Annotated in this window: 424 protein-coding genes, 9 tRNA genes, 1 rRNA gene and 2 pseudogenes; 157 read left to right on the top strand and 279 right to left on the bottom strand. The window is 64.6% G+C overall.

All coding sequences use genetic code 11. The annotated features are described in order from the left end of the window. Positions 1–228 precede the first annotated feature (228 nt). From CH292_RS19780 to CH292_RS19770, 3 genes are all read left to right on the top strand, one after another. Positions 229–1,386 carry an iron-containing alcohol dehydrogenase gene (locus tag CH292_RS19780; RefSeq protein WP_094626468.1) on the top strand — a complete coding sequence of 386 codons (1,158 nt, stop codon included), beginning with the start codon at positions 229–231 and terminating at the stop codon, positions 1,384–1,386. A gap of 114 nt (positions 1,387–1,500) precedes the next feature. After that, complete coding sequence (locus CH292_RS19775; protein WP_179278016.1) at positions 1,501–2,103, top strand: superoxide dismutase; 603 nt, start codon at positions 1,501–1,503, stop codon at positions 2,101–2,103. Positions 2,104–2,157: 54 nt separating this feature from the next. Then, positions 2,158–3,093, top strand: a complete 936-nt coding sequence (locus CH292_RS19770) for an NAD(P)/FAD-dependent oxidoreductase (protein ID WP_094655537.1) — start codon at positions 2,158–2,160, stop codon at positions 3,091–3,093. Here the strand turns inward: CH292_RS19770 and CH292_RS19765 are convergent. The 6 genes from CH292_RS19765 to CH292_RS19740 all read right to left on the bottom strand — a co-directional run bounded on the left by CH292_RS19765 (position 3,090) and on the right by CH292_RS19740 (position 9,189). Beyond that, complete coding sequence (locus CH292_RS19765) at positions 3,090–3,881, bottom strand: MHYT domain-containing protein (protein WP_094626465.1); 792 nt, start codon at positions 3,879–3,881, stop codon at positions 3,090–3,092. The genes CH292_RS19770 and CH292_RS19765 overlap by 4 nt on opposite strands. Before the next feature lie 10 nt (positions 3,882–3,891). Beyond that, on the bottom strand, positions 3,892–4,476 hold the full coding sequence (locus CH292_RS19760; protein ID WP_019667411.1) for an ATP/GTP-binding protein: 585 nt from the start codon (positions 4,474–4,476) through the stop codon (positions 3,892–3,894). Beyond that, complete coding sequence (locus CH292_RS19755; protein WP_051127756.1) at positions 4,457–4,834, bottom strand: DUF742 domain-containing protein; 378 nt, start codon at positions 4,832–4,834, stop codon at positions 4,457–4,459. The genes CH292_RS19760 and CH292_RS19755 overlap by 20 nt, the downstream gene beginning before the upstream one ends. Before the next feature lie 120 nt (positions 4,835–4,954). Next, positions 4,955–5,368, bottom strand: a complete 414-nt coding sequence (locus tag CH292_RS19750) for a roadblock/LC7 domain-containing protein (protein ID WP_019667414.1) — start codon at positions 5,366–5,368, stop codon at positions 4,955–4,957. Further along, complete coding sequence (locus tag CH292_RS19745; RefSeq protein WP_256978327.1) at positions 5,365–8,058, bottom strand: ATP-binding protein; 2,694 nt, start codon at positions 8,056–8,058, stop codon at positions 5,365–5,367. Before CH292_RS19745 ends, CH292_RS19750 begins: the two co-directional genes overlap by 4 nt. A gap of 267 nt (positions 8,059–8,325) precedes the next feature. After that, entirely contained in the window at positions 8,326–9,189 is an 864-nt protein-coding gene (locus CH292_RS19740) for a LysR family transcriptional regulator ArgP (RefSeq protein ID WP_094655535.1), read from the bottom strand. Positions 9,190–9,258: 69 nt separating this feature from the next. Between CH292_RS19740 and CH292_RS19735 the strand changes: the two genes are divergently transcribed. The 3 genes from CH292_RS19735 to CH292_RS19725 are packed head-to-tail and all read left to right on the top strand — an operon-like array spanning position 9,259 to position 10,772. After that, positions 9,259–9,882, top strand: coding sequence for a LysE/ArgO family amino acid transporter (locus CH292_RS19735; RefSeq protein WP_094626463.1), 624 nt, complete (start codon positions 9,259–9,261; stop codon positions 9,880–9,882). A gap of 30 nt (positions 9,883–9,912) precedes the next feature. Beyond that, a complete protein-coding gene (locus CH292_RS19730; RefSeq protein WP_037180829.1) occupies positions 9,913–10,362 on the top strand; it encodes a MarR family winged helix-turn-helix transcriptional regulator in 450 nt (149 codons plus the stop codon). Then, positions 10,359–10,772: a DUF5313 family protein gene (locus CH292_RS19725; RefSeq protein ID WP_037180833.1), complete on the top strand. Its 414-nt coding sequence runs from the start codon at positions 10,359–10,361 to the stop codon at positions 10,770–10,772. The genes CH292_RS19730 and CH292_RS19725 overlap by 4 nt, the downstream gene beginning before the upstream one ends. Here CH292_RS19725 and CH292_RS19720 read toward each other — a convergent pair. Further along, positions 10,738–11,397: a TetR/AcrR family transcriptional regulator gene (locus tag CH292_RS19720; RefSeq protein WP_019667420.1), complete on the bottom strand. Its 660-nt coding sequence runs from the start codon at positions 11,395–11,397 to the stop codon at positions 10,738–10,740. The two genes, CH292_RS19725 and CH292_RS19720, sit on opposite strands and share 35 nt — an antisense overlap. A 66-nt stretch (positions 11,398–11,463) precedes the next feature. Between CH292_RS19720 and CH292_RS19715 the strand changes: the two genes are divergently transcribed. After that, positions 11,464–12,081 carry a TetR/AcrR family transcriptional regulator gene (locus tag CH292_RS19715; RefSeq protein ID WP_020111580.1) on the top strand — a complete coding sequence of 206 codons (618 nt, stop codon included), beginning with the start codon at positions 11,464–11,466 and terminating at the stop codon, positions 12,079–12,081. Positions 12,082–12,195: 114 nt separating this feature from the next. Here CH292_RS19715 and CH292_RS19710 read toward each other — a convergent pair. From CH292_RS19710 to CH292_RS19700, 3 genes are all read right to left on the bottom strand, one after another. Next, positions 12,196–12,270 (bottom strand) — tRNA-Val (locus CH292_RS19710). Between the two features lie 120 nt (positions 12,271–12,390). Continuing rightward, positions 12,391–12,855: a peroxiredoxin gene (locus CH292_RS19705; protein WP_019667426.1), complete on the bottom strand. Its 465-nt coding sequence runs from the start codon at positions 12,853–12,855 to the stop codon at positions 12,391–12,393. 28 nt (positions 12,856–12,883) lie between these two features. Further along, positions 12,884–13,306 (bottom strand): DUF3052 domain-containing protein, encoded by a 423-nt coding sequence (locus CH292_RS19700; protein WP_026348189.1) that lies wholly within the window; start codon positions 13,304–13,306, stop codon positions 12,884–12,886. A gap of 321 nt (positions 13,307–13,627) precedes the next feature. On the opposite strand from CH292_RS19700, the gene aceE reads away from it, so the two are divergent. From aceE to CH292_RS19670, 6 genes are all read left to right on the top strand, one after another. Then, positions 13,628–16,396 (top strand): pyruvate dehydrogenase (acetyl-transferring), homodimeric type, encoded by a 2,769-nt coding sequence (aceE, locus tag CH292_RS19695; protein ID WP_256978340.1) that lies wholly within the window; start codon positions 13,628–13,630, stop codon positions 16,394–16,396. Between the two features lie 167 nt (positions 16,397–16,563). After that, complete coding sequence (locus CH292_RS19690; RefSeq protein WP_371828068.1) at positions 16,564–17,850, top strand: PucR family transcriptional regulator; 1,287 nt, start codon at positions 16,564–16,566, stop codon at positions 17,848–17,850. A gap of 128 nt (positions 17,851–17,978) precedes the next feature. Then, entirely contained in the window at positions 17,979–18,887 is a 909-nt protein-coding gene (locus tag CH292_RS19685; RefSeq protein ID WP_020111582.1) for an ACP S-malonyltransferase, read from the top strand. Between the two features lie 144 nt (positions 18,888–19,031). Continuing rightward, positions 19,032–19,334 (top strand): meromycolate extension acyl carrier protein AcpM, encoded by a 303-nt coding sequence (gene acpM / locus CH292_RS19680; RefSeq protein ID WP_019667431.1) that lies wholly within the window; start codon positions 19,032–19,034, stop codon positions 19,332–19,334. A gap of 8 nt (positions 19,335–19,342) precedes the next feature. Then, positions 19,343–20,593 carry a KasA/KasB family beta-ketoacyl-ACP synthase gene (locus CH292_RS19675; protein WP_094655555.1) on the top strand — a complete coding sequence of 417 codons (1,251 nt, stop codon included), beginning with the start codon at positions 19,343–19,345 and terminating at the stop codon, positions 20,591–20,593. 102 nt (positions 20,594–20,695) lie between these two features. Beyond that, entirely contained in the window at positions 20,696–22,129 is a 1,434-nt protein-coding gene (locus CH292_RS19670; RefSeq protein WP_020111583.1) for an acyl-CoA carboxylase subunit beta, read from the top strand. Between the two features lie 71 nt (positions 22,130–22,200). Here the strand turns inward: CH292_RS19670 and CH292_RS19665 are convergent, their stop codons facing one another. From CH292_RS19665 to CH292_RS19650, 4 genes are all read right to left on the bottom strand, one after another. Continuing rightward, the gene (locus CH292_RS19665; RefSeq protein WP_019667434.1) at positions 22,201–22,629 is read right to left on the bottom strand and encodes a cold-shock protein; all 429 of its coding nucleotides are present in this window, start codon (positions 22,627–22,629) and stop codon (positions 22,201–22,203) included. 106 nt (positions 22,630–22,735) lie between these two features. Next, entirely contained in the window at positions 22,736–23,248 is a 513-nt protein-coding gene (locus tag CH292_RS19660; protein WP_019667435.1) for a DUF3145 domain-containing protein, read from the bottom strand. Between the two features lie 141 nt (positions 23,249–23,389). Further along, positions 23,390–24,202 (bottom strand): serine hydrolase, encoded by an 813-nt coding sequence (locus tag CH292_RS19655; RefSeq protein WP_019667436.1) that lies wholly within the window; start codon positions 24,200–24,202, stop codon positions 23,390–23,392. Positions 24,203–24,245: 43 nt separating this feature from the next. Then, a complete protein-coding gene (locus CH292_RS19650) occupies positions 24,246–24,599 on the bottom strand; it encodes a hemophore-related protein (protein ID WP_019667437.1) in 354 nt (117 codons plus the stop codon). Between the two features lie 197 nt (positions 24,600–24,796). On the opposite strand from CH292_RS19650, the gene CH292_RS19645 reads away from it, so the two are divergent. The 3 genes from CH292_RS19645 (at position 24,797) to CH292_RS19635 (ending at position 28,210) form a co-directional block, all read left to right on the top strand. Continuing rightward, positions 24,797–26,932, top strand: a complete 2,136-nt coding sequence (locus tag CH292_RS19645; RefSeq protein ID WP_094655533.1) for a molybdopterin-dependent oxidoreductase — start codon at positions 24,797–24,799, stop codon at positions 26,930–26,932. 38 nt (positions 26,933–26,970) lie between these two features. Further along, positions 26,971–27,044: transfer RNA gene (locus CH292_RS19640), tRNA-Ile, on the top strand. Positions 27,045–27,109: 65 nt separating this feature from the next. Then, positions 27,110–28,210, top strand: a complete 1,101-nt coding sequence (locus tag CH292_RS19635) for a hypothetical protein (RefSeq protein ID WP_094655532.1) — start codon at positions 27,110–27,112, stop codon at positions 28,208–28,210. Between the two features lie 43 nt (positions 28,211–28,253). On the opposite strand, the gene CH292_RS19630 is transcribed toward CH292_RS19635, so the two are convergent. Next, positions 28,254–28,721: a universal stress protein gene (locus tag CH292_RS19630; RefSeq protein ID WP_019667440.1), complete on the bottom strand. Its 468-nt coding sequence runs from the start codon at positions 28,719–28,721 to the stop codon at positions 28,254–28,256. Positions 28,722–28,865: 144 nt separating this feature from the next. Here CH292_RS19630 and CH292_RS19625 point away from each other — a divergent pair, with 144 nt between their 5' ends. After that, a complete protein-coding gene (locus tag CH292_RS19625) occupies positions 28,866–29,321 on the top strand; it encodes a cupin domain-containing protein (protein WP_019667441.1) in 456 nt (151 codons plus the stop codon). 110 nt (positions 29,322–29,431) lie between these two features. Continuing rightward, positions 29,432–30,154 (top strand): GAF and ANTAR domain-containing protein, encoded by a 723-nt coding sequence (locus CH292_RS19620; RefSeq protein WP_179278015.1) that lies wholly within the window; start codon positions 29,432–29,434, stop codon positions 30,152–30,154. Positions 30,155–30,160: 6 nt separating this feature from the next. Here the strand turns inward: CH292_RS19620 and CH292_RS19615 are convergent, their stop codons facing one another. Both CH292_RS19615 and CH292_RS19610 read right to left on the bottom strand, forming a co-directional pair. Beyond that, positions 30,161–31,645: a DHA2 family efflux MFS transporter permease subunit gene (locus tag CH292_RS19615; RefSeq protein WP_094655530.1), complete on the bottom strand. Its 1,485-nt coding sequence runs from the start codon at positions 31,643–31,645 to the stop codon at positions 30,161–30,163. Further along, positions 31,642–32,259, bottom strand: a complete 618-nt coding sequence (locus CH292_RS19610) for a PadR family transcriptional regulator (protein WP_230594142.1) — start codon at positions 32,257–32,259, stop codon at positions 31,642–31,644. The genes CH292_RS19615 and CH292_RS19610 overlap by 4 nt, the downstream gene beginning before the upstream one ends. A 188-nt stretch (positions 32,260–32,447) precedes the next feature. Between CH292_RS19610 and CH292_RS19605 the strand changes: the two genes are divergently transcribed. From CH292_RS19605 to CH292_RS19595, 3 genes are read left to right on the top strand one after another with little or no spacing between them, the layout of a single operon-like run. Beyond that, positions 32,448–36,578 (top strand): bifunctional nitrate reductase/sulfite reductase flavoprotein subunit alpha, encoded by a 4,131-nt coding sequence (locus CH292_RS19605; protein ID WP_094655529.1) that lies wholly within the window; start codon positions 32,448–32,450, stop codon positions 36,576–36,578. Positions 36,579–36,591: 13 nt separating this feature from the next. After that, positions 36,592–37,146 carry an isochorismatase family protein gene (locus CH292_RS19600; protein WP_019667446.1) on the top strand — a complete coding sequence of 185 codons (555 nt, stop codon included), beginning with the start codon at positions 36,592–36,594 and terminating at the stop codon, positions 37,144–37,146. A gap of 44 nt (positions 37,147–37,190) precedes the next feature. Beyond that, positions 37,191–37,583: a VOC family protein gene (locus CH292_RS19595; protein ID WP_019667447.1), complete on the top strand. Its 393-nt coding sequence runs from the start codon at positions 37,191–37,193 to the stop codon at positions 37,581–37,583. Between the two features lie 27 nt (positions 37,584–37,610). On the opposite strand, the gene CH292_RS19590 is transcribed toward CH292_RS19595, so the two are convergent. Further along, entirely contained in the window at positions 37,611–38,000 is a 390-nt protein-coding gene (locus tag CH292_RS19590) for a VOC family protein (RefSeq protein ID WP_019667448.1), read from the bottom strand. After that, positions 37,997–38,302, bottom strand: coding sequence for a helix-turn-helix transcriptional regulator (locus CH292_RS19585; RefSeq protein WP_019667449.1), 306 nt, complete (start codon positions 38,300–38,302; stop codon positions 37,997–37,999). The genes CH292_RS19590 and CH292_RS19585 overlap by 4 nt, the downstream gene beginning before the upstream one ends. A gap of 53 nt (positions 38,303–38,355) precedes the next feature. Here CH292_RS19585 and CH292_RS19580 point away from each other — a divergent pair, with 53 nt between their 5' ends. Together CH292_RS19580 and CH292_RS19575 are read left to right on the top strand one after the other, a co-directional pair. Then, a complete protein-coding gene (locus CH292_RS19580) occupies positions 38,356–38,649 on the top strand; it encodes a hypothetical protein (protein WP_026348192.1) in 294 nt (97 codons plus the stop codon). 59 nt (positions 38,650–38,708) lie between these two features. Continuing rightward, entirely contained in the window at positions 38,709–39,131 is a 423-nt protein-coding gene (locus CH292_RS19575; protein WP_037141849.1) for a membrane protein, read from the top strand. A 9-nt stretch (positions 39,132–39,140) separates the two neighbouring features. Here CH292_RS19575 and CH292_RS19570 read toward each other — a convergent pair whose 3' ends face one another. After that, complete coding sequence (locus CH292_RS19570) at positions 39,141–39,596, bottom strand: MarR family winged helix-turn-helix transcriptional regulator (RefSeq protein ID WP_094655528.1); 456 nt, start codon at positions 39,594–39,596, stop codon at positions 39,141–39,143. 33 nt (positions 39,597–39,629) lie between these two features. After that, a complete protein-coding gene (locus CH292_RS19565) occupies positions 39,630–40,205 on the bottom strand; it encodes a TetR/AcrR family transcriptional regulator (protein WP_230595657.1) in 576 nt (191 codons plus the stop codon). Between the two features lie 88 nt (positions 40,206–40,293). Here CH292_RS19565 and CH292_RS19560 point away from each other — a divergent pair, with 88 nt between their 5' ends. Next, entirely contained in the window at positions 40,294–42,507 is a 2,214-nt protein-coding gene (locus tag CH292_RS19560; RefSeq protein WP_019667454.1) for a glycoside hydrolase family 3 C-terminal domain-containing protein, read from the top strand. Then, on the top strand, positions 42,504–43,382 hold the full coding sequence (locus tag CH292_RS19555; protein WP_256978321.1) for an alpha/beta fold hydrolase: 879 nt from the start codon (positions 42,504–42,506) through the stop codon (positions 43,380–43,382). Before CH292_RS19560 ends, CH292_RS19555 begins: the two co-directional genes overlap by 4 nt. An 11-nt stretch (positions 43,383–43,393) precedes the next feature. On the opposite strand, the gene CH292_RS19550 is transcribed toward CH292_RS19555, so the two are convergent. Further along, complete coding sequence (locus CH292_RS19550; protein WP_026348194.1) at positions 43,394–43,720, bottom strand: helix-turn-helix transcriptional regulator; 327 nt, start codon at positions 43,718–43,720, stop codon at positions 43,394–43,396. A 16-nt stretch (positions 43,721–43,736) separates the two neighbouring features. Between CH292_RS19550 and CH292_RS19545 the strand changes: the two genes are divergently transcribed. Together CH292_RS19545 and CH292_RS19540 are read left to right on the top strand one after the other, a co-directional pair. Beyond that, the gene (locus tag CH292_RS19545; RefSeq protein WP_019667457.1) at positions 43,737–44,207 is read left to right on the top strand and encodes an SRPBCC family protein; all 471 of its coding nucleotides are present in this window, start codon (positions 43,737–43,739) and stop codon (positions 44,205–44,207) included. Between the two features lie 18 nt (positions 44,208–44,225). Next, positions 44,226–44,591 (top strand): RidA family protein, encoded by a 366-nt coding sequence (locus tag CH292_RS19540; protein ID WP_019667458.1) that lies wholly within the window; start codon positions 44,226–44,228, stop codon positions 44,589–44,591. A gap of 79 nt (positions 44,592–44,670) precedes the next feature. On the opposite strand, the gene CH292_RS19535 is transcribed toward CH292_RS19540, so the two are convergent. Next, positions 44,671–45,297: a dihydrofolate reductase family protein gene (locus tag CH292_RS19535; RefSeq protein ID WP_094626452.1), complete on the bottom strand. Its 627-nt coding sequence runs from the start codon at positions 45,295–45,297 to the stop codon at positions 44,671–44,673. Positions 45,298–45,596: 299 nt separating this feature from the next. Between CH292_RS19535 and CH292_RS19530 the strand changes: the two genes are divergently transcribed. The 5 genes from CH292_RS19530 to CH292_RS19510 are packed head-to-tail and all read left to right on the top strand — an operon-like array spanning position 45,597 to position 52,692. After that, entirely contained in the window at positions 45,597–45,695 is a 99-nt protein-coding gene (locus CH292_RS19530; RefSeq protein ID WP_019667462.1) for a potassium-transporting ATPase subunit F, read from the top strand. A gap of 5 nt (positions 45,696–45,700) precedes the next feature. Next, positions 45,701–47,455 (top strand): potassium-transporting ATPase subunit KdpA, encoded by a 1,755-nt coding sequence (kdpA, locus tag CH292_RS19525; RefSeq protein ID WP_033190474.1) that lies wholly within the window; start codon positions 45,701–45,703, stop codon positions 47,453–47,455. After that, on the top strand, positions 47,452–49,560 hold the full coding sequence (gene kdpB / locus CH292_RS19520; RefSeq protein WP_094626451.1) for a potassium-transporting ATPase subunit KdpB: 2,109 nt from the start codon (positions 47,452–47,454) through the stop codon (positions 49,558–49,560). Before kdpA ends, kdpB begins: the two co-directional genes overlap by 4 nt. 1 nt (position 49,561) lies before the next feature. Next, a complete protein-coding gene (locus tag CH292_RS19515) occupies positions 49,562–50,194 on the top strand; it encodes a potassium-transporting ATPase subunit C (RefSeq protein WP_094655526.1) in 633 nt (210 codons plus the stop codon). Continuing rightward, positions 50,194–52,692, top strand: coding sequence for a sensor histidine kinase KdpD (locus tag CH292_RS19510; RefSeq protein WP_094655525.1), 2,499 nt, complete (start codon positions 50,194–50,196; stop codon positions 52,690–52,692). The genes CH292_RS19515 and CH292_RS19510 overlap by 1 nt, the downstream gene beginning before the upstream one ends. Positions 52,693–52,715: 23 nt before the next feature. Here the strand turns inward: CH292_RS19510 and CH292_RS19505 are convergent, their stop codons facing one another. Then, complete coding sequence (locus CH292_RS19505; RefSeq protein ID WP_230594138.1) at positions 52,716–53,072, bottom strand: putative quinol monooxygenase; 357 nt, start codon at positions 53,070–53,072, stop codon at positions 52,716–52,718. A 164-nt stretch (positions 53,073–53,236) separates the two neighbouring features. On the opposite strand from CH292_RS19505, the gene CH292_RS19500 reads away from it, so the two are divergent. After that, positions 53,237–54,229: an AraC family transcriptional regulator gene (locus tag CH292_RS19500; RefSeq protein WP_094655524.1), complete on the top strand. Its 993-nt coding sequence runs from the start codon at positions 53,237–53,239 to the stop codon at positions 54,227–54,229. On the opposite strand, the gene CH292_RS19495 is transcribed toward CH292_RS19500, so the two are convergent. Together CH292_RS19495 and CH292_RS19490 are read right to left on the bottom strand one after the other, a co-directional pair. Continuing rightward, positions 54,230–55,120 (bottom strand): alpha/beta fold hydrolase, encoded by an 891-nt coding sequence (locus CH292_RS19495; RefSeq protein WP_094655523.1) that lies wholly within the window; start codon positions 55,118–55,120, stop codon positions 54,230–54,232. Between the two features lie 19 nt (positions 55,121–55,139). Further along, entirely contained in the window at positions 55,140–55,745 is a 606-nt protein-coding gene (locus tag CH292_RS19490) for a TetR/AcrR family transcriptional regulator (protein ID WP_231383831.1), read from the bottom strand. 109 nt (positions 55,746–55,854) lie between these two features. On the opposite strand from CH292_RS19490, the gene CH292_RS19485 reads away from it, so the two are divergent. The 4 genes from CH292_RS19485 (at position 55,855) to CH292_RS19465 (ending at position 59,011) form a co-directional block, all read left to right on the top strand. After that, positions 55,855–56,796, top strand: coding sequence for an alpha/beta fold hydrolase (locus CH292_RS19485; protein ID WP_094655522.1), 942 nt, complete (start codon positions 55,855–55,857; stop codon positions 56,794–56,796). A gap of 451 nt (positions 56,797–57,247) precedes the next feature. Further along, positions 57,248–57,448, top strand: a complete 201-nt coding sequence (locus CH292_RS19475; protein WP_094655520.1) for a hypothetical protein — start codon at positions 57,248–57,250, stop codon at positions 57,446–57,448. Between the two features lie 147 nt (positions 57,449–57,595). Next, a complete protein-coding gene (locus tag CH292_RS19470; protein WP_179278013.1) occupies positions 57,596–58,471 on the top strand; it encodes a tyrosine-type recombinase/integrase in 876 nt (291 codons plus the stop codon). Between the two features lie 15 nt (positions 58,472–58,486). Further along, a complete protein-coding gene (locus tag CH292_RS19465) occupies positions 58,487–59,011 on the top strand; it encodes a DUF2637 domain-containing protein (protein WP_094655518.1) in 525 nt (174 codons plus the stop codon). A 523-nt stretch (positions 59,012–59,534) separates the two neighbouring features. On the opposite strand, the gene CH292_RS19455 is transcribed toward CH292_RS19465, so the two are convergent. Both CH292_RS19455 and CH292_RS19450 read right to left on the bottom strand, forming a co-directional pair. Beyond that, positions 59,535–60,470, bottom strand: coding sequence for a tyrosine-type recombinase/integrase (locus CH292_RS19455; RefSeq protein ID WP_094655516.1), 936 nt, complete (start codon positions 60,468–60,470; stop codon positions 59,535–59,537). A gap of 208 nt (positions 60,471–60,678) precedes the next feature. After that, positions 60,679–60,918, bottom strand: a complete 240-nt coding sequence (locus CH292_RS19450) for a hypothetical protein (protein ID WP_143545782.1) — start codon at positions 60,916–60,918, stop codon at positions 60,679–60,681. 470 nt (positions 60,919–61,388) lie between these two features. On the opposite strand from CH292_RS19450, the gene CH292_RS19445 reads away from it, so the two are divergent. Next, positions 61,389–61,997 carry a hypothetical protein gene (locus CH292_RS19445; RefSeq protein WP_094655514.1) on the top strand — a complete coding sequence of 203 codons (609 nt, stop codon included), beginning with the start codon at positions 61,389–61,391 and terminating at the stop codon, positions 61,995–61,997. Further along, complete coding sequence (locus tag CH292_RS19440) at positions 61,984–63,141, top strand: XRE family transcriptional regulator (protein WP_179278012.1); 1,158 nt, start codon at positions 61,984–61,986, stop codon at positions 63,139–63,141. Before CH292_RS19445 ends, CH292_RS19440 begins: the two co-directional genes overlap by 14 nt. On the opposite strand, the gene CH292_RS28970 is transcribed toward CH292_RS19440, so the two are convergent. The 8 genes from CH292_RS28970 to CH292_RS19405 form a co-directional block, all read right to left on the bottom strand. Then, entirely contained in the window at positions 63,116–63,280 is a 165-nt protein-coding gene (locus tag CH292_RS28970; protein ID WP_179278011.1) for a hypothetical protein, read from the bottom strand. The two genes, CH292_RS19440 and CH292_RS28970, sit on opposite strands and share 26 nt — an antisense overlap. Continuing rightward, complete coding sequence (locus CH292_RS19435) at positions 63,268–63,609, bottom strand: hypothetical protein (RefSeq protein WP_143545781.1); 342 nt, start codon at positions 63,607–63,609, stop codon at positions 63,268–63,270. The genes CH292_RS28970 and CH292_RS19435 overlap by 13 nt, the downstream gene beginning before the upstream one ends. After that, positions 63,602–63,916 carry a hypothetical protein gene (locus tag CH292_RS19430; RefSeq protein WP_094655511.1) on the bottom strand — a complete coding sequence of 105 codons (315 nt, stop codon included), beginning with the start codon at positions 63,914–63,916 and terminating at the stop codon, positions 63,602–63,604. The genes CH292_RS19435 and CH292_RS19430 overlap by 8 nt, the downstream gene beginning before the upstream one ends. Next, positions 63,913–64,539: a hypothetical protein gene (locus tag CH292_RS19425; protein WP_094655510.1), complete on the bottom strand. Its 627-nt coding sequence runs from the start codon at positions 64,537–64,539 to the stop codon at positions 63,913–63,915. The genes CH292_RS19430 and CH292_RS19425 overlap by 4 nt, the downstream gene beginning before the upstream one ends. Positions 64,540–64,548: 9 nt before the next feature. Then, positions 64,549–64,764 (bottom strand): hypothetical protein, encoded by a 216-nt coding sequence (locus tag CH292_RS28655; protein ID WP_143545780.1) that lies wholly within the window; start codon positions 64,762–64,764, stop codon positions 64,549–64,551. Between the two features lie 123 nt (positions 64,765–64,887). After that, complete coding sequence (locus CH292_RS19415) at positions 64,888–66,996, bottom strand: hypothetical protein (RefSeq protein ID WP_094655508.1); 2,109 nt, start codon at positions 66,994–66,996, stop codon at positions 64,888–64,890. A gap of 1 nt (position 66,997) precedes the next feature. Continuing rightward, positions 66,998–68,803, bottom strand: a complete 1,806-nt coding sequence (locus CH292_RS19410) for an SGNH/GDSL hydrolase family protein (protein WP_143545779.1) — start codon at positions 68,801–68,803, stop codon at positions 66,998–67,000. Further along, on the bottom strand, positions 68,800–69,093 hold the full coding sequence (locus CH292_RS19405; RefSeq protein WP_094655506.1) for a hypothetical protein: 294 nt from the start codon (positions 69,091–69,093) through the stop codon (positions 68,800–68,802). Before CH292_RS19405 ends, CH292_RS19410 begins: the two co-directional genes overlap by 4 nt. Before the next feature lie 16 nt (positions 69,094–69,109). Here CH292_RS19405 and CH292_RS28965 point away from each other — a divergent pair, with 16 nt between their 5' ends. Continuing rightward, positions 69,110–69,250 (top strand): hypothetical protein, encoded by a 141-nt coding sequence (locus CH292_RS28965; protein WP_179278010.1) that lies wholly within the window; start codon positions 69,110–69,112, stop codon positions 69,248–69,250. On the opposite strand, the gene CH292_RS19400 is transcribed toward CH292_RS28965, so the two are convergent. The 59 genes from CH292_RS19400 to CH292_RS29665 all read right to left on the bottom strand — a co-directional run bounded on the left by CH292_RS19400 (position 69,241) and on the right by CH292_RS29665 (position 112,011). Beyond that, entirely contained in the window at positions 69,241–70,968 is a 1,728-nt protein-coding gene (locus CH292_RS19400; protein WP_094655505.1) for a hypothetical protein, read from the bottom strand. The genes CH292_RS28965 and CH292_RS19400 overlap by 10 nt on opposite strands. Next, entirely contained in the window at positions 70,969–72,054 is a 1,086-nt protein-coding gene (locus CH292_RS19395) for a hypothetical protein (RefSeq protein WP_094655504.1), read from the bottom strand. Between the two features lie 50 nt (positions 72,055–72,104). Beyond that, positions 72,105–72,440, bottom strand: a complete 336-nt coding sequence (locus CH292_RS19390; protein WP_094655503.1) for a hypothetical protein — start codon at positions 72,438–72,440, stop codon at positions 72,105–72,107. Then, complete coding sequence (locus CH292_RS19385; protein WP_094655502.1) at positions 72,437–72,913, bottom strand: hypothetical protein; 477 nt, start codon at positions 72,911–72,913, stop codon at positions 72,437–72,439. The genes CH292_RS19390 and CH292_RS19385 overlap by 4 nt, the downstream gene beginning before the upstream one ends. Continuing rightward, positions 72,914–73,372 carry a hypothetical protein gene (locus CH292_RS19380; protein WP_094655501.1) on the bottom strand — a complete coding sequence of 153 codons (459 nt, stop codon included), beginning with the start codon at positions 73,370–73,372 and terminating at the stop codon, positions 72,914–72,916. A gap of 2 nt (positions 73,373–73,374) precedes the next feature. After that, positions 73,375–73,839: a hypothetical protein gene (locus CH292_RS19375; RefSeq protein WP_094655500.1), complete on the bottom strand. Its 465-nt coding sequence runs from the start codon at positions 73,837–73,839 to the stop codon at positions 73,375–73,377. Positions 73,840–73,841: 2 nt separating this feature from the next. Beyond that, positions 73,842–74,651, bottom strand: a complete 810-nt coding sequence (locus tag CH292_RS19370) for a glycoside hydrolase family 19 protein (protein ID WP_143545778.1) — start codon at positions 74,649–74,651, stop codon at positions 73,842–73,844. Then, positions 74,651–75,367, bottom strand: a complete 717-nt coding sequence (locus CH292_RS19365) for a C39 family peptidase (RefSeq protein WP_094655499.1) — start codon at positions 75,365–75,367, stop codon at positions 74,651–74,653. Before CH292_RS19365 ends, CH292_RS19370 begins: the two co-directional genes overlap by 1 nt. 11 nt (positions 75,368–75,378) lie before the next feature. Beyond that, positions 75,379–76,974, bottom strand: coding sequence for a hypothetical protein (locus CH292_RS19360; RefSeq protein WP_143545777.1), 1,596 nt, complete (start codon positions 76,972–76,974; stop codon positions 75,379–75,381). Continuing rightward, positions 76,971–77,843, bottom strand: coding sequence for a hypothetical protein (locus CH292_RS19355; RefSeq protein ID WP_094655497.1), 873 nt, complete (start codon positions 77,841–77,843; stop codon positions 76,971–76,973). Before CH292_RS19355 ends, CH292_RS19360 begins: the two co-directional genes overlap by 4 nt. Beyond that, on the bottom strand, positions 77,840–82,681 hold the full coding sequence (locus tag CH292_RS19350) for a phage tail tape measure protein (RefSeq protein ID WP_256978312.1): 4,842 nt from the start codon (positions 82,679–82,681) through the stop codon (positions 77,840–77,842). The genes CH292_RS19355 and CH292_RS19350 overlap by 4 nt, the downstream gene beginning before the upstream one ends. Positions 82,682–82,685: 4 nt before the next feature. Then, positions 82,686–83,045 (bottom strand): hypothetical protein, encoded by a 360-nt coding sequence (locus CH292_RS19345; protein WP_143545776.1) that lies wholly within the window; start codon positions 83,043–83,045, stop codon positions 82,686–82,688. Positions 83,046–83,134: 89 nt separating this feature from the next. Next, entirely contained in the window at positions 83,135–83,548 is a 414-nt protein-coding gene (locus tag CH292_RS19340; RefSeq protein ID WP_094655495.1) for a hypothetical protein, read from the bottom strand. Positions 83,549–83,597: 49 nt separating this feature from the next. Beyond that, positions 83,598–84,158, bottom strand: coding sequence for a hypothetical protein (locus CH292_RS19335; RefSeq protein ID WP_094655494.1), 561 nt, complete (start codon positions 84,156–84,158; stop codon positions 83,598–83,600). 94 nt (positions 84,159–84,252) lie between these two features. Then, the gene (locus CH292_RS19330) at positions 84,253–84,744 is read right to left on the bottom strand and encodes a hypothetical protein (protein WP_094655553.1); all 492 of its coding nucleotides are present in this window, start codon (positions 84,742–84,744) and stop codon (positions 84,253–84,255) included. Beyond that, positions 84,741–85,043: an HK97 gp10 family phage protein gene (locus CH292_RS19325; protein ID WP_094655493.1), complete on the bottom strand. Its 303-nt coding sequence runs from the start codon at positions 85,041–85,043 to the stop codon at positions 84,741–84,743. Before CH292_RS19325 ends, CH292_RS19330 begins: the two co-directional genes overlap by 4 nt. Further along, on the bottom strand, positions 85,043–85,348 hold the full coding sequence (locus CH292_RS19320; RefSeq protein ID WP_094655492.1) for a hypothetical protein: 306 nt from the start codon (positions 85,346–85,348) through the stop codon (positions 85,043–85,045). The genes CH292_RS19325 and CH292_RS19320 overlap by 1 nt, the downstream gene beginning before the upstream one ends. Before the next feature lie 54 nt (positions 85,349–85,402). Then, positions 85,403–85,660: a hypothetical protein gene (locus CH292_RS19315; protein WP_094655491.1), complete on the bottom strand. Its 258-nt coding sequence runs from the start codon at positions 85,658–85,660 to the stop codon at positions 85,403–85,405. Between the two features lie 19 nt (positions 85,661–85,679). Continuing rightward, entirely contained in the window at positions 85,680–86,105 is a 426-nt protein-coding gene (locus tag CH292_RS19310; RefSeq protein WP_094655490.1) for a hypothetical protein, read from the bottom strand. Further along, a complete protein-coding gene (locus tag CH292_RS19305) occupies positions 86,105–86,536 on the bottom strand; it encodes a hypothetical protein (protein WP_094655489.1) in 432 nt (143 codons plus the stop codon). Before CH292_RS19305 ends, CH292_RS19310 begins: the two co-directional genes overlap by 1 nt. A 3-nt stretch (positions 86,537–86,539) precedes the next feature. Next, positions 86,540–86,830 (bottom strand): hypothetical protein, encoded by a 291-nt coding sequence (locus CH292_RS19300; protein WP_094655488.1) that lies wholly within the window; start codon positions 86,828–86,830, stop codon positions 86,540–86,542. Next, the gene (locus CH292_RS19295; protein WP_094655487.1) at positions 86,830–87,876 is read right to left on the bottom strand and encodes a major capsid protein; all 1,047 of its coding nucleotides are present in this window, start codon (positions 87,874–87,876) and stop codon (positions 86,830–86,832) included. The genes CH292_RS19300 and CH292_RS19295 overlap by 1 nt, the downstream gene beginning before the upstream one ends. Positions 87,877–87,918: 42 nt before the next feature. Beyond that, positions 87,919–88,359: a hypothetical protein gene (locus CH292_RS19290; protein ID WP_094655486.1), complete on the bottom strand. Its 441-nt coding sequence runs from the start codon at positions 88,357–88,359 to the stop codon at positions 87,919–87,921. A gap of 61 nt (positions 88,360–88,420) precedes the next feature. Next, entirely contained in the window at positions 88,421–89,173 is a 753-nt protein-coding gene (locus CH292_RS19285; protein ID WP_094655485.1) for a hypothetical protein, read from the bottom strand. 161 nt (positions 89,174–89,334) lie between these two features. Beyond that, on the bottom strand, positions 89,335–89,583 hold the full coding sequence (locus CH292_RS19280; protein ID WP_094655484.1) for a hypothetical protein: 249 nt from the start codon (positions 89,581–89,583) through the stop codon (positions 89,335–89,337). Beyond that, a complete protein-coding gene (locus tag CH292_RS28960; RefSeq protein WP_179278009.1) occupies positions 89,580–91,472 on the bottom strand; it encodes a hypothetical protein in 1,893 nt (630 codons plus the stop codon). Before CH292_RS28960 ends, CH292_RS19280 begins: the two co-directional genes overlap by 4 nt. Beyond that, on the bottom strand, positions 91,450–92,883 hold the full coding sequence (locus CH292_RS19270; protein WP_094655483.1) for a phage portal protein: 1,434 nt from the start codon (positions 92,881–92,883) through the stop codon (positions 91,450–91,452). Before CH292_RS19270 ends, CH292_RS28960 begins: the two co-directional genes overlap by 23 nt. A 17-nt stretch (positions 92,884–92,900) precedes the next feature. After that, the gene (locus CH292_RS19265) at positions 92,901–93,527 is read right to left on the bottom strand and encodes a terminase (protein ID WP_094655482.1); all 627 of its coding nucleotides are present in this window, start codon (positions 93,525–93,527) and stop codon (positions 92,901–92,903) included. Next, a complete protein-coding gene (locus CH292_RS19260) occupies positions 93,511–94,554 on the bottom strand; it encodes a terminase (RefSeq protein ID WP_094655481.1) in 1,044 nt (347 codons plus the stop codon). The genes CH292_RS19265 and CH292_RS19260 overlap by 17 nt, the downstream gene beginning before the upstream one ends. After that, positions 94,544–95,053 carry a hypothetical protein gene (locus CH292_RS19255; RefSeq protein WP_256978303.1) on the bottom strand — a complete coding sequence of 170 codons (510 nt, stop codon included), beginning with the start codon at positions 95,051–95,053 and terminating at the stop codon, positions 94,544–94,546. The genes CH292_RS19260 and CH292_RS19255 overlap by 11 nt, the downstream gene beginning before the upstream one ends. A gap of 138 nt (positions 95,054–95,191) precedes the next feature. Then, positions 95,192–95,686: a hypothetical protein gene (locus CH292_RS19250; RefSeq protein ID WP_094655479.1), complete on the bottom strand. Its 495-nt coding sequence runs from the start codon at positions 95,684–95,686 to the stop codon at positions 95,192–95,194. Between the two features lie 1,051 nt (positions 95,687–96,737). Next, complete coding sequence (locus CH292_RS19235) at positions 96,738–97,106, bottom strand: hypothetical protein (protein WP_143545775.1); 369 nt, start codon at positions 97,104–97,106, stop codon at positions 96,738–96,740. Next, positions 97,103–97,630 (bottom strand): hypothetical protein, encoded by a 528-nt coding sequence (locus CH292_RS28650; protein ID WP_143545774.1) that lies wholly within the window; start codon positions 97,628–97,630, stop codon positions 97,103–97,105. The genes CH292_RS19235 and CH292_RS28650 overlap by 4 nt, the downstream gene beginning before the upstream one ends. Then, a complete protein-coding gene (locus CH292_RS19225) occupies positions 97,620–97,877 on the bottom strand; it encodes a hypothetical protein (protein WP_143545773.1) in 258 nt (85 codons plus the stop codon). The genes CH292_RS28650 and CH292_RS19225 overlap by 11 nt, the downstream gene beginning before the upstream one ends. Positions 97,878–97,885: 8 nt before the next feature. Further along, positions 97,886–98,995, bottom strand: coding sequence for a hypothetical protein (locus CH292_RS19220; protein WP_143545772.1), 1,110 nt, complete (start codon positions 98,993–98,995; stop codon positions 97,886–97,888). Beyond that, entirely contained in the window at positions 98,992–99,471 is a 480-nt protein-coding gene (locus CH292_RS19215; protein WP_179278008.1) for a hypothetical protein, read from the bottom strand. Before CH292_RS19215 ends, CH292_RS19220 begins: the two co-directional genes overlap by 4 nt. Then, on the bottom strand, positions 99,471–100,892 hold the full coding sequence (locus CH292_RS19210; protein ID WP_094655471.1) for an HNH endonuclease: 1,422 nt from the start codon (positions 100,890–100,892) through the stop codon (positions 99,471–99,473). Before CH292_RS19210 ends, CH292_RS19215 begins: the two co-directional genes overlap by 1 nt. 83 nt (positions 100,893–100,975) lie before the next feature. After that, positions 100,976–101,371, bottom strand: a complete 396-nt coding sequence (locus CH292_RS19205) for a DUF6085 family protein (RefSeq protein ID WP_179278007.1) — start codon at positions 101,369–101,371, stop codon at positions 100,976–100,978. Between the two features lie 12 nt (positions 101,372–101,383). Beyond that, positions 101,384–101,557 carry a hypothetical protein gene (locus tag CH292_RS28955; protein WP_179278006.1) on the bottom strand — a complete coding sequence of 58 codons (174 nt, stop codon included), beginning with the start codon at positions 101,555–101,557 and terminating at the stop codon, positions 101,384–101,386. Further along, complete coding sequence (locus tag CH292_RS28950) at positions 101,554–101,691, bottom strand: hypothetical protein (protein ID WP_179278005.1); 138 nt, start codon at positions 101,689–101,691, stop codon at positions 101,554–101,556. The genes CH292_RS28955 and CH292_RS28950 overlap by 4 nt, the downstream gene beginning before the upstream one ends. Beyond that, positions 101,688–102,311 carry a hypothetical protein gene (locus CH292_RS19200; RefSeq protein ID WP_094655470.1) on the bottom strand — a complete coding sequence of 208 codons (624 nt, stop codon included), beginning with the start codon at positions 102,309–102,311 and terminating at the stop codon, positions 101,688–101,690. The genes CH292_RS28950 and CH292_RS19200 overlap by 4 nt, the downstream gene beginning before the upstream one ends. Beyond that, a complete protein-coding gene (locus tag CH292_RS28945) occupies positions 102,308–102,445 on the bottom strand; it encodes a hypothetical protein (RefSeq protein ID WP_179278004.1) in 138 nt (45 codons plus the stop codon). The genes CH292_RS19200 and CH292_RS28945 overlap by 4 nt, the downstream gene beginning before the upstream one ends. Beyond that, positions 102,436–103,416 (bottom strand): DUF5131 family protein, encoded by a 981-nt coding sequence (locus CH292_RS19195; RefSeq protein WP_094655469.1) that lies wholly within the window; start codon positions 103,414–103,416, stop codon positions 102,436–102,438. The genes CH292_RS28945 and CH292_RS19195 overlap by 10 nt, the downstream gene beginning before the upstream one ends. After that, positions 103,409–104,212, bottom strand: a complete 804-nt coding sequence (locus tag CH292_RS19190) for a DUF6551 family protein (protein ID WP_143545770.1) — start codon at positions 104,210–104,212, stop codon at positions 103,409–103,411. Before CH292_RS19190 ends, CH292_RS19195 begins: the two co-directional genes overlap by 8 nt. Next, complete coding sequence (locus CH292_RS19185) at positions 104,209–104,778, bottom strand: hypothetical protein (RefSeq protein ID WP_094655467.1); 570 nt, start codon at positions 104,776–104,778, stop codon at positions 104,209–104,211. The genes CH292_RS19190 and CH292_RS19185 overlap by 4 nt, the downstream gene beginning before the upstream one ends. Continuing rightward, positions 104,775–105,659, bottom strand: a complete 885-nt coding sequence (locus CH292_RS19180; RefSeq protein WP_094655466.1) for a hypothetical protein — start codon at positions 105,657–105,659, stop codon at positions 104,775–104,777. The genes CH292_RS19185 and CH292_RS19180 overlap by 4 nt, the downstream gene beginning before the upstream one ends. Further along, positions 105,656–106,423, bottom strand: coding sequence for a hypothetical protein (locus CH292_RS19175; RefSeq protein ID WP_094655465.1), 768 nt, complete (start codon positions 106,421–106,423; stop codon positions 105,656–105,658). The genes CH292_RS19180 and CH292_RS19175 overlap by 4 nt, the downstream gene beginning before the upstream one ends. Beyond that, positions 106,420–106,740: a hypothetical protein gene (locus CH292_RS19170; protein WP_094655464.1), complete on the bottom strand. Its 321-nt coding sequence runs from the start codon at positions 106,738–106,740 to the stop codon at positions 106,420–106,422. Before CH292_RS19170 ends, CH292_RS19175 begins: the two co-directional genes overlap by 4 nt. Positions 106,741–106,743: 3 nt before the next feature. Continuing rightward, the gene (locus CH292_RS19165) at positions 106,744–107,463 is read right to left on the bottom strand and encodes a hypothetical protein (protein ID WP_094655463.1); all 720 of its coding nucleotides are present in this window, start codon (positions 107,461–107,463) and stop codon (positions 106,744–106,746) included. Positions 107,464–107,466: 3 nt separating this feature from the next. Then, positions 107,467–107,637, bottom strand: a complete 171-nt coding sequence (locus CH292_RS28940; RefSeq protein WP_179278003.1) for a hypothetical protein — start codon at positions 107,635–107,637, stop codon at positions 107,467–107,469. A gap of 3 nt (positions 107,638–107,640) precedes the next feature. Next, complete coding sequence (locus CH292_RS19160) at positions 107,641–109,029, bottom strand: ParB/RepB/Spo0J family partition protein (RefSeq protein ID WP_094655462.1); 1,389 nt, start codon at positions 109,027–109,029, stop codon at positions 107,641–107,643. A gap of 37 nt (positions 109,030–109,066) precedes the next feature. Next, entirely contained in the window at positions 109,067–109,369 is a 303-nt protein-coding gene (locus CH292_RS19155) for a hypothetical protein (RefSeq protein WP_094655461.1), read from the bottom strand. A 10-nt stretch (positions 109,370–109,379) separates the two neighbouring features. Continuing rightward, positions 109,380–109,745 (bottom strand): hypothetical protein, encoded by a 366-nt coding sequence (locus CH292_RS19150; RefSeq protein WP_094655460.1) that lies wholly within the window; start codon positions 109,743–109,745, stop codon positions 109,380–109,382. Next, the gene (locus CH292_RS19145; protein WP_094655459.1) at positions 109,745–110,140 is read right to left on the bottom strand and encodes a hypothetical protein; all 396 of its coding nucleotides are present in this window, start codon (positions 110,138–110,140) and stop codon (positions 109,745–109,747) included. The genes CH292_RS19150 and CH292_RS19145 overlap by 1 nt, the downstream gene beginning before the upstream one ends. Further along, complete coding sequence (locus CH292_RS19140; protein ID WP_094655458.1) at positions 110,140–110,340, bottom strand: hypothetical protein; 201 nt, start codon at positions 110,338–110,340, stop codon at positions 110,140–110,142. The genes CH292_RS19145 and CH292_RS19140 overlap by 1 nt, the downstream gene beginning before the upstream one ends. Next, positions 110,337–110,600 carry a hypothetical protein gene (locus tag CH292_RS19135; RefSeq protein WP_094655457.1) on the bottom strand — a complete coding sequence of 88 codons (264 nt, stop codon included), beginning with the start codon at positions 110,598–110,600 and terminating at the stop codon, positions 110,337–110,339. The genes CH292_RS19140 and CH292_RS19135 overlap by 4 nt, the downstream gene beginning before the upstream one ends. After that, positions 110,593–110,973, bottom strand: a complete 381-nt coding sequence (locus tag CH292_RS19130) for a hypothetical protein (protein ID WP_143545769.1) — start codon at positions 110,971–110,973, stop codon at positions 110,593–110,595. The genes CH292_RS19135 and CH292_RS19130 overlap by 8 nt, the downstream gene beginning before the upstream one ends. Before the next feature lie 119 nt (positions 110,974–111,092). Beyond that, positions 111,093–111,674, bottom strand: coding sequence for a hypothetical protein (locus tag CH292_RS19125; RefSeq protein ID WP_143545768.1), 582 nt, complete (start codon positions 111,672–111,674; stop codon positions 111,093–111,095). 133 nt (positions 111,675–111,807) lie between these two features. Continuing rightward, positions 111,808–112,011, bottom strand: coding sequence for an excisionase family DNA-binding protein (locus CH292_RS29665; RefSeq protein WP_179278002.1), 204 nt, complete (start codon positions 112,009–112,011; stop codon positions 111,808–111,810). A gap of 138 nt (positions 112,012–112,149) precedes the next feature. On the opposite strand from CH292_RS29665, the gene CH292_RS19120 reads away from it, so the two are divergent. Beyond that, entirely contained in the window at positions 112,150–112,464 is a 315-nt protein-coding gene (locus CH292_RS19120) for a helix-turn-helix transcriptional regulator (RefSeq protein ID WP_094655552.1), read from the top strand. Here the strand turns inward: CH292_RS19120 and CH292_RS19115 are convergent. Next, a tRNA-Asn gene (locus CH292_RS19115) sits at positions 112,426–112,498 on the bottom strand. The two genes, CH292_RS19120 and CH292_RS19115, sit on opposite strands and share 39 nt — an antisense overlap. Before the next feature lie 139 nt (positions 112,499–112,637). Between CH292_RS19115 and CH292_RS19110 the strand changes: the two genes are divergently transcribed. Further along, complete coding sequence (locus CH292_RS19110) at positions 112,638–112,886, top strand: hypothetical protein (protein WP_020111626.1); 249 nt, start codon at positions 112,638–112,640, stop codon at positions 112,884–112,886. On the opposite strand, the gene dnaG is transcribed toward CH292_RS19110, so the two are convergent. From dnaG to CH292_RS19075, 7 genes are all read right to left on the bottom strand, one after another. Continuing rightward, a complete protein-coding gene (gene dnaG, locus CH292_RS19105; RefSeq protein WP_019667474.1) occupies positions 112,883–114,805 on the bottom strand; it encodes a DNA primase in 1,923 nt (640 codons plus the stop codon). The genes CH292_RS19110 and dnaG overlap by 4 nt on opposite strands. A 42-nt stretch (positions 114,806–114,847) precedes the next feature. Then, positions 114,848–116,125, bottom strand: a complete 1,278-nt coding sequence (locus CH292_RS19100) for a deoxyguanosinetriphosphate triphosphohydrolase (RefSeq protein WP_037141707.1) — start codon at positions 116,123–116,125, stop codon at positions 114,848–114,850. After that, entirely contained in the window at positions 116,122–116,841 is a 720-nt protein-coding gene (locus tag CH292_RS19095) for a YdcF family protein (RefSeq protein WP_019667476.1), read from the bottom strand. Before CH292_RS19095 ends, CH292_RS19100 begins: the two co-directional genes overlap by 4 nt. A gap of 54 nt (positions 116,842–116,895) precedes the next feature. Further along, the gene (locus tag CH292_RS19090; RefSeq protein ID WP_019667477.1) at positions 116,896–117,504 is read right to left on the bottom strand and encodes a response regulator transcription factor; all 609 of its coding nucleotides are present in this window, start codon (positions 117,502–117,504) and stop codon (positions 116,896–116,898) included. Next, a complete protein-coding gene (locus CH292_RS19085) occupies positions 117,501–118,619 on the bottom strand; it encodes a sensor histidine kinase (protein WP_230595653.1) in 1,119 nt (372 codons plus the stop codon). The genes CH292_RS19090 and CH292_RS19085 overlap by 4 nt, the downstream gene beginning before the upstream one ends. A 67-nt stretch (positions 118,620–118,686) precedes the next feature. Continuing rightward, positions 118,687–119,472, bottom strand: a complete 786-nt coding sequence (locus tag CH292_RS19080) for an ABC transporter permease (RefSeq protein ID WP_094655454.1) — start codon at positions 119,470–119,472, stop codon at positions 118,687–118,689. Then, entirely contained in the window at positions 119,469–120,371 is a 903-nt protein-coding gene (locus tag CH292_RS19075; RefSeq protein ID WP_094655453.1) for an ABC transporter ATP-binding protein, read from the bottom strand. The genes CH292_RS19080 and CH292_RS19075 overlap by 4 nt, the downstream gene beginning before the upstream one ends. 117 nt (positions 120,372–120,488) lie before the next feature. Here CH292_RS19075 and CH292_RS19070 point away from each other — a divergent pair, with 117 nt between their 5' ends. Continuing rightward, entirely contained in the window at positions 120,489–122,486 is a 1,998-nt protein-coding gene (locus CH292_RS19070; RefSeq protein WP_094655452.1) for a TPM domain-containing protein, read from the top strand. A 131-nt stretch (positions 122,487–122,617) separates the two neighbouring features. On the opposite strand, the gene CH292_RS19065 is transcribed toward CH292_RS19070, so the two are convergent. Next, positions 122,618–124,003: a glycine--tRNA ligase gene (locus CH292_RS19065; RefSeq protein WP_019667482.1), complete on the bottom strand. Its 1,386-nt coding sequence runs from the start codon at positions 124,001–124,003 to the stop codon at positions 122,618–122,620. Between the two features lie 186 nt (positions 124,004–124,189). On the opposite strand from CH292_RS19065, the gene CH292_RS19060 reads away from it, so the two are divergent. Together CH292_RS19060 and CH292_RS19055 are read left to right on the top strand one after the other, a co-directional pair. After that, on the top strand, positions 124,190–124,603 hold the full coding sequence (locus tag CH292_RS19060) for a metalloregulator ArsR/SmtB family transcription factor (protein ID WP_019667483.1): 414 nt from the start codon (positions 124,190–124,192) through the stop codon (positions 124,601–124,603). Between the two features lie 3 nt (positions 124,604–124,606). Then, positions 124,607–125,029, top strand: coding sequence for a Fur family transcriptional regulator (locus CH292_RS19055; protein WP_020111630.1), 423 nt, complete (start codon positions 124,607–124,609; stop codon positions 125,027–125,029). Position 125,030: 1 nt separating this feature from the next. Here the strand turns inward: CH292_RS19055 and CH292_RS19050 are convergent, their stop codons facing one another. The 27 genes from CH292_RS19050 to hrcA all read right to left on the bottom strand — a co-directional run bounded on the left by CH292_RS19050 (position 125,031) and on the right by hrcA (position 149,294). Beyond that, entirely contained in the window at positions 125,031–125,426 is a 396-nt protein-coding gene (locus CH292_RS19050) for a hypothetical protein (protein WP_019667485.1), read from the bottom strand. Next, complete coding sequence (locus CH292_RS19045; protein WP_019667486.1) at positions 125,419–126,237, bottom strand: isoprenyl transferase; 819 nt, start codon at positions 126,235–126,237, stop codon at positions 125,419–125,421. Before CH292_RS19045 ends, CH292_RS19050 begins: the two co-directional genes overlap by 8 nt. Next, positions 126,194–127,018 (bottom strand): DNA repair protein RecO, encoded by an 825-nt coding sequence (recO, locus tag CH292_RS19040; protein ID WP_026348198.1) that lies wholly within the window; start codon positions 127,016–127,018, stop codon positions 126,194–126,196. The genes CH292_RS19045 and recO overlap by 44 nt, the downstream gene beginning before the upstream one ends. Beyond that, complete coding sequence (locus tag CH292_RS19035) at positions 126,933–127,856, bottom strand: urease accessory protein UreD (protein ID WP_094655451.1); 924 nt, start codon at positions 127,854–127,856, stop codon at positions 126,933–126,935. Before CH292_RS19035 ends, recO begins: the two co-directional genes overlap by 86 nt. Further along, positions 127,853–128,467 carry an urease accessory protein UreG gene (gene ureG / locus CH292_RS19030; protein WP_037107474.1) on the bottom strand — a complete coding sequence of 205 codons (615 nt, stop codon included), beginning with the start codon at positions 128,465–128,467 and terminating at the stop codon, positions 127,853–127,855. The genes CH292_RS19035 and ureG overlap by 4 nt, the downstream gene beginning before the upstream one ends. Next, a complete protein-coding gene (gene ureC, locus CH292_RS19025; RefSeq protein WP_094655450.1) occupies positions 128,464–130,170 on the bottom strand; it encodes an urease subunit alpha in 1,707 nt (568 codons plus the stop codon). The genes ureG and ureC overlap by 4 nt, the downstream gene beginning before the upstream one ends. Then, entirely contained in the window at positions 130,167–130,805 is a 639-nt protein-coding gene (gene ureB / locus CH292_RS19020; protein ID WP_037107469.1) for an urease subunit beta, read from the bottom strand. Before ureB ends, ureC begins: the two co-directional genes overlap by 4 nt. 26 nt (positions 130,806–130,831) lie before the next feature. After that, a complete protein-coding gene (locus CH292_RS19015; protein ID WP_094655449.1) occupies positions 130,832–131,482 on the bottom strand; it encodes an urease accessory protein UreF in 651 nt (216 codons plus the stop codon). Continuing rightward, the gene (gene ureE, locus CH292_RS19010) at positions 131,479–131,955 is read right to left on the bottom strand and encodes an urease accessory protein UreE (RefSeq protein ID WP_094655448.1); all 477 of its coding nucleotides are present in this window, start codon (positions 131,953–131,955) and stop codon (positions 131,479–131,481) included. The genes CH292_RS19015 and ureE overlap by 4 nt, the downstream gene beginning before the upstream one ends. After that, positions 131,952–133,376, bottom strand: coding sequence for an amidase (locus CH292_RS19005; RefSeq protein WP_094655447.1), 1,425 nt, complete (start codon positions 133,374–133,376; stop codon positions 131,952–131,954). Before CH292_RS19005 ends, ureE begins: the two co-directional genes overlap by 4 nt. A 33-nt stretch (positions 133,377–133,409) precedes the next feature. Continuing rightward, entirely contained in the window at positions 133,410–133,604 is a 195-nt protein-coding gene (locus CH292_RS19000) for a hypothetical protein (RefSeq protein WP_037107461.1), read from the bottom strand. After that, on the bottom strand, positions 133,601–135,019 hold the full coding sequence (locus tag CH292_RS18995) for an amidase (protein ID WP_094655446.1): 1,419 nt from the start codon (positions 135,017–135,019) through the stop codon (positions 133,601–133,603). The genes CH292_RS19000 and CH292_RS18995 overlap by 4 nt, the downstream gene beginning before the upstream one ends. Then, positions 135,016–135,267 carry a hypothetical protein gene (locus CH292_RS18990; RefSeq protein ID WP_094655445.1) on the bottom strand — a complete coding sequence of 84 codons (252 nt, stop codon included), beginning with the start codon at positions 135,265–135,267 and terminating at the stop codon, positions 135,016–135,018. The genes CH292_RS18995 and CH292_RS18990 overlap by 4 nt, the downstream gene beginning before the upstream one ends. After that, positions 135,267–136,079 (bottom strand): dipeptide/oligopeptide/nickel ABC transporter ATP-binding protein, encoded by an 813-nt coding sequence (locus tag CH292_RS18985; RefSeq protein WP_094655444.1) that lies wholly within the window; start codon positions 136,077–136,079, stop codon positions 135,267–135,269. Before CH292_RS18985 ends, CH292_RS18990 begins: the two co-directional genes overlap by 1 nt. Beyond that, a complete protein-coding gene (locus CH292_RS18980) occupies positions 136,076–136,957 on the bottom strand; it encodes an ABC transporter ATP-binding protein (RefSeq protein WP_094655443.1) in 882 nt (293 codons plus the stop codon). The genes CH292_RS18985 and CH292_RS18980 overlap by 4 nt, the downstream gene beginning before the upstream one ends. Then, entirely contained in the window at positions 136,954–137,877 is a 924-nt protein-coding gene (locus CH292_RS18975) for an ABC transporter permease (RefSeq protein WP_094655442.1), read from the bottom strand. The genes CH292_RS18980 and CH292_RS18975 overlap by 4 nt, the downstream gene beginning before the upstream one ends. Continuing rightward, positions 137,874–138,833: an ABC transporter permease gene (locus tag CH292_RS18970; protein ID WP_037107451.1), complete on the bottom strand. Its 960-nt coding sequence runs from the start codon at positions 138,831–138,833 to the stop codon at positions 137,874–137,876. The genes CH292_RS18975 and CH292_RS18970 overlap by 4 nt, the downstream gene beginning before the upstream one ends. Next, the gene (locus CH292_RS18965; RefSeq protein WP_094655441.1) at positions 138,830–140,443 is read right to left on the bottom strand and encodes an ABC transporter substrate-binding protein; all 1,614 of its coding nucleotides are present in this window, start codon (positions 140,441–140,443) and stop codon (positions 138,830–138,832) included. The genes CH292_RS18970 and CH292_RS18965 overlap by 4 nt, the downstream gene beginning before the upstream one ends. Before the next feature lie 268 nt (positions 140,444–140,711). Continuing rightward, positions 140,712–141,440 carry a response regulator transcription factor gene (locus CH292_RS18960; protein ID WP_094655440.1) on the bottom strand — a complete coding sequence of 243 codons (729 nt, stop codon included), beginning with the start codon at positions 141,438–141,440 and terminating at the stop codon, positions 140,712–140,714. Positions 141,441–141,525: 85 nt separating this feature from the next. Beyond that, entirely contained in the window at positions 141,526–142,437 is a 912-nt protein-coding gene (gene era / locus CH292_RS18955; protein ID WP_020111631.1) for a GTPase Era, read from the bottom strand. Then, positions 142,434–143,786, bottom strand: a complete 1,353-nt coding sequence (locus CH292_RS18950; RefSeq protein ID WP_019667489.1) for a hemolysin family protein — start codon at positions 143,784–143,786, stop codon at positions 142,434–142,436. Before CH292_RS18950 ends, era begins: the two co-directional genes overlap by 4 nt. After that, entirely contained in the window at positions 143,783–144,325 is a 543-nt protein-coding gene (ybeY, locus tag CH292_RS18945; protein ID WP_094655439.1) for an rRNA maturation RNase YbeY, read from the bottom strand. Before ybeY ends, CH292_RS18950 begins: the two co-directional genes overlap by 4 nt. Before the next feature lie 45 nt (positions 144,326–144,370). Continuing rightward, positions 144,371–145,372, bottom strand: a complete 1,002-nt coding sequence (locus tag CH292_RS18940) for a PhoH family protein (RefSeq protein WP_230594157.1) — start codon at positions 145,370–145,372, stop codon at positions 144,371–144,373. Between the two features lie 150 nt (positions 145,373–145,522). Continuing rightward, positions 145,523–146,257: a S9 family peptidase gene (locus CH292_RS18935; RefSeq protein WP_094655438.1), complete on the bottom strand. Its 735-nt coding sequence runs from the start codon at positions 146,255–146,257 to the stop codon at positions 145,523–145,525. Beyond that, positions 146,254–147,030, bottom strand: a complete 777-nt coding sequence (locus CH292_RS18930) for a 16S rRNA (uracil(1498)-N(3))-methyltransferase (protein WP_019667493.1) — start codon at positions 147,028–147,030, stop codon at positions 146,254–146,256. Before CH292_RS18930 ends, CH292_RS18935 begins: the two co-directional genes overlap by 4 nt. A gap of 2 nt (positions 147,031–147,032) precedes the next feature. After that, positions 147,033–148,187, bottom strand: a complete 1,155-nt coding sequence (dnaJ, locus tag CH292_RS18925; protein ID WP_094655437.1) for a molecular chaperone DnaJ — start codon at positions 148,185–148,187, stop codon at positions 147,033–147,035. 63 nt (positions 148,188–148,250) lie between these two features. Beyond that, positions 148,251–149,294 carry a heat-inducible transcriptional repressor HrcA gene (gene hrcA / locus CH292_RS18920; protein WP_026348199.1) on the bottom strand — a complete coding sequence of 348 codons (1,044 nt, stop codon included), beginning with the start codon at positions 149,292–149,294 and terminating at the stop codon, positions 148,251–148,253. Positions 149,295–149,422: 128 nt separating this feature from the next. On the opposite strand from hrcA, the gene CH292_RS18915 reads away from it, so the two are divergent. Next, positions 149,423–149,728, top strand: a complete 306-nt coding sequence (locus CH292_RS18915; protein ID WP_094655436.1) for a type II toxin-antitoxin system VapB family antitoxin — start codon at positions 149,423–149,425, stop codon at positions 149,726–149,728. 18 nt (positions 149,729–149,746) lie between these two features. Here CH292_RS18915 and hemW read toward each other — a convergent pair whose 3' ends face one another. After that, a complete protein-coding gene (hemW, locus tag CH292_RS18910) occupies positions 149,747–150,955 on the bottom strand; it encodes a radical SAM family heme chaperone HemW (RefSeq protein WP_094655435.1) in 1,209 nt (402 codons plus the stop codon). A gap of 400 nt (positions 150,956–151,355) precedes the next feature. On the opposite strand from hemW, the gene CH292_RS18905 reads away from it, so the two are divergent. The 5 genes from CH292_RS18905 to CH292_RS18885 are packed head-to-tail and all read left to right on the top strand — an operon-like array spanning position 151,356 to position 156,792. Further along, positions 151,356–153,089, top strand: a complete 1,734-nt coding sequence (locus CH292_RS18905) for a nitrite/sulfite reductase (RefSeq protein ID WP_020111635.1) — start codon at positions 151,356–151,358, stop codon at positions 153,087–153,089. Then, on the top strand, positions 153,086–153,796 hold the full coding sequence (locus tag CH292_RS18900; RefSeq protein WP_019667499.1) for a phosphoadenylyl-sulfate reductase: 711 nt from the start codon (positions 153,086–153,088) through the stop codon (positions 153,794–153,796). Before CH292_RS18905 ends, CH292_RS18900 begins: the two co-directional genes overlap by 4 nt. Beyond that, the gene (gene cysD, locus CH292_RS18895; protein WP_019667500.1) at positions 153,793–154,728 is read left to right on the top strand and encodes a sulfate adenylyltransferase subunit CysD; all 936 of its coding nucleotides are present in this window, start codon (positions 153,793–153,795) and stop codon (positions 154,726–154,728) included. The genes CH292_RS18900 and cysD overlap by 4 nt, the downstream gene beginning before the upstream one ends. 2 nt (positions 154,729–154,730) lie before the next feature. Beyond that, positions 154,731–156,035 carry a sulfate adenylyltransferase subunit 1 gene (locus CH292_RS18890; RefSeq protein WP_019667501.1) on the top strand — a complete coding sequence of 435 codons (1,305 nt, stop codon included), beginning with the start codon at positions 154,731–154,733 and terminating at the stop codon, positions 156,033–156,035. A gap of 1 nt (position 156,036) precedes the next feature. Continuing rightward, positions 156,037–156,792, top strand: a complete 756-nt coding sequence (locus CH292_RS18885; RefSeq protein WP_033190459.1) for a sirohydrochlorin chelatase — start codon at positions 156,037–156,039, stop codon at positions 156,790–156,792. Here the strand turns inward: CH292_RS18885 and CH292_RS18880 are convergent. The 7 genes from CH292_RS18880 to CH292_RS18855 form a co-directional block, all read right to left on the bottom strand. Further along, on the bottom strand, positions 156,753–157,424 hold the full coding sequence (locus CH292_RS18880; protein ID WP_020111637.1) for a YoaK family protein: 672 nt from the start codon (positions 157,422–157,424) through the stop codon (positions 156,753–156,755). The genes CH292_RS18885 and CH292_RS18880 overlap by 40 nt on opposite strands. Before the next feature lie 177 nt (positions 157,425–157,601). Next, positions 157,602–158,669, bottom strand: coding sequence for a sulfate/molybdate ABC transporter ATP-binding protein (locus tag CH292_RS18875; RefSeq protein WP_019667504.1), 1,068 nt, complete (start codon positions 158,667–158,669; stop codon positions 157,602–157,604). Then, positions 158,669–159,469 (bottom strand): sulfate ABC transporter permease subunit CysW, encoded by an 801-nt coding sequence (gene cysW, locus CH292_RS18870; protein WP_019667505.1) that lies wholly within the window; start codon positions 159,467–159,469, stop codon positions 158,669–158,671. The genes CH292_RS18875 and cysW overlap by 1 nt, the downstream gene beginning before the upstream one ends. Further along, on the bottom strand, positions 159,466–160,290 hold the full coding sequence (gene cysT / locus CH292_RS18865) for a sulfate ABC transporter permease subunit CysT (protein ID WP_179278001.1): 825 nt from the start codon (positions 160,288–160,290) through the stop codon (positions 159,466–159,468). The genes cysW and cysT overlap by 4 nt, the downstream gene beginning before the upstream one ends. Positions 160,291–160,295: 5 nt before the next feature. After that, positions 160,296–161,318, bottom strand: a complete 1,023-nt coding sequence (locus tag CH292_RS18860; RefSeq protein ID WP_037107411.1) for a sulfate ABC transporter substrate-binding protein — start codon at positions 161,316–161,318, stop codon at positions 160,296–160,298. Positions 161,319–161,519: 201 nt separating this feature from the next. Further along, positions 161,520–161,621, bottom strand: a complete 102-nt coding sequence (locus CH292_RS29660) for an Ms4533A family Cys-rich leader peptide (protein WP_342585472.1) — start codon at positions 161,619–161,621, stop codon at positions 161,520–161,522. Positions 161,622–161,755: 134 nt separating this feature from the next. After that, positions 161,756–161,974 carry a hypothetical protein gene (locus CH292_RS18855; RefSeq protein ID WP_241483682.1) on the bottom strand — a complete coding sequence of 73 codons (219 nt, stop codon included), beginning with the start codon at positions 161,972–161,974 and terminating at the stop codon, positions 161,756–161,758. An 84-nt stretch (positions 161,975–162,058) separates the two neighbouring features. Between CH292_RS18855 and CH292_RS18850 the strand changes: the two genes are divergently transcribed. Next, positions 162,059–164,101: a glycoside hydrolase family 15 protein gene (locus tag CH292_RS18850; RefSeq protein WP_019667509.1), complete on the top strand. Its 2,043-nt coding sequence runs from the start codon at positions 162,059–162,061 to the stop codon at positions 164,099–164,101. A gap of 57 nt (positions 164,102–164,158) precedes the next feature. Here the strand turns inward: CH292_RS18850 and CH292_RS18845 are convergent, their stop codons facing one another. Further along, the gene (locus CH292_RS18845; protein ID WP_094655434.1) at positions 164,159–165,163 is read right to left on the bottom strand and encodes a nitronate monooxygenase; all 1,005 of its coding nucleotides are present in this window, start codon (positions 165,161–165,163) and stop codon (positions 164,159–164,161) included. Between the two features lie 22 nt (positions 165,164–165,185). After that, entirely contained in the window at positions 165,186–167,084 is a 1,899-nt protein-coding gene (gene lepA, locus CH292_RS18840) for a translation elongation factor 4 (protein WP_051127752.1), read from the bottom strand. Between the two features lie 152 nt (positions 167,085–167,236). On the opposite strand from lepA, the gene CH292_RS18835 reads away from it, so the two are divergent. Continuing rightward, on the top strand, positions 167,237–167,800 hold the full coding sequence (locus tag CH292_RS18835) for a type II toxin-antitoxin system PemK/MazF family toxin (RefSeq protein ID WP_019664685.1): 564 nt from the start codon (positions 167,237–167,239) through the stop codon (positions 167,798–167,800). 9 nt (positions 167,801–167,809) lie between these two features. Here the strand turns inward: CH292_RS18835 and CH292_RS18830 are convergent, their stop codons facing one another. The 4 genes from CH292_RS18830 to CH292_RS18815 are packed head-to-tail and all read right to left on the bottom strand — an operon-like array spanning position 167,810 to position 171,982. Further along, positions 167,810–168,580: an aquaporin gene (locus CH292_RS18830; RefSeq protein WP_019664686.1), complete on the bottom strand. Its 771-nt coding sequence runs from the start codon at positions 168,578–168,580 to the stop codon at positions 167,810–167,812. A gap of 46 nt (positions 168,581–168,626) precedes the next feature. Continuing rightward, positions 168,627–169,457, bottom strand: a complete 831-nt coding sequence (locus CH292_RS18825) for a transglutaminase family protein (protein ID WP_019664687.1) — start codon at positions 169,455–169,457, stop codon at positions 168,627–168,629. 8 nt (positions 169,458–169,465) lie between these two features. Beyond that, positions 169,466–170,440, bottom strand: coding sequence for an alpha-E domain-containing protein (locus tag CH292_RS18820; RefSeq protein ID WP_019664688.1), 975 nt, complete (start codon positions 170,438–170,440; stop codon positions 169,466–169,468). Then, positions 170,441–171,982, bottom strand: coding sequence for a circularly permuted type 2 ATP-grasp protein (locus CH292_RS18815; RefSeq protein ID WP_230595677.1), 1,542 nt, complete (start codon positions 171,980–171,982; stop codon positions 170,441–170,443). A 366-nt stretch (positions 171,983–172,348) separates the two neighbouring features. On the opposite strand from CH292_RS18815, the gene rpsT reads away from it, so the two are divergent. Continuing rightward, positions 172,349–172,609: a 30S ribosomal protein S20 gene (gene rpsT, locus CH292_RS18810; RefSeq protein WP_019664690.1), complete on the top strand. Its 261-nt coding sequence runs from the start codon at positions 172,349–172,351 to the stop codon at positions 172,607–172,609. 62 nt (positions 172,610–172,671) lie between these two features. On the opposite strand, the gene holA is transcribed toward rpsT, so the two are convergent. The 11 genes from holA to CH292_RS18755 all read right to left on the bottom strand — a co-directional run bounded on the left by holA (position 172,672) and on the right by CH292_RS18755 (position 183,278). Further along, positions 172,672–173,646, bottom strand: a complete 975-nt coding sequence (gene holA / locus CH292_RS18805) for a DNA polymerase III subunit delta (protein WP_094655433.1) — start codon at positions 173,644–173,646, stop codon at positions 172,672–172,674. A 66-nt stretch (positions 173,647–173,712) separates the two neighbouring features. After that, a complete protein-coding gene (locus tag CH292_RS18800) occupies positions 173,713–175,251 on the bottom strand; it encodes a ComEC/Rec2 family competence protein (protein WP_094655432.1) in 1,539 nt (512 codons plus the stop codon). Next, positions 175,248–176,132 carry a ComEA family DNA-binding protein gene (locus CH292_RS18795; RefSeq protein WP_094655431.1) on the bottom strand — a complete coding sequence of 295 codons (885 nt, stop codon included), beginning with the start codon at positions 176,130–176,132 and terminating at the stop codon, positions 175,248–175,250. The genes CH292_RS18800 and CH292_RS18795 overlap by 4 nt, the downstream gene beginning before the upstream one ends. Before the next feature lie 120 nt (positions 176,133–176,252). Then, a complete protein-coding gene (locus CH292_RS18790; protein ID WP_094626433.1) occupies positions 176,253–177,095 on the bottom strand; it encodes a DegV family protein in 843 nt (280 codons plus the stop codon). After that, positions 177,092–177,835, bottom strand: coding sequence for a diglucosylglycerate octanoyltransferase (gene octT / locus CH292_RS18785; protein WP_094655430.1), 744 nt, complete (start codon positions 177,833–177,835; stop codon positions 177,092–177,094). Before octT ends, CH292_RS18790 begins: the two co-directional genes overlap by 4 nt. Beyond that, on the bottom strand, positions 177,822–178,487 hold the full coding sequence (locus tag CH292_RS18780) for a histidine phosphatase family protein (protein ID WP_033190450.1): 666 nt from the start codon (positions 178,485–178,487) through the stop codon (positions 177,822–177,824). The genes octT and CH292_RS18780 overlap by 14 nt, the downstream gene beginning before the upstream one ends. A gap of 3 nt (positions 178,488–178,490) precedes the next feature. Beyond that, on the bottom strand, positions 178,491–178,901 hold the full coding sequence (gene rsfS, locus CH292_RS18775) for a ribosome silencing factor (protein WP_019664697.1): 411 nt from the start codon (positions 178,899–178,901) through the stop codon (positions 178,491–178,493). Then, positions 178,902–179,630 (bottom strand): nicotinate-nucleotide adenylyltransferase, encoded by a 729-nt coding sequence (gene nadD / locus CH292_RS18770; protein ID WP_254924953.1) that lies wholly within the window; start codon positions 179,628–179,630, stop codon positions 178,902–178,904. Between the two features lie 24 nt (positions 179,631–179,654). After that, positions 179,655–181,070, bottom strand: coding sequence for a VWA domain-containing protein (locus tag CH292_RS18765; protein WP_019664699.1), 1,416 nt, complete (start codon positions 181,068–181,070; stop codon positions 179,655–179,657). A 1-nt stretch (position 181,071) separates the two neighbouring features. After that, positions 181,072–181,959 carry a MoxR family ATPase gene (locus CH292_RS18760; protein WP_094655550.1) on the bottom strand — a complete coding sequence of 296 codons (888 nt, stop codon included), beginning with the start codon at positions 181,957–181,959 and terminating at the stop codon, positions 181,072–181,074. Between the two features lie 50 nt (positions 181,960–182,009). Further along, entirely contained in the window at positions 182,010–183,278 is a 1,269-nt protein-coding gene (locus CH292_RS18755; RefSeq protein WP_019664701.1) for a glutamate-5-semialdehyde dehydrogenase, read from the bottom strand. 154 nt (positions 183,279–183,432) lie between these two features. On the opposite strand from CH292_RS18755, the gene CH292_RS18750 reads away from it, so the two are divergent. Continuing rightward, positions 183,433–184,530, top strand: coding sequence for an NADH:flavin oxidoreductase/NADH oxidase (locus tag CH292_RS18750; RefSeq protein ID WP_026347726.1), 1,098 nt, complete (start codon positions 183,433–183,435; stop codon positions 184,528–184,530). Positions 184,531–184,584: 54 nt separating this feature from the next. Here the strand turns inward: CH292_RS18750 and CH292_RS18745 are convergent, their stop codons facing one another. The 9 genes from CH292_RS18745 to CH292_RS18705 all read right to left on the bottom strand — a co-directional run bounded on the left by CH292_RS18745 (position 184,585) and on the right by CH292_RS18705 (position 197,625). Continuing rightward, complete coding sequence (locus CH292_RS18745) at positions 184,585–185,547, bottom strand: D-2-hydroxyacid dehydrogenase (protein WP_094626432.1); 963 nt, start codon at positions 185,545–185,547, stop codon at positions 184,585–184,587. Beyond that, positions 185,547–186,920, bottom strand: a complete 1,374-nt coding sequence (locus CH292_RS18740; RefSeq protein WP_094626431.1) for an MFS transporter — start codon at positions 186,918–186,920, stop codon at positions 185,547–185,549. Before CH292_RS18740 ends, CH292_RS18745 begins: the two co-directional genes overlap by 1 nt. A 204-nt stretch (positions 186,921–187,124) precedes the next feature. After that, a complete protein-coding gene (locus tag CH292_RS18735) occupies positions 187,125–188,381 on the bottom strand; it encodes a M20 family metallopeptidase (RefSeq protein ID WP_037158268.1) in 1,257 nt (418 codons plus the stop codon). Next, a complete protein-coding gene (locus CH292_RS18730; protein ID WP_256978285.1) occupies positions 188,378–189,796 on the bottom strand; it encodes a PLP-dependent aminotransferase family protein in 1,419 nt (472 codons plus the stop codon). Before CH292_RS18730 ends, CH292_RS18735 begins: the two co-directional genes overlap by 4 nt. Beyond that, a complete protein-coding gene (locus CH292_RS18725; RefSeq protein ID WP_094655429.1) occupies positions 189,793–191,067 on the bottom strand; it encodes a Xaa-Pro peptidase family protein in 1,275 nt (424 codons plus the stop codon). The genes CH292_RS18730 and CH292_RS18725 overlap by 4 nt, the downstream gene beginning before the upstream one ends. 186 nt (positions 191,068–191,253) lie before the next feature. Next, positions 191,254–191,952 carry a GntR family transcriptional regulator gene (locus CH292_RS18720; protein WP_230593910.1) on the bottom strand — a complete coding sequence of 233 codons (699 nt, stop codon included), beginning with the start codon at positions 191,950–191,952 and terminating at the stop codon, positions 191,254–191,256. A 14-nt stretch (positions 191,953–191,966) separates the two neighbouring features. Next, positions 191,967–193,430 (bottom strand): NAD-dependent succinate-semialdehyde dehydrogenase, encoded by a 1,464-nt coding sequence (locus CH292_RS18715; RefSeq protein WP_094655428.1) that lies wholly within the window; start codon positions 193,428–193,430, stop codon positions 191,967–191,969. Beyond that, positions 193,427–196,363 carry an FAD-binding and (Fe-S)-binding domain-containing protein gene (locus tag CH292_RS18710; protein ID WP_037158262.1) on the bottom strand — a complete coding sequence of 979 codons (2,937 nt, stop codon included), beginning with the start codon at positions 196,361–196,363 and terminating at the stop codon, positions 193,427–193,429. Before CH292_RS18710 ends, CH292_RS18715 begins: the two co-directional genes overlap by 4 nt. Further along, the gene (locus tag CH292_RS18705) at positions 196,360–197,625 is read right to left on the bottom strand and encodes an aspartate aminotransferase family protein (protein ID WP_094655427.1); all 1,266 of its coding nucleotides are present in this window, start codon (positions 197,623–197,625) and stop codon (positions 196,360–196,362) included. Before CH292_RS18705 ends, CH292_RS18710 begins: the two co-directional genes overlap by 4 nt. A gap of 91 nt (positions 197,626–197,716) precedes the next feature. Here CH292_RS18705 and CH292_RS18700 point away from each other — a divergent pair, with 91 nt between their 5' ends. Then, positions 197,717–198,577 carry a ribokinase gene (locus tag CH292_RS18700; protein WP_094655548.1) on the top strand — a complete coding sequence of 287 codons (861 nt, stop codon included), beginning with the start codon at positions 197,717–197,719 and terminating at the stop codon, positions 198,575–198,577. Positions 198,578–198,593: 16 nt separating this feature from the next. Here the strand turns inward: CH292_RS18700 and crcB are convergent, their stop codons facing one another. Then, positions 198,594–198,965, bottom strand: a complete 372-nt coding sequence (gene crcB, locus CH292_RS18695; protein WP_033190443.1) for a fluoride efflux transporter CrcB — start codon at positions 198,963–198,965, stop codon at positions 198,594–198,596. After that, positions 198,962–199,444 carry a CrcB family protein gene (locus tag CH292_RS18690; RefSeq protein ID WP_033190442.1) on the bottom strand — a complete coding sequence of 161 codons (483 nt, stop codon included), beginning with the start codon at positions 199,442–199,444 and terminating at the stop codon, positions 198,962–198,964. Before CH292_RS18690 ends, crcB begins: the two co-directional genes overlap by 4 nt. Positions 199,445–199,529: 85 nt before the next feature. Here CH292_RS18690 and CH292_RS18685 point away from each other — a divergent pair, with 85 nt between their 5' ends. From CH292_RS18685 to CH292_RS18665, 6 genes and pseudogenes are all read left to right on the top strand, one after another. Next, positions 199,530–201,635 (top strand): ATP-dependent DNA helicase RecQ, encoded by a 2,106-nt coding sequence (locus CH292_RS18685; protein WP_026347730.1) that lies wholly within the window; start codon positions 199,530–199,532, stop codon positions 201,633–201,635. 159 nt (positions 201,636–201,794) lie between these two features. Then, positions 201,795–202,334: pseudogene (gene ectA / locus CH292_RS29415) on the top strand (diaminobutyrate acetyltransferase); the annotation flags it as partial. A gap of 48 nt (positions 202,335–202,382) precedes the next feature. Further along, on the top strand, positions 202,383–203,657 hold the full coding sequence (gene ectB / locus CH292_RS18680; protein WP_230593924.1) for a diaminobutyrate--2-oxoglutarate transaminase: 1,275 nt from the start codon (positions 202,383–202,385) through the stop codon (positions 203,655–203,657). Between the two features lie 63 nt (positions 203,658–203,720). Next, positions 203,721–204,119, top strand: a complete 399-nt coding sequence (locus tag CH292_RS18675) for an ectoine synthase (protein WP_019664717.1) — start codon at positions 203,721–203,723, stop codon at positions 204,117–204,119. 11 nt (positions 204,120–204,130) lie between these two features. Next, positions 204,131–205,063, top strand: coding sequence for a D-isomer specific 2-hydroxyacid dehydrogenase family protein (locus CH292_RS18670; protein WP_094626426.1), 933 nt, complete (start codon positions 204,131–204,133; stop codon positions 205,061–205,063). A 17-nt stretch (positions 205,064–205,080) separates the two neighbouring features. After that, positions 205,081–205,941, top strand: coding sequence for an NAD-dependent protein deacetylase (locus CH292_RS18665; RefSeq protein ID WP_019664719.1), 861 nt, complete (start codon positions 205,081–205,083; stop codon positions 205,939–205,941). Positions 205,942–205,998: 57 nt separating this feature from the next. On the opposite strand, the gene proB is transcribed toward CH292_RS18665, so the two are convergent. The 12 genes from proB to CH292_RS18600 all read right to left on the bottom strand — a co-directional run bounded on the left by proB (position 205,999) and on the right by CH292_RS18600 (position 222,231). Further along, positions 205,999–207,135 carry a glutamate 5-kinase gene (proB, locus tag CH292_RS18660; protein ID WP_019664720.1) on the bottom strand — a complete coding sequence of 379 codons (1,137 nt, stop codon included), beginning with the start codon at positions 207,133–207,135 and terminating at the stop codon, positions 205,999–206,001. 6 nt (positions 207,136–207,141) lie between these two features. After that, positions 207,142–208,590 carry a GTPase ObgE gene (obgE, locus tag CH292_RS18655; protein WP_033190439.1) on the bottom strand — a complete coding sequence of 483 codons (1,449 nt, stop codon included), beginning with the start codon at positions 208,588–208,590 and terminating at the stop codon, positions 207,142–207,144. Between the two features lie 164 nt (positions 208,591–208,754). Further along, complete coding sequence (rpmA, locus tag CH292_RS18650) at positions 208,755–209,018, bottom strand: 50S ribosomal protein L27 (protein WP_019664722.1); 264 nt, start codon at positions 209,016–209,018, stop codon at positions 208,755–208,757. A 66-nt stretch (positions 209,019–209,084) separates the two neighbouring features. Then, positions 209,085–209,396 (bottom strand): 50S ribosomal protein L21, encoded by a 312-nt coding sequence (rplU, locus tag CH292_RS18645; protein WP_019664723.1) that lies wholly within the window; start codon positions 209,394–209,396, stop codon positions 209,085–209,087. Positions 209,397–209,622: 226 nt separating this feature from the next. Further along, entirely contained in the window at positions 209,623–213,387 is a 3,765-nt protein-coding gene (locus CH292_RS18640; protein WP_094655426.1) for a translation initiation factor IF-2 N-terminal domain-containing protein, read from the bottom strand. A 513-nt stretch (positions 213,388–213,900) separates the two neighbouring features. Continuing rightward, positions 213,901–214,314 carry a nucleoside-diphosphate kinase gene (ndk, locus tag CH292_RS18630; RefSeq protein WP_026347734.1) on the bottom strand — a complete coding sequence of 138 codons (414 nt, stop codon included), beginning with the start codon at positions 214,312–214,314 and terminating at the stop codon, positions 213,901–213,903. Positions 214,315–214,394: 80 nt separating this feature from the next. Then, positions 214,395–214,790, bottom strand: coding sequence for a DUF4233 domain-containing protein (locus CH292_RS18625; protein ID WP_020111666.1), 396 nt, complete (start codon positions 214,788–214,790; stop codon positions 214,395–214,397). Next, on the bottom strand, positions 214,787–216,217 hold the full coding sequence (locus tag CH292_RS18620; protein ID WP_019664728.1) for a folylpolyglutamate synthase/dihydrofolate synthase family protein: 1,431 nt from the start codon (positions 216,215–216,217) through the stop codon (positions 214,787–214,789). The genes CH292_RS18625 and CH292_RS18620 overlap by 4 nt, the downstream gene beginning before the upstream one ends. Continuing rightward, the gene (locus tag CH292_RS18615) at positions 216,217–218,919 is read right to left on the bottom strand and encodes a valine--tRNA ligase (RefSeq protein ID WP_371828028.1); all 2,703 of its coding nucleotides are present in this window, start codon (positions 218,917–218,919) and stop codon (positions 216,217–216,219) included. The genes CH292_RS18620 and CH292_RS18615 overlap by 1 nt, the downstream gene beginning before the upstream one ends. A 44-nt stretch (positions 218,920–218,963) precedes the next feature. Continuing rightward, positions 218,964–220,991: a prolyl oligopeptidase family serine peptidase gene (locus CH292_RS18610; protein WP_179277999.1), complete on the bottom strand. Its 2,028-nt coding sequence runs from the start codon at positions 220,989–220,991 to the stop codon at positions 218,964–218,966. Positions 220,992–221,026: 35 nt separating this feature from the next. Next, complete coding sequence (locus CH292_RS18605) at positions 221,027–221,734, bottom strand: SigB/SigF/SigG family RNA polymerase sigma factor (RefSeq protein WP_230593920.1); 708 nt, start codon at positions 221,732–221,734, stop codon at positions 221,027–221,029. Between the two features lie 74 nt (positions 221,735–221,808). After that, positions 221,809–222,231 (bottom strand): anti-sigma factor, encoded by a 423-nt coding sequence (locus tag CH292_RS18600; RefSeq protein WP_094626422.1) that lies wholly within the window; start codon positions 222,229–222,231, stop codon positions 221,809–221,811. Between the two features lie 196 nt (positions 222,232–222,427). On the opposite strand from CH292_RS18600, the gene CH292_RS29410 reads away from it, so the two are divergent. The 3 genes from CH292_RS29410 to fdhD all read left to right on the top strand — a co-directional run bounded on the left by CH292_RS29410 (position 222,428) and on the right by fdhD (position 225,505). Continuing rightward, on the top strand, positions 222,428–222,910 hold the full coding sequence (locus CH292_RS29410) for a hypothetical protein (RefSeq protein ID WP_256978283.1): 483 nt from the start codon (positions 222,428–222,430) through the stop codon (positions 222,908–222,910). Positions 222,911–223,074: 164 nt separating this feature from the next. Next, on the top strand, positions 223,075–224,664 hold the full coding sequence (gene malQ / locus CH292_RS18595; protein WP_256978282.1) for a 4-alpha-glucanotransferase: 1,590 nt from the start codon (positions 223,075–223,077) through the stop codon (positions 224,662–224,664). A gap of 16 nt (positions 224,665–224,680) precedes the next feature. Then, positions 224,681–225,505, top strand: a complete 825-nt coding sequence (fdhD, locus tag CH292_RS18590) for a formate dehydrogenase accessory sulfurtransferase FdhD (RefSeq protein ID WP_033190434.1) — start codon at positions 224,681–224,683, stop codon at positions 225,503–225,505. Here the strand turns inward: fdhD and CH292_RS18585 are convergent. After that, positions 225,495–226,133, bottom strand: a complete 639-nt coding sequence (locus CH292_RS18585) for a CoA transferase subunit B (protein ID WP_019664735.1) — start codon at positions 226,131–226,133, stop codon at positions 225,495–225,497. The two genes, fdhD and CH292_RS18585, sit on opposite strands and share 11 nt — an antisense overlap. Beyond that, positions 226,130–226,876 carry a CoA transferase subunit A gene (locus CH292_RS18580; protein ID WP_026347735.1) on the bottom strand — a complete coding sequence of 249 codons (747 nt, stop codon included), beginning with the start codon at positions 226,874–226,876 and terminating at the stop codon, positions 226,130–226,132. Before CH292_RS18580 ends, CH292_RS18585 begins: the two co-directional genes overlap by 4 nt. 189 nt (positions 226,877–227,065) lie before the next feature. Here CH292_RS18580 and pcaH point away from each other — a divergent pair, with 189 nt between their 5' ends. From pcaH to CH292_RS18550, 6 genes are read left to right on the top strand one after another with little or no spacing between them, the layout of a single operon-like run. After that, positions 227,066–227,812: a protocatechuate 3,4-dioxygenase subunit beta gene (pcaH, locus tag CH292_RS18575; protein ID WP_019664737.1), complete on the top strand. Its 747-nt coding sequence runs from the start codon at positions 227,066–227,068 to the stop codon at positions 227,810–227,812. Beyond that, complete coding sequence (pcaG, locus tag CH292_RS18570) at positions 227,805–228,458, top strand: protocatechuate 3,4-dioxygenase subunit alpha (protein WP_033190431.1); 654 nt, start codon at positions 227,805–227,807, stop codon at positions 228,456–228,458. Before pcaH ends, pcaG begins: the two co-directional genes overlap by 8 nt. Positions 228,459–228,474: 16 nt before the next feature. Continuing rightward, positions 228,475–229,812, top strand: coding sequence for a lyase family protein (locus CH292_RS18565; RefSeq protein ID WP_037180909.1), 1,338 nt, complete (start codon positions 228,475–228,477; stop codon positions 229,810–229,812). Next, the gene (gene pcaD / locus CH292_RS18560; RefSeq protein WP_094655424.1) at positions 229,809–230,981 is read left to right on the top strand and encodes a 3-oxoadipate enol-lactonase; all 1,173 of its coding nucleotides are present in this window, start codon (positions 229,809–229,811) and stop codon (positions 230,979–230,981) included. Before CH292_RS18565 ends, pcaD begins: the two co-directional genes overlap by 4 nt. Continuing rightward, complete coding sequence (locus tag CH292_RS18555; RefSeq protein WP_094626418.1) at positions 230,978–231,808, top strand: IclR family transcriptional regulator; 831 nt, start codon at positions 230,978–230,980, stop codon at positions 231,806–231,808. The genes pcaD and CH292_RS18555 overlap by 4 nt, the downstream gene beginning before the upstream one ends. Further along, the gene (locus CH292_RS18550; RefSeq protein WP_033190428.1) at positions 231,801–233,012 is read left to right on the top strand and encodes an acetyl-CoA C-acetyltransferase; all 1,212 of its coding nucleotides are present in this window, start codon (positions 231,801–231,803) and stop codon (positions 233,010–233,012) included. Before CH292_RS18555 ends, CH292_RS18550 begins: the two co-directional genes overlap by 8 nt. A gap of 46 nt (positions 233,013–233,058) precedes the next feature. Here the strand turns inward: CH292_RS18550 and CH292_RS18545 are convergent, their stop codons facing one another. Continuing rightward, positions 233,059–234,948: a sugar phosphate isomerase/epimerase and 4-hydroxyphenylpyruvate domain-containing protein gene (locus CH292_RS18545; RefSeq protein WP_094655423.1), complete on the bottom strand. Its 1,890-nt coding sequence runs from the start codon at positions 234,946–234,948 to the stop codon at positions 233,059–233,061. Next, positions 234,945–235,835 carry a shikimate dehydrogenase gene (locus tag CH292_RS18540; RefSeq protein WP_094655422.1) on the bottom strand — a complete coding sequence of 297 codons (891 nt, stop codon included), beginning with the start codon at positions 235,833–235,835 and terminating at the stop codon, positions 234,945–234,947. Before CH292_RS18540 ends, CH292_RS18545 begins: the two co-directional genes overlap by 4 nt. A 127-nt stretch (positions 235,836–235,962) precedes the next feature. Here CH292_RS18540 and CH292_RS18535 point away from each other — a divergent pair, with 127 nt between their 5' ends. From CH292_RS18535 to CH292_RS18525, 3 genes are all read left to right on the top strand, one after another. Then, entirely contained in the window at positions 235,963–236,649 is a 687-nt protein-coding gene (locus tag CH292_RS18535) for a TetR/AcrR family transcriptional regulator (RefSeq protein WP_019664745.1), read from the top strand. 193 nt (positions 236,650–236,842) lie between these two features. Beyond that, on the top strand, positions 236,843–238,201 hold the full coding sequence (locus CH292_RS18530; RefSeq protein WP_019664746.1) for an MFS transporter: 1,359 nt from the start codon (positions 236,843–236,845) through the stop codon (positions 238,199–238,201). Between the two features lie 6 nt (positions 238,202–238,207). Further along, on the top strand, positions 238,208–239,041 hold the full coding sequence (locus tag CH292_RS18525; RefSeq protein WP_094626415.1) for an N-acyl homoserine lactonase family protein: 834 nt from the start codon (positions 238,208–238,210) through the stop codon (positions 239,039–239,041). A 69-nt stretch (positions 239,042–239,110) separates the two neighbouring features. Here CH292_RS18525 and clpX read toward each other — a convergent pair whose 3' ends face one another. From clpX to CH292_RS18500, 5 genes are all read right to left on the bottom strand, one after another. Next, positions 239,111–240,391 carry an ATP-dependent Clp protease ATP-binding subunit ClpX gene (gene clpX, locus CH292_RS18520; RefSeq protein WP_026347736.1) on the bottom strand — a complete coding sequence of 427 codons (1,281 nt, stop codon included), beginning with the start codon at positions 240,389–240,391 and terminating at the stop codon, positions 239,111–239,113. A gap of 343 nt (positions 240,392–240,734) precedes the next feature. Further along, positions 240,735–241,376: an ATP-dependent Clp protease proteolytic subunit gene (locus CH292_RS18515; protein ID WP_019664749.1), complete on the bottom strand. Its 642-nt coding sequence runs from the start codon at positions 241,374–241,376 to the stop codon at positions 240,735–240,737. A gap of 48 nt (positions 241,377–241,424) precedes the next feature. Further along, entirely contained in the window at positions 241,425–242,075 is a 651-nt protein-coding gene (locus tag CH292_RS18510) for an ATP-dependent Clp protease proteolytic subunit (RefSeq protein WP_019664750.1), read from the bottom strand. Positions 242,076–242,157: 82 nt separating this feature from the next. Next, positions 242,158–243,534: a trigger factor gene (gene tig / locus CH292_RS18505; RefSeq protein WP_019664751.1), complete on the bottom strand. Its 1,377-nt coding sequence runs from the start codon at positions 243,532–243,534 to the stop codon at positions 242,158–242,160. Between the two features lie 150 nt (positions 243,535–243,684). Next, positions 243,685–243,758, bottom strand: a tRNA-Pro gene (locus CH292_RS18500). 201 nt (positions 243,759–243,959) lie between these two features. Here CH292_RS18500 and CH292_RS18495 point away from each other — a divergent pair. Continuing rightward, positions 243,960–244,033, top strand: a tRNA-Gly gene (locus CH292_RS18495). Positions 244,034–244,129: 96 nt separating this feature from the next. Here CH292_RS18495 and CH292_RS18490 read toward each other — a convergent pair. Next, positions 244,130–244,882: a maleylpyruvate isomerase family mycothiol-dependent enzyme gene (locus CH292_RS18490; RefSeq protein WP_019664752.1), complete on the bottom strand. Its 753-nt coding sequence runs from the start codon at positions 244,880–244,882 to the stop codon at positions 244,130–244,132. A 128-nt stretch (positions 244,883–245,010) separates the two neighbouring features. Between CH292_RS18490 and CH292_RS18485 the strand changes: the two genes are divergently transcribed. Next, the gene (locus CH292_RS18485; protein WP_020111680.1) at positions 245,011–245,817 is read left to right on the top strand and encodes a hypothetical protein; all 807 of its coding nucleotides are present in this window, start codon (positions 245,011–245,013) and stop codon (positions 245,815–245,817) included. Between the two features lie 42 nt (positions 245,818–245,859). Here CH292_RS18485 and CH292_RS18480 read toward each other — a convergent pair whose 3' ends face one another. Together CH292_RS18480 and CH292_RS18475 are read right to left on the bottom strand one after the other, a co-directional pair. Beyond that, a complete protein-coding gene (locus tag CH292_RS18480; protein ID WP_094655421.1) occupies positions 245,860–246,657 on the bottom strand; it encodes an Fpg/Nei family DNA glycosylase in 798 nt (265 codons plus the stop codon). Between the two features lie 3 nt (positions 246,658–246,660). Beyond that, entirely contained in the window at positions 246,661–247,152 is a 492-nt protein-coding gene (locus tag CH292_RS18475; protein WP_019664755.1) for a ribose-5-phosphate isomerase, read from the bottom strand. Between the two features lie 16 nt (positions 247,153–247,168). Here CH292_RS18475 and CH292_RS18470 point away from each other — a divergent pair, with 16 nt between their 5' ends. Beyond that, positions 247,169–247,846, top strand: a complete 678-nt coding sequence (locus CH292_RS18470) for a DUF429 domain-containing protein (protein ID WP_094655420.1) — start codon at positions 247,169–247,171, stop codon at positions 247,844–247,846. Between the two features lie 72 nt (positions 247,847–247,918). Here CH292_RS18470 and CH292_RS18465 read toward each other — a convergent pair whose 3' ends face one another. Next, positions 247,919–248,536, bottom strand: coding sequence for a DsbA family protein (locus tag CH292_RS18465; RefSeq protein ID WP_094655547.1), 618 nt, complete (start codon positions 248,534–248,536; stop codon positions 247,919–247,921). 162 nt (positions 248,537–248,698) lie between these two features. On the opposite strand from CH292_RS18465, the gene pepN reads away from it, so the two are divergent. Beyond that, on the top strand, positions 248,699–251,275 hold the full coding sequence (pepN, locus tag CH292_RS18460; protein WP_094655546.1) for an aminopeptidase N: 2,577 nt from the start codon (positions 248,699–248,701) through the stop codon (positions 251,273–251,275). A 75-nt stretch (positions 251,276–251,350) separates the two neighbouring features. Here pepN and CH292_RS18455 read toward each other — a convergent pair whose 3' ends face one another. From CH292_RS18455 to CH292_RS18445, 3 genes are all read right to left on the bottom strand, one after another. Then, positions 251,351–251,827 (bottom strand): DUF5130 family protein, encoded by a 477-nt coding sequence (locus CH292_RS18455; protein WP_019664759.1) that lies wholly within the window; start codon positions 251,825–251,827, stop codon positions 251,351–251,353. Then, the gene (locus CH292_RS18450; RefSeq protein WP_019664760.1) at positions 251,814–252,068 is read right to left on the bottom strand and encodes a hypothetical protein; all 255 of its coding nucleotides are present in this window, start codon (positions 252,066–252,068) and stop codon (positions 251,814–251,816) included. The genes CH292_RS18455 and CH292_RS18450 overlap by 14 nt, the downstream gene beginning before the upstream one ends. Before the next feature lie 72 nt (positions 252,069–252,140). Beyond that, positions 252,141–252,668: an HNH endonuclease gene (locus CH292_RS18445; RefSeq protein WP_020111685.1), complete on the bottom strand. Its 528-nt coding sequence runs from the start codon at positions 252,666–252,668 to the stop codon at positions 252,141–252,143. A 331-nt stretch (positions 252,669–252,999) separates the two neighbouring features. Between CH292_RS18445 and CH292_RS18440 the strand changes: the two genes are divergently transcribed. Both CH292_RS18440 and CH292_RS18435 read left to right on the top strand, forming a co-directional pair. Then, positions 253,000–253,974, top strand: coding sequence for a mechanosensitive ion channel family protein (locus CH292_RS18440; RefSeq protein WP_020111686.1), 975 nt, complete (start codon positions 253,000–253,002; stop codon positions 253,972–253,974). A gap of 52 nt (positions 253,975–254,026) precedes the next feature. After that, on the top strand, positions 254,027–254,422 hold the full coding sequence (locus CH292_RS18435; protein ID WP_094626408.1) for a globin: 396 nt from the start codon (positions 254,027–254,029) through the stop codon (positions 254,420–254,422). A 10-nt stretch (positions 254,423–254,432) separates the two neighbouring features. Here the strand turns inward: CH292_RS18435 and CH292_RS18430 are convergent, their stop codons facing one another. After that, complete coding sequence (locus CH292_RS18430; RefSeq protein ID WP_019664764.1) at positions 254,433–254,921, bottom strand: cupin domain-containing protein; 489 nt, start codon at positions 254,919–254,921, stop codon at positions 254,433–254,435. A gap of 240 nt (positions 254,922–255,161) precedes the next feature. Here CH292_RS18430 and CH292_RS18425 point away from each other — a divergent pair, with 240 nt between their 5' ends. Then, complete coding sequence (locus CH292_RS18425) at positions 255,162–256,745, top strand: alpha-amylase family glycosyl hydrolase (protein WP_094655419.1); 1,584 nt, start codon at positions 255,162–255,164, stop codon at positions 256,743–256,745. A 7-nt stretch (positions 256,746–256,752) separates the two neighbouring features. Here the strand turns inward: CH292_RS18425 and CH292_RS18420 are convergent, their stop codons facing one another. The 7 genes from CH292_RS18420 to CH292_RS18390 form a co-directional block, all read right to left on the bottom strand. Beyond that, positions 256,753–257,439 carry a hypothetical protein gene (locus CH292_RS18420; protein ID WP_094655418.1) on the bottom strand — a complete coding sequence of 229 codons (687 nt, stop codon included), beginning with the start codon at positions 257,437–257,439 and terminating at the stop codon, positions 256,753–256,755. Beyond that, positions 257,432–257,896 (bottom strand): thioesterase family protein, encoded by a 465-nt coding sequence (locus tag CH292_RS18415; protein WP_094655417.1) that lies wholly within the window; start codon positions 257,894–257,896, stop codon positions 257,432–257,434. Before CH292_RS18415 ends, CH292_RS18420 begins: the two co-directional genes overlap by 8 nt. Positions 257,897–257,942: 46 nt before the next feature. After that, positions 257,943–262,811: an NAD-glutamate dehydrogenase gene (locus tag CH292_RS18410; protein ID WP_094655416.1), complete on the bottom strand. Its 4,869-nt coding sequence runs from the start codon at positions 262,809–262,811 to the stop codon at positions 257,943–257,945. 136 nt (positions 262,812–262,947) lie between these two features. Continuing rightward, positions 262,948–264,627, bottom strand: coding sequence for an energy-dependent translational throttle protein EttA (gene ettA / locus CH292_RS18405; protein WP_019664769.1), 1,680 nt, complete (start codon positions 264,625–264,627; stop codon positions 262,948–262,950). A gap of 152 nt (positions 264,628–264,779) precedes the next feature. Further along, positions 264,780–265,316, bottom strand: coding sequence for a single-stranded DNA-binding protein (gene ssb / locus CH292_RS18400; RefSeq protein ID WP_019664771.1), 537 nt, complete (start codon positions 265,314–265,316; stop codon positions 264,780–264,782). Positions 265,317–265,487: 171 nt separating this feature from the next. Continuing rightward, positions 265,488–266,111: a YigZ family protein gene (locus tag CH292_RS18395; RefSeq protein WP_037158226.1), complete on the bottom strand. Its 624-nt coding sequence runs from the start codon at positions 266,109–266,111 to the stop codon at positions 265,488–265,490. 52 nt (positions 266,112–266,163) lie between these two features. Beyond that, positions 266,164–267,927, bottom strand: coding sequence for an ABC transporter ATP-binding protein (locus tag CH292_RS18390; RefSeq protein ID WP_094655415.1), 1,764 nt, complete (start codon positions 267,925–267,927; stop codon positions 266,164–266,166). A 117-nt stretch (positions 267,928–268,044) separates the two neighbouring features. Here CH292_RS18390 and CH292_RS18385 point away from each other — a divergent pair, with 117 nt between their 5' ends. Next, on the top strand, positions 268,045–268,473 hold the full coding sequence (locus CH292_RS18385) for a MarR family winged helix-turn-helix transcriptional regulator (protein WP_020111695.1): 429 nt from the start codon (positions 268,045–268,047) through the stop codon (positions 268,471–268,473). Positions 268,474–268,491: 18 nt separating this feature from the next. Here the strand turns inward: CH292_RS18385 and CH292_RS18380 are convergent, their stop codons facing one another. From CH292_RS18380 to CH292_RS18370, 3 genes are all read right to left on the bottom strand, one after another. Then, on the bottom strand, positions 268,492–270,525 hold the full coding sequence (locus tag CH292_RS18380) for a cytochrome c oxidase assembly protein (RefSeq protein WP_094626404.1): 2,034 nt from the start codon (positions 270,523–270,525) through the stop codon (positions 268,492–268,494). A gap of 92 nt (positions 270,526–270,617) precedes the next feature. Then, positions 270,618–271,769 carry an XdhC family protein gene (locus CH292_RS18375; RefSeq protein WP_179277998.1) on the bottom strand — a complete coding sequence of 384 codons (1,152 nt, stop codon included), beginning with the start codon at positions 271,767–271,769 and terminating at the stop codon, positions 270,618–270,620. Between the two features lie 121 nt (positions 271,770–271,890). Then, a tRNA-Arg gene (locus CH292_RS18370) sits at positions 271,891–271,963 on the bottom strand. 220 nt (positions 271,964–272,183) lie between these two features. Between CH292_RS18370 and CH292_RS18365 the strand changes: the two genes are divergently transcribed. Next, the gene (locus CH292_RS18365; protein ID WP_218830187.1) at positions 272,184–273,302 is read left to right on the top strand and encodes a N(5)-(carboxyethyl)ornithine synthase; all 1,119 of its coding nucleotides are present in this window, start codon (positions 272,184–272,186) and stop codon (positions 273,300–273,302) included. A gap of 90 nt (positions 273,303–273,392) precedes the next feature. Here the strand turns inward: CH292_RS18365 and CH292_RS18360 are convergent, their stop codons facing one another. The 4 genes from CH292_RS18360 to CH292_RS18345 form a co-directional block, all read right to left on the bottom strand. Further along, on the bottom strand, positions 273,393–274,571 hold the full coding sequence (locus CH292_RS18360) for a CdaR family transcriptional regulator (protein ID WP_019664779.1): 1,179 nt from the start codon (positions 274,569–274,571) through the stop codon (positions 273,393–273,395). 216 nt (positions 274,572–274,787) lie between these two features. Then, entirely contained in the window at positions 274,788–275,015 is a 228-nt protein-coding gene (locus CH292_RS18355; protein ID WP_094655545.1) for a hypothetical protein, read from the bottom strand. 46 nt (positions 275,016–275,061) lie between these two features. Next, complete coding sequence (locus CH292_RS18350; protein ID WP_019664781.1) at positions 275,062–276,240, bottom strand: acyl-CoA desaturase; 1,179 nt, start codon at positions 276,238–276,240, stop codon at positions 275,062–275,064. Positions 276,241–276,287: 47 nt separating this feature from the next. Then, on the bottom strand, positions 276,288–277,400 hold the full coding sequence (locus tag CH292_RS18345) for a ferredoxin reductase (RefSeq protein ID WP_052059962.1): 1,113 nt from the start codon (positions 277,398–277,400) through the stop codon (positions 276,288–276,290). Positions 277,401–277,599: 199 nt separating this feature from the next. Between CH292_RS18345 and CH292_RS18340 the strand changes: the two genes are divergently transcribed. Further along, positions 277,600–278,226, top strand: a complete 627-nt coding sequence (locus CH292_RS18340; protein WP_019664783.1) for a TetR family transcriptional regulator — start codon at positions 277,600–277,602, stop codon at positions 278,224–278,226. 42 nt (positions 278,227–278,268) lie between these two features. Next, on the top strand, positions 278,269–279,102 hold the full coding sequence (locus CH292_RS18335) for an alpha/beta hydrolase (RefSeq protein ID WP_094626401.1): 834 nt from the start codon (positions 278,269–278,271) through the stop codon (positions 279,100–279,102). A gap of 2 nt (positions 279,103–279,104) precedes the next feature. Here the strand turns inward: CH292_RS18335 and CH292_RS18330 are convergent, their stop codons facing one another. Then, positions 279,105–280,427: an MFS transporter gene (locus CH292_RS18330; RefSeq protein ID WP_094655412.1), complete on the bottom strand. Its 1,323-nt coding sequence runs from the start codon at positions 280,425–280,427 to the stop codon at positions 279,105–279,107. A gap of 94 nt (positions 280,428–280,521) precedes the next feature. On the opposite strand from CH292_RS18330, the gene CH292_RS18325 reads away from it, so the two are divergent. From CH292_RS18325 to cmrA, 3 genes are read left to right on the top strand one after another with little or no spacing between them, the layout of a single operon-like run. Next, on the top strand, positions 280,522–281,049 hold the full coding sequence (locus CH292_RS18325; protein ID WP_019664786.1) for a PadR family transcriptional regulator: 528 nt from the start codon (positions 280,522–280,524) through the stop codon (positions 281,047–281,049). After that, positions 281,046–283,082, top strand: a complete 2,037-nt coding sequence (locus CH292_RS18320; protein WP_094655411.1) for an NADPH-dependent 2,4-dienoyl-CoA reductase — start codon at positions 281,046–281,048, stop codon at positions 283,080–283,082. The genes CH292_RS18325 and CH292_RS18320 overlap by 4 nt, the downstream gene beginning before the upstream one ends. Before the next feature lie 52 nt (positions 283,083–283,134). Then, on the top strand, positions 283,135–283,938 hold the full coding sequence (gene cmrA / locus CH292_RS18315; RefSeq protein ID WP_019664788.1) for a mycolate reductase: 804 nt from the start codon (positions 283,135–283,137) through the stop codon (positions 283,936–283,938). Positions 283,939–283,942: 4 nt separating this feature from the next. On the opposite strand, the gene CH292_RS18310 is transcribed toward cmrA, so the two are convergent. Further along, the gene (locus CH292_RS18310) at positions 283,943–284,554 is read right to left on the bottom strand and encodes a hypothetical protein (protein ID WP_037158219.1); all 612 of its coding nucleotides are present in this window, start codon (positions 284,552–284,554) and stop codon (positions 283,943–283,945) included. A gap of 113 nt (positions 284,555–284,667) precedes the next feature. Between CH292_RS18310 and CH292_RS18305 the strand changes: the two genes are divergently transcribed. Continuing rightward, a complete protein-coding gene (locus CH292_RS18305) occupies positions 284,668–285,192 on the top strand; it encodes a DUF3558 domain-containing protein (RefSeq protein WP_094655410.1) in 525 nt (174 codons plus the stop codon). 31 nt (positions 285,193–285,223) lie between these two features. Here the strand turns inward: CH292_RS18305 and CH292_RS18300 are convergent, their stop codons facing one another. Further along, positions 285,224–286,990 (bottom strand): helicase HerA-like domain-containing protein, encoded by a 1,767-nt coding sequence (locus tag CH292_RS18300; protein WP_179277996.1) that lies wholly within the window; start codon positions 286,988–286,990, stop codon positions 285,224–285,226. A 105-nt stretch (positions 286,991–287,095) separates the two neighbouring features. Between CH292_RS18300 and orn the strand changes: the two genes are divergently transcribed. The 3 genes from orn to CH292_RS18285 all read left to right on the top strand — a co-directional run bounded on the left by orn (position 287,096) and on the right by CH292_RS18285 (position 288,906). Continuing rightward, positions 287,096–287,698, top strand: coding sequence for an oligoribonuclease (orn, locus tag CH292_RS18295; protein ID WP_094655408.1), 603 nt, complete (start codon positions 287,096–287,098; stop codon positions 287,696–287,698). Positions 287,699–287,785: 87 nt separating this feature from the next. Continuing rightward, positions 287,786–287,861 (top strand) — tRNA-His (locus tag CH292_RS18290). Between the two features lie 304 nt (positions 287,862–288,165). Further along, positions 288,166–288,906 carry a M23 family metallopeptidase gene (locus CH292_RS18285; protein WP_037141569.1) on the top strand — a complete coding sequence of 247 codons (741 nt, stop codon included), beginning with the start codon at positions 288,166–288,168 and terminating at the stop codon, positions 288,904–288,906. Here the strand turns inward: CH292_RS18285 and CH292_RS18280 are convergent. From CH292_RS18280 to uraD, 8 genes are all read right to left on the bottom strand, one after another. Further along, positions 288,903–290,096 (bottom strand): Ig-like domain-containing protein, encoded by a 1,194-nt coding sequence (locus CH292_RS18280; RefSeq protein WP_371828027.1) that lies wholly within the window; start codon positions 290,094–290,096, stop codon positions 288,903–288,905. The two genes, CH292_RS18285 and CH292_RS18280, sit on opposite strands and share 4 nt — an antisense overlap. 189 nt (positions 290,097–290,285) lie before the next feature. Further along, the gene (locus tag CH292_RS18275; RefSeq protein ID WP_094655407.1) at positions 290,286–291,767 is read right to left on the bottom strand and encodes an NAD(P)/FAD-dependent oxidoreductase; all 1,482 of its coding nucleotides are present in this window, start codon (positions 291,765–291,767) and stop codon (positions 290,286–290,288) included. 28 nt (positions 291,768–291,795) lie between these two features. Then, entirely contained in the window at positions 291,796–292,656 is an 861-nt protein-coding gene (locus CH292_RS18270) for an SDR family oxidoreductase (RefSeq protein ID WP_094655406.1), read from the bottom strand. A gap of 105 nt (positions 292,657–292,761) precedes the next feature. After that, on the bottom strand, positions 292,762–293,511 hold the full coding sequence (locus CH292_RS18265; protein ID WP_094655405.1) for an IclR family transcriptional regulator: 750 nt from the start codon (positions 293,509–293,511) through the stop codon (positions 292,762–292,764). 65 nt (positions 293,512–293,576) lie between these two features. Continuing rightward, entirely contained in the window at positions 293,577–295,046 is a 1,470-nt protein-coding gene (locus CH292_RS18260; protein WP_179277995.1) for a nucleobase:cation symporter-2 family protein, read from the bottom strand. Positions 295,047–295,057: 11 nt separating this feature from the next. Further along, positions 295,058–295,948, bottom strand: a complete 891-nt coding sequence (gene pucL / locus CH292_RS18255; protein WP_020111709.1) for a factor-independent urate hydroxylase — start codon at positions 295,946–295,948, stop codon at positions 295,058–295,060. Between the two features lie 2 nt (positions 295,949–295,950). Then, entirely contained in the window at positions 295,951–296,283 is a 333-nt protein-coding gene (gene uraH, locus CH292_RS18250) for a hydroxyisourate hydrolase (RefSeq protein WP_020111710.1), read from the bottom strand. Further along, positions 296,284–296,814, bottom strand: a complete 531-nt coding sequence (gene uraD / locus CH292_RS18245; protein ID WP_094655404.1) for a 2-oxo-4-hydroxy-4-carboxy-5-ureidoimidazoline decarboxylase — start codon at positions 296,812–296,814, stop codon at positions 296,284–296,286. A gap of 220 nt (positions 296,815–297,034) precedes the next feature. Between uraD and CH292_RS18240 the strand changes: the two genes are divergently transcribed. From CH292_RS18240 to allB, 6 genes are read left to right on the top strand one after another with little or no spacing between them, the layout of a single operon-like run. Continuing rightward, positions 297,035–297,427, top strand: a complete 393-nt coding sequence (locus CH292_RS18240; protein ID WP_094626393.1) for a gamma-glutamylcyclotransferase — start codon at positions 297,035–297,037, stop codon at positions 297,425–297,427. Positions 297,428–297,441: 14 nt separating this feature from the next. After that, positions 297,442–298,269, top strand: coding sequence for a hydroxypyruvate isomerase family protein (locus tag CH292_RS18235; protein WP_094626392.1), 828 nt, complete (start codon positions 297,442–297,444; stop codon positions 298,267–298,269). Between the two features lie 9 nt (positions 298,270–298,278). Further along, the gene (locus tag CH292_RS18230) at positions 298,279–299,178 is read left to right on the top strand and encodes a 2-hydroxy-3-oxopropionate reductase (protein WP_033190409.1); all 900 of its coding nucleotides are present in this window, start codon (positions 298,279–298,281) and stop codon (positions 299,176–299,178) included. Between the two features lies 1 nt (position 299,179). Continuing rightward, positions 299,180–300,970, top strand: coding sequence for a glyoxylate carboligase (gene gcl, locus CH292_RS18225; RefSeq protein WP_037141556.1), 1,791 nt, complete (start codon positions 299,180–299,182; stop codon positions 300,968–300,970). Positions 300,971–300,981: 11 nt separating this feature from the next. Beyond that, complete coding sequence (gene alc / locus CH292_RS18220) at positions 300,982–302,034, top strand: allantoicase (protein WP_094655403.1); 1,053 nt, start codon at positions 300,982–300,984, stop codon at positions 302,032–302,034. Beyond that, positions 302,024–303,322, top strand: a complete 1,299-nt coding sequence (gene allB, locus CH292_RS18215; protein ID WP_020111716.1) for an allantoinase AllB — start codon at positions 302,024–302,026, stop codon at positions 303,320–303,322. The genes alc and allB overlap by 11 nt, the downstream gene beginning before the upstream one ends. A 66-nt stretch (positions 303,323–303,388) precedes the next feature. Here allB and CH292_RS18210 read toward each other — a convergent pair whose 3' ends face one another. The 6 genes from CH292_RS18210 to CH292_RS18185 are packed head-to-tail and all read right to left on the bottom strand — an operon-like array spanning position 303,389 to position 310,957. Further along, a complete protein-coding gene (locus CH292_RS18210; RefSeq protein WP_094655402.1) occupies positions 303,389–304,465 on the bottom strand; it encodes an XdhC family protein in 1,077 nt (358 codons plus the stop codon). Then, positions 304,465–305,901 (bottom strand): NCS2 family permease, encoded by a 1,437-nt coding sequence (locus tag CH292_RS18205; protein ID WP_019664810.1) that lies wholly within the window; start codon positions 305,899–305,901, stop codon positions 304,465–304,467. The genes CH292_RS18210 and CH292_RS18205 overlap by 1 nt, the downstream gene beginning before the upstream one ends. An 8-nt stretch (positions 305,902–305,909) precedes the next feature. Next, positions 305,910–308,264: a xanthine dehydrogenase family protein molybdopterin-binding subunit gene (locus CH292_RS18200; RefSeq protein WP_256977363.1), complete on the bottom strand. Its 2,355-nt coding sequence runs from the start codon at positions 308,262–308,264 to the stop codon at positions 305,910–305,912. Then, the gene (locus tag CH292_RS18195) at positions 308,261–309,604 is read right to left on the bottom strand and encodes an 8-oxoguanine deaminase (protein WP_094655544.1); all 1,344 of its coding nucleotides are present in this window, start codon (positions 309,602–309,604) and stop codon (positions 308,261–308,263) included. Before CH292_RS18195 ends, CH292_RS18200 begins: the two co-directional genes overlap by 4 nt. 8 nt (positions 309,605–309,612) lie before the next feature. Then, positions 309,613–310,086 (bottom strand): (2Fe-2S)-binding protein, encoded by a 474-nt coding sequence (locus tag CH292_RS18190; RefSeq protein WP_019664813.1) that lies wholly within the window; start codon positions 310,084–310,086, stop codon positions 309,613–309,615. 4 nt (positions 310,087–310,090) lie between these two features. Further along, entirely contained in the window at positions 310,091–310,957 is an 867-nt protein-coding gene (locus CH292_RS18185; RefSeq protein ID WP_094655400.1) for a xanthine dehydrogenase family protein subunit M, read from the bottom strand. Positions 310,958–311,069: 112 nt separating this feature from the next. Between CH292_RS18185 and CH292_RS18180 the strand changes: the two genes are divergently transcribed. Further along, the gene (locus CH292_RS18180; protein ID WP_256978263.1) at positions 311,070–312,590 is read left to right on the top strand and encodes a PucR family transcriptional regulator; all 1,521 of its coding nucleotides are present in this window, start codon (positions 311,070–311,072) and stop codon (positions 312,588–312,590) included. A gap of 52 nt (positions 312,591–312,642) precedes the next feature. Then, positions 312,643–313,290: a TetR/AcrR family transcriptional regulator gene (locus CH292_RS18175; RefSeq protein WP_037180947.1), complete on the top strand. Its 648-nt coding sequence runs from the start codon at positions 312,643–312,645 to the stop codon at positions 313,288–313,290. Positions 313,291–313,303: 13 nt separating this feature from the next. Here CH292_RS18175 and CH292_RS18170 read toward each other — a convergent pair whose 3' ends face one another. Further along, complete coding sequence (locus CH292_RS18170) at positions 313,304–313,945, bottom strand: pyridoxamine 5'-phosphate oxidase family protein (RefSeq protein ID WP_094655398.1); 642 nt, start codon at positions 313,943–313,945, stop codon at positions 313,304–313,306. Between the two features lie 70 nt (positions 313,946–314,015). On the opposite strand from CH292_RS18170, the gene CH292_RS18165 reads away from it, so the two are divergent. Beyond that, complete coding sequence (locus tag CH292_RS18165) at positions 314,016–314,741, top strand: SDR family NAD(P)-dependent oxidoreductase (protein ID WP_094655397.1); 726 nt, start codon at positions 314,016–314,018, stop codon at positions 314,739–314,741. A gap of 7 nt (positions 314,742–314,748) precedes the next feature. Here CH292_RS18165 and CH292_RS18160 read toward each other — a convergent pair whose 3' ends face one another. Then, positions 314,749–315,381 (bottom strand): TetR/AcrR family transcriptional regulator, encoded by a 633-nt coding sequence (locus tag CH292_RS18160; RefSeq protein ID WP_019664819.1) that lies wholly within the window; start codon positions 315,379–315,381, stop codon positions 314,749–314,751. 152 nt (positions 315,382–315,533) lie between these two features. Here CH292_RS18160 and CH292_RS18155 point away from each other — a divergent pair, with 152 nt between their 5' ends. Further along, on the top strand, positions 315,534–316,994 hold the full coding sequence (locus CH292_RS18155) for an MFS transporter (RefSeq protein ID WP_094655396.1): 1,461 nt from the start codon (positions 315,534–315,536) through the stop codon (positions 316,992–316,994). On the opposite strand, the gene CH292_RS18150 is transcribed toward CH292_RS18155, so the two are convergent. Then, entirely contained in the window at positions 316,955–318,082 is a 1,128-nt protein-coding gene (locus CH292_RS18150) for a cellulase family glycosylhydrolase (protein WP_094655395.1), read from the bottom strand. The two genes, CH292_RS18155 and CH292_RS18150, sit on opposite strands and share 40 nt — an antisense overlap. Positions 318,083–318,199: 117 nt before the next feature. Between CH292_RS18150 and CH292_RS18145 the strand changes: the two genes are divergently transcribed. The 10 genes from CH292_RS18145 to CH292_RS18100 all read left to right on the top strand — a co-directional run bounded on the left by CH292_RS18145 (position 318,200) and on the right by CH292_RS18100 (position 330,717). Further along, the gene (locus tag CH292_RS18145; RefSeq protein ID WP_094655394.1) at positions 318,200–318,907 is read left to right on the top strand and encodes a GAF domain-containing protein; all 708 of its coding nucleotides are present in this window, start codon (positions 318,200–318,202) and stop codon (positions 318,905–318,907) included. A 190-nt stretch (positions 318,908–319,097) separates the two neighbouring features. After that, a complete protein-coding gene (locus CH292_RS18140; RefSeq protein ID WP_094655393.1) occupies positions 319,098–320,552 on the top strand; it encodes a sugar transferase in 1,455 nt (484 codons plus the stop codon). Between the two features lie 49 nt (positions 320,553–320,601). Continuing rightward, a complete protein-coding gene (locus CH292_RS18135) occupies positions 320,602–322,002 on the top strand; it encodes an O-antigen ligase (RefSeq protein WP_094655392.1) in 1,401 nt (466 codons plus the stop codon). After that, the gene (locus tag CH292_RS18130; RefSeq protein WP_019664825.1) at positions 321,894–322,967 is read left to right on the top strand and encodes a glycosyltransferase family 1 protein; all 1,074 of its coding nucleotides are present in this window, start codon (positions 321,894–321,896) and stop codon (positions 322,965–322,967) included. The genes CH292_RS18135 and CH292_RS18130 overlap by 109 nt, the downstream gene beginning before the upstream one ends. After that, a complete protein-coding gene (locus CH292_RS18125) occupies positions 322,964–324,514 on the top strand; it encodes a flippase (protein ID WP_033190401.1) in 1,551 nt (516 codons plus the stop codon). Before CH292_RS18130 ends, CH292_RS18125 begins: the two co-directional genes overlap by 4 nt. Continuing rightward, positions 324,511–325,599, top strand: coding sequence for a glycosyltransferase family 4 protein (locus CH292_RS18120; protein WP_020111729.1), 1,089 nt, complete (start codon positions 324,511–324,513; stop codon positions 325,597–325,599). Before CH292_RS18125 ends, CH292_RS18120 begins: the two co-directional genes overlap by 4 nt. Before the next feature lie 277 nt (positions 325,600–325,876). After that, the gene (locus CH292_RS18115; protein ID WP_256978332.1) at positions 325,877–327,157 is read left to right on the top strand and encodes a hypothetical protein; all 1,281 of its coding nucleotides are present in this window, start codon (positions 325,877–325,879) and stop codon (positions 327,155–327,157) included. Next, complete coding sequence (locus CH292_RS18110; RefSeq protein WP_094655391.1) at positions 327,147–328,256, top strand: glycosyltransferase; 1,110 nt, start codon at positions 327,147–327,149, stop codon at positions 328,254–328,256. Before CH292_RS18115 ends, CH292_RS18110 begins: the two co-directional genes overlap by 11 nt. Continuing rightward, complete coding sequence (locus CH292_RS18105; RefSeq protein ID WP_249277338.1) at positions 328,243–329,520, top strand: hypothetical protein; 1,278 nt, start codon at positions 328,243–328,245, stop codon at positions 329,518–329,520. Before CH292_RS18110 ends, CH292_RS18105 begins: the two co-directional genes overlap by 14 nt. A 6-nt stretch (positions 329,521–329,526) precedes the next feature. Then, positions 329,527–330,717, top strand: coding sequence for a lipase family protein (locus CH292_RS18100; protein ID WP_094655389.1), 1,191 nt, complete (start codon positions 329,527–329,529; stop codon positions 330,715–330,717). Positions 330,718–330,722: 5 nt separating this feature from the next. Here the strand turns inward: CH292_RS18100 and CH292_RS18095 are convergent, their stop codons facing one another. After that, a complete protein-coding gene (locus CH292_RS18095) occupies positions 330,723–331,907 on the bottom strand; it encodes a PP2C family protein-serine/threonine phosphatase (RefSeq protein ID WP_094655388.1) in 1,185 nt (394 codons plus the stop codon). Continuing rightward, positions 331,904–332,704, bottom strand: coding sequence for an alpha/beta fold hydrolase (locus CH292_RS18090; RefSeq protein ID WP_094655387.1), 801 nt, complete (start codon positions 332,702–332,704; stop codon positions 331,904–331,906). The genes CH292_RS18095 and CH292_RS18090 overlap by 4 nt, the downstream gene beginning before the upstream one ends. Before the next feature lie 35 nt (positions 332,705–332,739). On the opposite strand from CH292_RS18090, the gene CH292_RS18085 reads away from it, so the two are divergent. From CH292_RS18085 to CH292_RS18070, 4 genes are all read left to right on the top strand, one after another. After that, entirely contained in the window at positions 332,740–333,654 is a 915-nt protein-coding gene (locus CH292_RS18085) for an aldose 1-epimerase family protein (RefSeq protein ID WP_094655386.1), read from the top strand. Positions 333,655–333,682: 28 nt separating this feature from the next. After that, positions 333,683–334,702, top strand: coding sequence for an LLM class flavin-dependent oxidoreductase (locus CH292_RS18080; RefSeq protein WP_019664835.1), 1,020 nt, complete (start codon positions 333,683–333,685; stop codon positions 334,700–334,702). 166 nt (positions 334,703–334,868) lie between these two features. Continuing rightward, complete coding sequence (locus tag CH292_RS18075; protein WP_170949324.1) at positions 334,869–335,966, top strand: ferredoxin reductase; 1,098 nt, start codon at positions 334,869–334,871, stop codon at positions 335,964–335,966. A gap of 20 nt (positions 335,967–335,986) precedes the next feature. Next, positions 335,987–337,426, top strand: coding sequence for an acyl-CoA desaturase (locus CH292_RS18070; RefSeq protein WP_094655385.1), 1,440 nt, complete (start codon positions 335,987–335,989; stop codon positions 337,424–337,426). An 84-nt stretch (positions 337,427–337,510) separates the two neighbouring features. Here CH292_RS18070 and CH292_RS18065 read toward each other — a convergent pair whose 3' ends face one another. Further along, the gene (locus tag CH292_RS18065; protein WP_094655384.1) at positions 337,511–338,692 is read right to left on the bottom strand and encodes a phytanoyl-CoA dioxygenase family protein; all 1,182 of its coding nucleotides are present in this window, start codon (positions 338,690–338,692) and stop codon (positions 337,511–337,513) included. A gap of 178 nt (positions 338,693–338,870) precedes the next feature. Between CH292_RS18065 and CH292_RS18060 the strand changes: the two genes are divergently transcribed. Then, positions 338,871–339,761: a sugar phosphate isomerase/epimerase gene (locus CH292_RS18060; RefSeq protein ID WP_094655542.1), complete on the top strand. Its 891-nt coding sequence runs from the start codon at positions 338,871–338,873 to the stop codon at positions 339,759–339,761. On the opposite strand, the gene CH292_RS18055 is transcribed toward CH292_RS18060, so the two are convergent. Then, the gene (locus CH292_RS18055; protein ID WP_026347749.1) at positions 339,762–340,790 is read right to left on the bottom strand and encodes a LacI family DNA-binding transcriptional regulator; all 1,029 of its coding nucleotides are present in this window, start codon (positions 340,788–340,790) and stop codon (positions 339,762–339,764) included. Positions 340,791–340,857: 67 nt separating this feature from the next. Further along, positions 340,858–341,505: a TetR/AcrR family transcriptional regulator gene (locus tag CH292_RS18050; protein WP_094655383.1), complete on the bottom strand. Its 648-nt coding sequence runs from the start codon at positions 341,503–341,505 to the stop codon at positions 340,858–340,860. Positions 341,506–341,570: 65 nt separating this feature from the next. On the opposite strand from CH292_RS18050, the gene CH292_RS18045 reads away from it, so the two are divergent. Genes CH292_RS18045 through CH292_RS18035 form a run of 3 tightly spaced genes read left to right on the top strand, consistent with a single transcriptional unit; the run spans position 341,571 to position 345,019 of the window. Further along, entirely contained in the window at positions 341,571–342,698 is a 1,128-nt protein-coding gene (locus CH292_RS18045) for a DUF5938 domain-containing protein (protein ID WP_094655382.1), read from the top strand. Between the two features lie 9 nt (positions 342,699–342,707). Then, the gene (locus tag CH292_RS18040) at positions 342,708–344,267 is read left to right on the top strand and encodes an AMP-binding protein (RefSeq protein ID WP_020111741.1); all 1,560 of its coding nucleotides are present in this window, start codon (positions 342,708–342,710) and stop codon (positions 344,265–344,267) included. After that, positions 344,264–345,019 carry an SDR family NAD(P)-dependent oxidoreductase gene (locus CH292_RS18035; protein ID WP_094655381.1) on the top strand — a complete coding sequence of 252 codons (756 nt, stop codon included), beginning with the start codon at positions 344,264–344,266 and terminating at the stop codon, positions 345,017–345,019. Before CH292_RS18040 ends, CH292_RS18035 begins: the two co-directional genes overlap by 4 nt. Before the next feature lie 7 nt (positions 345,020–345,026). Here the strand turns inward: CH292_RS18035 and CH292_RS18030 are convergent, their stop codons facing one another. Continuing rightward, positions 345,027–346,049 (bottom strand): substrate-binding domain-containing protein, encoded by a 1,023-nt coding sequence (locus tag CH292_RS18030; protein WP_020111743.1) that lies wholly within the window; start codon positions 346,047–346,049, stop codon positions 345,027–345,029. Positions 346,050–346,317: 268 nt separating this feature from the next. On the opposite strand from CH292_RS18030, the gene CH292_RS18025 reads away from it, so the two are divergent. The 6 genes from CH292_RS18025 (at position 346,318) to CH292_RS18005 (ending at position 348,691) form a co-directional block, all read left to right on the top strand. Next, positions 346,318–346,488 (top strand): CsbD family protein, encoded by a 171-nt coding sequence (locus CH292_RS18025; protein WP_019664848.1) that lies wholly within the window; start codon positions 346,318–346,320, stop codon positions 346,486–346,488. Between the two features lie 126 nt (positions 346,489–346,614). Continuing rightward, positions 346,615–346,881, top strand: a complete 267-nt coding sequence (locus CH292_RS18020) for a lipopolysaccharide assembly protein LapA domain-containing protein (protein WP_019664849.1) — start codon at positions 346,615–346,617, stop codon at positions 346,879–346,881. Positions 346,882–346,884: 3 nt separating this feature from the next. Next, the gene (locus tag CH292_RS18015; RefSeq protein WP_020111744.1) at positions 346,885–347,091 is read left to right on the top strand and encodes a hypothetical protein; all 207 of its coding nucleotides are present in this window, start codon (positions 346,885–346,887) and stop codon (positions 347,089–347,091) included. A gap of 67 nt (positions 347,092–347,158) precedes the next feature. Then, positions 347,159–347,845: a DsbA family protein gene (locus tag CH292_RS18010; protein ID WP_019664851.1), complete on the top strand. Its 687-nt coding sequence runs from the start codon at positions 347,159–347,161 to the stop codon at positions 347,843–347,845. Continuing rightward, positions 347,838–347,981 (top strand): hypothetical protein, encoded by a 144-nt coding sequence (locus CH292_RS28935; protein WP_179277994.1) that lies wholly within the window; start codon positions 347,838–347,840, stop codon positions 347,979–347,981. The genes CH292_RS18010 and CH292_RS28935 overlap by 8 nt, the downstream gene beginning before the upstream one ends. A gap of 62 nt (positions 347,982–348,043) precedes the next feature. Continuing rightward, on the top strand, positions 348,044–348,691 hold the full coding sequence (locus tag CH292_RS18005) for a TetR/AcrR family transcriptional regulator (RefSeq protein WP_019664852.1): 648 nt from the start codon (positions 348,044–348,046) through the stop codon (positions 348,689–348,691). Positions 348,692–348,753: 62 nt separating this feature from the next. Here CH292_RS18005 and CH292_RS18000 read toward each other — a convergent pair. Both CH292_RS18000 and CH292_RS17995 read right to left on the bottom strand, forming a co-directional pair. After that, positions 348,754–349,397 (bottom strand): annotated as a pseudogene (locus CH292_RS18000) (hypothetical protein). Between the two features lie 156 nt (positions 349,398–349,553). Further along, entirely contained in the window at positions 349,554–350,036 is a 483-nt protein-coding gene (locus CH292_RS17995; protein ID WP_094655541.1) for a DUF6764 family protein, read from the bottom strand. Between the two features lie 208 nt (positions 350,037–350,244). Between CH292_RS17995 and CH292_RS17990 the strand changes: the two genes are divergently transcribed. Continuing rightward, positions 350,245–351,234: an iron-containing redox enzyme family protein gene (locus CH292_RS17990; RefSeq protein ID WP_094655380.1), complete on the top strand. Its 990-nt coding sequence runs from the start codon at positions 350,245–350,247 to the stop codon at positions 351,232–351,234. Positions 351,235–351,243: 9 nt separating this feature from the next. Here CH292_RS17990 and CH292_RS17985 read toward each other — a convergent pair whose 3' ends face one another. Then, positions 351,244–351,408, bottom strand: a complete 165-nt coding sequence (locus CH292_RS17985; protein WP_019664855.1) for a CDGSH iron-sulfur domain-containing protein — start codon at positions 351,406–351,408, stop codon at positions 351,244–351,246. Between the two features lie 25 nt (positions 351,409–351,433). Beyond that, entirely contained in the window at positions 351,434–352,132 is a 699-nt protein-coding gene (locus tag CH292_RS17980) for a HemK2/MTQ2 family protein methyltransferase (RefSeq protein WP_019664856.1), read from the bottom strand. A gap of 286 nt (positions 352,133–352,418) precedes the next feature. On the opposite strand from CH292_RS17980, the gene CH292_RS17975 reads away from it, so the two are divergent. Beyond that, positions 352,419–353,099: a CDP-alcohol phosphatidyltransferase family protein gene (locus CH292_RS17975; RefSeq protein ID WP_256978257.1), complete on the top strand. Its 681-nt coding sequence runs from the start codon at positions 352,419–352,421 to the stop codon at positions 353,097–353,099. Here CH292_RS17975 and CH292_RS17970 read toward each other — a convergent pair. Next, the gene (locus CH292_RS17970; RefSeq protein WP_094655378.1) at positions 353,017–353,913 is read right to left on the bottom strand and encodes a YhjD/YihY/BrkB family envelope integrity protein; all 897 of its coding nucleotides are present in this window, start codon (positions 353,911–353,913) and stop codon (positions 353,017–353,019) included. The genes CH292_RS17975 and CH292_RS17970 overlap by 83 nt on opposite strands. A gap of 142 nt (positions 353,914–354,055) precedes the next feature. Here CH292_RS17970 and CH292_RS17965 point away from each other — a divergent pair, with 142 nt between their 5' ends. The 4 genes from CH292_RS17965 (at position 354,056) to CH292_RS17950 (ending at position 357,624) form a co-directional block, all read left to right on the top strand. Next, positions 354,056–355,240 (top strand): NAD(P)/FAD-dependent oxidoreductase, encoded by a 1,185-nt coding sequence (locus CH292_RS17965; protein WP_094655377.1) that lies wholly within the window; start codon positions 354,056–354,058, stop codon positions 355,238–355,240. Positions 355,241–355,307: 67 nt separating this feature from the next. Beyond that, the gene (locus tag CH292_RS17960) at positions 355,308–355,700 is read left to right on the top strand and encodes an OsmC family protein (RefSeq protein ID WP_037141504.1); all 393 of its coding nucleotides are present in this window, start codon (positions 355,308–355,310) and stop codon (positions 355,698–355,700) included. A gap of 131 nt (positions 355,701–355,831) precedes the next feature. Beyond that, a complete protein-coding gene (locus CH292_RS17955; RefSeq protein WP_143545766.1) occupies positions 355,832–356,422 on the top strand; it encodes a hypothetical protein in 591 nt (196 codons plus the stop codon). Next, the gene (locus tag CH292_RS17950) at positions 356,419–357,624 is read left to right on the top strand and encodes a PrsW family intramembrane metalloprotease (protein WP_037180963.1); all 1,206 of its coding nucleotides are present in this window, start codon (positions 356,419–356,421) and stop codon (positions 357,622–357,624) included. The genes CH292_RS17955 and CH292_RS17950 overlap by 4 nt, the downstream gene beginning before the upstream one ends. 15 nt (positions 357,625–357,639) lie before the next feature. Here CH292_RS17950 and CH292_RS17945 read toward each other — a convergent pair whose 3' ends face one another. Beyond that, entirely contained in the window at positions 357,640–358,668 is a 1,029-nt protein-coding gene (locus CH292_RS17945; protein ID WP_019664862.1) for an LLM class flavin-dependent oxidoreductase, read from the bottom strand. A gap of 162 nt (positions 358,669–358,830) precedes the next feature. Here CH292_RS17945 and CH292_RS17940 point away from each other — a divergent pair, with 162 nt between their 5' ends. After that, entirely contained in the window at positions 358,831–359,661 is an 831-nt protein-coding gene (locus CH292_RS17940; protein ID WP_179277993.1) for an oxidoreductase, read from the top strand. 12 nt (positions 359,662–359,673) lie between these two features. Here the strand turns inward: CH292_RS17940 and CH292_RS17935 are convergent, their stop codons facing one another. Both CH292_RS17935 and CH292_RS17930 read right to left on the bottom strand, forming a co-directional pair. After that, on the bottom strand, positions 359,674–360,636 hold the full coding sequence (locus CH292_RS17935; protein ID WP_019664864.1) for a YihY/virulence factor BrkB family protein: 963 nt from the start codon (positions 360,634–360,636) through the stop codon (positions 359,674–359,676). After that, the gene (locus CH292_RS17930) at positions 360,636–361,181 is read right to left on the bottom strand and encodes a CsbD family protein (RefSeq protein ID WP_019664865.1); all 546 of its coding nucleotides are present in this window, start codon (positions 361,179–361,181) and stop codon (positions 360,636–360,638) included. The genes CH292_RS17935 and CH292_RS17930 overlap by 1 nt, the downstream gene beginning before the upstream one ends. A 312-nt stretch (positions 361,182–361,493) precedes the next feature. Between CH292_RS17930 and CH292_RS17925 the strand changes: the two genes are divergently transcribed. Together CH292_RS17925 and CH292_RS17920 are read left to right on the top strand one after the other, a co-directional pair. Continuing rightward, entirely contained in the window at positions 361,494–362,198 is a 705-nt protein-coding gene (locus CH292_RS17925) for a GAF and ANTAR domain-containing protein (protein ID WP_255182993.1), read from the top strand. A gap of 20 nt (positions 362,199–362,218) precedes the next feature. Further along, positions 362,219–362,554 (top strand): DUF1905 domain-containing protein, encoded by a 336-nt coding sequence (locus CH292_RS17920; protein WP_020111755.1) that lies wholly within the window; start codon positions 362,219–362,221, stop codon positions 362,552–362,554. On the opposite strand, the gene CH292_RS17915 is transcribed toward CH292_RS17920, so the two are convergent. The 7 genes from CH292_RS17915 to CH292_RS17885 all read right to left on the bottom strand — a co-directional run bounded on the left by CH292_RS17915 (position 362,526) and on the right by CH292_RS17885 (position 370,057). Continuing rightward, positions 362,526–363,824: a dicarboxylate/amino acid:cation symporter gene (locus CH292_RS17915; protein ID WP_020111756.1), complete on the bottom strand. Its 1,299-nt coding sequence runs from the start codon at positions 363,822–363,824 to the stop codon at positions 362,526–362,528. The two genes, CH292_RS17920 and CH292_RS17915, sit on opposite strands and share 29 nt — an antisense overlap. Positions 363,825–363,935: 111 nt before the next feature. Then, positions 363,936–365,081, bottom strand: a complete 1,146-nt coding sequence (locus tag CH292_RS17910; RefSeq protein WP_037141492.1) for an NAD(P)/FAD-dependent oxidoreductase — start codon at positions 365,079–365,081, stop codon at positions 363,936–363,938. Next, the gene (locus CH292_RS17905) at positions 365,078–365,275 is read right to left on the bottom strand and encodes a ferredoxin (protein ID WP_019664872.1); all 198 of its coding nucleotides are present in this window, start codon (positions 365,273–365,275) and stop codon (positions 365,078–365,080) included. Before CH292_RS17905 ends, CH292_RS17910 begins: the two co-directional genes overlap by 4 nt. After that, positions 365,272–366,474, bottom strand: a complete 1,203-nt coding sequence (locus CH292_RS17900; RefSeq protein ID WP_094655374.1) for a cytochrome P450 — start codon at positions 366,472–366,474, stop codon at positions 365,272–365,274. The genes CH292_RS17905 and CH292_RS17900 overlap by 4 nt, the downstream gene beginning before the upstream one ends. Continuing rightward, positions 366,464–368,008 (bottom strand): bifunctional 3-(3-hydroxy-phenyl)propionate/3-hydroxycinnamic acid hydroxylase, encoded by a 1,545-nt coding sequence (locus tag CH292_RS17895; RefSeq protein ID WP_094655373.1) that lies wholly within the window; start codon positions 368,006–368,008, stop codon positions 366,464–366,466. Before CH292_RS17895 ends, CH292_RS17900 begins: the two co-directional genes overlap by 11 nt. Then, positions 368,001–368,936 carry a fumarylacetoacetate hydrolase family protein gene (locus CH292_RS17890; RefSeq protein WP_179277992.1) on the bottom strand — a complete coding sequence of 312 codons (936 nt, stop codon included), beginning with the start codon at positions 368,934–368,936 and terminating at the stop codon, positions 368,001–368,003. Before CH292_RS17890 ends, CH292_RS17895 begins: the two co-directional genes overlap by 8 nt. Next, positions 368,933–370,057, bottom strand: coding sequence for a VOC family protein (locus CH292_RS17885; protein WP_094655372.1), 1,125 nt, complete (start codon positions 370,055–370,057; stop codon positions 368,933–368,935). The genes CH292_RS17890 and CH292_RS17885 overlap by 4 nt, the downstream gene beginning before the upstream one ends. Before the next feature lie 144 nt (positions 370,058–370,201). On the opposite strand from CH292_RS17885, the gene CH292_RS17880 reads away from it, so the two are divergent. The 7 genes from CH292_RS17880 (at position 370,202) to CH292_RS17845 (ending at position 379,120) form a co-directional block, all read left to right on the top strand. Beyond that, positions 370,202–370,843 (top strand): TetR/AcrR family transcriptional regulator, encoded by a 642-nt coding sequence (locus CH292_RS17880; protein WP_256978247.1) that lies wholly within the window; start codon positions 370,202–370,204, stop codon positions 370,841–370,843. 696 nt (positions 370,844–371,539) lie between these two features. Next, positions 371,540–372,871: an MFS transporter gene (locus CH292_RS17870; RefSeq protein ID WP_094655371.1), complete on the top strand. Its 1,332-nt coding sequence runs from the start codon at positions 371,540–371,542 to the stop codon at positions 372,869–372,871. Between the two features lie 289 nt (positions 372,872–373,160). Next, positions 373,161–374,309 carry an amidohydrolase family protein gene (locus tag CH292_RS17865; protein WP_255182991.1) on the top strand — a complete coding sequence of 383 codons (1,149 nt, stop codon included), beginning with the start codon at positions 373,161–373,163 and terminating at the stop codon, positions 374,307–374,309. Continuing rightward, positions 374,306–375,025, top strand: coding sequence for an alpha/beta hydrolase (locus tag CH292_RS17860; protein WP_256978244.1), 720 nt, complete (start codon positions 374,306–374,308; stop codon positions 375,023–375,025). The genes CH292_RS17865 and CH292_RS17860 overlap by 4 nt, the downstream gene beginning before the upstream one ends. Positions 375,026–375,250: 225 nt before the next feature. Then, on the top strand, positions 375,251–376,477 hold the full coding sequence (locus CH292_RS17855; RefSeq protein WP_094655369.1) for a CdaR family transcriptional regulator: 1,227 nt from the start codon (positions 375,251–375,253) through the stop codon (positions 376,475–376,477). A 154-nt stretch (positions 376,478–376,631) separates the two neighbouring features. Further along, positions 376,632–377,939 carry an FAD-binding oxidoreductase gene (locus CH292_RS17850; protein ID WP_094655368.1) on the top strand — a complete coding sequence of 436 codons (1,308 nt, stop codon included), beginning with the start codon at positions 376,632–376,634 and terminating at the stop codon, positions 377,937–377,939. An 83-nt stretch (positions 377,940–378,022) separates the two neighbouring features. Then, complete coding sequence (locus tag CH292_RS17845; protein WP_094655367.1) at positions 378,023–379,120, top strand: Glu/Leu/Phe/Val dehydrogenase; 1,098 nt, start codon at positions 378,023–378,025, stop codon at positions 379,118–379,120. Positions 379,121–379,164: 44 nt separating this feature from the next. On the opposite strand, the gene CH292_RS17840 is transcribed toward CH292_RS17845, so the two are convergent. Then, positions 379,165–379,953: a hypothetical protein gene (locus CH292_RS17840; RefSeq protein ID WP_256978240.1), complete on the bottom strand. Its 789-nt coding sequence runs from the start codon at positions 379,951–379,953 to the stop codon at positions 379,165–379,167. 348 nt (positions 379,954–380,301) lie between these two features. Here CH292_RS17840 and CH292_RS17835 point away from each other — a divergent pair, with 348 nt between their 5' ends. Continuing rightward, positions 380,302–380,784, top strand: a complete 483-nt coding sequence (locus CH292_RS17835; protein ID WP_256978239.1) for a TetR/AcrR family transcriptional regulator — start codon at positions 380,302–380,304, stop codon at positions 380,782–380,784. Positions 380,785–381,004: 220 nt separating this feature from the next. On the opposite strand, the gene CH292_RS17830 is transcribed toward CH292_RS17835, so the two are convergent. The 7 genes from CH292_RS17830 to CH292_RS17805 form a co-directional block, all read right to left on the bottom strand. Next, the gene (locus CH292_RS17830; RefSeq protein ID WP_020113301.1) at positions 381,005–381,889 is read right to left on the bottom strand and encodes a LysR family transcriptional regulator; all 885 of its coding nucleotides are present in this window, start codon (positions 381,887–381,889) and stop codon (positions 381,005–381,007) included. 36 nt (positions 381,890–381,925) lie between these two features. Next, entirely contained in the window at positions 381,926–382,114 is a 189-nt protein-coding gene (locus CH292_RS17825) for a hypothetical protein (protein ID WP_094655365.1), read from the bottom strand. Positions 382,115–382,173: 59 nt separating this feature from the next. After that, positions 382,174–382,746: an ester cyclase gene (locus tag CH292_RS17820; RefSeq protein WP_094655364.1), complete on the bottom strand. Its 573-nt coding sequence runs from the start codon at positions 382,744–382,746 to the stop codon at positions 382,174–382,176. Continuing rightward, on the bottom strand, positions 382,743–383,441 hold the full coding sequence (locus CH292_RS17815) for an SDR family oxidoreductase (RefSeq protein ID WP_255182990.1): 699 nt from the start codon (positions 383,439–383,441) through the stop codon (positions 382,743–382,745). Before CH292_RS17815 ends, CH292_RS17820 begins: the two co-directional genes overlap by 4 nt. Before the next feature lie 178 nt (positions 383,442–383,619). Beyond that, positions 383,620–383,757 (bottom strand): hypothetical protein, encoded by a 138-nt coding sequence (locus CH292_RS28930; RefSeq protein WP_019664886.1) that lies wholly within the window; start codon positions 383,755–383,757, stop codon positions 383,620–383,622. 687 nt (positions 383,758–384,444) lie between these two features. Continuing rightward, positions 384,445–384,518: transfer RNA gene (locus CH292_RS17810), tRNA-Lys, on the bottom strand. 89 nt (positions 384,519–384,607) lie between these two features. Next, complete coding sequence (locus CH292_RS17805; protein WP_020113319.1) at positions 384,608–384,829, bottom strand: DUF3618 domain-containing protein; 222 nt, start codon at positions 384,827–384,829, stop codon at positions 384,608–384,610. Between the two features lie 90 nt (positions 384,830–384,919). Between CH292_RS17805 and bcp the strand changes: the two genes are divergently transcribed. Continuing rightward, positions 384,920–385,393 carry a thioredoxin-dependent thiol peroxidase gene (gene bcp / locus CH292_RS17800; protein ID WP_037158131.1) on the top strand — a complete coding sequence of 158 codons (474 nt, stop codon included), beginning with the start codon at positions 384,920–384,922 and terminating at the stop codon, positions 385,391–385,393. Here the strand turns inward: bcp and CH292_RS17795 are convergent. Continuing rightward, a complete protein-coding gene (locus tag CH292_RS17795; protein WP_094655362.1) occupies positions 385,382–386,728 on the bottom strand; it encodes a dipeptidase in 1,347 nt (448 codons plus the stop codon). The genes bcp and CH292_RS17795 overlap by 12 nt on opposite strands. Positions 386,729–386,788: 60 nt before the next feature. Continuing rightward, a complete protein-coding gene (locus CH292_RS17790; RefSeq protein ID WP_019664955.1) occupies positions 386,789–388,147 on the bottom strand; it encodes a hypothetical protein in 1,359 nt (452 codons plus the stop codon). A 383-nt stretch (positions 388,148–388,530) separates the two neighbouring features. Between CH292_RS17790 and CH292_RS17785 the strand changes: the two genes are divergently transcribed. After that, positions 388,531–389,160, top strand: coding sequence for a TetR/AcrR family transcriptional regulator (locus tag CH292_RS17785; protein ID WP_019664956.1), 630 nt, complete (start codon positions 388,531–388,533; stop codon positions 389,158–389,160). Positions 389,161–389,297: 137 nt separating this feature from the next. Here the strand turns inward: CH292_RS17785 and CH292_RS17780 are convergent, their stop codons facing one another. Both CH292_RS17780 and CH292_RS17775 read right to left on the bottom strand, forming a co-directional pair. Next, positions 389,298–389,690 (bottom strand): holo-ACP synthase, encoded by a 393-nt coding sequence (locus tag CH292_RS17780; protein WP_019664957.1) that lies wholly within the window; start codon positions 389,688–389,690, stop codon positions 389,298–389,300. Positions 389,691–389,692: 2 nt separating this feature from the next. Next, entirely contained in the window at positions 389,693–398,977 is a 9,285-nt protein-coding gene (locus CH292_RS17775) for a type I polyketide synthase (protein WP_094655361.1), read from the bottom strand. Between the two features lie 419 nt (positions 398,978–399,396). On the opposite strand from CH292_RS17775, the gene CH292_RS17770 reads away from it, so the two are divergent. Further along, positions 399,397–400,146 carry a hypothetical protein gene (locus CH292_RS17770; RefSeq protein ID WP_094655360.1) on the top strand — a complete coding sequence of 250 codons (750 nt, stop codon included), beginning with the start codon at positions 399,397–399,399 and terminating at the stop codon, positions 400,144–400,146. Here the strand turns inward: CH292_RS17770 and CH292_RS17765 are convergent. Then, a complete protein-coding gene (locus CH292_RS17765) occupies positions 400,143–400,901 on the bottom strand; it encodes a TetR/AcrR family transcriptional regulator (RefSeq protein ID WP_094655359.1) in 759 nt (252 codons plus the stop codon). The two genes, CH292_RS17770 and CH292_RS17765, sit on opposite strands and share 4 nt — an antisense overlap. A 142-nt stretch (positions 400,902–401,043) precedes the next feature. Between CH292_RS17765 and CH292_RS17760 the strand changes: the two genes are divergently transcribed. The 3 genes from CH292_RS17760 (at position 401,044) to CH292_RS17750 (ending at position 401,954) form a co-directional block, all read left to right on the top strand. Beyond that, positions 401,044–401,128: transfer RNA gene (locus CH292_RS17760), tRNA-Leu, on the top strand. Positions 401,129–401,194: 66 nt separating this feature from the next. After that, the gene (locus CH292_RS17755) at positions 401,195–401,584 is read left to right on the top strand and encodes a transcriptional regulator (protein ID WP_179277991.1); all 390 of its coding nucleotides are present in this window, start codon (positions 401,195–401,197) and stop codon (positions 401,582–401,584) included. Between the two features lie 19 nt (positions 401,585–401,603). Continuing rightward, a complete protein-coding gene (locus CH292_RS17750) occupies positions 401,604–401,954 on the top strand; it encodes a DUF3817 domain-containing protein (protein WP_094655357.1) in 351 nt (116 codons plus the stop codon). A gap of 3 nt (positions 401,955–401,957) precedes the next feature. On the opposite strand, the gene CH292_RS17745 is transcribed toward CH292_RS17750, so the two are convergent. The 8 genes from CH292_RS17745 to clpS all read right to left on the bottom strand — a co-directional run bounded on the left by CH292_RS17745 (position 401,958) and on the right by clpS (position 407,869). Then, on the bottom strand, positions 401,958–402,809 hold the full coding sequence (locus tag CH292_RS17745; RefSeq protein WP_094655356.1) for a triacylglycerol lipase: 852 nt from the start codon (positions 402,807–402,809) through the stop codon (positions 401,958–401,960). Between the two features lie 7 nt (positions 402,810–402,816). Continuing rightward, entirely contained in the window at positions 402,817–403,428 is a 612-nt protein-coding gene (gene rdgB, locus CH292_RS17740; protein ID WP_019664964.1) for an RdgB/HAM1 family non-canonical purine NTP pyrophosphatase, read from the bottom strand. Beyond that, positions 403,421–404,209 carry a ribonuclease PH gene (gene rph, locus CH292_RS17735; RefSeq protein WP_019664965.1) on the bottom strand — a complete coding sequence of 263 codons (789 nt, stop codon included), beginning with the start codon at positions 404,207–404,209 and terminating at the stop codon, positions 403,421–403,423. Before rph ends, rdgB begins: the two co-directional genes overlap by 8 nt. A gap of 102 nt (positions 404,210–404,311) precedes the next feature. Beyond that, positions 404,312–405,070 carry a cyclic nucleotide-degrading phosphodiesterase gene (locus CH292_RS17730; protein WP_026347764.1) on the bottom strand — a complete coding sequence of 253 codons (759 nt, stop codon included), beginning with the start codon at positions 405,068–405,070 and terminating at the stop codon, positions 404,312–404,314. A 95-nt stretch (positions 405,071–405,165) separates the two neighbouring features. Beyond that, the gene (locus CH292_RS17725; protein WP_037141382.1) at positions 405,166–405,795 is read right to left on the bottom strand and encodes a rhomboid family intramembrane serine protease; all 630 of its coding nucleotides are present in this window, start codon (positions 405,793–405,795) and stop codon (positions 405,166–405,168) included. Between the two features lie 50 nt (positions 405,796–405,845). Then, positions 405,846–406,913: a P1 family peptidase gene (locus CH292_RS17720; RefSeq protein WP_019664968.1), complete on the bottom strand. Its 1,068-nt coding sequence runs from the start codon at positions 406,911–406,913 to the stop codon at positions 405,846–405,848. A gap of 11 nt (positions 406,914–406,924) precedes the next feature. Further along, entirely contained in the window at positions 406,925–407,488 is a 564-nt protein-coding gene (locus tag CH292_RS17715) for a DUF2017 domain-containing protein (RefSeq protein ID WP_037141377.1), read from the bottom strand. A gap of 30 nt (positions 407,489–407,518) precedes the next feature. Continuing rightward, the gene (gene clpS, locus CH292_RS17710) at positions 407,519–407,869 is read right to left on the bottom strand and encodes an ATP-dependent Clp protease adapter ClpS (RefSeq protein ID WP_170947459.1); all 351 of its coding nucleotides are present in this window, start codon (positions 407,867–407,869) and stop codon (positions 407,519–407,521) included. Here clpS and CH292_RS17705 point away from each other — a divergent pair. Both CH292_RS17705 and CH292_RS17700 read left to right on the top strand, forming a co-directional pair. After that, positions 407,835–409,271, top strand: coding sequence for a nicotinate phosphoribosyltransferase (locus tag CH292_RS17705; RefSeq protein ID WP_094655355.1), 1,437 nt, complete (start codon positions 407,835–407,837; stop codon positions 409,269–409,271). The two genes, clpS and CH292_RS17705, sit on opposite strands and share 35 nt — an antisense overlap. Positions 409,272–409,325: 54 nt before the next feature. Further along, the gene (locus tag CH292_RS17700) at positions 409,326–411,374 is read left to right on the top strand and encodes an ATP-dependent DNA helicase (RefSeq protein ID WP_094655354.1); all 2,049 of its coding nucleotides are present in this window, start codon (positions 409,326–409,328) and stop codon (positions 411,372–411,374) included. Here the strand turns inward: CH292_RS17700 and glgP are convergent. Further along, positions 411,371–413,953 carry an alpha-glucan family phosphorylase gene (glgP, locus tag CH292_RS17695; protein WP_094655353.1) on the bottom strand — a complete coding sequence of 861 codons (2,583 nt, stop codon included), beginning with the start codon at positions 413,951–413,953 and terminating at the stop codon, positions 411,371–411,373. The genes CH292_RS17700 and glgP overlap by 4 nt on opposite strands. Before the next feature lie 174 nt (positions 413,954–414,127). Here glgP and CH292_RS17690 point away from each other — a divergent pair, with 174 nt between their 5' ends. From CH292_RS17690 to CH292_RS17680, 3 genes are read left to right on the top strand one after another with little or no spacing between them, the layout of a single operon-like run. Then, entirely contained in the window at positions 414,128–416,137 is a 2,010-nt protein-coding gene (locus CH292_RS17690) for an alpha-1,4-glucan--maltose-1-phosphate maltosyltransferase (RefSeq protein WP_094655352.1), read from the top strand. A 10-nt stretch (positions 416,138–416,147) separates the two neighbouring features. After that, entirely contained in the window at positions 416,148–418,343 is a 2,196-nt protein-coding gene (gene glgB, locus CH292_RS17685; protein WP_094655351.1) for a 1,4-alpha-glucan branching protein GlgB, read from the top strand. Continuing rightward, positions 418,344–419,798: a neutral zinc metallopeptidase gene (locus CH292_RS17680; protein ID WP_020113335.1), complete on the top strand. Its 1,455-nt coding sequence runs from the start codon at positions 418,344–418,346 to the stop codon at positions 419,796–419,798. 29 nt (positions 419,799–419,827) lie between these two features. Here CH292_RS17680 and CH292_RS17675 read toward each other — a convergent pair whose 3' ends face one another. The 3 genes from CH292_RS17675 to CH292_RS17665 all read right to left on the bottom strand — a co-directional run bounded on the left by CH292_RS17675 (position 419,828) and on the right by CH292_RS17665 (position 422,614). Further along, positions 419,828–420,772 (bottom strand): tetratricopeptide repeat protein, encoded by a 945-nt coding sequence (locus CH292_RS17675; RefSeq protein WP_256978232.1) that lies wholly within the window; start codon positions 420,770–420,772, stop codon positions 419,828–419,830. A 185-nt stretch (positions 420,773–420,957) separates the two neighbouring features. Beyond that, entirely contained in the window at positions 420,958–421,323 is a 366-nt protein-coding gene (locus tag CH292_RS17670) for a DUF3817 domain-containing protein (RefSeq protein ID WP_019664978.1), read from the bottom strand. Between the two features lie 100 nt (positions 421,324–421,423). After that, a complete protein-coding gene (locus CH292_RS17665) occupies positions 421,424–422,614 on the bottom strand; it encodes an acetyl-CoA C-acetyltransferase (RefSeq protein WP_218830186.1) in 1,191 nt (396 codons plus the stop codon). A 94-nt stretch (positions 422,615–422,708) separates the two neighbouring features. Here CH292_RS17665 and mce point away from each other — a divergent pair, with 94 nt between their 5' ends. Next, positions 422,709–423,188: a methylmalonyl-CoA epimerase gene (gene mce, locus CH292_RS17660; RefSeq protein ID WP_094655348.1), complete on the top strand. Its 480-nt coding sequence runs from the start codon at positions 422,709–422,711 to the stop codon at positions 423,186–423,188. A 45-nt stretch (positions 423,189–423,233) separates the two neighbouring features. Continuing rightward, positions 423,234–424,172, top strand: coding sequence for a hypothetical protein (locus tag CH292_RS17655; RefSeq protein WP_019664981.1), 939 nt, complete (start codon positions 423,234–423,236; stop codon positions 424,170–424,172). Between the two features lie 19 nt (positions 424,173–424,191). On the opposite strand, the gene CH292_RS17650 is transcribed toward CH292_RS17655, so the two are convergent. Together CH292_RS17650 and nucS are read right to left on the bottom strand one after the other, a co-directional pair. Then, entirely contained in the window at positions 424,192–424,518 is a 327-nt protein-coding gene (locus tag CH292_RS17650; RefSeq protein WP_080733893.1) for an ATP/GTP-binding protein, read from the bottom strand. A 23-nt stretch (positions 424,519–424,541) separates the two neighbouring features. Further along, positions 424,542–425,213, bottom strand: a complete 672-nt coding sequence (nucS, locus tag CH292_RS17645; protein WP_026347768.1) for an endonuclease NucS — start codon at positions 425,211–425,213, stop codon at positions 424,542–424,544. A 42-nt stretch (positions 425,214–425,255) separates the two neighbouring features. On the opposite strand from nucS, the gene CH292_RS17640 reads away from it, so the two are divergent. After that, complete coding sequence (locus CH292_RS17640; protein WP_037181099.1) at positions 425,256–426,806, top strand: adenylate/guanylate cyclase domain-containing protein; 1,551 nt, start codon at positions 425,256–425,258, stop codon at positions 426,804–426,806. Between the two features lie 440 nt (positions 426,807–427,246). On the opposite strand, the gene rrf is transcribed toward CH292_RS17640, so the two are convergent. Next, a 5S ribosomal RNA gene (rrf, locus tag CH292_RS17635) occupies positions 427,247–427,333 on the bottom strand; the annotation flags it as partial.

Raw genomic sequence — 427,333 nt, 5'->3', positions numbered from 1 at the left:
GGCATCAACCTCGGATTCCCCGAAAACAGCTAGATCCGCTCCGCGTCTCCGGGATTCCCCGAAAACAACTAGACCCCACGTGAGTGGAAATGTAGGCCCCGAGTCAGGAGCGGAGCCCGCGGAGCGACCAGAGAGCACCTACATTTCCACTCACGACGGGGGTCAGGCCGCGTCGGTGGCCGATAGTGTGCAGGTAAGTGCGCTGACGTATCTACAAAGGAGTAGTACATGGTTGCCAACATCTCGTTCCCGCGTTTTCTCAAGCTCGGGCCAGGAGCAGTGGAGAGCCTCGGTGACGTGCTGACCGACTTGAACGTGCATCGGCCCCTGCTCGTCACCGATGCGTTCATGGTGAGCAACGGCTCCGCGGAACGGCTTCTGAAGATCATTGCCGGAGCAGGCAAAGAGGGTGCACTGTTCTCCGGCACGGTCCCGGACCCCACCACCGAGTCCTTGCATGCGGGCTTGGACGCAGCGGCAGCTCACGACGCAGATGCAGTCATCGGGTTCGGCGGTGGCAGCCCGATGGACACGGCCAAAGCCCTCGCGGTGCTGTCGAAGCAGGGCGGCGAGATGCGCGATTACAAGGCGCCACGCCAGTACACCGGGCCTGCGTTACCCATCATCGCGATCCCGACGACCGCCGGAAGCGGCTCGGAGGCAACGCAGTTCACGATCATCACGGATGTCACGTCGGACGAGAAGATGTTGTGTCCCGGCCTGTCGTTTCTTCCCATAGCGTCGATCGTGGATTCCGAGTTGACTGCATCCATGCCGCCCCGCTTGACGGCGGACACCGGCGTCGACGCGTTGACCCACGCGATCGAGGCCTATGTGAGCAAGAAAGCCAACCCGATCTCCGACGGACTCGCTTTGTCCGCGATGCGGACCATCGGCCGGTTTCTGTTGCGCGCGTATCGGGATGGCTCCGACACCGAAGCGCGCGAGGCAATGATGCATGCGTCGACTCAGGCGGGTATGGCGTTCTCCAACGCCAGTGTCTGTCTGGTTCACGGTATGAGCCGTCCGATCGGAGCGCACTTCCATGTCGCACACGGCCTGTCGAACGCGATGTTGCTCCCCGCCGTCACTGCGTTCTCCATCCCCGGGGCTCGCGACCGGTACGCCGAGTGCGCTCGCCAGCTCGGGGCGGCCGAACGCACGGATTCCGACGACATCGCGTCCGCGCGGCTGATCGAGTTCATCGACACTCTGTGCGCCGACGTGGAGGTTCCACGCCCGAGCACCTACGGTATCGACGAACCCAAGTGGGACAGTCTGATTCCGCTCATGGCGGAGCAGGCATTGGCGTCGGGATCGCCGGGCAACAACCCCGTCGTGCCGACGGCCGACGAGATCGCAGATCTGTATCGCACCGTGTTCTGACCGCTCACGTCCACAGCCCACGCGCACAACCAGTACGGCGCTGGGCTTGACCTCGAGTGCGGTCGAGGTTCGAGGATGGTCATGTACCGATCGAACAGACCCGAAAGCGAGATCATGACCACCGACAAGTACGTACTACCCGACCTGTCGTACGACTACGCTGCACTCGAACCGCACCTCAGCGGCGAGATCATGGAGCTTCATCATTCGAAGCACCATGCGGCCTACGTCGCGGGCGCGAACACCGCACTCGAACAGCTTGCGGCTGCACGTGAATCCGACGATCATTCACGGATCTTCCTGCACGAGAAGAATCTTGCGTTCCATCTGGGCGGGCATCGCAATCACAGTCAGTTCTGGACCAACATCTCCCCGGACGGTGGTGACAAGCCGGTCGGCGAACTCGCAGCCGCCATCGACGATCAGTTCGGGTCGTTCGACAAGTTCCGTGCACAGTTCACCGCTGCGGCGAACGGACTTCAGGGTTCCGGCTGGGCTGTTCTCGGCTGGGACGAACTGGGGCGGAGACTGCTCACGTTCCAACTCTACGACCAGCAGGCAAACGTCCCTCTCGGGATCACTCCCCTACTGCTGTTGGACATGTGGGAGCACGCGTTCTATCTCCAGTACAAGAACGTCAAGGCGGATTACGTCACGGCGTTCTGGAACCTGGTCGACTGGGCGGACGTCGCACGCCGTGGACCGTGGAACGACTAGTGTCTCGCGTATGAGGATTTCGGGACGGCGCTCGGTGTCGACGACGAGCCGATCGTGAGCACCGGACGAACTCCGGTCACCATCGTCGGCGCGGGAATGGCCGGCGCCGCATGCGCGGTCGCGCTCAGGGACGGCGGCGTCGAGTGTCGTCTCGTCGATCGCGGCCGTGCTGTGGGCGGGCGGATGGCGTCTCCGCAACTGCACGGTCGCCGTGTGGACATCGGCGCGGGCTATTTCACCGTCCGCGACGACGGTTTCGCCGAGCTGGTCGAGGCGTGGGAAGCAGCCGGTCTGGCCAGGCCGTGGACCGACACGTTCGGAGTACTGGCTCCCGACGCTGACGCCACCACCACCACAGGTCCGACGAGGTGGGCAACTCCGGGCGGGCTGCGTTCACTGGTCAGGGACGTGTTGGGCGCCGCCGGCCCGGGCGAGATCAAGGCCGAATCCACCGAGCTCACCACACTTCCCGACGGCATCGTCGTGTTGGCGATGCCGGATCCGCAGGCATCGAGACTCGCCGACGTGCCGGACCCGGTGAGCTACGACGCGGCTCTCACCCTGGTCGCCGGGTTCGAGAACATGCCGTTGCCGTTCGAGAACGCAGCGTTCGTCAATGCGCATCCCGTAATCCAGTTCCTCGCCGACGACGGAGCGCGGCGGGGCGACTCGGCGCCGGTACTCGTCGCACACACCACTGCGGAATTTGCCCGTGCGCATCTGAGTGACCCGGACTCGGCGGTGGCGCAGACTGTGGCGGCGGTTCGATCTGTGACCGGGCTGCCGGCACCGTCGTGGACGCACGTTCATCGGTGGACCTTCGCGAAGCCCGCGCAGGCACACGACTCGACTTTCGGTTCGGTCGATCTCGCGAACGGAACCGTGTACTTCGCGGGCGATCAGTGGAGTCCGTCGGGGCCGCCTCGTGTCGAGAGTGCGTGGAGGTCGGGTACGGACGCGGGCCGCGCGATCTGCGCCAGGTTGTCCTAGCTCACGCGAGAGGCTGCATGCGGCTGGTCGAGCTGCATCGATTCGATGTCGTCGTCTTCGTCGTCGGTGAGGGTGAACAGCGCAGCGATCGGTGCCGCGAGCGCCAGAAGTCCGATGACGAAGACCGGGAACAGGAATCCGAACACTTCGAGCCCCGCGGGTACAGGTGCGTCCGGGTCGACGGTGACGCGCATGGCGGCCATTCCGGTGTAGTGCATTCCGACGACGGCGACGCCCATGACGAGACCTGCGGCCAACAACAACATCGGTTTCTGCAGGACCAGGGTGAACCACAGGGACAATGTGCCTGCGACGACGGCGATGGCCACGGAGACAGCAACGAGAGTCGTGTCGTAGGACACCGCGCCCTGGATACGGACCGCGTTCATTCCGGTGTAATGCATGACGTTGACGGCGATTCCCATCACGACGCCACCGAAGAGGAGCGTCCAGATGTTGACCTTGCGGCCGATGATGAGCAGTCCGACGAGGGTCGCTCCGATTGCCAGCAACGCCGAGACGACGGTCCACAGAAGGTCGTATCGTGCGACGCTGCCGGTCACGGTGAATCCGAGCATGGCGATGAAATGCATCAGCCAGATACCGATACCCCCGATCGAGACCGCCGCCATCGCCAGCCATCCGAATCGAGCACGCGGTGACGAGACGACCGCGGATTGCCTGGTGCAGGCGAGGCCGACGACACAGCCCACGACGGACACTCCGTAGGCGAGGAACACGAGCCAGATGCCCATCGAGAAATGCTGCATCTCGTGTGAATGATCCATGGTGCTGCTCCTAGGTTGCCGAGTGCACGCGGTCGAGGGCGTACTCGGTGAGGGTGATGAGGGCGCCGCGTACGGAATCCGCGCGTCGCGCATCGACTTTGACTATCGGCACGAACGGGGCGATCGCGAGCGCTTCGCGGATGTCGTCGATCTCGAAACGCTGCGCACCGTCGAACTCGTTGACGGCGACGACGAAGGGAAGTCCACGAGCTTCGAAGTAGTCGATCGCCGCGAAGCAGTCGTCGAGACGACGCGTGTCGATGAGGACGATCGAACCGATGGCTCCGCGAACCAGGTCGTCCCACATGAACCAGAATCGCCGCTGGCCCGGAGTACCGAACAGGTAGAGCACCAGGTCGTCGGAGAGTGTGATTCTGCCGAAGTCCATGGCAACGGTCGTGGTCGATTTACTGCCCGCGGAGTCCAGTTCGTCGATTCCTTCGGATTCGTCGGTGATCATCGCTTCGGTTCGGAGCGGCACGATTTCCGACACCGCGCCGACGAGTGTCGTCTTGCCGACGCCGAATCCACCTGCGACGACGATCTTCGTCGAAGCCGCTGTCCGACCTCTCGTGTCAGAGTGCGCGTAGTCCACGAAGTGTCCTTCCGATGAGTTCGCGGCGCTCGGCCGCGGTGGCGTCGTCGTCGAGAGTCGCCGACACACGCAATGTTCCAGATTCGACGAGGTCGCCGACGAGTACGCGGGCGACACCGAGGGGCAGGCTCAGGCGCGCGGAGATCTCGGCCACGGACGGGCTCTCCGTGCACAGCGCGACGATTTTCGATCTCATGTCGCTGGGCGGCCACATACTCGTCACGACCGGGGAGACGGTGTGCACGGGAGCTTCGAGAGGAAGGTAGACCTCGGATCGGGTTCGGCCCGCGGTGAGGGTGTACGGCCTCACCAGATTGGGAGTTGGTGCCGCGGCGTCGAACTCGTCCGAATCGTCCACGTTCACAGGAGCTTCGGGTGCAGACTCGTCGGTCGACTCGGATGCGCCCGATCGATCGGGTGAGGCGACCTCGACCAGCGCGTCGTCTACTTCAGGTATTTCCGACGGTGCCACCGTGCATCACCGATCTCGTATCCGCGCGGCCGGCTGCACCATACTGCCCACACGATCGACCAGCACGGCCATCTCGTAACCGACTTGGCCGATGTCGCACGATGCCGCCGTCAGTGCGGCTAGGTGCGATCCATCGCCGACACTCATCAGCAGCAGATACCCGTTCTCCATCTCGACGATGGATTGGAGTACCGGACCACCGTCGAACAGTCGCGCTGCGCCGGAGGACAGGCTCGCCAGCCCGGACGTCACCGCGGCCAGCTGCTCGGCGCGTTCGCGAGGAAGTTGTTCGCTGGTGGCCATCAGCAACCCGTCCGCCGAGACCAGGACGGAGTGCGCGACTCCGACGATGTCGCGTGCGAAGTTCGACACGAGCCAGTCCAGGGACCGATCGGGGGTCGACGCGATGGGGTGGTTCATTCGCCTTCTTCCGTTCTGTGTCGGCCGGTGACGTCTTCGGCGCGCCCGGTGCGGACACCGGTGAAGTGACTGGTGAGTTTCTCGCGTACGGCGTCGGGTGACCGTGTGCGCGACGACGTCGGCGCGTCGTTACGGCTGTGCGTCGGGGTTCGTCCGGTGTCCACGGCGCCCGGGACCAGGCGGGCACCTGGTTTACGCAGCGGCAGCCCGGAGTCCGTTCTGGTGCGTGCGCGTGCGTCGTCGGCGTTCTCGGCGGCGGCCCAGCCTGCGTCCGCCGGTGACGACCAGGTGCGCGAACGGCCTTGTCCGGTAGCAGGGTCGACGAGCCACTCGGAGACCATTCGCTGGTAGATCGGCATCGCCTGGGTCGGCGGTGCCAGCGGATCCGGCGGTGGTGGGGTCGCACCCTCGGTACCCTGTGCGGTGTCGTTCTTCGCCGCGAGTGCCGCCGGGCGGGCGCCGAAGAACGACGAAGTGTCCGAGGTCCGTCTGACGGCTGCCATGTCGCCGGACGGGGCCGATTCTGCTCTGCCGGACGACAGGGCGATGTGTTCGTCGACGCCGCTCGCGCCTGGACGACGCCGGGGCAGCGATGCGGAGGTGACGTCCTTCGTGTCGGACCGACCGTTCCGCGTCTGGGCGACGTATCCGTTCTGCTCGGCAGGCGCCTGTGCGTCGGCGCCTGGGGACGGCACTCCCGCCGTCGCGAGTCCGTCGAGCGCCATGAGCGACACCGGACCCGTGCGTTCCGTGGCGGTTTCGGCGTCCGTTGCGGTGATCGGAGGCGCCCCGTTGCGCGGTGGCAGCGCAGATGCCGATCGACCGGCCGACAGATCCCTGCGGTTGGCGCGGACGTTCTCGGCCGTCGGGAATGCCGTCACGACGAGTGACACGGGGATGTGAACGCTGACAGTCACTCCCGAACCTCCTCCCTGCACCTGTGTCGCGCGTAGTCGTACCGTCACTCCGTGGCGCTGGGCGAGACGTCCGACCACGAACAGGCCCATTCGACGCGCAGTTTCGGGCGTGACTTCACCGCCGGCGGAGAGCCGTTCGTTGGTTTCGTCGATGTCCGCTGCAGGCATTCCCAGCCCGCGGTCGGCGACTTCGAGCAGGATTCCGCCTTCGACGGCGCGCGCGGCGGTGACGGCGACGGCACTGTCGGGCGGTGAGTAGCGCAGCGCGTTGTCGATCAACTCGGCGACAAGGTGCACGATGTCGGCTGCTGCTGCCGCGGCCAGTGCGGCTTCCGGCACATCGAGCATGAGCACGCGGCGGTAGTCCTCGACCTCCGACACGGCCGCGCTCATCACTGCGTCGAGTGCGACGGGGCGGTCACCCTGTGCGCGGCGCGACGGGGTGCCTGCCAGCACCATGAGGTTGGCACCGTTTCGGCGCATCCGGGTGGCCAGGTGGTCGAGGCGGAAGAGACTGTCGAGGCGGCGCGGATCGTCCTCGTCGCGTTCCAGCTCTTCGATCAAGGCCAGTTGCTGATCGACGAGCGATCGGCTTCGGCGAGAGAGCGTTTCGAACATGTTGCCGACCTGCACTCGAAGTCGCGCCTGTTCGCCGGCGAGCTGCAGCGCTTCCTCGTGGATGGCGTCGACTGCGCGGGCAAGCTGGCCGATCTCCTCCTGTGTGTGGACGGGAATCGGCACGATCTCCGGGGTGTGTCCACCGGATCTGATCCTTTCGATCTCAGCCGGGAGCGCGCGTCGAGCGACACCGAGAGCGCCCAACCGGAGCCTGCGGATGGGGCGGACGAGAGAGCGGGCGACGATCAGCGCGAGCACGAGCGCGGTGAGGACCGAGCCGAGTACGAGGGCAGTGTCGCGCAGCGCCACCGATCGACTCTCGGTGGCCTCGGATGTCAGTGTCTCGACGAGGCGGCCTGCGTAGCGGTCCGCGATGGAGGTGTAGATGTCGGTGGACTGTCCGGCCGAGAGGAACGGATTGGTGGGCCCACCGCTTGCCGCCGCGGAGTACATTCCGAGCCTGGTGTCGAATTGTGCCTGCAGCGCTTGCACTTCGGCGGACTCCGGACCGAGCACGGTCGAGAGTGCCGCGATGTCGGCGGCCTCACTGCCCGCGGCCCGGTTGACCTCGTCGAGAATCGTGACGTCGGGGGTGGAGACGAGTAGCTGCTGGGTCTGCGCGGCGCGACGGCCGGACATGGCGTCGACGATCGTGGACGTGAGGGTTCGAGGCTCGGCGCTCTCGACGGACAGGCCGTCGGCGATCAGCTCTGCGATCGATTCGGTGACGGCCGATGCGACACCGACGCGCTCGACGGGGGCTACCGGGCCTTGCCGCAGCCTGTCGCTCAGTTGCTCCGCGCCGGAGACGGCGCTCTCGAAGTCGACGAGGGCGCCTGCCTCGGGGCCTCCGCCATCCTGGTCACCGCTGGTTCCGAGTGCGTCGCGCACGGCGGTGAGACCGGATTGCGCTTCCTCGCCCGAGCCCGGCACACCGCTCAGCGTAAGATCTCCGACGGCCCGGTCGAGGGCGAGGAGTGGCGCCACGATTCGTGAATTGTCTGCAGCGGCAGACAGATCGGCTGCGGCGGACAGTTCGGTCTGGATGCGCAGGGCTCCGAAACCCATTGCGAGGATCAACGGCAGCGCGACGACGGCCGCGACCTTGGCCCGAACGGGCCATGCCGAGAGCGACCACGTGCGCTCGGTGGGCACCGTGTTCGGTGGTTCGGTTCCTATTTCGACCACTAGCCGGACTCGCTTCGACTTGCCCAGGGGCGGGCGGGGACAAGGGCGGGCTGACAGCTCCCGTGAACAACACAGACCCGTCCGTGCAGGCTGTGAAGAACAACAAACCGCACGGACTTATTCTGTCCGGAGAACATATACCAAGATCCTGTTTCAGGAAAGATTTACGACTTGATGACTTTTTGAGCGTTCTCTGCCGATTAACACGCCCCCTCCCGCGTCCAGTCCGGGCGGTCAGTCCAGCGAACTTGCCGCCGCGACGGCGATCACCGACGCCAACTCGGCCAAAGCGGCCGTTTTCAACGTCCACTGCTGCCAGTAGAGCGTGACGTCGACGCCGGTGCCCGGCGCGAGGTCGACGACGTCCACTCCTGTGCGCATTCTGTCGATCTGCTGTCGAGGCAGGACGGCCCAGCCCATTCCGAGCCTCACCGCTTCGGCGAAGTCGGCCGACGACGGCACGAAGTGCGTGGGACCTGCACGCCTCGTCACACTCCACTGTTCGAGATATCGGTGTTGTAGATCATCGGAGCGGTCGAACACGATCATCGGAGCACGGGACAATGCGTCGCCCGACGGTCCGTCGCGAAACCATGTGTCCCGGAACTCCGGCGAGCACATCGGCCGATACTTCATCACCCCGAGTCGGGTCACGGAGCACCCCTGGACGGCATCCGCCGACGTGGTGACCGCCGCCACGACAACTCCCTGACGAAGCAATTCCGCGGAGTGGTCCTGGTCTTCTCTCTTGATGTCGAACTCCATGCGGTGCGACAGCTGTGCCACTGCAGGAAGAACCCAAGTGTTGAGCGAGTCACCGTTCACGGCAATCGGTACCGACGCGGGCGCGCCTGGAGTCAGCTCTGCGACGAGCGTTCCTATTTGCTGCGCCAGCCGCAGGTAAGGCATCCCCGCCTCGGTGATCCGGGCCGGCTTGGAGCGGTGAACCAGCACCGTCCCCACCGATGTCTCCAACGCTTTGATCCGTTGGCTGACCGCCGAAGGAGTGATGTGCAATTGCGTGGCTGCGGAATCGAACGAGCCCTCGGAGACGACGGAGACGAGGGCGTGAAGCTGCGACAGGTCGGGTGCGCGCATAAGTAATACTAATCATGGTGAAGAAATATTCGCTGTACTTCAGATCTGACCGTTCTTAATCTTTGCTTCATGACGTTCGCACTCGGTCCTACCCTCGCGGGCCTGGCTTTCGGCCTGTCGCTCATCGTGGCCATCGGAGCTCAGAACGCGTTCGTTCTGAGGCAAGGGATCGCGCGGACGCACGTGCTTCCCGTCGTCGCGGTCTGCGCGGCGTCGGACATCGTCCTCATCGCGGCCGGCGTGGCCGGGGCAGGTTTCCTCGTCGACAACTCCCCCTCCTTGATGACGATCGCCTATTGGGGCGGCGCTGCGTTCCTTCTCGGATACGGCGCATTGTCGATGCGTCGTGCTCTGCGCCCGTCCGCCATGTCCGCGGATCGTGCGTCGCAACCGGCCAGGATCGGTACCGTCCTCGCTACAGCGGTGGCGCTGACCTGGCTGAATCCGCACGTGTACCTGGATACGGTGGTCCTCCTCGGATCAGTGGCGGCAACGTACGACACCGCGCGAATCTGGTTCGGAATCGGTGCGTGTACCGCCAGCCTCCTGTGGTTCACCGCGCTCGGATACGGTGCCCGCCTTCTGCAACCGGCATTTGCGAAACCGATGGCCTGGCGGGTCCTCGACGGCGCGATCGCAGCGTTCATGGTCGCTCTGGGCTCGACGTTGGCAGTACAAGCAGTGAATAGTTAGTGCACTAACCATTCGTGTACTATCAAAAACGTGTCCGACGACGATCCACTCGCTCTCGACAGGCAGGTCTGTTTCGCACTGGCGGTTGCCAACCGAGCCGTTCTCGCCGTCTACCGGCCCCTCCTGGAGCCGATGGGGCTCACTCATCCTCAGTACTTGGTCATGCTGGCGCTCTGGGAGTCCTCGCCGCGGTCGGTGAAAGAAATCGCAGCGGCATTGCAACTGGACTCCCCCACCCTGTCCCCGTTGCTCAAACGGCTGGAGGCAGCCGGTCTCCTCGTTCGAACCCGCAGCCGTAGCGACGAGCGTCAGCTCGCCGTCGAATTGACCGCAGACGGTGCCGAACTGAGGACGCAGGCGGAGAACATCCCCCCTGCCGTCGTCGAACGACTCGGAGTGGACATCACCGAACTCGAAGAACTTCGCACGGTGCTCGGGCGCATCAACCAAGCCGCTATCGATGCAGGGGCGCTGCAATGAGCAGGACACCACGAACACGACCGAACTTTCTGCAGTGGCTCGGCTACGTGGCCGGGCGCAGGCTTCCGATGTCCATGCAGGATTGGGTCCGCAACGACCTGATCGGGCGAGGGGCCGTTCCGAGACACCTTCTCCGATCCATGATTCCGTTCCTCCCGATCTTCATCGGGTTCTTCGTACTGTTTCCCGGCGCACTGTGGTTGCGCGGAGCGATGGTGTTGCTGAGCGTGCTGCTCGCACTCTTCTACACCGTGGCGTTCATGGAGCTCAACCGCGCCCGCCGGCTCGAATTACACGGTCTCCCATCGAATCTCCAGAGCGATCGCAAGACGGCGGCACTCGAGGACGAGCGCGTTCGATACGAGCGGCTGCACCTCAGGAATCGTCAGCCGCCCCCGCGCCGACGATGATGCGTTGGCCGACCGTCACCACGGCACGGCTCAAACTCTTGGATGCGTGCTTGCTCAACGGACCTTCGTCCATGCGGAGGGCGTGCACGATCATCAGCAGTTCGATGAGCGTACGAGTGGACAGGGTATGCGTGGCATGCTGACTCGCGGCAGCGCGCCGGCTCAGTGGTGTGGGGCTGGGCGGCAGGTACTCGAATGCGCGTTGCACGTGAGCTTCCTCGAACTCACGTCGCAGCACCGACGCCTCAGCCGTGGCACCGGGCAGATGGTAGTGCAGCAGGCGTGACTCGTCGGGATGCGACTCGACCCATTTCCACACGGCGAGGATCACGGCCTCGAGCGACGGATCGTCGTCGCCCTCCTGGGCACGAACCTGGGCTACGACAGCGTCGACCATGTCGAGGACCTGCCGCATGGCCAGCTCGAACAGCTCGTCCTTACCCGCGAAGTGGTAGTAGACGGCCGATGGAACGACGTCTGCTTCGAGCGCGACGTCCTGAATACTCGCGTCCGAGAAGCTCTTTGCTGCGAAGACTTTGATTGCCGCCGACACGATCTCGTGCCGCCTCGATGGCCTGTGCGGTGATTTCTTGCCCATGCCGACGCCCGCCCCCTTCTCGCTCACCTGGAAGTCTCACCTCTCGTTCGCCGAAGCACTAGTGTTGCATGACCCCGTTACAGAGGAGATCGAATGTCGGCAACAGTCAAGCGGCCCGCTCACCGTCCGTCGCGGCGGGGCGTCATAGTCTCCACCGCTTTCGAACTGTTCGCCGCTCGACCCGCTGATTCGATCACTGTCGCCGACATCGCGGCCGCCGCCGACATGACATCTGCGGCCATCTACTACCACTACCCCTCCCGTGAGGAGATTCTTCTCGAGGGTCTGCGGGAGTTCGCCGCCGACTACGTGAACGAAGTGGAACGCATTGCAACGGAGGTCGTTGTTCCCGAGCGGCAAATGGGAGCACTCGTCGCGCCGTTCGTGAAGTGGCTCGGCGACAACCGAACAGCCGCAACGGTGTATTTCGTCGCCTCCCGCGGCGCGAGCCAGCAAGTGGAGGCGATTCGGCGCGAGAACGCGCTCGTTCTGATTCCCGTCCTGGCGGCAGCCGCGAAGAAGGTCAGAGGGAAGGTGCCGGCTGCGGAAGCCGGAGTCATCGCGGTGGCGACGATCTCCGAGATCGAGATTTTCGCGTCGGCGTTCCTGTCCGACGACCGATCCTTCACGACCCTGGGGCGCCGCCGTTTCATCGAAGAGGGTGCGCGTCTGGCGGACCGCATTGCCGGAACAACGAAGCCGACGGACTGAGGTTCTGCACACAGCACTTCTCAGGGCGGTAGGCCTGTAAAGCATTATGCGGCAGATCGATTGACTGCCGACTAGCGCGAGACCGGTCGTCGAACCCAGACGATCGACGAAATGTGGTGGGCGCAGAGGGGTTCGAACCCCCGACCGCTGGTGTGTAAAACCAGAGCTCTACCGCTGAGCTATACGCCCGGATTCCGATGACCGAGGCCACCGGAACACGGAGAAAAACTTATCCTGTCCGCCGGGAATCTACAATTCCGCAGGTCAGCCCACGTGAGTGGAAACGTAGGCTATCGCCTACATTTCCACTCACGTACGGACTGTGCTGAGAGCTGTTTCCCAAGCGGTCTGGTCACGCGCTTCGCCGGGCTCTTTCATCTCGGCGAAACGAATGATGCCGTCGGTGTCGATGACGAAGGTTCCGCGGTTGGCGAAGCCTGCTTTGTCGTTGAACACCCCGTAGGCCTGTGCGACCGAACCGTGTGGCCAGAAGTCGGACAGCAGGGGAAATGTGTACCCCTGTTCTGCTGCCCAGATCTTGTGCGTCGGCGGTGGACCGACCGAGATGGCAAGGATCGCGGTGTCGTCGTTCTCGAACTTGGGCAGTTCGTCGCGAACCTTGCACAGCTCGCCCTGGCACGTGCCGGTGAAGGCGAGTGGATAGAACACGAGCAGTACGTTCTTGTCGCCTCGGTACGAGGACAACGTCACGTCCTGATTGTTCTGATCCTTGAGGGTGAAGTCCGGCGCCTCCGCGCCCACCTCGAGTGGCATGGAATCAAACTTCCTTGTCGACGGATCGTTAGCGCTTGACCGCGCGAGTCTTCGGCTGCACCAACCTGCTGCCGATCCAGTCACCGAGGTTGGCGGCCGACGTCTGAGTCAGTCCCGCCGTGGGGGCGGACTCGGCGATCTCGCTGGGCTCGACGTGGCCGGGAAGGCCGGTCTTGGGGCTGAGGACCCAGACGAATCCGTCGTCCGACAACGGACCGATGGCGTCCATCAGTGCATCGACCAGATCACCGTCGCCGTCGCGCCACCACAGCAGCACCACGTCGATGACTTCGTCGGAGTCCTCGTCGAGGGTTTCACCGCCGATGGTGTCCTCTACGTCGGCCCGCAGATCGTCGTCTGTGTCCTCGTCCCAGCCCAGCTCCTGAACGACCAAGTCGCGGGTGATTCCAAGTTTCTGAGCGTAGTTCTGAGCGTCCGCCGCGGCGACCACGGTGGTGACCTCCTTGCATAGTGGGTGAAGTAGTGCAAGCGAACAGTGTTTCTCCCGTTCGCGCAAGCTGACCGCGCCGAAATTGCGTACATAAATTTCTACTGGTGGGTATTGGGACTCCGTACTACGTCGGTGAAACATATGTAGGAGGATTGAGCGGAGTCACCGAGAAACCGAGAAGTAGCTCGCCGTCACAGAGCGCGAGTTGCATGGACCGGCCGCCGCACCGAGCGACCGCCACATGGAGGAGTACACACGTTGTCCGAGTTGAACCAGGACGATCGGCAGAGCACACAATCTGCAGGCAAGACGAACGGGCCCATCGGCTCGGAGGGTCGGGTACGCGTCATCCGTGAGGGTGTCGCCTCGTATCTGCCCGACATCGACAACGACGAGACCAACGAATGGATCGAATCGTTCGACGGCCTCCTCGAGCGGTCGGGTCCGAACCGCGCGCGCTACCTGATGCTGCGTCTGCTTGAGCGCGCAGGAGAACGACGTGTTGCGCTGCCGTCCCTGACTTCGACCGATTACGTGAACACCATCCCGACCGAGAACGAGCCGTGGTTCCCCGGTGACGAAGAGGTCGAGCGCCGCTATCGCGCGTGGATCCGCTGGAACGCCGCGATCATGGTGCACCGCGCTCAGCGGCCAGGAGTCGGCGTCGGCGGACACATCTCGACCTACGCGTCCTCGGCCGCTCTGTACGAGGTCGGTTTCAACCACTTCTTCCGCGGCAAGGACCACCCGGGCGGCGGCGACCACATCTTCATCCAGGGCCACGCCTCCCCCGGCATCTACGCCCGCGCGTTCCTCGAGGGTCGTATCCCGGCCGAGCGGATGGACGGATTCCGTCAGGAAGCCAGCCACGAGACGCAGGGTGGCGGACTGCCGTCCTACCCGCATCCGCGTTTGATGCAGGATTTCTGGGAGTTCCCGACGGTGTCGATGGGCCTCGGTCCGATGAACGCCATCTACCAGGCGCGTTTCAATCACTACCTGAACGACCGCGGCATCAAGGACACCTCGGACCAGCACGTCTGGGCGTTCCTGGGCGACGGCGAGATGGACGAGCCGGAATCGCGCGGCCTCGCACACGTCGCCGCGACCGAGGGCTTGGACAACCTCACGTTCGTGGTCAACTGCAACCTGCAGCGCCTCGACGGCCCGGTCCGCGGTAACGGCAAGATCATCCAGGAACTGGAGTCGTTCTTCCGCGGCGCAGGCTGGAACGTCATCAAGGTCGTCTGGGGCCGCGAGTGGGATGCGCTGTTGCACGCCGATCGCGACGGCGCACTGGTCAACCTGATGAACACGACGCCGGACGGCGACTTCCAGACGTACAAGGCCAACGACGGCGGCTACGTGCGCGACCACTTCTTCGGCCGCGACCCGCGGACCAAGGAGCTCGTCAAGGATCTCTCCGACGGCGACATCTGGAACCTCAAGCGCGGCGGTCACGACTACCGCAAGGTCCACGCTGCGTACGCCGCTGCGATGGCACACAAGGGCCAGCCGACGGTCATCCTGGCGCACACCATCAAGGGCTACACGCTCGGCAAGCACTTCGAGGGTCGTAACGCCACGCACCAGATGAAGAAGCTGACGCTCGACGACCTCAAGACCTTCCGCGATCTGCAGCACATCCCGATCTCCGACGAGGAGCTCGAGAAGGATCCGTACATGCCGCCGTACTACCACCCCGGTGCGGATGCTCCCGAGATCCAGTACATGCTCGATCGTCGCAACAAGCTCGGCGGGTTCGTCCCGGAGCGTCGGGTCAGCCCCAAGCCGCTTCCGCAGCCGGGCGATGCCACCTACAAGACGCTGCTCAAGGGCTCCGGCAAGCAGGAAGTCGCCACCACGATGGCGCTCGTGCGCGTCATGAAGGAGCTGCTGCGCGACAAGGAGATCGGCCACCGGATCGTGCCGATCATCCCGGACGAGGCGCGCACGTTCGGTATGGACTCCTGGTTCCCGTCGCTGAAGATCTACAACCGCAACGGCCAGCTGTACACGTCGGTCGACTCGGAACTGATGCTCGCCTACAAGGAGAGCTCGGTCGGTCAGATCCTGCACGAGGGCATCAACGAGGCCGGCTCGACGTCGTCGTTCACGGCGGTCGGAACATCCTACGCGACGCACGGCGAGGTCATGATCCCGCTGTACATCTTCTACTCGATGTTCGGCTTCCAGCGGACCGGTGACGGCCTGTGGGCAGCGGCGGACCAGATGGCCCGCGGCTTCGTCCTCGGCGCCACTGCGGGACGTACGACGCTCACCGGTGAGGGTCTGCAGCACGCGGACGGTCACTCGCTGCTGTTGGCGTCGACCAACCCGGCGGCGGTCGCCTACGATCCGGCGTTCTCCTTCGAGATCGCGCACATCGTCAAGGACGGTCTGCGACGGATGTACGGCGGCACCGAAGGTGTGGACGGCTTCGGCGGCGAGAACATCTTCTACTACATCACCCTGTACAACGAGCCGTACGTGCAGCCGGCCGAGCCGGAGAACCTCGACGTCGAGGGCCTCCTCAAGGGCATCTACCGGTTCGAGGCTCCGCAGGACGGCGACGGACCCGAGGCACAGCTCCTCGCGTCGGGCGTCGGTCTCGTGTCGGCCCGCAAGGCTCGTGAGCTTCTGCTCGACGAGTGGGGCGTCCGGTCGGCGGTCTGGTCGGTGACGTCGTGGGGCGAGCTCCGCCGCGACGGTGTCGAAGCCGAGCAGGAAGCACTTCGCAATCCCGGTGCGGACAAGCGCGTCCCGTTCGTGACGACGGCTCTGCAGAACGCTGCCGGACCGGTCGTCGCGGCGTCGGATTGGATGCGGGCCGTTCCGGATCAGATCCGCCAGTGGGTTCCGGGCGACTACGTCACCCTCGGTACCGACGGATTCGGATTCTCGGACACGCGTCCCGCGGCTCGACGGGTGTTCAACGTCGACGCCGAGTCGATCGTCGTCGCGACGTTGTCCGCTCTCGCGGCCTCGGATGAGATCGACAAGTCCAAGGCTGTCGAGGCCGCGGAGAAGTACAAGATCGACGACGTGACGGCGGCTCCCACGTCGTTCGCGGACACCGGCTCGGCGTAACGACCGACCGGAGACCACCAGTGCGCCCGTCCATTCGTACCGCTTCCCCGCGGACGAGTGGACGGGCGTAGGTTTTTCCTGTGGTCGCAGACAGAACGCCGACCGGCGCCGGTGACACACCGCCCGGAGTCGGCGACAGAACGGCATCCGCCGCCGGGGAGGAATACATCACCGACAACGAGGTGCATCTGCCGGTGACGGCGTTGACGTCGGCCCGCCAGAAGCGCGACCCCCTTCCCGACGCATTGCTGCGGCGCGTCAAGCAGTTCTCGGGGCGGCTCTCCACCGAGGCCGTGACCGCGATGCAGGATCAGCTGCCGTTCTTCGGTGGTCTCGATGCCGCGCAGCGTGCGAGTGTGCAGTTGCTGATCCAGACGGCGGTGGACAACTTCCTGGAGTGGTTGAAGAACCCGCAGAGTGATATCCGCTTCAGCCTGGACGCGTTTCAGGTGATCCCGCAGGATCTGGCCCGACGGTTGACGCTTCGCCAGACGGTGGACATGGTGCGGGTCGCGATGGAGTTCTTCGAGCAGTGGCTTCCTGCGTTGGCTCGAAACGATCAGCAGCTCGTTGCACTGACCGAGGCTGTCCTGCGGTACGGACGCGAGCTCGGTTTCGCTGCGGCGTCGGTGTATGCGAGTGCCGCCGAGTCCCGAGGCGCATGGGACACCCGCCTGGAAGCTCTCGTCGTCGACGCTGTGGTGCGAGGTGACACGGGTTCGGACATGCTCTCGCGTGCCGCAACGCTCAACTGGGACGCGACAGCGCCGGCGACGGTTCTCGTCGGTACACCGCCGGACGATCAGGGGGTGTCGGTCGTCGGCACCGTTCACGCCGTCGCACAGAAGCACGGTCGAGCGGCGCTCGCGGTGGTTCAGGGCACTCGGTTGGTGATGGTGGTCAGTGGGCAGCTCGTGGACGATTCTGCGAGCGCGGCGTTTCTGGCGGACATGTTGGAGAATTTCTCCGACGGCCCGGTCGTCATCGGGCCCACGACGAGGACTCTGGGCGCCGCGCATTCCAGCGCGGTGGAGGCGTTCGCGGGTATGCAGGCCGTTGCGGGGTGGCGCGGTGCGCCCCGTCCGGTGCACGCGGGCGAGCTTCTGCCGGAGCGCGCACTGTTGGGTGACTCGGCTGCGATCAGCGCTCTGAACGACCTGATCGTGCACCCGCTGTCGAGCGCGGGCCCCGGCCTTGCCGACACGTTGGACGCTTACCTCGACAGCGGGGGCGCTGTCGAGACTTGTGCACGTTTGCTGTTTGTTCATCCAAATACGGTGCGGTATCGCTTGAAGAAAATCACAGAGGTCACGGGCCGCGATCCCACGACTCCGAGGGATGCGTACGTGCTTCGAGTTGCGGCGACGGTGGGCAGACTGACTCAAACGCATCACGAACCGCACTATCCAGCCCCACAAATCCCACACGTCACATTCGGGGAAATCGTCACGTAACGCGAATGCGGACCGTGGCGATGTCGCGACTCCGGCCGAGCATTTGTTGGGACCCTACAAATTGGGCGGTAAGAGTTCATCGAGAGCGACATCTCCCAAACGGGTAGTCACGGTGTTCTCTTAACGATGTGATTGCGTTGCTTGCGCCCGGCCAGGGCTCCCAGACACCCGGCATGCTTCTGCCATGGCTCGAACTACCCGGAGCCGCCGACCGCGTGGCCCTGTGGTCCAAGGCGTCCGGACTCGACCTGGCACGGCTCGGTACCACCGCGACGGCCGAGGAAATCACCGACACGTCGGTGACCCAGCCCCTCGTCGTCGCGGCGGCTCTCCTCGCGTTCGAGGAGATCGCCGGCCAGGACCTGCTGCCGCAGGACGCGCTCATCGCCGGACACTCCGTGGGTGAGCTTGCCGCTGCCGCCGTCGCCGGCGTCATCTCCGCCGACGAAGCCGTCACCCTCGCTGCCGTGCGCGGGTCCGAGATGGCCAAGGCGTGCGCTCTGGAGCCGACGGGCATGTCCGCTGTGCTCGGCGGAGACGAGGCCGCTGTGCTCGCTCGGCTGGAGGAGCTGGGACTCGAACCCGCCAACATCAATGCTGCCGGGCAGATCGTTGCAGCCGGGTTGCACAGCGCGCTCGAGGAACTGGCCGCCAACCCGCCGGAGAAGGCACGGGTCCGCTCGCTCCCCGTGGCCGGTGCTTTCCACACTCGCTTCATGGCGCCCGCGCAGGAAGCAGTCGCCGCTGCTGCCGCCGCGATCACCCCGTCCGACCCTGTCCGCACCCTGCTGTCGAATTCCGACGGCAAGGCGGTCACCAACGGTGCGGACGCACTCACCAAACTCGCAGCACAGGTCACCAAGCCTGTGCGGTGGGACCTCTGCACCGCGACGATGCGTGACGCCGCCGTCACGGCTGTGGCAGAGTTGCCGCCGGCCGGAACGCTCGTCGGTATCGCCAAGCGCGAACTGAAGGGCACACCGAACCTGGGCCTCAAGACACCCGAGGACATCGCCAAGCTGGCGGACCTGATCTGACCGCACCCGCGGCCGCCGATGACAGGCAGCCTCGCCGCGCACTCGCTCGATGAACGTACGAGTGCGCACCCATGACTTCGGTATGCCGATTCACGGCGTGCCGACCCGAAAAAGATAGACACCAACAAGAAGGGAGCCACTCAAGTGGCCAGCCAGGAAGACCTCATCGCCGGACTTGCAGAGATCATCGAGGAGGTCACGGGTATCGAGCCCTCCGAGGTGACCATCGACAAGTCCTTCGTGGACGACCTCGACATCGACTCCCTGTCCATGGTCGAGATCGCAGTGCAGACCGAGGACAAGTACGGCGTGAAGATCCCCGACGAGGACCTCGCCGGTCTTCGCACCGTCGGTGACGCAGTGTCGTACATCCAGAAGCTCGAAGCGGAGAACCCGGAAGCCGCAGAGGCAATCAAGGCCAAGCTCGACGACTCCGCGAGCGAGTGAGTCGGACCGTGACCAACCCATCCACCCACAACGGACGCTTCCCGAGTGTCGTCGTCACCAGCCTCGCTGCGACCACGTCCATCGCCGGTGATGTGGACGCAACGTGGAAGGGTCTACTGAACGGCGAGAGCGGAATCGGAGTGCTCGAAGACGATTTCGTCGCCGAGTACGACCTTCCCGTTCGAATCGGCGGACACCTCGCGGTGAACCCGGCGACGCTTCTGAGCCGAGTCGAGTGCCGCAGGCTGAGCTACGTGGAGCAGTTGTCCACGGTTCTCGGTCGCGAGGTGTGGAAGAACGCCGGCAGCCCCGAGGTCGATCCGCTCCGTCTCGGAGTGTCGATCGGCACCGGTCTGGGCGGCGGTGACTCCCTCATCGACGCGAACGACAAGATGAAGTCGGGCGGCTACCGCAAGGTGTCTCCTCTCGCGGTTCAGATGGTCATGCCGAACGGACCCGCAGCGGTCGTCGGCCTGGAGCTGAAGGCACAGGCAGGCGTCATCACGCCTGTGTCGGCATGCTCCTCCGGATCGGAAGCCATCGCGCATGCGTGGCGGATGATCGTCATGGGTGACGCCGACATGGTGGTCACCGGTGGCGTCGAGGGATACATCGACGCGGTGCCGATCGCGAGTTTCTCCATGATGCGAGCGATGAGCACCAACAACGACAACCCCAAGGGCGCGTCGCGACCGTTCGACAAGGATCGCGACGGATTCGTCTTCGGCGAGGCAGGCGCACTCATGGTCATCGAGACCGAGGAGCACGCCAAGGCTCGTGGGGCGACGATTCACGCCCGGCTGCTCGGCGCAGGCATCACTTCGGACGGTTTCCACCTCGTGGCACCCGACCCGGAGGGCAAGGGTGCTGCTCGTGCCATGCAGCGGGCAATCGAGAACGCTGGTCTGCAGAAGTCCGACATCAAGCATGTGAACGCGCATGCAACGGCAACACCTATCGGTGACACCGCCGAAGCGCTCGCGATCAACAAGGCAGTCGGTACCCATGCAGCGGTGTACGCGCCGAAGTCCGCTCTCGGACACTCGATCGGCGCTGTCGGCGCCCTCGAATCGGTGCTGACCGTTCTCTCGGTCCGCGAGGGAATCATTCCTCCCACGCTGAACCTGGATAACCAGGATCCGGAAATCGATCTCGACGTGGTCAAGGGCGAAGCCCGCAGCCTCGAAATCGATTACGCGATCAACAACTCGTTCGGATTCGGTGGGCACAACGTCGCGCTCGCCTTCGGTCGGGCCTGAACCGGCTCGACACCGTCGTAGCACCCGGGCGGGAGCGCACTCTCGCTTCCGTCCGGGGATCGCCCCTTCGATCGTGCGAGGGGCATGTAGAAGGAGAACGCGATGACCATCCTGTCCCCCGCCACTCGCTCAGGTCAGTCCACCGACCCCCGCGATCCCGTTACCCGCCTCGAGAAGCTGTTCGACGCCGGGACGATGACTCCTCTGCACGATCGTGACAAGTCCGGCCTTCTCGCCGCTGCAGGCGACATCGACGGCGTCCACACGATCGCCTATTGCTCCGACGCCACGGTCATGGGTGGCGCCATGGGTGTCGACGGTTGCGCACACATCGTCGACGCCATCGACGTCGCCATCGAACGCCGCGCACCGATCGTCGGAATCTGGCATTCCGGCGGTGCCCGCCTTGCCGAGGGCGTCGAAGCGCTGCACGCCGTCGGCCTCGTATTCGAGGCCATGGTCCGCGCTTCCGGCCTCGTCCCACAGATTTCCGTCGTTCTCGGTTTCGCAGCCGGTGGCGCCGCGTACGGTCCAGCGTTGACCGACGTCGTCATCATGGCTCCCGAGGGACGCGTGTTCGTCACCGGTCCCGACGTGGTTCGCAGCGTCACCGGCGAGCAGGTCGACATGGCGTCGCTCGGCGGCCCGGACACCCACTTCAAGAAGTCGGGCGTGTGCCATATCGTCGCCGACGACGAACTGGATGCGCTGACCCGCGCACGCCGGCTGGTATCGATGTTCAGCGAACAGGGCACCTTCGACATCGCGGCAGCCGAGCACGGTGACACCGATCTTCGCGCACTGCTGCCCGAGTCGAATCGTCGTGCCTACGACGTGCATCCGATCATCGACGAACTTCTGGACAACGTCGAGGGTGAGTCGACCTTCGAAGAATTTCAGGGCGGTTGGGCTCGCAGTATCGTCGTCGGTCTCGGTCGTCTCAGTGGACGTACCGTCGGCGTCATCGCCAACAACCCGATCCGGCTGGGTGGGTGCCTCAACTCCGAGAGCGCCGAGAAGGCAGCGCGTTTCGTTCGCCTGTGCGACGCCTTCGGCATCCCGCTCGTCGTCATCGTCGACGTTCCCGGCTATCTGCCGGGTGTGAGCATGGAATGGGAAGGCGTCGTACGCCGGGGAGCGAAGCTTCTCCACGCCTTCGCCGAAGCGAAGGTCGCTCGGGTGACGCTGGTGACCCGCAAGATCTACGGCGGGGCCTACATCGCCATGAACGCCCGAGCATTGGGTGCGACGGCGGTCTACGCGTGGCCCGGATCTGAGGTCGCGGTCATGGGCGCCAAGGCGGCCGTGGGCATTCTGCACAAGAAGGCGCTGGCCGCTGCACCCGACACCGAGCGTGATGCGCTCCACGACCGTTTGACGGTAGAACACGAGGCGATTGCCGGCGGTGTCGATCGAGCGGTGGCCATCGGTGTCGTGGACGAGGTCATCGATCCGGCGAAGACGCGCTCCATCGTCGCGAAGGCGTTGTCCTCGGCACCGGCACTTCGCGGAAATCACAAGAATATTCCGCTCTGATCAGGGGCGAACAGCACTGTGCCCCGGCGACTTCGGTCGCCGGGGCACAGACGTTCGTTCCACCGACTCGTTCAGCCCTCGAGCCACTTGTGCGACTGCGCGATTCGCATGACGACCTGCCGGACGTCGAGGATCTGTTCGGCAGTCAGTCCGCGGTTCGCACGCAACAGACCTTCGGTCAGTTCGGCCGAGAACTCCTGCAGCGACAGAACGTCGCACACGACGTCGTCGTACTCCGTCGTTTCCGCATTGGGGACGACCGCAGGAACCGCTGCACGAGTTACCGGCTTCGGCGAATCGATGATCTGAACCTGGGCGGCCTTGAGACCGCGGTCGCCTTCCTCGACGACGTACTCGACGCGCACGCCGGGCGCCAGCAGCCGCTTGTCGAAATCCAGATCGTTGACGTGGATGAACACATCCTCGCCGCCCTCGTCCGGAGCAACGAATCCGTAACCCTTGAATTCGTCGAATCGGATGACCTTACCGGTCGACAACATCCCAACCACCCTGTCTCACTACTCAGCCACACATACCAACCCACATGCCCACCTCGGACACGGTCGTCACGTTACCGGACGTGCGACGGCCGGTGCGGTGAGTCGGTCAGCCGGCGTTACGGCTCAGCCAGGTCACTTCGGCGCCTGCGCCGCCCGTTCGATAGGGCTCGAGGGCCTCGTCCCAGCTGCTGCCGAGGGCGTGTTCGATTTCGGCAGCGAGGTTGCCGGAATTGCCGTCGATCATCGACTTGAGCCTCATCTCGCCGAGGATGACGTCGCCGTTGGCGCTCGTCGTCCCACGCCACAGACCCAGGCCGGGAACGTGGGCGAATCGCTCACCGTCGACGCCGTCGCTCGGGTCCTCGGTCACCTCGAAGCGCAGCATCTGCCACGCACGGAGAATCCCTGCGAGTGAGGCGGCGGTACCGACCGGGCCGACCCAGTTGCTCGTCGCGCGCAGTTGTCCGTCCGAGGACGGCTGCGCGGACCACTTCAGGTTGGCCCTGCAGTTCAGGGCGTCGGACAGTGCCCATTCCACGTGCGGGCACAACGCGGCAGGCGACGAGTGGATGTACACAACACCCGACGTCGCATCCGCGAATTGGTTGGACTCGCGCATTAGAAACACCTCCAGCTTCGACGAGGGACGTCTTCCCCAACGACCTCGATCTGCTGCGATGTGTCTCGTACACGCGTGTGCATGTACCAGTGTGCCCCGAGTTACCCCTGTTGCGCCAGTGCACCGGCGTGTCGCGATGGACTAGCGGGGGTTGTTGTGCAGAATCTCGTCGGACAACTCCGGCCAGAGCGGCTTGGCCCACTCCCCGAACGCAAGGTCGGTGAGTACCACCGTTGCCAGACCTGCATCCGGGTCCACCCACAGGAACGTTCCGGACTGACCGAAGTGTCCGAACGTTCGCGGCGAGTTCGCAGCCCCGGTCCAGTGTGGAGTTTTGCCGTCCCGAAGCTCGAATCCGAGCCCCCAGTCGTTGGGCTTCTGGTTGCCGTATCCGGGCAGGATTCCCGGCAGCCCGTCGAACTGGATGGACGTTGCAGCCTGGAGAGTCTCCGCGGACACCAGCGTCGGCGTGAGGAGTTCGGAGGCGAAGACCTCCAGGTCCTGCACCGTTGACCGTGCGCCGTGTCCGGCCGATCCCGGGAGCGTCGAGTCGGTCATCCCGAGCGGTTGAAAGACGGCCTCGTCGAGGTAGTCCGTGAACGCGATCGACGTTTCAGCAGCAATGGTGTCCGCGAGGACCTCGAATCCCGCGCTGGAGTAGATCCGCTTCGTTCCCGGATCTGCCTGCACCTTCTGCTCGGCGAACGCCAGACCCGAGGTGTGCGCGAGCAGATGGCGAACCGTCGAGCCAGTGGGTCCGGCGGGCAGGTCGAGCGAAATGGCTTCTTCTTCGAGGGCGACCAACGCCGCGTACGCCACCAGGAGTTTCGTCACCGACGCCAACTCGTATATCCGGTTCTGGTCGCCGTAGTGTTCTCGCGTCCCGGCCGTCGACACCACCGTCGCCGACGCATTGTCCACGGGCCATCCTGCGATCAAATCCAGACTGTGCACGTGGGCAACTCTAGTGTGCCCCCGGCTGGTCCCGAATTCGCTGTCAGTACTGCGTGCAGGTGTCGAACACAGTACGAACGAATCCGGAGCCCGGCCCGCCGAAGAAGGCGTTGACGCGATCGACCACGGCCGGCTGCGAAGACAGGAAGATCTGACGCTGCCACGGCGGCGCGGCAAGAAACGCGGCGAAGGACGACGAGAGGGGCGACGATGCGAGGGCCGCGCCTTCCTCCGGGCTCACGGCGTACGTCGCGGCGACGATCTGCGAGAACGAGCACGGCGAGTTGACGATGGTGTCGGAGGGGGCAGCACTGGCCACCGAACCGAACACCAGCGATCCTGCGGCGACGGCGCCCAGGACTGCTGTACCTCTGATCGTTGCTGTGCGAAAGTCCATGAGGATCCCCAGACGTGTAGTGCATGTGGTGGTCGACAGATCCGCCGACAGGGCAAACGATACCGCCCGGCCGGGTATCGCGTTCGGGTTAAGCTCGGCCGGGCGAGAGTGGAGCCAGCAGAAACGACCTGGCAGAGGCGAGAGTGGAGCCTGCAGGCTGAGTGTTCTGGGCGTGACCGGGACGATGGGAGAACGAGATGACGGTCGAGTTCGGGACGTGCAATCTGTGCGAAGCGATGTGCGGTCTCGAGTTCACGGTCGAGGACAACGCCGTCACCTCGATTCGCGGTGACAAGAAGGACCCGTTGTCTCGGGGTCATATCTGCCCGAAGGCATTGTCGCTGATCGACCTGCATGCCGATCCCGACCGGTTGATCAAGCCGGTACGCCGCACCGATTCGGGGTGGCAGGAAATCGAATGGGACGAGGCCTACCGCATCGTCGTCGACGGTCTGGTGTCCACGCGCCGTGATCACGGCGCCAACGCGGTCGGGATCTACCAGGGCAATCCGAACGTGCACAGTCTCGGCGCGATGACCCACGGTATTCCGTTCACGTCGATGCTGCGGACCCGAAACAGGTACTCGGCGACGTCGCTGGATCAGCTCCCCCACCAGTTGGTCAATCACCTCATGTACGGGCATCAACTCGTACTCCCCATCCCGGACATCGACCGGACGGATTTCTTTTTGGTTCTCGGGGGCAATCCGATGGCGTCGAACGGTTCGATGATGACCGTTCCGGATTTTGCGCAGCGTGTTCGAGATCTGAAAGCCCGCGGGGGGACACTCGTCGTGGTCGATCCGCGTCGAACCGAAACTGCTGACGTCGCCGACGAGCATCATTTCGTACGTCCCGGCACCGACGCGTTGTTGCTGCTCGCACTTGTCAACGTCGTTCTCGAGACAGGCGCGACCCGCGTTGCCGACTATGTCGACGGGGTGTCCGAGATCGCTTCTTTCGTGCGAGATTTCGCACCGGAAGCCGTCGCTCCCGTCGTCGGCATGGCGGCCGAGGCCATCACCGATCTGGCAACCCGGTTCGCCGGCGCCGAGTCTGCCGTCGCATACGGGCGGATGGGCGTGTCCACGCAGAAGTTCGGGACCGTGTGTCAGTGGGCAATTCAGGTCCTCAACATTCTCACCGGCAATCTGGACCGCGTGGGCGGGGCGCTTCTGACGGACCCCGCGATCGATCTGGTGGAGCGAAAGATCGTGGGCCGCGGCCACTTCGACAAGTGGCGCTCACGGGTGCGTGACCTGCCCGAGTTCGCCGGTGAGTTCCCCAGTTCCACACTTGTCGACGAGATGACGACTCCCGGAGACGGCCGCATCCGTGCGATGGCGGTGTTCTCCGGCAACCCGGTGCTGTCGATGCCCGGTGGCGACACACTCGACCAGGCCTTCGCCGATTTGGACTTCATGGTGTCGTTCGATTTCTACATCAACGAGACCTCGCGTCACGCCGACGTGATCCTTCCTCCGACGATGTCGTTGGAACGCGATCACTACGATCTGATCTTCTCCACCTTCGCGGTACGCAATACCGCCAAGTTCATGCCCGCGGTGTTGCCGAAGAAACCGGGTGCGAAGGCGGACTGGGAGATCTTCCGCGACCTGGGCATCCGGTATCAAGCGGCGCTGGCGCAGTCTCCGGTGGACCGCGTTCGACGACGCCTGTCACCGAAATCGGTTGTGGCCGAGGCACGTCTACGCCTCTCGCCGCGTCGAACGGTGGATGCACTGCTACGCAGCGGAAGGAAGGGACTGTCGGTCCGGGCTCTGTCCAAGTCCCCTCACGGCACCGATCTCGGCCCGTTGAGGCCCGGGCTTCCGGCCAAACTGCGTACCCGCGACAAGCGCATTCAGCTGGTTCAGGATGTCGTAGTGGGCGATCTGCCTGCCGTGCACGACATGCTGACGACGGCGTCCGTGCCCGCGGACGGTCAGTTGCTCATGATCGGGCGACGACACCTGCGCAGCAACAATTCCTGGATGCACAACACCGCTCGACTGACGAAGGGCAAGCCACGCCACCAGCTGCTCGCCCATCCCGACGACCTGCGCGCACGCGGGATCGGCGACGGGGCGCTGGTGACGGTCACGTCCGCAGCAGGCTCGGTCAGCATCGAAGTGCTCGCATCGGATCGTATGATGCCCGGAGTGGTCAGCATGCCCCACGGCTTCGGCCACCAACGCACAGGCGTCGAACTGTCCGTCGCATCGACCGTGAAGGGTCCGAGTGTCAACGACATCACCGACCCTCAACAGGTCGACGCGGTCTCGGCCAACGCAGTTCTGAACGGTATCCCGGTCACCATCGCAGCTGTGTGATTGTTGTAGCATTCGTAACCGCTCGCCTCGCGCGAGATGGGGCGGTAGCTCAGTCGGTTAGAGCCGTGGACTCATAATCCATTGGTCGCGGGTTCGAGCCCCGCCCGCCCCACGTCTGGTCCACCGCGCACCGACACGCCTCGGTAAAACCATATGGTTTCGTGTCAAAATTCGCCGGTGAACTCAATACGCGTCCGAGTCCAGTCGGCGTCGGCGTCGGCGAAGCAGATATCCGCGGTCATCGATGTTCCCGGTGGCGGCAGTTTCGACGTCTCCACGCGGTCGAACTACACGTTGGATCACTCTGCGACACCGTGGCTTGCGCCGGCGCTGGCAGCGGGTATGCGTCGGCACCGAGATCTCGTCATCGACGGGACGGTAGACCCGACGGCTCTCGATGGTGCGACGAAGGCCCAGAAAGTGTTGGCCGACTGGTACAGGACCTATCGTCGGATCGAAGTTTCTGCAGCGCAATCACCGCCCACCAGGACGCTTCCTGAGCGGGCGACCGGCGTCGGCTGTTTCTTCAGTGGTGGCGTCGACAGTTTCTATTCGGCGATCACGCAAGCGGATCGCATAACTCACCTGATTTTCGTTCACGGTTTCGATATCGCTGTCGGCGATTCCGAACTGGCCCGGAAAGCGTTGACCGGCGCCCGCGCTTCTGCTGCAGAACTCGGTAAGCCCCTCATCGAGGTCCAGACCACGGTCCGGTCGGCACTCGGGGACCCTTTGGCTCTCGATTGGGGGCACGTCTTTCACGGGCCGTCGCTCGCCCACGTCGGACTTGCACTGTCGAAACACTTGGGGACGGTTGTGATTCCCTCGTCCTACAGTCGCGATCAGTTGCACCCGTGGGGCTCGCACCCGTCCCTCGACCCGTTGTGGTCCAGCGACTCGGTGTCGTTCGAGCACCACGAACTCGACGTCGGCCGGTTCGGGAAGATCAGGAGAATCAGCAGTTCGGACACTGCGATGAACAACTTGCGTGTGTGCTGGCTCAACACCGACGGGGCTTTCAATTGCGGAGAATGCGGCAAGTGCGTTCGAACGAAGCTCGGTCTCAGGACAGCGGGAGTGGAGAGCCCCACGCTCCCCGGATCCATAAGTCCTGAAGCTGTCCGGACCATGTATGTCAGCGAGGGTGAGCGCACGTTCTTGCGGGAAGGTCTCGCCGCAATGCAAGACGCTGGAATTCGAGACGAAGCGCTGACCAGAGCACTCCGGTATGCCATTCGCCGCAGCTACGTTCGACGCTTCATTCCGTTCTCTCGCTGATCGAGCTCGATATGTCCACCGTTGCCTGGATCAGCGGCAAGCTTCACGGCACCACGGTCACCGGCCATCGCCCGGCTTTGACCAATCGCACGGCGACGGATCCGAACATTCGATGGCCTGCGTGCTCGGAGGCGCCGACGACGATGGCGTCGGCGCGTAGTTCGTCGGCGACGGCGACGAGGCCGTTGAAGGGGTCACCGGTCGCGGTGCGGAATTCCCACCGGATCGCGTCGGTGTCGTGGGTCGACTTCTGAATGTAGGCGAGGAGTTCGTCGGCGATTTCCTTGCCGGTTTCGACGAGAGAGATTCCGGCTTGGCCCCAGGCGGCGGTTGCGATGGGTTGGACGTAGACCAGGACGAGCAGCGAGCCTTGCCGGCGAGACAGTCCGGCGGCATAGGCTGCGGCACGCCAGGCCGAATCGGAGCCGTCGATCCCGGCGAGGATGACCTTGGGCCCGTCCACTCCGTACTCGAAGACGGAGGAATCGGGGGCATGCGCTGGCTCGTCCACCCTTGCAGGTTACCCAGCCTCACGATCGCGTCGGTCACTCCTCCCGACTCCGCTCTCGGCCGCGGAAATTTCGATACCGACTCCGCGATTGACCTGCGTATCTACGCTGGGTGCGGGTCGGCCCTTCCACGAGAGGTGAACCACATGTCCGTGCTTTCTCGCTGTGCCGCGGTAGGCGTGTCCTGTGTCGCGTTGGCCGGCCTCTCCCCTGCTCTTGCCGGTGCGACGCCTCCGGCCGGAGTGACAGCGGAAACTCTGGCTCATGTTTCGTTTCCGCTGATCGCCGGCAGCGCAGAGTTCGCCGGCACCGATTTCACTGCGCGCCGGATCACCATTGCACCCGGCGGAACCACGGGATGGCACTATCACGACGGTCCGGTGTACGCGTACGTCGAATCCGGTGTTCTGACAAGGACTTTGCACGACTGCACCAGGGTGTCGACGCCTGCGGGTCAGGTTGTTGCCGAGGAGGTCGACGCCAGCCACGTCCATCAGGGCGCCAACCTCGGCGACGTCCCCGTGGTTCTGTACGCTGCCTACATCGAGCCTCCGGGCAAACCGTTTGCCGAGGATGCGCCGGCGCCCCTGTGCGCCGGGTGATCGATCCACTGTGACCACTCGGTATCCTTGACGGTCGAATGCAGCTTCTCGAGTCCAGGGCAGCGACACCAGACCCTGTGCGATATCCGCACACCCCGATCGGAGTGTTCATGACCGGTGATTTACACGCCAACGGAATCGCGTCGACCGATCCGGCGACGGTGTTCACGGCTCTTGCGGACATCGTGTATCGCGGTACCAGCGCCGACGAGGTGTACTCAGCCATCTGTGTTGCTGCGACGCTGCTGGTCGACGGGTGTGACCATGCGAGTTTGATGGTCGTCCAGCGGGGTCAGCCGGTCACTGTGGGTGCGTCCGATCAGGTGGCGCGGACTGTGGACGACATCGAGCGCGCCACCGGCGAGGGCCCGTGTCTGGACGCGATCGAGCAGGAATCTGCTCAGATCGAACCCGATTTCCTGTCGCCGACGCAGTGGCCGGCGCTTGCGCGAGGCGTGGTGACGCGGACTCCGGTCCGCGGAGCGATGGGTTTTCGGTTGTTGCTGGGCACCAAGAAGATGGGCGCGCTCAACCTGTTCAGTGACACCCCTGGGGCGTTCGACGGTGCCGTCGCGGATCGCGCCATCGTGATCTCGGCGTTCGCCGCGGTGACGGTGTCGGCGATCGCGAGCGGCGAGGAAGCCAGCACCCTGCGTGCCGGGTTGGAAAGCAACCGTGAGATCGGCAAGGCGATCGGCCTTCTGATGGCGACGCACGACGTCGGCGACGATCAGGCGTTCGAGATGCTGCGCAAGACGTCGCAGGACATGAACGTGAAGATCGCTGCGCTTGCGCGATCGGTGATCGAAGCGCACAAGCGCAGCCTCCCCTAGTAGGGGTCACTCACTCCGGACAGGTGGCCCTGGTGCGTCGACTCGCTTGGGCAGAGCGAAGACGAGCAGCAGTGCCGCGACACCGAATGCCGCACTGACGGCCATTGCGACGGACGCGGCGTGCATGAATCCGCTGGCCACGGTGTCGGGGCCGGTGATCGTCAGCGATCCGAAAAGGACACTGCCGATCACCGCGATGCCGACGGCGCTGCCGATGCGCTGCATCGTCGAGATCACGCCGCTGGCCGCTCCCGCATCCTGACGGTCGACCGTCGCGACGATGAACTGCGCGTTCGGTGCGATGAAGGCGCCGTTGCCGAGTCCGCCGATGAACAAGGGCAGCAGCAGTTTCCAGTTGGTGAGGTCTGCGGCCTCGGTGGTCGCGAGAACGATCCAGATCCAGATCAGACCGATGGCGACGAACGACGTCCCGAGCAGCAATACTGTGCGCCCGAGGCGTTGGGTGAGCTTGTTGCTCTGCGACGACGCGATGATGCTTCCGATTGCGAACGGCAGCATCACTGCTCCCGACGACAGCGCGGAGTTGCCCAGACCTGATTGCCACAGCAGCGACAGCGTGAAGAAGATACTGGTGAACGACGCGAAGTACACGAGCGCCAGGATGGTGCCACCGGTGAAGGCCGGGTGGGTGAAAAGCTTGGGCGGCACCAGCGGGTTGCGTCCGCGTCGTGTGTATCGAACTTCCCATACGGCGAACGCAGCGATCAACAGCACACCTGCGACGAGCGTCAGATACGTCCACAGTGGCCAGCCCTGGTCCTGGCCTTCGATCAGCGGTACGAGCAGCGCGACGAGACCTGCGGTGACGAGAACGAGGCCCACCCAGTCGATTCCGGATTGCGGCGTGGTCTCCGTCTCGGATCGCTTCGGCAGCAGAACCGCGGCGGCGATCAGTCCGACGATGCCGATGGGCAGGTTGACCCAGAACACTCCGCGCCAACCGTTCTCGTTTCCGAACGCCTCGATGATGAGACCGCCTGCTATGGGACCGAGCGCGGTGGAGACGCCGATGACTGCGCCCATGATCGCAAAGGCCTTGCCCCGCACCTGCCCTGGGAACAGCAGCTGGATGAACGCGGTCACGGCGGGGACGAAGATGCCACCGGCCAGCCCCTGGACGATACGGGCGACGACGAGTTGGATGTCGTTCTGAGCCAACCCACATGCGAAGCTGGCCACGGTGAACAGTGCCAATCCGGCGAAGAACACCCATTTGTGACCAATTCGGTCACCTACTTTTCCGGCTGGAATGAGCGCAAGCCCGAACGCGAGGGCGTACCCGGAGATGATCCAGGACAGCGTGGCCTCGGACGCGTCGAGACTGGTTTCGATGGTCGGGAGTGCGACGTTGACGATGGTGGTGTCGAGCAGCGCCATGAACATTCCGAGCATCAGCACCACCAGCGCCTGCCATGAGCGGCGCGGCACCACCGCGGCCGGTGCCGAGGCTCGTGAGTTGATTTCGGTCATGGTGTGGAAGAGCCCTTCGATCGGTGTGATGGCGGTGAGTGACGTGGTGGCGGAAAGTGTGTGCGTGCACGTTCCTCGGCGACGAGGTCGGGTAAGGCGTCGACGAGGCTTTCGTGCCAGTCGATTTCTGCGTGCAGGCGTTTCTCTCGATGTTCCAGAGCGAACGTCTCGGCCCTCGACAAGTACGGCCGCGCCCGTGCATTTGCTTCTCGGGCGGTGTGCAGTAGTTCTTTCAGCATCGCGATGCGCCCGGTGACGATGCCGGGAAGCTCGTCGAGACGGTCGGGGTCGAGCCTGCTCAGGGCCAGGTCGAACGGATCGGGTCGTAGCACGTAGTCGGTCAGTCCGTCACGTCTGAGTTCGCTCAGTGCGACGCGACCGGCCTCGGTGATGCCGTACACCTGGCGAGCCGGGAAGTTGCCTTCCTGCTCGGTGCGTACATCGGAAATCAGACCTTCGGCATGCAACCGCTTCAGCGCGCCGTACAGCCCGCCGACGGAGATGTCGGTCCACATGTGGACGTGCTCTTCCTCGGCCAGCAATTTGAGGTGATGGCCGTGCATCTCACCACGCTGGGCAAGAGACCCCAGGATGAACAGGCGGATGGACGACACGGAACTACTCTCGCAGGAGTACTCGCGCAAGTCAAAGCGTCTACCAGCGGAAATATCCCATTCATCGGATTCGTCCGGATCCGATCCGGTCGACTTCACGTCGTGCACCGGGCAGCCGTGAGGACAACGTCACATCGGCCTAACCGACAGGTCATCGATGGGAATCCTCGGACGATGATCGTGGGTTCGTGGCAACAGAAACAGTCGACGTCAGTGTGGACACCGTCAAGACGGTGTGCGCGTACTGCGGCGTCGGATGCGGAATGACGTTGCAGATCACCCGGGGACCCGACGGCCCGGCGACGGTCGAGAAGTCCGTCGGAGACAAGTCTCATCCGTCGAACTTCGGCCGACTCTGCACGAAGGGTTCGACGACGTCGGACATGCTGCTGGCTCCCGGGCGCCTCACCACTGCGCTGACCAGAGCCAGGCGTGGGGACGATCCGATGCCTGCGGACACACGTCGGACGATCGAGGAGACGGCGCGGAGGCTGCGGGCGATCCTCGACGAACACGGACCCGACTCCGTTGCGATCTACGTGTCCGGGCAGATGTCCTTCGAGGCGCAGTACCTGTCGAACAAGTTGGCCAAGGGTTTCATCGGAACCAACCAGATCGAGTCCAACTCGCGGCTCTGCATGGCCAGCGCAGGTACCGGCTACAAGCAATCGTTGGGAGCGGACGGCCCTCCCGGCTCGTACGAGGATTTCGATCACGCGGACGTGTTCTTCGTCACCGGGGCGAACATGGCCGACTGTCACCCCATCTTGTTCCTACGCATGATGGATAGGGTCAAGCAGGGCGCCAAGCTGATCGTGGTCGATCCTCGGCGCAACGCAACCGCGGACAAAGCTCACCTGCATCTGCAGATCACCCCCGGAACCGACCTGGACCTGTTGAACGGTCTCCTGCACCTTCTGGTCGCCGACGGTCACGTGGATCGCGAGTTCGTCGACGAGTTCACCGACGGCTGGGACGCCATGGAGAGCTTCCTCGCCGAGTACACGCCGGCCGAAGTGAGCAGGAGAACCGGCATCGACGAGCAGGCACTACGGACGGCCGCGACGTGGATCGGCGAGGCCGGCAACTGGATGAGCTGCTGGACAATGGGTTTGAACCAGTCGACGCACGGAACCTGGAACACGAACGCCGTGATCAATCTACATCTGGCGACCGGTGCGATCTGCCGTACCGGCAGTGGTCCGTTCTCTCTGACCGGTCAGCCGAACGCCATGGGCGGCCGCGAGATGGGGTACATGGGCCCCGGTCTACCGGGTCAGCGGTCCGTGCTGTCGGAGGAGGATCGGACGTTCGTGGAGAACCGGTGGGATCTTCCTCCGGGAACACTCCGCACCGAGGTCGGCGGCGGCACCATCGACATGTTCTCACGCATGGCCGACGGCGACATCAAGGCATGCTGGATCATCTGCACCAATCCTGTTGCCTCGGTGGCAAACAGGAAGACAGTCATTGCCGGACTCGAACGTGCCGAGTTGGTGATCACTCAGGATGTGTTCGTGGACAACGAGACCAACGGATACGCCGACGTCGTCCTTCCCGCCGCACTGTGGACGGAATCGGAGGGTGTCATGATCAACTCCGAACGCAACCTCACATTGTTCCAGAAGGCCGTCGACGCTCCGGGGCAGGCGTTGCCGGATTGGCAGATCATCGCAGCGATGGCGTGCGAGCTCGGATTCGCCGACGCTTTCACCTATTCGAGCGCCGAGGAGATCTTCGAGGAGATCAAACAGTTCTCCAATCCGCGAACCGGGTACGACCTGCGCGGAGCGACGTACGACCGTCTGCGCGCCACCTCGTTGCAGTGGCCGTGCCCGCCGGACGACGACGCCGACCGGCATCCTATTCGCTACGTCAACGACGGGATCAGCCAGACTCAGCGCGTGCTGAGCGACGGATCGGTTCCGCGCCTGTCATTTCCGACGCCGACCGGCCGAGCGCAATTCTTCGCTCGACCGTCCATGGCACCGGCGGAGATGCCCGACGACGACTACCCGTTCCTGCTCAACACCGGCCGACTTCAGCACCAGTGGCACACCATGACGAAAACCGGAAAGGTGGCCAAACTGAACAAGCTGAACCCTGGTCCCTTCGTCGAACTTCATCCCCTCGATGCCGAACGGCTCGGCGCTGCGAACGGCGACCGGATCGAAGTAGCGTCCCGGCGTGGCCGAGCAGTGCTGCCTGCCGTGATCAGCGATCGCGTCCGACCTGGAGACTGCTTCGCGCCGTTCCACTGGAACGACTCCTTCGGTGAATACCTGTCCATCAACGCCGTGACCAACGACGCGATCGATCCGTTGTCCCAACAGCCCGAGTTCAAGGTGTGCGCCGTGACGTTGACCAAGGTTGCCGGGGCCGTCGAGAAAAGCGACCCCGTGCCCGCTTCCGCTTCGCCTTCGGCAGTCGACGCGTTGGCCGGCCTGGTCGGCGATCACGCCGGACCGGCGCTACCACTTCCCGTGCACGAACAGCGTTACATCGCAGGCCTTCTCGCCGGTCTCCGCGCGGACGGTTCGTTGGCCGGCACTCCCATGTTGCCCGCCACTACTCCCCTCTCCCCCGAGACCCGAGCGTGGGTGGAAGGACTGCTCGTAGGCCTGTTCTCGCGCCAGGACGTAGCCGCACTGGACGCACGGGCGGGGAGCGACGCGCTCGGGCGGGATGCATCGGGCAAGGCAGCGGTGCTCGTCCTGTGGGCGTCGCAGACCGGCACGGCCGAGGAGTTCGCCTACTCCAGCGTGGATGCGTTGAGGAACGCCGGCATCGCGGTGACGGAGCACGTCATGGACGATTTTCCGGCCGCTCGTCTGTCGCAGTACACAGACGTGCTGCTGATCAGCAGCACGACCGGTGACGGTGACGCACCCGACAACGGCGCGACGTTCCTCGACGGACTCAGCGGGGACGACGCCCCGGATCTGACCGGACACCGCTTTTCGGTCCTCGCATTCGGAGACTCAAACTACGACGACTTCTGCGGCAACGGGCGTCGACTCGACAGCAGATTGGCCGATCTCGGCGGCGAACGCCTCGTGGGCCGAGTCGACTGCGAACCCGACCACGAGGAAGCGTCGGCGATGTGGCTCGAACGGGTGCTGGCCAAGCTGAACACGGCATCGCAGCCCGTCCCGCCGGCAGTGATCGCTCCGACGTCAGCATCGGCCGCCGGAGCGCCGTCGTACGGCAAGAAGGCGCCGCTGCCCACTGCACTGGTACGAAACACCCCACTGAGCGCGGCCGGCTCGAGCAAGGACGTCAGGCAGTTCGGATTCCACTTGCCGGAAGGCACGCTCACCTACTCGGCGGGTGACGCGCTCGGCGTCTGGCCGCGCAACAGTGACGTGTTGGTCGAGGAATGGCTGGGCGCAACGGGTCTGGACGGAGACACCGTCGTCGACCTTGCCGGGCACGAGTCGATGCCGCTTCGCATCGCTCTCCGCGACCGGCTCGAGATCGCGAAGGCCACACCGGACCTGCTGAAGTTCGTGCACTCCCGCACCAACGACGCCGACCTCGAACGAATGCTGATGCCGGAGAACAAGAGTGCGCTCGCGGACTGGATGTGGGGTCGGCAGTCCATCGACGTACTGGCTCACGCTCCGGTGACAGCGGACGTGGACCAGTGGCTGACGGTACTGAAGCCGCTGCAGCCGCGGCTGTACTCCATTTCGTCGAGCCCGAAGGAAAGCCCGAGCGAAGTGCAACTGACCGTGTCCACGGTGCGGTTCAACGTGCACGGCATACCGCGTCGCGGTGTGTGTTCGACGTATCTCGCCGACCACGCCGAGGGTGAGGACGTGGGAATCTTCGTTCAGAAGTCGGCGCATTTCAAACCCCCGGAGGACCCGACCGTACCGATGATCATGGTCGGACCAGGGACGGGAATCGCCCCTTTCCGCGCCTTCCTGCACGAGAGGCGCGCTCTCGGCCACACCGGCCCGAACTGGCTGTTCTTCGGTGAGCAACATGCCGCAACGGACTTCTACTACCGCGACGAGCTGACGACGATGCTCGACGACGGTTCCCTCACGCGCCTCGACGTCGCGTTCTCTCGGGATCAGGCATCCAAGGTGTACGTGCAGGATCGGATGGTCGAGCACGGTCCTACGCTGTGGAAGTGGCTCCAGGAGGGCGCACACTTCTACGTCTGCGGCGACGCGTCACGCATGGCGAAGGACGTCGACAACGCACTCAAAGGAATTGTCGCTCAGCATGGTCGGCTCGCTCCAGCCAGCGCCGACGCCTACGTCAAGTCGTTGTCGGCCGAGAAGAGGTACGTCCGCGACGTGTACTGAGTATCGTCGTCGCATGACGATGTGGAAGGACCGCCCGCGTACCGCGCTGCTCGTCGTCGACGTTCAGGTCGACGTAATGGCGGCGTCGATCGATTCCGACACCGTGGTGGGTCGCATCGTCGACTTGGTGGAGAAGGCACGCTTCGCTGGTGCGCCGGTGGTGTGGGTTCAGCACTCGGCCGACGACCTCGTCGTGGGATCTCCGGGCTGGGAGTACGTGCCACAGTTGAGACGGGACGCGTCCGAACCCGTGATTCACAAAACGTACGGCGACTCGTTCGAGGACACCGATCTCGACGCCGTCCTCGCGACGTCGGCCGTCGGCAGGATCGTCGTCGCGGGCGCCCAGACGGACTTCTGCATCAGAAGCACACTGCACGGCGCGCTCACCCGCGGTTACGACACCGTTCTGGTCGGTGACGCGCACACCACGGAGGATTTGACCGAGTGGGGTGCGCCGAGCCCGGAACAGGTGATCGCACACACCAATCTGTACTGGGACAACCAGCGCGCCCCGGGAAGGAAAGCCGGAACGGTTTCGACCGACGAGATCGACTTCGGCCGGTAGAGCAGCGCTAGGCTCTGCCGAGGTGCCGGGCTCGAGGAGGACACATGGACATGAAGTTGGAACTGATCCCTATCGCGGTGAGCGACGTCGATCGAGCCAAAGCGTTCTACGTGGACAAGCTCGGGTTCGTCGCCGACGTGGATGTCACTCCCGCGGAGGGTGTTCGCGTGGTTCAGCTGACCCCTCCCGGGTCGGCATGTTCGATCAGCATGGGAACCGGGCTCGGTGCGTACTCGATGCCTCCCGGTTCGACCAAAGGGCTGCATCTGGTCGTCGCGGACATCGAGGCATCGCGGGCCGAGTTGGAACACCGCGGCGTTCGGGTCGACGACGTCCAGGATGTGGGGGGCGGGGTGAAGTACGCGGCATTCGCCGATCCCGACGACAACACGTGGACACTGCAGGAGATGGCGTGGCGCACCGGGGACGCGTTCTAGACGCCCGAGCCACGCCTGCGCTCCATCTCAGCCTGCGTAGCTGGAAATCTGAATCAGGTTGCCGCAGGTGTCGTCGAACGTCGCGACGGTGACCGGGCCCATGTCGGTGGGCTTCTGCGTGAACACGACGCCGAGGCCGACAAGACGCTCGTATTCGGCGCGGACGTCGTCGACGGCGAAAGACGTGGCAGGAATGCCGTCGGCCATCAGGGCGTCGCGGAATGGCTTCACCGCGGGGTGTTCCGCAGGTTCGAGGCCGAGTTCGGGGCCGTCTTCGTTGCCTGGACCGACCAACGTCAGCCACTTGTGTTCGCCCAGCGGAATGGCGTGCTTGACGACGAATCCCAATATGTCGGTGTAGAACGCAAGCGCTTTGTCCTGGTCGGACACCATGAGGCTGGTGATGTAGATCTTCATGATTTCTCCTGTTCTCCGGCGACCGGCCATCGGTCGCCTATCGAGCGAAGCGGTGACGTGTCGAGATAGTGAAACTTGTAGCGGCCCTTGCGTTCCGAGCGAATCAATCCGGCGGCCTCCAACACGTCCAGATGCTGGGACACCGCCTGCCTGGACAACGAAAACCCGTGGATCGAGATGAGTCGGGTGCACAACTCGAACAGCGTCTGCTCGTCGCGGAGCACCAATTCGTCCAGAATCACTCGACGGGTGGCATCAGACAACGCCTTGAACAGTTCGGGAGTCCCCGAGTCCTCGGGCATGGGAAAACAATAGGCAAGTACGCGCTTGCATGTCAATGCGTACCGTCGACTTCATGCCCGATGGCCCCGAGCGCACCGAAGACGGTCGATACGTCGTGATCAACGGTCGCCGATGGAGGGCGACCGACCCGGCAATTCCGGAGGACCGAGCCGCGGAGCTACGGTCGATACTCATGGCGTGGCGTCGAGACGTGAAGGCAACGGGCGGCGCCCCGGAGTCACGGGCAGGAGTCCAGGCCTCCAAGGTTGCGCTCGGCGAACGCGGCACACCCTGGTGGGACCAAACCGACGACGAGCGTCGCCGACGCTGGGAGACCCCGGTCCCCCGCCCCGGCGACGACACCTGACCGCCGACTCCGCGGAGCCGATCACCACGATCGAGGAATGACTGCACGCGGTGCGGGGTATGCGGCCGGGCATGTCGAGAACCGAACTTCCCGAAACCACCCCCGCTCGCACGGTTGCCCGCTACTCGCTGGCGGGCATCCTCGTCTTCGCCGGCGTCAGCCACCTGTTCTGGGCCCGCGACACCTTCCGCGCGCAGGTGCCCAAATCGATCCCCCTCGACGAGGACGGCGTCGTGATGGCGTCGGGGGGTGTCGAGATCATGCTCGGCGCCGGTCTTGCCGTCGTGCAGAAGGATCGAGTCCTGCTGGGTCGCCTCGTCGCAGCGTTCTTCGTCGCGATCTTTCCCGGCAACATCGCCCAGTTCGTCAACAAGCGTGATGGTTTCGGCCTGGACTCGGACGGAAAGCGTTTCGTCCGGTTGCTGTTCCAACCGCTGCTCGTCCTGTGGGTGCTGTGGTCGACAGGCAAGCCGCGCTCGTGATCGAACCTGTCAACCGGTGATGTGTGACCTCATGCGATCGAATGCCTGTCCCAGTGACGCGACGTCTTCGGTTGTCAGGCGATCGAACATCAACTCCCGCACGGCAGCGACGTGTCCCGGGCTGGCGTCGGCGAGCTTTGCCATCCCCGCGTCGGTGAGTTCGGCCGACATCCCACGCTTGTCGTCGTCGCATTTGACTCGGTGCACCCAACCGGCGTCCACGAGCCTCGTGGTTGCGCGCGTGACGCCGCTGCGGGTGGTGGTCACGGCGTCGGCGAGTTCGCTCATGCGCAGCCTGCCACCGGGCGCCTCGGACAGCACGACCAGTAATTCGTAGTCGGCGAACGAGATGCCCGATTCATGAGTCAATTGCCCGTCGAGCGCGCGCACCAGCAGGCGGGTCGCGTCGAGATAGGCACGCCATGTGTGCTGCTCGGAGTTATCGAGCCACCGTGTGGACGTCATGCGGTGAGCTTACCTATTTGATTGATTCGGAAACTACTTACCGGCCCGTCGCAGTACTTCCCAGAAGTAGGACACATGCTGCGCCATGTCGAGCTCCGGGTCGAACATCCAGTGCGTCTGCAGTCCGTCGATCATGGCGAACATCATGATCGCGATGCGCTCGGCGTCGAGATCCGACGGTAGTTCACCGGACGCTTGCATGCGCTCGACCTCGGCAGCAAGCCCGGCGCGAGACAACCGGTAGCGCTCACGGAAGAACTCGTGGGACGGGTGATCCTTCTCGGCCGCCTCGGAGGCGAATCGCGAGTACAGCTGCACCAGGCCCGGCACCTCCGCATTGTGCTCGACCAATTCGACCAAGGAATCCTCGCCGGGGTCACCGAGCGCGCGGTCGACGTCCACCTCGTCGCGTCGCCGCAGAATCGCGGTGAACAGCACTTCCTTGGTACCGAAATAGTGGAGCAGACCGGCCTGACTCAGTCCGACGGCGTCCGCCAGTTCTCGCACGGTGGCCTTGCTGTAGCCATCGCGCGCGACGATCTCGAGGGCCGTCGTCAGGATTTCCTCCCGCTTGGCCACCCCTTTCGAGTACGCACCTCGTCGAGCCACGAGGAGAACTGTACGGCGGGTCCGTTGCAGACCAAAACCGAGCGACGTACTGTTTTGGTATCACTTCCTTTCGACGACGAGGCGAGCCATGGACCAGAACACCGAGATCACCGACATGTCGCTTGCCGACAAGATTGCGCTGGGAAGCGGAGCGGACTTCTGGACCACCCGCGCTGCCGGATCCGTGCCGTCGCTGATGCTGACCGACGGCCCACACGGCGTCCGAAAGCAGACCGGGGCGACGGATCACCTCGGACTTGCCGGCAGCGCCCCTGCAACATGTTTTCCGCCCGCTGTGGGACTGGGCCAGTCCTGGGACCCCGAACTGGTCGGTCGCGTCGGCGAGGCCCTCGGCGTCGAAGCCCGCGCCCTCGATGTCGACGTGCTTCTCGGCCCCGGCGTGAACATCAAGCGAGACCCCCGCTGCGGCAGGAACTTCGAGTACCTCTCCGAGGACCCTGTCGTGGCAGGTGTCCTGGGTGCGGCGTGGGTGAGCGGTCTGCAGAGAACCGGCGTAGGGGCGTCGCTGAAGCACTTCGCGCTGAACAACACCGAGCACGATCGAATGCGGTCGAGCTCGGACGTCGATGCGCGGCCGCTCCGCGAGATCTACCTGAACGCTTTCTCCCACATCGTGCGCACCGCGAACCCGTGGACGGTGATGTGCTCGTACAACAAGATCAACGGCGTCTACGCCTCCGAAAACACGTGGCTGCTGACGGACGTGTTGCGCGGTGAGTGGGGTTTCGACGGCGTCGTCGTCAGCGACTGGGGTGCCGTCGCCGACCGTCCGACGTCGGTTGCGGCCGGTCTGGACCTCGAAATGCCCGGCCGCGGCGGCGCAACCGATGCACAGGTCGAGTCGGCCGTGAAGTCCGGCGCAGTTCCGATGGCTGCAGTCGACCGCGCAGCCGAGGCCGTCGCCCGACTCGCAGGACGCGTGCGCCGCAATGACGGAGCCACCGCGCCCGACCTCGATGCTCATCATGCCCTGGCACGCGAAGTAGCTGCTCGGAGCGTCGTTCTGCTGAAGAACGACCGCGACGTTCTCCCTCTGCGACCCGATCACCGGATAGCCGTGATCGGCGAGTTCGCACAGGAGCCGCGTTATCAAGGCGGTGGCAGCTCGCACGTCAATCCCACCCACCTCGACGTGCCAGTCGACGAAATCCGGCGGCACGCATCGTCCGTCACATACCACCAAGGCTTCACGACGACCGACAACCCACCGCATGCCGACGCTTCACTGCATGCCGACGCGGTCGCTGCTGCCGCCGACGCGGACGTGGCCGTGGTGTTCGTCGGACTCGGCGCACGTCAGGAGTCCGAGGGATTCGACCGCGAAGACATCGACATCCCCGACGATCAGCTGGACCTGATCACAGCCATCGCGCGGACGCAGCCGAGAACCGTCGTCGTACTGTCCCACGGCGGTGTTCTTCGCCTGCAGCCGATTTCGACGATCGTCCCTGCGATCCTCGACGGCGCCCTACTCGGCCAGGCAGCAGGCGGCGCTCTCGCGGATGTACTGTTCGGCGTCGTCAATCCGTCGGGCCGGTTGACCGAGACGGTCCCGGAGAGAATCCAGGACGTGCCGGCCTATCTGAACTTCCCGGGCGAGAATTCACACGTCCGCTACGGGGAAGGCATCTTCGTCGGGTATCGCTGGTACGACGCCCGCGAGATCGAGGTGACCTATCCGTTCGGACACGGATTGTCCTACACCGAGTTTCGATACTCCGATCTCGACGTGTCCGTGACGGACTCCGGCGTTACCGTGTCGGTCACCGTCACGAACTCCGGTTCCCGGTCCGGCCGCGACGTCGTTCAGGTCTACGTGGGCAAGCCCGATTCGACGCTCGTTCGAGCGCCCCGCGAGCTGAAAGGGTTCGCCGTCACCTCCGAGCTGGATGCAGGTGCCGACGAGCGCGTCGAGGTTCACCTCGACAGATCCGCGCTCGCCTACTGGGAAACTCGAACGGACCGATGGGCCGTCGAGGACGGTGACTACACCGTCGACGTCGGCGCGTCGAGTCGCGATATCCGCGCGTCGGCAACGGTGGCAATTTCCGGCGATTCCGTCGAGATCCCGCTGACCATGAACTCGACTCTCGGAGAAGCACTCGCCGACCCGCGGACCGCTCCCGCCCTGGCCGACATGTTCCCTTCCGCACCATCGGGTTCCGACGACGCACTGGGCGTCGACATGGTGCGCATGATGGCGTCGATCCCGTTGAACCGACTCGTCGGATTCGGAATGGCACCGGAGGTGTTGAACGGAATCGTCGAATCGGACCGATGAGACGGATGCCACCCCTGCTGGCAGGTAGGGCGAACCCCCACCAGCGCGCAGGGTATCTGGCGGCCAGCCGCGACGACATCGTCGGCCCGGGAGACGAGAGTTTCGTTAAGAACACACCGTTCTCTCGTCTTCCGGAAGGCACCATCATGGCCAGCACTCCCACGGTTGTACTGATTCACGGCGCTTTCGCAGATGCGTCGAGCTGGACACCGGTCACACGACGGTTGATCGACAAGGGCTACCGCGTTCTCGTGCCCGCGGTGCCGAACCGCAGCCTCCTCGGAGACTCCGCGTACATCCGATCCATCGTCGAGTCGATCGAGGGACCCGTCCTCCTGGCCGGGCACTCGTACGGCGGCGCTGTCATCACGGTGGCGGGCGCCGCAGACAACGTCGTCGGCCTGATCTACGTGTCGGGTTACGCCCTCGAGGAGGGTGAATCTCTCGGTGAGCTGCAGGGGAGGTTCCCCGACTCCGACCTCGCTGCCAATCTCGTCTACACACCCTTCCCCGTCGCGGGCTCCGAGGACGGTACCGACGTCTCGGTGAAGATCGACTCGTTTCACGAGGTCTTCGCCGCCGGCATTCCGCCGGAGACTGCCGAAGTACTCGCAGTGTCTCAACGACCTTTGGCAGCAGCGGCATTCGGTGAAGCGGCGCCCGTCGCAGCGTGGAAGACCAAGCCGGGCTGGGGAATCGTGAGCAGCAACGACCGCACCATCAACCCCGATGTGGAGCGTTTCGGTTACGAACGTGCGGGGCTGCGCTCCGTCGTCGAGATCGGTGCACCTCACCTGGTCATGATTGCCGAGCCGGCCGCGGTCGTGTCCGTCATCGAGGAGGCACTGGCCGCCGTCACCGCGCCTGTGGTCTGACCCCGGCTCGGTCACGACTCGTCGAGGCGCCCCAGCAGGTCGACGGCGGCGCGGGTGTACTCCCCTATCCACCGGTCCGAGATTCGCTTGATCGGCAGCGGCGCCAATGCGAGGTGGCGCTCGCGGCCGATCTTGCGACCGGTCACGAGTTCGGCGGATTCGAGGACTCGCAGGTGCTGCAGCGCTGTCGTCCGGTCGATGTCGGGAAACAGCGCACACAGTTCGCCCGTGCTACGGGGAGCTTCTTTCAGGGCGTCCAGCATACGTCGACGTAGCGGCGATGCAAGCGCTTTGAACACGCGGTCGTCGTCGTCACCCTTGTGCCCGGAAGCCGTCATGTTGTAAAAATACAACATGTCCGAGAATCTGACCGAACTGTCCTTCACCGTGTCGGGACGAATTTCCCGACCCGTCGCCGATGTCTACGAGGCCGTCGCCGACCCCGAGCAGCTGTCGAGGTACTTCACCACCGGAGGTGCACGCGGGCGGCTCGACGCGGGCACCGAGGTGACCTGGGATTTCCACGACTTTCCCGGCGCGTTCCCCGTTCAGGTGATCGACGCCGATCCACCCAACCGGATCGTGATCAGGTGGGACGGCGAAGGTACGTCCTCCGACGACGGGAGCACCACGACGACCTTCGAGTTCGAGCCGCTCGATGACGACACCAGGACACTCGTGACGATCACGGAGTCCTCGTGGAGGCCGACGCCTGCCGGTGCGAAGAGCGCGTTCGGCAACTGCCAGGGCTGGACGGGAATGCTCGCTGCCCTCAAGGTGTGGGTGGAGCACGGAATCAACCTACGCGACGGGTTCTACAAGTAGAGCAGCATAATTGGGCCCATGAGCCAAAGACAGAACATCTCGTCCGGGTCCGAGTGGGAACCCAAGATCGGGTACAGCCGCGCAGTCCGGATCGGCAACCACATTGCGGTGTCCGGCACCACAGGTCAGGGAGCAACCGCGGCCGAGCAGGCCCGAGCCGCACTCGAGACCATCGAACGCGCGCTCGTGGAGGCGGGTGGTTCGCTGCAGGACGTCATCCGCACCCGCATCTACCTGACCGATGTGTCGCTGTGGCAGGAAGTCGCCGCAGTCCACGGCGAGATCTTCGCCTCGATTCGTCCGGCGTCGACGCTTCTCGGAGTCGGCGCACTCATCGACGAAGCACTGTTCGTGGAGATCGAAGCCGACGCGATCGTGTCCTGACACCACCCCGACTCCGAGCCCGCGCAGGGTGTCCCGGTAGAAGTCCGGGGCACCCTGACGTGCATCCGGGCCTTCCGAATCACTGCCGCTCGGCGGACATGTCGCCTGTCTGCGGCGTGCCGTCGAGTCGCCCGTACTGGAGGTAGGTGACGCCGTTGTCCGTGGCCTCCGGCGGAGCCAGCAACTCGAGGTTGGTGGGGACCGCACCACCGTCGAACACCTTCTTGCCCACTCCGAGAACTATGGGATACAGCCACAGATCGATGCGGTCGAAGAGCTTCTCGCGCACCAGCGTCTGCACGAAGTTCAGGCTCCCGACGACCTTGATGTCCTGGTGCCGATTCTTGATCTCCCCTATCGCCGACGCCAGGTCGGAGCCCAGGTGCGTGGCACCGTTCCACGACAGATCGGGCGTGCCGCGCGACGCCACGTACTTGGGGACGCGGTTGAACAATGTCGCGATCGAATCGTCTTGACCACCTTCCTGGTGCGGCCAGTACGCGGCGAAGATGTCGTACGTTCGACGCCCGAGCAGTAACGCGTCGGTTCCCTCGTACGCAGCCTGCACCTGAGCTCCGGTGAGTTCGTGCATGAGAGGTGCTTGCCATCCTCCGAAGGGAAACCCGGTGGGATCCTCTTCGGGGCCTCCCGGCGCCCCCGCCACGAGGTCGAGCGTTGCGAACAGTTCCAGCCGTATCGTGCCCATGTTCTTTCTCCTTCGAGGTCGTCTGCAGTACCGACCGTCGTGTCGCTCGAAATTCATCGCTGCCGTCTTGTTCGCGTCAGAACTCGGTTCGGTCCCGTAAAGGATCCGTAAGGATCCGTTCCGCGGCGCACACACGGCAGTAGACATGCAGTCGACCGGAAGGCACTGGGCCGCCGGAACGCTACGAAAAAGAGGGCGAAGAAATTCATGGCTGATCTCGGCTACCTCGTGGTCATGGCCGGCGGATTCGGTGTGTGCGCATTGATCCTGAAGGCCATCGCCTCGAACGGGGTGTCCAAATGACACTCGACGGCGCAATCAGCGTGATCCTGCTGGTGATCGCGGCCGCAACGATCGTGTACCTGTTCGTTGCACTCGTCGATCCCGAAAGGTTCTGACGGCGATGAACTCTGCTCTGGCTTCTGCCCTTCAGATCGGCGTCGTGGCAGTCGTACTCGCGGCCGCCTACGTCCCGCTGGGCGACTACATGGCGAAAGTGTTCGCGCACGACAGCGACCGAGCACCGGACGTCGCCTCCGCCTCGGGTGGGACGGCGACCGTGGTGCGGTCACCGGCGATGGCGGACCTCCGCGTCGAGACCTGGATCTACCGGTTGTGTCGGATCGATTCACGGTCGCAGCAGACCTGGATCGGGTACTCGTTGTCCGTTCTGGGATTCTCGATTGCGAGTGCGTTCTTTCTCTATGTGCTGCAACGAGTTCAGGGCGTGCTCCCGCTGAACGGTGGCCTACCCGGCGTCAGTCCCTCGGTTGCGTTCAACACGGCGATATCGTTCGTGGCCAACACGAACTGGCAGTCCTACGTGCCGGAGACGACGATGTCGAACTTCACTCAGCCCGTAGGACTTGCCGTGCAGAACTTCGTGTCGGCGGCCGTCGGGCTTTCGGTGGCCATCGCAGTTGTCCGTGGATTCGTCCGCGTACGGACGGGCGGTGAACTCGGCAACTTCTGGGTCGACCTCGTACGCGGTTCACTTCGCATCCTGCTCCCTTTGTCCTTCGTAGTCGCCCTGATCCTGTTGACCCAGGGCGTTGTGCAGTCCTTCGCCAGCAGTTTCGCGTCCACCGGACTCGACGGGTCGACGGCCGGTAATGCGCTGGCTCCTGCCGCATCGCAGGAAGCCATCAAGGAGCTCGGTACCAACGGTGGCGGCATCTTCGCCGCCAACTCGGCGCATCCGTTCGAGAATCCGACGCCGTTGTCCAACGTCGTACAGATCATCTCCATCTTGCTCGTCCCGGTGGCATTGACCCGGACGTTCGGAACCATGGTCGGCGATCGAAAGCAAGGCCTGACACTGCTCGCCGTGGTGACAGTTCTCTTCGGCGCCCTGCTCGCGGTGACCGCTGCTGCAGAATCGGGCGCACGCGGTGTGGCTGCCCAAGCCGCCGGAGTGATGCTCGAAGGCAAGGAAGTTCGTTTCGGCATCCCTGGATCCACGTTGTTCGCCGTGGCGACCACCGGTACGTCCACCGGCGCGGTCAATTCCGCACACGACAGCATGTCCCCACTGGGCGGCGGTGCGGTGCTACTGAACATGCTGCTGGGTGAAATCGCCCCGGGCGGTGTGGGAACCGGCTTGTACGGCCTACTCGTCCTCGCCGTCATCGCAGTCTTCGTCGGCGGTCTGCTCGTCGGCCGAACACCCGAGTATCTCGGTAAGAAGATCGGCCAACGCCAGATAACCCTCGCCGCACTGTCGGTGCTCGTCATGCCCGCGTTGGTTCTCACCGGTACGGCGATCACCGTGATCCTGTCGTCCACCACCGGTTTTCAGGGCAACGCCGGTGAACCGGGCACTCCCGGCTCCATCCACGGTTTCACGGAGGTGCTCTACGCGTTCGCCTCCGCTGCCAACAACAACGGCAGCGCTTTCGGTGGGCTCACCGTCACGAGCGACTGGTTCCAGACATCGCTCGGCGTCGCGATGCTGCTCGGTCGCTTCCTCCCGATCATTTTCGTCCTGGCACTCGCCGGATCACTCGTCACCCAGCGGCGCAGCGCACCGAATCCTGGAACCCTGCCCACCACCGGTCCGTTGTTCTCGGTCCTGGTACTGGGAACCGTGGTTCTCGTTGCGGCACTGACATTCTTCCCGGCCCTCGCTCTGGGCCCGATAGCAGAGGCATTGCAATGACCATCACCACCTCCCCGCTCCTCGCAGACGAATCCGACGTCGACGAGTCACCGTCACCGGTCAGGTCGGGATATTTCAGTCCACGTCAGTTGTGGACTTCGCTGCCGAACGCCGCGGCCAAACTCGATCCCCGGCATCTCGCACGCAACCCCGTGATGTTCGTCGTCTTCGTCGGATCGGTGGTCTGCACGGTCCTCGCCGTGCTGTCCCCGTCGGTGTTCGCGTGGCTCGTCGCGGCATGGTTGTGGTTCACCCTCCTGTTCGCGAACCTCGCCGAGTCCGTCGCCGAGGGGCGCGGAAAAGCACAGGCCGCCAGCCTGAGAGCCGTCAAACGCGACACCGTCGCCAAGCGTCGGGCAACCGACGGAAGAATCGAGGAAGTTCCGGGTACGGACCTGCGCGTCGGGGATCACGTGGTCGTCTCCGCAGGAGAGGTCATCCCAGGCGACGGCGACGTCATCGAGGGAATCGCGACGGTCGACGAGTCCGCCATCACCGGCGAATCCGCACCCGTAGTACGTGAATCGGGCGGCGACCGGTCCGCGGTCACCGGTGGCACCACAGTTCTCTCGGATCGTATCGTCGTCGAGATCACGTCCGCGCAGGGCGAGACGTTCGTGGATCGGATGATCGCTCTCGTCGAGGGCGCCTCGAGGCAGAAGACCCCGAACGAGATCGCGCTCGACATCCTGCTGGCGTCCCTGACGATCATCTTCCTTCTCGCCGTCGTCGCGATCGGCCCCATGGGCGCGTACGCGGGTGAGGCGCAGGATCCCGTCAAACTGATCGCGCTGCTCGTCTGCCTGATCCCGACGACCATCGGCGCCCTGCTGTCGGCAATCGGGATTGCCGGGATGGACCGGTTGGTCCAGCGCAACGTGCTGGCCATGTCCGGGCGCGCCGTCGAGGCAGCAGGCGACATAGACACTCTGTTGATGGACAAGACCGGCACGATCACCTACGGAAACCGCCGCGCCACCGGGCTCCATCCGATTCCAGGCGTCACGGCCGACGAATTGGCTGCGGCCGCCCGGTTGTCCTCCCTCGCGGACGGAACGCCGGAGGGGCGCAGCATCGTGGATCTGTGCGCGCTCGATTTCGGATTGCCCCTGCACCCGACCGAATCGGAGAAGTCAGCGGAGTTCGTCCCGTTCACCGCACAGACGCGAATGAGCGGAATCGACCTGGACGGCACTCGAATCCGCAAGGGGGCGGCGGATTCCGTCCTCGCGTGGGTCGACTCTTACGTGCGTGGAAATGTAGGCCCTGGCCTACATTTCCACGCACAGGAGACCGTCACCTCGATCGCGGAGATGGGCGGCACTCCCCTGGTCGTCGCCTCCGCCGGACAGGACGACTCAGCGCGTGTCCTCGGCGTGATCGAGTTGTCGGATGTGGTCAAGCCTCGAATCGCGGAACGTTTCGCGCAACTACGCGCAATGGGAATCCGCACGGTCATGGTCACCGGCGACAACCCGAAGACCGCCAAAGCAATTGCCGCACAGGCCGGGGTGGACGACTTCCTGGCCGAGGCCACCCCCGAGGACAAGCTGGAACTGATTCGCCGCGAACAGCAGGGTGGTCGTCTCGTGGCCATGACGGGTGACGGGACCAACGACGCTCCTGCCTTGGCGCAGGCGGACGTCGGCGTCGCCATGAACACCGGCACATCGGCCGCGAAAGAAGCCGGCAACATGGTCGATCTCGACTCCGATCCCACGAAACTCATCGAGGTCGTCGAGATCGGAAAACAGCTGCTGATCACGCGGGGAGCGCTGACGACCTTCTCGCTCGCCAACGATCTCGCGAAGTACTTCGCCATCCTGCCGGCACTGTTCAGCGTGGTGTATCCGCAACTCGGCACGCTGAACATCATGGGGCTGGCAACGCCGGAATCGGCCATTCTGTCGGCGGTGATCTTCAATGCACTCGTCATCATCGGGTTGATCCCCCTGTCGCTGAAGGGCGTTCGTTACGTGCCGTCCAACGCGGGGACGTTGCTTCGGCGGAACCTTCTCGTCTACGGAGTCGGTGGTGTGATCACCCCGTTCATCGGTATCTGGCTCATCGATCTCGTCGTTCGTTTCATCCCAGGGATAGGCTGACATGCGCTTCGTTCAAAGGTTCTTCGGTCAGATCGTCGCCGGACTCGCCGTCCTGTTGACACTCACGGTGATTCTGGGCGTCGGGTACCCGGCCGCGGTGTGGGCGGTGAGCAGGCTCGGATCGGACTCCGCGGAAGGGTCGCCGTTGACCGACAGCACCGGCTGCGTGGTCGGCAGCAGCTTGATCGGCGTGGATCCTCGAGTCGAGGACGGCATGCCGGATCCGTTCTTCCACACCCGGGTCACCGGATCGGTGGCCGACGAGGACGCGTTCGCACCGGGTGATCCCGCCGCCGCACTTCCCTCGAACCAGGGACCGAGCAGCGAGACGCTTGCCGATTTCGTCGAGCAGCGACGCGTGCAGGTCGCCGAACGTGAGAACGTCGACCCGGATCAGGTTCCGGCCGACGCAGTGACCGGATCCGGATCCGGCATCGATCCACACATCAGCCCCGCCTACGCGGCAATCCAGATCGCCCGAGTCGCGGAGGTGAACGGGCTGAGTCAGGACACGGTGAGGTCCCTCGTCGACGAGTACACCTCGGGACGCCAACTCGGTTTCCTCGGCAACGAGCGAGTCGACGTGCCGGAGCTCAACGTCGCGCTGGGTCTGACCGCCCCCGGCTGCAGCTGATGTCCCCCGACGCCCGCGGTGAACTGCGCATCTATCTGGGCGCCGCTCCTGGCGTCGGGAAGACCTTCGCGATGCTCGGCGAAGCGCATCGCAGGAAGGAACGCGGATGCGATGTCGTTGCGGCCGTGGTGGAAACCCACGGCCGCGCGCGCACCGCAGCCCTGCTCGAGGGAATCGAGATAGTCCCGATGCGCACCGTGGACTATCGCGGTAGCAAAGCGCTGGACATCGACGTCGACGCCGTCATCGCGCGTGGACCTGGTCTGGTCCTCGTCGACGAGCTCGCGCACACCAACACCCCCGGCAGCCGAAACGGCAAACGCTGGATGGATGTCGAGGACTTGCTTGCCGCCGGGATCGATGTGGTGTCGACTCTCAACGTCCAACATCTCGAGAGTCTCAACGACGTCGTCGAACACATCACCGGCGTCCCGCAGCGCGAGACCGTCCCCGATTCGGTGGTCCGAGCCGCGGATCAGATCGAACTGGTGGACGTCACTCCCGAAGCACTGCGACGCCGCCTGTCGCACGGGAACATCTACGCCGCCGACAAGATCGACGCAGCACTGAGCAACTACTTTCGGCAGGGCAACCTCACTGCGCTGCGGGAACTCGCCCTTCTGTGGATTGCCGATCAGGTCGATGCGGCCCTGGCCAAATATCGAACGGCACACCGGATAACCGAGACGTGGGAGGCGCGCGAGCGGGTCGTCGTGTCGGTCACCGGTGGACCCGAATCGGAGACGCTGGTGCGTCGGGCGCGGCGTATCGCATCGAAGTCGTCCGCGGATCTGATGGTGCTGCACGTCATTCGAGGCGATGGGCTCAGCGGAGTGTCGGCGCCGCAGATGGGTAAGGTCCGCGCACTGGCCGAGCGTCTCGGAGCCAGCATGCACAGTGTCGTCGGCGACGATGTTCCTGTCACCCTGCTGGAGTTCGCCCGCGGCGTGAACGCAACCCAGTTGGTGATCGGAACGTCGAGACGCTCTCGGTGGGCCCGCATTCTCGACGAGGGTATCGGTGCTGCCGTGATCCAGAAGTCGGGGAAGATCGACGTCCACATGGTCACGCACGACGAGGTCAGCCGCGGGTGGCGTCTGTCCCGACTGATCAGACCCGATCCGACGCACCGGCGGATTATCTCCTGGGCGGCAGCCGTCGTCGTCCCGTTCCTGTCGGCGCTGGCGATGTTGCTCGTGGACCCCTATCTCGACCTCGGCGGCGAGAGTGCCTTGTTCTTCATGGTGGTTCTTGCAGTCGCATTGCTCGGTGGAGTTGCCGCAGCGGCGCTGTCGGCACTGATAGCCGGGTTGCTTCTCAATTTTTTCTTCGCCGACCCCCGCTACAGTTTCACCATCGCCGAACCGGACAATTTCGTCACGACGGTGGTGCTGCTGATCATGGCCGTCGCCGTCGCCTTCCTGGTCGATGTCGCCGCGCGCCGTGCCGCGCGGGCGAAACGTGCATCTCAGGAGGCCGAGCTGTTGACACTGTTCGCAGGCACGGTTCTGCGCGGCGGCGACCTGCACGCCTTGCTGGAGCGAGTCCGTGAAACCTATTCGCAGCGTGCAGTATCGATCATTCGACGGTCGGGCGACGTCGTCGAATCCGTCGGTAGCGACGCGCCCATCGACGCCCCCTCGGCCGACACCGCGATCGAGACGCCGGACGCCGATTTCGCGTTGCTGTTGGCCGGATCGAAAACCGGTGCACACGATCGACGAGTACTCGCAGCGGTCGCGAACCAGGCGGCGGGACTCATCCGTCAAGCCGAACTGGCCGAGGAAGCGAGCACAGCATCGGTTGTGGCGGAGGGTGACCGCTTGCGGCGGGCCCTCCTGTCATCCGTCAGCCACGACCTTCGAACTCCCCTCGCCGCTGTCAAGGCGTCGGTCTCCAGCCTGCGCAGCACCGACGTCGAATTCTCCGCCGACGACACCGCTGAGTTGCTCGCGACGATCGACGAGTCCACCGACACGTTGACCGCTCTCGTCGGGAACCTGCTCGATTCGTCTCGCCTCGCCGCCGGTGTCGTTCGGCCCACGCTGTCGACCGTTCGGGTCGAGGACGCGGTGCGAGCAGCGTGCGACTCCACTACGCGAGGCACACCCGACCTCGTCGTCGACGTCGGTGACACCACCGTCGCGGTCGACCCGATTCTGCTCGAACGGGTACTGGCCAATCTCGTCGACAACGCAGCCAGGCACGCCGCCGACACCACGATCCGGATCGGCGCCGCTACCGTCGGCGACCGCACGATCATCACTGTCGCCGACTGTGGCCCGGGGATCACGCTCGGCTCGAAAGACGCTGTCTTCGAGCCGTTTCAGCGCCTCGGCGACACCGACAACACCACCGGCATCGGCCTCGGACTGTCCGTGGTCCGCGGTTTCGTCGACGCGATGGGCGGGTCGGTCTCGGTGTCGGACACCCCCGGCGGCGGTGTCACGATGACGGTGGAGCTGGCGTCGTCCATCTCACCGACATCCGACACCTGATCAGCCCGAGTTGGCGGTGCGGCTCAGTCGCTCAACGGCCGGAGCCATTCGGCCTCGAGGTCGCCCTCGACGAGTTCGGGGAGCGCACCGAAATAGGCTTGCATGAACGGTTGCTGGAGGTGGCGGGCGATATCTGCCCCGGTCGACCATCGCTCGTAGAACGCGAACGCACCCGGCTGCGCCGGCGTGGTGTGCACCGAGTACTGCTCGTATCCTTGTTCGGCGCGTACGGCGGGAACGATCGAACGGATGAGGCGTGCGAGTGCCTCTTCTTTTCCTGCCTTGGCGCGAGCGAAACCGTACACCGCGACAGGCGTGGTCGAATTCAGTACGTCGTTGGGAACGAGGCCATCGGGAACCGTGTTGTCGTGTGTGCTCATCAGACTTCTCTCATCCAGGTCGCGGGCTGTGTGCTCGCGGCTGTGATCCACGCTAGAACCGCAACGACGACGCATCGATGGCTGAAACTCCCCGAAAAATACCCGAATGAACCACTCGAACAATCGTTATGAGCATTTCGGTGGACCGTTGCTAGTCTCGACAGGTGGATGTTCTCTCCGAGATGTTGTCGGTCTCGTCGGTACGGGGCAGTGCAGGCGCTCGGATCACCGCCGCAGGCGAATGGGGTGTGGAGTGGACGGGAGACCGTGATGCCGTCGTGTATGCAGTCACCGCCGGGATCGCTTACCTGATCGTCGACGGTGACACACCCCGCATGTTGATGCCTGGCGACGTCGTAGTGCTCGCCCAGGGCTCGGGTCACACGCTCGCCAGTGCACCGTCGGCTCCGGTGCACTCCTGCGACAATGCGGCCGCGGTCGATGCCAGGCTCCGCGGCGCGGCCCTCGCGCTCGGGGACGGCGGCGCTCGGACCCACATCCTGGGAGCCTCGTACAGTTACGATTTCGCGGCTCCCGTTCCCGTTTTCGCGGTTCTACCTCCCGTACTTCATCTCTCTGCGCCGCAACTCGACGCGAGTGCGTCCGATATCGTCACCATCCTCGGCAGGGAGCTTGCCGCACCTGGACCCGCCACGGATCTGTTGCTGGACCGTCTGGTCGACGTCCTCCTGGTGGAAGTCATGCGAGCCTGGCTCTCGACCGACACGGAACTGTCGGCGTCCTGGTGGGGCGTTCTTCGTGACCCGTTGCTCTACTCGGCAGTCAGCAAGATCCACGAGGAGCCCGGCCGTCCGTGGACCACGGAGTCGCTGGCGCGCGAAGTGTCGACGTCGAAACAGACTTTGATGCGGCGATTCGCCGTCTTCACCGGAACCACTCCCGGCAAGTACATGACCGACTGGCGTATGAATCTTGCAGCCCGACGGCTACGCGATACCGACGACTCCCTCGACACGATCGCAACCGATCTCGGGTACGCCAGCGAATTCGCTTTCAGTCGTGCCTTTCGCCGCGAACGACAGATCCCGCCCGGACGATACCGCTCACGATCGCGGGACGTCGGGAGCCGTTCTCGGACGCGACCGTCGTCGACAGCGGAACCGGCGCCGTCCATTGCGCCGACATCCGACACCTGATCAATCCAGGACGGAACGCAGCGCTGCCGCGAATTCGACGGGCCTGCCGGTCTGGCCGAACTCGCCGCCACAGAACCCCTGGTGTCCGCCGGGGAACACGACGGCGTCGCGGCCCAGCAGCGCAGCAACGGCATATCCAGCGCGACCGGCTAATTCACCGTCGACCGGACCGCCGGATTCCTCACCGACGGCGACGACGATGCGGGTACCGGACGCCTTCAACGCGTCTACGTCGGGCGCGAAATCCACAACGCCACCGCGCATGTTGGACATCAACGGGTCGTTGCGCGATCCATCGTCGTCCGTCGGCAGGCCGAACTGCGATGGATCCGGCGCCGGTCGATCGAGGTAGTCATGGTCGACCTCACCGCGGTGCATCACCAGCATGATGAATGCAGCCATCGCGGGGCCGGAGCCCTGCGCGTCGTAGATGGAGACCATGTCCTCGCAGACGGCGCGGATGTGGTCGCGGTCCGGCAGCGTCGCACCGGCCGGTGGTTCGTGTGCGACGAGCGTTCGAACGAGTCCGGGGTGGGCAGCCACGAATGCCAGCGCATTCACCGCTCCCCCACTGGTCGCGAAGACATCGACCGTGTCCGAGCCCAGTTCGAACAGGAGCGCGCGGAGATCGTCCGCGTGCTGAGCGGCTGTCACTGCGGCGGTGTCGTCCTCGCATGTACTGCGACCGGTGTTGCGGGGATCGTAGGTGACCACCACCCTGTCGGTGAAGTGCGACGCCAGGGTTCCGAATCCGCTTGCGTCCATAGGTGAACCGATCAACAGAAGCGGTACCGCGTCTTCGCTCGACGAACCGACGACGTCGTACGTCAGAGTTGCACCGGACAAGGTGAAAGTGTGAGTTGTCATGCTCGTGTCGACCGCGCTGGGCATGAAAACTCATCGCGGCGCCTCACGAGTCGGCTCCGAGCCTGCTGCCGACCATCTCGACGATCTCCGACGCCGCCGACCCCGTGTCGAAGGTGGGGTCCTCCAGGAATTCGTCGACGACCGCGTCGATCATCCCTCCCGCGAGGATCGCCAGTGTGCGCTCGTCCCGTCCCGGTCCCCGGTCGTCACCCCTGGCCTCGGACAACAGTCCCGCAAGGGGACGCCAGCGCTCCTGCCTCTCGTGTCGGGACGCGCCGTTGTTCGCAGCTGCCAGTCCGGCCTGCACCATGGTTCGTGCGTGATCTGGATGATCCGCCAGGTATCCGATCATCGCGCGCACGTATGCCTCGGGGCGTTCCGGTGGCGGCGACGCGTCGACGTGCTCGCCGACGTGTGTGACCAGCGCGGTCAGAACATGCTGATATGCGGCCGTGAGCACCGCATCCTTGGTGTTGAAGTGGTACACCACCGTGCCCTTGACGACCCCCGCGGCATCGGCGATCCGCGCCAACGACGCGGCGGCATATCCGTGTTCGGCGACCAGTGAGACAGCTGCGGCGATGATCTGCGCACGCCGTTCGCGCTCGATTCTGGTCGGTCCATCGGCCCCTGACATACGCGCAGACATGACGTAAGGTTACCGACATCGACCAATTTTTGACCATAAGGTCAAGAAATGAGAGGTAGTCATGGACGATCCATCGCCAACCCGCCCCAGGAGAAGGCGTCGAGCATGGGTGATTGCGGCACTCGTCGTGGCGGTAACGGTGACCGCGGGCGCATTCGCCCTCCGCACCCCCGGCCCCGTCGGTCATTGGAACTCCAAGGACAAGCACGAGAAGTTCGTGGCCGATTACCAACGCGCCTGGGAGGACATGCCGACGCCTGACCGAACCCTGGACGTACGAACGGAATTCGGATTCGTTCGTGTCTACCGCTTCGACGGCACCGGACCGACCAGGACGGAGCACCCGTTCGTGCTGCTTCCCGGTAGATCGTCACCCAGCCCTATCTGGGCCACGAACATGCCCTCGCTGCTCGCACTCGGTGACGTGTACGCACTGGACCTGCTGGGCGAACCGGGAATGAGTGTGCAAGAGGTCCCGATCGAGAACGACGACGACAACGCGGCCTGGCTCGACCAGACTCTCGAACAACTCCCCGAGGACGAATTCAACCTACTGGGCCTGTCCATCGGCGGATGGGCCGCGACCAACCTGGCAACCCATTACCCCGACCGTGTTGCCTCCCTGATGCTGATCGACCCGGCGTACACGTTCGCCACCATCCCGCTCGGGACGGCGGTTCGAGCCATCCCGGCATCTGTCTCGTGGCTACCCAAGTCCTGGCGGGATTCGTTCGCCTCGTACACAGCCGGCGGCGCACCTGTCGAGGACAACGCCGTGGCTCGGATGATCGAAACCGCCATGAGCGCCTACTCGATCAAGCTGCCGCAACCGTCGCTGATCCCCGAGAGCGACCTGGAAGGCCTCCGAATGCCTGTCCTCGCGATACTCGCCGGACGATCGGTCATGCACGACGCCTCCGACGCCGAGGAGGTCGCGCGACGTGCACTCGGCAACGGCACCGTCGTCGTCTACCCGGAGGCGTCGCACGCCGTCGGCTCCGAGGAGGCCGACCGGATCGCCGACGAGATCAGCCGATTCCTCTCGTCCTGAACCTGTATCCGGCACTGCCTCAACAGGAGTCGACATGCAGCCGGTGTGCACCGCAGGTCAAGCACTGGAACAGGTAGCCCGACAGATCACCTTCGACTTCCAGATACTTCCTCACGACGTCGGACTCGAAACCGGTTCCACCGTCGACATCGGCGGCGAAGTCCACGGAGTAGAACGAATCCTGGTACTTCAGGTCACTCGGTCGACCGCACGCATCGCACTCTCCCTGCCATCGACGCAGGAACACAACCCGCGACGAAATTCACCCACCTGTTGTGCGTTGCGCAGGTCTGCGTACGCACAACAGGTGGGTGAATGTGCGCCCTCGACAGCAGAAAACCCCCACCCAGGAACTGGATGGGGGTCTCGAGCTCCCCCGGCTGGACTCGAACCAGCAACCGTCCGATTACAGGTTTGATGCGGTTTCACCACTGCGTTTGGCGATGGCGTCATGACGTCTCAGGGGTTCGGAATCGACCAGGACGGATTGGCCCTCGCATACGCGGCGACCGGCATCGTCGAATGGGGTAGCGCCGACCCCGACGGGTGGCGGTCTGGCCGGCTCTCTCCGGACGAGGCCCGCGCACGGACAGATGCTTTGCATGCTTCGGTTCATGCGGCCGCTGATGCTGCCGAGACGGGTGGTGAGTGAACGTTGTCCATCGTCACAGCCATTTCGAATCAGGTTGGTGTTACCGGCACCATTGATAACAACCGGATGGTATCGACACGCCAACAAAACGGACACAACGCATTAGTAAATGGACGGTCGTCCAAGTATCTCGGTCAGTCTCAGCGAATGCACAAGCAGATGTATCTCCTTCCAACAGAGTGGGATTCCGCAGTTACCGAGTGGATCGAAATGCTGATCTCGAGCGGCGCGCCCACGACCACCATTCGACTCCGCCGCGGCCACGTCCGGATGGTCGCCCGTCGCCTCCGCAGCCAGCACCCCGGTGATGTGACGACCAAGCAGATCCTTGCGTTGGCCGCCCGTCAGAACTGGTCGAACGATCACCGCCGAGGCCTGCGGGCTTCGCTCGGTTACTTCTACGACTGGGCCCTCGATTCCGGCATTGTCGAGACGAACCCCGCGGACGGACTGCCCACCGTCAGCGAATCCAAGCCGCGGCCACGACCGGTCGGTGACCAGATGTGGATGCAGCTTTTGTCCGACGCCGACCCGCGGGAACGGCTCGCCGCCCGACTCGCCGAAGAAGCTGGGTGCCGACGTGAGGAAGCCGCCAAGGTACACACCGACGACGTCGTCGACGGATTCGACGGATACGAACTCGTCATCCACGGTAAAGGCGCCAAGCAACGTATGGTCCCGATCACCGACGAACTAGCGAGGGACATCCGGCGTGGCGCCAACGGTCACACGCCCGGACTCCCCTCGACGGGGTACCTCTTCCCCGGCTGCGTCGACGGACACATCTCAGCGGACTGGATCGGCAAGCTTGTCGGTCGACTGTTGCCTCGCGGATGGACCATGCACAAGCTGCGCCACCGCTATGCAACGACGCTGTACTACGCCACCCAGGACTACATGATCTGCAAGGAGCTGCTCGGTCACGAGAGCATGGCCACCACGCAGCGCTACATCGCAGTCACCCGCGCTCAGCTACGGGCAGCCGTCAACAAACGCGCCGCGGCAGCACCCATCGCCGCCTAACACCCAGGAGAACCGATGTCCCGCTTCCCATCACACGTGTCCATCATCGGCACAGTTACGATCGCACTGGGCGCGTTCTGGCTCTCGTTCACCGCGCTCCAGGATCTCGCCCTCAGGTCGCACGTGCCCCCATCGCAGGCATGGGTGTGGCCCCTCATCGTCGATGGACTCGTCGTCGTGGCTACCGTTGCAGTCGTTGCGCTGCGCGAGCACCGCTGGTACGCCTGGTCGCTTCTCGCGGCCGGGGCTACTCTCAGCCTCGCCTGCAACATGCTCCACGCCACCTACGCCGGAGAGCTACCCGTCGCAGTTCGCATTCTCGTCGCCAGTGTTCCCCCGCTGTGCCTGTTGGCTGTCACTCACCTGACCGTTCTGCTCACTCGCCGCGACACCTCGGCGTCGGTGGCCGCTGGAGACGGGCCCGTGGTCGTCGAGATGCAAACGGTCAAACCCGCGCCGTTGATCACCACTTTGCCAACAGCCACCAAGGAGGTCGCCGACCTCGGCGCTTCGTTTCGAGCATCGCGCGCAGCCAGCTAGCCGCCACATCGGACCGTCGAGTCTGGTACATATCGTGCATGAAATGGACACGATGCGCATCAGCCGCGGCCGCGACCCTACTTCTACTTGCGGGATGCGGCACCGGCACCAATGACGGAGGAACTGAGGGTGGGGACTCGTCGCAGGCTTCGGCGGATCCGTGGACCGAGCTGTGCGACACGTACTGCAGCGATCTCGCCTCACTCACTTCCGATTCGTTCCAGACATGCGGGAGGGCTGCCGGTGCGAGCCAGTCCGCTTGCCTCGATGCAATCACCTCCAAAATCTACGAGGTAGAAGCGGCGCTTCCAGACAACTCGCAGCCCGGGATCAGTGCGGACATCGACACGATTCGAGACACGTCGGCCGAGTACTCAGATGCAGGTTGCGACAGCGGCCGGCTCGACGGACTCGCGGGCGCAACATGCACCATCCAGTCCATCACGATCGAGAAGAGAGCACGAGGCATCTACACCGCATTGCAGGCAGCCTCGGCTCCTTCGTAATCTCAGCGGGCTGGCTGCTAGGCCACCGCCCCAAGATACGCGGCGAGGGTGTGCGAGGCGTGGGTGTCGAGGTTGCTTCGGCCCCGGTCGTAGATCGCGACGGTGGTCGAGATGTCCGCGTGGCGTGCCGCGAGCTGGACCTCGCGCAGGGGAACTCCGGCGTCGATTGCGTTCACAATCATCGAATGCCGGAATGTGTGCGGGCTGACTTTCATCGTGATCCCTGCTTTGCGGGCGACTCGTTGCACGACCTTGGTCGCTGAGGCTCTCGTCATCCTCGACCCGTCGCGCCTGCGCAGCAACACGCCGTCGGTACGTCCGGCGGCGACGACGTCGATTGCTCGCATCACCACTGCAGGCTGTGGAACGACGGCGGGTTTGTCGCCTTTGCCGATGAACGTCATGACGCGGTGGCCACGGGTGTAGCCCAGCACGTTCTGGACGTCGAGGCTGCATGCCTCGGACACTCGAAGTCCTGTGTATCCCATGATGACGACCAGTGCATAGTCGACGGGTGATGCGTCGTAGGCGGCGCGCGCTACGGCTTGCATCTCGTTTCGGTCGAGGTGCACCTTGGTGTCATTGTCGCGACGGTGCTTCGGGAGCATCAGCAGGCGTGCAGGGTTTTTCGTCACGAGGTCGTCGTCCAAGGCGATCTCGTAGAACAGTTTCAGGGTGCCGATGCGGTGACGCACTGTCGACGCGCAGTTGCCTCGGTCGTCGGCAAGGTAGCGCATGTACAGCTCGAGATGCGGGCGCCGAAGTTGGAAGATGTCGAACCCCGCGCGGTCAGCCCACAGGAGGAAGATCATCAAGTCCTGCCGATAGGCGTTGCGGGTGTTGCCATTCCAGCGACGTAGAAACGATTCGATGTACAGCTCGCGGTCGAGGGACCCGATCAGGGGATTGGTCAGCGAGGCAGCGGGCAGCACGGTACCGTCTAACACGGTCACACTCCAAGGTAAGAGTTGGATGGGTGGCAAGGCCTCGATCGGTGTTGGTAGCACCGGCCGGGGCCGCTTCTCGTTCAGGACGAGTGACCCGAGATTACACGTGAGAAGCGCGTTGCGGTTTCTTTTTCTCGAGAACTCCGGGCACACGAAAATGCCCCACTCGGAACGGATTCCGAGTGGGGCTTCTCATTCAACTGCTCCGTCTACGTCAGAGCGTCTGCTCGTCGGTGACGACCTCGCCGTCCGGGTCGGGCGCCGAACCGTCGCCGGCATCGACGTCGTCGGGGATGATGCCCTTCACTGGGGCGAGAAGTTCACGGATCGCGGCGGCGGTGTCAGCGTCCGCACCGACAGCGTCGGCAATCTTCGTTGCGGCCTGATCGACCTCGACCGCGATCGCGTCCTTGACTTCCGCAAGTGCCTTGGCGGATTCGGTTCCTACTGCCATGATGATGCTCCTTCTGCTCGATTCGATTGCTGCGAGCACGACCGCGACTGCGACCGCCGTCCCGCCTATCTGCCACCACACAGGGCGACACCTCCTCCTTGTCGAGGGGTACAACGACCGGCCGTAGACGCCAGTCAGTTCTTGGGCCACGGACGCCGCGGCCTCGATGTCCGGACGCCGGCGCCGCTACAGTCGGGGCACGGATGATCCGGCCACGTCGACGGCACCGTCCACCACCGGACCTCACCGGCTACAACGACACCCGCGCCGCGACACCACACGCATGTCTCTTTCGTCGTTGTAGTGGCGGGCACCTGATCACCCCCCAACAGTTGACGAATTCGTACGAGTGTTCGAAATATGCTACGTTGGCGTCAGCGGGACTCGGAGGGAAGCCGGGTCCCGCACTGCACGGTCATCGATGTTTGTTTGGGTGTAATATTATTACTCCCATGTGATATTATCGCCCCATGAGCAACAGTTTCGAGGCGCTGCAGGGCAGCATCGGCGACGTAGTCGAACCCTTGCACGAAGCCATGCGCGGAGCGCGTGAGGTCATGAACGATCACAGCGTGCTTGTCCGCGACGACGACCAACAATGGTTGCGGGCATGCCTACTGCGAGGTCTCGCGTATCGAAAGCTCGAAGCACTCGACCTCGGCGCATGGTCGCTCACCGGTGGCCACAAGAAGAACGGTGCAGTACACCTCGCCCACCGCGACGGATCCATGACAATCCGACTGCTCCGCGAGGCTGTAGGGAACTCGATTCCTCACGCGGGATCGAATCGCGCCCGACGGTCCTACTACCAGAACACTCCCCTGCCCGGTCTGGATCTGTTCGGGTCGCACAGCAACCTGCTCGTGCTGTGGTCCGAGCCCAACCCCGCCGAAGACTTCTGCCTTCGCATGGTCCGCCCGTTGACGACAGGGTCGTGGTTCGGCAAAAACCTGCGGACCGATATCGACATCGAGCTTCCGCGTTCTCGCACAGCTTTCACCGAGTTGCGATTCACCGTGACCGATGAGGATCTATTTTTCAGTGCCGACGATGAGCGTGACGTCGATGGTCTCAGTTGATCCCGACGGCGGTCGACTGAAGGCACTGCGTGAACTTCACGGTCTGACGCAAATCGAACTGAGCAAGCAGGTGGGGATACGGCAGTCGGTGATATCTGACATCGAGAAAGGGCGTCGGCGGCTGACACCCGACTCGGCAGTCTCGATCTCCCAGCGCCTGCGAGTTCCCCTGAGTTTCTTCGAGCAGCCGAACCGTCGAATCGAAGATGCAGCAGTGAGTTTCCGTAAGACTGCCGGCGCTTCAGCATCGTCCACGACCGCCGCGGTACGGCGACTGCTCGAAGCCGAGCGCCTGTGCTCGACTCTGCTTGATCGCTTCGACCAGCGACCGGCCGGACTACCTCTTGCACACTCCGACTTCCCCCTCTCAGGAGAAGAGCTCGAAGTCCTGGCTGCGCAAACCCGAGAAGCCCTCGGTGTCCCGCACAGTGAGCCCGTACGGCACGTCATGAGAGCACTCGAGCGATCCGGTATCGCTGTGGTGCCGCTGAGCTCCGGGGACGACGCCGTTGCCCATGCGATGGACGGTCATTCGGGCATCACCGAAGGCGTGCGACCTAACGGCACCGCAGTCGTGGGCTACGTTCCGACCACTGCCGGTGACCGACAGCGTCTCACCATTGCACACGAGCTCGGACATATCGTGTTGCACAGCGCCCGCACGGTTCCGGTTGTCAAGGAACGCGAAGCCGAGGCCATGCGGTTCGCGGGCGCGTTCCTGTACCCCGCCGAGGTCGCCACCAAGGACCTGTCCGAGACAGTCAGCCTGAACGGGTACGTACGCCTGAAGGCCCAGTGGGGCACATCGATTCAGGCGTTGATCAGGCGGGGACACGACCTCGCGTTGATTTCGCCCGCACGATACAAGTCGCTGTCGATACAGGTATCGAGCAGGGGATGGCGTAAGGAAGAGCCAGTCGAGGTCGGACAGGAGCAGCCCGCACTCATGTGGGCCCTGCTCACACGCGGGTACGGACACACTCCGTACGCGCGGGCCAGTCACGAGTTGGGCGTCGAACCCGAGTTTCTCAAGACGTGGATTCCCGAGAGGCAGAGCCCTGCCAAGAAAAGCCACGCCCCTGCCGAGCCACCAGCACGCGGCGGCGATGTCGTCGATTTCAGATCACCGCGGCAACGTCGCTGACCACCGGCAACAATTTCATGTGGTGCAACAGTTTGCCCTTATCCGTCGAACCATCCGGGATTTCCGGATGGTTCGGCGGGGACATATCGTAGTGGTTCAGATGTCCGCCGAGCAGGGACGCATCAGTCAGCGTGCCCATGCTTCGAGCCGAGCGATTGTGCCCGGATCGTCGAAGTAGTGCGACCCGTGTGCGTCGTACTCGCAGCGCTCCTGGTCACGCATCGGGTACACCTCGCAGCAGCGGCCGTTGATGCAGCGCATCTCGCGTAGGGTCTCCTTCGCAGCGACTCGCTGCTTCTCGAATGGGGCCTCGTCGGGATCGCTGACTGATACCACGCCCCAAGTGGAATTGACGCCGATCATGTTGCGGTTGAACCAACTCTCGGCATCGGCCCGGTCATGGAAGGGCCCGACGAGCCTCGGCCCCGCATCGGCTCGGTAGTCGAACTCGATCACCACTTCACTCATGGTCCATTTCCTCCAGTCGTCGTCGTGCTTCTGCCTGCCGCTCCCGCAACGCAGCCCGTTCGGCTTTCGCTTTCGCCCACGCCGCCGACTGCTCCGCTGATGGCCAGCCACCAGCCCTGCCCCAGCGTTCGATGGTGTTCACGCTGATCCCCGACACCCGAGCGACCTCACGCACCGAACCGCCAGCCACCAACGCAGCCACGACAGCGTCACGGAGTTCCTTCTCGGCAGCCACCGCACCCACCACCGCAGCACGGAGACGCTGCTCCTCGGCAGTCGGGACAACGCCTCGCTTCTGTGGAGTCACCGAATGAGTTTCGCAGCACGCAGAACTTCGCCTGCCGCCTCCACCCGATTCCATAGTGTTCGATCGTTGCCGTGCCGATCCGGGTGCGCATGTGACTGCGCGGACCGGTAGAGCCGCTGTTCGGGAAGATCCACCAGGAGTCCAGGGATCGTGGACTTGAGAAACGCGACAGCGGCTTCCACCGTCCCGAACTCCGTCGCCGCCGAGCCCTGCTGCGGAAGCGCCTTCCATCCGGTGTACTGCTCGCCGCGCTTGGTGACGCCGTACCGCTCCATCTTCCGGAGCGCTTCCATCGACAGTGCGATGCCGCGGATGTTGTCCTGCCACGTCGTGAACGTGTCGCACGGCCAGGAGAGCGGACCGGCCTTCGAGCCGAGGGAGAGGATCACGCCGGGGTGCTCGGGCTTGGCCTGCGCCCTGGGGTAGCCGTCGATGCGGAAGTCCTTCTCCGTCATCGCCACCTGCAGCACGATGTCCGTGCCGCCGATCGCCCGGAGCTCGCGGCCGAGGAGTTCGACCGTCGAGGACCAGGCCGTCGAGAAGTTCGACACCTTGCGGTCGCGGGTGAGTTCACCCGGCCACTGCTCGATCGGGCGAACGGTCATATCCGAGGGCCATTGCATGCCCACACTCTACCGCTCATGCGTCCCCACCGTGGGGACAAACTTGACGCGGTCGAAGTGACGCTGGCGAACGGACGCCAACTGCTCGTCGGTCAACATTGCCGCCATGTCGGCTGCCACCAAGCGCCACTGGCGCTCGGGGACTTCCACGGGATGACCCGGAGAGATCGCGACGTCGAGGCGATCGAGCGCTTCAGTCTGCTCGGCAACCTCCCCGTCGTCCATTCGAGGCCTGACCTCATCGCATTCGTAGCACCCGGACTGTTGCCGGATCTCGTCCGAGTAGCCATCTATGTGGTCGCACATGAAGTCAATTGTCCTCTCGTCAAGCCGAATGCGCATTGGCCGCTACGCGATCCCGTAGAGAGTCTTCATGTAGGCCATCGTGTTCGCACGCTCAGTCTGCGTGAGTACTCGACTGAACAAGGACTCATCGGCGATCTCGCCGTCGAGCTGTCCGTTGACTCCCGGTGCACTGCCGTACTGCGCGCCCCACCTACGGCCAACGATCGCGCCCAGTGGATGACCTGTAGCCGTCGTTTCCGCCGCGCCTGGTGTGAGTATCGTCGCCGTGCCGTCTGCCGCCGTGGTGAGGACCGCGACTGTGTACTTCCCCAGCACGTTCTCGGTGCCAGTGGCATTAACTGACGACCCGCCATTCGCCACTGACGTCTGACGTACCGTTCCAGTGAGGTTCACCCCGAGAGTTTGATAAGACGAGGGTGTCGGAGTGAGTGAGGGCGAGAGAACCTTGGGGTAGTTACCCGCATTTACGGCCACGTCGCGAATCTTGAAGACGACAACGACGGATCTCGGTGCCCCTTCCGGGATCAGTACCGGTGCGGTTCCCGGATCGGTGGTGGTCGACAGCCAAGAGTCAGTGTTCGGGAACACCAGCGATGCGTGTCCGTTCGGTCCCGCATGCTTCAGCGTCGGGTACGTGCCCGACGCTGGCTTCTGGTCGATTGTGATTGGAGCCGACCCAGCCTGCGCGGTCAGCGACGACACCGTCCCGCCGTCCGCGACAGTAGCCTTGAGGTAATCCGCATTGAGCCGATACAGGAAGTCGGCTGGCATCGTCGGCGCGACCGGGGCTGTAGCCGGGATGCTCGCCCACCCGAGTGCGTTGAGCTTCGGGACGACGACGTTCTCGATGAACGCCGTGTTCGCGGCAGGGGTCATGTGTGTGCCGTCCGACGACAGCGACGGCGGCAGGTTGCCGAGCGCCTGCTGCGCGAGGTCCGTCGAGTTCGGCGTGACCCCGGTGTGCGTCCAGATGTCCGCGCCCGTCACGTACGCCTGCAGATCGACGTACCGTGCACCGTAGGTGGCGTAGTAGGCGTTCAGTTGCAGCACGTCGCGGCGCAGATCGGACACCTCGGCGGTGTTCGGATTGACGTAGTGCCCGATGAGCAGCACGTGCTTGCCGAGCCCCGAGAGGTACTTGTAGACCCGTGTGGTTTCGGCGATGAGATCGGCCATCGTCAGATACCCAGCCGTGCCGTTGGCTGCGGTGTCGTTCTTGCCGACGTTGAGCAGCGTCACCGATGCGCGGTGCGCGGGACCAGCGTCGGGCACGAACGCCGTACCGGCAGGCACGGGCGTTTCGGAGCCGTTCGCGGTGCGGGTGAAGGTGAAGGTGTTGTTGCCGACCGCATTCTTCGCGAGTGTTCCCGCGACCCCGGCGAGGGTGCCGGGGATGCTTATGATCGGCGCGGTGGACCGCATGTTCGAGCAGGTCACATCAACGGAACCGGTAGCCGGGATCGTCGCAGCGTTGATGAGCGCGGGACGGGTGCCGACGCGGGCGAGAATGTTTGCCGCCGACTGTCCGCCGACGCCGCCGTTGTAGTAGGCCAGGCCGCCTGCGCGGGCGACTGCGACGACGAGAGCATCGCGGAATCCCTGCATGGACGAGCTGCCCCACCCGGCGATCTCGGCGAAGTTCGTGGCCTCGGGCATCGGTGCGAGGGAGCCGTCGCCAGGCACGAAGTAGCGTGCGCCGCCCTGCTCGTAGCCGACGAAGCCGTTGATGGCGCGGGGGTTGGAGATGCCCGCTGCGGAGGCGAGGAGCTTGCGGGCACCGGTCTTGCTGCTCGTCGAGTACAGGGCTGTCGAGGTGACCTCGGGAACCCACACTTCCGACGAGCCGATCTCGGTCTTGAGCGCGTACATCGACGCCGCTTCGGTCTTGTCCAGCTTCGGTGTCACGGCAGCGGACACAATGGACGGTGTCGCGACGACGGGTGTCCACAGAGCTTGCTCGGTAGCGTCGTACGCCGGTCGGCTCGTGCCGTTCGCGTTGCGGGTGATCGAGACGCCGTTCGCAGCCACAACCTGCCCTGCGGTGTACGCCGTGGACGCCTGCCAAACGGGGACATAATGTGTGTCGAGTTTCCCTTTCACCGATGCCGGGAGATTGTTGTTCTCGTCGACCGTGACGATCGCACGCGCCATGTCACACACCTACCTTCATGTAGTCCAACATCAAATCGGCCATGGCTTCGTCGCCGGCCGCAGAGAAATGCACACCATCGGCGACGTACAGTCCCGGCACCGACAGAGCGATACGCGGATCGGTCCGCACATCCAGAACACGCGCACCGATCGACGACGCATTCGCCACGATCAGATTCGTCAACGCAGAAAACTCCGCCGCCGGATTCGGACGCATCACGAACACGACCTCACAGTCCGGCGCCACCGACTTCACCTCGAGCGCCGCACCGCCCATGCTTTCCATCGTCTGCTGCGGTGTCTTGCCGCCCGCCGACAGATCGTTCGAGCCGAGCACCACCACCGCGACATCCGGGGCGTACGCCGCGATCAACGGCTTGGTCGAGAACGCCGGGTTCTGCAGCCACGAATGAACCTCCGCCGCCTGAATGGCGGCCTGAGCGAGATTGAGCATCCGCACACCGGAGGCCTCGTCACCGACATACTCGTAGATCCCCAGCAGCGCGAAGCCGACCGGGGCAGGAGAGCTCGCGCCGACGAGCCGCACCCACGCACCCGGATTCGTGACGCGGGTGACCTTCCGATCGCCCGTGGAGTCGAATGTGGTGTTCGCCGCGGAGTTGGCGCACGTCACCTGAATCAGGCCGCCGTACCCGGTGGTCACCAGATCCACCGACGACGTTCCCGGTGACAACGGATACTCCACGTCGTAGACGTTCGTGCCATGGCCTTGCTGCAACCACAATGATCCCGGGATCCCGATCTGGAAGTTCAGTTCGTCCATCTCGGTGTAGTTCACCGGGCGTCGGACCGTGGTGTCGTAGTCGTAGCCACCGGGCCACGTCGGAGGTGACGGTGGGATCCACCCGACACCACCGGCAGGCAATGTCAGCTGCGCACGTAGTTTCCGGGCGAGACGGTTCGGCCACGTGTCCGCCCACCGCGTCGAGCCACCGTTGACGCCGCCGCCGACGAAACTGTCCGACGTCGAATCCGACAACACCATCAGCCGGAGTGCAGACGTCGACGCCGCCAACGCGGCAGACTTGTAGGCCGGGCTCGCGGCCGCCAGCGCCCCATCCACGCCAGCGGCCGCACTGCTAAAAAAATAGAGACCCGACCTGTTCGGATCCTCGGTCACCGCTACCGCGTCCTCGACTTTGCTGCGGAGCGCCGGGACCAGCTTCGTCGCGTCGATCGACTCGTCCGCTACTTCACCGGCAGACGGCAACGGAACAGGGACGCCGACCGGAACTTCCGTGCCGCCCGGGCCGGCGGCGTAGAACTGGATGCCGTCCTCGACGACCTCGACACCGGTGATCGAGAACCCGCGCGGGCCCTGCACCACACCCGTGCCCGACCCGGGCACGTTCACCGGCTGCACCGTCGTCAGATCCACGACGGTCGGGTTGCGGCCATCGACGAGCGGCGCGGCCGGGTCGTAGACCGGGAGCGCGAACGAGAACTGCTTGCGGGTGATCTGATTGCCGTTGAGGCGCAACTGGAACGAGACCTGCCACTTCCAGTTCGTCGGATTCAGCGCATCCGTCGGCGCGAGAAGCATCACGTACGGCAGACCACGATGAGTCAACCGTCCGTTCGCATACGTCACCTCGACCGGCTGCACCGAGAACCACCGCGGCAGATCCGGAACACGGATCCCACCCGAAGTGTCGGTGAGCACCGGCTCGAACTTCGCGGTCCCGGTCAACGCGACGTCGTCGGGCAGGTCGTCGTTGTCGAGGCCGTCCATGACGAGACCACCGATCCAATCCTCAACCCGGCCGTACTGCAATGGAGATGTCATGCCGCCGTTCCCTTCTGCTCAACTGGGTAGCCGAGCTCGCTGAGCCCTTCCTCGTGAGCCGTGCCGTCGACGAACCGCGCGAGTACCCACCAGCGTCCGGTCTCGGGGTGTGGTCTGGTGCCGCCTGTGTCGGTGGCCGCGAAGATCGTCGTTCCCCTCTGCGCGTGCAGTTCCGTCGAGACGCACACCGCGACGTGCCCGACGTCGTCGACGGGTTCGGACAGGCGGTACAGGTGGGTGGTCTGCTGCCATGACGTCATATCGGATTGCAGCAGCGTCGCTGTCTTCATCGGTATCCTCGCTTCAATGGAGATCGAGTTGGGGTTCACGGAGATGAACTGCATGGAGTGCGGCGAAGTCATCTACCGGGGACGACATCTCGCCGACGCGGATCAGGTCGCACTCGGGACCGCCCACGACGTCGCCTGCGGACGGCCTCACTTGTAGCTGGTGATGAAGATGGCACCGTCGCCACCGTTGCCGCCGTTGCCTGCGAAACCGAACGTGGCGAACGCTCCGCCACCGCCACCGGGGCCACCGGGGACAGCACCGTTACCGCCGCGACCACCATTACCGGTGCCGGACTTGCGCGCACCGCCACCACCGCCAGTTCCATACTCAGCGAGGGTGTTCGGGGAAGGCCGGTTGCCGTCGCCACCAGCCATGCCGCCTGTACCGGTGCCCCCGGCGCCGCCATTCGCGAATCCGTGCCCGGATCCAGCCTTGGCGGCGATCTCGGCGTTGCTGAACGTGTAGCCGCCGTCTCCGCCGCGCAGTGCTTTACGGGTCTGGCCGAATCCGTATGCGGTCGGAAGTGCGCCACCTGCAGACCCATACGATCCAAAATCGGTCTGGCCGCCTGCAGCTCCCGGTTGACCGTCAGCGGTCGCGCCCAGACCGCCCAGACCGATAACGCAGTTGACGGTGGCAGGCAGGTCGGAGTCAAAGAATTCGAAGTCGTTGCGACCACCCGCATACCCCCCGATGCCGTAACTGCTAACCGAACCGTTGGATCGACCACCTCCGGATGCGGCGCCGATGACCACCACCACATGCCGCGAATAGCCGACCGGCTTCGTCCACACACCGTCCTGAAAAAACGACGCACGGACAGCCGAAGCTCCACCGTTACCGTTCGCAACCTCCTCGATACGGTTCGTCAAAGTCGTGACGGCAGTATCAAGGTTCTGCTGCACAGTGCCGACCACAGTTGTGGCAGTCTCGGCTGTCTGCTGTGCGGTCTCTGCTTTGTCCGTAGCTGCCTGGATGGCAGTCAGGTCGACACCGCGGATCGCCAACTGCGTCAGACCCGCCGAAAACTGCGGCTTCGCACCGAAAAACCCCGTCCACGTCATGCACGAAAACATCGAATACCGGTGATTACCGTCGATCGGGAAAGACGACACATCGGTGTGATCGATCAACTCGACACCATCAACGATCACGACATAGCGGGTGCCGACCATACGAAGTTCGATGGTCGACGAAAAGTTGTAGGACCGTTCGGTGTTCGCCCGCCACTGCGTCCGAGTCAACGTGTTGCCGTTGCGGGTGAACCGACCGATCTCGCAGTGCGGCAAAGTGTTACCGTCCGCACCCCAGAAATCGACGTACACACCCTCCGTACCAGCCGCGTTGCAGCGACCGTACAGCGTAGTCCGCGCCTTACCCGCAATCTTCCCGGTCTTCGACAACGGATGCACAATCGCGAGCACCGAGTAGTCACTCGACGACGCCGCCTGCGGACAAAACGCCCACCGCGTCCCATCATCAGGTAGCAACCCACCCTGATTGATCTGCGCAGCCTGATCGATCAGCTCGAGTGGCTGACCGGACCCGAACTGCACCCACACCGGAATTGACCCCGGATTCGGCGAACCCAGCGTCGAAGAGTTGATGCGGTTGAAGTTGTCGACGTACTCCGCGCCCGTCGCCATCTTCGACTCCAACGACCCGATCCGCGCCGACAACCCCGCCGTCAACACCTGCGCCGTGTACTCCCGATCCTGCGCATCCGGGGTGTTCTCGAAACCCTGATCCCCAGCCAGCACGGCACCGAGTTCACGCAAAGCTTCAGAGCTACCGATGCTGATGCCCTTCGGCTTGTCCTGGTCCTTGCCCGAGTAGCCGATGTTCGGTTTGCCGGGTTCGAAGTACTCGGCCACCTAGACCACCACAGGTACAGGACGAACCCGTAGGAACGCGCGCTCTTTGCGGGTCTCCAACCGTGTCTGCGCGGACGACTCGATCTTCTGCGCAATCAGGTAGATGTTCACCGCGGTGTTCGCCGGGACGATCGTCGACGACGCCGACGGTGTCGCGGTTGTCTCGTCCGTCGCACGCACCAGGGTCCGCGGAATCCACTGGCCGGTGAACGCGCTGATCGCCGCAGCCGGGCCGCGGCCGAGGAGCGGTCCCGACAATGCACCGAGGCGGCACTCGAGGTCGATGCGGACGTTGGCGGAGGTGAAGAACTCGACCATGCCGTCGACCTCCGGCTCCCACGCGAACGGCTGCGCCGGGATCGCCATCGCGACGATCTGGATGAACTCACCCGCCCACCCGTTGCCGGTGTTCACTGCGAGCCAGTCGTTGGCTGACCCGGCCTTCTTGTAGACACCGGGTGACTGGTGGACTTTGCGCGGGCCCCACTTGCCGTCGGAACGCTTCGCGAGGACGTCGCCGGTGACAGCGTCGGTGCCACCGTCCTCGTAGTCGGTCGCCGCTTCGACGGCGGCGGCGGGACCAGGGACCAGGGACGGATCACCCTTGTCGCCCTTGCGCAAGATGAAGTCCGCGGCGTACGCGCCCGGCGAGACCTCCTCGAACGTGACGGACCCGTTGCCGGTGTCGGTCGACGTCGTCGACCGGACATCGAGGGTCGGGATGGCCCCGGTGTTTCCTTTGTCCCCGAGGTAATTCGGGAGGGTCTCGAACTTGATCGGCCCGCCCGGGTATTCCTCGACCACCATCTTCAGGTCGCGTGATCCGTCGACGATCCACGCGTGACCGATCCAGTCGCGATCGAGCGATCCGATCGTCGGGATGTCGCCCGGCACACCGGCACGGTGGATCTGGGGAGGCGTGCCGTCGCGGCCAGGTTTACCGTCGTCGCCCTTGTAGGCGAGAACGTCGACGTCCATGTTGCCGGCCTCGATCTCGGCGACACCCCGGCCGGTGGTGCGGATGTTCCATTGATCGTGCAGGCGAAGCCGCAGCGTCATCGGCAGCGAGAAGTTGAATCCAGCCATGAAATGCCTCTCATCGAATGCGCCTCAAACAGGCGCAGGGAAACGACGGTTCAGAATCGGGGGCGCTGCGGCGGCGGGGGAAGCATCGGACCGCCGTTCTGCCTGCACTTCTCGACGACGATCAACTCCCAGTCGACCTGTTCGCCGATGAAGGCCTCCATCTTTCCCATGCGGATCGACATCTCATCGACCTGCTGTTTGTACGGGAGGACGAGCGTGAGCGCGGCCGCGGACAACGTTGCCGCTCCGGTCGCGTCGTTGTTCTTGGCTTCGGAGTTGGTCTTGCGGTTCTCGGCCGTGAGCTTCCACAGCTGCGAACCCAGTAACGCCACGGCCAACGGAGTGATCACGCCCAGCACCCGCACGACCGTGTCGATGTAGTTCATCGTTCGGCCTCGCTCTCTCCCAACGCGGGAGGGTCGGCGGGCTTGGGTGAGACCAGGGCGCGGGACATGCGCCGGAGATCGAGGATGATCTCGATCACCCGCCACGAGGAGGCGACCAGAACCGACGTGCCGATAGATCCCGCCACGATGGCCTGCACCCCCAACGCGAACGCGGCGATGCCGTAGCCGAACCACAACACTCCGATGATCACCAACGCCGTTACCTCAGCGCGGCATTCGTGACGGATCTGCTCGGCAGTGCGTTGCCGCCGCGACGCTCGAACTGCAATGAAGCCGCCAAGCCCGCCGAGGCCCATGATCGCGAAATAGAGGTTGCTCCCCGTCGGCCACGCCCGATCCAAGGCTGTGGAGATCTCGAACGGTGTGACGACAGCGAGGGCACCGATCCACCCCGACAGTACGAACGTCACCTTCTCGAATGCTCCGGCTCTGCGGACGACGAGAGGCTGCATCTACTGGTCCCTTCGTTGGGATGTCCGTGGACGGGCCACCCAGTCGCGCAGCTGGCGTGCGTTCCGGAGAAGCGCTTTGGCCACTCGTTTACGCGAGCAGGCGACGGCAGCATGGACATGGAGCCATGCAACCCAGGTGTAGACGACAATGCCTGTGAGCCCTGCGGTTTCCAGTTCGCGCGCGGCATCGAGAACAGCGAGTGCAAACAATCCGTATCCGGTCGCCGCGGCCATGTAGGCATGAAACAGAACACGACTCGATCTCGATGCCGCGAAGAGAAACACCGATAGAACGAGAAAACCTATCCCCCAAACAATCTCGCCGCCAGTCTCGCGGACCGTCGTGTACGACGGTCCGCCGATCCGGTCGGGTCCCCCGACGAGGAATGCACCGCCGAGGAAGAATGCAAGAACGGCGGCTTTGAATGCCGGCAGGTAATTCCCCTGCACCCTCTCCACGGCTATACCTTCGGCGGCTTGATACCGAGGGCGTTCTGCAGATACCCGACGACTGCGGTACCGAACGCGCCGGCGCCGAGGGTCAGCGCCAACTTCCAATCCGACAGATCCGTAATGTCGAAACCCGTCGACGACACAGCCTGAACGACAGCTGTCACCGCCGATGTCAACGCCGCGAACACCAGCCCCTGCAGGAGGGTGCGCAGTGCACGCGATTTCGCCTGCGTCTTGATCCACCCGATCGGATCGAAGTCGCCGTCCTCTGTGATCACCGCCCCGGCAGGGATACCGGCGAACAGTTCGTCCATCCGCGCTCTGCCTTCGGCTTCCCACTGATCGAACAAGGCCTCGCCGCGCGAGCGGGCTGTGTCGACCTCTGCGTTCAACTGAGCGATCGCGCCCTCGAAACGTTTGGACACCTCGGCGAGGACGTTGTCGGTGATGATCTCGATCGCGTTCTTGGTCATCGCTACTTCCCGATCTTCGCGAGCACAGCCTTCGCGCCGGCATCGCCCTTGTCGGCTTCGCGTTTGACGAGTGCGATCGCCTCCGCATCTCCGTTCAGAGCTTTCTGCTCGGTGCGCATCTCGTGGATCGCCGCGTCAGTCCACAGGATGTATGCGGCGAGTGTTCCGATCGGTTCGTCGCTGCTGCGGTACTTCGACCGCGACGGGAATTCCTTGCTCAGTTCTTCGTCTGCCCAGCCCATCTCGACTCCTTCGGTTGGTAGCAACGCGTCGCCGAGCCGGAGAGCTCGGTCGTATCGGGCCTGCCGGTCCGGCATGCCATTCGGTGTATCGACCCAGCCGTTCACGCAGCGTGAGACAGCGAGGATGTCGCCGGCGTCGGCGAAGGCATTGATCCGACCAGCACGTGGTCCGCCGCGCAGCCAATACCAGGAGGCTGCAAGGAATCCCCATCGCGGTTGCTCCACGAGCTCGGGGGAAGCGACGAATAGCTCTGCGTTGTCGACGTAGCCGGCGCCCTGGCACCACTGACCGAACTTGCGGTAGTTGCTCTCCCAGGTCAGTTGGATAGGTCCGCGGCCACGGTAGCGGGTGCGGTCCCACGACCACGAGGGATTCGACCGTTCGATCTCGGCCATGTAGCGCAGGCCCGCGGACTCGTGTCCGATCTGACTGCACCACGCCGCAGCGCGGCGCACCGTGTCGATCTGTGCTGCGCGCATAGCTTCTTCGAAATGCGGGAGATACTCGGTGATCACCGAATCCAGGACGTACGTTTCCTGCATGGCGCGGCGCAGGGTGCCGGCGTCCATCAGATCGCCTCGGTGCGCATCTCGTGGATCGCGGCGTCGGTCCACAGCAGGAAGTCCGCGAGGGTGCCGATCGCGTCGTCGTTGGTTCGGTACTTCGACCGGGACTGAAAGCGCTTCGAGAGTTCGATGTCTGCTGGTGATCGTGTGTCGACCGGCGGTGCGGGTTGGATCGGTGCGACACGCGGAGTTGCGGTGTAGCCCTTGCCTGCGATGCAACTCGCGAGCTGATCGACGTTCATCCAGTACGAGTACGGGCGGAAGCCGGAGTCGGCGACGAACACTTCCCGGGTGTCGGGGTTGCATCCGACGACGGTGAAGTAGTGGTACACCATCCCGCCGCCGTAGGCGACTCGCTCACCGCGGGTACCCCGTGGATAATTCGACGGCGGCACGACGACGTTCACCACGACGGCGTAGCCGCCGAGGATCGAAGCCTTCACATCGGACCACAGCAGCTCGCGCTGAGCCTGGGTCGCATCGTTGCCGGGGATCTGGCGGGTGATGTAGTCCGCCGGGACGTTTCGGTTCAGCAGGTCGGTGATCAGCCCAATGTGATTCGTGCCGTTGCGGGTGGTGCCCAACTGCCGCGCGAGATCCGCTTCGGTCGAACCGATGCCGCGGACGTCGAGGGCGACCTGACACGACGCCGGTCCGCACCAATAGCCGGTCTCTTGCGGGATGATCGAAACATTGTGCGGTAGAACGATGTCGCCCACGGCGACTCCCTTCAGTTCGTAGCGAGGGTCATGGCGTTGAACATCGAGAACAAACGCTTGAACCGTTCCTGGTTGCGCTGCTGCGGCGACTTCTCCGGCTCGTCGTCACCGATGACGGTGTCCACCAGCACGCGATCGTTGCGGGAATCGACGACCTCGATCGACTCGACCCGATCGGTGAACCGCTCGCCCTCGTCCTCCCACCACACCAGGTGGCCGATGTCGAAGTCCTCGAACGCACCGAACGGCGCCCAGTCGATGACCTGCACCTTCGCGCGGCGCTTGCCCTTGATGTCGAAGATGCCCTGCTGCGCCCGCTGGTACGACGAGAACGTGTAGCCGGCGGACCCACCGTTGACGAACTTCTCCGGCCGCGCGAGCGGACCGAGTTCCTTCTTCGCCTTGTAGTCCGTGGCTTTCATAAACGCCAGGAACACATCGTCGAGGATCGTCGACAGCGCACCCGCCACCGCGCCGATGATCCCGCCGAGACCACCCAACGGAATCGACAGTGCCGTCAGCGCCGCGGTAGCGAGCGCGATGATCCCCTGCTCGATTGCGATCTGCAAAAGCTTGTTCAGCCAGGTCGGGCTCTTCCCGCCGACGATGACCGAATACGCCTGTGGGTGCGTCACTTCCAATGTCGCGTCGATGATGCCCGCTGAATCTTCCGTCCACCCACACGACGGGATCTCGGACTGACGGAGCTTGTTGCCGATCGCCTCCGCGAGACCGGGAAGGAACCCGCCGATCAGCGAGTCGACGCCGTCGGCGATCATCTGCGCGATCGTGTTCGCGAGACCGTCGAGCGGTGCGACACCGGTGTTGACGCCGCCGGCCTTCGGTCGATCGACCACCCGCATCCAGACCTGCGAGGACAGCAGGGTCACCCGGTCGGACGGTTGCTTGTCGCGGCCCTTGATGAAGAAGCCCATCTCGATCATGACGTCCGAGTCCTTCAGGATCGGATCGAACAATTCCTCGAGTGAGACCATCCGCGCCTGCATGGTGGTCCATTCGGACCTGTCGGTGAAGAAGTTGTACGGCAGCATCGTGACCGGGCAGTGCCCGGTCCGGAACCGAAGGCGGAAGAAGTTCCGCTCCGAGTACCAGTGGATGCCGCCCTTCTTCGGTCCGACATAGAGATCCTCCGGTGGAAACTGCACCTCCTCGAAACCTGGGATCGGCATCGGGTACGCGAAGATGCAGGACAGGAAGATCTTGCAGTCGACCAGCGTGACGGTGATCGTCTTGTTGCCCTTGATGCCCTTGCTGGTAGCGACGTCGACGAAGCCGTCGAAATTCGTGCTGTTGTACGTGATCCGCACCGGGATGACCGTGGTGTCGGCCTTCATCAGCAGGTCGTGGAACTCCGTCGTCCCCGGCAGCAGCAACTTCGCGGGCCCGACACCGCGGCGTTGCTTCTTGAATCGGGCCTCACCGTAGTCGGTGATCATGCCCAGCGGAACGAGGTTGCGGTCGAACACCTCCACCGAGTACTCGGCCGCGGATCCGCGTTTCGGCGGCGTATCGAGCAGCTCCCTCCACACCGCTGCGGAAAACTCGTCCAAGGGTGCGTCGACGGAATCGATCACTGGTGCGGTCAAAACGGCCTCCGCGACTTGGGATGAATGGTGAACACCGCAGACGACGCCGCGTTACCGCCGATGCACTTGAGCCGGGACATCTCCATATGCCGACGGCCGGGCACGAAGCTACGGAACCGCTGCCCGCCGAGATCGCCGTAGAAGTTGCTGCGCATGTTCGACTTCGGCTTCACCGACATGTCGGTGTGCATGACAACGACCTCCCCTGCCTTCAGGTTCGGCGTCGTCACCACGTTCGTCGAGACACCGTCCGGGATCTGAAACACCCCCGGACCTTTGAGGGTCAGCAGCGGCATCTGCTTGCGGTCACCGGAATTGAACAGCGTCTTCTTCTCCACCGGTTCACCGTTACGCCAGGCGAATTCCTCGGGCGTGCCGAACCACCACGTCTTCTCCACCACCACCGGAATCAGGTAGGGCTGGAAACCCTCGAACTCGGGATCGATGTCGTGCACCACTGCGGGTGCGTCGTCGAGCCGGAAGTCGACAAACTTCACACCACGTTTGGTGTTGACGTACAGCCGGGACTGGTACTCATACCAGATGTCCGACCAGAACGAATCCTCCACCTGATGAAAGGGTTTCCCGTACTGCCCATGCGTGCGGTGCACGAGCACCGGGATGGAGAAGCGCCGGGGTTCGATGACCGCGCCGAGCCAGATCGCTCCATCTCCGCGCGCGGTCTCGAACCACAGATGCTTGCCCTTCGGTTCGGTGTAGTCCGCCCACCCGGAGGCGAGCACCACCCCGCCGGACTCTCGGCCGACGAGATGATGCTCCGAGAGGTACCACGCCCGCTCCGGAAGATCAGCTGCCTCACCTGGACCAGCCAGCACGACGTTCGCCGTGTTGTCAGGAAAGAACGTCACGACTCCCCGATCCTGATGTTGTTCGAGAACCACTCGTCCTCGTGACGGGCCTGACGGATCGCCGCCGTCACCTCACGCCGGTCGTACCCGTTGTTCGTGACCGAGATCGGCCGCGGTTCGCGCCGCTCCGGAGCGGCCGACGGGGCAGGTGCGAGACGAGCCGCACGAGCCAGCGCGAGCTCGCGCGCCACCGATGTCCGCATCGACCCTGTGAGAACTTCCTCGGTCTCACCGGACATATTCAGCCCCAACGTCCCCGACTTCCACTCACCACCGGTGTCGTACAGCTTGATCGGTGCCTGCTTCAGCAGTCCCGATTCGAGCAGCTTGATCCACTCCGGAGTGCCCGGAGTCGCCGGCATCTGACCGTCGATTTCTTCCTTCGTGGCAGGCCGCGCCGAATCGAGCAGCTTCGCGTTCTCCTCCAGATGCTCCTTCTGCATCTGCGCGAGACCCGTCACCGCCGCGACGCCCGCCTTCGCGAGCGGACCCATGTTGTCGGCCTCGTAGTAGCCGAGCACGTCCGCGATGTTCTCGGTGAAGAAATCACCGATGACGCCGCCGATCGCCGACGACCACTGATCCGCCGTGGTGAACGCGCCCGTCCCCGAATCCGACCCGGACGAACGGTCCTTCGCGAGCGCGTTCTTCGCTCGCTGCAACTTGCGGTCCGCTGCCCGCTTCTCCTCCTCGGTCGAGTCCGGATTCGCGTACACCTCGTTGCGATCCAGATTCGCCTGCACCACCGCAGCTTCCGAATCCTGCGCCGACAACTCTTCGTCAGAGAAATTCGTTGTCAACTCCGGAGCCTGCGGGGCAGGCGGAGCGTCGAGCCCCTGCGCGGCTGCGGTCTTGCGCGCTTCGAGATCCTTCACCTTCTGCTTCGCGCGTTCGACCTTGATCCGGGCCTGCTCTCGATCGGCCTCCGACTTCTTCGGATTGTTCAGTGCCGCCTGCAGATCTTCCTCGGCCTGCGTGATCGCGACCTGCGCGGACTGCAATGCCAGGTCATCTTTCTCGGCCCAGGTCGCTTTCTTCCGCGACCCACCTGACGTGCTGTACGACGACGCCGACTCCACGCTGTATCCGGCGCCCGCCGAGCTACTCGACGGATCGTACGGTGGCGCAAACAGGTTCCACGGCAGGTAGTACTGGTTGGTGAACTGCGGATCGAAAGCTCCGGCAGCGGCGCCGCCCATCTGCATGAATCCGGCCGCGCCACCGGATTCGTAGTTGATGCCGTTGATCGTCGCAGCCATATGTTCTTCGTTGGTGCCGACGACAAAGGGGCCCTGCGTTCCCGGCACCAGACCCGGCCACTCCCCGCCGAGCAACGAGTACGTCGTGCCGAGACGACCGGATTCGCCCTGACCCATCGCGGCCTTCTGCAGAATCGCAACCCAGCCCGAGCAGTCGGCACTCGAGACCGTCGCATCACCCCAGCCATACGGGTTACCGTTACCGCGCCGGCCGAGATCCTCCACACGCTCCAACGCGCCACCGGCCGCGAACCCCGGCAGCGAACCGTCGAACATCGACGCCACCGGACTGGTGTTGCTGTGCAGCATGTTTCGGAATTGATAGACAGCATCCTGCCCACCCATTGCGTCGACGTCTGCGGCTGTCAGAACGTGCTCGCCGGTCGATCCGCGCCAGTACCCGAATCCCGGTGTGAACATCAGCATCGAATCCGACGTCCCTGTGCCCGGACCGGAGAGCGCGCCATCGGGAATCTGGGCTCCACCCTCGGCGAAGGTCTGACCGGGTACCGCGATACCGGCACGGATGGCGTCGTTGACCCGACGGTCCACCTCTCCAGGATTGTTGACGACGACGTTGACCCCGACCGTCTTGTCCGGGATGTTGCGGTCGATGACGGCCTGGATCTGGGCGAGGACTTCAGCATTCGGGGCGCTGATCTTCACCACGCCGGGCTTACCGTCCACCTCTTCGACCTTCGCCCCGACGAGCTCCAGTTCGCGTTTGGCATCGGCGGTCAACGCTTCCGTCGGGATCTCGACACCTTCGGCATTGAGGTCCAGCAGACCACGGATCACCTGCAGCTGCTGCTCGACCGTCTCGGCGCCCTTGAGAGCGGCGAGCATCTCGACGTTCCTGGGGATGAGCGCCTCGGCCTCGAGCATGCGCCTGAGCGCATCGACACTGACCCCCGTGGACACCGACAGCTGTTGCAGCTGCGTGTCGTTCTGCGCCCATACCTGAGTGAGATCGCCACCGGAGTTGGCGACGCCGATTGTCGCGTCCTTGATGTCGAGGAGAATGTCGCGCAAACGGGATCCGTTCGCTGTTGCAGTGTTGACCGCCCCGCCCTCGCCTATCAATGCGTCTCCGACACCGCCCGCCGGATCCCAACCCGCTGCCGCATCGGCCGTCGCCCGCACCTGGTCGTTGTACTTCTGCAGCGCGTCCGACAGCGGAATCGGCTTGCCGGCCAGCACGTCGAGAGCAACCCGCATCGCATCGATACGCTGCTCGGCTGTTGCCGACTCATCCGCCAAGGTCGCAACCGCTACCTGCAGGTCGTAAAACCCGGGCGTGGTGTTCTTCGCGACTTCCCGGGCCTGCTGCACCTCGGTGCGCATCGCCCGCAGCTTGTCCGCAGCCTCCTGCCCGCCCTCCCCCGACGAGCGCAACTGAGAGGTCAACTGCGCGAACTCCAGATCGGTACCCGATACCGACGCCGCAAGATCGGCATCGGACATCTTCAGCGAATCGAATGCGTCCTTGGTCCGCGCAGCCGCTTCTGCGGTCTGCTCGAGCTTGTCGTATTCCTCGGTACCGGTCCACCACTCACCCTGAAAGGGAGCGGCGATATCTTTTCCGGCCGCAGCGAACGGCGCCCAGAACCCCGGCGCAGTGTCGGCCAGGCTCTGCAGATCCTCACGGACGGTGCCGACGTTCGCCGAGATCGCCGCCATGGCGGTATCGGACATTTCACCGTTCGACTCCTGGAATGCCTTCGCGACATCGCGCTGAGCCACAGCCAGCCTGGACGAGGAGTCGGCGAGGATGTCCTGCTGACGCGCAGCCTTGTCGTTCTCGGCGACTATGCCACCGATCGCTGCGGTCGCGGCCATGATCCCCAGCATCCACGGCCCACCCAGGGCGCCGATGACACCACTGGCAGCTGACCTCATGCCGCGCAGACCCGCTACCGCTGTACCGCCGGCGACTCCGGCGAATTCCGATGCACGCGCAGTAGCGTTGCGCAGCACGGAGGTCAACGCGCCGGAGTTGCCGGCAGCAGCCCTCTGCTGGTTGGCGAACTCCCTCGTCCGTGCGGTGACCCCGCGGTAGCCCTCGGCCATGTTCCGGATCGCCGGGGAGCGGCGCTCCAATGTCGCCAACCCAGCTGCGAGTTCCGAGATCGGTTCCGCGTTCTCTTCCAACGCACCAGCGAGGTCTTCGGCGTCGCCCGTCAACGATCCGAAGGGATTGGCGGTGTCGGCATCCGAGATCCCCGACAGCGCGGCCTGCATCTCGATCTCGCCGGCCATCTCCGCGCGGAAGTCCGAGATCGATTCACGCCACCCATTGATGGTGCTACCGATGGTGTCGTCGAGACCGGATATTTTCAGAGCGCCCAGGGCGATGCCCACGGCCTGAACGGGACCAGGCAGATCACCGAAGGCCTGCGCGAGGTCACCGACGAACCCCGCGACCGGAGCGAGTGCCTCGCCGGCGCTCTGCATGCCGCTGATCAGACCGGGTGTGACGTTGGTGACGAAGTCCGCGCCCTTGGTGATCAGGTCTTCCAGAGGTCCGTCGACGAGATCGTAGACCCCGAGTGCGAGCGTCTCGGCGGCGTTGCCTGCCGATGCCATGGCACCGGGAAGCCCCTTGGTCTTGGCTGCAGCGACTTCAGCAGCCGCGCCCTGGCGGTCCACCGCGGTGCGCATGGAATCGAACCCAGCTTGGCCCTGCTCGGCAGCGACACCTGCGAGCCGCATCGCATCCGATCCGAACAGGGTTGCCGTCGCCGCCTGGTACAGCTCCGGCGTCATCGACGCAGCCGCTTCGTCGAGCTGACGGAACAGCTCCGACATGCCGACGAACTGGCCCTGCGCGTTGTACACCGTCAGACCGAGATCCTCGATCGCGCCCTGCGCCGGGTTCGACTGGTCCGTCAGCGCCAACAGTGTCGACTTGAGCAACGTGCCAGCGTCGGACCCCTGAATGCCCGCGTTGGCCAGCACACCGAGCGTGGCCGCGGTGTCCTCGATCGACATACCGAACTGATTCGCCACAGCACCGGACTGCTGCAAACCCGATGCCACGTCAGTGATCTCGGCAGAACTCGCATTCGCCGAGTTCGCCAGGACGTCCGACACCTTCGCGGCATAGTCGGCATTGAGACCGAAGGACTGCAGGGCCTGCGACTGAATCGTCGCGGCAGACGCGGCGTCGATCTGTGCCGCTGCCGCGAGCTGCAACGTACCTTTCGCTGCATCCATCGACTGTTGAATCGAGAACCCGCCCTTGGCGAGTTCGGTCATCGCCGCCGCAGCGTCCGACGCCGACGTGCCCGGCAACGAGATATCGTTGCCCAGTGCCTTGGCGCGCTCGCCCGCGGCTGCCAATTGCTCCTCGGTGCCACGAGTGACAGCCTGCAGGGTGTTCATCGTGGTCGTGTAGTCGTTGCCGATGTCGATGATCTGCTTGACACCGGCAGCGACGGCAGCGCCGCCGATAGCCAAACCCATCGCGCCCGCGAAGGCCTTCGCCTGGGTCATCGCAGGTGCGAGCGTCCGCTGCAGATCCGCAGGCGCGTTGCGCGCGTTGATCGCGACTTCGACGTCTATCCGACCACCGGGCACACGATCACCTCTTTCGCATCTTCAGAACTTCTGCCAACGTCATCGGTCGATCGGCGGCAGGCGAGGCATAGTGCTCGGCGATTTCGCGGTAGCGCGTCATATGGATCTCGGCCAGTTCCGGACGGCGCAGCGCGATCGGATACAGCATCGGCTTGGGTGGCGGGGTGACCCCTCGTTGCTTGCGAGCGAGGTGGTCCGCCTTGACCTTTGGATCGTTCGGATCGGTGATCCATTGTTGATATTCGGCGTCGAGATAGAAGTTGTCGCGGTCGAGCAGCATGGCGATGTTCTCGGAGTCGCGGTGCTGCTGCGTGTCGCGTTCGAGCGCGTCATGGACCAGCGCGCACAGGTCCTGCCACTGCATCGTGTTCAGCTCTGCGCGCAGGTCCAGATGAGCGTGCACGCGCAGTGAGGCGAGGCATGCGTCCCAACCGTCCTCGTCTTCGAGGGCGGTCAGGACGCCAAGAATTTCCCCGACAGGTTCATCAAGCCGGCGATCTTGTAGATGGCCTCGAACAGTTTGTTCGACTCGTAGATGCTCAGCGGCGAGATGTCGGACCACAGCTGGTTCGGATCACCATCTGTGAGGACGATGTCGAGCACCTCGGCCGCACGATCGGTGCCCGTGACCCGCATCAGGGCGAAGAATTCTCGGACCGTGCTGCCGGTGTATCTCCGGCCGATCGCGTAGTCGACACCGAGGAACGATATGGGCACGGGTTCGTAGTTGTTCGGGACGATCGGCAACGCGACGGGGTCACCGCCGACTGCGAGCACGTCGTCGAGATCGAACCGCTCCCCCGCCGCGGCAGTGTCGCCGAGGCGGGGAGCGTCGTTCTTGTCCTTCTTGGATTTGTTCTCTGGCATGTGAATTCACCTTCGATGGGAAGTGGAGCCGATCAGGACCGGTCTGGGCTCAGGGTTCGAGGGGGTTCGCGTCGCCGCCCTCGCGGACCTCGTTCAGCGCGATGAGCTCGAACTCCCAGCCGTCGAGATCCTCGCCCTTGAACGAACGAGGCGGCGGGGTGCCGAGACGGTTGCGTTCGCAGTAGAACCAGGCGTTGGCGGTGATGTCGCGGCAGACGGCGAGCACGGCGAATTCCTCGCCGTTGCCCTTCTTGTACTCGTAGTTGCCGGGGCTCAGTTCGATGACCTCGCCGCCTTCGAGCATGGTCAGGAACGTTGCCTTCGAGCGGTCTGTCGCACGGAACTTCATGGTGTCGTCGCGCGGCGACGAGGTCATACCGTAGGCGGATTTGCGGAAGTTCATCACGCGGTGCTTCTTGATGTCCTGCGAGGGCGTCATGTCGAAGCCCATCTGCAGACCACCGAAGGCATCCCATGCGACACCGGGGCTTGAGCCGGTCACCGGATTCTCGGCGAACGGGTTGGCGGGCAACAGCGTTCCGGCGGGTGCGCGGTAGAAGTCGCAGTCGAGGTAGACGACTGCCTTGTTCGGATCGGCGTGGTTGCTCACGGGTGATTCCTTTCAACGTTGTCGGCCCACGTCCGTGAGCGCGTCGGTGTAGAGCCCGGTTCGGGGCGCATGCCAGGACACCCCGAACCGGGGTTCATGCCCACCGGAAGGAGGGCAGTTCTCGGACGGTCATTGTCAGTTCGACGCGGACCGTCTGGCGGTAGAGCGGCATGTTCTCGCCGCGAGACTTGTCGATCTGCGGGCCGATACCGGGGCCGTCGACCCAACGGCCGTTCCACGAACAGTTCCGGAACAGCCGCTTGGTGGTGTGCCCGATGATCTGCCCGCACAGGCCTGCGAGATCCCATGCAACTTCTTCGGGATCGGCGAGGATCGGTGCAGGCTCCGCCCGCAGCAGTTCGGGCGGTGGGGCGAAGACGTCGATCTGCACGAACGGTTTCCGCAGCATCGGGTCGTCGCCCTTGTTGCCTGCGCCGCGGATGACGATGAACGGGCGGACGATGTTCTCCGGATAGTCCCGCGTGGTGATCAGCTCTTTCGGTACGTGAGCGATCAGATCCTCGTCGTCGTGCAGCGCTTCGCGTACGGCTCCGGGGGCGAACGGGATTCGCAGTTTCGGTGTCATCTCGGCACCCATCCGGAGTACTTGCCGTGATTGCGCGCGGCATCGGTCATCACGGCCGCGGGCGGTGTGTCGAGAGTGCCGAACTCGATGTAGCTGGCGTCGTCCGCGGAGTTGACCGCGAACACTCGACTGCCTTCGGTCTCGACGTCGAACTGTGACTGGAAGTACCCGGTGTCGACCGGCGCGACCGGTTGGGCTTCGGCGACGATCAGTTTCGCGATGTCCACTCGGTCATCCAAGGTGGTGTCGGTGACCTGCTGGCGGACCTGCGCGGGGTACACCGTGAGCCGTGCGGCCATCAGGAAGGCTTGGCGGAACCGGCCCTGGGAGGTCCGGCGGGCCGTCCGGATGCCGTCGACGTCAACTGCGCCGGCGTCGGATCGGAAGCCGCGGCGTCCGCATCGGAACTCGCCGCGTCGGAAAAAGCGGCGCTGTCGCTGTCTGCCGTATCCGCAGCGACTGCAGCGTCGGCTTCCTTCTCCGCGAGATGCGCCTTGTGCGCGAATGATCCTTCCGCGGCCGAGTGCTTACGGCCGTCCTTGTCGGTCCAGACGATGATCTTCTGCGACTGAGGTCCGTCGGTGGGTGTGACCTGATCGGTCATGGAACTGCTCCTTCGGTAGTACTGAGGGGGACGACACATTCGCGATGAACCTGGTCAGGTCATCGCTTTCTGTTCGTCGGACAACTGATCTCGCGGGACCCATTCCCGGGTCCGCATGTCGAGGAACCATCCGGCCTGCGCATTCAGGAAGGCCTGCGCGAGTGGCCGGTAGTAGTTCGATTCGGTGCGGAAGTTGAAGTGCCAGTCCGATTCGCCGAATGCGAGACCATCGAGATCGTCGGCGAGCTGCCGAACGAGGTAGTGATCGGTGGTCGGGTACGGGGGCAACGGTTTCGGCTGCGACTGATCCATTGCGGATCTCCACTTCTTCTCACGGTTGCGTCGACGAGTTCCCGGTCATGTCCGAGGCATGCTCGACGATCGCGACGATGTAGTCGACGCGCCCGCCGTGTGTCGGCCGGCGCTCTTTCGGTCGTCCCCGAACGTGGACGATGTCACCGACCGCGATCAGCCCGCCGAGTCCTTCGTTGGAGCCGCGGACCCTGCGGTCGCCGTCGAAACGAAGTTTGTCGCGGTCACTGAGACCGCCGGGCAGATACGGGTCGAGTTGCAGGACAAGCTCGCCGAGCGTCCGATTGCCGGGCATCACGGTCTGCTTGGTGTCGAGGAACCGCTGCTGCAGCAGTCCCGTCCATTCCTGATACGTCGGGGGCACAGGAAAGTAGTTCCCTGTGCTCTCGTCGTACTCCGGTGGGTTCTCGCGCAGGATCGACCAGCGCTGGGGGTATCTGGCCATCAGCGCGGCATCGGGGTGATGGTGAACGCTTCCCGAGCACTGGTGCTGGGGACGTCCGGGACCAGGTCTGCGATCTCGTCTTCGGTGAAGTACACCAGCGACGACGAGCCTGCTTCGCCGTCGGAGTACTCCGTCGACTCTTCGAGATACTGCCGGTTCCGTACGCCGACGCCGCGACGCCACATCTCGAGCGCACGGAATACGACGACGACCATCGTTCCGGTCAACAGGTCTCTATCGACGGTGCCGTCGGCGAGACCAGTATCGAGATCGAGGCCGCTGGCCCTGCGAACCCCGCGACGAGCCTTACCCGACGCGAAACGGATGAAGAACTGCAGTTGCTGCTGCTCTTCCGTATCGCTGTCGGGGTAGGCCTCCATCGTGCCGTTTCGCATGTCCTGCACGGTGATCAATGGGTCCGTGCTGGCCATGGCTCAGTCCTCCAGGTGTTCACCCGACTCGGCGGCGAATGCCTCACCCGGCACGGGCTTGGCTGCCGGCGCCTCCGGTGCGGGTGCAGTGTCGGACTCCGGAACGACAGGCTTCGGCGCCGCGGGTTTCGTCGTCTTGCGCGGCGAGGCCTTCGCTGACTCCGGTGCCTCTTCCCAGGCGCCGGGGTTGCCGATCAGCTTCACCGCCCAGGCGGGTACGTCGTCGTCGGGGCCGAAGGCGTGGACTTCACCGTTCTTGTCCGCCACGTGGACGAACGCTGCGAGGCGGGCCATCAGAACGCATCCACAACCATGAGGCGGCGGGCATTCGAGAGGATCGGCTGACCGCACGCGTCGACCCAGGTGAACTCGCGGACCGGCGGGCCGTCAACCTTGGTGACCTTGGCGACGATGCCGGCCGGGTCGACCTCGGCGCGGTCGATCTCGCCGGAGTCCGCCATCCGCAGAGCGGTGGCCGTCGTGCCGTACGCGGTGAACCCCAGATCCTCCAGGTTCGGCGGCAGCAGAATGATGCGGTCGTTCGGCAGAACCCGCGTCGCGACACCGTCGACGTCGAGGATGTTGTCGTACGGGTCGAGGACCGATGGCAACCCTTCGGAGGTGAACAGGTTGTTCAGCTCCGCACGGTTGACGTGAGTGCGGCCCTGCGTCGCGCCGAAGACGGCGTCGATGATCTCCTTGTTGCGCTGCAAGTAGCGCAACACCTGCAACGTCGTCAGCATCGAACCCGGAAGGAACCCGTTGGTGGCGTTGTAGGTGTCGCACCAGTTGACGAAATCCGTCAGCGGAGTCGAGGTGGTGATGTTCGAGAACGGAGCTGCAGCCGGGGCCACGAAGTGATTCGCGGGCACACCGTAGTCGGCCTCGTCCTGGTAGCCGTTCTCGTTGATGGTGAGCTTGCCGTCGGTGAGGACGTCACCCCAGGCGAGCTCGATTCGGTTGTAGACCTCGTTGGTGAGGTTCTCGCCGTCGTTGTAGACGGCGCGTTCGAGCGCGGCCTTGTTGGTGCCCTGCGTGCGAGCGAACTCCATCTGCAGGCGCTCGTATTCACCGATGGCCGGCGAGGAGCTCGACAGCGGAGCGAGAGGCACTCGCTTCTCCGAACCGGTGTCCCGGCTGGAGACGTGGATGCGTCCGTCGAAGCTGCGGTACTTCGCGGTCCGGTTCGTCTTCACGATCTCGGCGAAGTCGACAGTGTTCGTGTCGAGGGTGCGCTGGGTGAAGAGTTCGGAGATGCGGTTGTTGCGCGGCTTGGGGACTTCACGCACGAAGGTGGTGAGAGCGTCGGGTGGCACCGGCGCGTCGAGGAACTGAGGCATTGCGTGTCCTTTCGAGACGGTTCGAGTTTCAGGCGGCCCGAGTCAGGACGCGAAGTGGATGAGACGCAGTGCGTCTCGGGCGGCAGTGGTGAGGAATCCGCCGCCGGCGGCCGCGTTGGCGATCGGCAGCTTGGCGGGGTCGACGAAGCCGTGCACCAGCAGTGCGGAACCGACGTCCTTGGTCAGGTCCAGCAGGTTCGGGATCTTGCGTCCTGCGAACAGGATTCCGACGGTGCTGGGCGTGAGGGTCTGTCGGCCGTCGGTGGCGGTGCTGTCCGCCGGTCCGTACTTCTTGGTGGCCGTGATCTGCGCGATCACGATGCCCGAGACGATGAAGCCGTTCGGGTAGTGAGTGGCCTGCGTGAACGTCGAGACGTCGAGGGTGATCGACGGGGTCGTTCCCGGGTCGGTGCCGTGCGGGCTGAGGAGCCACTGCCGGTTGTCGTTCTGAAACTCGGTGCTCTGCACTGCGATGGAAGTCATGCTCGTCCCTCCTTCAAAGGGTGAGATGGGAATTGGGTGTGCTGGCCGTGAATTCGCGCGGCTACTTCTTGTCTCGGTTGCCGAATCTCTTCGCAGCTTCTGCCTTGCCGAGATCGGAGCCGGACATTCTTCGACCACCGCCGCCACCCTGACGTCCGTCAGGCTTGGGCGGTGGCTTCTTCTTGCCGCCTTGCGCGGCCAGGTACGGCTTGTCCTCGATCAGTTCCTTGATCGCATCTTCGATCGCGGACGAATCGACGTCGCCGTCCTCACCCACCTCGAATTGCTCGAGGTCGAGAAACCTGGGTGCATCGGCCGGGTCAGCGAGCAGACCAGCTGCCGCTGCGCGGACCTCCGAGCGGACGATCTTCGCGTTCGCGCGGGCCGTGATCTCGGACTCCCGCTTGCGCTGCTCTTCGTCACCGCCAGGCTTGCCGGAGTCCTTCTCCGCGAGTTTCGCTTTCAGCTCGCGGTTCTCCTTCTCGGCGGCGATCCGCTTGGTGCGCTGATCCTTCTCCTTCGCCTTGATGGCGTTCAGAGCTTTCTCGCCGGCGGGCCCGAGCTTCTTGTCGTCGCCGCCGTCGTCACCATCGCCGGCATCGCTACCGTCGCCGCCATCCTTGTCGCCGGCATCGCTACCGTCACCGGAGCCGCTGCCGTCATCACCATCCGAACCGTCGTCGCCGCCATCACCGTCGCCGGCCCCGTCGCCGCCTTCGAACTGCTGCTGACGTGGCTGCTGATTCCAGACCGTGACCGGTGGACGCTTCGCAAGGGCGGCGAACTGTGCGGCAGTGAGAATGGTGCGCTTCATATCGGGTGTGACTCCTTCGTGAGCAGCCTGCCCGTTGCGGGCGGCGCGGACCCTGGCCCGGTGCGGACCCAGGATGGAACAGCACACCGATCGAGAAACGATGTGCAGCGACGACAAAGGGCCCCGACGCTGGTGCGTGCGGGGCCCTACTGTGGTGTCGGCTATCGGGTGGTCAGTAGATCGTCGAGCTGGTAGCCGGCGCGCTGCGCCACTGCTTCCCAATACGGTCGGCGGCGAGGATTGATGATCTCCGGGTCCCCGGGCGCACTCTCGATCTCCGGATCGAAATCGGAGTCGAATACCCGTTGGGCGGCAATGTCCGCGTCGGAGAACACCCGGTCGGGTTGCAATATCGTGCCGTCGACGGACAAGTAGCGGAAACCGCCGAGAACCAGGACCGGTGCAATCATTCGATCAGCCCCAATCTCCGGAACGTCCAGGCGAGCACATCCGCTGCCTGGTTATCGTAGCCGGAAATGTTTTCGAGACGCGATCGGTTGCCGTTCAACACCGCGGCATATCCCTCCGCGACCCATTCCGAGCGGCCGCTTTTCTTCGTGCCAACTGACCCGAGTCGGTAATACGCGTCGCCGTACAGCTTCGACACCCGATCGTGCGCCCACTTGACGTATGGATCGTCTTGGACGGCGTACACCGTTGTGGACACTTCCCTCTGCGCGGCCGCACGGGCCGATGCAGGCAGCGACCGAGACCCTTGCTCCTGCCACGACACCACAGGCGGGTTCCGACGCAGAGCCCGGTAATCGATAGCGTGCCCCAACTCGTGCGCAACCAGGTCAACAGAACCGTGACCGGGATCAGTCGAAATGATCACGTCACCGGAGTTGGGAGAGAAGAACGATACGTCGTCGGCGAGACGCCCGTCTGCTGTCACCAAGTTCGCGTAGCGAGCCCGCACCGCCTGATCGTCGAGGAGGCTGACCTTGCGTGCCATGTACAGCTGCACCGTCTGACGATTCAGTTCTTCCCGCACGCTCACCGGGATCCGTGCGATCGACTCCCTCGCAGCCCGCTCCGCCTCGGCAGGAACACCCGCACTGACCGAGAACGGGAATCTCGGCGCTGCCGCGCGGCGCTGGGCACCGAGATCGGCGGCGTCCTCCGCGATCCGGCGTCCCTGCGCGAGCAACTGTTGCTCGGCCTCCAGCGCCTGCACTTGCTGCTGCGCTTGTCGTGCACGCTGCGCCGCATCGAGATCGACAACACCACGGTCGCCGTTGAGCTTCGGGACCAGGCCCGTCCGAGAGCCCGCACCCGCCGCCGGGCCGGACCGATCGAGAACGTACCCGTTGAGCTGCAACAGACGCAGGGTCTCCGCGCGGTCACCACCGACGAGGTCGTAGATGTCCTCGGGCATCAGACGCGGAGTCGTCACCGGATCTCGGCCCCGTGCGCGAATCAACTTTCCAGCTACACCGCGCTTGGTGACGCCTTCGGTCGTCGTGATCAATTGCCGCCCGTACACACTGCGTGTCATCAGCTGCCCCGCAGTAGCGAGACCGTTGGCGCCGCGACGAGCGTTCACCACCTGCGCAATGTCCGCGCCGTCTCGAATAGCCTGCGCGCCCGCAATGGTGAAGATCTGGTCCTGCATCTCCGCACTCAGCGAGTGGAAAGTGTCCATCGGGTCTGTGCGGAGGTCCTCTGCGTCCTCTTCGCGTGCCGGTACGTGGCGGCAATCGCAGCCCGGGTGCCGAAGGAACCCGGCGCTGAAGCGGTAGAACCTCCCTGCCAACACCGTGCACCGTGAGCACGACGGGGGGTTCAGCATCCGCACATAGCCAGTCCCTGGGCGAGTGGTCACTGCTAAACCGGTGGCCACGCGATTGGCGTCGGCGACCTGTGTTTGGACGCGCATCTGAAGTGCTTGCAGCCCTGTCTGCCATGCCTGCGCAGCGATATCGCTCGTGAACGACTTGCCCGCGGCCATGGACTTTCCGATCTCGCCCTTGGCGCTGATGATCGGTCCGTACATCAACGAGTCCAGCGGCCGCCCGTCGGAGGCGATGCCAACCAGAGATCCGGGCGCTATCTCCGCGATCGGGGCAACGGCAGTGCCGAGTACGTCGAGCGTGTCGTCCACGTAGTCCTCGGCGCCGGCCACGGCAGCGTCTTGCGCCAACGCCACGACAGCAACGAGTCGATCGACGTTCGCCGCGAACCAGGAATCGAAATCCTTCGGAGGTCGCGGACCCCAGATTTGCGTCGCGGCGACAAGGGCTTCCGACTGAATGTCCTGCTGCCGCAGGTAGTTCTCAGCGGACGGTTGCGGCAGCATCGACGTTCGACGGGGTCACAGAACCCTCGCCCGCGTCCACGTTACGGTTGGCGACATCGGAGAGCCTCCGGTTGAGGCGGTCGAATACCGGATCGGACTCTTCCTTCTCGAAGTACTGTCGTTCACGGTTCTTCCGCGCTTCCGACCAACCCATCTCGTCCCACGACCCCTCCCGTGAGTACACCGGGGTTCCGCCGTTGAGCTTCTGAATCGAATCTGCCTCTTCCGACTTCGTCGGCGTCGCAGCGTTGTACCACTCGACGGTGATCTGATTGCCGGGCAGCCACTCCCCTGTCCGGAACCGCTCGTACAGTGCAGCCACCCACGACCACGCAGCGCCGTTGTCGATCATCTTGTTCTCGGCATTGTTGATCATCCGGGCCTCGTCCGCGCGGATCGCGCCCTCGGCAGCGGGATTGGCGGTGTTCTTGCCGAAGTACCGGAGCGGCAGACCCGAGACCGACGACGCCATCTCTCCGTACAGGCTGACCGTCTCGTGGAAGTTCCGCAGATCGGAGGGCGTGAAGTTGCCGAACTTCGCCTTGTCGTTCTTCGTCGACCACACCGAGTGCATGTACGACTCCCACGCGGGAATCGGCTCGCCCTTCTCGTTGACGAAGTCCTTCTGGTCGACGCCGAGTGCCCACTTTTGCGGCGTCGCATGTGTCTCCAGCGCGTACTGCAAGTTCGTCAACGCGCGCGCGGCCGCATCGGTGATCGGGATGACATCGGTCATCTCCGACTCTCCGTCCCACTCGCCCGCTTTCCGTCGGTTGAGGAACATCACGACCGGGACCCGGCCGAGGTCGTGCTCGTCGATACCGTTGTCGTCACCGACCTCATCGATCCGCCAGCCGCCCGCGCGCAACGAAATCTGGATCGTCTTGTTCGGCAGCAACAAGGTGCCCAACAGGTCGCCGTCCTCACTGCGGAACGTGCGCATCGCGGCATCCATCCGACGCTGACGGGTGTTCACCAGGCACGTCATCTCGCGCGGCGACTCGATCGAGATCAGCGGATGCTCGTCGTCATCCTCGTTCGTGCCCACCGAGACGAAGCCGCGGCCGAACACCATCGTTTGCGTGTGATTCAGCGAGGCCTCCGAGGCGAGGTTGTTCGCCTGGAAGCCCTCCATCAGCGCAGCGTCGGCCACGACCTGATCCGGACGCATGATCGAGCGCATCCGCTGACGATTCGAGATCTCCGAGACCTGCACGCGCGGCCAGTTCGCGATCGTCTCGAGCACCCATAGATTCGGTGGCACAGCGAGACCGAGCTGCGATATACGGACCGAACCTTCGAAGTACGCCTGCAACCGATCATCGAACCGCTTGCGGCGATGCAGCTTGGCCTGCATCTTCTCGACCATGTTCGACTCGTCGTCGGAAAGCGCGGTGCGCAAGAAGACCATGGGCACCTTCTTTCGGATCAGGCCAGGCAGAACACTCTGGTGTCGACGGGTTCCGGCCAGCCAGCGACATGGACATCGGCGCATGCTTCGTGCGCGAGGATCGACGCCATCGTTGCGTCGATCTTCTGGTGCTCGTTCGGTTTCTGCAGCAGGTACATCTGACCGGTCTTCGCGGCCTTACGCGCGTTCGACATGTGCGTCTCGGTGATCGGGCAGCCGTCGTTGCTGATCCGCCGGCTACGCAGATCGTTCTCGAACCGCCGGATCGACGAATACATTTGCGCTGTGCGGTTGGTGCGCCACTCGAAGACATGTTCGTCGCCGTGTGTCACCGACCAGTCCCCGATCTCCGATTCCCAATCCTCGGGGTCGCAGTACATTCGGGCGACGTGCCAACGCGAGAAGATCTCGTCGACGGCCGCGTACACCTCGTCGCGGGGAATCTCGTCGTTGTACTCGGTGGGATTCCAGATCGTCGGCTTCTTGTCCGGCCCGAACCGCGGGGTGAAACTGCGGCCGGAGCGGGTTTCGCACCGGATCGCTGTCCAGTCGTTGTTCAGCGATCCGTCGAACCCTGCGCAGATCATCGTTCCGCGAGGTGGATTCGGCAGCCACAACCGTTCCTGCTTAGTCGCTACCGGCATATGCGCTCTCCCACAGTCCGGCCTTCAGCCATGTGCCCTGACCGCTGACCAGCCGATTACCGTAGAACCGTTCGGCTTCGGCGGGATCGCGCTCGTTCAGCTCGGCCGCGTCTGCCTCGATCGAATCGATCGACACCCATGGTGAATCCGCGTACACGAACTTCAGCAGCTTGCGGCGTTCGCGTTTGTCTTTCCAGGACAACTGCTTCGGTGGAATCCGGTAAAACTTGAACACGTCTTTTGCGCGCGATTCCCACGTCAGTTGTGCATCCGACTTCTCCGACGGATCCCACGCGTTCGTCGTCGCCATCGAACGGCCGCGCATACCGGCGAGACCACGACGCTGTGTCTGCGCAACGCTGATGAGTTTGTTCGACTTCGTGTAGAGGCCGTCCTCGTCGTGCAGCACGTAGGAGACCGGGTTACCGAGGCGACTGTTCGCCGAGGCGGTGACGACGTCGACCCGGTTCTCGTCACCCGGTAGCCGGATGAACCCTTCCCGGATCAGCATCAAGTCGGCGAGGGGGCCGTTCTTGATCATCGTCTTCAGCGGCCGGTAGACGTTGTCGACCTGATCTTCCGACGTCGCCGTCATCTGGATCAGCGGCGACGGATGCGGCATGCCCATCGGATCGCCCGGCTCGTACTCGTACTCGAACCCGCAACCGCAGCCCCAGTCCGAGCACGCGTACCCATCGCCCGGCTCAGCCCACCCGGCGAACAGTGACGGGCCCACCGCTTCGAGCGCGATACCCGTAGCCGACCACGGACCCTTCCCGCACTTCTGCGGACCGACGACCAGTGAGCGCCGGTACTGGAACGCCTCGTTCATCAACGGCTTCTTCGGCTGCCACCGGGCACTCCGCTTGACGCGGTAATGGTTGGCATCGCACCAGAACTGCCAGTCCGAACTGACGAACGGCTTACCCTGATCGAACCCATCCGGTATCGAGCAGTGCGCTTGCTTCCACGGATCCCCGACGTCGGCCAGCGTCGGGAAGTCGACTACGAAACCCTCAGTCGTCATCGTCGCGGGTCGTAGGCGCTGCGACGGCGCGCATTCTCTTACCGTTGGCCATCGTGCGGCCCACCGATCTCTTCGCCGCGGACTGCTTGGCCTTCTGCTCGGGATTGTCGGTCGAATCGTCGGCCACAATCAGCCAGCCGTTCTCCTTCAGACCGGCCGGCGTCATACCGATGCTGTCAGCGAGACGCTGCGCGGCCGCAGCCGTCGCGGCCGGTGCCTCAGGATCTTCCATCTTCACCGACCACCGGACCCACATCGCAATCGTTCGGTGGCGCCACGACTCGCGAATCCACTGATCGGCCTGCGGAGACCGCCAGGCCTGCGCCCATACCTGGCCCTCACGCTCTTTCGCGTCGGGCAGGAAATCAGACAGCGGCGGGAAGTCCCCGTCATACCCGCCGACAGGAAGCTTCCGAGCCCGCAGGTCTCGCGCATCCGACCGCGCCGAGTACATGTTCGCCGCCGGTCCCGACCGATTCCGTGCACCTCCGTGATTCACCACGACTCATCAACTCCCACCGGCGGCATTGCGCCGCACTCGAAAAACCGCGCGGCATTGCGCCGAGCGAAAGATCAGAACCAGCCGAACCGATGAGCGAGCTTGCGGATCCACGACGCGACGAGCTCGTGCGTCCAGTCACGCATCAGGACGCTTGGCATTGCTGTAGAACTTCTCGACGAGGACTGGGATCGTAACGACGGTGAATCTGCCGGCCACTGCCTGAGACTGGATCGGGTGGTCGACCGACACCGGATACGGAAACTCCTCGCCGTCGACGGTGAGCTTCCCGACCCCGCCGTAGTCCACAATGATCGAGCGCGGAATGTCCGGTGCGGCAGTGAAGTATTCGACGAAGAACTCGTCGGGCATCACCGACCACTGCCCATCCGACAACACCGCCCACGATCTGGTGGGGACCGGAATCGCGCCTACGTACAGTGCGCCAGGCTGTGAGCCACGGCCTTTGCCGTCGGCGTCTTGAAAAGCTGGTTGCGCGTCGCGCCATTCTGCGATCCCGCCGAGTCGGAACACCCAGTCGACGATTGCACGTCCTGATTCCGCGGTGCCGTAGAAATGCATCGCATCGACCTTGGCCTGACGCGCTCTGAATGTTGTGATGTCACCTGGCATGTGACAGCTCCCTTATCTCGGAGTTCGGAAAAGGACGATCCATCCGCGCCACAGCAGGCCGACGAATTCCCAGCGGGTGTAGCGGACTCGGAACGACTGCTCATACGCCGAGGCCACGAAGACATCTATCTGACCGTCGGCGCCGTCGAACACAACCTCGGCGTCGTCGGATGTCTCTTCGCTTTTCGGCCGATCTGAAGGGCGACCTCACCAGCCGAAGGCGGCGCAATCTCAGACATGTTGAACCCTCCGCACCATTTAGCGACCTCCCCCACGGCGAACCTTGAGAGGGGGCCTCAGGGGGCACCCCCCTGGGGTGCGTTTCCGCAGGTCAGAGCGTTGGTTACCTGCGCGAACCATTTTGCATTTTCGCTGGTCAGAGGCTTGCGCAGCGATCAAAAGCGGGCTGCCTGGCGGCTGTTGCACGAACGGCAGTGGACTTTCAGTGTGCCGCGAGGGTCGCCCCCGAGCGCGATCGGTGGGTCATGGGCTGCGGTGAGGTCGCGCGATGAGTGTCCGGGACGCAGAACGCCGGGGCACCAGTAGCCGTGCTTCACAACCCAATCGGAGACAGCCAGTGCTCGGCGTGTCTGCTCGGCACTGTCTCTCGTCATCTTGGTCGGTACCGTTCGACGCTGGTGTCGCTCGCGCTCGCGTGCATGTTCGACGCACAGCGGGCCAGCTTGTATGGATGGGCAGCCTGGTACCGAACACACTCGCTTCGCTGCTCTCGGCATCACTACCTCCGGACATGCGACAGCGACCGGGACGCAGAGTCACCGATCGCTTACGCGAAGAGTACACCATCGGGTGGGCACATGCTGGTCACACCGCATCTACTGTGTGCGCACGCGTGTCGCGTTGGCATGCGCCTGTGCTTCCGCATCGAGCAGGTCACTGAGGTGATACCCGCGCACGTCACCAAGATCCAGCACCCGCACCGCACCTGACTTCACCCACCGCCCAATCGTCCTGCGCGATCGGCTCGTTCGTTTCATTGCGGTCGCAAGTGTCACGTACTCCTCCGAGTCCACATCGAGAGGATCCTGCGTCATGACCTCGTGCCCTCTCGCTCAGCTATCCACACGAGCCGGCTCTTCTTGATCCGGTTGTGCACACGCACCTCGACGATTCGGTGCCCCCATTGCGGCAGGACATGGACTTCATCCTCATCCGCAAGCCACAGCTGCCACAGATCGAATGTCCCCGGTGTCCGCCAAGCCCCGTGCGAATAGGCCCATGCCGTAGCGGGATCAGGCGACAGACAGACGCCTGGCTGCACGAACTCTCCCATTCCCGGGTCGCCCGGATCGTGGTAAACCGGACCTTCGATGTTTCGCTTGCCCGGCACCAAACCCAAACGCTTGATGCCCGACAGGCGAGACCGAGGTGACCAGTGATACATCGGTCCCAGACTCACCCGTTTTCCTTCCTCGCAGCAGCCCTCGCCCTCTCCTGCCGTTTCATCGCAGTGTGTGCGTCCACGCAGGGCTGGCACCGGCAACCGAAGTTGTGATAGCCCGAGTTCTGCCCGTGCTTAGCCCGTGGATGCACCAGACGCCCGTCGATGTTCACCCGTTCGCGGCGTCGCCGCTCACGACGATCAGCGACACTGACGCGAATTGCGTTCTTGCATTTCGCACATCGGCATCCGAACTCGTATTCTGCGGTCGTTCCATGCTGAGTGACATGCGCGTTTTTACGTGCCCCACTTGGCACGACGGTGTGTCCGTTGTGCCGCAGCCTCTCCAGCTGATGCAAAGCATGCTCGGTACGCGGGTCTGTGTTCTTGCAGTCGGACGAGACCCAGCCGCAACCTTCGCAGGCCACGTGACGGTCGCATTCGATCTGCAGATTAACGGGCACCTTGCGGAAACTGATCGCGTGACGCGCCATCACAACCTCGGGCGCGATGATGGCTTCGGGTGACAGGTCAGAGGCCATCGTTCAATCCGTTCTTCAAGATCAGGGTCTCGACAGTTCGGACCGCGAGCTGTACGTCCGGGTCCTCTTCGAACTCGGCAGCCTCGATGTCGGTCGCTAAGCGCAGGCCATATGCCGTGAACACCGACACCTTGGCGCAATACAGACACACGTTGACGTCATCCGCATCCGGAGCACTAGTCCCCTCACCGACCAGCGTTGTCGCGTCGACGGCGGAGTTGCAGTGAGGGCATCGCCGCTTGGTCATGCGCATGACTACCACCCGTTCCCTTCGAAGATGCTCGCTCCGGACGTCGAACCCATCGCCCTGACTTTGATGTCCTTGTCTCGAATGTCTTTGCCCGACTCCGCAACCAACCGAGCCCACTCCCAATACACCTCGTCGACTCGCTCACCGCAGCGGAGATCCGAGCAGGCGACGAGCATCGGATGCGCGTACATCTCCTCGCGGGTTACGTGCACCATCGGCTCACCGTCAGCGTCGAGCATCGGGCGACCCCAGTTGTCGAGACGCGGCCGAGGGATCAGCGGATGCCGCGGGCCGATGCCCCCTGGCGGGTAATGCTCCGGCGGTTCGTACATCACGACGGTCTCCGCATACTGCGGAGCGTGCGCCGGCGGATGCACGACGATCGATTCGCGGTGACACTTCAAACACCGATACCCCTTCACCCGCCGAGCAGTGTCACCGAGTGGCCACCGCCGCAGATGCCTGCCACGATTCGCTGCGAGCTCCGACATCATCTCGCCCGCCCACTCCTGCTGCGCGATCCAATCGAGCCGCGTCAACAAGTACGTCGCGACACCGTTCACAGTCGCGTTCACAACGGCCGGGTCGATCGCCCGGAATCCGACCACACGCCGTTCCCGCTGCAACGGCGTCAGCGGACGGTACGTCGACCGCCACGTCGTTCGGGCGCCGGCCAAGTCCGGACCGATCTCGCTGCGATCCTTCGACACCTGATCTGCCCACTCGCACAGGAACACGAGCTCCTCGTCAGCCGAGTCGACAGCAGCCGCCGAGATCGGCAGCGGTGGTTCCTTCTTCGACGGTTTCGTGTACCCGGCACTGCGATCCGGAGCGGTGTTCGACGGCTCGATCTGCTCGCGCATCCACTCGACCGTTCGGGGCGTCGAGGCGATCAGATCCTGCAACCGCGTCAGATGCCCACGGCACAAAGTCGATCCGTCGTGCGATGCCGCGACAGCGCGGCCACCGTCGACCATCCGATCCCACACAGGCGTCGATCCGTCACCGACACCGGTCGAGCCGTCAGGCCGAGTGAACGGTTCATCCCTGTCGGGAATTCGCTTGTGCGGCAGTACGCACACACTGGTTGGGGTCTCGATGATCATCGCAGTCACAGCGCCCCATCGATCGCGACGATTCTCTGCGCTTCGCCGAGGACACCGAGGTAGAAAACGAGTTCGGTTTCAGTAGCCAGATCAATGTCGCCGTACTTACCCTGGACGATCTCGCCAGCGATGCGTGCACAACGGTCTTCGGTGATGAACGTTTCGCTAGCCTCGACGCCGCCGTGTTCCAGCAACAGTTCATACATGCGATTTTGCGCCGACTTCCGAAGGCTGAGTCGATCCTTGGTCGCCGCACCTCGTAGAACTAGGCGGCCGACAGTCCTGACCGACGACGACTGTGGCACAGGGATTGGGCGCGGTTCAGCCGTCGCCGGTTGGGCCGACTGACCTTGCGCGAGAGTGGCGTACACCTGAGCGCGGGCATTTAGGCGCATCCGTGACTCGTGGTCGAGATCCGAATCAGCCGATTGTTCGAGCATCTGTAGAGCACGAGCGGCGAAGTCCTCCTGGCCGGACATGGTCATCACTCCTCGTCGGGGTTCTTGCATTGGAAGCACGGTTCGTGCACTTGGTGTGTCGGGCAGATGGTTTCGGTCACCGCCGACGGCGGTCCGACCCATCCAGCCCACGGAGATCCGAATCGAGCTGGCACATCGACGTCGGGAGCTGCACCGGCATCCCACGTCGATTCGCGCGCCGGGGTCGAGACAGGATCGTGGTGGTGAATGTTCTGATCCGGGGAGGGATCACCGGTATCTGCTGTGCGGGTGGTTCGGGAACGACCACGAGATCTGCGACGTCCCCGTTTACGTGAAGTGGATTCCGGTGAGGGATCAGGAGCGGGAGACCCAGAGACGTGACCCTTCCCCACACCCCTACCCAAACCACTACCCTGCCCTGACCCTGCCTGGCGCGCGCCTGCCCCCGCCCTCGCGAGGACAGTGCCGTCAGTTTGATTTCGGGTTTGATCCGTTTTGATCGGGGTTTGATCCGTATCGGCGGGGATGCGTTGCGGCCGCTGCGTCGATGCGTCGGTTTCGGTGGGGTCTGTCCCGGCGTCGGGTTTCCCCGGCGAGCCTGCCCCATCGATGGACGTATCGGCGGCGGCGCGTGATGCGCTGCGTCCGGTGGTCGTGCGCGTCCCTGCGTCGCCACGTCCGGCGAGTACGGAAGCGTCTGCGTCGCGGCCGGCGAGTACGCCTTCGCGGGAGCTACCCGTCGAAGACAACCCTGCGTCGGACTGCGGAGACGAAACCAACCCGTCATCGGATCGTGGTGGCGAGACCACGCGTGTTTCTTCGGCCACCGGACGCGGAGGCGGCAGCAACGTCATGCCCGCGTCAGCCGGTGTTCGATTCCCCTTCTTGCTGTTGCAGTCGGAGCACGCGAGAACGAGATTGCGGACTCCGTCAGCGACAGTCGGATCGACGTGATCGATGTGAGGTTTCAGGGACGACTTCCGGTCGGAGCGTTTGAGCTCCACCCGGCAGTATCGGCAGCGACCGACGTTCGGGTTGCTGGGTTCAATGCAGTCCCTCGCCCACACCTGGGCGACCAGCTTCGGGTCTTTCAGTTCCCGGAGCTTGCGGTTCTTCAGCCTGACGGCTTCGCCTGTGTCGTAGCGGATGTCGAACCAGTCGTGGTAGAGGTACGTGCCCTCTTTCACGGGTGGGCAGCGAGTGCAGGAATGACCTGTCTCGTGCCACAGTCCGACGCGGACGAGATACGCGGCAGCGTCGAGACCCATGTGTGGGTCCAGCAGGATGCGGGCGACGTCGGCTCGTTTGACGACTCCGTCGGTGCCTGCGGCCTGACATGACGTACCGGCAACAGCCCATACCGTGAACGCGACACAGCCAGCGGTGTCCCCGTCGAGCGTGGGGTCCAACAGTTCCCGAATCTTGCGATTCTGGGACAACTCGTCGACCAGCTGGAAGAACGGCAACGGATATCCTTGTCAGATAGCAGCAAAGGGGGCGTATCGGGGGGCGAGTTCGGGTGGCCCGCGGGCGCGGGCGAGCGGGAGCCTCATAGCGTGGTCACCGTCTCCCACTCCCACGATCCGACGCGCACGTTCACCAACGGCGGCGTCCCGGTGACTCGCTCACCCCGACGCACCCGATACAGTCCGGGCACGCGAGGCGGGCCGTCGAGTGCCTCGATGTAGCGGTGCAGAGAGCAGTCCTCGAGCTGACGATCCTTCCGTTCCCTCAGCGGGTGGCGGATCGTGAAGCCGGCCTCGCCGAGCGTGACCATGTGCTCGGTCTCCCGGTCCTCCAAGATGTCCGTCACGATCGTCGAGTCGGGGCAGGTGCCGTTACTGCATGTGATGAAGCCTCCGGACGCGACGAACAGGGTGTCGCCGCAACCCATCGGACAGCGGCCTGCGACGGCTGACCGCGACCTGGGCACTGCTGGTTCCATCGGATGTGTCTCCTAACTTTCGCAATCGGGGCAGACGTCACGCGCACTGCGTTTCGTCCAGAAGTGCCGACGCGCCAACGCGAACGCATCACGGGCGGTGTCGACGAAGAAGTTCGCTTTGCGGCCACACCCGTCACAGGTGATCTGCCACCCCGACATCGACTGCTCACGAATCGTCTTGATCATCTCGGCCGGCGCCGTTCGAGATACCGCTCACCGAGCGAGACCGCGATCGACGACACCTGAAGCGCGACGAAAAACGCAGCCGACGCGGTCAGCGCCAACGCAACAGCCACAGAACCGATCTCGGCGCGCGTCACGCTGTACCTTCGATCAGCGCGCCGTACCACTCCTGCACCCACCTGGCATCACCGATCGCGGTATGCCGGTACTCGGCGTCCGGAGGTGCAACACCGCACATCTTCGACAGAACGTCAGACTCGATCGGCAGCGTCGGCGGTTCCGCACCGGACCGTCTGCACTCGTTCACGATGTACCCGAACGCCATGGCCTCGATATCGATCGGCTGATAGTGCCACGCCGGAACCAGCCTGTGCCGCCGCAACATCGCCGCGACACACTCAGTATCGAAGCTCGGGACCGCACCGATCAGAGTTGCACCGCGGGTCATGCGCTCGATCAGACTCGCAGCCTTCGCCTCCGTCGCCAGCCACGTCCCCGGCGAATGCTGCTGCTCCTCCTCACCGTCCTGCAAATGCGGCATCGGATTGTCCGTCCGGAACGACGGGTGATTGCTGTAGAACTTCCCGATGTTCAGACCCACCAACTCGGCCGCCGACAGGTCGACGTCGTCGACGAAGATCCGAAGCTCTGTCGTGTACCCGTGCGGCTCCCTCCGGATCAATGCAATCTCCCACGGACGGCGGTCGAGATGCAGTCCAGTGGTTTCGGTATCGATGAACACCAACGGGTTAGTCACAGTTGACCTCTCAGTATTCGAGCTTCGGTAGACGACGGTGCATAGCCGGATGCGCGGTCCGCGTCCGGATCACGAAGAACCAGCCACAGCGCAATGCACGCGACGGCAGCGGCGAGAACGAAGATCAGCCACATCTCGGCGCCTCGTCCCACGTGCGGCCGTCGAGCTCGCGGCCGGCGTTCTTCTTCCCAACGCGACGGACTTGCTCGCCGCCCGGAAAACTGGCGTAGTGGTCGGAGTGTGCAATCACGTCGAGCGGTGCCCACTCACCCCACTGCTTGAACAGAAACGGCACACTCGCTGCAACGCATTGATCGCGAACCGATCTCGCCCAATCGGGATTCATCGGGCGCGCACCGTGGCCGGACTCACCTCCGACGATCACCCAGTCGAGAACATCGAGGGCCGAGTAGTCCTCGTCATGCGGTGACGTGATCGCGCCGAAGTCGATTCCACCTAGAAGGGGTTCCGCTGAGACGAAACGAACTACGGCCGGGGTCTCGATCAGAGCTGGGACACGGATCTCTGCCCAATTCTGATCTTCCGCCGACACACCCAGCCACACGTTGGGAAGGACTGCGGGCCAGTACCGCGGCCCGTCCATCCAGTCGTACAGAATCACTCCGCCGATGAACTCTTCTGCCGCGACAAGGAGCTCAGCGCGGCCGCACTCCTTTGCAGCCGGGTGCTGCGGCGGAAGCGAAGGGTCACCGACGTCGGCCCACTTGCGCAACCACGCTCGCATGCGTGCAGGTCGCTTGGTGAGGATCTGGAATGTGTGGCCGCGGTAGCGTTCCGGGATGCATCCTGCGCTCAGCCCCATCACGAACCACACTGCAGCGATGAACCCGTCCGGTACTGATTCGTGAAACAGATCGGACATGGAGTTCACAAAGATGCGGCGAGGCTTTTGCCACCGCAACGGCTGGTCGAGCCGCTCCGGACGCAGAGTGACCTCGAACCCTGCGTGGTACGCGGGCGTCCCGTTGAACCTGCGCGCGATGGACTCGGCGTAGCAATGATCGCAGCCCGGGGACACCTTCGTACATCCGGTCACAGGATTCCACGTAGCGTCGGTCCACTCGATGCCAGTCTTGTCACCCACGGCGCGCTACCTTCTCGTCCAGCTTCGGTCCGCGTTCCTTGTTGTACAGACGCACCAGCACGACGGCGACCATCACCTGCAGGCTTCCTGATTCGAACTCTCGTAGGGACTGCGCCTGCGCTCGGACTTGCCGTGGTGTCATCTCAGCCATCGCGTCGGCGAGACGGCCGGACTTGAAGGTAGCTCCGGCCTCGACGTCGTCGAATGAGTCGAGGACGATGCCTACCCCAGCAACGATTGCGCCTTCGAGTGCATCTTGCGATGGGGGCCAGGTATCGGTGATCAGGAACAGAGTGTTCACGACCAACGACTGGCCGCCCTTGCGTAGGAGACGCTCCAAGCTCGTGATGCACCGCAGGTGGGTGGGCCCGGGCTTCGGATTGATCTGTAAGCCGAGTTGCGCGACAGCCTCTTCGATGACCGTGACCTCGCTGTCGCCCGCAGCCTTGCGGGCACGCCACCGATCCCACGTGGACAACGGTTTGGTTTTCCGATCGATCTCGTCGAACAGCTGAGCCTCACCGGCGACGTCCAGGCCTGTGTGGACGTTGACGACGAGATGGGCGTCGGGATCGCGCATGCCCGCCGCCGCCCAGCGGTGTTGGCCGTTGATGATGGCGTATCGAGGTTGAGCATCGTCGCCGCGATCGGATACGTCCAACACACCGGCGAGCCGCGGATCCCACTCGGCTGCGATCTTGCGGACGCGTTTAGTGTCGCACTCGCGCTGGTATGTGTGGTCGACGAACAGGTCGCAGACCGATACTGCGAGGGGAAACGAAGTTGGGGTCGTCATAGCGCCTCCCACCGCGTGATCGCGACCTGGCGGTTGGTGATCGAGGTTTCCGTGCCGGCGGCTGGTGCGGGCGCGGGCCAACACATCCAGGAATGCTCGAAGGTGCCGTAGTCGGCGGCTTCGTTGCGGGTGAACTCCGCCCATGTGTGTTTGATCTGATCGGTGAGTTTCGCTCGAACTCCGTCGATTTGAGGGTTCATGTCGTCGTACTGCACGCCGACGTAGGTGCGCCAGTATTTGCTGAGCGCGGCGATCATGCGGCGTCGGTCGACGTGACCGGATGCGATGATCGTTTCGCCGTCGTCACCGAGTTCGGCGAGAGATACTCCGTACGCCTCAAATACGAAGTCGACCGGCTCCGGGGTGAAGGTGGTGGGTGTCACGATAGCGCAGCCGTAGCTGTGGAGTGCACCCCTGATCTCCCCGGCAATGGCTGTGCACTTCTCTTGCGCTTCCATCTGCGCGAACATCGGTCGGGCATACGCAGCAGCGACCGCTTTCTCCATCAGTTCGTCGACGTCGAAGTCGGGTGCGCCGGTTCCGGTCGGACGTAACGTCGCAGTCATGACTCCTGCTCCTGTTCTTGGGCTTTGCGGAATCCACTGTCGGCTCGGTGCTGGTACACCCAGGCCGTGACGGCAGCTTTGGCGTCGACTTGCCAGTCCGCCTGGCGGGGCATCTTGAAGCGGACGTGGAAGCCGTAGACCCGGTCGCCTTTCCACCCTCCGGACGAGTCGTAGCGATACGGGATGCCGTGGTTCGCGTGGACGTCGAGCGTCAGGTACTGCTCGATGATCCTCTTCGACTTGGTGCGCTTGCGTGTCTGCTGCTGCAGGGTGACAACGACCGGGTACGAGCCTTCGGGCATGTCGACGACGAACGCGGCCGTCGCGAGATCTTCGTAGGTGTAGTTCTTTGGTCCCCAGATCTGCTCCAGCAGGTCCAGTTTCAGTCTGCCCTCGCGCCAGGACGCGAACTCGTCGCGTTCGTGGCGGTCGCTGTGCGTCCACAGGTTCCACGACAGGTCACCGTTTCCGAGGCCGGCGAGCTTGCCCATCCGAATTTGGAGGTCGCGGCCGTCGTAGCGGTGTTTCTCGCCGGCAAGGTGGGTGAGCCAGTTGGCGAAGTGCCTGCCGTTCTCGAGCCCCCAGTACACCTTGGCGCCGAGGATGCACAGGTGTCCATCGAACGGTGTCTCCGAGCCGAGAGTGCCGGCGTGGAAGCGCACCGCGAACGCGTCGTGGAAGTGGGCTCCAAGGTGCACTTCAAGTCGTCCACCGAAGAGCTGCTTGCCGTCCTCGTGTTCTCTGACAGTGATGAATCCTCGCCAGTGGACGAGCTCGCCGGGGCGGGGTCGGCGGGCTCGTTCGTCGATTGCGAATCGGTGCACGTGTAGGTCGGCGAGACGCTGGCGGAGGGTGCGCTTGGTGGGTGCCGCGTTGATCATCGGACACCTGCCACGAGCTGGCCGAGGCGGTCGGCGTAGGTGATGTCGGAGCCCTGCATCTTTTCGTGGGCGTAGCAGGTGTGTCGTCCGTGGTGGGTGTAGCCGAGCGACCATTGGTGTGCTGCAGCCCAGTTGATGGAGCGGTCCCAGAACTTCAGTCGCCCGGTGAGTGCTTTCCGGCGGAGGTCGTCCATCCAGCGGCGCGGGTCGACGAGGGAGAAGAACTCGATGCCGCGGGCCAGGAGCGCGAGGCCTTTCGCGATGTCGGGAAGTTCGGAGATCGGGTCCCCCCAGGCCGAGAGCTGCCAGACGTGGAACTTGCCGGGCGGTATGTAGCGGCCGCCCAGGATGCCTTCGCCGCCGCGGTTGACGCCGATGATCTGGCTGGTGTGGCGGGATGGGTCGGAGATGAGTCCGACGGCGCGGATCCACAGGGCGAGACGTCCGTCGCCGATGAGTGCGGCGACGTTGCCGGCGACCTGTGCGCCTCCGCTGTAGCCGAGGACGATCGCGCCGGGATACAGGGCGATCAGTTCGGCGAGGGCGGCCTGTGCTCGGGCGACGTTGACGCCGAAACTGTTTCCGTTCCAACGCGGGACCGGGCCGAACTCGGCCGACCAGACGAGTTCGACGATCATGAACAGTTCGGGGTCGAGGTTGCGGACGGTGTATGTCAGCAGGTTCTGCGCGTAGGGTTCGCCGATACCACGGCACAGGATGACAACGATGCGGCCCTGTTGCTTGAACGGAGCGGGCGCGGTCATCGGATCGTCAGATCGTCGGTCGTGGATGCGCGGCGGTAGAAGACGTGGAACACCAACCCTTGCGGGGTGATGACCGTGCCGAGGAATTCGGTGGCGGCTGCGTCGTCGACGGGATGCCCGGTGCCGGCGATGCGCAGGACGATGTACTCGGCGGGGCGTTCGTGGCGGGCTCGGGGCGTGCGGACCCAGACGTCGATGTGCGAGCCCGGCTGCAGGCGGGAGTTCGCGACGGACAGTGGGACCGCGCCGGGGAACAGCGGCAGGTGGAACGAGTCTTGGATCGGGACGCTGTAGCGGAGGACTTCGAATGCTGGCATGGGTTATTCGCCTGCTTCCTTGATCGACGGGGTGTTCGGATCCGGTAGTCGCGCCGACCAGGCGACCGACCACTCGCGGTGACGGATGTCGTCTTCTTCCGAGATGTTCAGCGGCATCAGCATTCCGAGGAACGAGTCACCCGCCCGGATGAGCAGTGACTTGAATCCGACGTGCGATTCGATGCGCAGCGGTTTCTGGTAGGCGGTGGCCGCGACCTTGAAGCGGGCCAGGAGTGAACCGTTGACTGCCATGTCCTCGAGCAATACCGGTGGGGCGTGGTGGCTGCGGGACATGAGCTTGGGGATGTCGAGGAACTGTTCGTCGACGGCGATGCGGGGGATCTTCAGCGCCCGGCCTTCGACGAATCCAGAGCAGTCGGTGACGGTGACGAACTCGTCGTCGGCTTCGATACGCAGCTGGTATTCCGGCGCTTCCGACGATGCGGTCTCTTTGCCGGACTTGAAGATCGACAGGACCTTCGTAACGTCTTCGGGTAGGAGGTCGAGTGTTTCGATGTGCGGATCGACGTACTTCCACACCGATGCGATTGCCAGTCCTACGGAGAAGCGGTCGGTGGCCACGACGGTGACGTTGACGGGGTCGATGATCAGACGGACGCGGGTCAGGACCGGTAGGTGCTCGTCGTCGCCGGCGTGGACGACGACCGAGGCGAGGGCAGCGCGGATGTCGGCGGTGCCGACGGTGATGCTGACGGTGCTCATTGGCTATCCCTTTCCTGTTCGGACTCGTCGGTGGGTGAGGGGCATTTCGAGTTGGCCTTCGACTTCGGTGTGCGTGGCCGCTTCTTTGCCCGCGAGGTAGCGGTAGATCCCGACCTGCCGCTCCGGAGGTTGGGCGAGGAACCACTCTTGGGCTGCGCGGACGGCGGCGTCCATGCGCTACTCCTCCGCATCGGCAGTGGGTGTGCGGTCTGCGATCAGCTGTTGTTCGATCGCGGAGAACTCGTAGCCGAACGGGTCGGCAAGGTGGTCCATCCACGTCTCGGCCTCGTCGTCTCTGTCGCGCCACATCCACAGGTTTTCCATTGATGCGTCCTCGTTTTCGAGGCGGGCCAGCAGGAACGCGGTGATGGCGAGCTGCTCGATGGTGAGCTTGTTGATGTGCCGCTCGATATCAGCCGTATCGGATTCGTCGTCGTCTTTGGTCAGCGGAGGCAGTCCGAGCATCTGGCGTGCACCGGTGGTGTCGTAGGTGTCGGTTGCGGCGGCGGTGCACAGTTCACGGAGGCACCACAGTGGCAACATCTCGTCGAAGCTGCCCGTTACGACCGATGCGAGGTACTTGCGCCGCACGGATGCTGCAGTCTTCAGATCAGCGCGGATCTTGTCGTCGAGCTCACGCTGCTCGCGGCGTTCCTTCTGCGCTGGTGTTTCCTCGACGGGCTTGGGTTGGCGCTTGATCGGCTCGCCTGCGTCGTCGCGCTCGATCGGTGTCTTCACGACCAGACGGAACCCGGTCTCGGATCGGGGCTCGAACACCGCGGCCTGCTCGGTGTCGGCGGGAACGTCTTCTCCCGGTTCGATATCGATCCACTCGAAGTCCGCGCCCTGGGCGTTCTCTTCTGCGTCGAGGTCCTTGTCTTCGACGATGCGGATGCCCTTGCTCGCCAGTTCCTTCGTCAGCTTGGCCTGCTTGCGCTGCCAGGCCCGGTTCTCCTTGGCGCGTTCGAGTTCCCACCGCAGGTTGTAGGAGCCCAGAGATGCTGCGAGTTTCTTGTACACGTCCGGGTCGTCGGCGAACTCGGCGACGGCGAGGGCGTCTTCCATCGTGATCTGCTTGGCGACGAGCTTGTCCTGCAGTTCTGCCGGGGACTTCGCCAGCTTCACGCGATCGCGGATGGTGCGCTGCTTATGACCGGTGCGTTCAGCGAGTCCTTTGACATCGACGCCCTCGAACTCCAACAGGGTCTGATACGCAGCGCCTTCCTCTACGGCGTTCAGGTCGGAGCGATGCAGGTTCTCGGTCAGCATGATCTCCAGCTGCGCGCGATCGTCGCCTTCGAGGTCGAACCGAACGATGCACGGCACCGATTTGAGGACCGCGGCCTTGGCGGCAGCGTGGCGGCGGTGGCCGGCGATGAGTGTGTACTTGCCCTTGGCCTTCGCCGGGGTCACTATCAACGGCTCGAGTACACCTGTGCCCTTGATCGAGTCGGTGAGTTCGGTGAGGTCACCGAGTTCTTTCCGTGGGTTCTTCGCGTGCGGGAGGATTGCGGTGGGCCGTATGTATTCGAGGCTGGTCTCGCGGACCGGTTCGGTGGTCGTCATGTCGCTGGTCTCCTGGCATGGGGTGCGCGGTCGTCGGTCAGGTGCGGTTCGGTAGATCGAGTCGTATGTGATCGGGTTTGCGGTTGAACGGTTTTCGGGCGACGCAGGATTCGGAGTGCCTCATCCAGAGGCGTTCACCGTTGGCTCTGGCTGCGTCGAGTTCGGAGCCCTTCAGGATTTCGGCATAGACGATGCGGGCGTTCGCAGGTCCGGAGTGGTGTTTGCGGATGACACCCGCTTCGGGGTCCGGTGACAGGTCGACTGGGATCCAGCCGTCCTCGCGGACCATCGATCGGCACCAGTGCACTTCGGCGTGGCAGTTCTTGCATTCGCTCGGCATCGTCTGTCGGTCACCCGCTTTCGTCGTCGGGGTCGAACGGGTCGACCGTGTGGACTGTGATTCCGAGTTCGGTGAGCAGTTCGACGCAGGCGAGCTGCACGCGAGCGGGGTGTGGCCGCAAGCTCGGCGGGCTGATACCGACGATCTCGCGGTCGGCGAACGTGGCCACCGCACGCCAGGTGACATCGACATCCGACGGCGGCGGTGCCTCGTCGGATGCGGCACCGTACTGCAGCGGCTCGTCCTTGCCGTTCGGATCGGTGGACCAGTAGACACGCAGTCCGCGCGCGCCGCGAGCTCGAACGAGATGCGAGGTGTAGACCAAGGTCTCGGCCATGCCCGCAAGGATCGGCGGCTGGTGTTCGGTCGCGGGCATCACGCCACCTCCCGGTTCATCGGCCGCACCACCGCGGCGCGGAACGTGCCGAGAAGGACAGCGCAGTCCGGGCACATACCGTGGCGGATGTTCGCCTGCGTCACTGTGGTGACGAAATCGCAGAACACGCAGCGAGTTTCGAGTGTCGTCGTCTCGCCGGGTAGGCGGTGAGATGGCGGTGCGAACCGGACGTTGCGGTCGAGGCCGATGTGCTCGCGAATCCTGTCGACCGTGTACAGCGTCCACAGGGTGTGCCGCGCAATATCGACGTCGGTCATGCCGCGGCCGACGAGGGTCGCCACCAGCACCCGGCGGTCGTACGCAGACAGTGCCTCACCCGGGGTGTTGCCGAGCAACGCGGAATGAAACAGATCCGGGTCATCGAGTCGCTTCATCAGATCACCACCCCGAGCGTCGGAGAGGCGAACGCGCACGCGGCGCCGAGGAGAGCACCCACCCCGGCCAGCGAGATCGCGGCGGTCGCGAATGCGCCGGCCGACTCCGGTGGGTACGGGTCCAGGGCTGCGTCGAGGGCGTCGAAGTCGATCACGCCGTCAGCGACGATGGCGGTGCTGGTGGTGGTGTACATGATCATGCCTCCGCTGCTTGTTCGAGAACGGAACCGAGGACGGCGAGCTGAGAGGCCAAGCCGACGATCAGCCTGTGCTCCTCGCGGTCGATCGAGTCGAGGGCGTCGAGCTCGCCCAGGCCAACTGCGATCGCTTTCCGGATGACCTCTGCGTTGTCGATCAGTTGCGCGCGGCGAGCTGCGCGGGCCTGCCGCCGTGACAGCTGCCCGACAACGACGGACACAGCGCCCGGATGAGAGGTGACGGTGGTCGTCTGCTCAGACATGAGCCACCGCCTGCGCGGCGTGCTCGACGGCAGGAGGCGGGCCGATCAGGACGGCACCGTGGGGGACGTAGCCGGCGACGACAACGTCACCGGGACTCATCCACCGGTCGCATACGACCTGCCAGATGTCCTGCACTCCGTTCTCGACGTCGAGACGGCCCGCGTACACCACGCGGCACGAGTACTCACGCCACACCGGACGCTTGAAGTCGTTGATCATCTGCACGCCAGTCGCCGGGTCGAGCACCGGGACGCGGAGCACGACGCCCTCGGGCGCCGGCGGGACGCTCGACCGCATGACCGGTGGGACATACGGCGCGAGGTCCGCAGCCCAATCTGCTACACGAGCTGCGGTAGCATCTTGTTCACTCATCAGGATCCTTAGCTGTCGGTGGTGAGTCAGGCGGGTCTCGCGAGCAGGCGGGGCCCGTCATTTCGTTTCGGAGGAACTCGTGGAGACCGGTGACGGCGGCGACTCGGGGGGGTCGGAAGTCAGCCGCCGCCACCGGGGCCTGAACCACCGGAAGCGGCAGGGGGGTTGACGCCCGCGCGATGGTCAGACAACTCGGCCGACTTCCCGACCGAGTGGCTTTTGCCGAGACGAAGATGCTCGCCCGGCTTCGGAACGTATGCGTTTAGTGCAGGGCTCGCGTGGACCTCAGCATCGAGATGGACGCGCTTGGTGTGCACGGAATCATCAGTGAGCAGAGGGTTTTCGAATGTCGGCATCTTCGACACCGCCGCGAGGTAAGCGTCCATCGACCATGCCTCCGGGTTCATCGTCACCCCATTGACATCATCGAGCGCGACGTTCAATTTGCCGACCGCCTCGCGGAGATCCTCCGCCGCAGCCGAAAACCGTTCAGTCGCATCAGGAAGCAGCCCAAGTCGATCCATCGATTCCAGATCCTCGACGGCGCGGATCAGATCGCGGCACCCGTGCAACACACTGCGTGCGCGGCGGCGAGCGAGTTTCGCTTTCTCGACCGCTGCTGCGTCGGCGGCAACACCGTCCGGTGTCCGCCGCTCCGGCTCCAGCAAGAACCGCCGACGACGGCGGCCCGCCGCGCTCACAGCCACGTCCTCAACGCGGCACCTACGAGCACGAACCCCCACAGTGCGAGCGAGGTAAAGGCAAGCGCCGCAGCGATAGTGCTCAGTGTGATGGTGATCGGGCGTGGGATGCGTGCGCCTCGTAATCGATGGATCATGAAACAGCCGATTCCGGACGCTGACGCAGAGCGTTGTAGCGTTCAACCTCTTCGGGTTCGATCAAGTAGGCGCCGGTCCGCGTCGGAAGCTTCTGCGCTGCAATCGCATTCCGCGAGATGGCCTGAAGAACTCCGCGACGGGTAATGCCAAGGCGAGACGCCGCTTGGGCAACCGTCAGAAGATGTTCGATACTAGGCATACGACAAGTTTTACTTCGCAACATGACACATGTCAACTATTGGACCTCAGTCAGTAACCATCCATGGAGCTTGTTACGTGTCACACAACGTAGTGACGGCGGTTGCTAAGTTACGAACATGGTTCTAAGCTACGAAGCATGACAACCGTGTATGACCAGGGCCGAGTTCCTGAGATCCTGCCGAAGCATCGGCTGCGTATTGCGCGTGACAACGCCGGTCTAGAGCAGAACGAGTTGGCCGACATCATCGGAATCTCACGTCAGAGCGTGTCTAACGCCGAAAGCGGCAAGTCCACACCACGCAAGGTCGTTTTCAACGCGTGGGCACTTGCGACGGGCGTCCCGGTGCAGTGGCTATTAACCGGAGAAGCAGAAAGCCCCCGCCCGGATGGAGATCCGAACGGGGGCTCACAGCTCCCCCGGCTGGACTCGAACCAGCAACCGTCCGATTAACAGTCGGAAGCTCTGCCAATTGAGCTACAGGGGATTACTCAGTGGCTTCGCACTCTCGTGCGGGCCGAGAGAAACAATAGCGCACACCCCCATGGGAGTACCAAATCGCCCTGCTCGGGCCCCGTCAGGCAGGATGGTGGGACGCGTGCACAACACTGATCTAAGGACTTGTGATGATTCGTTTGGTTCTGGCTGCTGGGGCGGCGTACGTGCTCGGAGCCAAGGCTGGTCGTGGTCGCTACGAGCAGATTCGTAAGACGGCTTCCGCCGTGGCGGGTAGCCCGGCGACCAAGAAGGTCATCGAGGTCAGCAGGCAGAAGCTGTCGGATTCGCTGAACACGCAGCCGAAGCTCGAGCCGATGAAGCCCATCGACGACGAGACGCAGCTCTATATCCCCCAGGATCAGCTGCGTAAGCGTTAGCCGGCTGCGGAGTCGTCCTCGACGTTGCCGATGGCCTGTTCGAGCAGGCTTCGTCGGTACTGTTCGAGGGCGATGACGTCGCCGAGGAGCGCGTAGTACTCGTCCTGGTTGTCCTGCGGTGACATGCGCTGCATCTTGGATTTGAGCTCGGCGACCTGCTCCCCCACCCAGACTTCCTGTAGACGAGCCAGTACCCCGCCGATGTATCGCGTGAGCGCGATGTCCGCCACCGGGATGTGCTCGACCGCGAGCTCCATCACGAGCGATTTCACGACCGCAGTTTCGGTCCGCTTGGCGACGGCGTCGACCCATTCCCCTCCGCCGAGGCCTGCGGCGGTCCCCCCTGCGGCGGTCACCGCTGCGCTGACGGCGGCGTAGGCGGGGTGAGTGAAGGTCTCGGGAGGCAGTGAGTCGAAGACCGACCCGGCGATCGCCGGGTTCTGCAGCGCGGACTTCAACGCCTCACGCTGAGGCCACAGGGACGGATCCTTGGGGTGTGGACGCGTCGGGCCGGCCGGCACCTCCGCCGGGGGCGCCTGGCGCTTGTCGAACGGTGTGCGTTTCTTCGTGTCTCCGCGTGCGCCCTTCTTGGCTTCGTCTCGAACCCGTGCGAGAACCATCGCGGTGTCGTCCCAACCGGTCCAGCCGGCGAGTTGGCGCGCGTATTCGTCGCGCAGCGATGCGTCCTTGATCCGCGCGACGACGGGGACGGTTCTGCGCAGCGCTTCGACCCGGCCTTCGGGTGTGTCCAGATCATGTTCACGCAGAAGGGATTTCACGACGAAGGCGAACATCGGGGTGCGGCGTGCAACGAGGTCACGTACGGCGGGGTCGCCGGATTTCTGCCTCAGCTCGCAGGGATCCATGCCCTCGGGCGCGATGGCGACGAAGGTCTGTCCGGCAATTTTCTGATCACCCTCGAAAGCCTTCATCGCGGCCGCCTGGCCTGCGTCGTCGCCGTCGAAGGTGTAGATGACCTCGCCGCGGAAGTAGCTGTCGTCCATCATGAGTCGACGAAGCATCGCCAGGTGGTCCTCACCGAAGGCGGTGCCGCACGAGGCGACGGCGGTCTTGACGCCTGCCAGGTGCATGGCCATGACGTCGGTGTATCCCTCGACGATGACGGCCTGATGCGATTTGGCGATGTCCTTGCGTGCCATGTCGAGCCCGAACAACACCTGAGACTTCTTGTACAGCATGGTTTCCGGCGTGTTGATGTACTTGCCGGGCATGGTGTCGTCGTCGAACAGTTTCCTGGCGCCGAAGCCGATGGTGTCGCCGCTCTGACTGCGAATCGGCCACACCAACCGTCGCCGGAACCTGTCGATGGGTGTTCCGCGCTTACCGGGTGTCGCCAGGCCCGCGTCGATGATCTCCTTGGCTTCGAAGCCGCTGGACAGCAGGTGCTTGGTCAGGGTGTCCCAGCCGTCGGGCGCATATCCGCAGCCGTACGCCAGCGCGGCTTGGCCGTCGAAGTTGCGCTCGGTCAGGTAGTCCCGAGCGGCCTGGGCGTCGGGTTCACGCAGACGCGCGGCGTAGAACTCCTGGGCCGCCGAGTTGGCTGCGATCAACCGCGCTCGGGTGCCCCGGTCACGTTGAACCGATGGCCCTCCGCCCTCGTAGGTGATCGAGTAGTTCAGCCGGTCGGCGAGTTGCTCGACGGCTTCGACGAAGGAGATGTGCTCGATCTTCTGGAGGAAGGAGTAGGCGTCACCTCCCTCACCGCAGCCGAAGCAGTGGAAATGCCCGTGGTTGGGTCGGACGTGGAACGACGGAGATTTCTCGTCGTGGAAGGGGCACAGGCCCTTCATCGAGTCGCCGCCCGCGCGCTTGAGAGAGACGTAGTCACCGACGACGTCTTCGATCCGTGTGCGTTCGCGAATGGCGGCGATGTCACGTTCAGGAATTCGGCCGGCCACGAAGGGCAGTCTAGTCCTGTCCCACGACTCCGACGAAGCGGATCAGCCCCAGCTGGCCTGAGCTCCGAGGCTGCGCTTGTCGATCAGTTCGAGGCGGCTTTCGGTGTAGGACGCGATCTGGTCCACCACGACTCGGGTGCGCTCGGCATCGGACTGCGCGCGGTTCCAGGCGGGGACGAAAATAGGGTCCAGCTCACCCGGCCCGGATCGTTCGACCCATTCGGCGACGCGGTGAATGCGGTCGCGTTGGCGTGCCTGCCGCACTTTGTGGCTCGCGTCGGACATCACGTAGCGCAGGGCCATCGTCTTCAGCAGAGCGACCTCGGACGCAACGATCGGCGGGATGACCAAGTCCGCGTCGTACCGGGACAGGGGTTCGGTTCCCCATTTCTGACGGGTGGCGTCGATGGCGGCGGTGGCGAATCGCCCGACCAGCTCGCTGGTCAGATGCTTCAACGCGACCGACGCGGCGAGGGTGCCGTCGAATTCACCGACAGCGAGGACCACCGGCATGCGGGACAGGCGTTCGGCGGCTTCGACGAGCTCGTTCTGGTCGAGGCCGCGAAACTCGCGAACACCGAGTTCGGCGAGCTCTCGTTGCTCGGACCGGTCGCCGAGTGACCGGAGTGCGATGCGGCCGTCGATGACGCCGTCTTCGACGTCGTGGACCGAGTAGGCGACGTCGTCGGCCCAGTCCATGGATTGGGCTTCGAGGCATTTGCGACGGTCGGGTGCGCCGTCGCGTACCCAGTCCAGGATGGCGGAATCGTCATCGTAGGCACCGAATTTCGCGCCGGGCGACGGGCGCAACCAGGGATACTTGATGGCGGCGTCGAGCGAAGCGCGGGTGAGATTGAGCCCGACGCTGGTGCCGTCGGAATCGAGGATCTTGGGCTCGATTCCGGTGAGGATGCGCAGGTTCTGCGCGTTGCCCTCGAACCCGCCGCAGTTCGCGGCGACCTCGTCGAGCGCTTTCTCGCCGTTGTGCCCGTAGGGCGGGTGCCCGATGTCGTGGGCGAGACCGGCGAGGTCGACGAGGTCGGGGTCTGCGCCGAGCCCTTCCCCGATGCTGCGACCGATCTGTGCGACCTCGAGTGAATGTGTGAGCCTGGTGCGCGGGGTGTCGCCGTCGCGCGGCCCGGTCACCTGTGTCTTGTCGGCGAGCCTGCGCAATGCCGCGCAGTGCAGCACACGTGCTCGGTCGCGCGCGAACTGACTGCGATGCGACGCGTTTTCCTGCCCGCTGTCCAGCCCGGCGGTCTTGGGTGCTTCGGTGACGAATCGTTCGATGTCGTGGTCGGTGTAGTCGCTCACTGTCATTGCCCTGCCGTGTAGGAGAAGTCCGCGGTGAAGTGCGTCAGCTGATACCACAGCAACGCACCGGTCTCACGCGCGATTCCGTGGGCCTGGGACTCGCGGGTGTACACGGCCGGGCCGGTGCGGGTGGGCGATGTCCACGCTTCGAGTCCAGCGTCGCGGGCCATGGTGCGCGTGCGCAACGAATGCCACGGATCGCTCACCAGCACGACGGACGACTTACCCTGTGCGCGAAGCGTTTCGCTGACCGCCTCGATGCTTTCCAGCGTGTCCGAGCCCTGTTCGACGGCAATGATCTTGTCCGCCGGCACTCCCTGATCGATGAGGTAGTTACGGCCGGACGCAGCCTCCGTGTAGAGGTCGCCTTCCTGCTTCCCGCCGACGGTCACTATTTCCGGTGCGACCCCTTCTTCGTACAACGCGGCTGCCTGTGACAATCGAGCCTCGAACACGCTCGACGGAGTGCCCGAGTACTGCGCTGCGCCGAGCACCACGATCGCCTGTGCAGGCGTGTGGTCGTCGATCCGGGCCACCTGCCAGACCCGCACCGCGGTGCCGCCGACGACGACGAGTCCCATCAGAACTACGCCGACGACGAGCCTCGTCGTCCAGCGACCGAGCGTGCCGAAGAACCCGAGCCGCGCGGGTTCGGGCTCGGTGTATTCGTACGTCTCCCCGTAGGGATCGCCGTACGGATCGCGGTCGACAGTCGAGTTCACTCCTCGAGTTTGCCAGCCCGACCCGCGAGAAGGCGCCTGGGCACGCGGGGCGGCCTACAACCATCCCCGTTCCCGCGCGACTCGGATTGCCTCGGCTCGCGTCGTCGTACCCGTTTTTCCGATTGCCGCGGACAGGTGATTCCGTACCGTCCCTTCCGACAGATGGAGCGCAGCGGCTACTCGACCTGCGGTTCCTCCCTCGGCAGCAGCACGGAGAACTTCCTGCTCACGTGCCGTCAGCGGGGACACTCCGTCGGTCAACGTCTCGGTTGCGAGAGTGGGATCGACCACCCGCAGGCCCATGTGAACGCGCCGGACGGCGTCGGCGAGTTGGCGCGCCGGGGTGTCCTTGACGACGAATCCATCGGCACCCGCGTCGATGGCGCGTCGAAGATATCCGGGCCGGCCGAAAGTGGTGACGATCATCACTCGGCAACCGGGGTAGTGCTTTCTCAGTTCTGCAGTCGCTGCGATGCCGTCGAGGCCAGGCATCTCTACGTCCAGCAGTGCGACGTCCGGGCGATGCTCCACGGCCGCCGCAACCACCTCGTCGCCGCGCCCGACTTCCGCGACGACCTCCAGATCGGATTCCAAGTCCAGCAGCGCCGCCAAGGCGCCTCGGACGAGAGCCTGATCGTCTGCCAACAGCAACCGGATACTCATGCCGCCACCACTTCCACCCGGAATCCACCCGCAGCTGACTTCCCCACGCTCAACGAGCCGTTCGACGCCTTCACGCGCTCGGCGAGCCCTCGCAGGCCGTGTCCGTCGTCCGAGATGCTTCCGGACGTGCCGACGCCGTCGTCCGAGATCTCGATGCGACCGGGTTCGACGACCACCGTGCACTGCCGGGCCCCACTGTGCCGGATCACGTTGGTGACCGCTTCGCGCACAGTCCACCCGAACAGTTCACGGTTGCGGAGAGGGACCACGTCGGCATCGGTGGGAAACACGGCGTCGATCCCCGCCGCGTCGAGAGCCGACCGCGCCGACGCGAGTTCCGTTGCGACGTCGACCGTGCGCATGGCCCCGACGGTGGAACGGACATCGCCGAGTGCTTCCCGAGCGAGAGCTTCCACCTCGGCGATCTCGACGGCCGCCCGGGCAGGATCGATCTCGACGAGCCGCCCGGCGAGTTCTGCTTTCACCGTGATGACGGTCAGCGAGTGCCCGAGAATGTCGTGGACATCGCGGCTCACTCGTTCACGCTCGGCGACGACGGCGAGGTCGGCGAGCTGTTGCCGTGCCTCGGCGAGTTCATGGTTGCGCTTGAAGACCTGAGTGATTCCCCAGGCCGCAACTGCGCTGATCACGAGCTGAAATGCGAAGAAGGAACCGGGATCCCAGGACGAAACGATGCGGGGCAGAAGTTCGACGACGGCGACCAGTGCAATGACAACCGCCCACGCCTGACGGGTGGACAACGTCATCATGGCGAGAACCGCCATGTAGATGGTCGCGCCGAACGCCTGACTTCCGATGAGTACAGCGAGGAACAGCGTCAGTGCCGCCATGCCGGCCAGGCTCGCCCAAGCCCATCCACGGGCGAGCGCAGGTCCTTCCCGTCGCGCAGTGCGAAATGCCCAGAACGTGACGACGAACAGGGCACCGAACGCGACGACGGCGGTCACGCCCGCCACTTTCCCGGCCAGACTGGGCAGCGCCAGGGACTCCCCCAGCGGGTACGCGAGATAGAACAGCCAGATCATGCCGAAGACCCAGCCGAAACGGAACGTCCGTCCAAGTCCCTCGGAGTCGTCCGTGTCTGACCGGGTCATGGCGAACACGCTAGTACGTGCGTGGAAATGTGTCCCAGGGGACACATTTCCACGCACAGCGGATCGGTCAGACACGCTTGGTGTCTCGGCGGAACAACACGGCGGCACCGAGTACGAACAGACAGGCCCAGACGGCCAGGTTGGCCAGAGCGACCACGAGCGTCCCCGTCGTCGGATCGGTGAACGGCGCACGGGCAACCGTCGCGAGCCCGTAGAGCGGAGTGAACTTGGCAACGAAGGGGAACCATCCGCTGTCTGCCAGCGGTACGAACAGTCCGCCGGCGAACGCGAGGACGGCGAGGAGCGGACCGAGGACCTGCATCACGTTCTCGGACGGCAGCAGGTATCCCATGAACAGTCCGAAGGCTGCGAACACGCCGCTTCCGAGCCACGCGATGAGGCCGCTGGTGATCCAGATCCAGATCGGCATGTCCGCCCCGACGAACGCGGCGACCACGAAGACCGCCACCACCGACGCGAGGCCCATCGTCATCGCGACCAGGATCTTGGTGACGATGTACGCGACCGGACGCAGCGGTGTCAGCCGGAGCTGTCTGCTCCAGCCCTGCGCCCGCTCGACGGACACCATCGCTCCACCGCTGGTTGCGCCCAGCATCGCACCGTAGACCGCCATGCTGATGGCGATGTACGCGGTGACGTTGCCGTGCGCGAAGGAATAGTCGGACTTGAAATCCGACTGCGAACCGAAGATCACGAAGAACACCGGTGGCATGACGAGAGTGAAGGCAATGGTCCGCCGATTGCGGAACAACCTTTTGATCTCCAGTCCGAGAAACGTGAGGCTGAACCCTCCTAGAGCCAGGGTCGGGCGAGGAGCGGTTGCTGTGGTCATGTCGCACTTCCTACGAGATCGGTTGTCAGAGCGAGGAATGCATCCTCGAGGTTCTTGGAGACGATTTCTACGTCGACGGCGTCGGTGCACGTCAACAGATATCGCGCGACGGCATCGGAATCCTTACCGTGGACTATCACTCGCTCGCCGCGCATCTCGACGTGGTCCACACCTGGAATATGCAGCAGCGCAGTCTGATCCACACCGCGGGCCGTTGCCGTGACAGTTCGACCGGAGGCGAGGTTCTTGACTTCCGCAGCGCTGCCGTCGGCGACGATCCTGCCGTGGCGCAGGAGCACGATTCGATCCGCGTACGCGTCGGCCTCGTCGAGATAGTGCGTCGCGAACATGACCGTGCGGCCGCCGCGAGCATCGTGACGAATCGCATTCCAGAAGTCGCGCCGCCCTTCGACATCCATTCCGGTCGTGGGCTCGTCGAGAATAATCAGATCGGGTTCCGGCAGCAACGCGAGGGCGAAGCGAAGCCGCTGCTGCTCACCCCCGGAGCATTTCGCCACGCGCCGATCAGCGATCCCAGTGATCCCGGCACGCTCGAGAACGCTGTCGACCGGACTCGTGCGCGGAAACAGTGACGCGGTCAGCTGAATCGTCTCGCGGACCGACAGATCCCGGATGAGCCCTCCGCTCTGCATCACCGCCGACACCCTCCCGTCGGCGATCGCCTCGTCGGGTGAGCGGCCGAACACCCGCGCAGTACCCGTATCGGGCTTGGCCAGCCCGAGCATCATGTCGATCGTCGTCGTCTTGCCCGCTCCGTTCGGACCGAGAAACGCCACCACTTCACCAGGCTCCACGCGCAAACTCACATCCGCGACGGCCTGGACTTTCCCGAAAGCTTTGCTCAGGTGCTCGAGATGCACCGCAGGTGTTGTTGTCATGAGAACTACCCTGCTCGCGTTCGGCCTTTCATCCCTCGTCCGAGCGTCACGTTGTTGCCGTGACACCTGTCATGGGTGGTGCCGCGGTGTTACCACCGGACGGTAGATTCTCATCTCATGACGCAGTTCACGGTCCGACGCTTTTTCGCAGTCACTGTTCTCACGTCGATGCTCGGGTTGGCCACCCTGATCGGAGTGACGGCCCCGGCCTCTGCGGAAGCGCCGTCGAGGCTCGCCGGCCAGATAACGGATTCGGTCGGTGCACTCGACGAATCGGAACTCGTCGACGTTCAGGCCGCGATCGACGATCTGTACAACTCGGCACAACTGCGACTGTGGGTCACGTACGTCGCCGACTTCGACAACCTGTCGGCCGAGCAATGGGCCCAGCAGACCTATCGGGCGAGCGACTTCGGGCAGCGCGACGTGCTGTTGGCGGTCGCCACCGTCGACCGGTCGTACTACCTCGCCGTCGACACGTCGTTGGACCGAATCACCGCGAGCGAGCAGACGGACATTCGGACCGACGACGTCGAGCCCGCTCTGCGAGAACAGGATTGGTCCGGCGCAGCCATCGTTGCCGCTGGATCGCTCGGCGAAGCGTACGCGAGTTCCGGCAGCGGCGGCTCCAGTACACCGTGGCTGATCGGCGCAGGCGTCGTGGTCGTTGCCGGAGGCGGCGCCGTCGTCTACTCCTCGCGGCGCAACAAAGCACGCAGGCAAGCGGGAATCGACGCTGCACACAACATCGACCCCACCGACACCGCAGCACTGTCCGCTCTACCCCTTGAAATTCTCGACGCGAGAGCGCACACGATGCTCGTCGAAACCGACAACGCCGTCCGGTCGAGCGAGGAAGAACTGTCGATTGCGCGCTCGGAATTCGGCGACACCACCTCCGCCCCGTTCATCACCGCGTTCGAAGAGGCGAAGAAGGCGCTCGGAACCGCGTTCGAGATCCGTCAACGCCTCGACGACGCCATCCCGGAAACTCCGGAACAGCGGCGCTCGATGCTCATCCAGATCATCTCCTCGTGTGGCCGCGCCGATCACGAACTGAATTCGCGGGTCGCCGAGTTCGAGTCGATGCGAGACCTGCTGATCAACGCAGATTCCAAGCTCGACTCGCTGACGCAGGCCGTCGTCGAACTCACCGTGCGCGTACCCGAGTCGGATGCCGTTCTGAAGGCACTGCACACCGAGTTCGCGGAGCCGGCGCTCGCCTCGATCTCGTCGAACATCACCATGGCCCAGGAGGACATCGAACTGGCCGAGCGCAACATCGAGGTCGGCCGCGAGGCTGCGACGAAACCCGCAGGCCAACAGGGCGAGCTCGTGTCCGCGATCCGGACCGCGGAAAAAGCCGTCGACCAGGCTCGGGCACTGCTCGACGGAGTAGACCACGCGCAGAACGACATTCGCAATGCAATTGCCACACTGCCCGCAGCGATCGACGACGTTCGTCGCGACATCCAGAATGCCGCCACGCTCGCCAAGCACGGCGGACAGGAGCTTCAGAACGCACGCGCCGCCGCCGAGCAGGCACTCCGCATCGCCGAAGAATCCAAAGCGACCGATCCGCTCGGCAGCTTCACGCAACTCGTCGCTGCCGATCAGCACCTCGATGCCGTCATCGCCGACGCCACCGAGGCGAAGACCCAGGACGATCTGCTCCGTTCACGACTGGCCCGCGACCTCGGCGGCGCACAATCCCAGATCACCGCAGCAAAGGACTACATCTCCACCCGACGCGGCGGCGTCGGCGCGGAAGCTCGTACGAGGCTCGCCGAAGCGGAACGGCACTTCGCTGCGGCTCGACAACTCGAATCCTCGGACCCGGCCAAGGCAATCCAGCACGCACAGGCAGCAGCCCAGCTGGCATCGAGGGCATCTCAGTCCGCGCAGACCGACGTACGGGACTGGGAGAATCGCAACCGCCCACGAGGCGGTAGCAGCGGGGGCAACGTCGCCGGCGCAGTTCTCGGCGGCATCCTCATCAACAGCGTCCTCCGCGGCGGCGGAGGCGGTGGCTTCGGCGGTGGTGGTTTCGGAGGCGGAGGCTTCGGCGGGGGCGGTGGTGGCGGAGGCTTCGGTGGCGGCGGCGGTCGGTTCTAGCTCCCCTCCGGTGGCCGAACAGCGCCCCGTCCGGTGAGCGAATGAACCGTTCGGTCACTTGGAGTGACCGAACGGCTCATTCGGTGCTACGTGCGGGTCTCGACCGAGCCGAAGCTGCGGTGAGGGGTGGACTAGGCGCCCAGTAGCCGGGCCGCGAGGTAGGCCTCGACTTGATCGAGGGCGACGCGTTCCTGTGCCATGGTGTCGCGCTCGCGGATGGTGACAGCCTGGTCGTCGAGGGTGTCGAAGTCGACGGTGATACAGAACGGCGTGCCGATTTCGTCCTGACGACGGTAGCGGCGGCCGATGGCGCCGGCGTCGTCGAATTCGACGTTCCAGTAGGCGCGCAGCTGCTGTGCGAGGTCCTTGGCCTTCGGAGTCAGGTCGGCGTTGCGCGAGAGCGGCAGTACGGCGACCTTGACCGGTGCGAGGCGACGGTCGAGCTTGAGTACGACGCGCTTGTCGACGCCACCCTTGGCGTTGGGGGCTTCGTCCTCGGTGTAGGCGTCGACGAGGAATGCCATGAGTGAACGCGTCAGGCCGGCTGCGGGCTCGATGACGTACGGCGTGTAGCGGGTGTCCGTCGCCTGCTCGTAGTAGCTGAGGTCCTGACCGGACGCTTTGGAGTGGACCGACAGGTCGTAGTCGGTGCGGTTGGCGATGCCTTCGAGCTCGCCCCATTCGCTGCCCTGGAACTTGAAGCGGTATTCGATGTCGACGGTTCGCTTGGAGTAGTGCGAGAGCTTCTCCTGCGCGTGCTCGTAGAGGCGCAGGTTCTCGGGGTCGATACCCAGGTCGGTGTACCACTTCATGCGGTAGTCGATCCAGTACTGGTGCCACTCGTCGTCCTCGCCCGGCTTGACGAAGAACTCCATCTCCATCTGCTCGAACTCACGGGTGCGGAAGATGAAGTTGCCGGGGGTGATCTCGTTGCGGAAGCTCTTGCCGATCTGGCCGATGCCGAAGGGCGGCTTCTTGCGCGAGGTGGTGAGGACGTTGGCGAAGTTGACGAAGATTCCCTGCGCCGTCTCGGGACGCAGGTAGTGCAGGCCTTCTTCGTTGTCGACCGGTCCGAGGTAGGTCTTGAGCAGACCCGAGAACGCGCGGGGCTCGGTCCACTGGCCGGGGTCGCCGGTTTCGGGGTCACGGATGTCGGCGAGACCGTTCTCCGGCGGTCGTCCGTGCTTCTCTTCGTACGCTTCGAGGAGGTGGTCTGCGCGATAGCGCTTGTGCGTGATGAGCGACTCGACCAGCGGATCGGAGAACGTCTCGACGTGTCCCGACGCTTCCCACACCTCGCGCGGAAGGATCACCGAGGAGTCGAGGCCGACCGTGTCTTCGCGGCTGGTGACCATGTTGCGCCACCACTGCTTCTTGATGTTGTCCTTGAGCTCGACGCCGAGTGGACCGTAGTCCCACGCCGACTTGGTACCGCCGTAGATCTCACCGCACTGGTAGACGAGTCCTCGACGCTTGGCGAGGTTGGCGACGGTTTCGACTTTGGACTTGGGTGCCACTGGCGGAGCTCTCCATCTTGTGTCTTGCGAGAGGGACTTGTACAGGCGTCAAGACTATCGGTCGAGGGCCGCTTTCTCCGAACGCTCCCGTTCGCGTTTGACATGCGCACTCGTGCATATCAAAATGGAAGTGATTTGCATTAACGATCGCTGGACTACTGTGAAGCAGGTACGCGAGCCCTGAACATGAAGGAGAATCTGTTGGCAATCCTGGAGACGGACCCTTCGCACCTCGGCAACGAACAGCCTGCACACAGCCCCTCCACCGAAGCCCACGTGCACGATCCGTTCGTGTCTGCGCCGCCCGCGCCGGTCCCGGCCAAGGAGACACTGACGGCCGCAGGCGACATCCTGCGCGCGCTGGCAGCGCCTGTTCGAATCGCGATCGTGCTGCAACTTCGTGAATCCGAGAGGTGCGTCCACGAACTGGTGGGCGCCCTCGGAGTGACCCAACCGTTGATCAGTCAGCACCTGCGCGTGCTCAAGGCCGCCGGTGTCGTACAGGGTGAACGCAATGGACGCGAAGTGCTGTACCGACTGGTCGACGATCACCTGGCTCACATCGTCGTCGACGCTGTCGCCCACGCAGAGGAAGGCTGATAGATGCCGGAGAGCACGAGAACCCGCAAGCCCGTCGCAGTCGGGATCCGAGCAACGAAGCAGCGCAGTGCCATCTCGGATCTGTTGGACAACATCGACGAGTTCCGGTCGGCGCAGGATCTGCACGACGAGCTGCGCAAGCGCGGTGAAGGCATCGGGCTGACGACGGTGTATCGCACTCTCCAGGCTCTGGCCGATGCCGGCACCGTCGACGTCCTCAGAATCGACACCGGGGAATCGGTCTACCGGCGGTGCTCGTCCGGCCACCACCACCATCTGGTCTGTCGTGATTGCGGCTACACGGTCGAGGTCGAGGGCCCGACAGTCGAGAAGTGGTCGCAGGGCGTCGCGGAGGACAACGGATTCTCCGACGTCAGCCACACCATCGAGATCTTCGGCACCTGCAACGAGTGCAGGGCCAAGTAGGTCACGGAAGCAGGCCCTCGCGCGCTTTCTCCACTCCCCCGAGGACCAGCACCAGCATGGTCATCAGGGCTTCGTCGTCGAGGCCACTCGCCGGAAACGTGTAGCGCAGCAGCACATCCGCCGATTTCTCGTGGACGTTCACCGAGATGGACCCGAACTGCGAGTCCGCATTACGGTCCGCCACCTTCTTGTGCAGAGCGGCCTTGAGGGGCCGGTCCCACGCCAGCACCGCCGTCAGCGACAGCACCTCGAGCCCTGGCGACAGTGCCACCGAGCGGAGGGAACACAGGGCCCCGGCATAGTCGAAGCCGAGCGAGCCTTCCTCCCCGACGACGACCGTCGCGAACTGCGACAGCGCCAGTTCGGCACGCGACTGCAGGGTCGTGGGCTCACTCATACTTCACTCCTCCGAATCGACGGTCCCTGGACGCGTACTCGATGCACGCTTCCCAGAGGTCCCGGCGATCGAAATCCGGAAACAGTTTCTTCTGAAAAACGAACTCCGCGTATGCGGACTGCCAGATGAGGAAGTTGGATGTGCGCTGCTCCCCCGACGGACGCAGGAACAGATCGACGTCCGGCATGTCTGCTTCGTCGAGGTACTTGGCGACGGTGGCTTCGGTGATCTTCTCGGGATCGAGTTTTCCCGCCGCCACCTGACGCGCGATTTCTCTTGTCGCGTCGGCAATTTCGGCGCGACCACCATAATTGACGCACATCGTCAGCGTCATGACGGTGTTCTTCTTCGTCAGTTCCTCGGCGACTTCCAGTTCCTTGATGACGCTGCGCCACAGACGAGGCCGTCGCCCGGCCCACCGAACACGAACACCCATCTCGTTCATCTCGTCACGGCGACGTCGGATGACGTCGCGATTGAAGCCCATGAGGAACTTCACCTCGTCCGGGCTGCGCTTCCAGTTCTCGGTCGAGAAGGCGTAGGCCGACAGCCACTTGACTCCGATGTCGATGCATCCGCAGACGGTGTCCATGAGCACGGCCTCACCGCGCTCGTGCCCTGCGGTTCGTGGCATTCCTCGGTCCTGTGCCCACCGGCCGTTGCCGTCCATGACGAGGGCGACGTGACGCGGAATCAGTTCGGGCTGAATGATCGGAGGCGTGGCTCCCGACGGGTGTGGATCAGGGGGCCGAATCGCCCTGTCACCGTCAGACTGACTGCGCGGTTCGCGTCGGAGAATCACGGTCTTCATCCTGCCCGACGCCGGTTGCTCGAACCGCACCAGGCCCGACCTGATGCGGCGCTGTGCGTTCGACGAGCGGCAACGTCCGGAGTTGACGTTCCAGGTGCCACTGAAGATGAGCGGCGACCAGTCCACTGGCTTGGGACCGAACGGCCGTCGACGTCGTTTCCGTGTAGTCCCATTCACCGCGTTCGAGGGCGACCATCAGGTCTACGACGCCGGTCATGGGCGTCGCCGAACCCGGAGGCCGGCAGTGCACGCACACGGACCCACCTGCCGCGACATGAAATGCTCGGTGCGGCCCCGGAGCTGCACACCGCGCGCATTCGGTCAACGACGGCGCCCAGCCGGAGAAGCCCATGGCTCGGAGCAGGAACGCGTCGAGAATCAATTCAGGAGGGTGAGATCGGTCGGCGAGCGCGCGCAGCGCGCCCACGGTCAGCTGGTGCAGACGTTTCGCCGGTGCATGTTCTTCACCGGCCAGCCGCTCCGCGGTCTCGAGGATTGCGCAGCCGGTGGTGTAGCAGCCGTAGTCGCTGACGATGTCGCCGCCGAACGCGTTGACGGTGTGCACCTGGGTGACGATGTCCAGATTTCGACCCGGATGAAGAAGCAAGTCGACGTGGGCAAAGGGCTCGAGCCGAGCGCCGAACTTCGATTTCGTGCGGCGCACCCCCTTCGCGACGGCCCGAACGATGCCGTTGTCACGAGTCAGGAGCGTGACAATACGGTCGGCTTCGCCCAGCTTGTGCTGGCGCAGCACGACTGCGTTGTCCCGGTACAGCCTCACGTTCTCCAGTGTCCCACGTCGGCGACGATGCGGGCGGATGCCACTCACGGGACGGGTCGACGTTCCTTGCACGCGCCGCATGCCGGAGCGATCGAACGAGGGATCGGATAGCCTCCCGCACCGTGTCTCCCCCGGTCGCCGCGATCCGGATCGCGTAGCCAGCATCGTTCGGAAGTACCGAGCCTGCGGCGTAGACGCCCCACTTTGCATCGAACCGGTCCAGATCCACCGCCGGATCCTCAGCGGCCGGTCCCAGCAGATACACCGTCGCGAACGCCCGAAGACCCGCCCGCGGATTCGGCATCGCCGACGCGTGTTGGGCGTCGAACAACCGCATATCGCCGTCGACGGTCAGCGTGACGCGCGAGCGAAAACTTCCGAACGACTCGGCGGTCACGTCGGGATGCGCGACGACGGCATCGGTCAGCATCACCGACCCACCCCGCTCCAGTTCGACGTGGGTGTTCTGCACGACATGCGCGAACCGAGTAAGGATCCTCGGCTCCGGCTGGTAGATGAGCATGCTCGACGCCTCGGCCCGCAGTTCGGTCTCCTCGACGGCGGGCTTCGATCCTGGCAACCCGGTCACCAACATCGCACCCTGGCCGGTGACCTCGGCGCGGGCACCCGCCGTCGCCGCAATCCGTTGCCGGACGTGATCGCCCGGATGCAGTGATGCTCCGGCATTCTGGACGATCAACCGCCCGTGGCCGGGATCGTCCGCGTCGAGGTAGAACATCCGACCGATCGTCTGAGGCCATCGATAGCGCCTGCGGTCCAGCACTGTTCGGTTACCGGACGTAGCGAACGACAGATCGAGCGACCTGGGCTCGGTCACACGAATAGAATTTCGCGGTCGAGTACCCCGACGAGTTCGACGATGCCCGTTCCGGCGCGGGCATTGGTGCACACGATCGGTCGGCCGGATCTGACCTCGTCGGCTTCCTTCAGCATCCGTTCGAGGTCGGTACCGACATAGGGCGCGAGGTCGATCTTGTTGACCACCAGAAGATCACAGCGCACGACGCCAGGCCCACGCTTGCGTGGGATATCGTCGCCGCCGGCCACGTCGATGACGAAGACCCAGTAGTCCACCAGATCCCGGGAGAAGGTCGACGCCAGATTGTCACCGCCGCTCTCGAGTAGCAGCACCTCGGTGTCGGGGAAGTCCGCTTCCAGCTGGTCTGCCATCGCGATGTTGAGCGAAGGGTCCTCGCGAATCACCGTGTGTGGGCACCCGCCTGCTTCGACGGCCCGTACCCGCGCGGGGTCGATCAATCCCGATCGCTTGACCCGTTCTGCGTCCTCAGCGGTGACCAGGTCGTTGGTGATGACCGACACCGAGCGACCGTGTCGAGCGAACTCGGCGATCAATCGTTCGACGATGGCGGTCTTTCCGGACCCGACAGGTCCGCCGATGCCGATTCGTGCTGCTCGCAGTGCGTTCATCGAAGCATGTACCTCCGGGCGAAGGAAACAGTCCTGGGTGGAATACCGGTGAGAAGTCGGCCGTCGGCTCGCACGTCGAACGTGCGGGGGTCGACATCGATGTGGGGCAACGCGGAATTCCGAATCATGTCGGACTTGCGCAGCGCGCGGACCGAGTCGATGGTCAGCACGTTCTTGCGTAGACCAAGGACGTCGGGAAGTCCGGCGTCGGTGGCGAGGGCCGACATGAACACGAAGCCGAGCCGCTCGGGAGCCGACCCGAGCGATCCCCAGTTCGCGCGCTGTACCACCGGTTCGGAACGCGAGATGCTGCCTGCGGCGTCGCCGAGGGCGGCCCATGCAACGAATCCGTTCTTCATGACGAAGTTCGGTTTCACCCCGAAGAATGCAGGCGACCACAGCACCAGATCGGCCACCTTCCCCACCTCCACGGACCCGACGTGCCGTCCGACCCCTATCGAGATAGCGGGATTGACAGTCAGTTTCGCGATGTACCGTTTGACGCGTTCGTTGTCCGCCGACGCGGTCGCCTCCTCCGGTAGCCTGCCGACCCGCTGCTTCATGATGTCGGCCAACTGCCAGCAGTTCGCGATGTTCTCGGCGACCCGGCCCATCCCTTGGGTGTCGCTGCCGAAGATGGAGATCGCGCCCATGTCGTGCAGGAAGTCCTCGGCAATCATCGTCTGTGGACGGATGCGAGCTTCGGCGAACGCGACGTCCTCCGGCGCATCCCAGTTCATGTTGTGCGCTTCCATCGTCATCGGTACGCCCTCGTCGAGCGCATAGGAGGTGTACGGGTTCGTCGGATTGGTCGATGCTGGAATGACATTGTCGTACCCGACGCAGCGAATCAGATCCGGGGCGTGCCCTCCCCCGGCGCCCTCCACGTGATACATGTGGATGGTGCGGTCGCCGATGGTCGACATGGTGGTCTCGGCGAATCCGAACTCGTTGATCGAATCGGTGTGCAGGTGCACCGCGAAGTCGGCCGAGTCGGCGGCCCGCAAGGTCGCGTCGATCACCGCAGGCGAGGCACCGAAGTCCTCGTGAATCTTGACCGCTCCCGCACCTGCAGCCACCGATTCACGCACTGCTGCAGCGTCGGAGGATCCGCGTCCGAAGGCGACGAAGTTCATCGGCGACGCCTCTCCGCCGCGCAAGAACAACCCCAGATTGCGGGTGCTTCCCGATCCCACCTCGAAGGCAGGCCCCGGAGATCCTCCGATCAACGTCGTGGTGCCCGTGGACAGCGCGTGTTCGCTCTGCTGCGGGGAGATCAGATGGGCATGCGTCTCGATGGCACCTGCGGTGACGATCAGTCCTTCGGACGGGATCGGCGTCGTCATGTGCCCGACGACCATGCCAGCCGTGACGTCGGGCATGACGTCCGGATTGCCCGCCTTTCCGATACCGACGATCAAGCCGTCTCGAATCCCGATGTCCGCTTTGATGATTCCGGCGACGGAATCGATGATCGTCGCGTTGGTGAACACGTAATCCAGCGCGCCGGTCGAGGACGTGGAGTTCGGCCGATACCCCTCGCCGTCGCGGACGTTCTTGCCCGCTCCCGCCAGCAGCTCGTATCCGGGTGTGGTCAGATCCTTCTCAATTTCGACGACGAGGTCGGAATCCGCGAGCCGGATGCGGTCACCCGTCGTCGGACCGAACATCCGCACGTACGCCGCGCGGTCGATGCTCGTCACTGCCCTTCTTCCTCGTCGAGCGATCCGTTCACCAGTCCTCGGAAGCCATGGGCGACGCGGCCGCCCTGCATGGGAACAAGTTCGACGGTTACCGGAATCCCTGGCTCGAAACGAACTCCTGCTCCTGCCGCCACCGCCAACTTGAGTCCCCACGCTGCGCGTCTGTCGAATTCGAGTGCCGCGTTCACCTCGAAGAAGTGGCTCTGGCTGCGCACCTGGACATCCCGATCACCGGTGTTGATCACCCGCAGTTCGAAGGAGGGCAGATCGGCGAACAACTCGATCGGCGTATCCGCCGTCATGATTTCCCCTGGAGTCCGATCCCCCTCCTTCCACGGAATCGGATCGATGACGGTGACGAGCTTGGTCCCTTCGGCGAAGGGCGCGTCGACGAGCACCATGGTCAGCATCTGCGGCACCCCGCTCATGACCTGCTCGTGCGTCAGCAGGTGGCATGCATAATCGATGACGGCATCGTAGGCCATGTCCTTGCGCGCCGCGAGCATGATTTCGTCGGTCAAGTAGGCAACAGCCTCGGGATGACTGAGCGGGACGCCCGCGGCCAGATTGCGCCGAGCCATCGCAGCGGCGGTGAACACCGTCAGTCTTTCGATCTCGGTCGGGGTGAGCAGCACTATGTCTCCTGTTCTCGTGCGTGAAGTCAGCTGGCGAACAGTCTGATGCCGTCGCCTCGGCGTTGGGCGGCGATATCGGCGAAAGCGTTGAACGACGACGGTTCGGCGTCGGGAACGAGTGCCAGGATCGATCCCAAGACGCCCTCTACGTCCTGCATGATCCTCTGCGATCCCAGGTGCCCGGTGACGCCGAGGCGCAGCGCGGCACTGGCGATGCCGGACAACACCTGCCATCCGCTGATCGCTTCGGCCGCAGTCACCGTGAGTCCATGCCCGCGATAGCAGACTGCCTGCGCGACGGGAAGGTGCCCCGGCGCCGACCCGGACAGCACTGCAGCCCGGTAGGCGACCGCGTCGGATGCGCCGAGGGCGGCGAAGGTCGACAGCAATGCCACCCCCGATCGCCGCGACGCCTCGCGGAGAGTCGACACTGCACTCGACGCCTCCCCGAGACGATCCGCGTGTTCCGGATCCTGCCACGCCGACCGCAGCAGGACTCGGTCCATCGTGTGCCAGCGGCCGGTCACCGCTTCGGCGGCGAAGGCCGACACGTCGGCCTCACCGGTGACGAAGCCGTCCCGCACCGCACCCTCCAGTCCTGAGGAGAACGCGAACCCGCCTGAGGGAAAAGCACTGTCGCCGAAACGAAGTACCGCGAGGAGGTCGGGAACGCTCACTCTTCGAGATGCTCGACGGTGCCGTCGTCGAGCAGTTCGGCGATGCGTGCCCGGTAGTCCGATTCCGGACCCTCCAGCACTACCGTCATCGTCGTCCCGGTCATCGTTGCCTTCCAGTGCAGGTGACCGGCGAGAAATCCGAGATGCATCGCGGACGGGACGGTCGACGCCCGTAGCCGCAGCGTTCTGGGCGCGCCTGCCCGCACCACCACGGCTCGTGATTCACCGAGCACCAGCACCGCACCGTCGACCAACCGCTTGTGCCGGTCGAGTACAACGGCGTAGTCGCGCCCCGCATCCGAGGTCACCCGAAGGCGACGGCGGTCGAGGTCGGTGGCGTCGAGGTGCACGTATTCGACTGCGTGCCGGTGCCGCAACTCGTGTAACTTGTCCGCGATCCCGGCTTCGAACTCGTGCCCCACGATCTCGTCGACGACCGGAGTCGACGAGACCGTAGCCCGCGAGAGTGTCATGCGGGCACAGCTGCAGGCGTCAGTGGTGCGATCCGGCCTACTACATCCGAGGCCTGCTCCAGAGCGAACCCCACGCGCAGGATCTCCGCCTCGCAGAACGGCTTTCCAATGATCTGCACACCGATCGGCATTCCGGTCGAAGAGAATGCGGCGGGCACCTGTAGCGCCGGAAGACCGGTGACGTTGGCGGGAGCGGACATTCGCGAGTACGCGGATGTCGCTCCTTCGACGACGCCGTCGTCCCAGCGGAAGTACGGATCCTCGCGCAGCGCCGCGACGCCGGGGACGGTCGGCGCCAGCAGTACGTCGATGCCACCGCCCGCGCCACGGTACATGTCGCGCCAGGCGTCCTGAATCCTGGTGCGCAGCCGGATGGAGTTGATGTAGTCGGTGGCGAGAATCGCTTCGCCTGCTTCGACGAGGGTACGTACCTCCTCGGTGAACTTCTCCGGCGAAGTCCTAAGCGCGTCCATGTGATACGCGCTGGCCTCCGCCGTCAGGATCCCCCACTCGACCGGCAGAATGTATTCGGCAAGTGGAATTTCGACCTCGACGAGTTCGGCGCCGAGACTCTGCAGCAGCTCCGCAGTCTGCTGTGCAACGTGCTGCGTCTCCTGCTCGACGTGATAGTTGTAGAAGTTGGTCGGAATACCGATACGTGTTCCCGCGACACCCCTGTCGATCCCGGTCGTGAAATCCGGGATGTCACGGTTCACCGATGCCGGATCCCTGCGGTCGTACCCGGACATCGCCGCCATGACCAGTCCTGCGTCGACCACGTTGCGGGTCAGCGGTCCGACGTGGTCGAGTGACCACGACAGCGACGCGACACCCGCACGGGACGCCCGTCCGAATGTTGGTTTGAGCCCGACGGTTCCGCAGAGGCCCGCCGGAATCCGAATGGATCCGCCGGTATCGCTACCGAGGGCGACGTGCACGACGCCAGCGCCGACGGCAGCACCGGAACCACCCGAGGAGCCACCCGGGGTGCGGGTTGGATCCCACGGATTTCCCGAGGTCGGTGTCGTTGCGCCGTAGGCGAACTCGTGCGTGTGCGTCTTGCCGACCATGACCATGCCCACCTCGGACAGTTTCGCTACCGCTGCACTGTCGACGGTCGGGACGTTGTCGGAGCGCTGAGCGGAGCTGGATGTGGTCAGAATGCCCGCTGTGTCGTAGAGATCTTTGACTCCCAACGGGATTCCGTGCAGGGTGCCCTTGTAGTTTCCGGCCGCGATCTCGGCCTCGGCCTGTTCTGCCTGGGCGAGCGCGTGCTCACCCGTCACGGTCACGAAAGCCGTGATGGCCGGCTCCACCGCGGCCAGGCGGTCGAGCGAGGACTGCGTCACCTCGACGGGCGAGACCTCTTTCGTCCTGATCTTCTCGGCGACCTCGGACAGTGAGAGTTCGTGGATTTCCATTGACAAGCCTTTCCGAACGATGTGGGTGGGTGCCTATTCCCAGGACGCGTTGAATGCGGCGGCCGGAACCGTCTCGCCGATACCGGCGATGCTGGCCTTGCGAACGAGTGCGAGAGTAGAGCTGTAGGTCTCGAATTCGGAGTCGAGGCGCTCTGCGCTGACCGGCAGTCCGGCGTACTCGAAGACAGTTGCGAGTTGTTCTTTCGTCGGAACGAAGTTGGCGGTCACAGAAGTTCTCCTGTCAGGGTGGATGCGGTATATGGAACCGCGGCGGCAAAATCGGTGCGGGCCTCGAAGGCCCGTCCGACGGCGAAAGCGAGTGCTTCCTGGAACGGTGGCGTCATGATCTGCAGGCCGACGGGTAACCCCTGGTCGTCGAAGCCCGCAGGAACGGACAGTGCCGGCATACCGGTGACGTTGGCGGGAACGGTGAGTGCATTGAGGCCGTTGAGAACGTCGATCTGGCTCTTTCCCAACGAGGTTCGCTCGGTTCCGAGTATCGGCGCGGTACCGGCGACCGTCGGCGACAGCAGGGCGTCGACCTCGCCGAACATCCGGTTCATTCCGGCAGTCACCACCGATCGCGCCCGCTGAGCGTCGACGTAGGAGACACCGCTGTGGAGGTTACCGACCCGAAGTGCGTCTACGACGTCGGAGCCGAACAGTTCAGGTCGCTCGGTAGCTCTCGCCCGGTGGAACGATGCGGCTTCGACACTGGCGACGACACCGACGATGTCCGGGCAAAGTTCGACTCCGGCGAACGCCACCGGAACTATCGTCGCGCCTGCCTTCTCTAGTTCTCGGATTGCACGGTCGAACGCTGCCGCGACGCCCGGTTCGAGACGGTCGCAGAAATAGGCTTCGCTGACGCCGAGTCGCATACCGTCGACACCTCGGTCCAGCATGACACCGAAGTCCGGTACTGCCTCCCCGGCGCTGTAGGGATCGCCTGTGTCGTGACCGGCAAGCACCCCGAGGGACAACGCGGCGTCGGCCACGGTCGTAGCCAGCGGACCCGCGTGGTCGAGAGTCCAACTCAGCACCGTGACCCCTCGCTTGCTCACTCGGCCATAGGTCGCCTTCATCCCGGTGACCCCGCACAATGCGGCAGGAATGCGGATCGATCCGCCAGTGTCGGTGCCCATCGCCACGGGAGCGAGTCGTGCTGCTACTGCCGCACCGGATCCGCCGCTGGAACCTCCCGGCACGTGGCCGAGTGACCACGGATTCCGCGTCGGAGGCGTCGTTACTCCGTAGGCGTACTCGTGGGTGGTCGTTTTACCGATGAGAATCGCCCCGGCGTCGCGCAGCGCGGTCACCGTTGCGGCATCCTCGGTCACGGGTGCTTCGGAAGAGGCTCGAGATCCCGACCGCGTCGGGTACCCCGCGACGTCGTACAGGTCCTTGACCGCAAACGGGACCCCGCGAAGCGGGCCACCCGGGACTCCGGATCGCAAGGCCTCACGCAGCACCGCGGCCTCGGCGCGTGCTTCGTCGGCGGTCACCAGCACGAAGGATGCCAAGGACGGGTCGATCGCGGCGATCCGGTCGAGGTAGGTCTCGACGACGTCGACGGGATCCAGTTTGCCTGTTTCGACGCCGTGGTTGATCTCCGTCGCGGTCATCCCCGTCGGATCGATCACTTCGATCCTCCTGTCGTGCCGAGGACTGTCGTATCTGTCGTGCCGAGGACTGTCGTATCTGTCGTGCCGAGGACTGTCGTATCTGTCGTGCCGAGGACGAGGGGAAGCGAATCGCTTTCTCCCACGGCTGCGGCGAGCCGGGCTGCCGAGCGCAGCGACGACGCGCCTGCGGATGCGGCATCACCGATCATCGATTCGGGCACCCCGCGGGCTGTCAACGAGGCACGTGCCCAGTCGTGTTGGCTCATCAGCTCGCTACTTTCGTCGGTTCGAGGACAGCGTCGACGAGCGAGCGGGTGATCGCGGTCTTCGGCTTCGAAAGCAGGTCGTCTACCGGACCCGATTCGACGAGGGTGCCGTGATCCAGCACTCCCCCGTTGTCGCACATGTGTTCCACCAGCGCCAGGTTGTGCGTGATGAGAAGCATGGTCAGTTCCCGTTCGGACTGTAGATCCTTGAGCAGGTTCAGGATCTGCGCTTGAACCGAGACATCCAGTGCGGCGGTGGGCTCGTCGAGAACGAGAAAGTCCGGATCGGTGATCAGGGCGCGAGCAATCCCGAGACGCTGCCGTTGTCCGCCCGAGAATTCGTGGATATAGCGGTCGTAGTGCGCCGCTTCCATCCCGACGCGGCCGAGCATCTCCAGCACCAATCCGCGAATCTCGCTCTTCGGTGCCATCTGGAATCGCTGCAACGCGTAGCCGATCTGCGCGCCGACACTGCGGCGCGGGTTGAACGCCGAGCCAGAATCCTGGAACACGATCTGCATCCGCTTGCGATAGCGCCGCATGTCGAGTTCGGTCATCGCCGCGATGTCGTTGCCTTCGAACAGGATCGATCCCGAGGTTGCCTTCTCGAGGGCAAGCACCATCCGGCCGGTCGTGGTCTTGCCGGAACCAGATTCACCGATCAGCCCGAACGTCTCACCCTTGGCGATGTCGAAGCTGATCGAGTCGACGGCCACGAAGTCCATTTTCTTCCGCTTCTCACCACGCACCGGGTACACCTTGCGCAGATCGCGCACCGCCACGAGCGGCAGCGCGAAGTCGTCGGCTGTCATCTTGTTTCTCCTTGCGCCGAGACGAGTTGTTTGAATTCGTAGAGCCTGCGATTGCTCCGGGGCACGGCCCTCGTTGCGTCGTCGAGATGCAGTTTGGGAACCGCGCTCATCAGCCCCTGGGTGTAAGGGTGCTTGGGCTCCTCGAGCACAGCAGCCGTGGTACCCGCCTCCATCACCTCACCGTGACGCATCACCGTGACCTGCGAGCAGACGTGCGACACGACGCCGAAGTCGTGCGTGACGATCAGAATCGCCGTCCCCAGTTCACGATTGATCTCGAGCAACAGATCGAGAATCTGCTTCTGTACGGTGGCGTCGAGCGCTGTGGTCGGCTCGTCCGCGAGTAGCAGTTCCGGCCGACACGCGAGCGCGATTGCAATGACGACACGTTGACGCTGCCCACCACTGAGTTCGTGCGGGTAAGCCTTCATCCTGCGTGCCGGGTCCGGCAACGCCACCAGTTCCAGCGATTCCAACGCCTTCTTCCGGGCTGTCTCCTTGCCCACCTTTTGATGCAGCCGGATGACCTCGATCAGCTGGGCACCGATCGTGAAGGAAGGATCGAGTGCGCTCAGCGCGTTCTGCGATACCAGACCGATGTGGCTGCCTCGAATTCCGCGCATCTCTTTCTCTGTCTTGTCGAGCAGGTTCTCGCCGCGGAACACGATTGCTCCGCCCTCGACGCGGGCCCGGGGGGTACCGAGCAGGCCGAGCACACTCAGCGAGGTCACGCTCTTTCCGGATCCGGATTCTCCTACCAATCCGCGAATCTCGCCTGGCGCCAACGTGATCGATACGTTCCTGACGGCGTGAACGACACCGCCGTCGGTGTGGAAATCGACCCTCAGGTTCTGAATATCCAGTAAGGGCTCGTTCATCGTGTCTGCTTTCTGGGGTCGAGGGCGTCCCGAATTCCGTCGCCGACGAGATTGAAGGCGAGTGCGACGAAGAGAATCACCAAACCGGGAATTGTGGCGATGTGGTAGATGCCTTCGAGAAGCACGCTCGATCCGTCGGAGGTCATGATTCCCCAGTCGGGAGTCGGCGGAACGACACCGACACCGAGGAAGCTCAGGCCTGCTGCGACGACGATCATCAACCCGCACAGGGTCGTTGCGTACACGATCAGCTGAGCGATGACGTTCGGTGCGAGTTCCCGGAACATCAGATGCCCCGGATTCGCGCCGTACGCGCGCGCTGCCTCGATGTACTCCTTGCCCGATTCCTGCACGGTCGCGGTGTACGCGACACGGGCCATGTACGGGATCAGCGTGATGCCGATGGAGAGCATCACGTTGCCCAGACCTGCTCCGAGGACCGCGGACAGTGCGATCGCGAGCAGCACGAGCGGGAAGGCGAACAACACGTCGAGAACACGCATCAGGAGTTCGCCGGCGCGGCTGCGCTTGTAGCCGGCGAACAGCCCGATCATCAGCGACAACGGGAACACCACGAGGACGGGCACAACGGCGACGAGAAGTGAGTTTCGGCCACCGTAGAGCAAGCGCGAGAGGATGTCTCGGCCCTGTCCGTCGAGTCCGAGGATGTGGCCTTCGGTGCCGACTCCCGCCAGGCGGTTGACCGGGTCACCGGAGGTCGGACTGTAGGAGGTGAGCAGCGGTGCGAAGATCGCGGCCAGTGTCACCAGGATCAAGAACAGTGCCGAGACGAGTGCGACTCGGTCACGGCAGAAGGTACGCAGTCCGAGTTTCCACTGCGAGGTCGAGGCTTTCGGTGCGGATGTCTCCTGCGCCGACGCCGCGGTGGTACGGACGTCGATGTCGACTGCTGCATTCATGCGTTCACCGTCTTTCGGGTGCGCGGATCGAGGAGTCCGACGGCGATGTCGGCAATGAGGTTGACGACGACGAAGGCCAAGGCGATGAACAGCACACCCGCCTGGACGACCGGAATGTCGCGTTGGGTGATCGAGGTGTAGAGCTGCTGCCCTAGCCCGGGCCACCCGAAGACGACCTCCACGAACACCACTCCGCCGAGCAGATAGCCGACCTGCAAACCGATGACGCCGACGATCGGCGGCAACGCATTACGCAGTCCGTGACGCCACAGCACCGACTGCTCGGACAGACCCGAGGCACGCAGCGTTCGGATGTAGTCCTGCTGCAGCACGTCGACCATGACGCTGCGGGTCATTCGGGCGATGACCGCCAACGGCACCAACGCCGCTGCGACGGCGGGCAGAACCAGATGCACCAGAACGTCGCCGAGCCCGCCCGGATGACGGCTGTTGTACATGCCCGAGGTCGGGAAGACGCCGAGCTCGATCGAAAAGAAGCCGATCAGGACCAACCCGAACCAGTAGACCGGGACGCTTGCCCCTGCCAGCGAGACGAACATCGCCACGCGGTCGAAGACCCCGTTCTGTTTGCGCGCGGCTGCGATTCCCAGCGGCACGCCGATCACGATGCACAGGACGAGTGCCGCGACGGTCAGGATGATCGTGTTCCAGAAGCGCGGCATCATGATTTCGGTGACGGGCTTGTTGACCGTCAGAGAGCGCCCCAGATCGCCTTGCAGCAGACTACCCATGTAATCGAGGTACTGCACCGGAAGTGACCGGTCGAGACCAAGTTCACTGCGCACGGCCGCAACCGATTCCGAGGTTGCACCGGATCCTAAGATTGTCAGCGCCGGGTCGCCGGGGACGAGCTGGAGGAGCAGAAAGACGACGATGCTGACCCCGAGCAGAACCGCAACGGTGGACAACAATCGTGAGCGGAGTGTTCCTGTCATTGCTCGAGCCTCACTTCTTTGAGGTCGTACCACTCTTCGCTCGCGGAGACGAATCCGGAGACATAGGGAGCGAGCACGTAGGGGGCTTTGTCGTTGACGACAGGTGCGAGAGCTGCGTCCTCGGTGACGATGTCGTTCGCCTGACGCCAGTACTCGTTGGCCTCGTCCTCGTCGGTGGACTGGATCGCCAGATCCATCACAGCGTCCAGTTCGGGGCTCGAGTAGTATCCGACGTTGACGCCGTTGGGCGCCTGCAGCTTCGACGATGTCACGATGTAGAGCCAGTACGGGGTGGTCATACCCCAGGACATCTGGGCCATACCGACCCCGGGTTGCATGCCCTGCGCCCAGGTGCCGAGGTACGAAATCCATTCCTGCGTCTGGATGTTCATCGTGATGCCGATCTCGGCGAGGTTCTGCTGCAGGTACTCCGCCATCTGTGTCGGAATGATCTGACCCGAACCGTCGACCGAGGTGATCAGAGTGGTTTCGAAACCGTCTTGCAGACCGACCGAAGCGAGAAGCTCCTTGGCCTGGTCGATGTCGCGAGTGTAGGCATCGGTGCGTTCGACGAACGCGCCGTTCGCGGGAGCCTGCACGCCGTACGCCGGGTTGACCGTTCCGCGGAGAAGATCGGTCGCCATGCCCTCACGGTTGATCGCGAGGTTGATCGCCTGCCGAACTTCCTTGATCGCCATGTTCGGATCCTGCATGTTGAACGAGAGGTACCACACGTGAGGCGGGGTGCCCTCCGACAGCTGGTAGCCCTCGTCTACGAGGTTGCCGACACTGTCCGGACTCGGAACAGCGATCATGTCGACGTCACCGCTGCGCAGCGCGGCGACTCGCGCAGAGGCGTCGGGCAGAGGCCGGAAGACGACACCCTGGATCGACGGTTCGATTCCCCAGTAGTCGTCGTTGCGCTTCAGGCTGATTCGCTCACCGCGGATTCGCTCGTCGAACACGAACGGTCCTGTTCCCACCGGGTGATCACCGATACCCTCGCCGTACTGCTCGATCGCGGTGGGGCTCATGATGGCTGTCGAACCGTTACCACCCTGAGCCAGCATTCGTAGGAACGGTGAGAACGGTGTCGCCTGCTTGACGACGAGTGTGTACCGGTCGACGGTCTCGATAGATTCGGTGTTCAGCCAGATGAAGTTGGTTTGTCCTGCGGCCTTCGCGGAGTAGTGCGGAGCCTCCTTGTCCCACATTCGCCGGAAGTTGTATTCGACTGCGGCGGCGTCCAATTCGGTGCCGTCGTGGAATTGGACGCCCTGTCTGATGTGGAACGTGTAGGTGAGGCCATCGGGAGAGACCTCCCACGACTCCGCAAGCCCCGGCTCCAGCGCCGGAACCTGTGCTTCGCTCGACGGTGTCCGTAGGTCCTCGGTCACCAGTGGTTCGAAGATCTGCTGATTGATGCGCCACGAGACCCAGCCGCCTGCCACCTGGGGATCGAGGACGTCGGCCTCGGATTCGATGGCGATGACGAACGTGTTGTCGGTAACGATCTCACGATCGGCGCTGCACGCGGTCAGCGACGAGATCGCCAGGACGACCGCCGCAGCGAGACCGGTGAGCGAGCCCGACCTGCGTCCGCGTTTCACGTGCGGTCACTTCGAGAAGCGATGTTCATGGACATGGTCCTTCGATCTACGAGTGTGAAGGAGAACGTCTGTCTCCGTATGCCGAGCGGTGCGCCGTCGAACCGATCGGGATACATGAACCGTAGAGAAGGACGGAGTCGGAAGAGAATACGTCGAATTACGTATTCCAGATGTCATGGATCACAATGGAAGTCGAGGTTCTACGCCATCCAATAGGCATGTTTCTTCCACGTGACGGATGTGTTGAGAATTGGTACCGGACGCGGATTCAGGACGCCGCAAGAGAGATCGCGTCGACCGTTCGTCGGTCGGAACCGAGCCCGAGCTCGGTAGCGTAGACCGCCGCCATGACACGATTCGGCACATCCAACTTGCGCAGGATTTTTTCGACGTGGGTCGTCACTGTGCGGGGCGAGAGGACCAACTCCTCACCAATCTCCGCGTTCGACATTCCACGACGCACCAGGCCGAGAATCTGCAACTCGCGGGCGGTCAGCCGAAACCGCGAGGTCGCGCGCAGATCGCTGGCGTACCGCGTGAATGCGGGTCGCATCCGCTCGAGGATGGTCTTGGCGGGCGTCGGAAACTGTTCTTTCTCGACATTGCCGTGACACATGCCGATGAGCGTGCCGTCGTCGTCGTGTAACAACATCAGCACACCGTTGGAGAAGCCATCGGGACGCAACACCGACATCGCAGTCGGTGACGTCCCGAAGCCGGGCACCTCGGTCCAGTCGAACACCTCGTCCACGTGCGAGAACTGTTTCTCGAACTCGGGAAGCCGATCGATGTCACCGGTCAGGAACCCGGCGACCCTCTGGTCGTATCCCCGCTGCTCGACGGTGACGTAGCGATCGGTCGTCTCGTCCCGGTACGCAAGCAGGAAACTGTCGCATCGACCCTCGTATCGGAGGTAGTCGATGGCTCCGTTCATCCGCCGGGTCGCTGCCGGCGACGCCATTTCGGCAACAATGGACGCGATGTCGTGATCGGGCATGGTGCGTCCTTCGGCTCGACGGGCAGTCGAACCGAGTAAACAGCAGAACGCTTTCGTCGTTGTTAACGCACAGTTTCGACTACCGTCAGAAGCCTAGTTTGCCCATCTGCTTCGGGTCGGTCTGCCAGTCCTTGGCAATTTTGACGTGCAGGTCGAGGTAGATCCTCGTGCCGAGGAGTTTTTCGATCTGCAGCCTCGACGCGGTGCCGACCTCTTTCAGTCTCGATCCGCCTTTGCCGATGATGATGGCTTTCTGGCTCGGGCGTTCGACGTAGAGGATCGCGTGGACGTCGAGCATGTTGTCGTGGCCCTCGCGAGGGGTGACCTCGTCGATCACCACGGCGAGCGAGTGCGGGAGTTCGTCGCGCACGCCTTCCAGTGCTGCTTCGCGGATGAGCTCGGCCATCAGGACGTCTTCGGGCTCGTCGGTCAGTTCGCCGTCCGGGTAGAAGGCAGGGCCCTCCGGCAGCTCCGACGCGAACAGGTCGACGAGCTTCTCCACCTGCTCACCCGACGCGGCGGAGACCGGAATGACGTGACTGTCCTCGCCGAGGAGCTTCGAGAGCGCCATCAACTGCTGTACGACGCGTTCCTTCTTGACTTTGTCGATCTTGGTGACGATGCCGATCAACGTGGTCCTGGGCGCGATGTGACGCACCTGTTCGAGGATCCACCGATCGCCGGGGCCGATCTTCTCGTCGGCCGGGATGCAGAGCCCGATGATGTCGACCTCGGAGTACGTTTCCTGGACCAGGTCGTTCAGGCGCTGCCCCAGAAGCGTTCTGGGCCGGTGGAGTCCGGGCGTGTCGACGAGGATCAGCTGCGCGTGCTCGCGGTGAACGATTCCGCGGATGGTGTGCCGCGTCGTCTGCGGCCGGGACGAGGTGATCGCGATCTTGGAGCCGACGAGCGCGTTGGTGAGCGTCGACTTGCCGGTGTTCGGCCGTCCGACGAAACAGATGAATCCTGATCGAAATTCGGTGCCTGCGTCGGTCATTCTTCGTCTCCCAGCTCTTCCCGCCGTGTGTGGCTGGGATCGTCGTCGTCTGCCGTGTCGTGCTCGTCGTCCTCTTCGGGAGCTGGCACTCGTTCCACCAGAACGGTCGTGATGCGTACTCGCCCACGTGGGTCCGCCCCACCTTCGCCGATCAGGATCAGGCCGTGTGTCTCGACGCGCGAACCGGGTAGCGGCACGCGGCCGAGCTCGTAGCCGAGCAGGCCACCGATGGTGTCCACGTCCTCGGACTCGATCTCGATGTCGAACAGTTCACCGACGTCCTCCAGTGTGACGCGGGCGGACACACGATAGGTGCCGTCGCCCAGGTCCTCGATGGGCGCGACCTCGGCGGAATCGTATTCGTCGGCGATCTCGCCGACGATCTCCTCCAGCACGTCCTCGATGGTCACCAGCCCTGCGATGCCACCGTATTCGTCGACCAGCAGGGCCATGTGGTTTCGATCGCGCTGCATCTCGGCCAGCAGGCTGTCCAGTGCCTTCGAATCCGGCACGAACACCGCAGGCCGCATCAGTTCGTCGACCTTGACGCCGCGGCCACCGTCGGTGGAGTAGTACGTCCGCTGGACGAGGTCCTTGAGATACACCACGCCCACGACGTCATCGACGTTCTCGCCGATGACCGGGATACGGGAGTGTCCGCTGCGGACTGCAAGGGATGTGGCTTGGCCTGCCGACTTGTCGGATTCGATCCACACCATCTCCGGGCGGGGCACCATGATCTCGCGCGCGGAGGTGTCCCCGAGTTCGAACACCGACTGGATCATCCGACGCTCGTCGTCGGCGACGACGCCGCGTTCGCGGGCCATGTCCACCAGCTCGCGAAGCTCGATCTCCGACGCGAACGGACCGTTGCGAAAACCCCGACCGGGTGTGATGGCATTTCCGATGAGGATGAGAAGCCGGCTGATCGGGCCGAGTATCCAGCCGAGAGCTCGAAGCGGAAACGCGGCGGACAATGCAATCGAGTACGCGTGCTGCCTACCGAGCGTTCGCGGGCCGACACCTACCGCCACATAGCTGACCAGCACCATGACGACGGCGGTGACCGTCAGAGCGAGTGTTTCCGAGAGCAGGTCCATCATGCCGCCGACGAGAAGTACGGTTGCCGCGATCTCGCACAGAATGCGCAGCAGAACCGTCAGGTTGACGTAGCGTGGCCGGTCCGCGACCACCTCGAGCAATCCGATTGCACCGGGCCGCTCGTCCTTGGCCATGTCCTCGATCCGTGCCCGCGACACGGTGTTGAGGGCCGAGTCGACGGCAGCGAAGACACCTGCGACGGGCACCAACACCACTGCGGAAACGATGAGTGCGGGTGCACTGCTCACAGGTTCTCGTCCCTGGAGAACCCGGTTTTGCCCAGTAGCCGTGCGTCGCGAGCCGCTTGGATCTCGGCTTCCTCGGTCCGCCGGAGATCCTCGTACCATTCTCCGAGGATGCGATTCTGGAGACCGAACATCTCCTTCTCCTCGTCGGGCTCGGCGTGGTCGTAGCCGAGCAGATGCAGCACACCGTGCACCGTGAGAAGAGCGAGTTCGTGTTCCAGCGGGTGCCCGGCTGCGGCTGCCTGATCGGCAGCGAACGACGGACACAACACGATGTCGCCGAGCATCGACGGCCCCGGCTCGGGGGCGTCGGGACGGCCTCCGGGCTCCAGTTCGTCCATGGGAAACGACATCACGTCCGTCGGACCCGGGAGATCCATCCACCGCATGTGCAGGTCGGCCATGGTCGCCGAGTCCACCAGCACCATCGACAGTTCGGCGGCAGGGTGCACGTCCATACTCGCGATCGCGAACCTCGCCACGCTCACCAGTTCCGGCTCGGAGACGTCCATCCCCGATTCGTTGGACACCTCGATACTCATCTACCGCTCATTCTCTGTCGATTCTCCGCTCGGGCAGCCATGAGTCTAACGGCGTGCGGCACGTGCCCCACCCGAGCGTCGCTGCGCACGGTTGCCGATCGAGTCGTTGCTCTCGCGCGAGGACTCGAAGCGCTCGTACGCGTCGACGATGTCGGACACCAGCCGATGCCGAACCACGTCACTGCTGGTCAGCTGCGCGAAGTGGATGTCGTCGACCTCGGTCAGGATTTCGCTCGCGGCGCGTAGACCCGATCGAGCTCCACCCGGCAGGTCGACCTGGGTGACGTCTCCGGTGACGACGATCTTGGATCCGAATCCCAACCGCGTCAGGAACATCTTCATCTGCTCGGCAGTGGTGTTCTGAGCCTCGTCGAGAATGATGAAAGCGTCGTTGAGGGTTCGGCCACGCATGTACGCGAGTGGCGCCACCTCGATGACGCCCGCCTGCATCAGCTTCGGGATGGCTTCGACGTCCATCATGTCGTGCAACGCGTCGTGCAGCGGACGCAGATACGGATCGATCTTCTCGTGCAACGTGCCGGGCAGGAATCCGAGACGCTCGCCGGCCTCCACTGCCGGCCTGGTCAGGATGATTCGACTGACCTGCTTGGCCTGCAGAGCCTGCACGGCCTTCGCCATGGCGAGGTAGGTCTTGCCGGTTCCCGCAGGCCCGATGCCGAACACGATGGTGTTCGCGTCGATGGCGTCGACGTACCGCTTCTGGTTGAGGGTCTTCGGCCGAATGGTCTTGCCTCGGCGCGAGAGGATGTCCAAGCTGAGGACCTCGGCCGGCGACTCGGAGACGCCCTCGGTGAGCATCGCCACCGTGCGCCGGACGGCGTCGGGAGTCAGAGGTTGGGCACGCTTGACGACGGCCGCCAGCTCGGAGATCACGCGTTCCGCCAGCGCGACGTCCGCGACCTTGCCGCTGAGCGTCACCGCGTTACCGCGCACATGGATATCCGCGCTCAGCATCTGCTCGAGTGTGCGTAGGTTCTCGTCCGACGGTCCCAGCAGCGGCGGAACCGCTTCTGGTGCCAATTCCATACTCGACCGAACCTGGCGTTCGGCAGGAAGATCGCTGTGTTCACTCACGTGGTGGCTATGGCCTGCTTTCGGTTGTCTGGTCTCGAACTCGGCTGTTGGAAGTTTAACGCTCCTGGATGTGAGCGCATTCCAATTACTCCGCCCGCAGCGTCACTCCACCACCGCGGCGAGAGAGTGCTTCCAGCATCGGCTACCGGGCTGGAGAAATGCGAAATGATCCTCGCCGTCGACGACGACCGAGGTCACGTGGTCTCCCGCCGCACGTGCCGCCTTTGCGTACTCTTCGCTCTGCGACACCGAGACCTGCACGTCCTCGGCCCCGTGGATGCAGTGCACGGGAATACCGGTCGGCACGCGATGGAGCGGCGATGCCGCACGGTAGGTCTGCGGCGCGTCGTCGTAGTCGACGTCGAAGAGTGCCCGAATCGGCTCGTAGGAGGCGCGGGACACCAGATCGAGTACACCCGCCTGCGACACCACCCGCGACGGCCGAATTGCGACGTCCCGCTCCCCGGCAAGCCAGACCGCGAGGTGGCCACCGGCCGAATGACCCAGCAGACGCACGTCGGCGAGATTCAGCGTGCGCGGTGAATTGTTCTGCACCACAGTGGCGACCGCGGCGACGGCCGACGCCACGTCGCTGCTGATCTCGGGCCAGAGCCCTCCGGCACCCACACGTCGGTACTCGATGTTCCAGGCGGCGTACCCGGCCCGCGCGCATTCGACGGCGTACTGCGTTCCCAGGTTGAGCGCGTACTGCCCACTCCAGAAGCCGCCGTGGATGACCACGACGACCGAAAGTGGTTCCGTCGCATCACCTTCGGGCAGATACAGATGCCCGAACTGCTGCGGGTGGTCACCGTAGGCGATGGTGGTTCGCTTCATTCCGGCGATCCGAAGTCGAGGGGCGCGTGCCTCCATCTGTCGGTGAGTGCCCCGATCGCACCCAGCGCAACCGCTGCCGCCGTCGACGTCCGTAACACCGTGGGCCCCAGCATGACCGGGGTCGCCCCGGCATCCGTCAGACGAGCGATCTCCTTGTCGTCGATGCCGCCCTCCGGCCCGACGATCAACAGGACCTCCGGGACGGTTCGGAACGGGAGCGAAGAGAACTCGGCGGTTGCCGCCTCGTGCAGCACCGCGACCACCCCGCCTCGTCCGACCACGTCGCGCGCCAGGGAGACCACGCCTGCGGTGTCCTGCACGTCGCTCACCGACGGCACGAACGGTCGCCTGGACTGCTTCGACGCCGCGGCTGCGACTCCTTGCCATCGCGCGACGCCCTTGGCTGCCTTCGGTCCGTCCCAGCGCGCAACGCAGCGCGCGGACTGCCACGGGTGAATCGAATCGATACCCGCTTCGGTGGCCAGTTCGACGGCCAACTCCGAGCGCTCTGCTTTGGGTAGCGCCTGGACCAGGCCGACGGTCGGAGTCGGCGGCGTCGCTGCGGATCGAGCGTTCACCGACAGCTCGAGACGGTTTTTCTCCGCAGCTGTCACGACGGTGTCGGCGAGGCCGCCTCTACCGTCGGACAGCAGTATCCGTTCGCCGACGCGGATGCGCCGGACCGTGGCGGCGTGGTGACCTTCCTTGCCGTCCAGCACGGCGACGCCACCGACCGCGGGCAGCGGATCGAGATAGAAGACGGTAGCCGCCATCGTCAGCGACCGCTGAACGCTTCCCGCAACCGGGAGAACAACCCGCCGCTGTGCTGAGATCCGGTGGTGACGACCTCGGCGGCGTCGCGGTCACGCAACCGCTTCAGGTCCTCGAGCACCTGAGTCTGCTTGCTGTCCAGGCGAGAGGGCACGACGACTTCCAAGTGCGCGTGGAGGTCGCCGCGGACGCCCGAGCGGAGCTTCGGCATTCCGTGTCCGCGCAGCACCGCGACCGACCCCGGCTGGGTGCCCTGGTCGACCGTGATCTCGGTCGGTCCGTCGATGATGGCGTCCACGGACACCGATGTTCCGAGTGTTGCGTCCACCATGGGGACGCGGATGGTGCAGTGCAGGTCGTCGCCGTCGCGAACGAACACCTCGTGCGGCTGCTCGACGATCTCGACGTACAGGTCACCGGCTGGGCCACCACCCGGTCCGACCTCGCCCTGTGACGCGAGGCGGATACGCATTCCGTTGCTGACGCCGACGGGCACCTTCACCGAGATCTCACGACGCGACCGCACCCTGCCGTCACCCGCGCACTTACGGCACGGGTCGGGAATGGTCTCGCCGGCTCCGCGGCACGTGGGGCACGGGCGCGACGTCATGACCTGGCCGAGGAACGAGCGCTGCACCGACTGGACCTCACCGGCACCGCCACACGTCTCGCAGCGCACCGGCTTGGAGTCCCCGTTGGTGCCGGAACCGGTACACACGTCGCAGAGAATCGCCGTGTCGACGGTGATGTGCTTGGTGACACCGGTGGCGCATTCGTCGAGCGTCAGCTTGGTGCGCAGCAAGGAGTCGGCACCGGGCTGAACACGGCCACGGGGACCACGCCCGCCGCCTTGGCCTCCACCGCCGAAGAACGCTTCGAAGACGTCGCCGAGACCTCCGCCGAAGCCCGCGCCGCCGAAGCCACCGCCTCCGCCGCCGCCCTGCTGCAACGGATCGCCGCCGAGATCGACGATGCGGCGCTTCTCCGGGTCGGACAGCACCTCGTACGCCGTCGAGATGTCCTTGAACCGAGCCTGGGCAGCCTCGTCCGGGTTCACGTCGGGGTGGAGCTCACGCGCCAACTTGCGGTAGGCGCGCTTGATCTCCTGGTCGGTGGCCTTCTGACCGACCCCGAGTGTTCCGTAATAGTCCCGTGCCACGTGAGTCTCTTTCTTCGAATCTGTTCTTGGTTGATCGAGCCGATGCAGTCGAGCTGGAGGTGCTCAGCGTTCTGCGAGCACTTCTCCGATGTATCTCGCAACGGCCGCAACCGATGCGATTGTTCCTGGATAGTCCATCCGCGTGGGCCCCAGCACACCCATGCCACCGAGCACCATGCCAGCCGAACCGTATCCAGTGGAAATCACCGAGGTGCCGCGCATCTCCTCGACCTGCGTTTCCTCGCCGATCCGGACGGTGACCGTGCGCGTGTCCTGCGTCACGGCTAAAAGCTTGAGCACGACGACCTGTTCCTCGAGCGCTTCGAGGACACCGCGTAAGGACCCGGGGAAGCCCGCGTCGCCCGCGAAGTCCGCCGCGTTGCGCGTCAGATTCGCGGTTCCCCCGAGAACCAACCGTTCCTCGGGATGTTCGACGAGCGATTCGATCAGAACAGTTGCCGACCTGATGATGGCGTCACGCAGGGATGCGGGCGAGTTCTCCGCGAGCTCGGCGACGGCAGCCGACGCCGCAGCCAGTCGCTTGCCTTCCATCGCGCCACCGAGCAGTCGCCGCAGTTGCGCCAGCTCGTCGTCGTCGATGACGTCGCCGAGTTCCACGATCCGCTGATCGACGCGGCCCGAGTCCGTGATGAGCACCATCAGCAACCGTGCCGGGGTCAGCGCGACGATCTCGAGATGACGAACCGAGGACACCGACAGGGTCGGGTACTGCACGACCGCCACCTGACGAGTCAGCTGGGCCAGCAGCCGCACACCGCGTCGCAACACGTCGTCGAGGTCGACGCCGTTCTCGAGAAACTCCAGAATTGCCCGGCGCTCGGCGGACGAGAGCGGTTTGACGTCCGCGATGCGGTCCACGAACTGCCGATACCCCTTGTCGGTGGGTACACGACCGGAACTGGTGTGCGGCTGCGCGATGTACCCCTCGGCCTCGAGCACCGCCATGTCGTTGCGGACGGTCGCGCTCGACACGCCCAGATTGTGACGCTCCACCAACGCCCGGGAGCCGACCGGTTCCTGAGTGGAGACGTAATCCGCGACGATTGCACGCAGAACTTCGAATCGCCTGTCCTCGGTGCTCGACACGTTCCCCCCTTCGGTTCGTTCGGTCACGCGGTTGTCAACAGTCTGAGTCTAGTAGCCGCGACGAACACGAGCCGTCCAAGGCCTTACTGTGGTGCGGTGACCTACTCGACTTCGACGACGTTCACCGCATGATCTTCAAGGGCGTACGCGACGGGAAGCCGTATCCGGAGCACGGTCTCTCTCTGCGGGACTGGTCCAAGATCCCGCCGAGGCAGCTGCGACTCGACGAGATCGTCACCACGACGAAGGTGCTCGAACTCGACAGACTCCTGTCCGAGGACTCCACGTTCTACGGCGACCTGTTCCCCCACGCCGTTCACTACCGGGGCGTGATCTACCTCGAGGACGGACTGCATCGTGCAGTGCGCGCTGCGCTCCGAAGCCGGACCGTGTTGCACGCCCGCGTGTTCGACTACGACGTCCTCGGCGCCTGACGGTCCACACCCGACCGGTCAGGCCGCAATCGCCCTGACGACGGCGTCGGCGAGCAGGCGCCCACGGTCGGTCAGCACATAGCGTCCGTCCCCGAACGTCATGAGGCCGTCGGCAACCACCTGCGCTGCTGCACTGCGTTCCGTCTCGCTCAGCACATCGGCGGGAAGGCCGGTTCTCAACCGGATCTTCAACATCAGCTCTTCGAGGTGGCGATCGTCCGCCGTCAACCGTTCGCTGCCCGCGATCGGCAGAGCACCGGACGCCAGATCGTCCGCGTAGCGGGCCGGGTGCTTGACGTTCCAGAAGCGCGTGCCGCCGATGTGACTGTGCGCGCCTGGTCCGGCGCCCCACCAATCGCCGCCGTCCCAGTACCCGATGTTGTGCTTGCACTCCGCATCGGCGCCGGTCGCCCAGTTGGACACCTCGTACCAGTGCAGGCCGGCAGCGTCCAGCACCGCATCGATCCGCTCGTACCGGCCCGCGAGAACGTCGTCGTCGGGCATCGGGAGCTCTCCGCGCCGGACCTTGCGAGCCATCGCGGTTCCGTCCTCGACGATCAGCGCGTAGGCGGACACATGGTCGACGCCTGCGTCGAGCACCGCGGACAACGACGCGTCGAGGTCCTCGTCCCTCTCCCCCGGCGTTCCGTAGATGAGGTCCAGATTCACATGCTCGAAGCCTGCCTCGCGCGCCTCCTTCGCAGCCGCCACCGCCCGGCCGGGCGTGTGAGTGCGATCGAGAACGGCCAGTACGTGCTGGGCGGCAGACTGCATGCCGAGCGAGACCCGGGTGAACCCAGCGGCACGAAGATGCTCGAAGAACTGCGGCGACGTCGATTCCGGATTCGATTCCGTGGTGACCTCGCCTCCCTCGGTCAGGCCGAAGCTCGAGCGAACGGCGGCCAGCACGTCGGAAAGACCGGCTCCCCCGAGAAGAGAAGGCGTGCCGCCACCGACGAACACGGTGTCGGCCGTCGGAACGTGCCCGGAACGCGCGTCCATCACGGCGGCCGCAGCGTCGAGCTCGCGCCGCAGGCCGTCCATCCAGGACTCCGGCGATGCGGAGGTCCCCAGCTCACCGGCGGTGTACGTGTTGAAATCGCAGTACCCGCAGCGCGTCGCACAGAACGGGACGTGGACGTAGATTCCGAACGGCCGCTGTCCGATTCCGTCGAACGCCTCGTCGGGCAGGTCGAGTGGGACGGGCGGGGCAGCGAGCAGGTTCACCGCTCCAGTGTCCCAGAAGTCGAGCGCACCGAATCACCTCGCGGGCTCGCAGCCTCGTGTCGGGGGCGCGCCGCGAGTTTCCGGCCCTCTGCCTGCCTATTTACCGAAAATCGTGGGTAAATAGCCCTGCTGCGGTCGGACCAGCAGGAATGACGTGGCACAATGGTCGGCGTGACTGACTCCGGGATCCCGCTCGTGGCGCGTCGCCACGTCGATCTCAAGCGTGTGTGCAGTTCTTCGTGTCCTTGTTGTCGAGTCTGTAGCTGAGCTCTGCGCCGGCCTGCTCGACCGAACACCCACACTCGAAGTCAGAACGATCCGTCCGGATGCGCGTGCACGCGGCGAGAACCAGCCCTCTCCCCGCGGCGGCCCGGAAGCCGATAGATCCAGGAGCACACCGATGTCGTCGACAACCGACGCGGCCACGTCCGCCGCTTCGTCCACGCCTGCGCGCGTCGCCCCCAGGGAGCGCACCGCCAGGCCGACCAAGCGCCGAGCCGAGGGCCAGTGGGCGCTCGGCTACCGCGAACCGCTCAACGCCAACGAGCAGTCCAAGAAGGACGACAACCCGCTGAACGTCCGCGCCCGCATCGAGAACATCTACTCGAAGCAGGGTTTCGACAGCATCGACAAGGGCGACCTGCGCGGTCGGTTCCGCTGGTGGGGTCTCTACACCCAGCGCGAGCAAGGCTACGACGGCACGTTCACCGGTGACGAGAACATCGACCTGCTCGAAGCCAAGTACTTCATGATGCGCATCCGCTGCGACGCGGGCGCACTGAACCTCGAACAGTTCCGCACCCTCGCCGGGATCTCCCAGGAATTCGCTCGCGACACCGCCGACCTGTCGGACCGCGAGAACGTCCAGTACCACTGGATCGAGGTCGAGAACGTCCCCGAGATCTGGCGTCGCATCGAGGCAGTCGGCCTGAAGACCACCGAGGCGTGCGGCGACTGCCCGCGTGTCGTCCTCGGATCTCCTCTCGCCGGCGAAGCCGTGGACGAGGTACTGGACCCGACGTCCGCCATCGACGAGATCGTCGAGCGCTACATCGGCAAGCCCGAGTACTCCAACCTCCCGCGCAAGTTCAAGACGGCCATCTCCGGCCTGCAGGACGTGGTGCACGAGATCAACGACTGCGCCTTCATCGGAGTCAACCACCCCGAGCACGGACCGGGACTGGACCTCTGGGTCGGCGGCGGACTGTCGACCAACCCCATGCTCGCCCAGCGCGTCGGCGTGTGGGTGCCGCTCGAGGACGTGCCGGACGTCTGGGAAGGCGTCGTCTCCATCTTCCGCGACTACGGATACCGCCGCCTGCGCACCAAAGCTCGCCTGAAGTTCCTGATCAAGGACTGGGGAATCGAGAAGTTCCGTCAGGTGCTCGAGGACGAATACCTGCACCGCAAGCTGATCGACGGCCCGGCGCCGGAAAAGCCTGCCCGCCCCCGCGACCACGTCGGCGTCCAGAAACTCAAGAACGGGCTCAACGCAGTCGGCGTCGCGCCGATCGCCGGCCGCATCTCCGGAACGATCATGGCCAAGGTCGCCGACGCAGCCGAGAAGGCCGGATCGGATCGTCTGCGGTTCACTCCCTACCAGAAGCTGATCGTCCTCGACGTCCCCGACGACAAGCTCGAGCAGCTCATCTCGGACCTCGACGCACTCGGACTGCCTGCCCGGCCGTCGCACTGGCGCAAGAACCTGATGGCCTGCAGTGGAATCGAGTTCTGCAAGCTGTCCTTCGCTGAAACTCGTAAGCGCTCACAGGTTCTCGTTCCGGACCTCGAGGCTCGCCTCGAGGACATCAATGCCCAGCTCGACGTACCGGTCACGATCAACATCAACGGCTGCCCCAACTCGTGCGCGCGCTCCCAGATCGCCGACATCGGATTCAAGGGAATGCTCGTCGACGACGGTGCCGGGAATCAGGTCGAGGGATTCCAGGTTCACCTAGGAGGCAGTCTCGGTCTGGACAGTGCGTTCGGCCGGAAGCTGCGCCAGCACAAGGTGAACAGCACCGAACTCGGTGACTACATCGAGCGAGTGGTGCGGAATTTCGTGAAGCACAGAGGCGAAGGCGAGCGGTTCGCTCAGTGGGCCGTGCGAGCAGACGAGGCGGATTTGCGATGACTACCAGACTGGACCTGTCGGTCGATCAGCTGAAATCGATCGCCGAGCGCGGCGCGAGGGAGTTGGACGGCGCCAATGCCGTCGAGCTGCTCGAGTGGACCGAACGAGAGTTCGGCAACGACTACATCGTGGCGTCCAACATGCAGGACGCCGTTCTCGTTCACCTCGCCGCGCAGGTACACCCGAACGTCGACGTCTTGTTCCTCGACACCGGCTACCACTTCGCGGAAACCATCGGCACTCGTGACGCCGTCGAGGCCGTGTACGGCGTCAACGTCATCAATGCGCGTGCCGAACAGACCGTGGCGCAGCAGGATTCGACAGAAGGCAAAGACCTGTTCGCACGCGAACCCAACCGATGCTGCGCACTGCGCAAGGTGGCTCCGCTACGCAAGGAACTCGCCAACTACAGCGCCTGGGTCACCGGTATCCGACGCGTGGAGGCACCTACCCGCGCCAACGCGCCCCTCGTCTCGTTCGACGATGCATTCGGCCTGGTGAAGATCAATCCGATCGCTGCGTGGTCCGACGACGACATGCAGCGCTACATCGACGAACACTCCATCCTCGTCAATCCACTCGTCGACGAGGGATATCCATCGATCGGGTGCGCGCCGTGCACCGTCAAACCTGCCCCCGGCGCCGATCCGCGTAGCGGTCGGTGGGCCGGCAAGGCCAAGACCGAATGTGGGTTGCACGCCTCATGACCGTGAACACAGCAACGGATCGCCCCCGTGTCGACAGCGCGCGCTTCGACACTCTCGACGCACTCGAGTCCGAGGCAATCCACATCTTCCGCGAGGTCGCAGGGGAATTCGAACGCCCGGTGATTCTGTTCTCCGGCGGTAAGGACTCCACGGTCCTGCTGCACCTGGCGATCAAGGCCTTCTGGCCGGCGCCGCTGCCGTTCGCGCTTCTCCACGTGGACACCGGTCACAATCTGCAGGAGGTGCTGGACTTCCGCGACTACGTCGTCGCGAAGTACAACCTGCGCCTGCACGTCGCGAAGGTCGAGGACTACCTCGCCGACGGCCGCCTCACCGAGCGTCCCGACGGCATTCGCAACCCCTTGCAGACCGTTCCCCTGCTCGACGCCATCTCCGAGAACCGCTTCGACGCGGTCTTCGGCGGCGCACGTCGCGACGAAGAGCGCGCTCGCGCGAAGGAACGGATCTTCTCGCTGCGCAACGCATTCGGCCAGTGGGACCCGAAGAAGCAGCGCCCCGAGTTGTGGAACCTCTACAACGGCAAACACTCCCCCGGTGAGCAAGTGCGCGTCTTCCCCCTCAGCAACTTCACCGAACTCGACATCTGGCGCTACATAGCGCGGGACAACGTCGAACTGGCGAGCATCTACTACGCCCATCAGCGCCCGGTCTACCAGCGCGACGGCATGTGGATGACCCCGGGCGTGTGGGGCGGTCCGACGGAAGCCGAAGAGCTGCAGACACTGTCAGTGCGCTACCGCACCGTGGGCGACGGATCCACCACCGGCGCCGTCCTGTCCGACGCCGCGGACAACGAGGCCATCCTCGCGGAGGTGGCCGCGTCCCGCCTCACCGAACGTGGCGCCACCCGAGGCGACGACCGCGTCTCCGAGGCAGCCATGGAAGACCGCAAGCGCGAAGGATACTTCTGAGCATGTCCACATCTGGTTCGCAGCTTCTTCGCCTCGCCACCGCCGGTAGCGTCGACGACGGTAAATCGACACTCGTCGGACGGTTGCTGTACGACACGAAATCGGTGCTGGCAGACCAGATCGACGCCGTCACCCGGGCGTCGGTCGACCGTGGCCTGAGCACACCCGACCTGTCGCTACTGGTGGACGGCCTCCGAGCCGAACGCGAGCAGGGCATCACGATCGACGTCGCGTACCGCTACTTCGCCACGCCTGCACGGTCTTTCGTGCTCGCCGACACTCCCGGCCATGTTCAGTACACACGCAACACGGTGTCCGGTGCGTCGACGGCGCAGTTGGTGATTCTGCTGGTCGACGCCCGCAAAGGTGTCATCACACAAACTCGTCGTCACGCTGCTGTTCTGGCGCTCCTCGGTGTGCCGAAGCTGGTTCTCGCGGTCAACAAGATCGACCTCGTCGAGGATCCGGCTCAGGTGTTCGCGGACATCTCGGCCGAGTTCAACTCGCTCACATCGTCACTCGGATGGGCGTCGGAGGACGTCGTCGAGATTCCGGTGTCCGCGCTGCACGGTGACAACGTCGCGGTCCGGTCGACCAACACTCCGTACTACGACGGCCCCACGCTCATAGAGCACCTCGAATCCGTTCCCGTCGACGCCGAGCCCCATCGCGTCGGCCTGCGGTTCCCGGTGCAGTACGTCATCCGTCCACGGACGGCCGACTTCCCCGATTACCGCGGTTACGCGGGCCAGGTCGCGGCAGGAGCCGTCACCCCCGGGGACGAGGTGGTCGTGTTGCCTTCCGGAACCCGTACCACCGTCGAGCGAATCGACACGGCCGACGGAGAACTCGATTCCGCACACGCAGGGCGCAGCGTCACGCTGATCCTCGCCGACGACGTCGACGTCTCCCGAGGCGACACCATCGTCTCGCCGCAGGACGCTCCCGAGCCGATCGGCGAATTCGACGCCACCGTCTGCTGGCTCGCCGAGAAGCCCCTGCGTCCCGGTGCCCGCCTGCTGCTCAAGCACGGCACACGCACCACCCAGGCCATCGTCGGCACACTCGTCGAGAAGTTCGACGAGCAGAACCTCACGGCCGATCCTTCACCGGAATCGTTGGAGCTGAACGACATCGGACGCATCTCGGTGCGTGTCGCCGAGCCGATCGTCGCCGACGACTATGCCGTCAACCGGCACACGGGAAGCTTCCTGCTCATCGATCCCTCCGGCGGCAACACTCTTGCTGCCGGCCTCGTCGGCGACGCCCTGTCCGCGGTCGAGCTGGGGGAATCGGTACCGGCCTGACATGAGCGTCCTGATCGCCGTCGCCCACGGCAGTCGCGATCCGCGTTCCGCGGAAACCGTTGCTGCTGTGGTCGACGGCGTTCGACTTCGCCGTCCGGATCTGGACGTGCGGGTGGCGTATCTCGATCTGACCGAGCCTGCTGTCGGCACCGTCATCGGTGAGGTTGCGGCCGAGGGACATTCGTCCGCGGTCGTGGTTCCGCTCCTGCTCGGCAGCGCGTTCCATGCGCGCGTCGATCTTCCGGGCATACTCGACGCGGCGCGCGTCCGATACCCGTGGATGACGTTCACTCAGGCCGATGTACTCGGTGACGATTCGCGGCTGGTCGACGTGCTCCGCGCACGCGTACTGGGCACCGGCGTCGACCGTGACGACCCCGACGTCGCCGTTGCCGTCGCCGCCGTCGGATCCTCGGATTCGCTTGCAAATCGACGCACTCGCACGTTGGCGTCACGTCTTCTGGACGGAACCGAATGGTCGGGTGCGCAGGTCTGCTTCGCGACCGGGGTCGAATCCCCGCCTGCCGACGCCGTCGCGCGGCTGACAGCGGCGGGGCCCCGCCGAGTCGTCGTAGCCCCGTGGTTTCTCGCGCCGGGCTTGCTCATCGACAGAGTGTTCGGTGCGTTCGACAACTCGGCCCTACGTGCCGATGTGCTCGGCGACCACCCGCTCGTCGCGGACGTGGTGTCGTCCAGGTTCGACGAGGCACCGCGATATCAACCGAGAATCGACGAGTCCTCCACCGTCCGCCGGTAGGTGTAGAGCGTGGTGACCGCGCAGACGACGGTGGCGGCGATCAGCACCTGAGGGCCGGTGATGGCCAGGCTCATGATTCCGCCGACGAGAGCGCCGAGACTGAACGCTGCGTAGAGCAGGAAGTATTCGAGCCAGTCCTTGACCGATCCGCCGCTGATGTGACGCTCGATCCCCTGCCCCATCTTCACCAATGTTCCTGTGACGTAACTCAGCGGGATCGACACTTCACCATTCTTCACGAACGACGTGTTGAGCGCGCCCATTGCGAAGGAGATGAACAGGATCGGCACGAACTGCACCTGCGGAGCGCTCCATCCGCTCATCACGACGTCGACCACGGATGCGATCGCCAACGCGATGGTGGTGAGTACGGTTGCGCCGTGTGGATGATCGCGCCAGACGTGGCGCCGACACAGCGACGCGATGACGACGCCTGCGACGAACGTCAGGATCAGCAGAATCGCTGCAGCGGCCATGGCGTTCTCACCTCGGAAGAATCCGACCGCGCCGCGCTCGGTGTTTCCCGTCATGAACGTCACGAAGTATCCACCGGTGTTGGTGAACGCTGCGGCACCGACCAACCCGGCGAGGCCGGCGAGCACCCAGGACAGTCGGGCGTGAGAGCTGAACATTTCTCGCATGCACCCCGACGGTAGCGGGGCCTATCCCGAGGTTCCCGGTGGAATTCGTCACGGTGGGCGTAGCGGTGCGACCACGTCACGTGGAGATGCGATTATCACGGACTGCCGTTACAGTCCCGGCGCGCGTGCGCCGGGACCGTGACGCCATGGAGCCGAAATCCGTTGCTGCTAGCTGGAAGTGGCACTCTCCAGCGGATCCGTCTGCACGGCATCACCCGTCGGCGCGATCTCCGGGATCCTCGTCGCTCTGGCGTACACGGTTTCGCCGGGGTTCAGCTGCAGCGCTTCACTGTCGCCGCGGGTGATCTGCGCCGCGAACAATTCTCCGGTGGCCGCGTTCTGGAGTTCGACCTTCACCTCGAACCCGAGATGCACGACACGCTGGACGACGGCGCGCGTGACGCCTGCGGATTCGGCGGTCCCGTTCTCCTGAGCGAGAGCCAGCGACGGGTCTCGGCCGACCCGGATGTCGTGCGGGCGAACCAATTGACCGTTGAGCTTGGCAACCTGCCCGAGGAACGACATGACGAAATCGTTGCCCGGACGGTCGTAGAGATCCTCGGGCGAACCGACCTGTTCTATTCGCCCCTTGTTGAGAACGGCGATCCGGTCGGCGACGTCGAGCGCCTCTTCCTGATCGTGCGTCACCAAAACGGTGGTGACGTGCACTTCGTCGTGCAGCCGCCGCAGCCACGTGCGCAGGTCCTCACGGACCTTCGCGTCGAGTGCACCGAAGGGCTCGTCGAGAAGCAGGACCTGAGGGTCGACGGCAAGGGCCCGTGCCAATGCCATGCGCTGGCGTTGACCACCGGACAGCTGTGCAGGGAACCGAGTCTGGAAACCCGCCAGTCCGACGATCTCGAGCAGGTCGTCGACCTTGCGTTTGATCTCGTCCTTGGGACGCTTCCTGATCTTAAGACCGAACGCGACGTTGTCCCGGACGCTGAGATGCTTGAACGCGGCGTAGTGCTGGAAGACGAACCCGATCTCGCGCTTCTGAGGGCTGATCCACGTCACGTCCTGCCCACCGAGGATTACCTGGCCGGAGTCCAACTGTTCCAGACCAGCAATCGATCTCAGGAGCGTCGACTTGCCGGAACCGCTCGGCCCGAGCAGCGCGGTCAACGAACCCTTGGGGATGTCGATGCTGACGTTGTCGAGGGCCGCGAAGTCGCCGTAGTGCTTGTTGGCACCGATGACGGAGATCTCGATGTCGTCCGATTTCTGTACGGTCATTACTTCGTCCTCTTCTTGTCGAGGGTCGTCATCAGCAACAGCACGATGACGGCGATTGCCATGAGGAGAGTCGATGCCGCATAGGCGCCCTGCTGGTTGAAGTCCTCGTACCTCGAATGAACCAACAGCGTCAGGGTCTGAGAGATGCCGGGAAGGTTGGTGGACACCATGATCACAGCACCGAACTCACCGAGCGAACGTGCGACGGTCAACACGATCCCGTAGGTAAGACCCCAACGAATGGCGGGCAGGGTGATGCGCCAGAACGTCTGCAACGACGACGCACCCAACGTCGACGCGGCTTCTTCCTGCTCCTCGCCGATCTCGTACAGAACCGGCTCCACCTCGCGAACCACGAACGGCAGCGTCACGAAGATGGTCGCGATGACCATGCCTGGAAGCGCGAAGATGACCGTGAAACCCAGGGTTTCGAGTCCACCGAACCAACCGTTCGCACCCCACAACAGGATCAGTGCCACACCGATGACGACGGGTGACACCGCGAACGGAAGGTCGACAATCGCTTCGAGCACGCCTTTGCCGCGGAACCGACCGCGAACCAGAGCGAGCGCGGTGATGACACCGAAGACCACGTTCACCGGCACGACGATCGCCACGATCAGCAGCGACAGCTGCAAGGCGGATTGCGCTGCCGGAGTGGTGATCAACCCCCAGAACTCGAGGAAGCCGTTCTCGAACGTGCGGTACAGAATGGCACCGAGCGGGAACAGCACGAGGGCAGCGAGATACAGCAACGCAATCGACCGGAGCGACAGCTTGACCGGTAATCCGATCCTCATCGAATCTGCTCCTCACGACGTGCCAGGCGATTGCCGACGATGCGCAGGACGAACAGAACCACGAACGCGAAAGCAAGCAACACGACCGAGATCGCGGCGGCGTCGACGGTCTGGTCGTACTCGATCAACTCGCGAATGTACTGCGAGGCGATCTGCGTGTCGCCCGGAATGTTGCCACCGATCAGCACGACCGAGCCGAATTCACCGATGGCCCTAGCGAAGGCGAGTCCGGTTCCGGTCAGCACGGACGGGAGCAGAACCGGCAGAATGATCGACCTGAAGATCGTCCAGTTGTTCGCGCCCAACGACGCCGCAGCTTCCTCGACCTCTTGATCCAACTCGATCAACACGGGCTGCACGGCACGAACCACGAACGGCAGGGTGACGAACAGCAGTGCGACGACCACTGCGGGCTTGGTCGCGTTGAACACCAGGCCGACCGGGCTCGCCGGTCCGTACAGAGACAGCAGCACCAGGCTGGCCACGATGGTCGGCAGCGCGAACGGAAGGTCGATCAGCGCGTTCACGAAGCGCTTGCCCGGAAACTCGTCACGAACGAGAACCCACGCGATGAGCGTGCCGAACACCAGGTTGATGACGGCGGCCGCCGCCGAGACCTCCAACGTGACCTTGAACGTCGCGATCGCTCGAGGCTCGGTGACCGCGTCCCAGAAGCCGGCGAGGCCGTCGTCGAACGATTTGACGGTGAGCGCAGCGAGCGGCAGGAGCACGATGATGCTGAGCCACAGCACCGCGACGCCGAGACCGAACGGCCCGACGGACCCGGGACCTCGAAACTTTCTTCCCTTACGTTGCGACATGTCAGCTATTTGGTGCTGTCTTTGTAGATCGTCGTGATTGCACCGGTATCACCGAAGAGCTCGGAATCGACGACGTCCCACCCACCGAGATCGTCGATCGTGCGCAGGTTCTGCGGGGTGAAGAACTTGTCCGAGAATTCTGCAGCGATTTCCGGGTTGGTCGGACGGAAGCCGGACTCGGCCCAGATGCGCTGGCCTTCGTCGGTGTAGATGAAGTCGTTGAGTGCGTTTGCCTTCTCCAGCTGCGAACTCGTGTTGACGACCGCTACCGGGTTGTCGATTCGGAAGGTGTCGGCCACGTCGATGTGCTCGACGGGCTGTCCCTGCTCCTCGATCAGCAGCGCTTCGTTCTCGTAGCTCAACAGGACATCACCCTGCCCCTGCAGGAACGCCTCCGTTGCGGCGCGGCCCGATTCCGGCTGCACCGGGAAGTGCCCGGACACGAGCTGCTGGACGTAGTCGAGTCCGGCCTGCTTGTCCTGGCCGCCGTTGCTCTTGGCTGCGTAGGGAGCCAGAAGGTTCCACTTGGCGGAACCGGAGCTGAGGGGGCTCGGGCTGATCACCTGAACGTCGGGCTTCAGCAGATCGTCCCAGGTCTGAATGTTCTTGGGGTTGCCCTCGCGCACCACCAAGGTCACCACCGAACCGAAAGGCACACCGCCGTAGGCGTTCTCGTTCCAGCCCTCGTCGACTTTGCCTGCCTTCACGAGACGCGTGATGTCCGGCTCGACGGAGAAGTTCACGATGTCCGCCGGCGCGCCGTCGGCGACCTTGCGAGACTGATTACCCGAGGCACCGTAATCGGCGTTGATGGCGGTATCCCGGCCGTCCTCGGTGGCCTCGAATGCAGGCCCGATGGCATCCCACCCATTCTTCGGGACCGCGTACCCGACGAGAGTCAGTGTCGAACCGCTGCTCGACCCACCGTCGGCCCCGACGGTATCGCTCGACCCACCGCCGCACGCAGCGAGGACCAGAGTTCCCACAGCAGCGAAGGTGGTGAGCAGGTATCGAGAGTTGAGCCTCATCGAGAAGTGCCTTTCATCGAATGTGAATCTGATTTGTCGTTGACGGAATCCGTGGAGCAACCGAGGACCGCACACACCTGCTCGAATCATGCCCACCGGATAGCACGGTGAAGCGTCCTTCGGGCACGCGGGCGAGAACCCCGCACGGCGCAGCGCACGCTTCTCAGGCGCGGGGCAGTACGGACTGGGCAGGCGGCCGAATCAGGACGCGGATCGACAACAGTCGATATCCGCGACTGCAAGCATGCCGACCGCGATCAACGCCAGTTCATGGCGGACCTGGTACTCGGCAGCGGCAGACACGGACAGAAATCTAGCAGAGGAACCCGGCGGACTCTAATTGCGCGGGCACGCGTGCGATCACCTGGTCAGAAACCATGCCAGAACGACGAGTACGAGCAGTGCGATCAGGGCCAGCGTGACCCTCGACTTCGGCATCAATGACCTTCCGCGACGGGCGACTCGGACGCATCTTTCTCGGCACGCGCGTCACGTCCGAGGGCATGAAGGACAACAGCCAGAACTCGATCGAACACCCGAGCCAATCCCAGCGCGGCCGGAACTAAAACGAGCAGGACGACGAGCGACTGCGGCACGAACGGCAGCCCGGTGATCCACAGCTCGATCCCGTCCCACCACGTTGCCACTGCATGCACGAACCTCAGCCTAGAGGGCACGTGCGCCACGCCGAAAATCGCCACCGGTGGACGCCGGGCACCGGTGGCGTCGATGATTGAGCGATGACGGCCTTCGACGAACGTTCCACCGTGGTGCCCGTGCCCGACGATTCGATTCCCCGACCAGGCTCTCCCGACGGCGACGGCCTTGACCCGCAGGGAGTGTTGTCGAGTACCGAAGCGCCGGTGTCGACCATCACCACCGGCCGAAGCGCATTTCCTCCGATCGATGATTACGCGTTTCTCTCCGACTGCGAGACAACGTGCCTGATCGCTCGCAACGGCTCCGTCGAGTGGATGTGCGTTCCCCGTCCCGACTCCCCCAGCATTTTCGGTGCCGTTCTCGATCGGAGCGCCGGACACTTCCGCGTCGGCCCCTACGGCCAATCGGTTCCCGCCGCGCGCCGCTACCTGCCCGGTGGATTGATCGTCGAGACCACGTGGCAGACCGAGACGGGCTGGCTCGTCGTCCGTGATGCATTGGTGATGGGGCCCTGGCACAACACCGATCAACGCTCACGAACACACAAGCGGGCCCCGTCGGACTGGGATGCGGAACACATTCTGCTGCGCACCGTCAAGTGTGTCAGCGGCACCGTCGAACTCGAGATGAGTTGCGAGCCGGCGTTCGACTACCACCGCGCGCCCGCCCGCTGGGAGTACACGGGAAAGGTGTACGAGGAGGCGACGGCGACGTGCGAGGCCAGCTCGGTCGGTGACCAACCGACGTTGAAGCTCACCACCAACCTCCGGATCGGCATCGAGGGTCGCGAGGCGCGCGCACGCACCCGAATGACCGAGGGCGACAACATCTTCGTGGCACTGTCCTGGTCGGATCTGCCCGCACCGCAGACGTTCGAGGAAGCGGCGGACAAGATGTGGCGCACGTCCGAGTGCTGGCGCCAGTGGATCACCATCGGCCGCTTCCCCGATCACCCGTGGCGCGGCTACCTGCAGCGCAGCGCGCTCGCCCTGAAGGGGTTGACGTACGCACCCACCGGCGCCCTGCTGGCGGCGTCGACGACGTCGTTGCCGGAGACTCCTGGAGGAGAACGCAACTGGGACTATCGCTATGCGTGGGTACGCGATTCGACGTTCGCCCTGTGGGGGCTCTACACCCTCGGACTCGACCGTGAGGCGAACGACTTCTTCTCGTTCATGTCCGACGTGTCGATGACCGAGGACGGCAAAGCCAATCCGCTGCAGGTGATGTACGGCATCGGCGGCGAGAAGACGCTGGAGGAAAGCGAGCTGTCCCACCTGTCCGGGTACGACGGCGCAAAGCCGGTCCGAATCGGCAACGGTGCCTACAACCAGGAGCAGCACGACATCTGGGGCACCATGCTGGATTCGGTGTACCTGCACGTCAAGTCACGCGAACACGTTCCGGAGTCTCTGTGGCCGCTGCTCAAGCGTCAGGTCGAGGAGGCCATCGCCAACTGGCGGAAACCGGACCGCGGCATCTGGGAGGTGCGCGGCGAGCCGCAGCACTTCACCTCGTCGAAGGTGATGTGTTGGGTGGCGCTCGATCGGGGCGCGAAGCTCGCGTCCATCCACGGCGAGACCGACTACGCGGACCAGTGGAACGAGATCGCCGACGAGATCAAGGCCGACATTCTCGAACACGGCGTCGACGACCGCGGTGTGCTGACGCAGCGGTACGGACACGAGTCGCTCGATGCCTCCCTGCTGCTGGTTCCGCTGCTTCGCTTCCTCCCCGCGGACGATCATCGCGTGCGGGCAACGGTCCTGGCGATCGCCGACGAATTGACCGTCGACGGCTTGGTCCTGCGGTACATGGTGGACACCACCGACGACGGTCTGGAGGGCGAGGAGGGAACGTTCACCATCTGCTCGTTCTGGCTAGTGTCCGCGCTCGTCGAGATCGGTGAGCTCGCCCGCGCGAAGCACCTGTGCGAACGGTTGTTGGGGTACGCCAGCCCGCTCAAGCTCTACGCGGAGGAAATCGACGCGAGGTCGGGACGGCACCTGGGCAACTTCCCGCAGGCATTCACTCACCTGGCGCTGATCAACGCGGTCGTCCACGTGATCCGCGCGGAGGAAGCCCAGGCCGCCGGCCACTTCCAGCCGGCACACACCAACTGACGTGAGTGGAAATGTAGGCCCAGGCCTACATTTCCACGCACAACGACAGTGGTCGACTCACTGCAACTGGGTCGCCCATTCCGCCATCAGGTCCGTCGCCGACGCCGCGCGTGCGCGTCGGTGACCGGTTCCGGCCCACATCGACAGCGCCGACGGGTCCCCGGCTGCACCGGACTTCGCGCGCATCGGAGCGGTCAGGTAGTGCAGGTCCGGGTACGCGAGCGGGGCGTCACCGGAGTGATCTCGCATGAACTCGTTGACGATTCCGCGCGCGGGGCGTCCCGAGAATGCGCGGGTCACGGCGGTCTCTTCGGTGGCGGTCAGCTGCTCTCGGTGGACCGGTCGCGTTCCCGCTTCGGCCGTGTTCAGAAACGCCGTGCCCAGCTGAGCAGCGTGCGCCGCTCCGGATTTCAACAGCGGTGCAACGTCGTTGCCGTCCATCAGGCCGCCCGCAGCGATACGAGGCAGAGCGGACGCCCGCCGCACCACCTCGAGCAGCTCCGCCAACGGTTCCTCGGGAGCCGAGCCGTCGAAGCTTCCGCGGTGTCCACCGGCCTCGGGACCTTGGACGATCAGCGCGTCGACGCCGTTGGCCTCGGCTTCCTCGGCTTCGCGTGCGGAGGTCACCGTGCACCACACTTCGGTGCCGACCTCGTGGAGAGCGGCAACTTCCGCCGTGTCGAACGTCCCGAACGTACTCGACACGAGTGGAACCGGATACTGCACCAGCCAGCGGAACTTCTCCGGGTAGAAATCGTCACGCCTGGTCAGTTCACCGCGTGGAGCGTCGTACTTCTCCAGCCACGGTGCGATTCGATCGGCGTACGCGTCGACATCAGCACCGGAGGGGTCGTCGGGAAGGAACAGGTTGACGCCGAACAGGACCTCTCGCAGCGAATCCACCTTCGCCGCGAAAGCGTCCAGGTCGAGCAGTGCGCCGGCCAGCATGCCGAGGCCTCCGGCCCGCGAGACCGCGGCAGCCAGCTCAGGAGTGGACGGCCCGCCTGCCATCGGCGCACTGATGATCGGAATGGTCAGTTCGTTCAGGAGTCTCGTCGTCACACTCCGTGAAACTACTCCGTGACTATTTCTTGGGCTTGTCCGCCGACGACTCCGAGGACAGTGCAGCGACGAATGCTTCCTGCGGCACGTCCACGCGACCGATCGTCTTCATGCGCTTCTTGCCTTCCTTCTGCTTCTCGAGCAGTTTGCGCTTACGGCTGATGTCACCGCCGTAGCACTTGGCGAGAACGTCCTTACGGATCGCTCGAATGTTCTCGCGGGCAATGATTCTGGATCCGATCGCAGCCTGGATGGGCACCTCGAACTGCTGACGAGGAATCAGTTCCTTGAGTTTGGTCGTCATCTTGTTGCCGTACGCGGCTGCGGCGTCCTTGTGCACGATCGCCGAGAACGCGTCGACGGCCTCGCCCTGCAGCAGGATGTCGACCTTGACGAGCGCCGCACTCTGCTCGCCGACCTCCTCGTAGTCGAGGCTGGCGTAGCCGCGGGTGCGCGACTTCAGGATGTCGAAGAAGTCGAAGATGATCTCGGCCATGGGGATGGTGTAGCGGAGCTCGACACGCGTTTCGGACAGGTAGTCCATGCCGCCGAGCTCGCCACGCCTCCCCTGGCACAGTTCCATGATGGATCCGATGAACTCGCTCGGGGAGATGATGGTGCACTTGACCATCGGCTCGAACACGTCGCGTGTCTTGCCTTCCGGCCAGTACGACGGGTTGGTCACGATGTGCTCGGCGCCGTCCTCCATCTCCACTCGGTACACCACGTTGGGTGAGGTGGAGATCAGGTCCAGGTTGAACTCCCGCTCGAGACGCTCGCGGGTGATCTCCATGTGCAGCAGACCGAGGAAGCCGCAACGGAAACCGAAGCCGAGCGCCACGGACGTCTCGGGCTCGTAGGTCAGTGCTGCGTCGTTCAGCTGCAGCTTTTCGAGTGCATCGCGCAGGTCCGGATAGTCGGACCCGTCGAGGGGATAGAGCCCGGAGTACACCATCGGCCGCGGCTCGCGGTATCCGGTCAGAGGTTCCGTCGCGCCCTTGCGTGCCGTGGTGACGGTGTCACCGACCTTCGACTGACGCACATCCTTGACGCCCGTGATGAGGTACCCCACCTCGCCGACGCCCAGGCCCTTGGTCGCCTTCGGATCCGGCGACACGATGCCGACCTCGAGAAGCTCGTGTGTCGACCCCGTCGACATCATCGTGACCTTCTCACGAGGATTCAACGCACCATCGACGACACGAACATAGGTCACGACGCCGCGGTACGTGTCGTAGACGGAGTCGAAAATCATCGCGCGGGCCGGGCCGTCGGCGTCACCGACAGGAGCGGGCACCTGCTTGACGACCTCGTTCAGCAACTCCTCGACACCGACACCCGTCTTGCCCGACACGCGCAGGACGTCGTCCGGCTCGCAGCCGATGATGTGAGCGATCTCCGCGGCATAGCGATCCGGATCGGCAGCAGGCAGGTCGATCTTGTTGAGCACAGGAATGATCGTCAGCTCTTTGTCGAGCGCCAGGTACAGGTTCGCGAGCGTCTGAGCCTCGATACCCTGCGCTGCGTCGACGAGCAGAACAGCACCCTCACACGCCTCGAGAGCACGAGACACCTCGTACGTGAAGTCGACGTGACCAGGTGTGTCGATCAGGTGGAGAACGAACTCTTCACCATCGACGACCCACGGCAGGCGCACGTTCTGCGCCTTGATCGTGATGCCACGTTCACGCTCGATGTCCATGCGGTCGAGGTACTGAGCACGCATCGACCGATCGTCGACGACGCCCGTGAGCTGCAGCATCCGGTCAGCCAGCGTCGACTTGCCGTGGTCGATGTGGGCAATGATGCAGAAGTTCCTGATCCGTGCGGGGTCAGTGAACGTCGTGTCGGCGAAGCTGGGCACTCGTATCCTTTGCTGGCGTTTGCAAGAGAGAACCCGACTATCGTCCCACAGGCCCATTCCACAGGCTCCACTCCCGCCTGCCCCACCAAGGTCATTGCGCAGGCTCCACTCCCACCCGCCCCACCAAGGTCGTTCCGCAGGCTCCACTCCCGCCCGCCCATGTCCTGGCTCGACGGGTTCCGCGGGCCGGGTCGCTAAACTCGACGCTCATGGCGGGCAACTGGAGCAAATTGGGCAAGCAACTCGGGAAAATTGCGCTACGGGAGGGCCCGAGACTGTTTCGCCAATTGCAGAATTCCGGCGCCCTGCAGAAGGGCAAGGACGCGATTGCCGGGAACTCGTCGCCGGCACCCGGCCCCACGCCGGGTCGCCCGGTGGCGTCGAAGACCGTTCCGACGGCCCATCGAGCGCGTCGGGTCGAGTACTCCCCCGATCTCGACGGCAAGGCCGATCCCGGTGAGATCGTGTGGACGTGGGTCACGTACGAGGAGGATGCGAGTCAGGGCAAGGACCGCCCGGTGCTCGTCGTCGGCCGTGACGGACAGACCCTTCTCGGGTTGATGCTGTCCAGCCAGGACAAGCGCGACGGTGACCCGGATTGGGTGTCGATCGGGTCGGGGTCGTGGGATGCGGAAGGTCGGCCGAGTTGGATCAGGCTCGACCGTGTTCTCGACGTGCCGGAGAGCGGCATCCGGCGTGAGGGCGCCATCCTGGCCAAGGGAAAGTTCGACGCCGTCGCCGCCCGTCTGCGTAAGGATTACAGCTGGTCCTGACCGGCACGGTCAGGAGTCGAGCCTGTCGTACCGTCCGAACACTCCGCGGTACATCAGCGCGCCGAGCGCGCCGCCGATCAGAGGGAACACGATGAACACCCAGAGCTGACCGAGTGCGCCCGGTTGCCAGGGTGCGACGGCCAGGCTGCGAGCCGGGTTCACCGATGTGTTGTCGATCGGGATCGACACGAGGTGGATCACGACGAGAGTGAACCCGATCGACACTCCGGCGAGCGGAACATCGGAGATCTGATCGGTCGACGCGAGAACGACGAACACCAGCAGCGCCGTCAGAAGCACTTCGACGAGGATGGCCGCGCCGATGCCGTATCCGTTCTCGAGGATGCCTCCGAGGGGTCCCTCGATCGCCGACGGGCTGTGCGGGCCCCACCCGTTGGCGCCGAGACCGTTCACCGCACGGTCGTAGGAGGGCAGGCTGTTCGCGACAGCGAACAGCACGGCACCCGCGATCAGGGCGCCCACGATCTGCGCAACGATGTAGAGCGCCGCGGCCTTCGCAGTCAGCTTGCCCAGCAACGCCTGTCCGACGGTCACCGCCGGGTTGACGTGGCATCCCGATATCGGCCCGATCGCGTAGACCAGGAAGAGCAGCGTCAGGCCGAAGGCCAACGCCACACCGAGATTACCGACCTTGTCGCCGGCGAACACCGCCGTCCCGACGGCGGTGAACACGAGGACGAACGTGCCTATCGCCTCGGCCACGCATTTCTTCGTGTCCGAGATGACTTCCGGTTCGACGTACTCCTGTGCGGTCGACATTGCCCACCCCTGCTCGATAGGACTTCCCACCCTGCCGAGCAGTACGTTACGCCAGCCTTGTGATCTCCACCACAACATCGAGGGCAGTGGATCCGCCGCCCGAGAAGATGCCCTTCAGTGGTGGCACGTCCGCGTAGTCACGACCGAGACCGACCGAGACGTGTTGCTCGTTGACGGCGATGGCATTGGTGGGGTCGTATCCCCACCAGGCACCGGTCCACGCTTCGATCCAGGCGTGAGACTGCCCTTCCACCGACGCACCGATGACGGCATCCTTCTTGGGGTGCAGGTAGCCGGAGACGTAGCGGCTGGGAATCCCGAGGCTACGCAACAGGAGCAGCGTCAGGTGCGCGTAATCCTGGCAGACGCCTTTCTTCTCGGACCAGGCCTCGACCGCCGAGGTGTGTACGCCCGTGGTTCCCGGAACGTAGGACATCTCCTGGTTCACCCAGTTCGCGATCTCCACGACCGACTCCTGAGGCGGCAGCCCCTTGGAGAGCTTTTTCGCGATCGCCGCGAGCTGCCGATTCTTGGGAACGTAGACGGTGTTGTCGAGCACTTCGTTGAAGCGGTCGATCACGGGCTCGCTCGCGAGTTCCTCCCACGACGCGTTCTCCTCCGGCGCCAGGAACGGATCGGTTTCGACGACGGACGACCCCGTCACTTCCAGTTCCGTGTGCGGTGCGTGCAGATCGAAGGCGGTCACCGCCGTACCCCAGTAGTCGGTGTACCGGTAACTTCTGGTCACCGGATTGGTCTCGACCCGATTCAGAATGACGTTCTGGCGGTTGTCACTTCGCGGTGTCAGGCGCGCCTCGTTGTAGGACGACGTCACCGGAGCGTCGTATTGATAGCCCGTGGTGTGGACAACGCGCATACGCCAGCTCACAGTTCACCTTCCAATTGATCCTCGTACGTTCCCGACCCCGCATCCGTCCACGCGACCCAGGGCGCCGCGTGGAAGTACTGCTTCGAAATGGCCTCGCCCAACTCTCGGCACGTCTCCTGCAACGCCAGCAACCTGTCCTGCAGATCGTCCAACAGCGCTCCGGGACGGAGGAATTCGAGCTCACTACGCGCGCGGCCCAGTAGACGCTGCGCTTCGGCGCGCGCACCGACGCGGCTGTTCGGCTGATGGTCGAGCTGATCCAACGAGCGTTCCGCTTCGCTCAGCGCATAGAACACCGAACGCGGGAAAAGCCGGTCCAACAACATGAATTCGAGGACTCGCTGCGCGTCGAGCGCGCCGCGGTACGTGCGGAGGTACGTGTCGTGCGCGCCGGCCGCACGGAGCACGGTCACCCACGCCGGCGACGACGGCCGATCACCGGCACGCGAGAGCAGCAGGCGCACCACCATGTCGACGCGCTCCACCGACCGACCGAGGATGAGGAAGCGATATCCGTCGTCGTGGCTCAGCGTGGAATCGGCGAGCCCGGCGAACATCGCCGCTCGCTCCTCGATGTAACTGAAGAACTCGTGTGGTCCGGTGCGCTTCGACGCCCGGATGCGATCACCCAGTCCGTTGTAGGTGGTGTTGAGGCACTCCCACATCTCGGTGGACGTCACTTCCCTTGCGCCGCGGGCGTTTTCGCGAGCACCCGACAGGGAGTCGACGATCGAGCCGCGCCCTTCGCGGCTGAACGCGACCACCTCGGTCAACGACCATACGTCGAGCGACACGTCGGGTTCGTGCTGAAACCCCAGGACGCGCAGTAGAACACGCGAGATGTGATCGGGGTCGACCGTCGCGTCCTCGAGAAGCTGATGGACCGTGACGTCCAGGATTCGGGCCGTGTCGTCCGCCCGCTCGACGTACCGCCCGATCCAGTAGAGCGACTCTGCGTTACGCGCGAGCATCTAGCGTCCACCACCGTTCGAAAGCTGTTGTTGCTGCTGTTGTTGTTGCTGTTGCTGTTGCTGGTCCATCGTCAACTCCGGGCCCTGTTCGGCCCGAGGAGCCTCGGGCGGTTCGCTGACGATCTCCTCGCCGGCGAGTTCCTGCTCTTCCTGCGATGTTCGAGTTGCCAGAACCCAGGTGTCCTTGCTGCCGCCGCCCTGGCTGGAGTTGACCACGAGCGAGCCTTCGGGGAGAGCGACCCGCGTGAGTCCTCCCGGCAGCACCCAGACGTCGTCTCCGTCGTTGACCGCGAACGGCCGCAGATCGACGTGGCGAGGAACCAACCTTCCGCCGATCTTCGTCGGGACCGTGGACAACTGGACGACGGGTTGCGCGATCCAGCCGCGAGGATCCGCTCGGATCTTCTTGCTGATGGTCGACAGTTCCTTGGGCGACGCGTCGGGACCGAAGACGATTCCGTACCCGCCTGATCCCTCGACCGGTTTGATGACCAGTTCGTCCACCCGGTCCAGCACTTCCTCGCACTCGTCGTCGAGCCAGCACCGGAACGTGTCGACGTTCGCGAGAAGCGGCTTCTCGCCCAGGTAGTAGTCGATGATGGTCGGGACGTACGTGTACACCAGCTTGTCGTCGCCGACGCCGTTGCCGACGGCACTCGAGATGACGACGTTGCCTGCGCGGGCGGCGTTGACCAGTCCGGCGACGCCCAGGACCGAGTCCGGACGGAACTGCATCGGATCCAGGTAGTCGTCGTCGATGCGGCGGTAGATGACGTCGACCTGGCGCTCACCCTCCGTCGTACGCATGTAGACGACGTTGTCGCGGCAGAACAAGTCGCGGCCCTCGACCAGTTCGACACCCATGAGACGGGCGAGCAGCGAGTGCTCGAAGTACGCGGAGTTCGCGACACCCGGCGTGAGGACGACCACTGTCGGGTCGGCTTCGTTGAGCGCTGCGGAGGCGCGTAGCGCTCGGAGCAGATGCGAGGCGTAGTCACCGACGGCGCGCACGCGGTGCGTGGCGAAGAGATCGGGGAACACCCGCGCCATGGTGCGGCGATTCTCCATGACGTAGGACACACCGGAGGGCGACCTCAGGTTGTCCTCCAGTACGCGGAAGGTGCCCTGGGCGTCGCGAATCAAGTCGATACCGGCGACGTGAATGCGTACGCCGTTGGGCGGGACGATGCCCACTGCCTCACGGTGGAAGTGCTCACAGGAGGTGACCAGACGCTTCGGTACGACGCCGTCGCGCAGGATCTCCTGGTCTCCGTAGATGTCGGCCAGGAACATCTCCAGCGCCCGGACGCGCTGCTTGATGCCACGTTCGAGGCGCGACCACTCGCCTGCGGCGATGACGCGCGGAACCTGATCGAGGGGGAAGGGGCGTTCCTGTCCCGAGAGGGAGAACGTGATGCCCTGGTCGACGAACGCGCGACCGAGTGCATCGGAGCGCGCGTCGAGGTCCGCTGAGCTCGACGGTTCGAGTGCGGTGTGAATGCCCTTGTAGGGAGTTCGGGTCTTGCCGTCCGGGTCGAACATCTCGTCGAAGGCCAAACCGTATTTTCCTACGTCGGAGTAGCCACCGAAGACGCCGTCCACTTCCGGTTTCTCGCGAGCTGCCGACTTGGATTTGCTTGGCTTGGCCTTGTCTTGGGCAGTGGCTGCAGATCGCGGGCTCATCTCGGCAATGTTGCTACAGAGGCAGGAGATAAGCGCGCCGGACGCGTTAATTTCTGGAAACGCACAACACTTAGGCTGTCAACACGGAGGCCGAATTGGGTTCTGCCGTCGGTGCTGGTATTCTCGATCTTCGGCGCTGGGCTTCACAGCTCGGCAGCAGACTTCGGGCATTCCAGCATGGACCGCCCTGACCGGAATACCGACGAAGACAGAAGGATTTTACGCGTGGCCAACATCAAGTCCCAGAAGAAGCGGATTCTCACCAACGAGCGCAACCGTCTGCGCAACCAGTCGGTGAAGTCCTCGCTGCGGACGATCATTCGCTCCTTCCGCGCCGCTGAGGCCGAGGGCGACAAGGACAAGGCTTCCGCCATCCTCGTCAGCGCAGGTCGCCAGCTGGACAAGGCAGCCAGCAAGGGTGTCATCCACAAGAACCAGGCAGCCAACAAGAAGTCGGCTCTGGCTCTGGCAGTCAACAAGCTCTGATTTTCTCGTCGAAAGAACCCGCTCGGTCTTCACCGAGCGGGTTTTTCGCGTTCGCGTGACTCTTACCGCGCACTGAGTGTGGCTACCTCCGACACTGCGCTCTCCACTGCGTAATCCGCGTCGGCGGCCTGGCCTTTCACGTCGGCGTTGAGCTTCGACACCACCTGGAGTGCATGCCCGATGGACGCACCGGTCCAGCCGCGTGCTTGTGCTTGCGCCTTCTTGATCTTCCACGGCGGCATCCCCAGTTCCCCTGCCATCTTGAACGGGTCACCTCGACCTGCCGACCCGACGAGTGCAATGGTTCGAACGGCATCGGCCAGCGCGTCGGCCAACAGAACATGGGGCACGCCGCGATGCATGGCCCACCTCAACGCCTCGAGGGCGCCGGGAACGTCTCCGCCGACGGCTTTCTCTGCGACCTCGAACCCGGATACCTCGGCCTTGCCCGAGTAGTAGCGGCGGACCGCGTCGACGTCGACCTTGCCCGCGGTGTCCGCGATGAGCTGCGAGCACGCGGCCGCGAGTTCACGAAGGTCGGAACCGACGGCCTCCACGACCGCGTCCACGACATCCTGGTTCACCCGTACCTGGGCCGTGCCGAACTCGCGCTTCACGAAATCCGACCTCTCCGAGGCCTTGGTCAGCTTTGCGCATTCGTGGACGACGGCACCGGACTTCTGCAGCGACCCGACCATCGCCTTGGCCCTGCCGCCGCCGGAGTGCATGATCACCAGGACGGCGCCTTCGGGCGGATCGGCCGCCGCATCCAGGACCAGCGTGACGGCATCCTTGCCTGCCTCGGCGGCTGCTTCGAGCACGACCACGCGGTCCTCGGCGAACAGCGACGGGCTGAGAAGTTCGGCAAGTTCCGGTCCACTTGCGTCACCTGCCCGCAGCTTGGTGACGGGAACATCGTCCCCCTCGGGGGCGGACTTCTTGACCGACGAGACGATCGACGCCACTGCCCGGTCCATGAGCAGTTCCTCGTCACCGAGAACGAGATGCAGAGGTTCCACCGGGCTGTTCGCATTCACACCGACGATCGTGCCATGTGGGTCCGACGCAGTTCACCTCCACCTGCCGCGACGGGGGTTCCGTCTTCACACCGACCAGACGATCCACAGGATCGACGCCGCGGCCCCCACTCCCCCGATCACCCACCGCACGAATCGAATCCTCAGAGAGCAGACGATTGCGGCCGTCGCGGCCACGACGATCGCCACACCCCCTGCGCCGCTGGAAGTTCCGATGCTCGCGCCAGGGACGGATCCCGCGCGTTCGGCAACCAGGACCAACCACGCCAGCGGCGCGTCGGTGAGTCTCAACACCAGGGACGCCGGTCCCGAGGCCCACGGCGCCAATGCGGCAGCGACGACGCCGACGACGGTGATCGGCGCCACGACGGGTGCGACGGCCATGTTCGCGGCGATTCCGACGACCGACAGGGTTCCGGACATGCCCGCGACGATCGGTGCGGTCACCGCATGTGCCGCCGACGCGACCGCGACGATCTCCGCGGCGCCGCGTCCCCAACCGTGGCGGCGCAGCCAATCCACCCACACCGGCGCCACCACGACCAGTCCTGCGGTTGCGGCCACCGACAGCGCGAATCCGACGTCGACCGCGAGTTGAGGGAGCCACACCAGCAATCCGAGGACGGCCGTACACAACGCGGGGACCGCTTGCCTACGTCGGCCGGTCACGAGGGCGAGCAAACCCACAGCGCCCATGACGGCTGCACGCAGCACGCTCGGCGACGGTCTCGCGACGACGACGAACGCGACGAGAACCACCGCGCAGATCAGCACCGTGGTCCTGGGACCGAGCGCCGCCGCACGGGTGAGCAACAGAACCGCACCGAGAAGAATCGCGAAGTTCGCACCCGACACCGCAGTCAGATGAGTCAGTCCGGCTGCGCGAAAGTCGGTTTCGACGTCCTCGGGCAGCGTGGAGACATCACCGACCACCAGCCCGGGAAGCACACCTGCGCGATCGGCAGGGAGAGCGTCCGCGGCGGCGGACGACAGCGAGGTCCGGACGGACGACGCCGCGCGGGCGACGGTTCCCGGCGGCTGGACGTGCAGGGGTGGTCCGTTCACACGGACGACCGCGAGTGTCAGGTTGCGCCTGGTCGGTTCCGCCAATCGACCTCTCACCAGCACCTGTTGGCCGGGCACCAGATGGGCCCATCCGTCCGAGGGCGCGAGCACCGTCAGCCGGCCACCCAATTCGATCGGTGTGCCCGCGAGGTCGATCCGTCGGAGCTCCACGGCGATCGTCACCATCGGCGGTCCGGGCGAACGTGACCGTCGGGGATCCTCCACGACGGACCCTGCGGCGCTGATCCAGGCGCGGTCCTGTACCGCCGCGGTTACCGGACTGGACTCGAACACCGCGGCGTGTACGGCCGCTGCGCCTGCGTAGCAGCACGAGACGACGGACATCGCGATCAACCCGGACGCTGCCGCGCCGAGCCGCGCCCGGCAGCACAGCACAACGGCCACCACGACACCCGAGATCACCGCCATCACGGCGGCGAGAACCGACCCACCGAGAACGCCGACGAGGGTCGCACCCCATCCCGCTGCTGCCGCAGGCACCAGGCGCACGTCGTGTGCTCGGATCTGCGGTTCGGTCATACCGTCACCTGGGTTCGGAGCTTCTCGAGTCGCACCGGGCCGATACCGTCGACCTCCGCCAATTGCCCTACGTCGCCGAATTTTCCATTGACCTCCCGCCACGCGACGATGTTGGCCGCAGTGACCGGGCCCACGCCGTCGAGGGCGTCGAGCTCGGCAAGGGTCGCGGTGTTGAGGTTCACCAGTGCCGTGGAACCGGCAGCTGGATTCTCCGCAGAACCCGGCTGGGCGGCGGTGTCTGGGTCGTTCGAGGAACCGGGTCCGGGCGGCGCAGCCGAATCTCGTACGGTGCCACTGACTACCGGTCTACCTTCCGGAGGAAGAACGCCGACGACGATCTGCTCACCGTCGGCCACCTTGGCGGCGAGGTTGAGCGCCAACATGTCCGCACCGTCCAGGACTCCACCGGCCGCAGCGATCGCGTCCGCCACACGGGCACCGGGCGGCAAGTCGACCAACCCGGACGACACGACGAGCCCGACGACGCTGACCACGATGCGCGTCGGGGGCTCGGGCACCGATGGCTCCGTCGCACTCGGTGGTGTGACGGACGATTCCGTCACCGACTGCACGACGGGAAGGGCCGGTACCGGTGCGACTGCCGGCGAGTCCCGCAGCATCGCGTATCCGGCGACGAGCAGCACGATGAAACCGACACCGCACAGTCCGAGGAGACCGGCGCGCCCGGGATCCACGCGAGCTCCACGCCACCGCTCCGGAAGATACGCGGACAGAGCGGAGTCGCGACCGTCGTCGACACCGAACCCGTCCGGTCCCTCCCGTACCGCGATGTCGGAGTCGTCGGTGTGCTCGGGGTCGCCGGCGTTGCGATCGGCTCGAACGGCCTCCCGAGAGATGGGCCGTGCCCGCGGCGATGACATGGGAGGTGACGGTAGCGAGGCCGGCGACCCCATCGAGCCGCGAAACCCAGGTCGTGAATTGCCCTGTGGACAACCCAGCGCCTGTGGACAGGCCCACACCCCGAGGCGGTCCGACGACGGCTACTGCGCGACGACTACCCCGACCGCGCCGGGCCCGACGTGCGCTCCGAGAACAGCACCGAAGGGCACCACATCGATGTCGATCGGGTGCGCGATGCGCTCGCGCAGCATGGACACCACCGTGTCGGCACGGTCCGGGCAGAGCATGTGGTGCACCGTCATGGCGAGTTCGTCGTCCCCCGAGCCGGCGGCGCCCTCGGCCACCCTCGAAGCAGCGTCGACGAGCTTGCCCAGCGCTTTCGTCGAGGTGCGTGCCTTCTCGCCCAGTACCAGTTTTCCGTCGGTGAGGTGCAGCACCGGTTTCATCGCGAGTGCGGTACCGAGCAGTGCTGCGGCAGCACCGATTCTGCCGCCGCGACGAAGATGGTCGAGACGATCGACGACGATGAAGCTGCTCGTTCTCGCCGACATCGACGCCGCGGTGTCGTACACATCGTCGAGACCGTCACCGTTCGCGGCCGAGCGCGCTGCGGCGAGCACCGCATAGCCGAGCCCCATGCCTGCGGAGGCCGAATCGACCACGCGAACTCGATCGCCGACGGCCGCTGCAGCCTGACGCGCAGCCTCCCACGTGCTCGACAGTCCGCGCGAGATGTGCACGGCCACAACCCCGTCACCGCCACTGCGATCGAGGGCGTCCGCGTAGAGGTCGGTCAGCTCGGACGGCGACGCTCCGGCTGTCGTCACCGGGCCCTGCGCGGCGAAGTCCTCGGGGATTGTGTCGACGCCCTCCCGCAGGTCGACGCCGTCGACGAACACATGAAGCGGTGCCACCGCGATTGCCGAACCACCGCGTTCGGGGCCGATGCAGGCCGACGAGTCGGTCACCACGACGACCGTCACGCCGGTGCGCTCCGATCGGGTGTGACCGTTCTCAGCACCGAAAGCATGGCGGCGGCGACCTGTACGTGGGCGTCCCAGCCCCAGTGAATTCCGTCCGGGTTCGCCTGTCCGGAGTCGATGTTCGCTCGTACGGCGGCGGCAAGATCCACGAGCGGGACACCGGTGCTCGAACTCCACTGCCGCAGAGCCTTTTCCGCCGCCGGACGCCCGGAGTGAACCCGGCCGTAGGCCTCGGAGCGGTGCACGGAAGGAAGCGTCCCGACGACCGGTAGATCCGGGCGGACGTAGGCCAGCGCGGCACGCGACTGTTCCAGATAGTCGACGCTGAGTTTGGGCGGCAGAGCGACCGGCCACCCGAGGTGCGCGAGTCGCGGCTGCGCCCACTGGTATCCGGTTCGAACGATCCTGCGAAGCGCGGGCGGGCGAATGTATCGAATCTGCTCACGGAACGCCGTCGGCATGGGCGACGGCAGCGAGTCCATTCCACCGACACCGAACACGACGGCGCCGGCCTTGGGGATCGCGGCCCACACCCGTGGATCCTGGGTCAGCGCCCACCACGCGTCCCGGCTCGTCCAGCCGATCCGAGCGACCAGCTCTACCGTCCAACCCAGCTCGGCGGCAACGATATTCGGCCAGATTCGAGGATTGTCGACGGGCAGTCCGCCTTCGGGCCCGTAGTAACTCAGCGAGTCCGCCAGCACCAACAGAACGGGGGCGGGAGCGTCAGAGGACGTCACTGGCCACCCGTGCCGACGCATTCCACACGTCGAGGCGCCAGCCGAGATTCTCGCCCTCTCCGTGGCTGCTCAACTGCACCCAACTCGTGTTGGACAGTCCGCCGAGGACCGGCCACCGGTCCACCGGCAGGTCCAGCAGCGCCGCGGTCAGGGCGGCGATCTGACCGCCGTGAGCGACGAGGACGACGGGTGCGTTCGCCCCGTCGGCTCCCCACTCCGGTAGATCTGCGACGAGTTCCTGCACGACGGGCAAGCTGCGGCGCGCGACGTCGATGCGGCTTTCGCCTCCTGGAGGTGACATCGTCGCGTCGGCGCGCCATGCGGCCCGAGCCCCGGGCGCGACGGCGTCGACATCGAGGTGGGTCAGACCCTGCCATTCGCCGAGGTGCGTCTCCCGGAGTCGCTGATCGGTGTCGACGACTACGTCCGACGCGTCACCGAGCGCAACCGCGGTGTCGTAGGCGCGTCGCAGGTCGGAGGACACGATGCGGAGCGGTGAACGGGTCGCGAGTTCTGCGGCCGCGGTCTTGGCCTGGGATCGTCCGAGTTCGGTGAGGTCGGTGTCCAGCTGTCCCTGCATCCGGTCGCCTGCGTTGTACTCGGTCTGACCGTGGCGCAGCAGGATCAGCTGCCGTTTCGTCGGTTCGGTCACTGCTCAGGAATCCGAACCGTCGTCGCCTGCTGTCTCGGACGTCTCGGGACGCTCGCCGAGCCCGGGGACCTCGATGCTGGGGCAGTCCTTCCACAGTCGCTCGAGGGCGTAGAAGTTCCGCTCGTCGTTGTGCTGCACGTGCACGACGACGTCGACGTAGTCCAGCAGGGCCCAACGGCCTTCCCTGGTTCCTTCTTTGCGGACGGGCTTGAAGCCTTCTTCGCGGAGCTTGTCCTCGATGTTCTCGACGATCGCGTTGACCTGGCGCTCGTTGGGCGCCGAGGCGATGACGAAGCAGTCGGTGATGACCAACTGCTCCGAGACGTCGAGAACCACGACGTCGCTCGCCAGCTTGTCGTCGGCCGCGAGTGCCGCAATACGTGCGATCGAGGTGGCCTGGTCTGTAGCAGTCACTTAACTTGTCTCCCGTTGTGTGGAACTCGAGTGTGTCGAACCGGCTTGTGTCTTCTGGGGGGCAGGCTCCGACATGGTGACGGAGCCGTCGAGGCGCTGTTCGCCTCGTGGTCGGTAGAGGTTGCGCTTGGAGATGTACTGGACCACGCCGTCCGGAACCAGGTACCAGACCGGGCGATTCTCGCTGGCGCGTAGTCGGCATTCGGTGGAGCTGATCGCGAGGGCCGGGATCTCGATCAGCGTCAGGGCGTCCTTCGGCAGGTCTTGGAGATGATCCGCCAGGTGCTCGACACCCAGTTCGAAGCCCGGCCTCGATACTCCGACGAATTTGGCGAGCTCGAACAGTTCCTCCCAGTTCTGCCAGGTGAGGATGCTTTCCAGGGCGTCGGCGCCGGTGATGAAGTACAACTCGGCGCTGGGATGCTGCTCGCGCAGGTCACGAAGTGTGTCCACCGTGTAGGTGAGTTTCTCGCGGTCCACGTCGACGCGACTGACCGAGAACCGTGGATTCGACGCCGTCGCGATGACCGTCATGAGATAGCGATCCTCGGCCGGGCTGACGGCTTTGCCTTCCTTCTGCCACGGTGTACCCGTCGGGACGAAGATGACCTCGTCGAGGCCGAAGCTGTTGGCGACCTCGCTCGCTGCCACGAGGTGGCCGTGGTGGATGGGATCGAACGTTCCGCCCATCACTCCCAGCCTGCGAACTACGTCGGGTTGTCGGTGCACGATTGACGAGCTTACTTGCCGTGCTCAGACGGGAAGGAGTCGCGAGACGATGTCGCTCAGCTGCTGTGCCGATCGGCACTCGTACATTCCGATCACGTCGCTGTACACCTTCGCCGCGGAGTCGCCGGTCCCCCACTGACCCTTCGGTTCCGGATTGAGCCAGTACGCGTGTTTGGCCACCGCAACCGTTCGTGCCAGTGCGTCGAGCTTCGGATCCCGATAGTTCGTGCGGCCGTCGCCCAGGACGAGCACCGAGGTTCGAGAGGTGACGGTGTGCGCGTACTTGTCGTCGAACGTCTCGAACGCGTTGCCGTAGTCGGAGTGGCCGTCGTAGGTGATCAGCTCGGATTCCCGCATGATCCGGGACATGGCAGCTCCCAGGTCGCTTCCGGTGTCGAAGAATCGAGTCACCTCGTCCGTCGAGTCGATGAACGCGAACACGCGTACCCGCGAGAACTGCTCCCGCAGCGCGTGGACGAGCAACAACGTGAAGTGGCTGAAGCCTGCAACGGAACCGGAGACGTCGCACAGCACGACGAGCTCGGGACGCGCTCGCCTGGGCTTGCGCTGCACGAGATCGATGGGTACGCCTCCGGTGGACATCGATTTTCTGAGCGTCCGACGGAGATCGATCGAGCCGCGCGTGCTGCGCTGCCGTCTCGCGGCGAGGCGGCTCGCCAGCAGCCGCGCAAGTGGCGCGACGCTCCGCTTCAGGGCGACCATCTCGGTGTCCGACGCTCGGAGGAAGTCGACTTCCTCGGCGAGCTTGGGAACGCCGTAGCTCGCGACGCGTTCCTTGCCGAGGCGCTCGGCGGCGCGGCGGCGAGTCTCCTTGTCCACCATTTTCTTCAGGTCGGCGATGCGCTGAGCGGCCGTCCGCTTCGCGACCTCGTCCTCGTACGATCCCGCGGACCGGTTCGACCCTGTCTCGGCGTTGCCGAGCAATCCTTCGAGTATCCGGCTGAGCAATGTGTCCGGAGCGACGTCCCGGAGAGCCTGGTACGCCGAGAACGACGGTCCGTTCGCCGATTTGTACTGGCCGAGCTCCTCGACCATCTGCGCAGCGAGCATCTCGGTCAGGCCGATCGCCTCCTCGCTGCCGTCGACGAGCAGGTCGGTGATGAGTTCGCGGAGTGCGATGAAATCGACGTCTCCGTCGGGTGTGCGCGGAAGGGCGGTGTCTATCCGGCCGGAGTCGCGTTGCCCGGTAGCAGCAGGGAACCACAGGTCGAACAACGCGTCGTAGGTGTCGCGGTGCGTGGGCCGCCGCAACAGCGCGCAGGCCAGCCCTTCACGGAGCGCTTCGCGATCGAGCAGATCCAGAACCGCGAGCACGTGCCCCGCGTCCACGGTCTCCGACGGCCCGACGGATATGCCGCGTTTCCGCAGCGCCTCGACGAAGTCGACGAGGTGGCCGGGAAGCCCGTGCGGTGCAAGCATGTCAGTTCAACCGGAGCTCGGCCGCGGCCTTGTCCTGATCGGACCGGTGCTTGAGCACGACCCCGAGCGTGGCACGGACCGCGTCGTCGTCGAGTGTGTCCATGCCGAGCGCGAGCAGGGTACGTCCCCAGTCGATCGTCTCCGCTACCGACGGCAACTTCTTGAGTTGCATCGCCCGCATGACGCGCACGACGCGCACCAGCTGCTCGGCGATGGCCTCGGGGAGCTCGGGTACACGGCTCGCGAGGATCTTGCGTTCGAGATCGGCATCCGGAAAATCGAGATGCAGGAACAGGCAGCGCCGCTTCAGGGCCTCGGACAGCTCACGGGTGGCGTTGGAGGTGAGGACCGTGAACGGTCGCCGCACCGCCGTGATGGTGCCGAGTTCGGGGATGGTGACGGCGAAGTCACTGAGCACCTCGAGAAGCAGGCCCTCGATCTCGACGTCGGCCTTGTCCGTTTCGTCGATCAACAGCACCGTCGGATCCTCGCGGCGGATGGCCTGGAGAAGTGGGCGGGCCAGCAGGAATTCCTCGGAGAACACATCCAGCTTGGTCTCGTCCCAGCCGGCGGACCCGGTGGTGCTGGATTGGATGCGGAGGATCTGCTTGGCGTGGTTCCACTCGTACAGCGCACGGGCCTCGTCGACGCCTTCGTAGCACTGCAGACGCACCAGTTCTGCGCCCGCTGTCTGCGCGACGGCCCGCGCGAGCTCTGTCTTGCCCACGCCCGCCGGTCCCTCGATGAGAAGCGGCTTACCGAGCCGGTCCGCGAGAAACACCGACGTCGCCGTCGCCTTGTTCGCGAGGTATCCCGTCTCGGCGAGCTTGGTCACGACGTCGCCGACGCTCGCGAACAAAGGTGGTGTCGTCGGTAATGCTCGATCCACGGTCAATCCTCTCGGGTTCTGCTTCGGGACCTCGGTCACTCCGGGCACGATCAGACCGGTCGGGTGTGCCCCTCGCCCCAGACGATCCACTTGGTCGACGTGAGCTCCGGAAGACCCATCGGGCCTCGGGCGTGCAACTTCTGGGTGGAGATGCCGATTTCGGCGCCGAAGCCGAACTGCTCTCCATCGGTGAAGGCAGTCGACGCATTCACCATGACGGCAGCGGCGTCGACTCGCGTCGTGAACTCGCGTGCGGCACCGAGGTCTGCGGTGACGATGGCCTCCGTGTGTCCGGTGCCGTAGGTGTCGATGTGCGAGATCGCGGCGTCGATTCCGTCGACGACCTTCAACGCGACGTCGAGAGACAGGTACTCCTCGGACCAGTCCTTCTCCGTCGCGGGCACCAATCCGGGCAGGTCACCGTGCACGACGACACTGTGCGCCTGGAATGCCTGCAGCAGACGCGGAACCGCGACGTCCGCAATCGATTGGTCGACCAGAATGGTTTCCGCCGCATTGCACACGCTGACGCGTCGAGTCTTGGAGTTCAGGGCGATCTTCTCCGCGGTATCGAGGTCCGCGGCCGAGTGCACGTAGATGTGGCAGTTGCCGACACCGGTCTCGATCGTCGGCACCGTCGCATCACGAACGACTGCCGAGATCAGTCCGGCTCCGCCGCGCGGAATGACGACGTCGACGAGGCCGCGGGCCTGGATCAGGTGGGTGACCGTGGAGCGATCGGAGCTACGCAGAAGCTGCACCGCGTCGACGGGTAGTCCGCCGGCTGCGAGCGAGCCCCCGATAGCGTCGACGAGAGCGGCGTTGGATCGTGCCGCGGAGGAGGATCCCCTCAGCAGCGCGGCGTTACCGGACTTGAAGGCAAGACCGAAGGCGTCGACCGTCACGTTCGGCCGCGCTTCGTAGACCATTCCGACGACGCCCAGCGGAACGCGCTGTTGACGAATCTCCAGACCGTTCGGCAGCGTCGAGCCCCGAACGACCTCCCCGACCGGGTCCGGTAGGCCGGCGACCTGGCGCAGACCGGCGGCGATTCCGTCGATGCGAGCGTCGGTCAACCTCAGGCGATCGAGCAGACCCTCGTCGGTGCCGGCGGCACGTGCGGCCTCGACGTCCGCAGTGTTGGCTTCGATGACCTGTGGAGCTGCGGCGAGCACTGCGTCCGCCGCTGCATGGAGCGCAGCATCCTTCTCGGCGGTGGTGAGGAGGGCCAGGGTGCGGGAGGCGATCCTCGCTCGCTTGGCCGCGGCATGAACGAGTTCACGCTCGTCCACCTGTTCGTGGGTGGGTGCTGCAGTCATGCACTACACACTAACCGTCCTGCACGGACGTTCCTGCAGTCGGTGAGTCGGCGCAACGGAGTCGGGAATGACGACGCCGTCGCGTCGGTTGCCACGCTTCGAGGGTCTGCACTTCGACCGGCAGCCCGTCTCGTGAACGACGAAGGAGAAACCTTTGAGCGCCTTGTTCGAGCCCCTGACCCTGCGGGGCGTCACGTTCCCGAACCGTGTGTGGATGGCGCCGATGTGTCAGTACTCCGCGGCAAAGGAGGGTGGCGACGTCGGAGTCCCTCACGATTGGCACCGCACGCACCTGGTCAGTCGTGCCATCGGCGGCGTCGGGCTCGTCCTCACCGAAGCCTCCGCCGTGAGCCCGGAAGGCCGTATCAGCCCGGCCGACCTCGGGATCTGGAACGACCGCCAGGCCGACGCATTCGCGGACATCGTGTCGCAGATCCACTCCTTCGGATCGGTAGCCGGCATCCAGCTCGCGCACGCCGGGCGCAAGGCGTCGACGACCGAGCCGTGGGCCGGTGGCGAGTCGATCCCAGCCGACGAACCGCTCGGCTGGACGACAGTCGGGCCGAGTGCACTCGCCTTCGGCGACTACTCGACGCCGGTGGAAGCAACCACCGAGGACATCGCCGGCATCGTCGCGGACTTCGCCGCCGCTGCCGAGCGGAGCCTTCGCGCCGGATTCGAGGTCGTCGAAATCCACGCAGCGCACGGATACCTCATCCACCAATTCCTGTCTGCCGCCAGCAACAAGCGCACCGACGAGTACGGCGGCGACTTCGCCGGACGTACGCGCCTGCTCCTCGAGGTCGTCGACGCGGTACGCGCGGTGTGGCCGGCGGATCTGCCCGTGTTCGTTCGTGTGTCCGCTACCGACTGGCTCGGCGACGACGAAGGGCTGGAGGCTCCGAGCTGGACTGCGGATCAGACCGTCGCGCTCGTTCAGCTGCTGCAGGATCACGGCGTCGATTTGATCGACGTATCGAGCGGCGGAAACGTACGCGCTCACATTCCCGTCGGTCCGGGGTATCAGGTGCCTTTCGCGAAGCGGGTCCAGAACGAGACGACCATCCCGGCTGCTGCGGTGGGGCTCATCACCGAGCCGAAGCAGGCCGAGGACATCGTGTCCACCGGTGAAGCAACAGCGGTTCTGTTGGGCCGTGAGCTTCTGCGTGATCCGTACTGGCCTCGCCGTGCCGCCCGCGAGTTGGGTGCGGAGATGAGCCCACCGGTCCCGAATCAGTACGCGCGAAGCTGACCGGCACCGCACAACTTCCAACAGTGACGGGTAGAGAAGACGAGAAGTGGTGATTCAGCCTACGAAGCCCAATTTCTTGTCGACCACGTTGACGAGGTCCGCGGACCGGGAGTAGTTGTCGAAGTTGGCGACGAACAACTCGGACAGTCTTTCTCGCCACCCGTGCGCGTCACCGCTCATGTGCGGTGTGACCACGAGGTTCTCGGTGGTCCAGATCGGGCTGTCGGCCGGCAGCGGTTCGATCTCGAACACGTCCAACGCAGCCCCTGCTATGTGCCCTGCCCGGAGTTGCACCAGCAGCGCTTCGGTGTCGAGCAGTTCTCCCCTACCTACGTTGATCACTCGCACACCGGGTTTCGTGGCAGCCAACACGTCGGCGCTGACCAGACCTCGCGTCGAGTCGGTCAGCGGAGCAACGAGCACGAGGTAATCCACGTCGGACACGACCTGGCCCAGGTCCGAACTGGCGTGCACCACACCGAAGTCCGCGTCACTCGATCTGGCCGTACGACCCACACCGGACACCTTCATTCCAACGGCTCTCAGCACACGGCCGATCTCGCGACCGATGGCGCCGGTGCCGACGACCATGGCATGAGCGTCGTCGATGCGTTCGGTTTCCCTGTGCCTCCACTCCTTTCGCTGCTGGAGCGCAGCGGAACCAGCTGCATCCTTCGCGAAGGCGAGCACCTGCCCGAGAACGTACTCGGCGATCGGTCGGTCGAAGATTCCGCGTGAGTTCGTCACCACGACGTCGGAATCGGCCAGATCGTCGAACATGAGCGAGTCGACTCCGGCGGCTGCGATGTGAATCCATTTCAGCGAGTCGCACCTGCTCCACACCTGCTCGACCGCGGACGAGAAGAAGTCCCACAGCAGCAGCACGTCCGCCCCGGGGACGGCATCCGCGAGAGTGTCGGCGGTGGCGTATCGGACTTCCGCCGCCGCGGACACCGTCTCCATGCCGACAGGCAGATCGTCGGCATGGAGAACGACGACAACAGGCTTGTCCACCACTACTTCTTATACCCCACGAGTTCCACACCGGACGCCACGACCTCGTCGTCGTTGTCACCCGGGCACTGACTGCCCCGCAGCGAACGTCCTGCTGTTTCCGGCATCAGCATGATCGGCACGAACGCAATGGCCGCGGCGAGCATCATGTACCAGCCGGGGATCAAGTTCGATCCGGTCCTGTCGATCAGGAACGTCAGGATCAGGGGTGCAGTACCACCGAACAGCGACGTCGAGACGTTGTAGCCGATGGCGAACGCGCCGTAACGCACCTGCGTCGGGAACAGTGCCGGCAGGGTCGAGGAGACGCACGAGCACATGATCACCAGCAGGATGCCGAGTCCGAGCAGTCCGATGGACTGACCGACGAGGCCGGTGTTGATGATGAGCAGGAACAGCGGAACGCTGAACACGAAATACCCGACGCATGCGGCCAGCAACAGCGGTTTCCGGCCGATTCGATCGGACAGAGATCCGATCGGGTTGATGATGGCCATCATGATCAACATGATGATCACGAGAGTGAAGTTGGACTGAGTTGTGCTGTGGCCCAGAGTGTCGCTGAGATAGGACGGCAGGAACGTCAGCACCGTGTAGTACGCGATGTTGAGCAGCAGCACGAATCCCATCAGGATGAGAATGCGCTGCCAGTACGTCATCGTCGTCTTCAGCGACGCGATGGCACCGCCGCCCGATGCACCCTCGGAGACCGTTTCGCCGTCTGCCTTCGCTTCGGAGAACACCGGAGAGTCCTCGAGCCGCGTCCGCAGCCACAGCGCGACGATGCCGAGCGGCAAGGTCAGCAGGAACGGAATGCGCCAGCCCCATGCCTCCATGGTGTCGTCGCCGAGACCGAGGTTGAGCAGGGTGCAGAGAGTAGCACCGGCGACAGTGCCTGCCAGAGTGCCGAATTCGAGGAACGAACCGAAGAATCCTCGGCGACGGTCCGGTGCGTACTCGGCCATGAACACGGCCGCGCCGCCGTACTCGCCACCGGTGGAGAAGCCCTGGACCAGTCGGCAGACGAGCAGCAGGATCGGGGCGAGGATTCCGATCGTGTCGAATGTGGGGAGAATGCCGATGGCCGCTGTGGCGATCGACATCATCGTCACCGTCAGGACCAGGACCTTCTGCCTGCCGATGCGGTCTCCCAGTGGGCCGAGCACGATGCCACCGATAGGCCGGATGATGAACGATGCCGCGAGCACTGCGAAAGTGGACAGCAGGCTCGCTCCCCCGTCCTCCGATGGGAAGAAGTTTGCCGCGATGTACACCGCGAGGTAGCCGTACACTGCGTAGTCGAACCATTCGACTGCGTTACCGAGTGCCGAACCGCCGATGGCACGGTGCAGGATTTTGGTCTCCTCCGGATTCAATTCGGAGGTGTCGGGCGGATAACCGGTAGGACTTCCGTGTCCCCCTGTTCTGGCTTTACTACTGTCGGACCCACTGCTGTCGGACCCACTGCTGGACGACTGTGTCACGGCCGGAATACCTCTCGCTTTGTGTACAAACGTGGAGCGTCGGGTTGGTACTTCGCAGCGTTTCACACTACGGAAGCTGATGTTCGCGTTTTCGCACTACCCCTTGGACCTGGACAAAACTGCAGGTAGCGCAACGATTCTGGACGCCATCAATGCGTACGCCCTTGCGCTGTCGCACAATTGCTGGACCGACACCGATTCGTCGGGTTGATGAGCCTGCGTTTCGATCTCACCCGGTCCCAACACGACGACCGGCGTACCCAGATCTCGGGCGACGAAACCTCCGTCGCACGATGCGGTCCACACGTCGGTCCCGCGAGAGCCGACGGCGTCGGTCACCGCAGCGACCGCCGCGACTGCTGTGTCACTGTTCTCGCTGGTCAGAAAGCCAGGCATCTCCATCGAAACGCCAACGGAGACTTCGATGCCGTCACCGGTGATACCGGCGTCGTCGATCGAGAGGCGCAGCTCGCGGGCGATCTCGTGTGCGTCTTCGCCGGGCAGAAGCCGCCGATCGACGGTGAGGACGCACCGATCGGCGACCATCGAGGTTCCGGTACCACCGTCGATCGTGCCGACGTTCCAGGTCGCGGGACCGAGGACAGGGTGCGGGTTCTGCCGCATCCGAACTGCGGACCTCTCGACGAGTCCGACGATCTTCGCCGCGGCCGCGATCGCGTTGCGACCGTTGCTCGGCCTCCCGGCGTGCGCGGATCTGCCCGTCACCACGATCTCCAGGTTCGCCGCACCCCGGCACCCGGTGATCGTCACGAGGTCTGTCGGCTCCGCGACAATGCAGTGCGAGTATCTCGGCGACGGTCGACTCGGTGCGTTGCCCCTCTGCACGAACGCTCTGATCCCGAGACCGGTGTCCTCCTCGTCGACGAGGCAAGCGAGCGAGATCGGTGCAGTGAGTTCGCTTGCACTGCGCTCGATCGCGGCCATCGCCACGACCACGGCGGCCAGACCACCCTTCATGTCGCACGCGCCGCGGCCGTACAGTCGACCGTCCCGTGTCGTTGCACGAAACGGGTCCGTCGACCAACCACCCCCGGCGGGAACGACGTCGGAGTGGCCGACGAACAGAACACCCGAATCCCCTGATTTCCCTGATTCTCCTGATTCCCCTATCGAGACAATCACATTCGGGCGACCTGGCGCTACCTCCACCATTTCCACTCGAAATCCCAGATCGCGACACCGTGAGGCAAGAACATGCGCGACGCCGCCCTCGGTACCACCTGGGTTCTCACCACCGGCATCGATCAACGCCGAAGCCAGAGAGACGATCTCGTCGGTGTCGATGGATCGGAGCAGAGAGTTCTCGAAGTCGGTGACTTCCTTCGTGGTCATCGAGTGGGATCGCTGGACATGGTGTCCACCGCCCGGTCCACTGCTGCGGCCAGTCTTTTCACACCTTCGTCGATCCGCTCGGGAGTCGAGGACGCGAAACACAACCTCAGCGAGTCGTGAAACTTGCCGCCGACGGACAACGCGGGACCGGGAATGTAGGCGACACCTTCAGCCAGAGCTACCTCGAACAGGTCCTGCGTGGACACGGCGGAGGCTGTGCCGCGCAACGTGGCCCAGAGGAAGAAACCACCCTCGGGATCCGTCGTCTCGATCGTGTCGCCGAAGTACTTCTCCAGGCTTCGCTGCATCGCGATCTTCCGCGGCCGATAGACCGCGGCGAGCGATCGTAGGTGTTCGGTCAACTGTCCCCTGCGGATGAACTCGGCGATCATTCGTTGGTTGGGCAGATTGGTGCACGTGTCCATTGCCTGCTTGGCATTGATGAGCAACTGCCTGGCCTGCGGTGCGGCGTCGACCCATCCGACCCGCAGACCGGGTGCGATCATCTTGGAGAACGTACGTACCGAGAAAACCAGCGGGTCCCCGGGACTCAGCGCGGCGAAACTCGGGATGTTCTCGCCCTCGAACCGAAGCAGCCCGTACGGATCGTCGTCGAGAATCACCGATCCCCACTTGTGCGCGAGCTCGAGCAGCAGAGTGCGTCGTGCCAGCGACATGGTGGTGCCGGACGGGTTCTGGAAGTTCGGAATGACGTAGATCATCTTCGGCGGGCGTCCCGCTCGGGCCACGAGTTCGGGCAACGCTTCGACGATCAACCCGTCGGAATCCATCGGCGCTTCGAGCACTTCGCCGCCGTAGCTCAGTACCGTCGCGGTTCCGTTCGTGTACGTCGGACTCTCGACGATCACGAGGTCACCGGGATCCACGAACAGCTTGCAGGCAAGATCGAGCCCCTGCATCCCGCCCGAGGTGATCACGATTCGGTCGGCCGACGTCGGCTCCCCTACCGAGTCGAGGTACTCCAGCAGGGCGTCGATCAGCCCGGGATCGCCTTCGGTGGCGGCGTAATCCATGGCGTCCGTCGTCATCACCTGCGCCGCGATCTCGGAGAACGCCGCCGCTGGAACCGTCTCTGCAGCAGGCGAACCCATCGCGAATCGAACGATGTCGTGCTTCTGCGCAGCGAGGAGGGAGGTGGACGAGTCGATGACCGATCCGACGAGTTTGTCGGTCCGCAGTGCCCACGGGATGGCAGGAGTGGAGCCTGCGGAATGACCCGGGATGGCAGGAGTGGAGCCTGCGGAATGACCCGGGATGGCAGGAGTGGAGCCTGCGGAATGACCCGGGGTGGCAGGAGTGGAGCCTGCGGAATGACCCGGGGTGGCAGGAGTGGAGCCTGGGGATTCAGGAGTGGAGCCTGCGGAATGGTTGAGCGAGGTGGCGTGCATGTTCACTCCTTCGTCAGTAGACGGCGGGGGTACGAGGTGAAGGTTTCCACTCCGCGGTCGGTGACTCTGACGGCTTCGGAGACTTCGTATCCGTAGTCGTCCATCCACATTCCGCCGATGATGTGGAAGGTCATGTTCTCGGCGAGGACGGTGTCGTCGTCGGTTCGGATGCTGACGGTGCGTTCGCCCCAGTCCGGTGCGTAGGCGATGCCGATGGAGTATCCGATGCGGGACGGTTTGTGCAGGCCGTGTTTCGCGAGGCCGACGTTCCAGATCTGCGCGAGTTCGGTTGTCGTCGTTCCCGGTCGAACTTCGGCGAGGACTCCGTCGAGAGCTTCTCCGGTGGATCGCGCGAGGTAGTCGAGTCGCTTGCTGGGCTTTCCGAGCACGATGGTGCGTGCCATGGGTACGTGGTATCGACGGAAGACGCCTGCGAGTTCGACGACCGTGGTCTCCCCTGCGATGAACCTCTGGTCGGACCACGTGAGGTGCGGTGTGTCCGCGCCGGCGCCGGTGGGAAGCATCGGGACGATCGCGGGGTGGTCGCCGCCGAAGTCGTCCGTTCCGCGTACCTGTGCGTTCATGATGGCCGCGGCTGCGTCGCACTGTCGTCCGCCGACGACCACTGCGTCGTAGGCTGCCGACATCGCGGACTCGCAGACCTTGGCGGCACCGCGCATCAGGTCGATCTCGGCGGGTGACTTGATCACGCGCACCCAGTTGATCAATTCGTAGGAGTCGGTGAATCGGTACTCGGGAAGGGATTTGACCAACGCTTCGAACGCTTTGGGGCTGAAGTAGTACGAGTCCATCTCCAGACCGACTTGGCCGTGCGAGAAGTTGTTCACCACACCGAGTTCCCGGAGGCGCTGCGCGACCCACACGAACGGGTGGGTGTCCTTGCGCTGCACGAAGGTCTCGGGATAGCCGAACGTCTGCTCCTGTGGAAGCCGCGACGTCCGGAACGCTCCGTTCGCGTCCATTTCTCGGGCGAAGAAGTACAGTTCGCCTTCCAGCGGCACGTAGAGCATCTGTGGGGTGTAGAACGACAGGGCGTTGTAGCCGAGCAGGTAGTACAGATTGGACGGATCGGTGACGATGAGCGCCGTGAGGTTCTGTGACGCCATCGATGCCCGTACCGCGGCGAGGCGGGCGGAGTACTCGTCGTCGGTGAACGTGATGGGCGTGCTGTTGGGCAGGTCCGCGTATTCGGCGAGGCCCTCGGAGTGGTTCGGTCCGACCGCACTGGTGAGTTCGGCTGCGAAGTAGTCGTTCACTGGTACCCCCTTTCGAGGCATTGTCAGGTGTGTCCGTTCAACCGATCTGCAGTTTGCAGATTGTTGACAATCAGGCTAAATGCCAGGTCCACTCCGCCGCAAGGAAATCCGTGTTACTTCTTCGTTTCGGCTCGTGCACGCGGGCGATTCATCACCGATTCACCCGCGCGCACGTGCCTCGACCAGCTATTGAGCGATACCAGTTGCCTCGTCGGCCATCGCACGCGTCAGATCGTGGATTGCGGTGTCCATGTGCTCGTGCACGCCGGCCTCCAACGCAGACCAGTCCCCGCCGACCAGCAGGTTCACCAGCAACTGGTGCTCCTCGACCAATGCCTCCGGCCGGTAGTACGCGGTTTCGAGGTTGGCCATGCAGATGCGCGCCTCCGCCGCCAGCGTCGCGTACATCCGCGACATGCGACTGTTCGACGTCGCGGACACGAGGGCGGTGTGGAACGCGAGGTCACGCTCGGCCAGTCCGAACCAGTCCGCGCGATCGATGTAGGGCTGCATCTGGTCCACGATCGCCGACAACCGAGCAGCAGTTGTCGTCAATGTCGATTCGTCGCCGTGCACGAGAGTCCACGCGGCGCCCACCTCGATCGCCGCGCGAGCCTCGTAGATCTCCGCGACGTCGTCGCTGCTGAGTTCGACGACGAACACTCCGCGGTTGCGGTAGCTGACCAACAGCCCTTCCTGGTTGAGCCGTTGCAGCGCTTCTCGCACCGGTCCGCGGGAGATCTCCAACTCGGCAGCAACATTCGCCTCGTTGATCTGCTCACCGGGCGCGTAGGAGCCGTCGATGATGCGGTCGCGGATCTGATCGGCGATCACCATCGACGTGTTGCGCGCGTTGATCGGCGTCAGTCTTCTTGATCCTGGCACTGGTCTCTCCTCCGCTAGGACCTCGGGATAGCAAAATACTTGTACTCGAGGAACTCGTCGATACCGACCCTGCCGCCCTCGCGGCCCAACCCCGATTGCTTGACCCCGCCGAACGGCGCCGCCGGGTTGGACACAAGCCCCGTGTTCAACCCGACCATCCCTACTTCCAGCCGCTCCCCCATCCGGAGCGCTCGATCGATGTCCTGGGTGAACACGTATCCGACGAGTCCCCATTCGGTGTCGTTGGCCAACGCGATCACCTCGTCCTCGGTGTCGTACGGAACCACAGCGGCCACCGGCCCGAAGATCTCGGTCGACATCAGATCCGATGCGGGATCCACCGAATCGAGCACCGTCGGCGGGTAGAAGTACCCCGGGCCGTCGTCCGGCGCACCTCCGACGACTGCGCGGGCGCCTCGCTCCAGAGCGTCGTCGACGAGGCGCTGCACCTTGGCCCGGCCGTCCTCGTCGATGAGCGGCCCGACCTCCACTCCGTCACCGTCGCCGGGGCCGACGTTCAGTGCGTCCATTCGCGCGCCCAGCTTCTCGGCGAACTCGATTGCCACGGAACGATGTACGAAGAACCGGTTGGCCGCGGTGCATGCCTCGCCCATGTTGCGCATCTTCGCTACCATCGCGCCGTCCACGGCCCGATCGACGTCGGCTCCCTCGGCGACGACGAAGGGTGCATTGCCACCGAGTTCCATCGACGTACGCATCACCGTCGGTGCAGCCTGCGCCAGAAGAATCTTCCCTACTTCGGTCGAACCGGTGAAGCTGATCTTGCGCGCGTCTCCGCTCGCCATCCACGAACCGACGACGCTCGCAGCGTCGGTCGTCGGTACGACGTTGACGACTCCGTCCGGCACTCCCGCCTCGACCAGAATTGCGGCCAGGGCCAGAGCGGTCAGAGGTGTCTGTTCGGCCGGTTTGAACGCCACGGTGCACCCGGCGGCCAATGCTGGGCCGATCTTTCGCGTACCCATGGCGAGCGGAAAGTTCCACGGGGTGACCAGGATGCACGGGCCGACGGGTTCGCGGGTGACGATGATGCGGTTCTTCCCGTCGCCGGTCAGGGTGTGATCACCTGAAATCCGCACCGCTTCTTCCGAGAACCAGCGAAAGAACTCGGCGCCGTAGGCGACCTCACCGCGCGCATCCGCCAGCGGCTTTCCCATCTCGGCGGTGATGATCGCGGCGAGTTCCTCGGTGCGCTCGACGATCAACTCGAAAGCCCGACGGAGGATGATGCTGCGTTCACGAGGAGCCGTCTGCGCCCACGACTTCTGGGCTTCCGATGCGGCTGCCATGGCCGCCTCCGCATCGGTGACGCCGCCGTCGGCGACGGTGGCGATGGTCTCACCTGTCGCAGGATCGACGACGTCGAACGTCTTTCCGCCGTGTGCGTCGCGCCAGTGGCCGCCGATGAACACCTGGGTCGGTGAATCGATCTCGGGTCGGGTCAGTGATGTGGTCATACGTCCCTCCTGGTGGTGCCTGGATCGAGAATGTGCGCGAGGTGCGTCGAGGCCCCGGCGCTGTGGTTGTCGGTGAGCTGGCGGACCTGCATGTGGCAGCTGAAACCGTCGGTGAGGATCGGTCGATCCCCCGCCCGACGCACGGCCGGAGCGAGGGCTTGTTCGGACACCTTCATGCTCATCTCGTAGTGATCGGGTTCGAAGCCGAAGTTTCCTGCCACGCCGCAGCATCCGGTTGCTTCGTCGATCGACTCGATTCCTGCAGCGGCCAACGCCTTCCGTTGGGTCGCTTCACCGAAGACGGCGTATTCGTGGCAGTGCGTCTGGACGGTCACGGCGTCCGGAACCGTCGCCGTCGGCGTCCACCCGCCTGCCGCCTGGTCGATCACTGCGCCCGCGAAGCTCTGCACGCGCGCTGCGACGCGTCGTGCGGCGTCGGTGTTCACCAGTTCCGGTAGGTCCTTCTTCAGTGCCGCCGCGCAACTCGGTTCGGTGACGACGATGGGACGGTCGGTGCCGTCGTCGAGCGCGTCCGCCGTCCGAGCAAGGTGCTTCCTGGCCGTCGCAAGCTGCCCGGTGGAGATCCAGGTGAGCCCGCAGCAGACGTCGCTGCGGCACTCGGCTGTTCGGCCAGCGTCGGCGAGGACTCGAACAGCAGCGCCGACGATCTCCGGCCGAAATCCCTTCGTGAACGAGTCGACGAACAGCACGACGTCACCGCCCTGGACCGAGTCGGTCGTCTGCGCCTTCAGTTCTGCACGTGATGCGAATCGCGGAAGCGCGCGCTCGGTCGTCAGTCCTCCGAGTTTCGCTGCCAGCACACCGATTCTGGGCGTCAGAACGGCATTGAGTGCCGGAGCGATCCGCGCGGTCACCTTCAGCCATCGCGGAAGCCATCCCAGCGAATAGTGCGCCATCGGACGCACCCGGCCAGCGTAGTGATGGTCGAGGAATTCCGCCTTGTAGGTCGCCATGTCCACGCCGACCGGACAGTCGGACGAGCACGCCTTGCAGGAGAGGCACAGATCGAGGGACTCCTTGACATCGGTGGATGCCCATCCCTCGGCGACGGTTCTCGAGCTGCGTACCATCTCCTGCAGCACTCGTGCCCGCCCGCGGGTGGAATCCTTCTCGTCACCGGTCGCCCGGAAACTGGGGCACATCACTCCGCCACTGCTCGATCGACAGCGGCCGACTCCGACACAGGACTGTGTGGCGTGGACGAACGGGTCGAGGTGCGGGACCGGTCGAGGATCCGGGCCCGATCCGATCTGGTGCAGATCGAAGGTCGTCTTCCACTCCCGCTTCGGGATGTTCGCCAGCGCAAGGTCGTTCATCATCGGCGCCGGGTCGGTGATACTGCCCGGGTTGAGCAGTCCGGCAGGGTCCCAGATGCCTTTGAAGCGCTCGAACGCCCTCAGCATCGTGGTCGAGTACATCACCGGCAGCAGCTCCGAACGAGCGCGCCCGTCACCGTGTTCGCCGGACAGCGACCCGCCGTGACGGACCACGAGGGCTGCCGCATCCCGCAGGAACGCGTTCATGATCGCGCGGCCTTCGTCCGTCCGCTGGTCGAACGTTATGCGCACGTGCATGCATCCGGCACCGAAATGCCCGTACATCACTCCGGTCAAGCCGTGGTGTGCCAGCAGGTCGCGAAAGTCGGCCAGATACGCCGCGAGTTTCTCCGGGGCCACCGCCGAATCCTCCCAGCCGGGCCAGGATTCGGTGATACCGCTCGCGCCGTCCGACAGTCGCGCCGACAGTCCAGCGCCGTCCTCACGCACTCGCCACAACGACTTCCGCTCGGACGGGTCGGCGACGACGCGACCGTCCTTCAACCGTCCCAGTTCTCGGAGTCGCTCGAGCAGACGCTCGGCCTTGTCCTCCACCTCGGTGGGGTCATCGCCGTCGAGGTCGACGTACAGCCAGGCGTTGCCGGACGGGAGGCCGCGCACCGAGTCCGCGCCGCGACGCATCCGCATGGTGTCGACGATCTTCTCGTCGATGCCTTCGATCGCGGCGGGAGAGAATTCGAGAATCGTCATGACGTCCTCGGCTGCTTCGACGACGTCCTCGTATCCCAGACTGAGCAACAGGGCAGCCGGAGGTACCTCCACGAGAGACACCGTCACGGCGACGACGATCGCGCAGGTGCCCTCGCTACCCACGAGCGCACGCGCCACGTCGAATCCGTTCTCGGGCAACAGGGTCGACAGGTGAAATCCCGACACCTGACGCGGAATGAGACCGAGCTCGAGACGGAGATCCGCCATGTGGTCCGAGACGAGCGACCGCAGGTCCGCAGTGATCCGAGTGGCGGCCTCGACCGACCGGGAATCGGAAGGATCCACGGCGGCGAGTCCGTCCCGTGTGGCCCGTAGAAGATGACCGTCCGAAGTGACGACATCGAGGGCGATCGTGTGATCGGCCGTCCGTCCGTAGCGCACCGAGTGGTTGCCGCAGGCATCGTTGCCCACCGCGCCGCCGACGGTGGCACGAGACTTGCTCGACGGATCGGGTGCGTACGTCAGCGCTCCTGCCGTCTCCGCCGACACGGCGGCGGCGAGTTCGGAGATGACGATTCCCGGCTCGACGACAGCGGATTTCCCCTGCTGATCGATCGACACGACCCGGTTCATGTGACGGGAGAAATCCAGAACGATTCCAGCGCCGATCGCGTTGCCCGCCATGGAGGTGCCGCCTCCCCGGCTGACTATGGGTACGCAGGCATTCGTGCACGCTCGGACCACCGTCCGGACCTCGTCCGCGGTTGCCGGAAACACGACAGCGAGAGGTGGCACGCGGTAGTTCGAGGCGTCGTAGGAGTACTCGGCACGCCGTCGAGGTGAGTCGTCCACCTCGATGTCCGTCCTCCGCAGAACATCGAGCACGCGCGCGGCGGCTTCGGGTTCGGGATCGAGAACGGTCACAATGCTCGCTTCAGGGTCCGGGCGATCGCGTCGAGTCCTTCGGCGACTTCGTCGTCGGTGACCACGAGCGCGGGAATGATGCGGACGACGTTTCCGAATCCCCCGCAGGTGAGGAGCAGCAGACCTTCGGAAATTGCGGTCTGCTGCACACGGGTTGCCGCCGCGGCGTCGGGAGCTCCGTTGTCGTCGACGAATTCGAGTGCTTGCATCAGACCGAGGCCGCGAGCATCGCCGATGGCCGAGTACTGCCCCTTCAGCTCGTTCAGTCCATCGAGAAGAACAGCGCCCTGCTCGGCTGCGTTGTCGACGAGGCCCTCGTCCCGCACCACCTCGAGTGTGGCCACTGCGGCGGCTGCGGCAACGGCGTTGCCGCCGTATGTCCCTCCCTGCGAACCCGGCCACGCCTTGGACATGAGTTCCTCGGACGCAGCGATTGCCGAGATCGGGAAGCCCGAGGCGAGTCCCTTCGCGGTGACGACGATGTCGGGGCGCGCAGCCGAGTGCTCGTGCCCCCAGAACTTGCCGGTGCGTCCGACACCTGCCTGAACTTCGTCGAAGACCAGGACGATGTCGTGTCGATCCGCGCGCTCGCGCAGTCCTTCGAGGAAGGCGGGCGGGGTCGGCAGGTAGCCACCGTCGCCGAGCACAGGTTCGATGATGAACGCGGCAGTGTCGGCGGGGCTGGACACCGTCGCCAGAAGGTAATCGAGCTCCTTCAGAGCGAACGCGACGGCCGTCTCGGTGTCCCAGCCGTAGCGGAATGCGTACGGGAACGGCGCGATGTGCACGCCTCCCATGATGGGCGAGAAACCGGAACGGAACTTGGTGCCCGCCGTCGTCAGCGACGCCGCCGCGACCGTTCGGCCGTGGAACCCTCCGTGGAACGCGATGATGTTGGGACGCCCGGTGGCCATTCGTGCGAGGCGGATCGACGCCTCGACGGCTTCGGAGCCGGAGTTGGCGTAGAAGACGCTGTTCAGTCCGGCGGGCAGCACGTCACCCAGTTTCTCGGTCAATTCCAGGAGCGGCTTGTGCATCACGGTCGTGTACTGCGCGTGAATGATCTTGCCGACCTGTTCCCGCGCGGCCTCGACGACCTTCGGATGGCAGTGCCCGGTACTGGTGACGCCGATTCCGGTGGTGAAGTCCAGGTACTTGTTTCCGTCGGTTCCGTAGATCCAGCTGCCCGACGCGTAGTCGACGACAACCGGTGTGGCCTGCTTGAGTGCGGGGCTGAGGTGTGTGCGAGCTGGAGCTGTCATGCGAGCTATCGTGGTTCAGGATTTGCAGATTGTCAACAATCTGCAACCAATCGCCTCGCTGGGCTTCGGACGTCGCGGATATCGTCGGCTCATGCCAACGACCCGTGTTGCCGTCCTCGGCAGCATCAACATGGACCTCACGACGTTCACGCCGCGGCTGCCTCAGCCGGGTGAGACCCTGCTCGGCACCACCTTCGCAGCCTCGCAAGGAGGCAAGGGCGCAAACCAGGCGTTGGCGGCCGCACGCTCGGGTGCCGACACGACCTTCCTCGGGGCCGTCGGCTCCGACGCGTTCGGCCAGGATCTGATCGACACTCTGACCGAGGCCGGCATCGACATATCCCTGGTCCGCCACGTCGACGGACCGAGCGGCGTCGCCTCGATATCCGTGGACGGTGACGGCGAGAACACGATCGTCGTCGTCGCGGGCGCCAACTCGTCACTGCTCACCCTGTCCGACGCCGAGCGTGACGCCATCGCGGGGGCCGACATCCTCATGTGTCAACTCGAGATCCCGCTGGAGACCGTCGTCGAGGGTGCTACACACGCGCGCGACCACGGCACTCTCGTTCTACTCAATCCCTCCCCTGCGCAGGACCTGCCGGACGAGCTCGTCGAGGCCGTCGACGTTCTCGTCGTCAACGAAGCCGAGGCACGGGAGTTGGCCCACGTCGTCTCCCGAGTGCCGCACGTCGTCACCACGCTCGGCGCGCGAGGCGCCCACTACCGCGGCCGCGAGTCGGCATCGGACTTCCGCTCGCCCACGGTCGACGCGATCGACACCACGGGAGCAGGCGACGCGTTCACCGGGGCGCTCGCCGCCGAGTGGTCCTCAGGCCCCGACGACGCAATCCGGTGGGCCTGTGCCGCAGGCGCTTTCGCAGCCACGCGACGGGGCGCCGGTTCCTCGTCGGGAACACGCACGGACATTCGAGGCGTCGGACAGGAATGAGCCTGGCTACGGGCTTTCAGGCAAGCCCGGCGAGCCCGAATCCCGCGGCACACGCCGCAACCGACAGCACGAGCGTGCCGACGGCGTAGCCGATGGCCTTCGCGTGCTTCCCGGATCGGACGAGCCGGACGGTATCGACACTCGCGGTGCTGAACGTGGTGTATCCGCCGCAGAACCCGGTTCCGATCACAGCTTGAAGATCCGTCGAACCATCCTGCAACACAACGAGTCCCGCGAGAAGGCCGAGCACGAGAGAACCCGAGACGTTGATGGCCGCAATCGCCCACGGAATCCCCGATCGCGGAAATCGACTCCTGAACCACGAATCGACGGCGAACCGCGTCACCGCACCGAGTGCGCCCGCAAGAGCGACGAGGACGACGATCACCGAGCACTCCTTCGGCGGTGACCGGCTGCTCCGGCGACGATGCCCGCCCAGGCAGCGACGCCGCCGAGGACCACGGTCCCGGCCCCGTAAGCCGATGCGGTGGACCAGTGTCCGTCACGAGTCAGCAGCACCGCTTCCAGCGCGAACGTGCTGTAGGTGGTGAACGCCCCGCAGAACCCCGTCCCCGCGAGCAGACGTACTCGTTGCCGCACACCGATATCCGGTCCACGCCTCGCCAAGTTCTCCAGCACGAGGCCGAGGACGAACGCTCCGACGATGTTGATCACGAAGGTTGCCACCGGCCACCCGGAAGGCCGGTGCGGCAGCGCCTCCTCCACACCGACACGGGCGAGTGTTCCCACGACGCCGCCGACGAAGACCGACGCCAGCGCCGACATGCTCGAATGCAACGGACGCGTCGACGTCGTTTCGCGCTCTCCAGGATCCCCGCCGGAATCGCGGCCTCCGCCGTCGCCCATGTCGCCTCCTCGTACCACCTTCTGCAGAAGAGTATCGACCCTCGTCCGGTCGTTCCTTGTCACACCGGTGCGGCACGATGGTGCCATGACAACCGCATCGCACACGCCGACAGACCTGCGCGCCGACGCCGAGCGCCTGCTCCGCGAGCTCGCGGGGGACGGTGCGAGCCTGCGCGAGGATCAGTGGGTCGCCATCGAGGCACTCGTGGTCGGTCGACGCCGCGCACTGGTCGTCCAGCGAACCGGGTGGGGAAAGTCGGCGGTGTACTTCATCGCAGCGAAGTTGCTTCGGGAACAAGGCCTCGGCCCGACGGTCATCGTCTCGCCGTTGCTGGCACTGATGCGCAACCAGGTCGCCTCGGCGGAGCGTGCGGGAGTCAAGGCCGCGACCATCAACTCCGGAAACATGACCGAGTGGGAAGACATCCACGCCGACGTCGCAGCGGGCAGACTGGACGTTCTGCTGGTCAGCCCGGAGCGCCTGAACAACCCGGACTTCCGCGATCAGGTTCTACCGTCGCTGGCCGGCGACGCGGGCCTGGTCGTCGTCGACGAGGCCCACTGCGTGTCGGACTGGGGTCATGATTTCCGGCCGGACTACCGTCGCATCAGGACCTTGATCTCCGAACTGAGAGAGGGAATTCCGGTTCTGGCCACCACCGCGACCGCCAACGACAGAGTGGTGTCGGACGTCGCCGCACAGTTGGGAGTCGGCGGCGGTGACACCCTCGTGCTGCGCGGAGGCCTCGAACGGGAGTCACTGCATCTGTCGGTCGTGCAGATCGAGAACTCGACCGAGCGAGCGGCGTGGCTCGCGTCGCATCTCGCGCAACTGCCCGGTTCCGGGATCATCTACACCCTGACGGTCTCCGCAGCCAAGGACCTCGCCGCGTTGCTGTCCGATCAGGGCCTCGCCGTTGCCGCGTACACCGGCCAGACCGACACGACGGAACGCGAGTCGCTCGAGACCGACCTGCTGAACAACGACGTCAAAGCTCTGATCGCGACCTCGGCCCTCGGGATGGGATTCGACAAACCGGACCTCGGTTTCGTCGTGCACATGGGCGCCCCTTCATCTCCTATCTCGTACTACCAGCAGGTCGGGCGTGCAGGCCGCGGCACCGATCGCGCCGAGGTGATCCTGCTTCCCGGTCACGAGGACAAGCAGATCTGGAGTTACTTCGCGTCGGTTGCGTTTCCGCGGGAACACGTCGTCAGGCAGGTGATCGAGACTCTCGATCCGGTGAAGCCTCAATCGACACCGGCCCTCGAACCGTTGGTCGACTTGAATCGCAGTCGATTGGAGATGGTCCTCAAGGTCCTCGACGTCGACGGCGCGGTGCAGCGTGTTCGTGGTGGATGGATCGCGACCGGCGAGCCGTGGACGTACGACGCCGAGCGCTACGAGCGGCTCGAACAGGCTCGCGACTCCGAACAGCAGGCCATGGTCGACTACCAACGCACCGACGGCTGTCGCATGGATTTCCTCCGGCGCCAACTCGACGACCCGGACCTGACGGACACTCCGTCCCGATGTGGCCGATGCGACAATTGCACAGGCCAGTCTTACTCTGCACAGGTCGAACAGGCTGCTGTCGATCAGGCTCGCAGCAGGTTGGACCGCCCGGGACTCGACCTTCCCCCGCGCAAGCAGTGGCCGAGCGGAATGAAGAAGCTCGGCGTCTCACTGTCGGGAAAGATCACCGACGGGCACGAACCCGGTCGCGTCCTGGGAAGGTTGACCGACCTCGTCTGGGGAAACCGCCTGCGTTCCGTCCTCGACGGTCCGGACGAGGCAGCGCCGTCGTCGTTGGTCGATGGATGCATCAAGGTCCTCGCATCGTGGGATTGGAAGGTCCGCCCGACGGCTGTCCTGGCCCTCGAATCCGCGTCGCACCCGGTACTCGTCAGGTCCGTGGCGAGCGAGCTCGCACGGATCGGCCGGCTCACCGACCTGGGAGTTCTCGGTCAACGGCCAGATCATCCGGTGGTGACGGCCTCCAACTCGGCCTTTCGGGTCGCGGGGCTCGTGGACTCCTGGGACATCCCGGACCTCGACAGCGTCGACGGGCCGATACTGCTGGTCGACCTCGTGACCGACACCGGATGGACGTTCACCTGCGCCGCCGACGCCCTGCGTAGGGCCGGAGCGGACGCCGTGCTCCCGTTCGCTCTTGCCACCCCCAAGTAGACGCCCCGAGGACACTAAGTCCAGACTGTGGATCGACGGAAGGTTATCGGAGCCGAAACTGCTCGCCGTTACCCTGAATCACACATTTGTGACCAGCGTCACAATCACCCTCTAACCTGGGGAAGCAAGGTGGTTTAGAGCGTCAATTTCCCGGGGTACATGAAATGCCATGGCCACCTTGTTACGTTTGTATTTCCTATGAAGCCCGCACAGCTGAGAGCGACCTCAATCACTGCGCCGGACGCAGTGAAGTTTCGTAGTCCAAAGATTTCCGACGGAGTCCGGCTCTGGGAGATCGCACGAGATTCGAGAGTGCTCGATCTCAACTCGAGCTACTCGTACATCCTGTGGTGCAGGGACTTTGCTGCAACATCCGTCGTGTCGGATGTCGGCGGCAGAGCAGTTGGTTTCGTCACCGGCTACATCCGGCAAGACTCCCCCACAACGTTTTTCGTGTGGCAGGTTGCGGTCGATGCCGATCAACGAGGCAAAGGTCTCGCCGGTCGTATGTTGAACGAACTGCTCGATCGCCTCACCCCCCAGGGCATCACACACCTGGAAACCACGATCAGCCCCGACAACGAGGCCTCGATCGCACTGTTCACGGCCCTCGCTCGAACACGAGGGACCGACATTGGAAAATCAGATCTGTTCGCGCCCAATGATTTCCCTGATAGCCACGAGGCCGAGGAGCTCTACACCGTAGGCCCCGCCGCCGTGCGCGCAAACGAAAGGAACAAGCAGAACATGACCGAAAAGATTGTTACCACAGAGAAGCCCGACGTCTTCGAGACAGTCGAGTCCGCTGTCCGCAGCTACAGCCGTCAGTGGCCCGCTGTGTTCAAGACCGCGAAGAACTCGACCCTCGTGGACGAGAACGGCCGCGAGTACCTCGACTTCTTCGGTGGCGCAGGCGCACTGAACTACGGCCACAACAACCAGATCCTCAAGGACGCTCTGGTGGATTACATCCAGAGTGACGGCATCACGCACGGGCTGGACATGTCCACCGTCGCCAAGCGCGAGTTCCTCGAGTCGTTCAAGAAGAACATCCTTGACCCGCGCGGACTCGACTACAAGGTTCAGTTCCCCGGCCCCACAGGCGCCAACACCGTCGAGGCAGCTCTGAAGCTCGCCCGCAAGGTGACCGGACGTGAGTCGATCATCAACTTCACCAACGCTTTCCACGGCATGACACTCGGCGCGTTGTCGGTCACCGGCAACTCGATGAAGCGAGCCGGCGCCGGAATTCCGCTGGTGCACACCACCCCGATGCCGTACGACAACTACTTCGGCGGTGTCACCGAGGACTTCCAGTGGTTCGAGCGTGTCCTCGACGACTCCGGCAGCGGATTCAACCGTCCGGCAGCAGTCATCGTCGAAACCATCCAGGGTGAAGGCGGCATCAACGTCGCTCGTCCGGAATGGCTTCGTGCACTGGCCGAGCTGTGCTCGCGCCGCGAGATCCTGCTGATCGTCGACGACGTCCAGATGGGGTGCGGCCGCACCGGCCAGTTCTTCTCCTTCGAAGAGGCGGGCATCGTCCCGGACATCGTCACGCTGTCGAAGTCCATCGGCGGCTACGGAATGCCCATGGCACTCACCCTCTTCAAGCCTGAGCTCGACGTGTGGGCGCCGGGTGAGCACAACGGCACCTTCCGTGGTTTCAACCCGTCGTTCGTCACCTCGAAGACGGCCATCGACACCTACTGGTCCGACGACAAGTTCGAGAAGGAAGTTCTCGCCAAGGGCGAGCACATCCAGGACAACTTCATCAAGCTGTGCGCCAAGTACGACGGGGTGTCCACCCGCGGTCGCGGCATGGTCCAAGCGCTCGTGTTCGACGAGCCGGAGAAGGCAGGCAAGGTCGCTGCACTCTGCTACGACGAAGGACTGCTCGTCGAGACCGCAGGTCCGTCCGACGAGGTCGTCAAGCTGCTTCCGCCGCTGACCACGACCGTCGAAGAACTCGATCGCGGACTGGACATCATCGCAGGTGCTACTGCCAAGGTGTGCTCCTGATCCAGCAGGATCCGATCCTGCTGCACACCATCGAGCTGCACATTCGTCGAAGGGAGACAACACATGATCGTGCGTACCACCGAGGAAATCACCGGGACCGATCGCGACATCTCGAGCGAGGACGGCAACTGGCGCAGCAAGCGCATCGTCCTGGGCGGCGACAAGGTCGGTTTCTCGTTCCACGAGACCACCATTCAGGCCGGCACGGTGAACAACTTCCACTACGCCAACCACATCGAGGCCGTCTGGCTCATCGAGGGTGAAGGCACGTTGACCGATCGCGAGACCGGCGAGACGTACGAACTCGGTCCGGGATCGATGTACCTGCTGAACGGCAACGAGCGCCACACCGTCGAGCCGCGCACCCAGATGCGCATGTTGTGTGTGTTCAACCCGCCGGTGGTCGGCAACGAGACCCACGACGAGAACGGTGTCTACCCGCTCGTGGAAGTTCCCGCATAAAGTTTGTTCTCATGACTCCACCCCGCTCGAATGCTGTTGCCGTCGGACCTGAAGAGGACCGCATCACGGTTTCTGCGATCGAGCGGGGTGGAGCCGTTGTTGCGCCTCTGGCCGACGCGTCGGGCCTAGTCTGGACGGAGGGGCCGTCGAGGTTTCCGACGGCTCTGCCGTCGACCGTCGAGTGGGTGCAGCTGCCGTCCGCGGGTGTCGAAGCGTGGTTCGAGGCCGGAGTGTTCGACGCCCATTCTTCGGTTCTGTTCACCTCCGCTGCGGGCGCCTACGCTGCCACCGTCGCCGAACACGCTCTTGCACTACTGCTCGCGGGCGTGCGTGCTCTGCCCGAGCACCTCGAAGCCCGCTCCTGGCAGCAGGAGCGATTTCTGAGCAAGGTCGGCACGCTGCGCGGGTCGACGGTCACGATCCTCGGAGCAGGCGGAATCGGCCGGGCGTTGATCCCGCCGCTCACCGCGCTCGGGGCGGAGGTCGTCGCGGTGAACCGCTCGGGCCGACCCGTGCCGGGTGCAGTGCGCACGTTGCCCGTCACCGCTCTGGCCGATGTGTGGCCCGGCACCGACCACGTCGTGATCGCTGCACCGGCGACACCGGCCACCCGCCACCTCGTCGGCGCGCAGGAACTGGCTCGGCTGCAGAAGCATTCCTGGCTGATCAACGTGGCACGTGGGTCACTCGTGGACACCGATGCTCTGGTCGACGCCCTCACTGCCCGGACCGTCGGTGGCGCAGGCCTCGATGTCACCGACCCCGAGCCGCTGCCCGACGGCCATCCTCTGTGGACGTTGCCGAACGCGATCGTCACTCCGCACGACTCGAACCCGACCGCGCTACGTCACGCTGCCTACGCCGACCACGTCGCATCCAACGTCGCGCGCTTCGTCGCAGGTGAGACGCTTGCCGCGCGCATCGACTCGACGCAGGGATACTGAGCGCTAACCTGGAGAACGTGGCAACGACAGTCCGCGCAGCCCCCTCTGCCAGCCGGCTCGACGACATCGTCGAGCTGCTGACCGGCAAGCGGGTCGCCGTCGTGTCGGGCGCAGGTATGTCCACCGATTCCGGGATTCCCGATTACCGGGGCCCGGACTCTCCGCCGCGCAACCCGATGACCTTCCAGCAGTTCGTCGGCGACGACGAGTTTCGCCGTCACTACTGGGCACGCAACCACGTCGGCTGGCGACACATGGACGCTGCGCAACCCAACCGCGGCCACCGAGCTCTCGCGGCCCTGGAGCGTCGCGGAAACGTTTCCGGCGTCATCACCCAGAACGTGGACATGCTGCACACCAAGGCAGGCAGCCGACGGGTCATCGACCTACATGGTGTCTACGCCCGCGTGACGTGCCTCGACTGCGGACGGCTCGTGTCCAGGTACACACTGGCCCGTCGCCTCGAAACGCGAAACCCCGGCTTTCTCGCCAGCGTCGCGCCGGCCGACGGCGTGGAAATCGCCCCCGACGCCGATGCTGTCATCTCCAGCACCGCCCACTTCCGCATGGTGGACTGCGAGGCGTGCGGTGGTGTGCTGAAACCGGACATCGTGTACTTCGGGGAGAGTGTCCCCAAGCCTCGAGTCGCGGAAGCGTTCGACCTCGTCGACTCGGCGGACGCACTTCTCGTACTCGGGTCGTCTCTCACGGTGATGTCGGGCCTGCGGTTCGTCCGCCGCGCCGCGAAAGCAGGCATCCCCATCGTCGTGGTCAACCGTGGATCCACCCGCGGCGACGAATTCGCATCGATCGTCAGCGCTGCCGGGTGCTCGGAAACTCTCACCGGACTGCTCGACGCGCTGCCGCCAGTGCACTGACCACAACCACAACCGGCCCCTGGCGCTCCTCACCGCTCGAATGAATCCCCGAGTCCGCTACAGCTCCACGGACACCAGGTCGTCGGCGTGAACCACTGGCCGCTGGAGTTCGGGAGCCAGGTCGGAGCTCGACTTCCCGAGCATGCCGGACAACTCGGACGCGTCGTACGCCACTACTCCCCTGGCGACGACGGCTCCAGCGGGATTGCGCAGTGCAACGACGTCGCCTCCGTGGAAGTTGCCGGTGATACCGACGATGCCGGCGGACAGCAGCGAGCGCCTGAGTTCGACGACGGCACGCACGGCGCCCGCGTCGAGGTGCAGGTCGCCGTCGACATCCGCGGCGTGCCGGACCCAGAACTTCCGTGACGACAGTCGGATCGGCCGGGCAGCGAAGGCCGTTCCGACTCCCGCATCGGTGAGTGCGTCGTTCGCGTCGGACGCAGCGGCAAGCAGGACCGGCACACCAGCATCGGCTGCGAGTCGCGCAGCGGACAATTTGGAGGCCATTCCGCCCGTGCCGAGTGCTCCTCCGGATCCTGCAACCACTCCGTCCAGGTCTTCCGGGCTGTCGACCTCGGGGATGAGCGTCGCGTCGCCCTTGCGCGGGTCGCCGTCGTACAGACCGTCGACGTCGGACAGCAGAACCAGTGCGTCTGCTCCCGACAGGTGCGCGACGAGGGCTGCCAGCCGATCGTTGTCACCGAATCGGATCTCGGCGGTGGCGACCGTGTCGTTCTCGTTCACCACGGCGACCGCTCCGAGCGAGCGCAACCGGTCCAACGTACGTTGCGCGTTTCGGTGATTGGTGCGTCTGGCGATGTCCTCGGCCGTCAGCAGTACCTGCCCGACGGTACGACCGAAACGTCCGAACGACGTGCCCCACGCATGCGCCAACGCGAGCTGGCCGACACTGGCCGCAGCCTGTTTGGTCGCGAGGTCTCGTGGCCGCTTGGTCAATCCGAGCGGCGCAATTCCGGCTCCGATGGCACCGGACGACACGACGATCACGTCGGTCCCGGCACGCATACGAGTCTCGACGGCTTCCGCCAACGCATCGAGACGCGTGACGTCGAGGCCGCCGACCAGGGACGTCAGCGCCGAGGATCCGATCTTGACGACGATGCGCTTGGCGCCCGCGATGGTGCTTCTCGTCGCCGATACCCTTGACGCAGAATCGGATTCAGCGCTCACGTTCCCTCACTCTTCGGGGTCGAGCCCACGCCGGACTCGACGAGCGTGCTTACGTTCGTCCGCGCTGATGCGCTCGACCTGATCGAGCCGTGCGTCGGTGCCACGTCCGGTGCGGACGATGTCGACGCCGGCGGAAGTCTGCGGTTCCCAGTCGAACGTGACGTCACCGATGGTGACCGATGCGCCCGGCTCCGCTCCGAGTTTGATCAACGCGTCCTCGACGCCGAGACGTGCCAACCTGTCGGCGAGGTAGCCCACGGCCTCGTCGTTGCTGAACTGTGTCTGCGCGACCCACCGTTCGGGTCGTGTACCGAGCACCAGGAAACCGCCGGGCACGTCGGGATCCTTGACGACCTCGAAGCCGTCCTCGTTGCGTGCCACCGGACGGATCACTGCACGACGAGGCTCTGCAGGCGGGTGCGCCACCCGGTACTCCTCGACCATCTTCGCCAGAGCGAAGATCAAGGGCTTCAATCCTTCTCGGCTCACAGCCGAGATCGTGAACACCGGCCAACCGCGCGCCTCGAACTCGGGGGTCACCATCTCGGCGAGCTCGGCAGCCTCCGGGATGTCGGCCTTGTTGAGCACGACGATGCGGGGACGGTCGGCCAGGTCACCCAGGCTCGCATCACCGAGCAGCGCGGGCTTGTAGGCAGCGAGTTCGGCTTCCAGCGCGTCGACGTCCGAGACCGGATCGCGACCGGGATCCAGTGTCGCGCAGTCGACCACGTGAGCGAGCACCGCTGTCCGCTCCAGGTGCCGGAGGAAGTCGAGACCGAGCCCCTTGCCCTGGCTGGCTCCGGGAATCAGACCAGGAACGTCGGCGACGGTGTAGGTCGTGTCACCGCTGGACACGACACCCAGGTTCGGCACGAGTGTCGTGAACGGGTAGTCCGCGATCTTCGGCTTGGCGGCCGACAGCACCGACACGAGAGATGATTTACCGGCGGACGGAAAGCCGACGAGTCCGATGTCCGCGACGGATTTGAGCTCGAGCACCAGGTCGCGCTCGACGCCTTCCTCACCGAGGAGGGCGAAGCCGGGAGCCTTACGGGCTTTGGACGACAGCGCTGCGTTGCCGAGTCCGCCCCGGCCGCCGGGCGCAGCGTCGAATCGAGTGCCCTCACCGATCATGTCCGCGAGAATGCGGCCGTCCTTGTCCAGGACGACGGTACCGTCGGGCACCTTCAGAATCAGATCCTCGCCGTTGGCGCCCTCTCGGTTGCCACCCATGCCCTGGGTTCCGTTGCTGGCCTTGGCGTGCGAGTGGAAGTGGAAGTCGAGCAGCGTGTGCACACTGCTGTCCACGACGAAGATAACTCCGCCGCCGCGTCCACCGTTGCCGCCGTCGGGTCCGCCGAGCGGTTTGAACTTCTCGCGATGAACCGAAGCGCAGCCGTTGCCGCCTTTACCGGCGCTGACGTGCAGCACCACGCGGTCTATGAATCGTGACATGGCTGCCTTCGATCCTTCCTCGGTCAGGTGACCGAATGTCTGTGCCCCACGAACGCGATAAGGGCGGACCGGGTGTCTTAGACCCTGGTCCGCCCTCGTCGTAGATCGTGGGGTGCGCCGTGCGGATCGCGTGCGATCCCCGGGCGCGGATGGTGCAGCGGAGACTAGGCCTCGACTGCGACCGGAACGATGTTCACGGTCTTGCGTCCACGCTTGGCGCCGAACTCGACGGCACCTGCGGACAGTGCGAACAGTGTGTCGTCGCCACCACGGCCGACTCCGACACCGGGGTGGAAGTGCGTGCCGCGCTGACGAACCAGGATCTCGCCTGCGCTGACCGTCTGGCCACCGAAACGCTTGACGCCGAGGCGCTGTGCATTCGAGTCGCGACCGTTACGGGAGCTGGATGCACCCTTCTTATGTGCCATGTTGCGTACCCTCCTCGGGTAAGAAGATCGCCGGTGCCCTGTGAGAAACCGGCTGAGAAGAACTGGTTACTTGATACCGGTGACCTTGAGGACGGTCAGCTTCTGCCTGTGTCCCTGACGCTTGTGGTATCCGGTCTTGTTCTTGAACTTGTGGATGCGGATCTTCGGGCCCTTGGTGTGCTCGACGATCTCGCCGGCGACGGAGATCTTCGCCAGCTTCTCTGCATCTGTGGTCAGGTCGGAACCGTCAACGACGAGGACCGGAGCAAGCGAGACAGCAGTGCCGGGCGCTCCCTCGATCTTCTCGACCTTGACGAGGTCACCAACAGCGACCTTGTACTGCTTTCCGCCGGTCTTGACGATCGCGTACGTTGCCATCGGAGGGCTACCCCTTGCTTCTTCGAACTTGCTCGCGCTGCCCACGGCAACACGACTGGTCTGATCTTGCTTTGTTCTTGCTTTCAAACATCCCGGCATCTATCCCGATCAACGCTCCTGCCTTCCGCGAACGGAGCCAGGGCACAGCAGAACAGTGTCGCCGGGAGCGACTTATCAAGGTTACGGCAGACGGGCGGCCATGGTCAAACCGCCCGTCCCCTGTTCCCTATGCGTCTACGGGAGGACCCGCCGGTCGTGCTGCACTGCGGCGGCGCCGCGGCCGAGCCACCGGCAGTTCTTCCGACACGTCCCCTGCATCCACCTGGGCGAATGCAGGCGTCGTCACCGGTTCCGGCGCAGGCTCGTCCGCAGCGTCCGTGCCGTCCGACGTTGCCGAGATCACGAAGACTGCTCCCGCGTCCGGTCCGGTCTCGGTCGGTGCTGCAGCCTTGCGAGCCACTCGCCGTCCGCGCTTGGCCTTGACCGGAGCCTCGGACGCTGCGGGTTCGTCCGCTGCAACCGACTCGGCGACAGCAGGTTCGGGCGCAGCCTCTTCGGCAGCGGGACGATCCGTTGCCGCTTCCGATGACGGAGTCTCGGCATCCACGTGCGTGGTCGACTCTGCTGCTTCGGCTGCGCCTGTGTCTTCGACTACTGCCGATGCAGTGGGACGCGACGCCTTTCGGCGTGCACCGCGTCCACCTCGACGGGACGAGCCGGTGGGTGCCGCTTCCGTGCCGTTCGACTGGGACTCCTGCAGAGCCCCTGCGTCCGACACCGATGCGTCCGATACCGCTACGTCCGATACCGATGCGTCCGACACCGCTACGTCCGACACCGCTACGTCCGATACCGATGCGTCGTCGTTGCCCTGTACGGCGGCGACGTCCGAGGCGTCGATGACCTTGTTCTCCGTCGACGCCGATGCGTCGTGTTCCACCACGTCGGCGGGTGTGACGTCGGCGACGACTTCGTCGTGGTGCGCTGCCATTGCCAGGGCGACCGGATGGGCTCGCTTGACGGCAGGCTCAGCCGTGGGTTCGGAGTGATCGGAGCCGTGGGAGTGGCCATTCCCCGTGCCGTTGCCGTTGGAACCGGCGTTGCCGTTGGAACCGGAGTTGTCGGACTTGTCGCGTCCACGACGCTTGCGCTGCGAACCGGAGTCCCCTCGTGAGGAGCCCGAGCGTGCACCGTCGTCGGGCTTGGCCTCCACCGGGAACGGATGCACGATGATTCCGCGGCCCTGGCAGTGCTCACATGTCGTCGAGAAAGCCTCGACCAGACCGGTTCCGAGCTTCTTGCGTGTCATCTGGACGAGACCCAGCGACGTCACCTCGGACACCTGATGGCGTGTTCGGTCACGACCGAGAGCTTCGGTCAGTCGACGCAGAACGAGGTCACGGTTCTGTTCGAGCACCATGTCGATGAAGTCGACGACGATCATGCCGCCGATGTCACGGAGGCGCATCTGCCGGACGACTTCCTCGGCTGCTTCGAGGTTGTTGCGGGTGACCGTCTCTTCGAGGTTTCCGCCCGCGCCGGTGAACTTGCCGGTGTTGACGTCCACCACGGTCATCGCTTCGGTGCGGTCGATCACCAGGGTGCCGCCGGACGGGAGCCACACCTTGCGATCGAGTGCCTTCGCGAGCTGCTCGTCGATTCGGTGGGCCTCGAACACGTCGAGCTGACCTGGTTCGGCGACGTGGCGCTCGAGCTTGGGCAGCATGTCGGCGGCGACGGTTTCGATGTAGGTCGACGTTGTCGACCATGCCTTGTCACCTTCGATGACGAGCTTGACGAAGTCCTCGTTGAACAGGTCGCGGATGACCTTCACCAGCAGATCGGGCTCTTCGTAGAGCGTCTGCGGCTGGCTGCCCTTGCCGGACTCGGCCTTCGCCGATGCTTCCTCGATGGATGCCCACTGCGCCTGCAGCCGCGACACGTCGCGAGCCAACTCTTCCTCGCTGACACCCTCCGCAGCCGTGCGGATGATGACGCCTGCCTCGGACGGGACGATGTCGCGGAGAATTTCCTTCAGACGCTTGCGTTCGGTGTCCGGAAGCTTGCGGCTGATGCCGGTCGAGCTGCCGCCGGGCACGTACACGAGGTAGCGACCGGCCAGCGACAGCTGCGTCGTGAGCCGGGCACCCTTGTGCCCCACCGGGTCCTTGCTGACCTGCACCAGGACTTGATCGCCCGGCTTGAGTGCCTGCTCGATCTTGCGGGAGTTGCCTCCCAGACCGGCGGCGTCCCAGTTGACCTCGCCTGCGTAGAGCACACCGTTGCGGCCACGGCCGATGTCGATGAACGCGGCTTCCATGCTCGGCAGCACGTTCTGGACGCGTCCGAGGTACACGTTGCCGACCATCGACGCCGACGCACTGCTGGTGACGAAGTGCTCCACGAGCACGCCGTCCTCGAGAACGGCCACCTGGGTGGTGTCGCCGTGATCCGGGAAGGACTTCTCGCGAACCACCATCACGCGGTCCACGGATTCGCGACGAGCCAGGAATTCGGATTCGGTCAGGATCGGCGGACGGCGACGGCCGGCGTCGCGTCCGTCGCGTCGACGCTGGCGCTTCGCTTCGAGCCGCGTCGATCCGGTGATGCCCTGAACTTCGTCCTTGTTGCGGGACTTGGTGCGCGGCTCACGCTCGTGAACCACGGTGTTGGGCGGGTCGTCCTCGGACGATGCCGTGTCCGACGACGCGTCACCGGAACTGCGGCGACGACGGCGACGACGCCTGCGGCGGCTCGAACCGTCGGCTGCATCCTGCTCGTCGTCCGAATCGTCGGAGTCGGACTCGGCCGACGCGTCGCCGTTGTCCTGCACATCGTCGTCACCCGACTCGGCCGATGCGTCGTCGGCGGACTTGGCGCCGCCACGTGACCTGCTACGCCGACGCGAGCGCCGTTCACCGGTCGGCTTCGAGTCCTCGGCGGTGTCATCCTCGGTGGATTCGTCCTCCGAGTCACTGCTGTCGGTGTCACTGTCCGACCCCGAGGGCTCGGACGGAGCCGCGACGTCATCGGCATCCGAGTCGGCGCCCTGATCGCCGGCACCCTGGTCATCGGCGTCGTTCGAGCTGGAGTCGTCCGGGCTGCTGTCGCCGGCCTGGTCACCACGTCCACGGCCGCGACCTCGGCGTCCACGACGGCGGCGACGCGGCTGAGAGTTGTCGTCGTCGGCATCCCCGTCGTCGGAACCGTCCTCCGACGAGGTGTCCACGGAGGAGGTCGCGTCGGACGGCGTTTCGTCGATGCCTGCGTCTGCGGAAGCGGGCTTGCTGCCCGGCGAGTCGGTTGCCTGGGGGCGGGTGCCCTCGGACTCCTCGGTCGAGGCGTCTGCAGTCGCGGTCACTGCCTGCGTGTCCGCTGCGTTCGGGTTCGCGTCTGCTGCCGACGAGTCCGCCGCGGGGCCAGCTGCCTTCTTGCTCCGACGCCGCGCACGAGGAGGTTCGGCTACGGCCTCGGGCTGGAGGAAGAGAGGTCCGGAGAAAGTCGGACGTGCCACCGGAGCCGCAGTGTCGGTTGCAGCAGCGTCGGCCGCAGCGCTCTCGGCGGGCACGTCGGTCGAGAACAAGGTCTGCGCGGGCTGAGGCTCAGCGACGTCCGGCTCTGCGACGTCCGGCTCTGCGACGTCCGGCTCGGCGACCTGCGCCTCTACCGCCTCGGGTGCTACAGCAGCCGGTTCCACAGCAGCGGGTTCCACAGCAGCGGGTTCCACAGCAGCGGGCGTCACCGCTTCCGGCTCTGCGAACGAGGCGTGGACCGTCTGGGCGACGTCGCGGCCGAGGCTGGACTGTGCGCTGCGGGCCTCGATACCGAGTTCGCCGAGCTTGGCCAGCACTTGCTTGCTGGTCACCCCGATGATCTTCGCCAGCGCGTGCACGCGCAGGCGGTCCGGGAACGTCGGGGCTACCTCGGCGCCACCTTCTGCACTTCCCGTGTTCGAATTCTGTACATCTTCCGGCGGGGCTTGATCGGCCACGTATGTCTCCTCGGGCCCCCGGGCGCGTCCACCTTCGACTGCTGGGTGTGACGCGGCCACGCGAGGGCAATCCTTGTGTCCTGACGAAAGGTTTGACGTCAGTGTTGTCTTGTCACGCTCTTGGTCTCGCTCCGTGTCCGAGGCACCGCCACGGTCTGTGGTCGGTGCACCGAGCACGGTGCCTGGCTGGATGGCTGTGGTGTCCTCCGGTACGAGCGCCTGATCATCAAGCTTGCCTGTGACGGCGGAGGCTTCCGCTCGCCGTCGGCAGCGATGACGGGCATCGCACGCGAAGGTGTCATCCGGTTGCTGACACGAGAACACCGATGTGTCGGCGTTCGATCGTCCTGCTGGTACTGAAAATTTCTCGAATGCTGGTGGTCGGTGAAACTGAAACTGTGTAAGCAACCTTCGCCAGTATCCCACACCGAGGGTCGCCTGCCCGCCACACCGCCGAGAATGCGTCCTCAGCGGCGTGGCGAAGGGCCGGTTCGTGCTGCGGTATCGAGCGGGTCAGGACAGTCCGGGGAACCACAGTGCGATCTCGCGCTCGGCGGATTCCACCGAGTCGGAGCCGTGCACGAGGTTCTGCTGCCCGTCGAGGGCGAGGTCCGCGCGGATGGTACCGGGGACGGCCTTGGCGACCGGGTCGGTTCCTCCGGCGATCTGACGGAACGCCGCGATCGCGCGTGGCCCTTCGAGGACAGCGGCGACGACGGGTCCCGAGGTGATGAACTCGAGCAGGTCGGGGAAGAACGGCTTGCCTTCGTGCTCGGCATAGTGGGCACTGGCCAGCGCGGTCGGAACGGTCTTGAGCTCGAGGGCTGCGATGCTCAATCCCTTCTTCTCGATGCGGCCGAGTATCTCTCCCACGTATCGGCGGGCTACTCCGTCGGGCTTGATCAGTACAAGGGTGCGCTCAGTCACGATCACAGACAGTAGTGGACAGTGCTCGCGCACTCATCCCTGGCGTCGACCTTCGGCGTCGACTTCCCCCGCGTGAGACGTCAGTCCCGCTGGCCGTACAGCATTCCGCGTTCGATTCGGCGCGTGATGTCTCGGCGGAGATACAGCAGGTAGGCCCACACTGCCGCGAAGATCAGCCCGACGATTCCGATCGACAGGTGGATGAACACTCCGAGGATCACGAGAACCTGGAGAACGAGGTTGATCTGCATCCCCTGCGGGCGGCGCTGCATTCCGCTCGCGAGGATCATCAGGACGGCGAGTCCGACGATGTAGAGCGTCGAGAACCACGTGAGCCCGCCTCCGACCGTCGCGACCACCGGCAGTGCCAGCAGGATCACGATCATTTCGAGGATCAGGGTTCCCGCGCAGACTCCCCGGAAGCCCTTCCACGGATCGTTGGTGGGCGGTTTGAACCCACCGGTCGCCTCGGTCATACCGGTTCCTTTCCGAACAGGGTTCTGGCGGCACCTGCGGTCACGACCGAACCGGTGACGACGACGCCCGCTCCGGACACTGCTTCACCAGGGTCGGCGACCTCTTCGGCCAGGCCGATGGCGGTTTCCAACGCGTCGGCCAGGGTCGGCGACACCACCACACGTTCGTCACCGAATTTGGCGACGGCGATGTTGGCGAGTTCTTCCACGTCCATTGCGCGCGGAGAACCGTTGTGGGTGACGACGATCTCGTCGAACACGGGCTCGAGCGCGGTCAACATCGCGTCGACATCCTTGTCGCCCATGACGCTGACGACACCCACCAATTTGCGGAAGTCGAACTCGTCGGCCAGCGTGGCCGCGAGTGCGCGCACACCGTGCGGATTGTGCGCGGCGTCGAGGAAGACCGTCGGTGCATTGCGCACCCGCTCGAGTCGTCCTGGGTTCACGATGGAGCCGAAGGCCGCGCGGACGATCTCGACGTCGAGTTGCCTGTCCGCTCCCGCACCGAAGAAGGCTTCCACCGCGGCCAGGGCGAGAGATGCGTTGTGCGCTTGATGTTCGCCGTGCAGGGGAAGAAAGATGTCGGTGTAGACGCCGCCGAGGCCTTGCAGTTCGAGTTGCTGACCGCCGACGGCGATCCGGCGGGCAAGTACACGGAACTCAGACCCTTGACGGGCGACGGCTGCGTCCGCCTCGACCGCGGCGCGGAGGACGACGTCGAGAGCCTCCGGCTTCTGCTCCGCGATGACGGCGACCGTGTCTCTCGGCACGAGCCGTTCCGGCGCCTTCTTGATGATGCCCGCCTTCTCCCCCGCAATTCCTGCGAGGTCGGAGCCGAGAAACTCCGTGTGGTCGAGGTCGATCGGCGTGATGACCGCGACTTCACCGTCGACGACGTTGGTCGCATCCCACCGGCCGCCCAATCCGACTTCCACGACTGCGACTTCGACGGGTGCCTCCGCGAACGCGGCGAATGCCATCGCGGTGGTCACCTCGAACTTGCTCATTCTCGGACCACCGGCAGCCTGCGACTGCGCGTCGATCATCTCCACGAAAGGTGCGATCTCGTTGTAGGTGTCGACGTAGAGTCGCGGCGAGATCGGTGCGCCGTCGATACTGATACGTTCCGTGGCCACCTGTAGGTGAGGGCTCGTCGTCCGACCGGTGCGCCGATGGAAATGCGTCAGCAACGCGTCGATCATCCGGGTGACCGATGTCTTCCCGTTCGTCCCCGCGACGTGGATGGACGGATACGCCTTCTGCGGCGAGCCCAGAAGGTCCATCAGCGCCGCGATCCTTGCGGTGCTCGGCTCGATCTTCGTCTCGGGCCAGCGCTTGTCGAGCTCAGCCTCGACGAGAGCCAACTCGGCGAGATCGACTGGCCCTGGGTCGCCCTGGCTCGCGGGCTGATCGAATTCGGTCACTACTCACCCGTCGTTTCGAGTCGCGCCGAGATGCGCGCGATCTCCTCGGTGGCGATCTGCTGTCGGGTGCGGATCTTGTCGACGACGGCATCCGGCGCCTTGGCGAGGAACGCCTCGTTGCCGAGTTTCGCGGTGGTCTGGGCGAGTTCCTTCTCCGCGGCCGCGAGATCCTTGACCAATCGCGCTCGTTCGGCGACCAGATCGACCGTTCCCGACGTGTCGAGCTCCACGGTGACCGTCGCCTGCGACAGCCGGACCTCGACGGAGGCGGTGGCGCTGAAGCTCTCGTCCGGTTCGGTCAGTTTGGCCAACGAACGGGTCGCGGCCACTTGGTCGGTGATGTCGGCGTCCTCGACGCCGACAATCCTCGCCGCGACCTTCTGCGACGGCTTCAGTCCCTGATCGCTCCGGAACCGGCGAACCTCGGTGATCAGCTTCTGCATGTCCGAGACACGCCGTGCGGCAACCGGATCGGCGTCCACTCCGCTGTCGGTCGGCCAGGACGCGATCACGACGGACTCGCCGCCGGTGAGCACCTTCCACAGCGTCTCCGTCACGAAGGGCACGACCGGATGGAGCAGGCGAAGAACGGCGTCGAGCACGTTGCCGAGCACGCCTCGCGTCGACTCCGCATGCGCGGTGTCCGCGAACTGAACCTTCGCGATCTCGAGGTACCAGTCGCAGACCTCGTCCCACGCGAAGTGGTACAGCGCCTCACATGCCTTGCTGAACTCGTACCGCTCGAACGCGGCGTCGACCTCGCCGCGGACCTGCTCGAGCCGATCGAGAATCCACCGGTCGGCGTCGGTGAGGTCGGTGCGAGCCGGCAGCTCGTCGGGCGCAGCGCCGTTCATCAGTGCGAATTTCGTCGCGTTGAAGAGCTTGTTGGCGAAGTTGCGCGAGGACTGCGCGTGGTCCTCGCCCACCGACAGGTCGGCCCCGGGATTGGCGCCTCGTGCAAGCGTGAAGCGCAGTGCATCCGCACCGAAGCGGTCGACCCAGTCCAGCGGGTCGATTCCGTTGCCGCGGGATTTGGACATCTTCTTGCCGAACTGGTCCCGGACGAGACCGTGCAGGAAGACGTCCTTGAACGGAACGTTGCCCGGCTCTGCGCCTGCATTCACCGACGCATCGCCGGAGACGTAGGTGCCGAACATCATCATGCGAGCGACCCAGAAGAACAGAATGTCGTAGCCGGTGACCAGCACGCTCGTCGGATAGAACTTGGCCAGGTCGGCGGTCTCGTCCGGCCATCCCATCGTCGAGAACGGCCAGAGGCCGGACGAGAACCAGGTGTCGAGAACATCCGGGTCCTGCACCCAGCCTTCGGGGGCGGTCTCGCCCGGGCCCAGGCACACGGTCTCGCCGTCGGGGCCGTACCAGATCGGGATGCGATGACCCCACCAGAGCTGACGGGAGATGCACCAGTCGTGCATGTTGTCGACCCAGGCGAACCAACGCGGTTCCTGGCTTGCGGGGTGAATGACGGTGTCGCCGTTGCGGACTGCGTCGCCTGCCGCTTTCGCCAGGCCGTCGACCTTGACCCACCACTGCAGGGAGAGGCGTGGTTCGATGGATTCACCACTGCGCTCGGAGTGTCCGACGCTGTGGAGGTAGGGCCGCTTCTCGGCGACGACACGTCCCTGCTCGGCCAATGCCTCGCGCACCTTCACCCGGGCTTCGAACCGGTCGAGACCGTCGAATTGCGTACCGGTGTCGGCGATTCGGCCGGTCTTGTCCATGATGGTCGGCATCGGCAGGTTGTGCCTCAGCCCCATCTCGAAGTCGTTGGGATCGTGCGCGGGCGTGATCTTGACCGCGCCGGTACCGAATTCGGGATCGACGTAGTCGTCGGCGATGATCGGGATGTCGCGGCCGGTGAACGGGTGCGGCAGCGTCGTGCCGACGAGGTGCTTGTACCGCTCGTCCTCGGGGTGGACGGCCACCGCGGTGTCACCGAGCATCGTTTCGACACGCGTGGTCGCGACGATCACGTGTGGTTCGTCGTCGTTCAGCGACCCGTATCGCAGCGACACGAGTTCGCCCTCGACGTCCTCGAACTTGACCTCGATGTCGGAGATCGCCGTCTGCAGCACCGGTGACCAGTTGACGAGACGTTCGGCGCGGTAGATCAGACCGTCGTCGTACATGCGCTTGAAGATGGTCTGCACGGCCTCGGACAGGCCGTCGTCCATCGTGAATCGTTCGCGGTTCCAGTCGACACCGTCGCCGATGCGCCGCATCTGGCCGAGGATGGTGCCGCCCGATTCGCGCTTCCAGTCCCAGACCTTGTCGACGAACAGTTCGCGACCGAACTCTTCCTTGGTCTTGCCGTCGGCCGCAAGTTGCTTCTCGACGATGGTCTGCGTGGCGATACCGGCGTGGTCCATGCCCGGCAGCCACAGCACCTCGTAGCCGAGCATCCGCTTGCGACGACTGAGTGCGTCCATCAACGTGTGATCGAGCGCGTGGCCCATGTGCAGGCTGCCCGTCACGTTCGGTGGCGGCAGAACGATCGAGTAGGCAGGCTTGTCGGTGCTCGGGTCGGCCTCGAAGTATCCGGCGTCGACCCACCCCTGATACAGCTCGGCCTCGACCTCACCCGGGTTCCAACTCTTGGGCAACGCCTCGCTCGGGTTGCTCCGCGGGCTGTCGTCTTGCCCCGCTGCGTTGTCCGGGGTCTCAGGCACTGAACTGGTCACCCGACGATTCTAGTGGTCGCGCCGGGGCGCTCCCACGCGCCCTTTCACCCCAACGTCTCGGGAAGCTCGATTCGCTCACCCAGCACGTGGTCCGCCAGGAACGCCGTGACCACCTCGTACCAGATCTTGGCGTGCTGGGGCGTGAGAACCCAGTGGTTCTCGGACGGGAAATACAGTAGGCGGTGATCGGTCCTGCCTTCGTCGTCGGCGGGCAGTCCGGACTCACTGAGCAGTTCGTACCACAGGCGTAGCCCTTCACCGACCGGCACTCGATAGTCCTTGTCCCCGTGGATCACGAGCATCGGTGTGGAGATGTCCGCGACGAACAGGTGCGGCGAGTTCTCGACGGCCATCTCCGGGGACATCTCGCGCTGCCAGTAGTACGCGACGTCGGTGGTGGGACCGAACTGGTCGAGCGCCCACAGACTCGCGTGGGTGACGATGGCGTCGAACCTGTCGGTGTGGCCGGCGATCCAGTTGGCCATGTATCCGCCGAAGGAACCGCCCATCGCCGCGGTTCTGGACTCGTCGATGTCGGGGCGCGAGGTGGCCGCGTCCGTGATGGCCATGAGGTCCGTGAACGGCTCCTTGCCCCAACGTCCCCAGCCTCGCTGCACGAACTCCTGCCCGTAGCCCGTCGACAGAGCCGGATCCGGAAGCAGGACCGCGTATCCACGAGCGACGAGGAGCCACGGATTCCACCGCCACGACCATGTGTTCCACGATCCGAGGGGCCCGCCGTGCACCCAGAGCAGGAGTGGTGCTTTCTCGGCGTCGGACGCGCCGTGCGGCAGAGCCACGTAGCCACGGAGCCGGTGGCCGTCGTCCGCGGTGGTCTCGATCTCGGCCAGAGTTCCGGGCAGGTCCGGAGCGTCCAGTCCCGAGCGCAGCCGGGTGATCTCACCCGTCGCGACGTCGATGCGCACGGGATGCGCTGGTTCGAGATACGACGCCTCCAACGCGAACACGACACCGTCCGCGGCGGCATGGACATGCGTGTAGGCGGAATCGGTGTCGGTCACCCGGCGCGCCGCGCCACCCGACACCAGGAAGATCGGCGCTCGTCCGTTCTCGTCGGCGACCACGAGAACGCCGCTACCGTCGGCGAGCCACACCGGTTCGGACGGCCACAGATCCCACCCGGGTGCGGATTCGGTCACGGTTCCGTCGGCGAAGGCGTACTCGTGCAACGACACTCGCGGTGCATCCTCGGGGGTCGACAGAGATTCGCGCACGAACGCGACCCTCGTACCGTCCGGGGAGATCGCAGGCGACGAGAGGTCGGCATCGCTGTCGTCGACGATGATTCGCTGCTCCCCCGTGTCGAGGTCGATGCGAATCAGGACGGTGCGCGACGTCGCGAGGGCGCCGGCGATCGTCCACGTCGACACCAGAAACCTTCCGTCGTCACTGATGTCGTACGACGCTTCCTGCAACGCGCCGGCCGCCGCGTCGGTGAGTCGACGCACGGGCGAGCCGTCCTCGGAGGCGAACAGGTGCGGCGTTGCCGGGCGGAGGTCGTGGTCCCAGTACCGCACCGGATAACCGGTGTGCAGGACAGCGTCGATCTTGCCGTCCTTGCGCAACAACCGGATTCGATCGTCGTCCGCGTCGGTTCGAGCCGACGGGTGCACGGCGGAGACCGCCACGAACGTCGGTGCGGCCGTTGCCGTGACGACGCCGGAGAAGCCGGCGCCGCGTGAGGCGACGACGTACGCTTCACCTCCGCCGGAAGGCAGCGACCATATCGCCGACGATTCGTCGTCCTTCGACGCCCGACGAGTGAACAGGAGATCACCCGAGGCGGTGAATGTCGGGCCGCTCGAGCCGTCGTCGTTCCAGGTGAGGCGCCGCGCGTCGGACTCACCGGTCGCGTCGACCTCCCAGAGGGCACCGACGTACTTCGACCCGGCGGAATCGGGCCGCGAGATCGTGACCACGACGCGACGACCGTCGCGTGCGACGGCGAGATCGGTGACCCGCGGTTCGGCGACGTACCGATCCAGGTCGTCGAAGATTCCGGTCGGTCGCTGTGGCACGGGCGCGCTCCTCGGTGATCGAAGTCCAGGCATGCCCGGCCGATGTTACGGACCGGACACGCGTGGGATCACCTCGGTCCGAGCTCTTCCCTCAACTGCGTGAGAGTCCGGGCCAGGATACGAGAGACGTGCATTTGCGAGATGCCCATCCGCTCGGCGATCTGCGTCTGCGTCATGGACCCGAAGAACCGGAGGATCACGATCTGCCGCTCACGCTCCGGCAGTTTCTCGAGCGCGGGCCGGACGGTCAGGTAACTTTCCATCTTCTCGAGCTCGGGATCGTTGGAGCCCAACGTGTCCATCAGCGGCAGGCGGTCGTCGCTGACGACGGAGTCGACGGAGACGGTCTGGTAGGCACTGCGCGCAAGCAGGGCCTGCGTTGCTTCCTTGACGTCGATGTCCAGTTCCGCGGCGATTTCACTCGCGGTCGGGGCTCGTCCCAACTTCTGCGACAGCGTGCCGACAGCGCCGGAGATCATCGAGTTGAGTTCTTTCATGCGCCGTGGCACACGAACCGACCATCCCGCGTCGCGGAAATAGCGTCGAGCCTCACCCATGATCGTGGGGACGGCGAAGGAGACGAAGTCGGATCCGCGCTCGATGTCGAATCTGTCGACGGCGTTGACCAGACCCAGCCGGGCGACCTGGAGCAGATCCTCGTGCGCTTCGCCTCGACCACCGAAGCGCCTCGCAATGTGCTCGGCGAGCGGTAGGCAGCGAGTGATGATGCGGTCGCGGAGCACTTGCTTCTGAGGAGAATCCTCCATCGCCTGCATCTGCTGGATGAGAGGAACGACTTCGCTGTAGTCGTCCGACTGACGCCGCGTAGATTTTTCGTACGGCACGGGCACTAGGAGCTGCTCCTCCGCTTGACCACGTCGACTACCACCGACGAGCCGCCCTCGACCGAGGACGCGGCAAGCGAGATCGAGTCGGTGAGGGTCTGAAGCACGTGCCAGCCGAAGCTGTCTCCTCGCGGAATGCGGTCGGAGTCCACCACCGACGTCGTGGAGATTCGAATGCCACCCTCGCTGACGAGAAACGAACACGACAATTCCGCACCCGGCAGCGCGCCGGAGATCAACTCCGAACACACCTCGTCGACGACGAGCTTGATGTCGGCGATGTCGTCGAGGGTGAAGTCACCCAGTACCGCAAGTGTTTCGGCCACCGCGCGCACCACTGGAAGCTGATCGGCGTCCGCGACCACCCTCAGCTCGACCGGTGCGCCGGAATTTCGTTCCAGCTCTTCGATCTTGCCGACGCCAGTCATTCGCGCTCCCTATCCATCGTTTCGCAACAATCGCTGTCGTTTCCCTCGGGCTGAACATAGAGGCCACACAGCTCGAGTGCGCGCCGCGATCAGAGTACCCGGGGCCGTCACGTTCAATCCTGCGAGATCCTCCGCGCGAATGTGCGCCGTCCGTTCGGACATGACGACGGCGGTGGATGCTGGCACGATCGGGAGCGTGACCTACACAGCGCTGCTGCGCGATCTTGCCCGTGAGTGTGGAGTGTCGACGGCCTACCGAGGCTGGGATCGCCGAGAGCACGAGGTATCCGAGGACACACTGCGCAGAATTCTCGCTGCGCGCGGAATCTCGGCGTCCGACGAGGCGGAGGTTCGGCAGGCGATGGCCGACCTCGAGCAGTTGCCGTGGCGTCGCATGCTTCCTCCGGTCGTCGTCACCGTGGAGGGTGACGGTGACGCGACGATCGCCGTACACGTTCCACACGGTGATCCGGTGGACGTGCACCTCGAGACGGAGTTCGGGGAGCGCAGATCGCTCGTCCAGCGCCAGGTCTGGGTGGAGCCTCGCGAGATCGACGGATCACTCGTCGGGCGAGCGACCTCGAGATTCCCGCCGACCTCCCACTCGGCTGGCACACCGTGGTGGCGGTCAGCTCGCCGGACGGCCGAGAACAGCGGACCGCGAGCGGCGTGGTCGTGACGACGCCGCAGCGGCTGTCGCCCAACGACGCCCTTCTGGGCCGAGGCGAGAGTGGAGCCGGCAGGAACGACCCAGAAGGCGGGAGTGGAGCCGGCAGGAACGACCCAGAAGGCGGGAGTGGAGCCGGCAGGAATGATGCTGGGTTCAGGCAGCGGCTCGGATCGATGACGCAGTTGTACTCGCTCCGATCCGATCGATCCTGGGGTGTCGGGGACTACGGCGATCTCGCCGACCTCGCGTCCATCACCGGCCGTCACCATGATTTCGATTACGTCCTGGTCAATCCGCTGCACGCGCAGAGGCCGGTTCCGCCTGTCGAGGCGTCGCCGTACCTCCCCACTACTCGACGCTTCTTCGATCCGATGTACATCCGAATCGAGGACATTCCGGAAACTGCGTACCTCCCTCGGGATCAGTACGCGAAGGTCAGGGAAGCCGCTCGGTCGTTCGCGCGGGCCAACAAGCGGACCGGCCGCATCGATCGTGACCCGTCGTTCCGGGCGAAACTGAAATCGGCCAAAAGAATCTTCGCGGTTCCGCGATCCGCGGCCCGGCAGGCGGAGTTCGACGCGTTCTGCGAACGTGAGGGAGGCGGCCTCGACGACTTCGCCCTGTGGTGCGCGCTCGCGGAGAAGTACGGACCCGAGCACGCTGTATGGGCGGACAAGGCGTCGCACCCGGGGACCTCGTTCGCGTCGGAGTTCCGCACGACTGCCGCCGAGAAGATCCTGTTCCACAAGTGGCTTCAGTGGATCTGCGACGAGCAACTGGCACGCGCGCAGCGCACCGCGACGGCCGCGGGGATGGACATCGGGATCATGCACGATCTGGCCGTCGGTGTGCACCGTCAGGGGGCGGACGCCTGGACCTTGGGGTCGGCCTTGACCACGGGGGTGACCGTCGGCGCACCGCCGGACAATTTCAATCAGCAGGGACAGAACTGGAACCAACCGCCGTGGAATCCGGACGAGCTCGAAGAGCGGGCGTACGGGCCGTATCGGGACATGCTGCGGACGGTGCTTCGGCATGCGGGCGGTATTCGAGTGGACCACATCCTCGGCCTGTTTCGACTGTGGTGGATCCCGGAGGAGTCGTCGAGCGCTGCGGACGGGGCGTACGTCGAGTACGACCACGAAGCGTTGATCGGAATCCTCGTGCTCGAAGCGGAGCGGGCCGGGGCGGTCGTCGTCGGGGAGGATCTCGGGGTGTTCGAGCCGCGGGTGCAGGAGTATCTGGGCAGGCGTGGATTGTTCGGCACCTCGATCCTGTGGTTCGAGAACGACGGCGATGCCCCCATTCCGCCCGAGGACTACCGGGAACTCTGCCTGACGACGGTGACCACACACGACCTGCCGCCGACGGTGGGATACCTACGCGGGGAACATATTGCGCTCCGCTCGCGTCTCGGGTTGCTCGAGCGCGATCTGGAGGCGGAGATCGAGCAGGATGCCGCCGGGCGAGAGGCGGTGCTCGACCTTGCTCGGACCCGAGGACTTCTCGCCGCGGACGCGGCGGAGAAGGAGACGGTGGAGGCGCTGTACCGGCTGCTTCAGCGCAGTCCATCGACCCTGCTCGGGATAGCGCTCGTGGATCTCGTGGGCGAGAACCGGATTCAGAACCAACCCGGCACCGACGAGACGCAGTACAAGAATTGGCGGATTCCACTCGCCGATCACAAGGGCAAGGCGGTATGGGTGGACGATCTGGTCGACCACCCCAGGCTGGTGTCACTGGTTCGGGCGCTTCGCGAGTGAGGCGCATAATCGATTCATGGGACGTATAACCGCTCGCCGTCCGGTCGTCCGGATTCGCGGCTCTCACGAGTCATCCCGTCCCGACACCCTCGTCGTGGAGGAACCGCTGGAGATCAGGGTGAACGGGTCCGCGCTCGCGGTCACGATGCGCACCCCCGGCCACGACGTGGAACTCGCGCACGGGTTCCTGTTGACCGAAGGCGTGATCTCGGGCCGAGACGACATCGCCGTCGCACGGTACTGCGACGGTGTCGACGACGAGGGTCAGAACACCTACAACGTCCTCGACGTCACACTGGCCGAGGGCGTCGCGCCGCCCGAACCCGGTGTGGAACGCAACTTCTACACCACGTCGTCGTGCGGGGTGTGCGGCAAGGGGTCGCTCGACGCGGTCCGACTGAAGAGCCGTTTCTCCCCCGCCGGCGACGACGTCCGCGTGAAGGCGTCCGTCCTGGCCACGATGCCGGGGACCCTGCGTGAATCTCAGAAGGTGTTCGACTCCACCGGCGGACTGCACGCGGCCGGTCTCTTCGACGCGGACGGCACCATGCTCGCGCTGCGCGAGGACGTCGGCCGTCACAACGCGGTCGACAAGGTCGTCGGTTGGGCTGCGTCGCAGGATCGGATCCCGGCCGCAGGCACGGTGTTGATGGTCAGTGGCCGCGCATCGTTCGAACTCGCCCAGAAGGCAGTGATGGCGGGCATACCCGTCCTGGCCGCGGTGTCGGCGCCGTCGTCGCTGGCGGTGGATCTCGCCGACGAGTCGGGCCTGACGGTGGTCGGGTTCCTACGTGGCGAGAACATGAACCTGTACTCGCACACGCACCGCATCACACGCTGAGTGTTGCTCCCGTCGCCGCGCGCACCTCGTCCTCGGTGATCCCGGGGGCCGTCTCGACGAGCCTCAAGCCGTCGGCCGTCACGTCGAGCACGGCCATGTCGGTGATGATTCGCTGAACGCACCCGACGCCGGTGAGCGGAAGAGTGCAGGAGTCGAGGATCTTGGGCTCGCCCTTCTTCGACACGTGCTCCATCATGACGATGACTCGGCGAGCTCCGTGCACCAGATCCATCGCCCCGCCCATGCCTTTGACCATGTGGCCGGGGATCATCCAGTTCGCGAGGTCTCCCGTGGCGCTGACCTGCATCGCGCCCAGTACGGCGACGTCCACCTGACCGCCGCGGATCATCCCGAACGATTGCGAGGAATCGAAGTACGACGCACCGGGGAGAACGGTGATGGTCTCCTTGCCCGCATTGATGATCTCGGGGTCGAGTTCGTCCTCGGTCGGGTACGGCCCGACTCCGAGAACCCCGTTCTCGGAGTGCAGGATCACGGTGATGTCGGTCGGTAGGTAGTTCGGCACGAGGGTGGGCATACCGATGCCGAGGTTGACGTATTCACCGTCGTTCAGTTCCTGGGCCACACGAGCAGCCATCTGCTCACGCGTCAGTTTCGGGGAAGTCATGATCGCACCGTCCGCTGCTCGATTCCTACGTGTACCGGCCCGACGTGCACCACTCGTTGGACGTGGATCCCGGGCGTGTGGACGTCGTCGGGGGCGATCTCGCCCGGCTCGACGAGGTGCTCGACCTGCGCGATGGTGACGCGACCCGAGGCCGCGGCCGGAGGATTGAAGTTTCTGGCGCTGGCGTGGAAGACCAGGTTGCCGTGCCGGTCGCCCTTCCACGCGTGGACCAGCGCGTAGTCGGCGACGATGCCGCGTTCCATGACGTAGGTGACCCCGTCGAACTCGCGCGTCTCCTTGGGCGGACTCGCCACCGCGATTCCGCCGCTGCCGTCGTACCGGAGTGGCAGACCACCGTCGGCGACCTGCGTTCCGACGCCGGCGGGCGTGAAGAACGCCGGGATGCCCGCTCCCCCGGCCCGCAACCTTTCCGCGAGCGTTCCCTGCGGCGTCAGTTCGACCTCGAGTTCACCGGCCAGATACTGGCGGGCGAACTCCTTGTTGGAGCCGACGTAGGAGCTGATCGTTCGACGGATGCGTCGTTTCTCCAGCAGGATTCCCAGACCGAATCCGTCTGTGCCGCAGTTGTTGCTGACGACCTCGAGGTCGGTTGCTCCCTGCTGCAGCACCGCGTCGATCAAGATCTCCGGGACCCCGACCAGTCCGAATCCTCCGACGGCGACGGACGCCCCGTCGGGCATGTCGGCAACGGCTTCGGAGGCACTCGCCACCACTTTGTCCATCATGCCGCCGACCATACCCAAAAATGTGCGCTGTGTGAACACCTCGCCACCATGCGAACATTTTGGGCTGTTTTTGTTGCCTGGCCCACTACCGGCGGTCTACGATCGTTCGCATAGCGGCGAGAAGTCCACATCACGAACATGCGGTCGCCGCGCACCGTCACGTAACTTTCCCGTGAGGAACCACCGATGCTCCCTCTACCGCCGAACCACTCGATCACCGTCGACCCGGCCGGCCCGTACCGCGACCAGACCGGCGTCAACGCGCCGCGTGATTTCGCCGAGTACCGCACCACCGCACTGCGTCACCCCAAGCAACCATTGATCCTTCTGCCCCAACGCCTCACCGAGATCACCGGACCGGTGCTCGGCGAAGGACGGGTCACGGCCGCGGACGCCGACCTGACCCTCGTGAACGGCGGCGAGGCGCAAGGACAACGCATCATCGTGCACGGCAGAGTGCTCGACAGTGACGGGAAAGCCGTGCCTGACACACTCGTCGAGGTATGGCAGGCCAACGCAGGCGGACGATATCGTCACGCCGGTGACACCTGGCCCGCTCCACTCGACCCCCATTTCGACGGCGTCGGCCGAGTGCTGACCGACTCGGCAGGCAACTACCGCTTCACGACGATCAAGCCGGGCGCCTACCCGTGGGGCAACCACCACAACGCGTGGCGACCGGCGCACATTCACTTCTCGCTGTTCGGCCAGGCGTTCACGCAGCGCCTCGTCACGCAGATGTACTTCCCGGACGATCCGATGTTCTTCCAGGACCCGATCTTCAACTCGGCGCCCGAGGATGCCAGGGCCCGCATGATCAGCGCGTTCGATTACGAAGCGACGCAGGACAACTGGGCATTGGGTTTCCGATTCGACATCGTTCTTCGCGGACGCAATGCCACTCCGTTCGAAGGGGACGACCACGATGACTGAGCCTGTGTCCGACAGCGGCGCCCTTGCCCCTCGATACCCGGTTGCGCCGGGAAGCAACTTCACGACGGTCCCGTTCGGCCAGACACCCTCGCAGACCGTCGGACCCTACCTGCACATCGGGTTGCCGTGGCCGGACGGGCCAGACGTGGTTCCGGCGGGCACCGCAGGCTCCGTGGACATCTCGGTGACCGTCCTCGACGGCAATCGCACGCCGCTGGCCGACGCGATGATCGAGACGTGGCAGGCGGATGCGTCGGGCCGGTTCGATCACGCCGACGACCCACGTGGCCGCCGGACACCGACTCCGGCGGGTTTCCGCGGGTTCGGCCGAGCTGTCGCGGACGCGACCGGCACCGCAACTGTCCACACCGTCAAACCTGGCGCCCTCCCCGCCGAGAACGACATGATCGAGGCCCCGCACATCGACGTCGGCATCTTTGCTCGCGGCGTGCTCGAGCGACTCGTCACCCGCCTCTACTTCCCCGACGAGACCGAGGCCAACGCGTCGGATCCGGTGTTGTCGGGGTTGGACGCGCGCCAGGCCGCGAAGCTCGTCGCGACGGCGACTCCCACCGGATATCACCTGAATGTGGTACTTCAGGACGAGAACCCGAACGGCGACGAAACTCCGTTCTTCGAGCTGTGACGAACGAAAGCGAGTCATGACCACCACGCGAGGACCGTTGTTCGATCCCACGTTCGGTGCTGCCGCCGCTGCTGCGTTGGTATCGGACCAGGCCTGGGTGACGGCGATGCTGGACACCGAGGCGGCGCTGTCACGTGCGGCCGCCGAGCACGGCGTCGTCGAGTCGGCGCATGCCGCACAGGTGACCGAGGTCGCGTCCGAGCTTAGGCGACCAGGAGCAGTGGACATCGTGCACCTCGGTGCGCTGTCCGCCGCCGGGGGCAATCCGGTCATCCCGCTGGTGAAACTGCTGCGCGCGGCGGCGGCCGAGCACGGCGTCCCCGGCAGCGCGGTTCATCCCGGAGCAACCAGCCAGGACATCGTCGACACCGCTCTCATGCTTCTCACCTCACGCGTTCTCGCTGCAGTGCGTGAATCCCTCGCCGACGCCGTCGCCGCGGGGGCCGCTCTCGCGCGTCGACATCGCGACACGCCGGTTGCAGCGAGAACTCTCGGCCAACAGGCACTTCCGACGACGTTCGGTGCCGTTGCCGCGAGTTGGACGGCAGGCCTCCTGCGAGCCGACGACGATCTGGCCCGGGTCGAGGCGTCCGCGTCGGTCCAGTTCGGCGGTGCTGCAGGCACGTCGGCGGCCGTGTTCCCTCACGGCTTCGAGGTGGCCGACTCTCTCGCCGACCAGTTGGGCCTCGCTCGGCAGACCATTCCCTGGCACACCGACCGGACCCGGATCGGCGAGATCGCGTCCGCCCTCGGGATCGCGGCGGGGGCCATCGGCAAGCCTGCTCTCGACATCACGCTCCTCGCGTCCACCGAGGTCGCCGAGGTCTCCGAAGCCGCCCCTGGCGCCTCTTCGGCCATGCCGCACAAGCAGAACCCCGTCGCCGCCGTCGCCGCACGGGCAGCATCCGTTCGGGTGCCGGGCCTCGTGTCGACGATTCTGTCCGCGATGGCGCACGATCACCAACGTGCATCGGGGGCGTGGCATGCGGAATGGGAGACACTGACGGACTTGCTTCGACTGACTGCGGGTGCCGCCGACCGATTGGCGGTGAGCATGTCCGGTCTACGCGCGAATCCCGACGCGATGGCCCGTAACCTCGCCGCCACGCACGGACTTCTGCTCGCCGAACGAGTCACCACGGCACTCGCGGCCCACACCGACGACGCACGATCCATCGTCACCGCCGCATGCGCGTCCGGCCTTCCCCTCGAATCCGATTCCTCCATCACCGCATTCCTCGAACCCGCCGAAGTACGTGAACTGCTGGACCCGGCAGGCTATCTCGGCCATGCCGGCGACATCGTCGATCGTGTACTCGACCTGGTCCGAGCTCGACACGAAGGAACAGCATGACCGTCGACCTGTCCTACGACCTCGTACCCGGAACCGAGAACCGCGGCACCACAGTGGTGCTCGTCGGATCGCTCGGGTCGGACCGCTCGATGTGGGACCCGCAGGTGGCGGGTCTGGTCGAGTTCGCCGACGTCATCGCCGTCGACCTTCGCGGTCACGGTTCGTCACCTGTACCCGACGGCCCCTACTCGGTCGGCGACATGGCCGAGGACGTTCTGGCCGTCATGGATTCGCTCGGGCGGGACCGAGTGCATCTGGTCGGCCTCTCGCTCGGCGGCGCGATCGCACAATGGATCGCCGTGCACCGCCCGGCGCGGGTCCTCGGCCTCACCCTGCTGTGCACGTCTGCTCGCTTCGGAGACCCGCAGTCCTGGATCGACCGCGCGGCAACTGCGCGCGCGACGGGGACCGATTCGCTGGCGGACACCGTACTGGCCCGGTGGTTCACCGCTGAACTGATCGCTCGCGACGGTGAATTCGCGGCGCGTCACCGATCGATGATCTCGTCCACGTCCGACGAAGGCTATGCCGCAGCGTGTGAAGCGTTGTCGCAGTGGGACAACCGCGCAGACCTCGGCCGAATCAGTGCGCCCACCCTGGTGGTGGCAGGTGAGCAGGACCCGGCAACGACGCCGTCGGACATGCAGGTGCTCGCCGACGGTATCGCGCGCTCGGACTTCCATGTCCTCCCCGGCGCCGCGCATCTGGCGAACGTCGAACAAGCGGGACACATCACGCGATTGATCGTGCGACACATCGTCGGCGACACGTACGACGCAGGCCGTGCAGCGGCGCATCGAGCGGGAATGCACGTGCGGCGAGCGGTACTCGGCGACGCACACGTGGATGCCAGCATCGAGCGCACCACTGCGTTCACTGCGCCGTTCCAGGATTTCATCACCCGCACCGCGTGGGGCGACGTCTGGACCCGCGACGGTCTCGACCACCGCACCCGACGTCTGCTGACACTCGCCATTCTGACCGCCGTGGGCAATCAGCACGAGTTGGACATGCACATCAAGGCGGCCCTGCGGGCAGGATTGGATCCCGACGAGATGGCCGAGGTCTTCCTCCACACTGCGGTGTACGCGGGCGTGCCGAACAGCAATGCGGCGTTCGCGCTGGCCAACACGGCACTGGCCGAACACACGGGATCGGAGACGACATGACCCAACCCGGTTCGGGCGAGCAGCAGGGTCCGTCGCCGGACTACGTGCAATCTCTCGCCCGTGGACTCGCCGTGATCCGTGCCTTCGATGCCGAGCATCCGCGCCGTACGTTGTCGGATGTCGCGAAGACGACCGATCTGACCAGGGCGACGGCGCGAAGGTTTCTGCTCACGCTCGTGGAACTGGGGTACGTGCGCAGCGACGGCTCGATGTTCTGGCTCACTCCTCGCGTCCTCGAGTTGGGGTACAGCTACCTGTCCTCGCTGTCGTTGCCGGACGTCGCGGGCCCACACCTCGAAGCTCTCGCCGAGCAGGTCCGCGAGTCGTCGTCGGTGTCGATCCTCGACGGTGACGACGTCGTGTACGTCGCCCGTGTTCCGGTCAGCCGAATCATGACCGTTGCCATCACCATCGGCACTCGCTTCCCGGCGTTCGCGACGTCGATGGGGCGCGTCCTGCTCGCCGGGTTGCCCGAGGACAAACTCGACGCCTACTTGCGCCGGGTGGAGCTGAGCCCTCTCACCGGCCGCACCATCACCGATGTTTCGTCGTTGCGCGCAGAGCTCGATTCCGTACGCGCGCAGGGGTACTGCCTCGTCGACCAGGAACTGGAGGAAGGTCTGCGGTCGATCGCGGCCCCGGTACGGGATCACGCCGGCGACGTCGTCGCGGCTGCGAATGTCTCCACTCAAGCTGCCCGCCACAGCGCGGACGCCGTACGCGAACATCTGTTGCCCGCTCTGCTGCGCGCGACGGCGGCGATCGAAACAGATCTCTACCGCGTGCAATCACAGTCCACCGATCACAAAGGAAGTCGTCATGCCTGACGCCGTCGTCTGCGAACCTCTCCGCACCCCCATCGGCCGATTCGGCGGTGTCTTTCGCGATGTCACGCCCGAATCGCTGGCGGCAACGGTGATCACCGAACTCGTCACGCGCACCGGCATATCGGGATCGGACGTCGACGACGTCATCCTCGGCCAGGCATCGCCCAACGGTGACGCCCCCGCAATCGGACGGGTTGCCGCGCTGGACGCCGGACTGGGAATCGAGGTCCCCGGTCAGCAGATCGACCGTCGATGCGGGTCCGGGTTGCAGGCCGTTCTCCAGGCGTGCATGCAGGTACAGTCCGGAGGCAGTGACCTCGTCCTCGCGGGCGGGGTGGAAAGCATGAGCCAAGCGGAGTTCTACGCAACGGGGATGCGCTGGGGAGTCAAGGCAGAAGCCGTGGCCCTGTCCGATCGACTCGCCCGCGCACGTGTCACCGCAGGCGGAAAGAACTTTCCGGTTCCGGGCGGCATGATCGAAACGGCCGAGAATCTTCGTGCCGAGTTCTCGATCAGTCGACGCGACCAGGACGAACTGGCCGTGCTGTCGCATCACAAGGCCGTTGCCGCGCAGAAGAACGGCGTCTTCGCCGAGGAGATCGTCGGGGTCTCGGTACCGAAGCGCACAGGTGACGCGCTGGTCGTCGACTCCGACGAACACCCCCGCGCGGACACCAGCGTCGAGACGCTGTCCACACTGCGCCCCATCCGAGGAAAGATCGATCCGGACTCGACGGTGACCGCGGGCAACGCCAGCGGGCAGAACGACGGGGCAGCGCTCGCCATCGTCACGACACCGGAGAAGGCCGCGGCACTGGGTCTGCGGCCCATGGCCAAGCTCGTCAGCTGGGCCGTGGCCGGCGTGCCACCGCGCACCATGGGCATCGGGCCGGTGCCCGCCGCCGAGAAGGCACTCGGCCGTGTCGGACTCACCCTCGCCGACATGGACGTCGTCGAACTCAACGAAGCGTTCGCCGCACAAACCCTCGCAGTACTGCGCACGTGGGGAATCGAGCCCGACGACCCCCGGCTCAACCCCAACGGTTCGGGGATCTCGCTGGGCCACCCCGTCGGCGCTACCGGCGGACGGATCCTCGCCACCCTGCTGCGCGAGATGAACCGTCGACAAGCGCGGTACGGTCTCGAAACAATGTGCATCGGTGGCGGTCAAGGCCTCGCCGCAGTATTCGAACGCATCGGTTGACCGACCTCGGACGTGGGATGGGAGCGTCCATCCCACGTCCGTCACCTCACCTCTGCAGCTGGGCCGCGAGCCGCACTGCCGAGTTGACCTCGCCGTAACCGTCGTACCCACCTCGGCGTTCGCACACCTCGAAGAAGAGATCCTCCCCCACCACGGGGGTGAAGAAGTGGAAGAACTCGCCGCCCGAACCGTCTGCGTCGTAGAGGATTCCGTGCTTCTCGAGCTGCGCCAGCAGTTCGAGATCCAGATCGAACCGTGCAGCGAGGTCGAGGTAGTAGTTCGGCGATATTCGCAGCGATCCGAACCCGCGCGCCGTCATCTGCTCGGCGGCGCTCAGCACATCGGCACACGCGAATCCCACGTGGCTCACTCCGCCTCGCCGTGCCGCCGGGAGCGTGTCCGTCGACGACGACCGACCGGGAACCATGTTCAGCGAGAGCCGAACGACACCGTTCTGCGTCGGCAGCGTCAGAGCTTGGCTACGGACGGTGCCGACGGCGTCGACCACATCCTGGCCCTCGTGCGGGGTCATGCCGAACACCGACCTCAGCAACAGCATGATGCCGTCCCAACTGTCTGCCGGTACGGCAAGGGCGATGTGGTCGACCGACTCGACGATAGGAGCGGCGGGGGAATCCGGCTGTCGTGGAACGAGATCGAATGCGGACTGCCACGCCCCCGCGCTCGCGCGACTGCGAAGATCGAGTGATGTCGCGTCGGTGACGCTCATTCTGACAACATCGTGATCGGTTCCGGCGACGCCGGGCATCGAGACCGAGTCGGCGGAGACACCGAATGCTCGGGCCCGGGTCTGCCACTGGGCCGGGTCGTCGCTGCGCACCCCGATCTGGGCCACGGCGGGCAGATGCGCGGGCACCCCGGGCGACGTCCAGAGACTGTCGACGGTGGTGTCCACGGCGACGGCGAGCGGACCCTGCGTGAACAACTGCAGACCGTGACGACTGTGCGCGGCGGTCATGTCGAACCCGAGATGACGCAGGGTCCGGCCGAGTCCACCCGCCTCGACGGGACCTGCGGCAACGCGCAAGGACACGATGTTCTCGATCGGTCCCGCTGCCGGCGCCTCGAACAGCGTCGACGAGGTCGGCGATCGGCGCTCGGCCACTTTCTCCTGCAGGTACAGCAGCGATCGGTGAGCGTCGGCGGCAGTGCGGCCGGTGGCGGATTCGCGGAACACGTCGTTGAAGATCTCCAGGGACCACGGGCCGGCATACCCGGAATCGACCACTCGGGAGCCGAATTCGGGGAGGTCGAAATTGCCCTGCCCCGGGAAGCACCGGTGATGCCTCGACCACTGCAGCACATCCATCTTCAACCGCGGCGCGTCGGCCAGCTGCAGGAAGAAGATCTTCTCCCCCGGAATGTCGGGGATGCCGGCCGGGTCGTCACCGCGGGACAGGATGTGGAAGCTGTCCAGGCACGTGCCGAGCGCGTCGTGATCGGCGCGCCGCACGACGTCCCAGGCATGGCGGTAGGTGTTGACGTGGGTTCCCCACGCCAATGCTTCGTACGCCAGCCGCATTCCGCGTTCCTGCGCGATGTCCGCGGCCCCGAGCAGTTGTTCGACGAGGCGCTCGTCCTCGGTCACCGCGCCGGGCAGCGGCGACGAGCAGACCAGAAGCAGATCGCACCCGAGTTGCTCCATCACGTCGAACTTGCGCTGCAGCCGACCGAGATTGCGCTGATATCGACGGTCGTCGGCGCTGTCCAGGTCGCGGAACGGTTGGTACAGGTCGACGCTCAACCCGAGATCGGCTGCCTGTTTCGCTATGTCGGACGGTGAGAACGGCGACGCGATCAAGTCGGCCTCGAAGACCTCGAATCCGTCGAATCCCGCGTCGGCGATGGCCGTCATCTTCTCTCGCAACGACCCGCTGAGCGACACCGTGGCCACGGACGTGCGCGGGGCGGTCACGACGACACTCCGGTCAGTGCCGACTCTTCCTCCAGCAAGATCAGCTCACGCATGTGCGCGGACATGCGGTCGGCGTCGGCCGCTCTGCCGGTGAAGATCTCGAACGCGTCGGCTGCCTGGTGCACTGCCATACCCGTCCCCGCCAGCGTCCGGCATCCACGTGCCGCGGCGGCGGCCAACAGTTCGGTCTCCGCAGGGCGGTAGACGACCTCGGCCACCCAGTGGTCCGGTCGCAACAGCGCCGGATCGAACGCGATACCGGGATGTGCGGCCATCCCGACCGGTGTCGCGTGCACGATTCCGTCGGCAGCGGACAGCAGTCGCGAAAGGTCGGCCGGCGCAGCCGCGGCGAACGTTGTTCCGGGGAACACTGCCTGCATCGACGACAACAGGGCGCGCGCCCTCTCTCCGTCGGCGTCGACCACGGTGACCTGCCCAGCGCCTGCTTCGGCCATCGCGTACGCCACCGCCGCTCCCGCACCGCCTGCTCCGAGCAGGACCACGTCCCGGGTCGACGCCCCGGCCAGACCGAGTTCGAAGCTTCGACCGAACCCCGACCAGTCGGTGTTGTGACCGATCTTCTTGCCACCGTCGAACAGAACCGTGTTCACTGCCCCGAGCCTGGCCGCATCGTCGGACAGTTCGTCGAGGTGATCGATGACGATCTGCTTGCACGGATGGGTGATGTTGAGGCCACGGAAACCGAGGTCGGCAGCTGTGTCGACCAGACGTGCCAGGTCGTCGGGGGTCGCGCCGACGGCGTCGAGGTCGACGATGCGGTAGACGTAGCGCAGGCCGTGCGCGGCACCCTCTCGTTCGTGCATCGCCGGGGTCAGCGACCTGCCGATGCCCGTGCCGATCAGACCGCAGACCAGTGAATCGTCCACTTCCGGACTCCCTCGATTGTGCGTGCGTTCGTAATGTACGAACTAGTGAGTTATTCGAGCGTACTACGAGAATGTCCGCTACCCCACACTTCGTGAACGATTTTTTGCAGGGATAGAGTTTCGGATCATGACGTCCACGCGCCCGGGAAGCGACTCCGCTCCAGCAAGAACGAGCGCGGAGGGCCCCAAACGCAGGCGAAACAGCGATCTGACGCGCAGCAACATCCTCGACGTCGCCACCAGCGAATTCGCGGACAAGGGATACGCGGGAGCACGTGTCGACGAGATCGCCGAGCGGACGCACACGACGAAGCGGATGATCTACTACTACTTCACCGACAAAGAGCGCCTCTACCAGGCGGTACTCGAACGTTCCTACAGCGCGATCCGCGCCCGCGAACGTGAGCTCGACACCGAGGGACTCTCCCCCACCGACGCGATTCGGGCGATCGCGTCGCTCACGTTCGATCACCACGAACACAATCCGGATTTCATCCGATTGGTGTCCACCGAGAACATTCTTCGCGGTGAGCACATCAGCAAATCCGAGGCACTGAGCAACCTGGGCAACCCTGCGGCCGAGCTGCTCGAGAGCATCCTGACGCGAGGCCAGGCCGATGGATTGTTCCGAACCGACGTCGATGCTCTCGACGTGCACATGGCCATCAGCAGCTTCTGCGTGTTCAGACTCTCCAACCGGTACACCTTCGAAGCACTGTTCGGGCGCGACCTCACCGCCCCCGCGCACCGTGAGCATCTGCGGAGAATGTTGGGCGACATGATCATTGCTTTTCTGACCTCGACCGAGGTCTAGTTTCGACCTCTCTGCCGGTGTTCGTATCACGAACATGTAGGCCATACCGCATCAGGGCTTGACACGTGGCCCGGGTCACGTTCAGTATCTAGTGACGCCCAGTTTTAACCGTTTAGTACATTACGGTCCGATCGGGATGAACCCGGCTCCGTCGACCTTGTGTACTCCCCCTTCACGCGAAGAGAGACCGAAGATGAGCGATCCCGTGACGCAGCATCCCGACCCCGCCGGTGGGCGGGCCACGGCCAACCCGAAGCGCGCGGCCACCGCAGCCTGGGTGGGCAGCGCACTCGAGTACTACGACTTCTTCATCTACGGCACCGCCGCCGCATTGGTGTTCGGTCGAGTGTTCTTCCCCAGCTCGAGCGCTGCCACCGGTACGCTGCTCGCCCTGGCGACGTTCGGCGTCGGCTACCTCGCCCGCCCACTCGGCGCACTCGTCCTCGGGCACATCGGAGATCAGTACGGCCGAAAACGAGTGCTCGTTGCCACCGTCCTGCTGATGGGCGTCGCTACCCTCGGCGTCGGCCTGCTCCCCTCCTACGAGACCATCGGCATCGCGGCCCCGATCATCCTCGTCGTTCTCCGTCTGTGCCAGGGCTTCTCGGCCGGCGGTGAGCAAGCAGGCGCGAACTCCATGACTCTCGAGCACAGCCCGGACAACCGCCGCGCGTTCTTCACCAGCTTCACCCTGAGCGGCACCCAGGGTGGACAGATCCTCGCAACGGCCGTCTTCCTCCCCGTCGCCATGCTTCCCGAGGACCAGCTCCTGTCCTGGGGTTGGCGAATCCCGTTCTTCCTCAGCGCATTCGTTGTTCTCGCCGCATTCCTCATCCGCCGCTCGCTCGACGAGACCCCGGTGTTCGAAGAGGAGGTCGCCACCGGCGAACAGCCGAAGATGCCGCTCTCGGTTCTGCTCACCGATCACTGGCGTGCAGTGCTGCGCGTCGTGTTCGCTGCCGTGATCGCCTCTGTCAGTACTATTTTCAGCGTCTACGCGCTGTCCTACGCGGTGAACACGGTAGGGCTGGAACGCACGCCGATGCTCTGGGTCGGAGTGCTCGCCAATGTTGCTGCGCTGTTCGCCCTTCCGTTCTTCGGTGCCCTTTCCGACCGTATCGGACGCAAGCCCGTCTTCATCTTCGGTTCCACCGGCTGCGCGGTTCTGATGTTCGGGTACCTCTGGTCCATCTCGACCGGAAACTACCTCCTGATCTTCGCATTCGGCATCGTGATGTTCGGCATCGTCCACAGTGCCACCGGCGGCGTCTGGCCCGCGTTCTACGGCGAGATGTTCCCCGCCAAGGTCCGACTGTCCGGAACGGCGATCGGCACCCAGATCGGCTTCGCCATTGCAGGTTTCGCACCCACCATCGCCAGCGCGATCGCCGGCGACGGAATCGGAGCGTGGTTCCCGGTGGCTGTGGTGACGGCGGTCTTCTGTGCCATCAACATCACCATCGTCGCAACCTCGCGCGAAACGTTCCGAGTCCCCACCGAAAAGCTCGGACTCACCAAGAGAGAGGCAGCGGCCGTCCCGACGACGGTGTGACCTCTCATGACGAGCTTCCACCACACCTCCCCGACGGCGGCCGCGATCCGGCCGTCGTCGGACGAGCACTTCCGTCTCTACGCGGTGCAGTACGCATCGCGAACCGGTACACGCGAGCAACATTTCCACTACTGCGACGGGCGAGGGCAGGAACCACACCCGACGGCGTACTACGTGTGGCTGGCCGTCTCCGCATCGCACACGATCCTCATCGATGCCGGAATCTCGCCCGAGACCGCCGCAGGGATGGACGGCCTGAACTACCACGGTTCGCCGCTGGAACTCGTTGCAGCACTGGGCATTGCCGCCGATCGGATCGACCTGTCGATCCTCACGCACCTGCACTACGACCACACCGGAATCGTCGCGGACCTCCCCGAGGCACGATACGTCCTTCAAGCCGACGAGCTCGAGTACTGGACCGGCCCATGGGCACGTCGGATCGTTCGCGAACAGTGGCTGAACTCGGAAAAGGATGTTGCACACCTGCGTTCGGTCGGCGACCGGCTGCAACTCGTCGACGGTGACGCGGAGCTCCTACCGGGCATATCCGTACACCGCGTCGGTGGTCACACGGCCGGAATGCAGGTGGTGCGCGTCAAGACAGCCGACGGATACGCTGTCGTCGCCTCGGACGCGAGCCACTTCTACGAGAACATCGAGAACGACTCACCGTTCGCGATCCTTCACGACATTCCAGGCATGTACTACGCGTTCGACCGAATCAACGAACTCGCGGATTCTCCGAGCCTGGTGGTTCCAGGACACGATCCCGAGGTGGCCGAGCGCCACGCCCTGCTCGACGCATATCCCGACGCGCACGCGTTCATGATCGGCTGAGCGACAGAATTCACGAAGAAGGCCCGGTCGGATTCGACCGGGCCTTTCTCGTCTGTCGCTTGTTCCGCGCTACGCGGACTTGTCGCGGCGCTCGGGACGTTCCGGCTTGCGCGGAACGATAGTCGGGAGCACGTTATCGTTCACTGTCTCGGACGTGACGACGACCTTCGCCACGTCGTCACGGCTCGGGATGTCGAACATCACGGGGTTGAGCACCTCTTCGAGGATGGCGCGCAGGCCACGAGCACCGGTGCCGCGCAGGATCGCCTGGTCCGCTATGGCTTCGAGTGCGTCCTTCGTGAACTCCAACTCCACGTTGTCCATGTCGAACAAGCGGCTGTACTGCTTGACCAGAGCGTTCTTCGGCTCGGACAGGATGGTGACGAGCGAGTCCTTGTCCAGGTTGGTCACCGACGCCACGACGGGGAGGCGTCCGATGAACTCCGGGATCAACCCGAACTTGATCAGATCCTCCGGCATCACCTCGGCGAAGTGATCCTGCGTGTCGATCTCTGCCTTCGAGCGGACCTCGGCGCCGAAGCCGAGTCCACGCTTGCCGACACGATCCGACACGATCTTCTCCAACCCAGCGAAAGCGCCGGCCACGATGAAGAGCACATTGGTGGTGTCGATCTGAATGAATTCCTGATGGGGGTGCTTGCGGCCACCCTGGGGCGGGACGCTTGCCTGCGTACCCTCGAGAATCTTCAGCAGCGCCTGCTGAACACCCTCGCCGGACACGTCGCGGGTGATGGACGGGTTCTCGCTCTTGCGGGCGATCTTGTCGACCTCGTCGATGTAGATGATGCCCGTCTCGGCGCGCTTGACGTCGTAGTCGGCGGCCTGGATGAGCTTCAGCAGGATGTTCTCGACGTCTTCACCGACGTACCCTGCCTCCGTCAACGCGGTGGCGTCGGCGATCGCGAACGGGACGTTGAGCATCTTCGCCAGCGTCTGGGCGAGATAGGTCTTGCCGCACCCGGTGGGGCCGAGCATCAGAATGTTCGACTTCGCCAGTTCGACGCTCTCGCCGCGGCCGTCGCGCGCTTTGTCTCCGGCCTGGATGCGCTTGTAGTGGTTGTAGACGGCCACAGCAAGCGTGCGCTTGGCCGTGTCCTGTCCGATCACGTAGTTCTCGAGAAAGTCACGGATCTCGGAGGGCTTGGGCAGGTCGTCGAGCTTGACCTCGCTCGACTCCGCGAGCTCCTCCTCGATGATCTCGTTGCACAGGTCGATGCACTCGTCGCAGATGTACACCCCAGGACCTGCGATGAGCTTCTTGACCTGCTTTTGGCTCTTTCCGCAGAACGAGCATTTCAGCAGATCGCCACCGTCACCGATGCGTGCCATGTTCGAGGTTCCTACTTCCTTGTCCGCGTCTGGCCGTGCGACACCCAACGGATGCCGACCCGACCGTGAGCAACTTCTCGATCGACAGCGCCTGAGCCCTGATGCGACCGTACCCGTGATCCGGAGATCAGGGCGAGTTGTTTCCGGTGATTCGTCGTCCGAATTCTCGCGGAACTCGGGAACCGACTCTCACCACAGCGCTACCGACCCACCGCAGCACTGTCCATTTGTCGCCTCGATGGCCTCGAAGCGTTACCTCGGCCCCCGCTCGACGAGTACCGGAGGCCGAGATCGACTCGACCCCCGGCCTCCGTGCCGCGTCCTGCGAAGATACCCGCTGCCGCTACTTCTGTGCGGACAACTTGCGGTACTCGAACACCGTGTCGATGATTCCGTATTCCTTCGCCTGCTCGGCGGTCAGAATCTTGTCGCGGTCGGTGTCCTTGCGAATGACATCGGGGTCCTTGCCGGTGTGGCGTCCGAGCGTGGTCTCCATCAAGCGACGCATGCGCTCGATCTCGGCCGCCTGGATCTCGAGGTCGGACACCTGGCCCTGAATTCCACCGCTGGCCGGCTGGTGGATCAGAACGCGAGCGTTCGGGAGAGCTGCGCGCTTGCCCGGCGTTCCCGCTGCGAGCAGCACTGCTGCCGCGGAGGCGGCCTGACCGAGGCACACCGTCGCGACGTCGGCACGCACGTACTGCATCGTGTCGTAGATCGCCATCAGCGAGGTGAACGATCCACCGGGCGAGTTGATGTACATCGTGATGTCGCGGTCGGGGTCGAGGCCCTCGAGCACGAGCAGCTGAGCCATGATGTCGTTCGCGGACGCGTCGTCGACCTGAACGCCGAGGAAGATGATGCGTTCCTCGAACAGCTTGTTGTACGGGTTGGACTCCTTGACGCCGTAGCTGGAGTGCTCGACGAAGGACGGCAGGATGTACCGCGAGGACGGCATCTGAGTGGGATCGAACAAGTTGGTCATCGTTTCTCCAAGAAGTGAGGTTTCGAGGGACGGAGTTCGAAGGGCGATCTACTCGCCGACTCCGCCTGCCTGCCGTGCGCGCGAGACGACGTGGTCCACGAAGCCGTATTCCTTCGCTGCTGCGGCCGTGAACCAGCGGTCACGATCGGAGTCCTCGGTGATCTGCTCGACGGTCTGTCCGGTGTGCAGCGCGATCAGCTCCGCCATTTCGCGCTTGGTGTGAGCGAACTGCTCGGCCATGATCGCGATGTCGCTGGCACTACCACCGATACCGGCGGACGGCTGGTGCATCATGATCCGCGCGTGCGGGAGTGCGTAGCGCTTGCCCTTGGCGCCTGCCGACAACAGGAACTGACCCATCGACGCGGCGAGACCCATTCCGTAGGTGGCCACGTCGCACTCGGCGAATTCCATCGTGTCGAAGATCGCCATACCTGCGGTCACCGAACCACCGGGCGAGTTGATGTAGAGCGAGATGTCGCGTGTGGGGTCCTCCGCCGACAGCAGGAGGATCTGTGCGCAGAGCTTGTTCGCAATGTCATCGTCGACCTGAGTACCGAGGAAGATGATGCGATTCTGAAGCAGACGCTCGTACACCGAGTCGCTGAGATTCAGGCCGGAAGCGGCCGAAGTCATGACGGGACTCTGCTGGTGCGAAGCCGCCGGATTCTGAACAGTCACGGTACCTGCCTTTTCCATACTGATCGTTGGTTCCTGATACAGACACTAACGAAAGACGGCGGCCCCGGAGTCCCGGAACCGCCGTCGTTCGCTGTCAGCGTTACTTCTCTTGTTCACCCTCGGCAGAATCGCCTGCTGCAGGCTCTTCTGCGTCTGCGGGGCTACCGAAAAGCTCGGAGGTGTCGACCGAAGCACCAGTGGTGTCGGTGACGTTCACGCGGTCGACGACGGATGCGAGCGCCTTGCCGCGACGCACGTCGGCGAAGACTGCACCGAGCTGGTTGGCCTGCTGGACCTGCTGGATGAACTCTTCCGGCGAGATGCCGTAGCGCTGCGCCTGGAAGATGATCCGCTCGGTCAGCTCGTCCTGGCCGACCTGCGTGCCTTCCGCTTCGGCGATGGCATCGAGCAGCAGCTGGGTGCGAACCGACTTCTCGGCCGCTTCCTTGACGTCCTTGTCGAACTCCTCGCGACTCGAACCCTGCGACTCGAGCAGCTCGGCAAGCTTGGCCTCGTCGTGGTCGAGACCGTGAATGGCCTCGTGCACCTGGTTGTCGACCTCGGCCTTGACGACGGCCTCGGGAGCCGGGACCTCGACGGTCTCGAGAAGCGTCTCGAGAACCTTGTCGCGGATCTGACCGGCCTGCTCGACCTTCTTGACCCGCTCGACGCGCGTCTTCAGGTCGGCGAGGAGCTCGTCGAGAGTGTCGAATTCGCTGGCAAGCTGCGCGAACTCGTCGTCGGCCTCGGGAAGCTCGCGCTCCTTGACCGAGACCACCTTGACGGTGACGACTGCTTCCTTGCCCGCGTAGTCGCCCGCGACCAGCGTGGAGGTGAAGTCCTTGGACTCGTCGACCGACACACCGACGATGGCGTCGTCGAGGCCTTCGATGAGCTGACCCGAACCGACCTCGTGCGACAGGCCGTTGGCCGACGCCTCCTCCACGGTCTCGCCGTCGACGGTCGCGGACAGATCGATGGACACGAAGTCACCGGACTGGACCGGGCGATCGACACCGGTGAGGGTGCCGAAGCGCTGACGCAGGGACTGGAGCTGCTCGTCGACTGCCTCGTCGGTGATCTCGAGCGGATCGACCTCGACCGAGATGGTCGAGTAGTCGGGCAGCGCAATCTCCGGACGAATGTCGACCTCGGCGGTGAACGTCAGCTCGTCGCCGTCCTCGATCTTGGTGATCTCGATGTCCGGCTGGCCGATGACCTTGATCTGCTCGGCGCTGACGGCCTCGGAGTACCGGGCGGGGAGAGCGTCGTTGACGACCTGCTCGAGCACTGCGCCACGACCGACCCGTGCTTCGAGAAGCTTGGCCGGAGCCTTGCCCGGACGGAATCCGGGGAGGCGGATCTGCTGGGCAAGTGCCTTGTAGGCGCGGTCGAAATCAGGCTTGAGCTCCTCGAAGGGCACCTCAACGTTGATACGGACTCGCGTCGGGCTGAGCTGCTCGACGGTGCTCTTCACGGGACATGCTCCTTCTGGTGGTCGTGCTGTGCTGTCGGTCCGATTCACCGTCACTCGCTGACATACCGCGACCAAGTGCGACGGCGAACCAGCGGCGAAGTGAACCACTCGGCGAAACCGGGCCCCTTCGAGGACCCGGTCTCATCTTTGTCGGGGTGACAGGAATTGAACCTGCGACCCTCCGCTCCCAAAGCGGATGCGCTACCAAGCTGCGCCACACCCCGTCTTACCGACGCTGTTCAAGCCGCCCGCCGATCAACTTACAGGCTCCATTGAACAGCAGACACCAGCGGTACCCGTGGGCGGGCCACCGCATCCGTCTCGACAGACTCTACATGCAGGCAATTTGTATTCTCGATCCGAGGTTATGTAGAGTTTCGAATCGCAAGCGGCGCCGATGGCGATCCCATCAACGTCGCATGCACGCCGATGTAGCTCAATGGTAGAGCCCCTGTCTTCCAAACAGGCTACGCGAGTTCGATTCTCGTCATCGGCTCCAGAAATAGCCCGCCGATCGCACTGCGATCGGCGGGCTTTTTCGTGTTCGCTCCCCTTCGCTGGAATGTCACCGACGGGCGCGCCGGCACCGAAATCTCTACAGCCGAACACCGTCGTACAGCGCCTCTGCCACCGACCGGTCGCCGACGACGTCGAGCACATTCAGCGGGCGCCTGCGCCACACTGCGAGCATCAGATTCTCTGCCGAACCGCGCAGGGCGACGTCGCCTTTGCGGTGCTCGTGCGTGACCGTCACCCGGTCACCGCCGAAGTCGAGGAACAGTTCCATGGCAGTGTCGTCGACGGTATGCAGATGGACGGTGCGGCCCGCGAGTTGTGGAAGTTGTTCCAGCGGAACCCTTGTCAGGAAGTCCTCGGCCCATTCGACTACTCCGTCGGCCGCGCTCTCGGGATCGAGTGGATCGGGCTCTGCTCCCCCGCGGATGTGAATTCCGTTCTGCGCATCGAATCGATGCACGACGATTTCGTGCAACTGGCGCCGAATCCAGTAGTCGGCGGTGCCCGGGCCCGCCCACGTCGGGACGGCGCGATCGAGCGGCGCGTCGCGGTAGGCGTCGAGCGCGAGGGAGGCGGACTCGCGGTACTCGTCCACTACCCGAGGTCCGCGTTCGGGCTTCTCCACCGCAGCAAGCACATTCGCCATTCCGCCGTCGGCAGGCGCATCCAACGCGGACCTCGCCATTCGATGGACGAACGTGACGTGTCGAATCAACTTCTCGACGGTCCAGTCCGGCATGGTCGGGACGTCGGCGCTGACGTCGTCCAGCGACACCGCCCCCATCCTCGAGCATTCGAGTTCCAGCACTTCCAACTGACGTTCGGGGGTCATAGTCTCGATCGAAGCACGTCGGACGGTACGCCCGCGCATCGATCGGCACGCGTATCGTGAAAAGTGTCCGATTTGTCCTGAGGCGATCGGGCACGTGCCTGAAAAATTCCCACAAGGAAGCGGTAACAGTGGAAGCTCTCTTACTCGTCGTCGTCATCGTCGCAGCAGTCGTGTTCCTGGTCGTCCGCAGTCAGAAGAACGCGGCGGCGAAGTCGGCCAGCACACTGGAGGACGCCAAGGCAGATGCTCGCCAGTCCATCGAGCGGCTCGGCGGGCAGGTCTACAACCTGATCGGCAGCGACACCGCGTCCAAGCAGGCACTCGCCGACGCGTCGGAGCGCAACATCGCGGCCGGATCGCAGATCGACCAGGCCAAGACGGTCGAGCAGGCACGGCTGGCCAAGCAGACTGCGCTGGAAGGTCTGTACTACATCCGCGCGGCGCGGATCGCGATGGGCATGGACCCCGGTCCGGAAATTCAGGGCATCGACGGCCAGAAGTCCGCGGGTCAGGTCACCGAGGACCGCAAGGTCGAGTTCGAGGGCCGCAACGTCGAGGCCTCGCCCAATCCGTCGGACCGCACGCCCAACTACTACCCCGGCGGCAAGGTCGCCGGCCGTCCCGTGCCGGCCGGCTGGTACTCCGAGCCGTGGTGGCGCCCCGCCCTCGTCGCGGGCGCCTGGGGCGTCGGATCGATGTTCCTGTTCTCGGCGATGTTCTCGGGAATGGCAGGAGTCGGCTACGGCGAACAGGAGTTCGCGAGCGGAGCCGGTGACGGTTCGGAAGGCGGCGGCGCCGACAACGGCGAGTTCGGCGACTCGGGTGACGCCGGTGGCGAGGAGTACGGCGCCATGGACGGCGGCGGCGACTCGTTCGGTGGAGATTCGTTCGGCGGGGACGGCGGCGGAATGTTCGACGGCGGGTTCGACTTCTGACGTCCCGGCTCGCTCGCCCTACCGTCTTGCTCGCCTGACCGTCTAGCTCGCCTGACAGACAGGGCACCAGAACAGATTTCGCGCCTGCATCACCGAATGCAGAATCTCGGCTCCACAGATTCGACACGGACGCCCCGCCCTGCGATACACGTAGGTGCGGGGTCGTTTCGGAGCGTAACCGGAATCTCCGTGGTCGTCCTCTGGTCGGATCGTGATGATCCTGCCGCGTCGTACACCGATCTTCATCAGGTCGACCAGGTCCAACCAGATCGCGTCCCATTCACTTCGATCCATGTCCTTACCCGGACGCATCGGGTTGATCTCGTGCCGGTACAGGATCTCCGCTCGGTACACGTTGCCGACTCCGGCGAGGACCTTCTGATCCATCAGAAGTGTGCCGATCGGCGTCCTCGATCTGGAGATGCGATCCCACGCTCGATCGGGATCGGCGTCCTTCCGGATCGGATCCGGACCGAGTCGACTCAGCAGAGCGTCGACCTGCTGCTCCGTATAGATTTCACAGGCTGTCGGCCCGCGCAGATCGGTACCGAAAGCCTCGCCCACCATCCTCAATCGAACGGCACCGACCGGTTCCTTCATCGGCAGCGTCTGATCGGTGAACTTTCCGTACAGACCGAGGTGGATGTGCACGATCAGGTCCGACTCGTAGCGATGCAGCAAGTGCTTGCCCCAGGCCTCGGCCCTCACGAGCACCAGGCCGTCGACCAACGCGGCCCCCGAGGTGAACCGCCCTTGCGGGCTGCTCACCTCGACGGGCGCGCCGGCGAATCTACGCTGATGCAGCCGCGCGAGGCGGTGCAGCGTATGCCCTTCGGGCATCGATCAGGAGCCGTCGAACTTCTGTCCGCCCGGGACGTCGGGTGCGTCGCCGCTCCGCTCGTACTCCGACAGAATGTCGATACGACGCTGGTGCCGCTCCTCGCCGGAGAACGGGGTTCCGAGGAAGGCATCGACTATCGCGAGAGCCTCCGGAAGGGTGTGCATGCGTCCGCCTATACCGATCAGCTGAGCATCGTTGTGCTCGCGCGCGAGCTGCGCGGTCTCGACGCTCCACGCGAGTGCGCACCGGGCACCGGGGACCTTGTTGGCCGCGATCTGCTCGCCGTTGCCGGAGCCTCCGAGGACGAGGCCGCGGCTACCTGGATCGGCGACGACCCGTCGTGCCGCGTCGATGCAGAAGGCCGGGTAGTCGTCGACGGCGTCGTATTCGAAAGCGCCGCAGTCGACGGGCTCGTGCCCGGTCGCGGTGAGGTGTTCGATGATCTGGTTCTTGAATTCGAGGCCGGCATGGTCCGCACCCAGGTATACGCGCATGCATAGAGTCTGACAGGTGGGATTTCAGGGACGAAAAACGGTCGCCGGAGTCGACGGCGCCAAAGGCAAGTGGGTTGTGGCACTGTTCGACGGCCAGGATCTGCAGATGTCCGTCGAGCCCGACGTGCAGGCGGTGCTGGTCGCGACACGTCGGTGCGACGTCGTCGGGGTCGACATGCCGTTGTCGTTGCCCGAGAGCGGGTACCGGACCAGTGAGCTGGAAGCGAAGAGTTTTCTCGGGCGGGCGCGATCGTCGATCTTCCATACACCGGTACGCGCTGTTCTCGACACGACGACCTACGAGGAAGCGTGCGCAGTGTCCAGACGAATCACCGGCAAGGCGATCAGCAAACAGACCTGGTATCTGATGTCCTCGGTCCGGCAGTGGCAGGACGTGTCCTTCGACCCCGAGCGGGTGGTGGAAGTGCACCCGGAATGCTCGTTTCGGCACATGGCACCGGATACGTCGTTCGTGTCGAAGAAGTCCGCGCGTGGCGTCGGCCAGCGTCTGAGCGCACTGTCCACGTGGCTCGATCCGGTGTCCGTACACGACGCCATGGCATCACTGCCGGTCGAGCCCGCAGCCGACGACGCGCTCGACGCCGCCGCGGCTGCCTGGTCCGCGTGGCGTTTCAGCCGTGGGAAGCACCGATACTTCGGTACGTCCGACGGCGTCGATCGCATCGTTGCCTGACCCGCTGTGAGCGAAAATGCATGTCCTGAACTCGAGCAGTAAGACCTGACCGACATTTCCGCTCACCTGGGGTCAGTCGAACTCGGGGTCTTCGTGACGGGTGCGCTTGAGCTCGAAGAAGTGCGGATACGACGCGAAGATGACCGAGGCGTCCCACAGCTTTCCGGCTTCCTCGCCGCGCGGGATGCGGGAGAGGACGGGCCCGAAGAACGCGACACCGTTGACGTGAATCGTGGGCGTTCCGACGTCGGGACCGACCTTGTCCATGCCCGCGTGGTGGCTGGTGCGCAGCGCTTCGTCGTACTCGGTGCTGTCGGCTGCCTTCGCCAACTCAGCAGGCAGACCCAGTTCCGCGAGGGACTGCTCGATCACCTCGGGGAAATTCTTGTTGCCTCCGTTGTGGATACGGGTACCGAGTGCCGTGTAGAGCGGCGACAGGATTTCGTCGCCCTTCTCCTGGGCCGCGGTGATGGCGACTCGCACGGGTCCCCATGCCGTCTTCATCATCTCGGCGTACTGCTCGGGGAGGTCGCGGCCCTCGTTGAGGACTGCGAGCGACATGACGTGGAAGTTGACGTCGATGTCGCGGACCTTCTCGACCTCCAGAATCCACCGCGACGTGATCCAACACCATGGGCACAGGGGGTCGAACCAGAAATCGGCGGTGTCCTTCTGTCCGCTGCCGCTCACGTGAAGCTCCTTCGTGTCGAGATACGAGTGGGTGTCGACCGAGAACAACCCAGGATGCGGCAGAACAATTCCGCGCCGCGTCCCTACGCAAGCATGCCCGACCCGCGCCGTGATGGGATGGTGTCATCACACGATCCCTACTCGAGAAGGTGCATGACTGACGTGGTTGCTCCCAACCTGACACGCGATCAAGCTGCCGCACGGTCGACCGTGCTCGGCAATTCCACCTATTCGATCGTCCTGGACCTCACCGACGGGTCCGGCAATCCCAGTGAGAAGACGTTCCTGTCGACGACGACCATTGCGTTCGCGGCACAGGCGGGCGCATCGACGTTCGTCGACATCGTCGCCGACGGCATCAGATCCGCCACTCTGAACGGGGTGGACCTCGACGTTTCGGGCTACGACGAGGAGACGGGGATAGCGCTCGACGACCTCGCCGAGGACAACGAACTCGTCGTCGTCGCAGACTGTGTCTATTCCCACACCGGTGAGGGTCTGCACCGGTTCGTCGACCCGTCCGACGGCTCGGTGTATCTCTACTCTCAGTTCGAGACGGCGGATGCCAAGCGGATGTTCGCCTGCTTCGACCAGCCGGATCTGAAGGCGACATTCGATCTGAAGGTCACCGCTCCGGACAGCTGGACGGTCATCTCCAACGCTGCGCATGCCGCGGAACCCGCTGCCGGAGAACACGTTTTCGACACCACCCCACTGATGAGCACGTATCTGGTGGCGCTGATCGCCGGCCCGTACGCGGAGTGGACGGATTCCTACACCGACGAGCACGGCACCATCCCGCTCGGAATCTACTGCCGCGCATCGCTTGCCGAGCACATGGATCACGAGAGGTTGTTCACCGAGACCAAGCAGGGATTCGGTTTCTACCACGCCAACTTCGGCACCCCCTACGCGTTCGGCAAGTACGACCAGTTGTTCGTGCCCGAGTTCAACGCGGGCGCAATGGAGAACGCGGGCGCCGTCACCTTCCTGGAGGACTACGTCTTCCGCTCCAAGGTCACCCGATACTCCTACGAGCGCCGCGCCGAAACGGTTCTGCACGAGATGGCGCACATGTGGTTCGGCGACCTCGTGACGATGACGTGGTGGGACGACCTGTGGCTCAACGAGTCGTTCGCGACGTTCGCATCGGTCCTGTGCCAATCCGAGGCCACCGAGTACACCAACGCATGGACCACGTTCGCCAACGTCGAGAAGTCGTGGGCCTACCGGCAGGATCAGCTGCCGTCGACACACCCCATCGCAGCCGACATTCCCGATCTGGCCGCGGTCGAGGTCAACTTCGACGGCATCACGTACGCCAAGGGTGCGAGCGTTCTGAAGCAACTCGTCGCTTATGTCGGCAAGGAGGATTTCCTCGCCGGCCTGCGTGCGTACTTCGTCGACCACGCCTTCGGCAACGCCACGTTCTCCGACCTCCTCACCGCACTGGAGCGGTCGTCCGGTCGGGACCTGTCGGATTGGGGCAGCCAATGGCTCCGCACGACCGGACTCAACACCCTGAGCCCTGACTTCGACGTCGACGCAGACGGCAAGTTCACCCGCTTCGCGGTGAAGCAGAGCGGCGCAGCACCCGGCGCAGGCGAGCATCGAGTGCACCGGATCGCAATCGGCATCTACGACGACGGAGACGACGGCAAGCTGGTGCGTACCGAGCGTGTCGAGATCGACCTGGAGGCGTCGGACAGCACCGACGTTCCGTCACTGGTGGGTGTGTCGCGGGGCAAGCTTGTTCTCGTCAACGACGACGACCTCACCTACTGCGCCGTGCGTCTCGATCCGGAGTCTCTCGACGTTCTGCTCGCCCGTATCGGCGACATCGCGGAATCACTCCCCCGCACCCTTGCGTGGTCGGCCGCGTGGGAGATGACTCGCCAGGCCGAGATGCGTGCACGCGATTTCGTCGCGCTCGTTCAGCGCGGTATCGGTGCGGAGACGGAGGTCGGCGTCGTGCAGCGTCTGCTCCTCCAGGCGCAGACGGCCATCACGAGCTACGCCGAGCCGCAGTGGGCGCAGGAGCACGGTCAGCCCGAGTTCGCGGACACGCTCCTCGAGCTCGCGCGCGCCGCCGACGCAGGCTCGGACCACCAGCTGGCGTTCGTCAACTCGCTGACCGGTTCGGCCTTGTCCGACAGGCATGTCGCGGTGTTGCGCGGCCTCCTGGACGGCGACGTCGACGGCCAGGAGCTCGGCGGTCTCGAGGTGGATACCGACCTGCGTTGGCGTCTGGTGTCGGCGCTCGCTGCAGCAGGTGCGATCGACAGCGACGGCATCGAGTCGCCCGAGATCGACGCCGAGGCCGCCCGCGACAACACTGCGGCCGGAGCTCGTTCGGCAGCCGCTGCGCGTGCCGTTCGGCCGAGCAGCGAGGTCAAGGAACACGCATGGACGACGGTCGTCGACGACGATTCCGTCCCCAACATCACCGCGCGATCGATCATCGGTGGGTTCGCCGGACCGGGACAGGGCGAGCTCCTCGAGCCGTACGTGTCGCGGTACTTCGACTCGATCGAGGGCGTGTGGTCGAGGCGGTCCAGCGAGGTCGCGCAGACCGTGGTGGTCGGGCTGTACCCCTCCTGGTCGATCAGTGCGGACTCGGTCGCGGCTGCGGATGCGTTCTTGGAGAAGGATCTGCCTCCCGCGCTGCGGCGTCTGGTGATCGAGGGACGCGCGGGCATCGTGCGCTCGCTCGCGGCCCGCGAGTTCGACGTGACGTAAGCACCGCGCTGGAAACAAGAAGAAGGCGCCGCCCGGGGTTTCGGGCGGCGCCTTCTTCGTGTCGATTCGATACGGCTACGGGCTCACGATGGCGGCGGCCATGACACGAACCGCGCTGACCAGTCCGTCGATGAGGTTGCCGTCACGGAACGGCCCCGTTGCGGCAGTGATGCCGAGCTGCGCCACCCGGTCGGTCGCGCGATCCGAGACACGGCGTCCGGTGCGGATCTCGATGCCCTTGTGGTTCGGGTCCACGGCGATCAGCACGGAACGAATTGCGTCCGGTGTTCCGGGGAAGACCGCGTCTGCACCTGCGGCGACGTCCTCACCCAGGTCTCCGAGGTAGACGTTGAAGCGAATCTGCGTCGCCCGGGTCGCCTCGGTCAGTGCGACGTCGAGGGACACGAGGTCCTGCGTGGCGAACGGAAGGTGCGCCGGGCTGGCCGTTCCGAACTCGTGAGCACCCGACACGCGTCCGCTGGACGTCAGAGCCGAGCCGTAGGGCAGGTCCTCCGCGTCGATGTCACTCTTGACCAGTTCACCACTTGCCACTTGCCGACCCTCCGATCGAATCTGCAGCGGATGCATGCGAATCGCCGTGGCCGCCACCGTGCGGTGTCACCTCGTCGGTCGCGCTCCACAGAATTGGTTCACGTGTCCATTCGTCGGTCAACCGGTACGGGGTGATGTCCAGACCCGGCTGCCTTTCCCCCACGTAGGACAACGCTCCGATGATTCCGATGATCGCAGCCGGAATCACCCCGAAGATCAGGATCGTCTCGAGAATGCTCACAGGGTGTGAGATTAGTCGACTTTTCACCCCGAAGCGACAGCGGGGCCGGTCGGATCGATTCGAGACCGGCCGCTACGCCGCGCCCTCACCCAGGTACGCCAACCAGGACGGATCGAGTTCCTTGTTGCTGGCGAGCAAACGCCAGTGCGGCCCCTTCGGTGGAACGAGTTGCGCGCGCAGAGTCCATCCCAGCTCACTGAGCATTTTGTCTGCTTTGCGATGGTTGCACGAGGCGCAGCACGCAACGCAGTTCTCCCACGAGTGCTCGCCCCCACGACTCCGCGGGATGACGTGGTCCACGGTTTCCGCTTTGGCGCCGCAGTACGCGCACCGGAAACGATCTCTGTGCATCAGCGCAGCCCTCGTCATCGGCACGCGAGCCCGGTACGGCACTCGAACGAACGTCCTCAGACGAATAACCGAGGGCACTTGAACGGAGAAGTCGGCGGATCGAATGTATGGACCGGAGGGGTCGTCGTGGACGACGTCGGCCTTGTTGCACACAAGCAGTACCACTGCGCGACGCATCGGCAGCGCGGTCAAGGGCTCGAAAGTGGCGTTCAGAAGCAGCACTCGGCGCTTGACCCAGGCAGGAACCATGTTGTCGCTGGGAGACACCGTCTCGCCAGGAGAAACGACATGTAGTGGAGACGCCCCCGATATCCGTTCCCGCTGGTCTGCGGTGTCATGGACATCGATGGGCGGGAGTTGTCGGTGTCGGTGTTGCTTGTTCTTCACTTCGGTTCTCCCAAAAGCGTCGGCGTCCGCGCATGGCTTGCGCGGAACACGTGTCACAGTGGAACACGAAAACGCCGGGTCTGCACACCCCTTTTCCGGATCGCGGTGATGACCGATCGGTGAACTCACAGCCAACGAGCAGGTCCGCTACCAGCACGGTGGCGAGAATCCGCGCCTTCCGTAGACTCTGCAAGTGTCTGTATTCGAATCGAACTCATCGACCTACCTGACGGGCTCGTCTCTCGACACACGTGCCTTCGAACTGACCGAAACCGGTCGAGACTGGCTGGTGGACAGACCTTTACAGGTTCTCGGCTACCTTGCGCTCGCGGTGGTCCTCCGACTCGTACTGCACAAACTGATCGACCGTTTCACCAGTCGCAGCGGATCGGCGTCGGACAAGGCGCCTGCGCTTCTTCGACCACTGCGCGAGCGTGCACCGTCGACGCTGCAGAGCTCGATCCTCTCCGAACGCCGTCGCCAACGCGCCAAGACCATCGGCTCGGTCCTCAAGTCCGGCGTGTCCGTCGTCATTCTGACGTGGTTCGTACTGTCTGTGCTCGACGTGGTCGGAGTGAACGTCACCCCGTTCATCGCCTCCGCGGGCATCGTCGGAGTGGCGCTCGGCTTCGGTGCGCAGAATCTCGTCCGCGACTTCCTCTCCGGAATCTTCATGCTGCTCGAAGACCAGTACGGCGTCGGTGATGTCGTCGATCTCGGCGAAGCAGTGGGCACGGTCGAAAGCGTCGGACTGCGCGTGACGACGATCCGCGACGTCAACGGCACCGTCTGGTACTGCCGCAACGGCGAGGTCCTTCGCGTGGGAAACATGAGTCAAGGTTTCGCGGTGGCGGTTCTCGACCTGCCCGTCGCGCACACTGCCAATCTCGACGAGGCCTGCGAGGTGGCCGAGAAGGCGACGCTCGACGTCGTCGAATCGGGGGCGTTCGCGGAGGATTTGCTCGGGGATCCCGAGATGCTCGGCGTCAACGCCGTGAGCGCCGACACGGTCACCATCCGCATCACCGTCAAGACCAGGCCCGGGATGCAGTGGGCGGTGCAGCGACGGCTCCACCGCGAGATTCTCCAGGCCTTCGACGACGCCGGAATTCAGGCCCCGTACCCGCAAGGCCGACCGGCCGGCGCGATCGTCGACCTGGCAAAGTAGGCACCACCCGGCCGCACCCCGCCCGACCTCGAACGACTGGAGAGAAGCACCGATGACCGAACCGCAACAGACCTTCTACGACGCGGTCGGTGGTGCGGACACGTTCTACAAGCTGACGGCCAAGTTCTACGAGGAAGTGGCGAAGGACGACGTCGTGCGACCGCTCTACCCCGAGGAAGACCTGGGGCCTGCGGAGCGACGCATGCGAATGTTTCTCGAACAGTACTGGGGAGGACCGCGCACCTACTCGGACGAACGCGGGCACCCTCGCCTCCGCATGCGGCACTCGCCGTTCCACATCGGCCCGATCGAGCGGGACGCATGGCTGCGGTGCATGCACACTGCCATCGCGTCGATAGACGATTCCGTCCTCGACGCCACGCACCGGGCACAGTTGGTCGACTACATGGAGATGGCAGCCAACTCCATGGTCAACTCGTCGTTCTAGGAACCGGTCCTCACAGACGAGGCGCAGATCCCTCGCGCTGCGCGGTCGTCGGCTGGGCGGCGCTGCGCCCGAGTCCCTTCGCCCGTCGGAGTGCGCCACGCACGTTGCCGGCGAACTTCAGGGCGAGCAGGAGCGAGCCGGGAAGATGCTGGCGAAGAATTGCGTGCTTGCGGACGTAGTCCTGGACGTGCCACTCGGACCAGGTGCCGGCGCGGAACAGCGCCGCATCGCCGGCCACCAGCGTGCGTTCAGGATGGTCGTCGGACGAGACCGTCACCGAGCCGTCCATGATGTGCACGATCTCGTCGACCGAGAAGTACCAGCGGAAGCGACCGGCCGTGCAGTCCCACACGTTGGTGGTGGTCGTCCCGTCGATGCTGCGTGACCACTCGGCCACGCGGGCGCGCGGTTCGCCCTCGAGGATCCAGTCCGGATCGATGGGACTGTCCTGCAGAAGCACTTCACTCAAACGGACTGCTTCGATCGACTGCTCGGCCATGTGATTCCTCGTGCTCCTCGTTCCGGTTCGACGGGTACGGTACCTCATCAATCGGACAAAGCGGCTGTTTTCGGGAGAGAAACCGGGGAAACGGTATGCCTTCCCGGGCGTCGCTCGCATGTCCGCCCGGGCGTGAGCCCGCATCTTGGCCGGTCGTGAGCCCCCAGCCCTACGAGGTGACGAAGATCAACCCGGTCCCTGATCGAGGTCGAGCGTCCGCGTTTGGCAGACTTGACCGTTGTGACCGATCGACTCGAACCTCAGCCCGAACCGTGGTGGAAGGACGCGATCTTCTATCAGATCTACCCGCGTTCGTTCGCCGATTCCAACGGCGACGGCGTCGGTGATCTCGGCGGCGTTCGGGACAAGCTCGGCTACCTCGAACTACTCGGAATCGACGCGATCTGGCTGAGCCCGATCATGAAGTCACCGATGGCGGACCACGGGTACGACGTGTCCGACCCGAGAGCTATCGACCCCCTGTTCGGTGACCTCGCGGTGATGGATTCGCTGATCGAAGAGGCACACGCGCGCGACATCAAGGTCACCATGGACCTGGTGCCCAACCACACGAGCGACCGACATCCGTGGTTCGTCGCAGCGCTCGACTCGGCTCCCGGAAGTCCGGAACGAGCCCGCTACATCTTCCGCGACGGCAAGGGACCCGGCGGCTCCGAGCCGCCGAACAACTGGCCGAGTATCTTCGGCGGCCCCGCATGGACCCGCATTCGCGAAGCCGACGGAACGCCGGGACAGTGGTATCTGCACATCTTCGCGGCCGAACAACCCGATCTCGACTGGACCAACCCCGAGGTTTCCGAGGACTTGGCCACGACGCTGCGCTTCTGGTTGGACCGGGGAGTCGACGGCTTCCGGATCGACGTCGCACACGGAATGGCCAAGCCCGAAGGCCTTCCGAACATGAGCCTGGAAACGAACGAGCTCATGAAGAACGACGACACCGATCCACGGTTCAACAATCCGGCCGTGCACGAGATACACCGTGGTATCCGAAAGATCATGGACGAATACCCGGGCTCGACGACGGTCGGTGAAATCTGGGTGCAGGACAACGTCAGGTTCAGTGAATACATTCGCCCCGACGAGCTGCACCTCGGCTTCAACTTCCGCCTGGCCGAAGCCGAGTTCGACGCAGCAGCCATTCGAAACGCAGTGTCCAACTCGTTGGACGCGGTGGCCCTCGTCGACGGCACCCCGACGTGGACGCTGTCCAACCACGACGTCGTCCGCGAAGTCACTCGCTACGGCGGAGGCACCCGCGGCACAGCCCGCGCCAGGGCGATGATTCTGCTCGAATTGGCGCTGCCAGGAACGGTGTTCGTCTACAACGGCGCCGAACTGGGCCTTCCCAACGTCGACCTGCCCGACGAATCCTTGCAGGACCCGGTGTGGGAGCGCTCCGGCCACACCGAGCGTGGCCGAGACGGATGCCGTGTTCCCCTCCCGTGGGAAGGAACCGAGCCGCCGTTCGCGTTCAGTTCGTCCCCGGCGACCTGGCTGCCGATGCCCACGGAATGGTCGTCGCTCACGGTGGAAGAACAGCTCGAAGACGTCGACTCCATGCTGAGCCTGTACCGGTCGGCCTTCGAACTCCGCGCACTGCGGCCGGAATTCGCCGGAACCGGAGTGGATTGGTACGGCAGCCCACCCGGATGCCTTGCGTTCCGACGACCGGGCGGGCTGATCTGCGCCCTCAACGCGACCGACGTTCCGATCCCCCTCCCGCCGGGCGAGGTCCTGATGTCCAGCGCGCCTCTCGTCGACGGGCAACTTCCCGCCGACGCCGCAGCGTGGTTGGTCTAGAGCCGTTTCAGCGCTCCACCGTGAGGGAGAGCGCGTTCTCTCGGCGGCAGAAGACCGAGCCGTAGCGCGCGTCGAGGCGTAGCCACACCTTGGTGGCGCGCACGCGCACGATCTCGTTCGAGTCGATGCGCGCGAGGTCGACGTTGGCCTTGAGCGGGTCCTCCCCCGTGTGCGGCACGAAACCCATTGCCGTGAGGGCGAACACCGTTCTCATCGTGACCGACACTCCGCCCGCGGCACCGTCGACGTGCAGGACCTGCTGATCGAGCAGCGACACCGGCGGACCGTGGCTGCTCCCGTGCTCCTTCGCCAGCGCAGCACCGCGCTGAGCGAGGTCGATCAAGACCCGAGCAGGTACGTCGTCGACATGCTCGAATCCCTGGTCGGGAGGCAACGCGCCCTTCCATGCCGAATCCATCGAGAAGCCCGGGTCGACTCTGCCGTCGACGGCCGACCCGAGAGCCGCGATCAGCTGATCGGCTGCCGCCGAGGTGTCGTCCGGAACGATCGATCCGGCGACGACCCGCACGGCGAGCGCGTCGAAACCCGTCGATGCCCAGGCCGACAGCCGCCCGTCGGTACGCGTCCTCAAGCGCACCACCGCAGCTTCGTCGAGGCGCAGCGCCTTGCCGAGGAACGCAGTCAGATTCTCCCGTTCGACCGGGTCCGGAATGGTGAGTACACGCTCAAACACGCTGCCAGCTCTCGAGATACTCGCGCTCTTCAGCGGTGAGGCGTCGCAGCTTCTGAGTGTCGATGTCGAATGCTGCAATCTGAGTCGACGCGATGATGGCCGCCGGAGTGTCCAGCGACGCACCGCTGGCGCGCACCTCGTAACCGGCCACGAAATCCACGGCCCGCACCTTGTCGATCCACATGAAGACGTCCAGGGGGCCGTCCTCGTGTCGAAGCTGACCGCGGTACTTCACGTGCAGATCCGCGATGACCGCGCCGTGCCGCAGGTTCGCCGTCGGTCGTCCGTCGACGAGAAGCCACGGTATCCGCGCCTCCTCCAGCAACGTCACCATGCGGGCATGGTTGATGTGCTGGTACACGTCCATGTCCGACCAGCGAACATCCACGCTGGTATGAAAACCGATGCGTTCCTCCGGCTCTCGATGGTCGGACAGATGGTCGGCGGGCACACTCACAGCAGTCGTCCTTCTTTCGTCGATGGCACGCTACGGGCAGAAAATGCTACGGAACCATACTGCGCACCTGCCGCGCAGCGACGGACAGTGTAGCGAGGTCGAGGGTTCCCGAGTCCGAGATCTCGCGGAGCGCAGCGCGAGCACGTGCGAGGCGGGACGAGTTGGTCGATTCCCACTCCGCGATTTTCTCCGAGGCACTTTCGTGCGGTTCGCCGCCCAGGAGAACTTCTTTGGTGATCGCCCGCAGGGAGGAGTACAGGTCGTCGCGAAGCGCCAACCGCGCCAACGAATGCCAGCGATCCCCTCGGGCCAGTCCGGACACCGATGTCAGCAACCAGTCGATGCCGATGTGCGCGTCCACTGCGAAGTACAGCTCGGCGACTTCGGCGGGGTCGTGTTCGGTAATGTCCGCGACGTCGATGATGTCGAGCAGACTGTAGTTGTCCAGCAGTCGATACACCGCGGACGCGAGCTCCCTCGGAGCACCACGTTCGACGGCTGCCTGCACGCGGGCCTCGACGTCGCGTGCCTGATAGGTGTCGATGTACTCGCCGACGACGGCACTCAGGGATGCGACTTTGCCTGCGTACCGGCTGATCTCGGCGCCGACGGCAAGGGGTTGCGGTCGATTGGTCAACAACCACCGGGCGACGCGGTCGAGTACCCGTCGGGATTCGAGCAACAACTCGTCGGACGACGCCGTCGGAATGCCCGCCGTCCGGATGTCGTTCCACAGCTCGTCCAAATCGAAGATCGCCGTCGCAGCCGCGAACGCACGCACGGCGTCGGTGCCCGTTGCGCCTGCGTCCTCGGCGAGTCGGTAGACGAAGGTGATGCCGCCCCGATCGACGGTCTCGTTGGTCAGCGTGGTCGCCACCAACTGCCTACGCAGTGGGTGCGAGGTGATCTCGTTCGCGTAGGGCTCGCGAAGAACGTCCGGGAAGTACTTCGGCAGCCGCGAGGCGAACACGTCGCTGTCCGGCAGTTCGCTGGCCAACAGATCACTTTCCAGGCTCAGCTTCACGTGAGCCATCAAGGTCGCGAGCTCAGGGGAGGTAAGTCCGCGGCCCTCCGACTTCCGCGTGCGGATCTCCTGTTCGCTGGGCAACGCTTCGAGTTCGCGGTCGAGCCCTCGTCGTTCCTCCAGGTCCTCGATCACCCGTCGGTGCACGGTGAGCAACGACGGCGCGTCGAATCGAGAGGTCCCCAGCAGTTCGTTCTGCATGAAGTTGTCCCACAGCACCAGTCGGCCGACCTCGTCCGTCATCGACGCGAGGAGTTCGTCGCGTTCGACTCGGTCCAGCACACCGTCGGAGATAGCCGACTCGAGGAGGATCTTGATGTTGACCTCGTGATCGGAGCAGTCGACGCCCGCCGAGTTGTCCACGGCGTCGGTGTTGATCCGTCCGCCTGCGAGGTCGTACTCGATGCGTCCGAGCGCCGTCGCACCGAGGTTTCCGCCCTCGCCGACGACCGTGGCCCGAACCTCGTTGCCGTTCACCCTGACAGCGTCGTTCGATTTGTCGCCGACGTCGGAGTTCGATTCGGTGGACGCCTTGATGTAGGTACCGATTCCGCCGTTCCACAGCAGGTCCGCTGGAGCAGTGAGGATGGCACGAACCAGCTCCGGGGGCGACAACGACGTCACCTTGTCCCCCAGCCCCAACGCCGCGCGCGCCTCGGGGCTGATCGGAACGGATTTCACGGTCTTGTCCCACACTCCGCCGCCCCGCGAGATCAATGCCGAATCGTAGTCCGCCCAGGAGGAACGAGGGAGTCCGAACAGACGCTCACGTTCGGCGAACGACGCCGCCCTGTCCGGGTTCGGATCGAGGAAGATGTGCCGGTGGTCGAACGCCGCCAACAGCCCGATGTGGCGACTGAGCAGCATTCCGTTTCCGAACACGTCGCCGCTCATGTCGCCGACGCCGACGACGGTGAAGTCCTCGGTTTGAGTGTCGACGCCGATTTCACGGAAGTGCCGCTTGACGCTCTCCCACGCACCCTTCGCCGTGATTCCCATCGCCTTGTGGTCGTACCCTGCCGAGCCGCCGGACGCGAAAGCGTCGCCGAGCCAGAAGTCGTACTCGGCGGCAACGGAATTGGCAAGGTCGGAGAACGTCGCAGTTCCCTTGTCCGCGGCGACGACGAGGTAGGTGTCGTCGCGGTCTCGGCGTACGACGCGGTCGGGTGGGATCACCGATCCGCTTGCACGGTCGAGGTTGTCGGTGACGTCCAGTAGCCCGGCGATGAACAACCGGTAGCAGGATTTGCCCTCGTCCAGCGTCGCAGTCCGATCAGCGGCAGCATCCCCGGTGGTCGCGGGCGGACGCTTGACGACGAATCCGCCCTTCGCGCCCACCGGAACGATGACCGCATTCTTGACCATCTGAGCTTTGGCGAGTCCAAGGATTTCGGTGCGGAAATCCTCGCGACGGTCCGACCAGCGCAACCCGCCTCGGGCGACGGCTCCGAACCGAAGGTGAACACCTTCGACGCGAGGGGAATAGACGAAGATCTCGAATGTGGGCTTGGGCTTGGGCAGTTCCGCGATCTTCTGCGGATCGAACTTGATCGAGAGGAACTCGCGCCGAGTGCTGTGCGCATCCACCACGTAGAAGTTGGTGCGCAACGTCGCGCGGACCAGCTCGAAGATCGATCGCAGAATCCGGTCCGCGTCGAGGCTGATGACCTCGTCGATCAAGGACTGGAGCTCGTCGCTCAGTTCCTCGGAACGGGATTCCGACGCCCGCTCGGGGTCGAACTGCGCCTCGAAGAGCCCGACCAGGAGTCGTGCGGTCCGCGGGTGCGACAGCAGGACACCCTCGATGTTGAACTGACTGTACGGAAAATTGGCCTGGCGCAGATATTTCGCGTACGCCCGAAGGATCATCGCTTGACGCCAGTCGAGGGCCGCCCGCATGACCAGTTCGTTGAACCTGTCGGCCTCCGCCCGACCCTCCCACACGGCCGTGAAGGCATCGGTGAAGCGCAGCTGGACCCTCGATTCGCGATCGGTCGCACCGGCACCCTGCAACTCCGAATCGAGATCGCCGTCGATCGCCGCGTTCAACATCTCGCGCGATGCGGACACCCCGAAATCGTATATCCAACACTGCAATCCGTCGGGACGGACCACCGGATAAGGACGCTCGTCGTCGACCTCGACACCGAGGCTCTGCAGCACGGGCAGCACCTGGCTGAGCGATACTCCCCTGCCTCCGATGTAGAGACTGAACCGCCAGCTACCGACCTCGGAGTCGGCGTTTCGGTAGAGCTGCATGTCGATGGCGCCGTCGGACAGGGCTTCGAAACGAACGATGTCGAAGACTGCACGCTCGGGCCGGAAGTCCTGCTTGTAGGCCTCGGGCAACGCGTCCGCGTAGCGCGAGGCAACGACGGTATCCGCCGAGTCGATACGCGAGACCGCCTCCGACAGCGCGTCTTCCCAGGTTCGGATGGTCTCGGTGAGCAGAGCTTCGATCCGGTCGACGTTGTCCCGCGAGAGATCGAGCGCGGACGCCTGCTCGTCGTCCCGGCGGACCGTGACGTGCAGCAGTGCCAGGTCGGATTCCGTGACGCGGGCGGTGTAGTCGATACCGGACCCGGCCAACTCGTCGAGCAGGCACTTCTGCACCGCCAGTCGCACCCGTGTGGTGTAGCGATCACGCGGCAGGTACACCAGCGCGGACACGAACGATCCGCCCGCGTCTTCGCGCAGGAACACCTTCACCTTGCGCCGACGTCCCAGGGCAAGTACGGCCGTCGCCGTTTCGTACAGGGAATGCGCATCGGTGGCGAACAGCTCCGACCGCGGCATGGACTGGAGAACTTCCAGCATCGCCTGGCCCGAGAACGATTGCAGGTCGTACCCGGCGCGATCGACAGCGGAACGGACGCGCCGCTCGATCACCGGGATGTCGAGAACGTTCTCGTGCAACGCGGTCACGGTGAACACACCGACGAAGCGATGTTCCCCCAGCTCCGGATTCGACGGGTCGAACAGCGTCACGAAGTAGGGATAGACGGCACGGTGCACCGTCGCTGGGCTGGAACCCTGAACGAGGGTGACGATGTCGCTACGATCATCCAAAGAGCTTGTATCGGAAGCGATTCGGTGATCGTCCCGCAACACACCCAAACCACTGTCCGCGACCGGTACCGCGGTCAGGGATCCGTCGGAGGATTTCTCGGCCGAGTAGCGACGGTAACCGAGCAACGTGTAGTGACCGTCGGCGAGCCAACGCAGCAGGCCGGCGGCATCTCGCTGCTGAACAGCGGAAGAGTCCGTGGAATCGGCGGCGGCGGCCTCGAATGCGTCCGCGATCTCGCTCTGCACGCGGCGCATCCCGTCGGTGTCCGCGATGACCTCGCGGACATCGGTCAAGACCGCGGCCACAGCGCCTTCCACCGTGTCCGCGACGTCGTCGGGCACCGCGGGATTGAGTTGCAGATGCATCCAGGATTCGCGGATCGTCCCGTCCGAACCGGGCCCGTTGCTCGATCCGGCGGACAGCAACCTGTCGTCGCCGTCGCGTGTGACGTCGAGGATGGGATGGACGACGTCGCTGACCTCGACTCCGATCCGAGACAGCTGCGACACCACGGACTCGACGAGCAGCGGCATGTCGTCGGTGACGATCTGCAGTGCGAGCCCTACCGCACCCGACGTCCCGTCGGAGTTGTCGGCACCGGGGCGATACAGGCGGATGTTCGCGGTCCCCGCGGTACGCCGCGCAGCGAGTAGCACGTGACGCCGGAACATCGTTCGTTCGGCCTGCTCGATCGATCCGTCCTGATCGGCCGAGTCGACGTGCGCGAAGTACGCCGCCTTCACCTGCGACAGGGATGTGACCAACTCCCCCGGCAGTTCGCTCGTCCAGTCGATGTCCGTCGTACCCGCCGAGTTCGGCATGTGTTGAACCACTCCCTTGTGAGGACCTTCTTCGTCGTAACGACGAGCCTATAGGGGAAGGCGTCACTCGATGGGCGTGTGGTCCGGCCTGTTTCGCGTACTCGTCGGTAGGCGAAACAGGCCGGACAGCTCGCGGCTAGTCGCGGGTCAGCTTGCGGTGCGTCACCCGGTGCGGGCGAGCGGCATCGGGTCCGAGGCGCTCGACCTTGTTGGCCTCGTATCCCTCGAAGTTGCCCTCGTACCAGTACCACGCGGCTTCGTTGTCACCGAACCCGCCTTCCCACGCGAGGATGTGGGTACACGTCCGGTCGAGGAACCACCGGTCGTGCGAGATGACCACCGCGCAGCCCGGGAACTCTTCGAGCGCGTTCTCGAGCGAACCGAGAGTCTCGACGTCCAGGTCGTTGGTCGGCTCGTCGAGCAGAATCAGGTTTCCGCCCTGCTTGAGCGTCATCGCCAAGTTGAGACGGTTGCGCTCACCACCGGACAGCACGCCCGACGGCTTCTGCTGATCGTGGCCCTTGAACCCGAACGAGCTGATGTAGGCGCGCGACGGAAACTCGGAGTTGCCGACGGTGATGAAGTCGAGGCCGTCGGAGACCGTCTCCCAGACCGTCTTCTTGGGGTCGATACCGGATCGGTTCTGGTCGACGTAGCTGAGCTTGACCGTCTGCCCGATCTTGACCTCGCCGCCGTCCGGCTCCTCGAGTCCGACGATCGTCTTGAACAGCGTCGTCTTACCGACACCGTTGGGGCCGATGACGCCGACGATGCCGTTACGCGGGAGCGTGAAGGACAGGTCCTTGATCAGCACGCGACCGTCGAAGCCCTTGTCGAGATTCTTGACCTCGACGACGACGTCGCCCAGACGCGGCGGGTTGGGGATCTGAATTTCGTCGAAGTCGAGCTTGCGAGTCTTCTCGGCCTCCGCGACCATCTCGTCGTAGCGCGCGAGACGGGACTTGCTCTTGGCCTGACGCGCCTTGGCGCCGGAGCGCACCCAGGCGAGCTCGTCCTTGAGTCGCTTCTGGAGCTTCTGGTCCTTCTTGCCCGCGACTTCGAGGCGCTCTGCCTTCTTCTCCAGGTACGTCGAGTAGTTGCCCTCGTACGGGTAGAGGTGGCCGCGGTCGACCTCGGCGATCCACTGGGCGACGTGGTCGAGGAAGTACCGGTCGTGAGTGACGGCGAGGATGGCGCCGGCGTAGGCAGCGAGATGCTGCTCGAGCCACAGCACCGATTCTGCGTCGAGGTGGTTGGTCGGCTCGTCGAGCAGCAGCAGGTCCGGCTTGCTCAGGAGCAGACGGCACAGAGCGACACGACGCTTCTCACCTCCGGAGAGGTTGGTGACGGGCGATTCCGGCGGCGGGCAACGCAGTGCGTCCATCGCCTGCTCGAGCTGCGAGTCGATCTCCCATGCGTCCGCGTGGTCGAGCTTCTCCTGGAGCTCACCCATCTCCTCCATGAGCTCGTCGGAGTAGTCGGTTGCCATGAGCTCGGCGATCTCGTTGTACCGCTTGAGCTGGACCATCACGTCGCCGAGTCCGTCTTCGACGTTCTCTCGAACGGTCTTGGCGTCGTCGAGCTCCGGCTCCTGCATGAGGATGCCGACCGACGCGCCTGGCGCGAGGAATGCCTCACCGTTTCCTGGCTGGTCGATCCCGGCCATGATCTTCAGGATGCTGGACTTGCCGGCGCCGTTGGGGCCGACGACGCCGATCTTCGCTCCCGGATAGAAGCTCATCGTGACGTCATCGAGGATGACCTTGTCGCCGTGCGCCTTGCGCACCTTCTTCATGGTGTAGATGAATTCCGCCATGTGGGCCAGCTTATCGGTCCGAGGGCTCACCGACACCATCGCCGTCGCGGACCGACTCGCGCGACCGACGACGGCCGTATCCAGCCGCGATGCAGGTCCGGACCCGATCGACCCTCGAATCGAGTCCGGACACGCGCATCGCAGGAAGGCCCCTACGAGACAGCGGCGGCGGTCCGCTCGCCTCCGGATGCGTCCGACGAGTCGAAGTCGGGCTCGTCGTCCATCTCACGTCCGTCCGCTTCCTCGGTGTCGCTGCTGTCTCGGAGGTCGCCGGGATCTCCGGATTCCGTGGCCCCGCTCTGTTCGTCCGACTCGCCACCGATCACGGTCCTGGCTCGTTCGACCTTGACGATGCACCGGGCGAGGTCGGGTCCGATTGCGCTCGCCGTCATTTCGACCGCGGACCGTTCGATTCCTTCCCTCGTCGTGTATTCGTTCGTTCTGAGTTGGCCGTACGCGATGACCGGATCGCCCTTCATGAGCGATCCTCCGACGCCTTTGACCAGCCTGCGCCAGCAGGTCACCGTCAGGAACAGCGTCCCGCCGTCGGTCCATTCGCCCGTCGCGCGATCCTGACGGCGCGCGTTGCTCGCCATCCGGAAGCTCAGTACTTCGTCGCCGGATGCGGTCGATCGTTTGACCGGGTTGGTGATCACGGTCCCCACCACCGCACATTGTGCCTCGTACATGTTCGTCCCCCTTGCTTCGGTGTTCGGCCGAGCACCACTCGACCCACGTCGAACTGTGCCGCGAAAATCGACCCTGCGGTGCCCCGAAACGAAATCTGTGGATGGGGCCTGTACCTGTGGACAACCGACTCTCGAACGCCGGTTCACGGTGAGGGGTGTCGGGGTGCCGTGTTATACGGCTGCGTCGACGTAGTCGGTGCCCAGTCGTACCGGTTCGGCACTGCCCGCGGTGGAACCCGCGAGGGCACTTTCGATCATGGCGTACTCCGCTGCCGCGAGCGTCAACACCGCCGTGGAGAGATAGTCGACGGACACGATGTCGATCCCTCGCGCACGCAGGTCGGCTTCGATCCTGCCGACGTCGGCGTGATCGAGTTCCACTCTCACACGGCGTCTTTGGACCCTGCGACGCACCGTGGCCGTCGCCAGAGCTTCGACGACCGCCCCGGCGTACGCGCGCGCCAGCCCTCCGGTGCCGAGTTTCGTTCCGCCGTAGATTCTGCTGACGACGGCGACCACATTGGTGAGTTCGCGTCCGGTCAACACCTCGAGGATCGGTGTTCCGGCGGTACCACTGGGCTCACCGTCGTCGCTGGCCCGCGTGATTCGGCTACCGGGGAGGTCGCCGACGACGAATGCCGAACAGTGATGCCTCGCAGCGCTGTTCGATTGTCGAGCGGCCGCGATCACGGCTCGTGCGCGGTCCTCCGTGTCCGCCCGCGCCACGACTGCGAGAAATCGCGACTTCTTCACCTCGATCTCGGCGGTAGTTCGATCGACGACGGTCAAGAACATCGTCGATCTCCTCTCGCCGGTGTCGCGAGGGTAGCTCCTCGGCACGAGAAGTTCACGCCGCGACCGATTCCGAGACGTCGTTGTGCGCGGAGTCGCCGGATGCGTGTACCAGGTCGGCGTATCGACCACCCTTGTCGACGAGCTCGGTGTGGTTACCGATCTCGACGACGCGTCCGCCGTCGAGGACGGCAATGCGGTCGGCGGCCCGGACCGTCGAGAGCCGGTGGGCGACGATGATGGTCGTGCGCCCCACCATCAGCTCGTCGAGGGCGGTTTGCACGGCGCGCTCGGTCGAGTTGTCCAGCGCACTGGTCGCCTCGTCGAGTATCAAAATCGGCGGGTTTCGCAGTACCGTGCGCGCGATCGCGAGACGCTGCTTCTCGCCGCCTGAGAATCGGTAGCCGCGTTCCCCGACCACGGTGTCGTATCCGTCGTCGAGGCCCACGACGAAATCGTGAATCTGCGCGATCCGTGCGGCGCGCTCGATCTCGGCGTCGGTTGCGTCGGGTTTCGCGAACCGCAGGTTGTCGCGAATGCTGGCGTGGAACAGGTACGTCTCCTGCGACACGACGCCGACCAGGTCTGCGACGACAGCTGTCGGCAGGTCTCGGATGTCGATGCCGTCGATGGTGATTCGGCCGTGGGTGGGGTCGTGCAGCCGCGCGGCGAGATATCCGAGCGTGGTCTTGCCGGACCCCGTCGATCCGACGAGCGCCAGGGTGCTGCCCGCGGGGACGTCGATGTCGATGTCGGACAACGCGGGCCGTGAGGCGTCGGCGTAGGAGAATTCGACGTGTTCGAACCGTACGTGCCCCCACACGTCCTCTCGGGCGAGCAGGGTCGGAGCGATCGGTTCGTCTATGTCGACCGGCAGGTCCAGGTACTCGAAGACGCGCCCGAACAGTGCCAGGGAACTCTGTACTTCCACGCCGGTGCTCAGCAGCTGCATCGTCGGCCTGAACAGCTGAGTTTGCAGGGTCGTGAAGGCGACGAGTGTGCCGACGGTGAGCGCACTGCCGTTCCCGATGGTGATTCCAGCGAACCAGTAGACGAGCGCGGGCATGATGGCGAAGCTGATCTGCATGCTTGCCATGCGCCACTTACCGGCCATCATGGCTTTGAGTTCGACGTCGGCGACTTCGTCGGAGCGCGCTGCGAATTGCTGCGTGAGAACGCCCGACGACCCGGTCGTCTTGCCGAGCAGGATGCCGCTGACGGACAGCGATTCCTCGATCTGAACCGACAGCTCGCTCAGCAGCTTCTGCCGGGTCGTCGAGATCTTTCGTCTCTCGTTGCCGATCTTTCGAGCGATGCGGACGAACACCGGCAGGATGATCAGCGAGAACAGCGCCAGCCGCCAGTCGAGCAGGAACAGAGCCACGACGGTCGCTGCAACCGTCGTGGCGTTCTGAGCGATCGACGTGGCGGTATTGGTGACGACGGATTGCATTCCGCCGATGTCGTTGGCGATTCTGGACTGCACCTCGCCGGTGCGGGTGCGCGCGAAGAAGCCGAGAGATTGACGTTGCAGGTGACCGTAGACGGCGACACGAAGGTCGTGCATCAGCGTCTGACCGACGCTGTTGGACATCCAGGTCTGGACTACGCCGAGAGTGTTGGTGACGACGGCGACTGCGATCATGCCCAGCGCGATCAGCGTGACGAGCGTGACGTCGCGATCAGGGATGGCGTGGTCGAGCAGTTCACGAAGGAGCAGTGGTGAAGCGAGCGCGACGACGGCACTGACGACGATGATCGAGGTGACGAGTGCGATGCGTGCGCGGTAGGGACGGAACAGCGCCAGAACCCTACCCACGGGGGCCGGGTCGGCGACTTTCGATTGATTGCGTACCAAGAAGACCTCCTGGGTCGACGAACATAAACGAGAGGTTACCTCACTATGAGGTTGCGATCAAGCGGCTATGCTGTCGGCATGCACACGGGAGACACCCCGAACCTGGCCGATTCCTTCATGGCCGTCGCGCGGCGGATCCGCCATACCCACATGAGCGCGCTCGAACCGTTCGGACTCAACCCGTCACAGAGCCGTGCGCTGCACGTGCTGGCACGAGAAGGGCGCCCGATGCGACTGCGCGCCTTGGCGGATCACCTGCGCATCGTGGCCCGGTCGGCCACCGACATCGTCGACTCACTCGAAACCGCCGAGCTGGTGGCGAGGGAGAACGACCCGGCCGATCGACGGGCTGTCCTCGTCTCGCTCACCGACACCGGCCGGGTCCGACTACGTGACATCGACGCGGCCCGCGCGAAGGTGGCCGTCGAGTTGTTCGACACCCTCGACCCGTCGGAGCGCCACGATCTTCAGCGCATTCTCGCCAAGATCACCGCGGATCCGCTCTGACCTGTCGGAGGAATGCAGTTACCGCCCGTTGTCCCGATCGCGTCGTGCCAGCTCGGCGAACATTGCGTTGTGTGCAGCCAGGTCTGCGTCGTGGTCGCGGTCCGCGGCGCGGTCCGAGCGCTTGGCGTTGCGATCGTCACTGCGCGACCACTGAATGAGCAGGGCCAACATAACCAGGACGAGTGGAATCTCGCCCGTGGCCCAGGCGATACCACCGCCCAACTTCTGGTCGCCCATGAGATCGCCGTTCCAGTCCAAGCCGAGCGTGCGGTAGTACCAGCCACCCATGACGGTGTTCATGCTCATCAACGCGACGCCGAAGAAGGCGTGGAAGGGAAGCGATCCGAAGACCATGGCCAGTTTGGTGATGGGTTCGATGTGCCGCGGCGACGGGTCGACACCGATCACGACCCAGTAGAAGAGGTAACCGCTGAGAATGAAGTGCGCGTTCATCAGCAGGTGCGCCGAATGGTTGTCCAGCACGGCACCGAAGATGCCACCGAGATACAGCACGTAGAAGCCGCCGACGAACAGAACCGCCGCGACGACGGGGTGCGTCAGGAATCGCGAGACCGGGCTGTGCAGCGCCTGCAGAAGCCACTCACGCGGACCGGGAATCCCGTCCTTGCCCGCTACCGGCAATGCACGCAGGGCGAGCGTGAGGGCGCCGCCGAGTGCGAGCAGAACGGGCACCAGCATCGACAACGCCATGTGTGCGCCCATGTGCACGCTGAAGGTCGCCGGCGAGTACTTGCCGACGCCGGAGGACGTGGCCACGAGCATCGTCGCGCACCCGAGGAGGAACGAGATCGTCCGCCCGACAGGCCATGCGTCGCCTCGTCGACGGAGACGCCGAACACCGAGCAGGTACACGACGGCCAGTACGATCGAGGCCGTTCCGAAGATGAGGTCGAACCGCCAATCGAACATCAGCCGGGCGAAGGTGGGCGGATCCGGGAGGTCGTACCCGAGAGCTGCTTCGGACAACGAGAGATCGGGGTCGACGTCCGACGGCGGCGGAGTCCGACCCAGGCCGACCGCGAGGCCGATCGTGGCCGCGAGAACGAGAACTTCTCCCCCGGCGAACCTGATCAGCGCACCTCGGGACGACGGGTCGGATGCGAGAGCAGGTAGTGACCTGCGCCGCTGGATCCACCCGAAGAATCCCAGCGTGACGAGGGCGAGAACCTTGGCCAGAATCAACCGACCGTAGAGCGTCGTGAACAGGTCCGCGACGGACACACGAACCAGAGCGTTGATCACACCGGAGGCTGCCATCACGACGAAGCAGACGGTTGCCACGGCCGAGAACCGCCTGGCCGCGACGTCGGTGTGTGCGCCCCGGCGTCGGGCGTGAGCAAGAACGGCGAAGAGGCCGCCCGCCCACAGCGTCGCACCGACGAGATGCAGGATCAGACTGTTGGTGGCGACGTCGTGCGAACCTCCCGACGAGGAGTGCCCGGTCAGCGCGATGGGCATCAACGTACCGAGCGCGAAGAGCAGAAGCAGCGGCGTCCACGACCACCGCAGTACCGCCCGCGAGACGATCGCGAGCACCACGGCCAGAATCGCCGTCCAACGCCAGGCTCCGGCGATTTCCACCTGATCGAGGGCAACCCACAGGTTGCTGGGTTGGATTGCGACGGTGAACGGCTGACCCGACGTGTCCGACAAGGTCAGCGGGACGAGTACCAGTGCGCACGCAGCCCACACGATCGCCGCAGCCGATCCGGTGCGTACGGCGCGGTATCCGCCGACATCGAGCACTCCGGACTTCTGCGGCGGCACCAGGAATGCTGCGAGCAGGAAGGAACCGATGGCGATGGACGCCGCTATCTCGCCGATGGCACGGATGGCGGGAAGCCCGTACGTGGTGGCCGGACCGGGATCGGGAATACCGAGGAGAACGAGCGCGTCCGACGCGGACAGACTGATGACGAGCGCTGCAACGACAGCACCGATCAATCCTGCCGTCACGAACACGGAGGTCGATGCGGTCCCCGGAGACTCGGCCGGTGGTGTCTCGACGGTCTCGACGTCTGGTGCTGCCATGACAACCAGAGTAAGAGGTGTCGAGTGCTCCCGTAGCCGGCGCCCTGCCGGATTCGAGCCTGGTGAAGGCGCGAGCGCCGGAAAGTCCTACGCTACGTCGTAGATCGTGTGACCTCGCCCACCGGAAGATCGTGATGAATCCGTCCGCTTCCACCGGCGAGAGGGGCGCCACTGCCGCCCCACCGCTTGGCAACGATTTCGGCTGCGATGGAGACCGCCGTCTCCTGGGGAGTACGCGCCCCCAGGTCGAGCCCGATCGGACTGGACAACCGGGCCAGTTCGGCCTCGGTCAGTCCCGCGTCACGCAACCTGGCGACGCGGTCGTCGTGGGTACGACGGGACCCCATCGCTCCGACGAACGCGAACTGTGGCCGACGTAACGCGACCTCGAGCAACGGCACGTCGAATTTGGCATCGTGGGTCAACACACACACGATGGTGCGTTCGTCGACTCTTCCAGCGGCAATCTGGTCGGCGAGATACCGATGCGGCCACTCGACGACGACCTCAGCCGCCGCTGGAAATCGCTGCGCCGTGGCGAACCGTGCCCGTGCGTCGCACACCGTCACTCGATATCCCAGAAACGCGCCCTGCTGGGCGACGGCAGCCGCGAAGTCGATGGCACCGAACACGAGCATTCTCGGCCGCGGGGCGTAGCTCGACACGAAGACCTCCATGCCGACGCCGAGACGTTCCCCCTCCGGTCCGTACGTCAGCGTCTCCGTGCGCCCGGACGCCAGAAGTCCACGCACGTCGTCGATCACGGCTGCATCGAGTCGGTCGGTTCCGAACGTGCTCGACGATGCGTTCTCCTCGATCACCAGGTGCCGTCCGAGGCGAGCCGGATCCGGATGACCGACAATGGTTGCGACTGCGATCGGCCGCTCGGCAGCGATCGCGTCGGCGACGGCTCCCAGTTCGGGGAACGTCGTCCGCGAGATGGGCTCGATGAACACATCCAGGGTGCCGCCACAGGTCAACCCCACCGCGAACGCGTCGTCGTCGCTGACACCGTATCGCTCGAGGACCGGTGCGTCCGATGCGATCACAGCCGTCGCGGCCTCGTACACCGCGCCTTCGACGCATCCACCCGACACCGAGCCGCTGACTGTTCCGTCCGGTCCGACGACCATCGACGCCCCCGCTGGTCGCGGAGCGGAATCGAACGTGCGAACCACGGTCCCGACGCCTGCGGTGACCCCGGCACGCCAGAGCGCGATCACCTCGTCGAGGACATCTCTCATCGACAGAATCCTCTCGTCCGAGCACGGACCCGGGCGCTCGCGATGTAGAAGCGCCACGGTGTTCGTGTTCCACCGACTATGCCCGTTGCAGCGGGCGACGAATCGTCGATCGTGTTCTCGGTGCCCCCGGCAGGATTCGAACCTGCGACCAAGGGATTAGAAGGCCCTTGCTCTATCCCCTGAGCTACGGAGGCGTGGCCCGGACGGGTCCGAGCACGGTGAATCAGTCTACCTGCTCGGTCGGCGGGTCGACGAAGGGCAACGGGTACGACCGGAAATCCGATCCGAAATCCGGTGCGAGCCCGGTCGATCCTGCGCCTACGGGCAGCATCACGTGCGAATGCGCACTGCCGAACGTGTGGTTGACTGAGCACAACCGAAGGGGCCACCGTGCACCAGCTCACCCTCGGCGTCATGTCTCGGTCGTCGAAGCCGAACGAACGTCGCCTCCCGATTCATCCGCATCATCTCGAACGCATTCCCGACGAGCTACGACGCCGCATGTTCTTCGAGGCGGGGTATGGACTTCCGTTCGGGATCTCCGACGACCACATCGCCGCGTCGACCGGAGGCATCCGTTCGCGCACGGAGCTGATCGCCGAGTGCGATGTCGTTCTGTTGCCGAAACCGCAAGCGTCGGACCTGGAGTCGCTTCGCCCAGGTCAGATCCTGTGGGGTTGGCCGCATTGCGTCCAGGATGTCGAGCTCACTCAGGTGGCCATCGACCGCAAGCTGACGCTCGTGGCCTTCGAAGCGATGAATCATTGGTCCGCGGAGGGCTCGTTCAATCTCCACGTGTTCCACAAGAACAACGAGTTGGCCGGTTACTGTTCGGTGCTGCACGCGTTGCAGTTGATCGGGTCGACCGGAGACTACGGGCGCCGGTTACGCGCGGCGGTGATCGGCTTCGGTGCGACGGCGCGGGGTGCGGTGACAGCTCTGAACGCCCATGGCGTGCACGAGGTCGACGTACTCACTCAGCGCGGTGTCACTGCTGTCGGTTCGCCCATTCACTCGGCACGCATCGTCAATTTCGATCTCGACGGCGAACACCCACGGCGCAGCCGTGCATTGACCGACGAAGGCCGAATTCCGTTGTCGCAGTTCCTCGGCGACCACGACATCATCGTCAACTGCGTACTGCAGAACACGAATGCCCCGCTGACGTTCCTGCGCACGGAGGATCTCGACTCGATCGATCCGGGCACGTTGATAGTCGATGTCTCGTGCGACGAAGGAATGGGGTTCGAGTGGGCCCGCCCCACGTCCTTCGACGCTCCCATGTTCACTGTCGGCGACAACGTTCGGTACTACGCGGTCGACCACAGCCCGTCTTACCTGTGGGACTCGGCGACCTGGGAGATCAGTGAGTCGCTGCTGCCGTACATCGGCACCGTCCTGGGCGGACCGACCAGCTGGGACGCCGACGCGACCATTCGTCGATCCATCGAGATCCGCGACGGCGCGCTGGTCAACCCGGACATTCTCGCCTTCCAACACCGAAGCGCCGAGTACCCCCACCTGGTGGCCTGAGCCAGGCGCACGTTGGCGGTGCCGGACCGAGAAATCGGCACCGCCCTGGCGATCGACCCCGCGCACGACGCTCGTCGGCGCGGGTGCGGATCAGGATGCCTCGGCAACCATGTCCGACATGGCCCCGCCCGGTTCGTTTGCCCGCGACAGACAATCGACGACGAGTGCAGCATGCAACGACATGAGGCCCGCGGAACTGAGCGGGTCCACGCCGGTCAGCTGCTCGATCCGCTTGAGGCGGTAGTCGACCGTATTGGGGTGTACGTACAGCAGTTTCGCACTTGCGCGCCTGTTGGCCTCGCTGCCGACGAAGGTCTTCAGGGTATGCATCAACTCCGGAAAGCCGTCGAGAGGCGCGATCACCGAACGCAACCGCGAACGGCCGGGGCCCGGCCGCGAGAGCTGGTACTCCAGAGCAAGATCGCTCGTCCGGTACAGACGGGGTTCCATGCGCAGCGACCTGGCCAGATCCACCAACTCGCGGCAATGTTCGAGTACGCCGTTCAACGAACCGAGAGTGCCCCGTGCCGTGGCCGCGACGGTATCGACGTGCAGAGTCGCGGCGAGCCTGGTCAGGCAATCCTCGACGACGCTTGCGGGCGACGACGGAACGAGGACGACTCCCCCGCCCGTGGTCAGCGACAGCAGTGGTCCGCGAACGCCCGAGGCCGCAGCCATCGTGCTTTCCGCCGCCGCCAAGGCCGCGTTGTCGACGGAGCGTACGTCGGTCCTGGCGGCGCCCGGCCTATCGGCGTCCGACGCCGCGGTGACGAACCGTACGAATATCACGTCGTATTCCGTGGCCACCTCGATTCCGTTACGTTCCGCAATCCCACGGGCTTCGGGGTCGTCCGCGACGAGCAGGTCGACCAATTGGGCAACGCGCTCGCCGTTGGACCCTGGGTCCTGACGGCAGAACTCCATGTACGCGGCCGAGACTGCGTTGCCGAGAGATTCGAGGACTCGCATCATGAACACTGCGTTGTCGACCACGCCGGATCGATCGACCTCGGCGACACTGCCTTTGAGTCCAGCGGTGGCCGCGGCGTGGACGAATCGCTGCGCGTCCCGTAGCGGCACCCCCTCGCGCGCAAGGTCTTCCGCGGCGCGACGGACAGGTTCGAGCTCGGCAGGGGCCGGGAGCCGGCCGGCGCGAAGGCAACGGTCGACGACAGCACCGCTGCGCCCTTCCAACGCGGATGACCGTCCGCGAGGGACCTCGGTGACAACAGTGCCGGGGGAATGCGTGAACGAAGTGTCCAACCGCATGTCGAGCCGCCTTTCCTACCGCTTGTGTGGTTCGTGAAGTAACGGTAACTCATCGAGCGGTCCGAAGGTATGAAAATGGAGGTACAAACATTCTTGAAGTTTGTTTTTTCCGGAACGTTCTACCCGAGACAGCGAACAGCCGGGCCGCTCGCCCCGGTGAAGGGCGAACGACCCGGCGTCCGAGACTCGGTCGATTGTGCCGCCGCGGCCGAGTTGCTACCTGTTCTCGAACTCGCCGTTGATGACCCTGCCTGCAGGAGTGTCCTCGCGGGCCTTCTTCGCAGCCTCCCGCATCTCGATGCCGTCCGAGATGAGATCCCCGATCTCCCGGGTCACGTCCCGCACCGCCCCGGCGATGATGACGGCGATCCGGCCGACGTGCGTGGCCGCGGACTCCGTCAATTCCTGCACGGTGTCCTTGTTGCGTTCGAACTTGCCGACCACGACGTTCACCCCTGATTCGGTATTCGGTCCGCTGGCGCCGGCCACGTCAGGCCGCGACCTTCTTGCGCTCGACGATAACACCGACCGTCGGCTTCGATCCGGTCAGAGAATCCGGCAATGCGAGCTTGAAGATCTTGCCCCACACGGTACCGATCTGCTTGAAGAAACCGCCGGTGTTGTACGGAAGGCCGTATTTGCCGCACAGTGCCTTCACCTCAGGGGCGAGCTCCGGGTAGCGGTGCGCAGGCAGATCCGGGAACAGGTGATGCTCGATCTGGTGCGACAGGTTGCCGGACATGATGTGGAACAGCGGCGATCCCTCGATGTTCGCCGATCCGAGCATCTGACGGACGTACCACTCGCCACGCGACTCGTCTGCGGTCTCGTCCTCGGTGAAGGTCTGCACCCCCGTCGGGAAGTGTCCGCAGAAGATGATCGAGTAGGTCCACAGGTTGCGGATCAGGTTGGCGCCGACGTTCCCCACCAGTGTGGTGACGAAGAAGGGACCGGACAGCGCCGGAAAGATCACGTAGTCCTTGAGTACCTGACGACCGGCCTTGCGCCACATTCCCTGCAGCAAAGGCTTGACGTCGTGCCACTTGCGCTTGCCCTGGACGATGTTCTCCGCTTCGAGGTCGTGCAGCATGACGCCCCACTCGAAGAACGTCATCAGCAGGAACGCATAGACGGGGTTGCCCAGGTAGTACGGATTCCACTTCTGGCCCTCGTCCATCCGCAGGATTCCGTAACCGATGTCGCGGTCCTTGCCGACGATGTTGGTGAACGTGTGGTGCATGTAGTTGTGCGAATGCTTCCACTGGTCGGCCGGGCAGACGGTATCCCATTCGAACACTTCGGAGTTGAAGCCGGGCTCACGCATCCAGTCGTACTGGCCGTGCATGACGTTGTGGCCGATCTCCATGTTGTCGAGGATCTTCGAGACGCCGAGGGCGCCGACTCCGGCGAGCCACACCGGAGGCAGGAACGGCAGGTACATCATGGCCCGACCGGCGATTTCGAGGCCGCGTTGAGTCTTGACGATGTTGTAGATGTATTCGCGATCCTCCTCGCCCAGCTTGGCGACGGTGCGAGCACGGAGCTCGTCGAGCTCGCGGCCGAGGTCTTGGACCTGCTCGTAGGACAGGACCGTCGGTGGCAGCGCCTCGGGCTTCTCCGCGGATCCGAAGAAGGGCAAAGACAGTGAGGGCAGTGGGATTCCGAACATTTGAAACACTCTCCGTTTCGGTTGTCGAAGATTGTCGGTCGGGTCGGTCAGATTTCGATTTCCACGTCACCGACAGGGACCGACACACAAATCTGGATCTTCTTGTGCGGTTCGGTGTCGGTCTCCCCGGTCTTGACGTTCCGGGTGCATCCCGAGGTCTTCACCGACGTGCAGGTGAAGCAGATGCCCATCCGGCAGCCGTAGGACGGCGTCAGGCCCGCGTCCTCCGCCTGTTCGAGGAGGGTCTTTCCCGAGTTGGTTGCGACGACGTCACTGCCGGAGAAGTTGACGTCTCCGTCTGCATCGGCGTCGGCGGTCGGTGCCGGCGCGGCGAACTCCTCGAAATGGAGTCGGTCGGCAAGTCCGAGATCGTCGTAGACGCCCCGGACCGACCGCATCAGTCCCGGCGGACCGCACAGGAACGTCCGAGCCTCCGCGAACCACGGTGCCACGGCGTTCAAGTGCTCGGTTCCGAAGAACCCGTGAAGGTCTCCCCCACTCGTCTGGTCCGTGTACGCCAGGACGATTCGGACTCGATCGTGCTCGGCTGCGATCTGCTCCAACTCGGCGCGGTACGAGACGTCCTTTTCCGAGTAGGCGTAGTGCAGGAAGGTGAGGTCGCCGCTGTACCCCTCGTCCAGCAGCGACCTCAACATGGACAACACGGGCGTGATCCCGCTTCCGCCACTGATCAGTAGAACCGATTCCGGACGAGGCGTCGGCAGGTGAAACACGCCGTCGGCCTGCGACAGGCTGACGACGAGGCCCACCTGCGCGTTCGCGTGAAGATACTGCGAGACAAGGCCTTCCGGATGCGCCTTGACGGTCAGTTCGATGAGACCGTCGGCGCGGTACTGCGAACATGCAGGCGAGTAGCACCGTGTGTGGCGCACCCCGTCGATGACGACGCCGACCTGCACGAACTGGCCGGCCTCGAAGCCCCTCCACTGGTGCGTCGGGCGCAACGTGAGGGTGACCGTGTCGGCAGTGGACCGGTGTACATCCGTCACTTCTGCCCGAAGATCCCTTACCGTGGTCATCGGGTCGACGAGCTCGAGGTAACGGTCGAGGGCGTGAGGCGTTGCCATGGCCTCGAACAGGGAAAGCAGCGAAAACTTGCGGCGAATGCCTGACTGTCGAGACTTCTGCTGAATTGCCATCTCGCCTCCCGGTTCGAGGAACTTCTTCAGTGTACGTCTGTGCACTAGAATCCCAGTGTGGCAGATCCGTACCGGAATCTGTCAACGTGAAAGTGATGGCACCGACATAGCACGGCGCACGTGTCCTGGATCACACTCGCCCTGAGACGACGTCGAGACCGGAGGAGGTCACAGAGTGGACAGCAATAAACTCGAACATGTGACAGAACCGGGTACGCGTGCGGAACGCAAGGAACGCACACGACAAGCGCTCATCGACGGCACCCTGGATCTGTTGCGCGACCGGTCGTTCGCGAGCGTCAGTCTGCGCGAGGTCTCACGATCGGCCGGCATAGTGCCGACTGCGTTCTATCGACACTTCGCGTCCATGGAAGATCTCGGCGTAGCTCTGGTCGAGGACTCGATGCGGACGCTTCGTCAGATGCTGAGGGACGCGCGCAAGGATCCCACGGTCAAGAACGCAACCGAATCGCTCCGGATCCTCGTGCGCGCCGTTCGCTCACACGAGGATCAGTTCCGATTCATCGCCCGCGAACGCTACGGCGGAGTCACCGAGGTACGACGCGCATTCGCGACCGAGCTCCGCATGTTCGTCAGCGAACTGACCATCGACCTCGCCCGCATGCCAGGACTCGAATCCTGGGACATCAGCGATCTGGAGATGGCCGCGGATCTGATCGTCTCGACCATGCTCACCGCCACCGTCGGCCTGTTGGAGATCGACCGCCCCGGCAGCTCGAGCGAACGCGAACTCCTGGCTCGCACCGAGCAGCAGGTCCGCCTCGTGGTGTTGGGCATGGGAGCCTGGAGATCGAACCACGGTTGATTCGACCCGAGGTGCACTCGACCTCAGCTGAGAGGACCGAACATGACGATGACCGAAGTAACCGTCGACGATCTGGTGTTCGACGTGTCGATCGCCGGCGAGGCGAACGCGGAACCGGTGGTGCTGCTGCACGGGTTCCCTCAGACTCACGCGTGCTGGGATCGGGTCGCGCCGACGCTCGTGGAACACGGCTTGTTCACCATCGCACCCGACCAGCGCGGATACTCACCGGGCGCACGTCCGCTCGGCACCGATGCCTACCGCGTGGAGAATCTCGTCGGCGACATCGTCGGGATACTGGACGCACTCGGCCTGGAGTCGGCGTACGTCGTCGGACACGACTGGGGTGCCGCGGTGGCGTGGCAACTCGCAGCGCGGCACCCGGAACGCGTTCGTTCGCTCGTCGCGGTGTCCGTGCCGCACACCGCTGCGTTCAATCAGGCTCTCCGCGAGGACGCGGACCAGCGTGAGCGCTCGACCTACATGGGGCTGTTGCGACAGGCAGGCAAAGCCGAGGAGGTGCTGCTCGAAGACGATGCACGTCGGCTGAGGGCCATGTTCTCCGAACGCAGCCCGGACGACCGTTACGTCCGGCACCTGCAGGAGCCGGGGGCGCTGACCGCGGCGTTGGAGTGGTATCGGGCGATGACGAACGAGTTCGGACGCCTCGCACCGGTGACCGTTCCCACGACCTACGTGTGGAGCAATCAGGATTCGGCCATCGGCCGTGCGGGCGCCGAACTGTGCGGCGAACACGTGGACGCCGACTACACATTCGTCGAACTCGACGGAATCTCGCATTGGATTCCGGAGGAGGCCCCGGACCGACTGGCCGACGAGATCCTGCGGCGGGTCGCCCAGTCGAGGGTGTCGTGAGATCAGACCTTGTCGGGCGCTTTCACTGCGAGCAACGCGAGTAACCCGACGAACAACACGACCAGCAGACCACCGATGCCCGCACGGTCCGCGTCGAACAGCCACACGAACAGCCCGAACAATGTGGGTGCGAGGAACGAGACTGCACGGCCGGTCGTGGCGTACAGACCGAAGAACTGACCCTCGCGCCCCGGTGGTGCCAGACGCGCCAGGTAGGTCCGCGACGACGACTGCGCCGGCCCGACGAACAGACACAGCACCAGGCCGAACACCCAGAACAGCACCGGGCCGGACACGAACAGCAGCACGATTCCCGCGACGATCATCGACACGAGTGAGAACACGATGACGGATTTGGGTCCGGATCGATCGTCGAATCGGCCGGCGGTCACCGCGCCCAGACCGGCGACGACGTTGGCGGCGACGCCGAAGAGCAGCACGTCTGCCGAGCTGATGCCGTAGACACTCACCGCAAGAACAGCACCGAACGTGAACACCCCGGCCAGACCGTCGCGGAACAGCGCGCTCGCGATCAGGAAGTAGACGCTGCGCCTGTCGGCAGTCCACAGCTCACGCAGGTCGCGGAACAGCACCTTGTAGGATTCCAGCATTCCGGCCTTGGCGGTGCCTAATTCCTGTTCGGTGGACGGCAGTTCGGGAACGGTGAGCAGGACGGGAATCGCGGAGACTGCGAACCACACCGCGGCCAGCAGGGCGACGAGCCGGATGTTCATGCCGCCGTCGGTGGTGATGCCGAACAGTCCTCTGGTGTCACCGTCACCGGTGATGAAACCGAAGTAGCAGATCAACAGCAGAACGATGCCGCCGAAATACCCCATCGACCAACCGAATCCGGACACGCGGCCGATGTTGGCCGGCGTGGAGACCTGACGAAGCATGGCGTTGTACGGAACACTGGCCAGTTCGAACAGGATCGAGCCTGCGGCGAGCAGCACCAGGCCCAGCCACAGGTAGTGATAGTCGTCGGCGACGAAGTACAAGCCGGCCATCGACGCGACAGTGAGTCCGGTCAACAACGCCAACGAGCGCTTTCGGCGGCCACGGGCGTCGAAGCGTTGGCCGGAGACAGGCGCAAGTATCGCGATGACGACGCCTGCTGCTCCGATCGCCCAACTGAACCACGACGTCGCCGAGATCGACCCGGGCAGATCGTCGCCCACCGCATCGGTGAGGTACACCGAGAACACGAACGTCAGAATCACCGCGTTGAACGCGGCCGATCCCCAATCCCAGATACCCCAGGCGAATACCTGCTTTCGGGTCGTTGCGACGCCTACGACGGCAGTGTCGGCCGGAGTGTTCATGGGCAAAGCCTAAGCCAGCACGTGCAGCACAGCATCGTACTGCGGTATATGCACCTGGTTGCATAGTCACCCTGTTGCATACATACTTGCTGTCGTGGCACTCGAGCACGCGATACTCGTTTCCCTGACCGAATCGAACGGCTCCGGGTACGAACTGGCGCGCCGATTCGACAAGTCGATCGGCTTCTTCTGGAGTGCAAGCCATCAGCAGATCTACCGGGTGCTGACGCGTATGGACGCGGCCGGATGGATCGTGGGCAACTCCGTCGTGCAGGACGGCAGGCCGGACAAGAAGGTCTATTCGGTCAGCCGGAGCGGGCTCGACGAGCTGGATCGCTGGATCGCCCGACCCACCGATCCGAGTGCGCTCCGGGAGGAACTGGCCGTCAAGATCCGGGGCGCAGCACACGGTGACGTCGAGGCATTACGCACCGAGGTCCGCCGACACCGGGATGTCCATGCGGACAGGCTCGAGCTCTTTCGACTCATCGAGAAACGCGATTTCCCATCACCGTCCTCCCTCTCGGGTACCGCACTGCATCAGTACTTGGTGCTGCGCGGCGGAATCCGTGTCGAGGAGGGCTTCGCCGAATGGTGCGACGAGATATTGGAGCGATTGTGACCGGTACCGAGAACTACCCGATTCTCCTGTCGCCGTTGAAGGTCGGCAACACGACGTTGAAGAATCGCGTCATCATGGGATCCATTCACACCGGTTTGGAGGACCGAGCGCGTGACACCACCCGACTGGCGGCCTATTTCGCCGAACGCGCGCGCGGTGGCGTCGCGCTGATCGTCACCGGTGGCTATGCACCCAACCGCACCGGATGGCTCCTCCCGTTCGGCGCCAAGCTCACCAACCGAGTCGAGGCGCGGCGGCATCGCACGATGACGGACGCGGTGCATGCGGAAGGCGGCAAGATCGCTCTGCAGATCCTGCACGCAGGTCGGTACTCGTATCAGCCGTTCAGCGTGTCGGCGTCGTCGATCAAGGCCCCCATCAATCCATTTCGCCCGCGGCGCCTCACTGCACGAGGTGTCCGGTGGCAGATCCGCAATTTCGTGAGGTGTGCGCGGCTCGCTCGGTCCGCCGGGTACGACGGCGTCGAGATCATGGGCGGCGAGGGATACTTCATCAACCAGTTCCTCTCCGACCGCACCAACAAGCGGCGCGACGAGTGGGGCGGTAGCGCAGAGAACAGGCGTCGTATCGCGGTCGAGATCGCCCGTCGTATCCGTGCGGAGGTCGGCACCGACTTCCTGGTGATGTTCCGATTGTCCATGGCCGATCTCGTCGAAGGCGGACAGAGCTGGGACGACATCGTCGCCCTGGCACAGGATTTGGAGAGCGTCGGTGTCGACGTCATCAACACCGACATCGGCTGGCACGAATCCCGCGTGCCCACCATCGTCACGTCGGTTCCGCGCGCAGCATTCGCCGACATCACCGGAAAGCTCGACAAGCATGTCGACATCCCGGTGGCGGCGTCGAATCGAATCAACATGCCCGACATCGCGGAAGGGATTCTCGCACGCGGGGACGCGCAGCTGATCTCGATGGCGCGGCCGATGCTCGCCGACCCGTTCTGGGTGCGCAAGGCCGAAGCGAACGCAGCGGACTCCATCAACACGTGCATCGCGTGCAACCAGGCGTGTCTGGACCACGCGTTCGTCCACAAAACAGTCTCCTGCCTGGTCAACCCCCGCGCGGGACGTGAAGTCGAACTGCAGTTGCTGCCTGCCCGCAGAACCAAGAAGGTCGCGGTCGTGGGCGGCGGTCCGGCAGGGCTGTCCGCCGCGCTCGAAGCTGCCCGACGCGGCCACGCCGTCAGCCTGTTCGAGTCCAGGCCGGCATTGGGTGGCCAATTCGGTATCGCACAACGCATTCCGGGCAAGGAGGAGTTCTCCGAGACCATCCGATACTTCACGACAGCGCTGCGCGACGCCGACGTGGCCGTCCACCTCGGCTGGCGCGTCACCGCCGCCGAGCTCGTCGCAGGCGACTTCGACGAGGTGATCGTCGCGACCGGCGTGATACCGAGAATCCCGTCGATACCCGGAATCGATCATCCGTCGGTGCTGTCCTACGCCGACGTCGTCGAACACGGAAGACCGGTGGGTGACCGCGTGGCCGTCATCGGTGCGGGCGGCATCGGCATCGACATCTCGGAATTTCTGACGACCAATGCCTCCCCCACGCTGGACCTGAAGGAATGGAAGCAGGAGTGGGGTGTCACCGAACCGGAAGCGGCGCCGGGAGCGCTCACCACACCCGTCCCCGCGCCGTCGCCGCGTGAGGTCTACCTGTTGCAGCGCAAAAAGGGACGAATCGGCGCGGGGCTCGCGAAGACGACGGGATGGGTGCACCGCGCGGCTCTGAAAGCCAAAGGCGTGCACGAGCTCTCCGGTGTGAACTACGAACGCATAGACGACGAGGGTCTGCACATCACCTTCGGCGAGCGCCACGAGCGTCCACGCACACTTGCCGTCGACACCGTCGTCGTGTGCGCGGGCCAGGAACCCGTCCGCGATCTCGTCGACGACCTACGAGCCGCGGGAACGACGGCCCACGTCATCGGGGGCGCGGATGTCGCTGCCGAACTCGACGCCAAGCGCGCCATCGAGCAAGGAACACGCCTCGCCGCGTCCATCTGATTCCCACCGGGTGATTCCAGCCGGGTCGATCCATCCACTACCCTGTCTCAGCGTGAGCCTGCCCAGTCCTGCGCCCGAAGCCCGTGCAGTCGTCACCGGAGCGTCCTCCGGAATCGGCGAGGCACTGGCCACAGAACTCGCCGCCCGCGGTCATTCGCTGATCGTCGTGGCGCGGCGCGGGGAGTTGCTCGAGGCACTTGCCACCGAGCTCCGCGCCGCGCACGGAGTGACCGTCGAGGTCCGAGTTCTCGATCTCTCCGACCGGGATGCCCGCGTCTCGTTCGCCGACGAGTTGGCGCAGCGGGAGATCAGCATTCTGTGCAACAACGCGGGTATCGCCACGTTCGGGCCGGTCGCGAACCTCGACCCCGCGTACGAACGGGACCAGGTGGAATTGAATGCAGTCGCCGTGCACGACCTCACGCTCGCAGTCATTCCAGGGATGGTGGCGCGCGGCAGCGGCGGAATTCTGATCACGGGTTCGGCGGCCGGGAACATGGCCATCCCGAACAATGCGACCTACGCGGCGACGAAGGCGTTCGTCAACACGTTCTCCGAGTCGCTGCGGCTCGAACTCAAGGACAGCGGAGTGAACGTCACCCTGCTGGCCCCCGGCCCCGTTCGCACCGAGACTCCCGATCCCGCCGACGCGTCCATAGTGGACAAGCTGGTCCCGGATTTCCTGTGGATCGACAGCGCCTACACGGCCAGGCTGTCACTGGATTCGTTGGCGAAGAACAAGATGCGGGTGGTGCCGGGTCTGCTGTCCAAGGGCATGTCGATCGCGGGCCAGTACAGTCCGCGGGCCATCTCGGCCCCCATTGTCGGAAGCTTCTACAAGAAGCTCGGCGGCTGAACACTCACCGCGGGCGGAAGTGATCCAGCGAATCGGACACGATCGACAACGCGGTGTCGGTATCCACCGACGGGGCCAGTTCCGGGATCAGCACCGTCACCCCGTCGCGGACGCCTTGGCACCGCAGCACCGTGGAGTCCGGTCGCGTCGGGCCTGTACTCCTGCCTGATTCGGTCGATTCCCCAGGCTCCACTCCGGCCGGCACGGGCGAGTTCACCGTCACCAGGCACTCGGCGTCACCCGAGGTCTCGATACGTTCTGGCGGCGACGGCAACCGAAGCCGTTCGGCACTGGCATCGCCCGCCCGTGTGCTCCACAAGCGAGGACTCGGCGCCTCGACGGCATAGACCGTCACCAGAACCCGGAGCGACTCGTCCGCGTAGCCCTGCGCGGCGGCGTCGGCCCCGTCGTACGCGGCGCTGAGCCCCGCGACGGCATCCTCGCGCTGCGGGCCGGAGTCGTCGTCTCGTTCGAATCGCTCCATCTGCTGCTGCATCGTCCGGAGCCCGGCGACGGAATCCGGGAACTCCAGAGCCTGCTGCGCATTCGCCGAACCCGAACTGCAGCCGACGACGGCCGCGATCGCAACGGGTGGTACCAACCAGGATTTCTTCATGCAGTCGATCCTCTCGCTGACGCGGGGCGGCCGATATGAGTAGTTCTACCGGTTTCGCGGGGTGAAACCACCTCCTAGGCTAAACGGACAAACCGCCCGGGAGGACTTGTTCGATGATCGACCGCACACCCATCGTGTCCATCGCTGTTGTGGCTGCCGCCGTGGCCGCCGCCGTGCTGATCGGAGGATGCAGTCGGTCCGAGGTCACCCACACGGTGAACGGCGAGACGGTGCAACCCGATCCACCGGCCGGCGCAGCCGCCGACGTGGACCCCTGCTCGGTCCTGTCCGAGAACACGCGCACCCGTCTCGGATTGGCGGACATCGAGCCGGTCGAACTGCCGAAGACACCGGACGGGGGCTGCACCTGGGACGGCAACAGCCGCTACCTCCTGCCGAATCTGACGCTGTGGGTGAGCGGGCAGACCGACGCCGATCCGAACGACGACGTCGTCGACATCGCGGGCGTTCCGGTCAATGTGTACAACATCGCGGGCACGTCGGGGCGACTCATCGCGTACTTCGACGACCTGACGCTCAGCCTGAACTACATCAAGGCAAAGGTGGAGATCGACACCTTCGATGCACTGGAGGCCGCGATGACCGACGTGTTGGACGGGTACTCCCGCACCGCGTGAACCAATCGCTCACGCGGCTGCGGCCGTACCCTCACCGTCGACGCCGACGACCTGTGCCGAAAATGCTGCGTGAAATCTCCCGTCCGGCAGCCGAAGCCGCAGAGCGGAGGAAACTCTTGACTGCGGGGTTGCCCATGATTCGTTCCGCCGCCGAGGGCCCTTCAGGTTCCGATGGCGGTAGATCGGGCAGGTCCGCAGGCAACGGCGGCAGATCGAACGTTTCGGTCGGCGCGGGTACATCGGTGACCCGGGCCTCCAATTTCTCGTAGGCCGACTCACGATCGATGGTCTCGCGATACTTGGGTCCGAGAGTGCTCGCCGAGGCCGCAGCACCGATGGCGTCGTTGCCTATGGTGTCCATCAGCGAGCGCGGCGGGCGAATCTTGGTCCATGCCACCGGCGTCGGCGCGCCCTTCTCAGACAGTACGGTGACGATGGCCTCGCCGGTGCCGAGCGAGGTGAGCACCTTCTCGAGGTCGTACGCTTCGGTTTTCGGATAGGTGCGGACGGTCTTGTTCAGCGCCTTCTGGTCGTCGGGCGTGAATGCCCTCAGCGCGTGCTGAATTCGCGCGCCCAGCTGTGACAGCACTTCGTTCGGCACGTCCGTCGGGAGCTGTGTACAGAAGAACACACCGACGCCCTTCGAACGGATGAGCTTGACGGTCTGTTCGACCTGCTGCAGAAAGGCTTTGGAGGCGTCGGCGAACAACAGGTGAGCTTCGTCGAAGATGAACACCAGCTTGGGTTTGTCGATGTCACCGACCTCGGGCAGGGTCTGGAACATGTCGGCCAGGACCCACATCAGGAATGTCGAGAACATCACCGGCCGGGCGGCGTGGGCCCCCAGCTCGAACAGCGTGATGATGCCCTTGCCGTCGGCGCCGACCCGGAGCAGATCCTCGGTGTCGAGCTCGGGTTCGCCGAAGAAAGTGTCCCCTCCGTCGGCTTCCAGGTTGACCAGGGAACGCAGGATGACGCCCGCGGTCGCAGCCGATACTCCTCCGATGCCCTTCAGATCCGCCTTGCCGTCGTCACTGGTGAGATGGGTGATGACGGCACGCAGATCCTTGAGGTCCAGCAACGCCAAGCCTTGCTTGTCCGCCCAATGGAAGATCAAGCCGAGTGTCGATTCCTGAGTGTTGTTGAGACCCAGCACTTTGCTCAGAAGTATCGGACCGAACGCGGTGATGGTCGCGCGCACGGGGATACCGATGCCGTCGGTGCCGAGCGAGAGGAATTCGACGGGGTGACCGGTCGGACTCCACTCGGAATCTCCGGTCTCCACTGCACGCGCCCTGATTTTCTCGTTGTCCGCCCCTGCTGCCGACAACCCGGACAGGTCGCCTTTGATGTCGGCCATGACCACGGGAACGCCTGCACTCGACAACTGTTCGGCGATCCCCTGCAGTGTCTTCGTCTTTCCGGTACCGGTCGCTCCCGCGACCAATCCGTGCCTGTTCAGCGTCGCGAGGGGAATACGAATTCTCGCGGCTGGATCCGTCACGCCGTCCAGGACGACGGTCCCGAGCTCCAATGCGGCTCCCGACGACTGATAACCCGCCGCTATCTCGGCTGCGACACCAGCCGGTACCGCGGCGCCCTCGGTTCCGGCGCCGTCGGCTTCGATGACCTTGGTTTCGGCGGCTTCGGCGTCCAGCGCTTCCTTCTCGGCCGCCTCTGCTGCAGCCAGGGCCTCGGCGGCAACTCGGGCCGCTTCGACGGCAGCGACCTTGGCGGCCTTCGCCTTCTCCGCGGGGGTGAGAGTGGTGGAACCTTCCGACGCCGGATCGACCGTCATGTCTATCGATGCTCCTTGGTTCTCTTTGCTTGCTGTCGTTCGGCTCGCACTGCGATCGCCACCGCAAACCTTAGCGGTGAGCATGGTCGCACTAGTCTGTGTCGTGTGCAGGACAAACTTGTGTGGATCGATTGTGAAATGACCGGCCTGGATTTGTCGAAGGACAAACTCATCGAGATCGCGGCGCTCGTCACCGACAGCGAACTGGAGATTCTCGGCGAGGGCGTCGACATCGTGATCCACGCCGACGACGACGCGTTGGCGTCGATGCCGGACGTGGTGAAGAAGATGCATGCCAAGTCCGGGCTGACCGACGAGGTGCGTGCGTCGACGGTGACGCTCGAGGAGGCGCAGCAGCAGGTGCTGGCGTACATCCGCGAGCATGTCCCGGTGGCCGGCACCGTGCCTCTGGCAGGAAACTCCATTGCGACCGACCGCGGTTTCATCTCGCGTGACATGGCCGAGCTGGACACGTACCTGCACTACCGCATGATCGACGTCAGTTCCATCAAGGAGCTGTCGCGTCGGTGGTACCCGCGGATTTACTTCGGGCAGCCACAGAAGGGGCTCGCGCACCGCGCCTTGGCCGACATCAAGGAGTCGATCAAGGAGTTGAAGTACTACCGCCGGACGGTGTTCGTACCCGAGCCCGGCCCGTCGACCAGCGAAATTGCCGCGGTCGTCGAGGGGCTCGACACACCGTCGTAGGGGCGATTCGCAACTGACGAATCGAACCGCTAGTATTGTCGTCGCTGCTGAAACAGAGCCTGAACGGGCGAAGAAGATGTGGCTATGGTGGGTGTAGTTCAGCTGGTAGAGCACCAGGTTGTGATCCTGGGTGTCGCGGGTTCGAGTCCCGTCACTCACCCCATAGAAGCAAGAGAGCCGGTCTCCGCACGGAGGCCGGCTTTCTTGTCGTTCGAGGCGTCCTCCTCCTCCACGTCGACCGGCAGTCCGTAGTCCTGGCCGCCGAATTACGTTGTTGTAATTCAACTTTCGAGTTTCCTATGAGGTTCATGTGACGTACGGTTACAAATGGCACTTTTGGGGAAGAAAAGTACCAACGTGATAGCTGTGAACACGCAGCGTTGATTCAACGCGCCCCGAAACGCGCCACCAGCAGTTCTGAGCCCAGTTTTCATTCGAGTCGGGCACTAGATCAGGAGGCAGTTCACGTGGGTCGAAGAGTTCACAAGGCGATTGCGGGTTCGATGTTGTCGGCGGCGCTGTGCCTCGGTACCACGGGTCTGATCAACCCGGCCGTAGCCACGGCGCAGCCGACCATCGAGCTGCCCGTCATCCCGATTCCACAGCCCGACGCGCAGCAGAGAGCGGCCATTCTCGCCGCGGTGCTGGACGCTACCGGGGTGCTGATCAACGAGGTCGCCTCCGTCATTCTCGACTCGGACTTCGGGCCGGCACCGGAAACGGCTCCCGACGAGCCGGAGACTGCGGCCGCTCCCCCGTCGGTGGGTCTGGGTGGCTCGATCCTCCCGCTCCCCGCCAGAAGCTACGAAATCTCGTCCGGCTACGGCAGTCGCAACAATCCCACCGGAAACGGCGGCCAGTTCCATCAGGGCGTCGATTTCGCCGCGCCGTCGGGAACGCCGATCTACGCGGTGACAGGGGGAACCGTCGAACAAGCCGGAGATGCGGGTGACGGATACGGCACTCTCGTGCGCATCAAGAGTGGCAACACCGTCACGTACTACGGGCACCAATCGAGCGTGGACGTAGAGGTCGGCGACACCGTCGAAGCAGGCGACCGGATCGGGTCCGTCGGCAGTACCGGCAACTCGACCGGGCCGCACCTGCACTTCGAGGTCAGGAACAACGGATCGAGCATCGAGCCGGTGGCCTACCTGAAGACACTGGGCATCGATCCCGCTCGGTACGAGAAGCAGGGCTCCGACTAGACGCTCGACGCGTTGCCGGCTTTCCATTCCTCCCACGGAATGTTCCAGTCGCCGAGCCCGTCGACGCCGGACAGCGTGCCGCCCACGGTGTTCTTGACGACGACGATGTCGCCGCGCTTGGTGTTGTCGAAGACCCACTTGGCGTTGGACGGGCTCAGGTTGAGGCATCCGTGGCTGGCGTTGGAGTAGCCCTGCTGTCCCACGGACCACGGGGCGGAGTGGAAGAAGATGCCGCTGTAGGACATTCGGACGGCCCAGTCGACGGGGGTGCGGTAGCCGGCCGAGGAGTTGACAGGCACTCCGTAGGTGGACGAGTCCATGACCAGGTGATCGAAGCGGTCGCCGATGATGTAGACGCCGTTGTCGGTCGGTGTGCTGTCCTTGCCCATCGAGGTGGGCATGGTGATGACGTCCTGGCCGTTGACGTTGAAGGTCACCTGCTTGGTGTTGTCGTCGGCCGTCGCGACGACGGCGTCGCCGATGGTGAAGGACGTCGACGCGTTCTCCTGGCCGTAGATACCGTCGCCGAGGTCACGGCCGTACACGTTGACCGCAACGTCGACGCGGGTTCCCGACGCCCAGTAGTTCTGCGGCCTCCAGCGGACCTCGCGGTCGTTGACCCAGTAGAACGCGCCCTCGACGGCGGGCGTCGTGGTCACCTGGATGGCGTTCTGAGCGGCGATCTTGTCGGTGATCGTTTCGTCGAACTGGACAGCGACCGGCTGACCGATGCCGACGACGGCGCCTTCGCTCGGCAGAACGTACGGCTTGGTGAAGTTACCGGGCTGACTGGTGGTGAACGAGCTGACGGTCGTGCTCGATCCGCCGAGCCCGTACGCGTCGGCCTGCACGCGGTACTTTCGGTTGTATCCGAGCGGCTCGGTGTTGGTCCAGCTCAGACCGTCCGGGGAGATGGCACCCGATACGGGCACGCCCTCCGGGTTGAGCATCGTGACGCCTGCGAGCTTGCCGTCGACGACGCTCACGGTGACCGGATCCGCCGGGGAGAATCCGACCGCTCCGTCGTCGACGGTGGAGGTCAGCTTGGGCTTGAGGAGTTCGGCGATCGGGTTGGAGTCGATCGGGGCAGCGTCGATCTTGCTGTCGTTCGTCGGTGCACATCCGGACAGAACGACGGTTGCCGCCACCGATGCGACAGCCGCCAACACGACTCCGCGCGAGATCCTCATGCGCCACTCCACTTCACGACCGACCGATTGACGAGCACCCATCGAAAACGGACACTTCGACCACATAATGCCAGGCCATCACCTGCGCATCCAATTGAAATGCCGCTCCGAGAGTAACGTTCGAATACCAATCGGCCCGTTACCGACCTGTGTTACCTCACAGGCCGTGTCGGTGTCGCCGGTGACGCATCACCGGAAGCTCATGTTGTCGTCGACCAGCTTGCCGTACCGCAGAGCAGGCAGGTCGCGGAAGTAGTTCATGCGCAGTTTCCACGGAGCGGACGATCCCTGCTTGGGGAACGAATCGACCGAGCGGAGAACGTAACCGGCCGCGAAGTCGAGGAACGGTTCCTCCCCTATCGAGGCGTCCCGCTTCAGCCGCACTTCCCGCGCGCCGTTCCTGTCCATGTGTGCGAGCAGCCTGGCGACGTAGTCGGACACCAGGTCGGCTTTGAGGGTCCACGATGCGTTGGTGTAGCCGACGACGAACGCGAAATTCGGCACGCCGGTCAGCATCATGCCCTTGTACGCCATCGTGTCCGTGAGGTCGACGACGCGGCCGTCGACGGAGAGCGTCACGTTGCCGAACGCCACGAGGTTCAGTCCTGTCGCGGTGACGACGATGTCCGCGTCCAGATGCTCGCCGGACTTCAGATCGATGCCGGTGTCGGTGAACTTGTCGATGTGATCGGTGACGATGTCCACTTCGTTCTTGCGGATCGATCGGAACAGATCGTTGTCGGGAACCAGGCAGAGCCGTTGATCCCACGGGTTGTACCGAGGAGTGAAATGGGTGTCCAGGTCGTACCCCTTCGGGAGCCACCCTTCCTGGAGCTTCCTGATCTGCTTCTTCATGAACTTCGGGTAACGCTGGCACAGAACGTACAGTCCTATCGCGGTCACAGCGTTCTTCGTCCTGGTGATTCCGTACGCGGCACGCGCAGGCAGGTACTTGCGCAGACCGAGCGCAACCGGGTCCTCGGACGGCAAGGACATGATGTAGCTGGGTGAACGCTGCAGCAGCGTGACGTGCGATGCTTCACGAGCCAGGTTGGGCGCCAACGTGATCGCCGTCGCGCCACTGCCGATGACGACGACCTTCTTGCCGGAGTAGTCGAGATCCTCCGGCCATTTCTGCGGGTGGATCACGGTCCCACCGAAATTCTCGATGCCCTCGAACTCCGGAGTGAATCCCTTGTCGTAGTCGTAGTACCCACTGCAGCACATCAGGAACGACGCCTCGAACGTCACGATCTCTCCGCCGGAACGCTGAGCAGTCACCGTCCACTTGGACGTCGCGGAGGACCATTCGGCGGACACGACCTTGTGGTGGAACCGAATGTGACGGTCGATCCCCTCGTCCTTCGCGGTGTCCTCGATGTACTCACGGATGTCCTTGCCGTCGGCGATCGACTTGTCGCCCGTCCACGGTCGGAAGTTGTACCCGAGGGTGTACATGTCGGAGTCGGACCGAATTCCTGGATATCGGAACAGGTCCCACGTACCGCCGATCGCGCCGCGGCTCTCGAGAATCGCGTACGACTTGCCCGGCAGTTTCGCCTGGAGATGATGCGCCGCACCGATGCCGGACAGGCCTGCGCCGACGATGAGGAAGTCGACCGATTCCGTTTCGGTTCGCGATGAAGTGTCCGAGGGGGATGTCGTTGTCATCGGGTCTCTTTCGTCCGTGCCGTCTGGTCTACTTGTTGCGTGCGCTGGTCGAGCGCCCGAGAGCGGCGACTTCGGCGTCCATCTTGGGCAGCAATCTCGGTACGTGCTTCAACAGCGCCCTGTCCCCCACTGCCGAGTTCAGGACGGCACGGAACTTGCCCGCCACTCCGACCCAGCCGGGCACGTACACCTTCCGCTTGCGACCTTCGAGCCCCGCGACGAAGGCGTCGACGCATGTGTCGACGGTCATCGTTCGCCCGAACGGCCCAGGCATGACCTCGAGCATTTCACGGAACGCACCGAGATCGGATTTGGCGTCCTGAACGAGTGGAGTGTCGATCCAGGCCATGTGCGCAGATCCGACGCCGACGCCCTGGTGTGCGACCTCGAGCCGCAGCGCGTTCGCGAACTGCTCGACTCCGGCTTTGCTCGCGTTGTACGCCGCCAGGCCGGGGCACGCAGCGAATGCGGCGAGCGACGACACGACGAGAACATAGCCGTTGCGCTCGATCAACGACGGCAGCGCCGCCCGAACGGTGTGGAACACCCCGAGGACGTTGATGTCGAGCACTCGCGCGAACGTGGCGGGGTCGACCTGGAGTACCGAGCCGTAGCTGGAGATGCCGGCGTTGGCCAGCACGAGGTCGATGCCGCCGAAGCGCGCAATGCCTGCGTCGACCGCGGCCTGCGTCGCGTCGAGGTCGCGGACGTCGGCCACGACGGTGACCGCGGCGTCGCCCAGCTCGACGCCCAGCGCGAGCAGTGGCTCCTCGTCGACGTCGGTCAACACCAGCTTGCTCCCCCGGGCCGCCAGTGCACGGGCTGTTTCCGCACCGATACCGCGCGCCGCGCCCGTGATGAAGACAACCTTGTTCGAGAGTGTGGGCATCGCCCGTCACCTCCAGTCTCCGTTCCCCCCGTATTGGGAACTGCTAGGTGTCACTTTCCATCTGATACGGACGGGTGTCAAGATTGGAACGAGCACACGGCGCCGTCAGCGAGGCTGGAGGTCCTTCGACAACCGTTCGGCTGCGGACACCAGAAGTGGAACGAACTGCTCAGCGGACTCCAGGGTCACCCGCGCGGTCGGCCCGGCGATGGACATGGCGGTGAGCGTCGGCGCTCCGATCACGGGAACTGCGAAACACCGAACACCCACCTCCTGCTCACCGTCGTCGATCGCATACCCGCGCGATCGGACGACGGCGAGATCCGCGAGCAGTGCGTCGAGGGAGTTCAGCGTGTTGACCGTCCGCGGGGCCATGCCGGTCCGCGAGACGAGGGCACGGACCTCGTCGTCGGGCAGCTGAGACAAGAGGGCCTTGCCCACCCCGGTGGAATGCGGAAGCACACGCTGACCCACTTCGTTGAACATCCGCATGGCGTGCTCCGACGGCACCTGAGCGACGTAGACGGCCATGTCGTCTTCCAGAAACGCCATGTTCGACGTCTCGTGCGTCTGCCGAACGAGCTCGGACAGATACGGTTTCGCCCATCCCCCGATCAATTTGGTTGCGCTGTCGCCCAACCCGATCAACTTGGTGCCCAACGCGTACCGGCGGGTGGCGAGCCGGCGAACGTAACCGAGCGTCACCAGGGTTCCGATCAGTCGGTGCACCGTGGGCATCGGAAGACCTGCGGCCTCGGCGAGTTCACTGATACCGATCGATCCTCCCGAGGCCGCCATGATGTCGAGAAGCTCGAATGCCCGCTCGACCGACTGCACTCCGCCACCCACCGCCATGGATCACCTCTCGACTCGTTCGGTTACCGCTACCCTATTTCACCTGCCGACCTCCACCGCTCGACTCAGGTGGAATGGTGTCGCGTGGCCACGGGCGGTGCCGCGGTGACCACGGACGGTGATGCCTTGTTTCCCTTGGTCAACACGTTGAAGGCGATGTTCAGAACCACGGCCACGATGCTGGCAGCGCTGATTCCCGAATCGAAGACCACGTGTACCCACTCGGGGAAGGCCGAGTAGAAGCCCGGCACCGCGATCGGAATGACGCCGAATCCCAGGGCGACCGCGACGATGACGAGATTCAGGTTGCCGTCGAAGTTCACTTTGGACAGTGTTCTGATTCCGCTGGCGGCGACCGAGCCGAACAACACGATCCCCGCGCCACCGAGCACGGGCAGTGGCACCGACGCCACCACCCGGCCCAACACCGGAAAGAGACCGAGGAACAGCAACACCGAACCGCCGGCAGCCACCACGTAGCGACTCTTGATCCCGGTGACGGCCACGAGTCCGACGTTCTGCGCGAAGGCACTCGCCGGGAAAGTCCCGAACACCGGTGCAACCGTCGTCGCGATCATGTCCGCCCGGAGCCCGTCCCCGACCCGCCGAGCATCGACGTCCGTGCCGACGATCTCGCCGACGGCAAGGATGTCCGCCGTCGTCTCGGTCATGATGACCAGAATGACGACGACCATCGAGATGATCGCGCCGATCTGGAAGACGGGCGCCCCGAATGCGAACGGCTCCGGCAACGCGAAGAAGCTGCCGGTCCCCACATCGGAGAAGTCGGCCTTGCCGACGGCGAACGCGAACCCGGTGCCGACGACGATTCCGATGAGTATCGACAGGCGAGAGAGCGTTCCCTGCACGAACCGGCTGACCAGGAGCACCACGGCGAGGCTGAAGCCCGCGAGACCGATGTTGGACATCGACCCCCAATCGGCAGCGCCCTGATCGCCACCCATCGCCCACCGCACCGTCACCGGAAGAAGCGAAATCCCGATCACCGTGATGATCGTGCCCGTCACGACCGGAGGGAAGAACCGGACGATCTTGCTGAAGAACGGCGTGATCAGAATTCCGATCGCACCGGCCGCGATGATGGCACCGAACACCGAGTTCAAACCGTCGGGACCACTGGCGATCGCAACCATCGTCGACACGGAAGCGAAGGAAATACCCTGGACCAACGGCAGTTTCGCGCCGACGTACGGAAGCCCGAGGGTCTGGAGCATCGTCGCAGCACCACTGACGAACAGTGCAGCCGACACCAGAACCGCAATCTGGGTGCCGTTCAACCCGGCCGCACCACCGACGATCAAAGGCGGCGCGATCACCCCGCCGTACATCGTCAGGATATGTTGCAATCCATAGAGATACGACCTACCGATCGACAGGCGCTCGTCCTCCGGACGCCCCTGATCACCCTTGTCATCTCCACTACCGGCCTTACCCTGGTCACTCCCGCGGGCTCCGCTCCCGGCCTCATCCTGGTCACTCCTGCGGGCTCCGCTCCCGGCCTTCCTCAGCTTCATGGCCTTCGCTCCTAACAGAATCCGGGTACGGTGGCCCACACGTGCCCGGCGTCGGGAACGTCGTCGCGTTTCACCGTCGCCTCGATCAGTCCGTACGGCCGGTCGGCGACGTAGAACACTTCACCTGGGTTGTCGAGTCCGAACGGCTCGAGATCGACGAGGAAGTGGTGGATGTTGGGCATGGAGAACTTGATCTCGCCGATCTCCGGGTGCGCTTCGAGGACTTGGGTTCCCATCTGGAACAGACTCTGCTGCAACGCCAACGAGTGGGTGGATGCGAAGGCGTCGAGCATGATCGACCGGACGTCGTCGAAGACCTTGTCGAAATCGAGGTCGGTGGACAGGTACCGCCACCGCGCGCTGACCGATGTCGCGAGAATGCGGTCGGTCGTCTCCTTCAGCGTCGTGTACCGATCCTTGGGGTATCCCCAGAACTCCGATGCCGTGGAGTTCAGGACGACGAGATCGCTGACGCCGGAGATCACCGTCGGGCCGGTTTCGTCGATGGTCACGACGGTGTTGCGCTTCTCGTCACTGCTCTTGACGAACGAGTGGTCGTAACCGTCGGTGCCCGACGGTATTCGCGCCCAGCTGTACTGCTCGATCTCCCACCTCCCGCCGTCGATCCAGTCGAAACTGTCGGTGAAGTGCCGGCCGAGACGCAGAGCGAAGTCCTCGATTGCGCCGAGTCCCTCTCGGGCGAAGGCGTACACGGTGTTCTTCTGGGTGTCCGTCGCGACGACGTGACTGTTGTCGCCGACGGTGTGGGCGGCTTCCAGATCACCCCGCAGCTGGGAGGTGACGCTGACGTCGGTGATGCGGTGACGCGGAGTGTCCCGATCGATTCTGACCAGGCGGCATTCGGCCTTTCCGTACTGATTTGCTCCGAGAACGATGCTCATGTCTAGCTCCCTCGATAGGTCGTGAATGCGAACGGGCTGAGAAGAAGTGGTACGTGGTAGTGCGAGGCGTCCGGGGCTGTCTCGAAGACGATCTCGACTGCGGGGTAGAAGGTGTGGACATCACGGTCGGCGTAATAGCGGCCGGTGTCGAAGGTGAGGCGGTATCGGCCTGGGTCGAGAGCGTCGGGGCCCAGGCTTTCGATGCGCCCGTCGGAATCGGTGACGCCCTGGGCGATCTCCTGCCGAGCATTCGAGAGTACGACCGAAACGCCCTGTGCAGGAGCGCCGCTGGACGAGTCGAGCACGTGGGTGGTGACGAAGCTACGTCCGGGCATCTACGACTCCCTCGCCAATCGCACGGCGGCGATCTCACGGAGTTCACGCTCGACGACGCGCTCCTCGACATCCGGTTCGTTGCCGAGGCGATGCTCCAGCATGTCGACGATGTCGTCGATGCTCCGGCCGGCAGCGCGAACGAGAAACACCCGGCCGAAGCGCCTCTCGTAGGCGATGTTTCCGTCGCGCAGCCGTCGCCGGACGTCGGTGGCCGACATGTCGAGGCCCGCCTGCTCCGCCCGGGCACTGCGTGCGTGGTCGTCGTCGCCCTCCGGGCGTTCCCCGATGCGAGGGTGCACGTCGAGCGCTCGGTCGATCTCGTCGGTGGTCAGTGGGGCTGCCGCAGCGAACACGGCCCGGCGTAACTCGTCGTCGTCCTCGTACGGCAGGTGCCCGACCATGTGCTCGATCCAACGAGGAACGTCGAGTGCCGCTGCAAGCATCCTCCGCACGTCGGGTTCGGCGGCTGCGTTCAGACGCTGTGCCGCGCCTACCTCTCCCAATTCCGTAATGCGAAATGTCGATTCCATATATTGAGCGTGACAGCCATCACATATTGCTGTCAAGAGTTTGTGCCGACGAGTTTGCCGAGAAGTCATGCCCATTGGAACGCAACGGATTTCGCATCATGGAATTGCCATCGGCAGGGGTCCGCACGGTTGACAGACCGCCGTGCGGTGGATCACACTTTCCTTATCGCTGGAATTGATATTCCACAATGCGAAATTCAACCGATCCGAGGAGGCATAGATGACCGAGCTGTTCTGCAACGGCGGAGCCATGCGCGGCGGCAACCTTCACCACAACGTCGCCGGCCACCCATTCGTCGGAACCGCCAGAACGACCGCCAAGTACCGCTTCTACTCGGTTCGCGACGAGTTCCCGGCACTACTGCTGGACGACGATTCAGGAGCGGCGATCGACGGCGAGCTCTACGACATCCCACTGGACGACATCCGGACTGCGTTTCTGCCCGACGAGCCACCGGAGCTCGAGCTGACAGTCGTCGAACTCGAGGACGGGCGTTCCGTGCTGGGCGTGGGACTGCGCCCCTGGGTTCTCGAGGAGCATCCGGACGATCTGACCGACATCACTCACACTGGAGGTTGGCGACAATATCGCGGGCTCTCGGTCCCGAGATGACGAAAGGTACAGCAATGCAGAACAACTCGTACACGGTCAACTGCTCCATCCTGTTCACCGACATTCCGCTGCTGGAGCGACCGGCTGCCGCGAAAGCGGCGGGGTTCGACGCCGTGGAATTCTGGTGGCCGTTTCCGACTCCGGTTCCCGGCGACAGCGACGTGGACGCGTTCGTCTCCGCCGTCCGGGATGCAGGCGTTCAGCTGACCGGACTCAACTTCGCCGCGGGCGACATGCCTGCGGGCGACCGCGGAATTCTGAGCGACCCCTCGCAGGTTCGTGCCTTCCGTGACAACATCGACGTCACTGTCGGCATCGGGAAGACGCTCGGCACCGGCGCGTTCAACGCGTTGTACGGAAACCGAATCGAGGGCAGCGACCCCGCCGAGCAGGATCGTGTCGCGGCCGAGAACCTGGCTGCCGCCGGAGCCGCTGCAGCCGACATCGGCGCCGTCGTGCTGATCGAGCCGGTCAGCGGTGCACCGGCATACCCGCTCCTGACCGCCGACGACGCCGTGGCCGTCATTCGACGCGTCGAGCGCGACCACGACGTACACAGCCTTCGTCTGTTGGCCGATCTGTATCACCTCGACGTCAACGGGGACGACGTCGCCGCCGCACTCGACTCCTACTCCGACCTCATCGGTCATGTTCAGATCGCCGACTCCCCCGGCCGCGGCGAGCCCGGAACCGGAACGCTCGACCTGCCCACCTACCTGTCGCAATTGAGCGGCAACGGCTACGACGGCTACATCGGCGTCGAGTACAAGGCCACTCGCCCCGACACCTTCTCCTGGCTGCGCGACACCTCGTCCTGGGTCGCCGCCCCCACCTCCACGTAAGGAACCTCCATGAGCACAATCGCTTTCATCGGTCTCGGAATCATGGGAAGCCCCATGTCCGTTCATCTCGCCGAGGCCGGACACCATGTCGTCGGCTACAACCTGACGCCCGACCGCACCGGCCCACTCGTCGCCGCCGGTGGCACCGCCGCGGACTCCATCGCGAAGGCCGTCGCCGACGCCGACATCGTGGCGGTCATGGTCCCCGATTCCCCCGACGTGCAGGAGGTGCTGCTCGGTAAGGACGGCGTGTTCGACCATGCCCGCCGCGGCACCCTCGTCATCGACTTCTCGAGCATCCGCCCGGACGTGACCGCCTCGCTCGCCGAGGAGGCCGCGACGCGTGGGTTCCGTTTGATCGACGCGCCCGTCTCGGGAGGCCAGGCAGGCGCCGAGAACGCCACGCTGTCGATCATGGTCGGTGGAAGCGCGGAGGACTTCGCCTCCGCCAAGCCGGTTCTGGACGTGGTCGGAAAAACGGTGGTACACGTCGGTCCCAGCGGGTCGGGGCAGACCGTCAAGGCCGCCAATCAGTTGATCGTCGCCGGCAACATTCAGGTTCTCGCCGAGGCCATCGCATTCCTCGAGGCGTACGGAGTGGACCTCGCGGCGTCGGTCGAGGTGCTCGGCGGAGGCCTCGCCGGGTCAGCAGTGCTGAACCAGAAGGCACAGAAGATGCTGGACAGATCTTTCGAACCGGGGTTCCGAATCGACCTGCACCACAAGGACCTCGGCATCGTCACCTCCGCTGCCCGAGAGGCAGGCGTCGTCGTGCCGATGGGTGCTGTCCTGGCCCAGCTGATGGCGTCGGCCCGGGCCAACGGCGACGGCGGGCTGGATCATTCGGCTCTCTACCGCGGGGTCGCTCGCCTGTCCGGAACCCTTGACACAGAAACCACGGTGAACTGACATGCCCAAGATGCGCGCGGCCGATGCGGCCGTCAAGATTCTCGAACTCGAAGGCGCAACGACCGCGTTCGGTCTGCCCGGCGCGGCGATCAATCCCTTCTACGCCGCGATGCGTGACCACGGCGGCATTCGCCACGTCCTCGCGCGCCACGTCGAAGGTGCCTCGCACATGGCCGAGGGGTTCACCCGCGCCGCCGCGGGCAACATCGGAATCTGTATCGGAACGTCCGGCCCGGCCGGCACCGACATGATCACCGGCCTGTACTCCGCGATGGCCGATTCCATCCCGATCCTGGCCATCACCGGCCAGGCTCCCGTTGCACGGCTGCACAAGGAGGACTTCCAAGCCGTCGACATCGCCGCGATCGCCGGGCCCGTCACCAAGATGGCGATGACCGTTCTCGAACCGGCGCAGGTACCAGGCGCGTTCGCTCAGGCATTCCACTTGATGCGGTCCGGCCGACCTGGGCCGGTCCTGATCGATCTGCCCATCGACGTACAGCTCGCCGAAATCGACTTCGATCCCGATACCTACCAGTCTCTACCGGTGCACAAGCCGCTGTGCTCTCGGGCGCAGGCCGAGAAGGCGATCGACATGCTCCTCGCCGCCGATCGCCCGTTGATCGTCGCCGGCGGCGGCATCATCAACGCCGACGCATCCGACCTCCTCGTCGAACTGGCGGAAATCCTCGACGTCCCCGTCGTTCCGACCCTGATGGGATGGGGCACCATTCCCGACGACCACCGCCTCGCCGCGGGCATGGTGGGACTGCAGACCGCACACCGGTACGGAAACGCCACGTTGCTGGCGTCGGACTTCGTGTTGGGCATCGGCAATCGTTGGGCCAACCGGCACACCGGGGGCCTCGACACCTACCGCAAGGGGCGGAAGTTCATCCACGTCGACATCGAACCCACCCAGATCGGACGCGTCTTCGCGCCCGACTACGGAATCATCTCCGACGCCAAGGCTGCCCTCGAGCAGTTCATCGCGGTCGCCCGGGAACGCAAGGCAGCGGGAACACTGCGCGATCTCGGTGACTGGGTCGCGGCGTGTGCCCACCGCAAATCCACCATGCACCGACGCACCCATTTCGACAACGTGCCGATCAAGCCACAACGCGTGTACGAGGAGATGAACAAGGTCTTCGGCCGGGACACCCGATACATCAGCACCATCGGTCTGTCGCAGATCGCGGGCGGACAGTTTCTGCACGTGTTCTCCCCGCGCAACTGGATCAACTGCGGGCAAGCCGGCCCGTTGGGTTGGACCATTCCGGCCGCCCTCGGTGCCGTCGCCGCCGATTCGTCGGCGAACGTCGTTGCCCTCTCCGGTGATTACGACTTCCAGTTCATGATCGAGGAACTGGCCGTCGGAGCGCAGTTCAACCTGCCGTACGTGCACGTCGTCGTCAACAACTCCTATCTCGGTCTGATCCGTCAGGCGCAGCGCGCCTTCGACATGGACTTCTGCGTCCAACTCGGATTCGACAACATCAACACCCAGGAAGCAGAGGAGACCCTGCCCAAGGGATACGGCGTCGACCACGTCCGTGTCGCAGAAGGATTGGGATGCAAAGCACTTCGCGTGACCGAGCCGGAGCTGATCGGTGAAGCACTCGTCCGTGCCCGGACCCTGGCGTCGGAACACAAGGTCCCGGTCGTCGTGGAGATCGTGCTCGAGCGCGTCACCAACATCGCTATGGGCACCGAGATCGACAACGTCGGTGAGTTCGAGGAACTGGCCGTCACGTCGGCCGATGCACCCACTGCCCTGCTGATGATGGACTAGGAAAGGCACAGATGACCATCAAGGATTTCACTCACCTCACCGATCTCGCCTCACGCGCCCTGGGCGGAAGCGTCTCGGCCGCCAACGACGAACTGTTCGCCCAGCGGGAGAACCTGATTCGTCCCGAAGCACCGTTTTTCGATCCCCACGATTTCGGACACAAGGGCAAGGTGTACGACGGCTGGGAGACGCGGCGGCGACGCGACGACGGTGGCCACGACTGGGCAATCGTTCGTCTCGCGGCGCCGGGCATCGTCCACGGCGTGGTGGTCGACACCGCGTACTTCAAGGGCAACTATCCGCCTTTCGTGTCGGTCGAGGCCGCATTCGTCGACGGCTACCCGTCGATCGACGAGGTGATGAAGGCCGACTGGCAGACCATCGTCGCCAAGTCCCCGGCGGACGGCGACACTGCGAATCTCTACGAGGTCGCCGATCGACACCGCTGGACGCATGTCCGGTTGTCGATCTACCCGGACGGAGGTGTCGCTCGATTCCGTGTACACGGCAAGGTCGTACAGGACCCTCGATTCCTCGGCGGCACGGTGGACTTGCTCGCCGCCGAGAACGGGGCCTCCCTGACCGAATGCTCCGACGCTTTCTACTCCTCCCCCGCCAACATCATCCTTCCGGGGCGCGCACGCAACATGGGCGAGGGCTGGGAGAACTCTCGTCGGCGCGGCGGCGGAAACGACTTCGCGATCTTCGAGCTGGCAGCGCCCGGCGTTCCCCGTCACGTGGAGGTCGACACCAGCTACTACGTCGGCAACGCGCCGGGATGGATCCGGCTCAGCGCGGTCGATTCTCGTCGGCGACACAAAGCGGCCCACACCGCGTGGACCGAGATCCTCCCGCGCACAGCCGTACAACCGGATACCCGCCATCGTTTCCTGATCGATCGAGCCGAGTCGTACACGCACCTGCGCCTCGACGTCTATCCCGACGGCGGGCTGTCCAGGCTCAGACTCTTCGGCGAACTGGACGCCGAAGCGTTGGACAGCGTCGATCAGGCCTGGCAGGCGGCGTCCCCCTTCGAACTGGTCGGAGCCGACGGTGGCCGATAGGTTCGACCTGCTGATCAGGGCACCGCGCGCGATCGTCGACGGATGGGAGTGCGCGGTGTCGGTGGGAATTCGAGACGGGCGCATCGCTTCCCTCGATGCTCGGCACGCCGACGACGTCGTCGAACTCTCCGACGACGAAGTGCTGCTCCCTGGTCTCGTCGACACTCATGTGCACGTCAACGAGCCCGGACGCACCGAGTGGGAAGGCTTCGCCAGCGCCACCCGTGCCGCGCGGGCCGGCGGCATCACGACGATCGTCGACATGCCACTCAACAGCATTCCGCCGACCGTGGACGTGGACGCTCTCGAGATCAAGCGACGGGTGGCGGCCGATCGATCGGTGGTGAACGTCGGCTTCTGGGGTGGCGCAGTGCCGGGCAACGTCGACCAACTCCGTCCGCTGCACGACGCCGGTGCCTTCGGGTTCAAATGTTTCCTGCTGCACTCCGGCGTCGACGAGTTTCCACCGCTCTCGGCACCGGAACTCGAGAAGGCACTCATCGAAATCGCGTCGTTCGACGGGTTGATGATCGTCCACGCCGAGGACGCGGGCGTGATCTCGTCCGCGCCCCCGCCGTCGGGCACCGCGTATTCGGGTTTCCTCGATTCGCGACCCCGCGCAGCCGAGAACCTCGCCATCGCACAGGTCGTCGAGTTGTCCCGGCGCACAGGATGTCGCGTGCACATTCTGCACCTGTCGAGCTCGGACGCGCTGCCGCTGATCGCTGCGGCCAAGCAGGACGGAGTGCGCGTCACCGCCGAAACATGCCCGCACTACCTGTGTTTCGACGCCGAGGACATCCCGCCCGGTGCAACACAGTTCAAATGTTGTCCCCCGATCCGTGAGGCAGGCAACCGAGAACTGCTGTGGCAGGGCCTTGCCGACGGCATCATCGACACCGTGGTGACCGACCACTCCCCCTCGACCGTCGACCTCAAACGACTCGACACCGGCAATTTCGCCGACGCCTGGGGCGGGATCGCGTCGCTCCAGGTCTCACTGCCCGCAGTGTGGACCGAGGCGTCGCGTCGCGGACACTCGTTGGCCGACGTGGTGCGCTGGATGGCGGTGAACACCGCAGACCAGGTCGGTCTGCCCGACCGGGGGCGCATAGCCGTCGGCGCCGTGGCCGACCTCGTCGTCTTCGCCCCGGACCAGGAGTTCACCGTGGACGTCGCCTCCCTGCACCACAAGAACCCCGTCACCGCGTACGACAAGCTCGGCCTTCGCGGTGTGGTGCGTCGTACCTTCCTCGCCGCTCCGCAGCTCCTCTCCCGCAGGACCTGACCCGTCAGTGCACACGAGTCCGCCCCGGAAGCCACATTCGGCCCCGGGGCGTCGACTTGTGTGCAGTCAGGACACGCGTGCGTTCTCGATGTCGCGGTGAATCGGACCTGTGGACTGCACGAGGGGCAGGCAACTGCCGTCCCGTCGCAGTGCGGTGAATTCCGCGGCGATGGACAGGGCTGTTTCCTCCGGGGTGCGGGCGCCGAGGTCGAGGCCGATGGGCGATCGCAGCCGCGACAGCTCGCGGTCGGTGAGCCCGACGTCCCTGAGACGGCTCAGCCGGTCGAGGTGCGTTCGCCGCGAACCCATGGCTCCGACGAACGCGACGGGTAACCGTAGCGCCACATCCAGCAGCGGAACGTCGAACTTCGCGTCGTGCGTCAGGACGCAGACGACGGTGCGCGAATCCACCGGCGTGCGTGCGAGGTAGCTGTGTGGCCACTCCACCACCACCTCGTCGGCGTCGGGAAAGCGGGCCTCGGTCGCGAAGACCGGACGAGCGTCGCACACGGTCACTCGGTAACCCAGGAACTTCCCCAGCCTGGCCAGTGCACCCGCGTAGTCGATGGCACCGAAGATCAGCAATCGCGGCGGCGCGGCGTGAGACTGGACGAACACCTCGGCGTCGGGGCGGCATCGTACCGAACGGATGCCGGACGACCCACTGTCCAGCATGGCGAGCGCTTCGCTGGAGACCACGGCGTCGACGTCCGCGAAACCCGTGGTTCCCGTTGTCCCGTGCGCGCCGACCATCAGCACCGCACCGGTGGCGTCCAGCAGCTGGGCCACCGCCACGTCGGCACCGGTGGCCACCGCGTCGACGACGGACGCCGGCGGCGCGGTGGAGACGAACACCTCGATGACGCCGCCGCAGGTCAGTCCGACCGCGAAGGCGTCGTCGTCGCTGTATCCGAAGCTCTCCCTGACGGGCACACCCGTTGCGAGAACGTCGCGGCACAGCTCGTAGACAGCACCTTCGACGCATCCGCCGGACACACTTCCCACTGCTTCGCCGTCGGCTGCGACGGCCATCGCCGCCCCCGGCAGGCGAGGTGCGCTGCCGGAGACGGAGACGACGGTGGCGATGGCGTACGGCATTCCGACGGAATTCCAGGTCGCCAGTGACGATGCGATGTCGCGCATCAGGAGATCCCGAGCGCTTCCTCGATGGGATGCAGTGCGAAGTAGACCAGGAAGACAGCGGACATCACGTACAGCAGCCAATGTGTCTGTCGCACTTTGCCCTTGGCCACGCGAACCAGGGTGTAGGCGATGACACCGGCTGCGACGCCGACGGTGATGGAGTAGGTGAACGGCATGAGCACGATCGTCAGGAACGCGGGGATCGCGATGTCGGTGTCCGCCCAGTCGATCTTGCGTACGTGGGTCATCATCAGCGCACCGACCAGCACCAGTGCGGGTGCTGCCGCTCCGACCGGCACCACTCCAGCCAACGGGGTGAAGAAGATCAGGCTGGTGAGCAGTCCTCCGGTGACGACGCTTGCCAGTCCGGTCCTCGCTCCTTCGGTGACACCGGCCGCGGATTCCACCACGGCGGTGTTCGCGGATCCGTTGAATGCGCCGCCGACGATGGCACCGATGCCGTCGACGGTGAGGATGCGGCTCAGTCCTGGCATCTTGCCTTTCTTGTCGACCAGGCCTGCTTCCTCGCCGACACCGAGGATGGTGCCCATGGCGTCGAAGAATCCGGACAGTACGAGGGTGAACAGGACCACCGAGGCGGTGACGACTCCGGCTCGGGCGAACCCGCCGAAGATGTCCACGTCGAACAATAGGCCGAATTGCGGTGTGGCGACGATGGAGTCCGGCACCTTGGGCACGACGGGCCCCCACGCCTTCGGGTCGATGTCGATCACCGCGTTCAGAACGATCGCCAGATTGGTGGCGACGAAGATCCCGATGAGCATGGCGCCGGGCACGCGTCGGACGAACAGCATGAGCATCACGACGAGACCGACGCAGAACACGAAGACCGGCCAGCCGGCGAGTTTGCCGAACGTCCCGAGAGTCACGGCGGTGGCGGCAGATTCGTGGTGTCCGACGAAGCCGGCGTCGACCAGTCCGATCAAGGCGATGAACGCGCCGATACCCACTCCGATGGCCTGCTTGAGCACCAACGGTATGGCGTCCATGATGAGCTGTCGAACTCCGGTGAGCGCGAAGATCACGATGACGACGCCTTCGAGTACGACGAGTCCCATTGCCTGCGGCCACGTCATGTAGGGCGCGGCCTGGAACACCACGATGGGGGTCACACCGAGGCCGGCGGCCATGGCCAGCGGTGCGTTGCCGACGACGCCCATCAGTATGGTCGTGAGCCCAGCGGACAGCGCCACCATTGTGGACAGCTGTGCCGGATCGAGGGTGGCACCGGTGACGTCCTTGGCGTCACCGATGATGAGCGGAATCAGGACGATCAAGTACGCCATGGCGACGAATGTGGTGATGCCGCCACGGATTTCTCGGGACACGGTGGATCCGCGCAGTGAGATCGAGAAGAACTTGTCCAGCGGCGAGGTACTGCGTTCACGCGTGCCGGACGAATCGAGCTGAGTCATGTGCCCTCCTAGGGCGCGACGATGTGTTCGGGGCGGATGGGGACACGGGTCAGGGCAAGCCCGGTCGCGTCGCGGATGGCAGCGACGACGGCCGGCGTCGAGGACAGGGTGGGCGGCTCGCCCGCACCACGAAGGCCGTACGGCGCCAATGGGTCTGCATTCTCCAGGATGTCGAGTTTCATGGGCGGCATGTCGAGGATCGTCGGGATGAGGTAGTCGGTGAAGGACGGGTTCTTCACGAGTCCGTCCTTCACGACGATCTCCTCCATGACGGCCAGACCCAGGCCCTGCGCCGATCCGCCGTGGATCTGTCCTTCGAGCGAGAGCCGGTTGAGGATCTTGCCGACGTCCTGCACGGCGGCCATTTCGATGACCTTCACCAGACCCAGCTCCACGTCGACGTCGACGACCGCTCGGTGCACGCACAGTGCAAGCTGCGTGTGGCTCGCACCCTGACCGGTGACGGGGTCCATCCCGCTGGTCGGTCGGTGGTGAAATTCGCGTGTCTGCTCGATCACGCGGTCGCCCAACACATCCTCGATCGTCGCGAGTACTTCACCCGACGACACGATCTTTCCGCCGTCGAGGGTCAGTCCGCTGACGGCTCGTCCGAGGTGCAGGCTCGCAAGTACGAACACGGCGTCACGGACGGCCTCGCACGCGGCCTTGACGGCTCCGCCGGTCATGTAGGACTGACGCGACGCCGACGACGAACCTGCGTTCCCGACTGCAGTGTCGGCCGGATGAATGACCACCTTGGTCACGCCGAGCTCGGTGCGCGCGATCTGCGCCTCCAACGTGACCAACCCTTGACCGACCTCGGCCGCCGCGGTGTGCACCAGGGCGGTTGCCTCCCCGCCGATGACTTCGAGACGTACTCGGGCGGTGGAATAGTCGTCGTAGTTCTCGGAGAAGCAGATGTTCTTGATTCCGACGCCGTAGCCGATGCCGCGTACGACGCCTTCGCCGTGCGTGGTCTGGGAGGCACCGCCCGGCAGGTTACGGATGTCCGACGCGTCGAGCGGGGCCGGCAGTGCCATTGCCTCGGCGCGGGCGAGCATGTCCGCCAGTGGAGCGGGTGCTTCGATGACCTGTCCGGTCGCGAGAACGGATCCTTGGCTGACGGCGTTGATCTGCCGGACTTCGACGGGGCTGATTCCGCAGGCCTCGGCGAGTTTGTCCATCATCGACTCGTATGCGAAACATGCTTGTACTGCGCCGAATCCACGCATCGCCCCGCACGGTGGGTTGTTGGTGTACACGCCGTACGCGTCGATCTCGATGTTCGGGATCACGTACGGCCCGACGCCGAGGGACGCCGCATTGCCTACGACGTTGAGCGTTGCCGACGTGTACGCACCTCCGTCGAGGATGATCTCGACGTCGGCGTACAGCAGCTTGCCGTCGCGGCTGGCGCCGTATTCGTAGTGCATCTGCGCGGGGTGGCGGTGGACGTGGCCGAAGAAGGATTCGTAGCGGTTGTAGACGATCTTCACGGGCTTGCCGGTGTACATCGCGAGCATGGCGGCGTGGATCTGCATGGACAGGTCTTCGCGTCCGCCGAATGCGCCGCCCACGCCGGCCAGGGTCATGCGGATCTTCTCGTCGGGCAGGCCGAGGCACGGTCCGATCTGGGCCAGGTCGTTGTGCATCCATTGAGTGGCGACGTAGAGGTCGACACCGCCGTCCTCGCCTGGAATCGCGAGGCCGGATTCAGGTCCGAGAAACGCCTGGTCCTGGATGCCGACGGAGAAATCGCTGGAGACGACGATCTCCGCGCGCTCTTTCGCCGAGGCGACGTCGCCCACGCGTACGGGCTGATGCCTGGCTACTCCCCCACGCTCCTGCACCTTCGGGTACGTCGGGTCGAGCGCCGCGCGCCGTGCATCCGTCAAGGGCTCGAGTATCTCGTACTCGACGGCGATCTTCTCCATTGCGCGGCGAGCGGTCTCGGGGTGGTCGGCGGCGATCAAGGCGATCGGCTCGCCTTCGTGGCGGACCTCGTCGAATGCGAGGACGGGCTGGTCCCACGTGTGATCGAGGCCGAAGCACTTGCGGCCCGGCACGTCCTCGTGCGTCAGTACGGCTTCGACGCCCGGGGTGGCCAGCGCCTTCGAGATGTCGATCGACAGTATTCGCGCACGTGGATGCGGACTCCGAAGCGTTGCGCCCCACAGCATCCCGTCGATGAACAGGTCCGACGAATACGCGAACTCTCCCTTGACCTTCAACGTCCCGTCGGGACGCAACGGGCTGTCACCGACGCGTCCTTGTCCCGGGGCTGCGATGTCGTGGGGAGCCCTGGTAGGAGCAGACCTGGCAGGAGCTGTCTTGGCAGGAGCAGTGTCGGTCGGGGAGCTCACAGTACATCCTTCGCAAGTGTCATGAGCCGACGGTGCGCGTCGGCGCCTTCTCGGGCTACCGCGTCCTGCGGTGCGCTGACCAGAACGTCGTCCTCGACGATCGTGCGGCCCCCGACCAGCAGCCGGGCCAACGGTGGGGTCTGTCCGTAGGCGAATGCGACGATCGGATCGTCGACCGCGGCGTAGAAGCCGTCGGTGCGCCACAGCGCCAGATCGGCCACCTTGCCGACCTCGATGGACCCGATCTCGTCCTGACGACCGAGTACTGTTGCGCCGCCGAGCGTCCCGATCTCCAATGCCTGGCGTGCGGTGAGCGCGGTCGGACCGTACTTGGCGCGCTGCATGTACATCGCCTGACGGATCTCTCCGGCCAGCGGCACCATCTCCGCGGACGCGCTTCCGTCGACTCCGAGGCCCACCGGAGCGCCTGCGGCGAGCAGATCCGAGATCCGCGCGATGCCTGCTCCGAGGCGTGCGTTGGAGCTCGGGCAGTGGGCGGCTCCGGTGCCGGTGGCCGCCATCTTCGCGATGTCGGAGTCGTGCAGGTGCACCGCGTGTGCGAACCACACGTCGTCCCCGAGCCAGCCGACCTGCTCCATGTACTCGACGGGGGTGCAGCCCATCTGAGCGACACAGTGCTCTTCCTCGTCCAGCGTTTCGGCCAGATGCGTGTGCAGCCGAACGTTCTTGCTTCTCGCCAGAGATGCGGACTCGACGAGCAAGTCCTTGCTGATGGAGAACGGCGAACACGGAGCGACGGCGATCCGCAGCATCGAGCCGAACGAGCTGTCGTGGTAGCTGTCGATCGCGTCCGACGTCGCGGTCAGGATGTCGTCGAGGCTCTCGACCACCTCGTCCGGTGGCAGACCACCGTCGGACACCCCTCGGTCCATCGAACCGCGACACGGCTGGAATCGCACTCCGATTCGGCTCGCGGCGTCGATCTCGGCGGCGAACAGGTCACCCCGCCCCTTCGGGAAGATGTAGTGGTGGTCGGTGGTGGTCGTGCATCCTGATTTGGCGAGCCAGGCGAGGCCGGCCGCAGCGGCTCCGCCGACCACCTCCGCGTCCATCTTCGACCAGGGCTTGTACAGCGCGACGAGCCACTCGAACAGGGTGTTGTCCTTGGCCAGCCCTTGTGACGCCCACTGGTAGAGGTGGTGGTGGGTGTTCACCAGCCCTGGCGTCAGAAGAGCTCCGCCCGCGTCGATGATCTCGGCTCCGTCGGACGCAGGTGCGTCTCCCGATCCGATCGCGGCGATGACGCCGTTCTCGATCACGACGTATCCCCGCGGGATCTCGTGCCCGACGATGGGTGCGATGTATGCGTTCCGAATCACTGTGCGTGTCACTGGGCTTCGGCCTTCCTGGTTGCGGCGAGACGCACTGCGTCGAGGATCTTCTCGTATCCTGTGCAGCGGCAGAGGTTTCCGGCGAGTGACTCGCGAATCTCCGCGTCGGAAGGATTCGGTACCCGCTCGATCAGATCGTGAGCTTGCACGACGAGACCCGGAGTGCAGAATCCGCACTGCACCGCTCCGCATTCGACGAAGGCCTCCTGCATCGGGTCCAGCTTCTCTCCCTCCGCTAGTCCTTCGACGGTCCTGACCTCGCGCCCTTCGACCTGACCCGCCGCCACCAGGCAGGCGCAGGCGGGTACTCCATCGAGATACACCGTGCACGAACCACATTCACCCTGTTCGCATGCATTCTTCGATCCGGGCAAGCCCATACGTTCGCGGAGCAGGTACAGCAGGCTCTCTCCTTCCCACACGTCGTCCGCTTCGAGTTCCTTGCCGTTCACAGTGCAGTTGACTCGCATGAGATCACGCTGCCTTTCCGTTGTCGCCGAGCTCTTTCCAGGACCAGCCCAGAGTTCTCTTGGCCATGACTGCCAGTGCGTGCTTGCGGTACTGCGCTGTGCCGCGCACATCGTCGATGGGGCTTGCTGCTTCCGAGACCAACTCGCCGAAGCGGGCAGCGATCCGGTCGTCGAGCGGACCGGACCAGTCGAGCTCGCCCGCCAGAAATTCCTCGGCAGCATAAGCCCGCCGGGGCGTGGGCGCAGCGGAGCCGAGCCCGGTTCCCACGCGCTGTTGCTCGGGGAACAGTGCGATGGAGAACGAGCACACGGCGATCACCATGGCGTTGCGAGTACCGATCTTGGAGAAGTACTGCGGGCCCGCCGCAGGCCGTACGTGAAACGCGCGGATCAGTTCGTCCGGTGCGCACGAGTTCCGTTTGACTCCGACGTAGAACTCGGTCGCAGGAATCATCCGAGTTCCGCGGGCAGCCGATTCGACCTCGACGACGGCACCGGCGGCCAACAGGGGTGCGTGAAGGTCTCCCGCGGGTGATGCGCCACCTAGATTGCCGCCGACGGTGCCGCGGTTACGGATCTGCGGGGAGCCCACTGTCCGCGACGCCTGCGCGATACCCGGAAGCCGGTCGCCGAGTTCGACGATGATGCGCACGTACGGGACACCCGCCCCGACGCGCAGCGTCCCGTCGGGCAGCTGCTCCCAGTCGGCGAGTTCGGTCACCGGGTTCAGGTCCAACAATGCGCCCGGGCGATGCACGTCGAAGTTCATCTCGACCATGACGTCGGTTCCGCCTTGAATCGGCACCGCGTCGACGTCGTCCGCCTTGGCGGACAGCGCCTCGGTCCAGGTCTGAGGCCGTAAGAATTCCATGCACCAAGTACAGCCGCGGGCGTCCGAAGGATCGAGAGACAAGAACGACGAACTATGACGCCGATCACAGTGTAGGTTCTGGAGGTTCCTACAAGAGCAAGGAAGACACGCGGTGAGGCTGCACGATTTGATGGGTTTGTCGGACCTGAACCTGCAGCAGGTGGTTGCTCCCGAACATTTCGACCCCGTCATCAGATGGGTCGTCACGACGGACATGCTGGATCCGAGTCGCTACCTCAGCGGCGGTGAACTGGTGCTCACCGGACTCATGTGGCGTACGGGCCCGGGCGATTCGCACGAGTTCGTGAAGGCCGTCGCCAAGGCAGGCGTCGCCGCGCTGGCGGCGTCGGAAGGTGGATCCGTCCCGGACGACCTCGTCGACGCGTGTCGCGCCCACGGACTTCCACTGTTCCGTGTCCCCGCGGACGTTGCGTTCGCAACGGTCACCGAGCGGGTGGTCCGGCAGTTGTCGGCGGCACGGGCGTCCGACGTGAAGGCGGTGTTGGAGCGGCACCGGAGATTGGTGGAGGGTACGGGAACAGGTGGGATCGGTGCGCTGCTCGATCTGGTCGCAGCCGAGCTGGGCATCGAATGCTGGATCCTCGCAGCGACGGGTCGCGTGGTTGCCGGCTCCGAATCCGTGCCCGACGCGGCACTGCTCGCACACGAGTTCCTGACCGCGCGTCGGCTTCCGCATTATTCGCCCGCGCTCGACATGTCGATGCTTCCCGTCGACAGGAATTCCACAGCCCACGTCGTCGATTGGTTCGTGGCGGTCGGAAGCGATTGGCAGACGTGGCACCCCGAGCGCCGCGCACTGGCCGAGCAGGTCTGCTCGATCGTTGCCCTCGAACGAAACAGGTTCGACGACAGGCTGACCGGGGCCGGAATCCTCGCCCAGGAATTCATCCGTGCCCTCGGCGAGGGTGTCGATGCTTCGTTCGTGACGCAGCAGATGGGGCTTCTCGGCCTGCCCGTCGACTCGCACTATCAGGTGATCGCCGCCTCGGTGTCACCGTCTGCACACTCGAAGCAGGACGTGCTGCGCCCGAGCGAGGTTCGTCGTCTGGTACAGGAATTGTCGGTGCCCCACATGTCGGCGGTCGGCATCGTCGGTGGTGAGGTGCTGGCCGTAGTGGCAACCGACGTCGATGCGACCGCGTCGATCGGTAGAGGGGTGGGCATTCTGTCGCCGGGGCTTGCCGGTACCGGGCTGGCCGTCGGAGTGAGCGCCCTGGTCGGTGCGCGGGACCTTCGCAGCGCCGTGGAGGAAGCGCGCCATGCGCGCAGGTTGGCCGCCGGGCGAACCGACGGTCGGTACGTCGTCGGGCACTCCGAGCTCGCGACTCTGGTGTTGCTGCTGGCAGGTGTTCCCGACGACGTTCGGCTCATGTTCAGGTCGAGGCTGCTGGCGCCGCTGACCGAGTACGACGAGGTCCACGGCAGTGACCTCGTCAGGACGCTGGCCGCATTTCTCGACACCAACGGTTCGTGGACGAAGTGCGCCGAGCAGATGCACCTGCACGTGAATTCCGTGCGCTACCGAGTCCAGCGAATCGAGGAGTTGACCGGCAGGGATCTGTCGCTGCTCGAACATCGTGTCGAGTTCTATCTAGCCCTGCGCTTGAGGTGACCGAAGTGTCTGTCACTTCCCATCTGATACCGATCGGTGTCAGTATCTTTCCGTGAGCTCTTCCGAAACCGAGATCGCTCCCGGCAGGCCCTACCGCGGGTCGAGCGCGGAGGCGCGACGTGATGCCCGCCGAGAGAGGCTGCTGGACGCAGCCGTGGACATCTTCGGCACGAGCGGCTACCGGTCCGCGTCGATCGATCGGATATGCAGCGCCGCCGGACTGACCAAACGCTACTTCTACGAGTCCTTCGACAGCAGCGAGGCACTTCTGGAGGCCGTGTACCGGCGAGCAACCACGACGATGCTGACCAGCATCCACGTCAGCAGCGACGCGCACACCACCGGCGCCGAGCACGTTCTGCAATCGGCGTTGTCGAACTTCTTCCGCACCATCGCCGACGACCCTCGATCCGCGCGCATCGTGCTGCTCGAGGTTCTCGGCGTCTCCGCCGAAGTGGACGCGCTGTACCGGCAGACCACAGGACTGTTCGTCGACGCCGTCCTCGCCGTCGCGGATTCGGTCGGAACCGCTCGCGGCCTGGCCGGGCCCAACCGTCGAACACTCGCGGTCGGTCTCGTCGGTGCCGTGCTCATGATGACCCAGCAGTGGTTGCTCGCACCCGACTCCGAGCCGTTGGACGGGGTCATCGCGAGCGCCCACACCATCCTCGGCGCTGTCGCATTCGGTCGGCTCGACTGACGCATCTATCCCGCTACTGGGGCTGTTGGCGCTGGTACAGCTGCTTCTCGTAGGACGGGCCGTAGTACTGCTCCAGCTCGGCGAGAGTTTCGGGCGAATCCGGCATGACCGCTTCGGTGATCCGAGCGACCGTCGGGAGTGCCGACGGATTCCAGGTGTCCGGCTCCCAGAGCCGTGACCGCATGAACGCCTTGGCGCAGTGAAAGAACACCTGCTCGATGTCGACGAGCAGACACAGGATCGGACGATGCCCCTTGACCTTCATGTCGTCGAAGAACGGCGCATCCTTGAGCAACCGCGCTCCGCCGTTGACACGCAGAGTGTCTCCGCGGCCGGGGACGAAGAAGTTGATTCCCACGTGCGGGTTCAGCAGGACGTTGCGGTAGCCGTCCATCCGCTTGTTTCCCGGCCGTTCGGCTATGGCGAGTGTGGTCTCGTCGAGCACGTGAACCAGCGCCCCCGCCGGGTCCCCCTTCGGCGACACGTCGCATCTTCCGGTGTCGTCGGCCGTTCCGATGAGGCAGAACGGAGACATGGACAGCCACTCCCGGTGGATCGGCAACAGTGCATCGCGGTCCTTGTTGGCCGCCCGGTAACTCGGCGTGCCGAACAGTGCGGTCAACTCGTCGGTGTCGGTGATCTCGTCCCATGCCACGCGAGGAAGCCTAACAACGCCGGGGCACCGAGTCATCGGACTTTCGGGCGCATCTGGCACAGTGACGTGCATGACCGTTCGCACCACCGTCGTCACCGGAGGAAGCCGTGGCATCGGGGCCGCGGTGTGCAGACGGTTGGCCGCCGACGGCCACGACGTCGTCGTCACGTACGTGCGTGACCGCGCAGCCGCCGAGTCCGTTGCCGCAGACGTCGAAGCTGCGGGACGTCGTGCGTTGGTGTGCCGCGTGGACACGACCGACGAGGAATCCGTTGTCGCGATGTACGGAGAGGTCGCGGATTTCGGGACGCTCACCGGGCTGGTCACCAATGCCGGGGCCGCCTCTGCCGTGGGCGATCTCGTGGACAACGATCTCTCCGACATCAGGGCCGACATCGACCTCAACCTTGTCGGTGTTCTCGCCTGCATCAAGTACGCCATCGCGCCGATGACGCACTCGGGTGGCTCGATCGTCAACATCTCCTCTGCCGCAGCCACTCTCGGAAGCCCCGGGATGTACGTTCATTACGCGGCGTCGAAGGCGGGAGTCGACGCACTCACCGTGGGGTTGGCCAAAGAGTTGGCGGACAGAAACATTCGCGTCAATGCCGTTGCACCCGGGACCATCTGGACCGATTTTCATCGAGATCCGAACAGACCGGCGAAGGTCGCTCGGTCGGTGCCCATGAAGCGTGCGGGCACTCCGGACGAGATCGCGGGCGCCGTGTCCTGGTTGCTGTCGGACGACGCGTCCTACGCGACGGGTACGACCATCCGCATCGCGGGCGGTCAGTAGCCTCGAATCACGACCGCGACACCGGCGCCCGCCAGATCCCTACCGTCGCGTCGATGAGATCGGTGCCGCAGTCGGTCCAGTTGGGCGGGACGTCCGGATTCTCCGCGAACTCCATTTCCTTGTCGGCGCAGGTGTGCATCATCAGGTTGCGGGCCATGTCTCCGCGAATCTTTCGGACACTCACCGGTAACTCGGGCAGACAGCGCTCCAGTCCCGCGAGGGTGGGTTTCAGCGCCGTCAACTCGCCGGCACGGGCGTAGGCGACGGACCGCAGCACCGGGTCGGATATCAGTTGGACGCTGAATCTCCCGTACCAACTGGGCGATCCGAGAGAGTCGAGATGCGAGACGTAGGGCCTGATGAGGCACGCAACCCAATCCTGCAGATCATCCGAACCCTCCACCCGCGCGACCATCTGCGATCGAATCTCTTCGATCGATCGCGAATGTTTCTCCAGAATTGCTCGCACCAGATCCGTCTTCGTCCCGAAGTGGTATGCGACAGCGGCGTTGTTGCCCTGGCCTGCCGCCTCGCTCACGTGCCGGTTCGAAACCGGATGGATGCCTTCCTCCGCATACAACCTCTCGGCCGTGGCCAACAGCGCCTCACGCGTATCGAGGTTGCGGTCTGCACGCGTCATGTGGACCAGCCTTCCACAGTCATCACCGTCTGATTCGTCATCAATCGGACATACCGACCACAGTGAACAACGCCACTTTGACCTGCGTCAAGCAGTTGCTTTAAATTGATTCAGTCAATTGCTTTAAAACTAACGCCGGGAGGCTCGAGCCCATGTCGACCACTGCCCCACCACCCGACAACGCCACGGTGGCACCAGCAGGCGTCGTCGTTGCCGTGCTTGCGTTCACCGGAATCGTCGTCTCACTGATGCAGACGCTCATCATTCCGTTGATTCCCCAACTTCCGACCCTGCTCGACGCATCGGCATCGAACACCGCCTGGGCCATCACCGCCACTCTTCTCGCAGGCGCCGTCGCTGTTCCGGTGATGGGTCGTCTCGGCGACATGTTCGGCAAGCGATTGCTGTTGATGGTCAGCCTCGTCCTGATGATCTCGGGCTCGATCGTCGGCGCGCTCAGCGAATCACTGGTTCCGCTCGTCGTCGGCCGTGCGCTGCAAGGGCTGGCGGCCGGTGTCATTCCCCTCGGCATCAGCATCATGCGCGACGTTCTTCCACGAGAGAAGCTTGCCGGCGCGACAGCCACGATGGGCGCTTCCCTCGGTGTCGGCGGTGCGCTGGGGCTTCCCGCGGCGGCGCTCATCGCGGAGTACGCCGATTGGCATTTCCTGTTCTGGGTGTCCGCCGCACTCGGCGTGATCGTCGCGATCCTGGTGCTGACGCTCGTGCCCGAGTCCGAGGTGCGGACCGGCGGAACGTTCGACGCGGTCGGAGCGGCCACTTTGTCCGTCGCTCTCGTGACTCTGCTGCTGGCGATCTCCAAGGGCGCGACATGGGGGTGGAGCAGTTCCACCACGCTGGGTCTGCTGGCCGTCGCCGTCGTCTCCCTCGGTTTCTGGGGAGGGTGGGAACTGCGCACGAAGCAGCCACTGGTGGACCTCCGCGTGTCGGCTCGCAGGCAGGTGCTGTTGACCAACCTCGCATCCGTCGTGTTCGGCTTCGCGATGTTCGCCATGACGCTGGTCTTCCCGCAGGTTCTTCAGTTGCCCGTCGAAACCGGCTTCGGACTGGGCCGCTCGATGCTGGTGACCGGTCTCGTCATGGCCCCCTCCGGCATCGTCATGATGCTGGTCGCGCCGATCTCGTCCAAGATCACCACGACGAGGGGCCCGAAGACGACGCTGATGCTCGGCGCGATCGTCGTGGCCGTCGGCTATCTGTTCGGTGTCGTCACGATGAGCGCTGTGTGGCAGCTCGTTGCCATCTCCTGCATCATCGGCGCAGGCATCGGTCTGTCGTACGGCGCGATGCCCGCCCTCATCATGGGCGCGGTCCCGCCCTCGGAGACCGCCGCGGCCAACAGCCTGAACACGCTGATGCGTTCGCTCGGGACATCGACCGCGAGCGCCGTGGCAGGCGTCATCCTGGCACAGATGACGATCACGCTCGGATCGGCGGAACTGCCGTCGCAGCAAGGGTTCCGGGTGACGATGGCCGTCGCCGCAGGCGCTTCGCTGATCGCACTCGCGCTCGCCGCGTTCCTACCGAGATTCGCCCCGGCAGCCCCCAGCCGTCAGGAGTACGCCCCTGTGAAGGCCGCGATGCGCCCGTAGGCGGACTTCGGCGTGAAATCGCGCCGAAGCAGCCCGAAGTTCTGTTCCGGATCGGCCAGGTTCGTGCCTGCATCTCGCAGGCTGTACACGTAGGACGGCCCGATCCACGCATTACCGAGGACCGCATCCATCACGATGACGATCGAGTCCGCTTGGACCTGTTCGCTCACCGCGTTGGATGCGGTTCCCGTCGGCGCACCGAACTCCGTCAACCAGATCTGCTTGCCCGCATCGCCTCCGGCAACCATGGTGTCGCGCATCGGCCACAGCGCGAACGCTGTACTCCATTCCTGGGTACTCGGGTCGTTCGGCAGCCACGGGTAGGTGTACGGGTGAACGTTGAACGCGTCGAAGTACTTGTTCGCGCCGAGCTGGTACATGGCGGAGAGAAACGACTTGGGGTTCATGTTCGTGCCGTTGTCCGTTGCGGGAGCCAGCCCACCGCTGAGGACCGTCGACGCCGGCTGCACCTGCTTGATCGCCTGATAGGCCGCGCGCAGCATTATCGAGTACGCAGCCACGTCGGGCTTCGGTTTCCAGAATCCGACGATGTTCGGCTCGTTCCAGATCTCCCACAGATTCATGTGGTCGCGGTACCGGGTGACGACGGTACGCGCGAATGCGGCGTAGACGTCGGGGTCCGCGGGCCGTGAATGCGAGTCACCCATCGCCTCGGGTACGCGCGCCCACTGCGGTGTGTAGGCGATGACACCGAGCGGACACATACCGTGCGCCACCACAGCGGCCAGCACACGGTCGGTGTTCGTCCAATCGAATTGCCCGCGATTGCGTTCGATGGTCGACCAATCGATGTCCACCCGAACCGAGAACAACCCGGCGTCGCGCGCCAGATCCAACTCCGCGTTCAGATCCGCGTTCGACGCCGCAGCCAGTGTGGCACCGGGCGAGGCACCGATGCGAGGGGAGCTGGTCATTCCGGAACACCGTCCGTCCGGTGACGAGGGCGCTGTGCGCCCGGGCGTCGTAGGTGACGCGTGCGCGGGTGTGATCACCGCAGCGATGGAGACAAGCAGAAGTGCAAGCGTGACCACGCTCTTCGGCACGCTCAGCGTTACGCGCCGAAACATCGGCAGAATATAACAGCAGTTCTGCCGAATACCATCATCTGTTCGAATTACTGCCACCGACACGACCTCGAGTGAATGAATACGCCGACTTCGTTCGACTGCATTACCATCGGGAAAATGACAGACGTTGTTTCCGGGTTCGACGACCGCTTACACGAAATTCTCGCGCAACAGGCGGAAAAAGCCGGGGAATCGGTCGAAGCGTATGTGCGCCGCGCGGTTGTCACGCGGCTGGTTCAGGAACTCACCGCCGACGACGATTCCGAACTCGGCCAACTGCTGCGCCATCTGCAGGCCGCACGGATCGAGGTACCGACCTCGGACGAGGAGCAGCCCGAGTCCGATCGCCCGTTGCACAACCGCGACCGCGTCAAGGCCGTCGAGAAGACGGGCCTGATGGACACACCGAAGGAAGACAGTTACGACCGGCTGGTATCCATGGTCGCCGACGCCTTGATGGTCCCGTCCGCGGCCATTTCCCTGATCGACGACAAGCGCCAGTTCTACAAGAGCGCAGTCGGTTTGCCGGCCGAGCTCGCGGAAGCGCGCCAGCTGCCGATCGACCAGAGCATCTGCCAGTACACCGTCGACGGCGGTGAACCACTCGTCGTCGAGGACGCCCGTCTGCACGAACTACTGAAGAATCACCCGGCAGTCCTCGGCAATCTCGCGGTGTCCTACATGGGCATCCCTCTCGACGACGGCCAGGGCCACACGGTGGGGACTCTGTGCGTCTGGGACGAACAGCCCAGGCAATGGACTATCGGCCATCAACAAACCCTTCAGGATCTCGCGTGGATTGTTCGCGAGCGAATATTCGGATGAGAACGCCTATCCAGAACTTTCACCCCGGTATTTCGATCGATAACGGGAAATCGGTCGCTTTTCCGTAACACGATCGATAAAGCAAAAGGGGGTTCGGGCCAAATGTCTGAGATAGCCTTTGACGGTGCTTGGAACACGAACTGGGTCCCGTACGGAGTAATGGCCCGTGTCTAAAACTCTCGAATCACCCTTGGCGACTGCCGACGCACTGCGCGAGGTCCAGTCACGTCCGCGAAGCCTGACGGACCGACTGCGCGTCGATCCACTGCACACGGTGGTGACGATCTCGGTCGACGTGATCGCCGCAACCATCGCCGTGATCGAGGGGGTGCTCTGGCGAACCGGAAGCCTCACCGAGTTGGGATGGCTGCCCTGGCTGTTCATCCCTCTGGTGATTGCTTTCCTCGGCGCCGGAGGAATGTACCGACGGAGCCTCCGGAAGAACTTCCTCGACGAGATCGGCCCGGTCGAGACAGCCATCGCGTTCGCGACTCTTGCACTGCTGTCGATCATGATCGTCGTCGACACCGAGTACCGCCCCGGCGGACTGATGGTCCGCATCTGGATCTGTGCAGCGGTGTCCATCGCAATAGGACGCTTGATCCGCGTGATCATCCAACGTCGCATCAGGGCGAAGTACAACTCGGCGGCACCGACGCTCGTCGTCGGCGGTGGACCGATCGGTCATCAGCTCGTCGCGCGGATGCGTCAGTTCCCCGAGTACGGGCTGAACCCCATCGGTCTCGTGGACGTGACACCGGTGGCACCGGTGGACCCCACCGCGCCGGACTTCATCGACGTTCCCTACCTCGGCACACCGAGCCAGTTCGAGATGATCGCCAAGACGACCGGCGCCGAGGAAGTCATCGTGGCGTTCTCCTCCGTTCAACACGAGGAGCTCGTGGCTGCCGTCAGGTCCGCCCACAAGTTGGGTATCCGAGTCTGGGTGGTGCCGCGTCTGTTCGACACCGTCGGACTCAAGACGCGTGTCGAGCACATCGGCGGACTCCCCCTCATGGTTCTTCCTCACGTCGATCCCAAGGGATGGCAGTTCCTCCTCAAGGGACTCACCGACCGGGTGCTGACCAGCATCGGCCTGCTACTGATCTCACCGATCTTCCTGCTGCTCATGCTGCTGGTGAGGTTGAGTTCGCCCGGCCCCATCTTCTTCGCTCAGGAACGCATCGGACGTGACGGAATTCCGTTCGACTGCCTGAAGTTTCGGTCCATGCGTCCGCCACGGGCGTCCGATGCAGAGTTCGTGCGAGTCGAGGGCGCTGCGCCGGGCGGCGTGGAAGGCGTGGATCGCCGTACCAAGATCGGCAAGATCATGCGGCAGACCTCGCTCGACGAACTGCCACAGCTGCTCAATGTGATCCGCGGCGACATGAGCCTCGTCGGCCCGCGCCCCGAGCGGCCCGAGTACGTGGACCTGTTCGCCATGCAGATCCGTCGCTACGGAGAGCGCCATCGAGTGAAGGCCGGTGTCACGGGCTGGGCACAGGTACACGGCCTCCGGGGACAGACGTCCATCGCGGACCGTGCGGAGTGGGACAACTACTACATCGAGAACTGGTCCATCTGGCTCGACATCAAAATCCTGTTCCTGACCGTTCTGGCCGTGCTGAAGCGGGCCGAGGACTGAGTGTGAACATCGCTCCAGGCCAACCACACTCACGAGCCCCGGGTCGTCCGTGATCGCGTACGTCGCGATCGCCTTCGCCGCCGTTGCGGTGGTGGGGGTGGGTCTGTTCGTTGCCCGGGCGATCCTGCACCGCCCCCAGCGAGGCCTGCTGCTTCTCGCGGCATTCGTGCCGCTCAACGGCCTGCTGGCCATCCTTCCCCTCCCCGGCGTCGTGTCCGGATGGAAGGAAGGCCTTGTGCTGTTCACCCTCGGCTGTGCGTGGTTGCGGCGGGTCAGGCCGCGACCACGGACACCGACACCACGCCCACATCCGCCACTGACCATGCCCTGGTGGCCCGCGGCCGCCTTGTTCGTCGTCTTCGGAGTCGTCTCGGCGCTCGTGTCGTTCGGGCTCATCGGATTCGTGGCCATCAAGGTGACGTTCTTCTACATGCTGCTGGTGGGGATCCTCTGGCTTTCCCCGTTCGACGCCCGTGACCGCGACAATCTGGTCAGCGTGCTCATGGGGATGGGCGTGTTCACCTCGTTGGTCGGCATCGCACAACTGGTGCTCGGCCCGGCTTTTCTGGTGTCGCTCGGATACGAGTACGGCACACAGGTCAGAACCTCCGGCGGTCTGCTTCGAACGTTCAGCACGTTCAACCTCCCGTTCCCGTTCGGCCTGTACGTGATGCTGGCGCTGCTCGTCGGCGGCGCCGTCGCACTGGCCGATCCGGCACGCCGTCGCAACGCCGCGTTCCTGTGGATGACACCGATCATGGTCGTCGCAATGGCAAGTTCGATCGTCCGAGGCGCAATCCTCGGCTTGCTGGTCGGTCTGATCTACCTCATTGCAATCCGTTTTCGCTTCCTGGCCGTGCCGCTGGTCGTATCCGGTGTAGCTGTCGCAGTGATCGTTCCGTTCGTGCCCAAGATCTCGTCCGTCTTCTTCTCGTCGAGCAGTCTGAACGAACGCGGCGACGGATGGAACGACATCATCGCGAGCATCCTGATCCACCCGTTCGGTCAAGGTCTCGGTGCGAGCGGTGCAGCAGCCGACCGTATTTCGACCGCCTCGGGTGTGACGTTCAGCGGCCTGTCCACCAACTACCAGCCGGACAACTACTACGTGAAATCTGCGCTGGAACTCGGCCCTGTCGGATTGTGGGCGGTCGTTGCGCTTCTCGTCACGGCTCTGTTGTGGTGCACGCGCCTGTCCAGATCTCTGCCCGAGGGCGACGACGCTCTTGCACTCGGTGTCGGTTCGTCGATCGTCGCGGCGATGTTCGCGAGCCTCGTCTCGACCTATTTCGAAATTTTTCCGATCGACGTTTATTTCTGGCTTCTGTTAGGAGTGGTGGGATGCGCAGCAGCGCAACACGAATCAGCAGCAACCCCCGGATCGTCTACGGGGCGCTCGCCCTTCGGCCGGGCGGCAGCGGGGTCCAGACCTACATCCGCGAGTTACTGAACGAGATTCCGGCGCTGCTCCCCACAGCAGATCTCGCGGCAGTCGTCCAACGCGATGCCGTGGCCGAACTCCCGGGTGACGTGCACCCACTCCCCCGCCGTGTGGCCGACGGCGCGGTGCGTGCCGTTCTGGGGGCACTGCCCGTCGGTGACTGCGATATCGTCCACGGCCTCGATGTCGACCTTCCTCTCGTGACCAAGGCAGCCACCGTGGCGACCGTCCACGACCTGTCCGTGATCGACATGCCGTCGGCGTCCAGCAAGTTCCGGGCGTTCGGTGAACAGAAACTCGTCCGGCGTGCGCTCCGGAAAGCCGATCTGTTGATCGCGGTGTCGCAGTTCACCGCAGATCGCATCAAGGCGGTCAGCGGCCGAGAAGCCGCCGTCGCGGAACTGGCGCCCGCAGCATGGGCGACGCCGCCGGCGGAATCCGCCCTCGACGCCGTCCGCGAGAAGTACTCCCTTCCCGAGAGATTCGTACTCCAGGTCGGCACCGTCGAACCGCGCAAGAACGTGCAGCTTGTCGCCGACGCGGCCGAACGACTCGGCATCCCGTCGGTGCTGGCAGGCGCTGGATCGAAGGGGCCGAATGCTCCGACGTCGTCGATCGGTCTCGGATACATCGACGTCGAGGACCTGCCCGCTCTGTACGCCACCGCCACGGTCACCGCCTACGCCTCACGCTACGAGGGGTACGGACTTCCACCCGTCGAGGCGATGGCCTGCGGCGGGGCGGTCGTCGCCAGTGCCGTCGGCGCCCTGCCCGACGTCGTCGGCGACGGTGCTGTGCTTCTCGGCTCGGAGCGGGTGGACAACTGGGCGGACGCCATGCGTCCCATCGTGTTCGACGCCGATGCTCGCGCCGCCCTCGTGTCGAACGCCGCGGCAGTCTCCGCGGGCCTGACCTGGCGACGCACGGCCCAGCGCACGGTCGAGGCCTACCGAAAAGCGGGGATCGTCTCGTGACCGAGGACCCCTCGCTGGAGGGTACCGAACAACCGCCCGATTACCGTGCGATAGCTGCGGACCCTAAAGCGGCTGCCCGAGCCACCGCTGCGGTCCTGATGAGCCGCGTCGTCATTGCGGGACTGGGCTGGGTCGGCAGTGTGATCGTGGCCCGTTCGCTCAGCCCCGAGGGTTGGGGCCAGTTCAGTTTCGTGTTCGCCCTGCTGGGGCTGATGTCCGTCGTCACCGATCTCGGGGTCGGCCGAGTGGTGTTGGCACGCTTGATGGACGGCAGCCCGGAAGAGATTTCGAGGACCGCATCGTCGTTCCTGGCCTTGCGCACTGTTCTCGGCCTGGTCGGGTACGTGCTCGCAGTGGGATACGTACTCGTGCTCCGGTACCCCACCGAGGTCGTTCTGGCGACAGCGGTGGGCGGTCTGGTCGTCGTCTTCGCCACGCCGAGTCATGCACTGTCGGTTCTGTTCCAGAGTCGCCACCGACTGCTGATGGTCGCCATCGCCGAGAGTCTGGGCCAAGCTCTTCAGCTGGCATTGACCATCCTCGCCGCGGTCTTCGCGCCGACGCTGCTCGTGTTCGTGCTGCCTGCCGTGATCAACGAGATCTTCAAACTGGTGTCGAAGTCGATCGGTATCAGGCGACGATCGCTCGGGTTGAGGCCGTCCCGGCACATCGATGTGCACCGGTGGGGCCCGTACCTGCGCGAAGCGATACCGCTGGCAATCGGTTTCGCACTGACCATCGCGATGCTGAAGATCGACGTTCTGATGCTCAGCCTGCTCGACACGTTCGACGCGGTCGGACTGTATTCGATCGGCTACAAGTTCTCGGACATGATGGACACCATCATTCTGGCCGCGGTCGCCCCCATCAGCACCCTTCTCATCGCCGCGTGGCCCGACGACCTCGCGACGTTCCGCAAGCGAACACGTTCGGCAGCAACTCTGTTCGCGCTGTTCGGAGCTGCGGCGGTTGTCGCGTTCTGGCCGTCGGCCGACCACCTGATCGAGCTTCTCTACGGCGAGCGCTTCGTGGCGGGCGCGGACGCTGCTCGACTTCTCGTCCTCGGCGCTGCCCTGATGTCGCTGATCCTTCTCGGAATCTTCCTCCTCGCGTCGGCAGGCATGCAGCGCCACTACCCGGTCGTGGCGCTGTTCGGTCTCGCACTCAACGTGGGGCTCAATCTCGTTCTCATACCGCGCATGTCCTACGACGGAGCCGCCATCTCCACCGTCGCGACGCTGGGAACGACCGTCGTGCTGCTGTGGATCGTCATTGCCCGAACGGTTCCGGTGTCGACGTTGCTCCCGCTGGGGCCCATCGCACTGATCGTGGTCCTTGCGGCTGCGTTGTCCTTCGCCGGTTCGCTTGCCGTCTCGGCATTTCCATCCCTGTGGCTCGTGGTGTCCATCGCGTTCGCGCTCCTGCTGGTCGTCATCGTGTTCGGTGCCGCGAAACTCGGACTCGTCGAATCACCCTTGGGCAAGGACACTCCCCCCGGCGCGGCCACACCGCGGGCCGGCGGCCGACACCGAGCGGAGAAACGATGACCGACACGTCCACCGTTGTGTTCGTCGCCCACACCGGACAGGTGTCCGGAGCGGAGAAGATGCTGCTCGCGCTCGTCGATCGCGCGTCGGAAACGGGACACACCGTCGTGGTGGCCAGTCCCGGAGGCGCGTTGGCGACAGCACTTCCCGACGGCGTTCGGCACGTGACCATCCCGGAACTGGGGCTCGGTGGGCAGCGGGGCGTCGCACGGGTGATGGCGGCCGGCCAGATGCTGGCCCGCTGGTGGTCGGCGGGACGAACCCTGCGCCCCCTGGTGCGAGGAGCGGGGACGGCGACCGTCGTGAATTCCCTTTTCGCACTGCCGGCTACCCGCATCGCACGCCCACCTCGCGGTGCGTCGTGGCTCGTCCACGACGTGATGGCGAGCGGGCGGCAACGCGCGGTGACGAGGCTCGGGCGCGGTGTCGTACGCAGAGCAGTGGCGTGCACCGAAGCGGCCGCCGCTCCCGTCCGCGCTGCCGGTCTCGACGTCGAACTCGTACCGTACGGCGTGCCCTGGCCCGTCGAGGATTTCGGCCGCGAGAGTGTCGGCACACCTCCTGTCGTCGGCATGCTTGCGCTGCTGACTCCGTGGAAGGGACACCGGGTACTCCTCGACGCGCTGGCGCTGACCCCTGGGGTGGAGGTCGAACTCGCCGGAGGCAGTTTTCCCAGCGACGAGACCTACGTCGCCGAACTGCGCGAGCGCGCAAGCGAACCGGATCTGTCCGGCCGGGTCAGGTTTCTCGGCCATGTGAAGCTCGACGATGCGCTTCGGCGATGGGATGTGGTGGTGTCGACGAGCGTTCTCCCCGAGGCCGGTCCGCTGGCCGTGCTGGAAGCGATGTCGCATGGACTGCCCGTGATCGCAACCGATCACGGTGGGCCGACCGAGTTCCTGCGCGACGGTGCAGGTGTTCTGGTTCCCCCCGGTGACCCGACGGCGTTGTCGCGGGCGGTTCAGGACGTGTTGTCGGACGGGACGCGCCGGGCCACGCTCGGGGCTCGCGCCCGCGCGAAAGTCGGCGCCGAACACAACATCTCCATCACGATGCCCGCGTTGCTCGAGGCTCTGATCGCATGACGCGGGTCTCGGGCTTCGTTCGGCCACGGACTCTCGAACCAGAATCCGTCCGGTTCTCGCCGGTCGAAACCGCGACTTCGACTGCTTCTTGCCGCCCGAAAGAACTGCAATCCCGTTTCGCGGCAGTGATTTTCGCAAAGCTTCCGTTCACGCGCCACTTCGGGCGTACCGAAGCACCGAGAGGCGGTTTGGGTATCATCGCACCTGTCCGGTCTTCACATTCGAGTGAAGGAATCTCTGCCCATGTAGGCGATCAAAGGAGCTTCGGTTGGCATCCGTGAACGATCCAGTGCACCGTAGCGACGTGCCGCCGCCGATCGACCTCGCCGGGCACATGAGAGAACTCGGTCGTGCTTTCCTTCCCGCGCTCGTCATCGGCTTGCTGGTGGGCGCTGCGGTGTTCTTCGCCCGAACCGAGTTGAGCGAGAAGCAGTACTCGGCATCGATCGTCACCGAAATCAAACCTGCGCAAGCTCTGGTGCCCGGTGATGCGTTCATCGAGCAGATGCGAGCACCCTTCATCGGTCTCGCGTCGGACAACGACGTGCTCGAACAAGTGGTTTCGGAGGTGGACACGGACTGGACCGCGGGCACGCTCGCGTCCAACCTGGCACTCGAGCCCGGCACCTCGCCTGCTCTGCTGGTCTTCACCGTCACGGCGCCGTCACCGGAACTAGCCCTCCAGTTGACCCAGTCGACGGTCTCGACGGTTGCGCAGGCCGCCAACGCGAACAGTGCACGCGACACCCAGAGCCAGCTCGAACAGCTCCAAGCAGCGGTGGCTGCGGAAGAAGCGCGGAACAACGCGCTTCCGGACGGGGACGCCAAGACTGCATCGAACGCCACTCTGAGTGATCTTCGAGGCCAGCTGGCACAGGTACAGAGCGGCGGTGGTGATCAGCTCGTCGTTCTGTCGACTCCCGAACAAGGCGATACCCCGGTCTCCCCCAAGCCGTTCTCGGAGGCGTCGGTTGCCGCGCTCGCGGCATTGGTCATCGCTGCAGAGCTGATCGTGCTGCTGCGCAGCAGAATCGGATCGCGGCCGACGCGGGCGTGGGCAAGCCGGGTCGCCAAGAAGTACCGTGCCAGTTTCGATCCTCAGGGCGGAGATGCGCTGCCTCCGTCGGTGGTCGGCAGAATTGCAGCACGCGAGCGCGGGGGGCCCCGCACGTCGGGTTCGGCGCGGCATTCCGCTCCCGGACGCGACGGCTACGAGGCCGTCATCCTCATCGGCCAGGACGCCGAGTCCAACGCAGGCAGCACCACCCCGATCGCCGGATACGCGGTCGCCGAGGCGGTACCGCCCCAGGACGGGCGTGCGTTCATCGAGGGAGGTCTGGCGAGCGAGTGGTGGACGGTCGTCGATGTCGCGGACGTCGAGAGTGCCGTGGTGATTCTCTCGAAGGGCGGCAAGGACAGGAAGGCCGCTGAGCACGCACTTCGCCGCCTGCACGAGTTCGCCGTACCCACGTATCTCGTGCTGCAACAAGCCAGTAGCAAACGACGCAAGAAGTCTGCCGAGCCACAGAATGCGGAGGCCCCGAGCGATGACAACTGACCGGGTTGCAATCGTCCACGAGCGACTGACCGAGATCGCAGGTTCGGAACACGTCATCGAACAGCTCGCGCTGCAGTGGCCCGAGTCCCAGGTGTATGCCGCGGTCGCACGGGCACAGGGCATTCCTAAGAACCTGCCTCGCCCACCGAAGACGACGTTCCTCGACAGGGGATACAAGGCACTCGGCGAGCGCTCCTACGCCCCGCTGCTCCCGCTGATGCCCACGGCGTTTCGGCACTTGAAACTCGGCGACATCGACGCTGCCATCGTCAGCCACCACGCGTTCGCGACGCAGGCTGTGTTCGCCACCGACGCACCCGTCGTTGCGTACGTGCACAGTCCGGCGCGATGGGCGTGGGATCCAGCGCTGCGCGCGGGCGAGGGCGGCGGCAAGGCAGGTGCCGCGATTCTCACCGCGTTGTCCGCTGTCGCGCGCAAGTGCGAGATCGCTGCCGCCCCGAAGCTCCGCACCGTGGTGGCCAACTCGTCCGCGGTCGCCGATCGGATCTCCAACTGGTGGGGACGCGACGACGCCGTGGTCGTTCATCCCCCCGTCGACACCGAGGGATTCACACCCGACGCGTCGGTCGAGCGCGAGGATTTCTTTCTGCTGGCGGGCCGTCTCGTGCCCTACAAACGGCCGGACATCGCGGTGAAGGCCGCCGCGGCGGCCAACATCAAACTCGTGGTTGCGGGCGACGGTCGCGCGATGAACGCATGCCGAGAGCTCGCCGGGCCCAACACCACGTTCCTCGGTCGTGTGTCGCACGAAGACCTGCTCGGGCTTCATCGCCGCGCTCGCGGCCTGCTGATGCCCGGTGTGGAAGATTTCGGGATCGTTCCGGTGGAGACGATGGCGACGGGCACTCCGGTGATCGCTCTCGGTGAGGGCGGCGCGCTCGACACGGTCGTCCCCGGAGTGTCCGGTCGACTCGTCGCATCCGGTTCCGACGAGGAGGTGGTCGACGGGTTCGCCGCGGCGATGTCGTCGTTCGATCCGTCGGCGTTCGACCGGCACGAGATCCGGGCCTGGGCGGAAGGGTTCTCCCGGGCCAACTTCCGCGCCAAGATGCAGGGGGTCCTCGATGACATCGTCTGACCGCACGACAACGTATCGATCCACCGCGATGGATCGAGTGTTCGCCGAAGCCCGCACCATTGCCGTCATCGGCCCGTGCGTGACGTTGGACGAGGACGCCATCCGCAAGGCCCTGACCGTGGCAGAACAGAGCACGGCGACTCCTCGGCTCGCAGTGGAACCGGACACTCACGCCGTCCAGTGGCGCTACCGTCGAAACCTGGGCGAGCGGACCCCGATCGCGCACCTACCCGCCGAGGACAGTCACGACCTGGGCCACCTGATGGGCGTGATCCGGCGTCGCCCGGGCGTTCGGGAGCCACTGGAGGTGGTCATCGCCGGCGACTACATCGCGGTGGACTACTCGCACGGCGTCGGTGACGGTCAGATGGGTGTGCTGTTGCTCGCCACTCTGGGCGGAAACATCGATTTTGGCCGCGCCCCGGCTCTCGCCAAAGGCTTGCCGAGCAACACCACGTGGACGGCGATTCGCCACCATTACTTGTCACGTCCTGCAGCACTCCGAGATTTCTGGCGTCTGCGCAAACAGAACAAGAAGCCGCCTCGCCTGGTAGCGGGTGCCACCAAACGCATCGAGGACTGGGAGTCCGGCAAGACGTCGCGAGCGGACTTCATGGCCCCGGATCGTGTTGCCCAACTGAAGAAGTGGGCGTCCACCCAACCGGGCAAGGCGACGACCGCGTCGGTCACCATCGCGTTGTGGATTGCCGCACTGGAGGCAGAGGGCGTGACCGTCGACGAGTCGGTGATGATCCTCTTCAACAGCCGTCGCTACCTGCCGCCGAAACTTCAGGACGGCCACGGCAACTTCGCCGTCGGTATTCCCGTTCGGATTCCTCCGTCGCCGAGCGCCACGGACATCGCGGCCCTGATGCGGCAGGTGATCGATTCAGGTTGGCCCATAGCGATTCTGGGGATGTCTCAGATCAAAGCCGCTCTGAAGCGCTCGGCTCCGGCCGCGCACGCGTCGACCGAACCCTCGATCGAGGTGAACGACCGCATCCGCCTCGCAGTCAGCGATCTCGGCAAACTGACCATGTTCGACGACGGACTGTGGATTCGCGACGAGCGGCCGCCGCGCCTGGCCGCGTTCCTCGAACCGGACGGGCCCGACGGTGCCACTCTGCTGGTGTCGGAGATCGACAACGGGCGTACGTTCACTGCGTCGTTCTGCGACAAGATGATCGACCCCGCGGTGATCGAATCCGCTCTGCGTCGGATGTGCGACGACCCCGTCGGGACTCTGCAGGCCGAACCGAAGTGATGACCGATGATCCGTGGAGCGCTCCGAGCACGAGCAATCGCCGCTGCACTCGTCGGCGTCCTTGCACTGGCGGGGTGTTCGAGCTCGTCCGGTGACGCACCGAACGACGACGCCACGGCGACGGACGGGTCACCGGGTCGGTTGCTGGCCGAGCCGGTCGAGTTCCTGGGGTATCCCGCACTGGCGGACCTGACCGGCACGTCGGTGTCGGTGCGTTACGCCTCCACGTCCGGTATAGACGGCTCCCCCACCGAGGTCACGGGAGTAGTGTTCGCGCCCAAGGGAACTCCGCCCGAGGGCGGGTGGCCGATAGCGTCCATCGGACATGCAACGACCGGGGTGAACAGTCGATGCGCCCCGTCGACCCGTATCGGCCTGCTGGGCAGCCTCACGACGATCATTCCGTTCCTGTCCAACGGGTATGCCGTCACGATGACCGACTACCAGGGCCTCGGCACCTCGGAAGTGCACCCGTACCTGGAGCCGACGACGGCCGGATACAACATCATCGATGCAGTGCGTGCGGCGCGGGAGGTGCTGCCGGAGAGCTCCACAGACTGGGTGGGGTACGGGGTGTCCCAGGGAGGGCAGGCCGTGTGGTCGGCCAACGAACTGTCCGACGACTACGGCGAGGGCCTCCGATTGCTCGGCACGGTGAGCATGTCCCCCGCCACCGACCTGACCGGGCTGGTGGACGAGATGCAGAACGGCACCTTGACCACCGCCCAGATCGCGGCGCTACCGTCCATCCTGAGCGGTATCGCGGCCAAACATCCCGAACTCGAGACGAGCGACTACCTGCACGGGGTGCTCGAGCGCAGAAGCGACACGTTCCTCACCTGCGTCGGCGAGAATTCCGCACTGCAGTCCACCCTGGCCGACTCCGTAGTTCCCGCCGACTACGCTCCCGTGTCCCCGCAGGCAGCGGACCGGTTACGGACGTGGCTCGCCGAGTACAGCATTCCGAAAGGGCCCGCGCCCCAGCCGATGTTCGTCGGTTACGGTGACCAGGATCAGCTCGTGGCACCGCAGTGGACGATCGATGCCGTCCGCCGGGGATGCGCCATGGGCGATGTCATCGAACTGCAGGTTGCAGCCAACCAGGGCCACGGCATCCTGAATCTCGGTGCACTACCGGCACAATGGCTCGACGGACGTGCTGCAGGCACTCCGCCGCCGAACAACTGCGGCGGTTGATGCCGCTACGCCAGGGGCTTCGGCGGCAACCCGAAGGACAGTATCGCGGTGTCGTCGGACAGCCCTTCGCCGAAGCCCGTCAACAGCTCTCGGAGATCGTCGACGAAGTCGAGGGGTGACGCGGGCGATCGGGAGGTGGCGAACTCCAGCAGTGCGCCCTCGTCGTCGTAGCGTTTCCGTCCCACTCCGGTCCGAGCCTCGGTCAGGCCGTCCGTGTACAGCACGAGTGTGTCCCCCGGCAGTAACTGCACGCGCAGCGACACGAACCGCGGCGCGGGGAGGATGCCGACCAGCTGGCCGCCGGTGGTGTCGAGATAGCTCGCGGTGCCGTCCGCTCGCATCAGCAGCGCAGGTGGGTGCCCGCCGCTGGCGAGTTCGACGTCGAGCCCGCCTTCGCGCACGGTCATCACGCCGAAGATCACGGTGCAGAATCGCGAGTCCTCGTGCCCGAATTCGTGGAGCAGAAGCGAATTGAGGTTGTGCAACACCTCGACCGGGTCCTGGGCGTACACCGCCGCCGTGCGCAGCGAGTACCGCGTCGCCGATGTGACGACGGCGGCGTCCGGACCTTTTCCACACACGTCACCGAGGAAGAATCCCCATCGGTCGCCGGACAGCGGGAACAGATCGTAGAAATCGCCTCCGACGTCGTCCTGCGACGCGAAGTGGTAGTACGCGGCGGAGTCGACGCCTGCGGGTGGTGACAGCGCAGGCGGCAGCAGCGAGCGTTGCAGTGTGCGTGCGAGCACCTCGACGCGCTCGCGCTCGAGCTCGGCACGCCGGCGTTCGGCGACCAGTTCCCGCTCGTACGCCCGCCGCTCGCCGGCATCGAGAGCGGTGATACGAACCAGAGCAGGCAGCCCGTCGGGTCCGCGACCGACGTTCGCCGTCACGAACATCGGGTGGCGCTCGCCGTCACGGGCTACGAGGTCGAGCGCGACGCTGTCCACCGTTCCGCGGGTGAACAGCAGCGGCACGAAGTGCGTCTCGTAATGGATCCGACCTCCCGCCGTCAACAACTCGGTGAAGCGCAGACCGAGCAGTTCCTCGCGCTCGAATCCGAGCCACCTGGTCAGCGTTGAGTTGACCTTGGCGATGCGGCCGTCCGGCCACGTCGAGAGGTAACCGCACGGTGCGTTCTCGTACAGATCCTCCGCGGATTCGACGAGGAGCGGATCGACGTCGCTCACGTGCGGCCGACGAAGGACAGTATCGCGGCGGCCGTCAGGTCGGGATGACTGACGTGCGGACAGTGTCCACTGGCGTTCAACGTGATCAGCTCACTGCCGACGATGTTGTCGTGGACGAAGCGGCCGACCTCTCGCGGCGCCAACGCGTCGTGCTCGCACTCGACGACGAGCGTGGGGGTCACGACGCGCCCGAGGTCGGTTCGGTTGTCGGAGAGGAACGTCGCGCGGGCGAACGACCGGGCACAGGATGGATCCGTCCGACAGAACGTGTCGGTGAGTTCGGCCGCCAGTTCGGGACGATCGGGGTTGTGCATGATCATCGGTGCGATCGCTGCGGACCAACCGAGGTAGTTCGCATCGAGCGATTCGAGTAGTTCGTCGATGTCGCCTCGGGTGAAGCCGCCCTGGTAGTAATCGTCGTCGATGTAGCGCGGTGACGGCGTGACCAGGACCAGCTTGTCGAAGAGTTCCGGGCGCTCGGATGCGGCGAGCACCCCGATCATCGACGCGACGGAGTGGCCGACGTACACGACGGGACCGAAATCCAGATCGACGAGAAGATCGACGACGTCCGCTGCGTACGCGTCGAGTCCGGAGTAGTCCTCCTCGTTCCATGCGGCCAGGTCCGATCCGCCCGCCCCGACGTGATCGAACAACACGACGCGGCAGGTGGAGGCCAACAGCGCGGTCACGCCGCGCCACAGATGCTGGTCGCATCCGAATCCGTGCGCGAGCACGACGGTCGGGCCGTCGGGAACCCCGGTGACCCTCACGTTGTTCTTCACACGCACATCCATCGGCACAGTCTCTCACCTGCTGCTACGTTCGGACGATGGTACCCACGACACCGGAGTCGCAGCCGCCGTCTTCCTCGGGTCCGCGCGGCGCGACACTGACCGGAGACGGCTGGACCGTGACCGTCGCGTCGGTGGGCGCGGAGTTGGTGTCCGTACGAACACCGTCCGGGCGAGAATTGTTGTGGGACGCGGGTCCGCAGTGGCGTCGGCACGCCCCGATCCTGTTCCCGTGCATCGGCAGATCGCCCGGTGATTCGGTCACCGTCGACGGGGTGGCGTATCCGATGCCGCAGCACGGGTTCGCCCGAGACATGGCATTCACACTCACCGCGTCGTCCGACGACACGTGCGAATTCGAGCTCGTCTCCGACGATCGCACTCGCCGTCATTACCCGTTCGATTTCGCGCTGCTGGTCCGTCACCGTGTGCGCGGCAGCGAACTGAGGTCCGACTACAGCATCGTCAACACCGGTTCGCGGATCATGCCCGCGTCCTTAGGGCTGCACACGGCGTTTCTGTGGCCCACCGAACCGGCTGCACGTGAAGCCAGCTCCGTCGTGTTCGCGGAGGCTCAGTCGGACCGTGTCCACCGCGTCGTCGACGGTGTCCCGCTGCCCGAGTCCCAGCCGTCTCCGCTGTCGGGGCGAACCTTGGCCCTCTCCGACACACTGTTCGACGCAGGTGCCGTGGTGTTCGAGCGCGTCGCGGGGACCGAGGCCACATACAAGTCCGAAGCGACGGGAACGTTGACGCTGACGTGGGCCGGTTTCGAGCAATTCGCGGTGTGGTCTCCGCCGTCGCGTGCGGGTTTCGTGTGTCTGGAACCGTGGGCGGGGCTGCCCGCTCCGGAGACGTCGAACGGAGAGCTGGGCGCCGGACCGGCGAGTCTGGTGATACCCCCGGGGCAGGAACGCGTGTTCTCCTGCACCGTCGACCTGGACGCGGAATAGTCGCGACAGACGAACAGTTGAAGCAACAATGAAGAAGATCGGGTTCCTTTCCTTCGGCCATTGGACACCGTCGCCCCAGTCGCAGACACGCTCGGCCTCCGACGTTCTGCTGCAATCGATCGATCTGGCGGTCGCCGCCGAGGAGTTGGGTGCCGACGGCGCGTACTACCGCGTCCATCACTTCGCCAACCAGCTTTCGTCGCCGTTTCCGCTTCTCGCCGCCATCGGAGCAAAGACGAGCACCATCGAGATCGGCACCGGCGTCATCGACATGCGGTACGAGAACCCCTTCTACATGACCGAGGACGCAGGGTCTGCGGACCTGATCTCCGGAGGAAGACTGCAGCTCGGCATCAGCCGTGGATCGCCCGAGCAGGTCATCGAGGGGTACAAGTACTTCGGGTACTCCCCGAAGGAAGGATCCGATCATGCCGAGATGGCGCGCGAGCACACCCGCGTCTTCCTGGACTTGCTGGAAGGTAAAGGTTTCGCGCAGCCGAATCCGCGTCCGATGTTCCCGAACCCCCCGGGACTGCTGCGCCTCGAGCCGCATTCCGCGGGACTACGCGAGCGCATCTGGTGGGGTGCGGGCAATCGCGAGACTGCCGAGTGGACGGCACGGCAGGGTATGAACCTGATGAGCTCGACGCTACTCACCGAGGACACGGGCATTCCGTTCCATCGGTTGCAGGCCGAGCAGATCGAACGGTTCCGCAAGACCTGGGCCGACGCCGGCCATTCGCATCAACCACGAGTTTCCGTCAGCCGCAGCATCTTTCCCATTGTCAGCGATCTCGACCGGGCTTACTTCGGACGTCAGGCCGACGGCCAGGATCAGGTCGGATACATCGACGGCGGCATCGCACGTTTCGGCAAGTCGTACGCAGGCGAGCCCGAGCAGCTGATCGAGGAGCTGGCGGGCGACGAGGCCATCGCGGCCGCCGACACCGTGTTGATCACCGTCCCCAACCAGCTGGGCGTGGACTACTGCGCACATGTCATGGAGGCTCTGCTCCGCGACGTCGCTCCCGCTCTGGGCTGGCGCTGACCGACGATGTTTGAGCCCCGGCCGGACCGGTTACTCGCGTAATCGGCTGCGGGGGCCCGGGCATTCGTATGCCCCCGAAATGAGCCAAACAATTTGAAATACAATTGATTTCGGCTCATTTTGCGGTTTCCCGACACAGACGCGGTGTTGGCGTTACGTTTCAGGTGTGGCAGAGCGGGGGGCCAAGCCCCAGGTATCTTTTGTGCGAAGAACAGCGCTTCGCGCGGTTCGAATGCTGTTCAACCCGTTGAGACCGGACGACTATCTTGCGTTGATCAACCCGTTGTGGACGACGCGGGAACTGCGTGGGCAGGTAGTTCGCGTCGCGCCGGAGGGCTCGGAGGCGGTGTCCGTCTTCATTCGTCCCGGCTTCGAATGGGCTGGTCACGTGCCAGGACAGTACGTCCGGCTCGGTGTTCTCATCGACGGTCGTTACCACTGGCGGGCCTATTCCTTGACGTCCGACCCGGACCCTGTCGACGGTCTGGTCAGCGTAAGTCCCAAACTCGTGCCCGAGGGGACTGTGTCGCCGTATCTCGTCGGCACCATCCGCACAGGCGACATCGTTCGACTCAGTGAGGTCGAGGGCGAGTTCACTCTTCCCGACCCGCTGCCGGAGAAGATGGTCTTCATCAGCGCGGGCAGCGGCATCACGCCGATCATCAGTATGCTGCGCAGCCTCGACCATCACGACCAGGTTCGAGACATCGTGGTGGTTCACTCGGTTCACACCCGCGAGCAGCTCATGTTCGCGGACACCCTCGACGAGCTGGAGGCCAAGCACGACGGCCTCGCCGTGAAGCTGCGCATCACCAGCGACGAAGGCCGCATGAAGGCGACCGAACTGGACGAACTCGTGCCCGACTGGCGAGAACGTGACGCATTCTGCTCCGGCCCGGGTGAGCATCTGGACGATCTGAAGTCCTACTGGAAAGACCAGGGCGATTACGACAGATTCCACCACGAGAGTTTCCAACCGGTCATCGGGGGGAACGCGGAGGAAGGTGAAGGCGGCGTGGTCGCATTCACCAACAGCCAGAAGAAGGTCGAATGCGACGGTGGAACGACCATTCTCGCGGCCGGTGAGGACGCCGGTCTCGACCTCACCTTCGGGTGCAGGATCGGCATCTGCCACACCTGCGTGGGAACTCTGAAATCCGGACGGATACGGGACCTTCGAAACGGGGACGTCTCAGAACCGACCGGCCAAGCGGTACGCATCTGCGTGAACACAGCGGAAGGCGACATCGAAATCGAGCTTTGACATCTTCTGGGAGGACATAGATGACGATCGACGACGCAACCAGGACCGACCCGAGCAGGACCGAACCGGTCAATCCTCTGGCGCATCTGAGCGACGAGACCATAGCCGAGCTCGCCAAGGAGTTCGACGCCATTCACGACGAGGTGTACGCGAGCCTCGGCGCCAAGGACCGCAAATACATCACGTCCGTCATCGCAGCTCAACGGCAGTTGTTGGTTGCCGGCAGAGTTCTGCTTCTGGGCTCGACCAGCAAGCCCGCCTGGGTTGCAGGTACCGCGTGCCTCGGGATCGCGAAGATTCTCGAGAACATGGAGATCGGCCACAACGTCATGCACGGTCAGTGGGACTGGATGAACGATCCGGAGATCCATTCGTCCGTGTGGGACTGGGACACCGCGTCGACGGCCCAGTCGTGGAAGCACTCGCACAACTACGTCCATCACACGTACACGAACATTCGTGGCAAGGACAAGGATCTCGGTTACGAGATCATGCGCATCGACCCCAACCAGAAATGGCACCCCGTCTATCTCGCGCAGCCGTTCTACAACGTTCTGCTGATGGCGTTCTTCGAATGGGGAGTCGCGCTGCACGATCTGGACATCGAAGCGATCCGCCGGGGCGAGAAGCCTGTAAAGGAACTGGTCCGCGACCTCAAAGGAATTGCAGGAAAAGCACGCAGGCAGTTCGTCAAGGACTACGTGGGCTGGCCGACCATCAGTGCAGGCGCATTCGCTCTGGCGCAGCTGGCGAGCGGCGGCCGCCTTCGCGAGAGCAAGAAGTCGAGGCTCGCAGCGAAACTCCGTGGCTCCACCCGCTTCGGAAAGTCGAAGAGGACGACCGGTTTCCTCGACTCCCGGTTCAGCGGCGTCGAGAGCACGTTCCTGGCGACCCTGGCCGCGAACTTCACCGCCAACATCATCAGGAACGTATGGTCGCACGGCATCATCTTCTGCGGTCACTTCCCGGATCAGGCCTACACCTTCAGCCAGGAGGAAGTGGAGAACGAGACACGGGGCGGGTGGTACGTCCGTCAGTTGGTCGGCGCCGCGAACATCGACGGCGGGCCGCTGTTCCACCTGATGAGTGGCAACCTGAGTTACCAGGTCGAGCACCATCTGTACCCGGACATGCCGAGCACCAGGTACTCCGAGGTGTCGCCCAAGATCAAGGACATCTGCGAGCGGTACCAGCTCCCGTACAACACCGGACCGCTCATCCAGCAGTGGACCATGGTGCATCGCACGATCGCGCGTCTCGCGCTACCGGGTGGCAAGGCTCGGCCGAAGCCCGGACCGTACCGACCGGAGGAAGCATGGCGTCGCAAGTTCGACGATGCTCCCTCCGAGAGCGAGGCCGCGCGGTCACGTAGCCGCGTTCCCGCAGGCCATCCGGACGCAGGTCCGGAGCACTCGTCCGGTGGCGTCGACGTCGAGCCGCCGCCCCGCGGCGACGACTGACGGTCTCGGTTCAGAGCACACCACGTCGGGCGTCCTCGGTTCATGGAGCCGAGGACGCCCGACGTGTGTTCCGGCTGGGTGTGCTCAGGCCTCGTGGCGTGCGTACAGGGCCCGGGCGGCGGCGTCGAACTCGGCGGCACTCATCCGGCTGTCGACGGCTCGCTTGACCAGTTCGGCATGAGTCTCGCCCGCCAACCCCGTCAACGGCTGGTCCAGATCGAGGTTCGACGGGAACGCGTACCCTTCGGCCGACGCAGCGATGACGTTCTCCACGTCACGGGTGCGGCCGCTCTCGGTCCACTCGAGCAACGTCGGGTACAGAGCCGATCCGATGGCTTCACGGTCGACGCTGTCCAGTGCGCGGCCGAACGCTGAGGAGACCTGCAGCAGATTCGCCATGCGGTAGATGTCCGTCGACGTGTTGTGACCTGCCGCATGGAACAGCGCCGGGTTGAAGAAGACGGCGTCGCCCTCCTCCAACGGAAGCTGAATGTAGTTCTCCGCGAAGTACTCCCGGAACTCGGGCAGATTGAACGCGATGTACCCGGCCTCGAACTTCTGCGAGTAGGGAAGGTACATCGTCGGGCCGCTCTCGATCGGCATGTCGCAGTGAGCAACTGCACCCTGGAGGGTGAGGGCGGGCGACAGACGATGGACGTGCGCACGGAATTTCGCGGCGGTGTCCGTCGACATGAAGCCGAGGTGGTAGTCGCGATGCGGGTTCTGAGCCGCACCACCGGGATTGACGACGTTGATCGCCGAGGTGACTTGATACATCGGGCCGAGCCATGCCTCGGAGACGAGAGCGAGAATGTCGTTGGAGTAGTAGCGGGCGTAGAGCTCCGGCTGGACCAAGGCCAGCTTCTGCAGCGCAGACCAGATCCTGTCGTTGGCGCCCGGCTTGGCGAAGTGATCGCCACCGACGACGCCGGTTGCGTGCTGCTGCTCGATGATTCGCCGGTACTCCGTCGTCGTCTCCGCAAGCGCGTTCTCCGACGTGAACGCCTTCTTGAACACCACGATGCCCGGACCGTTCAGCAAAGCGTCGGCGAGCTCGTCCTGGATGTCCGAGCGGGCGTCCGCATCTGCGGCCTGCGCCGTCAGTGCGGCGGCGTCGTAGATCAGGACGTTCGACGCGACGTCGGCCGCATGAGGGTAATCCGCCAGTTCGGTGGTCTGCGCGACGAGTTCACGAAATTGGTCGATGTTGCAGTCCGATTCGCTGAGCCTGTCGGTCCGCGGGGTCTGCCGGATGTCATTGGTCATGATGAGGTTCCTCGAAGTTCGGGGGGGATCGTTCCTGGATGCAAGCTTGCCAAGACAGATGTGGCCGATCAACGAAAAAAACCATCAAGATCCCCTCGAGCAACGGACGCGCTTCTCGAGGGGAATTTGATGGATCGGCCCGTTGATCGAGACCTGCGTTCCCGGGGACGATGAGCAGATGATCTCCGATGAGCCGGTGAAGTCCACGGACAATGCGCCCCGAGTCTCCGCCGACATGATCGCCGCGTGCTGGACGTCCGCAGGCAACGTGCGTCCCGACGCCTCCCCCGCGGTGAGCCCGATTCCCATCTCCGAACGGATCGCCGCCGTCGCGTCCGCGGGTTTCGCCGGGATGGGCATCGTGGCGGCGGATCTGGCCGCGATCGAGGCCCGCGTCGGATTGCACACTCTCCGAGCGATGTTGGACGATTCGCCGCTGAAGTTCGTCGAGATCGAATTGCTGGAGAAATGGTGGATTCCGCGAGGCGAGGACGGCAACACCTTCGCCGTCCGTGATTTGCTGTTCCGCGCATCCGACGTGCTCGGTCCGACTCACATCAAGATCGGATCGGAGAACGCAGAACCTCGCGACCTCGCTCCGTACACCGAACCACTGCTGGAACTCACTCGCCAGGCCGCAGAACACGGAACGCGGATCGCGATCGAACCGATGCCGTTCTCGATCGTCTCGACCATCCCTGCCGGGGCCGATCTCGCCCGATCCACTGGTCACCCCGATTGCGGGATCATCGTCGACGCGTGGCACGTGTTTCGGGCGGGCACGACGTTGGACGAGCTGCGCGACTCGCTGACGTCGGATGTCGTGTTCGGGATCGAACTGGACGACGCCGATGCAGAGGTGGTGGGTACGTTGCTGTCCGACACGATGGACAATCGTCGGCTCTGCGGCGACGGCACGTTCGATCTCACCGGACTGGTCGGGGTCCTGCGCGACATCGGCTACACCGGTACGTGGGGTACGGAGATCCTCTCGACCGAATTCCGTTCCACTCCCCTCGATCTCGCTCTGAAACGAGCGATCGACACCGCACGCGCCTTCGTCGAGTAGTCAGAACATGTTGAACGGGGTGAGCACGCGAATCGCCGACGACTTGGCGGACACCGGCGCCAGCGCGCCTTGCGCGTGCATCAGCATTCGGCATGCTCGATTCGCGTCTGCGCGCAGGTCGTGATCGAGCACGACGGTGATCCGATGCCGGTACAGCAATTCACGGTTGTCGGCGTCCAGGTCGTGGGCCACGAACACCGAACAGTCGCGGCCGAGCTTGTCGAACGCACGCACTATCGCGGAGTTCCCCCCGCCGCACGAGTAGACGGCGACGATGTTCGGGTTACGTTCCAGCGCATCGAGAACCAAAGTCTCGACGCGCGAATCGAGCCCGTCGTTCTCCGCGATCTCCACCACCGACCGCGGACGGTTGTCGCCGGTTCCGGAGATCCGGCGCATGGCGCTTCTGAATCCGATCTCTCGTTCTTCCTCACCGCGGTAGGAGTTGCTGCTCAGGGTGATCAGCACGTCGCCGGGGGTCTCGCCCAGCATTTTGGTGACCAAGTACGCGGCCGTCTCCCCCGCTGCACGATTGTCGATCCCGACGTAGCCGACCCGTCGGCTCCCCGGCACGTCGGTGACGTGGGTGACGACAGGTATTCCGGCCGCCACGACGCGGTCGATCGCGTCGACGATCTCCGGAACGGCGGGAGCCTTCACGATGACTCCGTGGGACGACCCGGCAGCGATCCGGTCCAACCGCTCGACGAGCGAGCCGACGGATCCGTGCTCCTGCAAGTGGAATCGAGCTCGGACCAACGCAGGTTCGAGAGCCGGTAGTTCGGCCTCGATCGCGCGTTTGACGGCACCCGAGAATCGATTGGGAGCGGACATGACCACGTCGAACATGAACTTGCGTCCGGCGACTCGCAGCTGAGCTCGTTGATTGTCGAGGTCTGCGATGGCCTTCTCGACCGCGTCCTTGGTCGATTCACGAACGCCTGGACGCTTGTTCAACACTCGATCGACGGTGGCTTCGCTGAGTTCGGCCTGCTGGGCTATCTCGCGCACCCGGTATCGGTGGGGCATGGGTGCTCCTGATGGGATTTCGGCATCCGTACGGCGCGAAGGTCCATCACCGTACCCGCAGAGAATATCAGCGGCCGTGAACCGTTTTTCCTGAATCCATCATCTCGAATGCGTCGAGGATCATGCGTCGGGCCACGTCGACCCTCCGCTCGTTACCGGCGAACCGATCGAGCAGTGCCCGCTGAAAGATTCCGTCGAGCAGGATGTACGCAGCCCCGCTGTCCAGCGCCGGCTCCGTTCCTCTGAGCGCGCAGAACCTGCTCACGACGCGCCAGATCATCTCCTCGCGTCGGCCCTCGATCTCGAGTACGTCGTCCCGGAACGAACTGTCGAACAGACTCTGATTGCGCAGGTCGTACCACAGTCGATGTACCAATGCGTCCGACTCCAGTGTGTCGAAATACATGGTGCGGAATCCGGTGAGCAGCTGTTCGTCGCTCTCGGCGGCCTCGACCACTTCGTCGTACCGGGTGACGCAGATGGCTTCGTACTGGCGAACGGCGTGCGTGATCAGGTCGAGTTTGTCCGAGAAGTAGTAGTGCAGCACGCCGTGCGAGTACTCGGAGTTGAGGGCGATCTCTCGCAGAGAGGTGCGCGCATATCCCAACTCGGCGAGGGTGTGCAACGTTGCTTGCGCCAGCTCGGTCCGCTTGGCCTCGAACTTGTTCTTGGCGCGCTCCTCGATGCGGCCACGTGCGTCGGCGGCCTCGTTCACCCCGATCTCGATCCCACCGTGGCCGACTCCTGTGCGCTCGGCCGATGACGAGAGGACCTACTGCCATGCCAACCGACAAGCGTGTAGTCGTGTACGGAGCGTCCGGGTACACCGGCCGCCTGATCTGTGAGTATCTGCGCGAGTACAACATTCCGTTTCTCGCGGCAGGACGCGATCACGCGCGGGTCGAGGCCATCGTGGATGCCGTCCCCGGAATCGATACCGTCGAGCACGACATCGCGGAGGTCGAACATTCCAAAGATGCACTGGTGGAGGCTTTTCGCGGAGCCGAGGTAGTACTGAACACCGTAGGCCCGTTCTCCAGATGGGGTCACGCAGTGGTCGAGGCAAGCCTGGAGATCGGGGCTCATTACACGGACACCAACGGCGAACAGGACTGGATGATCGACGTCGAGAAAAAATACGGCGCGGCGTTCGCCGAACGAAACCTCGTTCTCACACCAGGATTGGCGCAGATGTACAGCATCGGCGAGATCGCGGCGAACATCTGCCTCGAGACACCGGGGCTGGACACGCTCGACATCCAGGTGTTCTGGAAGGGGCATCCCACCGTCGCATCGACCAACACGATCCTCACCAACGCCGCATTCTCCAAGGCGTACTTCCTCGAGCAGAACGAATACGTGGAATGGCCCGCCGAGGACGGTATCTACCAGGTGGTGGTCCCCGGGCAGCACGATCTCGGCCTTGCCTTGCCGTGGGGCGGAACGTCACATCCGGTGTGGTTCAAGAACGATCCCCGCGTAGCCAAGGCACGCGCACTCGGCGGCGTCATCAATCGACCGCTCATGCTCGGGGTCCCCCAGATCATCGCTGCGGCGCTCGAGCAGATGGATGGAAAGTCCGATGCCGAGAAGTACCAGATCATCGACACCATATCGGCGTCCGTACGTAGCGAGACTCCGCCGCGAGAGAATCCACGGATCAACACCTCGTTGGATTCGGTCTACGCATCCGGACCCCTCGGACGGGTGCACACCGTGATCCACGGCAACTGCAACTACAAGCAGACGGCGTTGCTCAACGCGTACGCAGCGTCGCATCTACTTCAGGCACCGCCCCGAGCAACGGGCTTCGCGTCGAGTTGCCAGGCGTTCGGCCACCGTGAACTACTCGGCGTGCTGCGCGCGTTCGGTCTGGTTCTCGATCCCATCGTCACCGCGCACAGCTAGGCCGGGACGATGCGATTGTCCGACTATCTCGACAAAGGGATGTCCCTCGGCCGTGATGCACCGTGTATGACGATGGGTGAGTACACGCGAAGCTACGGCGACGTCCACGACGACACCGTGGCCATCGCGGGGGCGCTTCAGCGTGCAGGTATCGAGACCGGCGACCGCGTTGCCGTGCTGTCGGCCAACGATCCGCGTGCGTTGACGTGCGTGTTCGGTATCTCCCGTGCCGGGGCGGTGTGGTGCCCGGTGAACCCGCGGAACGAGGCCGACGAGAACCGCCAACTCTTCGATCTGTTCGGGTGCAGGTTTCTCTTTTTTCAGAAGGCGTTCGCGGAACTGGTGACCGAGATCCGTGACCGGCTCCCCCTTCTCGAGTGGCTGGTGTGCCTCGACGGCGATGTTCCGGGTGCACTTGCGTACGACCGATGGCTCGCCGATCACGTGGCCGAACCCGACACCAGCCGTCGCCCCGCCGACGGTCTGTGCATGATCGCCGGTACGGGCGGAACTACCGGCAGGCCGAAGGGCGTTCGCCTCACCGAGGAGAACATGATGGTCTCCACGGCCACGGCTCTGATGAGTTACCCGTTCGGCGAGCGGCCGCAGTACCTCGCGCTGGCGCCGCTGACACACTCTGCCGGGGTACTGACTTTTCCCATCCTGAGCCTGGGCGGACACGTGGTGATCATGCCCGCGCCCGACGTCGGCCGGTTCCTGGAGCTTGTCGACGAGCATGGCATCACGCACGCCTTCCTACCTCCCACCGTCGTGTACGGATTGCTCGACCACCCAGCACTGGATTCGACGGACCTGTCGTCGTTGCGGTGCCTCTGGTACGGCGCCGCACCGATGTCGCCGACCCGGCTCGAGGAAGCACTGCGACGCATCGGCCCCGTCCTCGGGCAGTTGTTCGGGCAGACGGAGGCACCCAACATGATTGCCACGCTCGCGCCGGCCGACCATTTCCGAGACGACGGTTCGATCGCCACCGAGCGGCTCGCGTCGGCCGGCCGGCCGACGCCGCTCACCACGGTCGCGATCATGAGCGAAGCCGGGCTCCTGCTCGGGCCGGGCGAGCGAGGTGAAATCGTCGTCCGGGGTCCACTGGTGATGGCGGGCTATCACGAGAATCCCGACGCGACAGCAGAAGTCGGTGCGTTCGGCTGGCACCACACGGGCGATATCGGGTACCTCGACGACGACAACTTTCTGTACATCGTCGATCGAGCGAAGGACATGATCATCTCCGGCGGTTTCAACGTGTACTCCGCCGAGGTCGAGCAGGCACTTCTCGCACATCCAGCGGTGAAGGAAAGCGCCGTTGTGGGGTTGCCCGACGACAAGTGGGGAGAACGTGTCTCGGCCGCTGTGCAGCTGAGACCGGATCGACAGGCATCCGAGACCGAACTGATCGCTTTCGTGAAGAAGCGCATCGGAAGCATGAAAGCCCCCAAACAGATAGAGATCTGGGACGACCTCCCCCGCTCCAAGGTGGGGAAGATCCTCAAGACCGAAGTACGCACCACGATGCAACTCCACTCGAACACGAAAGGAAACACACCATGACCGAACTCGAGGGCAAGCGCGTGTTCGTCACCGGATCCGGCGCCGGAATCGGAAAGGCCATCTCGGCACTGTTCGTGCGACGCGGAGCCCGAGTCGTGGTCAGCGACATCGACGAGGCGGCCGCCGCCCGAGCGGCCGAGGAGATCGGCGCGGCCGGGATCGCCAACTGCGACGTCACCGACGAGGAACAAGTGCAGGCAGCCGTCGGGCAGGCCGTGGAAATCCTCGGAGGTCTCGACGTTCTGGTCAACAACGCCGGTATCGAGATCTCGTCACCGCTTCTTCAGCAGTCGACCGAGAGCTTCGACAAGATCTACGCCGTCAACGTGCGCGGGCCGTTTCTGGCCATGAAAGCCGCAATCGGGCCGCTCGTGGAGTCTCGAGGGAACATCGTCAACATAAGCTCGGTCGCCGGCATCGGCGGAAGCCCGCTGCTCGGATCCTACTGCGCCACGAAAGCTGCACTGATCCAGTTGACACGCGTCGCGGCTGTCGAGATGCGGCCGTCCGGCGTTCGAGTCAACGCGGTGTGCCCCGGGTTCGCGGACACTGCGATGGTGGACCGACTCGTTCCGGATTTCGAGGCGGCAACACAGGTTCCGTTCGGAGACCTGGTTGCCGCCAAGCAGGGCCGACTCGGCACTCCGGAAGACATCGCCGAAGTGGCCGCGTTCCTGGCGTCGGACCGCGCATCATGGGTCACCAGTAGCCACTACGTTCTCGACGGTGGTCTCACGGCATCCCTCGTGTAGCGCGCCGCTACCGGGTGCCGGCGGCAGCGAGGTCCGCGATGGCGTCGATGTTGGTGTTGTCGATGAACGACGGACCGGTCAGCACCGCCTGGCCTCCGCCGATCGTGTTCTTGTTGTTCAGGTACAGCCACAGCGAATCGATCGCGAGGTAACCCTGTAGGTACGGCTGCTGGTCGATGGCCCATTGGACGTCGCCGGACTTGATGGCATCGACCAACGCTGCATTGGTGTCGAAGGTGGAGACAGTCGCGCCGGACCCCGCCGCGGACACCGAATCCACTGCGGTCAGTGCGATCGGCGCTCCCAGCGTGACGATCGAATCGATGCTCGGATCCTGTTGCAGTTTCGCTTGGATCGTCGATTGCACGGACGGCAGGTCCTGTCCGTTGACGTTGAGGTTCTCGATCGTCCCACCGAATCCTTCGGCGATGCCTGCGCATCGCGCTTCGAGCTGAACGGCGCCTTGTTCCTGAATCACGCAGATGGCGTTGGTCGCGCCGTCCGCCTTCAATCGTTCGCCCGCGGCGATGCCCGCGATCCGCTCGTCCTGCCCGAAGTATCCCTGCAGCCCCATGTCTTTCCAGTTGTCGTAACCGGAATTGAAGGCAACCACGGGTAGCCCCTGGTCGATTGCGGACTCGACGTTGGTCTTCATCGCGTCCGGCTTGGCCAGTGTCACGGCGATCGCGTCCACGCCGGAATCGACCGCATTCTGAACGAGATTCGCTTGGCCCGGGGCGTCGACTTCGCCGTTGTAGCGCAGTTCGATGTTGTCCTTGGCGGCCGCGGCCTCGGCGCCCTTGCGGATCAGATCCCAGAAGGTGTCGCCCGGAGGCGCGTGGGTGATCATCGCAATCGTGGCCCTGGGCGTGTCCGCAGTCCCGCCCTCTGCAGACGGGCCGGTCGATTCCGGGGCTCCCCCGGTGCTGCTGCACGCAGTGAGCACCACGGCAAGAGCTATCGATGCGGCAAGTGCGGTCGGTGCGGTGCGCGCGGTGGATGCGGCCCTGCTGCGACGATTCGTGATCACGTGTTGTCTTCCTTCTTCGATTCGAGATGCGCCGGGTACGCGCGTTGAGATGCCAACTAGACCGAACTATTTGACCGGTCTAAACAACGAGAACGCCACCACTATGAAGCAGGTCACATCCCTCTGTCAACACCCCGCAGGCGCCTCTTCCAGCGGTTCGTCGCGCCCGGATTGGCAAATGTGATTCAGATCACAACGACGTTTGCTTTTCTCATTGGAAACCGACTGAGTATCTGCAATTTCAATCACACACAGAAGAGGTGCTCCGATGAGCTTCATCGACAAGGCCAAGAACGCAGCAGAAGACGCATTGGGCAAGGCCAAGGAGGTCGTGGGTGACGCGACCAACAACAAGGACCTCGAGGCCGAGGGCAAGAAGGACCAGGGATCGGCGGGCGTGAAGAAGGTCGGCGAGAACATCAAGGACACGTTCAAGTAACCACCGTTCAGGCCCGCCAGGGTCCCCGCACACGCCGGGACCCTGCGGGCCGAACCCTTCGACACGACAACCGCGCCACCGCCAAGTTTCACACTCCGAGTTCCAATTCAGCCCCGAGGAAGCATCATGACCACCACCGACTCCACCTCCGTACGCCCCGCACCACGCCGCCGCGGAGGAATCACCTCCAAGCTCGCGCTGATCGTCGCCCTGATTCTGGCCATCGCGCTCGTCGTGTTCGTGCTCCAGAACACGGTGCACACCCGGATCAACTTCATCGGTTGGAACTTCGACCTCGCGCAAGGTGTGTCCCTACTGGGCGCTGCGGCAGTCGGCGCGGTCATCGCCCTCGCGGTGGTTGCGGCTCTGCGGCTTCGACGCGCGGTGCGTTGACCGATGCTTCCACTTCTGGCTCGAAAGTACTTGTACCGGTACCTGTTCGTCGCGATCGCGCTGCCGATTCTCGCGCGAATTCTGGTGCTCGGGGGTCTGGCAATCGAGAGGCGATCCGGCAAGCCGAACTTGATCTCCAAGGTGTTGACGAAAAGCGGGAGGTTCGCCGAGCGCCGAGCGGAAAAGGCCTCCGGTAAGCACGCCGCATGATGACGTAGGCGGTTACTCGTGTCGACGGCGATCGGAGTCGACACTCGGGAACAATCGGTAACAGTCGATGGTTCTCTTCCTCATGGCTCCGATCACCGTCGACATCTGGTCCGATATCGCCTGCCCGTGGTGCTTCATTGGCAAGCGCCGCTTCGAGGAAGGCCTCGCGGCATCCGGCCAGGACGGAAACGTCCACGTCGTGTACCACAGCTTCGAGCTTGCGCCCGACACCCCGGTGGACTTCGACGGTTCCGAGGTCGACTTTCTGTCGGGGCACAAGGGCATCCCCGCCGATCAGGTCCAGCAGATGCTCGCGCACGTCGAAAATATCGCCGCGTCCGTCGGGCTGAACTACGACTTCGACGCGCTGCAACACACCAAGACGCTCAAGGCGCATGAACTTCTGCATTACGCCAAAGCGCACAACAGGCAGCTCGAGCTTGCCGAGCGCCTGTTCCTGGCCTACTTCACCGAGGGCAGGCACGTCGGACGGATATCCGATTTGGCCGACCTCGCCGCCGATGTCGGACTCGACCGGGCGGACGCCGAAGCCGCTCTGACGGCGGGCAGGTATTCGGATGCCGTCGCTTCCGACATCGACCAAGCCCGCACCTTCGGCATCAACGGTGTCCCCTTCTTCGTGATCAACGGCAAGTACGGGGTGTCGGGTGCACAGGAGCCCAGCGCGTTCGCTGATGTCCTCCGCACCGTAGCCGCAGAAACCACAGCCGACACCGCCGCGGCCGATGTCTGACCCGGCACCAGGGGCCGCTTCGGGCACGTCGTTCCGCATGCTCGGTGAACCCGCCGAGGCATGCGCGGGCGGCGTGTGCGCATGGCCCCCGGCGGGTGAAGAAGAGCTCTCCGACGCCCCGGCCGACCCGACGTAGCGAACCAGCGCTGCATCGCGTGGTGACTTCAGCGAGATGCCGTGGTCACTACACTGTCGGCCGTGTCCAGTATCGATCAGCCTCACTCGGATCGACCGCCGGCCGAGCCGTCCGGAACCGGCCGCCGCCAACAGGACCGGAGCCGGGAGACCCAGGGCAAGATCCTGAGTGCGGCAGTCACGGTGCTGATCGAGCACGGGTACTCGGGAGCGTCGACCCTGCGGATCCAGCAGCAGGCCGGGGTGTCTCGCGGCCGATTGTTGCATCACTTTCCCTCGCGCGAGAAGTTGCTCAGTGCGGCAGTCCACCACTTGGCGCTCGAGCGCATCCGTGGTCTGCACATCAGCTCGGACATTCCCCAGGAACTCAAGGCGCGGATTCGGGCAGCTATCGACGCGATGTGGTCGAACTACAGCCAGCCCTACTTCTGGGCATCGAACGAGCTGTGGAATGCTGCGCGCACCAACGACGAGCTGCGAGCCGAGCTCCGGCCCGTGGAACAGCGAATGGGTCAGGTCATCCGTGATCGGACCGACGCACTGTTCGGTCCGGAGTGCACGACCCGACCCGGCTACAAGCAGATGAGGGAACTCCTCCTGACAAGCATGCGCGGAACCGCCATGACCTACACGTTCGATCCACACGATCCGACGACCGATCGCCATCTCAGCCAGTGGTACTCACACGCGGAAAGCGTTCTACTGCACTAGAAATGCACGTAATCGACGGGCCCGGATCACCGGCCGACCATCGAAATCTCTTGTTTGCAGGCTCACCGGCGAGAGCGTCTGTGCGGCTCGCTCGGACCGTGGTCCACCGGACATCCCGTGGGAAACGTCCCGAGTTCCGAGATCCGATACCCAGCGGGATAGGAACGGACCGCCTTCTGATCGCGGGCGCGGTATGCCGTCGTACGCGGAGGGAGGAGCCGGACCACACGTGCGCGCGCCTTCACCATGGCTTCGGCAACCGACCGTTCGAGCTTCGTCGGCCCCGGGTAATTGAAGGCGTCGAGCAGAGGCTTGTCCATCAGCGCGTATGCCATTCGCCGAAAGACCTTCTTCGGCAGGAACTTGTACGGCGCGAACGTGGACATGAGGTCGAGTACGCACCGTGCATTCTATTCATCCGACGGATCGCCGTGCGGCCGTCGACGCTCGCGAACCCCGACTCGACGACCTGGTCGAGGATCAGATTGGTGTCGTCGTAGCGCTGCTGTACACGTTCGGTGAACTCGCCCGTCGCGGCCAGCAGGCTTCCGACGGTCGGGACTGCGTAGGTGCGGAACAACGCAAAGCTGAGGGCCTGAACCGTGTCCCACGGGAACACGTAGGAGTAGTGCAGGCGGTATATCTCTTCGTAATCGGTAGTCGGGTCCAGAGACTCGATTCTCGTGGTCCACGGATCGTGAAACATGCGCACTCCGATGCAGTCACAGTGACCTCACTCGCTCACTGGTGAATGTAAGGGTTGACGCTTAATCAGTCAACAGTGACCGTTTACGAGTCCGACGGCGCACGACGAAGCCGAGAACCAGGACATCCCCGACCCGGTTCTCGGCACACAAGTCGGCTAGCGCCCGATGCAGCCTTGAAGAGTGGTGAAGCTACCCGCGAGACTGAGACCGGTGCAGACTGCACCAGTCGGTGTCAGCGTGACGGTTCCGCCAGGACCAGCCACCGCAATCGACAACCCCGGCCCCACCCCTTCGTTCACGGCCGAACTGTCCGGCCCGAACGAGATCGCTGCCGGGCCCGCACCGGCGGTGGCGTCGGACACCGCGGTGCCGCCGTTCAGACCGAGTGCGAGTGCCGCTGCCTGTTCGAGCGCCGCCGCCGAGCCCCAGCCCTCGAATCCGTAACCTGCGGCCGCACTCGTTCCGTCGGCGACGCTGTCGCATTGCGACTGGCCTTCCACCGCGGCTTCCGATGCTCCGCCGGGGGCCGTGGTACACCCGACGGGAGCAGCCGAAGCGGCGGCGGGAGCGAGAAATGACATGCCTGCGGCCAGACCCAGAGTTGCTGCACCACCGAAGAGTTTCGTGAACGTTCTCATCTTGACGCCTTCCTTCGAACGACTTGGAGATCGAGTACCTGCCTCACGCTGCTCCGCCGACAGCACGACCGTCGATCGCGAATATCTCGAATCAGCATCGACCTGATCACGTCAAGGTAACACCGCTCCCTGTCGATGAACCGGGAACTCCAGAACCCACGTCGGGTAGGCCGCGATTGATCGGCCGCCGCCCGGGTACACGAACCTCATGAGCGCACCAGCGCACGCCGCTGTATCCCCGACCTTGCCCACACCGGACGGCGAAGTGTCCGCGTCCGTTGTCGATTACCTGTCCGGCACGACCACGTCGGTGGCCACCGTTTTCGACGTCGATCCCGTCGGCCGGGACGCGCAACTGGCGCTGACCATCTGCTACGAACTTCACTATCGCGGATTCCACGCCATCGACGACGACTTCGAGTGGGACCCTGGAATTCTGGCGTTCCGGCGATCGATCGAAGAGCCGTTCTTGGCGCACATCCGCGAGTCCGTCGAGGACGGCGTCGACGCGGTTGCCGAGATGGACGCTCTGTCCATCGAACCGAGGAGCGGCAGCGGTCCGTCCTGGTTTCTCAGAGACGAGGGAACGTGGGACCACATGCGCGAATACTTCGCCCATCGGTCGCTCTACCACCTCAAGGAAGCCGATCCGCACGCCTGGGCCATACCTCGGCTGATCGGTCAGGCGAAGGCGTCGTACGTCGCCGTCGAGTTCGACGAATACGGCGGTGGCCGCGGCGATCACGTCCACCAGCAGTTGTGGAGCGCACTGATGGACGCGGCCGATCTCGACTCGTCGTATCTGGGTTATCTCGACCGTGTACCAGCGCAGACCCTGGTCTGGGTGAACTTGATGTCGTTGTTCGGCCTGCATCGGAGCTTGCGCGGAGCGACGGTGGGCCACTTGGCCGCAACGGAGATCACGTCCTCGCCGGGTTCCCGACGGTTCGTCGACGGTCTGCGCAGGCTCGGGGCTCCCGAAGCGTGCGTTGCCTTCTACGCCGAACACGTCGAAGCCGACGCGGTTCACGAGCAGGTCTTGCGCCATGATGTCGTCGGGGATCTTCTGCGCCGGGAGCCCGAACTCGAACGTGACGTGGTGTTCGGGATGCGCGCTCTGTCCTACGTCGAGGATGCCCTCGCCGACCACATCATGGGTGCGTGGCAGAAGGGCGAGTCGTCACTGATGCAACGGTGACGCCTCGAGTCATGCGGGCCGTTGCTTGCGTCGGTGGCTCGTGTCGCACAGCGGGTAGGTCTTGCTGCGCTTGCACGTACAGATCGCGACCGCGAACCGGTCGGACGTCGTGTGGGTTCCGTCATCTGTTTCGATGTCCACGGGACCCGACACGATGATCGGTCCGTTGGCCACGACCCGGATCGATGTTCGCGCGCGGTCACCGCTTGTCGGCACGGATGACCACCAATCGTTCCGTCCGTTGACCGGTGCGCGCGATACCCACGTTCTCGAGCCACTCGGCGCGCGACGACATGACCGGACCGTAGCCGATCGTGCGCGAATCGACGATCGCCGCGGACATACCTCGCGCCGCGAGCATCGATACCGTGAGCTGCGGATCCGCGAACTCGGACTGGACCGCCAGCAGCGTGCCACCCGTGGACAACATGTCGAATACGTTGTTGCACAAGGTATCGAGCACGAGACGGCCGGTAGGGCCCGCGTCCCAGGCCCGGGCCGGGCCGAGCTCGACGGGCACGTTGTCCGACGGTACGTACGGCGGATTGCACACCACCACGTCGAACGGCCCTGTTCGTCGAGCATCGTCGAACGACCCCAGCCGCACGTCCACGTTCAACCCGGCATTGCGGGCGTTCTTCTGGGCACACGTCGCTGCGACGGGATCGATGTCGAACGCGTGCACGCCTCGAGCCCCCGACCGTGCGGCATGAACCGCGAGCACCCCCGAGCCGGTACACATGTCCACGACCCGAGCACCCACGGCAATTCCCGACGCAGTGAGGGCCTCGGCCAGCAGCCACGAATCCTCTTGCGGTCGATACACACCCGGATCGACCGCCACGTCGAAGAACTTCTGCATATCGTGACCGGCACGGACTGCCGTCGTGTTCGCCATAGGGTAGGTATGCCGCCTGGCGAAAGACCCAAACCTCGAGGATCCGCGCCACCCGAACCATGGGTCGTTCTCGCTCTCGGCTGACGTTTGAGTTGTCCGGTTCGGGGAATCCGTCCCGAAGCAGCGAGGGTCTTCGGTTGAGCGTGCAGCCGACAACTCTTGATTTTCCAGTCGAAATTTTCGTCCTGCCGACGCCGGTCGCGCCCGGAGCACATCTCTCCTGCCGTGATTCGCCTCCGTCGCGGCTTGCGCAGGCGTCGGGACGCGAGAACAGGTGATTGCCGTGATGGATCGTGACCGATACCGAGCGGAGTGGTCGACGCTGCACGGGGGTCTCGACGCGTCGTCTTCGCGTTTGATCGACGGCTGGCTCGGGATCATGTACCTCTGCGCTGCCCCCTTCGTTCGACGGCGTGTCTCCCCGACGACCGTGACGGTCTTGGCGCTGGTGTGTGCGGCGATCGCGGTGGCGGCGAGTGCATTCGGTCGCTGGGGCGTACTGGCGGCAATGGTGCTGATTCTGGCGTCGACCCTGCTGGACGGCGTGGACGGTGCGGTGGCCGTCATGTCCGACCGCGCATCCGCGTGGGGGTCGGTCCTCGATTCCACCGCTGATCGCGTCAGCGATCTGTGTTTCTATGCGTGCGCCGCCGTAGTGGGTGTGCCGCTGCCGCTGATCGCGACGATGGCAGCCTCCACGCTCGTCCACGAATCCGTTCGCGCCCGAGCGGCCGCAGTCGGCATGCCGGAGGCGGGCGTGCTCACCGTGTGGGAACGACCGTCTCGCGCTGTCACCGTGTTGCTGATACTCGGCGCGAACATGATCTTCCCGGAGCAGACCTGGACTTCCGCGGCAGGTGGAGCCGTCGGAGCCGGATTGGCGCTCATCGGGCTGGTTCAACTCCTGTTGGTGGTGCATCGTCGGCTCGCGGCCCCTGCGCAACAACCTGCGCGGTCGCCTGGGTGAACGTCCAGCCCGTGATGAGCAGGACATGGAGCACCCACATCCATAGACCGATCGCGATCGCGGCTCCCACAGTGGTCAGGCCTCCGAACGGGGCGCCGAGCGACACCGGAATCGCCAGAAACAGAACGAAGCCCTGAACGAAGCCTGCGATGAACGACGCTGTGACCGCGGCACACCACCAGACGACGGTAAACGGAATGTCCTCTGCCGCCACTATCGAGTACGCACCCGCGACCAGGACACCGAGCACGAGCCACACGACGACGAAGCCCAACCACACGCGCAGCAACAAGGCCGCAACTCCCCCGCCGGTCGTCGCATCGGCGAGCCATTCTGCCGACGCCAGCACTCCCAGGAGCAGAAGCGGCGCGACCACTGCCACCGGTACCAGGGCAAGCCGGCCTCGCCAACCGTCGAAGGATGTGGGGCGAGGTCGCCTCCGCGAGGTCAGCGCTCGGCGCAGGCCCTCGCCGTAGAACGTGGCAGGGAAGATCGCCAGTACACAGTGCAGCAGACTCAACTCGGCTCCCGCCGAAACCAGCTGCAGCACAACGCTCCGCGCCCCGAGCGCGTCGGGTAGCAACGATGCGACGTCGTCGCCTCTCGCTTCGACCCACGACGCCGACGTGACCAGAGCACAAGCTCGCAAGGACAACAGCAGTAAGGGCACCACCGCGATGGCGCCGTAGAACGTCAGTGTGGCGGCCAGAGCGCTCGAGTCTCGTGTAGCCGAAATTTCCTTGTATCGCGCGACCGTCGCCGACGCTCGTCGCCTGACGGATCCGAGGTTCCGAGTGCTGGGCAGTATGTTCATGATCTGTTGCCAATTCCCCGCGAGCCCCGTGATCAACCCCGGCGCTGGTTTTCGCGCGACCTACCTGGGTATGCCTCGCACAATGACATTCGACGGTACTCCCGCACCCACTGCCTTTTCTGCGCCTCGACATGGGCGGGAGGTGACCGACACCGTCGATGTTCTGATCATCGGAGGCGGCAACGCCGGCGTCAGCACCGCCGCTCGTCTGCTGCGAGAACACGTGACCGACAGCGTTGCCATCATCGAGCCACAACAAGTGCACACGTACCGGCCGATGCTGTCCTACGTCGGATCAGGCCAGGCTCGCCTGGCCGTTGCGCAGAAGACGCAGCGGTCGGTAACTCCCGACGGGTGCAGGTGGATCGAGGACTCGGTGGTCTCGATCGATGCGGAGTCCAGAACGGTGCGCGCCGGTTCGGGCCGCGAGTACAAGTACACCGACCTGATCATCGCGGCTGGTCTCGTGCCGGATCTGGATGAGTTTCCCAACGTGTTCGACGCCCTCGAGACTCCCGCTGTCGCCAGCAACTATCTCGACCGCGCGGAGAAGACCGCTGCTCTCGTCGACTCGATTGCTCTGCCCGGGCACGCTGTGTTCACGCTGCCACGACCACCGGTCAGTTGCAGCGGCACCACACTGAAGCCGCTGTTTCTTGCCGCGTCGCAGTGGCAACGAGACGGCCGCCTGCCGAGGATCGACATCACACTCGTCGTCGACCGCTCGTATCTGGTCGGTGTTCCTGCCTTGGACGACATCCTGCGCCGCAGGCTCGACGAACTGGGTGTGCGAGTTCTGTTCGACACCAGCATTTCCGGAATCGAGGCGGACCACCAGCGCCTGCACGTTCACGGCGGCGGTAGCCAGAACCGCATCGACTACGACTTCCTTCACCTCGTCCCGCGGTTTCGTGGGCCGAGCTGGCTGGCGGACCTCGCCGACGACACACCCGCCCACCTCGTCGACATCGATCCGATGACCTTCAGGCACGTTCGCCACGACTCCGTGTGGTCCCTCGGTGACATCGCCGCAACCGGCACCGACCCGTCGGGAGGCGCCCTCCGCAAGCAAGCTGCGACTCTCGTCGACAACATCGCGGCTGCCCGGCGGTCGCAGCCGTTGGCCTCGTACGACGGTTACACCGTTGCACCTGTGGCGGTCGATTCGCATACCCTGATCGCGGGTGAATTCGACCGAGATTTCGTGGTCTCGTCCTCACTTCCGAGTTTCCTCGATCCGCTCAAACCGCGTAGGTCGGCATTTCTTTTCGACCGCTACGCCTTGCCGCAGGCCTACTGGCGCAGGATTCTACGCGGACGTCTGTGACGCCGGTGCTGAACAGTCGTACGAGCCGCACGGTTTGGACGACCATGTTTGTGGACACCCACACCACATGACCGCTGAGCTCTACACCGCCCTGGTAACCGCGACGGAAGCAGGAGTGACGTCCGACGACGGATTCCTGTCACTCGACGTCCACGAGCCCGAAAAGCTCGGCGGGCCAGGAGAAACCACCAATCCCGAACAGTTGATGGCCGCAGCCTTGGCCAGCTGCCTCGTCCAATCGCTGCGCATCGCCGTCGGTACGGTCGAAGGAAGCATGGACTCCGTCGCCGTCGAAGGCAAGGTTGTTCTCACCGACTCCGACAGTTCCGGCTACGACGCCAGATTCTCATTGAAGGTCCAGGTACCCGACGTCGAGGATCCCGATGCCGTACTTGCACAAGCTGTCTCGATCTGTCCGTTCTTGAAGGTCATCGAGTCCGTCGATGTGAGTCTGGGCTGATTCTTTCTCGACCCTCCCGACACGTCGTCGGGTAGCCCCCCGTCTCCGCGGACTCTGTGGGAAAGTATTCCTACCGACGACCGCGAAGGGAACCCGTGACACAGACTCATCCCGGACTGCACCGTCAACGGGTGCCAGCCGAGCACCGTGTGCTCGGTCTCGACCGAAGAACGCTCGCGCCAGCGCTTTTCGTCATCGCGGTCTTTCTCGTTCTTACCGTCGCTGTACCGCGCGTCGATGCGGCCATCGGCTGGAACGATCCGGTGCGCGCCGGTCAACAACTAGCGCTCACGGACACGATTGCCTTCACGCCGAGGACAGGCTGGGAGGTCGAGACCGGGTTTCGCGTGGGCGAAGAGGACAGGAGATCCGGCGATGCCACCGTATCCGGGGACGGCGTCACGTTTCAGGTGACGGCGGACTCGTTCGACGGGACACCGGACGATTTGGTGGACCAGGTGGAAAAGGTCACCTCGCGCACCACCGACCCGTCGTTCCGCGTCGACGGAGACCGGGCCACTCTGACCACAGCGGCGGGGCAAACCGGTGTCGTGCAGGCCTACAGCAGCGTCCGCGGAGACGGACTGGTCGCGGCGTTCGTTGTCGACGGCACCGGCCTGAAGGTCACGGCGTACGGTCCGCCCACTCAGATGACCGCGGCGGCAACCGATATCAAGGACATGATCTCCAGCATCCAGACCGTCGACGGGAGCAACCGATGAGTGACGCCGTGACAGACACCGCGTCGTCCGAGGCCGAGCACCGTCGGCAGGAGGCGCTCGAGGTCTCCGGGTGGGGTGAACGATTCGAATTCGTGCAACCCCACAACCTGTCGTTCTGGGTGTACATCGCGCTCACTGCAGTCGGAGCGTTTCAGGCTTGGGCGTTCTTCGCACCGGGAGCCGGGTTCTACGCCGAGGGATTCGCCGTGTCCGCGGTGCTGTGCACTCTGTGCGGACTCGCGTGGTTCGCGTGGTTCCGTCACATCGACCGGTGGGAACGGCAGCCAGGCCGACTGGTCGCGGCAGCACTGCTGTGGGGAGCAATCCCCGCCACCTTCGCGTTCGCGATGACGGTCAACACTGCGATGCTCAGCATCTACCCGAAGCTGTTCGGCCAAGCGTGGAGCGCGAATTGGGCTGCAGGCGCGACTGCACCGATCACCGAGGAAGCGGCCAAGCTCTGCGGATTCATCCTGCTGATGAGCCTTGCCCCGCGGCTGATCCGAACGGCCAACGACGGTCTCATTCTGGGCGCCTTCATCGGACTCGGATTCGCAATGTTCGAGGACTTCCTCTACGCAGCCAACGCCACTGCCCGGACGTTCGGAACCGACCCGGTCGGAAATGCCGTCCACATGTCGCTCACGCGGATTGCCGTCAGTTTCGTCTCGCACCCTCTCTTCAGTGCGCTGGTGTGCGCAGGCGCGGTGTACCTCATCGGGACGAAAGCACAACCACGCAAGATCGGGCGTGGTCTCGCCTTCGTTGCGGCGGGGGTGTTCCTGCACTTCACCTGGGACGACGCCACCGGGCTCGGCGGAGGTAATCCGCTTCTGTTGTTCGGCGTCATGTTCGCGTCCGTCGTCATCGCATTCACGGTGCTGGCGATCGCGTTCCGCCGAGCAGCACCACGCGAGTACCAATTCGTCCGCGACATTCTGGCTCCCGAGGTCGATGCAGGATTCCTCACCGACGCCGAGGTGGACGGCGTTCTGGACAGAAAGGCCAGAAAGGCATTCCGCGCGTCGTCGCCCGATCGACGGGCCCGGAAAGCGCGTAAGCATCTTCGACGCGCAATCCTGGACCTCGCACACGACATCGCGAGCGCCAAGGGCGCGGACACCGAAGCGGTGCGGCACTCGCGTGCCGAGGTCGAACGTCTTCGCGCCGAGGACGGCATCGGGCAGCCACTCGGCAGTTAGGTGATCGGCGGCGGATTACGCCTTCGCCACGAGCGGTGCGACCTCGGTCCCCAGTAGTTCGATTCCTCGGAGCAGATCTCCGTGCGCAAGGCGAGGATTCGTCATCTGCAACGACAACCGATCGACACCGCCCAGCTGCTCACCCACGCGCAGGATCTTGTCTGCGACGGTCTTCGGGTCTCCCATGAAGAAGGCTCCGTTGGGGCCAGACGTCGCGTCGAACTGTTCCCGAGTGGGGCGTGCGAAGCCGCGCTCGCGTGAGACCTTGGTGAACATCTCGTGCCAGCCGGGGTAGATGGTGTCCGCTGCCGCTTGCGTCGACTCGGCCACGAAACCGAACACATGTAGTCCGACTTGCAGCTTTTCGGGTGCGTGCCCGGCCTCCGCGCCTGCCCGTCGATAGAGATCGACGAGCGGCGCGAACTGTCGGGGTTCGCCGCCGATGATCGCGATCATCAGGGGAAGACCCAACAACCCGGCTCGAACGAAGGACTCGGGAGTTCCTCCGACGCCGACCCAGATCGGCAGCGGATCCTGTACCGGCCGGGGGAAGATGCTCTGCCTGTTCAGAGCCGGTCGGTGACGCCCGGACCACGTGACTTCCACGTTCTCGCGGATCTCGAGCAGCAATTCGAGCTTCTCGGCGAAGAGCGAGTCGTAGTCGCGTAGATCCAGGCCGAACAGCGGGAAGGATTCGGTGAACGATCCGCGGCCGACGACCAGGTCGATCCGCCCCTTCGAAATGAGGTCGAGAGTGGCGAATTCCTGGAACACGCGTACTGGATCGTCCGCGCTGAGCACTTTCACTGCACTGCCGAGCCGGATGCGTTCCGTGCGAGCGGCCGCGGCCGCCAGGATGATCGACGGCGCCGAATCGTAGTACTCGCTCCGATGGTGCTCGCCGATGCCGAACGAATACAACCCGACCCGGTCCGCGAGGGCGATCTCCTCCAGCAGATGGCCCATTCGCTCGGACGGGCCGATCACGCGTTCATCGGTCGGGTCCGTCACGGAGGAGACGAAGCTGTCTACGCCCAGGTGCATTGTTCGACCTCTCGATTCGGGGCGGAAAGCCCACCCGTGTCGATTGTAGATTCAACCATCATCGCCGACGGTCTCTGTCGACCCCTCACCGGTTGCCCTAGCCTTGACGTGATCGTCTCACTGTCCGCACACCCACACGTTCAAGCCGACAAGGGAGCACCCATGACAACGTGGCTCATCACCGGATGCTCGACGGGCCTCGGAAGGCATCTGGCCGAGACAGCATTGGCACGTGGTCATCAGGTGGTGGTGACCGCGCGCGACGTATCGAAGGTCGCCGACATCGCTGCCCGCTACCCCGACACCTCACTCGCGATCGCTCTGGACGTCACCGACGACACTCATGTCTCTGCTGCCGTCGACGCTGCTACCGACAGGTTCGGAGCAGTCGACGTACTCGTCAACAATGCGGGCTACGGATATCGCTCCGCGGTCGAAGAGGGCGAGGACGGTGCGGTCCGCCGGTTGTTCGACACCCACGTCTTCGGTACCGTGCGCACGATCAAGGCCGTTCTGCCGGGAATGCGCGGCCGTCGCTCCGGGACGATCGTCAACATCTCGTCGATCGGGGCGCGCCTTTCACCCGCCGGGTCCGGGTATTACGCCGCGGTCAAAGCCGCCATCGAGGCGCTCACACTGTCGCTTCGTCGAGAGGTCGCCCCCCTGGGCATCCGCGCCCTCACGGTCGAACCCGGCGCGTTTCGCACGGACTTCGCGGGCAGATCCCTGACCCAGTCCGCCTCCCCCATCGCCGAGTACGCAGCCACGGCCGGTGCGCGCCGGATCGAGAACGACGCAGCGCACGGCAACCAGCCAGGTGACCCGGTCAAGGCAGCACAAGCTGTCGTCGACGCAGTCGAATCCGACGATCCCCCGTTCCTGCTGCTCCTCGGCAACGACGCGGTCGACGGATTCACCGGTGCGCTCGACGCCCTGCGCGCCGACGCCGAGTCGTGGGAATCCGTTTCACGAAGCACAGATTTCGACTCCTGAACTGCACGCGATTCAGTCGTTCTGCGGGTTGTCTTCGTAGGTGACGGTGATTTCCTGGAACCCTTTGTTGCGTTGAGCTTCCGCTTGCCCGGTGTACGAGTTCTTGTCGCCCTCGGTGAGTTCGACATTGTCGGTGAACGGTGTCAGCAGCGCGCGCGGATGAAGGTGGTCTACTCGAACTGCGTTGATCTCGATACAGATCACGATCAGAACCGACGCCACGTACAGAAAACCCAACAGCCCCAGCACGATTGCGAACACACCGTTGCTTGTGCTGACGTTGCCGACGACGTAGCGGATGTAGATACCGCCGAAGGATTGCAGAGCCTGCCAGATCACCGCGGCTGCAACGGCTCCGGGCAGCACGTCGCGGACACTCAATGGCCGCGCGGTTCCGATACGGAACGCGGCAGCGAACACCGCACTGTTGAGCGCGATCGCGCCCAGGATCGCCGACACACCACCGGCGAAGCCGAACAGGCCGGACGACGCGACGACGTTCAGCACGGTCAAACCGATGATCGCGCTGCCGACGGTGCTGAGCAGCAGCAGCCCGCGCACTCGGGCGCGAATCGGGTCCGGCTGGTTGTTGCGCGGGACGGACCACGCAGTGTTCAACGCGTGTTGCACCGCCAGTGACACCCCGAGACCGCCGTACAACGAGCCGGCCACACCGATCACGATTGCCGTGACGCCACCACTGAGCCGGTCGGGCTCGCCGAGCTGGTCTCCGATGACCGGGATCTGACTCATCGCCGAGTCGAGGATGCGTTCCTGCAGATCGGGATTGCCCGCCAGCACGATGCCGAGCAGGGTGGTGAACAGCAGCAGCAGCGGGAACAGCGACAGAAACGCGTAGTAGGCGATCAATGCCGCCAGGTATCCGCCGCGGTCGTCGAGGAATTTGTAGACGACCGCGAGCGGGAACCCTGCTGCCGGGTGCTTGCGCTGGAACCCGTCGATGCGAGAGACCATCAGCGGTCGAAGAGGGACTTCGATTCGATGCTCCGCGCCAGTGCCCGCACTGCGCGAGTCGGCGCGGCCTTCAGCTGACGCTGACGACGGTTTCTCCTGGCAATGACGAACGCGATCGTCCCGGCGCCGATCACAGCGGCGACGACGGCCACGGTTCGAGGAGATGTCGCCGTGTCCACGACGCTGTCGACGTCGACCTCGCGGACCTTGGATGCTGCATTGTCGGCCAAGTCCGTGACCGACGCCTTGGCGTCGGCTGCGGTCGATGCCGCGGTGTCGGCGAGCGAGGAGGCTGCCTTGGTTGCCGAATCGGCCGCGTCGGATACGACGTCTGCTGCCTTGTCAGCGACCTCCGACGCCTTGTCGCCCAGTTCCTCGGCGCCGTCGGACACGGTGTCGGCGAGTTGATGGGCATTGCCCTTGGCCTTCTGCGCCGCCCCGCTACCGCGGAGTTCGTCGTCGCCGGTGGCGTTGCCGATGCGCTCCTTCGCATCACCGGCGAGTTCGTCGGCCTTGTGTTGCGCTTTGTCGATGAAGTCGGACATCAGGTTCCTCCATGTCGTTCGCGACGCCGCACAGCGTGTACGGCGTTCGAGGGTCGATCGGCCGGTGGGAACCGGCAGCTTTAAGTCGGTTCGAACGAAGGAAAACAAACGCGAAGAAGTAAGTGATCTGCGCCACACTACCTGCGAGCGATCCATGAAGCTCTCGGCCGCGCATTGATTGAAGAAAAAAGGTCCGACCAGTGTGTTTTGTACGCGACGCCACACGTTTGCCTCGGCACGACCCGTGCCAGAATCAGCTCCTCGATTCGACCTCCGATGTCGAATCCGAACAAGTACGGAAGTAGGTCGTCTGTGGGCGCGAAGTCGATAGTCGAAAGCTGGTCCGACATCAGACGGCCGAACAGCGGGTCCGACACCGATCGGACCTGCCAGAACATCGTCGACCTGGCCGTGGCGACCGTGGGATGCACGGGTGCGTCGATCACTGCGATGACCGACCGTGCCCGACCCATCATCGTCGCCGCGACCGATCCAGCGGTGATGCGCACAGCTCTGGAGGTCGCGTCGATCACCGGGTACTCGGCGACCGAGGCGGTCATCGACGGCCGAAGAGCCGTCGTGGTCGACGACATGGCCACCGAACCAGACCGTCCGGAGTATTCCCAGGAGATCTTGGCTCGTACCGGGGTGCGCTCGACAGCGAGCTTCCTACTGCTTCTCGACGACGTCGAGCTGGGCGTGATGACGTTCTACTCGACGGAACCACGCACGTTCACACACGACGTCCTGGATCGGTGTGCACGTTTCGCTGACCAGTCGGCCCTTCGGTTGGCATACGCCAGTGCACGGGAGCGGGCAGACCACCTGGCCTCCGCGCTTGTTCGTAGCCGTGAGATCGGCATCGCGATCGGAGTCGTCATGGCCACGGCCACGGTGGATCGCGACGCTGCTTTCGACATGCTTCGTCGGGAGTCGTCGCTCACCAATCGCAAGCTGCACGAGATCGCGTCCGAGACCGCAAGAACAGGAGAAGTGCCTGGACTCCGCGTGCCGTGAACCGGTCGTACACTTCGGCCATGGACTGGGTCTTCGACGCCGAGGTGTTCCAGTGGCGCGGTCCCGCGCCGTTCTACTTCGCGGCCACTCCCGCGCACGTCGACGACTTTCTGCACGCTCACCTCGGTGAGCTGACCTACGGATGGGGCGTCATCCCCGCTCGGGTGAAGATCGGTGACACCGAAATCGAGACTTCTCTGATCCCGAAGGACGGTGCATACCTGGTGCCGTTGAAGGTCGCGCTACGCCGCCCCGAGGACATCGACGACGGTGACCACGTGGAAATTCACCTGTCCGTGGGGCGCTGTGAGCAACAGATCCCGGTGCTCAGTCGGCCTGATCCGCTCGTGCCATGACGCCCTGGTAGTCGTCCAGATCTATTTCCTCCGCGATCACGGTCTTGGTCCCGTTGTAGACGTCGCGGTCGATCTCGTCGTCGGCGTTGGCAACGAGCATCGCCACGAACGTGTCACCGTTGACATTGAGGAAGGTACGGAAGATTCCGGCGAACCAATCGACTGCGATCAGCAGCCCGACGGCTTCGAACGGCAGGCCGAGCGAGGTGGCCAGGAACATCGCGACGACGGGAAATCCGCCCGGAACGGTGATGGTGCCCATGTTGAGGAGGATCGCCAATCCCATACCGAGGGCGATCTGTCCGATGCTCAGGTCGATGTTTCCGGCTTGCGCGAGGAACATCACCACGATCATGTAGTTCAGGACCGCGCCGTAGGAACCCATCGTCAGGCCGATGGACAGCGTGAAGTTGGCGACCTTCTGACTTACTCCCACCTTTTCGACAGTGTTCTTGAGCACCGTCGGGAAGGTGACGGCCGAACTCGTCGTCGTCACTGCGACGATGGTCTGCTCGGTGAGCTTGTTCGGCAGCTTCCATGGGCTGAGACGAGTTCGTGCTGCCACGACAGCGACGAACAGCGCGAACAGGACGATGACGCCGATGAGTGTCGTGCCCAGATACTTCAGCGCCGTCGAGACCACCGAGAAGCCGACGTCTCCAGCGAGAGCTGCCAGTAGACAGAACACGCCGATGGGGGCGATCACCATGACGAGACGGATCATCGTGAGGACGATCTGTTGAATCTGATCGAACAGCCTCAGGACGCCGGTGTCGCCGGTCTTGTTCACGTGGATGCGCAGTGCGATTCCGAACAGCAGCGAGAAGACGATGATCGGCACCATCGTCGCGGTGGACATCGCGTCGAACACGTTGGTGGACACGAAGTTCAGCAGCGTGTCCTGCCATCCGAGTGCTTCCCCCGCCGATTCCTCCAGGCTCGGGTCCAACTCTTGCGTGAACACCATTCCCGACCCCGGCCGCACGAGACTGCTGAGCACCCAAGCCAAGACAGCCGCGACGAACGAGAACCCGATCATCCACTTGAACGTTCGGAACGCGATCTTTCCGGTACCGGTGCCCGACATGGATCCGGTGGCGACGATGACCGATGCCATCACCAACGGAACGATGGACATCTGGATCAGACGGATGAACAGGTCTCCGATGAACTTCAGGTTCGCTGCCCACTCACCGACGAGCAGACCGAAGACAATGCCGCCGATCGCAGCGAGACCGATCTGTGCAGCGGGATGCCTCAAAGACTTCATGCCTCAAACTAAGACGAGCCCGCTACCGGGCCGTGACCGTCGTATTGCACTCGCATTACGGCCTCGAAGCGCGGCCGATTCCCGACGATGCGCTGGCCACGATTGCTGTCTTCATCCTTGCCCCTGTTCCGCCCGCGCGAGTGCGCGGAGCTTTCCCACTGACATGCGAAGCCCGTACGCCACCAGAGTCTTTCGACCGTCCGGGTGCGTCCAGCGCAGCAGGGCCGACCCGTCGTCCACCGAACCGGTGACAATTTCCGGTTCACCGACGAGTGGCAGCGGACCTACCGCCTTGATGGACAACCCGAGCACCTCGGTCCAGAAGTAGTCGTCGACCGGAGCGCACCGAGCGGCTGCTCCGAGCGCGGATGCTGCAGCAACCCTGCCCTGAGCCACAGCGTTGGACCAGAACGGTCCGCGTCGGGGATATCTCGACGGCTCCCGGAAGTACGTGACGTCGCCGGCAGCGAACACGTCGGGTACCGACGTCGAGCAGTCCTCTCCTATCCCCACACCGTCTCGATCCGCAACGCCGGTACCGTCGAGCCAGTCGGAGGCCGGCACCTCCCCCACACAACTGACAACGACATCGGCATGCAGCGCAGTGCGATCCGGCAGGACGATCCCGTCCACGGGACTGCCGGACAGCGTTACCGGCCCCGCAGGGCGCAGCATACTTCCGCTGTTCTCCGCCAGGCGCTCTTCGATGGCCGCAGCAAGGAAGCTTCCGAGAACTCGCTCCAGAGGAGGATCCACGTCGACGACGGTTGTCTCGATAGTGCGTCGGACGCACGCCGAGGCGATTTCCATTCCGAGGAAGCCTGCGCCGACGATGATCGCCGACGATGCCGCGTCCAGCCGGGAACGCAGGACCCGTGCGTCGTCATGGGTTCTGACGACCAGTTCCCCCGCTTGGCCGACCCGAGCCAGGCGTCGAGCATCGGCGCCTGTCGCGACGACGAGTGTGCCGTACTCGACGTCGGTTCCGTCCGAGAGAGCAACGGTCTTTCGGTCTGGGTTCAACCGTGTTGCAGCAGAGTTCAGTTCGGTGATGTCCAAGTCGGACAGATCCCACCGGGCCGACGTGCCGCTGCCGTAGTTCAGGACGTGCTTGGAGAGCGGCGGCCGTGAGTACGACCCGTCCGGATCCCCACCGATCATGACGATGTCCCCGTCGTGACCGAGGGCTCGGAGCTCACGGGCGGCCGCGCAACCGGCTGTCGACCGACCGACGACGACAATCGGAGCTGCGTTCATTTCTGTTCGCGCAGCGCGGCCACCGGGCAGGCGCCGATCGCGGACCGCACCGCAGCGACCTGCTCCTCGGGCACGTCCTGGTGGTCGTACGCGTAGTGCAGTTCGCCGTCGTCGTCGAGGCTGAACACCTCGTGTGCGGCCTCTTCACACAGTCCGTGGCCTTCACAGCGATCCCAGTCGACGTCGATCCTCATGCTTGCTCTCCCCTGCTCGGTACCAGCTCGAGCGGTAGCCGTTCGAGCCGGTGAATGATGTTGTTGACGGCCCACTTCGGCTCTCCGGTCAGTTCGATTCGTTCGACCCGACGCGCCAGCGCCTGCAGCATCGATCGTGCTTCCAACCGTGCCAAACCCTGGCCGGCGCAACCGTGCACGCCGGACCCGAAGCCGAGCTGCCGAGCAGCATCGCGGGTGATGTCGAACGAGTCGGGTCGATCCCATTCGGCAGCATCACGGTTGGCCGAGGCGTAGATCACCAACAGGCGGCTCCCACGCGGAATCGGAACTCCACCGATGTCGACGTCGCGCGCTGCTTTGCGCGAGAACGCGCGTAGCGGCGACTCGAACCGGACCACCTCGTTGACGGCGCCTGGGATGAGCGTGGGGTCGGCCCGCACCGCCTGCCACTGCTCCGGGTGCTGCGAGAACAGGTACAGCGCACTCGAGATGGCTCCGATGGTGGTGTCCAGAGATGGCGCCATGTAATCCACCATCAACGCAGGGCACGCCTTCGGGTCGATCGTGCCCTCGTCGGCGGCAGTGAGCACATCGCCGCCCATGCTTCCTTCCAGCACCGATCTGTTCTTCACGACGCGACGTGCGAACGCCATCATTTCCGCCACGGCCTTCGCAGCACCGACCGACCGGCAATTCACCGGTCCCATTGCGTCGAATGTCGCTCCGGCCCAGCGCAACAGCTCCTCGCGGCCGTCCTCCGGCCATCCGACCAGATCGGGAACGACCGACAGCGGAAGGACCGTCGCCAAGTCCTCGACCCCATCGACGTCCAGCATCGACATCGCTCGATCGACCACTCCGTCGGCGGCCTCCTCCACTGTCGTGGTCATCTTTCTCAGGGCTTTGGGGGTCATGCGGTGCGCCAGAACGGATCTCTTGGTCGCATGGTCGTCCGCGTCGCTGTTGAGCGTCGTGCCGCGCCCCAGGCGATTCGCGACGGCGTTGAGCGACACTCCGTCGCCGGAGATGAACGACTCGTCGTCCAGCAGCATCGCCTTGCAGTCCGCGTAACGCGATACGGCATAGACGCGTTGGTGCGGCAACCACACCGCAGGACCCAAGGCGCGCAGCCGCTGGTAGTGGGGATACGGGTCGACGATCGCGTCGACGTCGTAGATGTTCTGTCGGTATCGGGGGACCGACGAGTCAACGGTCACCGGAGCTCCTGACAATTCGATAGGCGCAACTCGGCAACCGCGTGTGCAGTGACGGCACCGACCGGCCTGCGGCCATCACGGTTCTGTCCGGCCGCACGATGGCAGCAACCGCGCGGCGTCGGTGAAGCCACATCCCGAGTTCCGAGGATTGCGGGACCTCCAGTGCGGTTGCGCCTCGGCGGACAACTTCGGTGTTCTGCTCTCGGGTGAGCGGTGTGGTGGAGACGAACAGGAAGCACCCTGGGGCGACGTCGTCGACCCTCCTCCCGCGATCGACGACAACGTTGGGACACAGTGATCCGGCGAGCCCACGCGACAATGCCTTTCGCGTAACGAAATAGGAGGGCGACAGGCGCGGCGAGGCACTGTCGGTCACCTGCGCTCCGATCATGGGTAGGTGTCCGAGGACGGGCGCGACGGTCTTGCGTACGGCGTCGGTGATCGCTCCCCCACCGGTCATTGCCCTCCCGATTGCCACGGCCAATCGAATCGACGACGTCACGTGAGGTTTGCGCTCCGCTTCGTAGGAGTCGAGAGTGTCGTCGGCGAAGGATCCGATCATGACGCCCACCAGTTTCCAGACCAGGTTCATCGCGTCGCGCACACCCGCGCCCATCCCCTGCCCGATGAACGGCGGCGTCAGGTGCGCTGCGTCGCCGAGCACGAAGATGCGGCGATCGCGCCACCGGTCGACCACTCGAGCACGGAAGGTGTATTCAGTGGACCTGATCAGGTGCAGTGCGTCCCGATCCGCAGTACCGAGCCAGGGCGACAGCAGAGGGCGGACGCTGTCGAGGTCGCTGAAATCGTCGGCAGTTTCGTTGTCGCGGAGCCGGAATTCCCACCGATAACGAGTGTCGCCGATGCGCATGTAGGTGGCGGCGCGTTCGGTGTCGCACACCTGGTGCACTCCCTCCCACAAATCGAGCTCGGCCTCGGTGGCGATGTCGATTACCAGCCATCTTTGCTCGAAGCCGAGGTCGCGCATTCTCGATCCGATCGATGCCCGTACGACGCTGTTCGCTCCGTCGCACCCGAGTACGTAGTCCGCGGTGACGGCGCAGCGTTCTCCACTGCGTGTATCGAGGTATGTCACGACGCAGTGGTCCCGCCTGTTCGCGACGTCGACGACGGTGCAGCCGCCTGCCACGTGGACGCCGGCGAGCGAGGACAGCCGCGACCGCATGAGATGCTCGAGGTCGGGCTGATCGAACATGTTGGCCTGCGGAAAGCCGTGCGGCCTGCGGTCGGGGTCTCGATCGAACACTGCGAGCGTCGTGAGGCGTCGGTCGACCAACTGCAACCCGCGGGCCGGTCTGGAGATCGCCGCGAACTCTTCGGCCAACCCGAGGCCACCGAGTATTCGGTAGACCTCGTCGTCCATGTGCACCGCCCGAGGCTGCGGGTACACACCCTCCCAGCGGTCCATGATGGAACAGCTGATTCCGTACTGCGCCAACAACAGTGCGGCCGTCATCCCGGTGGGCCCCGAGCCGATGATCACGACCGGGTGGTGATCGACGGACTCAGGCATACCGAACCCTGGTCCGTTGAATGCCGAGATCGAGTGCCCCATCGGGTGTCGACACGGCCAGTTCCAGCACATCGCCGTCCTGCAGATACGACGGGTTGGACGACTGTTTCTTGAAGAAGATCTTCCATTTGAGTGCGGGAGGGAGGAGCGAGCCGATGATCTCGATCGGTTTGGCGGGCGCCGTCAGCGCTGTCCCGCCTGGAGTGCCCGTCAGCAAGAGATCACCCGGGTCCATACGCTGAAATCGTGTCAACGTTCGCAACGTGTCCAACGGGTGGTAGATCATGTCCGCGACCGTGCTGTTCTGCCGTACTTCACCGTTCACGCGCAGGGTGAGGCAGAGATCGGTGAAGCGGCTGAAGTCGCCCGCCTCGAGGAGCAGCAACACCGGTCCGGCGGGCGTGAACGTGGGGTACGACTTTCCCTCGTAGAACTGAGTTTTGGGCAGTTGTACGTCCCGGGCGGACACATCGTTGGTGATGACGAGAGCTGCAATGTAGTCGGCCATGTTGTTCTCGTCGAGTGCCGTGCCCACGGTCATCGATGCGCCGAAGACGAGCCCGATCTCGATCTCGTAATCGAGCAGTTGCACATGCGCGGGCTTGACGATGTCGTCTGCCGGACCACTGATGGACCCCGATGCCTTGCGGAAGAACGTCAGCGGCACCGTCTCCGGGTTCATCCCCGAATCCCTCACGTGTGTCACGAAATTGGTCATCTGCGCGACGACCCTGCACGGCGCGGTCACCGGCGAGACCAGCGCCAGACCCTCCACCGACGCGGTCGCCGAACCGCGGCGTGCGGCGTCGATCGCGGCCCGGTCGGCAAGGAGCTCGGCTGTCGTCACCGCGTCGGTGTCGACTCGGACGGCGCCGCCTGGCGTGTGCACCCACCAGGCGTCGACGGTACGGAGAATCGAAACAGTCATGAGTTGGCTACTTTCAGCAGGCCCCGCAAGCGCTGGGCGTCGAATTCGTTGTCGTGTCGTAGCGACGAGATGATCGACCGCAGTTCCCCCAACGATTGCCGTCCGGGCGCGATGCCGAGGAAATCTCGTGTTGCCGGCGGTCCCCATTGGGCGAGGCCCGACGCAGTCATCGGGGCCCAACCGGGTTCGAGTGAGCTGTCGAACAGGTCGCCGTCGCTGAAGTGCTCGACCAGAAAACCGTCGGGATCGCGCCAATAATCGAAGATCTGGCTTCCCTGGATGTGTCGGCCGATCCCCCACGAGTGGCGGTAGCCGCGTTCGGTCAGGAACTCGCTTCCCGCGGCGATAGCGTCGAGATCACACACCTGGTAGGCCGAGTGCACGTATCGATCCGAGGGTCCCAGTGTCATCGCCACGGTGTGGTGGTCGGTCGGGGTGTCGCCGCGGTCGCAGCGGATGAAGCTCATCACCGGTCCACGTTCGCGCTGATTCTCGTAGAAGAGAAAGTCACTCACGATGAGCCCGAGGTGTTCCAGGTACCAGTTCAGGTTTTCGAGATATCGAGTGCGCGAGAGGACGACGTGACCGATGCGCTCGACGAGCGCTGGTTCATGGGGAGTTCGGCACGTCGCGTTGACGCGAGTACGACTCCCGCCGTCGTTGTGGGGGTGGATGCGCTGGCCGGTCAGCGCAGAAAGAGCCCGGGTGCCGGCGACCACGCGTACCGGTTGTCCGCTCGGATCGTGGAGAGTGACCCCGATACCGCCGATGCTCTCGTGCAGTCGATCGACCCGACGTCCGGTTGCCTTGCCCAGCCGAAGTACGTCGGACTCGTCGACGGCCTGGAACGCCGCGCCGACGAAGCGGGTTCGCGTGCCTCTGCGAATGACGACGCACGGCGAACCGCCTTGCGTGCCCCGAAGGTGAAGCTCCTGGGACGAACGATGGGTCACGGTGAACCCGAATGCCGACGCGAATGCCTCGGCACGGAGAAGGTCCGGTTTGCAGAATTCCAGCCAGGCGATGTCGTGAATTTTGACGATCGGATTTTTTGCCCGCCCCGGGTGCTCGCCTGGCAGCGCGCCCTGGTCGACGTGCATGTCCTTGTGCGCGTCCGTCATCGTTGTTCCCTCCCTCGTCCACTTTCTGACGATATCGTCACCTATGAGTGATCCGTCAGTCAAGGGTTCTGACTAAATCGTCAGCTATGAGGGTGGTCTAATGTGGCGACGGACATTCACGCGAAGAGGGGTGTGACCAGCAGAATGACCACTGCAGGAAACCGGCTCGAACGCCGCAAGGCTCGTACCCGCTCCGCGCTGATCACAGCTGCGCAGCGGTTCATCGCCGACGGTAAACCCAACGCGCCGATCCTGGAGATAACGCAAGCCGCCGACGTGGGAATGGGCTCGTTCTACAACCACTTCGACAGCAGAGACGAATTGTTCGCTGCCGCAGTCGAGAGCGCACTGGAGTCCCTCGGGGACTACCTGGATTCACTCACCGTCGAACTCAGCGACCCAGCGGAGATATTCGCACAGTCCTTCCGCATCACAGGACGGCTCTTTCGCCTGCAACCCGACCTGAGCCGGGTTCTCGTCAACTCAGGACCATCCCTCATCGCCTCGACGAAGGGCCTGGCTCCGAGGGCCGCACGCGACATCGCCGCAGCTACCGAAGCCGGCAGATTCGTCGCCCCTGATACAGACCTCGCCATGGCATTGGTCGCGGGATCCCTCCTCGGCCTCGGGCAACTACTCCTGCAGCAACCCGACCGCGACGACGCAGCCGCCGCCGACGCCTTGACGGCTGGAATCCTTGTCTCACTCGGACTTTCACGCGCCGAGGCCGAAGAACTGTGCAGCCGGCCCATACCGTTGGGCGCTGCCGATCTCGACCAGCCCTGACCGTCGCGGTCTCGGGGGTGCGGAAACGCGACTCAGCCTCCCTGAACGTACGTCTCCACGTGAGCGCCGGTGACCACTCCGACATTCGGCACAAGTGCACCCCACCCCGAGCTGCATGTACCCGACGCCTGACCTGTCGGCCCGAACGAGCTGGTCGACGCGGTGTACGGCCCGACCGCGTAGAACGGGAAGGCATTGGGGATGCCATGAAGACCCCAGCATTCGATGCTGAGGAAATACTCTCTCCGGGGCGGAGCTCCGGTGTCGTGACAGGTTACCGATGCGCTGAAAGAGTCGTGCACGACGGCACAGTCCTGCGGGCCGGCAGACGCCACCCCGGAAGTCGAGATCGAAGCGGTGGCCAGACCGCACATGACGACGCTAACTCGTGCGGCTGCAATAAGTTTGCTTCTCATAGGTAGTAATTCGCCGGCGCGTGACACGCCGTTACGTCCGGAAGCAAGTAGTCAGCCCGCTGCACTTCTCGTCGCTCTCGACAAATGCAAGTAGTTCTCGCCCACATTGTGAACATATGGCAGTGATGCAGCCTACATCGCCGGCCATAGGCTTTCGTCACGCCGAAAAGCGGGGGCGAGTGTTCGGACCCCGACGTTCTCTGATCGGCGTTCTCGAAAGAATTCGGCGTCCACGCCGCCGTCGATGAAACGTCTACAGTCCCGCTTCGAGAGGAACCCCATGACCGGTGCAGCCGACGCTCGTATCGAGAGCCTGGAAAGAACTTCACCCGAGCGGGCGCGCACACGTCGAAAGGCGCTGATCGCCGGCGCAACGGGGAACATCGTCGAGTGGTTCGATTTCACAATTTACGGCTTCAGCGCCGCAGTTCTCGCCACAGTGTTCTTCCCTGCCGAGTTCGGCAGCGGCGCTCTGCTCGCCACCTTTGCACTCTACGGTGTCGCGTTCCTCGCCAGGCCCGCAGGCGGCGTGGTTTTCGGCAGGCTGGGCGACCGGTTCGGCCGCCGAGGATCCCTGTCCTTGGCAATTACGCTGATGGGCTGCTCGACAGCGGCTATCGGGCTTCTGCCGACCTACGCCTCCATCGGCGCTGCTGCCCCACTACTCCTGCTGGTCTGCAGATTGGTTCAGGGTTTCTCGGCCGGCGGCGAATACACCGGAGCAGCCACCTTCGTCGTCGAACACGCGCCATACCACCGTCGGGGACTTTACGCCGGAATCATCGCCGGTTCGTCCTTCGTCGGCAGCATTCCCGCGACAATCACGGTACTGACGTTCAATTCGGTTGGCACAGAGTACTTCCTGGACGGTGGGTGGCGTTGGCCGTTCATCATCGGAGGGGTTGTCGCAATTGCCGGCCTGTTCATGAGGCTTGCGGTCGACGAAACACCGGCTTTCACCGAGATGAAAGAAAAAGAAGCTCTTCTCACTCGCCCCCTGGCCGATCTGTTACGCAATCACTGGCGGTCTCTGGTCGCTGCGTTCGTCTACTTCGCGTCGCTCGGCGTCGCTACTCATATGCTCATCGGTTACATGCCGACATTCCTGACACACGCTGCAGGAGTGTCGAGCACAGCTGCATTGATGCTGACGTCCGGTGCCCTGGTGCTCGCGGTTCCTCTGTACATCGCCTTCGGCGCAACTGTCGACCGGATAGGCAGGCGTCCCCTGGTCAGAATCGGAATGGTTGCATCGGTTCTTGTCGCGGTTCCCAGCTACGTTCTGATCGGCACGGGAAACATCGTCGCAATCGCAGGTGCGTTGATCGTCTTGGTTATCGTGCAATCCTTGCTTGCCTCAGCTCTTCTCGCGGTCCTCGAGATGATGCCGACTAATGCTCGATTCACGGGTACCGCACTGCCGTACAACCTTGCGTACGCGCTCTTTGCCGGTACCGCGCCTTTGGTATGCGAGACGCTGGTCAACTCCACGGGCAGCAACCTGTCGCCGGCGTTCTATGCAACCGCGGTCGCTTCGATTGCGCTTCCGGTCCTCTGGCGGGGCATACCGGAATCGAGAATCGCAGGGACGGACCGCCCTTTGCACAGCTGAGAAACCCAACGATGCAGTGGCACCTCCCGAAGCAATCGATCGAACCGGGACTCGACATATGTCGATGGTCCCGTGCCCAAGTCGCAACGCGCGGCCACTGTCCGTTCCGGTGGACACGCACCATGATGGGACCTGGGCGAAAGCACATGAAAGACATGCGTCATCGTTGCCATTACGGAGGAGACATCCGAAGAGGCGAAGACCGGGAGGTTGTGTGACGGAAACGTGGTACGCAGGAGGAAGAGTCGCGGACGGATCCGGTGTCGAACCATCCGCGGTGGATGTCTGCGTGAATAACGGGATCATCACCGCCCTCGGCGATGCACCAGCAGGCGCAACAACGGTGGATCTGGATGGCAGGCTGGTCACCCCCGGACTTATCGACGCGCACGTTCACCTCGGTCTGTCCAGTCCCATCAGAGCACAGTTCGGATTCGAACTGTCTGCCGCCGAGATCGCGGCCGACATATTCGCCTCGGCAGGCTTCGCCCTCGATGCCGGCTTCACGACCGTTCGCGACACCGGTGGCATAGACCGCGGTGTCGTCGACGTCATCGCCAAGGGCAAGGTGCGGGGTCCGCACGTCCTGTCCTGTGGCCCTGTCCAATGCCAGGTCGGCGGGCACGGATACTACGGCGCCGATTGGGAACCCACAGAATTGTGGACACAGCATCACATTCCCGGGCTGTGTGCGCTGTCGCTGATGTCCGGCAACGCCGACGAACTCAGGAAGAACGTGCGTGAGACGTTTCGCCGGGGTGCCACGTTTCTGAAGTTGTGCGTGACCGGTGGAGTCGTGGGCGGGCACGACCGCCTCGCGGACACCCAGTTCACCGTCGAGGAAATCGCGGTCGCTGTGCAAGAAGCCGCAGCGCGAGGCACGTACGTCACAGTGCATGCGCACGGTAAGGAAGGGATTCGCAACGCAGTACAGGCGGGGGTGCGCTGCGTAGAACACGGCACCGACATCGACGAGCAGACAGCGGCTCTGATGCTCGAGCACGACGTCGCTATGGTGCCCACCTTCTCCGTGATCGACCAACTGTTGAACGACGGGGTGGCGGATGTCGATCCCGCGACTGTCGAACGAGTAGCAGGAGTTCGAGAGCGGATGGCGGCCGCTCTCGAGGTTGCCCGCGCGTCCGGCCTGCGCATCGGCCTCGGTTCCGACCTCATCGGTCCGAATCAGCAACGGCGCGGCGACGAGTTGCGCGTGCGTTCGGAGTTGGAATCGCCGATGCAGGCCTTGGTGTCCGCAACGAGCGTCAATGCAAACATCCTCGGCGTGGGCGACACCGTGGGCATGGTGCGGGTTGGAATGCGAGCAGACCTGACCGTCTGGCAGGAAGACCCTCTCGAAGACCCCGATGTCTTCGCCGATCCCGAGATGGCCGTTCTCGTAGTCAAGAGCGGCACGACAGCAAAGGACATTCGTTGAGCGCGATATTGCATGGTTGCCTCCCGGACACCGAATACCTCGAAGTGGAGTCACGCTCAGGCAACCGGTACGGAATCTGGATCACCACACCTCCCGGATACGAAGAATCCAGCGAATCAGTGCCCCTGGTCTACGTGTTGGACGGCAACTGGACCGTGGGTTTCACCGCACCACTCATCGTCACGCAACGCGATCCGTATCTGAGCATTGCGCCCTACATTCAAGTCACCGTCGGCTACGCCGGCGACGAGGCATCGGACTGGGCGCGGCTTCGCAACCGTGACCTCGTGCCACCCGGGGAACCTATCGGCGATGACGTAGTGGCTGCATTGGAGTCCGCACGCGAAACCGGGGCGATGAGTCAAGGGGACATCGACGCCTACATCGAGCAACACTCGGACTGCAATGCGGATACGTTTCTGGACTTTCTGACCGACGAACTGCACCCTCGTCTGCACTCTCACCTTCGCGTCAGCGACACCGGTCACGGGCTGTTCGGGTTCTCGTACGGTGGGCTCTTCGCGTTGTACGCGTGGCTTCGCGGCGGAACTCCCTTCTCGACGGTCGGCGCGGGAACACCCGGGATCAGCAGCGCAGACAGCCAACTGTTCGACATGATCGGAAACCTTCCGGAAGCGAGCGACGACGGCCCAGGCGCCGGACGTCTCCACGTCACTCTGAACAAGGTAGAACTCTGGGGCGATGTCCCTGTGTAGCGCGGCTTGGCCCGAAATGTCCTCAGAGCGCTCGAGGGACTGCGCGCACAAGGTCGTTCGGAGCTCCTGTCGACTTCGATGCTCGACGAGACGCACGTCACCGGAGTACAGGCATCCTTCTTGAGCTATCTGAAGGAATGCCATGTCCGGTGATCGAGCGAGGTGGTCTCGGACCGCGCTGCACTAGCATCAAGGTGCCTGTCGAGAGTTGCGAGGAGAGTCCACATGTCCATCGACGAACTGCAGCTCCTCGTCGACGACCTGGCCGGGCGACTCCGCCGTTCTGTGGCCATCGACGACCCGTCCATCCGACTCCTTGCGTCCAGTCGACACTTCGGCGACGAAGACTCCCTGCGCGTCGCATCGATTCTGAATCGAGCGGTACACGAGGAGGTTTCGCGGCCACTTCTCGCTCTCGGCATCGGCACCTGGATCAAACCGGGTAGCGCACGGCCCGATGTGCCGGGGAGCGAGAAGCGACTCTGTGTACCTGTGCGGTGCAAGAGTCTGCTTCTCGGTTTCCTCTGGCTGATCGACAGTGAAGAGAACCCTCTGACCGAGTCCGACGTCGAAATGGCTGAGGACACTGCCTCGCGCGCGGGCATTGTGCTGTACGAACGACTTCTGCGTCATGAGCGTTCGAATGCTCGTCGCGAATCGATTCTCCGCAACCTCGTCAGCTCAACTCCAGAGGTCAGGACGCAGGCCGTCGAGGATGTAGTCACCGACCAGCTGTTCGCCCCGCGACCGATGCTTTATCAGGTCATCGCAGCGCAACGCGACACTGCACACTCGGTAGAAGCATCGGACGACATAGCGGTACAGGTCGCGATGCAGGAAGCGCTGGACACCCTTCCGACCGGCGCCGGTCTGATGGTGGCAGACAAGTCCCGCGCGTGGATCCTTCTTGCATTCGAGAATATTCCGACGCCACAACAATTGAAGCGCGTCACCGAACGCGCGGATTATCGCTTTCGCCAACTGAGTGGTCGGGACAGTCGATTCGTCCTCGGCGTCGGCGACACCGTGAACGAGCTCGGCGCGGTATACCGCGCCTATCGCAGCGCGACGGCCGCAGTTCGCGCTGCACTGCTCGTCCCCTCGCTCGGCGACGTGGCGAGATGGGGCCACCTGGGTCCCTACGACGTCCTACTGCGACTGTCCCGTGACGAAATCATCGGAGCTACACAGGTTTCACCTGTGAAGGCACTCGAAGCCGCGGACAAGCAACAGGTACTGACGACTACCCTCGGCGCATTCTTCGACAATGCGTGCGATATTCGACGCACCGCGGACCTGCTGCGAATTCACCGTGCGACGCTCTACCAGCGACTCAAACGCATCGAGCAGATCACCGGTTGCAGTTTCGACAACGGCGACGACCGACTCTCTCTGCACCTCGGCTTGAAGATGAAGTCCATAGCCGAAGCACACGACTCGTCGATCGGCTGACTGTTCCGTACGGGCGCCGTACGCGACAAATTCTGTTCGTAGTCAACCGAAGTATCCACAAATGGAGATAGCGTCGCCCTCCGGTCTAGGCAAAACTTGTGGTTGTAGCGGTTCGCTTCGTGTACACCGTCGCAACAACACATCTGGAGGAACGATGCCCCGATCGACCGATGCGATAGTTGTGGGAGCCGGGGTGATCGGCAACTCCATCGCTTACGAACTTGCTGCTCGTGGTTACGAAGTCCTGGTCCTCGACAAGGAGGGAGGTTCCGGGTTCGGTTCCACCAGCGCCTCCAGCGCGGTCATACGCTACAACTATTCGACGTACGACGGGATGGCTGCAGCATGGGAGGCCGCGCACTGTTGGAAGAGCTGGCGCGAACATCTGGACGACTCCGCCCGCGGACCAATTGCCCAGTTCCACGAATGTGGAATGGTATTCCTCGATGTGGACCTCGCCCCACGTGAACGTACGGTTCGACTCTTCGACAAGATCGGGGTGAGGTACGAGCTGTGGGACTCGAAAACGTTGGGCGATCGGATCCCAGGAATCGATGTCGGGTCTTACTACCCTCCCAAACCTGTTGACAGCGAGGAATTCTACGCCGACACCCACACCTCGCTCGGAGCGGTGTTCACACCTGAAGCCGGCTTCGTCGACGACCCCCAGCTTGCGGCGGCCAACTTGGGCGCTGCCGCGGCAGCGAAAGGCGCGATCCATTCGTTCCGCACCACAGTGATCGGCATCGAACAACATGCCTCGCGGCAGTGGGCCCTTCGACTGGACAACGGCGACACCGTCGAAACCTCGGTCGTGGTCAACGCTGCTGGGCCGTGGTCGAATGCGCTGAACGCAATGGCAGGAGTGGGATCGGATTTCACCGTCACCGTTCGCCCCCTCAGGCAGGAGGTTCATCATGTCTCGGCGCCGAAAGGCTACAACCACCATGCGCGACTCGGGCCGATGATCGCCGATCTCGATCTGGGAACCTATATGCGACCAGAACACGGCGGTGGCTTTCTGATAGGTGGTACCGAGCCCGAGTGCGATCCATTGGAATGGATCGACGACCCCGACACCGCAAACCCGAACCGCACTGCCGCTCGTTTTCAGGCGCAGGTCCTCAGAGCAGCTCGGCGTCTTCCACATTTGCCGGTACCGTCCCAGCCCAAAGGAATTGCCGGCGTGTACGACGCTGCCTCGGACTGGACGCCGATCTATGACAAGACCGATCGACCGGGCTACTACGTAGCGATGGGCACCAGCGGTAATCAATTCAAGAACGCACCTGTCGTCGGCCGAATGCTGGCTACTCTGATCGAGAAAGTCGAGGCGGGGCACGACCACGATCTCGATCCAGTTGTCTACACGGGTCCGCACACCGGTGTGCAGATACATCTCGGATCCTTCTCCAGGCGCAGGGAATTCAATACCGAGTCCACCGGAACTGTCCTGGGTTAGGCAATGCATCTGGACCACATCGGTCGACCACCGCACCAACACCTGAACTCATGCACGATGATTCTTCGAAAGGGCTTTCGAAGATGACACTCAGCAAGCAATCCGTCGCGGGCGTCGCAGACACAACAGTCTTCGACCGGACCGATGCACTCGAGGGATTGCCACACGAGCAGGTCGTCTTCTGCGAAGATCACGCCACGGGCCTGCAGTCGATTATCGCGATCCATTCGACCACCCTGGGTCCCGCCCTGGGTGGCACCCGGTTCTACCCCTACTCGGACCAGGGGGCCGCTTTGACGGACGTACTCCGCTTGTCACGTGGGATGACCTACAAAGCGGCAATCGCAGGCGTTCCACTCGGTGGCGGCAAAGCCGTGATCATCGGCGATCCGCGGGACATCAAGACCCGGGCTTTGCTCCGGTCGTACGGACGCTTCATCGACACTCTCGGCGGCCGATACATCTCGGCGGGCGACGTCGGCACCGGCGCAGACGACCTCGACGTCATCGGAGAACGGACTGCCCACGTGGTCGGACGGTCGGCGGCCGCGGGCGGTTCCGGCAACAGTGGTCCGATGACTGCTCTCGGCGTCTACCAATCCTTGCGTGCCGCGGCCACCTCGACCTGGGGCACGCCCGATCTCACGAATCGTGTGATCGGGGTCGAAGGCGTGGGAAAGGTCGGCTCCGAGCTGATCGCCTTGCTGGTGCGAGCAGGGGCGAACGTCATCGCGACGGACGTCGACGTCGAAGCAGTGCGCGCTGTTGCAGCCCGCTTCCCTTCGATCGTCGTCTGCGACGATGTTCTCGACGCCGAGTTGGACGTGTATGCCCCCTGCGCGCTGGGTGCGACCGTCACCGTCGCTTCCACGGACAGGATGACCGCATCTATCGTGTGCGGCGCAGCAAACAACCAACTCCGGACTGCGGACGTCGGCCAGTATCTGCACAGCAAGGGTGTGCTGTGGGTGCCCGACTACGTTGCCAACGCCGGCGGACTCATCCAGGTTGCGGGGGAAAAGGACGGTGTCGACGCGCAGTGGGTCCGCCACCGCGTAGAGAGGATCTACGACACGGTGTTGTCGATTCTCGACCGCTCCCGCTCCGACAGTGTTCCCCCAGGCGAGGCTGCCGACCGAATCGCTGGCGCACGCCTCCGGCTCGAACGGAACGGGGTGTGACCGGTCTCCGCGCAAACAGCACGCCAGTCGAGACCCGGATTGTCTCAGGTTGCTACAGACCGGTGGGCCGCTTCGATCCAGTTGCTGAATTCGCAGGCGAGATGCCACTGATGTTCTGCGATCAGTCTTGCCGGTGTCGTGCCGGGAAACTGCACCGTCAGCACAGCGTCGAGGTTTCCGTTGACATTGCGAAATTGATGTCGCACACCGCCGATGACCAGACCGTCATCGAGAACAGCTGATCCCGCGACCTGGATGGGATAGTCGTGATCGATCTCGATCGTCAACGACGCCGTTCGGGTGTAGTCGACCAAGAAGCGGCTTGCCGCAGGCGATCCGCCCGTCGTCTCGATGACCTCCTGACGCCCGCCGGGTAGCCCCCGCAGAAGGTAGTGATCGGGACACGCGTCGAGCATGTCGGTTTCTGCATTCGTGACGGTCAAGTTGTCGAACCACTCCACGGAGCGTTCAGCGTCCGCACCTGGGACCTGCAGCCGTGTCACGGCATGTCGGGTGCGGCCGCGACTGGCGGCAACACCGATACGCGTGAGACGCTCCGATACTGCCATCTCGCGTCGGAGCGCAGCGTAGATCCCGGCATGTCCGAGTTCGTATTTCAATCGCGTCAATGCAGACCGTTGCTCGGCGAGGTTGGTCGACAGGAGCTGTTGGACCGACTGATTCGGCGACAGCTCGCGCATCGCCCGCTCCCCCAGCTTGGCCGCGAATGTGGTGAGTACTTTGGTTGCGCGGGCGGACTCCCACTCGAGCACACGCTGTCGAGACACCGTTCTCGCCCCGATGGTGGCCCGAATATCCAGCGACTCTTTCATCTTCATTCCCCATCTCAGACGCGTGATCAAGCTACTCCGGTGGCAGGCGACCGAAGATGAGCGACTTAACGCCAGTAATTACTGCGTTAAGGGGCCATTACCGCAAGAGGGCAGGTGCTCGGGTTCATCGAACGGTTCCTCTCAACCGCCCCGAACAGGGTGTAAGTGGATCCTGGCAGGCATCTAGCGTAGAAACAGAGCCCATGGACCGGGCCACACACGACATCCCTGAATACGCGGCGGGTGACGGCGAGGTGCGTAGGAGAACCGGCGGCAGATCGGCACGTGTGCGCGAGGCGGTGCTCACCGCAACTCTGGACCCAAGCCCGCGAACACGGTATCGAAGGATTGACCATCGGCGACATCGCCGCACGCGCCGGCGTCGCCGAGACGACCGTCTATCGCCGGTGGGGTACTCGAACCGCGTTGATCGCCGACGCTGTCACGGATCTTGCAGCTACCCATAATCCTGTCCCGGACACGGGAACCCTGCGCGGAGACCTGATGGTGGTCGCCGACCAGATAGCGCAGCTGATCTCACGACCGGGCATCACGCGTTTGATCGGAACGACCATCGCCCTGTCCGCCGATCCGGACGTCAGCGCCGCACGAAACCGGTTCTGGACGGAGAGATTCGAACAGAGTTCCCACGTGATCATCAGAGCCGTCGAACGGGGAGAGTTGCCCGCGAACACCGATCCCCGTTCGGTACTCGAAACACTCTCCGCACCGATGTATTTCAGACTGCTCGTAATCGACCAGACTCTGGACCGCGCTTTCATCGAGCAGTGCATCGACCACACCTTGGTTTTGTACGGCGCAACTTCCTGAGCGGTGCCCCCGCTGCGACAACGACAGTCACCGCACCGTCGAGTGGTGTCGACGATGTGAGGGGACGTCGTGATGAGCCGGTAGCCGCACGTCTTTTTCGCCGTCATCAGTCGAGGTGCTGAGCCCACGTTGTGTCGACGTGACGGTGCCCTGTCTGTGTGCTCGATCGGGGTGTGCAGCGCTGGGGGTCTGCCGGCCGGGCCCCATAGGCGGGCGCCGATCAGCTGCGCCGCGCTCCCATTCCCCGCGCCAGCAGGTCGTCGACGAATCGGCGGGTCAGTGCGTCCGTGCGCGTTCCGACCATCGCGACGACCGCGCGTTGCAGCGGTGGCCGCATCGGGGTGACGATGCCGGCGAACCGCGCGGGGAGTGCGGTGGTCGGAACGAGCGCGATTCCGAGCCCCGCGTGGGCGAGTTGTGCTGCTGTAGTGGCGTTCCGGGAATGGGTGACAGCATCGAGCTCGACGCCGTGGGTTGTCGCGACGGAGTCGAACCACCCGCGTAGACCGTTCGACGGGTGGTAGTGCACGATCGGTCTTCCGGCGAGATCGGTCCACGAGATGGCCGGCTCGTCGGCGAGATCGAGCCCCTCCGGAATCACCGCGACGATGTCTTCCGTCCCGATCACGTGGGTGACGCCGGTGAACTGCGTCGAAGCCGGACCGACTGCGAGGTCGATGTCGCCGTACGAGAGTGCGTCCGCCATCGCATCCGCGCTGGCGAACTCGGTCAGGTCCAGGCCGATGTGCGGATACTTTCTCGTCCATTTTCGTAGCGTGGGCGCGAGGACTGGGACAGTCATGCTTTCGGCGCACCCTAGCCGTAACCGGCCTTCGCGTCCCTCAGCCGACGCTCGTCCGATCCGGACGATTCGGTCGGCAGCTGAGAGTGCGGCCCGCGCATCGTCGAGCAACGCGCGACCGGTCGGAGTCGTCCGAACCCCGCGCGGGAGCCGCTCCAGCAGCGGGGTGCCGATTTCCGTTTCCAACGACGCCAACTGATGAGACAGCGCAGGCTGTGAGAGATTCAACTTCACTGCCCCGGCGGTCACAGAACCGGCGTCCACCACGGCGACAAAGCATTCGAGGGCTCGCAGAGTCGGCATCGGTCGAGCGTATTCTACGGCGACAGTCCGACGGCTCTAGCTTGAATCCCTCTTCAGGTAGCGGCTTGTCGTCTGAACGAGCATCGTGCTGAAGAAGATGCCGATCAGCGTGAGGATTACGCCGGACCGAATGTCTCCGTCGATGAAGTTCGTGACGGCGATGACGTAGGAGATCACGGCCATGACGATGCCTGCGGCCATTCTGATCCTTGGGTCGACGTTCATGTGTGTCAGCTCCTGTCGTAAGTAATGGTGTGCGATGGTGGCGGCTCGGCTCGGTTCGGTCAGCCGACCGCGACGAGTCCGGCTTGCCGGAGGAAGGTGAGGTTGTCTTCGAGGTGCCAGTCCGAGTCGATGCGAGCATCACCGACGTGCTGGATGTCGATCGCACCGAATTCGATCGGTTGTCCGGTGCCGGTGCGACCGTCGTACGTGCCGGTGAAATGACCCCGGAAGATCAACCGTGCGGTGAAGGTGTCACCAGTGACGTACAGATCGACGAGCTCGCACGTCAAGTCGGGCACCGCAGCGCGGAACGTGTCCGACGCCGCGACGGGACCCGCTGGGCCTTGCGGACGCCCCGGCGGCAGCGTGTTGTCGACGAAGCCGGGGTCCACCGCCCGGTCGAGATACGCGGTATCACCGGTATTCCAGAACGTGTACAGCGTCTGCGCGATACGGACGACCTCACGGGTTCGGTCCGTAACCGGTGCATCACCGACGTTCACCGTACCCGGTGCGACCAGGTCGACCGCAGAATCCACAAGAGGCCGGTCGGTGGTCGTCGCGCGGGCGGAACACGCCACCAGTGGCAGCGTCACGGCCACCAGGGCAGCCATTGCCGTGAGGAGTTTCATGCCAACCGCCCTCCCCCGTCGACGTGCAGGGTGACGCCGGTGACGAAGGTGTTCGTCAGCAACGACAGTGCAGCGGCCGCGATGTCGGACGGTCGACCGACTCTGCGGACGGGGTTGGTGCGCGCCGTGTCCGCGAACAGTTTGTCCTTCCCCGGTCCCATAGAGTCCCAGGCCCCCGAATCCACGATCCCAGGTGACAGGGCATTGACGCGGACGGGTGCAAGTTCGACTGCGAGCGCCTCGGTCAGGAACGCCACCGCCCCGTTCGTCGTCGCCATTACCGACAGGCCGGACGCAGGTCTCCACGCAGCGACACCGGAAAAGAACAGGAACGAACCCCCCTCTCGCACCTTCGGCGAAAAGTGCTTCGCCAGCAGAATCGGTCCGATCACTTTGGCGTCGAATGCGTTTCGGACTGCGGTGCCGTCAAGATCGGCGATGGGTCCGTTCGCATGATCGGCGGCGAGGCTGATGACGTGGTCGACCGAGCCCACCGACGAGACTGCCTGCGCGATGGAAGACGCGTCCGCGAGATCCATCACCACCGCACTCGCTCCCGGACCCAACGAAGCGACTGCTGCGTCGAGAGACTCACGGTGCCGGCCGGCGAGGACCACCTCACCGCCGCCGTCGAGAACAGACGACGCAATGGACCGGGCGATCCCCGACGCTCCGCCGATCAGAAGTACTCGCATTCGAATGACCCTTTCGTTGTGTATGTGTGCCATTCGAGTGAAGCAAGAGAGCGACCGTCGAACAATCGATACTTTCTCTGATTTCCATCGATAACTTCGATACCGGCCATCCTCGCCTGATCTACGAATTGATCGAACTCATCGCCGTCGAGTGAAGCGGTAGCCGAAGCAGCGTCGCTCAGTGGTCTGCCGCCGGCCTGAGCTCGGGTGCGCGGTAGCCGCGGCCTCCTCGTACCCGATCACGTGGGAACAGTGCGGTGGTGTCGAAGTTCAAATCGTCTCCGTTGAAACAGGATTCGATGAAGTTGGAGTACATGTCGCCGAGAATCGTTGCCGAGCAACACTGTCCATCGAATCGCTCTCACCCGACACCGTGGGAACCAAATGTCGACCGTAGTCGCTCACCGGCCGGAATCCCGGACGCCACCAGCGCGGCACCGTCGGACCGCATGATGGCATCACGCGGCGCGAACTCGATGCGACTCGTCGGGTTCGTGGTAGGTCATGCACAAGCACGCGCGGAAACGCTTCGAGAAACTGTTGAGAGAGATGAAGGAGCCCGACATGAGGCTGGGCGACGGAGGTCCCAATGGGGTACGGACCTGTTCGAACTTGGGCGCGTGGGTACGAATCTCGACGACAACATCCGCCGGTGTAAGCGTCGTCAGATATCGCCAACGACGGGGTCGGTGGCACGTAAAGCGGCGCGCATGCGGAAGCCCGCCCCGCAGCCCCCACTCTCGAGGCGGTCCGGAGGTCGATTTCCGACTGCTTCCCATCTTCCGCAAAATGACAAAAACTCCGCCCAGAGCGGTTCTTGAAATCTCGGCCCTGACTCAACTGAGCGTGAGGCTCGAACGGACCGCGGCGAGCTCTCACTGTTAGCTCGGCCTGGACCAGATGTGACCAGCAGCAGCTGCTGCAGGTGATGAGCTGGGCTGCAATCGCCAGAAACCAAAACACCCCGCCCCCAGCTTTACGCTGGTGACGGGGTGTTTCTGGGTGCGCCATCAGGGACTCGAACCCCGGACCCGCTGATTAAGAGTCAGCTGCTCTAACCAACTGAGCTAATGGCGCCGATCCGCACCGCGTGTTCTCTGCGGTGCGGGAGAAACATTAACAGGAGAAACTGCCAGTTGTGAAATCGCCTGGTCAGAGGGCCTGTGTCAGCTGAAGATCTTGCGCACGACGAGTACGGCGACTACTGCGCCGACACCGATGAGCGTGAACTTCACCGGCGGCTCGTTCAGCTTGGCAACGATGCTCTGCTTGGTGTTCTCTGCGATTCGCTTGGGGCTGGCCCGCACGCTGAGCTCGTCCAGGGTGCTGGCGAGCTGGTTCCGAGCTGCCTCGATCTCGCGCTCGATTCTGTCGGTGTCCCTGGCCACGTGTCCTCCAACTTGTTGCAAATCCTGGCTGTCACTGTCGAGCCTAAAGCACTGCGTGTCTTGGACCGGCTCGGTGGTTAGTCTCGTCTGGTGACCGACACCAAGAAGCTCGAGGCCGGCGACCCGGCGCCCGCGTTCACTCTGCCCGATGCAGACGGTAACGACGTCTCCCTCGCGGACTACGCGGGCAAGAAAGTCATCGTCTACTTCTACCCCGCTGCCAGTACGCCGGGCTGCACCAAGCAGGCCTGCGACTTCCGTGACAGCCTCACCGAACTCAACGGCGAAGGCCTCGAAGTCGTCGGCATCTCCCCGGACAAGCCCGCGAAGCTCGCCAAGTTCCGCGACAAGGAAGGCCTGAACTTCCCGCTTCTGTCCGACGAGGAGAAGGCGACGCTGAAGGCATGGGGCGCCTTCGGCGAGAAGAAGAACTACGGCAAGGTCTACGAAGGCGTCATCCGCTCGACCTTCCTGGTCGACGAGGACGGCAAGATCGAGGTTGCTCAGTACAACGTTCGAGCCACCGGCCACGTCGCCAAGCTCCGCCGCGACCTATCGGTCTGACGCACCCAACTTCTGCAGGAACAGAGCCTCGGCCCCCGCGAGATTTTCGATCTCCCGGGGGTCGACGCTTTCGTTCGGCGCATGGATTCTCGCCAGCGGCTCCTCCACGCCCATCAGAATGATCTCGGCCTTCGGGAACGTTTCTGCGAGAACGTTGCACAGCGGAATGGATCCGCCCTGGCCCGCTGCAGCCACCGGCTTACCGAACGCCTCCGCCAATGCATCGCCCAGCGCTGCATATCCCGGACCGTCGGTCCTCGCCTCGAACGGCGATCCCACTGCCTCGGGTTCGACGGTGATCCGCGCGTTCCAGGGCACGTGAGCCTTCAGATGAGCCGTCAAGGCATCCTGGGCCTCCTGCACGTCGATCCCGGGCGGCACACGCAGATTCAGGCGCGCAGACGCCGTCGGCGAAATTGCTGCTGCCGACCCGACAACCGGCGGGCAATCGATTCCCAACACCGTGAGCGCCGGCCGAGCCCATACAGCGTCCGCGACTGTCGACGAACCAGCCAGCCCCACACCGTCGAGAACCCCGGCGTCAGCGCGGAACCGATCTGCTTCGTAGGTGATGCCATCCCACGTCTGGTCCGTCGTCAACCCGTCGACCACGGTGTTGCCGTGCGCGTCACGCAACGTGGACAGCAGTTGAACGAGGGCGGCCAAGGCGTCGGGCGCCGGTCCCCCGTACATCCCGGAATGGACTTCGCCCTCGAGCGTGTCGATACGCACGACGACGTTCGCGATCCCGCGGAGCGTCGTCGTCACCGTCGGTTGTCCGACGGCGGCGTTGCCGGTGTCCGCCACGACGATGATGTCCGACGCGAACAGCTCGGGCCGTTCGAGGACCAGATGCTCCAATCCCCCGGTCCCCATTTCCTCGGAACCCTCGGAGACGACGGTGATCCCGACGCCCAGTTCGTCGCCCAACGCCCGTAGCGCAAGCAGATGCATCACGACGTTGCCCTTGCAGTCCGCCGCACCGCGGCCGTACCAGCGGCCGTCACGCTCGGTCAGCTCGAAAGGCGCACTGGACCAGAGCTTGTCGTCACCGGGAGGCTGAACGTCGTAGTGCGAGTACAGCAGAACGGTCGGCGCACCCTCGGGAGCAGCGCGGTGCCCGACGACCGCCAGCGAGCCGTCGACGGTCTCGATCAGCTCCGCGGTCTCGAGCCCGGCGTCGACGAACGCGTCGCGCACCCACTCCGCCGCTCCGACGCATTCTTCGCGAGGAAACTGGCGCTCGTCGGCGACCGACCGAAACTTGACCAGCTCCGCGAGTTCGCGCCACGCGCGCGGCATGTCCGCAGCGATCCGTGCTCGTACATCCGACATCAGGACTCCTGACAGCTCGACCGATTCTCTCCGGTCATTCTGTCACCGCGGCCCGACACGTCAGTTGCCGGTGATCTCCTGCTGCAGCCACTCTGCGGTGTGCGCCCAGTGGCGATCCCATGCTTCCTGCTCGAGCTGCTCCTGAGACTTGCCGGGCTCGGGAACGATCGTCGGAACAGCGAACTCCGGCGGCGCGACCGTCGTCTTCGGCACCACGGCCGCTGCGGGCGGAATCGCCGCTGCGGGAATCGGAGTGAGCGCCTCGGCGGGCACGGCTGCGCCCGTCGTCGGATCGATCGTCCACTGCTGAGTCGTCGGATCCACCACGATCGGTTGTTGCGTGACCGGATCGATGACAACCGGGGCCGGAGCCGGCACCGCAGGCGGCGCAGGCGGCGTCACCTCGACGGACTGAGTTGCGCCGACCAAGCTGGTGTCGAGGCCGTCGACCTCGGGAAACGTCGCAGGACTCGCCTCATTGGCGACAGGCGCGTTCGCGGGCAGCGTCGACGCCAGCGCTACGCCACCGGACAGCACTCCGGCCAGAAGAGCGGCCGTCAGCACGAACTTCTTTCGCGGAATGGACCCCGTCGACGAGGACGCGGGTTCGATCCGCCGCACCGCGACGTTCGGAGCAACAGCCGACAGCAGCGGAGCCGGGGCAACGGTGGATCGAACGGCGACGCGCTCGGCCTGAACGGCGATATCGGCGGGTGCCTCGGCGACGTGCTCAGGCGTCTCCGACGCCTCGGAGTCGAGTGCGAGCGAGGCTTCGGGCTCCACGAGCACCGGGAGCACCTCGTCGGCGTCCCCCGCGACAGCGAGGCTCGCGCCACACGCGGCGATCTGATCCGAGTCGCCGACGTGCACCACCGGGACTCCGAGGCCCAGGCTGAGGATGTCGACGAGATCCTTGTTCTCGGACCGATCACCGAACAGTGCGACGGCGTCGGGCTTGCGGCCCGCCTCGTCGAGCACCTCCCATGCCAGCGGGACGGTGCTGCCGATGCGCTCGGGCGTCAGAGAATCGAGGGTTGCAGTCTTCGGTGTGGACAGGCTGGCATCGGCGGCATCGGCCAGCGAGATCGACACACCCTTCGCACCGAGGTAGTAGAGGAGCACGCACTGGGCGGCGTCGAACTCCGAGGACCGTGCAAGCCAACCGAGAAGTGCGGTCGACGCCGACACGAGCTGAATTCCGTCGAGGTCGTTCTCATCGATCGCACGGGCGAACCCGTCACGTTCGTCGGCGGATCCGTAGACCAACCCCACGGCATCGACGTCGATCTGCCGTCGTGCGGCGACAGCCTTCATCGCCTCCACTGCGGTGGGCAGCGAGGTCGATGCACCGCCCTTCAGCGAGGTCACCTGGCTCGCCACTACCGCGTCCGCTTCGATATCGAAGAGGACAGCATTCATCGCACCTGACTCGACTGAAAGACCAATGGTCGCCACGTATGTTCTCCTGTGCCTTTGGGTGAGGCTCCCGACATGAGCGCCCCGATACGCGATCGGCGACGCACACCCTGCACGAAAACGTAACTACTGGTGTGAACCATACCCAACGATTGTTTTCTTGACCAGAAAACAACCTATTACCTGTCACAAGCCGATTACAAGGGGGCATGTTGCGGTTGACAACCAATCGCCGTCCAACGGTGTCCTTCGATACCTGTTACCGCGCGTTGTGGAGTTCAGGCACGTCAGGCCGCTAGCCTGGGTGGGTGGAGTCCTCTGCTAGCGCCCAAACCGCGAGACGTCTCGACGCTGCGCTCGAATCGAACGCACAGACGCAGGAGCTGATGCCACGTCGTCGCCCCACGCAGGAACGCAGTCAACGCAAGTTCGACGCCCTGCTGGCCGCATCCAGGGATCTCCTCAGCGACGTCGGATTCGAGTCCTTCACCTGCGAGGAAGTAGCGGCCCGGGCCGAACTGCCCATCGGCACGCTCTACCAGTTCTTCGCCAACAAGTACGTCATCGTCTGCGAGCTGAACCGGCAGGACCTCGTCGGAGTACAGCAGGAGCTCGCAGAGTTCAACGGCGAAGTTCCCTCCCTCGACTGGCTCCGGTTCCTCAACAAATTCGTCGACCACATGGCAGGCATGTGGATGTCGGACCCGTCGCGCCGTGAAGTCTGGCTGGCCATGCAATCGACACCGTCGACCCGCGCCACCGGCGTCATCCACGAACGCGAATTCGCCGACCAGGTCGCCAAGATGCTCGGACCACTGACTCCGCGCACTCCCCGAGCCAAACGCAACCTCATGGCCCAGGTTCTGGTGCACGTCGTCTATTCGATGCTCAACTTCTCCGTCCAGGACGGCCAGAGCCACGAGGACGCCGTCGCCGAACTCAAACAAATCATGACGGCCTACCTCCTCGTCGCCGAGAAGCAATCCCGGCGCTCCGGCGCAGCCGCCGTCGACTGACCCCCTGTTTTCGGGACCGAACGTGACATTCGGTCACTTGGAGTGACCGAACGGTTCATTCGGTCACCGTGAAGGGGGCCCAGACGCCGAAACGCCGGTCCATTGGAGATGGACCGGCGTCGGGCTGAACTACTGACTCATTCCTCCAGAATTGCCACGGCGGCGGCGATGTCGCCGTCGTGGGTCAGGGAGAGGTGGATCTTCACTGTCGGCAGGAATTCGAGAGCCATGCCGTGCAGCTTGATCGAAGGTCGACCCCAGGCGTCGTTGACGACTTCGATCAAGGGGTAAGGATTGTCTCCGATCTGCGGAGGCCGAGCGAAGCGCGAGGTTGCCCAGGCCTTCAGTACGGCTTCCTTGGCGGCCCACCGTGCTGCGTAGTGGCGGGCCGGGTCGGAACTCTTCGTCGCCGCGTGCCGACGCTCACCCGCAGTGAAGCTGTCGCGGATCATCGTCGTGCCTGCCTTCTCCATCTGCTCGGCGAAGTCGGACACGGTCACCAGGTCGAAACCTACTCCCAGGATTGCCATGTCTACTTGCACCCCGGCAGACCCGAGCGGTAGACGTCGTCGTCGCCGAGACGTGCGTCGTCGGTGAGCAGGACGTCGGCTTCGAGCTCGCGGGACTGGGCCGACGGTGTTCCGTCGTGCCCGAGCCTGCGGTCGTCGGGACGCTCGTACAGTGCGTCGCCTCCGACCATCGCGGAGATGAGCCTGCGCTGACCGGCGATACGACGCTCGTTGGATCGAGCGACGTACTCGTCGCGGCGCTTCGCCGGAACGGCCTCGATGAACGCCTGCGGGTGAACCACTGCGATCAGCCCGGACACGTGTCCGAAGCCGAGCGAGGTCAGCAGTCCGGCCTTCAGCGGCACCGAGTCACCGAAGCGAAGCGGTTCACGTGCCCAGACGAGGTGTTCGAACTTCGTCATCTTGTCGTCGACGCAGTCGAGGCTGCGGTTCGGCGGGATGACACCGTTCGCCAGGACCTGGCACAGACCGATCAGCTGGAACGCTGCAGCTCCACCCTTCGAGTGTCCGGTGAGGCTCTTCTGCGAGACGACGAACAGCGGCGCTCCGTCGCTGCGGCCGATGGCCTTGGCGAGGCGGGTGTGCAGCTCCGCCTCGTTCGGGTCGTTGGCCGCTGTCGAGGTGTCGTGCTTGGAGATCACGGCGACCTCGTCGGCAGTGACGCCGAGTGCGTTCAGAGACAACGCGAACGTCGAATCCTTTCCGCCGCGACCGGCACTGAGCGCACCGAGTCCCGGAGCCGGGATGGAGGTGTGCACACCGTCGCCGAACGACTGTGCGTACGCGACCACACCGAGGACGGGCAAGCCCATCTCGAGCGCCAGGTCACCGCGGGCCAGCAGGATGGTTCCGCCGCCCTGCGACTCGACGAATCCGCCGCGCCTGCGGTCGTTGGCCCGCGAGAACCGTCGATCGCTGATTCCCTTGGCCGACATCGCTGCCGAGTCCGCGGTGGCCGACATGTCGCCGAAGCCGATGATGCCTTCGGTGCTCAGGTCGTCGAAGCCGCCGGCCACGACGAGCTGCGCCTTGCCCAGCTTGATCTTGTCGACGCCTTCCTCGACGGAGACCGCCGCGGTGGCGCAGGCTGCGACGGGGTGAACCATCGCACCGTAGCTACCGACGTACGACTGAACCACGTGCGCCGCAACGACGTTCGGCAGTGCTTCCTGCAGGATGTCGTTCGCACGAGCGTCGCCGAGCAGCGTGTCGATGTACAGCGAGCGCATCGACTCCATGCCGCCCATACCGGTGCCCTGGGTGTTGGCGACCAGCGTCGGGTGGGTCCACCGCATCAGTTCCGACGGGTTGAAGCCCGAGGAGATGAACGCGTCGACCGTGCAGACGATGTTCCACAGGGCGACTCGATCGATCGAGCTGGCCATGTCGGCGGAGATTCCCCACTTGGTGGGATCGAATCCGGTCGGAATCTGTCCACCCACGGTGCGGGTGAGCTTCATCTTCCGCGGAACACGAATCTCGGTGCCGGCCTTGCGCGTCACCTGCCAATCGCTCGAGTCGGCGACGGGCGTGATCAGCGTGTGCTCCGGATCGGCAGCGGCGAACGACCGCGCGTCGAGCTCGGTTCCGACGACGAACGTGAGGTCGTTGTCGAGGAAGATCGACGTCATCAGCGGTGCGGTGTTACCGACCATCGCGCCGTCGTCACCGTAGGTCCGGATACCGCACTTCTCGACGACGGTGTCGTGGTACTTGTCGGCGATGTCCTCCTCGGGGACGAAATCTCCGGACTCGATGTCGTACCAGCCGGGCTTGGGGTCGTTCTCCCAGGCGATGAGACCGGTGTTCCACGCGAGTTCGAGAACGCCTGCCGCGGAAAGCTGCTCGTCGACCTCCATCTCGAAGCGGGTGCGGGCCGAGCCGTACGGTCCGAGCTCGCCTGCACCGACGATGACGACCAGGTCCTTCGGGTCGACGTCGAGCGCGGGCCATGCCGGAGCAGTCGTCGCGGCGAGACGCGGCGGTGCGGGCAGTGCGGCGATGACCGAGCTGTCGGCTTCCTCCGTGACCTTGTCCGACGCAGCGGCTGCCGCCTCACGAGCGAGCTCGACGAGGTTGAGCTTGGTGTTGGCCAACCCACCGGTGAGGTCCGCGAGCAGCGGAGCCTCCGCGGCCCGACGACGTGCCGACGGCTCGCTGAGCTTCAGCAGCTCGGTGGCCATCTCGTCGGTCGACCAGGTACGGACGCCTTCGGCCTCGACGGCTTCGACGATCGGGTCGTTTCCGCCCATGAGGCCGGTTCCACGAACCCACCCGATATGAGCGTGGGCGATGGACACGCGCTCGGCCCAGTTCTTCTCCGAACCCCACTTCGCCGCGATGGCGTCGAGTGCGGCCTTCGACTCGCCGTACGCGCCGTCGCCACCGAACATTCCGCGGTTCGGGGAACCGGGCAGCACGACGTGCAGGTGAGTGTCGATGTCGCTGTCGTAACCGATCTTCGACAGTCCACCGATGAGACGCTCGACCGACCACAGGAGCACACGCATCTCCATCTCGGCGCGGCCACCGGCGTCGGTGAGTTCCCCGACGACGCGTGGTGCGGCGAACGGGAACAGCAGCGTCGGCGTGATGCCTGCCTTGACCAGTGTCTTCGCTCCACCGGCGTTGTCGACCTGATCGCTGCCGATCCACTCGATGAGCGCGTCGACGTCGGTGTACGACGCGATGTTCGCGGGCACGACCCACAGCGTCGCTCCGGCGCGAGCATTGTCGCGGTAGAGGGCGCGGTAGAAGCCGAGGCGCTCGTCGTCCAGACGTGAGGTGGTGACGAAGACCGTCGCTCCCCCGCCGAGCAGCTTGGCTGCAACGGACGCCGCGATGGATCCCTTGCTGCCTCCGGTGATCACGGCGACCTCGTCGGACCAGACGCCCTTCTCCTCGGAGTCGAGCGCGATCGTCGCGATGCGGCCGTAGGTCTCGGCGAGAACAGCCTTCGCTTCGTTCTCCGCCTTGGCCTTCCACCACTGTGCCTGTGCAGCAACAGCTTTTCCTGCGCCGGCGAAGGACTCCACGGCAAGCTCACCTGCAGTACCGAGCCACAGACGGGCCAGGTCCTCACGGGCGGTTGCCCAACGGTCGTCGATCAGCACCGCTCGGCGAGCGTCGAATGCCGGGGCGACGAGTCGCGGCCATTCCGAACCGAGCTCTGCGGCAACCAGATCCACCAGAGCGGCGTCCGGGTTCTCCTCCGCGAGCGCGTTCGGTGCATCGGCGAGACCGAGCTGTTCGAGTACGAGGCGGGCTGCCGAGGCAAGCACACCGTCGCGTCCGGTGATGTGCTCGGTGAACTCGCCCAGTGCTGCTGCGTCGACGGTTCCGCCGCCTCCGCCGCCTGCGGCAGGCAGTGACACCGCGACACCGCGACGTGCCGCCACCGAAGCGACTGCGGCGTCGATGACCGCGTCGACGGCACCGCCGTCGGCGAGAGGTCCGTCGGCGAGTCCGCCCAGCGCACCGCCGCGAACCGAAGCGCCGTCACGGGTGCCGAGGGCGACCTCGGCGGTGACGTGGTTGGCCCAACCGTCGCCCAGTTCCCAGGTCTTCTTGACGCGGTCCGCGATGGACGCAGGGCGTCGTCCCGAGGGACCGAAGACCTTGCGCAGGTGGTCGTTGATCGAGTCGCTCAGCACGGGGCCGAACGGCTTGTAGGTGCGGGCCAGCTTGTTGACGGTGCCGGAGAGCGCACCCATGTCGGCATCGGCGGCACCGTCGATGGCACCGAGCGACAGCTCCGAACCGAGGTCGACCAGCAGCTGGTTACGACGCGAGGAGACGCCGTCGCACAGTGCCTCGATGGTGTCGGCGGGGCCGATCTGATCGAGCTGCAGCTTGGTCCACAGACCGATGAGGATCTTGGTGGCATCCGCTGCACTGAAACCGATGTCGTCGGGACGCGGGCCACCGGACGGCGCCGCAGCGGGTGCGGCGGCAGGAGCTGCGGCTGCCGCAGTCGGAGCAGCAGGCGCAGCCGTCTCGGCAGGTGCCTCCTCTTCTTCCACCGGAGCGGGGTCGGTGTCCGTGCCATAGACGATTGCAGCTTCGCGCTCGACATTGAGGACCTCGACGGGGAATCCGAAGCGGCCCGGCAACTTCAGCGTCTGCGACGCGAGGTTGGCGACGGTCGGTGTTGCGCTGAGTCCGATCTCGACGAAACGCTCGACGCCCAGTCCGCCGTCGGCCTCGTCGGCGAACAGCAGATCCTGCGTCTCGATCCAGCGAACGGGGCTGGCGAACTGCCACGCGAGCAGCTCGGTGAGCACCACGCGGCACAGATCGTGCGAACGCTCGGCCCAGGAATCGAAGTCCGCGAGGACGTCGTTCAGCGGCTCGGACGGGACGAGGTCTGCGATCTCCTGGATGAACGAGCGTTCGAGGCTGAACGGCCTCGGCACCAGGTTCGGCACGTAGCGGCCGATCAGGATCTCCGGGTCGAGATCCTCGGGCAGCAACGCCTGCAGGCGGTTACGGAAGTCGTCGACTCCCCCGCGCAGAACCGTCGAGTGGAACGGCACGTCGATGCCGGGAACCATGATGTAGGCGGCCTTGCCACCGAATTCCTCACGGCGCACGGCGATCTTCTTCTCCAGCGCGTTCAATCCGTCGACCGTGCCGGCGATCGCGTACTGCGAGCCGCGCAGGTTGAGGTTGACGATCTGGAGGAATTCGCCTGTCTCCTCGGCCACACCGGCCACGAACGCCTGAACGTCGTCGTCGGCCAGACCGATCTGCGACGGACGGATGGCGGCCATGCGGTAGTTGCTTCGTCCCGCCGCATCGCGGGGAACGAGTGCATGCATGGCGGAGCCGCGCTGGAAGACGACCTCGAGGACGGCTTCGAGCGGGAGAACGCCGGCGACGGCGGCGAGTGCGTTGTACTCACCGACCGAGTGCCCGGCGAGGATCGAGTTCTCCACGAACACACCGGCTTCACGAAGTTCGGCAACCTGTGCGACACCGAGGACCGCCATGGCGACCTGGGTGAACTGCGTCAGGTGCAGGACACCGTCGGGGTGCTTGTGCGTGACGCCGCGGGCCTTGAGAGACGTCGGGTTGTCCCGCACCACAGCGAGAATCGAGAATCCGAGTGCCTGACGGGTGTGCTTGTCGGCACGCTCCCAGACCTCACGTGCGGCCTTGGACCGAGCGCGAGCGTCGAGACCCATGCCCTGACGCTGGATGCCCTGGCCGGGGAACGCGTAGACCGTCTTCGGTGCTGCCGTACGAGCGGTCGCGACCATGACGAGTTCACCGTCGACGCGGCAACCCACCTCGATGAGCTCGGCGCCCTGGTCGAATCCGGTGCGGTCGACGCGCACGTCGATCTCGGCGCCGGGACGCACCATTCCGAGGAACCGTGCAGTCCATGCAGTCAAGCGACGCGGCGGGGTCTTGGTGTCCGCGTAGTCGATCGCGGTGACAGCTTGCTGGGCTGCAGCGGAGAGCCACATGCCGTGCACGATCGGGCTGCCGAGGCCGGCGAGAAGTGCCGCCGGATCGGAGGTGTGAATCGGATTGTGATCGCCCGAAACCTGAGCGAACGCAGCCATGTTGCGCGGTGCGACGATCGTGGCCTGACGACGACGGCGACGCGGAGTGTCCTTGGCGTCGGCCGAGACCGAACCGCCGGCACGAGCCGGGTCGGACAGCTCGCCCTTGCCGGTGCGTCCGCGAATCGCGAAGCGCTCCACCAGAGTCGCGACGGCCGGCGCTTCGGTGCCTTCACCGAGTGCAGCGCCGATCTCGACGGTGACCTCGACGACGCGGCCGAGGTCGGTGTCGAGCACCTCTCCGGCTTCGGCCTTGACGACGAGGATCGACGGGTCGGTGGGGAGCGTTCCGACGAGATCGACCGAGTGGTCGAGGTGGACCAGGTCGAGCATTCCCTCGATCACGTCTATTCCAGACGCGGTGCGCGTGGCACCGAGAACGGCGAAGACAGCAGGCCAGCATGCGCCGACGAGCACGTCGGGAACAGCCTTGCCGCTGACGGTCAGCGACTCGGGCAGGCCCGAACCGGTGACGCCAGCGTGGTCGGCGACCATGTCGGGGATCCAGGCGAGGCTGATACGCGCGGCACCGCCCTTGACCTTCGGGAGCTCCTGTCCTGCAGCAACTCCGAGAAGCGCGGACATCGCCTTCTGTGCATCCTCGGCGGTGACGACGGGTGCGCCTCCGTCGATGGTCGATGCGGGAACCGTCAGGCGGATCCGAACCTCTTTGCCGGGAGCGAGCGGAACCGTCAGCTCGACGTGCTCCGAATCCACGACGGTGAGGCTCGCGCCGGTCTGAGGATGCGTGGCGACGGACTCGGAATCGACGACCCACTCCGCGACGTCACCGAGACGTGCGACGGGGTTCTGCGTGGTCCGCGACGCCCAGTTGACGTCCGGTGCTGCGAGAACGATGCCGAGGAGGCCGGGGGCGACGTCGGAGTTGCGACGGCTCGACACGGACTCGGCCTCGACACCGGCGGCGAGGAGTTCGTCGGCGGTCGCCTTCTCGAAGCGATCGAGAAGTTCTCCGACGGGCTCGTCGACGCGAGTGATGCCTGCGACGGCGACCGTGCCGGGAATGATGCAGACCTGGTCGGCGGAGTAGCGAGCATCGTGTGCCTGCCACAGCGAGTCACTGCGCCACCAGCGTCGAACGTCACCGTCGACGACGGGAACGAAGTTGACCGGCTTGCCGGGCATCCGGCACAGCGCGGTGAAGAACGTGATGTCGGCGGGGTGGAGTACCACCTCGGACGCGTCGGGGAACTGCGCGACGAGCGAGCGAATCGCGGCCCGCGGGCGTTCGAGGGTGTCGACGTCGGCGAACAGCGTCGGGATGGGGCCGCGATCGACCGGGTGCAGACGAGCTTCGGCGCGCTGCAACATCTCGAGGAAGCGAGTACGCCAGGTGACGTCGAGCCACACGGATTCGCGTGCCTCGGAGACTGCGTCGGTGAACTCACCGCCGCAGTCGAACTCCTTGTGGACGTCCGCACCGACTGCCAAGTCCAGGTAACGGGTCAGCCACTGCAGGTACGTCATGTCCGCGACGTCACCGAAGTACGGCTTCGCGGTGCCGTCGAGTGCGGCGATGATCTCGTCGCGACGCTTCGCAACGGCGTCGGCGTCTCCGGCGACGTCGTCGAGCAGACGGCCGCAGCGCGAGGCCGCGTTGTCGATCTCGTGGATGTCCGCACCGAGCTGGCTTCGACCCGAGGCCATTCCGCCGCCGGCGGTACCTGCACCGACCCAGTCGGGAGTGCCGGGGGTGTCGGCGAGAAGCTGCTTGACGTCGGCCGACGTCGTGGCTTCGAGTGTTGCCATCGCGGCGGTTCCGACGAGGATGCCGTCGAGCGGCATCTTGGGGTATCCGGCTGCGAGCGACCAACGGCCGGTGAGGTATTCGGCTGCCTTCTCGGGGGTGCCGATGCCGCCGCCGACGCAGATGACGAGGTTCGGCCGTGCGCGGAGCTCGGCGTAGGTGGAGAGGAGAAGATCGTCGAGGTCTTCCCACGAGTGGTGGCCACCTGCGCGGCCGCCCTCGATGTGGGCGATGACCGGGAACGTCGGAACTTCACTGGCGATGCGGATGACCGCGCGGATCTGCGCGACGGTTCCCGGCTTGAACGCGACGTAACTGAAGCCGGCCTCGACCAGATCCTCGATGATCGTGACGGCTTCGTCGAGCTCCGGAATACCTGCGGTGACGACGACACCGTCGAACGCGGCGCCTGCTGCACGTGCACGCGGGACGAGACGCTTGCCGCCCACGTGGAGCTTCCACAGGTACGGATCGAGGAACATCGAGTTGAACTGCACGGCGCGGCCCGGTTCGAGCAGCCCACCGAGCCTGTCGACGTGATCGGCGAAGATCTGTTCGGTGACCTGACCGCCGCCGGCGAGCTCGGCCCAGTGACCTGCGTTGGCGGCAGCGGCGACGATCGCGGGATCCACCGTCGTCGGCGTCATGCCTGCGAGCAGCATCGGCGAGCGACCGGTGAGCTTGGTGAACGAGGTCTCGACGACGACGCGACCGTTCGGCAGCGTGATCGGCTTCGGCGCGAACTCGGACCAGGACGGCTGCACCTCGGGTGCTGCGCCCGGAGTCAACAGGTTGCGATGCCCACCGCGAGTGGAGGCGGCGATGATCCCGACGCCCTGGCCACGCAGAGCGGGCACGGTCATACGGGTGAGGATGTCGCTCGGTCCGAGGTCCAGGATCCAGTCGGCACCGGCGGCGATGACGCTGTCGATTTCCGCGACCCAGTCGACGGGATCGACGAGGATCCGCTGGGCCAGGCTGCGTGCCACGTCGACGTCCAGGCCGGCGCGAGCCGCCCACGACGCGACGAGATCGACTGCATCGGCCAGTGCGGGGTGATGGAACCCGACCTCGACCGACAGGAGTTCGAAGACCGGCGAGAACACAGCGCCGCCGCGCTTCTTCGCGTCGCGCTCACGCTCTTCCTGCGCGGCGATCTGCTCGGCGCGTTCCTGAACGCGCGCGAGCTGCGCGGGAGGACCTGCCAGCACGACGCGTCGGCGGCCGTTGCGGATGGCCAGCACTGCCGAACGCTCGGGTGCACCGTCGACGGCGAGTTCGTCGACGATCGCCTGAAGACGCTCGGGTTCGACATTGGACACGGACACCATCGGTGCGCGGTCGGCAGCGCCGAGGATGCCGCGACGACGTCCGACGAGGCCTGCTGCGGCGCCGATGAGCTGCGCGACGGCCAGAAGCCGTGCATCCTCGCGGCCGGCGGACTTGACCGACTCCGCGGCGATGAGGCCCTGAGAGTGACCGACGACGGCCACCGGTGCGGCGTCCTCCGGGTCCAGTCCCTGCAGCTTCAGCGCACGGAGCGCAGCGACCTGCGTGAGAAAGACACCGGGCAGGGACACCGCGGCGGACGTGAGCGCGGCCTCGGACGGACCGAAGGAGCCTGCGCTCGAGGGGTCGTCGGCGAGGTCCTGCTCCAACATCCAGCCGATCGGGTCGAAACCGACGGAACGCACGACGAGGAGGTCGTCGGCGACCGGCGCCAGGATGGCCGCTGCTTCGTTGACCAGATCGGTCAGCTCGGGCTCGAGCGCCGAGTCACGAGCGAGTTCCTCGAGGGAACTGAGCCACGGCGATCCCTGACCGCCGAACGCGAGAGCGTAAGGCTCACCGGCCGCAAAACGGTCTGCGAGGGTACGAGAACCGCCACCGCTCTGGGGAGATCTGCCCTTGCCCTGTCCGTGTGATGGTGTGCTCTCGTTGATCGTCAAGTGCTCTGATTCCTCTCGTGAGCAACTCCGGGGGGCCAGGGCTGCTTCGTCGTTGGCATTCGTCGTCGGTGCCGTAGGAGCGGAATCGAGGAGCGCATCCGTCGTTGGCTTTCGACGTGGCTCTATCCGCGTGAGAACAAGGTTGACACAAAATCATGAGGAAATCCTCACGTTTCGTATGACGTCCTACTGCTACCCGCCAGTAAGCAGCTGAACTGCAGTTTTCGTACCGATCGTCCAACTCGCCAGTAACAAACATCGGTGCAGGCAGCGCGCCGATGAGCAGCGAGAAAACATGAGGAAATCCTCATGTCAATCGTTATCATTCCGTTATGTGAGCCTGACCACACCACGCGCTGCACCCGAAATTGTCGGAGCAGCCCTGTACCTTCCCCGCCACGCAACCAACAGGGGGGTTCATGTATTCACCAGTTACACATATCCATTCACACGGCACCGACGACAACCGTGTCGCGCGGGAAGCACTCGGCGAACAGCAGGACGAGGTCGCTGCCCTCGTCGCCGCCATCGACACGACGTTGTCTCGGGACGCGTCGCCCTATTGGTTCCCGGGCTGGGAGGGTGAAATCGAGGCCGCCTTGCTCGACGCAGTGTTCGCAGCCCGGGCGAGCTACGGCGGAGAGACCAGCGGCGTACGTCGCGTCATCGCTCGGTGGCGTGCGCACCGAGGCGACGGCCCGCTCGACGATCTCTCGTTCCTTGCATCGTTCGTCGACGACACCGGCGATCTGGACGACGTGCTGGGCAACCGCCAGCGTGTTGCCGGAAACTCCACCACCAAAGCGGAGGCAGCCGCAAAGGCCGCCGCAACTCTGATCGGGATCGGTGTCACCGGTTCGAAGGACCTGGCCAATGCGGACGCCGACCGCCACCGATATTCGGCCCAGGCCGAGGCATTCACGTCCGTCACCGGCATCGGTTTCAAGACCTGGCGGAGCCTGGTGTACCTCGTCGGCGTTCGAGACTCCGAGGACTCGCTGCTCGTGCAGTTCGTGTCGAATGCCATCGGCGAACAGGTCGACGAATGCGGAATGCTCGAGTTGACGAGGCGCGCCGCCGAGGAACTCGGCACGGATTCACAGACACTTCGACACGCCCTGTGGCGTGAGCTCCGCCGCGCTTCGTCGACGAAAAAGGCTGCTGTCTAACCCTTTTCGATCAGCACGGCCACACCGTCGAGAATTCGCTCGACACCGAACCGGCACTCGTGGACGGGATCGCTCGCAGCCTCGTGATGCATCGCTGCGGCGGTCCCGACCCGCGACGACACCGTGTACCGGGATGGATCCATCACCGATTCCAGAACCGGAGCAGTCGCAGACCACCACTGTTCGTCCGTCATGCCGGAGTCCTCGCGCACTCGATCGACCTGAGCGAGCACCCGTGCGCTACCCGCAACATGATTGAGCACCAACGTCAGCACCGAGTCCATCTGTACGTCCGTGAGACCGATCCCATCGAGGACCCGAAGTTCGGCCTCGTACTTGTCACTGACGTTGGGACCCAACACAGCCCGGCCACCCTGAGCATCGAGAACCCACCGATGCCGGCGGATCAGGTGCCAGTTCTGCTCGGCGACGAACCGCAACCCGGCGCGCCAGTCACCCGACGACGCCGGCTCGTCGAGAGCCGAGTACAGGCCCTTCTGCACCTGGTCGATCATCAAGTCCACCAAGTCTTCTCGACCGGGAACATGGGTGTACAGCGACATCGTCCCGACACCGAGCCGATCCGCGATCCGCCGCATCGACACCGCGTCGAGGCTCTCGGAATCGGCTATCGAGACCGCTGCATCGACGATCGAGTCGATCGTCAGACCTGTCCTACTCTTCTTCGCGCCCACTCGCCACAACAATCCGAGCGTGCGCGCAGGATCGAAACCCGTCTCGTTCTTTCCGGCCACCCGTCGAACAGTACGCTGTACGCTCTGGTTTCCCGGCCCTCGATCGCATGAGTGCGCCATCGGAGCGCCCAGACGGCATGAATGGAGCTTTCATGCGCTTGCGGATACTCCAACCACCGCGTTGTAGACTTGCCGAGCACTCGCGCGAGTGGCGGAATTGGCAGACGCGCTGGATTTAGGTTCCAGTGTCTCAGGACGTGGGGGTTCAAGTCCCCCCTCGCGCACCACCATCTCCGGTCGATCGGCAGATCCCTAACTACCTCGAGTAGTAGAGCCTCGGGTAACGTCGTGGTGTGGCAAAATCTCGCTCTCACCATCGACCGGCGCTCATTGCGCTGGTTCTCGTGTCAGCGGTCGCATGCCTGGCTCTCGGATGGTGGCAGTGGGAACGGTTCGAATCCGTCGGTGGCGACGGCCAGAATCTCGGCTACGCGTTCCAATGGCCCCTGTTCGCAGCGTTCGTGATCTACGCCTATCGCAGGTTCGTCCAGCTCGAAGGCGATGCCGAGGCCGCGGAGGACGAAGACCAGGTTGCTCCCACCGAGGACGTCGTTCGCGAGATACCCGCGGACCTGCTCCCTCAACGCCCCACCTACACCGAGGACGACATCGACGACGTCGAGGCTCGGCAACTTCTCGAATACAACACCTATCTCGCCGGGCTCGACCGCTCCCGCGAGTGAAGACAGGAGCACGACGACCGTGAGCCAAGCAGCACCGAAGCCCGTTACCGCCGACAAGAAGAAGAAGATCGCGTCGGCTCTGCTGCGCTACCGCGTCCTGGCGTACATCACCGGTATCTGGCTGCTCGTGCTCACCGGCGAGATGGTCGCCAAGTACATCTTCAAGGTCGAGAACGTTCCCAGTTGGATTGCCGTGGTGCACGGCTGGGTGTATTTGATCTACCTGATCCTCACCGTCGATCTGGCCATCAGGGTCCGCTGGCCTGCCGGCCGTACCATCGGCACCCTGCTTGCCGGCACCATTCCGTTCCTGTCGTTCTACGTCGAGCACATCAGGACAAAGCAGGTCAAGACCGATTTCGCCCTCTGACGTTCAACACGTCACGCTCCGCGGATCGACGCCGGCAAGCGCATCGAGCACCACCTGCTGCGCCACCGGATCGTAGGAAATCCCTGTGTGGTCGACCGTGTCGGCTGGGCACAGATCCTGCAGAATCACGTTGCGAGCGCCTTCGCCCTGCAGCAACGACGCCGTATAGGGAACAACCTGGTCGTACCGAGTGACGACGACGGTGTACTCCACCCCGGGCACGGTGTCGCTGGGAACGTTGATCCGCGCGAGGGCGTCGTCGACCGGTGGTCCGAACGCCGGAATTTCCACCTGCCCCGAACCACCCGAGATGTCGTCGTTCCGCGGAGTCGACTCCCGATTCGGCGGGGACAGCGCGATAATCTTCGACGTGCGATCAGCCCCACCGAGGAAACGCACGTAATACCGCGGGACCGTTCCGCCTTTGGAGTGTCCGACGATCGCGACTTTCTGCGCACCGGTGGCGACCAGGACCTCGTCCACGAACGCGGAGAGCTCCTCAGCACTGTCCTCGATCGAGTCGAACCCGCCGACGGGAATACTCTCTCGCGCACCGTAGTTCAGCGCGAACACGCAGTATCCACCTGCCACGAGGCGCGGAGCGAGCGACGCCCAGTTCGCGAACGAGTTCTCGAGAAAACCGTGCACCAGAACCACCGGTTCCGGATGCGACGACGACGGGACGCACGAGAAGTCGTTGACCTCGGGCAGCGACGCCTCCGGATGAATCGCCGAGAACAGCAACGCCTCGGAGAACGAGTCGGACGGCGCCGCGGATGCAGCGCCACCCGACGAGGCCGCCCACAGCGCAGCAACCGACGTCAAGACAGTCACGACCGTGCGCTTCACGGCCATCAGTGTCCTACGAGCCGAGCTGCTGCAGTGCCGGAATCAACAAAGCCAGAGCCCGCCCGCGATGCGATGCCGCATCCTTCTCCTCCGGACTCAGTTCGGCTGCCGAGCGGCCGTCGCCCTCCGGCACGAACACGGGATCGTAACCGAAACCGTTCTCACCCAGCGGACTTCGCGCGATCACACCACGCCACTCACCCCGGACGACGGACTCGGAACCGCCAGGAACGACAAGAGCGCACGCCGACACGAAGCCCGCTCCCCTGCGTTCGTCGGGAACGTCGGCAAGCTGCGCGAGCAACAACTCGGTATTGGCGTCGTCCTGACCGTGCACACCCGACCATCGCGCCGACAGAACACCCGGCATCCCGTTCAACGCATCGACTTCGATACCCGAATCATCCGCGACACAAGGCAATCCCGTTGCCGCAGCACCGTCACGCGCTTTGGCGAGCGCATTCTCCTCGAAGGTTGCGCCCGTCTCGGGTGCCTCCGGAAACTCCGGTACCTCGTCCAGACCGACCAACTCGACTCCCGAGACGCCTGCCGCATCGAGCACCCGACGCAGCTCGCGCAGCTTCTTCGCGTTGCGGCTGGCGACCAGCAGTGTCGACTCAGCCACCGAACTTCTTCTTCGGCGCGTCGGTGACGGCGGGCTCCGGCAGCTCACCCGGGTACGGTTCGGCGAGCGCGGCCTTCTGTACCTCGAACAACTTCTCGATGCCGTCCAACGCCGAATCCAGCAGCTTGTCCAGCGTCGAACGAGGGAACGTTGCACCCTCGCCCGTCCCCTGAATCTCCACCAACGTGCCCGTATCGGTGGCGACGACGTTCATGTCGACCTCGGCGCGCGAATCCTCCTCGTACGGCAGATCGAGCCGAACCCGGCCGTCGACGACGCCGACGCTGACCGCTGCGATCGCACACGAAATGGGCTGCGGATCAGCCAGACGCCCCGCAGCACGCAAGTACGTGACCGCATCCGACAACGCCACGAACGCTCCCGTGATCGCCGCGGTTCTCGTGCCACCGTCCGCCTGCAGCACATCGCAATCCAGAGCGATGGTGTTCTCGCCGATCGCGGCAAGATCGATGCACGCGCGCAACGACCTACCGACCAGTCGAGAAATCTCCTGGGTCCGACCGCCGACCTTGCCCTTCACGGACTCACGGCCACTGCGAGTGTGCGTCGCAGCCGGAAGCATCGCGTACTCCGCCGTCAACCACCCGAGCCCGGAGCCCTTGCGCCAGCGCGGAACACCTTCCTCGACACTGGCCGTGCACATCACCCGCGTGTTACCGAACTCCACCAGCACCGAACCCGCAGGATTGCTCGTGAACCCCCGCGTGATCTTGATGGTCCGAAGCTCGTCGTCAGCTCTTCCGTCTTCTCGTCTCGACACACAGCCAGACTAGTTGGGTCATTCCGCAGGCTCCACTCCCGGCTCAGATGGGTCATTCCGCAGGCTCCACTCCCGGCTTGGCTGATCAGCCTGAAAAGCGCGTCAGACGGTGAACACATCTCCCGGTGAGACGGCATGCACGGGCCCACTGAATTCGGCTTTCGCCTCGGCGATCACGTCTTCGCGGGATGTCCAGGGTGGGATGTGGGTCAACAGCAGTTCGCCGACGCCTGCGTCGCGGGCGAGTTGACCTGCCTCGGTTCCCGAAAGGTGAACTCCGACCGGGCGGTCCGGGCTGTGCGTCCACGACGCTTCCGACAGCAGCACATCCGCGCCCTGAGCGACGTCGCGCACTGCCTGACACATTCCGGTGTCTCCGGTGTAGGCGAAGATCTTGCCCGCGCCGGTGGTGATGCGCATTCCGTAGGACTCCGGAGGGTGGTAGACCAGCCGGGTCGTCACCGACAGTTGTCCGTGACGAATGGTGCGCCCGTCGGCCCAGCGGCGGAGGTCGAGGGTGTCGGACATGTCGTCGATCTGTCCCCCACATTCGGCGGAGGCGACACCCAGGCGGAACGCTGTGTCCTTGGGCCCGTAGACGACGGCGCGCCCCTCGGGCGGGTTGGGGTGGTAGCGCCTCCACACCAACAAGCCAGGTACGTCGAGGCAATGGTCCGCGTGCAGGTGGGACAGAAACACGCTGACGTCGCCCGGGTCTGCGTACCGCTGCAGTGCGCCGAGTACGCCGGGGCCGAAGTCCAGGACGACGGGCGACGTGTCCGGTTCATCGAGGAGGTAACCCGACGCGGGGGAATCGGGTCCGGACACACTGCCCGAACATCCCAGCACGGTAATACGCATGATTGTCATGCTGCCACGTCGGCGCCCGTGGCAGAAACGCATCGGCGGTTTTCACTGACGAGACCGGAAAGGTCGTCGGTCACAGTTACCGAACTTCACTGTCGGGAAGAGCCGACCGACCTCTGTTTGCGGGCGTTGCGGGCGTCCGCGGACAGAAGCCACGCGGCGACGACTCCGCCGACAGCCCCGAACAGATGACCCTGCCAGGACACACCGGGAGTGCTGGGCAGAACGCCCCACAGAGCGCTGCCGTACAGGACGAACACGACGACGCCGATGGCGAGCTGACCCAGGTTCCGGGTGAAGAACCCACGAACGAGCAGGTAGGCCAAGAAGCCGAATACCAGGCTGGACGCACCGATGTGATTGGAGTTGCTGCCCCCGATCAACCATGTCCCGACGCCGGCGATCACCCAGATCACGCCCGTCGCCGCCAGTCCCCTGCCGATTCCGGACAGCAGGACGAGGAAGCCGAGCACCGCGATCGGAACCGTGTTGGCGATCAGATGCGCCCAGTCGTCGTGCAGCACAGGCGCGAACAGAATCCCCCACAGACCGTCGCCGGTGCGCGGGTTGATCCCGGCGGTCTCCACACGACTGCCCGACAGAACGTCGACTACTTCCACCACCCACAGCAACAGTACGAATCCACCGGTGTACATGGCCGCCGACTGCCACAACGGGCGCTTCGGGGTCGGAGCCGGCAGGTACGGGTTCGTGCTCATCGCTGGCGCCTTTCGCGGGAGGTATGTCGCTTTTTCGAGCGTACCGCCGGTCAGGACTCGAATGCCGACGGAAAGATCTGACGGTAGGTCGGAATGCCCGCCACCGACGTGGCGTCGAGCAGCGCACGCACGATCGCCCGCTCGACGACCTCGGCCGCCACCGAGGACACCGCGTCGAGCACCGGCAGATCCCGGTTGAACGCCGTGGGCAGCGACGATTCGGTGACGACGGATCGTGTGCCCGTGGACAGCGCGAAGATCGTGTCGCCGTCGAGAGGCGAGTGGGCAGGGCGAATCGCCCTCGCCAAACCGTCGTGACCTGCGACAGCAATTCGCTTGCACGAGCCGGCGGACAGTTCGACGTCGGTCGCTACGACACCGATGGTGGTGTTCAACGCCGTCCCCTTCGGCGCAAGCGCATTCGCGTTCCACAGCTCGTGCACGTCGGGTTTGCGCATACGGAAGGCCTGCGGGCCCAGCGAGCCGACGCCCCACGGCAGGCCGGTGCGCGGGTCGAACACGGATCCGACCGGGTTGGTGACGATCAACGCGGCGACCGTGACTCCGTCGGCAGGCCCTCCTTCGATGACGGTGCTGGCCGTCCCGACGCCGCCCTTGAGAACTCCGGCCCGCGCTCCGACGCCTGCGCCGACAGACCCCGTCTCGAAGTCGGTCGCCGCTGCTGCGGCCGCTCGGTACCCGAAATCGGCGGTGGGCCTGGTCGACCACTCACCGACGGGCAGATCGAAGATGACGGCGGCAGGAACGATGGGCACCACCTGATCGGGGGTGCCCATCGAGATACCGTGGCCGTGTTCTTCCAGCCATCGCATGACTCCGTCCGCTGCGGCGAGGCCGTAGGCACTGCCACCGGTCAGGAGCACCGAATTGACTTGTTGGACGGAGTGACTCGGGTCCAGGAGGTCCGTCTCCCTGGTCCCTGGCCCGCCTCCGCGAACGTCGACCGCTGCGACGGCACCACCGAGGGTTCGGACGACGGTGCAGCCGGTGGCTGCGCCCGTTCCGAGGGTGGCGTCGGGATCGAGTTCGTGATGATGACCGACGAGCAGTCCCGAAACATCGGTCAGAGAGTCACGAGGACCGGGGGAACCAGGCACGCCGAGCGCTCCTACGGGGTGAGGACCTGCACGAGGGAATCCTGCATCCAGGTCAACCAGTGGTAGACGTCGAGGTGTGGAGCTCGTGGATCGCCCTCGTCGAGAACCTCCGGGGTGTCCGCGTCGATACCCAGGGTGGTTCCGAGCGCCAACCTTACGTCGTTGAGGCCCATCAACCACGCATCCGCTTGCTCCGGCGTCAGAAGGATCTTTCCGCCCGACGCGGGGAGAGTGTCGAGAATGACGCTGCTCGAGCGCAGTTTCTCGTCGATGATCTCCGGCTCGTGCAGTCCACGCAGAGCACTGTTGAGATTGGTCGAACCGGACGGGTCGGTGTCGTCCCGATGGAAGTCCGGGAGCAGTCGAGCCAGCGCCGCATCCTCCGGCGGGGTGCTGTGTCCGGTCCGCAATCCGGTCAGGGCAGCAAGTTCGTCGGTCGGCGCAGCGGCCGCACGATCACCCAGCAGCCCGACGACCGATCCCACGAGCGACCGCAGAACCGTCGCCTCCCGCGGGTCCATCTCGGAGCGAATCTTGACACCGGAGAGTGTGTTCTTCCTGCTCCACGTACGCACTTGGTCAGAGGTCCTTGTCGTAGAAGCCGGTCACTTGTCCTGCTGCATGGTGGCCCACAACCCGGCTGCGTGCAGCCTGCGGACGTCGGCCTCCATCTTGTCGCGCTCGCCGCTGGACACCACTGCCTTGCCCTCGGAGTGCACCTGCATCATCAGCTCGGTTGCCTTGGCTTTGCTGTAACCGAAGAGCTTCTGGAAGATGAACGTCACGTAGTGCATCAGGTTCACCGGGTCGTCCCACACGATGGTCACCCACGGAACGTCCTGAGCCTCGTCCGTCGACCGGGCTTCGGTTTCGGCGGGCACGGCCTGAGGTGAGGCTGCCAGCGTCGGCGCCTCGTCGACAATGCCCACGAATTCTTCAGCCGTCGATGAAGCCATGCCAACAGACTACGACGACGGGGGCAACCTGCACACCGTCGCCCCCGCGCCTCGTAATGTTGAGCAGGTGCCTACCGCATCGAATCACGGCCCGGACATAACGGACAGCATCCGCAGTGCCGCACTCTTCACCGACCAGTACGAGTTCACCATGCTGTCGGCTGCGCTGGCCGACGGCACCGCCGACATCCCGTGCAGCTTCGAGGTGTTCGCCCGGCGCCTTCCGGGCGGAAGGCGTTACGGCGTCGTCGCTGGTACGGCGCGTTTCCTCGGTGCACTCACCCGGTTCCGGTTCGGCGAGGAGGAGCTGGAGGTGCTCGGCACGTTCCTCGACGCTTCCACGCTGGAATGGCTGCGCAACTACCGATTCACCGGTGACGTCGACGGCTACCGCGAAGGCGACCTCTACTTTCCGGGTTCACCGATCCTCTCGGTCCGGGGCACCTTCGCCGAATGCGTGATCCTCGAAACCCTCGCACTGTCGATCCTGAACCACGACAGTGCCATCGCCTCCGCCGCCGCGCGCATGGTCAGTTCCGCGGGATCGCGGCACATGATCGAAATGGGATCACGGCGCACCCACGAGGAAGCAGCGGTGGCATCGTCGCGCGCCGCGTACATCGCAGGTTTCGCAGCGACGTCCAATCTCGAAGCGGTCCGACGTCACGGCATTCCCGGAGCGGGCACGTCCGCGCACGCGTTCACGTTGCTCTACAACAACGAGAACGGACCGGACGAGAAAGCAGCGTTCGCCGCACAGGTGCGGGCGCTGGGAGTCTCCACCACCCTGCTCGTCGACACCTACGACATCACCCAGGGCGTAGCCAACGCCATCGAGGTGGCCGGACCCGCGCTGGGCGGAGTGCGCATCGACTCCGGTGACCTCGGCGTGCTCGCCAGGCAGGTGCGCCAGCAACTCGACGACCTGGGCGCGAAGAACACCAAGATCGTCGTCTCCGGCGACCTCGACGAATACGCCATCGCCGCCCTGCGTGCGGAACCGGTGGACTCCTACGGCGTCGGCACCTCGCTGGTCACCGGATCCGGCGCGCCGACGGCAGGCATGGTCTACAAACTCGTGACCGTCGACGGACGGCCGGTCGCGAAACGCAGCAGCCACAAGGAGTCGCGTGGCGGCGCCAAGTCCGCTGTTCGCACCTCGCGAACCACGGGCACGGCCGTCGAGGAGATCGTGTTCCTGCAGGGCACCACCCCACCGATCGAGGACGGGCTGGTCGCGACCGAGCTCAGCATTCCGCTGGTGCGCGCCGGCGAGCAGGTGGACGGGTTGGGCAGCCTGCACGACGCTCGGGCACTGCTCGCGCAACGACTCGTCAGCCTGCCGTGGGAAGGACTCAAGCTGTCGCAGGGCGAGCCCGCGCTGCCGACGCGTTTCCTCTGACTCGGATGGGCGCGGCACGCGGGGGCCGTCGGAGGCAGGCAGTAGTCTTCTTCGGTGCCGAAGACCGAACTCCCCACCGTGCCCGCCCTGCTGAAGGTCGCGGTACACGCTCTCGGGGGCAAGGAAAGAAGCAACCAGCTCACCATGGCGTCGGCTGTCGCGCATTCCATCGACACCGGTCAGCACCTTGCTGTTCAGGCCGGTACCGGCACCGGTAAGTCGCTCGCCTACCTGGTTCCGAGCATCAGGCACGCCGTCGAGTCGGGCCGCACGGTCGTGGTGTCCACCGCAACGATCGCACTGCAACGTCAGCTCGTGGATCGCGACCTACCGCGCCTCGCCGACGCACTGACCGGCGCTATCGGCCGTCGGCCGAAGTTCGCGATCCTCAAGGGCCGCAACAACTACCTGTGCATGAACAAGATCCACTCCGGTGCGTCCGAGGAGGCGCCGGACGCCGAACTGTTCGACGCTTTCGCCGTGTCCCGGCTCGGCCGCGAGGTCGTGCGTCTGACCAAGTGGTCGTCGGACACCGAGACCGGCGACCGCGACGACGTCGTGCCCGGAGTCAGCGATCAGGCGTGGCGGCAGGTCAGCGTCACCGCCCGCGAATGCCTCGGCAAGTCGCGCTGTCCCGTCGGTGAGGACTGCTTTGCCGAGCGGGCTCGCGCCGAGGCCGCACAGGTGGACGTCGTGGTCACCAATCACGCACTCCTCGCAATCGACGCCATCACCGGTATTCAGATCCTCCCCGAGCACGATGTGGTGGTCATCGACGAGGCGCACGAGCTCGTGGACCGCGTCACCGGCGTTGCCACGTCGGAGTTGTCGGCGGCAACCGTCACCGCAGCTGCTCGGCGCTGCAGCAAGTTGATCGAAGAGGAGATCGTCGACGCACTCGACGGCGCGGCCGAGAACTGGGGTGCGGTGCTGGACGATCTACCTCCCGGCCGGTGGGCAGCGCTTCCCGACGACGTGGCCCCGGCGCTGGCGTCGATCAGGGATTCCGCGTGGGCGGTGCGCACGGCGATCGGTCCGCAGAAGCCCGGGATGGCGGCAACGGACCCGGAGGCCGCTGCCGCACGCAATGCGGCGCTCGTCGCGGTCGACGAGGTTCACGACAGTGCCGTGCGGGTTCTCGAGGCATTCGACGAGCCCGACCCCGCCAAGCGAAAGGATGTCGTCTGGCACGCCGTCGACGACTTCCGGGGCAACGTCAAACGCACGGTCCGGATGGCACCGCTGTCGGTCGGCGGCCTGTTGCGTTCACGGTTGTTCGCGGAGTCGACGGTCGTCCTCACCTCGGCGACCCTGACGGTCGGCGGATCGTTCGACGGCCTGGCCGTGAACTGGGGTCTGCCTGCGGAGAACACGGGTCGAAGCGACACCGCCACCGCGTCCGGCATCGAGCCGCCGTCGGACACAGCGTCGTTCCACTGGAATTCGCTCGATGTCGGATCACCGTTCGACCACGCCAAATCAGGCATTCTCTACGTGGCCGAGCATCTTCCGGCGCCCGGCCGCGACGGGCTGTCTCCGCTGTACCTCGACGAGATCGAGAAGTTGGTCAGTGCAGCGGGAGGCCGGACGCTCGGCCTGTTCTCCTCGATGCGTGCGGCGAAAGCCGCAGCCGAGGCGATGCGTGAACGGCTGGACACTCCGATTTTGTGTCAGGGCGACGACGCGACCGGAGCTCTGGTGGACAAGTTCGCGGCCGACGAGGCCACGTCACTGTTCGGCACTCTGTCTCTGTGGCAGGGCGTCGACGTGCCGGGCCCGTCGCTGAGCTTGGTTATTCTGGATCGCATCCCGTTTCCGCGGCCCGACGACCCACTTCTCGTCGCGAGGCAACAGGCCGTCCAATCGCGTGGGGGAAACGGATTCCTCGCGGTTGCGGCGAATCATGCGGCCCTTCTGCTGGCGCAGGGCGTCGGCCGGTTGCTCCGCAGCGTCGACGACCGCGGGGTCGTCGCCATGCTCGATTCGCGGCTGGCGACGGCCCGCTACGGCGGCTACCTGCGTGCCTCACTGCCTCCGTTCTGGGAGACGTCGGACCCGGAGGTCGTGCGCAAAGCTCTCACCCGTCTCGCAGGGAAGAGCTAGGACACCGGCATCTTGACCAGGCCGAGCTCGGCGTCACCCGCGAACAGATCGTGGTGCGGTAGCACTCGTACCGTGTAGCCGACGGCCCCGCTGACCGGTAGCGCGGTGTCGGTCACGAAAACCTCACCGAGCGAGTCGGTTCCGGCATGACTCATCGCGACGGTCCGGGTGTCGGTCAGGTTCTCGTTCTCGTCGACCCGACCGAGCACCGCCTGAACCGACACGTCACCGGCGGACAGGCCACCCAGCCGAACGTAGGCGCGCAACGTGAGCTTGGCGCCGATCACGGGGGTATCCGGCAAGCCTTCGCTGTCGACCTGCACGACTTCCACCGACTGCCACGACGATTCGACGCGGTTCCGGTAGGCCGCGACGTCTTTCGCTCCGGCGTACTCCTCGGCATCGACTGCACGCGCCGCCTCGGCCGCGGGTGCGTACAGACCGAGGGTGTAATCGCGGACCATGCGCGATGCCAGCACCTTCGGACCCAGATGTTCGAGCGTGTGCCGGACCATTTCGATCCACCGCGTCGGGACCCCGTCGGTGCGATCGTAGAACTTCGGCAGCACAGCTTGTTCCAGCAGTTCGTACAGTGCAGCAGCTTCCAGGTCGTCACGACGGCTCTCGTCGGCCATCCCGTCCGCCGTCGGGATCGCCCACCCGTTCTCGCCGTCGTACATCTCGTCCCACCATCCGTCTCGGATGGACAGATTCAGTCCACCGTTGAGAGCGGACTTCATGCCGGACGTCCCGCATGCTTCGAGGGGACGCAGTGGATTGTTCAGCCACACATCGCATCCCCAGTACAGATAGCGTGCCATCGACATGTCGTAATCGGGCAGGAACACGATGCGATGCCGCACGTCGGCTTCGTCGGCGAACCGGACGATCTGCTGAATCAACGCCTTGCCACCGTCGTCGGCGGGATGGGACTTGCCGGCTACCACCAACTGAACGGGACGCTCGGGATCGAGAAGCAGACGTTTCAGACGCTCCGGTTCCCGAAGCATCAACGTCAAACGTTTGTAGGTCGGTACCCGTCGCGCGAAGCCGACAGTGAGCACGTCGGGATCGAACACCGTTGCAGTCCAACCCAGTTCGGCCTCCGTCGATCCACGCTCGAGAGCCGAGCGGCGCACCCGCCGTCGGACCTCGTCGACCAACCTGCCGCGCAGTTCGTTTCTTGTCGACCACAGCCTCGCCGACGGGACCGTGTGCAGTTGTTCCCAGCCGCGCGCCTCCTCCAACGCTTCTGCTCCGACGACCTCGTGTGCCAGATCGAGCCACTCGCGCGCCGCCCAGGTCGGGGCGTGCACACCGTTGGTGACCGAACCGATCGGCACTTCGGCGCTGTCGAATCCGCTCCACAGGTCGCTGAACATCTCGCGACTGACGATGCCGTGCAGTTTCGAGACGCCGTTGGCGCGTTGCCCGAGACGCAGCCCCATGTGGGCCATGTTGAACACGGACCTGTCGTTCTCCGCGCCCAACGCCAGAATGCGCTCCAGCGGAAGACCAGGGAGCAGCGAGGAGTCGGACGAGCCGTCCTGGGCACCGAAGTAGTGGCGGACCAGGTCGGCTGGAAAACGGTCGATGCCTGCAGGGACCGGGGTGTGGGTAGTGAACACGGTTCCCGAACGCACCGATGCCAACGCGGAATCGAAGTCCAGTCCCTTCGAGGTGACGAGTTCTCGAATGCGCTCGGCGCCGAGGAAGCCGGCGTGCCCCTCGTTCATGTGGAACACTTCCGGGTCCGGCAGGCCGTATTCGTGCGTGTACGCGCGGACGGCTCGAACCCCGCCGATTCCAGCAAGGATCTCCTGTTTGATGCGGTGGTCCTGGTCGCCGCCGTAGAGCCTGTCGGTCACGCCGCGAAGCTCGGGATCGTTGTCCGGGATGTCGGAGTCGAGCAGCAACAGCGGCACCCGTCCGACCTGCGCGATCCACACCCGTGCCCGCAACACCCGCGATCCGGGCATCGCGACGTGGATGAGGACGGGAACGCCCGACGCGTCGGCGAGAATGCGAAGCGGAAGCCCCTGCGGATCGAGCGAGGGATACCTCTCTGCCTGCCAACCGTCTGCGGTCAGAGACTGACGAAAGTAGCCGGAGCGGTAGAGCAGACCGACGCCGATCAACGGCAGACCCAGATCCGACGCCGCCTTGAGGTGGTCGCCGGCGAGGATGCCGAGACCGCCGGAGTAGTTGGGAAGGACCTCGCTGACGCCGAACTCCATCGAGAAATACGCAATTCCCAACGGCAGTGACCGTCCAGCCTCCGCGTTCTTCTGATACCAGAGCGGGCGGGCCAGGTATCCGCGAAGATCGGCTGCCAGGTTGTCCAGCTTTCGAGTGAACTCGTCGCTCCCGGCCAGTTCCTCCAGCCGCGACGGCGCGACGGCACCGAGCAACGCGATCGGGTCTCGCTCCGTGCTCGCCCACAGTTGCGGATCGATTTCCTCGAACAGCTCCTGGGTGGGCGCGTGCCACGACCAGCGGAGGTTTGTCGAGAGTTCCTCGAGGGCATGCAAGCGCTCGGGCAGGTGGGCTCGGACAGTGAACCGACGCAAAGCTTTCACGAGCGAAACCCTACCCACCGTCGACCGCGTGGTGCACCGACTTGCCGATCTGTCTCCGACACCGGCGCAGCCAGCGCGACTGCACTACGGTTGACACCGAGCACGCCGACAGCGAAGTGACCCGGGCTCTCGCCTCACCGCGAGGAGTCCTCGAAGCGAAGAACGGAGCGTGAAGTGACAGGTCGACTCGGTATCGACAATGTCCTTCCAGACACATCTACCGGGAAGTATCCCGCGAAAGCGGTGGTGGGCGAGGCTTTTCCGGTGTCGGCCGACGTGTGGCGCGAAGGCCATGACGCCGTTGCCGCGACGCTGGCCGTCCGTGGCCCTGGGCTGCGTACGCCGCTGCGGATCACCATGACGCCCGGGCGTGAACCCGACACGTTCGACGCGATCTTCACTCCTACTGCTCCCGGGTACTGGATCTGCAGGATCGAGGCGTGGAGCGACCCGGTCGCAACCTGGCGCCACGCGATCGAGGCCAAACTCGGGGTCGGGCAGAGCGCCGCGGAACTCGCGAACGATCTCGAGATCGGCGCCCGGCTGTTCGAACGCGCTGCCGACGGTGTCCCCGCCGAGGATCGCGCTCTGCTGAAGGACGTCGTCGTCGCCCTGCGGGACACCGATCGCCAGTTGCCTGCTCGCGTGTCTCCGGCATTCGCGTCCGCTGTCTCGGCGTTGCTGCACGAACATCCGCTGCGTGAACTGGTGACTCGGTCCAACGGCATCAACATCTGGGTCGATCGAGCGCGCGCGCTGAACGGCGCCTGGTACGAGTTCTTCCCGCGCTCGACGGGTGGATGGAACGACGACGGCAGCCCGCGTCACGGCACGTTCGCTACATCGACCGAGCAGCTCCCCCGCGTCGCCCGGATGGGCTTCGACGTGGTGTACCTGCCCCCGATCCATCCGATCGGAACGATCAACCGCAAGGGCCCGAACAACACTCTGACCCCGGGGCCGGACGACGTGGGCTCGCCGTGGGCGATCGGCTCGAAGGACGGCGGACACGACGCCATCCACCCGGAGCTGGGCACGGAAGCCGATTTTCGAGCCTTCGTCGACGCCGCCCATGCGCTCGATCTGGAGGTCGCGCTGGATCTGGCTCTCCAGGCCGCTCCCGATCATCCGTGGGCGCAGAACCACCTGGAGTGGTTCACCGTTCTTCCCGACGGCACCATTGCGTACGCGGAGAATCCCCCGAAGAAGTACCAGGACATCTATCCGGTCAACTTCGACAACGACCGACGAGGAATCTACGACGAGGTCCTTCGGGTCGTTCGATACTGGGTGTCGTTGGGCGTCAAGATCTTCCGGGTCGACAACCCGCACACCAAGCCACCGGACTTCTGGGAATGGCTGATCGCGGAGGTCAAGAAGACGCATCCCGAGGTCCTCTTTCTGGCCGAGGCCTTCACCCGTCCCGCACGTATGTACGGGTTGGCGATGCGCGGGTTCACGCAGTCCTACACGTATTTTACGTGGCGAACAGCCAAGTGGGAGCTCACCGAATTCGCCGAGGAGCATGCTCGTCGGGCCGACGATGCGCGTCCCAACCTGTTCGTCAACACCCCGGACATCCTGCACGAGAGTCTGCAGCACGGCGGTCCCGGAGTGTTCGCGCTGCGCGCTGCTCTGGCCGCGACGATGTCTCCGACGTGGGGCGTGTACTCGGGATACGAACTGTACGAACATCAGGCGGTACGGCCGGGAAGCGAGGAATACCTCGACTCCGAGAAGTATCAGCTTCGTCCACGCGACTTCGAAGGCGCGTTGGCGCGCGGAGAGTCCCTGGAACCGTGGCTCGCCACGCTCAACTCCATCCGACGCGCACATCCCGCTCTACAGCAGCTGCGCAACATCCACTTCCACAACGTGGACAACGACGCACTCATCGCGTACTCGAAGTTCGATCCGGGCACCGGGGATTCGGTGCTCGTGGTGATCAATCTCGACCCGTTCGGATCGGAGGAGGGCACGATCTGGCTGGACATGCCGCAGATCGGGCTCGACTGGCACGACACGCTGACGGTCACCGACGAGGTGACCGGTCAGCAGTTCCATTGGGGTCAGGCCAATTTCGTGAAGCTGGAGCCGTGGAAGGCAGTCGCGCACATCCTTGCGCTTCCGCCCATTCCGTATCCGGCGCGTCTCGACTTGGCCTACCGCGGCAACCGGAAGTGAGTCGAACACCTTGAGCGAGAACCAGAGCACCACCGACACGGCAGCACCCAGCGCCAACGACCTGGAGTTGTTGGCGCAGGGCACGCACTACAACCCACACTCGGTGCTCGGAGCGCACCCCGCACCGAGCGGGACCGCGATCCGCGCTCTGAAGCCGAACGCGGATTCCGTCGTCGCGCGAATCGGTGGTACCGACTACCCGCTGACACACGTCGCGCACGGCGTGTTCTCGGGCCTGGTCCCGTTCGAGGATCTGATGGACTACCGGCTGGTCACGACGTGGCCGGGTGGGCATGTCTCGGTGGCCGCCGACGGCTATCGGTTCCTGCCGACCCTGGGCGAACTGGATCTGCATCTGTTCGGCGAGGGACGGCACGAAAGGCTCTGGGACATCCTGGGAGCCCATCGACAGAACTACACCACCCCCGACGGCGACGTCAGTGGTGTGTCGTTCGCGGTCTGGGCGCCTGCTGCGTCCGGGGTCACCGTCATCGGCGACTTCGACGGCTGGAGCGGTCGCAGCTTCCCGATGCGCGCTCTGGGGTCCACCGGCGTCTGGGAACTGTTCGTCCCGGACCTGCGGCCGGGTGCGATCTACAAATACCGCATCCACGGCTCGGACGGAGTCCCCCGGGACAAGGCCGACCCGATGGCGTTCGCCACCGAGATTCCGCCTGCCACCGCGTCGGTCGTCTCCAGTTCCGAGTTCGAGTGGACGGACGACGCCTGGCTCGACACCCGTGCAGGCATCGAGCCCACCGCGGCACCGATGAGTGTCTACGAGGTGCACCTGGCGTCGTGGCGTCAGGGCCTCGGTTATCGCGAAGTCGCGCATCAGCTCGCGGACTACGTCATCGAGACCGGCTTCACGCACGTCGAACTGCTTCCCGTGGCGGAACATCCGTTCGGTGGGTCGTGGGGTTACCAGGTCACGTCCTACTACGCTCCGACATCCCGTTTCGGCAGCCCCGACGATTTTCGCTACTTCGTCGATCACCTGCACGAGCGAGGCATCGGCGTCATCGTCGACTGGGTGCCCGCGCATTTCCCCAAGGATGAATGGGCGCTGGCCCGGTTCGACGGTGGCCCGTTGTACGAGCACGGCGATCCCAAGCGCGGCGAGCAGCTCGACTGGGGCACATTGGTTTTCGATTTCGGCCGACGCGAGGTCCGCAACTTCCTCGTCGCGAACGCCTTGTTCTGGCTCGACGAGTTCCACATCGACGGACTCCGCGTCGACGCCGTCGCGTCGATGCTCTACCTGGACTACTCGCGCCCCGAGGGCGGGTGGACCCCCAACATTCACGGTGGCCGCGAGAACCTCGAAGCGGTCTCGTTCCTGCAGGAGATGAACGCGACCGTACACAAGAAGTTCCAGGGAGTCGTGACCGTCGCCGAGGAGTCGACGGCCTGGCCGGGCGTCACTCGTCCGACGAATGTCGGCGGCCTGGGCTTCAACATGAAGTGGAACATGGGGTGGATGCACGACACGCTCGGTTTCCTGGGGCGTGATCCGATCCACCGGACGTACCACCACCACGAGATCACGTTCTCGCTCGTGTATGCGTGGAGCGAGAACTACCTGCTACCGATCAGTCACGACGAAGTGGTGCACGGCAAGGGAACGTTGTGGACGCGTATGCCCGGCGACGATCACGCGAAGGCGGCCGGTCTGCGCGGAATGCTGGCCTACATGTGGGCGCACCCGGGCAAGCAACTGCTGTTCATGGGTCAGGAATTCGGCCAGATTCGCGAATGGTCGGAGGAACGTGGACTCGACTGGTTCCACCTCGATGACGACGGTCTCCACCGCGGAGTCCTCAACCTGGTCACCGACCTGAACGCGACGTATCGGCAGCACTCGGCGCTGTGGACCTTGGACACCTCCCCCAGCGGCTACTCCTGGATCGACGCCAACGACACCGAGAACAATGTCCTGAGTTTTCTGCGTTACGGATCCGACGGGTCTGTGGTGGCGTGCATCTTCAACTTCTCAGGAGTCGTACGCGGCGACTATCGTGTCGGACTACCGGAACTGGGACGTTGGAGCGAGATCCTCAACACGGATGCCACCTCGTACGGCGGAAGCGGTGTCGGCAATCTCGGAGAAGTGACGGCAACTTCGCACTCATGGCATGGCCGACCCGCGTCCGCGCAGGTCGCGCTCCCCGCCAACGGAGCGATCTGGATCAAACTGGAGCGATAGATGAGTCGCGGTCGTACCCGACGCACACTGTGGATGACCGCACTGATCGCAGCGTCGGCTCTGCTCGCGTCGTGCGCGCAGAGCGTCGACGGCCGCGCGGTGTCGATCTACGACAACCCGTTCACCGTGGCGGGTCTGCCTGTCACCGACGGTCCCAGTGGTCCGCGCCCCGGCATGACTAACTCCACTCTGCAGGTGACGGGCTCGGAGGGTACCGACTCGGATGTCATCGCGACCAACGCGATCGAGGACATCCAGCGGTACTGGACGCAGACGTATCCCGACTTGTTCAAGACGCAGTTCACTCCGGTGTCGGAGCTGATCTCGTGGGATGCGAGCGAGGAGGAAGGTCAGGGAGCACGTTTCTGTGGTTTCCGGACCGGCGGTATCCCCAACGCTGCGTATTGCATGAAGGACGACACGATCGGCTGGGACCGAACAATTCTGTTGCCTGCACTGATCGACGCCTTCGGCCCCATGGCAGTGGTCATGGTCATCGCTCACGAGTACGGCCATTCGATTCAGCATCAGTCCGGTCTGGTCGGAGAGGACACTCCGACCATCGTGGCCGAGCAGCAGGCCGACTGTTTCGCAGGCGCATTCATCCGGCATGTCGCCGAGGACGAGTCGCCGCACTTCACCATCAACACGTCCGACGGGCTGAACGGCGTGCTCGCCGCGACGGTCGCGGTGCGTGACGTCGACCCCAACGACCCGGATTCGGTGCACGGTTCGGCGTTCGAGCGAGTCACCGCTGTACAGCTCGGTTTCACCGATGGCGCGTCTGCATGCGTAGCCATCGACGAGGCGGAGATCGATTCGCGCCGAGCGGATCTCCCACAGAAATTCTCCGACGCCGACGACGACGGTGAACTGCCGGTGACCGAGGAAACGCTGCAAGCCTTCGTGCGGTCCTTCGAAAGCCTTCTTGCACTTCCGAATCCCCCGACGGTGTCCTACGACGGCACCGACACCGGCTGCCCGGAAGGAACGTCGACCGAGCCGGTGTCGTACTGCGCATCGAGCAACACCATCGGTGTGGACGTTCCAGCGCTCGCCGAGCTCGGAACCGCCGAGCGGCCACGGCGCGGTGACGTCATCCCTCTGAACGTCTCCGGCGATTACAGCGCCTATGTGCTGTTCGCTTCCCGCTACACGCTCGCGGTCCAGAACGCGGCAGGACAGCCGCTCGACAACCCTCAGACCGCGCTGCGCTCGGCATGCCTGTCCGGAGTGATCACCGCCGGGTTGAGTTCGGAGAACCCGGAGGCCACCGACCTCGAAGTGTGGCTGTCCCCCGGCGACCTCGACGAGGCCGTGTCCGGTCTCCTCAGTGACGGATTGACGGCAAGCGACATCAACGGCGTCACCCTCCCGAGCGGCTTCTCGCGTGTCGACGCGTTCCGCTCGGGAGTTCTGGGCGGCCAGGACACCTGCAACGCCCGCTACCGCTGAGGCCGAACAACCCGGTCAGTACAGCCCGGTCAGTACAGCGCGGACGCGAGCTTCCTGCGCGCCGCGACAACAACAGGGTCGGCGGCGTCGAACAGTTCGAACAGCTCGAGCAACCGGGTCCGCAACTGCGTTCTCTCGTCACCCGCAGTGCGCTTGACGCCGTCGATGAGACGGCCGAACGCTGCCTCTGGATTCTGCTGCGACAGTTCGACGTCGGCAGCTTCGATCCGTGCCGCGACATCGGCAGGGTCGGCGTCGGCCTTCGTCACAGCATCGGCGTCGACGTTCTGCACCCGCGCCAGGAACTTGACCTGCCGCAGCGCAGCTTTGGCGTCGGCGTTCGCAGGCTCGGCAGCGATGATGTCCTCGTACGCCGCGATGGCCTTGTCGAAGTCGCCCTCGTCGAGGGCCTCTTCGGCCGCCACGAGCCTCGGGTCTTCCGGCTCCGGCTCGTCTTCGATCGGCTCTGCTCCAGGAGGCCCCGTGAGCTTTCCGGCCGTGGCCTGTTCGATCGCCTCGATCCACTTCCGAAGCTGATCCTCCGGCTGCGATCCCTGGAAGTCAGCGAGGGGCTGTCCACCCGCGACAGCAACGACGGTGGGGATCGCCTGCACACCGAACGCCTGCGCGATCTGCGGGTTGGTATCCACGTCGACGCGTGCATGGATCCACCGGCCGCCGGCCTCCAGAGCCAGCTGTCCGAGCAGACGAGTGAGCGAAACAGACTGCGGCGACCGGGCAGAACCCAGATCGACGACGACCGGCACCTGAGACGATCGGCGTAGAACCTCGTCTTCGAAAGTGGCGGTCGTCACGTCGACGATCGGAGGCAAACCGCCTTCGGCGACCTCACCAGCCGCCGCAGGTGGCGGCGCCGGACGGTCTTTCAGGGCGGACAGATCCACTGCACCGGCGATGGATGCCGGAACAGCTGCTGGCGGACGGGCTGACGAGCGAGAACCGGGACGAGTCACGCTCTACAGTTTGTCATCTCATCCGCCCGCCCACTACCGCGAAGGTCGTCGCTCCCGCCCGGGTCATTCCGCAGGCTGCACTCCCGCCCAACCCGGGTCATTCCGCAGGCTCCACTCCCGCCCAACCCGGGTCATTCCGCAGGCTCCACTCCCGCCCAACCCGGGTCATTCCGCAGGCTCCACTCCTACGCGACGGTCGAGCCCTTACCGAGACCGACGCCCGGTCCACTGAGCTCAGCGAGCTTTCCTGTCCGCGCTGCCCAGATTTCGAAGACGACCGTGCCGAACGGCGGCACGCTGGCGACTGCGGCGAGAAGTGTCGTGACGACGTTCCAGCGCAGCTTCACCGCCGTGACGACCGTGACGACCAGGTAGAGGACGAAAACAGCTCCATGAATCGGTCCGAAGATCTTGACACCGATCTCGTTGCCGTCGGCCGGGATGTACTTGAACGCCATTCCGATGAGCAGACCGAGCCACGTGAGGGCCTCCAGGACTGCGACGAAACGGAAGCGCTTGGCGGTCGTGCTCAGGTCGAAGAAGTTCACCATGGAAGACCATTGTGCCCGAACTACTACGACACAGCGTAGTGGCTCTGATCTCACCCGTAGGTCTTGACCAGAGCCACCATGCTGTGGGCTTACTTTCTCTTTACTTCTTCGGCACCCGAATGATCAGCGCGTCGCCTTGTCCGCCTCCGCCGCACAGTGCAGCTGCGCCGACACCACCGCCGCGACGCTGCAGTTCCAGCGCGAGGTGCAGAGCGATACGCGCACCGGACATGCCCAGAGGATGCCCGATGGAGATAGCGCCACCGTTGACGTTGACCTTGCTCTCGTCCACACCCAGTTCACGCGTCGAGGCGATACCGACCGCAGCGAACGCCTCGTTGATCTCGATCAGATCCAAAGCCTTCGGATCGATCCCCTCCTTCGCGCACGCTTTCACGATCGCCCGCGCCGGCTGCGACTGCAGCGACGAATCCGGCCCGGCGACCACACCGTGTGCACCGATCTCCGCGATCCACTTCAACCCCAAGCTTTCGGCCTTGGCCTTGCTCATCACGATCACCGCGGCAGCACCGTCGTTGATCGTCGAGGCATTACCCGCGGTGATGGTGCCGCTCTTGGAGAACGCCGGCCGCAACTTCGCGAGGGTGTCGGTGGTGGTGTCGGCACGGATGCCCTCGTCCTGGGAGAACACGATCGGATCGCCCTTGCGTTGCGGGATCTCCACCGGCACGACCTCGTCGTCGAAGACACCGTTCTTCCACGCCGTCGCCGCACGCTGATGCGAGGCCGCGGCGAACGCGTCCTGCTCCTCGCGGGTGGACGCGACTGCACCCTCGTTACGCGATTCGGTGAGTCCGCCCATGGCCTGGTCGGTGAAGATGTCGTACAAGCCGTCGTAGGCGAGGTGATCCTTCATCGTCACATCGCCGTACTTGAATCCCGCACGCGATTTCTCGAGCATGTGCGGTGCTTGGGTCATCGATTCCTGACCACCGGCGACGACGACCTCGAATTCCCCGGCCCGGATCAGCTGATCGGCCAACGCGATCGCATCGACACCCGACAGGCACACCTTGTTGATCGTCAGCGCCGGAACATCCATCGGAATCCCCGCCGCGACCGCAGCCTGCCGCGCCGGGATCTGACCCGCACCCGCGGTGAGGACCTGCCCCATGATGACGTACTCGACAAGCTCGGGAGCGACTCCCGACTTGTCCAACGCGCCCTTGATCGCGATCCCGCCGAGATCCGAACCCGAGAAATCCTTCAGTGCTCCGGACAACCGACCAACCGGGGTCCTGGCCCCGGCGACGATGACGGACGTGGTCACGATGTTCCTCCAACCGTATGCGACGAAGTTAGTCGCCATTTACTTTGACAGCCCCGGTGAGCGTTGCCAAGCAACCACCGCTAACGTCGACTCTATGACTACCGACACTCGACCGTCCAAGGGACTCCCTATTCCATCAGACCTCGTCACGGCGATCGACCACGTCGGTATTGCCGTCCCCGATCTCGATGCAGCCATCGCTTGGTACGCAGAACATCTCGGCATGGTCTCGACCCACGAAGAGGTCAACGAAAGCCAGGGAGTTCGCGAAGCGATGTTGTCCTTCCCCGGCGCCTCGGACGGGTCGACGGCGTTGCAGCTCCTCGCGCCGCTCGACGAGAACTCGACGATCGCCAAGTTCATCGATCGCAACGGGCCGGGCTTGCAGCAGCTCGCATATCGCGTCACGGACATCGGCCGGATCTCGACGGAGTTGCGGGCGCGCGGCGTTCGACTGCTCTACGACGAGCCCCGCCGAGGCACTGCGGACTCGAAAATCAACTTCGTTCATCCCAAAGATGCGGGCGGAGTCCTCATCGAACTCGTAGAACCGACCAAAAGTCCGATCCATTGACCCATCGTCTGGCTCTCTACCCTACGCACCGGTAAATTGACCGCCATGGCCACAGAGCAAGAGCGCACCGGTGTGCAACTTCCCTTCTCCCTCGTCCGAAAGGGATTCGACCGCGACGAAGTCACGAACTATTTCGAAAGGTTCGACGCCGAACTGCGGCTGACGACCGCTGATCGTGATGCCGCGGCTGCACAGGCCCGCGACCTGGCCAAGCAACTCGACGACGCCCGAGACGAGATCGACGAACTCCGCAAGGACATCGATCGCCTGTCGGTACCGCCGACCACCGCAGAAGGCATGAGCGACCGTATCTCTCGCATGCTCCGCCTCGCTTCGGACGAGGCATCGGAGGTCAGGGCAAAGGCACACGCCGAGGCCGAGGAAATGGTCTCGGTCGCCGAGCAGGAGAGCGCTCGTCTCCGCGGCCGTCACGAGTCGCTCGTAGCCGAGCTGGAAGAACGTCGGTCCGCGCTCGAGACCGAGCACGAGCAGACGATGGCTCAGGCCCGGACGGAGGCGGCGCGAGTCGTCGAAGCCGCACAGGCCGAGCGTGACCAGCTCGCTGCGGAGTCCGAGGCCAAGCGCGCCAAGGTGCAGGAGGACTTCGAGATCACGATGGCGGACCGCCGCACGAAGATCCTCGCTGCACTGGAGGATCTCGAAAGCTCGAGCAAGGCCGATGCGGCGCACCGCATCGAGGAGGCAACGACGGAAGCCACCCGTCGACTCCAGGCCGCTACCGAGCAGAGCGAACGTCGCATTGCACATTCGAAGGAACTCGCCGAGGAACTTCGAGTCCTCCGAAGCCGAGTTCTGGCTCAGCTCTTGGGCATTCGCGGACAACTCGATTCGGTTCCCGCGATGCTGGCGTCCGTCAACCGCGAGAGCGAACTACTGGACTCCCCCGAGGCGATCGCACTCGGCAAGGACGACGAGTCGTCCGACAAGGCCGACGACAAGGACAAGGCCGAAGCGTCTTCCTGACGGATGAATGCGGCGCTGGTTACGACCAGCGCCGCGTCAGGCCGCGGGTCGCCCTCCCCGACCAGCAGCCGGAATGCCAGTGCCGACGATTGTCCGGGCCGCCGAGCTCGGCCGCCGGCCACGCCACGATATGCGACACCCCAGGTCTGATCTCGTGATCGCAGCCCGGGCATCGGTAGGTCTTAGTCGCCCGATTTCCGGGGACGGTGCGCGTCGTGAACTCCTCGTCGGACCACCCCGACGGACCACTCTCGATCCGGGCGCCACCCATCAGCGAATCGGGACGCGAATCACGCGAACCGTTGGTTCTACGGCTCGCTTTCCTGTCGTGATTACGCCGAGGCACGGTCTCGATTGTAGAAGAAGCCGTCAGAACAGCCGAAACTCCGTGCTCTCGGTTCCACGAAGGACGTCGTAGTCGAGGGTCAGGCAACGGATTCCGCGGTCCGTCGCCAACGTCCGTGCCTGCGGTTTGATGATTTGAGCGGCGAAAACTCCACTGACCGGCGCCAGCACCGGATCCCGGTTCAACAGCTCGAGATAGCGGGTGAGCTGTTCGACGCCGTCGATCTCACCCCGGCGCTTGATCTCCACCGCGACCGTTCCACCGTCGGCGTTGCGGCACAGCAGATCCACTGGCCCGATGGCCGTCATGTACTCGCGGCGAACCAACGTGTAACCCTCACCGAGAGTCTCCACGTGTTCCGCCAACAGCTCCTGCAGATGCGACTCGACGCCATCCTTGACGAGACCGGGGTCCACGCCGAGCTCATGGCTCGAATCGAGTTCGACGTCCTCGATCGTGATGCGCAGTTCCTCGCCGGCCTTGTTGGTCACGACCCATTTGATGGTGTCGTCCTCGGTGGATTCGACAGTCCAGCACGGTGGACTCATCCAGTTCAACGGCTTGTACGCTCGATCGTCGGCGTGAATACTGACCGACCCGTCGGACTTGACGAGAAGTAGCCTCCTAGCAGGAGGAAGATGAGCGGTAAGACGGCCGACGTAGTCCACTTGGCACCGAGCAATTACGAGACGCACTTGCCCACCCTAAGCCAAACCGACCGCTAGTCTGTGACCACCATGCCGCAATTCAGACGATCCGCCGCACCGCTCGGATCACGCCTACTCGGCGACACGTCCGAGTCCCCCAGACGTCGACGTGTCCGCGTCCAGATACTGCTCACGATCTTCCTGCTGGGGTCCAATCTCATCGGTGCCGTCATCGTGGGTGCACTGGTGAGTGTTGTGGTGCCGGGGCCCGATGTGCTGGTTCCCAAGTACTGGTGGGTCAATTACATCGTCATTCCGGTCTACGTCGGCTTGGCGTTCATCGTCGGTGTTCTCTGGGGTACTACACGTGCCGTCCGGGCGTTGAGGTGGGCGATCGAGGACCGTAAGCCGACGCGCAAGGAGCAGGTCAACACGCTGTCCATGCCGTGGCAGCTCACCCGCGTTCAGATCCTGTTGTGGACAGTTGGGCTCGTCCTGATCACGACGATCGACGGCATCATCGATCCCCAGTCGATCCCCAAGGTGGCGTTCACGATCGGTGCCGGTGGAACCGTCGTCTGCGCGTTCAGCTATCTGCTGAGCGAGTTCGCGCTGCGCCCGGCAGCAGCACGCGCGCTCGAGGCCGGCGATCCACGACGCATTCGAATCGCGGGTGTGATGGGGCGGTCGATTCTGTCCTGGATCCTCGGGACCGGAGTACCCGTCGCCGGGCTCATGATCATTGCAATCTTCAGCTTCATCAGGCCGTACCAGACGAACGCGGACAAGATGGCCGTCGCGATTCTGGCGCTCGGAGGTATCACACTCGTCTTCGGTTTCTTCCTGACTCTCCTGGGTGGTTTCGCCACTACCGCACCCATCAGCAATGTGAGATCGGGAATGGCGGAGCTCGAGCGAGGCAACTCGGACGTGCACCTTGCCGTGTACGACGGCACCGAGCTCGGCGAACTCCAGAGCGGCTTCAATCGCATGGCCGACGGCATCCGCGAACGAGAGAAGATCCGTGATCTCTTCGGTCGCCACGTCGGACACGAGGTGGCCGAAGCGGCACTGAGCAAGAACCCCGAACTCGGTGGCGAAGAACGAGACATTGCGGTCTTCTTCATCGACCTGGTCGGTTCGACGGAAATCGCATCGACGCGTCCGCCCGCCGAAGTCGTCGCACTTCTCAACCGATTCTTCGCCGTGGTGGTCGACGAGGTCGACGAGCACGGCGGCTTCATCAACAAATTCGAAGGTGACGCCGCCCTCGCCATCTTCGGAGCTCCGGGCGATATGGAAGACCACTGCGGCGCTGCCCTTGCGGCCGCACGGAAGATCAGTACACGGCTTCGCGACGAGGTACCCGAGTGCAGTGCAGCCGTCGGCGTCGCCTCCGGACGCGCAGTCGCCGGCAACGTCGGTGCGAAGTCACGCTTCGAATACACCGTCATCGGCGATCCGGTCAACGAAGCCGCCCGCCTGTCGGACCTGGCCAAGAACGCCCCCGGCGCCATCCTTGCCTCGAAGATCACAGTGGAAGGCGCATCCGATCCCGAAAGCTCATGCTGGGAATTCGGAGACAGCGTCACCCTCCGCGGCCGATCCGCAGAAACCGTCCTCGCCTCCCCCACCGCCTGACGTCCCGCCCCGGGTACATGGGGCAGGGGCAAACCCATGCCAATCAACGGGTGCGCGGGTCAGTCCTCGCGCAAACGCTCACCGTTGTGTCAGGTGCACGCCGTAGTGCTGGCACCTGGCCGTGCGTCTGTGTTTCTGGCCTGGCGGACGGGGTGGTGGATTCACCCTCGTGTTGTGCGTGTGGGGGTGGTGTCAGCGCACATTCGGGGGGTATTTTCCGGTGGGTGGTCGCTGTCCGGTGTCGGATGCTCGCCGTTGTGTCAGGTGCACGGCGTAGTGCCAGCACGGGGGTGAGCGTCCGGCACGTAGGCGAGCGTTTGACTCGTGGGTGTGCTCGACCGGTGGCTCGTGGGGGTCCTGCATGGTGGGGTGTTTTTGGTGTAGGTATGCAGAACACCCCCGGGGACCGTGTGGTTCCCGGGGGTGTTCTGTGAAAGTGTGTTCGGCGGTGTCCTACTCTCCCACACCCTGTCGGGTGCAGTACCATCGGCGCTGGAGGGCTTAGCTTCCGGGTTCGGAATGGGACC

Source organism: Rhodococcus sp. 14-2470-1a (assembly GCF_002259425.1).
Lineage (GTDB): Bacteria > Actinomycetota > Actinomycetes > Mycobacteriales > Mycobacteriaceae > Rhodococcoides > Rhodococcoides fascians_E.
The sequence above is the reverse complement of the archived record's forward strand: the minus strand, read 5'-3'. Positions and strand labels throughout refer to the sequence as shown.

Bases quoted from the DNA above. Each gene is read 5' to 3' on its own strand.
- CH292_RS19580 (WP_026348192.1), top strand. From the start codon at position 38,356: ATGCCCGATGGCCCCGAGCGCACCGAAGACGGTCGATACGTCGTGATC.
- CH292_RS19005 (WP_094655447.1), bottom strand. From the start codon at position 133,376: ATGGAAATCCACGAACTCTCACTGTCCGAGGTCGCCGAGAAGATCAGG.
- CH292_RS18040 (WP_020111741.1), top strand. From the start codon at position 342,708: ATGCGATTGTCCGACTATCTCGACAAAGGGATGTCCCTCGGCCGTGAT.
- CH292_RS19325 (WP_094655493.1), bottom strand. From the start codon at position 85,043: ATGGCCGCACGGCTCACGGTGTACCCCGCGCAGGTCCGCCAGCAGGTC.
- CH292_RS17950 (WP_037180963.1), top strand. From the start codon at position 356,419: ATGAGTGACGCCGTGACAGACACCGCGTCGTCCGAGGCCGAGCACCGT.
- CH292_RS19185 (WP_094655467.1), bottom strand. From the start codon at position 104,778: ATGACTGCGACGTTACGTCCGACCGGAACCGGCGCACCCGACTTCGAC.
- CH292_RS17770 (WP_094655360.1), top strand. From the start codon at position 399,397: ATGTATTCACCAGTTACACATATCCATTCACACGGCACCGACGACAAC.
- CH292_RS28935 (WP_179277994.1), top strand. From the start codon at position 347,838: ATGTCTGACCCGGCACCAGGGGCCGCTTCGGGCACGTCGTTCCGCATG.
- CH292_RS19265 (WP_094655482.1), bottom strand. From the start codon at position 93,527: ATGCCGGTAGCGACTAAGCAGGAACGGTTGTGGCTGCCGAATCCACCT.
- CH292_RS19215 (WP_179278008.1), bottom strand. From the start codon at position 99,471: ATGACCATGTCCGGCCAGGAGGACTTCGCCGCTCGTGCTCTACAGATG.
- CH292_RS19135 (WP_094655457.1), bottom strand. From the start codon at position 110,600: ATGTCTGAGCAGACGACCACCGTCACCTCTCATCCGGGCGCTGTGTCC.
- CH292_RS18310 (WP_037158219.1), bottom strand. From the start codon at position 284,554: ATGAAGAAATCCTGGTTGGTACCACCCGTTGCGATCGCGGCCGTCGTC.
- ureG (WP_037107474.1), bottom strand. From the start codon at position 128,467: ATGAACGCACTGCGAGCAGCACGAATCGGCATCGGCGGACCTGTCGGG.
- CH292_RS17670 (WP_019664978.1), bottom strand. From the start codon at position 421,323: ATGGTGAACTTCTTCGACCTGAGCACGACCGCCAAGCGCTTCCGTTTC.
- CH292_RS19045 (WP_019667486.1), bottom strand. From the start codon at position 126,237: ATGAAGACCGTGATTCTCCGACGCGAACCGCGCAGTCAGTCTGACGGT.
- CH292_RS18190 (WP_019664813.1), bottom strand. From the start codon at position 310,086: ATGCGAGTCAACTGCACTGTGAACGGCAAGGAACTCGAAGCGGACGAC.
- CH292_RS18535 (WP_019664745.1), top strand. From the start codon at position 235,963: ATGACGTCCACGCGCCCGGGAAGCGACTCCGCTCCAGCAAGAACGAGC.
- CH292_RS28955 (WP_179278006.1), bottom strand. From the start codon at position 101,557: ATGATCAAGACGATTCGTGAGCAGTCGATGTCGGGGTGGCAGATCACC.
- CH292_RS19475 (WP_094655520.1), top strand. From the start codon at position 57,248: ATGACGTCTCAGGGGTTCGGAATCGACCAGGACGGATTGGCCCTCGCA.
- CH292_RS18145 (WP_094655394.1), top strand. From the start codon at position 318,200: ATGACAGACGTTGTTTCCGGGTTCGACGACCGCTTACACGAAATTCTC.
- CH292_RS18230 (WP_033190409.1), top strand. From the start codon at position 298,279: ATGAGCACAATCGCTTTCATCGGTCTCGGAATCATGGGAAGCCCCATG.
- CH292_RS17920 (WP_020111755.1), top strand. From the start codon at position 362,219: ATGGACTGGGTCTTCGACGCCGAGGTGTTCCAGTGGCGCGGTCCCGCG.
- mce (WP_094655348.1), top strand. From the start codon at position 422,709: ATGACTACCGACACTCGACCGTCCAAGGGACTCCCTATTCCATCAGAC.
- CH292_RS18510 (WP_019664750.1), bottom strand. From the start codon at position 242,075: ATGGAAAAGGCAGGTACCGTGACTGTTCAGAATCCGGCGGCTTCGCAC.
- CH292_RS18445 (WP_020111685.1), bottom strand. From the start codon at position 252,668: ATGGTTCCTGCCTGGGTCAAGCGCCGAGTGCTGCTTCTGAACGCCACT.
- CH292_RS17730 (WP_026347764.1), bottom strand. From the start codon at position 405,070: ATGCGTATTACCGTGCTGGGATGTTCGGGCAGTGTGTCCGGACCCGAT.
- CH292_RS18015 (WP_020111744.1), top strand. From the start codon at position 346,885: ATGCTTCCACTTCTGGCTCGAAAGTACTTGTACCGGTACCTGTTCGTC.
- CH292_RS18380 (WP_094626404.1), bottom strand. From the start codon at position 270,525: ATGGCAGCACCAGACGTCGAGACCGTCGAGACACCACCGGCCGAGTCT.
- CH292_RS19415 (WP_094655508.1), bottom strand. From the start codon at position 66,996: ATGGCGCGTGCGATCGTCACGGTCGACGAGAACAACAATCTCCCGGCA.
- CH292_RS18985 (WP_094655444.1), bottom strand. From the start codon at position 136,079: ATGACAGCCGACGACTTCGCGCTGCCGCTCGTGGCGGTGCGCGATCTG.
- CH292_RS19050 (WP_019667485.1), bottom strand. From the start codon at position 125,426: ATGAGTGAGCCCACGACCCTGCAGTCGCGTGCCGAACTGGCGCTGTCG.
- alc (WP_094655403.1), top strand. From the start codon at position 300,982: ATGACCATCAAGGATTTCACTCACCTCACCGATCTCGCCTCACGCGCC.
- CH292_RS19595 (WP_019667447.1), top strand. From the start codon at position 37,191: ATGGACATGAAGTTGGAACTGATCCCTATCGCGGTGAGCGACGTCGAT.
- CH292_RS18335 (WP_094626401.1), top strand. From the start codon at position 278,269: ATGACGATGACCGAAGTAACCGTCGACGATCTGGTGTTCGACGTGTCG.
- CH292_RS18110 (WP_094655391.1), top strand. From the start codon at position 327,147: ATGACAACTGACCGGGTTGCAATCGTCCACGAGCGACTGACCGAGATC.
- CH292_RS18800 (WP_094655432.1), bottom strand. From the start codon at position 175,251: ATGACCGAACCGCAGATCCGAGCACACGACGTGCGCCTGGTGCCTGCG.
- CH292_RS18700 (WP_094655548.1), top strand. From the start codon at position 197,717: ATGCCAACGACCCGTGTTGCCGTCCTCGGCAGCATCAACATGGACCTC.
- CH292_RS17970 (WP_094655378.1), bottom strand. From the start codon at position 353,913: ATGAACATACTGCCCAGCACTCGGAACCTCGGATCCGTCAGGCGACGA.
- CH292_RS18765 (WP_019664699.1), bottom strand. From the start codon at position 181,070: ATGCTTGCACCGCACGGGCTTCCCGGCCACCTCGTCGACTTCGTCGAG.
- CH292_RS19130 (WP_143545769.1), bottom strand. From the start codon at position 110,973: ATGAGTGAACAAGATGCTACCGCAGCTCGTGTAGCAGATTGGGCTGCG.
- CH292_RS18820 (WP_019664688.1), bottom strand. From the start codon at position 170,440: ATGCTCGCGCGTAACGCAGAGTCGCTCTACTGGATCGGGCGGTACGTC.
- CH292_RS18585 (WP_019664735.1), bottom strand. From the start codon at position 226,133: ATGACTTCCCCGAAACTGACGCGTGAGCAGATGGCTGCTCGTGTGGCC.
- CH292_RS18060 (WP_094655542.1), top strand. From the start codon at position 338,871: ATGATCTCCGATGAGCCGGTGAAGTCCACGGACAATGCGCCCCGAGTC.
- CH292_RS19190 (WP_143545770.1), bottom strand. From the start codon at position 104,212: ATGACGACCCCAACTTCGTTTCCCCTCGCAGTATCGGTCTGCGACCTG.
- CH292_RS19555 (WP_256978321.1), top strand. From the start codon at position 42,504: ATGAGACGGATGCCACCCCTGCTGGCAGGTAGGGCGAACCCCCACCAG.
- rpmA (WP_019664722.1), bottom strand. From the start codon at position 209,018: ATGGCACATAAGAAGGGTGCATCCAGCTCCCGTAACGGTCGCGACTCG.
- CH292_RS18185 (WP_094655400.1), bottom strand. From the start codon at position 310,957: ATGGAATTCTTACGGCCTCAGACCTGGACCGAGGCGCTGTCCGCCAAG.
- CH292_RS19060 (WP_019667483.1), top strand. From the start codon at position 124,190: ATGAAGGAGAATCTGTTGGCAATCCTGGAGACGGACCCTTCGCACCTC.
- CH292_RS18375 (WP_179277998.1), bottom strand. From the start codon at position 271,769: ATGAGAGATGTCCTCGACGAGGTGATCGCGCTCTGGCGTGCCGGGGTC.
- kdpB (WP_094626451.1), top strand. From the start codon at position 47,452: ATGACCATCACCACCTCCCCGCTCCTCGCAGACGAATCCGACGTCGAC.
- CH292_RS18875 (WP_019667504.1), bottom strand. From the start codon at position 158,669: ATGACCGTACAGAAATCGGACGACATCGAGATCTCCGTCATCGGTGCC.
- CH292_RS18675 (WP_019664717.1), top strand. From the start codon at position 203,721: ATGATCGTGCGTACCACCGAGGAAATCACCGGGACCGATCGCGACATC.
- CH292_RS19165 (WP_094655463.1), bottom strand. From the start codon at position 107,463: ATGAGCACCGTCAGCATCACCGTCGGCACCGCCGACATCCGCGCTGCC.
- CH292_RS18025 (WP_019664848.1), top strand. From the start codon at position 346,318: ATGAGCTTCATCGACAAGGCCAAGAACGCAGCAGAAGACGCATTGGGC.
- CH292_RS17840 (WP_256978240.1), bottom strand. From the start codon at position 379,953: ATGAAAGAGTCGCTGGATATTCGGGCCACCATCGGGGCGAGAACGGTG.
- CH292_RS19535 (WP_094626452.1), bottom strand. From the start codon at position 45,297: ATGGGCACGATACGGCTGGAACTGTTCGCAACGCTCGACCTCGTGGCG.
- CH292_RS19290 (WP_094655486.1), bottom strand. From the start codon at position 88,359: ATGACTTCCATCGCAGTGCAGAGCACCGAGTTTCAGAACGACAACCGG.
- kdpA (WP_033190474.1), top strand. From the start codon at position 45,701: ATGAACTCTGCTCTGGCTTCTGCCCTTCAGATCGGCGTCGTGGCAGTC.
- CH292_RS17850 (WP_094655368.1), top strand. From the start codon at position 376,632: ATGCCCCGATCGACCGATGCGATAGTTGTGGGAGCCGGGGTGATCGGC.
- CH292_RS19280 (WP_094655484.1), bottom strand. From the start codon at position 89,583: ATGATTGCACCGGTCCTGGTTCTCGGCGGTTTCCGCTACTTGTCCGTC.
- CH292_RS18670 (WP_094626426.1), top strand. From the start codon at position 204,131: ATGACTCCACCCCGCTCGAATGCTGTTGCCGTCGGACCTGAAGAGGAC.
- uraD (WP_094655404.1), bottom strand. From the start codon at position 296,814: ATGGAATCGACATTTCGCATTACGGAATTGGGAGAGGTAGGCGCGGCA.
- pcaH (WP_019664737.1), top strand. From the start codon at position 227,066: ATGCTCCCTCTACCGCCGAACCACTCGATCACCGTCGACCCGGCCGGC.
- CH292_RS19620 (WP_179278015.1), top strand. From the start codon at position 29,432: ATGACCGGTGATTTACACGCCAACGGAATCGCGTCGACCGATCCGGCG.
- pcaD (WP_094655424.1), top strand. From the start codon at position 229,809: ATGACCGTCGACCTGTCCTACGACCTCGTACCCGGAACCGAGAACCGC.
- CH292_RS17845 (WP_094655367.1), top strand. From the start codon at position 378,023: ATGACACTCAGCAAGCAATCCGTCGCGGGCGTCGCAGACACAACAGTC.
- CH292_RS19395 (WP_094655504.1), bottom strand. From the start codon at position 72,054: ATGGCTGGATTCAACTTCTCGCTGCCGATGACGCTGCGGCTTCGCCTG.
- gcl (WP_037141556.1), top strand. From the start codon at position 299,180: ATGCCCAAGATGCGCGCGGCCGATGCGGCCGTCAAGATTCTCGAACTC.
- CH292_RS19425 (WP_094655510.1), bottom strand. From the start codon at position 64,539: ATGCAATGGCCCTCGGATATGACCGTTCGCCCGATCGAGCAGTGGCCG.
- CH292_RS18085 (WP_094655386.1), top strand. From the start codon at position 332,740: ATGGTACCCACGACACCGGAGTCGCAGCCGCCGTCTTCCTCGGGTCCG.
- cysD (WP_019667500.1), top strand. From the start codon at position 153,793: ATGACCGTGAACACAGCAACGGATCGCCCCCGTGTCGACAGCGCGCGC.
- CH292_RS18090 (WP_094655387.1), bottom strand. From the start codon at position 332,704: ATGGATGTGCGTGTGAAGAACAACGTGAGGGTCACCGGGGTTCCCGAC.
- CH292_RS17780 (WP_019664957.1), bottom strand. From the start codon at position 389,690: ATGGCAATCCTGGGAGTAGGTTTCGACCTGGTGACCGTGTCCGACTTC.
- CH292_RS19465 (WP_094655518.1), top strand. From the start codon at position 58,487: ATGTCCCGCTTCCCATCACACGTGTCCATCATCGGCACAGTTACGATC.
- CH292_RS18885 (WP_033190459.1), top strand. From the start codon at position 156,037: ATGAGCGTCCTGATCGCCGTCGCCCACGGCAGTCGCGATCCGCGTTCC.
- CH292_RS17995 (WP_094655541.1), bottom strand. From the start codon at position 350,036: ATGAGAACGTTCACGAAACTCTTCGGTGGTGCAGCAACTCTGGGTCTG.
- CH292_RS18860 (WP_037107411.1), bottom strand. From the start codon at position 161,318: ATGAGGCTCAACTCTCGATACCTGCTCACCACCTTCGCTGCTGTGGGA.
- CH292_RS18990 (WP_094655445.1), bottom strand. From the start codon at position 135,267: ATGAGCCAACACGACTGGGCACGTGCCTCGTTGACAGCCCGCGGGGTG.
- CH292_RS19075 (WP_094655453.1), bottom strand. From the start codon at position 120,371: ATGACAACAACACCTGCGGTGCATCTCGAGCACCTGAGCAAAGCTTTC.
- CH292_RS19385 (WP_094655502.1), bottom strand. From the start codon at position 72,913: ATGCAGCCTCTCGTCGTCCGCAGAGCCGGAGCATTCGAGAAGGTGACG.
- CH292_RS17745 (WP_094655356.1), bottom strand. From the start codon at position 402,809: ATGGCCGTGAAGCGCACGGTCGTGACTGTCTTGACGTCGGTTGCTGCG.
- CH292_RS18605 (WP_230593920.1), bottom strand. From the start codon at position 221,734: ATGCAGGCGATGGAGGATTCTCCTCAGAAGCAAGTGCTCCGCGACCGC.
- CH292_RS18625 (WP_020111666.1), bottom strand. From the start codon at position 214,790: ATGACCGAGGCGACCGGTGGGTTCAAACCGCCCACCAACGATCCGTGG.
- CH292_RS17930 (WP_019664865.1), bottom strand. From the start codon at position 361,181: ATGTCCGACTTCATCGACAAAGCGCAACACAAGGCCGACGAACTCGCC.
- CH292_RS19735 (WP_094626463.1), top strand. From the start codon at position 9,259: ATGACGTTCGCACTCGGTCCTACCCTCGCGGGCCTGGCTTTCGGCCTG.
- CH292_RS18690 (WP_033190442.1), bottom strand. From the start codon at position 199,444: ATGGGCGACGGCGGAGGCCGCGATTCCGGCGGGGATCCTGGAGAGCGC.
- CH292_RS17640 (WP_037181099.1), top strand. From the start codon at position 425,256: ATGCCGCAATTCAGACGATCCGCCGCACCGCTCGGATCACGCCTACTC.
- CH292_RS17725 (WP_037141382.1), bottom strand. From the start codon at position 405,795: ATGAGCACGAACCCGTACCTGCCGGCTCCGACCCCGAAGCGCCCGTTG.
- CH292_RS18100 (WP_094655389.1), top strand. From the start codon at position 329,527: ATGATCCGTGGAGCGCTCCGAGCACGAGCAATCGCCGCTGCACTCGTC.
- CH292_RS19705 (WP_019667426.1), bottom strand. From the start codon at position 12,855: ATGCCACTCGAGGTGGGCGCGGAGGCGCCGGACTTCACCCTCAAGGAT.
- CH292_RS18120 (WP_020111729.1), top strand. From the start codon at position 324,511: ATGACCGACACGTCCACCGTTGTGTTCGTCGCCCACACCGGACAGGTG.
- CH292_RS18265 (WP_094655405.1), bottom strand. From the start codon at position 293,511: ATGGCGGTGGGTGGCGGAGTGCAGTCGGTCGAGCGGGCATTCGAGCTT.
- CH292_RS17895 (WP_094655373.1), bottom strand. From the start codon at position 368,008: ATGCCTGAGTCCGTCGATCACCACCCGGTCGTGATCATCGGCTCGGGG.
- CH292_RS19650 (WP_019667437.1), bottom strand. From the start codon at position 24,599: ATGGACTTTCGCACAGCAACGATCAGAGGTACAGCAGTCCTGGGCGCC.
- CH292_RS18385 (WP_020111695.1), top strand. From the start codon at position 268,045: ATGCACACGGGAGACACCCCGAACCTGGCCGATTCCTTCATGGCCGTC.
- CH292_RS17885 (WP_094655372.1), bottom strand. From the start codon at position 370,057: ATGACGGACGCGCACAAGGACATGCACGTCGACCAGGGCGCGCTGCCA.
- CH292_RS19660 (WP_019667435.1), bottom strand. From the start codon at position 23,248: ATGCGCGAGTCCAACCAATTCGCGGATGCGACGTCGGGTGTTGTGTAC.
- CH292_RS18825 (WP_019664687.1), bottom strand. From the start codon at position 169,457: ATGCGCGTTGTCCACACCACGGGCTATCAATACGACGCTCCGGTGACG.
- clpX (WP_026347736.1), bottom strand. From the start codon at position 240,391: ATGGCACGCATCGGTGACGGTGGCGATCTGCTGAAATGCTCGTTCTGC.
- CH292_RS18210 (WP_094655402.1), bottom strand. From the start codon at position 304,465: ATGCGCGACATCGCATCGTCACTGGCGACCTGGAATTCCGTCGGAATG.
- CH292_RS17910 (WP_037141492.1), bottom strand. From the start codon at position 365,081: ATGAACGCAGCTCCGATTGTCGTCGTCGGTCGGTCGACAGCCGGTTGC.
- CH292_RS19375 (WP_094655500.1), bottom strand. From the start codon at position 73,839: ATGACCAAGAACGCGATCGAGATCATCACCGACAACGTCCTCGCCGAG.
- CH292_RS18235 (WP_094626392.1), top strand. From the start codon at position 297,442: ATGCAGAACAACTCGTACACGGTCAACTGCTCCATCCTGTTCACCGAC.
- CH292_RS19175 (WP_094655465.1), bottom strand. From the start codon at position 106,423: ATGACCGCGCCCGCTCCGTTCAAGCAACAGGGCCGCATCGTTGTCATC.
- CH292_RS17945 (WP_019664862.1), bottom strand. From the start codon at position 358,668: ATGCACCTGGGCGTAGACAGCTTCGTCTCCTCCGTGACGGACCCGACC.
- CH292_RS19270 (WP_094655483.1), bottom strand. From the start codon at position 92,883: ATGGTCTTCTTGCGCACCGCGCTTTCCGACGACGAGTCGAACATGGTC.
- CH292_RS18940 (WP_230594157.1), bottom strand. From the start codon at position 145,372: ATGGAATTGGCACCAGAAGCGGTTCCGCCGCTGCTGGGACCGTCGGAC.
- CH292_RS18430 (WP_019664764.1), bottom strand. From the start codon at position 254,921: ATGGCCGAGCAGTCGATCGAAGCAGTCCGTTTGAGTGAAGTGCTTCTG.
- pucL (WP_020111709.1), bottom strand. From the start codon at position 295,948: ATGAGCATCGTTCTCGGAGCAAATCAGTACGGAAAGGCCGAATGCCGC.
- CH292_RS19085 (WP_230595653.1), bottom strand. From the start codon at position 118,619: ATGACCCGGTCAGACACGGACGACTCCGAGGGACTTGGACGGACGTTC.
- CH292_RS19470 (WP_179278013.1), top strand. From the start codon at position 57,596: ATGCACAAGCAGATGTATCTCCTTCCAACAGAGTGGGATTCCGCAGTT.
- CH292_RS19340 (WP_094655495.1), bottom strand. From the start codon at position 83,548: ATGCCAGAGAACAAATCCAAGAAGGACAAGAACGACGCTCCCCGCCTC.
- CH292_RS19780 (WP_094626468.1), top strand. From the start codon at position 229: ATGGTTGCCAACATCTCGTTCCCGCGTTTTCTCAAGCTCGGGCCAGGA.
- CH292_RS18330 (WP_094655412.1), bottom strand. From the start codon at position 280,427: ATGAACACTCCGGCCGACACTGCCGTCGTAGGCGTCGCAACGACCCGA.
- CH292_RS18270 (WP_094655406.1), bottom strand. From the start codon at position 292,656: ATGCCCACACTCTCGAACAAGGTTGTCTTCATCACGGGCGCGGCGCGC.
- CH292_RS19370 (WP_143545778.1), bottom strand. From the start codon at position 74,651: ATGGACGCCGGCACCCTGCGCCGCGCCATGCAGGAAACGTACGTCCTG.
- CH292_RS17975 (WP_256978257.1), top strand. From the start codon at position 352,419: ATGGATCGTGACCGATACCGAGCGGAGTGGTCGACGCTGCACGGGGGT.
- CH292_RS19530 (WP_019667462.1), top strand. From the start codon at position 45,597: ATGACACTCGACGGCGCAATCAGCGTGATCCTGCTGGTGATCGCGGCC.
- CH292_RS19495 (WP_094655523.1), bottom strand. From the start codon at position 55,120: ATGCCCAGCGCGGTCGACACGAGCATGACAACTCACACTTTCACCTTG.
- CH292_RS18055 (WP_026347749.1), bottom strand. From the start codon at position 340,790: ATGCCCCACCGATACCGGGTGCGCGAGATAGCCCAGCAGGCCGAACTC.
- fdhD (WP_033190434.1), top strand. From the start codon at position 224,681: ATGGGACGTATAACCGCTCGCCGTCCGGTCGTCCGGATTCGCGGCTCT.
- CH292_RS18935 (WP_094655438.1), bottom strand. From the start codon at position 146,257: ATGAAGCGAACCACCATCGCCTACGGTGACCACCCGCAGCAGTTCGGG.
- CH292_RS19435 (WP_143545781.1), bottom strand. From the start codon at position 63,609: ATGAGTGAAGTGGTGATCGAGTTCGACTACCGAGCCGATGCGGGGCCG.
- CH292_RS19260 (WP_094655481.1), bottom strand. From the start codon at position 94,554: ATGACGACTGAGGGTTTCGTAGTCGACTTCCCGACGCTGGCCGACGTC.
- CH292_RS17935 (WP_019664864.1), bottom strand. From the start codon at position 360,636: ATGGTCTCTCGCATCGACGGGTTCCAGCGCAAGCACCCGGCAGCAGGG.
- CH292_RS18345 (WP_052059962.1), bottom strand. From the start codon at position 277,400: ATGGCAATTCAGCAGAAGTCTCGACAGTCAGGCATTCGCCGCAAGTTT.
- CH292_RS18070 (WP_094655385.1), top strand. From the start codon at position 335,987: ATGACGATCGACGACGCAACCAGGACCGACCCGAGCAGGACCGAACCG.
- CH292_RS18550 (WP_033190428.1), top strand. From the start codon at position 231,801: ATGCCTGACGCCGTCGTCTGCGAACCTCTCCGCACCCCCATCGGCCGA.
- ureE (WP_094655448.1), bottom strand. From the start codon at position 131,955: ATGACACTCTCGCGGGCTACGGTCTCGTCGACTCCGGTCGTCGACGAG.
- CH292_RS19410 (WP_143545779.1), bottom strand. From the start codon at position 68,803: ATGACATCTCCATTGCAGTACGGCCGGGTTGAGGATTGGATCGGTGGT.
- CH292_RS19505 (WP_230594138.1), bottom strand. From the start codon at position 53,072: ATGAGCACACACGACAACACGGTTCCCGATGGCCTCGTTCCCAACGAC.
- CH292_RS19445 (WP_094655514.1), top strand. From the start codon at position 61,389: ATGAGCAACAGTTTCGAGGCGCTGCAGGGCAGCATCGGCGACGTAGTC.
- CH292_RS19725 (WP_037180833.1), top strand. From the start codon at position 10,359: ATGAGCAGGACACCACGAACACGACCGAACTTTCTGCAGTGGCTCGGC.
- CH292_RS17785 (WP_019664956.1), top strand. From the start codon at position 388,531: ATGCCACGTCGTCGCCCCACGCAGGAACGCAGTCAACGCAAGTTCGAC.
- CH292_RS18240 (WP_094626393.1), top strand. From the start codon at position 297,035: ATGACCGAGCTGTTCTGCAACGGCGGAGCCATGCGCGGCGGCAACCTT.
- CH292_RS18930 (WP_019667493.1), bottom strand. From the start codon at position 147,030: ATGGCGGCTACCGTCTTCTATCTCGATCCGCTGCCCGCGGTCGGTGGC.
- CH292_RS19120 (WP_094655552.1), top strand. From the start codon at position 112,150: ATGACAACCGTGTATGACCAGGGCCGAGTTCCTGAGATCCTGCCGAAG.
- CH292_RS18130 (WP_019664825.1), top strand. From the start codon at position 321,894: ATGCGCAGCAGCGCAACACGAATCAGCAGCAACCCCCGGATCGTCTAC.
- CH292_RS19585 (WP_019667449.1), bottom strand. From the start codon at position 38,302: ATGCCCGAGGACTCGGGGACTCCCGAACTGTTCAAGGCGTTGTCTGAT.
- CH292_RS18685 (WP_026347730.1), top strand. From the start codon at position 199,530: ATGACAACCGCATCGCACACGCCGACAGACCTGCGCGCCGACGCCGAG.
- CH292_RS19205 (WP_179278007.1), bottom strand. From the start codon at position 101,371: ATGGAACCAGCAGTGCCCAGGTCGCGGTCAGCCGTCGCAGGCCGCTGT.
- CH292_RS18080 (WP_019664835.1), top strand. From the start codon at position 333,683: ATGAAGAAGATCGGGTTCCTTTCCTTCGGCCATTGGACACCGTCGCCC.
- CH292_RS18610 (WP_179277999.1), bottom strand. From the start codon at position 220,991: ATGCCTGGACTTCGATCACCGAGGAGCGCGCCCGTGCCACAGCGACCG.
- CH292_RS17820 (WP_094655364.1), bottom strand. From the start codon at position 382,746: ATGAAACTCCTCACGGCAATGGCTGCCCTGGTGGCCGTGACGCTGCCA.
- CH292_RS17655 (WP_019664981.1), top strand. From the start codon at position 423,234: ATGGCCACAGAGCAAGAGCGCACCGGTGTGCAACTTCCCTTCTCCCTC.
- CH292_RS19450 (WP_143545782.1), bottom strand. From the start codon at position 60,918: ATGGCAGTAGGAACCGAATCCGCCAAGGCACTTGCGGAAGTCAAGGAC.
- lepA (WP_051127752.1), bottom strand. From the start codon at position 167,084: ATGGGCCTGTGGGACGATAGTCGGGTTCTCTCTTGCAAACGCCAGCAA.
- CH292_RS19440 (WP_179278012.1), top strand. From the start codon at position 61,984: ATGGTCTCAGTTGATCCCGACGGCGGTCGACTGAAGGCACTGCGTGAA.
- CH292_RS28930 (WP_019664886.1), bottom strand. From the start codon at position 383,757: ATGTACTCCAACTTCATCGAATCCTGTTTCAACGGAGACGATTTGAAC.
- CH292_RS18705 (WP_094655427.1), bottom strand. From the start codon at position 197,625: ATGACAGCTCCAGCTCGCACACACCTCAGCCCCGCACTCAAGCAGGCC.
- CH292_RS19590 (WP_019667448.1), bottom strand. From the start codon at position 38,000: ATGAAGATCTACATCACCAGCCTCATGGTGTCCGACCAGGACAAAGCG.
- CH292_RS19090 (WP_019667477.1), bottom strand. From the start codon at position 117,504: ATGAGTATCCGGTTGCTGTTGGCAGACGATCAGGCTCTCGTCCGAGGC.
- CH292_RS19645 (WP_094655533.1), top strand. From the start codon at position 24,797: ATGACGGTCGAGTTCGGGACGTGCAATCTGTGCGAAGCGATGTGCGGT.
- CH292_RS19145 (WP_094655459.1), bottom strand. From the start codon at position 110,140: ATGAAGCGACTCGATGACCCGGATCTGTTTCATTCCGCGTTGCTCGGC.
- CH292_RS19625 (WP_019667441.1), top strand. From the start codon at position 28,866: ATGTCCGTGCTTTCTCGCTGTGCCGCGGTAGGCGTGTCCTGTGTCGCG.
- CH292_RS19540 (WP_019667458.1), top strand. From the start codon at position 44,226: ATGAGCCAAAGACAGAACATCTCGTCCGGGTCCGAGTGGGAACCCAAG.
- CH292_RS19750 (WP_019667414.1), bottom strand. From the start codon at position 5,368: ATGAACCACCCCATCGCGTCGACCCCCGATCGGTCCCTGGACTGGCTC.
- malQ (WP_256978282.1), top strand. From the start codon at position 223,075: ATGACGCAGTTGTACTCGCTCCGATCCGATCGATCCTGGGGTGTCGGG.
- CH292_RS19055 (WP_020111630.1), top strand. From the start codon at position 124,607: ATGCCGGAGAGCACGAGAACCCGCAAGCCCGTCGCAGTCGGGATCCGA.
- CH292_RS17980 (WP_019664856.1), bottom strand. From the start codon at position 352,132: ATGGCGAACACGACGGCAGTCCGTGCCGGTCACGATATGCAGAAGTTC.
- CH292_RS19775 (WP_179278016.1), top strand. From the start codon at position 1,501: ATGACCACCGACAAGTACGTACTACCCGACCTGTCGTACGACTACGCT.
- clpS (WP_170947459.1), bottom strand. From the start codon at position 407,869: ATGGCTTCATCGACGGCTGAAGAATTCGTGGGCATTGTCGACGAGGCG.
- CH292_RS19515 (WP_094655526.1), top strand. From the start codon at position 49,562: ATGCGCTTCGTTCAAAGGTTCTTCGGTCAGATCGTCGCCGGACTCGCC.
- cysT (WP_179278001.1), bottom strand. From the start codon at position 160,290: ATGTCGCAACGTAAGGGAAGAAAGTTTCGAGGTCCCGGGTCCGTCGGG.
- CH292_RS19320 (WP_094655492.1), bottom strand. From the start codon at position 85,348: ATGACCGATCAGGTCACACCCACCGACGGACCTCAGTCGCAGAAGATC.
- CH292_RS18205 (WP_019664810.1), bottom strand. From the start codon at position 305,901: ATGACTCAGCTCGATTCGTCCGGCACGCGTGAACGCAGTACCTCGCCG.
- CH292_RS18525 (WP_094626415.1), top strand. From the start codon at position 238,208: ATGACGAGCTTCCACCACACCTCCCCGACGGCGGCCGCGATCCGGCCG.
- CH292_RS19140 (WP_094655458.1), bottom strand. From the start codon at position 110,340: ATGATCATGTACACCACCACCAGCACCGCCATCGTCGCTGACGGCGTG.
- CH292_RS19575 (WP_037141849.1), top strand. From the start codon at position 38,709: ATGCGGCCGGGCATGTCGAGAACCGAACTTCCCGAAACCACCCCCGCT.
- CH292_RS19715 (WP_020111580.1), top strand. From the start codon at position 11,464: ATGTCGGCAACAGTCAAGCGGCCCGCTCACCGTCCGTCGCGGCGGGGC.
- CH292_RS18260 (WP_179277995.1), bottom strand. From the start codon at position 295,046: ATGAAGCTGAGGAAGGCCGGGAGCGGAGCCCGCAGGAGTGACCAGGAT.
- CH292_RS19310 (WP_094655490.1), bottom strand. From the start codon at position 86,105: ATGGCCAGATACCCCCAGCGCTGGTCGATCCTGCGCGAGAACCCACCG.
- CH292_RS19490 (WP_231383831.1), bottom strand. From the start codon at position 55,745: ATGTCTGCGCGTATGTCAGGGGCCGATGGACCGACCAGAATCGAGCGC.
- CH292_RS28940 (WP_179278003.1), bottom strand. From the start codon at position 107,637: ATGGACGCCGCCGTCCGCGCAGCCCAAGAGTGGTTCCTCGCCCAACCT.
- CH292_RS17890 (WP_179277992.1), bottom strand. From the start codon at position 368,936: ATGACTGTTTCGATTCTCCGTACCGTCGACGCCTGGTGGGTGCACACG.
- CH292_RS18715 (WP_094655428.1), bottom strand. From the start codon at position 193,430: ATGACCACATCACTGACCCGACCCGAGATCGATTCACCGACCCAGGTG.
- CH292_RS18280 (WP_371828027.1), bottom strand. From the start codon at position 290,096: ATGAGGATCTCGCGCGGAGTCGTGTTGGCGGCTGTCGCATCGGTGGCG.
- CH292_RS28945 (WP_179278004.1), bottom strand. From the start codon at position 102,445: ATGTGGCTGATCTTCGTTCTCGCCGCTGCCGTCGCGTGCATTGCGCTG.
- CH292_RS18165 (WP_094655397.1), top strand. From the start codon at position 314,016: ATGACCGTTCGCACCACCGTCGTCACCGGAGGAAGCCGTGGCATCGGG.
- CH292_RS19225 (WP_143545773.1), bottom strand. From the start codon at position 97,877: ATGACCAAGCGGCGATGCCCTCACTGCAACTCCGCCGTCGACGCGACA.
- CH292_RS19665 (WP_019667434.1), bottom strand. From the start codon at position 22,629: ATGTTGTCGACCGGTAAGGTCATCCGATTCGACGAATTCAAGGGTTAC.
- CH292_RS18155 (WP_094655396.1), top strand. From the start codon at position 315,534: ATGTCGACCACTGCCCCACCACCCGACAACGCCACGGTGGCACCAGCA.
- CH292_RS19150 (WP_094655460.1), bottom strand. From the start codon at position 109,745: ATGCCCGCGACCGAACACCAGCCGCCGATCCTTGCGGGCATGGCCGAG.
- CH292_RS18970 (WP_037107451.1), bottom strand. From the start codon at position 138,833: ATGACAGGAACACTCCGCTCACGATTGTTGTCCACCGTTGCGGTTCTG.
- CH292_RS19160 (WP_094655462.1), bottom strand. From the start codon at position 109,029: ATGACGACCACCGAACCGGTCCGCGAGACCAGCCTCGAATACATACGG.
- CH292_RS18150 (WP_094655395.1), bottom strand. From the start codon at position 318,082: ATGTTTCGGCGCGTAACGCTGAGCGTGCCGAAGAGCGTGGTCACGCTT.
- CH292_RS19180 (WP_094655466.1), bottom strand. From the start codon at position 105,659: ATGATCAACGCGGCACCCACCAAGCGCACCCTCCGCCAGCGTCTCGCC.
- CH292_RS19170 (WP_094655464.1), bottom strand. From the start codon at position 106,740: ATGCCAGCATTCGAAGTCCTCCGCTACAGCGTCCCGATCCAAGACTCG.
- CH292_RS19740 (WP_094655535.1), bottom strand. From the start codon at position 9,189: ATGCGCGCACCCGACCTGTCGCAGCTTCACGCCCTCGTCTCCGTCGTC.
- CH292_RS19545 (WP_019667457.1), top strand. From the start codon at position 43,737: ATGTCCGAGAATCTGACCGAACTGTCCTTCACCGTGTCGGGACGAATT.
- CH292_RS18600 (WP_094626422.1), bottom strand. From the start codon at position 222,231: ATGACTGGCGTCGGCAAGATCGAAGAGCTGGAACGAAATTCCGGCGCA.
- rplU (WP_019664723.1), bottom strand. From the start codon at position 209,396: ATGGCAACGTACGCGATCGTCAAGACCGGCGGAAAGCAGTACAAGGTC.
- CH292_RS18980 (WP_094655443.1), bottom strand. From the start codon at position 136,957: ATGAACGAGCCCTTACTGGATATTCAGAACCTGAGGGTCGATTTCCAC.
- CH292_RS19670 (WP_020111583.1), top strand. From the start codon at position 20,696: ATGACCATCCTGTCCCCCGCCACTCGCTCAGGTCAGTCCACCGACCCC.
- CH292_RS19080 (WP_094655454.1), bottom strand. From the start codon at position 119,472: ATGACCACAGCAACCGCTCCTCGCCCGACCCTGGCTCTAGGAGGGTTC.
- ssb (WP_019664771.1), bottom strand. From the start codon at position 265,316: ATGTACGAGGCACAATGTGCGGTGGTGGGGACCGTGATCACCAACCCG.
- CH292_RS18795 (WP_094655431.1), bottom strand. From the start codon at position 176,132: ATGTCATCGCCGCGGGCACGGCCCATCTCTCGGGAGGCCGTTCGAGCC.
- pcaG (WP_033190431.1), top strand. From the start codon at position 227,805: ATGACTGAGCCTGTGTCCGACAGCGGCGCCCTTGCCCCTCGATACCCG.
- CH292_RS18850 (WP_019667509.1), top strand. From the start codon at position 162,059: ATGACGGCCTTCGACGAACGTTCCACCGTGGTGCCCGTGCCCGACGAT.
- CH292_RS18555 (WP_094626418.1), top strand. From the start codon at position 230,978: ATGACCCAACCCGGTTCGGGCGAGCAGCAGGGTCCGTCGCCGGACTAC.
- CH292_RS19765 (WP_094626465.1), bottom strand. From the start codon at position 3,881: ATGGATCATTCACACGAGATGCAGCATTTCTCGATGGGCATCTGGCTC.
- CH292_RS19615 (WP_094655530.1), bottom strand. From the start codon at position 31,645: ATGACCGAAATCAACTCACGAGCCTCGGCACCGGCCGCGGTGGTGCCG.
- CH292_RS19100 (WP_037141707.1), bottom strand. From the start codon at position 116,125: ATGACAGTGAGCGACTACACCGACCACGACATCGAACGATTCGTCACC.
- CH292_RS19250 (WP_094655479.1), bottom strand. From the start codon at position 95,686: ATGCCAGGTGACATCACAACATTCAGAGCGCGTCAGGCCAAGGTCGAT.
- CH292_RS17915 (WP_020111756.1), bottom strand. From the start codon at position 363,824: ATGAAGTCTTTGAGGCATCCCGCTGCACAGATCGGTCTCGCTGCGATC.
- CH292_RS19510 (WP_094655525.1), top strand. From the start codon at position 50,194: ATGTCCCCCGACGCCCGCGGTGAACTGCGCATCTATCTGGGCGCCGCT.
- CH292_RS18300 (WP_179277996.1), bottom strand. From the start codon at position 286,990: ATGACGGTCGATCCGGCGTCGGAAGGTTCCACCACTCTCACCCCCGCG.
- era (WP_020111631.1), bottom strand. From the start codon at position 142,437: ATGACCGACGCAGGCACCGAATTTCGATCAGGATTCATCTGTTTCGTC.
- CH292_RS18065 (WP_094655384.1), bottom strand. From the start codon at position 338,692: ATGACCAATGACATCCGGCAGACCCCGCGGACCGACAGGCTCAGCGAA.
- CH292_RS17880 (WP_256978247.1), top strand. From the start codon at position 370,202: ATGACCACTGCAGGAAACCGGCTCGAACGCCGCAAGGCTCGTACCCGC.
- CH292_RS18105 (WP_249277338.1), top strand. From the start codon at position 328,243: ATGACATCGTCTGACCGCACGACAACGTATCGATCCACCGCGATGGAT.
- CH292_RS18975 (WP_094655442.1), bottom strand. From the start codon at position 137,877: ATGAATGCAGCAGTCGACATCGACGTCCGTACCACCGCGGCGTCGGCG.
- CH292_RS18735 (WP_037158268.1), bottom strand. From the start codon at position 188,381: ATGACCACGAAGGAAGTCACCGACTTCGAGAACTCTCTGCTCCGATCC.
- CH292_RS18830 (WP_019664686.1), bottom strand. From the start codon at position 168,580: ATGTCGACCGCACAGGAGTACGTCGAACCGGAAGTCATCTCGGACACG.
- uraH (WP_020111710.1), bottom strand. From the start codon at position 296,283: ATGCCCGGACGTAGCTTCGTCACCACCCACGTGCTCGACTCGTCCAGC.
- ybeY (WP_094655439.1), bottom strand. From the start codon at position 144,325: ATGAGTATCGAGGTGTCCAACGAATCGGGGATGGACGTCTCCGAGCCG.
- CH292_RS19315 (WP_094655491.1), bottom strand. From the start codon at position 85,660: ATGGATCAGTCGCAGCCGAAACCGTTGCCCCCGTACCCGACCACCGAT.
- CH292_RS17680 (WP_020113335.1), top strand. From the start codon at position 418,344: ATGAGTCGCGGTCGTACCCGACGCACACTGTGGATGACCGCACTGATC.
- CH292_RS19285 (WP_094655485.1), bottom strand. From the start codon at position 89,173: ATGAAGCGCACCATTCTCACTGCCGCACAGTTCGCCGCCCTTGCGAAG.
- ectB (WP_230593924.1), top strand. From the start codon at position 202,383: ATGACCGAAAAGATTGTTACCACAGAGAAGCCCGACGTCTTCGAGACA.
- CH292_RS18880 (WP_020111637.1), bottom strand. From the start codon at position 157,424: ATGTTCAGCTCTCACGCCCGACTGTCCTGGGTGCTCGCCGGCCTCGCC.
- CH292_RS19110 (WP_020111626.1), top strand. From the start codon at position 112,638: ATGATTCGTTTGGTTCTGGCTGCTGGGGCGGCGTACGTGCTCGGAGCC.
- CH292_RS18755 (WP_019664701.1), bottom strand. From the start codon at position 183,278: ATGACTGCAGCACCCACCCACGAACAGGTGGACGAGCGTGAACTCGTT.
- CH292_RS19070 (WP_094655452.1), top strand. From the start codon at position 120,489: ATGACGCAGTTCACGGTCCGACGCTTTTTCGCAGTCACTGTTCTCACG.
- CH292_RS19390 (WP_094655503.1), bottom strand. From the start codon at position 72,440: ATGAACTACATCGACACGGTCGTGCGGGTGCTGGGCGTGATCACTCCG.
- CH292_RS18580 (WP_026347735.1), bottom strand. From the start codon at position 226,876: ATGGACAAAGTGGTGGCGAGTGCCTCCGAAGCCGTTGCCGACATGCCC.
- ettA (WP_019664769.1), bottom strand. From the start codon at position 264,627: ATGGCGGAATTCATCTACACCATGAAGAAGGTGCGCAAGGCGCACGGC.
- CH292_RS18480 (WP_094655421.1), bottom strand. From the start codon at position 246,657: ATGCCCGAAGGGCATACGCTGCACCGCCTCGCGCGGCTGCATCAGCGT.
- CH292_RS18410 (WP_094655416.1), bottom strand. From the start codon at position 262,811: ATGCCGAACTCGGCGGGTACGACGGACATCGACTGGACGAGCGAACTG.
- CH292_RS18475 (WP_019664755.1), bottom strand. From the start codon at position 247,152: ATGCGCGTATACCTGGGTGCGGACCATGCCGGCCTCGAATTCAAGAAC.
- CH292_RS18435 (WP_094626408.1), top strand. From the start codon at position 254,027: ATGACCGAACCGCAACAGACCTTCTACGACGCGGTCGGTGGTGCGGAC.
- CH292_RS18350 (WP_019664781.1), bottom strand. From the start codon at position 276,240: ATGTTCGGAATCCCACTGCCCTCACTGTCTTTGCCCTTCTTCGGATCC.
- CH292_RS18395 (WP_037158226.1), bottom strand. From the start codon at position 266,111: ATGTTCTTGACCGTCGTCGATCGAACTACCGCCGAGATCGAGGTGAAG.
- CH292_RS18565 (WP_037180909.1), top strand. From the start codon at position 228,475: ATGACCACCACGCGAGGACCGTTGTTCGATCCCACGTTCGGTGCTGCC.
- CH292_RS19305 (WP_094655489.1), bottom strand. From the start codon at position 86,536: ATGGCCAGCACGGACCCATTGATCACCGTGCAGGACATGCGAAACGGC.
- CH292_RS28655 (WP_143545780.1), bottom strand. From the start codon at position 64,764: ATGGACGACGGGGAGGTTGCCGAGCAGACTGAAGCGCTCGATCGCCTC.
- CH292_RS18815 (WP_230595677.1), bottom strand. From the start codon at position 171,982: ATGTTCGACCCGGACGGCAAGACCCGAACTCCCTACAAGGGCATTCAC.
- CH292_RS19570 (WP_094655528.1), bottom strand. From the start codon at position 39,596: ATGACGTCCACACGGTGGCTCGATAACTCCGAGCAGCACACATGGCGT.
- CH292_RS28965 (WP_179278010.1), top strand. From the start codon at position 69,110: ATGGAGATCGAGTTGGGGTTCACGGAGATGAACTGCATGGAGTGCGGC.
- CH292_RS18515 (WP_019664749.1), bottom strand. From the start codon at position 241,376: ATGACCAACTTGTTCGATCCCACTCAGATGCCGTCCTCGCGGTACATC.
- CH292_RS17790 (WP_019664955.1), bottom strand. From the start codon at position 388,147: ATGAATGCTGTCCTCTTCGATATCGAAGCGGACGCGGTAGTGGCGAGC.
- CH292_RS17830 (WP_020113301.1), bottom strand. From the start codon at position 381,889: ATGCCGACTCTGCGAGCCCTCGAATGCTTTGTCGCCGTGGTGGACGCC.
- CH292_RS29665 (WP_179278002.1), bottom strand. From the start codon at position 112,011: ATGCCTAGTATCGAACATCTTCTGACGGTTGCCCAAGCGGCGTCTCGC.
- CH292_RS18365 (WP_218830187.1), top strand. From the start codon at position 272,184: ATGTCTCGGTCGTCGAAGCCGAACGAACGTCGCCTCCCGATTCATCCG.
- CH292_RS18890 (WP_019667501.1), top strand. From the start codon at position 154,731: ATGTCCACATCTGGTTCGCAGCTTCTTCGCCTCGCCACCGCCGGTAGC.
- CH292_RS17905 (WP_019664872.1), bottom strand. From the start codon at position 365,275: ATGAGGATCGACGTCGACTGGGATCGCTGTGAAGGCCACGGACTGTGT.
- CH292_RS18905 (WP_020111635.1), top strand. From the start codon at position 151,356: ATGTCGTCGACAACCGACGCGGCCACGTCCGCCGCTTCGTCCACGCCT.
- CH292_RS17815 (WP_255182990.1), bottom strand. From the start codon at position 383,441: ATGCGAGTACTTCTGATCGGCGGAGCGTCGGGGATCGCCCGGTCCATT.
- CH292_RS19560 (WP_019667454.1), top strand. From the start codon at position 40,294: ATGGACCAGAACACCGAGATCACCGACATGTCGCTTGCCGACAAGATT.
- CH292_RS18045 (WP_094655382.1), top strand. From the start codon at position 341,571: ATGCCAACCGACAAGCGTGTAGTCGTGTACGGAGCGTCCGGGTACACC.
- CH292_RS17795 (WP_094655362.1), bottom strand. From the start codon at position 386,728: ATGTCGGATGTACGAGCACGGATCGCTGCGGACATGCCGCGCGCGTGG.
- CH292_RS17990 (WP_094655380.1), top strand. From the start codon at position 350,245: ATGAGCGCACCAGCGCACGCCGCTGTATCCCCGACCTTGCCCACACCG.
- CH292_RS18360 (WP_019664779.1), bottom strand. From the start codon at position 274,571: ATGCGGTTGGACACTTCGTTCACGCATTCCCCCGGCACTGTTGTCACC.
- CH292_RS18010 (WP_019664851.1), top strand. From the start codon at position 347,159: ATGGTTCTCTTCCTCATGGCTCCGATCACCGTCGACATCTGGTCCGAT.
- CH292_RS18530 (WP_019664746.1), top strand. From the start codon at position 236,843: ATGAGCGATCCCGTGACGCAGCATCCCGACCCCGCCGGTGGGCGGGCC.
- CH292_RS19345 (WP_143545776.1), bottom strand. From the start codon at position 83,045: ATGCAGTGGCAGGACCTGTGCGCGCTGGTCCATGACGCGCTCGAACGC.
- CH292_RS19405 (WP_094655506.1), bottom strand. From the start codon at position 69,093: ATGAAGACAGCGACGCTGCTGCAATCCGATATGACGTCATGGCAGCAG.
- CH292_RS17960 (WP_037141504.1), top strand. From the start codon at position 355,308: ATGACCGCTGAGCTCTACACCGCCCTGGTAACCGCGACGGAAGCAGGA.
- cysW (WP_019667505.1), bottom strand. From the start codon at position 159,469: ATGAGGATCGGATTACCGGTCAAGCTGTCGCTCCGGTCGATTGCGTTG.
- CH292_RS19295 (WP_094655487.1), bottom strand. From the start codon at position 87,876: ATGCCTCAGTTCCTCGACGCGCCGGTGCCACCCGACGCTCTCACCACC.
- CH292_RS18020 (WP_019664849.1), top strand. From the start codon at position 346,615: ATGACCACCACCGACTCCACCTCCGTACGCCCCGCACCACGCCGCCGC.
- CH292_RS18915 (WP_094655436.1), top strand. From the start codon at position 149,423: ATGATCTTCAAGGGCGTACGCGACGGGAAGCCGTATCCGGAGCACGGT.
- CH292_RS18490 (WP_019664752.1), bottom strand. From the start codon at position 244,882: ATGACCCCCGAACGTCAGTTGGAAGTGCTGGAACTCGAATGCTCGAGG.
- CH292_RS17940 (WP_179277993.1), top strand. From the start codon at position 358,831: ATGACAACGTGGCTCATCACCGGATGCTCGACGGGCCTCGGAAGGCAT.
- CH292_RS19600 (WP_019667446.1), top strand. From the start codon at position 36,592: ATGACGATGTGGAAGGACCGCCCGCGTACCGCGCTGCTCGTCGTCGAC.
- CH292_RS19155 (WP_094655461.1), bottom strand. From the start codon at position 109,369: ATGCCGAGCGAATGCAAGAACTGCCACGCCGAAGTGCACTGGTGCCGA.
- CH292_RS18835 (WP_019664685.1), top strand. From the start codon at position 167,237: ATGGCGGGCAACTGGAGCAAATTGGGCAAGCAACTCGGGAAAATTGCG.
- CH292_RS28650 (WP_143545774.1), bottom strand. From the start codon at position 97,630: ATGGCCTCTGACCTGTCACCCGAAGCCATCATCGCGCCCGAGGTTGTG.
- CH292_RS18960 (WP_094655440.1), bottom strand. From the start codon at position 141,440: ATGCCCGATCACGACATCGCGTCCATTGTTGCCGAAATGGCGTCGCCG.
- CH292_RS17705 (WP_094655355.1), top strand. From the start codon at position 407,835: ATGCCCACGAATTCTTCAGCCGTCGATGAAGCCATGCCAACAGACTAC.
- CH292_RS28960 (WP_179278009.1), bottom strand. From the start codon at position 91,472: ATGCTGCCGCAACCGTCCGCTGAGAACTACCTGCGGCAGCAGGACATT.
- CH292_RS19330 (WP_094655553.1), bottom strand. From the start codon at position 84,744: ATGACACCGAAACTGCGAATCCCGTTCGCCCCCGGAGCCGTACGCGAA.
- CH292_RS18305 (WP_094655410.1), top strand. From the start codon at position 284,668: ATGATCGACCGCACACCCATCGTGTCCATCGCTGTTGTGGCTGCCGCC.
- CH292_RS18900 (WP_019667499.1), top strand. From the start codon at position 153,086: ATGACTACCAGACTGGACCTGTCGGTCGATCAGCTGAAATCGATCGCC.
- CH292_RS17825 (WP_094655365.1), bottom strand. From the start codon at position 382,114: ATGAACGTCGACCCAAGGATCAGAATGGCCGCAGGCATCGTCATGGCC.
- CH292_RS19300 (WP_094655488.1), bottom strand. From the start codon at position 86,830: ATGGCCCGCCTCGCAGCGTTCGTCCACGTGGCGGACAAGAACGGTGAA.
- CH292_RS17855 (WP_094655369.1), top strand. From the start codon at position 375,251: ATGTCCATCGACGAACTGCAGCTCCTCGTCGACGACCTGGCCGGGCGA.
- CH292_RS18160 (WP_019664819.1), bottom strand. From the start codon at position 315,381: ATGACGCGTGCAGACCGCAACCTCGATACGCGTGAGGCGCTGTTGGCC.
- CH292_RS18275 (WP_094655407.1), bottom strand. From the start codon at position 291,767: ATGACAACGACATCCCCCTCGGACACTTCATCGCGAACCGAAACGGAA.
- CH292_RS18035 (WP_094655381.1), top strand. From the start codon at position 344,264: ATGACCGAACTCGAGGGCAAGCGCGTGTTCGTCACCGGATCCGGCGCC.
- obgE (WP_033190439.1), bottom strand. From the start codon at position 208,590: ATGTCACGATTCATAGACCGCGTGGTGCTGCACGTCAGCGCCGGTAAA.
- CH292_RS28970 (WP_179278011.1), bottom strand. From the start codon at position 63,280: ATGGGCACGCTGACTGATGCGTCCCTGCTCGGCGGACATCTGAACCAC.
- CH292_RS17870 (WP_094655371.1), top strand. From the start codon at position 371,540: ATGACCGGTGCAGCCGACGCTCGTATCGAGAGCCTGGAAAGAACTTCA.
- CH292_RS19550 (WP_026348194.1), bottom strand. From the start codon at position 43,720: ATGACGGCTTCCGGGCACAAGGGTGACGACGACGACCGCGTGTTCAAA.